Below are 461,373 nucleotides of genomic sequence, written 5' to 3'. Positions count from 1 at the left end.
CAACGCTAGCGATTTCCCCATTGATTTCAAAAGTGGTTGCTTCAGGAAGCCGACCATCATGTTTTTCTAAATCGATAAGATGATAGGATAAATTGCTTCCATCCTGCTGTAAAAGAATAAGCTCATTCCCGACTTGAAAATGTTCATACTTGACCATGTCTTTCATCGCCAATGCTTGCTGGACTTCCTCGCTGTTATTATTGTCTTCAGACAAGACATTAAGCTCTTCGCTATCATAGCTATACGAATAAACTTGTTCAATTTCTGTGTCGCCTTCTGGAGATACGTGTTCAATCGCCCAAGTTAAATAGCTGTTCGGCGAGAAAAAGCTAAAAGGGTATGAATCTAGATAAATATCGGCTTTGCTTATCGTACTTACGTATTCTTCAGACCCACTGAAATGGGCAAGTTCCTGGCGTTCTTCGATTTGTTTGCTTCCCGGATCAATTTTATAAAGAGAAACGACTTCGCTGTTGCCAACGGACTCGAGCAATGCAATATGCAAGAGCGAATCGCGGATCTGAACATCAACCAAGTCAACTTGCTTAGATGGCGTGGTTTCTATGCGAAAGTCCAACGACTGCCCTTCCGAGCGGTCGAGCCAGCTAATTTGAAGTGACCGTGTTTTTTCGATCGGATGAAACTGAGAGGGAACGTCAATATGGACAATAAAATCTTGATCTACGTATAACGAGTTCCATGTATCTTTTCCTCTAAAAAAGGAGCGGAACTGTTTTTGCAATTCATTAATAGCCGGATTTGGGTGCTCATCAAGCGATTCAAGAAAGGAAGGCTTGTTTAGCTTTCCATACAAAGGGACAGCATAATTCCTTTCGTTTTGCCCTCTTATGCCAAAACCTGCAATGATTTCTTCAGAGCCAGATATCGTTTTAAGCTCGATGCCATCGGCGAGTTCCTTTATATCTTGCTGCTTAAACGTGTAACTAAAAGCCAACCAACTAAAGACGACCATACTAAACACAACTAATGTCACGCTATACCAATATCGTTTCATCATAAGCCTCCTACACCGTCACATATTTGGCGATGAGCCGTCTGGACAGCAGAAGATTAATGGCGATTAACAGAGTGACTAGCGCAATCCCCACAAAGAAACGCTCCGAATCATAAATTTGCCCTGACAGCATTCCGAGAGGGACGGTCGCCGCACATAGGACGACTCCCCCATAAGAAAGCGCAAAGGCAATCCCTATTAAACGAAAAGACCGCTCAATTAAAACCATTGTAAAAATCGTTGTTAATGCGAATAGCCCACAGCCAAACATGATAAACAGATCCATAAAGTAGTTTTCAGTGTTAAACACATGGATAAAGACAAAATCAAGTGTGGCATTCAAATTGCCTGTTTCTAAAATTTCATTTGGCAGGCGCAGCGATAAAAACAAGTCTTGGAGTGGATACAAACACAATTGGAATGCATAAACAACGATCGCCATGAAAGCAATGGCCGATAGTTTAGCAAAATAAACGTGCATCCGGCTGTTTGGCAACATGAGCAGCCTGTGTATGAAAGGGTGGCTGCCATACCACTCCTTATACCAAATCAACAACGCGTAACAAAATAGTGCGCCAAATAGGAAGATCAGCGGACCTACATAAAGGGGGCTGAACAAAAACAAACTAATCGAAATAGGGCCGTTTTCCATTAAGAATTCGGCAGCAGTTCGGCCAGATGCCAAATGAGCGTTATATTCGTTTAATGTAGTTTGCGTGTAGATGAAGACGACGGCAAACTGCATGAGTGCAAACAAGCCGAGCCCCCCGAGAAACAAAGGCATGACGCGCCTCAGTTCAAAATCAAACAATTTTAAATAGCTTTTCATGACTGGTATACCTCACGCATTACATCTTCAATCGACTTCCCTTCAGCTAGGCGCATTTCTTCTGTATCGAACTGCTTAAGGACACGCCCTTCATCAAGAAAAACGACTTTGTCTATTAAATGTTCAATATCATTGATTTCATGAGTTGTAATAATGACGCCGCGATCTTCGAGAAAGCCACTGGAAAACAAATCGGTAATTTGTTCGCGACTGAAAATATCAATGCCCGAAAACGGCTCATCCATTAGCACGTAGTGTGTATCTAACGATAGGCCAAGGAGAAGGTTTACTTTGGCTGTATTCCCCTTTGATAAATCAGCAATTTTTGCCGCACGATCAAGCTTAAAGAATTTAACGAGTTCATTGGCGCGCTCATCGTTCCAGCTTTTATAAAAGTCGCGCATAAAAACAATTGCTTTGTCAATCGTCATTGAGGGCGGCATCGGGATGACGTCAGGAATGAATGTCAATGTTTCATATCCCTTTGGCGAAAGTGTGCTGCCGTCGATCTTAATTTCTCCGCCACTTAATGGAGTTAAATTCGCAATCATTTTCAGGACAGTCGTCTTGCCGACGCCATTAATGCCGATTAGCGCAGTAATTTCCCCGCGTTTGGCGATGAACGAGACGTTATGCAGCACAGCTTTGCGGCCATATTTCTTCGAGACGTTTTTTACTTCAATCATGTTCCGTTTCCCCTTCCTTATAGCTAGCTTGGATCATGGCAATGACTTCGTCGAGCGGAACTTGGATGGTGCGGATTGCTTGCAAAAATGTATCAATTGACTCCTGGATTAATTCATCACGGACGGAGTCAAGTACGTCTTGGTCATACGTAATCCGGCTAGGTTTGTTCCGTTCAGTATGAATCAACAATTGATCCTCCATTTCTTTATAGGCACGTTGCGCTGTGTTTGGATTGATTTTTAAAGTCGCGCCTAGTTCGCGGCGCGAAGGGATTTCCTGCCCGGCAACAAGCTTTCCGGTAGCAATTTGCTCCTTAAAGTAGCGGATAACTTGTGCGTAAACGGGCTCGCGGGTGTTAAATTGAATGTTCATCAAGCGCTCCCTTCTTTTTATGCACGTTCCAATTTATGGAAATGAAGATATCCATTTTCGGTTCTATACTCGGTTTTCCCATGATAGAGGATTTGTCCGTCTTCTAGTTTAACTGTGTAAATACTATAGCTGGAAACAATCGGATGTTCTTCTGGCATCGTTTCGTCTATAAGCAAGTGAAGAAAGCCGTTTTCCTCAGTGAAACCAGCTATATAGTGGTCTTCATTTTCGGTTAGTACCTTTGGCAGTTCACCGATCTGAGTGATCTTATCTGGAGAATCCGTTTCAAAACGGTAGACGATTTGTTCGTCCGTTCCCCCTAACAGTATGACACTGCCGTCTTCTGTTTCTGAAGCATTGATCATGTTTTGTCCATTGCTTGTGTCGATTTCTGACAAGTGGTTCGTTTTGAAATCGTAAAAAGCGAGCGATCCATCGATGTCCAAAATGACCGCTGGCCGCTGTTTAAAATCAAAAAATACGTAGGCACTGCTGCTGGCAACCGAATCGGTTGCCAAATCGGCAAGGCTGGCTTTTTGTATAATGGCTTGTTTCTCTAAGTCAATTACATAAAACCAAAAGCGCTCGCCCGTTGGCGTTTCCGTCATTGTTTCCATAATGACGGAAACAGTATTGCCTTCTACATAAGCGTAAGAAATATAACCTGTTTCTTCGTCTTGAAGTCCGTCAACAGAAATGGTCGCTTGCATGGAATCGCCTGTGTTGTTCTCAAGGACTGTAATCAACATTTCCTGTTGATCCTGTGTGAGGCTAATAGCAGCAACCTGGTTATTTTCGTCATTCACGTCAATGTAGGTATACAAATCATGAACAAGTGGTCGAAATAAAGACCGATGTTCAAACGCGATGCGGTCATAGTAAGGGTCATATCCTGCGTCATAGCGTTCAAGCCATGACAATGGTTCGCCAAAGGCGACAGTGTGCCCGTCTGTTTCAAATAAAAGCGAATTGCTTGTGGAATCTTGACTTTTCTGCAAGTAACCGCTTAGCTGCACTCTTTCTAAATACGATTCGTCGCCGGAAATGGTTTCCCACTCAAAGGGAATCGGTTCAATGTTTAAACGATCGGAAATGGCTACATAGAAGTAGGTGATGGTCACTGACAAAAACGCAATAAATACGAACAACACCATGTAGCGTTTCGTACTAAAATGGTTCATTAGGCACTCACCTTCTTCCGGATTAAGTAAATGCTTAGCCAGGAAGACAACACGACCGTCGTCAATCCCGTTGCTACAGCTATCAATAGTGCTTCTGACGGGAATACACGTCCATATAAGTCACCGATAAAAAAGAAACTGTTCAACCAAAAGACAAAAGCCAAATAAAGCGCTCCTAACAATGCTCCTTTGATACGGAAACTGCGTTCAAGGAGAATGGCGGAAAACAAGGCCGTTAAAAAGGCAAAACCTAGGCCATAAGCAAGGACGAATACAAATGGGTCGAGGGGAATGAGCAAGCCAAATAACCTGTTCGTTTGCATCACTTGCGCCATTGTTAACGGAGCAAGAAAGAGTTCACTCGGCACAACTGCTTCAATGATTTTGTTGCCAATTGCGGCTAGTACAATTTGCAGCGCGACTAAACCAAGAACGAGTAGAAATAGTAAAAACAGCTTAGCTGCAAATAATTGAGCACGGTTGATTGGCAACATTAACAGCCGAGTGATGACGTTGTTTTTACCGAGCCAGTCACGGTACCAAATAAGCAACGAATAAACGAGCATGATTGCAATCGCCATCATTATCGAACCAATAATAGGAAGTTCGCTGTACAAGTACTCCCAACGAATCGAATAGGACTCGGCAATTTGCTTAAGTGATACGTTTGTAATTAAAGCTTCGTTTGTGAAGTGGGCAGCCTGCGTTGAGGCCAAGACATAAATCGCAATTAGCTGGATCGCGGAGACAAGGCCGAAAAGGAAAAAATACATCTTGGACACACGCTTCCATTCAAAATGCAGCAACGATAGAAATCGCATAAGTCACCTCTTTTTGTGTGTATGTATTAAGTAATTCATACATGAGCGTCTATGTGTACTATATGCTTGATACAGATAAACTGTCAAGCTTTTTTTAACAACGTATGAAGCACGTTGTTTTTGCATAGATTGGAACAGGATTGTTTTGTTTTGACTGCTGGCTATGAAGACAAACGATTTGCCCAAGTGAACAAGCCAGAATTTCATAGGCTTTTTCTGGATTTTATCGTACACTAGAGCTACAGACCATTCGTGGCAGCAGAACAAAACATCGTCCTCATGGAATGAATAGGAGGGAGGCTGTCTTGGGAGGACAGCGAGAAATCGCGCAAGGCAGCTAGCGGAATGAGCAAAGTACACACAGATGAAAGAGAAGATATGTTTAAAACAAAAGACCATAACAATGTAGCGATTTTTATTGATTATGACAATGTGTATTGGACGCTAATGAACCGGTACAACCACAACCCTAACCACGAAGAGCAGGAAAAGAATTTATTTAATTGTTTATGGGACCGGTACGGGCAAAACCAAGTCCGCACGTTTCGCGCTTATGCGGACTTCCAGAGAATCCGTTCAAGCTTGACTGATCTCCAAAAGCAGCGCGTCCAAATACGCCACGTCTATTCAAACGATAAGGAAGGCGATTCCCGCAAAAATTCGTCGGATATTGAACTTTGCATAGACGCAATTGAAAGCACTTATAAAGACGAGAACATTTCTTGTTATGTATTTGTCACAGCGGATAGCGATATGGTTCCGATTATGAGCAGGCTGATGTATAAAGGGAAACGTGTGGAACTTTATTATTTATCAGAGGCAGCGCCAAAACATACGGATATTACAAATTACTCCCATTATAGCGAGGACTTGCGTGACTTTTTGCAACTAGAAATCAAGGAGTACCATTTGGAATCCTATAAACTGGATGCCCTTCGTTTTGTCGAGGAATGGGAACAACGCTTTGGCTCGGAAAATGAATTGTATTTAGGGGCGCCGTGGTTGAGAAACCAATTCTCGATCAAGTTTGGCATTCCTGCCAATTCAGCGAGTGAACTGATTGATTTATTGAAAGTAGAAAAGCTGCTTGGCACTGAAAACAAAGAATTGAAGAATGGGGATATTAAACCAAGTCTAGCGTTAACAGAACAAGGGCGCAGTTGGCTTGCACCCTTGTCGAAAGCGTAGTGATGTTTTAGGTGGAGATTTGTCGAATCTTAAGGGTTGACTTGTAGATAAGTCTCAAATATTATAGGGATAGACAACAGATTCGTTATAATTCGCTAAAACATTAATGCGTTAGACAAATTCGTTATGAGAGGCAAGGACATACCTTGTCTCTTTTTGTATGTTTTTGACCACTCCTTTTTAATAGGGATTCGTGCTATATGCTTTGTTCCCCAAATTGTAAAATGGTAAACCTCTAAATGCACTTATTTTCATTGGAGGTCACTGCATCGTCTGTTTTTTCGAATCTTTCTAAATAACTTCAACTGCTCCTCTAAAAATTCCTGCTCTTCCTTATCCAAATCTTTAAAATAATAGCGCTGCGTTTGTTCATTGATACGATCTGTTTCTCCGGCAAGATAAGAAATGGAAACGTGATAGATTTCGGCAAGCTGTTTTAGCTTGCGAAGGGAAGGTTCGTTCCGGCCTTGCTCATAGAAGCCGTATGCACTTTCGGTAATGCCGAGAAAGGAAGCAACATCTTGTTGGGTTAACTGGTGGGCCTTTCGCAACTCGCGCAATCGTTTATTCAGCTCGATCATAAGCATACCCTTCCTGCATGTTCGCAATAATTTACTCAACTGTTTATTTAAATTTGCACTCTTTTTTATTGTGTCATTCTATTGACTGCCAATTATTTGTTGGGTAAACTGAAACTACAACATGTTGGGGAGTGATCACATTGTGCAAAAGGGATCAATTAATTTCCTTACGAAAAAGCAGAAACTGGTCTCAACAAAAGGTCGTTAGTCTGTTGAAGAGAAGATACGACATCATCATCACGGAAAGTTATTATGGAATGATTGAACAAGGGTCTAGGCTTCCGAGTTTGTATGTGGCCCTCGCCATTTCCGATTTGTTTAAGGCTGAGCCGTCTGCGCTGTTTGGTGCCCCTAAGCGCAAACGTGAAATCCATTCTTAGGGACAATTGGTTCGATAAAAGGATGCGATAATCCTCTAGGTAAGCGGAAAATAATATAAGAAAAGCGGCCATGTTCGGGTGGGGCACATCGTTTGATTGGGAGGCATAAAAGCCTATTTTCATTGATAGGATGATAGAAAGGGAACGAAAGCTGCTTATGGAAAAAGAGTAACGCTCCCTCTTGGGACGATGTGACATTCCTCCTGTCGATGGCGCGGTGCTTGATCGCTCCGCAAAACAGCTAGCAAAAGGACAAGAAAGCCGTTTTACAGGCCATTTTTAACGGCTTAAGGGAGAGGGAAGGCCATGGATGAAGAACAAAAAAGAATGCTTGGACAGTTACTAGTCTTTGGATTTCATGGAACAACAGCGACGCCGGAAATAAAGGCGATGATCCGTAACCATTATGTCGGCAACATCATTTTGTTTAGTCGTAACATTGAAACGCCTGAACAATTGTTGACCTTAACGAGCGATTTACAAAAAGCAGCAAAGGAAGCTGGTCACGAGCGCCCGTTGGCGATTTGCGTCGACCAAGAAAACGGAACGGTACGCCGCCTAAGTGGTGTAACAGCGCTGCCAGGAGCGATGCTTCTGGGGGCAACGCACAAACGCCGTTATGCCTCCATTGTCGGGCAGTTGACGGCGAAAGAGCTTCGCGCTGTAGGTGTTAACTGGAACTTAGCCCCGGTGGCTGATGTGAACAATAATCCGAACAACCCAGTGATCGGCGTCCGTTCATTTGGTGAGGACCCAAGCAAAGTCGGAGATTTTGCGAAGGAAATGATGACGGGGATGCAGGCAGAGGGCGTCATTGCTACACTGAAGCATTTTCCAGGCCACGGCGATACGGTTGTTGACTCGCACCATGCCATGCCGACCATTCCCCATGGCTTAAAACGCCTTCAACAAGTGGAACTTGTGCCTTTTAAAGCGTGTATAGAAGCAGGCGCGGAGGCGATCATGAGCGCTCATATCCATTTCCCAGCACTGGAGACGGAGCCAGTTCCTGCGACGATCTCTTATAAAGTAATGACCGAACTTTTACGGCACGAACTAGGCTATTCAGGCGTATTGATGACAGACTGCTTAGAAATGGAGGCGATTGCCGGGTCGATCGGCACCGCCCAGGGTGCTGTGGCCGCATTGCTTGCAGGTGCAGATATGCTTGTAGTCTCACATTGCGAAAGCAGGCAACGCCCTACAGTCGCTGCGTTAGAGGCGGCTTTTGCCGAAGGGAGATTTGACCAAAAACGGCTGGACATGTCGTTTCAGCGCATTGATGCTTTAAAAGCAAAGTATTTGTCTTGGGATCGGCTGCCCCGGCGAGAGGATTTGAAGAACGTCGGATCAACGTTTCGGCAAAGCGAGGCAAATACCATTTATGCTGACGGGGTGACCGCAATTGGCGAGCGAAAGCTATCCCCTCATCAACCAGTGCTGCTATTTTATGGGAACGTTCAGCATAGAACACCTGCAGAAGAAAGGCAGGATGAAGATCATCCACTTGTAGAGGCGCTCTATAAACAAGCGGCAGTGGCAAAAGCAATCGCATTTGACGATGAAAGCCAAAAATGGGAGCGCTGTTTAGCTGAGGCAGATCTTTATGAGCAAATCATTGTGGCCACATCGAATATTGCCCAAGCGCCCTACCAGCAACGATTCATTCACGCATTAATGGCGAAAGGGCATAAGCCAATTATTGTGGCGACGCAAAATCCTTATGACTATCGCTTCGTGTCCAACTCGTTAACGTTTGTGGCCACCTATGAGCCTACGGAGCCAGCAGTTGTGGCAGCTTTAGCATACTTATTTGGCCGTGGCGAGGCAAATGGCCGCTTACCTGTATCGGTAAGCGATGACGGGAGGTGATGGCTTCGTCATCAATCAATGTAAATATCGGTTTTAAGGGGGAAAGCATATGAAAAAATGGCTGCTCTATACTACAGCAGCAAGTGTTTTACTTGTATCGCTAGCCGCTTGCAATAGCGCAGAAACAGGAAAAGACGGAAACGCAAGCAATTCAACGGACACAGTCACAGTCTGGACATACCCAGTACATGAAGAGTATGAAAGCGAATTGAAAGAGTCAATAGCCGAATTTGAAGATGCCAATCCTGATATAAAAATCGAGTATGAGATCCTTTCCTGGGCAGAAGGAGAGCAAAAGTTTGATATTGCTTTAAACACAGGCAGTCCGCCTGACTTGTATTTCGGCAAAGCACTCGGAAAATACAAAGCAACACAGCTTTTAGTAGAGCTGGACGATAGACTTAATATTGATTTAGCTGACTATGATGCTGTTGCGCTCGATCATATGCGGATTGAAGGTTCTTTGTACGGCCTTCCTCTCTATCAGTACCTTCATGTATGGGGCGGGAATAAAGCGCTGTTAGAGGAATACGGAATTGATTATGAGAAAATTCAAAATGAAGGCTGGACATGGGATGAATTTTATGAGCTTGCTGACATCGGCGAGCAAACGAACGACAATGGCGACCGCCAATACGGATTTGTATTCCAAGGCGTTGACGAGGAACTGCTTGATCATCTTGCCCGCAACAATGGCCTTCCTTACCGGATGACGGAGGACGGAATCGCTTGGACAGACGAGCGGATTTTAGAAGCGTTGGAGTTTATTGTCAAACTTCGTGAGGAAGGCATCATGCCAAATGAAACGGCAGCAATTGACGCGGCGAAACGGAATGAAATGTTTTACAATTACCAAGCGCTTTTTTATGGCAGGGCTATCCCTTATTTTGAACCAAGTGCAGAGAAACGCAACGAAGATATCCGAAACGGCGACATTGACGGCGAGGAAATCGAAGTTGTCTTATTGCCTACGCCGCATAATGAAGGTCAAGAAGAAGTAGCTCGAGGCGGGGCAGAAGGCTATTTGTTGTTTACGCAAAAAGGGGCAACGGAAGAGCATATTGCAAACAGCGTCAAAGTGCTGGAACATTTAGCTGGAGCGGATGCGATCGGGCAAGCGTCTTCTGCGCTCGCTTTGCCGATTGTCCATAAACAAGCAGCCGCTGATTACGACTTGCCTCTTTCTGAACTGAATGAACGGGCTGCCCAACGTTTAGCAGGCAAAGTCTTGCCGCCTAACAACATCAACAGTGAGCTAGCGGCCAAAGACGATATGTTTAATACGCAAGTCGTTGTGCCGACATTCCAAGCATTAATGAATGGTGAAACAACGCCTGAACAAGCGTTGGAAAAATTTAAAGCAGAGGCCGAATCAGCGCAATTCAAACCTTAAAGCATCAGGCTGAGAGAGGGGGACTCCCCCTCTCTTTAAGGAAAGGAGGAACATCCATGGCTATGACGATTCAGCCGCCTTCGAAATGGCGTTTGTTTTTTCGTAATTACGGCTGGTGCTATTTGTTTATTGCTGTGCCGATTCTCGTATTTTTGCTGTTTACGCTCATTCCCGTCATTTACGCATTTATTATGAGCTTTCAACAATACCATGTAATGGGTTCTGCCTTTATCGGGTTGGACAATTATAAAACGATGCTTCATGATGATGTATTTTGGAAGTCGATGCGCAATACATTTAGTTTTACAATTGCGACTGTGCCTGTGAGCGTCGCGATCACATTAGTGCTAGCCGTTTTGATTTTTCCACGCGGCAAAAAAATGCAAACCTTTTTTAAGGCATCTCTTTACTTGCCGACAGTCGCTTCAGGCGTAACGATGGCGCTCGTATGGTTTTGGATTTATGACCCGACGAATATGGGCCTCGTGAATATGATACTCGGCCTCTTTGGGATTGATCCGCAGATGTGGCTTGGCAGTTCAAACACTGCTTTATTTTCCCTCATTTTAATGAGCTGGCTGACTGGGCATGGGGCCGGTGTCATTTTATATTTGGCTGCCCTCGGAGGTATTCCTAAATCGCTGTATGAGGCGGCAGACATTGACCATGCCAGTCCTTTATCACAATTTTTTAATATTACATTGCCATTGCTTAAGCCGACAACGCTTTATTTGCTCGTAATGGGCATCATTACTTCATTCCAAGTGTTCATGAGCATTTATTTAATGACACAAGGCGGGCCGAACTTTGCAACCACAACAATTGCTTATTTAATTTATGTACATGCATTTGAATATTACCAATTTGGCCTTGCAGCAGCAGAATCGTTCGCTTTAGGGATCGTCATTATTGTTGCCTCTGTATTTCAATTCAAGTTAATGGCAAGCGACGTAGAATTTTAACTGGAGGTGGTTGCCATGAACCAACCAGCGGCAAACAGAAAGGCGCCTCTTAACCGCCCGCCTGAACGAAAGGCAATCGCCGCAAAAATGGTCAGTTACGCACTTTTGTTGTGTTGGATTGTTATTACGCTAATTCCCCTTTATTGGATGCTGGTCATGTCGTTTAAGGATACGGCAGTGGCGTCTTCCTTTACTCCTGAATGGTTCCCGAAGAATCCATCGATTGCCACATACGTGCGTTTTTTCACGGAAACTGATGCCGTCCGTTGGCTGTTGAATAGCTTGTTTGTCTCATCTGTGTTAACAGTAACCAATGTGTTGTTTTGCTCGTTGGCAGGCTATGCGTTTGCGAAGTTGCGGTTTCCGGGACGGAACACGATCTTTTGGCTGCTACTCGGAACGATGATGATCCCGGCGCAAGTAACATTGATCCCTGTTTATATTATTGTTGTCAACACGTTGCAGCTAGGCAATACATATACCGCGATCATGCTGCCGATGTTTGCTACAGTTGGGAACATCTTTTTGATGAAACAATACATGTCGACTTTGCCGTCATCGCTCATTCAAGCGGCACGGATTGATGGTTGCAGCGAGTGGCGTATTTTTTACAAAATCATTTTGCCGATTTCAAAACCAGGCTTAGCCGTGTTGGCTATTTTTACGTTCGTGGCGACATGGAATGAATTTTTTTGGCCATTTCTAGTTACACAAACAAGTTCGATGCGGACGATTCAAATTGGCTTGGCTAGTTTTAAATTTGCCGATGCCACTGATTTTGGGGCAATGATGGCCGGTTCTGTGGTCGCAGCGCTGCCGATGTTTCTGTTGTTTTTCTCGCTGCAAAAGTATTTTTTGCAAGGCATTACCATTGGTGCCGTGAAAGGATAGGTGGAAAATGGCGACGATTGTGTTTGACCACATTACCAAAACATTTGTGGACGAAAAGCGCGGTGGCACCTTTACAGCCGTGAAAGACGCCACATTTACGATCAACGATAAAGAATTTCTTGTTTTTGTCGGCCCTTCAGGTTGTGGCAAGACGACATCACTGCGAATGATTGCCGGTCTTGAAAAGCAGACAGAAGGAAACATCTATATAGACGACCAACTTGTTAACCACGTCCATCCGAAAGACCGGGACATTGCGATGGTGTTCCAAGATTATGCGCTTTATCCTCATATGACGATCAAAGAGAATTTAAGTTTCGGCTTAAAGAATATGAAAATCGACAAAAGCATCATTGACGAAAAGGTTCGTTATGCATCAACGATTTTAGGGCTCGATGACTTGCTGGAACGGAAGCCAAAGGAATTGTCTGGAGGGCAGCGGCAACGTGTCGCCCTTGGCCGTGCGATTGTCCGTGATCCAAAAGTGTTTTTATTTGATGAGCCCCTTTCCAACCTTGACGCGAAACTGCGTGTGCAAATGCGGATTGAATTAGCGGAGCTTCATCAGCGCCTTGGAGCGACAATTGTCTATGTTACCCATGACCAAGTAGAGGCGATGACATTAGGTGAACGGATTGTCGTTATGAATAAAGGCGAAATCCAACAAATTGCTTCGCCGCAAGAACTGTACGCCAAACCGGCGAATATGTTTGTTGGCGGCTTTATTGGTTCGCCGGCGATGAATTTTTTGGATGGAAAAATCGTTTCCGGTGAGTATCTTCAAGTGGGAAACAGCAAATGGCCTCTGGCTCCAGCATTGAAACAAAAGATTGCTAGCTATATAGGCAAAGAAGTTGTCTGCGGCATTCGTCCAGAGCATATCCGCCTTACTGAAGGCGATGGCCATGCCACTGTCACAGTGCGCGTATGTGAGCATTTGGGCTCGGAAAACTTAGTTTACTTTTCTTTAAATGGCACAAATACGATTGCAAAAGTATCAGGGGAATCATTTGTCCAGGCCGGAGAAGAAGTGACCGTTTCTCTGCAAATCGATAAAATTCATTTGTTCGATAAAACAAGCCAACAACGAATAGGGTGAGTCTATGTTTTCAGTGACAGCGCTTTTGCGAATAACGGCAAAGGATTTGTACCAATCCATTGTTTCGGTCGTTGCTATTAGTTTGTTCGTTTCGCTGATCATGTTGCCAGGTATCTTGTTTTTGCCTTGGCAGTTGGCGATTATTTTTGCCTTGTTTGCCGGAGGGCCAGTTTGGTTTGGCGCAAGCAGAGCAGTTGAGACGATGCTGCAAGAGGAAAAAGGATCAATGCTTTTAACGTTTTTAAAAGCAACGAAAACCCATTGTATCCAGGGAATTGCCTTTGCTTGCTTTTTCGGTATATTTGTGTCGATTGTCGCTTCTTCTTGGTGGTTATGGGTCGTCGAAGACACCTGGTTTGCCTTTGCGATTGCCTGTTTTCAAACGTACTTTGCTGGCATGGTTGCTTTAAGCCAGCTTTATACGGTGCCGCTCGTCATAAAATACGGATTAAAATTGCCAAAAGCGATGCTCGTGAGCATGAAACTGTTGTTAGCAAATCCCCTTTATACGATTGCCGCTTTTCTCCAACTCATTTTGTTTACCGTGCTGCTGTCTATGACGATCGTTGGCCATGCGTTCTTACTTCCCGGTGTAGCGGCAGTGTTTGTAAGTAGAATGACGAGTGGAGCAATTAGTCGATCTGAGTTAGTGGAAAATGGGGTTTTTGTTCAGCAGCAACCTAATTCACACTGATGGGTATCATGCAACTTCTCTAAACTGCAAAAAAGTCTTCGCTGTATAAGGTGTCGTACAACTTTCATTGAATCGAAAAGCGAAAATGCAGCCCATGTATTGGTTGTTTGATATATCAGTAAGAAAACGCTTTAAAAAAATGGTATAAACCAGCCCTTTTTTGTTTAAGATGCTAAAAAGGGGTGCTTGCAGATGAAGGATCGCCATATGCAAGACGGACGGTTTGTTTTAGGACTTATTTGGGGTACGTTGATTAGCTTGCCGATTTGGGTTATTCTCTTATTCATTGGTTACTTGCTTTTTTTATAGCTTGCCTATGGCCATATGGCTTTAGGCTTTTTTATTGTGTGAAAGCGCTGGCTTCATTAATATAGAAGGCAGAAGAATAGGGGGTGTTTAAAATAAAGCCGAAAATTAGCGATGTGGCCAAAGCGGCAGGGGTTTCGCCAACCACTGTTTCACGAGTAATGAACAAACGTGGCTACATAAGTGAAGAAACACGCCAAAAAGTTTATGACGCAATGAAAAAGTTAAACTATATCCCAAATGATTTAGCACGCTCGCTTTACAATAAACGCTCCAATTTAATTGGCTTGATTGTACCAACAACCGCTAACCCGTTTTACGGGGAACTAACAGCGCGAATTGAACATTTTTGCGCGCTAGCTGGATTAAAAGTGCTTCTTTGCAATAGTTTACACAATGCAGAAAAAGAAGCACATTACTGGGAAATGCTGCGGCGCAATCAAGTGGATGGCGTGATCGTCTGTACATACAACCGTGGATTAATCGACGTGTCCGAGCAAATGCCTACAGTCGCATTTGACCACTATTTATCAAGCGGGATCCCAGTCATTAGTTCCGATAATTATGCAGGGGGAGAACTCGCAGCCGCCACGCTTATCGAAGCCGGTTGTAAAAACATTGTCCATATTAATGGGCCTGCTGAACTAGAGACACCTGCCAACCTTCGGCGCAACGGTTATGAAGCAGTCATGCAACGATACGGTTTGCCCGCTATGACCTATGAAATTCGCAGCGTTTTATCGCAAGCGGAAGCGGAAGCAGCGATTTGTGCTTTGTTTGATCAGCAACCACAGATGGATGGTGTCTTTGCAAGTGACGATAGCATCGCGTTAAAGGTCATCCAAGAAGTGCGTCGCCGAAACAAGCGTGTTCCTGAAGACGTGAAAGTGATCGGATATGATGGCACGGAGTTTGTTCGTCAGCATGTGCCTGAACTAACAACAATCAAGCAGCCGATGATCACGATGGCAGAGACAGCAGTGCAAATTCTCATTCAGCAAATAGAACAACCAGAGAAGGCGCTTGAAAAAGAATATGTGCATAGCATTGAATTAGTAAGAGGGAATAGTGTATGAACAAAGCAAAGGCGAAAAACATCATTGCCGAACGTTCGGAGATGTTTTTTGCCTTCTTTTATGTCAACCGGTTGACATATGAAACCGGTTGACATAAAATCGTTTTGAAAGCGCTTTTCATAATAAAGGAGGTGGGAAACAGATGTCTGTCGTACAGCCATCACGCATTAAGGGCAATCGTGCCAGATTGGGGCACATTCAACCACAAAAACAGAAGAAGTTCGTCCGTGTGCTTCGCAGTTGGCAATTGTATGTGTTGTTGGCGCCAACGATTATTTACTTTCTTATATTTAAGTATTACCCCATGTATGGGTTGCAAATTGCGTTTAAAAATTATTTGCCAAGCTTAGGAGTATGGGGCAGTGAATGGGTCGGGTTAGACCACTTTATGCGTTTCTTTCAGTCTTATCAATTTTGGACTATTTTGGAAAACACCCTTGTTTTAAGCATTTATGAACTTGCCGTTGGGTTTCCGCTGCCAATCTTATTGGCATTAATGCTGAACATGCTTATTAGCCACAAATATAAACGATTTCTTCAGACAGTCGTGTATGCACCTCATTTCATCTCTGTCGTTGTATTAGTGGGAATTTTATTTGTTTTTTTATCGCCATCAAGTGGTTTAATCAACCATTTGATTGGACTGTTTGGCGGTGAACCAATCAATTTTATGGCGAGTCCAGAATGGTTCAAAACGTTATATGTGTTCTCCGGCGTTTGGCAAGGAACAGGCTTTGCAGCGATTATTTATTTGGCTGCATTGAGCGGGGTTGATCCATCTTTGCATGAAGCGGCGGTAATGGACGGCGCCAGTAAGTTTAAACGAATGCTGCATATTGATATACCAGCGATTATGCCGATTTCCGTTATCATGTTAATTTTAGCGCTAGGAAACTTGATGAACATTGGGTTTGAAAAGGCGCTATTGATGCAAACACCGCTAAATAAAGAATCATCTAATATTATTGCAACGTATGTGTACGAGGTCGGCATCCAGCAAGCGCAATATAGTTTTGGCACAGCAGTCGGGTTATTTAATGCCATCATTAACTTGATTTTGCTTGTCACAGTCAACCAAATTGCGCGAAAAATGTCCGACAGTAGTTTATGGTAGGGGGGGAAGATCGAATGGACAAATGGAAACGGACAAGAGGCGATAAGGCGTTTGATATAGTCAATGTCACGTTGCTGACAATTGGCTGCCTGCTTGTGTTATATCCACTTTACTTTATTGTGATTGCCTCAATAAGCGATCCAAACCGTGTCTTTGCCGGGGATGTACTCCTTTTGCCAAAGGATATTACGTTTGATGGTTTTAAGCGTATTTTTCAAGATGACAATATTGTCAATGGTTTTAAAAATACACTTCTATACGCAACACTTGGTACGGCGATAAGCGTGTCGTTGACGGTCACCTCTGGATACGCCCTTTCCCGTAAAGATTTGCCAGGGCGCCATATCATTATGATGTTTTTGGTGGTTACGTTGTTTTTCCATGGAGGAATGATTCCAACGTATCTTGTCGTTCGCGATTTAGGAATGGTGAATACGATTTGGGCAATGGTGATTCCGAATGCAGTTGGGTTATGGAATGTCATTATTTGCCGTACTTTTTTTCAGACATCGATTCCGAAAGACATGCTAGAAGCAGCACAAATTGATGGCTGCGATGATTTTCGTTTCTTTGCAAAAATTGTTCTGCCGTTGTCAAAGCCGATTATTGCAGTCATGGTGCTTTTTCATGTCGTCACTCATTGGAACTCTTTTTTTGATGCGTTGATTTACTTGAATAATGATTCGCTTTATCCGTTGCAATTAATTTTACGAAATTTGCTCATCCAAAGTGAGGCATCGACGCAAATGATTGGCGACATTGAATCGAATCAAGTACAGCTTGCTGTAGCAGAACAAATTAAATACGGAGTCATTATCGTTTCGTCTTTACCGTTGCTTGTTTTATACCCATTTTTGCAAAAATATTTTGTAAAAGGCGTGATGATTGGATCGATTAAAGGCTAACAAAAGGGGGAAAACGTGTATGAAAAAACGGGCCACATGTTTGCTTGTTTCTGTCATTGCTTTGTCTGCCTGCAATAATGAATCAAGCAACCAGGAAAATAACAATGCTGAGAAAGTAGAATTTAATGAAACGGGGCTGCCTCTTGTCGACGAAGGAGTTGATGTGTCTTTACAGTTTGTATCGCCAAAGTCTGCCTTGGCGCCAAATTTTGGAGAAATGACAATTTTTAAAGAAATAGAAAATATGACCAATGTTCACATTAATTGGAACAACATTCCTGGAGATGGCTATGCTGAGAGGAAGAATTTAATGCTCGCCAGCAATGATTTGCCTGATGCTTTTTACAATGCTGGTTTTAGTGATTATGACCTTGTCCGCTATGGCCGTGATGGCGCCATTATCCCTCTTGAAGGCTTAATTGAAGAATATGCGCCGAACTTACAAAAGATTTTAGATGAACGCCCTGAGCTGTTGGCTGTTTTAACAGCTCCAGATGGACATATTTATTCATTGCCACGAGTAGAAGAAATGGGGCTTGTTCCCTTTGCCAATTTTACAGCGATTAACCAAGCGTGGCTTGATGAAGTAGGGCTTGAAAAACCAGAAACGTTGGATGAACTCCGTGAGGCATTAAGGGCTTTCCGTGAGCATGATGTGAATGGAAGCGGCAAAGCCGATGAAGGATTGAGCTTTACGCCAAATGACGGATTCCAAGGCTATTTAGGCGACTTTTTTGCAGCCTTTGGCCTGCCTGATAACCCAAACAAACTAGTTGTAAAGGACGGGGAAGTCATTTTTACAGCCGTTCAAAATGAGTATAAAGAAGCGATCGCGTATTTCCATGAATGGTTTGCAGAAGGGCTGATCGACCAAGAAGTGTTTACCCATGACACAGGACAGTTTTTGGCTAAAGGGAAACAAGATCCTAACCCTTTAGGCGCCTTTATTTTTTGGGAAATTGAATCTGTTGTCGGCTTAGAGCGAGCTGAGGATTATGTCTTGCTTGGTCCCCTTGAGGGGCCGAATGGGGATCGGATGTATGGGCGTTCTAACCATCATGAACATCATCGCGGTGCCTTTGTCATTACATCGGCGAATGAAAATCCAGAATTGACAATGAGATGGGTCGACCAACTATATGACCCACACTTGTCGGCCCAGATTAATTGGGGACCGATTGGTGACATTTATGAGGAAGACGAAAATGGCATGCTTGTGAATAAAGAGCTGCCAGAAGGGATCACCATGGGCGAATTTCGTGAAAAAGTGGCGCCGATGGGCCCATCTGTTGTATTAGAAGAACATTTCGGCACTGTAGTAGATATGGAGCCGCGGGCCAAACAGCGACTTCAAGATATTGAAACGTATTACGCCGATTTTATTTGGGAAGAGAGTTACCCAAATGTCTTTATGAACGAAGAAGAGCTAGACCGGTTGCATTTCCTAGAAGCGGATTTAATGGATGTCGTTGAGCGAAATTATGCCCGTTGGCTTATGGAAGGCGGCGTCGAAGAGGAATGGGAAGCCTATGTAAACCAGCTGTATGAAATGGGCTTAGAAGAATGGCTGCAAATCCGCCAAGATGCGTATGACCGCTACCATGAACAAATGGAGAGCCAATGAGATTGTTTACAAAAACGCTTTTTTTGCTGGCGTTTCTGATGATAGGCACAAGTTGCACGATGCTTGAAACAGGAGGGGAAAGAATGGCGTCATTAAGAGAGGACGCTTCTTATTACACAGAACGGTATAGGCCACAGTACCACTTCTCTACCCCTGTGGGCAATTTAGCTGATCCAAATGGGCTCGTATTTTATAAAGGGGAATACCATTTATTCCATCAAAAAAATGGAACGTGGGCCCATGCTGTTAGCAAGGATTTGCTTCATTGGGAGCACTTGCCGATTGCGTTAGAACGTGATCATTTAGGTCAAGCGTTATCCGGTAGTGTAGTTGTTGATGAGAAGGATACAAGCGGTTTGTTTGGCGGGAAACCAGGGTTGGTTGCGATTTATACAAACACAGAGGGGGGCGAAGCCCAATCGATTGCTTACAGCAAAGACGATGGACGGACGTGGGAACGGTATGTTGGTAACCCTGTTATTCCGAACACTGGCATGAAAGATTTCCGCGACCCGAAAGTGTTTTGGCATGAGGAAACGGCAAAGTGGGTCATGGTAGTCTCAACGAATCAGACCGTCAGCTTTTACCATTCTGACAACTTGATTGATTGGGCATTTGCGAGCCAGTTTGGTGCCGAGGAAGGATTGCATGCTGCAGTGTGGGAATGTCCTGATTTGTTCCGCCTTCCAGTTGACGGCGATGAGGACAATCAAAAGTGGGTTCTCCACGTTAGTGTAGGCGATAATGATGAAACCAATGGCTCTACTGCGCAATATTTTGTCGGTGAATTTGATGGGACTGCCTTTACAAACGACAATGATGCCGCAGAAGTGCTGATTACTGATATAGGCCAGGACTTTTATGCAGCGCAAACATTTGCGAATTTGGATGGCCGGACGGTCTGGCTCGGCTGGATGGCGAACTGGCGGTATCCGTACCAATCGCCAACCGATCCATGGATGGGAGCGATGTCGATTCCAAGAGAGTTAGGGTTGTATACAAATTCCAACGGGCAAGTGCGACTACGGCAAAAGCCGATATCCGAACTTGACACGATTTATGCCAAACAACAGGATTTTGCTCCTTTTGACGTTGCCAACGAGGCAACTCCGCTCGATTTTAAAGGGACGACTTACCGTTTTACGGCCGAAGTTTCGTGGGAAGATTTGCGAGAATTTGGCTTGCGGCTCAGGCATGGTAATGGTGTCGAGTCACTTCTTGGCTTTGATGGAGAATATCAGAAAGTGTTTTTAGATCGTACCAATGCAGGGCTGGAAACCATAATCGATCGCAATGGCCAACCATTTCCGTTCGGACAGCGCTATGAGGCAGATTATGATGCAAAACGGGGGTTCATGAAGCTGGATGTGCTTGTCGATGAATCATCGATCGAATGGTTTATCAATGATGGTGAGCTTACGTTTACATCCCTTATTTATACGGATCCAACGAATGCAGGGATTGAATGGTATGCTGACGGCGGCTCCATCCATGTCCAGCATGCACAAGCAATCCACTTGCATAATGTGTGGCGTGCCCGTGTGACCGAGGGGCAGCTGGAGCGGATTGTGACCAATGAAGAAACAGTTCGGTTGGAGATTGGGGAAACAAGAGAGCTTATAGCCGATTTGAAACCAGATTACAACGTGGGCGAAGAAGTGATTGAGTGGGGAAGCAGTGATGAGGACATCGTCACCATTATCGATGAAACAGAACGAGGAGTGATGATTGCAGCAGTTGGCCAAGGGAGTGCCGAAGTGGTTGCCAGAGAGCAAAAAAACCGCCTCGAAAAAAGAATACGGGTTTATTCAACAGGAGAAGGAGAACAATAGGGATGAATCAAGTACACGGAAATAAAAGCCATAGAGAACGAGTGACGCAAGCTACAAAAACCGTTCAAGCAAACCAAAATGAACGTGCTGCCTATCGGCTTCGCTATCATTTAATGGCGCCTTCGGGGTGGATGAATGACCCAAATGGGCTCATTTATTTCAACGGCCAATACCATGCCTTTTACCAACACTACCCATATGGGGAAACATGGGGCCCGATGCATTGGGGCCATGGAATAAGCGATGATCTTATTCATTGGCACCATTTGCCCGTTGCTTTAGCTCCTGGTGAGGCGTATGACCGCGATGGCTGTTTTTCAGGAAGTGCGGTAGACGACCAGGGTACGCTAACACTCATATATACAGGCCACAATGTCATTGATCCTGAAAAAGATGTCATTGTGCAAAACCAAAACATTGCCCGTAGCCGTGACGGCATCCACTTTTATAAAGCAAACGCTAATCCGGTGATTCACCAACAACCAGCAGGGATGGGGCAGGATTTCCGCGATCCAAAAGTGTGGCGTGAAAACGGTGTTTGGTTCATGGTTGTTGGGGCGACTAAACATGACCAAGGGCAAGTGTTGCTATATGAATCGGCTAACCTTGAAGAATGGACATACCGAGGTGTGCTTGCCCAAAATGACGGTGGCAATGAAGGCTATATGTGGGAATGCCCGGACTTTTTCAAGCTCGGCGATAAATATGTGCTGCTTGCTTCACCACAAGGCGTTGAGCCAGAAGGAGACCGGTATTTAAATCATCATCAAACGGTTTATATGGTGGGTGATTATGTGAATGGCCAATTTATACGAAGCAGCTTTACAGAGCTTGATTACGGGCATGATTTTTATGCCGTGCAAACGTTGTTGGACGGCAAAGGCAGGCGGATTGCCATCGGTTGGATGGATATGTGGGAATCGCCAAAGCCAAGCCAGAAGCATGGTTGGGCAGGGGCGATGACTTTGCCAAGGGAATTGGTGCTTACTGAAGAAGGAAAAATAGCAATGAAACCAATTGAAGAGTTGACGTTATTGCGCCAACAATCGACCCCTATTGGCCCGCTTCACGTCAAGCACGTGCACCCCATCCTTTCATCAGGCAACCTAGTCGAGCTTGAAGCCCAGTTCGCTCTTGTTGATTCGGATGCTTCTGCTTTTGGCATCAGATTTTGCTGTGCGGCAGATGGGAGCGAGGAAACGGTGCTTCGATTTGACTTGTTGAAGCACACGGTTACGTTGGATCGATCTCGCTCAGGGGAAGGGCCAGGCGGAGCACGGACGGTTTCAATCAAGTCTGCGGCCACAATCGATGTTCGCTTGTTTATCGATCGTTCTTCGGTTGAAGTGTTCATTAATGATGGAGAAACGGTAATAACGAGCCGAATTTATCCGCAAGAAACAAGCACTGGCATGACCGTATTTGCAGAAGGAGGGAGCATCGTTATGCCAACATGCACCGTTCACAAGCTCAAGTCTATTTGGAGTGAATAAAACCGGAGCAGCCTCCAGTAGGATGGCTGCTCCGGCTGTCGTTGCCTCGCATTATTCATGATTCGGCGTTTTCCTCGCCTACACATCTCGTAGGCCAGATGTTTTCTATCAGTCTGATTGCTGTTTAAAGCAATGTCTGCGCCCCGTCAATCACGATTTCTGCGCCGCTTATATGTTTAGCGCCGTCTGATGCTAAATAAAGGACAGTGTCAGCAACTTGCTCTGGCGTGCCAGGAGGTGTCGGAAATGGCTCGCTATTTTTATGGATTGTAATCGGTTTGAGTGCTTCTTCATGGCGGTATGTCCGTTCATCGATGTGTGTGCGAATGGCGCCTGGGCAAATGACATTGACGCGTATGCCATAGTTGGCAAGTTCTAGTGCGGCCATCTTGGCAAAAGCGGCAATTCCTGCTTTTGAGGCGCTGTAAGCAGACATACCGAAGTTGGAAAAGACACGAGTGCCGTTAACCGAACTGGTCATCATGATGCTTCCGCCCTGTTTTTTCATAAGTGGAATCGCATATTTGACGCTTAAAAAAGTGCCTGTTAAATTGACTTGCACCGTTTGTTCCCAATCCTTCGGCTCAAACGCTTCAATCGAAGTGACCGTGCCGTTTATGCCAGCATTGGCAAAGACAATATCAATGGTTTTCACCGTTTCGCCGATTTCATTAAATACAGTCTCCATCCGTTTGGCGTCTGAAATGTCAGCCTGAAAACAATAAACGTGCTCTTTATCAAGCTCCGCTTTCAACGTTTTTAACCTTTGTTCGTCTTGATCGATTAAAACAAGCGTGGTTCCTTCTTTGGCAAATGCCATTGCTGTTGCTCTGCCGATCCCTGATGCTGCTCCAGTTATGACCGCTGTTTTTTGGGACATAATGCACCTTCTTTACTCCAACTTTTCAGGCTTTAGGACGACGATGCCACATCGATTCCTACTGCCTTGTTTTGCCTTGGACAGGCACTTATAGAATTGCCGTTTTTGCATCTGCCTAAACGTGTATTAGCGGCGTTTGCGGATCGTAAATTGGTCATTGAGCAACAGCCAGTTTTGCGGGAATGACAAGCCGAGCTTCCAGTAGCTAATGCCTCGAAGTTCGTTCTGTTTAATTAGGTTGAACTTCGCCTGGATGGAACGGCCATCTTCAAACCACACTTCATGTTCCCTACCGTTCGCGTCAATGTAGTGGAAGAAAGGGGCCTGTGCATCTGTGTCAAACTCAATCGCAACATTATGTTCACGCGCTAATGCAATCGCTTGCTGGGGGCTAATTGCCCGGGCGTATTCTCCGCCAGGTTCGAACGGCAATGTCCAATCGTAGCCATATAAATTTTGGCCAAGCATGATTTTATCTGGCGCCATTTCAGTTAAAGCGTATTCGACTACTTCGGTAACAGGCCCTATTGGCGAAACGGCCTGAGGGGGTCCGCCTGAGTAGCCCCACTCATAGGTCATGAGCACAACAAAATCGACAATGTCACCATGGGCCCGATAATCATGAGCTTCATACCATTGCCCTGTTTGGGCAGCGCTTGTTTTTGGGGCAAGAGCAGTGGAGACTAACAGCCCTTCTTGATGGAGCCTGTCGACTGCTTTTCTTAGAAAGGCATTATAAGGTTCTCTCATGGCTGGAGGTAAAAATTCAAAATCGAAGTGGACATCAGAAAAGCGGCCAACACGATTGGCTTCTGTGATAATCGCATCAAGGAGTGTATTTTGGATGTCAGGTGATTCTAGTACAGTCTGGCCAAGTTCGCCACTAAATGCCCCTTCCTGCAAGTTTGTAATCACCATCATTAAAGCAGTATTGTTTTCGTCGGCAATATCAGGAAGACTGCCTAAGGGAACAGGCAACAGTGCGCCTTCAGCAGTGATACGGTAACTGAACGGTGCTAAGTACGTTAAGTATGGAGCTGCTTCGCGGGCAGAAGTGAGCAACGCCTCGCTAATCGTATCCTGTGTTGGTTCAATATAGGCATTCGTTTCAATTTCCTGCTTGGCGGCAGGAGGCAAGTAAAGACGAAAACCGACAGGGAGAACTTGAGTTGGCATAAGGTTGTTTATTTCGGCCAACTGTTGGACAGAAAAGCCATAGCGCGCAGCAATGACGCTTAATGTATCACCAGGCTGGACAAAATAGTATCTTCCGTAGATGGGAATGACAAGCGTCTGGCCGACAACAAGTTCATTAGGGGCATCCAGTTGGTTGGCAGTGGCAATCGACTGGGGCGACGTACTGTAAGCTTGGGCAATGCCATAGAGCGATTCCCCTGCCTGAACGACGTGCAATTGCATGAAAAAAACCCTCTTTCCTCTTGTTAATACTCTATACCTATGTGGAAAGAAGGGCGGACATGAAAAAAGCAAAGAGGCGCTACGCGTCCTCTTTGTCCCTATTCTTAATGGCCTCGTTAAGTTGTTTCCTCACACTTGCAATTTCCTCTTCTAAAGCAGTTAGCTGTTTTACTGCTTGTGCGACATTGCCGCCAGTTGTCTCAATTTTTTCGACGTCGCCTTGGATGCGGACAAAATCGCTTTTTAATTCAGCTAGCGTGGCTTGAAGTTCATCAACAGTTTTCACAGAAACGCCTCCTTTTAACGATAACGTATCAAAAAAGCATCGTGTTGTACATGGATTCACATTTTATAGGCGTGGTTCGCTTTTTGCGTTATGATAGGAAGAAAAGAGGAAGGTGAAGCGATGAAAGCTTTGCTTGTGATTGATTATACGTATGATTTTATTGCCGATGAAGGAGCATTAACGGTAGGAGCGCCAGGGCAAGCGATTGAAGCTACGATTGTAGACAAAGTCGAGGCGTTCCACCGGGCCGGTGATTTAGTCGTCTATGCCGTTGATGTGCACGAACAAAACGATCAATGCCACCCGGAAACAGCGCTTTTTCCGCCCCATAACATCCGTGGCACGAAAGGGCGCGAACTGTATGGAAAGGTCGGCACTCAATATGAGCGGATAAAGGGAGAGGGTCATGTCCTATGGCTTGATAAAACACGCTACTCTGCTTTTGTCGGAACCAATCTTGATTTGCTATTGCGGGAAAGAGGCATTACGGATGTCCATCTTGTTGGCGACGTTACTGATATTTGCGTGCTTCATACAGCCGTTTATGCATATTCCCTTGGCTACAAATTAACTATTTATAAAGACGGCGTTGCTAGTTTCGATGAATCTGGCCATGAGTGGGCCTTGCGCCACTTTCAGCAAGCATTGGGAGCAACGGTTGTGTAGAAGTCCGAATAATAGCCCGCTATTTACATATAGCGGGCTTAACGTATTAAGAAGTATGGTTTAAAATATCAACAACGAATTTGGACCAGCTTTCTAGCCGGTCATACATCGGCTGAGCGCTTAGCTCTTCAAGGGTAACCCAACGCCCGGCAAGTTGATTTGTTTCCCGGATGGCAACGTCTGTATCCTCTTCGAGATCAAGGACGGAGAGAATACCTAGGTGGACGCGGCCGACTTCGTTGGCATCGTCGTTAATTAAGCCAATCGTCTTCATTGCTTTTTGCTTGCTTGCATCAAAAATAAGTTCTTCGTGTAATTCTCGATGTGTATTGGCTTCAAGCATTTCAATAAAGCTTGATGACATAATGGCATTCATATGGCCGCCAAAGCCAATGGAAAGTTGATTATGCAAGCGGGCCTCGCCGCCGCCGCTTAGGCGTTCGTAGGAGTAGATTTCTTTCCCACGACGAATGACGACATAAGGAATTGGCTGTTTGTAAGTGGTGTCTTCTTCTGCATTGCCACGGCGCATCTCGCTGAAGTGGCGGTTAAGGCGGTTCATAATCGTTGCGACTTGTTCCCGTTCGCTCACAACGCCTTGAAAAGCAAGCGTTTCGTTATGGAAAACGTGTTTGCGCGGTGCGACAACAATCATTTCATCCATTTTTCCCAACGTAGTTTCCCCCTGTCGAAAAAGCAGCAAGTGAAAAGGCATCGCTGCTGATCGTTGAACATGTACATTATCGTACAGCTAGGCATGCAAAGCAAGAGGATTTTTTTAACTTTGCGAAAAGCAAAAAGGAAGAGCAGGCGATTCATCCTGCTCTTGGAAGGTTATCGACAAGGTCGATAACCCACGATTAACGCTGCTCTTGCTTTGCTTTTTCCTCTGCTTCTGGAAAGAAGAAATCCTCATCACGGAGGGGTTCAACCGTTGCTTTTTTGTAGCCGTTTCCTTTCATCGAGAAAAAGTCATGTGACTTCGTTTTTGTATTCAGTCCATTGAGGACGATCGGGTTGATGTCCTCGTCTTCAAAATAAGGATCAAAGCCAAGGTTCATTAACGCTTTATTGGCATTGTAGCGAATGAATTTTTTTACATCATGGGAAAGCCCCACTTGATCATACAGATCTTCCGTATAGAGGAGCTCATTTTTATACAGTTCATCTAAAAGCTCAATCGCAAATTGGTGCAGTTCCTTTTGTGTATCAGGAGATTGCTTGTTGTAAATCTCTTGTGCCAGCAGCCCAATGTATACGCCATGGATTGCTTCATCGCGAAGAATGAGGTTAATAATTTCACCGCTTTGCATCAACTTTCCTTGGCCATAGAAATAAAGCGGGTAGTAGAAACCGCTGTAGAACAAAAAGCTTTCTAAGTAGACAGAAGCGACTAGTGCTTTAAAAAGAGAAATGTCGTCGCCGCGTTTAATGTCTTTGTAAATCGAGACGATTGTATTGGCCTTTTTTTGGAGGCGGGGGTTGACTTTGACCCATTCAAACAAATCATTGATTTCTTCTGATGTAGCAAGCGTCATGAAAATGTTTGAATAAGACTTGGCATGGACGGCGTTTTCCATCATTGCCATAAAGTTCAAAACCGCTTTGCGTTGGTGGCCTTGGACGTGTTCTGCCACAAGAGGCATGCCAGTGTTTCCTTGTTCGGTGTCGAGCAACGTCAAGCCGGCAAGCACTTTCATATACGTGTCTTTTTCGGCAGGCGTCAAATACTTCCACGTGAGAAGGTCGCCATTTAAGGCGACTTCCTCGGGAAGCCAAAACTGTTTGACGTTTTGGTTATAAAACATTTGCGTAAAATCATCTTCATGCTTGGACCAGTTGGCCGCATCGTAGACGTGCGTCATTAGGCACTCTCCTTTTTAGGTTGCATTTAAACTTTGTTAAACGACACAAGAAAGGCAGTTGTCTTGCCCTGTATCTTTTGTGCGCGCGTAGTAAAGGGTTTTGATGCCTTTATGGTGCGCATAAAGGTCGATTCGGTTCAAATCACGGGTCGTCATCGTATCCTTTAGGAAAAGCGTAAAGCTGATCCCTTGATCGACGTGTTGTTGGATCGTTGCAATCATATCAACGACTTTAAACATATCCATGTCATAGGCTTCTTTGTAGAAGAACCAATTGTTCGCATTAAGCCCAGGCATTGGATAGTATGTTTTGGAGTTGCCGTATGTCCGTTCTTCAATCCGTTCCATGATCGGCATGACGCTTGCCGTGGCCGACTGTACATAAGAAATCGAACCAGTTGGCGCGATCGCCAATCGGTAACTATGGTAAAGGCCGTGTTCTGCAACAAAGGCTTGCAAAGCTTGCCAATCTTCTTTTGTTGGCACAAACATGCCGTCAAACAGCGCTTTGACTTTGTCAAATTTAGGCGTGAAGTCATTTTCGATATACTTTTTAAAGTAGGAGCCGTCAGCGTACGTGCTGCCTTCATAACCGTGATACGTTTCACCTTGGTCCCTGGCAATCTCAGCAGACCGTTTAATAGAGAAATAGTTCATCGCCATAAAAAAGGTATTGGCAAAATCACGAGCTTCTTCGCTTTCGTAAGCAATATGCTGCTTCGCTAGGTAACCGTGCAAATTCATTGCGCCTAGGCCGATTGATTTCATCAGTTTGTTACCGCGGCGCACAGCTGGCGCATTTGTAATATTGGTTGACTCTGATACGCGCGTTAAAGCGTCTGTCGCCAGGCTAACCGTGTTTTCAAGCGATTTGTTTTCCATCACATTCATAATGTTAATCGACCCAAGGTTGCAGGAAATGTCAAGGCCGATTTCATCTTCCTCGCCGTAGTCGGTGTAAGTCGATACTTCTGAGGCTTGTAAGATTTCCGAACATAAGTTTGAAAACTTGACATTACTAATATGGCCATTTGCATGGGCCTTGTTCACGTTATCGGCAAACATAATGTATGGGTAGCCGGATTCGGACCGCAAGATCGCCAGCTTTTGGAACAGACGACGAGGGTTGATTTTTTCTTTCCGTACCCGCGGGTCGTCAACAAGCGTTTCGTACATTTCTTCCATGTCCATTTCATCAAAATGTTGGCCGTAAGCTTTATAAACAGTATGTGGATAAAACAAGTATGCATCTTTATCTTCGCGCATCAACTCAATAAACTTGTCAGGGATAACGACGCCAATCGACAATGTTTTAACGCGTACGTCTTCATCAGCAGAAATTTTCCGCGTGTCAAGAAAGTCGTTAATGTCAGCGTGGAAAATATTTAAGTACGCTGCACCAGACCCTTGGCGCTGCCCCATTTGGTCGGCATAGCGAAACGCATTGTCGAGAAGTTTCATGACGCCGACAACGCCTTTTGTTGCGTTAGCCACGTCTTTGATTGCCTCGCCTTTCGCGCGTAGCTTTGATAAGTTAAGGGCCACACCGCCGCCAAGCTTTGAGAGCTGCATTGAAATGTCGACAGCTCGGCTAATGTCATTTAATGAATCGTTAATTTCAAGCAAGAAGCAGGAAACGAGTTCGCCGCGCCGTTTACGTCCTGCATTGAGGAACGTGGGCGTCGCTGGCTGGAACTCTTGCGAAATCATGGCATTTACTAACGCTTTGGCTTTTTCAACATCCCCGTTTCCGAAGAAAAGGGAAACAATGGCGACACGGTCTTCATATCGCTCTAAAATTTTGCTTTTGTCATTCGTTTTTAGCGCGTAATCATTGTAAAATTTAAAAGCGCTCATGAACGACGGGAAACGGAATTTTTTGTTATAGGCAATGTCCATCACTGCTTTAATTTCGTCGATCGTATACAAGCGCAGAAGCTCTTCTTCGTAATAATCATTTTCAATTAAGTAGTCGATCTTTTCTTCAAGATCATGGAAAAAGACGGTGTTTTGGTTAATGTAGTCTACGAAATAGCTATGTACAGCTTCTTTGTCCTTTTCAAACTGGTAGCCGCCGTCCTTTGTAATCATTAGCTCGTTGTTAAGCTGAACCCACTTTGGAACTTGTGCCAATTGAATTTACCCCCTGTAAAAAAGCGTCGACGTCTCTAGACGTTCCGCTTAGCTCGAATTTATGAAGAACAGGAACATTGTACATGTTTGCGATGGTGTCTGCGCTTCTTGCAAAGCGGTCTCCCCAAATGCGGTTTCCACTTGCAGCTACTCCTTGCAGCTGCTCATGGTTCTTTTCAAGAAAGACGCGTGTCCTAGGCGAGAGGTCGCCAAAACCAGTCGTATACGTAATCAATACGAAAGGCTTGTCCACCGTGGTCATGTCGTCAATTTGTTCAATGTCGTCAAATGGCAACTTCGCCACAAATCGTTTGACGTTTCCCGTTTTTGAATCAAAAACAATTTTCACCTTCATCACAACCCTGTACAAAGAATCTTTTTGTGTTTGATTATTGTTTTGTATACCACATATGGTAGATGATAAACGAGAATTAATCAATATATTGATTTATCCCCAACCTGTGCACAATTAGAACAGAGGCTTGTCCACGAAGGGAAACGCTTGTGTATAACTTTTAAAAAACATTTTTTTGGCCAAAAACGAAAGGACGTTCTGTTCATGTGAACAGAACGTCCATTATAGCGCATTTTGAAAAAATGAAAAGCAAACTGCTTACTCGCCAATGAAAAATTGACTAAAAGCCGACGCCCAAAGTTCATGGCCTTCACTTGTCGGTCGCCCGCTTTCCACGTATGCGGCCATTTCTTCCTCGGCAGGCCAAGCATCCCAATGGTCCACATACGTTACAGGGAGAGAAGGGGCTTGTTCGTTTAACACATCAATTTGTCCAGGGTAGACGGTTGCTGGGCCGATTGGGTTTGTCGGCACAAGGATGATTTCAATCCCTGGAATTTGTTCGGAAACAGCGTCAATAAAAGCAGAAAGGTGGGCAATTGAGTCAGATGCTACAAGATTGCCATTGTCGTTAAGCGTCAGTGATTCGAGCACAAGCACGTCAGGCTCGGATGCTGCAATCTTTTCGGCAAACCCTTCTTCCAGAAGCTGGTCGCTTGTTGTGTCGCTTCCGACTGAAATCACTTCGTAATCGATAGCAGGCGAAGCAGCTTCATTTTTAATTTGTTCCATCACAAGCTCTGGCCAGCTTTTTCCGTTTTCGTTCTCAATGGAGCTAGAACCGAAAAAGACAATATGCGCCGAGTCATCGTCTTGGCTGTCAAGAAAATCGCCAAGCCATCCGCCGATTTCAATTGCCTCGCTATCAGGCTCCGCTTTGGTTGTTTTCTCTTGGCTGTGTGTGTCGACAGATGCTTGGGAAATAGCCTCTTTTGCAATCGTATTAACGCGATTTTGGTAATGAAAGTGGGCGATCACCATGCCAACAACACTAACCACTATCAGTGCTGTAAAGACTGTGTTCTTCAATCAATGTCGTCCTTTCTGTATGCTTAAGTCTCTATCTAGTATAAAATGGCTTTGCCGGTAATAGAAGAAAAAACAACAAAATTCCCTAAAATTCTATGCCAGTCATGTAAATGGGGGGAAGAATGTTTACTTCTAAGGCACTTTCCGGTAGTATTATCACCATTGTCAATACATGAATCAGGGGGAGAGGAAATGGGCGAGCAGACAGAACAGCGCACGCCATTTTTTTCCGTATTGCTCGTCTTACGCAACGAAGAAGCTTATATTGGTCGTCTGCTTGAGCAAGTGCTTAACCAGCAACGCAACGGTTTCGAGATGGAGCTGATTGTGGTAGACGGCCATTCGACGGACAATACACGAGAAATTGTGAGCTCATACCAACAGAAGCATCCGATCATTAAATTGGTCGATAACCCGAAACAAACGCTTCCAGTCGGCTGGAACTTAGCGATTAAGGAAGCCTCAGGGGAGTACGTTCTTCGGATTGATGGCCATACATCGATTCCTGATGACTTTCTGCTCCGCTATGCGAAGGTGATTCGTAAACGGCCTGATGCTGATGTCGTAGGCGGTATCATTGAATCTAAAGGCGAGGGCGTCCAAGGTGGCATCAATGAATATGTCTATTCCCATCCTTTTGGCGTCGGCAACTCTAAATTCCGTACATTGGCTAGTGACCAAGTTTGGGAAGGCTTTGTCGACACAGTGCCATATGGCGCTTATAAACGAAGTGTATTTCAAGAAGTCGGCTATTTTAACGAGCAATTAAAACGAAACGAAGACTTGGAATTCCACAAACGGATGCGCGCCGCCGGAAAAACGTTTTTTCTTTCGACAACCATTTGTTCTACTTACTATGTCAGAAGCACAATAGGCGGCCTTATAGACAAGTCGCTAGGCGACGGCATGTGGACGATTGTTGCCAACCGCGTGACGCCTGGCTCCCTTGGAAACCGCCACAAAGCGCCGTTATTTGCGTTTATAGCCGGCCTTGCACTGCTGGCGGCCTCCTTTTTTCATCCCGGCTTTGCGTTGTTTTTTGCTCTATGTGTAATTGCCTATATCGGCGCCAGTGCCTATGCGTCAACCGGTTTTGCGAGGAAGAAAGGTTGGAAATGGTTGCTTCCATGCATGTGGACGTTTTTTTGCCTTCATTTTTTCCGAGGCTATGGATCCTTTAAAGCTTTCTTTACAAAAGCCTACTGGACGGCGGGCCGTTAAAAGAGCGACTGCCGCCCTTCATTGCCAATATGAGAAAATATCGAGTAGCTGTGGATTTTCATTGAATGTTAAGGATCTGTAAAGACTTTCTTATATTCGTATGCTAAAATGTCGTTAGACGAAAACTACGAAACTAGGAGTCATGCAGATGCCTACTATGATCCCAAATCGAATGACCCGCGGCTTAACGATGCTTGTCGATTTGCTGCTTATTATCTCCTCATATGGCTTAGCCTTTTCGATTTTAAGGGGCCAGATGACGCCAAAGAACTACGAGGCATTTGGCTCAGTGGCTCCTTGGATTTTGCTTATTAGTGTGCTGTTTCTTGGCATTTATGAATTGGACCGTCTTGTGCAGCATGATATGTGGGATCTCGTCCGTAAATTGGCGATATCTTTGACATTTATTATGCTATTGACAATGACTGTGTCATTCTTTTTCCGGGAATTTGCGCTGCCCCGTTCCGTTTTGCTTCTAGCCCATGTGCTCGCTTTTATCTTGTTGCTTATTTGGAAAGGGGCCTATACGAAATACAGCCAGCTTTCGCGAAAAGGGAAAGTCATGTTTATCGGCTCGGAGGAAGAGTTTGCCGAAATGGAACATAGCTTGTCGACATTCTTATCGAAAAGCAGCTACGTTAGATGGTACGATAAACGCGAGTCGCTTGCTCAACTGCGGACGAAGCTAATGGAATACGATGTCGTCTTTCTCGGTTCAGGGCTAGACGAAGGCAAGAAGGACCGTCTCATGTTCCATGCGATGAAAAAGAAAAAGCTTGTTTACGTCGTACCGAAAGTGAACGACATGCTTTTGATGAATACATCGGTCACAACCATGGACGATACGATGGTCATGCAAGTAAAGCCTTTTACGTTAACGTTAACGCAACTGCTTATTAAACGGGCTGTTGACATTGCTGCATCAAGTGTGATGCTAATTGCTACGCTGCCGGTCATGCTCTTAACAGCGATCGCGATTAAGTTGGAAGATGGCGGGCCGATTTTCTTTAAACAAGAGCGGCTAGGGAAAAACCATCAACCTTTTAACATTTTAAAGTTCCGCTCAATGGTGATGGACGCAGAGGCCAAAACAGGACCTACGTTGGCTAAATCAGATGACGATCGGATTACGAAAACAGGCAAGTTCATCCGTAAAACTCGGATTGATGAGCTGCCGCAACTGATCAATGTTTTGATCGGCGACATGTCTTTAGTCGGTCCTCGCCCAGAACGGGATTTCTTTGCAGAAAAATTCCAGCGGGAGAACAAATGGTTCAACTACCGCCACGCGGTTAAACCAGGAATTACCGGTTATGCCCAAGTGATGGGGAAATATACGACGAACGTTGATAAAAAGCTCAAATTTGACTTACACTATATTCGCAACTATTCGTTTTGGCTGGACTGCATTATTTTAATGCAAACGATCTTGGTTGTCATAAATAAAGCAAAGTCAGAAGGGGAAGCGGCACCGCAGAAAGCGGGTCGTGTATACCGCAAAAGCGAAAAAGTGTCCGTGAAGTAAGCCCCATTTCGGCCATGTGAAAAACTGACTATGATGAACGTGATGCGAATAAGACCATATCCCCGCGATGATTTGTGGGGATATCTGTTTGTTTGGGGGAAACAATGCGAAAAAAAATCAAACAGCTTCCTATAATAAGGATGCTTTCCAGATTTATGTTTGCCTGTTTTGCGTGCTTGCCGGCCAAAAAAAAGCTTGTTGTGTTTGAAAGTTTTTCAGGAAAGCAATATTCATGCAATCCACGGGCGATTTATGAATACATGCGCTCCCATGACATGCCCTATGAACTTGTCTGGAGCGTCAATAAAGATCATATTGGCAAGTTTGAAGCACAGCAAATTCCATATGTACGGCGGCTTAGTGTAAAATGGTTTTATTATATGGCCCGTGCTGGTTTTTGGGTGACTAACAGCCGAATGCCCAATTGGGTGCCAAAACCGGCCCATACTACGTATGTACAGACTTGGCACGGCACGCCGCTGAAAAAGCTAGTCGGCGATATGGAACAGGTTCGTATGCCTGGCATATCAAAATCAACGTATATAAAAAATTTCCAAACTGAAGCAAGCCATTGGGATTATTTGCTTTCGCCTAACCCGTATTCTACTGCGATCTTTAGAAGAGCGTTTGCGTTCAACAAACAAATTTTAGAGACAGGTTACCCACGAAATGATATTCTGTATCAAGGAGATCTAGGCGAAGCATCACGCCGCTTGCGGAAAAAGTACGGCATTGCGAACGGCAAGAATGTGATTTTGTATGCGCCAACATGGAGAGATCACCAACATTATGGGCTTGGGTCATATAAATTCGATTTGCAATTGGACTTAGATGAGCTTTTTGCGCGATTTGGCAATGATACGATCATTTTGTTGCGCCTCCATTCTTTCATAAAGGAACAATTTGATTTAGACGCATACGGTGAATTTGTAAAAGACGTATCTGAGTTCCATGATATTAACGAACTTTACTTATTGTCCGATCTGTTAATCACAGATTACTCATCTGTGTTTTTTGATTACGCCAATACACGGAAGCCAATGATCTTTTTTGTCTATGATCTAGAAGAGTACCGGGATGAAGTTCGCGGCTTTTATTTTGACTTAGAGGCGGAAGCGCCGGGGCCGGTTGTGCGGACAACAGCAGAAGTAGCAGCAGCGATTGAGCAACTTAGCGCCGAAGGCATGAAACCATATAAGGAAAAATACGAAGCCTTTCTCGAGCGGTTTTGTCACTTGGAAGACGGTAATGCGGCTAGCAGAGTTGTAACGGAAGTTTTCAAGGAGGAAGGTTTTTAATGGAGAATAACAAACTCCCCACAACGTGGCTTGATACAAAAGCGATCTACGCCTACCGTCAACAAGCGCAATCCTACAGTATAAAAGAAGATCTTTGGTCTTGGTATGTATTGCGGCGTCTCTCCATCTATGTCACAATTGTGTTTTTAAAGTGGAAATGGACGCCAAATGCAGTAAGCTGGATGAGCGCTTTCTTTGTGGCTTTCTCGGGTTTTTGGCTATTGCAGGCTACTCCAGCTGCATTTATTGTTGCTTTTTTCTGTTATAACATAGGCTATTTGTTTGATTGCGTTGATGGTGAAATGGCGAGGATTTCCAATAACACATCAAAGAAAGGCTACTTTATTGACTTGCTCATCCAAGGAGCAACGCTCCCTGTGTATTTGGCTATGCCTTTGTCACTTATGGTGGCCTTAGACTATGTGCAATTGGATTCAGTCGGGCGAGGTATCCTGTATCTGCTCATCGTTTTAATCATTATGGCGTTATTCGTACCTATCGCCTACCAGCTTACACATTCGCAAGCGCCAAATGCACGTGACCCAGTCAATAAAATTCGTACAAAAGGGCTTCTATTTGAGGCCGCTGGCGTGTTGTTAGGTTTGCCAGGTTTCTTTTTCGTCTTGGCGCTAATTACGTTGGTGACAGGGATTCAGCCTACAACTGCGCAAAGTTGGTATATCGGCGGCTTTTTGCTCGTGTTTGCCTTAAAAGTATGTGCCCGTTTTTTCTTAACGGTGCGAAGCTTTTAATTCTACCGGATTTCCCCAAGAAATTACAAAATGCTTGCCTGTAAAATATGCTATACTGATACTATTGCAAACTAAGTGTAGAATCGACTCGAACGATAGAAGAACCGCTACAGTGACCATAGGAGGAGAGCATCTTGAAAAAAGTAATTACGTACGGAACGTTTGACTTGCTCCATTGGGGCCATATTAATTTACTAAAACGGGCGAAAGATTTAGGTGACTATTTGATTGTCGCCATTTCATCTGACGAGTTTAATGCCCTTAAACAAAAAGAAGCGTACCACAGTTTTGAAAACCGCAAAATGATCCTTGAAGCGATCCGTTATGTAGATGAAGTCATTCCTGAAAATACGTGGGAGCAAAAAGTGGAAGACGTACAAAAATATGATATCGATGTCTTTGTCATGGGAGACGATTGGAGAGGCAAATTCGATTTCTTAAAAGAGTATTGCGAAGTAGTTTATTTGCCGCGTACTGCTGGTATTTCGACGACAAAAATTAAGACGGAATTGCTAGAGGCGAAGCAAGGATAAATTCCCATTTAGAATTTCATACTAGAAAGGGAGCTCCATGCTTTAATTTAGATTGAGTGTGGAGCTCATTTTTTTTCGAGGAAGGTGGCTTTATATATATGTACGAAATTAGCATTGTCACACCTGTAAGCCAACAAGACGAGAAATACATAAAACGTTGCTATGAAACAGTAAAAGGGCAATTACAAGCAAACGTTGAATGGATTGTCATTTTAGAAGGGGATTCCCCCTTGGCTGAACAAGTTCAATTGGAGAACAAGGAAAATCCAAATGTTGATATAAAAGTTGTAGTGGACACTGAATTAAAAAATGTTAATGAAAAGCGAAATAAAGGCATTGAGGTAGCAACAGGGGAGTACCTCTATTTTTTAGATGTCGATGATTTTCTGCATGAACACACTCTATATGTACTATTGGAGTCAGCAAAGTCCAATAGTGACTCTTACGATGTTATCCTTGGAGCAATTAAAGAAACAAATGTGTCCGTTCATCTACCTTCTTCCTATAGCAGGATGTTGAAGCGCCTTTTAGACAATAGGATAGCAAAGCCGAAAACATTAGCAGTAAAAAAATACCGTGCTTCTGCTCTCAACACTCTTTTTAAGCGCGAATTTATTGTGGAGCATGGCATTTATTTTGATGAAAATGTCCTTGGCTTTAGTGATATTTTGTTTACTTCACAAGCGTATACCAAAACGACGAAGGCCGTCGTGTACGACAAGGATGCCATTTATTTAAAATTGATCCGCAATGATCCAATTAATGACCCGTCTATTGCGCAAGCGTTAAATGGCATTGAATGGTATCCGCAATCAATGGCACAGGCAATAGCTTCATTAGAGGACGGCCATCCGTTCAAAAACGTTTTGCTTAAACGTTTTTTAAAGGCTTACCACTATAAGTATTTAAACGGGATTTATAATGAGGATCCAGATGACGTATATAAGGGCATTTGGTCTGACGCATTTAAACAAATCGGGCTAGACCAATTTTCTTTTAGCCGCTCAATCCATCAAAAAGAAATCCAACTTTTGTGTGAAGGCCATTATAAGAAGGCCGCTCGAATGGCAAATAGGCGGTTGAATTTCCGTATGTTGAAAAAGATTAAAAAGAAACCAGGATCATATCGGCGGGTTCTTTATCAAAAATGGTTTACAAAGAAAATGGCCATCAAGAAAGACTATATTTTGTATGAGAGCTTTTTAGGTAGAAACTATTCAGATAGCCCAAAATACATTTATGAGTATTTAAATCGCACCTATCCGGGTAAATACAAGCATATATGGGTTTTTAATAATCCAGACAGAGAAGAACCTAAAGGGGTCGTGAAAGTAAAACGCTTTGGTTTAAAACATTTGTACTTTATGGCGAGAGCGAAATTCCACGTTAATAATATGCGTCAGCCTAAATGGTTTGTTAAACGGCCTGGACAAGTATTTCTTGCAACTTGGCATGGAACCCCTTTAAAAAAGTTAGTATTTGATATGAATGAAGTACATTCAGCTAACCCGAATTATAAAAAAGATTTCTATCTCCAATCGAGGGCGTGGGACTATCTTGTCTCTGCTAACCATTATTCGACTGAGATATTCAAACGGGCGTTCATGTTTGATAACGAGATATTGGAACATGGTTATCCAAGGAATGATTTGCTTTACGCAGAAAATAAAGAACAAATCGCAGATCAGCTGAAAGCAAAACTGCAGTTGCCAAAAGACAAAAAAATTGTCCTTTATGCGCCTACTTGGCGTGATGATGAATTTTACAAACCAGGGCAATACAAATTTAAGTTACAACTTGATCTGGAAAAATTAAAAGCAACGCTTGGTGATGAGTATTTCTTTTTGATCCGCACTCATTACTTTATAGCGGATAAATTGGATTTCTCCGGAGTAGAGGATTTTGTCTATAATGCTTCACAGTATGATGATGTGACCGAGCTTTATTTGTTGGCGGATGTTCTAATTACTGACTATTCGTCTGTCTTCTTTGATTATGCAAACTTAAAACGACCGATTTTGTTCTTTACTTACGACCTTGAGAAGTACCGAGACACGTTGAGAGGTTTCTACATTGACCTGGAAACAGACGTGCCTGGCCCATTATTGAAGACAACCGATGAAATTATTGCTGCATTAGCAAACTTGAACGAAACCAAGGAGCTTTATAAGGAAAGAATAGAAAAATTCTATGATCAATATTGCCACTTGGATGATGGCCGTGCCTCTGAAAAAATTGCTGAAAAAGTCATCGTTTCCGCAAAATAAAGGCCATCTATGAAGAGGGGCAGATAGGAGTGGGGAAAAATGGGTATCTTCAATTTTTTCGCTAAAAAGGAAGATGAAAAAGCGTACTACAACAAGGTGGATTACTCGATATTAAATGAAGCAGCGCTTAGAAATGGTACGAAGGTGTCTGTAGTAGTGCCTGTATATAATGCGATCGCTTACTTAGAGAAGACAGTTGATTCGATTGTTAAGCAAACGATTGGGTTTGAAAACATAACGTGCATTCTTGTCGACGATGGTTCAAATGACGGATCAAGGGAAGTGTTGAAGAGTTACTCAGAAACCTACAAGAACGTCGTTAGTATTTTCCTGGAAACGAACACTGGTACCCCGGCGTTTCCGAGGAACTTGGGAACGCATTTGGCAAATTCGAAGTACATTATGTATGTAGACGCAGACGATTGGCTTGCGTTAGATGGCATTCAAGTTTTATATGATTTGTTAGAAAAGACAAATGGAAAGTATGCCGTTGGAAAGTCGATTCAAGTTGATTCAAAAGGACAAAATGTTATTGGAAGATACGAATCGAGTAAAGTCAGGCACAATGTCTCCCCTTTTTCGATCAAGCATTTGTTTTACCATTTAGGGCCAAGAGCGCGGATGATGAGTTTAGATTTAATCAAACATCATAAAATCCGTTATCCAGAAATGAAGTTTGCTGAGGACAAGCAATTTTTTATAGATGTGATTTTGGCTGCAGGAGAAATCTCAACAACAACCGAGACGATTTATTATTTAAATCGAATCGATGACAACAATTCACTAACAAAACAAACGAATATTGGCGAGAAAATGGATTCGAACATTAAAGTTCTAAAATACGTATTAAACAAGAATCTGGAGCCAGAAAAAGAAAAAAACATCGTCAACCGCTTAATTGAATTTGACTGCATTACTAGGCTTTTTGACCGGAAACACTTTGTAAAAAGCAAAGATAAACAACTGTATTATGACAAATTCCATGAGGCAATAGGCATTTTCAAAAAGGCAAAACGCCCTTATGAAATTAGAGAGACGATTATTAAGCCCATAAACACTATTTATTTTGACTTGGCAATGGCAAAAGATTATGGCACGCTAGAAGCATTGGCAAAATGGTCAAAAAAAGGTGGAGAAACAAAACAGATTTTAGAGAACGGACTTCCTTACAACGTTGCTGTACTGGAAAACGGGAAAGAAGTGAAAATTCCCGTTCGGTTAAAAGCGGAATTGGAAACAGAAATGCAAGACTTAGAAAAAATTCAACTGAAAATTAAATTGACTGGCCATTCCCTGTCTCCGATTGAAGGAGTTGCCTTAATAAACAGGGCGAATGTGGAGAACGTCTACCAGCTACCGAATGCAGTAAAACAGCAAGAGGATGCTGTGGTGGTTTCACTGAAAATGGAAGAATTAAACGTTCTTCCAAAAGGCTCGTACGAGTTTACCCTGATGTATGAGGATTATGAAAAGAAACGAGTTAAAAAACGAACGGAATCCACATTGACCGCTAAACTTGATAACGGCAAAAAGTTTAATCTGTATAAAACAGTCAACAACAATATAGGCGTTAAAGTAAAATAACCGAGACCAATCAAAATGGTATAATGGCCTGCCGGTAAAGGAGTTTTTCGAAATGAAACCAATCAAAAAAGCAATTATTCCAGCAGCTGGCCTAGGAACGCGTTTCCTGCCGGCCACAAAAGCAATGCCAAAAGAAATGTTGCCAATTGTCGACAAGCCGACGATTCAATACATTGTTGAAGAAGCGATTGAGTCAGGAATTGAAGACATTATTATTGTTACTGGAAAAGGCAAACGCGCAATCGAAGACCACTTTGACCATGCGTTTGAACTCGAAGAAAACCTTGCGAAAAAAGAAAAGTTTGAGCTCCTTGAAGCGGTACAACAAGCGGGCAAAGTCGATATTCATTACATTCGCCAAAAAGAACCAAAAGGACTTGGTCACGCGGTTTGGTGCGCTCGCAAATTCATTGGCAACGAGCCATTTGCCGTTTTGCTTGGCGATGACATTGTCCAACACGAAAAGCCTTGCTTAAAACAGCTCATTGAACAATATGAGGAAAAGCAAGCCAGTATTATTGGCGTCCAGCAAGTTCCTAGAGAAGAAACAAATCGGTATGGAATCATTGACCCTGCAAACCAAGAAGGGCGCTTGTATGGCGTTAGTCGCTTTGTTGAAAAGCCAAAAGTGGAAGAGGCGCCTTCGAACTTAGCGATTTTAGGACGCTATTTGCTAACGCCAGAAATCTTTGCCCATTTAGAAAAACAAGAGACTGGCGCAGGCGGAGAAATTCAGCTTACCGACGCGATTCAAAAGTTAAACGAGGAACAACAAGTCTATGCCTACGATTTTGAAGGCAAGCGCTACGACGTGGGTGAAAAACTAGGGTTTGTGTTAACAACATTAGAATTCGCTATACAGCGTGAAGAGCTTAAACCAGCGCTGATTAAAAAAATGAAAGAGTATCTAGAACTCGAAAACATGCTCAAACAGTGAACGTGTGTGTAATAGGAATTGCCATTTGAAAGCATGGAAGCCTGTCAACGTACTTGTTGGCAGGCTTTTTCAGTATGACCAAAGACAGTGATTGGAAAAGGCTCTAAATTAAAGAGCGAGGCAACTATTTCTAGTTGCCTCGCTCTCTCTTTTTAAGGAAGCACTGCAGCGAGCGCTTCAACCGCAATCCAGCCTTCAACGCCGTTTGCTTTTACTTTTACAAAATCAGTGCCTTCCTCAAGAATCTCGATCGTATCATCTTCGAAAAGTTCAAGGAGTTGTTCGGAATCGCTAGAGGCTTCACTAAATAAGAGCGTGTTTTCCGTCAGTTGAATTTTTTGGCCAACTGTTGTTTGTTGCTCTTCCGTTGCTTCTGAAGGTTCCTCGTCTTGTTCTGAAGGGCCTTCAGCCTCTTCTGGTAATGCCTCGGCTTCATCGTCTGCTACATCTGTTTCTTCTTCTTGAACAGGTTCACTGTTTTCGTCAGCTTCATTGTTTTCAGCTGTATCGCTAACTGGACTTTCTTGGTCTTCGGAGGTACCATCAGCATCGCCATGTTCTTCCTCCGCTACCTGTTCTGCTAGATCTTGTTCGTCTGCGCTAGCATCAGTTTCAGGCTCTTGTTCGTCTGTGTTAGCGTCAGTTTCAGGCTCTTGTTCGTCTGCGCTAGCGTCAGTTTCAGGCTCTTGTTCATCTGTGCTAGCGTCAGTTTCAGGCTCTTGTTCGTCTGTGCTAGCATCAGTTTTAGGCTCTTGTTCGTCTGCGCTAGCATCAGTTTCAGGCTCTTGTTCATCTGTGCTAGCATCAGTTTCAGGCTCTTGTTCGTCTGTGTTAGCGTCAGTTTCAGGCTCTTGTTCGTCTGCGCTAGCGTCAGTTTCAGGCTCTTGTTCGTCTGTGCTAGGATCGGTTTCAGGCTCTTGAGGCTCTTCTAGGCTGCTTTCATCAGTAGAGTCATTCTCTTCAGAAGGAGCTTCTTCCGATGCTGGTAAGTTGCTTTCTTCGTTTTCAGCGTCGTTTTCCGTGTCAGTCGTTTCGCTAGCTTGCTCATTTTCATCAGCTACATGGTCGTCTTCTTCAACTGTTTGGTCATTTGCCTCGTCTGAGTGAGGAACAGTGTCGTTCTCATCGATTGATGGCTCTTCTGCATGTTCGTCTGTGTCTCGTTCTTTGTCAGGTGAAACGTCTTGTTTGTCTTCTTCTTTTTCAACTTCATCAATAGGCTGTTGTTTCTCTGATGGACTGTTTTCTAAGTCGGCAACATCGTTTTCTTCGTTCACGCTTTCGTTCGCTTCCTCGTTTGTTTCCACTTCTGGAGCAATTGGTGCGAAAGAGAACGTACGTGCCATGACTTGGACAGTCGGTTTGGCTTCTGTTAGCTTGACGTACTGGGAAGAGACCCAGCCAGTTTGTGAGCCGACTTTAACATAATACCAGCTCCCTTGTTTCTTTAAGATGTCTAGCTGTTGGCCGTTGTTCAAGGTTGTGATAATTTTGCTCGATGTATTCGGATCAACGCGAAGGTTTAGACGTGCTGTCGTTGTCCCTCTGTCGATAACCGTCTCAACTGATTCTGTTTTGGCTTGGTTGTTGCTCACGTTCAAATAGTCTGCAGAAACCCATCCAGTACGGTTTCCTGCTTTAACTTGATACCAACCACCTTGCTTTTTAAGCAACTCGACTTTTTGTCCTTTAGCAAGGGTAGTGATGATGCTGTGGTTAGTGCCTGCTCCAGAACGCAAGTTAAGGCGTGCAGTAGTAGTGGCAGAGCCGTTAGAAGGAGCGTTGTCCACATTGCCAGAGCCGCTGACATTTAAGTAGTCAACAGAAACCCATCCAGTACGGTTGCCCGCTTTAACTTGGTACCAGCCACCTTGCTTTTTAAGCAACTCGACTTTTTGCCCTTTAGCAAGGGTAGTGATGATGCTGTGGTTAGTGCCTGCTCCAGAACGCAAGTTAAGGCGTGCAGTAGTAGTGGCAGAGCCGTTAGAAGGAGCGTTGTCCACATTGCCAGAGCCGCTGACATTTAAGTAGTCAACAGAAACCCATCCAGTACGGTTGCCCGCTTTAACTTGGTACCAGCCACCTTGCTTTTTAAGCAACTCGACTTTTTGCCCTTTAGCAAGGGTAGTGATGATGCTGTGGTTAGTGCCTGCTCCAGAACGCAAGTTAAGGCGTGCAGTAGTTGTGGCAGAGCCGTTAGAAGGAGCGTTGTCCACATTGCCAGAGCCGCTGACATTTAAGTAGTCAACAGAAACCCATCCAGTACGGTTGCCCGCTTTAACTTGGTACCAGCCACCTTGCTTTTTAAGCAACTCGACTTTTTGCCCTTTAGCAAGGGTAGTGATAATGCTATGGTTAGTGCCTGCTCCAGAACGCAAGTTAAGGCGCGCAGTGGTTGTGGCAGAACCGCTAGAAGGAGTGTTGTCCACATTGCCAGAGCCGCTGACATTTAAGTAGTCAACAGAAACCCATCCAGTACGGTTTCCTGCTTTAACTTGGTACCAGCCACCTTGCTTTTTAAGCAACTCGACTTTTTGTCCTTTAGCAAGGGTAGTGATAATGCTATGGTTAGTGCCTGCCCCAGAACGCAAGTTAAGGCGCGCAGTGGTTGTGGCAGAACCGCTAGAAGGAGCGTTGTCCACATTGCCAGAGCCGTTGACATTTAAGTAATCAGCAGAAACCCATCCAGTACGGTTGCCCGCTTTAACTTGGTACCAACCACCTTGCTTTTTGAGCAATTCGACTTTTTGTCCTTTGGTAAGAGTAGTGATAATGCTATGGTTAGTGCCTGCCCCAGAACGCAAGTTAAGGCGCGCAGTGGTTGTGGCAGAACCGCTAGAAGGAGCGTTGTCCACATTGCCAGAGCCGTTGACATTTAAGTAATCAGCAGAAACCCATCCAGTACGGTTGCCCGCTTTAACTTGGTACCAACCACCTTGCTTTTTGAGCAATTCGACTTTTTGTCCTTTGGTAAGAGTAGTGATAATGCTATGGTTAGTGCCTGCCCCAGAACGCAAGTTAAGGCGTGCAGTAGTTGTGGCAGAGCCGAGGGAAGGAGATTCTTTGTCCACTCCATTGCTTGAAATTTTGACATAATCAGCTGATACCCAACCAGATTGGTGGCCAGCGCGGACGCGGTACCAGTTTCCTTCTTTTTTGAGTATTTCAAGCTTTTGTCCTAATGCAAGAGTTGTGAGAACGTTGCTAGACGTATTTGGTTGGCTGCGCAAATTAAGCCTTGCTGTTGTTTCACCGTAAGAAATCAGCTCTTGGTCAGAATCTTCGACGTTGTCTTCACTTGGCTTGTCAAGTTTCAAATAATCCCCAGAAACAAAACCAGTTGTATTGTCAACGGCGATTTGATACCAATTTCCTTGTTTTGCTAACAGCTCAACTTTTGTATCTTTATCCAAAGTTGTCACAATGGAGTGGCTTGTACCTGGACCAGTCCGCACATTTAAGCGGGCAGTCGTTGTCCCAAATGTCCCAGTTGGGAGTTGCTCCAATTTATCGTTTCCAGCGTCTCCTGTTGGCTGGTTTTTGTATACTGGAACGTCAAATGTCATTTCATAGTCGTCTACAAGGCTGTATAGGTTGGACATATGATGGGTTTGCTTGACAGCCCAGCCTACATCTGTTGCATATTGATATGTACCAGGGTTAGCTGGGTTCCAACGCATTTTATAAAGCGTATTTTGGCCGCGGGCAAAGTAGTTGCTAGAGACAAACCGTGCCCCACCAATGATGGCGTCTTCTGGTGTAAACCAGCCTTGGTTGTATGCATATTGGGCACCTGCACTGACTGCGTTCCCATCATAAGCACCAATGCCATACATGTTGTAGACCGTTTTGCCATTAACTTGCACGCCAGTAGCTAGCTGGGATTTGCCATTGCCCGTTTCTAATAGTGCGTGTGAAATTAAGTAGATTTCATTTACTCCGTAAAGCTTGCTTGCATTAATAAATGCCTGTCCTTGACCTTGTAAGATTCCCTTATCTGAAAGGAGTTGGCTGTTAATTGTTCCGGCGCTTAGTCCAGCACTGGAAGACAAATTGAGAAATTGCAGATAGGAAGAGGTTCCTTGTTTAAAGTTATTCGCGTTCATATAATAAGCCACGTCAGAGCGGCTTGCATTTTCCCATCTGCCATTTTTATCGGTCTGCGGTCGGGCGGAGAGGCCCATTTGCCGATCTACAACTGCATCAAACGACGAATTGTAATGGGTTTCTTTTACAGTAATGGAGCTTGCATAAGCAGATTGCAGTGGAAGCGCCGATGCGACTAAAGCAACAATAGACGCCGAACTGCCAGCAAGCATAAGTTTCTTTTGAATAGGGAACACCTCCAAAAAATTGCCTTCTATATTAGTATCGATTCACCTGTTTCATAAATTAATAGGTTCAACATATTTTCTCAAATTTTGTCGGATAATACAACGCCATGCAAAAAAAACGTCCATCTTCGGGAAAAAAGACGGACGTTTTTTACAGTTATTCGGTTGGGCTTGTTGTGCCAGATGGACTGTTTGTATCAGTTAACGATTCACTTTCGGGACTGGTCGGGTCTATAAAGTTAGCTGAACCCGGGTCCGTCAGTTCAAGGTGTTGTTTAAGAGTTTGCTGGATTTCGAGCAAGCTGTCTTCATGAATATCCTCATACCAGATGCTATTGCCATAAATATCAGGGCGACGAGTACCAGTAGTCTCTAATTGCATTGTTTCAATGCCGTTAAGAGACGAAGCATAACCATGGAGTGAGATAATATTTGGGAACGTTAAGTCCATTTGCAAGTTGTCACCAACGGCTTGAAAGATATCATCAAAGCGTGTGATGCTAGAAAAAGAAGCAGCTTTATCAATGATGGCTTCAACGACTTGTTGCTGGCGGATGCCACGGCCTTTATCGCCGCCGCCAGCTGCGGATTTTCGCTCACGTGCATAAGCGAGTGCTTGCTCGCCGTTTAAATGGGCTGGCCCTTTACGAAATTCAAAATTAACACCGCGGCTTTTTTCTTCAAAGTCAATGTCGTATGTGAGTTCAAGGTCAATGCCGCCTAAAGCATCGACAACATCTACAAGACCGTCAAAACGGATGAGTGCGTAATGGTCAATCGGTATATCTAGCAGTTCCTCAACGGTGTCAATCGCCATGTCAATACCACCAAATGCGTGGGCATGTGTGATTTTATCTTTAAAGCCGCCGCCTCGATAGCCGACAATTTCGACATAAGTGTCACGTGGAATGCTCGTTAGGATAATCGATCTCTCGCTTTTGTTAAAAGTTGCTACCATGACGGAGTCCGTTCGTTCGGCGCCATCGCCTTCACGGTAGTCACTTCCTAAAAGCAGCATCGAAAAATTGTCCTTACCAACATCCACTGGCTCAATCCGCCTCTCAGATTTATTGCCTCGGTCCAAGCCTTGGTAAGACCCGGCCGCTGTATCGCTTAAATGGTTAATAATATACCAAACGCCACTGCCTAATGCGAGCAAGGCGACAATGGCTGCAATTAAAGTTGTCTTTAAAATAAATTTTGTCCGTCTTTTTTTTCGGCGACGTTTTCTTGAATCTTCAACCATACGTCAATCCCTCATTTCAGTATAAGTAGGTTCCAATAAAGTGGGAACCATAGCATAAATCGACAAAGTGCGCATTTCAAAATCAAATTATATCATAATTTCGGATAAAAGATAGAGGATGAACCGTGAAAAATCGTGTTATATCTTCTTACAATGTTCTTTGAAAGGAAAGGACTTGCGTTCATAGTATAGAATGGTTGTCAGGATGAAAACAACCAATAAATAGAAAATAGGCATTAGAAGTTGGGAAAAATCGTTCAAATGGCGGATGAAGACTAGACAATTGTTTTAATATTCTAGTATAAATAGCACTGATAACAATGTAACAGTTAAACGAATTAATAAAGAGAGTTTAATCGCAATAAACAAACGGATTTTACACAATTATCCCGTTGTTTTTGATAATTTTACTGCTTATTTCACGAGAAAAGGTTTTTTTTGAAACTTATTATTGATTTCTGAAAATAATTCTTTTATACTAGTACTATAATTTTTACGAAATTAGTATCAGATTTCGCTTTTTTCTGCTAATTTCGTACCGCAGTTGGGCAAATCCAATTGGGAAAATAAGTGAGTGATGATATGGGAAAGCTAGATAAACTCGATTTCTTGATTCTAGAATATTTCCAACAAGATGGCAAGTGTACGTACAGCCAAATCGCCCGCAAGCTTGGTGTCAGCGAGGGGACAGTCCGAAAAAGGGCCACAAAAATGCGAAAAGACGGCGTATTTGATTTTATGATTCGCATTAATCCTGTAAAGGTCGGCTATTCCGTAAAAGCGTTTATCGGCATTCATTCGCAGTTGGGAAAACAACATGAAATAGGACAATGGCTAAAGACGTTTCCTCAAGTGATTTATATTGCATCTTATTCGGGCTATCATGATTTAATCCTGCAAGCGTATTTTGAAAATAATGAAGCGCTTGTCCATTTTGTCAATACAGAGCTCACGCCAGAAAACGGAATTGAAGGAATTGATGTCAGCATCCAACTAAAACAGTACAAAGATTCAATTTCTTATCTATTGTCGTAACTCAATCGAAAATGAAACACAGTGAGGTGAGCGATATGGCAGAAGACAAAAAGCTACTTAGAATTGAACATCTAACGACTTCTTTTCGAATAAACGATCAATATTATGCAGCTGTTGACAATGTTTCACTCGATGTCAACAAAAATGAAATTTTAGCCATTGTCGGCGAGTCGGGTTCAGGGAAAAGCGCTTTGGCGTTTTCGATTGTCGGTCTGCATGACAAGCTAAACACAAAAATTGAAGGCGAAATAAATTACAAGGACAATAATATAACTAATTTGCCTGAAAGAAAGCTTAATAAATTGAGAGGAAAAGAAATGGGGATGATTTTTCAAGACCCTTTAACAGCCTTAAACCCTCTCATGACTATCGGCAATCAAATTGATGAATCGTTAGAACTACATACAAAGTTAAATAAACCAAATCGAAGAAAAAAAGTTTTGGACCTTTTACAACAAGTGGGCATTCCTAATCCTGAAGTAACGTATAATCAATATCCACATGAGCTTTCAGGAGGAATGAGGCAAAGAGTCGTCATTGCTATAGCGATTTCATGCGATCCCGAATTTTTGATAGCAGATGAACCAACAACTGCGCTAGATGTCACCATACAATCACAAATATTAGACTTATTGAAGAAGTTAAAAAGCGAAACCAATAGTGGCATTATTTTGATTACACACGATTTAGGTGTTGTCGCAGAGATGGCAGATCGAGTGGCTGTTATGTATGCAGGTCAAATTGTAGAACTTGCGCCAGTGGTTGAACTATTTAAAAACCCGCTTCATCCTTATACACGTTCTTTATTGCAATCAAATCCTTCGGTAAACGAAGTGAAAACGAAACTGCATGTCATACAGGGGATTGTCCCTTCGCTAGATAAACTTCCTCGGCAAGGGTGCAGATTTAAGGATCGGATTCCTTGGCTCGCTGAGAGCGCCCATGATGAAGACCCAGTTCTTCAAGAAGTGAAGCCTGGACATTTTGTTCGGTGCTCTTGCTATAAACATTTCGAGTTTCCAAATAGCAGTGAGGAGGCAGCAAGAGATGGCGTTATTGGAAGTTAAGGATTTAAAAGTTCACTTTCCTGTGAAAGCGGGGATACTAAAACGGACTGTAGGCCATGTAAAAGCGGTAGATGGGATTTCGTTTGAACTTGAATCGGGAAAAACGTATGGGCTTGTTGGAGAATCGGGGTCAGGAAAAACAACGTCGGGGCGAGCTATCATCGGCTTAAATGATATTACTTCAGGAAAGGTCATTTTTAATGGGCACGATATTACATTAGGAAGAAAAGCAAAATTAGATTTCCGTAAAGATATTCAAATGATTTTTCAAGATCCATATTCTTCTCTGAACCCTAAAAAGCGAGTATTAGACATTATTGCAGAACCGTTGCGGAATTTTCGAAAAATGACAAAAGCTGAGGAGCAAAAAAACGTCGAAGAGTTGCTGGAAAAAGTGGGATTAAGTCGTGAAAGTATCGTTAAATATCCTCACGAGTTTTCTGGTGGCCAACGGCAGCGAATCGGGATAGCTAGAGCGATTGCGTTGAAGCCTAAATTAGTTATAGCGGACGAGCCTGTTTCGGCGTTAGATGTTTCGGTTCAAGCCCAAGTGTTGAATTTTATGGCTGATATCCAAAAAGAGTTAAATTTAACCTATTTGTTTATTAGCCATGATTTAGGAATTGTCCGCCATTTTTGTGACCGAATCGGAATTATGTATCGAGGGCGTTTTGTAGAGGAGGGTACGAGGGAGGATATTTTTGAAAACCCTCAACATATTTATACGAAACGTTTAATATCGGCAATACCGGACATTAATCCCGAAAATCGGAATAAAACGGCGGAAATGCGACAAAAAGTGAAAGAACAATACGAAAAAGGGACAACACACTTTTTTACAAAGGAAGGCAAAGTCTTTGATTTGCAAGCAATATCGAAAACCCATTTAGTCGCGCTTCCTGGGAAGGGTGAATAATTATGTGGAAATTTATTGTTCGAAGAATACTTGTCTCCATCCCGCAAATTTTTGTGCTAAGTATACTCGTCTTTATAATGGCTCAATTTATGCCAGGTGATGCGTTAACGGGGTTAATTAACGATCCGGATATTACACCAGAGGCGATGCAGGCTCAAAGGGAAAAGCTTGGTCTTGATAATCCTTGGTACATCCAATATAAAGATTGGATTGTAAATGCGGTGCAAGGAGACTTAGGAAAATCTTTTTCTCATAAAATACCAGTTACTGAATTAATTGATCAAAGAATGTGGAATACGATTTGGCTAGCATTTCTTTCTCTAGTATTCATCTATGCGATTGCGGTTCCGTTAGGCATTCTAAGCGGTCGATATAACGATACATTACTTGATAAAACCATTACTGGTTACACATATGTAGGTTTTGCAGCACCCACGTTTATTTTTGGTCTAGTAATGGTATTCTTCTTCGGCTTCAAGCTACAGTGGTTTCCGACTGGCGGAAGCGTGGCACCTGGATTGGAGCCAGGTACGTGGGAGTATGTGGTTAGTAAGTTCCAACACTTATTGTTACCGGCATTGTCTATTGCTTTAATTGGCACTGTTTCTACTGTTCAATACCTTCGGAGTGAGATTATTGATACGAAACAAAAAGACTTTATAAAACTAGCCCGATCTAAAGGGGTCTATGAGTCGAGAATATACAATAAACATATTTTCAGAAATTCATTGCTTCCAGTAGCCGCGTTAATTGGTTTTGAAGTTTCTAGCTTAGTAACAGGTTCCATTTTTATTGAAGCGATTTTTAACTACCCAGGGATAGGCCAACTCTTCTTTCAGTCGATCTTAATACGTGATTACAGTGTTGTAACCGCATTAGTCCTATTGTTCGGTGTCATCATGATCCTTGGTGCCCTGTTATCAGACATCATAATGAGCATAATTGATCCAAGAATCCGTATTAAGTGATGGATGAGAGGAGTTAAGCAAATGGAAAATACACCATTAGTAAGTACCCATCAAAAGAAAACGCCGTCTGGAATGCGTATTTTATGGAAAGAAATTGTTCGCGACAAAATCGCGCTCATTTCATTCTTTCTAGTTATGATTGTCGCTTTGGCTGTGTTTGGTATATCCCTTGTGCTTGATCAATCTGAAATTGTAAAAGTTGATTTATTTGCTATTTATGAACCACCATCTTCTCAATTTTGGTTAGGTACCGATTATGGGGGGCGCGATGTATTTGGTCAATTGATCATCGGTACGCGAAACTCGTTAGCGATCGGTATTTTAGTCACACTGATAAGCGGTGTCATTGGCATACTGAGTGGCCTAGTTGCTGGCTATTTTGGCGGGCAAACAGACAATGTGTTAATGCGCATTGTTGACTTTTTCATGGTGTTGCCTAACTTGATGATTATTATTGTCTTTGTTGCATTAGTGCCTTCATATAACGTGTGGAGTTTCTCTTTAATCATGTCTGCTTTCTTGTGGGTTTCAATTGCAAGGTTAATTCGGGCAAAAGCACTGCAAGAGTCTTCTCTTGATTATGTTCAGGCAGCTAAAACACTAGGTACCCCACATTGGAAAATTATGTTTGGTCACGTGCTTCCTAATTTAAGTTCTTTGATCATTGTCACTATGACATTAAACTTAGCTGCAAATATTGGCTTGGAATCTGGGCTTTCGTTTTTAGGATTTGGATTTCCCGAAAGTACACCAAGTTTAGGTACATTAGTTGCTTATGCGAGAAATCCGCAAGTACTTGAGTTAAGGCCATGGATCTGGGTACCGGCAGCAATACTAATTTTTGTGTTGATGCTGTGCATAAATAATGTCGGTCAAGCATTAAAACGCGCGACTGATGCCAAACAACGAAGAGGCTAAAAAAGGGAGGAAGAAAAAGTGAAAAAATATTTACGCTTTGGCAAGGTTCAGTCAGTGGCAATTGCTTCTCTGCTACTATTGGCTGCATGTGGTGGGGATGACACGAGTTCAGAAGGAGGCAATAATTCTTCAAGCAACAACGATGGCAATGGAAGTTCTGAACAAGCAGGCGATATCTTTTCAATTGAAGATTTTAATCATGAAATACGGGCAGATGGCGAAGAAATCATTGACGGGGGCACCCTGAATGTTGCTTTAGTGACAGACACGCCGTTTGAAGGAACGTTAAACAGAAACTTTTATCAAGGTGTGTTTGATGGAGACATTTTATATTGGACTGAAGAACCGCTATTAGACTATGACGAAGATTACCAATACACGCAAACAGGGGCGGCTACGTTTGAGATAGATGATGACGGCAGGACATTTACATTTACGATTCGCGATGAAGTGAATTGGTCAGACGGCGAACCTGTAAAAGCGGAAGACTGGGCATTTACGTTTGAAGTGCTCGGCCATCCAGACTATCCAGGGGTTCGATTCACAGAAGCTTCAAATGTGGAAGGTTTTGATGAATACCGCGCAGGCGAAGCCGATTCGATTTCTGGACTTGAAATCATTGACGATAAAACGTTAAAAATTACGTTCAAGGAAGCAAGCCCGTCTTTGTTAGCAAGCGGGATCTGGACATACGCGATGCCTAAGCATATCTTTGAAGACATTGAAGTGGCGGATATGGAATCTTCTCCAGCAGTCCGTGAAAATCCCGTTTTCTTTGGCCCATATGTTATTGATAGCATTACCCCTGGGGAAAATGTTGTGATGAAGAAAAACGAGAACTATTGGCGTGGTGAACCAAATGTCGATGAAGTTGTGCTCAAGACTGTAAACCCAAACGTGTTGAACCAAGCATTGCAAAATGGCGAAGTTGACATTGCGACATACCAAACAGACCAATACGCTGACAACTATGAATCATTAACAAACGTTGATTTTATTGGGAAAATAGACTTAGCTTATACGTATATTGGTTTCCAAATGGGTACATGGGATGAAGAAGAAAATAAAAACGTTATGGATCCTGACAAACAAGTGTCTGACGTCAACTTGCGTAAAGCCATGGCTCATGCCGTTGACAACAATGCAGTTGGCGAACGTTTTTACAATGGATTTAGATGGGCCGGTACGACATTGATACCGCCATCGCACCCAACTTTCCATAACGACGAGCTAGAAGGTTTTGCATACGACGTAGAGCTTGCAAACCAAATTTTAGATGACGCTGGTTATGAAGATGTTGATGGTGATGGACTCCGTGAAGATCCAAACGGGGAAAAGTTGCAATTAAACTTTGCGTCTATGAGCGGTGGCGATACAGCTGAACCACTTGCTCAGTACTATATTACCCAATGGAAAAACATTGGCATTGACGTCCAACTTTTAGACGGACGGTTACAAGAATTCAATACGTTCTATGACCGCTTAAAAGCATCCGACCAAGACATTGATGTTTATCAAGGTGCTTGGGGCGTAGGATCCGATGCCGATCCATATGGCCTTTGGGGTAGCACAGCCGCCTTTAACTATACTCGCTGGACCAATGAAGAGAGCGACCGCTTGTTAAAAGAAGGGACATCAGAAGCAGCGCTTGACATGGAATACCGCCAAGAAGTTTATAACGAATGGCAAGAACTAATGCTTGAAGAAGTCCCTGCGTTTCCGACGCTCTACCGTTCAGAATTGCATGCGGTGAACAAACGAGTCGTTAACTATTCTGAGCTTCCTGGATCTGAATTTTTCAATGACCGCTCACAAATCGGCTTAACAGCTGAAGAACCTGAAACAGCAAACTAGAGAAAAAAGTGTTTATAAAGCACTGAATGCAGTAGCCTGTTACTTGGCCCGGTCTATCGGGTAAGTAGCAGGCTTTTTAAATGTAAATGGAAAACAATTCTCTAAGAAAGTCAGTCAACTAGCATCTATATTAAGAGAAACTCGCATTCACTATGCCAACAGTTTTTTTGTTCTCTTAAAATGTAGAAAAGAGGATTTTCCCAACTTTTTAAACGTAGAAAAAGGTGGAATGGGTTTTCGAAACGAGCTATAGCGCCTATTCCTCAAGAGATTTCCCAACTGTCCTTAAGTAACTGCTCTGTTCACGGTTATGATATAATAATACAACTAATGTTAGACTAGTAGAAAACGCTTGCAAGAGTATTTGTCTACGGTCTGAATGAATGTTTATGTGTGATGGAGGACATAGCAATGAACACAATCCTTGTTTCTGGATTTGAAGCGTTTTTAACACATCAAAAAAATCCAACGGAAGCACTTGTACAAAAGTTGGATGGAACCGAGATGGACGGCACCTTAATAAAAGGGATTGTGCTGCCTGTTTCGTTTGCTCGAGCTGCGGAATTGTTGATTGAACACGCAACGGCGATCCGCCCTAATGCGATTGTTATGCTTGGGCTGGGCGCAGGTCGAAAACAGGTGACACCAGAGCGGATTGCTATTAATGTGATGGATGGACCGCCAGATAATGAAGGAGCTGTGATGACCGGTCAACCGATCAAGCAAGATGGTCCTGCTGCTTACTTTTCGACGCTTCCTATTCGTAAAATAGTCAATGAATTAAATCGTCATGGATGTCCGGCAACCATTTCCAATACTGCCGGGACGTATGTATGCAATGATCTGATGTACCGCGTTTTGGACCATTTGCAGACGGCGGCTGTACCAGCAGGCTTTATCCATGTTCCTTATACGGATGACATGGTCGGGGTTGAGGAAGTATCGTTGCCGGGGGACACGGTAGAAAAGGGGATAGGCCAAGCGTTGCGTGTGGTAGCAAGTACGCTTTAGCCAACATCCTTTTCTAAATAAACGAGTTCACCTTCGGAAAATTTTGCCTGTCCGTTCGTCTGTTCCGTCATCCATTGCTGGAACGTCTCAGTTTCTGCTTCCTTGACGTATGTCCGGATGACAACGTTATCAAGGTAGTCGATTCCTTGCAACAAATAAGGCGATTGGCGGATTTCGTTTTCAATTTTCCCTAGCCAAGTGTAATCAATGGTTGTATGGACGAGGCGCATGAGCGTCCGTTCGACGATGCCAACTGCATTTAAGCCTTCACTAACGGCACCGCCATAGGCGCGGATCAGGCCGCCTGCTCCAAGCTTAATACCGCCAAAATACCTAGTCACAACGACCGCTGTGTCTTTAAGGTTCCGCTTTTTTAGTACTTCAAGCATAGGAACGCCAGCGGTGCCGCTTGGTTCTCCATCATCATTTGCTTTTTGGATTAAATTATGTTCGCCGATCAAGTAAGCCGAACAGTTATGCGTTGCCTGCCAATGCTGTTTTTTGATGCTTTCGATGAAAGCGATCGCTTTTTCTTCGGTTTCAGCCCGGCTAAAATGGGCAATAAAGCGTGATTTTTGGATAATGATTTCATGTTCTCCCGCTTGTTTGACTGTATAATAGTTTGGCAGCATAACGGTCCTCCATTAACAAGATGTTTATTTTCACAGTTTTACATATTCGCGAAACGACGGTGTAACACATGTCTGTTACTATAATCGGTATTCTCAGGTCCTATTAAAAAAGGAGGAGAGGTTTCGCTATGAATAGTCTTACGGTAGGACAAAAATCGTGTAAGATAAGGATAGCGGAAAGCGAATTAAAAATAAAGGCATTACACATGCGACAGTTTTTTGACTAGTTCCGTAAGTGATTGAAAAAGCGAGGAGTATTCATGACAGACGTAACGATGCTTGATCATATAATTACGCAAACGCTTGACTCAGTTGGGACGAGTCGCGAAAAAATCTTTGAAATCGGTGAACGCTCCCGCAATGAGTATGAATACTTGAAAAAGGAATTAGATCAAGTCAAAGTTAAATTAACACACGTTATTAATGATGTCGACGAAACCGTGTTAAAAACAAAACACGCACGAAACCGGTTAGCCAAAGTAAGCAAAGAATTCAATCGGTACACAAGTGAGGAAGTCCGTACAGCGTACGAACAAGCCAGCGATTTCCAAGTACAGCTGGCCGTGCTTCAACAAGAAGAGATCCAATTGCGGATTAGGCGGGATGATATTGATCGCCGCTTAAAAAATCTTCAGGATACGATCAATCGGGCTGAACAGCTTTCTGTACAGATGTCTGTGGTGTTTGACTTTTTATCAAGTGACCTAAAGCAAGTCGGCGAATACATTAAAGACGCCAATGAAAAGCAAGCGTTCGGTTTAAAAATTATCGAGGCACAGGAAGAAGAGCGTCGCCGTCTTTCCCGGGAAATCCATGACGGGCCAGCTCAAATGATGGCAAACGTTATGCTTCATTCAGAATTGATTGAACGGATTTACCAGGAACGGGGCATTGAGGAAGCACTCAAAGAAATTCGCGGGTTGCGCCGTATGGTTCGTTCTTCATTGGCAGAGGTAAGAAGAATCATTTATGATTTGCGTCCGATGGCGTTGGATGATTTAGGGCTAGTCCCTACATTGAGAAAGTATTTGGAGAATATTGAAGAGCGTCATGGCTTAAAAGTCACTTTTAAACACTTTGGCGTTGAAAAGCGGCTTGCCCAACAATTTGAAATTGCGTTATTTCGCCTTGTGCAGGAAGCGGTGCAAAATGCGACGAAGCATGCAGAACCGACTGAAATCATCGTGAAGATTGAATTGAAACCTAAAAACGTAACGCTTGTCATTAGAGATGACGGCAAAGGATTTGACCTTTCAGAAAGAAAGGAATCTTCGTTTGGGTTAATAGGCATGAAAGAAAGGGTTAACATGCTAAATGGCAAAATGACGATTCATTCCAAGCCGCAAGAAGGAACAAATATTTTGATTCAACTTCCTGTTTCTACTTAATTAACGTCAATCCTTCCTATTTAATTACGATAGTTCTGCGCATAAAAAAGCAAGATGGTTAAAGAAACATATACGGCTGTAAAAATTGTCGATTACAGCTTTAAAAAATCACAAATAATAGTATGTTTGGTAGAGAGGTGAAAACAATGATTACTCAAGAAACACAAGAAATTCGCATTGTCATTATAGACGACCATCCATTGTTTAAAGAAGGGGTAAAACGGATTTTATCAATGGAGGAAAATTTTAATGTTGTGGCAGATGGGGAAGACGGATCGGAAGTAATCGATTTGGTTCGCCAACATCAGCCAGATGTCATTTTAATGGATATTAATATGCCAAAAACGAATGGCGTCGAAGCAACAAAAGACTTGATCAAGGCATTTCCAAAAGTGAAAGTAATTATTCTTTCAATTCATGATGATGAGTCTTATGTTTCCCATGTATTACGAACAGGAGCCTCAGGTTACTTATTAAAAGAAATGGATGCGGAATCATTGGTTGAAGCTGTAAAAGTAGTGGCATCCGGCGGCGCTTATATTCATCCAAAAGTGACGTCAAATTTAATTAAAGAATACCGCCGCCTTGCTCGCCAAGATGAACAATACCAAGACTCGATCGGGTTCCGTGAAGTCGAGTATAGGAAGCCGCTTCATATTTTAACTAGGAGAGAGTGTGAAGTGCTTCAGCTTATGACGGATGGGCAAAACAACCGGGCAATCGGCGAGTCGCTTTACATAAGCGAGAAGACAGTGAAAAACCATGTTAGCAACATTTTGCAAAAAATGAACGTGAATGACCGAACGCAAGCAGTGGTAGAGTCCATAAAAAAAGGATATGTCATCGTTCGCTAAATAGGGACACTATTTCTCGGGAAATGGTCGTTCCGAGGCAGCGAATGGTGAGTCGTTGCCTCAGAATGAACGATGGAGAAATGGGCTCGCCGGAAAAGTGAGGAATGAAAATGGGAAAAACGGCTGTTCTAACAGACTCGACAGCTTACTTGGATAAACAAACATTGGAAGAACTCGGCATTTACACGATTCCTCTTTCGGTCATTTTTAGCGGCAAGAACTACCGGGAAGAAATAGATCTGTCGACAGCTGCGTTTTATGAAAAGCTTTCTACCGAGGAAGCACTGCCAACAACGTCGCAGCCTGCGATTGGCATGTTTACGGAGCTGCTGCAGGAACTTAAAGAGGAAGGATATACGGATGTCGTTTCCGTGCACTTATCGACCAAAATTAGCGGCACGCTCCAAACGGCACTCTCAGCTGGAGAAATGGTCGAGGGCATTACACTCCACGGCGTTGACTCAGAAATTAGTTGTGCCCCACAAGGGTTTCTTGCCCGAACAGCTGCTAAATTGGCTTTAGAAGGTACACCTCCAGAAAACATCGTTGCTGAGCTTGAAAAAATAAAAGCGCAAATTAGGGCGTATTTTGTTGTTCATGACTTGCACCATTTGCGACGGGGTGGACGCTTAAACAGCGCTCAAGCGCTTATCGGCAGCATGCTGCAAATCAAACCGATCCTTCATATGGAAGAGGGGCTCATTGTCCCATATGCAAAAGTAAGAACGGAGAAAAAAGCGATTAACCATATTCTTGATATGTTGTTTGATGATTTGGCTGCTGGTAACGTGAACGAAGTATCGGTTATTCATGCTAATAATCGCGCAAAGGCTATGCAATTAAAAGAAAAAATTGCCGAGCAACATCCGAGTACTACGATTCAAATCAGTTATTTCGGACCTGTAATTGGTACCCATTTAGGAAGTGGAAGCTTAGGTGTTAGCTGGTATTAATAGCTGGCACCTTTCCTCCATAAAGGAGTGGATTGTTTGGAAAGAAAGCAACTCGAAGCCGTTCGGCAATGCCTCAACGGCAGAAGGCTGCTGCTGTCAGAACTTCCTTTTGATCGTGGATGGATCGATTATTGCCTAAAAAACCACTATATCTCCTCTGAACCCGCACTCTTTCAATCGCCATCGGGCTGGCACTGCCGCCGTTGTGGCGCTACCGCTACCCATTTGTTCTCCTCTCATTTTTGCCACATTTGCCAACGTGACTGTATGTATTGCCGCCACTGTTTGAAAATCGGAAAAGCAGCTAGTTGCCATTCTTTGTTTACTTGGATCAAAGACGAGTTTTTTTATCCGGTAAAGGAAAATGCTTGTGTGTGGAGCGGCCAATTGTCAGCGCTTCAACAACAGGCAGCTGCCGTTCTCAAACATGCCGTGGAAACCGAAACATGCACCGCCCTTGTATGGGCCGTTTGCGGAGCTGGAAAAACGGAATTGTTGTATCCTGCTTTAGATGAGTGCTTTCGCTTAGGAAAAAGAGTGGCCATTGCTGCTCCCCGCACAGATGTCATCAAAGAACTAGAACCGCGTTTAAAAGAAGCGTTCCCAAGCATTGAAACGAGCGTGCTTTATGGTGGCAGGCGCAAACAAGCGATTCAAGCGCAGCTCGTCTTAGCGACAACACACCAACTCATGCGTTATTACCAAACATTTGATGTGTTAGTTGTCGATGAAGTGGATGCCTTTCCCTATTCTTACGATGCCAGCCTCCAATACGCCGTTCAGCAAGCAAAAAAGCCAAACGCGACTACGATTTTGTTAAGTGCGACACCCTCTTCCTCTTTGTTGCGTAAGAAAGACTTGCTGATCGCCAAAATTCCTAAACGTTTTCATAACCACCCCTTGCCTGTTCCGCGGACTGAGTGGATCGGCAACTGGCGTTCTGCCCTTAAGCGCAAGCGCATTCCATCGATTGTTACGAAGTGGCTTACGACATATGACCAGTACCCAAAAATGATTTTTCTCCCCTCTATCGAAACACTGCAAACTTTTTCCGAATTGCTAGCAGAAAGGAAAATCGACCATGCTGCTGTTTATGCAGAAGCGGCTAACAGGCATGCCGATATTGCCGCCTTTCGTAAGAAAAAACACAACTTGCTATTAACTACGACGATTTTAGAACGAGGCGTTACGGTTGAAAATGTCCAAGTTGCTGTACTTGGGTCAGAAGACCGAATTTTTACGGCTGCCTGTTTAACGCAAATTAGTGGACGTGTAGGACGAAAGGCTCGTTTTCCTTCAGGCGATATTGTTTTTTGGCATTATGGACGAACGAAAGCGATGTTACAAGCCATTCAGCACATTAAGCAAATGAATAAGGAGGCGTTTGCGTGAACCATTGTCTTCTATGCGGGAGCACCTATTGGGAAAGGTTGTCGCTGGCGAGGTTGGTTGTTGCCGAACGAGAATACCTATGTGGAAATTGTGCAAGGAAGCTTGAACCAGTCAAATCCGGTTGTAGAAAATGCGGCAAATGGTGTGGAGGCAGCGAACAAAATTGTTGCTTGGATTGCAAGTTATGGAGGGCGAAACATGAAGATGACCCGCTTGTTCGTAATTGTTCTCTTTACTATTATAATCCCTTTCTAAAAGAGTTATTGTCGGCTTACAAGTATCGCGGGGATGCTGCTTTGGCGCAAATGTTCGCCAGTCAGTTAAAACAAACGATACGCCGCAAGTTTCGTTGCCATTCATTAACGTATGTGCCGCTCAGTGCAGACCGTTTGCAAGAGAGGGGCTTTAATCAGTCGGAATTGCTGTTGACGGTAAGTGGGCTCCCTGCATCATCTGTATTAGCACGGGTCGACCAAGCAGCAGCAAAACAGAGTAAAAAGACCCGTGAAAATCGAATCAAATCTTATAAAAAGAATCCTTTTTGCGTTTTAAGCCGTAAAACAAGCGATATTGCCGGTAAAGATTTTCTAGTTGTAGACGATATATATACTACAGGCACGACTGTACGGCAAGCGGCAGCAATTTTGCTAGCACACGGCGCCAAGTCCGTTTCTTCATTAACGGTAGCACGGGCGAAATAAGCAGGCAAAGTCGATGCCAGCTTTGCTAAAATAGACTTAAACTGGTTTTAAGATTATCGTAGCAATCAAGTACAAATGAAATTGATTCAGGTAGGGGAAGAAGATGGCTGAATTAGCAAATTGTCAAAAATGCGGCGCAGTTTTTGTGAAGAACATTCATTCGATTTGCCGCTCTTGCTATGAAGAGGAAGAGCGCTGTTTTCAAAAAGTGAACCAGTTTTTGCGGAAACGGGAAAATCGGTCTGCGACAAAACAAGAAGTCGTAGATGGGACTGGGGTAAGCTATGATATGGTGCAGACGCTCATCCGAAAAGGACGCTTGCAGCTTCGCCATTTCCCGAATTTATATAATATATGCGAGCGATGCAAACAGCGAACGAAGGAACCGTGGATTTGCCACTCCTGCAGAGAAGAAATGAAGCGGGATTTGGCAAATAGCGAACAACAATCAAAGCCAGCGAAACGCATCGATGGGGAGCAAAGATCCTCTTATCGATTGCAAGAAACGCTTCATAAAAAAAATGAGTAGCAAAGGTGGCGGTAACGTGAAAATCAATTCTTCTCAATCGATGGTTCCCCACGCCGTTTATAAAGCAACAATGGCAAAGGTGACACCGGAAGAGCATCAACTAGCTAAAAAAGACCAAGTTGAAATCTCATCTGATGCTCGAAAGCTAAATGAGGAAATTGCAGCTGCTAAAGAACAACGAATTCAAGAGCTAAAAACACAAATCGAAAACGGCACCTACGAACTTGACCCTGAAAAAACGGCAGAAGCCATTTTACGGTCATGGACAAAAGGCGGAAAATAATGGAACAATCAGCAAAGAAATCGCTTGAAAACTTGTTACATGTCCAAAAAGAGCTGCTTGCAAGCGCACAAAAAAAGCGGCAAGCGCTGATTCAAAATCAAGTGGAGCAGCTGGCGCAGCTAACGGGAACAGAGAGTTCGCTTATATCTAAAAGTCGTTTGTTGGAAAAAGCGCTCGCTGAAGCGTTAAACGGAAAAACATTGTCTGAAATGGCCATACAAGACGAGGAGTGCCGAGTCTTGCAAACGCAATTAACAGAAGTTGTCCAACAGTTAAAAGCCGAGAATGAACAAAACCAAAAACTATTGATGGATTCGATCGCTTTCGTCCAAGGAACGTTGCAGGTTATGCAGCCGAAGGGCGATGCTACAACTTACACAAAAGATGCTGTGGCGACAGGAAAAACGAAAGCGGTGTTCGATTCAAAAGCGTAAAGGAGAAGTTATGTCTACATTTTTTGGAATGGAAACGATGCGTAGGGCAGTCAACACAAATCAAACTGCCATACAAACAGTAGGAAACAATGTGGCCAATGCCAAAACGCCTGGCTATACAAGGCAACGTGTCAATTTGCAAGCGACAGGAGGCTATCCAGCAACGGGTGTTTGGACCCAGCCAGCTATGAATGGAAGAATTGGTTCAGGGGTACAAGTGACAGGCATCGAACGGATACGTGACCAATTGTTAGACCGCCAATACCGCGCTGAAGCACATGTTGAAGGTGCAGCTTTCATTCAATATAAAATATTAGAACGTATGGAAGGTCTTTACAATGAAGCACCTTCAGATACGACTACAAGCAGGCTATCAGATCAATTCGATTCTTTTTGGAATGGTTGGAAAGAACTAGCTTCAGGGAAAGAAAGCCAAGCGGTTTTGCTCGAACAAGGGAAAGCTGTCACGGATGCGTTCACGCATTTGCAGCGCTCTTTTCAAACGGAAATGAACATGTTGGAGACGGAAGCAGAATTAACGACTGCGAAAGTCAACCAAATCCTTGAACAACTCCATGAAACGAACAAAGACATCAGAGCTGCTGAATCCTCGGGACAAGTTCCGAATGAATTGTATGATGCCCAAGACAAATTGCTTGACCAACTTTCAAGCCTTGTGCCCATTCAAGTAAGCCGTTCCCCTAACCCTCAAGAACATGCGGCAGCTGGCGCTGAAGGGCCTTATAAAGTAGAGCTCAAACTGGGTGGAAGCGAAACGATCACGTTAGTCGATGCGACGGAGGAAGCGCCGCAATTGTTGACGCTCCAAGAGGGAATGCAATGGACTGTCGGTGACAGCAATCAGCCGTTTACATATAACGGTGCTGGCGGTGGTGAGTTGGTCGGATTGCAAAAAGCCCATGAGCGAGTCGGTCAAGAACTTGAAGAGATAAAAGCGTTGGCCCAAACATTCGCGAAAGAAGTAAACCAGATCTATGCGTTTGCCTATTCTGAACAGGGTGGATTCGGGCAAGAATTCTTTACTATTCACCTCGATGACGCAGGCGCGTTCTCTCACATCAGTGTCAACAGTGAACTAAGCAACAATCCAAAAGCATTGGCAACAGCAAGATTTAATGAAGAAGGAATTAAACCTGAATACAAAGACGAATTTGCGGAAAAATGGGCTGCTTGGGAAAACGACAAAGACAATGAAGAGGCGTTTCGTGATTTGCTAGCATTTTTAAATGAGGCGGACCACTTTGTTGGTGGGAAAATGATCGTTGAGGGAGATGTCGATGTCGCAAAAGAAATTAGCCGTCTTGAGGATTCTGCTGCCATTATGGGCAAATACCGGGATATGATGGGCAAGCTCGGAGTGGAAACAAAATCGCAGCGTGATCAAACAGAGGCCTCTAACGCTCGCCTTGCCAATACGGAATCAAATCGAATGTCCATTAGCGGTGTTTCCCTTGATGAAGAAATGACGCTATTGATCCAGTTTCAGCATGCTTATAATGCTGCTGCTAGGACAATGACGGCGATGGACGAAATGCTGGACCAGATCATTAATCGATTAGGCGTCGTTGGGCGTTAAAAGGAGGAGTTTTATATGCGTGTAACACAAGGCATGATGATGACGAACTCGCTTCGTTATTCCCAAAGTAGTTATCAACGGCTTTCTACTTTATATGACCAAATAAGTGCGCAAAAGAAAATTACCCGCTTTTCCCAAGACCCCGTTGTGGCAGCGAAAAGCATGCAGCACCGTCAATCACTCGCACAAATGGAACAATACAAGCGAAATGTCAATGAAGCTCAAAGTTGGCTAAACCAAGGGGATACCTCCTTAAAGGAAGTATCCAGCATTTTAAAACGTGTACGAGAACTTGCCATTACTGGCTCTACTGATGGGTATGGCGAGGAAGAACGCAAAAACATCGCTCATGAACTAGAAGAATTGCGTAACCATTTGATTACAGTAGCAAATTCAAATGTCAACGGCAAATATATTTTTAATGGCAGTGACACAGACAACACACCAGTCCAAGAATTATCACCGTCGAAACTAAATGGTGAAAAACTTGATAACGTAAAAATTACATATGGTGGTCAAATCTATGATTATGATGCCGATGCAGGCCATTTTGTTGCCCGCGGCGGGGAAGATACGCTTGTCCTCAATGGGGAGAACATCGAAACGGGCACTGGAGACGTAGTCGCTGAAAAAGACATGTTGATTATGAGGATATCGACAAATCAAAAAGACGTTTCTTTTGAACTGCAAAAAGGCGTTGAAATCCAAGTCAATACGGATGCGCGAAAGCTGTTTTCAGACGAGCTTTACAGCGACTTTTTTATGTTTGAACAAGCATTGCTTGATCCAGAAACGTCAGCTGAAGATCTTGGAGAATTTATTAGTAAAATTGATGCCCATTTGCGCAATGCCGCAGATGTTCACGGCCAACTCGGTGCAAGGATGAACCGTGTTGATCTCATGGAAGACCGCCTTGGCCAACAGGAATATTTTGTAAAAGAAACGAAATCAATGAACGAAGATCTTGATGTTTCTGAAGCGATTATGAAACTTCTTGTCGCCGAAGGCGTCCACAATGCAGCGCTTGCAGTTACTGCACGAATTATTCAACCTTCGCTCCTTGATTTTTTACGGTAAGGTGGGGTTCGTTTGCAACTTGAGACCAGTTATTTAGGCACAGTCAAATATAAGCAGGAAGACATTATCGTTTTTCAGGGCGGCCTTCCAGGATTTCCGGAAGAAACAGAATTTATTTTACTGCCGTTTAATGAGCAGCCGCCTTTTTATATCCTTCAGTCGGTCCGTACGAAAGAGATTGGCTTTGTTTGCATCAACCCATTTTTGTTTTGGCCGGACTATGAAGTGGAACTGGCCGATTCTGTTGTGCGCCAGCTAAGTGCAGAATCTGAACAAGATGTCGCTATTTTTGTGTTCCTTACAATCCAGCAGCCTTTCTCCAAATCAACTGCGAATTTAAGAGCTCCGATTGCTGTTCATGCAAAAAAACGTTTTGCTAAGCAACTAATGCTCGATGGAGAACGGTATTCTCTGAAGGCACCCATTCACACGGCTGGTAAAGGAGGGCGATAGCGTGCTTGTTTTGTCAAGAAAGGCAGGCGAAGCGATCCGCATCATGGATGATATCGAAATCAAGGTGTTGGCTGTCGAGGGCGACCAAGTAAAGCTTGGCATTTCGGCTCCCAAATCTGTCGATGTCCACCGTGGAGAAGTATATGAAGCGATACAGGAGGAAAATAAACACGCTGCAAAACCGGTATCAGCAGAAATTTTGCAAGCGTTTATTAACCATGCCAATAAAGCAAGCACCTAACACGTGGGCTTGCTTTTGCTAAAAGACGCTTTAATCGAGAAGGGGATGCGTCCTAGCCAAACGAGAAACTGAGCTACGTAGAAGGAAGATGGCAGATTCCAGACGGAATTTAGTAAATAGGTCTACTGCAAGTGAGGTGCAGATATGAAAGCTCAATTGTCAGTCGCACTTTTACCGTTACCGGCAGCAGGGCAGCAGCCTAAGGCTTTGCAGCAGCAAAACACGAAACAGCCGCCGATCGACGGAACAAAAGCAGCCGCTTTTATAAATGAAACGTCACAACAACTAAACAAAGTCGCAAAACGGTCTCTAAATTTTCATATTCATGAAGAGCTTGATCGTATTTATGTTCAAGTCATTGACGAAGAAACAAACGAAGTTGTCCGAGAAGTACCCCCTGAAAAAATACTTGACTTAGTTGCAGCCATGTTAAAATCGGTTGGTTTGATTATTGACCGGCATATCTAGAAAGGAGATGGGATGATGAGACTCACAGGCTTGGCCTCTGGCCTTGACATTGATCAAATGATGAAGGATTTAATGAGAGCAGAGCGTATACCTGTCAACAAATTGGAGAAACAACGGACAGAGATAGGTTGGAAAACAGATGCTTACCGAGAAATCAATTTAAAAATGAGAGCGTTCCGCGATTCGATTTTTGATAATGTGTTGCGGGCTTCCAATATGAAAAAGCGGACAGTATCGTCTTCCAATTCAGACATTGCAACAGCAACCGCTTCTTCTTCCGTAGGCAATGCTGCTTTTACGTTAAATGAAGTTAGGCAGCTGGCGACTTCGGCAACTGCAAAAAGCAAAAACCTTAGCGGCCTTACAGAAAAGTCGCAATTGAAAGAGCTTGGTATAAACGATGGGGAGTGGGTTGAAGGCAAATTAAAGCGCGAAACCGTCCAAGTTTCCGATGGCAAAGTCCAGCTTAGCGAGGCACCACAGTTTGCTGGAGAGAGCATGCTCATCGTCAACGGCAAAGCGTACGCGGTTGCAGACAGTCCAGACGATCTCGCAAAAGGAGAGGTCTTTATAAACGATACCGGCGAAGTGACTTTTTCCAGTGCCGATAAAGTCACTGGAAAGGTGACCGTCGAGTATATCCAAGCAGACAGTGAAGCGACAGAACGGTATTTGAGTTCATCGGTTGCGACAATCGCGGCAAATGGTGAAAAAGTGGAGAGCTCGTTTTTCTTTAAAGAATCAGATACGATTAGTTCAGTAGTGACAAAACTGCAAAATGCCGGGGCAAAGGTAAATGCTTTTTTTGATGAAAATAGTGGAAGCCTTGTTGTTACGAGAAAAGAAACTGGCCATTTTGGTGAAGCTGGTCAAAATGAGTTGATGTTTTCTGGTGCTCTTTTTGAGCAAGGATTGGGACTGAATGACAATGTTGAAGCTGGAAAGAATGCCCAGTTTACAGTAAATGGAATTGAAACGGAGCGGACATCGAATACGTTTACGTTAAGCGGGATGACGATTACGCTAAAGGATACGTCTACACAAGCGGTGACACTTAGTGCTGCCACAGACGTCGATTCGATCGTTGAGACGATTAAATCGTTTGTTGAGGAGTACAATGCATTACTGGACCATATGAACGGCAAACTGAACGAAAAATACTACCGTGACTATGACCCGCTGACTGATGAAGAGCGCGATCAGCTAACGGAAAGTGAGGCAAAACGTTGGGAAGAAAAAGCGCAAAGTGGTCTGCTAAGGAGAGATCCTTTATTGCAAACAGCATTGACGAATATGAGGCAAACCCTTTATGAGCCAGTTGATACAGGCGGCGCTTTTACCCACCTTTCCCAAATTGGCATTAGCACGACCAAAAACTATAAAGACGGCGGCAAGCTCGAAATCGATGAAAACAAGCTTCGTGCTGCAATCGAAGAAGATGCAGACAGCGTATACACTATTTTTGCAGGCACAGACAACAATGGTTCAGGCATTGGGCAAACGCTGCGTGCCAATTTGTCAGACAGCATGTCCAGCCTTTCGATGCGTGCTGGTGGTTCAGAAGGATATTACGAAGAGCACCAATTTACGTTAGGGAAACAAACAAAGGAACTGACAGATCGCATCGCTAATTTCGAACGTCGCCTTGAACAAAAGGAAGCCCGTTACTGGCGCCAGTTTACAGCAATGGAAAAAGCGATGCAGTTGGCTAACGCACAAAGCGAGTCGCTTTACAATTTGCTATATGGAAATTAAGGAGGCACTATGAGTTTTACAAAACAAGGCGTGTATAAGCAACAGTCTGTACAAACCGCTTCACCAGGAGAGTTGACGCTTATGTTGTACAATGGCTGCTTAAAGCAAATTCGCCTCGGTAAATTAGCGGCTGAAAACGGAGAAATTGAACAAGCCAATACAGCAATAGGAAAGGCGGAGGCAATTATCCGCGAATTGATGGTCACGCTAAAAACAGACTCTGAGGTAGGCGCCAATATGATGCGGATGTATGAATACATTTTGCACCAGTTGATTAAAGGAAATATAGAGAAGAGCCCAGAGGCACTCGAAGAAGCAGAGACGTACGTGGCTGAATTCCGCAATACGTGGAAGCAAGTCATCCAATTGGAAAGGCAGAATCGCTTTCAAGGAGGACAGGCGAAATGAGCTATGCTTCTGTGAAAGGGCAGACAGAGGAGTTGCTTCATTTACTTGCGCGCCCCTTTCCTCAAGAAGATGACGAGCGTGATGATTTCCTTGAAGATGTCAACCGGTTGCTCGGACTGAGGCAATCAATGATTGAAGCAAGCACGAGCAGATTTACAACGGAAGAAGCTTCTTTTTTAATGGAGCAAGATCGTCTCTTAACAGCACGCTTAAACGTCGTTTCCGCCGCAATCAAACAGGATTTGAAAGAAATTGCTGACCAAAAGCGTGTTCATAAGGGCTATGAGCGAGGGGCCGTTCTGGCAACAAAAGGGGCGTTTATTGACGAGAAGACACGCTGAATCACATACCCAATAGCAACGGGCAAAAACCACCCAAATGGTATCGCGATTTGGGTGGTTTGTTATGGAATCGAAGGGATATCAATGTGCCCGTTATCATTGACTGAAGTCCTTGTGAGAGACATGTCTGTGCGAATAACGGTGTCGTTATCTTCAAGCACCACTTCAAAAACGGTGTTTGTTTTTTCAAGCAAGAAGCTGTTTTTGTCAATAAACAGCATATAGTCTAACTGTGACAATTGGTACTGGTCTGGTATTTCCAGCTTGCTTTCTGTCGGTAGCGCCCGTTCAATCATATCCATGTTCGCGGCCATTTCTCTCAATGTCTCGCCGCCAGCAGCAACGCTTATCACGTACAAATCGTCGTATTCGCTCACATTGACAAAATCGGAGAATGGTTGCAGAAGTTCAAGTTGATACATCGGAGTCAGCTCCAACGATACAAACCGTTCACTTGGATCACCTTTGTCGATGGGTAGCCAGCCCTCATCGTTTATATTTGTGTAGACGCGATTTTTTTCTTTTAATACCTCGACTGTTGCGAGATTTTCTAGTTCCGTCTCCTCTTTTTCCCCTTGTCCCGGTTTAGCAGAAAGAGCTGTATAAAATGTTTCTGGAGAAGCTTTATAGGCGAGATTGCCTTCAATCACATGAATCTGCGGTTCTTCGCCTGGTTCATCTCCTGTGGTTGAAATCGTATCTGTCGCTTTAAAGTTAGCTGTATAGCTATTTAATTGCTCTTCAGCATTTTTCGCTTCTTCAATGATCGATTCTGCATTTAATGTGGCGTTTCCGTTTTGATTGTCTTGTTGTGATGCAGAACTTTCTTGCATAGGAGCTGAATTAGGGGAACAGGCTCCGAGAAGGGCGGTAACGACTAAGCTGCCGTAAAGATAGCTTGTGCGTTTCAATGTTTACCACTCCCAGAAGGAATAAATTAAAGGCACTTTAATGTTACAATTTGATTACAAGTGCTGATGCCTATTGTAACAAAGATGAAATCGTTAGGGAATAGGGAATTCGTACTAACAAAGAAATACGTTCGTAAAAAGGGGATTCCAATAAAAAAAGCAAAAAAAGTTTTCGACATTCTTCATCGCTACGTTTATCTTATAAAAAGCGCGTTATTATGCTACTTTTCAAGAAAGCGCTCACAATCAAAAAGATTAGAATCGACATCAATTGACAAGCGTTGGCGTTCTTTGTTAAATAAAGAGTTTGACTTCTAAGAGTTGCGCTGTTATAGTGAAACTGTGGAAAAGCACCACAATGAATTTTCAGTAACGAAGGGAATGTGAAGCATGCAAGGAAAAGTAAAATGGTTCAATGCAGAAAAAGGTTTCGGTTTTATCGAGCGTGAAGACGGAGATGACGTATTCGTTCATTTCTCTGCAATCAACTCTGATGGATTCAAAACGCTTGACGAAGGTCAAGACGTTGAATTCGAAATCGTTGAAGGCGCACGTGGACCGCAAGCTGCAAATGTTGTTAAGCTTTAATTCACATTCCTGAACGGATATGAATGAATAGCTAATACTCAACCCGCTTTTTTAAAAAAAGCGGGTTTTTTGTCGATCTTTTGTAAAGTTTATTAAGGTTTGAGAAGGAATATTGAAGGGAATTGTAGAAGTAAGCAAGGAAAAGGAGGAGTTCTACATGCATTTTAATATTCGTGGGGAAAACATTGAAGTCACACCTGCCATCCGGGAGTATATCGAAAAAAAGGTGGGGAAATTGGAGCGTTATTTTGATACAACTCCAACCGCCGATGTAAACGTTAAATTGCAAGTTCTCGGGAGTGGCGAGTCAAGCATCGAAGTCACGATTCCAATGCCAAAGCTTTTGCTTCGTGGGGAAGAAATTAACGCGGATATGTATGCAGCCATCGACATAGTCGTGGAAAAGCTAGAACGCCAAATTCGAAAATATAAAACAAAAGTCAATCGCAAATTTCGCCAAGAAGGCAGTTTGAAATATATGTTTAAAAATGAATTGGAACCTTTGCGAGATGAAGTCGCTGAAGACGATGAACTGGAAGTTGTACGCACGAAGCGCTTTAATTTGAAGCCGATGGATGCGGAAGAGGCGATTTTGCAAATGGATTTACTCGGGCATAATTTCTTTGTTTTTTCAGATGCAGAGAGCGGCAGCACCAATGTTGTTTACCGCCGCAAAGACGGAAAATACGGCTTAATTGAACCTGAAGCGTAAGAGCAGGCAGAAAAAGAGCATCCACGGATGCTCTTTTTGCTGCTGTAGACTGTTGAAAACATAGTGTTTCATAGGGCTGCTGCCTTGTAAGCGACCGTTAGAACTGCTAATATAGAAATGATAAACGTATCATAAAGATAGGTGCAAGTCGAGGGATTTGCAGTCGCGGAGAGCAATGCCGCCAAGAGAGGAAGATGATGATGCTTGGATTACTTCGAAAAATAGTCGGCGATCCAGCCCAAAAACAATTAAAGAAAAACGAAAAAATCGTCGATCAAGTCGAGGCGCTTGCAGATGAAATGAAGCAGCTTTCTGACGAACAATTAAAGAACAAAACCACTGAATTTAAGGCAAAACTAGAAGAAGGCGCTTCTCTTAACGATATAGTAGTTCCTGCGCTTGCAGTTGCTCGTGAAGCTGCGGGCAGGGTGTTAAATGAGTATCCATACCGCGTTCAGTTGCTCGGTGCACTAGCGCTGCACCAAGGCAATATTGCCGAAATGAAAACAGGGGAAGGAAAGACGCTCGTCGGTACAATTGCCGTCTATGTCCAAGCCCTTGAAGGAAAAGGCGTTCATATTGTAACGGTCAATAACTACCTAGCCCGCCGTGACTTAGAAAACTATGGGCGGATTTTTCAATTCCTAGGGTTGACAGTAGGGTTGAATGAAAATGGCTTGACGAGAGAAGAAAAACAAAAAGCATATGCCGCTGATGTGACCTATAGCACAAATAATGAGCTTGGGTTTGATTATTTGCGTGATAACATGGTGCTTTACAAAGAACAAATGGTGCAACGGCCGCTCCATTTTGCGTTAATCGATGAAGTTGACTCGATTTTAATTGATGAAGCACGGACGCCGCTAATCATTTCTGGTTCTGTTGAACGGAAAACAAAACTTTATGGACAAGCCAATACATTTGTGCGCGTTTTAAAGCGCGATGCTGATTACACGTACGATGAAAAAACCAAATCGGTCCAGTTGACGGATGAAGGTGTCAATAAAGCAGAGCGCGCGTTTAACATCGACAACCTTTATGATCAAAAGCATGTCCAATTGAACCATCATATTAACCAATCGTTAAAAGCCCATGTGGCCATGCACCGTGATGCTGACTATGTGGTAGAAGACGGCGAAGTCGTGATCGTTGACCAGTTTACGGGACGTTTAATGAAAGGAAGGCGTTATAGCGATGGACTTCACCAAGCCCTAGAAGCAAAAGAAGGCTTAGAAGTGCAGCGCGAAAGCATCACGCTAGCGTCGATTACATTCCAAAACTATTTCCGTATGTATCAAAAGCTCGCAGGAATGACCGGTACGGCTAAGACGGAGGAAGAAGAGTTCCGCAATATTTACGGCATGGACGTAATGGTCATCCCAACCAATAAACCGGTTGCTCGGGAAGACCGCCCTGATTTAATTTATAAGACGATGCAAGGGAAGTTTAACGCAGTCGTCAATGAAATTGCCGAGCTTCACAAAACCGGGCGTCCGGTGCTAGTAGGTACGGTCAACGTTGAAACATCTGAAGTTGTTTCCAAAATGTTGACAAGAAAACGGATTCCACACCATGTCTTAAATGCGAAAAACCATGAACGAGAAGCAGAAATTATTGAAAAAGCTGGCCATAAAGGCGCCGTTACGATCGCAACGAACATGGCTGGCCGGGGGACGGACATTAAGCTTGGCCCAGGGGTCAAAGAGCTTGGCGGCCTCCACGTTCTTGGTACAGAGCGCCATGAAAGCCGGCGGATTGACAACCAATTGCGTGGTCGTGCTGGGCGTCAAGGGGATGTAGGTTCTTCTCAATTTTATTTGTCAATGGAAGATGAGCTGATGAGGCGGTTTGGCTCAGACAATATGAAAGCGATGATGGAAAAGCTAGGCATGGAAGACGACCAGCCTATTGAATCATCATTGGTTTCAAGGGCAGTGGAAACAGCTCAGAAGCGGGTTGAAGGCAATAACTTTGATGCTCGTAAACAAGTGCTCCAGTTTGATGACGTCATGCGTGAGCAACGGGAGATCATCTACAGACAACGGATGGAAGTGCTTGAAGCTGATAACTTAAAAACAATTGTCGAGAATATGATGAAGGCGACTGTAGAACGTGTTGTTCAAACTCATTGCCCTGAATCGCTCGTTCAGGAAGAATGGGATTTGGCTGCTGTTGCCACCTACATCAACGGGCAATTGCTGTCTGAAAACGGAATTAGTGAGAAAGAGCTGAAAGGGAAAGAGCAAGAGGAACTGATCGAGTTGATTACCGAAAAAGTCCTCGCTGCATACCATGCGAAAGAAGCAGAAGTCTCTTCAGAACAAATGCGCGAGTTCGAAAAAGTGATCATGCTGCGCACTGTCGACCGTAAGTGGATGAACCACATTGACCAAATGGATCAATTACGACAAGGCATCCATTTGCGCGCTTACGGCCAAAACGATCCGTTACGTGAATATCGCTTTGAAGGCTTTAATATGTTTGAAGCGATGATTGCTGAAATTGAAGAAGAAGTATCTATGTACGTGATGAAGGCTCAAGTCCAGCAAAACCTTAAGCGTGAGGAAGTAGCTGAAGGTAAAGCGGTGAGGCCGTCAGCCAATGGGCAAGAGGACAAAAAAGCGAAACGGAAACCAGTCCGCAAAGCCGAAAACATTGGCAGAAATGATCCATGCATTTGTGGCAGCGGCAAAAAATACAAAAATTGTTGTGGGGCTAACCGATAAGGAGCCCTCTGATGTAGAGGTGTAAACGATGGACATGACAGAAATGAAGCAAGAACTAGTGGCGCTCGAGAAGCGACTATCTGACTTTAGGGGGTCTCTTTGACGTCGCAGAAAAGGAAGAGCGGATCGCGGAGTTAGAAGAAAAAATGGCTGATCCTGATTTTTGGAATGACCAGGAGCAAGCGCAAGCGATCATTAATGAAACAAATGGTTTAAAAGAACAAGTCCATACATTCAAAGACATGGCTGAAAGCTATGACGACTTGGAAGTCAGTTATGAGCTTGTTCGGGAAGAGGACGACACTGAACTGGCAAGTGAACTGGAATCGGGCCTTGCTGCGCTTAAACAAAAAATGAACCAATTTGAGTTGCAATTGCTTTTAAGTGCCCCTTACGATAAAAACAATGCCATTTTAGAACTCCATCCTGGCGCAGGCGGAACTGAATCCCAGGATTGGGCTTCTATGTTGCTAAGGATGTACACGCGCTGGGCAGAAAAGCGTGGGTTTGCTGTGGAAACGCTCGACTATCTCCCTGGTGAGGAGGCCGGCGTCAAAAGCGTCACGCTGCTTATAAAAGGGCATAACGCATATGGCTATTTAAAAGCAGAGAAAGGTGTGCACCGCCTCGTGCGAATTTCGCCATTTGACTCATCCGGGAGGCGGCATACGTCCTTTGTGTCATGCGAAGTGATGCCAGAATTAGATGATGCAGTTGACATTGAACTAAATAGCGAAGACTTAAAAATCGATACGTATCGTGCGAGTGGGGCGGGCGGCCAGCATGTCAACACGACTGACTCGGCTGTGCGGATTACCCACTTGCCGACCAATACGGTTGTGACTTGTCAGAGCGAACGTTCCCAAATTAAAAACCGGGAACAAGCAATGAAAATGATGAAAGCGAAACTGTATCAACTGCGGATTGAAGAGCAAGAGCGTGAACTTGCTGAAATTCGTGGCGAACAAAAAGAAATTGGGTGGGGAAGCCAAATTCGCTCCTATGTGTTCCATCCTTATTCAATGGTGAAAGACCACCGCACTGGCTTTGAAATTGGCAATACGAACAGTGTCATGGATGGAGAGATTGACGGGTTTATTGACGCTTACCTGAGACAATCGCTGGCAATGTAGCAACGAAGCCTGAGAATGTTAAATATCAAGAGCGACCGCTTTTATAAAGGAGAACATGTATGGGAAGGGCTCGCCGAGACAGGCAATCCAGTACGGGGGCTGAAAAATGGCTAAATTATACTAGGATTTTCATTGGCTCAGCCATAGTCGGGATTTCATTTAATTTGTTTTTATTGCCAAATCAAATTGCCCCTGGCGGCGTTAGCGGTATTAGCACAATCGCCAACTATGTGTTTGGGTTTGAGCCCGCCTTTACCCTCTGGGCTTTAAACATTCCGATCTTTCTTTTAGGTGTGCTGTTGTTGGGAGGCTTTCGTTACGGGGCAAAAACGCTCATTGGCACGCTATTTGTCCCCCTTGTTGTCTTTTTAACAAGAGATTGGGTTGTCGAAGTAAGCGATCCTCTTCTCGGTGCTTTGTTCGGAGGCTTGGGCGTCGGTCTTGGCCTTGGCCTCGTTTTTTTAGCCAATGCGAGCACGGGTGGGACCGATCTACTGGCACAGATTGTGCAAAAATTTACAGGGCTTTCAGCTGGCATATGTGTCGGCATGATTGACGGCCTCGTTGTCATCACGTCGGCGTTTGTCTTTCATATCGAAATGGCCTTGTATGCATTAATTTCGCTGTTCGTAACGACAAAAACGATTGACCTCGTGCAAATGGGGATAGGCTATTCAAAAGTTGCCTATATTATTTCTTCTCAAGAGGAAACGGTACAGAAGGCACTGTTTGACTCAGTCGACCGCGGTGTGACTAGGCTCGTCGGTTATGGTGGTTATACGAACAAAGAACGGGCGGTTCTTATGTGCGTTGTCAACCAAAATGAGGTGGCGCGATTAAAGCAAACTGTAAAGAGAGCGGATCCCTATGCATTTATTGTGCTGACAAATGCTTCAGAAGTGCTAGGAGAAGGGTTTAAAAAAAGGTAAAGTTGATTGAGTGCGCTATGACGAGCGCTCTTTTTTTTTGCCCTTTTTCTCCATGTGTTTAGACTTGTGAAAATAGGTACATTTAATCATTCACTCATAGGCTAATTAGACCGAAATAAATAAAGAGTGCTCCAATGGTCGGAAATGCGATACGAACACGCAAATCAAGCAATTATCACGAAACTGAAATAAAAATGTAATGTCACCCTGTTGCTGCTGATGATATAATGACCGCGAAGCATGTCGAAATCGGAATTCGTTTGTTATTTCGGTACCAAGGTTTAAAGGTGTGGTTGAATGAGTTTGATCAAACTAAATGATGTTTGGAAAGTATACCCCAATAATGTTAAGGCGTTAAACGGCATGACTGTCCAAATTGAAAAAGGTGAATTTGTTTACGTTGTTGGGCCGAGCGGTGCGGGCAAATCGACTTTTATTCGCTTAATCTATCGTGAAGAAAAGGCCACAAAAGGTGATATTTTTGTAAATAATATTAATTTATCGACTTTAAAACATAAAGAAATTCCTAAACTTAGACGGAATATCGGAGTTGTGTTTCAAGACTTTAAGCTTTTGCCTTCTCTTACTGTCCATGAAAACATCGCATTTGCACTTGAAGTCATTGAAGAGCATCCTTCCGATATTAAAAAGCGTGTAAATGAAGTTTTAAATCTAGTAAAATTAAAAAGCAAAGCAAAGTTCTTGCCGAGCGAACTATCTGGCGGCGAACAGCAACGGGTGGCGATTGCTAGAGCAATTGCGAATCGGCCCGATGTTTTGATCGCTGATGAACCGACGGGCAATTTGGACCCTGAGACGGCTTGGACGATTATGGACTTGTTGGAAAGCATCCATTCCCTAGGTACAACGGTGATCATGGCGACACATAACAAAGAGATTGTCAATACGTTGAAACGTCGTGTCATCGCGATTGAAAATGGCCGGATCGTCCGTGATGAAGCAAGGGGGAATTACGGCTATGAAGTTTAAAACAATGCTGCGCCATCTCCGCGAAGGAATCAAGAATATTGGCCGCAGCGGATGGATGTCATTTGCGTCCATTAGTGCGGTAACGGTTATGCTTTTTATTGTAGGCTTCTTTTTAATTGTCTTTGTGAATGGAAACCACATCGCATCGACGATTGAAAACAATGTAGAAATTCGTGCCTTTATTGAACGGGGAACTGGCGAAGAGGAAGTGCAAGAACTATTAGACGAAGTTCGTACCCTTCCTGAAGTAGAAGAGGTTATTTTCATTGATAAAGAGGAAGGGTTAGAAAGTTTAATTGCTTCTACTGGAGAAGTGTATGAAAGTATAAGAGAAGAGAACCCACTGCCGGATGCATTGAAAGTTACTGCCGCCTCTCCTCAAGAAACAGAAGCCGTTGCCCAAAAAGTCAATCATCATGATTATGTAAGCAATGTATCTTATGGGGCAGATGTACTGCCTGATTTATTTAAACTAACGAATACAAGCCGTATAATTGGCCTAGTAGTTATTCTCGGCTTGCTTTTAACGGCGATGTTCTTAATCTCAAATACAATTAAACTTACAATTGTTGCCCGTAAAAAAGAGATTCAAATTATGAAACTCGTTGGAGCGACAAATGGCTTTGTACGTAGTCCATTTTTAGTCGAGGGCGCTTTGTTAGGTACCTTTGGCAGCATTGGCCCGATTCTAATTCTAAGCTTTGGCTATCAATACGTGTACAGCAATTCAGGCGATTTTTTACAAAGCTCGCTTTACTCGCTTCTTGAGCCAGGGCAGCTGATTGTGCAAGTGTCGCTGTTGCTGCTAGCTGTTGGCTTAATTGTTGGCATTTGGGGAAGTGCCATGTCTGTGCGGAAATTTTTAAATGTGTAATCGAAATAGGGGGAAAAACGGTGAAAAAACGAATGGTCACTACAACTGCTGCTTTAACCATTGCTGGCGCTTTGCTAGGCAGTAGTTTTCAGCCAGCTTTTGCAGAACCCGATATAAAGAAACAGTTGGATGACGTGCAAGAACAACAAAAAGAAAACGTTGAAAAAGCCGAAAAAACGGAGTCCGATCTAACGAAATTAGACAGCGAATTAAAAGATCTCCAAGCAGAATTGGATGAATTGAAGCAGGAAGAAGAAACAACACAACAAAACTTAGACGAAACAGAAGCGGAATTGGCAGAAATAGAAGCGGATATCGAGTCATTAGAGGAAGAAATTGCGGTTATGGAAGAACGAATAGCTGAGAGACGGGGGCTTTTGGAAGAACGGGCCGTTGCTGCCTATGAATCTGGTGGCGAAGTCAGTTATTTAGAAGTTTTACTTGGTGCGAAAAGTTTTGGCGATTTTATTGAACGGGTTTCAGCTATTTCTACAATTGCCAAACATGACCAGGAAATGCTTGATGAATACATAGCTGATGAAAAAGAACTACAAGCGAAAAAAGAGGAAGTAGAAGAAAAACAGGCTGATGTCGAAGCGCAAAAGGCAGAACTCGAAGCGTTAAAAGAAGATCTTGTTGTGCAAACGGAAGAAATAGACGAGTTGCAAGCGGAATTAAAAGAAAAGGAAGAAGAACTACAAGCGCAGTTAGGCGACATCATGTCTGAGGAAGAATCATTGCAAAAGCAAGAAGAAGCGCTGGAAGCTGAGTTAAAAGCGTGGGAAGAAGAACAGGAACGCCTAAAAGAAGAAGAGGAACGTAAAGCCCGTGAGGCCGAAGATCAAGCTGCTAAGGAACAGGAGGCGGCAAAGGCGAAGGAAACGGAGGAATCCAGCGAAATAGCCCAAGCTGCTGAAAAGCCGCAAGCAGGCGACGATAACAACAACGAGAAGAGCAACCAAGAACAAGAGGCTGCTCCTTCTGTAGAAAGTTCAGGCGCGTTTGTACGGCCGGCAACAGGATCGATTACATCGAATTACGGCCAACGCTGGGGAAGAATGCACTGGGGCATCGATATTGGTAAGAACGGCAGAGCGGGCGATGTGCCAATCGTCTCTGTGTTAGATGGAACGGTTGCTTCTACAGAATACCGCAGTGACTTTGGCAACTGGGTTGTCGTTACCCACCAAATCGACGGAAAACAACTGACAACAGTGTATGCCCATCTTGAACGGATTGATGTCAGCCCTGGTGACCGTGTTAAAGCAGGCCAGCAGCTGGGACTAATGGGCAATACGGGCAGGTCGACAGGGCCACACTTGCACTTCGAAGTCCATGAAGGGCCATTTAACTGGGACCGTTCAAATGCAGTCGATCCGATGAAATATATGTAAATACTCGAGCGCCTTGGCAAGTACAGGGCGCTTTTTTTGTGAATGCAAAATCGCTTTTTGACAGAAGCTTGCCGACAAATTAGAATGGAAAGAGAAACGAAACAGAAAGCAAGGCAATTCGTTTTATAAGTGGGAGTGGTGAGCAATTTTGAAAACAAAGCATCTCGTGTGGACAGTAGCTGTGCTGGCAGCCGTGCTGGTCGGAGGGTTTTTCTTTATAGGTGGTATGAACACTGGCTCTCCTAATCCGATTCAGCCAAACAATGGAAATGAATCGGTTGTGGAATTAAGCGATGACGAATTAATGGATAAATTTGAGCGAGCACTCGCCACGATTGAGTCGGAGTACGTGACAGAGACGGATCGCCAACAATTAATTGAAGGTGCCATCAATGGGATGGTAGAAACGTTAAATGACCCATTTTCTGACTATATGGATGTAAGTTCGGCAACAGATTTTCAACAGTCGCTCAGCTCTCATTTTGAAGGAATTGGAGCGGAAGTCGGCATGATCGACGGAAATGTTTCGATTATTAGCCCGATGCGCGAGTCTCCAGCTGAAAAAGCAGGACTTTTGCCAAATGATGCCATTATTGCCATTGACGGCGAGTCGATTGAAGGCTGGTCTGTTAATGAAGCTGTGGCGAACATTCGCGGCGAGGGCGGTACAACCGTTACGTTGACAATTGCACGTAATGGAGTGAAGGACCCTTTTGATGTTAAAATCGAACGGGATACGATTGAAGTCGAATCTGTTCGCGCAGATACGTTTGAGCAAGATGGGAAGAAAATTGGCAGACTGGAAATCACCTCTTTTTCAGAGGACGTAGGCACCCAATTTGAAGAGCAGTTGCAGACGTTAGAAGAAGACGGAATCGACGGTTTGGTCATTGATGTCCGCGGCAATCCTGGCGGGTATTTAGAAGGAGCGACCAAAATTGGTGACGCGATTATTCCAGAAGGCAAACCGGTAGTGCAAATTGAACATGGCAACGGCGAAATTGATAGTTATTTGTCAAAAATGAAAGGCAAAAAACCTTATCCTGTTGTCGGCTTGATTAATGAAAGCAGTGCTTCAGCTTCTGAAATTCTCGCAGCTGCGTTAAAAGAGTCAGGCGACTATGATTTAGTAGGCGAGACGACATTTGGGAAAGGGACTGTACAAAAATCAATCCCAATGGATGACGGCAGCGCCTTGAAAATTACGACAGACCGGTGGTTGACGGCAGGCGGCAACACGATTGATCAAGAGGGAGTCGAGCCGACCGTTAAACAACGGCAACCTGACTATTTTTATGCTGTCGCGCTTACAGTGGAAGAAACGTTTGTCAAAGACCAAGTGTCAGACCAAATTGGCAATGCCCAAAAGATGCTGACTGGCTTAGGCTTCGATGTTGGCCGGGATGACGGCTATTTTGACGAGAAAACTGAAGAAGCGATCATTGCTTTTCAACAATCCCATGATTTACAAGCAAACGGCGAATTGAATGAAGAAACGGCAGGAAAACTTCAAGAAGACATTTTGTCCCATATTCGTGACACTGCTAACGATGAGCAGCTGAAACGGGCGGTTGAATTGGCTGCTGAGCAAGCGTCCCAATAGGCAGGAAACAGCCGGAAGTTTGTCGAAACGTAAGGATAGCTGCCTTTCTAGGGGCGGTTATCCTTTTTTGAATCTGTAGGAAAAGCTGGAGGATATAAAATGATAGAAACTACTTTGACAGCCATTAGTAGCTTTTTGCTGCACCCGCTTTTTTACATAGGCATTGCTGCTTTTGCCTTTATCGGCGCTGTTCGCGTTGCAAAAGAAAGAGCTTCTTTTCATACACGGGTTTACGCCAAACGTGCTGATTTTGTCCTCAGCCTCTTGCCTGGCTTGCTTGCCGGCCTGATCGCAAGCTTCGTGCTTATTGGTTATGGCTTAACACTGACCACTCCAGTTTTGCTGCTTGTTGCAGCGGCAAGCTTGTTATTACTACTAACGGGGCGGATGCAGCTACAGTCGCCTGCTTACTACATCCCTTTAGCAGCAGTTGCGCTTGCTTTGTTGCCAAGCCTCACATTACCAACATGGCTAGACGGCGAACTTGAGTCTCAGATTTTGTACCCAAGCCTATTTTTGTTTGCAGCTGTTACCCTTCTCGCCCAAGCATTTCTAGTCCGCTTTAATGGGGCAGCATTGACTTCCCCGCGCTTGGAAATCGGCAAAAGAGGGCGCTTTGTCGGTGTGCATATCGCAAACCGCCTTTGGCTTCTCCCTATCGTTGTGTTTATACCAGAGGGAATGCTTCCTGCCTTTTCCTATTGGCCGCTTATCCACATCGAGGGCATGACGTTTCAACCGCTGTTGATCCCTGTCCTTGTCGGTTTTGGCAAGAAAATCGGTTCATTGCCAAAAGACACCGTTGCTACTGAAGCCAAGGCCATTTATCCTCTCGCAGTACTTGCGTTTGTAGGCGCTGCAGCTCTCTATTTCTTACCGGAGTATTGGTTTTTGTGCTTGTGGTCCGCTTTGTTGGCGGGACTAAAACTGGCGCTTGATATCCGTTCTGCCATTGCCGAAAAAAACAAGCCAGCTTTTTTCACGGAAGAAGAAAAAGGTTGCCGTGTCGTCGGTGTTCTCCCTGGCAGCCCGGCGGAAAAAATGGGCATTGCCATTGGGGAAGAAATTACGAAAGTAAATGGCCAACCTGTCCATAATGAACAAACGATGTATCAAGCATTGCAAATCAATCCTGTATACTGCAAGCTAGAAGTAAAAGACTTAGCAGGGGAAGCACGGTTTGTACATGGACCTCTTTACAGCGGCGAGCATTACCAGTTAGGGGCGTTGCTCGTGCGCCAGGAAGAACAGCTAGCAGACTCCATTGTGTAGCGTAGCGGTCACTCAGTCATAAGAAACGCTAATTAGGCGAGGGAAGATGGGGAATGTAATGTTCATACGTATAGGGCTGCGACAAAAAACGTGTATGAGGGCGTTTGTCTACAGTCTGAAGGAGTTGTCCCAAAAGGTCATAGATAAATGACCTTTTGGGGTGGCTTTTTTGCATTTAGATAAAAAAGCACAAAAAAACCGCCCAATCGTTTAAAATGAAGGTACCACTACCAAAATTCAAACGAAAGCAGGCGATTTTTTTGCGTAACCCAAAGGTCACTTTCCAAGAGTATACCATGAATCAACTCTATCTGCCTATGGATTTTTCCGATCTTATCCCCGAACATCATGTCGCGCGTGTGGTCAGTGACGTGGTGGATGGGTTGGATGACGATTTCTTTGTTCGTGCGTATGAAGGCGGAGGCAGACCCGCCTATCATCCGAAAATGATGACAAAGATTGTCCTATATGCGTATACGCAACGTTGGTTCTCGTGCCGAGCCATGGGACAAGCCCTCAAAGAAAACCTGCCGATGATGTGGCTCGCTGCTGGACAAGCCCCGAACTTTCGGACGATCAATCGCTTTCGCTCAGAACGTTTCCAATCGTTGATGGAAGGCCTGTATACCGAAATGACGCATCTCCTAATCGAGGAAGGCTATGTCGACTTGGAGGCGTATTTTCTCGATGGCACCAAAATCGAAGCGAACGCCAATAAATACTCGTTCGTTTGGAAAAAGAGCACGCTTTCCCACGAAGAAAAGCTTCAAATGAAAATCGAGGAAACGTTAGAGGTCATTCAAGAAGCGATTGCGTTGGATACCGAAACCTTCAAGCAGGAAGATGCCACGTTTGAACGGCAACGGATCAGCCACAAACGTCTTCAAGACGTCGTCACAAAGGTGGAAAAGGAACTGAATGCGATGGACCAAGCAATCGCAGTAGCCCCATCCAAAGAAGAAAAACGCGCCCACCAAGAAGCGAGCAAGCCACTACGAAAGGCCTACCGAAGCTTAACGAAAGACCATCTTCCTCGTTTGGAAAAATACGAAGAACAGATGGGCCTCTTTGGCGAGCGCAACAGCTTTTCTAAAACCGACCCAGATGCCACGTTCATGCGGATGAAAGACGATCACATGAACAATGGGCAACTCAAGGCAGGGTATAACTGGCAAGTGGCGACACAAAACCAATTCATTCTTCACTACACGGTTCACCAAAACCCAACCGATACCCGTTGTTTGATCCCGCATTTTGAGCACTTTAAAGCGACAGGTCTGCCTTTGCCAAACTGGTTCATTGCCGATGCAGGCTACGGAAGTGAAAGCAATTATCTTTACATGGAAGAGCAAGAAACGGTCACATCGCTCATTCCCTACAACACCTATCGCCAAGAACAAAAACGATCATTCCTAAAGCAAGCCTACCATCCGTATAACTGGCGGTATGACGAACACGAGGATGTCTATTGGTGCCCAAACAACCGGAAGGTCGCCTTTAAAGCCTATAGCCGACGTACCGATCGTTATGGATTCAAGCGCGACTTCAAGATGTATGAATGCGAGTCCTGTGAGGGGTGTCCGTTCAAAGCAGACTGTACGAGGGGCAAGGGGCCTCGGCAAATCCATTACAACCCCATCTACGAGGAACTCAAAGCCAAAGAAGCGGCAAAACTACATAGTGAAAGAGGAGCCACACTCTACGCGCAAAGAAAAACGGACGTCGAGAGTGTATTTGGGCATGCCAAACAAAATCTCGGGTTTCGACGATTCCACCTTCGCGGGTTGGAAAAGGTGACGGTGGAGCTTGGTTGGCTGGGGTTGGCCCTCAATCTGAAGAAAATGGCGGGCCTTGCCCGCCATCATTCACCGAAATACCGATCCATCCAAATAAAGGGGAGTCGAGATCAAGTCAGATCTCGACTCCCCTTCTTCATTTTAAAGGCTTTTGGGACAACCTCTTTTTTATGGTAGCAGCATGAAAGGAACAGGTAGCCCTTTATGCGGAAGCAGCCCGTTTTTCTAAAGGCGGCAATACTTCTTTGGCATCCTGTTGCTTGGAAATCTGATAAAGAACAATCCAGATCAGCGCAAAGCCAAGCGCTTGGGGAAACGTAACCGTTTCTTGCATCGTCACCCAGGAGACAAGCAATCCTGCCATTGGGAAACTAAGCTCGGCAATCGTAGCCACAGAAGCTTTAATCGCCTGCAAGCCCCGGTAATAAAGTAGCATTGAGACCAAGCCTGGCAAAAGCGCTGAAGCTAGTAAGTTTATGCTAATAAAGAAGAGAGCTGTAGCCGAAGCTGGCTCGTTCCAGGCATCTGGCGAAGTTAAAACAAGGACGCTAAGCAAGGGCAAAGCCAAGAGAAAGCGGAGCGCTGTCACTGTTTCATAGCGGCATTTTCGTAAAAGCAAACGTCCCATAACGGTGGAGCCGCCCCATAAGGCTGCTGCGCCAATGGCGAACAGGCTGCCAAGTTGAAAAACATCGCCAAACCCGCTGATTGGCAAGGAAAAGCCAAATGTAAGTAAATAAGTACCAACAAGTGCGACTGGCACGAGATACCCAAAATGTTTGGGCCACGATTCTTTTAAAACAAAACGGGCAAGCACAATCGCGAAAATCGGCTGGAGCTTTTGCAAGAGCAACACCGAATTGATTTGTCCCATTCCGTGTGTCGCTGCATAAGTGAGCCCCTGTGTAAATAACAACGTAGCAATAGCTGAGCCGCCCCACGATATGAAAAGCAAGGCGCCAATGTCGACTAACGACAAATGAGCCAAGTCGCTTCTATATGTCCAAATAAGAGGAACGGCGATAAAAGCCAAAATAATATGTTCGATAAAGACAATCTGCAAAGACGTCATTGTTTCAAGGAGAAGGAGGCGGAAAAGAGGGTTAATGCCCCAGAAAGCCGCTCCTATTACAATGAACCAAAATGTTTTTTGCGTGTGCGGTTGTTGCATGTGATGTCAAAACCCTTTCGTTTGAATCGGCCCTCCTAAAAATCAAAACAGCCCTGAATGTGCACGTTCATTCAGGGCCTCTCAAATAAGCATGGGCGCGTCTTGCCATGCTTATTCGTTGATCTTCTCCCATCCGGACTTTAACCGTCGGCTTTGGAATTCCACCAAATCAGTCCCCTTATTGATAAAAGAAAAGGAGAGTCGCGGGCTTTTACCGCCGGCCAGGAGTTTCACCTGCCCCGAAGATACCTATTCATTATTTTTAGCATGTTAATCTTACCGTAATTGTCGGCATTCGTCCAGCGTCAGGAATCCAATTCAATTGGAAATTATTTTTAGTACGTATGTTCGTTAAGTTTGTAGGTATTTGCATCAGGTTATGCTATAATGAAAAGCGAACACTTGTTTATAAAGAACGACAAAGGCGGGCCACGTCTTAAAACCGCACGTGCTAAGATCCAAACAAGCCCATGCTTGACGGCAAACGTTTCGGCTATCGACCCGCCTAATATTGTTGGATAAAAATGGCTTTAGGATTGAGTGACAAATAAGCTTCATCCCTCACATGTTTGGTTGTCTGCAAGTGAGGGAAGTTTTTGTATTAATAAATAAAGGAGGAAGGTAGCACTTTTGTGAAAAGGGCGAAGCCGATTCATGAAAGTACCAAGTGATTATGGACCAAACGTTTCAGCTTGTATCAGATTATTCTCCTCAAGGGGACCAGCCAAAAGCAATTGAGCAAATTGTGACAGGCATTCAAAACGGCAAAAAGCACCAAACATTGCTTGGCGCTACCGGAACAGGTAAGACGTTTACGATGTCAAACGTGATCCAAGCCGTTAATAAGCCGACGCTTGTGATGGCTCATAATAAAACGCTTGCCGGGCAATTGTATAGCGAATTTAAACAGTTGTTTCCCAATAACGCAGTTGAGTATTTTGTCAGTTATTATGATTATTACCAACCAGAGGCTTACGTCCCGTCTTCAGACACGTTTATTGAAAAAGATGCAAGTATAAACGACGAGATTGATAAGCTTAGGCATTCGGCGACAAGTTCCTTGTTTGAACGGAGAGATGTCATCATTATCGCCAGCGTGTCTTGTATTTACGGTTTAGGTTCACCAGAAGAATACCGAGACTTAGTGTTGTCCATTCGCACAGGCATGGAAATGGACCGGAACAGCCTGTTGCGGAAATTGGTTGACATCCAATATGACCGCAACGACATAAATTTTGTTCGTGGTACATTCAGAGTCCGCGGCGATGTCGTCGAAATTTTTCCTGCTTCACGGGATGAACAGTGCATGCGTGTTGAATTTTTTGGCGACGAGATAGAGAGAATCACAGAAGTGGATGCCCTCACTGGAGAAATAAAAGGCGAGCGTCACCATGTCTCTATCTTTCCGGCTTCCCACTTTGTGACCCGTGAAGAAAAAATGAAAAAAGCAATTGCCAATATTGAAGTGGAATTAGAAGAAAGGCTTTCCGTTTTGCGCAAGGAAGAGAAGCTGTTGGAAGCGCAGCGTTTAGAGCAGCGCACCCGTTATGATTTAGAAATGATGGCGGAAATGGGCTTTTGTTCAGGGATTGAAAACTATTCTCGCCATTTGACGCTTCGGGAAGCGGGAGCAACTCCGTATACATTGTTGGACTTTTTTCCGAAGGACTTTTTGCTTATTGTCGATGAGTCTCACGTTACCCTTCCCCAAGTGCGAGGCATGTACAACGGCGATAGAGCCCGGAAAGAAATTCTTGTCAATCATGGGTTCCGTTTGCCCTCAGCCCTTGATAACAGGCCGTTAAAATTCGAAGAGTTTGAAGAGAAAGTTGGCCAGGCCGTCTATGTATCAGCCACTCCAGGACCGTACGAACTGGAACACACGCCTGAAATGGTCGAACAGATTATCCGCCCAACTGGTTTGCTAGATCCTGTAGTAGAAGTCCGCCCGATTGAAGGGCAAATCGATGACTTAATCGGTCAAATCCATGACCAAATCGCCAAGGACGAGCGTGTGTTAGTAACAACGCTTACGAAAAAGATGGCGGAAGACTTAACTGATTATCTAAAGGAAATCGGTATTAAAGTCCGTTATCTCCACTCGGAAGTCAAAACGCTAGAACGGCTAGAAATTATTCGCCAACTGCGCCTTGGGACATTTGATGTTCTTATCGGCATAAACTTGTTGCGGGAAGGCATTGACATTCCAGAAGTGTCGCTTGTGGCGATTCTTGATGCCGATAAAGAAGGATTTTTACGAGCAGAACGTTCGTTGATTCAAACGATTGGCCGGGCTGCACGAAATGCGAATGGCCGTGTCATTATGTATGCCGATAAAATGACCCACTCAATGGAAGTGGCGATTAACGAAACGAAACGGCGCCGTCAAATCCAGCAGGCATACAATGAACAGCATGGCATTACACCGCAAACGATTCAAAAACGGATACCAGAAGTCGTGCAAGCAACGTATGCAGCGGAAGAGACCGGCGATTACAAAGCTTCCTCGACATCATCGAAAAAACTAGGCAAAAAAGAACGCCAGGCAACGATTGAGCGTGTAGAAGCGGAAATGAAACAGGCCGCTAAAGAGTTGAATTTTGAACGAGCCGCTGAATTGCGCGATGTGTTGTTAGAATTAAAAGCGGAAGGATGACACGAATAAATGGCACATGAACAGATTGTCGTTAAAGGGGCACGATCCAACAACTTAAAAAACATGGATGTGACGATTCCGAGGGATAAGCTTGTCGTGTTAACAGGCCTCTCTGGTTCTGGCAAGTCATCGCTTGCATTTGATACCATTTACGCAGAAGGGCAGCGGCGTTATGTGGAGTCGCTGTCCGCTTACGCTCGTCAGTTTCTTGGACAAATGGATAAACCGGATGTTGACTCGATCGAAGGGCTGTCTCCGGCGATTTCGATCGATCAAAAGACAACAAGTCGCAACCCTCGTTCTACAGTTGGAACGGTAACAGAGATCCACGACTACTTGCGGCTATTGTATGCCCGAATTGGTCGGCCCGTCTGCCCACGTCATGGCATTGAAATTTCCTCGCAGACGATTGAGCAAATGGTGGATCGCCTCCTTGAGTATCCAGAGCGTACTAAAATGCAAATTCTTGCGCCACTTGTATCAGGGCGTAAAGGCACGCACGTAAAGACGCTTGAACAGATTAAAAGAGACGGGTATGTCCGTATCCGCGTCGATGGAGAAATGCGGGAAGCATCCGAAGAAATCGAGCTAGATAAAAACAAAAAGCATACGATCGAAGTAGTCATTGACCGGATTGTGATAAAAGAGGGCGTCCAAGCGCGAATTGCAGACTCCCTGGAAACCGCTTTGACGCTTGCTGGCGGCAGAGTGCTCGTTGACGTCATCGGCGAAGAGGAGTTGTTGTTCAGTCAGCAGCACGCATGCCCTGAGTGCGGTTTTTCCATTCCTGAACTTGAGCCACGCTTGTTTTCATTTAATAGCCCGTTCGGCGCTTGCCCATCGTGTGATGGACTTGGTTCAAAGCAGGAAGTGGACAGTGAGCTTGTCGTGCCAGACCCAAACCGGTCATTGCGTGAACATGCCCTCGCTCCGTGGGAACCGACAAGTTCCAATTATTATCCACAGTTATTGCAAGCAGTGTGCGACCACTTTGGTATTGATATGGACGTGCCGTTTGAAAAGCTGCCAGCAACGCAGCAACAAATTTTGTTAGAGGGAAGCGGAAAGGAGAAAATCTTTTTCCGCTATGAAAACGACTTTGGCCGCGTTCATGAACATACAATTGTATTTGAAGGGGTGCTCGCCAATGTAGCCCGACGCTATCGAGAAACAAGTTCTGATTACATTCGCGAACAAATGGAAATGTACATGTCGCAGAAAAAATGCCCAACGTGCAAAGGTTATAGGCTAAAAAAGGAAGCACTTGCTGTTTTTGTCGGCGGCAAACATCTAGGCGAAGTGAGCCAAATGACATGCACCGATGCGATCCAATTTGTTAAGTCGCTTGACTTGACTGAAAAAGAACGCGCCATTGCTCGTTTGATTATAAAAGAAATCGAAGACCGTCTAGGCTTTTTAGTCAATGTCGGACTCGATTACTTAACCCTTTCCCGAGCGGCGGGGACACTGTCTGGAGGAGAAGCGCAGCGTATTCGGCTCGCTACGCAAATCGGGTCATCGCTTATGGGTGTGCTTTACATTCTTGATGAACCTTCCATTGGCCTCCATCAGCGTGACAATGACCGTTTAATCGAGACATTGAAACATATGCGTGACCTTGGCAACACGCTTATCGTAGTTGAACACGATGAGGACACGATGCTGGCCGCTGACCACATTATTGACATCGGTCCAGGAGCAGGGATGCATGGTGGATATATTACTGCGCAAGGAACGCCAAAAGAACTAACAGAAAATCCCCATTCGTTGACAGGGAAGTATTTGTCAGGGGAAAAATTTATCCCTGTTCCCCGTGAAAGACGTCCTCTTACTGATCGCTCGTTTACAGTAAAAAAGGCGTCAGCCAATAACTTAAAAAACATTGATGTCACGTTCCCACTTGGCGTGTTTATCGCTGTTACAGGTGTTTCTGGCTCTGGGAAAAGCACGCTCGTCAACGAAATTGTTCACAAAGCGCTGGCGCAGCGGATTCACCGCGCCAAAGCGAAGCCAGGACCACATAAAGAAATCATTGGCATTGATGAAATGGATAAAGTGATTGACATTGACCAATCGCCGATCGGGCGGACTCCACGTTCCAACCCGGCAACATACACTAGCATGTTTGACGATATACGGGATGTGTTCGCGATGACGAATGAAGCGAAAGTCCGCGGTTATAAAAAAGGACGTTTCAGCTTCAATGTCAAAGGGGGGCGGTGCGAAGCCTGTAAGGGTGACGGGATCATCAAAATCGAAATGCACTTTTTGCCTGACGTCTACGTTCCTTGTGAAGTATGCCACGGAAAACGTTATAACCGCGAAACACTTGAAGTGACATATAAAGGCAAAACGATTGCCGATGTATTGGAAATGACGATCGAAGAAGGCGCTGAATTTTTTGCCAGCATTCCAAAGATTAACCGCAAAATCCAGACGCTCATTGATGTTGGTCTCGGTTATTTAAAAATGGGGCAACCGGCGACGACGCTTTCAGGTGGGGAAGCGCAACGGGTGAAGTTGGCCTCCCAGTTGCACAAACGCTCAACAGGACGAACTCTTTATATTCTCGATGAACCGACGACTGGTCTCCATGTTGATGATATTGCCCGGTTGTTAAAAGTGCTTCAACGCCTTGTCGACAATGGCGACACTGTCTTGGTTATTGAGCATAACTTAGATGTCATTAAAACGGCTGACCATATCATTGACCTTGGGCCAGAAGGAGGCAAAAACGGCGGCACAATCGTGGCTGAAGGAACGCCAGAGCATGTAGCCGAAACCAGTGCCTCCTATACAGGGGCCTATTTAAAACCTATTCTAGCTCGTGATAAAGCTAGACAAGAAGCGTTGTTTGCCGGGGCAGAGCAAAAAAGTTCATAAAAGCTGAAACATCTTGCCTAGCTGCTCCGTAATACAGTAATAGAAAGCCGATAAAGGAGCGATTGCCATGGAAGAACGTATGATGATCTTGAAAATGATTGAAGATGGGAAGGTTACAGCAGAAGAAGGGTTGCGTTTGCTTGAGGCGATCGGCAAGGACGAAGCCGATACAGCAAAACAGGATTCTCATCAAAGCGGGCGTAACAAAGACACGCGGGAAGAGTCGCCTCTTTCAAAGTTGAGTGGTTTTTTTGAAACAGCGATTCAAAAAGTGAAAGAGGGCGACTTGGACTTTAATTTTGGAACACTGACAGAAATTGACCACGTCTTCCAACAGCAAAACATTTCGCCTCGTTCTTTGAAAGTATCATTAGAAAACGGATCAGTCGACGTCGTTCCATGGGATAAACAAGATGTGCGCTTGGAGTGCCAAGTGAAAGTGTATCGTGTACGTGATACTGAGCAAGCAAAAGAGTTTTTCCTTAAAGAATCTGTATTCTCGGCTACAGATGAAACGTTGTTGTTTGAAACAAAGACGAAATCGATGAAAGTGGTGGCAACATTGTATGTGCCCCAATCCTCATACGGACGTATTAAGCTTTATACATTTAATGGCGCTTTAAAAGGGGAAGACCTAAAGGCGGATACATTTGAAGCCAACACAACAAACGGTTCGATTAAAACAACAAATATCGAATCGAAAAAAGCGAGCATGGAGACGGTCAATGGCAGCATATCTTGCGAGCAAAGCCAATTGCAACTTCTTGATGCTAAAACATTGAATGGTTCGGTTAAAGTATCCGGATCGATCCAAGACGCAGACGTAGAAACAGTCAATGGCTCGATCACTTATGAGATGGAAGCGTCAACCGATGCAGGCTATGTTGATTTAAAAACAACAACAGGAAGTGTGAAATTGCTTGTTTCCCCTGCTGTGCGCATTGAAGCCAAGCTAAAGTCAAATGTTGGCTCAATCAATAACCGTTTGGCTGATGTAGAAATTCTCGATGAGAAAAAAGAATTTGCGCAGCGCTACATGCAGTTGACTGGCAACCAGGCGCAAGAAAAGCGTGTCAAAGTCCATGCTGTCGCGAATACTGGCAGCATTACTGTACAAGATAAAGACAGTTAAAGGGAATGCCAACGAAAGGAATGGGAAGCATGAAGCGCCTTACAAAGTCTCAAGATAAACAGCTACTTGCAGGCGTCTGTGCCAGGAAGGCCGACTATGTGACTATCGACCCGTTCCATTGTGCGGCTTATTACGGTCACTTTAGCAATCCCAACATCGTTTTTTCCAATCGTGCTTGTCTATATAGTGGCGATGTTGCTTATGCCGATAAAGGAGCGTGTTTAATATGAGATGGCTTCTCGGTTTAGTCTTAAACGCTCTCGTGTTATGGATGCTCTCACAACTGTTTTCTGGCTTTTACTTGTCTAGCTTTTTCGCTGCACTAGTAGCAGCGTTTCTCCTGAACATTTTAAATTGGACAGTCAAGCCGATTTTAACAGTATTAACGTTGCCGATCACGATTTTGACGCTAGGGCTGTTCTTGTTTGTCATTAGTGCAATAACGCTCATGCTGACATCGATCATGATGGGCAGCGCTTTTGAAATCAGCGGCTTCGGCACGGCATTGCTTGCAGCCGTTATCATTGCCCTGTTCCAAACATTTCTCATCAACCCCATTAAAAACAACTAACAGGCCGCGAATGCGGCCTGTTTTTTATAACCTTTTTTAGGCGTCTGGCGCAAATCATGCTACAATAGCTCTAGCACGATTCGCTCTTGTAAGTGGACAAATGAGGTGAAAGAAAATGGCAAAAGTCACAGCAAATGATTTGTTAGAGAAATTTCAATTTGAACTTTTAGCTGGCGAAGAAGGAATTTACCGGCCCATAACAACAAGCGACATTTCCAGGCCAGGAATTGAAATGGCTGGCTTTTTTACATATTATCCAGCCCGTCGCCTCCAGCTCATTGGGCGGACGGAGCTTTCTTTTTTGAAGTCGCTCTCCGACCAAGAAAAGGAAGAACGGATGACCAAATTGTGTACGTATGACACACCAGGCATTATTCTTTCACGTGGTCTGGAAGCGCCTGAACAACTTATTGCCGCTGCCGATAAACGTGGCGTGCCTGTTTTGCGTTCGACATTAACAACAACGCAACTTAGTAGTCGAGTCACCAATTTCTTGGAAAGCGAATTAGCGCCTGTGACTGCTGTCCATGGCGTGCTTGTTGACATTTATGGCATTGGCGTTTTGATTACAGGCGGAAGCGGCGTCGGCAAAAGCGAGACTGCACTTGATTTGGTTCGCCGGGGCCATCGCCTTGTCGCTGATGATTCTGTTGAAATCCGCCAGCAAAATGAGGACACGTTAGTCGGGTATCCACCGCCGCTTTTGCAACATTTGCTAGAAATCCGCGGGCTTGGCATCATTAATGTCATGACGTTATTTGGGGCAGGGGCGGTTCGTCCGTTTAAACGGATTAGCCTTTGTATGAATTTAGAGCTTTGGGACCAAACCAAAGCGTATGACCGTCTTGGACTCGAAGAAGACAAAATGAAAATTTTTGATACGGAAATTACCAAAATGACCGTCCCTGTTCGTCCAGGGCGAAATTTAGCTGTTATTATTGAGGTAGCTGCGATGAATTTCCGCCTGAAACGATTAGGCTTTAATGCAGCACAAGAATTTTCGGAACGTTTAACCCAAGTGATTGAACATGGGGAAAATGAATTTTAAAGACAGGGGAGACGAACGGAATGGAAGAACAAATTGAACCGATTGACCGCGTTTTTGTCCAGCTTGGGCCCATCGCGATTTATTGGTATGCCGTCCTCATTCTGCTTGGAGTCGCCGTCGGTTATTTTATGGCGCGGCGCGAGTCGGTTAAGCGAGGACTGCCGCAGGAGACGTTTGCTGATTTGCTAGTCTGGGCGTTGCCGATTTCCATTCTATCGGCTCGAGCTTACTACGTTATTTTTCGGTGGGAGCAGTTTGCTGATAATCCAATTAGTGTTTTTTATTTGCGTGAAGGCGGAATAGCGATTCATGGCGCTTTAATTGGAGCGGTTGTCACAGCGATTGTGTTTGCCAAAAAACGTGGGTTGTCGTTTTGGAAACTCGCCGATGTGGCGGCGCCTAGCATTTTGATTGGCCAAGCGATTGGCCGCTGGGGCAATTTTGTCAATCAAGAAGTATACGGGGCGGAAGTCACAAGGGAATTTCTTGAGGGGATGTTTTTGCCTGATTGGATTATTAATCAAATGTATATTAATGGGACGTACTATCAACCGACATTTTTGTACGAATCGCTTTGGAACGTGCTAGGAGTAGTCGTGCTATTGCTCCTTCGCAAAGCAAACTTGCGCCAAGGCGAACTATTCTTATCGTATGTAATTTGGTATTCGGTTGGACGTTTTGTGATCGAAGGCATGCGGTTAGACTATTTATTAATTGGCGATTCCCTTCGCACAGCGCAGCTTTTATCGATCATTTTGGTCGTGGCAGCAATTGCCCTTTGGGTATACCGGCGCCTTTGGGTAAAACCGCCGCGGTACTTGAATCCAGACGCAGCTACAAAACAGAGAAAATAGAGAGGGAAGATACGGATGGGAATGGTGAAACGAGGCTTGTTGTCCGGCCTGTCAACAACATGGACGCTCGGGAAAATTATTTTTCCGGTTACGCTCATTGTTACTTTGCTAGGCTATACGCCTCTACTCGATTGGCTCGCTAAGCTGATCGCCCCTTTAATGGGCTTGATTGGTTTGCCTGGAGAAGCGGCAATTCCTTTAGTTATTGGCAATGTACTTAATTTATACGCAGGCATCGGCGCGATTTTGACATTTGACTTTACTGTAAAAGAAGTATTTATTTTAGCGATTATGCTTTCTTTTTCACACAATCTTATTATCGAATCTGCGGTTGCGACAAAGGTAGGCGTCCGCGTATCGGTTATTGTGGCAGTGCGGATTTTTCTAGCTGTGGCCGCAGCCTTTATCATCAATCTTGTCTGGAGTGGCGGGAGCGAACAAGCGGTCTATGGGCTGGCTTCAGCCCAAGGGCCTCAAGCAACTGGGGTTATGGGAATGGTAGCCGATGGTTTATGGACTGCCTTTTTAGGTGTTGTTCAATTAGCGGCCATTGTCATTCCCCTTATGCTTGTTGTCCAAATCATGCGTGAGCGCAACTGGCTTGCCGTTATTTCGAAAAGTTTAGCGCCGCTGACGCGATTGATTGGTGTCGGGGAAAACACTGCTGTTACACTCGCTTCTGGATTAACCATTGGCTTAGCCTACGGGGCTGGCGTGATGATCGATGCAGTCAAAGAAGACCGTGTAAAAAAGAAAGATTTGTATGTGGTGTTTATTTTTCTCGTTGCTTGCCATGCGGTTGTCGAGGATACGCTGGTGTTTCTCGTCCTTGGCATTCAAGTGTGGCCATTGCTTGTTATACGCCTTTTGACAGCACTGCTGTTAACAATGGTGATTTCCCGTCTCTGGACACAGCTTGAGAAGAGGAAACAAGGGAACTTCGGAAAGGATGCTGTTTATGACCATTAATACGTTGCTATTTGATTTGGATGGGACATTGATAGATACAAATGAATTGATTATCCAATCTTTTCTCCATACATTGGAACCAGATTTTCCAGGTGTCTATACCCGGGAAACGGTGTTGCCATTTATCGGTCCACCGCTTGTAGACAGCTTTTCACGCATTGATGCTTCCCGTGCCGAAAAATGGGTTCGCACATACCGTGATTTTAACCATCAACAACATGATGCGCTTGTAAAGGAATACCCAGGTGTTAAAACAGGCATCCAAACACTGCATAAACAAGGTTACAAGCTAGCGGTCGTGACGACTAAAATCAGGGAAACCGCGCAAATGGGCTTAGAGTTGATGGGGCTTTCCCCGTACTTTGATGTAATCGTCGCCTTGGACGATGTAAAACATGCAAAACCGCATCCCGAGCCATTATTGGAAGCTCTTAGGCAACTTGATTCAAAACCTGAAGAAGCGATCATGGTTGGTGACAATTCACACGACGTATTGGCAGGAAAAGCAGCAGGTACGAAAACGGTTGCGGTTGGCTGGGCATTAAAAGGCGCTGAGCATTTGCGCACATTTGCGCCAGATTACATACCAGCAACGATGGAAGAGCTGGTTGAAATCGTGAATCGCCTGTGAGCAGGAAGACAGAACGTTTCCCGGTAAGCGGGTCGAACTCATTGTGGCAGCTTTACCGAACCGTTTCCTTTTGGAAAGTCGCAAAAACGTTTGCCGTTGCCCAAATAGCGCGCTTCACCCCATCGCTGCGAATGAAAAACTGGCTTTACCGTGTGTTTTTGAAGATGGAAATTGGCAGCCAGACAGCAATCGCTTTAATGGTCATGGTCGATGTCATGTTTCCTGAGAGAATAAAAATAGGAGCCAACTCCATTATTGGCTACAATACGACGATTTTGGCTCATGAATATTTGATTGAAGAGTATCGACTCGGCCATGTGGTGATTGGCGACAGGGTGATGGTTGGCGCCAATTGTACGATTCTTCCAGGCGTGACGATTGGCGATGGCGCCATTGTAGGCGCGGGGACCGTTGTCCATAAAGATGTGCCTCCAGGAGCGTTTGTCGCTGGAAATCCAATGAAACAAATAAGGTAACTCCACGTACAATAGCGTTAGCTATTGTACGTTTTTTTGTAAATGGGCCAGTTGACTTTTCGTTAGGGCAATTGTAAACTAGAAAAAACTTTACTTCATTAGTGATTTAGCAAACTAAAGTAAAGGGCAGTTAGGAGCGAACGTTGTGTCTGAGCCTTTTATGTTTGAAAAACCTTTAGGCATGCGCGATGTGCTGCCGAATTTGCATTCAATGCAACGAAAATTAGGCGATCGTGTATTGCAAGAGTTTCGGTTATGGGGATACGAGCAAGTACAAACGCCGACGCTTGAATATTATGAAACAGTCGGGAAAGCGTCTGCTATTTCAGATAAGCAGTTATTCAAGTTAATTGATTTTCATGGAAATACGCTCGTTTTGCGCCCTGATATGACGGCGCCAATTGCTCGGCTCGTTTCCTCAAGTATGAAAGACATCCCTTATCCACTTAGGTTATCGTACTGTTCAAGCCTTTATCGAGCTTTGCAAACGGAAGGCGGGCGTCCTGCCGAATTTGCACAAGTCGGCGTTGAGCTTGTTGGTGATCATACCGCCAGTGCTGACGGGGAAATGTTGCTGTTGTTGAACAGAGCTCTTATTCAAGCAGGTCTTGACCATTTTCAAGTTGCCGTCGGCCATATCGGTTTCTTAAATGCGTTATTTTTAGAAATTGTTGGCACTGAAGAACGGGCTGAGCTGTTGCGGAGGCAACTCTATGAAAAGAACGATGTTGGTTTCAAAGAGCAAGTAAAGGCATTTGGGCTATCATCGATTGATGAAAAGAAGCTGTTAAAACTAAGCCGGTTGCGCGGCAATGAAGCGATTCTTGCTGAAGCGGAGCAGCTAACCGAATCAGCAGAAGGCAAACAGGCTGTGGCGGAGCTGCGAGACCTTTGGCAAGGCTTGAAAGAGGGAGGGCTTACCCGTTATATGAAACTTGACTTAAGCCTTGTCCTCCATATGAGCTATTATACAGGTTGCATTTTTGAAGTTTACCATGACCGCCTCCCCCGTCCCCTTGGCGGTGGCGGACGCTATGACCATTTGCTTGCCAAATTCGGCCGTCCTGGTCCTGCGACTGGCTTCGGGTTGCGTTTGGATCTGCTTGCGGAAGCAGTAGGCAAACTAGAAGTGCAGCCGAAAAAGCGTTGCTTGCTTTATAGCAGGGAACGGCGCCAAGAAGCCTATCGAAAAGCGACTGCGCTTCGGGAGAAGGGGATGCAAGTCGTCTTACAAGATGTGGCAGGCGTTGACGACATCGATAAAATGTCCGCTAGTTATGAAGAAATTGTTTACTTAATCGGCAAAACAGAGGAGGGCAAGCGATGACACTGACAATGGCGATGCCGAAGGGGCGGATTTTTGAGGAGGCTGTTCAGCTGCTCCGTTCGGCTGGCTATAATTTGCCAAGTTCGTTTGAGCAATCGCGCAAGCTCATTATCGATGTGCCGAATGAATCGCTCCGTTTTATCTTAGCGAAGCCGATGGATGTTCCTACTTATGTGGAACACGGTGTTGCTGACGTCGGTGTTGCTGGCAAGGATGTCATGTTGGAGGAAAAGCGTGATGTCCATGAAGTGCTCGACTTGAACATTAGCGCTTGTCATTTGGCGGTGGCGGCGCTGCCGACGTACCAACGAGGCGAATTAAATCCAAAAGTAGCGTCAAAATACCCAAACGTGGCATCGCAGTTTTTTAAAGAACAAGGGGAGCAAGTTGAGATTATTAAATTGAATGGCTCAATCGAGTTAGCGCCGATCATGGGACTTGCCGGCAGAATTGTCGACATCGTGTCAACGGGGCAAACGCTGAAAGAAAATGGCCTAGTCGAATTGGAGCAAATTAGAAAAATCACGTCGCGCTTTATTGTCAATCCTGCTAGTTACCGGATGCGCGCCGGTGAAATTCATGATATGGTTGAGCGTTTGGCGACTGTTATAGAGGGGGATGGCAGTGAAGATCATTGAGCTAAAAGAAGGAGAGGCGGTTTCCTTAAAGCGCAGCGGGCTCCATGGAAGCGAAGCCGAAATCGCCACTGTGAACACGATCATTGAAACGGTAAAAAAGGAAGGCGATCAAGCGTTAGTCGATTACACGCAACAATTTGATGGAGTGGAATTAACAGACTTGTGTGTTACGAAGGCAGAATTGGACAATGCTTACCGCCACATTGATCAACCCGTTTTGGCAGCGATTCGCCAAGCAATTGCCAATGTCCGTGCTTTTCACGAACAACAAAAAGCGAAGTCGTGGTTTCAAACAGCCCCTGACGGCACGATTTTAGGGCAGCGCGTCACACCCCTCGATGCAGTAGGCGTTTATGTACCTGGAGGAAAAGCGGCTTACCCGTCTTCGATCATTATGAATGTTGTACCTGCTCAAGTCGCAGGTGTAAAGGACATTTCAATGGTTTCCCCATCTGGCAAAAACGGTACCCTTCCGCCAGCTGTCCTCGCAACAGCGGCTGAACTTGGCGTCCATACGATTTATAAACTTGGCGGAGCGCAAGCAGTGGCCGCTTTGGCGTATGGCACGGAAACGGTGCGCCCAGTTGATAAAATTACAGGGCCAGGCAACAAATATGTGGCCCTTGCCAAAAGAGCTGTTTTTGGCGATGTGGCCATTGATATGATTGCTGGGCCAAGTGAAATTTGCGTGTTAGCCGATGAAAAAGCGAACCCTGCCTATGTGGCAGCAGACCTTCTTTCCCAAGCGGAACACGATGAGGATGCGACAGCCGTGTTAGTCACTCCTTCTCGGAAACTGGCCGAAGCGGTCCAACAAGAAACAGCACGGCAACTGGCTACTCTTCCGAGAAAAGAGATAGCAGGGCGAGCATTAGAACAGTTTGGCGCTTTGTATGTGACTGCCTCGCTGGCACAAGCCATTGAAGTCGTTAACCAATTGGCTCCTGAGCATTTGGAAATTGCCACAGAAGAGCCGCTAGCATTGCTTGGTCGCGTCAAACATGCGGGAGCGATTTTTCTTGGTTCGTACAGTGCCGAACCAGTCGGCGATTATTTTGCTGGCCCAAACCATGTACTACCGACAAACGGAACAGCCCGCTTTGCCAGCCCGCTATCAGTAGATGATTTCGTCAAAAAATCAAGCATTATTTCCTACAGCAAAACGGCGCTAGCTGAGAATGGAAAAGCGATTACGGAATTGGCCCGGCTAGAAGGGCTTGAAGCGCATGCACGCGCGATAGACATTCGATTGGAGGACATGTGATGGCTCGTAGCTATGAATTAACAAGGACGACAGGAGAAACGGACATTTCGTTGCGGCTCAACCTCGACGGCGAAGGAAAAGCAGATATCGAAACAGGCGTACCTTTTATGGAGCATATGCTCGATTTGTTTGCCAAGCATGGCCAATTTGATTTGTTTGTCAAGGCTAGTGGCGATATTGAAGTCGATGCTCATCATACGACTGAAGATCTTGGCATTTGCATCGGTCAAGCTGTAAAAGAAGCACTTGGAACGAAGGAGGGCATTAAACGTTATGGAAACGCGTTTGTGCCGATGGATGAGACGCTTGCCCAAGTGGTTGTCGATTTGAGCAACAGGCCCCATTTGGAATTTAGGGCTGACTTTCCGAGCCAGAAGGTCGGCACATTTGATACCGAACTTGTCCATGAATTTTTTTGGAAATTGGCGTTAGAAGCGCGCATGAATCTCCATATTATTGTCCACTACGGACACAATACACACCATATCATTGAAGCGATTTTTAAAGCGTGCGCACGTGCTTTGGATGAAGCAACGGCAATTGATCCACGAATTAAAGGGATATTATCAACGAAGGGGCTGCTTTAATGATTGGCATCATTGACTACGGGATGGGCAATCTCCATTCGGTCTCTAAAGCGCTTGAAAGGTTAGCGATCCCCTATTTTATTAGCAGCGACGGGGAAGAATTGGCAAAAGCCAAGGCGTTGATCCTCCCTGGTGTCGGCGCTTTTCCTGATGCAATGAATATTCTTACACAAACAAACGTCCAGCCTTTTTTGGACAACTGGGTAGCGGAAAACAAACCATTACTCGGCATTTGCCTGGGGATGCAACTCCTGTTTGAATCAAGCAACGAACATCAACCAACAGCAGGCCTTGGTTACTTGCCTGGACGCGTCGAACGTTTTTCTGGAACGACGGCAGAGGGGCACGCCTACAAAGTACCGCATATGGGATGGAATAAGCTTGAATTCCATAGGCCCACACCACTGACAGAAGGTGTTCCTGACGGCTACGTGTATTTTGTCCATTCTTATGTCGTCCGTACAGAAACGGACATCGTCGTTGCAAGCAGTGATTATTACCAAAGTGTCCCTGCTATTGTGCAAAAAGGGCAAGTGTATGGCATGCAGTTTCATCCCGAAAAAAGCAGCACTGTCGGCATGGCACTGCTGAAACGCTTTGGCCAACTAGTGGAGGGAAATTGAGATGAGCTATACGATCTATCCGGCAATTGATATCCGTGCTGGAAAATGCGTGCGCCTCGAACAAGGCGATTATAACAAAGAGACAATATATGGAGAATCGCCTTATAAAATGGCGAAATCATTTCAAGACGCAGGCGCGAAGTGGGTACATGTCGTTGATCTAGACGGGGCAAAAGCCAAAAGGCCTGTGAACGATGAAGCGATTTTGACGATCGCCCAAAAGTTAGACGTCCCCGTTCAGGTTGGGGGAGGAATTCGCACCGAACAAGATATCGACCGCTATATAAACGGAGGCGTCGCCCGTGTCGTCCTTGGCAGTGTCGCCGTTTACCAGCCTGATTTTACGAAACAAATGCTTGCCAAGTATGGAGAACAAATGGCGATCGGGATTGATGCTCGTGATGGATATGTAGCTACAGAAGGATGGCTTGAAACGTCACACGTCAAAGCGGAAGACCTTGCTGCTGAAATGGCCCGCTTTGGCGCCAAAACGTTCATTTTTACCGATATTGCCCGCGACGGCATGCTCACAGGACCGAATATCGAAGCGTGCGTTGCTCTTTCCAAGGCAGCGAATGCCAATGTGATTGCCTCTGGAGGGGTAAGCAGCATTGCCGATTTGGCACAATTGCGAGCTGCTTCTCTTGCTGGTGCTATTGTCGGCAAAGCGCTGTACACGAAGCGGTTCACTTTAGAGGAAGCGTTGGCGGAAGGAGAGCTGTAATGCTAGCAAAACGAATTATTCCATGCCTAGACGTGAAAGAAGGCCGCGTTGTGAAAGGGACGCAATTCCTCTCCTTGCGCGATGCTGGCGATCCAGTCGAACTCGCTGCTTTTTACGACAAAGAAGGCGCAGACGAGCTTGTGTTTCTTGATATTTCTGCTTCCCATGAAGGGCGGGAAACAATGGTTGACGTGGTCCGCGAAGTCGCTGCAACGCTGGCAATTCCTTTTACCGTTGGCGGAGGCATTAACACGCTCGCTGACATTCGCCGCATTTTGCGTGCCGGCGCAGACAAAGTGTCCATTAACACAGCCGCTCTGCTTCGCCCGGCATTTATTCGCGAAGGCGCTGATTATTTTGGCTCACAATGCATCGTTGTTGCGATTGACGCAAAATTTGATCAGGCGCTTGGCACGTGGCGCGTGTATACACATGGTGGCCGCAAACAGACGAACTGGTTAGCAACCGATTGGGCCAAGGAGGCTGTCCGCTTAGGGGCCGGCGAACTACTCGTAACTAGCATGGATCAAGATGGAGCGAAGACAGGGTTTGATTTGCCATTATTAAAAGCGATCAATGAAGTAGCGACAGTGCCCGTAATTGCCTCTGGTGGAGCTGGAGCGGCAAACGATTTTGTTGACGTGTTCAAATACAATTACGCAGATGCAGCCCTCGCGGCATCGATTTTCCATTACAAAGAAACGTCGATTCAAGAAGTAAAAGCCCGTTTACGGGAAGAAGGTGAGTGCATCCGATGAAACCAATCCGCTTTGATAAAGACGGGCTCGTCCCAGCAATCGTCCAAGATGCAAATAGCAAAACGGTGCTAACGCTTGCTTATATGAATGAAGAATCGCTGCAAAAAACAATGGAAACGAAAGAAACATGGTTTTACAGCCGATCACGCCAACAGCTTTGGCATAAAGGCGAAACATCAGGCAATACACAACATGTTGTTGACGTCCGCTATGACTGTGACCAAGACGCTGTACTTGTACTTGTGGAACCGAAAGGGCCTGCTTGCCATACAGGGGCATATAGTTGTTTTTCACAGTCGCTAACTGGCAGTACTAGCAAGGTGGAAGGCGATCGCTTTCAAATTTTAAACGACCTTGAAGAAACGATTGCAAAGCGGGAGGCAGAAATGCCAGAAGGGGCGTATACAACCTATTTGTTTACAGAAGGTGTCGATAAAATCTTGAAAAAAGTCGGCGAAGAGGCAGGAGAAGTAATCATTGCCGCGAAAAACCGCGACCCCGAAGAGCTGCGTTGGGAAGTAGCAGACTTGTTTTACCACGTCCTCGTTCTCTTACAGGAACAAAAGCTTCCTTTGGATAAAGTACTGGAAACGTTGAAAGCGCGCCACCAATCATAAGAGCATGTAAAAAAACAGCAACCTAAGTAACCAGGTTGCTGTTTTTTAGAGGAAACTTTAACCTTTATAAGAAGGAAAGCAAAAAGGGGGAAGACAAATGTCTGACATAGCGCTCATTCGAAAAATAGAAGCGTTATCCATGAATGCACAGCCTGCCCTGAAGACAGTGCAGCAGGACGGATGGATTTTGCGCTTTGCCAATGGTTATACAAAAAGAGCGAACTCGATTAACCCGCTCTATCCTTCCTGTGAGGAGCTTGATAGGAAAATAGAGGCTTGTGAACAAATGTACCGTAAGCAACATTTGCCCGCCGTTTATAAACTGACAGCGGCTGCTTTTCCAGGCGAGTTGGATCGTTCTCTTCATGCAAAGGGGTATGATTATGTAGGGGAGACGAGTGTGCAAATCTTGTCTTTATCACAAATCGGCGAAAAGCCAGAAGCTTATGTTGAGATTTGCCCCAGACAAGACCGAAAATGGTTTGATCATTATTGTCGTTGGAATCATGTTTGCGAAGCAGACCAGCAGACATTAAAACAAATGTTTGACAACATTGCCACCGAGACGTGCTACATGCTTATAACGGACAAAGACGGGATCCCTTGTGCTTGCGGGTTAGGCGTTCTTGAGGACGAGTACATCGGGTTATTTGATATTGTGACAAAGAAGAAGGAACAAAAACAAGGATATGGGACGCAGCTGATCCAACATTTGCTTCATTGGGGAAAAGAAAATGGGGCAGCCTTTGCTTACTTGCAAGTGGTTCGTGAAAATAAGCCAGCCCTCGCACTCTATACGAAGCTTGGCTTTGAAGAAATGTATACATACTGGTACCGAGTCAAAAGCTGAGAATAGCGATGTTTTAATAGATTAAACTGGGATTGTTGGCTTTATTCAGTAAAAGCTGGCTAGCGTCCACTCTTAATCAATGAAATCCTTAAGTTTCGGTGAATACCCTTTCTCCGAAAGAAACGAGTCTGCTTGGAAGTGCCGAACCATTAGCTGCGGTAGTGACGATGGTCATTTGGCTCCGTGAACCGTTCGGTGTTTTTCAATGGGGAGGGCTCGCTTGTATTCTTGCTATGATTTTTATAATGGCATCGCAAAAAGAGGATGTGGAGGCCCAGGCATAGAGAGGTTCTCATAGCGCAAAGCACTCCCTATTGGCTGCGAACGGTACGTTTTAAACAGAGGGAGAACGGCTACACTGGTGGTAGAGCATAAGTTAGCAGGCGAATGTGCTTGCTAGATCGTTAACGAACCCACGTATGAAAGGAGAAGGTAACAGTGGCCAGTGAAAAGGAAATCCCAAAAGAAGCAGGGATAGATAACAGTGTAGCCGTACTCCGAGAAGGGTATTTATATGGCACAAACCGAGCCCAAGCATTTCAATCGGATCTTTTTAAAACACGCTTGCTAGGGCAAGAAGCGATTTGTATACGTGGGGAGGAAGCAGCCGAACTGTTTTATGATAATGAAAAATTTAAGCGAGCAGGCGCGGCCCCAAAACGGGTTTTAAAAACGCTATTTGGCAAAGGCGGCGTTCAAGCGCTTGATGGGGAAGCACACCATCATCGAAAAGCGATGTTTATGTCGCTCATGTCGAAAGAAACGCTAGAAGACATTCGCGCTATTGCTTCAAAACAATGGGAACGAGCCGCTCAAAGATGGCAGAACCAATCAAAAGTTGTTTTGTATGAAGAAGCACAAGAAGTAATGTGCCGGACTGCGTTCGAGTGGGCTGGGATTCCCGTTGAGGAAGACGAAGTGAAAGACAAAGCGGAGTGGTTCCGCGCCATGATTGAAGCGCCAGCGGCGATCGGGCCAGCCCATTGGAAAGGGCGGCGCAGCCGGGGCAAAGCCGAAAGTTGGGTGAAAGAGCTTGTAGAGGATGTCCGTACGGGCAAGCGACAAGCAGCAGAAGGAAAAACATTGCATACGATGTCGTTCCACCGCGAATTAAATGGCGAATGGATGGACGCGCAAACAGCAGCTGTTGAAATCATCAATATCCTCCGGCCCATTGTGGCCATTTCCATCTACATTTGCTTCACGGCACTCGCTGTCCATCAACACCCGCAAGAACGGGAAAAGCTCGGATCAGACGAAGAAAAATTACAGCATTTTGTCCAAGAAGTCAGGCGATTCTATCCATTTTTCCCTTTTGTGCCTGCGCGGCCAATTAAGGATTTTACGTGGAATGGCTACCCATTTAAGAAAGGCACATTAGTGCTTCTCGATTTATACGGGACCAATCATCATCCAAAGCTTTGGGACAATCCCGAACAGTTTCGGCCATATCGCTTTGCGACATGGAACAAAAGCCCGTTTGCCTTTATTCCTCAAGGTGGAGGCGACCGCAATGTCGGCCATCGTTGCGCAGGCGAATGGATCACAATCGAGATTATGAAAGAAAGTTTGGATTTTCTTGTCAATCGAATCGATTATACTGTGCCTGAACAAGATTTACGTTTCCAATTTAACGAAATGCCAGCTTTGCCCCATAGCCATTTTGTGATGACGAATGTCCGCTTTCAATAAAAGTGTGCCTCTTTAATCGCGGATTAAAGAGGCACACTTTTTTATCTGTCAGCCCCATTATTTGCGAGCTTTATAATGATGGAAGCAGTCGCGCTTTAACATTATGCTTAAAAAGAAAGGCGAAAGCGGGATACAGCCTCCGATTTTTCAAGCAACGGATAGGAAATGGACACAAAATTTTTTCAAAACAACTTTTTTAACGGTTGTCCTTACAGAAAATCACGTTTAGTGTATACTTGACGATAGATAGATCATTTGCTTGGAGGGACAAGCTTACATGAGCGACGAATCGAAAGAAGATTCAAGGACCATCGTTCCGTTTTACCAAAATGGGGATTATTTTTTTCACAGGGGATTGCAAGCTTTTCACAAAAAGCATTTAAATCGGGCTGCAAAACTGCTAGAGCGGGCAGTGAAGCTTACTGCCACTGAACCGATTTTTAAAATACAGTTGGCTGCAGTGCTGTCCGAACTTGGTGAGTATGGGAGGTCGAATGAACTCTTACAATCCGTGCTGGCAAGTTCCGGCAGTCAACAGCCTGTTTGTCATTTTTTTATTGCCAATAATGAAGTGTACATGGGCCACTTTTATCAGGCCGAAAAGCATGTGCGTCTCTATCTAGAAAAAGAGCCAAACGGGCAGTTTGCCGAAGAAGCGCATGAATTGCTTGAGCTATTTGAAGATGACCCTTTTATGGAGGAAGAAGCGAGTTCGGAACAATTTTTAGACGACCATGAACAGGCATGGCTTTTTTTGCGAAAAGGGCAAGCAGAGCTGGCTGTGCCGTTGCTTGAGTCAATCGTTAGCAAGCATCCTCGTTTGTGGGCTGCCCAAAATCATCTTGCCGAAGCGCTATTTTGCATCGGTGAAACCGAAAGAGCGTTTGCCATTTGCCAGGAAGTGCTCGATAAGGATTCTGGCAACTTGTTGGCATTATGCAATCTCGCATTATTTTACTTTGAAATGGGCTATACTAAAGAAGCGAAATGGTACCGTGAGCGGCTTGCAAGCGTTTATCCTCTTGATTCAGGTCACGCTGCGCGCCTTGTCCAAGTGCTATGTGCTCTTGGAAATTATAAAGAAGTCCTTTCACGGCCTTTTCCTATTGATGCTGATGAAGAAGCAGCCCTTTTGCGGTGTTACGGTGTCGCTTCCTACCATGAACACAATGAAAAAGCCGCTTTAGAACATTTGAAAAAAGCGGTAGATCTTGGCGACGGAGCTTCGAAACAGTTAATGGAAGCGGTGGCCAACAAACAATCAGACGATATTTCGTTTACATTGTTTGCCGAACGTGGCTTCTTGAGCAGAACATTAGACAGTTAGCTGTTTTTTTCGCTACGATGGAAGCAGATAACCTTGAAGAGTAGAGGAGTGCAAGAAACATGGCTGAAGAGACCATTTATGATGTGATTATTGCAGGAGCAGGACCAGCTGGCATGACAGCGGCTGTGTATACATCCCGGGCCAACTTAAATACACTCATGCTTGAGCGTGGGATGCCTGGCGGGCAAATGGCGAATACGGAAGACGTGGAAAACTACCCTGGTTTTGACCACATTTTAGGTCCGGATCTTTCCAATAAAATGTTTGAACACGCCAAAAAATTTGGCGCTGCCTATGCGTATGGCGACATTAAGGAAATTATTGATGAAGGCGATACAAAACGGGTCATTGCTGGCTCTAAAGAATACCGCGCCAAGGCAGTCATCGTTTCAACGGGAGCAGAATATAAAAAACTTGGCATCCCTGGCGAGCAGGAACTGAGCGGCAGAGGCGTTTCCTATTGCGCTGTGTGTGATGGTGCTTTCTTCAAAGAGAGGGAATTGATCGTCGTAGGTGGCGGTGACTCTGCTGTTGAAGAAGCTGTCTATTTAACACGGTTTGCAAAAAAAGTGACAATCGTTCACAGGCGCGATCAATTACGTGCCCAAAAAATCTTGCAAGACCGCGCTTTTAACAACCCGAAAGTCGATTTCATTTGGAATAAAGTTGTAACGGAGATTAATGAAAAAGACGGCAAAGTCGGGGGCGTGACGCTAAAAGACACGAAAACAGGCGAAGTCTCAAACATGGAAGCTGACGGTGTGTTTGTATACATCGGCATGTTGCCATTAAATGAAAGTGTTCAGAACTTAGGGATTACGAATGAGGAAGGCTATATTGTTACGAATGAGGAAATGGAGACAAAAGTGCCTGGTATATTTGCAGCTGGCGATGTACGGGAAAAATCGCTACGGCAAATTGTCACAGCAACAGGCGACGGCTCCATTGCCGCCCAAAATGTCCAGCATTATTTAGAAAACTTGTCTGAAGCTGAAAAAGTCGAGAAATAAGCGTAGTTCTTAGAGTGAACAAGAACGAATTTGCTTTAAAGGGGTAAACCGTCATCAGCTTTTAAAGGTGCTGTAATGCAATTGAAATAACGGTTCCTTTATAATAGAAACAGTAATTGACCCCCTTTTTTAAAATATAGCTTCATTTAGGCGCAGACTTCTGCGCCTTTTTTTTGGTTAAACCGAACAAAATAAGCGCCATCATTGTCGCCTCCCTTAATTACTTGTATACTATAAAATGAGGAACGCGAGGTGAGAGGCTTGCAGCGAATAACCAATTGTATACTGGCAACAGCGGATCAATGTTTAATGCTTCAAAAGCCAAGCCGTGGCTGGTGGGTAGCGCCAGGCGGAAAAATGGAGCATGGCGAAACGATTAAAGAAGCTGTTGTCCGTGAATTTCGAGAAGAAACAGGACTATCCATTAAAGACCCTGAATTGCGCGCAGTGACCACGGTGGTCATTGTAGGTGAGGGGCAAACTATGGAAGATGAGTGGATGATGTTCTCCTTTCTTGCCAGCAGCTATGAAGGCACGATGCTCGATCAGTCTCCGGAAGGGAAGCTTGTCTGGCAAAAGCGTGATGCTCATGCGGATTTGCCAATGGCAGAAGGGGACCACCATGTCTTTAACCACATTTTAAATCAAAAAGGCGTTTTATACGGAACGTTTTATTATACAAAGGATTTTAAGCTGATTGATTATCGACTTGATCCGAAACCGATGCAAGAGAAAGGGGCAGCACTATGAACCAGTCTGAAGTCGAGATTGTCATTATTACCGGTATGTCTGGCGCTGGAAAATCCGTTGCTGTCCGAAGCTTTGAAGATTTAGGCTATTATTGTATTGACAACTTGCCTCCAGTCTTGCTGCCGAAGTTTATTGAATTGATTGAGGGCGGCATCGATAAAGTCACAAAAGTGGCGCTCGTCATGGATTTACGAGGGCAGTCCTTTTTTGATGAATTGTTCAAAGCCATTGATGAACTGAATGAAACGCCGGCAAGTAGACTTAAAATCCAAATTTTGTATTTAGATGCAAAAGATTCTAAGCTTGTGCAGCGCTATAAAGAAACGAGGCGTACACACCCATTAGCCAAAGGGGGCTTGCCACTCGAAGGCATTCAAAAAGAGCGGAATTTGCTTGAAGAAATAAAGGGGCGCGCTCAGCAAATCATTGATACGACAGAGTTAAAGCCACTCCAGCTACGGGAAAAAATCATGCAGCGTTTTGCTGGGAATGACCGCCAAGCATTTGCTGTCCATTTTGTTTCATTTGGATTCAAATATGGCATTCCGATTGATGCCGACCTAGTATTTGATGTCCGCTTTTTGCCGAACCCGCACTACGTTGAAGATTTGCGGCCAAAAACGGGATTACAGACAGAAGTGTCCTCTTATGTGTTAAAATGGAAAGAAACAAAACAATTTGTGGAGAAGCTGACTGATTTATTTGACTTTATGCTTCCCCATTACAAACGGGAAGGGAAAAGCCAAGTTGTCATCGGGATCGGCTGTACAGGCGGCCAGCACCGTTCAGTGACATTGGCTGAATACTTTTGTGCTCATTACGAAGCTAAATATGATGCGTATACGAGCCACCGCGATATTAACAAACGGAAGGCGAACAGTCGATGAAAAAGAAGGTCGTTGTCATAGGAGGAGGAACTGGGCTTTCCGTGATTTTGCGCGGGCTGAAGACGTTTCCAGTCGATATCACTGCGATTGTGACTGTTGCGGATGATGGCGGTAGCTCCGGCATTCTTCGCAAAGAGCTCGATATTCCCCCGCCTGGGGATGTGCGCAATGTGCTTGTGGCCCTTGCTGAAGTGGAACCGCTTGTGGAAGAACTGTTTCAACACCGTTTTTCAAGTGGAGACGGGCTAAGCGGACATTCACTCGGAAATCTGCTGCTAGCAGGAATGACATCCATTACAGGCGATTTTCAAAAAGGGATTTCGGCGATAAGTCGAGTATTGAATGTGAGAGGGCGTGTGCTTCCAGCAGCAAACGAGAGCATTGTCCTTCACGCGGAAATGCACGATGGCTCAATTGTCTCAGGAGAATCAAGCATCCCTCTTGCAGCTAAAGGGATTAAGCGCGTTTACTTGTCTCCAGAACATGTCTCGCCTCTACCTGAAACGCTTGATGCCCTCCATGAAGCCGATTTAATTGTACTCGGCCCTGGTTCCCTCTATACGAGCATTGTCCCAAATTTGCTTGTCCCTGGCATTAAGGAAGCAATTGCTGCTTCTAAAGCGAAGAAAGCATATATTTGCAATGTGATGACACAGGCAGGGGAAACAGACGGATACAGCGCTTCTGACCATTTACAAGGCCTGTTTAAGCATTGCGGCGGCCAATTGGTTGAGTACATCTTAGTCAACAGCACGACAATCTCTGAAAGCGTCCGCTCTCTTTATCGCTTAGAAAAAGCAGAACAGGTTGTCGTCGACAGTGATGTCCTTGAATCAATGGGGGTGACGCCTATTAAAGGCCGTTTTGTCCTTGAGGCGAATCAAAAATTGCGCCATGATGCGATGAAGGTGTCAAAAGCACTAATAAGTTTGCTGGAAGAAAAGGAACAACAACCGACATATCGGGAACGAAACCGGTGTTAGGGCGGCTTTTATGCCGCCCTTCATGAAAGAGAGGGTGAGAGGCGTGTCTTTTGCCGCGAATGCCAAAAAAGAACTGACACAGCTTGAGCTTGTTTCTTGCTGTGCTCGGGCAGAGCTTTCTGCCCTCATCCGGATGAACGGGTCGCTGTCGCTTGGCAATAAGCAAGTCGGTTTAGATGTAACAACCGAAAATGCAGCCATTGCCAGACGGATATACACACTTATCAAGCATCTATACCCTAATATCCACATTGAGTTGCTCGTTCAAAAGAAAATGCGTCTTAAAAAGAATAATGTTTATATGGTGCGCATTTCCAAAGAAGCGCGCCAGCTACTTGAGGATTTGCGGATTTTGAACGGGTCTTTTCAATTTATTCGTGACATTTCTCCGGAAATTGTAAAAGAGTCTTGTTGCAAACGTGCTTATTTGCGGGGGGCTTTTTTAGCAGGCGGCTCCATTAACCATCCAGAAACGTCTTCTTACCATTTAGAAATCTTTTCGCTTTATGAAGAGCATAACCAAGCGATATGTGAACTAATGAACGGATTTTCCCTTTCAGCTAAAACGCTTGAACGGAAAAAAGGATTTATTACGTACTTAAAAGAAAGCGAAAAGATAACGGAATTCCTGAATATCATTGGCGCCCACCAAGCACTTCTTTATTTTGAAGACGTCCGCATTATGAAAGATATGCGCAACTCTGTTAACCGGCTTGTAAATTGTGAAACGGCTAATTTAAACAAAACGGTCGGGGCTGCCCTTCGCCAAGTAGAAAACATTCGTTTTATTGATAAAACGATTGGCTTGGAAAACTTGCCGCCTAAACTACAGGAAGTCGCTAAGCTCCGAGTGAAGCACCAAGATGTGACGTTGAAAGAACTAGGGGAAATGATGCAGGGCGGGAAAGTGAGCAAATCAGGTATAAACCATCGGCTCCGTAAGATTGACGAATTTGCGGACAAGCTCCGTAACGGCACGTTTGATGCCAAAAAATTAAATACGCATAGGGGGAAATGAGGAATGGCGCAAAAAGAAGTAACCATCCAACTTAAATCAGGTTTGCAGGCCCGGCCTGCGGCGATGTTTGTCCAAGAAGCCAATCGATTTTCGTCTGAAGTGTTTATTGTAAAAGACAATGCCAAAGTCAATGCGAAAAGCATCATGGGATTAATGGGCTTGGCACTCGGCAAAGGCACGACGATCACGATTGTCACAGAAGGGCACGATGAAAAAGAAGCACTGGATGCCTTGGTTGCTTATGTGGAAAACGATGGGTAGACGGCATTTTAAAAATCGACTCCTAGCCCCTAGCTCGTAACAATAGAGGTGGGCTACAGAAACGTGCTATTCCTTGTGATTGCCGAATGGAACGAAAGCCTCTTCTCGAGCAGGTAAAGGCATGAGAGGACGAGTGGTATAGAAACATAAAAGCCAGTTGAGCACATGCGCTCAACTGGCTTAAGCTGCGTTAACATGGTTAACTGGTTTGTGGTTTCGATTGTTTAAACGGGTGTAGCTTTCTTTCAATCCAGCCCATTAACATGTCTGCAATAATCGCCATAAAGGCAGTTGGAATGGCACCGGCAAGAATAATCGCCATCCCATCTGTGGCGTTTGTCCCTGTCAAAATGATTTCGCCAAGCCCGCCTGCACCGACAAAAGCGCCAATTGCAGCAATGCCAATCCCGACGACAAGGGCATTGCGGAGGCCGGCCATAATGACGCTAATGGCCAATGGGAGTTCAACCATGCGCAATAGCTGAAAACGTGTCATGCCACTTGCACGCCCAGCCTCAACAAGAGCTTGGTCGACACCTTTCATGCCGACATACGTGTTTTGTGTAATCGGCAAAATGGAATAAAGAAATAACGTCATGACAGCAGTGTTGGGTCCAAGGCCGAGGACGAGCATAATGACGGCGATCATGCCAAGAGCAGGAATGGTCTGAATGATGTTCCCAACAGCCAGAACCCAGCCGCTTAAACGCCCATATTTGGCAATGAGCACGCCAAGGGGAATCGATACAATCGCTGCAAAAAGGACGCCATAGGCAGCCATAAGAAAGTGGCGGTAAAATTGTGCCGCAATGTAGCCGCTGTTTTGGGAAACGTATGTGATGAATTCCTGGAACGTGTCCATTAGTGGCTTTCCTCCTTGTCCTTAAAGTAATTGTTTTCTTCTAAAAAGGTTTGGGCAACAAGGCGCGGATTTTTTAATTCCACGTCAGCCATATAGTTTAATTCTTGCATTTTTTCAGTCGTGATGGTGCCAGTTAAGCGTTCTAAAAGCGGCGAAAGCTCTGGATATTGTTCAAGCACCTCATTGCGTACAACCGGCGAGGCATCGTAAGGCGGGAAAAACCGCCGGTCATCTTCAAGCACTTTTAAATTGTATTCCTGAATACGCCCGTCGGAAGAATAAGCCAATACAACATCCATATGCCCGCTAGCGTTGGCTTCATATACGAGGCCGACATTCATCGGAAACACGTTGCCAAAAGCAAAATAGCTTTCTTGAAAACCTTGGTAGCCATCGCCTTTGCGATTCACCCATGAATTATCGACGCCAAAACGGAGTTCCGGTGCAAAAGCTTCCAAGTCTGAAATCGTTTCAATTCCATGCTCATCTGCAAATGCTTCGGTAACAGAAAGGGCGTACGTATTTTCAAATCCATATGAATCAAACCAAGTTTGATCGAAGCGCTCAGAAAATTCTCGTTTCACGATGTCCATTGCTTCGTCTCGGTCAGTAACAGGGTCCATGCCAAGTGCCGCAGACAAGTCTGTACCTGTATAGCGAGCAGCCGTAATGTCCAAGTCACCTTGTACAAGCGCTTGATGCTGGACGACAGAAGAGCCTAGTTTCGTAATTAACTCGGTCTGCAAATCCGTTTCTTCTTCGATCAATAGGGCGACGATTTGCCCTAGAATTTCTGATTCGCTTGTCACCATTGTGCCAATCCGGATTGTTTGCTGGGAAGGGCCAGATAGTCCCGGCAAAGAACACCCAGTTAATATAAGCCCTGAAAGGCAAAAAGCAATGATCGTTTTTGTTGGCTTCACAGTGATTCTCCTCCCCCCTTAAGATGTTTGGGATTGTTTGTAGCCTTTTGGCGTTAATGCACGCTCTACTAACAGCAGTAAGCGGTCGGCAAGCAGCGCCAAAATCGTGGCAGGTAAAGTTCCGGCTATGATAAGCGCTGGTTGGAATAAATTGAGGCCGTCAAAAATGAAATCCCCTAGCCCGCCGCCGCCGACAAATGCCGCTAATGTAGCCCAGCCGATTAAATAGACAGTTGCTAAACGGATGCCTGCCATAATAACTGGCAATGCAAGGGGAATTTCGATTTTAAAAATCGATTCGATATTGTTCATACCCATGCCTTTGCCTGCTTCCAACACGCTTGGATTGACGCCTTTAACACCTGTGTAGGTGTTTCGTAAAATCGGCAATACGGAGTAAAAAAACAAAGCAATAATGGCCGGTACTTTGCCTGCTCCAAAAATAGGAATAAAAAAGGCTAATATGGCGAGGCTGGGGACTGTCTGCAAAATGCCGATGACAGATATAAGCCTGTCTGCCACACGAGGAACACGTGTTAGGGCAATTCCTAAAGGCACAGAGACAAGAACACCTAAGAGAATCGCCGTAAACGAAATAAACAGATGTTCCCCCGTCTTAAAAAGCAAGTCATGGCCGTATTCTGAAAAAAACGCGATCATCGTTTATCCTCCTTCTTGGGTCGCTTTTAAAAGCGCTGTACGACACATAGGCACAACACACAAGCACAATCGACTCACGGTTCTGTGGGCTCATCAAAGTCCATGCCATCGCCCCAAATGGTGTCATAGACAATATCCGCCAAACTGGTCCGTGTCACAATGCCTGCAACTTGGTGTTGGTCATTGACAACGGGCACATATTTGGCACCGCGCCGCAGCATTTTATGGATCGTATCACGCAAAAGGCTATGCTCTTGAACGGTAAAAACATCTGTTTCCATTGCCTCTTTGACAGTCAATGCTTTTTTATAAAAGGAATCGATCATTTCGACGTCAATGTAGCCGGTTAAAACGTTATCCTGGTTGACGGCAAGGAGTGAGTCGACACGCTTATCGCGCATGAGGGAGATGGCGTTGCGCAGTGTTTCATTTTCATCGACGGTAACGGCGTGTTTATTCATAACTTGTTCAACAGTGGTTACATCAGCCCGTCCTTGAATGAGGCGGTCCTTGCCGATAAAATCTTCGACAAAGGCATTGGCAGGGGAGCGCATAATCTCATCAGGAGTTCCAGTTTGGATGATTTTTCCGTCTTTCATGATGACAATCCGGTCTGCTAGTTTTAATGCTTCGTCCATGTCGTGTGTAACAAAAACAATCGTTTTGTCGAGATCTTTTTGTAATTTTTTGAATTCCTCTTGTAAAGAGTCTCTCGTAATCGGATCGAGTGCGCCAAAAGGTTCGTCCATTAAAATCAGTGGTGGATCAGCTGCGAGTGCCCGCAACACACCAATTCGCTGCTGCTGTCCGCCACTTAGTTCGTGTGGGTATTTGTCCAAATACGACTCTGGCAAATTGACTAGTTTAATCAGTTCTTTTGCCCGCTCGTCTTTTTTCGATTTCGGCCACTTCAAAAGCGTTCCAACAAGGACAATGTTTTCTTTAACAGTCATATGGGGCATTAACCCGATTTGCTGGATGACATAGCCAATTGATCGACGCAATTCGACTGGATCTTGTTTCCGTATGTCTTTGCCGTTAACAATAATTTGCCCTTCTGTCGCTTCGTGGAGACGATTCACCATTTTCATTGTTGTTGTCTTTCCGCAACCACTTGGGCCAATAAAACAAACGAATTCGCCTTTATTTATTTTTAGATTTAAATTGTCTACAGCTGGTCTGCCGGCACCATACCGCTTTGTGACATTTTTAAATTCCAACAAAACGCCCACCTCCATGTCGAATAATGTAAATTTACCAAATAAGTATAAGTAAAAACAAGTCGATTCGTAAAGCCTTATAAATGTTAAAAAATATATGCAATATATACTGCACAAAATTTGTAGTGTGTTTTCCTTCCATTTGCTTTGTTTTTCTTCCGAATTCTACCCATTATGGTTTCTAGTCGTTTACAGAGAGGCTCAAACACGGGAAGTACAGCGGTGAGACGAAAAAAGAATTGTATCCTTTTCCATTTGAGCGTATAGTAAAGGTAAGGATAAGGAGAGATGACAAATGGCCAATGAAATTATTGATTACCGCGAATATGAACCAGACGGAAGCGAGCGTATGTTGGCGATGTTGCTATATGTATTGAGCTTTCCTGCGCCTATCCTTGCGCCACTTATTATCTGGCTCGTTAAAAGAGATGATTCGGACTTTATTGATTACCATGGCAAGGAATACTTTAACTTTTTGATTTCTTTTTTCATTTACGGATTAGTTGCGAGTGTGACCATGATTATCCTAATTGGCTTTTTACTTGCGCCACTTGTCGGCCTGCTTGCTATTATTTTTACCATTTTGGCCGCAATTAAAGCATACCAAGGAGAGGAATACCGAATTCCCCTTACAATTAAATTTTTACGTTAAGCGAAGGCATCCCATAATGAGGGATGCCTTAAGGTTGTCGACAAAGTCGATAACTGAGATCAGACTGATAGAAAACGCTTGTCAGACGAGGAGTGCAGGCGAGGGAAGATGCGAATAGAACGTGGGTTCATGAGCATATGACTGAGGCAAACGACGACGTATGCGAGCGTTTGCCTACAGTCTGGAGGCATCCCATAATGAGGGATGCCTTTTTTATTAGTTCTGTCCGACAGCATGGATAACATGGGCTGTACAGCGAATGCCGTTTAAAAAGTGGCGAATAGCGAGATTTTCATTTGGCGAGTGGTTGCGTTGGTCAAAGTTTGCATAAGGGACGAGAAGAGATGGTGCGTGAAGGAGCTTTGTCCATACATAGTCTGGCAGCGAGCCGCCAAGGCTTGGTTGGATAAGGGGCTCCTCATTAAAACAAGCAGAAATGCCTTTTAGCGCTTTTTGGACGATCGCTGTCTCAACTGGCGTACGGGAAGGCTCCATTGCCCCTAAAAACGTCACCTTGGCATCAGGCCGGCGTGCTTTTACGTGTGCAGTCACCTTTTCAAAAATGTCTTTAGGGTCCTGGTCCACAACGAGGCGTGCGTCGATTTTTACACTGGCTTTGCTAGGAATAATTGTCTTAATGCCATCTTCTAAATAGCCGCTTTTTAGTCCGCATATATTAAAAGTGGGTTCTAGCGCTAGTTTTCGGTAATAGCTTTTTCCATCTATATCCAAATGGGGATAGCCGATTTTTTGGGCGACTGAGTCTTTTTCAAAAGGGAGTGTGGCCAACAGCTGTTCTTCTTCAGCGCTGGCAGGGCGAATATTGTCGTAAAAGCCTTCGATTAAGACGCGCCCGTCTGTGCTGCGCATCGTCTGAAGCAGCTCCATAAGGTCCCAAGCTGGATTTGGGACAATGTTGCCTGTATTGCCAGAATGGTTGTCGAACTCGGCGTTTTGAAGTTCAATCTCAAAAGATAGAATGCCGCGGACGCCAAGAAGGACAAGGGGAGAGCCGCTATCATGAGATGGCCCATCAGCTGTGTAAACGAGGTCGGCTTGAAGCAATTCTTTGTTGCTTTGAACAAAGTCTGGCAAATGGACGCTGCCCATTTCTTCTTCCCCTTCAATAACGATTTTAATGTTGACGGGTAAAGCGCCACATGCTTCTTGATACGTTTTTATGCCGAGAAGTTGGGCAACGATTTGTCCTTTGTTGTCGCCTGCGCCCCGTGCAAAGATACGCCCGTCGCGGACTGTTGGTTCAAATGGAGGCGTCTCCCACTCACTTAATGGGTCAGGAGGCTGTACATCGTAATGGCCATAAATTAACAAAGTTGGCGCGTGTTTGTCTGTAAGAAGTTCACCGTATAGAATAGGATGGCCTTCTGTTTCAAACAGTTCAGTACGGGCACCAACTTCCTCCATGAGCGCTCGCATTAACGCTGCGCATTCGCGCATTCCTTTGTTTTGAGTGCTAATGCTTTCTTGGCGCAATAGTTTAAACAACGTAGCCAATGAATCGTCTGTTTGCTTGGCGACAATGTCGTCAATTGCTGAAATGCTCAGAATAAATTCCTCCTAATCTTAGGCGAAAGCAAAAAGGCTAGCGCCATCTTGTTTTTTAAATCGTACCATGGCCTAATGAAAAAGGGAATTGAATGAGGGCAGGCTGCAACTGGCGGCAACAAAAAAGCTTCCGCGTTTTGCGGAAGCCTTTGTCTGTTATTTCGTTGGTGTTTCAATCACTTTGTCGATTAAGCCGTATTCTTTTGCTTGTTCGGCTGTCATAAAGTTATCACGGTCTGTGTCTCTTGCAATTCGTTCATACGGTTGACCAGAACGTTCTGCCATAATTTGATTGAGTTTTTCGCGCATTTGAATGATGCGGCGGGCATGGATTTCCATGTCTGCAGCTTGGCCTTGCATACCGCCAAGTGGTTGGTGGATCATCACTTCACTATTTGGCAATGCCATCCGTTTGCCTTTCGCACCAGCAGTGAGCAAAAAGGCGCCCATGGAAGCAGCCATGCCGATGCAAATCGTTGAAACATCTGGTTTGATGAATTGCATCGTGTCATAGATTGCCATTCCAGCAGTAATCGAGCCGCCAGGAGAGTTAATGTATAAGGAAATATCTTTTTCAGGGTCTTCTGCTTGCAAAAACAACATTTGTGCAACGATCGAGTTGGCGACATTGTCGTCCACCCCGCTCCCTAGCATAATAATGCGGTCTTTCAATAAACGGGAGTAAATGTCATATGCACGCTCGCCACGGTTTGTTTGTTCAATTACGGTAGGTATTAAATTCATCGCTCTTCCTCCTCATGTCCTATTGACTAAAATCCTTGAAATTGTTGCTCTGTAATCATCATACTGCAAAGGTCAATAAAGGTCAAATGAGTTGCTTCTTTTTACAAAAGTATGTACGGCAACAACAAAAAAGCAGTTTCATTCATGTACTATTCCTTGTGATGATCAAAAAGCCCTTCTTTCATGATAGACTAAATTATAAAGATGTAAACCTCTATGTTTTACGCCGTTCACAACGTTGTTTTTTATTTTTTAAAAGGGCCAAAAGAGCTAGGCAACTGCTGAAATCTATAAGAAAGCGTTTACATTAACAAGCCATTTGGTTTATGCTATGACATGTAGAGGAAAAAGAGCATTTAAGTTCGCCTGAGCGGAATGTAAAATCAAGGCAAGGAAGTTCGAGGAGGGGTTGAATAGATGGAGATTGGCTTACTGCAACGTCAGACAACGAGTTTAGTGATGACCCAAGAGTTAAGGCAAGCGCTCCACTTGCTACAATATTCGTCCGTGGATGTCATTGCCTATTTGCGGGAACAAGCGCTAGAAAATCCTCTACTCGAATTACATGAACAATCTACTCTTTCCCGTGAACGGGAACTGGTTGGCACAAGGCCAATCAGGCAACAGATGTCAAGTGACGACAAACAGGCAGCGTTGCAAAATGTTGCGCAAAGAGGGCGAACGCTTGCTGATGAGTTGTACGAACAGTTGATTGAATCGCCGACGCTGAGCGAAAACGATAAATGCGAGCTTACTTATTTGATTGGTAATTTACGGGAAGATGGTTATCTAGGAGAAGCGCTGCCTCAGCTTTGTGCAGACCGGAACATCACTGAATCGGAAGGGGAAAGGTTGCTCGCCATATTGCAGAGTTTTGAGCCTGCAGGCGTAGGGGCCCGTTCCCTTGGGGAATGCTTGGCCTTGCAACTTAAACGTATGCCCGATTGCCATCCTCTTGCGATTGACATCGTTTTAAACCATCTCGAAGCGCTAGCTGCCCGGAAATGGAAGCAACTTGCGAAACAATACGGCGTCGTTGTTCAAGATATACAGCATCTATACGACCAATTAAAGGAGCTTGATCCAAAGCCTGGACTACGTTATTCGAAGGAAACGGCCATTTACGTCCAGCCTGATGTGCTGATGGCAAAGGACGAATCTGGAAAACTGCTTGTCTTCATGAATGATGACATACTACCCGCGATTCGCGTACACGAGGAATATGACCATTTACTGAAACAACAAGTCGAGACAAGCGCCTATGCGAAGCAAAAAAGGCAGCATGTCGAGTGGTTAAAACGCAGCCTTGAACAACGCCAGCAAACGGTGCGTCGCGTGGCGGAAGTGTTGGCGAGCGTGCAAGCAGACTACTTGCTTCAGCCTAGTGGGGTGCTCAAGCCACTGACGTTAAACGATGTGGCCCAAGTTCTCGGCATCCATGAATCAACGGTAAGCCGGGCAACATCTAATAAATATGCACAAACACCTCGTGGCTTAGTCGAATTAAAAACATTGTTCTCTGGCCATGTTTCTAAGTCAGATGCCCAATTGACCAATCACCACGTTAAAGTGTGGCTTAAAGAAATGATTAGCGTAGAGGATAAAAGCAAACCTTTGTCAGACCAAAAATTAGCGGAGCAGTTGAGAATTGATAAAGGAGTAGCTTTGTCGCGGCGGGTAGTAGCAAAATACCGCGATGAACTAGGGATTTTGCCATCTTCGAAACGGAAACGCTACAACGAAAGGACCGGATAATGAACGTCGATTTTTATACGAAAAAAGGGTGTCCCTTGTGCGACAAAGGGTACGCATTGCTGAAAGAATTAGCCGATAGTTACTCGCTTGTGATTCAATGCCATGACATCTATCAGGATGATGTGCTTTTAGAGAAGTACCAACTTAAAATCCCTGTTGTTTGTATAGACGACCAAGAAATTGGCTACGGGTTATTAGAGAAAGAGTCGCTCCAAAAACAGATCGAACGCATTCGTTCAATAAAGCAATAAGCATGTGCAAATTTGAAAGGCAACGTTTATCTGACAACACATCGAAAAACACAAAGACTGCCTGTTCCCATTCAAAGGGAATAGGCAGTTTCATGTCAAGGATCGAAAGGGTGCAGATGTAGTAAAAAAGAGAACCGATTGGCTCTCTAGTAACATTAAACGTTTAGCTTTGCCTTATGAATGAAAGTAATATCCCCTTTATCACGGTCGTCAATGGAAGTAATGTCGCCTTTATCATGGCTGTCAATGAAAGTAATGTCCCCTTTATCGCGGCTATTTATTTCACTGTCAGCCTGTGTGTTTGTAAAAACAACAAATGAAGCTGCTGCGATGAAAGAGACGACAAGTGAAACGACCAACTTTTTCTTAAACAACGGAATCAACTCCTAAAGTATGTTGGTATAAGCGTGCACCATGGGCCACTTTCATATATTTCAATGCCAGTCTCGTATTTCCTTCCTTTTCTGCAAAGTGAGCAGCTTCTTCAGCAAGTTCACTCACCTCAAAGTCCATTCCTTCTTTTTGGAGCTGTGCGATGGCTTGGTCAACCAAATCATAGTTTTTATCGATGTGAAGGCCTTCCGTAAATAAGCAGCGTGCGTTGTATTCTTTGCTTTTGTAGTAGGCGGCACCTGCTTTTGCAATTTGGAAGTGTGGGAGAGCCTCTTCGATTTTTCCTTGATTAAAGAGCACGTTGCTCAAATTGTATCTAGATTTGGCACCGAAAATGGTGTTTTTGTGCTCAGGGATGTCAAGCGCTCGTTTAAAATACGTTTCCGCCTCGTCAAACTTTTTTTGGCCTTGCTTGTTTAAACCTAGCGTCCGCAACACTTGTCCATATACAATTGGAATGCCTTTAGCACGCTCTAGCGCCTGTTTTAAGATGGCTTCGCCTTTTTCAGGGTTGTTCAACTCTTGATGAATACAAGCAGTGATGATTTGGCAGTTTATCGCTGGCTCATGATATTGAAGCCGATCGAATAGGACGTTTGCTTGTTCCATGTAGGACGAAGCAATCAAATAGTGGTTGAGACGATAATAAACAAGGCCAATATATTGATAAAACTCCGCTTCCTCCGCCTCGTCGTTTACGTATTCTAGTAGTCGTTCGGCTTTGCGAAACAGCTTTACAGCGGACCGGTACCGTTCTTGCGTAAACTCGTATTGGCCGCTAACAAAGTAATAGAGATACTTGAGAAGGTGATCGATTTCGGTCTTTTCAGAAATCGGTTCTATTTCCTCAGGGCATTCGTTTTTATCGTAACGGCTGACTAAAATCTGGTGTTTAAATTCGACTAGTGAGTAGAAGGCCATAAACTTGTCGCTTGGGTCCATCGCTGGTAGAAGCTGTTTGACCTCTTCTTTTAAAATAATCGCCTGTTCATATGACTTAGAAAGAAGGCAACTATACCATTCTGCAATCTTTGCCCCAACCGATTCAGAACGTATCGTCCTCCCCATAAAACCAACCTCCTAATGAATCCCATTAATATTCATATAATAGCAAAGAAAATAGGACTTGCCTACTATTATAAGAATTTTCCCCAAAGTTATAAAACGTTATCTCTGAAAACAAAATAGGAACATGTCCTTTTGCCAATCATCTGGATTTTGATAATAGGCTTGCCATTATCAAACGGAGGATGTTTTAGTTGTCTGTTTTCGACTTCCTTGGTACAATACAAGTGTAGTAAATGTTTTTGCTCTAACCGGGACATAATATGTCTGCGAGGGACGTTATATGTCCCGATAAACGGAGGAGGTGTTACATGCGGACGCTTATTAATCTGCAAAGACAGATTGTTCCCGAATTAATGGAAACAATGGCGAAGCGTTATCGCTTGCTGCAATATATCCGTTTAATGCAGCCAATCGGGCGCAGAAGCCTAGCAACCAATTTGCAAACCTCCGAACGTATCGTCCGTGGGGAAGTGACGCTTCTTAAAGATCAGGGGCTCATTGAACTGACGACGGCAGGCATGCGCCTAACTGAAGCAGGCGAAGCGTTGTTTTTAGAGCTTGCTGATATGATGGCAGAGCTGCTTGGGCATCGCCGGCTGGAAGAAAAGCTGAAAGAAAAACTTGGCGTCAGCCAGGCGATTGTTGTGGCTGGTGATAGCGACGAAGAAGAATGGGTGAAGCAGGAGTTAGGTAGAGCTTGCGTCGATGAATTGAAACGTGTGGCTAAGAAAGGCGACGTCTTCGCCGTAATGGGCGGTACAACGCTTGCAGCTGTAGCAAATATGGTCACGCCAGATGAGACGTTAGCGACAACGACGTTTGTGCCCGCTAGAGGCGGGTTGGGCGAAAAAGTTGAAATCCAGGCTAATACCATTAGTGCTGAGTTTGCCAGGCGCTCAGGAGCTTCTTACCGGTTGCTGCACGTTCCTGATCAATTAAGCGAAGAAGCATACCATTCACTTGTATTGGAACGATCAGTTAGGGAAATCCTAGATGTGATTACGTCTTCTGCGGTTGTCATGCATGGCATCGGCGATGCGAGGCGAATGGCAGCTAGGCGCGATTCTGGTCAGCCGTTTATCGAGACATTGAAACGGGAAGAAGCGGTAGCAGAAGCGTTCGGCTATTACTTCAATGCAAATGGAGAGATTATCCACAAGCAGCGAACAATTGGCTTGCAATTAGGCGAGCTGGAAGGCAAGTACGTGATTTCAATCGCTGGCGGGCATACGAAAGCAAATGCGATTCTCGCTTATATGAAGAATCGGCCAAGTGATGTACTTGTAACAGACGAAGGAGCAGCTAGACGGCTGTTATCTGAGTAAGATCCTGTAAAAAAGGCAACTGCCTTTTTAATAAAAAGAAATTAACGCTAGGAGGAAATCATCATGGCAACAAAAATTGGTATTAACGGATTTGGCCGCATCGGCCGTAATGTATTCCGCGCTTCCCTTAAAAACCCGAATGTAGAGGTAGTAGCAATCAATGATTTGACAGATGCCAATATGCTGGCACACTTGTTAAAATATGATTCTGTACACGGTGTTCTTGACGCTAAAGTTGAGGCAAAAGACAACTCACTCGTTGTCGACGGAAGAGAAATTTCTGTATCTGCTGAGCGCAACCCTGCTGAGATTGGCTGGGACAAGTACGGCGTTGAAGTTGTAGTGGAATCAACTGGTTTCTTTACAAAGCGTGCAGACGCTGCGAAACACCTTGAAGCTGGCGCGAAAAAAGTTATTATTTCTGCTCCTGCTTCAGACGAAGATATTACAATTGTCATGGGTGTTAACGAAGACAAGTACGATCCGGCCAACCATCATGTGATTTCAAATGCCTCTTGTACAACAAACTGCTTAGCGCCGTTTGCAAAAGTACTTAACGATAAATTTGGCATTCGTCGCGGCATGATGACGACTGTTCACTCTTATACAAACGATCAGCAAATCCTTGACTTACCACACAAAGATTACCGTCGTGCGCGTGCGGCCGCAGAAAACATCATTCCGACAACAACTGGTGCAGCGAAAGCTGTTGCCCTTGTGCTACCTGAATTAAAAGGGAAGCTTAACGGTGGAGCTATGCGTGTACCGACTCCTAACGTTTCTTTAGTCGACCTTGTAGCTGAGCTTGACAAAGACGTAACCGCTGAAGAAGTAAACGGAGCTCTTAAAGAAGCAGCAGAAGGCGATCTTAAAGGCATTCTTGCTTACTCTGAAGAGCCGCTTGTTTCTGGCGATTACAACGGCAACCCACATTCTTCTACAATCGACGCGCTTTCCACGATGGTCATGGAAGGCAATATGGTTAAAGTGATTTCTTGGTATGACAACGAATCTGGCTATTCTCACCGTGTTGTAGACTTGCTTGATTACATTGCTGGCAAAGGGCTTTAAGTAAAAATAGGCTTCAGAGGAGGAAGGCCATCTGCCTCCCTCCTTTGCGCTGTCTAGATGTCCGATAGGAGGATCAAGTAATGAACAAAAAAACGCTTTATGACTACGATTTTGCAGGCAAAACGGTATTTTGCCGAGTCGATTTCAATGTTCCGATGAAAGATGGAAAGATTACTGATGAAACGCGGATTCAAGCAGCTTTGCCTACGATTAAATACTTAAGTGAACAAGGGGCGCGCGTTTTGCTAGCAAGCCATCTTGGCCGCCCGAAAGGCGAAGTGGTAGAAAGCTTGCGCTTGGCGCCTGTCGCGACACGCCTTAGCGAGCTGTTAGGAAAAGAAGTACAAGCCGTCCAGGAAGCGCACGGTCCAGTAGCAAAACAAGCAGTGGAAGGTCTTGAAGACGGTGGCGTGTTGCTGCTTGAAAATGTCCGCTTTTACCCAGGGGAAGAAAAGAACGATCCTGAATTAGCGAAAGCGTTTGCTAGCCTAGCCGACATTTTTGTCAATGATGCATTTGGGGCGGCACACCGTGCCCACGCTTCAACGGAAGGCATTGCCCACTATTTGCCGTCAGCAGCTGGTTTTCTAATGGAAAAAGAACTGGATGTACTCGGCAAAGCGTTAAGCAACCCTGAACGTCCGTTTACAGCAGTCATTGGTGGCGCAAAAGTAAAAGACAAGATTGGCGTTATTGACAACTTGCTAGATAAAGTCGACAATTTAATTATTGGCGGCGGTCTCGCATACACGTTTGTCAAAGCGCAAGGCTATGAAGTTGGCAAATCGTTGCTTGAAGAAGATAAGCTCGATTTAGCCAAGCAGTTTATGGAAAAGGCTGAACAAAAAGGCGTTAAGTTTTATATGCCTGAAGATGTCATTGTTGCCGATGATTTTTCTGACGACGCCAACAAAAAAGAAGTGGCCATTAGCGGCATTCCAGCTGATTGGGAAGCGCTTGACATTGGGCCAAAAACACGAAAAACCTATGAAGCTGTATTAAAAGCTTCAAAATTAGTGATTTGGAACGGGCCAATGGGTGTGTTTGAGCTCGAATCGTTTGCAGGTGGCACAAAAGCAGTTGCAAATGCGTTGGCAGAGGCGTCAGATACGTATTCAGTCATTGGTGGCGGCGATTCAGCGGCAGCCGTTGAACAATTTGGCCTTGCCGACAAAATGAGCCATATTTCAACAGGCGGAGGCGCCAGCCTTGAATTTATGGAAGGCAAGGAACTTCCAGGCGTTGTCGCACTATCAGAAAAATAATGCAGCGGGGTGATACTATGCGTAAACCAATTATTGCAGGAAACTGGAAAATGAATAAAACAATCGGCGAAGCTGTTGATTTTGTCGAAGCAGTAAAAGCAAACGTTCCCGCACAGGCAACGGTTGATTCGGTTGTTTGTGCGCCAGCCTTGTTTCTTGACCGTTTGCTCCAAGCGGTAAAAGGAACTGAGTTAAAAATTGGTGCTCAAACGATGCATTTTGAAGACAATGGCGCATTTACAGGGGAGATCAGCCCTAAAGCATTGTCTGATATGGGTGTCCATTATGTGATTATCGGCCATTCAGAACGGCGAGAAATGTTTGCCGAGACAGATGAGACTGTCAATAAGAAAGTGCATGCCGCATTCGCCCATCATTTGGTTCCGATTATGTGTTGCGGTGAAACGGCTGAAGAGCGTGAAGCGGGTAAGATGGAAGCTGTTGTAAAAGAGCAAGTAGAAAATGGCCTTGCTGGTTTAAGCGAAGAACAAGTTAAACAAACAGTAATTGCGTACGAGCCTATTTGGGCGATCGGCACAGGCAAATCAGCGACAGAAAAAGACGCGAATGAAGCTTGCGCTTATGTGCGTCAAACGGTGGCCGCTAATTTTTCTGAAGAAGCAGCTGAGGCGATTCGCATCCAGTACGGCGGCAGCGTAAAACCTGGCAACATTAAAGACTACATGGCCCAACCTGACATAGATGGCGCCCTCGTTGGTGGAGCCAGCTTGGACGCAGATTCGTTTTTAGAATTAGTGGGGGCAGCAAAATGAGTAAAAAGCCAGTAGCCTTAATCATTCTCGATGGCTTTGGCCTGCGAGAGGAAGAGAAAGGCAATGCCGTGGCACATGCTCAAAAGCCGAACTTTGACCGTTACTGGAACGAGTTTCCGCATGCCACGTTACGGGCAGACGGTGAAAATGTCGGCTTGCCAGAAGGGCAGATGGGCAATTCAGAAGTTGGCCATTTAAACATTGGTGCTGGGCGCATTGTGTACCAAAGTTTAACGCGTGTGAATTTGTCGATTCGCGAAGGCGACTTTTTTAAGAATGAGACGTTCATAAAGGCAATGGACCATGTTAAAGAAAAACAATCGGCACTCCATATATATGGTTTGTTGTCCGATGGCGGCATCCATAGCCACATCGACCATATTTATGCCTTGCTTGATATGGCAAAACAACAAAACGTCGAGCGCGTTTATGTCCATGGCTTTTTAGATGGCCGCGATGTCGGCCCCACTTCAGCAGAAGTATACTTAAAAGGATTGCAAGACAAATTTGATGAAGTCGGCCTCGGGAAGCTGGCGACTGTGCACGGCCGTTACTACGCAATGGATCGCGACAAACGTTGGGATCGAGTTGAAAAGTCATACCGTGCAATGGTTTATGGCGAAGGCCCTTCCTATAAGAACGGGCTAGAGCTGCTCGATGACAGCTATAAAAACAACATTGTCGACGAGTTTGTGATCCCGTCTGTTATAACAGAAGAGGATGGTACACCTGTAGCAACTGTCAAAGACGATGACGCCGTCATTTTCTGCAATTTCCGCCCTGACCGCGCTATCCAGCTATCACAAGTTTTCACGAATGAAGACTTTCGTGGGTTTGACCGCGGGGAAAAGATGCCGAAGCGCCTCCATTTTGTCTGCTTAACGAAGTTTAGTGAAACAGTGAAAGGCTTTGTTGCCTTTAAGCCGACAAACTTGGACAATACGCTTGGCGAAGTCCTTTCCCAGCAAAACTACACACAGCTACGGATTGCAGAAACCGAAAAATACCCACACGTGACGTTCTTTTTCAGTGGCGGCCGTGAAGATGAGTTTCCAGGCGAAGAGCGGATTTTGATTAACTCGCCTAAAGTCGCTACTTACGACCTTAAACCGGAAATGAGCGCTTATGAAGTAACCGATGCGCTCGTCAAGGAAATCGAAGGCGAAAAACATGATGTGATTATCTTAAACTTTGCCAACCCTGACATGGTTGGGCATTCAGGAATGTTGGAGCCAACAGTTAAAGCGATTGAAGCCGTGGACGAATGCTTAGGCCGTGTGGTCGATGCATTGCTACAAAAAGGCGGAGCAGCGATTATTACAGCAGACCACGGCAATGCCGACGAAGTCGTGACACTTGACGGCAAACCGATGACGGCGCATACGACAAACAAAGTGCCTGTCATCGTAACCGAAAAAGGAATCACCCTTCGTGAAGACGGCATTTTAGCTGACTTGGCGCCGACTGTGCTTGATTTGCTTGGCGCGGACAAGCCGAAAGAAATGACAGGCAAGACACTTAAACAATAAATTCAATTTAGGAGTGAATTGACATGACGATTATTTCTGATGTTTATGCACGTGAAGTCCTTGACTCTCGTGGCAACCCGACTGTAGAAGTAGAAGTTCACCTAGAATCTGGCGTTATGGGCCGTGCCCTTGTGCCAAGTGGCGCCTCGACTGGCGAATACGAAGCGGTCGAACTTCGCGACGGCGGAGACCGTTATATGGGCAAAGGTGTCCAAAAGGCAGTTGACAATGTAAATGAAAAGATCGCTCCTGAACTAATTGGCGAAAACGCGTTGGACCAAATTGGCATCGACCGTTTGATGATTGAACTTGATGGGACAGAAAACAAAGGCAACTTTGGCGCCAACGCGATTCTTGGCGTGTCAATGGCCGTTGCCCACGCTGCTGCTAATGCACTAGACATTCCTCTATATGTCTATCTTGGCGGCTTTAATGCGAAGCAACTTCCAGTGCCAATGATGAACATCATTAACGGTGGAGAGCATGCCGACAACAACGTAGATATTCAAGAATTTATGGTCATGCCTGTCGGCGCAGAAAGCTTTAAAGAAGCGCTTCGCATGGGTGCGGAAATTTTCCATAACTTGAAGTCTGTTCTTAAAGCGAAAGGCTACAACACAGCAGTAGGCGACGAAGGCGGCTTTGCTCCGAACCTTTCTTCAAACGAAGAAGCGCTTGCCACGATCATCGAAGCGATTGAAAAAGCAGGTTATAAGCCTGGAGAACAAGTGAAGTTGGCAATGGACGTTGCTTCTTCTGAGCTGTACAGCAAAGAAGACGGCAAATACCACCTTGCTGGCGAAGGCAAAGTTCTGTCTTCTGAAGAAATGGTTTCCTTCTACGAAGAACTTGTTTCGAAATACCCAATTATTTCGATTGAAGATGGCCTTGATGAAAACGATTGGGAAGGCCACAAACTTTTGACAGAGCGCCTTGGCGATAAAGTCCAACTTGTTGGCGACGATTTGTTCGTCACAAACACGAAAAAGCTTGCTGAAGGCATTGAAAAAGGCATTGGCAACTCGATTCTGATCAAAGTAAACCAAATCGGCACATTGACAGAAACATTTGATGCAATCGAAATGGCAAAACGCGCTGGCTATACAGCTGTTATTTCCCATCGTTCTGGTGAAACAGAAGATGCGACGATTGCTGACATTGCTGTTGCCACAAATGCTGGCCAAATCAAAACAGGCGCGCCGTCTCGTACAGACCGTGTCGCCAAATACAACCAACTTCTTCGTATTGAAGATGAGCTTGCTGACCTCGCTCAGTACAATGGTTTGAAGTCTTTTTATAACTTGAGCAAGTGAGTCCTCAAGCGCAATGGATGTTAATGTGTCCATTGCGCTTTTCTTTGCTTATGTAGTAAAAGGAATTAAAAATAATGTTTTGACAATAAGCGTTTTATGTTTTATAGTGTGATATATCAGATTTCATATTTTAAATTGGAGCTGGTTGTATGACTGATAAGGATGAACGTTTCTTTTCTGTTGATCCAAATTTAGTAAAGTCGCTGCGTGAATTGGCAGTTGAAAAAATTCGCGAAGGAATTGTAAGCGGATACTTTGAAGTTGGTGAGCATTTAAAAGAGCGGGAATTATCGAAGATGATGGGGATTAGCACGACGCCAATCAAAGAAGCATTTCGGATCCTAGAAAATGAAGGCCTGCTTGTAACCGTCCCGCGCAAAGGTACATTTGTTTCAGAGTATGCTTCTACATCAATTGAAGAAATTCTGCTTCTGCGCGCCGCGGTCGAATCGCTATGTGCCCGCCTTGCTGCCATTAAAATGAGCGAAGAAGACGTAAACGAACTTGAGCAAGTGGTGCTTATCATGGAGAGCCTTCATAACAAAGGCGATTCAGATGCCTTGATTGAACAAAATTCACGGTTTCACCAATTGATTATCGCCAGTACCGAGAATAAGATGATGCAAACGATTTTAGCCAATATTCGCAGCATTGACAAAGCATTCCGGAAGCGTGCCCTTAAAGTCGAAGTCGAGCGCGAAGTCGGCTATCAAGAGCACAGAGCGATTTTTGAGGCGATTAAGCAACGAGAGCCAGACAAGGCGGAACAACGAATGAAAGACCATATTTTGCGGACGAAAGACAATATTTTGGCTGCAGAGGCGAGAGCACAGGCCGAGAATGGTCCGAGCTAATTTTTAAGAAAAGGGTGATCAACTGTGGCAAATAAGCCATTGGCAAAAGCATTAGAAACCATTTCTGGCATACCAATCACGCCGTTTCGAAAATCAGATGGCAGCATCGATTGGCATCACTACAAGGAAACTGTTGACAGAATCGTCGACAATGGCATTGATGTGATCGTTCCTTGTGGAAATACGAGTGAATTCTATGCACTGTCTCTTGAGGAAGCAAAAGAGGAAGTCCGGCGCACCGTGGAATATGTTCATGGCCGCGCGCTTGTCGTCGCTGGCATCGGTTATGCGACGTCAACAGCGATTGAACTTGGAAACGCTGCGAAAGCGGCCGGGGCAGATGCGGTCATGATTCATATGCCGATCCACCCTTATGTAACAGCGGGCGGTGTGTATGCCTACTTCCGCGACATCATCGAGGCGCTAGATTTTCCGTCACTCGTTTATTTTAAAGATCCTGAAATTTCCGACCGAGTGCTCGTTGATTTGGCGCCACTTCAAAACCTAGTCGGCGTCAAATATGCGATTAATGACTTGCCTCGCTTTGCCAAAGTGGTACGTTCGATTCCAGAAGAACATCAAATCGCTTGGATTTGTGGAACCGCAGAGAAATGGGCGCCCTTTTTCTGGCATGCCGGGGCAAAAGGGTTTACTTCTGGACTTGTCAATCTTCTGCCCCAAAAAGCAGTCGAGATGCTGGAAGCATTGCGAAACAATGACAACGATGCGGTTTGGCGAATTTGGGAAGACATTGTCCCTTTTGAAGACTTACGCGCGAAGTACAACCAAGGCAATAACGTCGTCGTCATTAAAGAAGCAATGGAAATGCTGAGGCAAAATGCTGGTGTGACAAGGGCACCTGTGAATGAATTAAGCAACGAAGATAAACAGCTTGTGACAGAGCTGCTTTCTAGCTGGAAGTTATTACAACCTACGAAAGGATGAGGCAAATGGCGATCAAAACAGAAGTCGTATTTGGCAATTATATTAACGGACGCTGGAAACAAGAAGCGGCTCCCCCTCTCGCAAGCATAAATCCGTCCGATGCCGAAGAAGTTGTGGGCTATGTCCAAAATTCCACCGCTGATGTCGTTGATGAAGCGGTGGAAGTGGCAAAGGGCGCTCTTTTATCGTGGCGGAAGCTGACAGGAGCGGAACGTGGCCATTATTTGTATCAAGCCGCCAATCAGTTAGAAAGCCGCCTCGATGAAATTGCGGAAACACTCGCCCGTGAAATGGGAAAAACATTGCCTGAAGCAAAAGGGGAAACAGCTCGCGGTGTCGCGATCCTTCGCTATTATGCAGGAGAAGGGTTAAGAGCAGATGGCGAGGTGATCCCTTCCACAGACAGCGAAGCGCTCATGTTTACGAAACGTGTTCCCCTTGGTGTCGTTGGTGTGATTACGCCATGGAATTTTCCTATTGCGATTCCTGTATGGAAAATCGCTCCAGCGCTTATTTATGGCAATACAGTTGTGTTTAAACCAGCAACAGAAGCTGCCGTAACAGCAGCAAAAGTAGTAGAGTGTTTTGCGCAAGCGGGACTTCCTAAAGGTGTGCTCAATTTGGTGACAGGGTCTGGCAAGGTGATCGGAAATGCATTAGTCGCCCATGAACACGTTCACGGCCTAACGTTTACAGGCTCAGAACAAACAGGTAAACAAATTGGAAAAGCAGCTGCCGCAAGGGGAGCGAAGTACCAGCTAGAAATGGGTGGAAAAAATCCTGTTATTGTCGCTGAAGATGCTGATCTTCATGTAGCGGTTGATGCGACGATTAGCGGCGCTTTCCGCTCTACGGGACAGAAATGTACGGCGACAAGCCGCGTCATTGTTGCTGAAGCGATTCTTCAAGACTTCCAGGAGCTTCTTCTGGAAAAAACAAAACAAATTACAATCGGCAAAGCCCTAGACGATGGCGTATGGATGGGGCCTTGTGCAAGTGAAGCGCAGCTTCGAACCGTTCTAGACTATATTGAAATTGGCAAAAAGGAAGGTGCGAAACTTTTATGCGGCGGCAAGAGAGTAACAGACGGAAACAGGGCGGCAGGCTATTTTGTTGAGCCGACGATTTTTACAAACGTGAACCGCCATATGCGAATTGCCCAAGAAGAAATATTCGGCCCAGTTATTGCTCTTATCACAGCGAAGAACATGGAAGAAGCGATCGAGATCGCCAATGACAGCCGCTACGGGTTAAGTGCTTCTATTTTCACAACCAACATTGAAAAAATGCTGTTGTTTATTGACGAAATGGATGCGGGCCTCGTTCGAGTTAATGCTGAAAGTGCAGGCGTTGAATTGCAAGCGCCATTTGGAGGAATGAAAGCGTCTAGCTCCCACTCTAGGGAACAAGGGCAAGCAGCAAAGGAATTTTACACATCCATCAAAACAGTATTCGTGAAAGGGCGATGAGGATGAAAATTACAGATGTGCAGTTAACGGCAATCGGTATGCCACGTTTGACTGGCTTTGTCAATAAACATGTGATCGTGCAATTGTTTACAGACGAAGGCATTGAGGGGATTGGCGAAATGTCAGACTTCTCTCATTTGCCGAAGTATGCGGTTGACATTGTTGATTTGGAGCGTACGTTAAAACAAATTCTTGTTGGCAAAAACCCATTTGACATAGCCCCGATCAATACAGAGCTAAATGGGAACTTCCCTGAAGCGATGTACTACTATGAAAAAGGCAGCTTTATTCGAAATGGCGTTGACACAGCGCTTTATGACCTTTGTGCAAAAGCGCTAGGCGTGTCTGTGTCCGATCTATTAGGCGGCCGCCAACGTGAGAAAATCAAAGTATGCTTTCCGATTTTTAGGCATCGCTTTATGGATGAAGTCGAGGCGAATTTAGAGCTCGTCAAAAAGCAATATGAGAAAGGTTTTGACGTATTTCGCCTTTATGTCGGCAAAAACGTTGATGCGGACGAGGCCTTTTTAGCAGGGGTTTACAACGAGTTTGGCGGCAAAGTAAAAGTGAAGTCCCTTGATTTTAGCCATCTCCTTGATTGGAAGGAAGCGTTACGGATTACACGGCGCTTAGCGAAATACCCAATCGATCTTGTTGAAAGTCCGGCACTCCGAAATGATTTTGCAGGACTGCACCATTTCCGTATGCGCTGTGAATTGCCGGTAAGCGAACATGTCTGGAGCTTGCGTCAGCAATCGGAAATGATTAAACATGATTCAGTTGATATTTTTAACATTGCGCCTGTGTTTATTGGCGGCATTACACAGGCAAGAAAAGCGGCTGATGCAGCGGCTGTAGCTGAAAAAAGCGTCCTTATCGGGACAACGCAGGAACTATCAATTGGCACAACAGCGATGGCCTATTTTGGTTCAACACTCGACCATTTAAACTACATTTCCGATCCAACTGGCCCAGAGCTTTATGTCGGCGATGTTGTTAAAAACAAAGTCAATTATGAAAACGGTTACTTACATTTGCCTGAACGGTCAACTATAGGGCTCGGAATGGAGCTTGATTGGGAAAAAGTCGAGCAGTATCGGGTCGAGTCCCTCAATTGGGAGGATGTATCCGTCCATCAATTGCAAGATCGAACCGCACAAACGCGCGCTTAAAACGGGAGGAGGTGTAAGTCGTGAAGTGGTTCCCTTTGCTCGTGCTGCAGGCTATTTTTCTAGTGGCCTGCAGCAACCACGACGAAACAGCCGTTACGCAAGCGGCCATTGATACGTATCCAAAGCAAACGATTGAACTTTATGTCCCAGCCTCGCCAGGGGGGCAGTCTGATGCGGGAGCGAGGGTGCTAGCGCGTCATATTAGCAAATATTTAGATAGCGATATTGTCATTGTTAATCAAGATACAGCAGGCGGTGCACTAGCGTTTGAAAATGTCTACCGCGCCAAAGCCGATGGCTACAAGCTTCTCTACTATCATCAAGCACTGCACACAAGTTATGCCGTTGGCCAATACGATTATTCGGCGTTGGAAATGACGCCGATTGGAACGTTTGCTGGCATTAACCAAGTTTTTGTCACGCGTGCTGATGCCCCGTGGGATTCATTAGAAGAACTTGTTGAGGAGGCGAGGCAGCACCCTTACGAAATCTTGTATGGTGGCCAAATCGGCGGCACTACTCATTTTATGGGGGAGCAACTTGGACAAGTTGCCGATGTCGACATAAAAGTGCTTGATGTCGGAGGAGAGTCTGACCGGATGACGGCGTTGCTCGGCAACCAAATTGATTTTGTTTCGACTGGCATTGGCAACGCCTTAAATTATATTGAATCAGGCGATTTTAAAGCGTTAGCCGTTCTATCAGAAGAACGGGATGAGCTGGCACCTGATATCCCAACTGCCCTTGAGCAAGGCTATGACGTTCAGTTTCCAATCATCCATACGTTATACGGGCCGCCTAATTTGCCTGAAGAGATCATTCACAAATGGAACGCAGCAGCAGAGCAGCTTGCAGAAGATGAAGAGTATGTACAAGACCTCGCCACCACGTTCCAGAGACATATTCAAATGGATCATAATGAAACCCTTACATTCAACCAAGAAGAACTCAAAAAAGCAGAAGGCATCGCGTTTGAGTTATTCCAAGAAGACTAGGGATAAGGGGGAGCCAATATGTCAAAACGCGATTGTTGGATTGGAATAGGAACGTTTCTTGTCGGCGCCTATATGATTTTGGAAACGCTTACGATGGATTATATGAGGCTTATGGATGATCCTGGGCCGGTTTTGTTGCCAAGAATTGTCGGAATGGCGCTTGTTGTTTGTGGTGTTGCTTTAACAGTAGGTGGATTAAAAGCAAAGAAAAAAACGGAGCGAAAAGAGGATTCGCCTGAGGCAAAAACGCGGGAAAAGAAAATGTATGTGATGTTAGGAAGTTTGTTTTTATACGCTGTCGCTTTCTCGGCGTTCGGATACGTATTAAGCACGTTCCTTTTTTTAGCTGCCACGACTTTATACTTATCGAGTAAGCGAACGAAAAAGCATGTTGTTCAAGTAACAGTGGCATCCCTACTTATTACGTTTTCAATCTATTGGATATTTACCGAATATCTAGATGTTTTATTGCCAGGCGGATTTTTTCGATGAAGGGGGGCGAAAGCAATGGATGTTTTACTTGCGAGCATAACTGACGTGTTCACCCCTTTTGTCGTTCTATTAATGGTATTAGGGGTATTCATAGGCCTTATATTTGGTACAGTGCCTGGCCTAACCTCGACGATGGCAATGGCCTTGTTCGTGCCATTTACGTTTCAATTAGAACCGATACAAGGAATTAGTTTTCTTGTCTGTTTGCATTTAGGCGGCGTTTCCGGTGGGCTCGTTGCTTCTACACTTTTAGGAATACCGGGAACGCCCTCATCGATCGCTACAACGTTCGATGCGTACCCAATGGCGAAAAACGGCGAACCGGTAAGAGCACTTGGCATTGGCATTGTTGCCTCACTTGTTGGCGGCTTGCTGAGCTTTATTGCCTTGACTACCATTTCTCCCCTCATTTCGAGGTTTGCGGTACAGATGGGGCCATTTGAGTTTTTTGCTTTAATCTTTTTCGCTCTCTCCTTGCTTGCCGTCCTTGCCCAAGGCAGCATGTTGAAAGGAATTACTGCTGGCTTTATTGGTTTAGCTATTGGCATGGTAGGGTTCGCGCCAATTGATGGGCTGCAGCGCTATACGTTTGGCGTGTTAGAGCTAAAAGGCGGCATCAGTCTGTTGCCGCTTATCATGGGCTTATTCGCTATCGCTCAACTTTTAGCGGAAATAAAGGCGGGCGATGAGCGAAAGGAAATGAACTTCTCTGTGAAAGGCATTGGCATTAAGGTGGCCGAAATATTCCAAAATAAGTGGAATATGCTACGCTCGTCATTCATTGGAATTGCATTTGGGATTTTGCCAGGATTAGGGAGCGGCACATCAAACCTTGTTGCTTATGCACAAACGAAGCAAGCGTCAAAAAACCGCGACAAGTTTGGGAAAGGGGCACCTGAAGGCATTTATGCGTCTGAATCAGCGAACACAGCAGCTGTTGGTGGATCGCTTATTCCGATGCTGACTCTCGGTATACCTGGCGATACGGTAACAGCAATTTTGCTCGGTGGCTTTATGATCCATGGCATTCAGCCTGGCCCGCTGTTTTTTGCGGAAAACCGCGAAATTGTCAATGTCGTGTTTATCGCTTTCTTCGTTGCGATCTTTCTCGTTCTTTTGTTTCAAGTGTTCGCGATGCGCTTTTTTACACGTGTGTTGATGATTCCAAAGGAATATTTATTTCCAATTATTCTTGTCTTGTGTTTTGTCGGCGCCTTTGCCACTAACTCTTCCGCTTTTGATATTGGCGTCATGCTCTTTTTCGGCGTTATCGGTTATATTTTGTTAAAGGCCAAGTTTCCGATTGCTCCACTCATTTTAGGTTTTATTCTCGGGCCTCTTCTGGAAACATATTTGCGGAGAGCGCTCATGTCGACTGGCAATGTGGCCGACTTTTTTACAAAACCATTTTCGGCGATTTTCATTTTAATTGGAATCGGCTGCGTCCTCTTTACGTTTATCAATGAAACACGCTCAACCAAGAAAGACTCGAAATCAGCAAGTATGTAAGAAGTTGACATCCAGGCAATAGAAGCGGCTGAAACTGTAGTTTTCTTTAAGGTTTGGCATTTTATAAAAGCCATGCTATCGTAAAAGGGAAAGAAAAAACGGGAGGCAGGCGTGTATGGCTGACAGTGAAATTCTTCCCCCTGCTGTAGCAACTTTTTTAAACGGTGAACAATTAGAAGAAAAGCAGCATGAGGCGATGCATTTTTTGACGGTTGATGACAATGGTTTTCCATATAAAGCGATGGTAAGCGTCGGCGAAGTGTTGGCCTATTCAAAAGACCGCATACGGATTGCGTTATGGAGTGGAACACAAACGGATAACAATGCGATGCGTTCAAAAAAAGCTGTGCTTTTACTCGTTACGTGCGAAACGGCTTTTGACATTCAGCTAATGCTTGAACCGATCGGCCGTCAAGAGGGCCTCACCCTTTACGAAGGGCGCGTCTTACGGGTGAAAGCCGATCAAGCGCCTTATGCCAAATTAGAGTCGGCGGTGCGCTTTACGTTAAAGGACCCAGATGCTTCACTCGCCCATTGGCGCCACAAACTTGAGCTTCTAAAAAACTAGCCTATTGTTTTCAAGGGCGTGGCTATGCTAAACTAGTGATACTGACGTGTTTCGTGGAGGTGTTTGTTGATGCAGCTGTTTTTGATGATCGCATTAATTATTGTTTCTGTCCTCTTAGTCGCTGTTGTCCTTTTGCAGCCAGGTCGCAGCTCTGGGTTATCAGGCGCCATTACTGGAGGGGCAGAGCAGTTGCTAGGAAAACAAAAAGCACGTGGGCTTGAGGCGGTATTGCATCGAGCAACAATCGTACTTGCTGTTTTGTTTTTTATTTTGACAGGGTTAAATGCGTATTTCCTATAAACGATGCGGAACACCTGGACTTGCCAGGTGTTTTTTCTGTTTCCTGTTTAATCGCAGCTTAAAAAAGGAACAATCGGATATAGAGGTGATGAAGTGCGCTTAAGCATTTTAGACCAAGTGCCTATAACCATAGGGCAATCAGCGGAACAAACAGCGGATCAAACGTTTCTTCTTGTTGAGCTTGCCGAACAATGGGGGTACGAACGGTATTGGTTTGCTGAACATCATGGTACAAGGGGGCTTGGTTCCAGTGCTCCTGAAGTGTGGATGGCAGCTGCTGCCGCAAGGACAAAGACGATTCATGTAGGCTCTGGAGGTATTTTGTTGCCCCAGTATAGCCCTTATAAAGTAGCGGCTCAGCTAAGACAGCTAGAAACGATGTTTCCAGGTCGAATTGACGGTGGCATTGGCAACTCCCCTGGGGGCCCTGAACGAATACGCGCGGCTCTTGCGAATGGACATACGGACGGAATCGCTACATTTTGGGAGAAAGTCGATGCCCTTTCCAAGTGGATACATGGCGGCAGGCACAAGGAAGTGACTGTTTCGCCGAAACCAGCAAGTACACCAAACTTGTTTATCCTTGGTCTTGGAGAACGGAGCGCTATCGAAGCGGGCCGGCGGGGGTTCGGTTTTGTCCATGGGCGTTTTATTGAGCCTAAACGAGGGAAGTTGGCACACGCTGCATATCGACAAGCGTTTAAGGGCAAAGGGAAACCAGATGCGTTAACGGCCGTATTTATCATTTGCGGCGAAACGGACGAGCATGCTGAAGAGTTGGCAAAGACCCAAGATTTATGGTTATTGCGGACGGAAAAAGGTTTAGATAGCCGCGTGCCAACCAGCATAACAGCCGCATCTGCTCAGCTAAGCGAACAAGACCGTGTCCGCATCCAGACGAATCGGAAGCGGATGATTATTGGCGGGCCTGAAACTGTAAAACGGGAATTAGAAAAAAGCGCGAATGAAACAGGCTGCGACCAATTTCTAGTTCTTACGAATATCGATGATTTTGATGAGAAGTGTCGCTCTTATGAACGGTTGGTGAAGGCGACAAAAAGTCAATAACATCAGCAGCCTAAACGAGTCAGCGTGCTGGCGAGAGGAGATGCGAACAGAGCAGACGCTTATAAGCATATCGGCAAGGCAAACGAATGCGTATGCGAGCGTTTGTCTACAGTTTGTATCCGCGGCTGGCAATCTGCTATCACGACTACAAAGCAACAGGAGGAACCTATTGTGATTGGGTGTCTATGTATACATGGCTTTACTGGGGATCCGTGGGAAGTACAGCCCGTTGCCGACGAACTGTCAAAGCAGCCTGGCTGGCTTGTTTACACGCCTGTATTGCCTGGCCACGGCCAAGGAAGTCTGCGGGAGTTAAAGCATGTAACATACAAACAGTGGGTATTTGCTGTGGAAGTAGCGGCTGAAGAAATGAGAAAACGGTGCGACCGCCTTTATCTGATTGGTTTTTCAATGGGTGGAATGCTTGCCAGTTACATAGCAGCCCGTTTTCCTGTTGACAAGCTTGTACTGTTAAATGCTGCTGCCTACTATATGAACCCGAAACAGTTTGTAAAAGATATGTTCTCTGCCATTCGCTACCACCTGACTGGCGAACAAGAAGGCGATGAGCTAATTGAACTTTATGAAAGGAAATTTCGGACAACGCCATTTGCCGCCGTGCACCAATTTTTGCAACTCGTCCAAAAAACAAAGCCTTATGCAAGTAAAGTGACGGTGCCAACGCTCATTATCCAAGGGGAGCTTGATGGCCTTGTTCCATTAAAGTCAGCTTATTATCTTTATGATGTAATCGGATCAAAGACAAAAGAAATCAAAGTAATGAAACGATCACGCCATATGATTTGCCATGGATATGAAGCCGATAAAGTGATTGAGGAAATTAAAACATTTTTGACAGATCGACAAACAGAGAGGGAAGATGACAATGAAATTAGTGCCACCTAAACCTTTTACATTTGAAGGAGGACAGCGGGCTGTTCTGTTATTGCATGGCTTTACAGGAACGACTGCTGATGTCCGCATGCTTGGCCGCTTTTTGCAAAAGCATGGCTATACATGCCATGCCCCTTTATATAGAGGTCATGGCGTGCCGCCAGAAGAGCTTGTAAAGTACAGCCCAGAAGATTGGTGGGCTGATGTACAGGCAGCGTTTGAACAATTGCAACAAGATGGCTATAAGGAAATCGCAGTGTGCGGATTATCTCTAGGCGGTGTTTTTTCATTAAAAGCAGGTTTCTCTATGCCTGTAAAGGGAATCATATCGATGTGTGCCCCTGTCAGGCCCAAAACGGAGGAAGCGATCAAAGTTGGGATGCTCCGTTACGCGAAAGAGTACAAGCGTCTTGAAAAGAAAGAAGACGCGGTGATCGAAGCCGAAATTAGCGCGCTTGCAGAAAAATCGCTTGAGCCGCTTTATCAGTTGCGGCAGTTGATGGATGACGTACGGGAACAGCTTGACTTGATTTATGCGCCAACGTTCGTTGTCCAAGCGCGCTATGACGAAATGATCGATACCGAAAGCGCTACGATCATTTTGGACAATGTTGGCACAGACGACAAACAGCTAAAGTGGTATGAACATTCGACCCACGTGATTACACTCGGTGAGGAGAAAGAACAGCTTCATGAAGACATACTTGAGTTTTTAAATCACTTAGATTGGTCAAACTAAAAACAAAAGCTTGAAGGAGGGAAAGAATGGCTGCTCGATTAAAAGAAGAGCTGCTTGCCTATTTTCAAAATGAGGCGAAAAAGCCTGTTACAGTAGATGAATTAGAAGAGCAGTTCGGCATAGCTTCTGGCGACGACTTTAAAAAGTTGATCCAAGGCTTGAATGAACTGGAAGAAGAGGGGAGCATTGTGCGCACGCGGACAAACCGTTACGGTATCCCCGAAAAAATGAATTTAGTGCGTGGCCGTGTCCAAGGCCATGCAAAAGGATTCGCTTTTGTGTTGCCTGAAAACGGCGAGGAAGACATTTATGTTCCACAAGGCTCCTTGGCAGGGGCAATGAATGGCGATATTGTCCTTGTCCGTATGGATGAACGGACAAGCGGCGCTCGGGCTGAAGGAAAAGTGATCCGCATTATTGAACGGAAAGTGACAGAAGTCGTCGGCGAATATAAACAGTTCTCTTCGTATGCGTTAGTGGTTGCCGACGACAAACGGATTAGCGCGGATTTCCTTGTTGTCAACGGCCAAGAAAAAGGCGCTGCCGATGGCCATAAAGTGATCGCGACGATTACCAAATATCCAGAAGGCCGCTTCGGCGGGGAAGCAGAAATAAAAGAAGTCCTTGGCCATAAAAATGACCCAGGCATGGACATTCTGTCGATCATTTACAAATATGGCATCCCTCAAAGTTTTTCCGAAGAAGCGCTTGCACAAGCGGCAAACGTGCCAGATGAGATTACAGAAGCAGACTTGCAGGGCAGGCGCGACTTAAGGAATGAGCAAATCGTCACCATTGACGGGGCTGATGCCAAAGACCTGGATGATGCTGTACAAGTAAAAAAATTAGAAAACGGCCATTTTTTGCTCGGCGTACACATTGCCGACGTTTCCCATTATGTCGAAGAAGGGTCGCCGATTGACAAGGAAGCGTCTGACCGCGCTACGAGCGTCTATTTAGTTGACCGCGTGATTCCAATGATTCCACATCGCCTTTCGAATGGCATTTGCAGTTTAAACCCAAAAGTAGACCGTTTGACGCTGTCTTGCCAAATGGAAATCGACGAAAATGGTGGTGTTGTGAACCACGAAATTTTCCAAAGTGTCATTCGAACGACAGAGCGGATGACATATAGCGACGTTAACAAAATACTAGTCGAACAAGACGAGGACTTGCGAGAACGTTATGAAACGCTAGTACCGATGTTTGAAGCAATGGAACAGTTGGCACAAATTTTAAGAGACAAACGCTTCGCCCGTGGTGCTATTGATTTTGATTTTAAAGAAGCGAAAGTGCTTGTCAATGAAGAAGGCAAAGCGACAGATGTTGTGTTGCGGGAACGCTCAGTTGCGGAAAAGCTAATTGAAGAATTTATGCTTGCCGCTAATGAGACTGTCGCTGAACATTTCCATTGGCTGAAATTGCCGTTTGTATACCGGATTCACGAAGACCCTGATGCAGATAAATTCAATTCATTTTTAGAGTTTATTACTGGGTTTGGCTACGTGGTTCGAGGCACAGCTAATACCGTCCATCCCCGTGCCTTGCAAGCACTTTTAGAGGAAATTTCCGGTGAACCAGAAGAAATGGTCATTAGCCGCGTCATGCTGCGCTCAATGAAACAAGCGAAGTATGATGTCCACCCTGTTGGCCACTTTGGGTTGTCAGCAGACTTTTATACTCATTTTACTTCGCCAATTCGCCGTTATCCTGATTTGCTCGTCCATCGCCTCATTCGCACGTACTTGATTAAAGGCAAAACGGATCGCAAAACAACGGCAAAATGGCAGGAAGTGCTGCCTGGGTTAACAGCCCACGCTTCAGAAATGGAGCGGCGCGCGATTGACGCTGAACGGGACACAGACAGCGTGAAAAAAGCCCAATACATGGAAGATAAAATTGGGGAGACGTTTACAGGAATCATTAGCGGCGTTACCAACTTCGGTCTATTTGTCGAATTGGAGAATACGGTTGAAGGGTTAGTCCATGTTAGCTATTTGACAGACGACTACTACCATTATGACCAAAAGCATTATGCGATGATTGGCGAACGAAGCGGCACCGTTTTCCGCATCGGCGATGAACTTGAAGTCCGCGTTATCCAAGTAAATGTCGAAGAAGCATCCGTCGACTTTGAAATTGTCGGTATGCAACCGCGCAAGCCGCGGAAAACGCTTGAGCGGCCAAAAGTGATTGATGGCGGAAAAAGACAGCAGCGGAACGGAAAAAAACGTGAAAAGCATCGTTTGACAGGTGATCCGAAAAAAGATGGCAGCCGGTCCAAGCGGAAGAAAAAGCCGTTTTATGAAAATGCCCCTAAAGCGAAACGAAAAAAAGGCCGTCGTAAAACGCGGAAATGACAACTTTTGGATAGTGCCCTGTCATGTATGACTAGGACATCCGACAGTTTCCTACATGTACCTGCTTGCACAATCCTTGTTTTCTCCCTTACACTACAAGCAATAAGGAGGGAGAAACGTGACAAAAACAGAAATTGGGATATTGCTTGTCCGTGTCACCGTAGGAATCATTTTTTTATTCCACGGGCTGGATAAGTTTAATGGTGGAATTGAAGGGACGGGCGCGTTTTTTGATTCAATCGGCATCCCAGCAGCAATGGCCAGCGTTGTTGCCTTTGTCGAGATCATTGGCGGGCTCGCCCTTATCCTAGGATTAGGCACCCGTATTGTTGGGGCTATGTTTGCGGCCATTATGGTTGTAGCCATCATAACCGCAAAATGGAATGCAGGCTTGCTTGGCGGCTACGAGCTTGATCTCATTTTGCTAGTAACTTCGCTTTTGCTTGTGTTAAACGGCAGCAAACTGCTTGCCATCGATCAACTTTTTGGAAAGAAAAAGCGCCGCCGCTTTTAACGCCTGTCGTCTAGTAGAAATTGACGAATCGCCGCTCCGTTGGTACGATAAAAGGAAGATGTGTTAGAAAGATGCAGGTGGAATGCATGGGAGAAACGACAGAAGGCAAAGTTGTTGCGCAAAATAAAAAAGCACGCCATGATTATTTTATCGAAGAAACATTTGAAGCGGGCATTGTCCTAACCGGAACAGAAATCAAGTCGATTCGGGCGGGGAAAATGAATTTAAAAGATTCCTTTGCCCGCATCAAAAATGGCGAAGCTTTTTTGTACAATGCCCACATTAGTGAATACGAACAAGGCAACCGCTACAACCATGAACCGACACGGCCGCGCAAACTGTTGCTCCATAAAAAACAAATCAATACATTAATTGGGCAAACGCAGCAAAAAGGCTATTCAATCGTTCCATTAAAAGTCTATATTAAAAACGGCTTTGCCAAAGTGCTTATCGGCCTTGCAAAAGGGAAGAAAAACTACGATAAGCGGGAAACATTACGGCGAAAAGACGCGAAGCGCGAAGTGGAACGGGCAATAAAAGAGCGCATGCGCGGTTAATTAAGTGGGACACTGCAAATTGTTGACATTTCAGCAGAATGTAGTATAATGAAATATCCAGGCATTGACCTGGATATTTCAAAACCAAGGGGACGTTTTGGATTCGACAGGGATAGGTCGAGCTTGCGTTGCGAGCCGAGGGGTCGGCCTCGTAAAAACGCACAAGCCAATAACTGGCAAAGAAAACAACAACTTCGCTCTAGCTGCATAAGCTAAGCGGTCTCTCCTCTCCATCGCCCATGTGGAGTGGCTGAGACTCAACTTTAGTGGGATACGCCTTTCTCCCCCCGCCTGAGGGAGAAGGAAGAGACTAATCAGGCTAGCTGCACGGAGGCCTGTCTTTGGGCTGAAGTGCTAGCGAAATACGAATACAAAGACTACGCTCGTAGAAGCGTAAGTGTCGTTATCTCTGGACGTGGGTTCAATTCCCACCGTCTCCATATAAGAGCCGCGGAAGTGTTGATTTGTCAACATTTCCGCGGTTTTTCTTTTTGGAGCGAATCAGTCTGTTTATTTTTGGTAATAATTACTTGAATTGAGCTCCGTTTGCAATTTTGATCCATTTAATAGAATTTATAGTGATAATTAGGTTGCGGTTAAATACATATTTGTGGTATAAAAATATTGAAAAATAAATCAAATCAAAAAGGAGCATAATTATGAAGCGATTTCTAGGAGTTTTTATTGTTTTTTTATCTTTTCTTGTAATTTTTCAACCGTTGTCTGTACCACTTGTTTCGGCAAAAGAGTCGGTTGATCGGGATGAACAAATAATTAATGATGCAACTAGTGGTGAAGATTTTAATTGGGATGATGTTGAATGGATAACGGTTGATGACTACATAGATAATGATGAAGAAGTTTTATTGGATGATGATGAGCTTGACGAAGATTTTGAGTATATTAATTTGAAAGAAGGCGAAGAATATTCTTCGGATTTTGATTTTGAAATTATTAATGAAGAAGATCCTAGATTTGATGAGGCTGAATTTCGACCATATCTTTGGGGCTTAATTGCCCGAGTTGTTCTTTCCGGGGGGAAATACGTAGTAAAGTATGGAAGTAAGATTTTTAAGAAACAACCTAAAAGTAAAGCTGTTAATCATACTAAAAATTTCACTCCTGCTAGAGTTAATATTGGTGGAGGAAACACGATTGTTTTACAACGCAGTAGTATGAATCATATACTACAAAGACATCACCCTAAATTTTGGACAGGAGCTACTAATAAGACACTTTTTAATCCTAGTATCTCAAGTGCAAAAATAAGAGGACAAATTATATCAATAATAAATAAGAACAGATCGAAGATTAAAAATGGTTATGGTACTATAAATGTAAAAATTGATGGTCAAAAATATAGATTAGTAATAAGCAATTATCGGGTTAATACGTTTTATCCTGTCAGGTAAGGAGTTTTCCAATTGATTCAAATTCAAACTTATATAGCTAAAACGAATTCTCTGGATGAATACTATGAGAATTTAGAGGAGCCAAGTCAATTTTTTATTAATAAAGATCATGACACTGGGCTAAAGGTTCTTGATAAAATGTTAAACGAAAATAAAGGGTCATTTTTAAATGGCACGATTTTCATTTCAATAGAAGGGGCAGAAGTTGTTACGTTTATTGATTGGGATGATTTAGACTTGATGTGGCCTGCATTATTGACGATGGTCCTGGATTTCTTAAATGATGGGAAATATGCAAGAACGGAGCATTTTAGCAACGGACAACAATGGACAATAAGAAAGGTTACATCCTCGCCAAAGGATATGATTTTATTTAAAGTAGTCCGAGATTATTCAATTTTTGAGTTTGGTTTAAACAACCTTACTGTAAATAAAGAAACGAGTGCATTATGTAAGGAAGGTGTATTTTTAAAAAGCGTTGTTGATGCTGCACAAGATTATATTGACTATCGAGACAAGGATTCTAGGTCCCAAAACTTAGTAGATGCAAAGCAAAAATTGAGGAAAATTAAAGAACGAATGATTAATTAATTTTGGGATTTAAGATTAGGTGCTTGACTGGTGTTTTATGGAATGTTAAGCGCCGGGAATACTATGGGTTCAAATTCTTATCGTCTCCATACAAAAGCCGCGGAAATGTTGGTTTATCAATATTTTCGCGGCTTTTTTGTATGATTTATTTATGAAGTTAACGCTTTTTGATGTGGTAAGTATAGTTCAGGAAAGGTGAACAAAATTCCCACCTTCTCCATCCATTACCGACTGTAAGGATTTAAAATTTATCACATTGTACATTAAATTTGTTCCCATCAGGATCATAGAAATCTAAAAATAAATTGCCGAGCCCATCATCCATATTGTTTTCTACTTTGACTGCGTTCCTTTTTAAGTGATTGGCTAACGCTTCTATATGTTTGCATTGAAAGGCAATCACGGGATGTGTTTGATTGTTGACTTTAAACGTTGCAGTAGTTTGATGAGTGGATTCAACTAAAAATAACATTTGACCAGAGGGGAAATTTAGTTGTGCTTGTCGCTCCTCTTCACTATGTAGGATTTCCTTATACCATTTGATCGCATTTTCTAAGTGTGACATAGGAACATGACAATAGAATAGTTGTTCTAACATAACGAGCCTCCTGGATTTTTGCATTTATCAGGTTCAATTCGCTCGGTTTTTTAGAAAATCCTGTTTGCACTTCGTCACTTCATTAAGTATTACAACCTCCTGTACATCCCTTCCGACTTTCAATCGATCTTGATCATCAAGTTTGCGCAGCATCGCCAAAATAAAAGATTCCTAAACGGCCATTATTTATGTATAATTATCAAATACAGAGATTAATTATACGGAATGGGTGTCTAATGTGGAATCATACAAATCGGTAAAATCAAACAAACAACGTCCTATACAATCGCGCCATCTTGCGACTTTTCTTATCCCCTCTTTAGCTGGAGCGGTCCTGTTTTTAGTCCCGGTAAAAATAGACGACAATTGGACTGTTTTCATCGGCTATTTGGCCGGTTTGATAGAAGACGGCCTTTCTGGCGTTTTGCCTAGCTTTTTATTGGCCTTGCTCGTGTTTTCCGGTGTTGCCTCTTTTTTGTGTTGGGCGTTTAAACCTGCATTTATTATGGATAAGCCAGCCTTAAAAACGTTGTTTTATACATCTTTTACTTGGACGGCGATTCGTGTCCTCGGCGCTGTGTTTGCGCTAATGGTCATGACGGGGACTGGAATGGAAATGGTGTACAACCCAGCAACAGGGGGGACAGTGTTTGCCGATTTATTGCCTGTTCTTGCCGTGTGGTCGGTTGTAATGGGGCTGCTCATGCCGCTTTTGCTTGACTACGGGTTAATGGAGTGGCTTGGTACGCTTGCCCAAAAAATTATGCGTCCACTGTTCAAATTGCCTGGGCGCGCTTCTGTTGATTCTCTTGCCTCGTGGATGGGCAACAACATGATGAGCATTTTAATTACGATCAATCAATATGAAAATCGCTATTATACTAAAAAAGAGTCTGCGGTAATCGTCACGAATTTTACGATTACATCTATAGGCTTCAGTTTAATTATCGCTAAAATGCTAGGATTGGAACATCGCTTTGTATCTTTTTACATAACTGTTCTTGTAGGCGTTTTGCTCGCTGCGTTTATTTGCCCGCGCATTCCGCCGCTATCGACAATGAAAAATACCTATCACCTCGATCAGCCTGGAGCGATTGAAGAAACGGCGGAAATAGGCTCTTTATGGAAAAGCGCTTTTGCCCGTGGTATCGATAAGGCTAAACAAGCGCCTCCTATAAGCACGGTATTAAAAAAAGGGGCTTTCAACGCATTGGACATTTGGCTTGGCATGTTGCCACTTGTAATGGCAATTGGTACGCTTGCCTTAATAGTCGCCGAATATACACCTGTATTTACGTACCTTTCTTATCCGCTTGTGCCTGTATTGGAATGGATGCAAATTCCAGACGCAGAGGCAGCTGCACCAGCCATGCTTGTTGGCTTTGCAGATATGTTTTTGCCAGCTATACTAGGATCAGGGATTGAAAGCGAGTTGACGCGTTTTGTCATCGGCGCTGTTTCGCTCATTCAACTTGTTTACATGTCTGAAATTGGCGTAATGCTTATTCGTTCAAGCATCCCGATTAACTTCTGGCAACTGTTTATCATCTTTATCCAACGTACAGTCATTGCTTTGCCTGTCGTTGTGCTGATTGCCCACTTTATGATTTATCGTTAAAGGAGTGCCCTTAATGCCACAAGAATGGAATGATTTAGCACAAACAATTCCGTACCGCCTTGCCCCAAGCATGGCGAAAGACCATCCGAACTTGCCTGTAGAAAAAGAAGAAGGCTGTTATTATTACGGCGTCGACGGAAAAACGTATTTAGATTTTACATCAGGGATTGCTGTGACCAATGTCGGACACCGCCATCCAAAAATTGTCGCGGCGATCCAAGAAGAAGCTGGACGTTTTACGCATGGGCCAATTGGCGTCATCCAGTATGAATCAATTTTACAGCTTGCCAATGAGCTGGCTGAAATCATGCCAGGTGATTTAGATTGCTTCTTTTTTGGCAATAGCGGAACAGAGGCTGTAGAAGGGGCGCTTAAACTTGCCCGCCATGTGACAAAACGCCCGTACGTCATTTCTTTTAATGGCTGTTTCCATGGACGGACGCTCGGGTCGCTCAGCGTTAGCACATCTAAGGCGAAATACCGCAAGTACCAGCCTGCACAAGGGATGGCTTATCAAATTCCGTATTATGCCACTGGCGATACGGAAGAACAAGCTATTGCCAAGCTTGAGGATTCATTTGCCTCCTTATTTGCCCACCAAGTATCGCCTGACGAAGTGGCAGCCGTCATTATTGAACCTGTTCTTGGCGAAGGAGGGTATATTGTCCCGCCCGCTTCTTGGCTGCAACGGATTCGCACTATTTGCGACGAGCACGGGATGTTGCTCATTTTTGACGAAGTGCAAACAGGATTTGGCCGGACAGGAGAGTGGTTTGCCGCACACACTTTTGGTGTCGTACCTGACATTATGGCGATTGCAAAAGGAATTGCTTCTGGGCTGCCACTTAGTGCAACTGTGGCCAATCATAAGCTCATGCAACAGTGGCCTTTAGGAAGCCATGCCACGACTTTTGGCGGAAATCCGATTGCGTGTGCGGCGGCACGGGCCACAATTGCAGTAATAAAAGAGGAACAGTTGCTTGACAATGCCAAACAAGTAGGCGCATATGCAAAACAACGTTTGAACGCCATGCAAGAAAAATGGCCGCAAATTGGCGCTGTCCGCGGTATAGGGATGATGTTTGGCATTGAAATTGTCGACCCGAAAACAGGTGAAAAAGACGGGGACACTGCTGCAAAGATTTTGGACCTTGCATTAGAAGAGGGCGTTCTCTTTTATTTTTGCGGCAATGCCGGAGAAGTGTTGCGGATGATTCCGCCATTAACGGTTACAAAAGCGGAAATCGATGAAGGCTTAGCGAAATTGGATCGGGCATTCACGCGGCTAGGCTAGTGGATGCAAATAGCGACGGCCTTTTAATTAAGTTTGGACGTTTTACAACAACGTGTAGCGTGTAAAAGGCGTAACACCTATATGACATTAAATGAAAAGCAGCAGCTGCTGCTTCAGCCTGTCGACAAAGTCTCGGTTTTACCGAGACAGTCGACAGGCTTTTTTGTACAATAAAAGAGAGAAAAAAAGGTACAGGGTGAGGAAGAATGTTGTCCAAACAGTTGGAAGATAAGCGAATGCAAATGGAAATGGTCTGGATTGAAAAGCTGGTGCCAGAGGATCATCTCGTCCGGAAGCTTGATGCGGCGATTGACTTTGATTTCATTTATGACCTTGTCGAAGACCTTTACTCAAAAGACAGGGGCCGGCCGAGTGTTGATCCCGTGGTGTTGATCAAAATGGTTTTCATTCAATACATCTTTGGCATTCGTTCGATGCGCCAAACGATTAAAGAAATCGAAACCAACGTGGCCTACCGTTGGTTTTTAGGATTTGGCTTTGAGGATAAGATCCCCCACTTTTCTACGTTTGGGAAGAACTACGTTCGTCGTTTCCGGGACAGTGATGTGTTTGAACAACTCTTTTATCGGATTCTGAAACAAGCTATGGACAAAGGATTTGTGAGTCCAGAGGTGGCTTTTATCGACTCGACTTCCATTAAAGCCAACGCCAATAAACGAAAGCATCGCAAAAAGGTCGTACGCACCGAGACGCGTGCCTATCAAACTCAACTAGAAGAAGAAATCAATGGGGAACGGGTGAAAAACGGAAAAAAGCCCTTACCTCCCTCGCAAAAAGACCCGTCGAGGGAGGTCAAGGAAAGTACCACCGATCCTGAGAGCGGTTATTACGTCAAAAGCGAGCGGGAAAAGATGTTTGCCTACAATTTCCATACGGCTTGCGATGCCAATGGATTTGTTTTAGGAACGATCGTAAAACCGGCGAATGTCCACGATAGTCAGGTTTTCCACGAACTGTTTGATCAATTGAAAACGAAAGTGTGCCAACCAAAGGTTGTCGCGGTGGATGCGGGGTATAAAACGCCTGCCATTGCCAAAAAACTTCAAGAAGAAGGCGTTCATCCCGTCATGCCATATAAACGCCCGATGACCCCTAAAGGCTATATCCGGAAAAACGAGTTTGTCTATGATGAATACTACGATTGTTTTCTTTGTCCCCAAAACCAGGTGCTTTCTTACCGAACAACGAATCGAGAGGGATATCGTGAATATATCTCCGACCCTCGGATTTGTGAGTCGTGCCCACTGCTCACCCAGTGCACAAAGAATCGGAATCACCAAAAGCTCGTCCTTCGCCATATTTGGCAGGATGCCTTGGATGAAGCAGAACATCTGAGGCATACTGAACGGAACCGAGACATCTACGCCAAGCGGAAAGAAACGATTGAGCGTGTCTTTGCCGATCTGAAACAGAAGCATGGTCTGCGTTGGACCAACCTGAAAGGGTTGGAAAAAAATGCAATGCAGGCGATGTTTGTTTTTGGTGCGATGAACTTGAAAAAATTAGCCACCTGGAGTTGGAGGAGGAATCTTCCTCCAACTCCAAAGTCTCCAATATCCACCCATCTCTTTATCATCAAAAAAACGCCTTTGAGAATTATTTTCTCAAAGGCGTTTTGTCTACGATCTGAAGCAGCAGCTGCTGCTTTTTTTTGTTTATCAACACGTCCTTCTAAAAACTTTTTCGTGATACAAAAAACAATAAAAATATCATTTTTTTAGTTGGGAAAATTCGCATTTCTATAGCGTCAGTAGCCTAATCATGTTATTTTGTAACCGATTCTATTATTCGAAGAGGAGGATGATTGTGAGATTAATTCGCTTGTCATTTTTAACTGTTCTAGTATGGTTGCTTACATGGGGAGGTGCTTATTCTTCTGAAGTCCGCGCCCAACAAACATCAAGTATCGATTTTGATAAACCAATTGTGCTCGTACATGGGATTGGAGGAGCGGGTTACAATTTCTATAGCATTGAAAGAAAGTTAAGAAGCGTTGGCTATGATCGTTCTGACTTACATGCAATAGATTTTGCCGACCGCTCCGGAAACAATTACAGGAACTCCCGACAATTGAGAGATTTTATTAACGATGTACTAACCAATTATGATGTCGACGAAGTAAATATTATAGCCCACAGCATGGGGGGAGCAAATACATTACGGTATCTTACCCAACTCGGAGGCGTTGAACATGTAGACAAAGTTATTACATTAGGAGGAGCCAACCGCTTGGGTGCAAGTTCAGTGCCAGACGGAGTCGATTTTACATCGATTTATAGCAGTTCCGATTTAATTGTAGCAAACAGTTTGTCGCGGATTGACGGGGCAAATAACATCCACGTTCCAGGCGTCACACATTTGCTTCTTTTGACAAATAACAGGGTTCAAGATCTGATTATCGAAGCATTAGAAAAGGAATAAAAACAGGTGCCTTTCTTCGGATAGGCGCCTTTTTTCAATCGCTTTGTAAGAAGCTAGTACAAACTTGTCTATTTTGCTAGGAGCAGTTTCCTTTTATTTTCCGTATCGAGAACTTGTAAGAATTTGCTTGTATGAATTAGTCAGAACCTTAATGGACGGCCAAAGAAAATGTTTACACTTGAATTGACAATTTATCTTTTAAATAAATAGACAACCCTTTTATCCAGTTTTGTTTTTTGAACCAATTCTTGCTTAAGGCATAATATATATATAAGCATAACTTTGCCTTTTTTCAGAAAGGGCAAGGCGTACATTTAAAAAGTGTGGTCTTAATCCTAATGATTATATTAATGGAAAACATTTTATGGAGTGAATGAAATGGATAGTGAACACATTTTTGATACACAAGGTATTTATATTGGCCGTTTGTTTACGCTTGGAGGATCTGCCTTGTTTTTAATAGGTTCATTTATTGCAGCTTACTTTGCTTATAAAGATTATCAAGAAGCATTAGAAGCAGAACCCGCTTCACTTCATAAAGGGAAGCGGCGCTAAACGAAAGACCGGGTTTGTGTTTTGTTTGGAAGAGAATTTATGGCGATCGACCATTTCCGATAGTGTTAAAAAGCTGTAGCCTTCATCTTGCAAGGCGGGGATAATTTCTTTAATTGCTTCTATTGTTGGCGTACGGTCACCGCCTCCGTCATGGAAAAGAATGACATCGCCAGGACGTATATTGTTTAAAACTTGGGCTGAAAGTTGCTTTTTATTCCGGTTTGCCCAATCTCTTGTATCTTGATGCCAAGACCATAAAAAAACGTCGTGTTTTGCCTCAATCGCAGTTTCAATAATAAGATCATTATAATAGCCTCCGACTGGGCGAAAAAAGGTTGGTTTGATGGCGAACAATTCTAAAAGAAGCATGTCCGTTTTGTTCATTTCAGTGGTTAAGGTTGCTTGGTTAATTGACTCATTGTAAGTGTGGGTATACGTGTGATTGCCAAGTTCGTGTCCTTCCATGATCGTCCTTTGGACAACATCGGCATTCTCTTTCACATTCTTGCCGACTACAAAAAAGGTTGCTTTTGCCTCGTATTTCTTAAGCACATCTAGAATAAGGGGTGTGTTTGTACGATCTGGGCCATCATCAAACGTTAAGGCTACAATTTTTTCATCTGTTGGAATTTCCCAGAACACATGTCCTGTCTTTTCGTACTCATGCCTTTCTCTCACTATAGCAGCGTCCACTTGACTCGGTATCAGTAAAAATAAGACATGACAAATCAATATATAACGAAACACAGTCTTGAAAGTCGGCCAATACACTTGTCTCTCTCCTTTTTTAAACACCGTTCCATTTATTATGGCTCTTTACAATGCCGTTTATCCGAACAAATTAACGTCATCACCATCCTGTTTTTGATGGAATATACTATTCAATCAGCAAGCAGGAGGGGTCGGCACATGGATCGGCAAAAAGTGTGCTTTATTAGTTGTGTCAATGATGAAGATCAGTATGTCCGGGCTGTGAGCCATATTGACATGCTTTATCCGCCTAAAGGGGTAACGGTAGAAAAAGTGGCGATCCGTCATGCAAAAAGCATGGCAAGTGGCTACAATGAGGCAATGGAAAAAAGCGATGCACGCTACAAAGTGTATATTCGCCAAAATACGATGATCATAAACCGCATGTTTTTGCATGATTTGTTGTTTTTATTTGAACAACATCCTGACTTAGGCATGTTTGGCGTCATTGGCGCAAAGGACTTGCCTGCTTCAGGTAATTGGTGGGACAGTCCCACGAAAGCCGGTAAAATGTTGGAACATCGCCATACGTATAGTTATTTATCGTTTTTAGAAGCGGAGTATGCATACCAACAAGTCGAAGCGATTGATGGTGCCTTAATGGCTACCCAATACGATTTGCCTTGGCCAGAAGTGGTTGATGGCTGGCATGTATATGACACCGTCCAATCTCTAAAATTCCAGCAAGCTGGATTCAAAGTCGGTGTTCCCCATCAACCGCACCCGTGGGTATTACATGAGTCCGCCCTTCAGTTTGACGAGTCCCCCTCGACGCGCTCTGTCTCCTTGTTTCAAAAATGGCGGGACTCCCGTGATGATGACGACTAAAGACGTGTTGCTAGATCTAAGATTTGCCGCGTTTCAGCCAAATCGTTGTATAATCGACCCAGCCGTAAGCATTTAATGCCACGTTTTTGACGTATTCCGGATACAACGCAAATTGTTTTAACCGGTAGAGGGGGAGGAGATAATGTGCTTGGCAAAGCGATGTTTCGATTGTTTGTAAGCTAGCCAGCAATGTTTCTGTTTTTAATTCCTGATGCCATAAACGCTTTGCTTTTTCCAAATCGTCTGTCCCCACGTGTGAATAAAGAAACCGGTGGCGATCAAAAAACAAGGAAAAATAGCCATACACTTTGTCATCGTAGCCAAGCTGCTCGCCGAGCAAAAGGTCTGCTTTTTGTTCGAGGGCTAATTGTTGAAGCTCATGATAAGGAAGGAGGTGCAACCGCACAGAAATGCCTTCTGCTTTAAGCGTTTGTTCAATCCAACCAGCATCCCTCTCATTGCCCGCTCCGGTGTAGCTATATAGCTGAAGCTCTTCTCCATGGTAGTTGCTCTTTAACAAGCTTGCCTGTCCTTTTAGCCTGTTACGAGTCGTTAGGACGCTTTGCCCTTGGGCGAAAACACGATCAGCTAGAATACTGCGGGTGCCGCCAATGTCTTGAATCATTGAATGTGGATCTAAAAAATGAAACAGCGCCTCGCGCAAGCGAGTGTCATTGGCACAAAGGCCGTGCTTTTTGTTTAACGAAAGGAGTTTGCAGCCTATGTCCATTGAGTGCTGCTGCTGGAAGTGATGCTCTTCTTTTTCGACGTATGGGTAATGATAAAAATTTAATTGGTTTGCGGCTAAGAATGCTGTTTCTGGTTCGTTGTCATAAAGGGCTGGAAAGATATACATGGTCACTGCATCAAGGTGTGGCCTCGTACTAAAGTAGCGCGGAAATGCTTGAAGGCGAAGGCGCTTACTTGAATGGTCCGACAAGGAAAAAGGCCCTGTGCCGATTGGAAAAGATGTCATTTCGTCTTTATAGACAATGGCCCCGCCTAATGAAGCAGCAAACGCCAGAAAATGCGGAGTAGGCTTGGAAAAACAAAACTCCACTGTGTAAGGACTAAGTGCAGATAGGCGATGCAAATGCTGGATTCCCCAATAATAGGGCGACTTTTCCGTGTGGCGTAAAAAACTGGCGCCAACTTCCTCAGCGGTACAGTGCTGCCCATTATGAAAAAAAATGTTTTTCCGCAAATAAAAAGTCCACTTTGTGTTTGTAGTGTCCGTTTCCCAATAGTGGGCCAAATCTGGAATATAACAGTCGTTTTTAGGATCATACTTAACGAGTTGGTTGAATAAGTGGCTCATCAAATGATTTTCCGTCCGGCGGTGTATCGTAGCCGGGTCTAATGCGCAAACCCCACGGTAAGTAGGGAAACGGAGATGATCCTCTTGCTCGATTTGTTCTAGGTTAATTGAATTTAAAATCGAATCAATAAAGGCGCGGCTGCTTGCGTGTGAGCGTGAATAGGTTTGAACGAGTTGAATCGCCGCATCAAGTGATTGCTCAGAAACGCGTTTTTTTGCTTCAGCTATGACGACAGCGTCATAGTCTGCCAACAAGCGAATATAGGACACATGGCCTCTGCCTTTGCCAGGCCGCCATTCAATCCAGCCACGCTTTTGCATTTTTTGGACAAGCAATTTTGCGTTCCGTTCTGTACATGAAAGCTCGTTTGCTAAAGTACGGACAGAAAGGGGCTGTCGCGCTTGTGAGTAGTTTAATCGTTTGGCCAACATGAGGTAGTGCTCAAACAGTTCCATTGTTCCGAGCCTCCTGTCTTTATAAAAAAGGGGAAAAATAACTATATCTAGTTTACACTTTTTTTCCCGTTTTGGGACCGCCATAATGGAATGAAAGAAAAGGGGCGGTTTTATTGCAAGCAAAACAGGAGGAGAAAAAAGGGGAACGCCTCCAGGCATCCCCGCAAAAGAAAGTGGTGGCGATTGCGCTATTAACAGCCGCTGCCGTGCTTGGCGATGCAATGTTGTTTATTGTGTTGCCCCTTTACTGGCAGGAGTTTGGCCTTACAGCTCTTTGGCAAATTGGCATATTGTTATCTGTCAATCGCTTCGTCCGTTTGCCAATAAGCCCCCTTGTCGGCTGGTTTTATAGCAAGTTTGAACTGCGGACTGGTGTGCAATTGGCCCTCATTTTGGCAACGGCCACGACTTTTTCGTACGGCTTTTTCCAAAGCTTTGCTACCCTTGTCGTGGCACGGGCCGTTTGGGGTGTCGCTTGGGCTTTGTTGCGTATTGGCGGCATGCTTGCTGTAGTGGAATTTTCCAGCAAAGACAATCGTGGCCAACTGATGGGCACTTACAATGGTTTATGGGGGATTGGCGGACTGGTCGGTATGTTGGCAGGAGGCATTTTCGTCGAACAGGTATCTGTATTTCCAGTCACGACTGCTTTCGCGACGATTGGCACAATTGCCTTCGTCATCGCCCCCTTTGTGATCCCGAAACGCCAACAACCAGATGATAACAAACCGCTTACTCATGTTAGGAGAGCAGAAAAAACCCTTTCGCCTTTTACGATGCTCGTGTTCGCGACAGGCCTTACGATGGGGTTCGTTGTGTTCGGACTGTTTTCGGTTACACTCAGCCCGCTTGTTGAGCGCGCAATGGGTGGGCAACAGCTGGAAGCATTTGGTCTAATCATCGGTGCAGCTTCAATTGCAGGAATCCTTCAAGCCTTGCGCTGGGCCTGGGATCCATTCGTTGCCCCTTTTTATGGGAAAATGCTAGACCGCAGGCCGCTTTCGTATTTATGGATTTACTTGCCTATACTCGGGATTGGTTGTTTATTTTCGTTATTTGCGCTGCTTGATTCATTTTGGCTTTTGTTAGGGGCCGTACTTGTATTTCAACTTCTGTCGACCTTTTTTGTAACCACTGCCGATACACTTGCAGCCCGGGCGGCGGCGCAAGGGAATAAAGTCAAAGTAATGACGATCCAGGCAGTCGTAGTCGATTTAGGAGCAGCGACTGGGCCGCTTGTATCGTTTTTCATTGTCGACACCTATGAATTGGCGCCTTTATATTGGCTAGCTGCCGCGTTTTTAAGTACACTGTCTGTTTTATGGTTTGCTTATAGCCTCAACATGCGACGCAAGCCAACTTGACGAAAAAGGACCTGTGGTAAGCAGTTGCCGAAGCTCCTCTTCAGCAACTGCCTTCCTTATTCAAAAAAAGAAAATTTCTTATTGCAAACGCTATCATAATTGACTATAGTAAAAGAAAGCCTTCTTTGAGAAGCCCTTTTTTTAACGTTAAAAATGAATGAGTGTTCATTCGGTTTGATCATTTGAGAGGAGGAATACGATGGTTCGTCCTATCCGCAAAGCAGCAGTCATTGGTGCCGGCGTAATGGGTGCAAGCATTGCCGCTCACTTAGCGAATGCTGGGATTTCCGTTTTATTGCTAGACTTAGCACCGCAAGATGATGGCAAAAGCGCCACAAACGTGGCAACGCTCACGAAAAAGCGGAGCCGCAACTACCTTGTGGAACAGGCGATTGCAAAATTGAAAAAGCAAAAGCCGGCCCCATTGGCTTCAAAACAAGCACTTCATTTGATTGAAGCCGGAAACTTAGAGGATGACTTTGACAAACTAAAAGAAACTGACTGGATTATTGAAGCCATTATTGAGAACTTGGAAGCAAAAACACAGCTATTGGCTAAAATTGACGAAGTCCGCGCTCCTGGTGCAATTGTATCATCCAATACTTCTGGCATATCGGTGGAAGCAATGTCGCAAGAAAGGAGCCTAGATTTTAAAGCCCATTTTCTCGGCACGCACTTTTTTAACCCACCGCGTTATTTAAAATTGCTTGAGGTGATCCCGACTAAGGAAACGAAAACCGAGGTTACAGAATTTATGCGCGAGTTTGCTGAAACGGCGCTTGGCAAAGGGGTCGTTGAAGCGAAGGATACGCCTAATTTTATCGCCAACCGGATCGGCACGTATGGATTGCTTGTCACAGTCGATGAAATGCTTAAAGCCAATGCATCGATTGGTGAAATTGATTCTGTGACAGGGCCACTCATCGGCAGGCCGAAAAGCGCGACATTCCGGACACTGGATGTAGTTGGACTGGATACGTTCTTACATGTGGCCAAAAATGTCTACGAGGAGACAGAGGGTACTGAAAAAGCGATGTTTGATCCCCCGGCTTTTATGAAGGAAATGGCGAAGCGTGGGTGGATTGGCGCAAAAAGCGGCCAAGGTTTCTACTTGAAAGAAAACGGGGCGATTTACGAACTAAATCCCCACACGTTTGAATATGAACCGCGCAAAAAAATGAAAGCGCCTTCTATGGAGCAAGCAAAGTTAATGAAATCGAAATCTGCCAAGTTACGTGCGGTTGTATGGGCAGATGATCCGGCAGGCAAGCTGCTCTGGTCGATTTTAAAACCGGTATTGCTTTATGCAGCCGAGAAAACAGCGGAAATAGCCCATGATTTGTTGGCGGTCGATGAAGCGATGCGCTGGGGCTTTGGCTGGGAAATGGGCCCATATGAGCTTTGGGATGCACTCGGTGTAAAAGAAACGGTGGAAAAAATGCAGCTTGAGGGCGAATTTGTGCCGACATGGGTGACGGCTATGCTTGAACAAGGCCATACGTCGTTCTACAAAGATGGCGCTTTTTACCACGACGGCGACTATCTTCCTGTCCGTACCCATAAAAAGCAGCTGTCTTTAAACGTGCTGAAAAGAGATAAGACGATTACAAAAAACACAGGTGCGTCTTTAATCGATATCGGCGACGATGTCGCCTTGCTGCAGTTTACTTCGCCTAACAATACGATTGGCCTTGATGTAATCCAAATGATCCACAAAGCAATTGACGAGGCAGAAGCAAATTACCGCGGCCTTGTAATCGGCAATCAAGGGAAAAATTTCTGCGTTGGCGCTAACTTAATGATGATGCTAATGGAAGCGCAAGACGACAACTTTTTTGAGCTTGATCTCGTTATCAGGCAGTTCCAAAAAGCAACAGCGCGTATCCGGTATGCAAATGTCCCTGTTGTAACCGCTCCTTTTGGAATGACGCTTGGCGGAGGTACTGAGATCAGCTTGCCAGCTGCAAGCATCCAAGCAGCCCACGAAACGTATATGGGCTTAGTGGAAACAGGCGTAGGCCTCATTCCAGGCGGAGGAGGCAATAAAGAACTGTACCTGCGCAATATAGCCCGTTATGGCAGCGACAATCTTGCTGATTTGCAAAAGGCGGCGCGAAAAACGTTTGAAACGATTGCTACCGCCAACGTATCCACATCAGCGGCAGACGCGAGGGAAAAAGGCTTTTTGTCTGAACGGGACGGCATTACAATGAACGACTTTTTCGTTAATAACGATGCCAAGCAGCGTGTTCTGTCTTTAGCAGAGGGGTATCGGCCGCCTGCAAAAACAAAGATCCCTGTGACAGGAAGAGCAGGTTATGCGACGTTAATGCTTGGCGCGAAAATGATGGAATGGGGCGGTTATGCATCAGAGCATGATTTGAAAATCGCCAAAAAGCTAGCGTTCGTCCTTTCTGGAGGCCAGGTGTCAGAAGGTACGCTAGTTGATGAATCTTATTTGCTTGATTTGGAAAGGGAAGCGTTTTTAAGTTTGATCGCAGAACCGAAAACGCAGCAGCGGATGCAGCATATGCTTACGAAAGGAAAACCGTTGCGCAATTAATAAAGGAGGGCGGCATCTATGAAAGAAGCAGTTATTGTGGCAGGGGCGAGGACACCAGTCGGGAAAGCGAACCGCGGCTCTTTTAAACATGTGCGTTCCGACGACTTAGGCGCCATTGCCGTGAAGGAAACATTGCGCCGCGCCAAACAAGTCGAACCGGAAGAAATTGACGATTGCTTGATCGGCTGCGCCATGCCCGAAGCGGAACAAGGGATGAACATGGCCCGAAATGTGAGCGTGCTTGCGGGCATTCCCCAATCAGTTCCAGCAGTGACAATTAACCGCTATTGCGCTTCCGGCTTGCAAACAATCGCTTATGGGGCCGAACGGATTATGCTAGGGCATGCGAAAGCAATCATTGCAGGTGGCGCAGAATCAATGAGCATGATTCCAATGGGAGGTCACGTCGTCAAACCGAACCCAACGTTGATCGACGAAGCGCCGGAATATTACATGTCAATGGGCTATACGGCGGAAGAGGTGGCGCGCCAGTACGGCATTAGCAGGGAAGACCAAGACGCGTTTGCGGTAGAAAGCCATAAACGAGCAGCGGCTGCACTTGCCAATCAGCGCTTTAACGATGAAATCGTACCTGTTCCTGTCGTTGAACAGCACTTTGGGGCAGACGGAACGGTTCAAACAACGGAACGACTTGTTGAGATGGATGAAGGCGTGCGCGCAGATACTACGATCGCTGCACTTAGCAAGCTTAAGCCAGCATTCCAGCTTAAAGGGACGGTAACAGCTGGGAATTCATCACAAATGAGCGATGGCGCTGCGGCTGTCCTGCTCATGGACAAAGAAGAAGCGGAAGCTCGGGGGTTAGAACCACTTGTAACGTTTAAAAGCTTTGCTGTTGCAGGGGTAGCGCCTGAAGTGATGGGGGTTGGCCCAATTGAGGCAATTCCAAAGGCGGTGCGTCTGGCAGGATTACAGCTAGAAGAGATTGGTTTGTTTGAGTTAAACGAGGCTTTTGCTTCCCAAGCGCTTGCCGTCATACGTGAATTGGGGCTTGATTACGACAAAGTCAATGTCAATGGCGGAGCGATTGCCTTAGGGCATCCACTTGGCTGTACAGGCACAAAATTAACGTTGTCGCTCATCCATGAAATGAGGCGGCGCGATGAACGATTTGGTGTTGTGACGATGTGCATTGGTGGCGGCATGGGGGCTGCTGCTGTGTTTGAACGACATTAAACAATTGGGGAGGCGAACCGAGAATGAGCAACACGACTGAAAAACTTTTTAAAGGTGGCGGCTTTTTGCTTGAAGATATGGAGCCTGCCCACATCTTTACATTGGAAGACTTAACCGAAGAACAACAAATGATTGCTCGTACGACAAAGGATTTTGTGGAAAAAGAAGTTTTGCCTTATGTCGATGAAATTGAACAGCATCAATTTCAACATACGACAAGGCTGTTGAAAAAGGCTGGGGAATTGGGGCTGCTTGGCGCCGATGTCCCAGAAGAATATGGCGGGCTTGGCCTTGATAAAATCAGTTCTACCCTCATTTCGGAAGAATTTTCAAAAGCCGGAGCGTTTGGGCTAAGCCACGGTGCCCATGTCGGCATCGGCACGTTGCCAATCGTTTTTTTTGGCACGAATGAACAAAAGAGCAAATACTTGCCTAGCTTGGCCAGTGGCGAGACATTTGCCGCTTATGCCTTAACAGAGCCTGGCTCAGGTTCAGATGCGCTGAGCGCCAAAACGACAGCAGTTCTAAACGAAGCAGGTACACATTATGTCTTGAATGGTGAAAAGCAGTGGATTACCAACTCTGCTTTTGCGGATGTGTTCATTGTTTACGCTAAGGTAGACGGTGAAAAGTTTACCGCTTTTATCGTAGAGAGAACGTTTGATGGCGTCAGCACCGGGCCAGAAGAAAAGAAAATGGGCATTAAAGGATCATCTACGCGTACGCTAATATTAGAGGATGTTGCAGTGCCTGTGGACAATGTCCTTGGCGAGATCGGCCGTGGCCATGTCATTGCCTTTAATATTTTAAATATTGGCCGTTATAAACTTGGAGTCGGCTGTATTGGCGGTGCTAAGCGGGCGTTGGAACTGGCAGCGACGTATGCGACAGAGCGGAAGCAATTTAAAACAACGATCGCTTCATTCGCTTTAATTCAAGAAAAACTCGCTTCCATGGCAACCGAAATTTACGCGTCAGAAAGCGCCATTTACCGAACAGGCGGACTGATTGAAAGCCGCTTTGCCAGCTTAACCGAGGAAGAAAAAAATGATGGCCGTGCCGTTGCTAGCGCGATTGCGGAATACGCAATTGAATGTTCATTGAACAAATTTGCTGGTTCGGAAACATTGGATTTTGTAGCTGACGAAGCCGTGCAAATCCATGGCGGCTATGGCTTTATGGCTGAATACGAAGTAGAGCGTATTTATCGTGATTCCCGGATTAACCGGATTTTTGAAGGCACGAATGAAATCAATCGTTTGCTTGTCCCGGGCACCCTTATGCGAAAAGCGTTAAAAGGCGATTTGCCGTTTTTGCAAAAAGCACAAGCGTTGCAAGAAGAATTAATGATGCTTATGCCTCAAGAAATTGATGATACACCGTTGGCGCAGGAAACCCATTTGTTGGCGATGGCTAAAAAAGTATTTTTGATGGTCGCTGGAACAGGTGCGCAAAAATATGGAGCGCAACTGGATCAAGAACAAGAAGTTCTTGCTGCGGTAGCGGATATTGTCAGCGATATTTATTCAATGGAGTCAGCGATTTTGCGGACGCAGAAAGCACTTGACGCGTCATCACCAGAGAAAGAGCAGCAAAAACTTCTATTAACAGAAGTGTTTACACAAGAGGCAATTAACCGGATCGAAGCAAATGCAAAAAAGGCGTTGTCTTATATGGAAGAGGGAGATACGCTGCGCACGATGCTTTCGATGTTGCGCAAGCTAACGCGTCATCAGCCTGTTAATGTCGTGGCAAAAAAACGGAAAATCGCCAAGGCGATTATTGCTGAAAAGAAATACGTCATTTAAGGTAGCAATTTTGGGGCTTTTGGCCCCAAATAAAAATACAATGCTCCTCTCGCAAGGGGTATTCTCCTCTCACTGAAGAAGCCTAATCACGGGCTTCTTCTTTCATGTGAGCCAAAAAGTTGTGTATGCGATGGTTTTCGGTAATAATAGACACGAGTCCACTGGATAGAAAGGATGCTGGAAATGGGTGTAACGGTTTATCAATATCCAAAGTGTTCTACTTGCCGTAACGCATTGAAATGGCTTGATGAACACGGTGTTTCTTATGAAGCGATCCATATTGTCGAGGCACCGCCGACAAGTACAACATTGAAGGAACTTCACCAAAAAAGCGGTTTGCCATTAAAAGCGTTTTTCAACACAAGCGGAAAAAAATACCGGGAGCTTGATTTAAAAAACAAACTCGGCGAAATGAGCGATGAAGAGCAATATCAGCTACTAGCTAGTTCAGGTATGTTGATAAAACGCCCGATTGTAACAGATGGCACAAAAGTGACACTTGGCTTTAAAGAAGATCAATTTCAAGATATGTGGTCAACTTTTTAGTGGTGTAACAAGAAGATTTCCTTTCGCTTATGAGCGATTTCCTGTATGATAAACTTCGAAAAGACCACATTGGAGGGGTTAACATGAGTAATTTACCTGAAGAGCTAAAGTATTCCGAAGAACATGAGTGGGTAAAAACGGAAGACGGCAAAGTCCGTATCGGCATCACTGATTTTGCCCAATCTGAACTAGGCGATATTGTCTTCGTCGAACTTCCTGAAGTGGGCGATGAGATTGAAGCGGACGAGCCATTTGGCAGCGTTGAGTCCGTCAAGACTGTATCTGAATTGTATGCGCCAATTAGCGGAAAAGTCGTTGAAGTGAATGAAGAACTTGATGATTCCCCAGAGCTTGTCAATGAGTCACCGTACGAAAAAGCGTGGATGATCGTGGTTGAGCCGGCTGACGCAAGTGAAGTGGACAAGCTGATGTCAGCAGGAGAATATGCGGAGATGATTAGCGAAGATTAATGCTTTAGCTCTTCTTCTGGCTGATCTTCCCTCGGATACAAATTTTCCTGGCGTGCACTCTAAAGATAGGCGTTTAAGCCAGAGGAGACTCGGGAGGAAGAAGCACGTATAGAAACGGTTGTCGCAAACGAACGGAGAAGGCTGGCCGCTTCAGGTGCCGTAGTGAATAGCTGCGGCCCTCCCATCGGCGTTGGCTTCATGGCAAGATGGACGTTTTCTATATGAGTTGCCTAGTTGGAGAGATGGAAATAATTGCTGATCGAACGCGAATCGATCGAATAGCGAAGACTTGCCTGGCAGGGGCGGGTCTTTTTTTCTGATACCGATAGGGTTTTGCTTTATTCGCGCAAGGCAGTTTAATTTATTTAAGAAAGAATTGACGCCGCCATAAAGCCATGCTATGATACGGCTACATTAGAGTTTGATAAAACAACCATATTCATTCTTATCGAGAGAGGTGGAGGGACTGGCCCAATGAAACCCGGCAACCGCAAGTTCGCTTGAAGGTGCTAAATCCTGCAAAGCATATGGGCTTTGGGAGATGAGAGGGAAGCAACAGCACCCTTTCTGTCTGTCCGGCAGAAAGGTTTTTTTATGGAGGGACATTGACAATGATTTCTCTGAAAGGAATCAGCAAAACGTTTAAAACGAAAAATGGCGCTGTCCAAGCTGTCGATAACGTCAACCTTGAAATTGAAGCTGGGCAAATTTTTGGGATCATTGGTTATAGCGGAGCTGGAAAGAGCACGCTTATTCGGTTGCTTAATTTGCTTGAGAAACCAACGGAAGGGTCCGTTAAAATAGATGGCAAGGCACTGTCGTCGCTTACGCCAAGTAAATTGCGGGCAGCTCGCCAAGAAATTGGCATGATTTTTCAGCATTTTAATTTACTTTGGTCGCGGACGGTTAGGCAAAACATTTCGTTCCCGTTGGAAGTTGCAGGAGTTCCAGCTGCGCAACGGAAGAAACGGGTCGAGGAATTGATTGAACTTGTTGGGCTTCATGGTCGAGGAGACAGCTATCCGTCTCAGTTGAGCGGCGGTCAAAAGCAACGGGTTGGAATTGCTAGGGCGCTTGCCAACAATCCGAAAGTGCTGTTATGCGATGAAGCAACTTCAGCGCTTGACCCAAAGACGACGGATTCCATTTTGGATTTGCTCCTTGACATTAATGAAAAACTGAACTTGACGATCGTGCTCATTACTCACGAAATGCACGTTATCCAAAAAATTTGCCATCAAGTGGCAGTGATGGAAAACGGCAAGATTGTCGAACAAGGGCCAGTCATTGATGTGTTCCGTAAGCCGAAAGAGCAGATGACAAAGGAGTTTGTTAAGCAGTTGGCGCAAACGGGGGAAGAAGAACAATCGCTTTGGCATCTTCTTGATGAAAAGAGCGACGGCACGATTGTCTCTTTAACGTTTGTTGGCAACCCTGCTGAAGAACAACTTGTAACGGAATTAATCCGACGTTTTCCGATCGACATTAGCATTTTGCAAGGGAACATTTCAAAATTGCAACAAGGCTCCTATGGAAAGCTGTATTTACGGCTATTAGGGGCAACGAACGAAATTGAAGCAGCGCTTGCATACATCCGCGGCAAAGAAATAGACGTGGAGGTGATTGAGCATGATCGCTAAATGGTTTCCAAATGTCGTGTGGGAAGATGTGTGGGCAGCTACGCAAGAGACGGTTTACATGACAGTCGCCTCAGCAGTTGCAACCTTTTTTATTGGCTTGCTCCTCGGCTTGTTTTTATATTTGACCGCCAAAGGCAATCCATGGCAAAACCGCTTCTTTTATAAGATCGTAGCCGCTTTTGTAAATGTATTTCGCTCGATTCCGTTTATTATTTTAATCATATTGCTTATTCCATTTACGCGGGCACTCGTTGGTTCGATTTTTGGCCCAAGTGCAGCATTGCCTGCTTTGATTATAGGCGCTGCGCCATTTTATGCCCGCATGGTTGAAATTGCTTTGCGGGAAGTGGATAAAGGCGTCGTCGAAGCTGCACAGGCAATGGGCTCAACAAACCGCCACATTATCTTTAAAGTGCTTATTCCTGAATCAATGCCAGCGCTTGTTTCTGGCATTACTGTAACGACCATTGCTTTGATCGGTTATACAGCAATGGCCGGAACAATTGGTGCTGGCGGTCTTGGCACACTTGCGTTCCAACAAGGGTTTCAGCGCACCAATCCAGATGTGATGGTTGTCGCGACTGTCGTTATTTTAGCGATTGTGTTTGTGTTCCAGTGGATTGGCGACTTTTTCACAAGTCGATTAGATAAACGCTAATAAAAAGGAGAGGACGAGAAGATGAAAGCATTTTTGAAAACATTAGGTGTCACAACAGCAGCAGTTGCACTCGTTGCTTGCGGGCAAGGCGGCAACGAGCAAGGCGGGGCAAATGGAGACGGAGGCAATGCAGACGAGCCAACGACCATTAAAATTAGCGCCTCCAATGTGCCCCATGCCGAAATTTTAGAAGAGGCAGAGCCATTGCTTAAAGAACAAGGCGTCGAGCTGGAAATCGAAATTGCCCAAGACTATGTTTTGCCAAACATTGCTTTAAACGATGGCGATGTCGATGCCAACTATTTTCAACACCGCCCTTATCTTGAAGAACAGCTTGAGCAAAATCTGGACTATGATTTTGTTGAAGCTGGGGCCATCCATTTAGAGCCAATGGGCCTTTATTCACAAGAATATGACAGCGTCGACGACCTTCCTGACGGAGCAACGGTGATGATGAGCGATTCTGTCGCTGACCACGGCCGTGTGTACTCCCTTCTTCAAGAAGCGGGTTTAATTACCCTTAAAGAGGGCGTTTCAGTTGATGCAACCGAACAAGACATAGTGGATAACCCGAAAAATCTAACGTTTGTCAATTCTGGCGTTGCTGCTGAGTTGTTGCCGCAAGCATATACGAACAATGAAGCGGACTTGATTGCGATTAATTCCAACTATGCGATCGATGCTGGCCTATCGCCAACAGAAGACTCTGTCATTCTTGAAGAAGGCGATGCCGAAAATCCATACGTTAATTTGATTGTCGTTCGCAGCGAAGATGAAAACAATGAAGCGATTCAAAAACTTGTTGAGGTGCTTCAATCTGAAGAAATCAAAACATTTATTGAAGAAAACTATGGCGGAGCGGTCATCCCTGCCGAGTAAGGAAAAAGGCTGCCGTTAGCGACGCGCTAACGGCATTTTTGCTTGTAAAAAGACAGGAGTGGTCTAACAATGGGCAAGGGGAAAGATATGCGCTATCTTTGCTATCCTTATATGCGTGAGGCGCAAACAACTGTCGATTTTGAAATACAATCTGATGCGCTGGCAGTTCGGATTGGACAAGCGGCTAGCTTAGTTGTGCCGTTAGAGGAATTACATAGTGATTTACTCAATTTGGTGGAAATGGTGTACCATTTAAATGGATCGGTACGCGGAAAGATGGCGATATCCGCTGCTGATGTACATAAGTTGAGCGATCTGTATGACCGCTATGTTGAAGAGACGGAGGAATCGATCAAGCAGTTTGTGTTGCCGCAAGGATCGGCAGCTGCCTGTGCTCTTCATGTGTGCCGCAGTGAAGCCAAGAAAACGGTACGTGCTTTGCATCGCGTCAGCTTGGAACGAGAAGTGCCAGAGAGGCTATTTGATTACGCCCATCTGTTGGCGAATGTGCTGTTTGTCATGGCTGTGTATGCAAACAAACGGCAAGGAATCGAGGAAATCCCATTTGTGAGCAAATCATACCCCGTAAAAACACGCAAAAAGGAGATTAATTAAATGAAAAAAAAGCTTTTGTTATCATCATTATTGCTTATTTGTGCGGTTGGCTGCCAATCGGACGAAGACAAGACAGAGGCCCACGAAGAACAGCCAGAGGGGCAATCGTATACAGTAACGGATGACAGAGGTGAAGACATTACGTTTGAAAAAATCCCAGAAACGGTTGTTTCTCTTGCTCCGAGCAATACAGAAATTTTGTTTGAACTTGGTGTAGGAGAAAAGGTGGTCGGTGTGACTGAATTTGATTTTTATCCTGAAGAAGCAAATGAAATCGAAAAAGTATCTGACTCACAAACAATTGATGCTGAACGAATTATTGAATTGAATCCTGATGTTGTCATTGGCTATACGATTGGGGCTCCTGATACGCTCGACCCTTTAGAAGACGCAGGGATTCCCGTGTTTGTGATTCACTCAGCCGCCAACTTTGAAGATGTTTATAGTGATATTGAACAAATTGCAGAAGTGATGGGCGTAACGGAAAGAGGCGAAGAAATCATAACGAACATCCAAGCGCAAATGGAGGAAGTGGCCACAAAAGTCGCCGAAGCGGAAGAAAAGGACGTGTATTTTGAAATTAGCCCATCTCCAGACATTTATACGACAGGAGCCAATACGTTCCAGCAAGAAATCATTAAAGCCGCTGGCTTAAACAATGTGTTTGCCGATGAAGAAGGCTGGCTTAAAATTGACGAAGAGCAAGTGATTGACCGCAATCCCGACTTGATCGCAACAACGGTCACCTATACAGAAGACCCAGTCGGCGAGATTAAAGGCCGCGCAGGCTGGGGAGGCATTGCCGCTGTCGAAAATGAGGAAATCTATTTGCTTGAAGCGGACATCATGGACCGTCCTGGTCCTCGTATCGGAGAGGCGGTCGAGCATTTGGCCCAAATTGCATACCCAGAGAAATTCGAGTAAATTGCATGCTCCTGGAACAAGTACTGCATACTAACAGTAACTTGACGGAAAGGGAGCAGAATCGATGAATCGTGAAAGTCATACTACAACAGAGCAGCACTTGGGACGATACAAAAAAGGCGTCGGTACTTATGAAGAAAAAATGCCCGCTTTTTCCCGAACATACAACGAGTTTACAGACCAGTGCTTTAAAGATGGGGCCTTGTCAAAAAAACAGAAGCATTTAATGGCGCTGGGCATGAGCGTTTATGCCCAAGATGAATATTGCATCATTTACCATACAAAAGGATGCGTTGACCATGGTGCTTCGGAAGAAGAATTGCTTGAAACAATAGCGGTTGCCACCGCCTTTGGCAGTGGTGCCGCCTTTAGTCAAGGAGCTACACTTGTACAGGAAGCCTTTGGTGAATTCGCAAAAGAGCTGCAATAACAATTGGTAACAGCCACTCTCTCATTATTGTTTGCATGTTATTCGTTTAGGGTAGAGAAAAACAGAACCGCAAATAGGCTGCTCGGTTTGCTTAGAGCTTAAATTGTAGCTTTGGTAAACGTTTGTGGTTCAAAAACAGGCATAACAAAATTGAGAGAGGGGATGAAGAACCATTCATAAGATGGATCTATCCTACACCACTGAGATGGAAAAAGGGTTGCAGCAGCGGCATGGAATGAGCTATGCCGAGTATGAGAACAGTTTAAAAAAACGACTGGAAGTGGAGAAGGCGCGGACAAAAGAGCATTATGCATGCAACCGTCTTGTTGAATCACTCCATTCCTAGTCAACGTAGATCAAAAACAGAGCCTCCTGCCCTACAGTGAAGGCTCTGTTTTTTTTGGGTAATTTATCGGGACGGGCTCCTTGAAGTGTGTGTCCATTTAGTATAAAATTAGAATGAGAATAGATTAATAATCATTAAAAAATGTCAGCGAGGTTTGCTGGAAACAGCATACCTGCTTAATTTATGGAGGGAATACACATGTCTGTACCAAACCTTAAGATTGAGAATTTACATGTCTCTATTGACGATAAGGAAATTCTTAAAGATTTCAACCTTGAGATCAACGGCGGAGAAATCCACGCGATCATGGGACCAAACGGAACAGGGAAATCAACGCTTGCTTCTGCCATCATGGGTCATCCAAAATATGAAATCACAAGCGGTTCTGTTACGCTAGACGGCGAAGACGTGCTTGAAATGGAAGTAGACGAGCGTGCTCGTGCAGGCATGTTCCTTGCGATGCAATACCCAAGCGAGATTAGCGGCATTACAAACGCCGACTTTTTGCGCTCTGCCATTAATGCGAACCGTGAAGAAGGCAATGAGCTGTCTTTAATGAAATTTATTCGCAAAATGGACGAAAAAATGGACGTTCTCGACATGGACCAATCCTTTGCGCAGCGTTATTTGAATGAAGGCTTTTCAGGCGGGGAGAAAAAGCGCAATGAAATTCTCCAATTGCTAATGCTTGAACCGAAAATCGCCATTCTTGACGAAATCGACTCAGGGCTTGACATCGATGCGCTAAAAGTTGTTGCCCAAGGTGTCAACCAAATGCGCGGCGAAGAGTTTGGCTGCTTGATCATTACCCACTACCAACGCCTTCTTGACTACATCACACCAGATAAAGTCCATGTAATGATGCAAGGCCGCATCGTTAAATCCGGCGGCTCTGAACTTGCTGAGCGTCTTGAAGCAGAAGGATATGACTGGATTAAAGAAGAATTGGGCATTGAAGACGAACGCGTTGATGCCAACCAAGAAGCGTAAGTGAGAACCAGTCGGAAGCTTTCACGATAAAACAGCAAAGGATGGTATGTATGTCAGTTGAGACGAACCCACTGATCGGTCCGGATAAGTTAAAAGAACGGTCCGAAGGAAAACAAGAACCAAAATGGCTAACGGACTTGCGTCTGGATGCATTGAATAAAGTCGAAAGCCTCGAGCTTCCTAAGCCGGATAAAACCAAAATCCACAATTGGGATTTTACGTCCTTTACTCAGGAACTTAGAGAACCAAAGGAAATTTCAAGCTTGGATGAGCTGTCCAGCGACATTCAGCAATTTGTTGATGAAGAAGCAACTGGAAACAGCTTGCTAATCCAAGACAATGGCAAAACGATCTTTCAAACAAATGCTGCTGAATTAGTAGAAAAAGGCGTTGTGTTTTGTGACTTTGCGACTGCGGTTAAAGAGCATGGCGATCTTGTTAAAAAGTATTTATTAACAGAAGCTGTTTCAGCCGACGAAAACAAGCTAACGGCGATGCATGCCGCATTGATGGAAGGCGGCGCCTTTATTTACGTGCCGAAAAACGTCAATGTTGAAGTGCCATTGCAAGCTGTTTATGCGGTTTCCGATGAAAAAGCCGGTTTGTTTAACCACGTATTGATCGTAGCGGAAGACAACAGCTCAGTCACGTATGTAGAAAATTACACAGGCTATGGCTCTGGTGCATCTGTAGCCAACTTAGTCGCTGAAGTCTATGTCGGCGCTGGTGCCCGCGTTTCCTTTGGCGGTGTCGATACGCTCAATGAAGATGCTACCACTTATGTTGTCCGCCGCGCCCATGTTGAACGCGACGGCCGCATCGATTGGGCGCTTGGGCAAATGAACGACGGCGATACGGTCGCTGAAAACATTACGTACTTGGTGGGCGACGGCTCTTATGCAGACGCAAAGCTCGTATCAGTCGGCACAGGCGAACAAAAACAAAACTTTACGACGCTCATTAAGCATTACGGCAAACATTCAGAAGGCTATATTTTAAAGCATGGCGTTATGACGGAACGTGCCCTTGGCATTTTTAACGGCATTTCAAAAATCGAAAAAGCAGCAACAAAGGCGCACGGCGAACAAACCGAACGGATTCTCATGCTCGGCGAACGTGCCCGGGGCGATGCCAATCCAATCCTTTTAATCGACGAAGATGACGTAACGGCTGGCCACGCTGCTTCTGTTGGCCGGATTGACCCGCTGCAAATGTTCTATTTAATGAGCCGCGGCATTTCACGGGCTGAAGCAGAACGCCTTGTCATCCACGGATTTTTGGAGCCTGTTGTTTCCCAGCTTCCAGTTGCGTCAGTCCGCAAGCAAATGAAAACGGTCATTGAAAGAAAGGCAAAACGATGAACGCAAAGGAGATAAAGAAGCTGTTCCCGATCCTCGACCAACAAGTAAACGGGAATCCTCTTGTCTATCTCGACAGCGCCGCCACTTCGCAAAAGCCAATCCAAGTCATTGAAAAGCTCGATGACTATTACCGCCGTTACAATTCTAATGTCCATCGTGGCGTGCATACGCTTGGTACGCTTGCTACTGATGAATATGAAGGCGCACGCGAAAAAGTCCGCGCTTTCTTGAATGCGCAAGACACGGCGGAGATTGTCTTTACTCGCGGCACAACCACGGCCATTAATTTAGTGGCGCAAAGCTATGGAACTGACCATGTCGGCGAAGGCGATGAAATTGTCATTACGCCAATGGAACACCATTCGAATATCATTCCATGGCAGCAGCTTGCCAAGCGGAAAGGGGCCGTGTTGAAGTATATCCCTTTGCAAGAAGATGGGACGATTGCATTAGCGGATGTCGAAAAAACGATAACGGAACGAACAAAAATCGTTTCCGTTGTCTACGTTTCAAATGTGCTCGGTACAGTTAACCCAATTGCTGAAATGGCGAAAGTCGCTCATAAACATGGCGCGGTCATGGTTGTGGATGGCGCCCAAGCCGCTCCCCATGTCCACGTGGATGTCCAACAATTAGACTGTGACTTTTTTGCTTTCTCGGCACACAAAATGTGTGGCCCCACTGGCATTGGCGCCTTATACGGCAAAAAAGCGCTGCTTGAAGCGATGGAGCCAATTGAATTTGGCGGGGAAATGATTGATTTTGTCGGTCTGCAAGATTCGACTTGGAAAGAGCTCCCGTGGAAGTTTGAAGGGGGAACGCCAATCATTGCTGGCGCAATCGGGTTCGGTGCTGCGATTGATTTTGTCACCGATTTAGGGTTTAATGAAATTGAACAGCACGAAAAAGAACTCGTTGACTATTCGTTTGAGCGTCTCGGCGATTTCAAAGATTTGACGATCTTTGGGCCAAAAGACCGTGCAGGGGTGATCACATTCCAGCTTGGCGACGTGCACCCCCACGATGTAGCGACTGTCCTTGATGCTGAAGGAATTGCTGTTCGCGCAGGCCATCATTGTGCACAACCGTTAATGAAATGGCTTGACGTTGTCGCCACTGCTCGTGCCAGCTATTATGTGTACAATACGAAAGAAGATATTGATGCTCTGGCAAACGGATTAGTCAAAGCAAAGGAGTATTTTAGCGATGTCTTCTCGTGATCTCGATACACTTTACCGGCAAGTGATCATGGACCACTATAAGAATCCCCGCAACCGCGGTGAGCTTGAAGGGGACACACTGACGGTAAATTTGAACAATCCCACATGTGGGGACCGTGTTCAAGTACAAATGAAAGTAGAAGATGGAAAAGTAGACCGCGCTGTATTTACAGGGGAAGGCTGTTCCATCAGCCTTGCCTCCGCTTCAATGATGACGCAAGCTGTCAAAGGCTTAACCGTCGAAGAAGCGCTGGCGCTGTCTAAGCTTTTTTCAGATATGATGCAAGGAAAGGACTATGATGAAGGCAAGTTTGACTTAGGTGACATTGAGGCGCTTACTGGTGTAACAAAATTCCCTGCACGAATTAAATGTGCGACGCTTGCTTGGAAAGCGCTCGAAAAAGGGCTGAACGACACGCATTCATCATAATTTAGGAGGGATATACGTGGCAAAAAATATGCCAGATATCGGAGAATACAAATACGGGTTTTCAGATCGTGACGTATCGATTTTCCGTTCAGGCCGCGGCTTGACGAAGGAGATTGTTGAAGAAATTTCCCGTATGAAAGAGGAGCCTCAGTGGATGCTTGATTTCCGCTTGAAGTCGCTCGAACAATTTTACAAAATGCCAATGCCACAGTGGGGCGGCGACCTCTCTGAGCTAAACTTTGACGACATCACGTACTACGTGAAAGCTTCTGACAAAACGGAACGTTCATGGGATGAAGTGCCGGAAGAGATCAAAAACACATTTGACAAATTGGGCATTCCAGAAGCAGAACAGAAATACTTGGCCGGCGTTTCCGCACAGTACGAGTCCGAAGTGGTTTACCACAACATGAAAGAGGACTTGGAAGCAATGGGTGTCGTCTTTAAAGACACAGATTCGGCTCTAAAAGAGAACGAAGACATCTTTAAAGAGTACTTTGCTACGGTCATACCTGCTGCAGACAACAAATTTGCAGCGCTCAACTCAGCTGTATGGTCTGGCGGATCGTTCATTTATGTACCTAAAGGAGTCAAAGTTGACACGCCGCTGCAAGCGTACTTCCGCATCAACTCAGAAAACATGGGCCAATTCGAGCGGACACTCATCATCGCTGATGAAGATAGCTCTGTCCATTATGTAGAAGGCTGTACTGCACCCGTTTATACAACGAACTCGTTGCACAGCGCAGTCGTCGAAATCATTGTTAAAGACAATGCGTACTGCCGCTACACGACGATCCAAAACTGGGCGCCAAACGTCTACAACCTCGTTACAAAACGGGCCGTGGCTGACAAGGGCGCGACAATGGAATGGGTCGACGGCAACATCGGCTCTAAACTAACAATGAAATACCCTGCTGTCATCATGCGTGGCGAAGGCGCAAAAGGAACCGTTCTTTCGATTGCGATTGCCGGCAAAGGCCAGCACCAAGACGCAGGCGCGAAAGTAACGCACCTTGCGCCAAACTGTTCATCAACGATTGTATCAAAATCGATTTCCAAACAAGGCGGCAAAGTCACATACCGCGGCATTTGCCACTTTGGCCGCAAATCAGACGGCTCGAAATCTAAAATTGAGTGCGACACACTCATCATGGATAACCAGTCCACATCGGATACAATCCCGTACAATGAAATTTTGAACAACAACATCACACTTGAACACGAAGCGACAGTTTCCAAAGTGTCCGAAGACCAGCTTTTCTACTTGATGAGCCGCGGCGTTTCTGAAGAAGAAGCAACCGAAATGATCGTCATGGGCTTCATCGAGCCATTCACGAAAGAGCTGCCAATGGAATACGCAGTCGAAATGAACCGCTTGATTAAGTTCGAGATGGAAGGTTCGATTGGATAATACAAGAATAACCCTTGTCACATAACATTTGTGGCAAGGGTTTAACTTGTTATTTTGCATTTTTCCACGGTAGTATACGCTGGTCCTTGATGGCTGATTTCCTTTGGTAAAATACGATGACCTGGCCAAGATGTCAATTGCTATTCTGCTAGACAACAAGTAGAGGTTGTCCCAAAAGCCTTTAAAATGAAGAAGGGGAGTCGAGATCTGACTTGATCTCGACTCCCCTTTATTTGGATGGATCGGTATTTCGGTGAATGATGGCGGGCAAGGCCCGCCATTTTCTTCAGATTGAGGGCCAACCCCAGCCAACCAAGCTCCACCGTCACCTTTTCCAACCCGCGAAGGTGGAATCGTCGAAACCCGAGATTTTGTTTGGCATGCCCAAATACACTCTCGACGTCCGTTTTTCTTTGCGCGTAGAGTGTGGCTCCTCTTTCACTATGTAGTTTTGCCGCTTCTTTGGCTTTGAGTTCCTCGTAGATGGGGTTGTAATGGATTTGCCGAGGCCCCTTGCCCCTCGTACAGTCTGCTTTGAACGGACACCCCTCACAGGACTCGCATTCATACATCTTGAAGTCGCGCTTGAATCCATAACGATCGGTACGTCGGCTATAGGCTTTAAAGGCGACCTTCCGGTTGTTTGGGCACCAATAGACATCCTCGTGTTCGTCATACCGCCAGTTATACGGATGGTAGGCTTGCTTTAGGAATGATCGTTTTTGTTCTTGGCGATAGGTGTTGTAGGGAATGAGCGATGTGACCGTTTCTTGCTCTTCCATGTAAAGATAATTGCTTTCACTTCCGTAGCCTGCATCGGCAATGAACCAGTTTGGCAAAGGCAGACCTGTCGCTTTAAAGTGCTCAAAATGCGGGATCAAACAACGGGTATCGGTTGGGTTTTGGTGAACCGTGTAGTGAAGAATGAATTGGTTTTGTGTCGCCACTTGCCAGTTATACCCTGCCTTGAGTTGCCCATTGTTCATGTGATCGTCTTTCATCCGCATGAACGTGGCATCTGGGTCGGTTTTAGAAAAGCTGTTGCGCTCGCCAAAGAGGCCCATCTGTTCTTCGTATTTTTCCAAACGAGGAAGATGGTCTTTCGTTAAGCTTCGGTAGGCCTTTCGTAGTGGCTTGCTCGCTTCTTGGTGGGCGCGTTTTTCTTCTTTGGATGGGGCTACTGCGATTGCTTGGTCCATCGCATTCAGTTCCTTTTCCACCTTTGTGACGACGTCTTGAAGACGTTTGTGGCTGATCCGTTGCCGTTCAAACGTGGCATCTTCCTGCTTGAAGGTTTCGGTATCCAACGCAATCGCTTCTTGAATGACCTCTAACGTTTCCTCGATTTTCATTTGAAGCTTTTCTTCGTGGGAAAGCGTGCTCTTTTTCCAAACGAACGAGTATTTATTGGCGTTCGCTTCGATTTTGGTGCCATCGAGAAAATACGCCTCCAAGTCGACATAGCCTTCCTCGATTAGGAGATGCGTCATTTCGGTATACAGGCCTTCCATCAACGATTGGAAACGTTCTGAGCGAAAGCGATTGATCGTCCGAAAGTTCGGGGCTTGTCCAGCAGCGAGCCACATCATCGGCAGGTTTTCTTTGAGGGCTTGTCCCATGGCTCGGCACGAGAACCAACGTTGCGTATACGCATATAGGACAATCTTTGTCATCATTTTCGGATGATAGGCGGGTCTGCCTCCGCCTTCATACGCACGAACAAAGAAATCGTCATCCAACCCATCCACCACGTCACTGACCACACGCGCGACATGATGTTCGGGGATAAGATCGGAAAAATCCATAGGCAGATAGAGTTGATTCATGGTATACTCTTGGAAAGTGACCTTTGGGTTACGCAAAAAAATCGCCTGCTTTCGTTTGAATTTTGGTAGTGGTACCTTCATTTTAAACGATTGGGCGGTTTTTTTGTGCTTTTTTATCTAAATGCAAAAAAGCCACCCCAAAAGGTCATTTATCTATGACCTTTTGGGACAACTCCTTTTCACGTTTTTAAGATTGAAACTGTTCGGCTTCAGTCGATCCCTTCAGGGCAGTGGTTGATGAAGTCCCGCCTGTTACGACTTGGGCGACTTCATCAAAGTAGCTCGTTCCGACTTCGCGCTGATGCCTTGTTGCCGTGTAGCCGTGGGCTTCGCTGGCAAATTCAGCCTGCTGAAGATCAGAGTACGCCGCCATTCCGCGGTGCTTATATTGGCGGGATAATTCAAACATGCCATGGTTTAAAGCGTGGAAGCCGGCCAGTGTGACAAATTGAAATTTATAGCCCATTTCCCCAAGTTGTTTTTGGAAGTTCAAGATGGTGTGATCATCCAGTTTGGCTTTCCAGTTAAACGAAGGGGAGCAATTGTAGGCGAGCAGTTTGCCTGGGAATTTTTCATGGATCGCTTGTGCGAACCGGCGTGCTTCTTCAATATTCGGCTCAGACGTTTCACACCAAATCAAATCGGCATATGGCGCATATGCCAATCCTCTCGCAATCGCTTGATCAAGACCTGACTTTGTTTTGAAAAACCCTTCCGCTGTTCGTTCTCCTGTTAAAAACGGTGCATCATATGAATCGACGTCGCTTGTGATTAGGTCAGCGGCATTGGCATCTGTACGAGCAATAAGAATGGTCGGGACTCCCATCACGTCTGCTGCGAGACGGGCGGCAATCAAATTACGTACTGCTGTTTGCGTCGGAAGCAGCACTTTTCCGCCTAAATGCCCGCACTTTTTCTCAGAAGATAGCTGATCTTCAAAGTGAACTCCTGCGGCGCCTGCTTCAATCATGCTTTTCATTAACTCGAACACATTTAGCTGTCCACCAAAGCCTGCCTCCGCATCGGCCACAATTGGCGCATACCAATCGATGTCTTCTTTTCCTTCCATGTGGGAAATTTGATCCGCGCGTTGCAGCGTACGGTTGATTTTTTTGACGACTTCGGGTACGCTGTTTGCCGGATAAAGGCTTTGATCAGGATACATACTCCCTGCCAAATTGGCATCAGCAGCCACTTGCCAACCGCTTAAATAAATCGCTTTCAATCCGGCTTTTACTTGCTGCATCGCTTGGTTTCCAGTTAAAGCGCCTAGCGCTGGGACGAAATCCTCTGTATGGAGAAGTTTCCACAGCTTTTCGGCACCGCGCCTGGCAATTGTGTATTCAATCTCGAGCGTGCCCCTTAGCCGCATAACATCAGCAGCCTCATACGGCCTTATGATCCCTTTCCAGCGTTCTTCATGCTCCCAGCTTTCTACGAGTTGTTTTTCTTCTAGCATCGCACATTCCCCCAATTATACGTTTTTTCATCTAGCTTCAGCTGCCCAATTAACTATCCTGCCATTATCAAAACGTGTCATCGTTGCGTCCTCCGTTTAGCGATATGAAAATTTCCCGCTCTGTAGCATTCACCTCCGCTGTGCACATAGTGTTATAAAACAGTTCTGGCTACTCACCTTTTTTAGCAAGGCAGCGCTCACATTCCATAAAGTAAGATTCAGCTTGCTCTTCCATCTGTTCACCACATTCAGGACATGTTTTCCTCGGAAGCGTTCTGTAAAAGTCAATTGGATTTTTCAAGCTCATTGGTCTCCCTCCTTTTTATATAACAGTATGTTATAATTATTTCTGTTGTGGTACAGTATACAACGCAAAAATGAAAATGTACACACCTTTTTTAAAAAATTTTTCTATTTTTTCATTCACTAAAGAGGGGACATAAGGAGAGAGGAGGAGGACAATGAAAAGGAATCGCCGACAACGAATATAAGGATGTCGGGGCGATACAAAGTGAGCTAGCTATTAAATCATGCAAATTAAGAAAGTATTTAATAACCATGTTGTCCTAGCACAGAATGAATGGGATCAAGAAATGGTCGTAATGGGCAGGGGCTTGGCTTTTCAAAAAAAGGCAGGTGAAACGATCGATACAGCTAAAATCGAAAAAACATTTGTTTTGGAAAAAAGGGGTGTGTCGGATAAGTTAGCGAAATTATTACGAGATACGTCAGAACTATATTTAAACATTGCCTCTAAGATTTTAGATTATGCGAAATCACAATTGTCATATAAACTGGATGGCTATTTGTATGTAGACTTGGCGGACCACATGAGTTTTGCAATTAAAAGCCTATCTTAAGGAAAAAAGTATTGACATTGAAATGGAAGCTGGCGATCTTGACCTCCTCCGTGAACATACGGTTGATTATATGGGCATAGTTACTACATGTTTTTTGTAGCAAGCACGGATCCAGAACAGTTAAAATGCAAACTGCCAACAATCTCTTTGCGGATGTGAAAAATCCGTACTTAGAGGCATCAAGTGGGGGTGGCAAATTGATCCAATTGGTTTGCGCACGGTGTGCAACCAACTATATGGTCTGCCAAAAGCCTCTATTTATGTTGATCGCGACAGCAATGGCAAAGGATCAAATAAACGCTATAAAAAGACAAATTTTAGCTGGTACCAAAATGTCATTGCCACAAATGGAGAACAGCTTTAGCTACTACAAGCGACTTGAGTTTTAAGCTCAAGTCGTTATTTGCCGCGCTACACGAAAAGGTTGATTTATAATAAAGGGAAGCGTTGCGCGTGCAGGTGCTCAAAATCAAACAATGGCGCTGGCTAGGAAGGAAGAGGAGACGGACAAATGAAGCAGAATAAGTATGACGATAAGGCATTCTTTGCCGCTTATGAAAAAATGCCTCGCTCTGTAAAAGGGCTTGCCGGTGCAGGAGAATGGCATGTGTTAAAGGCACTATTGCCTGATATGCGGGGGAAAGCCGTGCTTGATTTAGGCTGCGGTTTTGGCTGGCATTGCCGCTATGCCAGGGAACAACAGGCGCGTTCTGTAGTAGGCGTTGATTTATCAGAAAAAATGCTGGAAAAAGCACGAGAAAAAACAAATGACCCGTTCATTTCTTATTTAAACATGGCGATCGAAGACATCGATTTCCCAAGGGCACAGTTCGATGTTGTCATCAGTTCGCTCGCTTTCCACTATATCAAGTCCTTTAGGCCAATTTGCAAGAACGTTTACGATTGTCTAAAAGCCGAGGGAACAGTCGTTTTTTCAGTAGAACACCCGATTTTTACTTCTCGCCACCAACAAGATTGGTGTTACGACGACCAAGGAAACCGCCAGCATTGGCCTGTTGACCATTACCAATCAGAAGGAAGGAGGGAAACGTCTTTTTTGACTGAACAAGTGATTAAATACCATCGTACACTTTCTACCTATATCAATGATTTGATAGAGGCTGGTTTTCGGATCAACGCTGTTAAAGAACCCACTCCTTCTGAGGACACATCTGCCCTTAGCCGGGAAATGAAAGATGAATGGAGAAGGCCAATGTTTCTAATTATTTCTGCGCAAAAGCCATAACTGTAAACGATGAATGAGTAAAGCGCTTACGAAAATGATATAAATGCGTCACATTGCCATATACGCCGTTCCCAAGCCATGCTAAAGTATAAGAAAAAGGAGTGTCTTGCTTTATGTATACAGCAACGCCTTCACGTTATGATGATATGATATACAACCAATGCGGAAAAAGCGGCTTGAAGCTTCCAGCTATTTCATTGGGATTGTGGCAAAACTTTGGCGCCGACACGAGCCAGGCTAAAGTAAAAGAAAAAATTTTTCGTGCGTTTGATTTAGGGATTACTCATTTTGACTTGGCCAACAATTATGGCCCTCCTCCTGGTTCTGCCGAAGCAGCAATGGGCACGATACTAAACAGCGAACTAAATCGCTATCGGGATGAACTCATTATTTCGACGAAAGCAGGCTACGACATGTGGCCTGGCCCATACGGGGATGGCGGTTCAAGAAAGTACCTCATCGCTAGCCTTGACCAAAGCCTAAAACGGCTAAATCTCGACTATGTCGATATTTTTTACCACCACCGCTATGATCCCAACACGCCTCTGGAAGAAACAATGGCTGCACTTGACGCCATTGTCCGCCAAGGAAAGGCGCTCTATATTGGCTTATCGAATTACGGGCCTAAAGAAACAAAACAGGCGGCCACAATTTTAAAACAGTTAGGCACGCCTTGTGTCGTTAACCAGCCTTCGTATTCGATGTTGAACCGTTGGATTGAGGGAGGGCTGCAAGACGTCCTCGCTGAAGAAGGAATTGGCACTGTCGCTTTTGCACCGCTGGCGATGGGGCTTTTAACTTCAAAATACTTGCACGCTATTCCAGAAGGATCCAGGGCGGCTAAAAACGATTGGTTTAAAGCAAATGTGACCGAGGAGCAAGTAGGGAAAGTAAAAGAGCTTCATAAAATGGCCGAGAACCGCAGGCAAACAATGGCCCAGTTTGCTTTAGCATGGGTATTAAGGGAGGGCAGCGTCACGTCTGCTTTAATCGGGGCGAGTTCCATCGAACAAATCGAAGAAAATGTAGCTGCATTGAACAATTTGTCCTTTAGCCGCGAAGAATTACATGCAATTGATTCAATTGTAGGCAGCGATAAATGATGAAAAAGAGGAGAGTGATGCGTACTCTCCTTTTTTTGTGACCGCTAGGCTTGAATGGGTGTAGCGATCGAGGCAACTTTTAAGGAATCCATCATCCAGTTATTGCTATGGACAGAGCCGTGGCAAACGATTACGCTAAGGAGCATAAAGCAAGAAAAGAGGTGTTTGCATGGAACGGTACAACCAGTTGGCCCAAGCTTTTGCGTACACACCTATCCATGTTTATGGCGTCTATAAGAGCAGACTTGAAGCCAATCGCCTTTACCGTGGCCATGTTGACCAGCCGACGGCTTATGGCGGGCTTATTCTAGGGCTTCGTGGCAGCGCACGCTTTACGTTTAACGGTTCTAATTCAATCGAAGTCAACCAAGGAAAAGCAATCATCGGCGGCTATCAAATGCGTTTAGCGTTAGAAGTCGGTGAAACGGGCTGTGAATATGCGCTTATTCATTTTTTAGCAGACGGAAGGACGCCACAGGCAGCTTTGTTTCAAAAAGCCCACCAACTAGAGTACCTATTTGAACCGAGTATTTTGCAAATGGTTGATGAGCTTATACAAATCGATGCGGAGCCGGGGGAGATAGCGGCGCTGCAAAAAAAAGCGTTGTTCTACCAATTGCTTGCACATGTCCTTCGATTAGCGCGTTTGCAGCAGAAACCTAAAAACAGTGAAGTGATGGAAGAGACAATCCGTTATATCCATGCCCATTACCATGAACCGATAACATTAGGGCAATTGGCTGCTCGTTATGATATGACGCCTAAATATTTTTCTGCCGCTTTCCGGAAATGCACAGGAGTTGGCCCGATTGACTATGTGATCCATTGCCGTATGAAGCGAGCGCACCAACTACTAATGACAGGAGCGTTTACTGTCAGTGCGGTTGCCCGCAGCGTCGGGTATCAGGATCCCTATTATTTTAGCAGGTTGTTCAAAAAGCAGTTTGGAGTCGCTCCTAGCTACGTTCTTCTAGAAATGAAGAAATAATCCATCTGTAAAACAGGAAACTGTCTATTTTACATGAAGTCATTCCTTGTTATCATTTTAAATGATAATGATTATCACTATTAATAGATAAGAACGAAAGGAACGTACTTTATGCACCATTCACTTAAATCACTTGCTTCAAGCCTTTTGCTGTTAGTGCTTCTAGGAGCTTGCTCAGGTAATGTGGGTAACGATGCCAATGACGATACAGAGAAAAGCAGTGAGCCCACTGTCTCAAGCGCGTTTCCGCGGACATTGGAAGATGCGAACGGAGACTTTACTCTTGAAAAAGCGCCGCAAAAAGTAGCTATTGCCCATTGGGGATTTATCGATTCATTTCTGCTTTTTGACACGCCTTCTGCTGCGGTTGTGCTGCCTTTTTCAGCAGAACAGTCTGTTTTAAAAACAGACGTGTACGAGCCTTATGTAGAAACGTTCGACGAGCTAGAAGTGGTAGGCGAAAACCAGCAAGTGAATTTGGAAGCGTTGCTTGCCTATGAACCAGATTTAATTATTGCAGGGAACCAAGTAAATGAGGATATCGACCAACTGCAACAAATTGCGCCTGTTTTTGTCGTAGATGAGGAAGAAGTCAACGTATGGGGAGACTGGCCTGCACTCGTGTCTTTGTTTGGCGACATTCTTGGCCAAGAAGATGTTGCTGAATCATTTATTCGTTCTTTTGAACAAAAAGTCGAGGAAGGGCGCGAAAAAGTAGCGAATATAGAAGGCGAAGTTGCCTTTTTACAAGCACGAGAAGCCACTGCTTGGCTGCAAGGTACGAACTACTTGCCATTGTACTATGACCTATTGGGGCTGTCTGTTCCAGATGCATCAATTATGGAAGAAGGGGCAGAAATATCTCTTGAAGGGATAAGCGAATTAAACCCTGATCACCTTTTCATTGGCTATTTTCAAGGAGACAGCGACTCTTCTTCTTCAATCATCCATGAATGGGAAGAGACGAATGTGTGGAACAGCCTGCAAGCAGTAGAAAAAGGACAAGTGTATGAAATGAATGGCGAGCTTGCCCTTGGCTACGGGCCAATCGGGCAATCGTACGGGCTCGACCAAGTGGTAAAAGCATTGGAGTGAAAAATGCACAGCCTGCTAAACGCTGGAAAGCGCTTGGCAGGCTTTTCTTGTCATGTAGAACAGCAAGTACGACGGTAAGCAGGAATGTCGCTGATGTAACTCGAATTGAGAGTAAAATTGCTAGCAAAGCAGTGTACGATAAAAGCCGATGCATTTATGAAATAAGGGGTGGTAGCATGAAAAATAAAAGCTGTTATGCAAATGTAATCTTGTCGTCTGAAATAAAATCTGTTCAAAAGCGGAGGACTTATGGAACCAACGATCGAATTAGCGAGAAAATTAATAGCTCAACAGTTTCCAGAGTGGTCAAACTTAGAGATTAAACATGTGCAAAAAAGCGGTCATGACAATCGGACTTTTCGCCTTGGCGATACGATGAGTATACGCTTGCCTAGTCATGAGGCATACGCGCCTCAAGTTGAGAAAGAGGCAAAATGGTTGCCTATGCTTGCCCCTCATTTTGACTTGCCAATTACAGTACCGATTGCGAAAGGGAAGCCTTCTCGTTTGTACCCGTATTCTTGGTCTGTCAATCGATGGATTGAAGGGCAAACTCCTGACAGAAGCAACACTGATTTACAACAATTAGCCGTTGATTTAGCCGCCTTTTTAAAAAAGCTGTACTCGATTGATAGCACAGGCGGCCCTATAGCCGGCAAACATAACTTTTTTCGTGGCGGAGATTTAGCAGTTTATAAACATGAAACAGAAACGGCGATCGCAATGTTAGGCGAGCAAATCGATGGCGATGCATGTGCACACGTTTTTAAAGAAGCATTAAGCTCAAAATGGAGCAAACCGTCAGTCTGGGTACATGGAGACGTGGCTCCAGGGAATTTGCTAGTTAAAAACCGAAAACTAGCTGGCGTGATTGATTTCGGCAGTTCAGGTGTAGGCGACCCTGCATGCGATTTAGTGATGGCATGGACATTTTTTGACAAAGACAGCCGAAACGTATTTAAAGAGAAAATCGGTCTTGACGCAGATACGTGGAACCGCAGCAAAGGGTGGGCTTTATGGAAAGCGTTAATTACGTACAATTCCAAAGTCGATGACGTTCGTCAAAATGCTCATTCCACCATCAAAGAAATCTTACAAGATTAGCGAGTTGAAAGAGAGAGGGTTAGATAGCCTCTCTCTTTTTTTACAGGATGTTCCAGCTATGCTAGGCGGCGGTCAACTGCAATCATTGAAGCGATTAGAGGCAACTGTTTTAGCCCACAGACAAGGCTCAGAAACGAACCAATCGCTTTATCGGTAAACCAACAGCACGTTTCCGCACTGAAACACTTTTGCCTCAACTAGTGTTAGCTTTTCGTAGTATTGTTAAATAACCGTTGTCCCTATCCAATAAAACAGGATTGACGATAAGGCGGTACTCATCAATTAAGTCATGTTTCATAAAGGTTTGGGCAATGTTTGCACCGGCAAAGAGGGCATATTTTCGATTAAAATAATAAGCCTTATTTAACAGGATAAAAGTCATTCATTTGCCCGTTTATTCTAATCAAAAAGGAGGAAAATCGGACTGTTTTAACACGATCTTATTGTATGGTAAACTCGACAATAGAAGGATGTTTTTTCCAAGGGTTATATCTCCAATATTGACAAAATGATATTGGTTTTTAAATACATAAATTTAACATTCTGCGATAGGTCGAGAAATGGAGGTAGTGAACAGGTGAGTGGTGAAATTAAGTTAAATCCAAGGATTGTCCTTGATCAAGTGAGCAAGCTTCGTGACCATATTAATGAAGTAACACCAAGTCAGTCAGCTTATACCAATGAAGGAACGATACTCGAATCGATTGAACTAGCAATAGAAAATATGGAGAATTTACAACAGTTACTTACCGATTATCAGGCATTGGTGCTTGATAATGCCGATCATATTGAAAAAATGATCAATGACTTCGTTGCTGCAGAAGAGCAAGTAGCCAATCAAATAAAGGGAGGATAGGAGCATGGGCCAAAAATCACTTGATGCGGCACAGACGATTGACATGCTTCAAGCAATGGCTTCAGAAACATCCGATCAAAATGGCCAGTTTGCCGGATTCAGTAGTTGGATGATCAGTCAACATTTACAATCAGGAGGCAGGTTAAGTTCAGGAAAGACGGCAACCGCAATAGCCAACTTTTGGAGTGAAGCACACGGACCGTTTTTAAATTTACTTCGAGATGTGATGGATGATTTTTCAAACAAACTTGAGCAAATACAAAACGCCATATCCGATGCTTTTACAAGTGAAGCTGTGTTAAAAGAATCGTTTATGATGGATCAACTTTATGATGAACTAGATCAATTGAAAAACGTAGTTCGTAATTTTGGAGATGCGCTAGCAGACATTAAAAACGAGTATAGCGACGTATTGGCAATGCCGTCATTCGATGACTCCAAAATCGAACAAGGACTGACGAAATCGCAAGAAAAACTCCAAGAAACCACCGCCTACTTGTACGAAATGGATGCAAAAATGAAAACGCCAATGGAGTATATTGCCGAAGACATTGCATTAATGCATACATACGTTGACAGAATTCGGTCAATGATCTCAAACGGTTCTGTTTCGATTGAAAACTTCTCAAGAGGTCAAATAAAGGACGAAGAAGCGTATAAGAATATGAAGAGTGCGTGGACTGAAAGAAACCTTCATAATACGATGGAGTACATCAATTTATTTTTAGGAAAACCTTTTGGAGTCTTTGATAATTATATTTTGGGAACTGTAGATATCCTTTCTGGGGCGGCAATAGGTCTCAGTCATTATGCAAATACTGGGAAAGTATCATTCAAGCCTAAATCTATTGTCTCATCACACCTAAGTATGTATAAAAATTCCGCAAAAATAATAGATAAGTTTACTAATATATATAATGGAGCCAAGTCAGTTGCTAAGAACTCAATAGAAGCTGGTTATTCTAGAATAGCACAGAATACATCTGCGCAGAAATTTAGTGATATAGTCAAAAAAGTGGAATCCAAGGTATCTCTTTTTACGGAAAGTAAAGTGGGAAAGTTTTTAGGCCCAGTAGGAGTTATGTTCACTGGTCTAAGTCATGTAGATGAGTTAACAAGCCCTGATAATAGGGATAAAACCCAAGCAGTGAAAGCGGCAAGATTCATAACTGGAGTGGCAGTAGAAGCTGGAGGAGCGGCACTAGGTGCCTCAATTGGGGCAGCAGTATTAGCTCCTGTACCAGGGGGACCAATTATAGGGGCTGTAATAGGTGGGATAGTTGGTGGTGAAGTTGCTGGAAAGGCTGTAGATTATGTGAAAGATGGAGCAGAGTATGTAGTTTCAGGTCAAATGTTAGATGACATGAGACGAGTAGGAAATAATGTAGTTTCAGCAGTTAGCAATACCGTTGATTCAGTATCAAGTGTAGCGGATGATCTCATAGACAATGTAAAAACAGTTGCAAGTGATGTTGGTGATGCGGTTGAAGGGTTTTTTAGTAATGCAGCTGATAGTGTATCTGGTTGGTTTAGATAAAATGAATAGGAGATGGTACTTCCATTGGCAAATATTATTAGTTACATAATAGGTCTAGCCATTGCTTTTCAGATAATTACAGCTATGCTGCTTCTCATTCTAGGTAAAAATACGCCTTTTGTTATATTAGTTAATAAGCTATATGAAGAAACACCGAGAGGTACATACGATAAAATAATGAATGCATTTTATTATGCTTACTTTGGTATTGCTGTACTTTTATTTCAGATTGCAATCGAAAGGTTTGGAGGCATAAAAGGGAGGTTGGTTTTTCTTTTAGAAGGGATAGGGATACTTGTGGTACTTGCTATTTTAGCCAACATCCCCCACATGTTCTAAAAACGGCATTTTTTGAAAGGAGAAAAAAGATGAAGCCCTTTATGCGGTGTACGACGGAGGAATGGATGCTTCTTTTGACGATGTGTGGCTATGAGGTGTTGGCCAAGTCGTTAGGAGAGGAAGTGTTTGGCGAAAAATCAGAAGAGAGCTGGGAAACGTTGTTTGAATGTGCAGCGCATCAACTTATGCTTAAAGGGGTTTGGGATGATGAGAAGGCTTCAAAGGATGAGGTTCCGCTTGCGGATGGGCTGCAATCTTTTATTCGCAGTGTAGCTGAAGCAAAGCAATTGATCCGTTTATCAAACCCACTGACCAATGAAGCATTATTATTTAGGCGTATCGGCGACGGCCAATGGATTGAACATTACATAAAGCAAGAAATTATCCAAGAGTTTCATCCTGTTGATGCAAAGAGTATAGAGAAGAACATGCATCAGTTCATTGAATATAAAGATTTAGAACCGAGCAACGAGATTGAATTCACGATGTCAAATGGCGCTTTTACTGCGCTAAGTGACCAGCGGCATGTAAAAGAAGTAAAAATGTACTGGCTTGAAGCAACTAGGCAAAATGAAGCGTGGTTTGATGAATTTGCAGAAGCGCTTTTAGCGAATGATTGGAAGTTTTTTAATACAAGTGTGATCCATGTTTCACTTGATGGAGAACAGACAGAAACAGATTTGAATGACCTATTGTTTCATATGCCTGCACGAGATGGAGTTTGGTTTGTAAGATACAAAGATGTTCATTCAAACGAAGATGTCATTATTCAAAAAACATCTTTTTCTAAATGGAAAGAAGTGTGTAACGAATTCCTTGAACGGACAGTCTTCCACGCTGCCAAATAAAGGAGGGTGTTTTATGAACATATACAAAACATCACGAGATAAGAAGGTTGTATTTGGTTACAGTGCGTTGGTTGTGGGGTTGACTGCTATTATGGCGATTGTGTTCATGGTCGAAGACTCCATTGGGCGTTTATTGTTTTTTGGCCTTTTATTTATGATTGGAATGATTTATTTTGTTGGCGGGATGGTGTTTATTACATATGAGTTGAAAGAAGAGGGTTTGTTTGTTCAAGCTGGTTTAATTAGCCGTTTTTACTCTTATGAAAGCATGACAGCGCTTGAACCGATGGGCAGCCCTTTTTCTGGGAAAGAGCGTATCGTTGGCTCTTCTCAAGGATTTAATATCAAACATAATGGGCCAAAGGGAGAGGTGAAAGTCTCGCCTGAGCGGATGGAAGAATTTAAACAGGAGCTGCTCAAACGTGCGCCACATTTAGATGTGCAAGTGAAAGCAGATAGTCGATAGGAGGAAGACACATGTCGGTTGAATTTTATCGAAATCGAATACGGGAGACGGAAAATGCCATCCAAGCAGCCAATGAAAAAATTGCTCGCTTAAGAGCGTGCAGGGCCCACTTAATTGGACAGGAAATTATCATGGGCGATACAAAACATACTTTTAAAGAACCGGAATTAACGAAAGAGAATTGGTATGGCAAGCATGCGGATGAATTTGATGCTGAGCGTGAATCGGAAGTGGTGGGCCCTTATCAAGATCTCCTCAATGAAGTCGGCAATACAATTGAAAAGGCGACGAACGAAATCAGTGCTACACAAGATGTCATCAACTTCCAAAGTAGTTTGCTAAGCAATTATCAAATCGGTCTTGAACGGGCAATCGAGAGGGAAAAGGAAGAGTAGGATTGCCGCTGTTTTTTGGTCGCCAGCATATTTATGCATACAAACGCTCAGAGAATCGTTCTCTGGGCGTTTTTTGGTTTCCTTTCGGTAAGATTGCAGCAATGTATCAAATCTGCGTTTCGTAAGTTTGTGTATGTGGAACTAACATTTTACAAGAGATTGCGGTGAACTACCCACCACTTACCACCCTTACAGGCTGCTTGAAGTGGGGGCTTCTTGGGTAATCGCCCCTTTTGGTAGCTGACGAAATGGACCAAGCTAACCCTCTTGTTCCAAGAGTTTATCGATTCATTAGGCAGTGGCTAATAAGCGAATCCCTTCTTCGCTCGACCGATATTCATCTCCCCCTTACCGCACTGCTACGCCCTTCACACGCTTGAAGGGGGAGACTTCTTTTGGAAATATGTTAAAATAGAGAGAAATGTGCGGGAGGCGTTTTTTAGTGATTTACATAGGTTTAAGCGGCTGGGGTGACCATCATCGCTTATACGAAGGCGTAAAGCCAGCAGAAAAGTTGCAAACGTATGCGGGCTATTTTCCGATTGTGGAGTTGGATGCCTCGTTTTATGCCGTTCCACCCCAATCGTCGATCCGAAAGTGGGTAGACGAAACGCCGGCGTCCTTTCAATTTGTTGTCAAAGCGTATCAGGAAATAACAGGCCATCAGCGGGGAGAGTCGCCTTCTCCTTTTCAATCGAAGCAAGAGATGTTTTCTGCATTTATAGAATCAATCCAACCGATGGCGGAAGCAGGCAAACTAGCGATGGTTTTATGCCAGTTTCCCCCTTGGTTTGATGTTCAGAAAAAACACGTTGCTTGGCTTCGTGTAGTGCGCGAACAGTTGAAAGGTTTTCCGGTCGCGCTTGAATTCAGGCATGAATCGTGGTTTTTGCCTGCTTACCGTGAGAAAACGCTCGCGTTGATGCGCGAGGAAAATTGGATTCACAGCATTTGTGATGAACCTCAAGCCGGGGCACGCTCGATTCCAACTGTGCTCGAGCCAACCGACCGCCAAAAGACATTGGTTCGTATGCATGGACGCAATGTCCATGGTTGGAATGGGCCGAGCAAAGGGCAAGAATGGCGTGATGTTCGCTATTTGTATAATTACAACGAACGGGAGCTTGCTGAATGGAAAACGCGCCTTCAGTCGCTGCGACAACAATGTGAGCACATTTATGTGGTTTTTAACAACAATTCTGGCGGTCATGCCGCCCAAAACGCTCGCGCGTTGATCGAGATGATGGGCATCGAATATACGGACCTGGCGCCAAGACAGTTGGATTTATTTTAACAGCACGCGAACAGCAAGCGTCTAAGCGTTGTGCTGTTTCAGGGTGGCACTAGCTTTTTGGGTGTCCATATTTAAATATGATTATACAGAAAGCTGGTTTTTTAATGGAATATGTACTGCTCGTATTAGTAGGTTTTGCTGCAGCGGCGTTTGGGAGTTTGCTCGGTCTTGGGGGCGGTGTAATCGTCGTGCCTGCTTTGCTTGGACTCGGTAGCTTGTTTGCTGCTGTCGACGTCATTTCTCCGCAAACAGCTGCAGGCACGTCTTTATTTGTTATGATTTTTACTGGCATTTCTTCTGTGCTAGCCTATCATAAACAGAAAACGATTGATTGGAAAAGCGCACTTCTTTTTTTGATTGGTATTGTTCCAGGGGCGATTCTTGGGACTAGCGCCAGCAAAGTGTTGTCAACGGATTCGTTTATGGTTTATTTTGGCCTTTTTATGCTCGTTATTGCGGGTAGTTTATTTTTGCGGGGAAAGCTAAAACGCAAAGATGCGCCTGTTAAAGGGGTGATCCGTGAGAGCACGGATGAAGCTGGAAATCGTTATGTTTATGGCTATTCGCCTACTGCCGCCATTGTAGTCAGCATTGGCGTGGGCTTTTTATCGAGCCTTTTCGGCGTCGGTGGAGGGGCGTTAATGGTTCCCGTCATGATTGTCTGGTTTGGGTTCCCTGCTAAAATAGCTGCTGCAACCGCCATGCTTGTTATTTTGTTTTCGGCCGTGTCAGGTTCAGCTGCCCATTTTGCGGCTGGTCACATCCACTGGCTTTATGCACTGGCGCTTATTCCTGGCGCGTGGTTTGGTGGCAAGGCGGGTGCTTGGCTCAACCAACGAATTCGCTCGAACTTGCTCGTGTGGTTGATGAAGCTTGTCTTTATCGGGCTTGCGGTGCAGTTTATTCTCCAAGGCCTGCTGTAAACACCACACATCAGGAACAGATCGAAATAAGAGGAGGCGACTTTGTGACCAAGACGGTTACCATTTATCATACAAACGACATCCACAGCGGTTTTGCCACATGGCCGCGGATTGTCTCATATATAAAGCGGCATCGCCATCCCCTTATGCGCTATGTCGATTTAGGAGACCATGCAGACAGGGCAAACCCGCTTACAGAAGCGACTTACGGAAAAGGAAACATTGAGCTATTAAATGAAGCAGGCGTTGATTTTGCCGTGCCTGGCAACAACGAAGGTGTGACATTTTCCAAACAAATGCTTTACGAGATGTACGAGCACGCTTCATTCCAAGTGCTTGCCGCCAATTTAATTGACCAACAAACAGGGACTTATCCGCACTGGATCAAACCTTATTGGATCGATGAAATGGAAGGTGGCATTCGGATCGGCTATATTGGCTACACTGCCTCCATGATCCATTTCTATGAGCAGTTGGGTTGGGATGTCGCTTTTTCTATAGAAAGACTTCGCCAGTTGGCGCAACAAGTTGCTGCCAAGACAGATGCACTTGTCCTTCTCTCTCATCTAGGGCTGCCACGGGATGAACAAATTGCTGCTGAAATTACTGAAATTGATGTCATTATCGGTGCCCATACACACCATGCCCTCCCATATGGAAAGCGCATTAGTGGGAAACTGATCGCTCAAGCGGGCAAACATGGCCAATACTTGGGGAAATTGTCGCTTGAATTTGCAGAAGGAAGCCATAAATTTCTTTCCGCAGAAGAAGAACTGCTTGACCCCCGGAATTTTGATGAGGATCCGGGTGCGCGTACGCTCCTACAGTCGTTGCAAACAAAGGCGCAAGCTGCTTTAAGTGCGCCTGCGGCCGTTCTTACACGAAAGCTGGAAGTCAAATGGTTCGAACATTCGGCTGGGCCGCAAGCGCTGTGTGACGAACTGAGTGCTTGGTGCGGCGCTGAGCTTGGGATGCTAAATGCAGGCGTGCTGTTGGAAAGCTTGCCGGAAGGGCCAGTCACGTACGGTGATCTTCATCGCGTTTGCCCTCATCCGATTAACCCGTGCATTGTTGAGTTGACCGGTGCGGAACTGACCGAAACGATTGAGCGTGCGCAAACCGATGATATTGTACAATTGCAGTTAAAAGGATTTGGTTTCCGAGGGGAAGTGCTCGGGACGATGGTATATACAGGAATTGACGTCAAGCCTGAAGGCATCTTCGTTTGTGGCAAACCGATTGTTGCCGAACACATTTACAGACTGGCGACATTGGACATGTATACGTTTGGGTTTTTGTTCCCGAAAATTGCCGAGGCGAAAAAGAAAACGTATTTGCTCCCTGAATTTTTGCGCGATATTCTGCTGGACATGTTGAAAAAATGGCACTGATTTCTTTGCCTGCTCATATGTTGTGGTGAAACAACTTACAAAGGAGCGGGGCCAATGATTGATATTCAGCCAATTACGATTGAGAAGGAAACGTTTGTCGCCATTACGGTCAAATTGCCGAAAACAAACTTTATGGCCGTGACATGCGACACAGGATACATTATGTGTGGGGCCCTTGACGTGAAGCTGTTAAACGAAAAGCTGAAAGAACGAGGAATTATCGCAGGACGTGCGGTTGGCGTGCGCACAATCGAACAGTTGCTTGAAGCGCCGCTGGAATCTGTTACACTCAAGTGTGAGGAGTTAGGCATTCACAAAGGAATGACAGGAAAAGACGCGCTTATAAAAATGAAACAATCGATGTAAATGAATTGAAAACAGGAGTTGACGTTTTTATGGAACAATACTTGCAGTTATGCGAGCACGTTTTGCAAAACGGCTCGCCAAAATCAGATCGGACAGGCACTGGCACCATTAGCGTATTTGGTTACCAAATGCGCTTTGATTTAGAAAAGGGTTTTCCAATTGTCACAACGAAAAAATTGCATATGCGTTCGATCATCCATGAATTGCTTTGGTTTCTAAAAGGCGACACGAACATCCGTTATTTGCAAGAAAATGGCGTTCGTATTTGGAACGAATGGGCGGATGAAAACGGCGACCTTGGGCCTGTTTACGGAAAACAATGGCGCTCCTGGGAAGGGGCAAACGGCAAAACAGTCGACCAAATTACTGAAGTGGTTGAGCAAATAAAAACGAATCCGAATTCTCGCCGCTTAATTGTCAATGCGTGGAATGTCGCGGAGATTGAAGAAATGGCGCTTGCGCCATGCCATTGCTTGTTTCAGTTTTACGTAAACGACGGAAAACTTTCTTGCCAATTGTACCAGCGCAGTGCCGACATTTTTCTTGGCGTTCCTTTTAATATATCGTCTTATGCCCTGTTAACGATGATGATGGCCCAAGTGTGCGGATTAAAGCCTGGCGAATTTATCCATACGTTTGGCGATGCCCATTTGTACAACAACCATATTGAACAGACGAAGCTTCAATTAACGCGTAAACCAAAACAGCTACCTACGATGCATATCAATCCAGAGGTAACAGACCTGTTTGCGTTTACTTACGATGATTTTGAACTGAAACATTATGATCCTTATCCGCATATTAAAGCAGAGGTGTCCGTATGATTGTGTTTGTTTATGCACGAGACGCCCACTATGGCATCGGGAAAGACAACGGATTGCCTTGGCATTTGCCTGCTGATTTGCGCCATTTTAAGCGGACAACGACAGGTCAAACGATTGTCATGGGCCGAAAAACATTTGACTCTATGGGTGGGCCATTGCCGAACCGCAACAACGTTGTTCTCACGAGAAGCCGTTCCTTTCAAGCAGAAGGAGCGGAAGTCATTCATTCACTCGACGATGTCCTGCAACTTAGCAAACAGGAAGCGATTTACGTCATAGGTGGAGCGGAGATTTTTGCGCTGTTATGGGATATATGTGACAAACACATTGTCACGGTCATTGACGAAAAATTTGAAGCGGATACGTTTGTCCCCCCTCTTTCTGAGCAAGAATGGGAGCTTGTGGAGACAGTGCCTGGACCAATTGATGAAAAAAACCGCTATCCCCACGAATATCGGACTTACGTGCGTAAACAAGCAAAATAACAGGTAAGTGTCCCCTTTCTTTTGCATAGAGATGTAAGGAAAGGGAGGGGGACACATGAAACGGTTTAAAGGAGGCCCGATTAAAGGCCAAAAACAAGAAAGAGGGCCGCTTCCTTTTCGCTATGTGCTGCTCATTTCGTCCGTGCTATTCGCGCTTTTGTCCTTGCAAGGGCTTTGGTTTGTCGACCAACAGCTGCGCCCGATTATTTCGCAAATTGCCCATCGGGAAATGGAGCGGATTGCGACGTATACGATTCAGCAAGCGTTGACTGATGAGCTAGGCCAAACTGACATGAACGATATGCTCATTACTGAAACGAACGGAGACGGTCAGATTACGTATGTCACATTGGACACTCAAAAATACAACAAGCTCCTCGGCAATGTCCAACACCGTGTCCATGAGGCGATAAATGCAATCCAACGCAATGAAGACAATACATACGGCGCAAGCGAAGGCACAGTGGCGACGATCCCTTTAGGAAGAGCGCTGAACAACTCGTTATTAAACGATGTCGGGCCAGGCATTCCCCTGCGGTTTGCATTGATTGGCGATGCAAAAGTAGGCATGAAGGACGAAAGCGAGCAGCTGGGCATTAACAATACGAGGCTGTCTTTTTATGTCACGATCGAAGTAGGCATGGATGTGATTTTGCCCTTTTCTGAGACGGCAGATACAGTATCGGTTGAGTTGCCAGCAGGTTTTGCCTTTATTTCTGGGGAAGTGCCGCAGTTTTATGGAGGCCAACTGCCTATCGTCAATTATCCAGCTCTTGAGGCGAATACAGACCAACAACCTGAGGAAGAAAATGACAGTCAATAAAGTCGTATTTTGTCGTTGTCTGGCATAAAAATATGTGATAAACTGATACAGAATTGAATAGGAACACCTCATCTGCCAGATGGGGTAGAGGCGCAAACACCATCAGTACCTTTTTTGAGCGAAGGCCCGCTTTGAAGAAAAGGGAAAGGGGTTTTTGCCGAAGCAAAAAGCAGGGCCTGCTGCTTTTTAGCTGGGCTGGCATTGAAGAAGTGTCGGACTGTCACAGGGAACTGTGGAGAACTACTATGGATGGGACTGTTTATTGTACGGGACAATGATGGAAATCTCCATCATTGTCTTTTTTAATAGAGCAAACAGCCACGTTAAAGGAGAGGTTTTTTTGGAACATGCATTTGGATGGTGGTCGCTATTGCCGCCGATTCTGGCATTAACGCTCGTGATATTGACACGAAAAGTGTTAATCTCTCTCGGGATTGCAATTTTGGTCGGTGCCTTTATGGTGTTTGACCAACATATAGGGCAAGCACTGGCTGGCATATTCCAAACAATCGCCGGATTGTTGTTTTCCTTTGAAGCAGTCGATTCGCCTACATTTTCCGGTGTTGGGCAAGCCATTGCGGATGCACGGTTTGCATTAAATAATTGGGAATTGTATATCGTCTTATTCTTAATGCTGGTTGGCATGGTCGCGAGCTTAATTACATTTTCCGGCGGGGGACAAGCATTCAGCCGCTGGGCGTCAAGACGGATTAAGACGAGAAAGTCATCGTTGTTTTTGCCATTTGTGTTAGGCTTTGTCATTTTTATTGATGATTATTTTAACGCTCTTACTGTCGGCAATATGAGCCGACCATTAACAGACCGATACCGTGTGTCTCGGGCGAAGCTTGCTTACATTGTTGATTCAACGTCAGCGCCCATTTGTGTCATCATGCCTTTATCTAGCTGGGGTGCTTTCATTATCGGGACGTTGGCGACTGTTTTAACTGCTAACCAGTTAGAAGAATTCGGCGCATTCCAAGCATTTTTATACACAGTACCGATTAATTTTTACGCATTAATTGCGCTGTTGTTTATTGTCCTTATCATTTTATTTAACATCGACATTGGCCTAATGAAACGCCATGAAGACCGGGCAAAAGCCACTGGTGAATTGACGGACCCGGCAAAAGGCGATGTGCCTGGCGATTTAGATGAAGCACTCGTCATGACTAATGGCCGCGTTTATCAGCTATTTTTGCCGATCATTGCCCTTGTCATTGCCACCACTTCCCTTTTGTTTTACACTGGCGCAACGGCAGCTGCTGCGGAAGGGTTGCCGGCGACAATGCTCAATATGCTCGAATACACGGATATCGGCTATTCGCTCCTTCTCGGCAGTTGCATTGGTTTTATCGTTGCTGTTGCGACAACGTTAGCGTCTAAGCCAAATTTGCCAGACTTCGGAAAAGCATTGAAAGCTGGTTTGGCGGCAATGATGCCGGCTATTTACATTTTAGTGCTTGCCTGGACGACGATTGAAATGATTAATCGCTTAGGAACAGGCGCGTTTTTAGCATCATTAGTGAGTGACTCTGTCAATCCTGGCTTTTTGCCTGTAATCCTGTTCTTAATTGCTTGTTTTTCTGGGCTTGCGACAGGGACGTCGTGGGGAACATTTGGTATTTTGCTGCCGATTGCCGGGCAAATGGCAGCACTGATTGAGCCGTCGATGGCGATCCCAATGTTTGCAGCTGTTTTAGCCGGTTCGATTTTTGGCGACCACATCTCGCCGATTTCCGATACAACGGTTTTGTCGGCAGCTGGTTCTGGCGCTCATCACATGGATCATGTGATGACGCAGTTGCCTTATGCGGTGTTAACGGCCATAATCGCAGGTGTTGCTTTTCTCGTCCTTGGTTTCTTCGGCCCGATTTTTGCTTGGATTGCTGCTGGTGCCCTCCTCGCTGTTACGGTGTTGGCACTTCAAGCGCTTAATAAACAAGCTTCAGGCAAGAAAACAGCCCAATCATCATAACTCTAACAGCCTGCCAGGATCTCGACTAATGCGAGCGACTGGCAGGCTTATTTGTTTACGAATTGTTTTTTTTCGCGTTTTTGTCCGCGCGCTCCCATTGTTTTAACGAAGGAAATGGGTCAAATGACCATTCGCTGATACCGTTATCCCTGTACATTCCGTAATGAAGATGAGGCGGGAATTTACCTTGTGTTCCTGGTTTGCCGTAGCCTGAGCTGCCACAGTAACCGATGACTTGTCCTGCCTTTACAATCGACCCTTTCTCTAATCCTTTTTCATAGCCATTTAAGTGGGCGTAATAGTGATAAATGTTGTCAAGGTCGCGTATGCCTACACGCCAGCCGCCGTAAGGATTCCAACCAATCGTTTCAACGATGCCGTATGAAGAAGATTGGATCGGGACATTGTAATTGGCGAAAATGTCGGTCCCTTCATGAATGCGCCTACCGCCCCAGCCTCGCTTGGCTCCCCACGTGCTACGGTAGCTATAATGATGGTGAAGGGGCATGACAAAAGCATGTTGATGTAAGTCGAGCGTTTGAAACGTTTCGTATACTTTGGCATGGCCACTGACAATGTTAACGCTTTGTTCACGTTGGTAAAAATGCCAGAGGGCAATACGGAAATCCTCATCTGAGTAACCGTGAGACTCTAAATAGCGAGCAAATGTATAAAGGACGTCTTCATCATCCTCAATGTTTGCTTTCCCATCGCCATTTCCATCAAGGCCGATTCCTTCAAATAAGCTGATTGTCGTTGGATCATTGTCGTTTATGTTTGGATTAAGTGCGCCAACCCATTCTTCTTTTGGATAGTAAATAGACACAAGGCCTTTTGCTTGTTCTCGGTCCCTTAACGCTTTCCGTAAACCCCGTTCGTAGGAGTCGACAGCTGCTAAATAGGGCCAAGGGACGCTCGTAAGAACTTCCATTTTTTTATACAAAGCAAGCCTTTCTGAATATAAGTTTGGATCTGTCTGCTTTTGCGCACTTGCAGCTGTGTCTGGCCAAAAACTAGAAAAACTAAGAAGAACAACAAGCAAACATAGCCATACACGGCGTCGCAAATAAGACAATTGTGCTAGCTCCTTTCTATGGGGTTTTGTATAGTTTTCGGCCAATTGGCCGAAATGATGACAGAGAATCTTTACCAGTTGCAGCGTGTACTAATGTTGGAATAATTCCGTTTCCCTTGTTGGTTCGAGGTAGAATTCATGGTACGATAATAGAAGAGATCGGTTCATTTGCAGAAGGGTGGGAGTGACAATGCCAGAAAAAGATGAAAAAGAGCAGCATATGCGCAAACCGGACTGGCTAAAAATCAAGCTAAATACAAACGAGTCTTATACAGGCTTGAAAAAAATGATGCGTGAGAAAAAACTACATACCGTATGTGAAGAAGCACGCTGCCCGAACATCCATGAATGTTGGGCGGTTCGAAAAACGGCTACTTTTATGATCCTTGGCGATATTTGTACACGAGGTTGCCGTTTTTGTGCAGTCAAGACAGGCTTGCCAACGGAGCTTGACTTGCAAGAGCCAGAGCGCGTGGCGGAATCCGTGGAGACCATGGGGTTAAAACATGTCGTTATTACTGCTGTTGCCCGTGATGATTTAAAAGACGGCGGCGCCGCAGTGTTTGCCGAAACGGTACGAGCCGTACGCCGGAAAAACCCATTTTGCACAATTGAAGTTTTGCCTTCTGACATGCTTGGCAATGAATCAAGCTTGCAAACATTAATGGATGCGCGCCCGAATATAATGAATCATAATATCGAAACCGTAAGAAGGCTGACGCCAAAAGTTAGAGCACGAGCAAAATATGACCGCACACTCGAGTTTTTGCGGAGAGCCAAAGAAATGCATCCTGATATTCCGACTAAATCGAGCCTAATGGTAGGCCTAGGGGAAACAAAGGAAGAAATTTTAGAAACAATGGATGATTTGCGGGCTAATAATGTTGACATTTTGACAATTGGCCAATATTTACAACCTACAAAGAAACATTTAAAAGTCATTAAGTATTACCATCCAGACGAATTTGCCGAGTTAAAGGAAATCGCAATGCAAAAAGGCTTTAGCCATTGCGAGGCGGGACCGCTTGTCCGTTCGTCATACCATGCAGACGAACAAGTGAACCAAGCGCAAGTGAACATGGAAGCAAGAAAAGCACAAGGGGAGCAACAGCGCGTATAAACCGATGCTTAATAGCAGAGACAAGCAACAGTGTGGAACGATTATGCAAGATGCATAATCGTTCTCTACTGATTGCCCTGTGGGTATTGTTTAAATGTTTCGATCGTATCTTGTAAAACATGTTGATAGCCATTACCAGATGGCAGTGAAGCAAAACGCTCAATATCTCTTATGCGAGCACGGTCGTTTGCCACGTATACCTCGTAAAAACGCGGCAGTGAAGCCGATGCCGCCCGTTTAACTTGTTCGGCCACTTCTTCTTCTGTCATTTGCTGTGCTCGATCTTCATACACAACGAGCGCATATTTGTCAGTGACAAGCGTTGCGGCTTCTTCAATTTGCTCAAGGCTAAGGACTAACCGGGTGACCACATCGGCAAGCATCCCTCTATCAACTGTTAAGGCGCCAACGGTATTGTTTGCCCGTCCTACTTCGTTTTCGGTATAGCGGGAAAACCCATAACCAAAATCTCTGCCTGTTTCCGCCATAAGTGTATCATTGTCCAATGTTTGCATGCGTTGTCCATTATTATCGAGACCAGCATTGTTGCCTGTGCAAGCGCACAGCAATAGGAGGCTTGCCACAGCAGGCACAAAGCGATTCTTCATAAGAACCAGCTCCTTTCATTCATAGCATGCGCACTTTTAAGAAAAGCTAACTGTAACAAAATATGGCTAAAGGCAAGCATGTCTTTTGTTCCTATGGTAAAATAACAGCAGACCAATCCGATTTGAGGTGCGTACGATGGTGACGATTTCAGGCATTGAATATGAAGTCCTCGAAAACGAGCGCAATGGTTGGAATGAAGAGGCGTTCAAAGCGCGGTACAGCGATGTGCTGAACAAATATGATTACATCGTCGGCGATTGGGGCTACAACCAACTGCGGTTGCGCGGCTTTTTTGATGACAAAAACAAAAAATCAACATTCGATAAAAAAATAAGCACGTTACCCGACTATCTTTACGAGTATTGCAATTTTGGTTGCGCTTATTTTGTCTTGCGAAAAGTAAGGAAACAAGCTATGTAAACGGAGCGCTACTCCGTTTGAGGTTGTCGACAAAGTCGGCAAAATCACTCAGACTAAATAGAAAATGCTTGGCAGCCGAGGCGAACAACGAAGGATGCGAGCGTTTGGCTCCATTCTGAAAATAAAACGGAGCAAAGCTCCGTTTTATTTGTCGTGTGGTGGATGGTGATTCGGATATTTCCGGGGTAAGCCTGCATGAAGGTCTTTGTTTACATAATTAAAAGCACTATAAGTGCGCTGGCCTTCTTTCCATTCGGTTGTTTTATTCACGACCGGTTCCTCTTTTCCGACTGGTGCCCCGTAAGGCCCTTCAGGCAATTCTTCCGGAATAATATAAAGGTGCATTGCTTCGACATTCGTGAACTCGTCATACGCTTGTCGGGCTTTCCTTTTTGCCATCTGATCACCTCCATCCTCAGTCTGCCCGAAAAGTGGCAAACAATAGCTGGGAAAAGGAGTAGGTATCCATGTATTTTGTTGACAGGCAGCGGATCGAACAAACGCTTGATTATATGGAACATTTATTAAAAATGATGAAGGAAGAGGCGTTTGGTACGAGCGACAAGGACCGCCTTGCATTAGAACGAACTGCTTCTGTGCTCATTGAAGCAGTCATTGACGTCGGCAACCAGATGATTGATGCCTTCATTATGCGTGATCCAGGAGGATATGAAGATATTATCGACATCTTGCTCGATGAAAAAGTCATTACAGACGAAACGGCAGCAGGGTTAAAACAGTTGATTCGCCGCCGTAAAGCGCTTGTCTATCAGTATGCAAGCTTAGAAGCGAACGACGTATGGAGCTGGCTCCAGGAAAGCCAGCCAAGTTTGGAAGCTTTCCCGCCTGCTGTCCGCCAATATTTAAAAAATGAACTTGGCGTCATTACCGCTTTTCTTCCAGATAAAGACACTCGTTAACGCATAGAGGTGGACAATGAAGACCTATAAAAGCTACTTATTTGATTTAGATGGGACCGTATATCATGGCAATGAGCCAATCGTAAGCGCAATCCATTTTATCAATAAATTGGCCAACAGCCATATTCCTTATGGCTTTGTTACGAACAATTCAACGAGAAGCCCCAAACAAGTTGCCAAAAGATTAAATGGAATGGGCATCTTAGCCGAGCCTTGGCAAATTATGACTTCTAGCGTAGCGACAGCCTCTTATTTACAAGCAAAAATGCCCCATTCCGCGCTTTATATTATTGGCGAAGAAGGGCTGTTTGAAGCATTGGCAGCCTTTGCGCAGACAGAGGACAAGCCTGATGCCGTCGTCATTGGGCTGGATCGGGCGATTACCCATGAAAAACTGAGCAAAGCAGCCCGCTTTGTTGCTAATGGAGCTGCCTTGATTGCGACAAATCCAGACGCGATGATTACAACCGAGTCAGGGCTTGTTGTCGGCAACGGCGCCCTTGTAGCAGCGGTGGCGTATGCAACAAAAACAGAACCAATTGTCATTGGCAAACCAGGAGCTGCGATTGTTGAAGCTGCCATCAAACAGTTAAAGCTTGACCCGCGTCACACTGTTTTTGTCGGCGACAATTATGATACAGACTTGCTTGCTGGCATTCATGCTGGCATCGACACGATCCATGTACAAACAGGAATCACAACCGATTTATCTGCGTATAAAATTCAACCGACATATAGCATCCCTTCTTTAGACGACTGGCCAATATAAAGGGAGCTTTGCCGGTCCCTTCGTTATTGGAAAGGGTGCTGTGTGCTTCGTCCGTTTTCCGGTAATTGCCTCTCAGCTAAGCCAGCCACGATCAATGTGGCTGGCTTATTCCGTGTTCGCTTTTCTATGGGCGAGCCTGCTTGAGGCGGCCGCAGCAATCGCGCCGACAATATCATCGAGAAATGTATGGCAAGCGCCTGTCGATTTATCGTTTAATTTCTTTAATATTCCTGGTTTTTGTTTATCAATATAACCATAATTCGTGAGCCCGATAGAGCCGTAAACGTTGACGATTGACAATGCGATAATTTCATCTACGCCATAAAGCCCTTCATCACGTGCTAAAATCTCTTGCAAAGGTGATTCCAAGCATTTCTTTTCAGTTAGCAAATCTAGTTGAATCCCCGTTAACACTGCATTTTGGACTTCCCGTTTGGAAAGAACACGTTCAACATTTTCTAAGCATAGCGCTAGTGATAAGCCAGGATGGTATTTTTCTTGCAGGAAGTACACGAGAACGGCGATGTCATGCAAACTGACTCCGCGATCTTGCAACCATTCTTTTGCCTTCTCTGCCACCGCGTCTTTTCCCATTATGTTCCTCCCTTAACCTTCTTTTTATAGTCTACGTGCAAGCACACATTTTATGCGATGGGCTCATAGACTAAAGGGATTGGAGCAAGGAGGGAACTACATTGCTGGAACGGAATTTGTATGACCAGTATAAGCTTTACTGTGACGAGCGTTTTACTGTTGGGCCGTATGAAGGTTTCAGAGCAAATAACCAAGCCTATATCATTTTGCCAAAGGATGAATGCATGGCCGAGGAAGTGGAGATGATGGCGTTTTGCGACTTCATGCGCCAAGCAGGCGATGAATCTGTCCTTGAACTTGTACCAAATCGCTTCAACCAGTCTTCCGCCTTAATTGATGGCGTTGAGGCCTACGTGTTCAAAGTCCCCGAATTTAACGAATTTCGCGGCGTCCGGATTCAATCGGAGTGGGATTTAGGGGAGCAGCTTTTTACATGGCATAAGCGCGGTCAACAAGGGCGCCAACATTGGAAAAAGGCTAGTTTTCCACCATGGCAAGAGCTATGGGCGACCAGGTTGGAACAGCTTGAAGATTGGTACCAAGCGCTCGTGAACCAAGGGCCCCAGACGACAACCGATGAAGCATTTCTCTGCACATATCCTTACTTTATGGGAATGACAGAAAATGCGATTCAATTTGCTGTTGATACTCAATTAGATGTTAAAAAGGAACTACATGATGAACCGACGATTTGCCATCGTCGGTTTGGAGAGACAAGTTGGCTTTATATGTCTGAACGGGGCCACATTGTCAAACCGCCTACTGCCTTTTTATATGACCACCCAGCACGCGATTTAGCCGAATGGATCCGTGAGAACAGGCCAATGGGGGAAACTAGGCAGAACTGGGAGCGGATCGCTTCATTTTTTGGGGGGTATGAAGAGTGGCAAGTGCTTACTCCCTATACGTGGCAAATGATGTATGCCCGCTTGATTTTCCCACTGCATTATTTTGAAGTGATTGAAAACTATTACCAAGCACAGCTTCCCCATGAACAACGTGAGTATGGAAAGCAATTCCAACAGTTGCTTGATCGGGAAACAAGCAATGCCGATTTCCTCGGAGAATTGGCAGAAGAGGCAAAACTAAGCCGTTACCCACAAATGCCATTGCTTGATTGGTTAAAAGGCCAGACTTTATAGAGCGTTGCCTAAAGTAATGCTTGAATTCGCAGGCAATTCCTTTTATAATGTCCATTATAAGAAAACACATGTATTTTATATAAGGACAGTGGGGAGTGTTAGTGTGGGGGAACGAGCGATTCAAGTTGGCCTTTTAGGCTTAGGGACGGTTGGCACTGGCGTAGTGTCGATTGTGGAACGGCATCAAAATGAATTGGCGCACCAAGCCGGAAGGCCAGTCGCGATAAAAAAAGCACTCGTCAAACAAATAGATAAAGTGCGAGGATCTGAAGTAAACGGTGTGGAATTGACAACAAATCCAGAAGATATTCTTGACGACCCAGATTTGGATGTTGTCATCGAAGTCATGGGCGGAGTAAACGAGACGAAGCAACTGCTTGAAAAAGCCATTCGCCAGAAAAAGCATATTGTTACGGCCAACAAAGACCTCATGGCTGAATGGGGTGCTTCGCTGCTCGCGCTTGCGGCCGAGCAAGGGGTGGACGTTTATTATGAAGCGAGCGTAGCTGGAGGCATCCCGATTTTGCGGACGATCACGGAAGGGTTGTCGGCTGACCGGATTACAAAAATGATGGGAATTGTCAATGGCACGACCAACTATATATTAACGAAGATGAGCCAGGAAAACCGCTCCTATGAAGATGTACTCAAGGAAGCGCAAGAGCTGGGGTTTGCTGAAGCGGATCCAACTGCTGACGTAGAAGGGCTGGATGCAGCTAGGAAAATGGCGATTTTAGCGACGCTCGGCTTTTCAGCGCCTGTCCAGCTTAGTGATGTCGCCGTGAAAGGAATCACCAATGTATCGGGCAAAGACTTGCATTTTTGCGAGCAACTCGGGCTTACGATGAAGTTGATCGGCGTCGCCAAAAGAGATGAGGGGCGGTTGGAAGTATGTGTTGAACCAACACTTTTGCCATCTGACCACCCACTAGCCAGCGTACAAAATGAATACAATGCTGTCTTTGTCCACGGGGAAGCCGTTGGCGAAACGATGTTTTACGGGCCTGGAGCTGGCTCATTGCCGACTGCAACTGCAGTCGTAAGCGACCTCGTGTCGGTCATGAAAAATATGCGCCATCGCGTCAATGGCTACGCGGCCATGAAGCCATTGTACGAAGCAGTGTTTAAAGAAGAGCAGGAAAAGCAATCACAGTTTTTTATTCGCCTGCATGTAGAAGACCGAACTGGTACGTTTTCAAGCATTACGTCGTTATTTGCTAGATACGACGTCAGCTTTGAAAAGCTTTTGCAGCTTCCACTGGAAGAGGATCAAATGGCGGAAATTGTCATCATTACACATGTAACCAATCGTGCTGTATATAAGGAATTAATGGAAGAGCTTGAGCAGCTAGATGTGGTTAAAACGATAGCAAGCTCGTACCGAGTTGAGGGAGGAAAAGGATAATGGCTGCTTGGGCAGGACTTTTAAAAGAATACGGCTCGTATTTGCCGATTACGGAAAACACGCCGGCATTGACGCTTGGCGAGGGCAATACGCCTTTAATTAAACTCGAACATTTATCAGAAGAGTGGGGCGTAGAGCTTTATGTGAAGTATGAAGGGGCAAACCCGACTGGCTCGTTTAAAGACAGAGGAATGGTTGTTGCTGTCGCAAAAGCAAAAGAAGAAGGGGCGCAGGCACTTATTTGCGCCTCAACAGGCAATACGTCTGCGGCAGCTTCCGCCTACGGGGCCCGCGCGGGGCTTCGTTCAATTGTCGTCATTCCAAAAGGCAAAACGGCACTTGGGAAAGTAGCCCAAGCGGCGATGTACGGAGCAGAAATCATTGAAATTGAAGGAAACTTTGACCGCGCTCTTGCGCTCGTAAGAGAATTATGTGAAACGGAGCCAATTGCCCTTGTCAACTCGGTCAACCCATATAGGCTCCACGGCCAAAAGACAGCAGCTTTTGAAATTTGTGATGCGCTAGGGGCTGCTCCAGATGTATTGGCGATCCCTGTCGGAAATGCCGGAAACATCTCTGCTTATTGGATGGGCTTTAAAGAATACGATGAGTTGCACCAAACGGGCCGGCCGCGTATGCATGGATTTGAAGCGGAAGGGGCGGCAGCGATTGTGAAGCAACATGTCATTGAGCACCCAGAGACGATTGCCACTGCCATCCGCATCGGCAATCCGGCGAGTTGGAAATTGGCTGTACAAGCTGCGAATGAATCAAAAGGCGAAATCGACTTAGTGACGGACGAAGAAATTGTCGAGGCGTACCGGGAAATAGCGAAAAAAGAAGGCATATTTGCTGAACCAGGTTCATGTGCATCATTGGCTGGCTTAAAAAAACACATTCAAGCAGGGAAAGTAGCAAAGGGCTCCAAAATTGTCGCCGTTCTAACTGGCAATGGCTTGAAGGACCCGACAACAGCTATAGATCTTTCCAATGTGCAAACGACAACGGTTGAAGATTCAAAAACAGCGTTGGCCGATTACTTAATGGCCACAAAGCCGGCGGTCAAGTAAATGGCTTTTTCGATTACTGTTCCAGCCAGCACAGCCAATTTAGGGCCAGGATTTGATTCCATTGGCCTTGCTTTAAACCGTTATTTGCACTTGGAAGTTGAACAAGCAAGCAAGTGGTCGTTTATTTGTTCTTCGCCTGGCCTGGAGAATATAGGTACCGATAATTTAGTGACAAAAGCCGCTACGTTTGCGAGCAAAGAGTGGGGCAAGGTTTTGCCCCCGTGTCAAGTGGTCATGAAGAACGATATTCCTCTTTCAAAAGGATTCGGCAGCAGTGCCGCGGCAATTGTCGCTGGCATTGAATTGGCTGCTTCAGTTTGTGGCCAGTTTGCTTCAAAAGCGGAAAAGGCCCGTCTTGCTTCCTTATGGGAGGGACATCCAGATAATGTTGCTGCTTCAATTTATGGAGGCTTAGTGATTGGCACACATAGCGAAGAGTCGACGGAGATCCTTCATGTTGAAGCGCCAAACATCGACCTTGTTGCCCTTATCCCATCGAAGACATTGGCTACGAAAAAAGCGCGTGCGGTTTTGCCAGATATGCTATCGTACAAGGAAGCTGTTCAGGCAAGTTCAGTCGCCAATGTACTGGCAGCGGCACTTGTCAAGCAAGATTGGGAACTTGTAGGCAAAATGATGTTAGCAGACCGCTTCCACCAGCCTTACCGGCAGCAGTTGATTCCTCACTTGCCAGACGTTTGCGCTTATGCCCAGGCAGATGAGGACGCATACGGTGCAGCGCTTAGCGGTGCAGGGCCTATTATTCTTTGCTTAGTAAAAGAAGGGAAAGGCGAGGCGTTTGCAAGCCGCCTTCATAAGCAATTTCCTGCATGCCGTGCAGAAGTTATGCGCCCAGCTGTTCAAGGATCAGCCGTGTCGATTGCCCAAGCATAGTTTTTTACTTAAGGCTAGCAGGAGCGTTTGACAAATGATATGGACACGTAAAAGAAGCCGACCTTTTGGGTCGGCTTTTGTGTGCAAAACAGCAGCATGGAAACGATGCTGCTGTTGATTTTTAGCGATTAAAAGACTTGTTCAATCTCCGTAATGCCTGGTACTTCTTCAAGAAGAGCACGTTCAATTCCAGCTTTCAACGTAATCGTTGAACTTGGGCATGAACCGCATGCACCTAGAAGGCGAACTTTTACGACGCCATCTTCTACGTCAATCAGCTCAACGTCGCCGCCGTCACGAAGCAAAAACGGACGAAGCTTGTCAAGTACTTCTTGGACTTGCTCCATCAACTCAGTGCTTGTTTCCATTCGAACCACTCCTTTCTGCTTATTCTCCATTATAATAGGCGCGTTAAAAAAAATCCATGCATTGCTACCATCTTTCTCGATTTTTATCATACAGGCGTTGCCAGATTTGCCGGTGCTCATGTAAGCTGTAAGGAAAGAATGGGGGAGAACAAATGGCTAAATCAATCATGTTTACCATTTATGGCGCTAAACAAAAATGTGCTTCTTGCGTGCATTTGCCTAGTGCATTAGATACAAAGGAATGGCTTGAAGCGGCTTTAACACGGAAATTCCCACAGGCGCCGCTTGAGTTTCATTATGTCGATATTGACGAACCGCAGTCATCGGACGAAAAACAGCGCTTAGCTGCAGCGATTTTAAATGAAGAGTATTTTTATCCGCTCGTCGTTTTAAATGGGGAAGTGGTTGCAGAAGGCAACCCGAATTTAAAAATGATTGCTGAAAAAGTGGAAGCGATTCTCGCCTAATAAACAAGCACACTGTCGTCAAACAGTGTGCTTAACAAGTCATCAACCGGAATGGTATTTGTACATCCACAGCACGCCGCTTTTTAGAATCCGCGGCACTCTGCCTGTAAGGGGTCTTTCACCCATCATGCCAAAGCCATGTTTTTTGCCAAGTGAACCGAGTACACCTTTTAATTTAATGCGTGGCAACGTCTTAGGCAATGCCTCGCCTTTCCATTGATGTTTTAAAATCGTTACAATTTGCTCTGCTTGTGATTCGGCAAGCTGGGCGCTTGGCGCATGAGGCAGGCTTGCACAGTCGCCGACAACAAAAACATCAGGATGATCTGGTATAAAGTGTTGGGGAGTCAAGACAATCCGACCAGAGCGGTCTTTTTCAACGTCAAGAGCGCGGACAACATCAACAGGCTGAACGCCAGCCGTCCAAATAACTGCATCGGTTGCGATGCGCTCGTCATGGTTGTAAATCGCCCCAGGTTCGACTTTCGTAATGTTGGAGTTGTTGCTGACATCGACTCCGTGTTCGACAAACCAGTTTTGCACATACGTGCTTAATTTTTTCGGAAACATTGACAAAATGTAATCGCCGCGGTCAAATAGGCGAATCGTCAAATCGGGCCGACTTTCCCGCAGTTCACTAGCAAGCTCAACACCGCTTAAACCACCGCCAACAATGGAGACGACTCCCTCTGGACGAACGTTGTTGAGCGCTTCATATGTTCTTCTTGTGGCGCCCATTGTTTGAATGCTGTACGTATACTGGTCAGCTCCAGGCACGCCGTGGAAATTGTCTGTGCAACCGAGACCAATGACGAGTTTGTCAAACGGAATCGACTCGCCATTGTCAAGGTCAATCGTTGAATCGTGCAAATGGATGGCCGTAACGGTCGCGTATTTGATGCGCAAGCGCTCATCTTCGGGAAAAGAGACGCGCAAATGATGGTCCGACGCTGTTCCGGCAGCAAGAGCGTAGTATTCGGTTTTTAAACAATGATAAGGGAGCTGATCGACAAGGATGATTTCCCAGTCCTTTGGCAAGTCGTTAGGCAATAACCGCTGTAACAAGCGCATGCCACCATATCCTGCTCCTAATACGACGAGTTTCTTCATGGAAAAAGGTCTCCTTCTTTTTGAAATGGTGCCAAAACTTGTCTCTACAAGTGTCATTATTTTTTCAACAAGACCGATGCAAGTTGGTTCATGGCGGAATGCATGCAACCCATAAGCAACATGGCTGTTAATAATGTGGGCGAGTAAGCTGTGGTCAATGGCGCCAGCAACCCACTCTTCTTTCGTTTCTTCTAGCAGCTGCTTCCAATGGGTGAGCAGGCTATCTTCGTGCTCAGCAGCATGTTTCCAAATGAGCACCGTTAATGTAGGGTGAATATCGTAGTCTTCCAATAAGTAGAGCAGGCTTGCCCGAATATTTGTTAGCAGTGGCTGGCTGCCAGCACCGATGGATTGACTGTTTGCCAGCAAGAGCAGCCGCTCTTCTGCAAGCGCATGCAAAATCGATTCTTTTGTAGGAAAATGGTTAAAAAATGTCCCCTTTGCTACACGGGCATGATTGGTAATTTCTTGTACCGTTGTAGAGTGAAACCCTTTTTGATGAAAAAGGGCCACGGCCGCATTTAAAATGGCCAAACGGGTCTTTTTCTTTTTCTGGAGGACGGCCATAATGGTCCACCAATAACAGTGGCGGGTTCACCCCCAATTTGTAAGGATATGAAAAAAGTGACCTCGGTCAGTTTTGATTATACCGATTGATGAGAGATCCGACAACCGTTTTTGAACGTTTTGTTACAAAATGAATGAGTGCTTCACTGTTCTGGGGGTCTTAAAAAGGGATGATTGACTTTAGTGGACAGACAGAGTAGCATAACGGTTGAGGTGACGCACATGAGACCGATTATCGAATTTTGTTTGAGCAACTTGGCAAGCGGATCACATGATGCGATGGAAGAGCTAGAAAAAGACCCGAATTTGGATATTATTGAATACGGTTGCCTCAACCATTGCGGCACATGTGCGCTCGACCATTTCGCTCTCGTTAACGGCGAGTATATAGCTGGAGATACCCCAGAAGAGTTGGTTTCCAATATTTATAAATATTTAGAAGAAAATCCTATGTTTTAAGTGCTGCTAGATAAGGAAGCTGCACCTACTTTGTTGCAGCTCCTTTCGATGATAAAGGAGCGATAAAATGGCCTTTTTACCATTTAGCCATACATGGCCTTATGAGCAGCAAGGCAAAGACTTTTATATTGAAACATGCCCTTATTGCCAAACGGAACACGTGCTGACTCCCCTGAAAGAAAAGGATGTCGCACAGGCAAAAGAGTCATTTAAAGTTCGCCTTGTCATGCCATGTTGCCATAAAGTGATGACCATTGTTGAAGCGGATGACGATTATTTTTGGGCAGACGAACCGTTAAGAAAGTGAGGAAGAAAATGGAGTTCACAAAAATGCACGGCCTCGGCAACAGCTATATTTACATCAATCTATTTAAGGAACATTTACCCGAAGAGCGCTTAGCTGAAACAGCAGTTTGGCTAGCTGATCCGAACCGAGGGATTGGCAGTGATGGGATGATATTGATTGGCCCTTCCACTTCATGCGCGATAAAAATGCGTATTTTTAATAATGATGGATCGGAAGCGAAAAATTGCGGGAATGGGTTGCGTTGCGTCGCAAAATATAGCTACGAACATGGGTTGGTTCACGAAAAGGCCTTTTCGATTGAGACGCTGGGCGGACCTGTTTTTGCTACTGTGGAGGTAGACGAGGAAGGGCGTGTTGGAGCAGTCGCCATCAATATGGGACAGCCGCGTTTAACAAGGCAGGCCATTCCAATAATCGGCGAAGGGGATAAGCCTGTTGTCGGCGAAAAGCTAGAGGCAAATGGCGAAACAGTTCAAGTGACAGCTGTTTCGATGGGAAATCCTCATGCAGTCATGTTTGTAGAGCAAATCGAAAAAGCGCCTGTTGAGTCGCTTGGCCCTGTGATCGAAAAACATTCTGCATTCCCAGATTGGGTTAACGCCGAGTGGGTAGAAGTAGTCAGTGAAACAGAACTTCATTTTCGTGTATGGGAACGAGGTTCAGGCATTACGCAAGCGTGCGGCACAGGGGCGTGCGCTGCAGTCGTCGCCAGTGTGTTAAATGGGTATGCGAAACAGGGGGTACCGGTAACGGTCCACTTGCTTGGCGGCGATCTGACAATTGTATGGCAAGAGAATGGCGATGTGCTCATGCGTGGGCCAGCAGAGTATATTTGCACAGGGAATGTCTTTCTTTAACGGATGCTTTAAAAAGCCTGTTCCGCACGTTTGCGGACAGGCTTTTAATCTGTTAATAGCGTTTTATTTCATTGTAGAAAGTGTCGCGTTCAATTGGTGTTTTGCCAGCTGTTTTGATCATATGAATCAGTTCTTTTCTCGTGATGCCTGCAGACGTTAATGCGCCAACAGAATGGGAAATTCGTTCTTCTATTAATGTGCCATGGATGTCGCTGGAGCCAAAAGTCAACGCCATTTGCGTCAATTGAACGCCAATGTTAATCCAGTACGCTTTTATATGCTGGAAATTGTCGAGCATAAGGCGGCTGACCGCAATCGTACGCATATCATCGTATGCAGACGTACGGCGGTTTAAGCCTGCCTTTACATTGCGCGGCTGCATCGCTAGAGGGATGAAAACCATAAAACCATTTGTACGGTCTTGCAAGTCGCGGACGCGTTGCATATGAATCAAGCGCTCTTCTTTCGTTTCAACTGAGCCGTAAAGCATCGTTGAATGAGTGCGCAAGCCAAGGTTGTGAGCGGTTTCGTGTGCTTCGAGCCATTGGTCTGTTGATGCTTTATCCGGGCTCATAATAGCACGATAGCGCTCGGTCAAAATTTCTGCACCGCCTCCAGTTAAAGTGGCCAGCCCCGCATCCATGAGCGTTTGGATTACTTCTTTCATAGAAATGCCAGCAAGGCGTGAGAAAAATTCAATCTCTGCCCCTGTATACGCTTTAATCGTCACTTGCGGGTAGTGCTTTTTCAACGTTTTTACGGTATTCACATAATACTCAAAACCGACTTCATTGTTGTGACCGCCAACGATATGAAATTCGCGGATGTTGTCGTTCCAACGATCTTCTACATATTTTAATAGCGCTTCTTCATCCATTGTATAAGCGCCTTCTTCGCCTGGTTTGCGCTTAAAGCCGCAAAATCCGCAGTTGGCTTCACACACATTCGTTGGGTTGATATAAAGGTTCTCGATGAAATAAACGTTTTGCCCGTTTTTTCGCTCGTTGACGATATTAGCCAATTGTGCAACTCCGAGCAAATCAGGCGTTTCATATAAAACAAGGCCATCTTCTATCGAAAGGCGCTCGCCATGCAACACTTTCTCTTTCACTTCTTGAAGCTTCGTGTCTGCAAGTAGTACACTCATCTTCATTTCCTCCTTTTGGAACAATTCACATTCACATCGTGTTCCCTTCAAATCCGTACGAACCTATTATACTACTACCATTTTTAGAATGAAAGGAGCGTGAACCAAACTCCAGCGCAAAAGAAAACATTACAAACTAATAACAAATGGAAGATTATCGTTGCGTGGCAAGGGGATAATCTGTAAAATGTAGGCAATATGCAAAAAGGTGAATAGTGATAATAGTGGGGTGGTCGTATTGCGTTTAACATATGAGGCTTGTCTAGAAAGGCTAGAGAGCCTAAGGGCTAAAATGCTCATCGCAGCAAAGCAGTACGGCATGTCACATCCTATTGTGTTAACATATAGCAAAGAAATTGACTTAATTCATAATTACTTGTTAGAAATGGAATCGAAGCGTTCGTTTCCGAAAACTTGAGTCTTCTTACAAAACCCTCTATACTGTAAGAATAAAGAAGGGAGGCATGTGGAATGATTACTCTTACGGATTCGGCTGCAAGCCAAATCGAAGCAATGAAAAAAGAGGAAGGCGATGCGTCCCTCATGCTTCGGATTGGCGTAAAAGGGGGCGGCTGTTCGGGCCTTTCCTACGCAATGGGTTTCGACAATGAGCAAGACGAAGAAGATACGAAAATCCATGTCAATGGCATCGACGTCTTGATCGACAAAGAAAGCGAGCCAATCGTAAAAGGATTGGTGATCGACTATAAACAAAACATGATGGGCGGCGGCTTTACACTCGATAATCCAAATGCGATTGCCAACTGCGGCTGCGGCGCATCTTTCCGTACAGCTGCTAATGCAGGAACGCCGGAAGATTGTTAAAAAAACGTTGTCAGCAAAGACGAGCGTTTGTCTGGGGCTTCCTTTAAACTGAAATACGTTTGGGAAGATTGAATAGAACGATATGTACAGTCTAAACGGGCGGCAGAATCTCTCTGCCGCCCGCTTTTTAAGTTTCAATATAACGATTAAACCGTTTTTCTAAGTAGCGTTGCAACAGAGACAACAGTGAACAAATACCCCAATAAATCAAGGCAGCAACGATTAGAACGGTAAAATAATTAAATTCCCTGCCGCCGACGATCCGAGCTTGGTACATGAGCTCAGGCAAAGCAATCGTGGACGCGATTGACGTCATTTTAACCAGGCTTAAAAAAATATTGCTAAGCGGCGGCAATGCAATACGGACCGCCTGTGGCAAAATAATATGCTGCATGGCTTTTGTTTTTGACAACCCTAGGGAAGCGGCTGCTTCATGTTGTCCACGGTCAACGGCAGCCAAGGCGGAGCGGTTCACTTCAGCGACGTACGCAGACGTATTCAGGCTGAAGCCTACAATAGCTGCAGCTACTGCGCTTAGCTGAAACCCAAATTCCGGCAAAGCGGCATATAGTAAAAACAATAAGAGCAAAATCGGCACACCACGGTTGAAAGAAATAAACAGCATACACGGTATGCGAACATATGCTTGTTTTGACATACGTCCAAGCGCTAGTATAAACCCGAACACGAGTGCAATGGCCATGCTAATTACAGCCACAAAAAGCGTATATTGCAAGCCTTTTAAAATAAACGGAAAGGATTCAATGGCAAGGTTTAGATCAAATGAACGCATCTGCCAACATCCTATTGAAATTCAATATCATCAGGCAATGTTGTGACATCCTGGCCGTTAAAAAACTGTTTGGACAACTCACTGGCAGTGCCATCAGCAAGGAGCTGCTCAAGCGCTTCGTCGACTGCCTCTTTCAGACGGGTCTCCCCTTTTGCCATCATAAAGGCTTGTTCACTCGGGTCGTAAAAGAGCGTTGGGTGGACAACGACGTCTATGTCTGGCATCGCCTCAACTGTAATAGACTGCAAGTAAAAGTCATTTAAAATCACATCTCCTTGCCCTGTTTCAACTGCACGTAAGTAAACGTCATTGGTGACATTGTCAAAGAACAAAGGCTCTGCACCATACGATTCCGCTTTTTGCATATACGTCGTTGTTGGCGCTCCTAGGGCAATTTTTCCATCTAGGTCTTCTAATGTTTCAATGCCAGATAAATCATCGGCACGTACAATCGCACTTCCGTAAGAAAACTTATATGGCAACGAGAAGTCAAAGTTCTTTTGCCGTTCCTCGGTAATGGCTAAACTGTTGGCAGCAAGGTGCACCCGTCCGCTGTTTAGCGCTTGTGTCATCGTTTCGACGCCTATTTCTTCAAATGTCACATCGACACCGAGGAGATCAGCTACTTCTTTAACAAGTTCGACTTCAAACCCTGTCAGTTCATTATCGTCATCATGGTAGGACGTCGGGAATAAAGTCCCTGCAGTGGCAACGACGATCGTTCCCTTTTCTTCGATTGCATCCCATGCTTGGTTCTCGTCGCTCGCGTTTTCTTCAGCCGGCTCTCCTCCTTGGCAAGCGCTAAGCAAGGCAGCAGCAGCAAGCCCAATGTAAGGAAACAGTTGCTTTTTCATCTATCATTCCTCCTGAAAGTATACGTCCTTTGTTAGTATGGAGATAAACGGACGAACAATCAAGAAACTTGTTTCTTCCATTATAAATAAGGCCAACAAATATAATCTTGTCGCGACAAAAACGACGAAATTGCATTTTTCTTTTATTGAAGGAGATGCTAAAGGCGATTAAGATGAAGCTCGAGAGATAGCACTCATCCATTTTTATGATTATCATTCTAAAGGAGGAAATAGAATGGCTGAAAAAGGGAGCATCCGTTCTCGAGTACAAAAATTTGGCAGCAATTTAAGCAGCATGATCATGCCAAATATCGGCGCTTTTATCGCATGGGGCTTGCTTACAGCAATTGCCGTGCCGTCTGGCATTGAGTTGTTCGAAAGTTTTGTTAGCCCGATGATCACCTATTTGTTGCCGCTGTTAATCGCTTTTGCCGGCGGACGTCTCGTCCATGATTTTAGGGGCGGTGTTGTTGGCGCCACCGCAGCGATGGGTGTCATCGTTGCAGCGGATATGCCAATGTTTATCGGGGCAATGATTATGGGGCCTCTTGGTGGATATGTCATTAAAAAGTTTGACCAAGTAATGGAAGGGAAAATCAAGCAAGGTTTTGAAATGCTTGTCAATAACTTTTCTGCCGGGATTCTTGGTGCCGCTTTAGCTTTATTTGGCTCTTTAGCGATCGGACCGCTGGTCGCTGCCTTTACACAAGTATTAGAAACAGGCGTTGACGCTATGATTAGCTGGGGCGTCTTGCCGCTCGTTTCGATTTTTATCGAACCAGCTAAAATTTTGTTTTTAAATAATGCGATTAACCACGGCGTCATCGGCCCAATTGCTGCTGGGCAAGTCGCTGAGTACGGCAAGTCGATCCTTTACTTGCTTGAAGCTAACCCTGGCCCAGGGATGGGTATTCTTCTTGCTTATATGATTTTTGGGAAAGGTGCGTCACGTGCCTCCTCTTATGGAGCAGGAATTATCCACTTCTTTGGCGGCATCCACGAAATTTACTTCCCGTACGTGCTGATGAAGCCATTGTTGATCGTAGCAGCTATTCTTGGCGGAGCAGGCGGTATTTTCACTTTGTCGCTGTTTAATGCTGGATTGGTGAGCGTTCCGTCTCCTGGAAGCATTATTTCGATTTTATTGCTTACAGCGTCGGATAGTTATGTGGGCGTCATTTTAAGCGTTCTTGTCGCAACGGCGATTTCGTTTGTTGTCGCATCCATGATCCTCAAGTTTGACCGCAAAGGCGAGGAAGAGAATTTAGAGGAAGCACAAGGGAAAATCAAAGAAATGAAGGGGAAAACGACCGCTGCGGCTGAGCCGGAAAAGACAGCTGGGGTCGACTATGGAAAGGTATCATCGATTATTTTTGCTTGTGACGCAGGAATGGGATCAAGTGCGATGGGCGCTTCGATTATGAAAGACCGCGTTAAAAAAGCAGGGCTTGAAGGCATCTCGGTGGCCAATACAGCCATCAGCAACATACCGGATAGCGCAGACCTGATCATTACACACAAAGATTTAACGGAGCGGGCCAAACAAAAACAACCGAATGCGCTCCATGTATCGGTTGACAACTTTATGAACAGCCCTCGCTACCAAGAAATCATTGAGAAGCTGCAAGAAGCACACGCACAAGAGGAACAACAGCCTACAGACAAGCCAATTGAAAAAATTGTGTTTGCTTGCGATGCAGGTATGGGTTCTAGCGCAATGGGCGCTTCACTTTTAAAAGACAAGTTTAAAAAAGCGGGCATTACGGGTATCCATGTATCGAATACAGCCGTTAGCAACATTCCAGCAGACGCGGATCTTGTCATCACCCATAAAGACTTGACAGAACGAGCGAAACAAAAACAGCCTGATGCTGAACATCTATCCGTAGAGAACTTCTTAAGCAGTCCCCGCTATGACGAGCTTGTGGAGCGTCTAAAATAAAACGACATCCCCTTTAAGGGGATGTTGTCTATTTATTTAATAGGGAAGGGGGGATGAGTGTGCATATGACGGCAAGAGAGCGCGTCTTGCTCCAGGCTTTGCTTGCTAACGAGCAAGGATTGACATTGCAAGAGCTAGCTGATGTGGCCTCTGTTAGTGTACGCACGATACAACGAGATTTGCCAAGTTTAGCGAAAGTGGCCGCGAATCATCAGCTCTCATTACACAGAGGCCATTTTCTTGTATTAGAAGGGGCGTCTACGTATAAGCTAGCGTTAAAGGAGAAGCTACAAACGATCAATGCCGGTGATTTCACGAGCGATGAACGTGTAGGGTTACTATTGGCCCTGCTTCTAGATGCCAATGAACCAGTTAAGCTGTTCGCTCTTGCTAAAGAGTTGAACGTCACGCCTGCCACTGTTGGCAGTGACTTGACAAAGGCGGCCGAATGGCTGGAACAGTTTGGCATTAAATTGATCCGTAAACGGGGCTACGGCATTGCTGTAAAAGGCACGGAAACGAATATTCGCCAAGCGATGTCGGCCATTTTATCGGAAAACCTCACGGAGGAAGCATTTTATGAAGCCGTCTATTCAGGCCAAATGCAAAATGAAGTCGCTAGCCGTCTTTTGCATTTTGTTGACTTAGAAACAATCCGCCTTGTCCAGTCGACGATACAACGTGTGAAAGAAAAACATTTTGATGACATGGCTGACCAATCTTTTATTGCTCTTGTCGTCCATGCCACTTTAGCGATTGAACGAATTAAGCAAGGCGAACAAATTAGAATGGACGCGGGCCAGCTTGAAGCATTGCATAAGGAAGATAGCCTGCCGGTTGCACAGGAGTTAGCCGAAGCGCTTGCGCAAACGTTCCAAATAACGATTCCTGAAGCAGAAATTGGCTATTTAGTCATGCATTTGCGTGGCGCGAGAATTGGGCATATACAAGGCGAGCCGTTTGAGCAGTCCAATGCAGAATTGGCAGGCAGATTAAAGCAGTTTATTGCCGGAATGGAACAGGATTTGTCTGTCTCTTTAGCTGAACCGTCCTTATTCCAAGGGTTGCTCGCTCATCTGAAACCTGCTCTCTACCGGGTGAGGCAAGGAATGAAGATCCATAACCCGCTGCTTGAAAAAGTCAAAGCCGATTATGCTGCTCTGTTTGCCGTAACAGCTAAACAAGCAAGTAAGGCGTTCGCACCCCTTAAGCTGCCTGAAGCAGAAATTGGTTTTTTAACGTTGCATTTCGGGGCTGCCCTTGAGCGGCGCAAACGATCCGTGTCTTTATCCGCATTGGTTGTATGTTCAAGCGGAATTGGTTCGGCCAAAATGTTGGCGAGCCGTATTAGACAAGAATTTCCCGAAATTTCCTCTATTACAAACGCCTCTTTGTTTGATTTGGACAAATATGACCCTGCCAACTTTGATTTGTTCATTTCAACCGTCAAGGTGGAGACGAATAACAGGCAAGCGCTCCGTGTCAGCCCGATGTTAACTGCTGACGAGGCAAGTTTAATTAAAGCAAATATCGATGAGCTTTTAAATGAGCAAACGATCACGGCGGCGCCGACTATTCGCACAAACGTGGAAGAAAAGCGCTCATTTGCAGACATTAAACGGATGGCATCCTTTATCGACTCTTTTTTACAGTCTGTTCGTCTTGTTGCTGTGGATGAACTTCTTGCAGGGATTCGTGTTTATTGCGACATTCTTGAAGAAGAAGGGGCGTTATCCGAGGCCAAACAAGTGTATGATGCGCTGCTTGCGAGGGAGCGGCTAGGTGGGATTGGCATTCCTGGTACAGGGTTGGCCTTGTTCCATACTCGTTTAAACGAGATTAAGCGGCCTGTGTTTGTCTTTTTGGATCTAAAAACAGAAGCGCAAGTTGCTTCAATGGCTGATGGCAATGAACGCATTAAACGAGCGATTCTTATGCTTGCCCCTGAAGCTTTAGCAGAACAGGAGCTTGCGTTTATGAGTTTTGTTAGCATTTTGCTGATTGGATCAGATGACGAAACGGCACTTTTCTATCAAGGGAGAGAACGCGAAATTACACAGTTTCTTGAACAAAAGTGTCGCGAGTTTATGATATCGTATATAAATGAAGGAGTGGACCAATCATGAGCATTTTAAAAGCAGAGAACATTAAAATTGGTGCGAGCGTGGGCTCGAAAGAAGAAGCGATCAAACTTGCCGGACAAGTGCTGGCTGACCAAGGCTATGTGAATGAACAGTACATTGACAAAATGTTTGCCCGTGAAGAATTGACGTCTACTTATATGGGGAACTTGCTTGCTATTCCCCATGGGACAGAGGATGCCCGAGAGGATGTTAAACAGTCTGGCTTATCGATTTTATTGCTAGACCATGAAATTGACTGGAATGGCAACCCTGTGCAGCTTGTCATCGGCATTGCTGGCAAAGGAGATGAGCATTTAGAGATCCTTTCCAAAATAGCGATTGCGTGCTCGGAAGAGGACAATGTCAGAGCGCTTCTCCAAGTGAAAACAGCTGAAGACGTACTTGACTTTTTTTCAGGAGTAACAGAATGATGAAGGCTGTTCATTTTGGCGCAGGCAACATTGGCCGTGGTTTTATTGGCGCATTACTGGTCGATGCAGGTTATGAAGTAACGTTTGTTGATGTCAATGAGAAAATCATTGATGCCCTGAACGAGCGGAATGAGTACAAAGTAACGGTTGCGGGCGAAAGAAAAGAGACTGAGACGGTTACAAATGTGCGTGGAATTAACAGCAAAACAAATGAAAAAGAAGCGATTGACGCAATTGCCGAAGCGGATATCGTTACAACTGCTGTAGGACCGACTGTTTTGCCCTATATTGCTAAGACGATTGCACAAGGGTTAAAACAACGGACTGCAAGTAAGCCAGTCAACATGATTGCCTGTGAAAATGCAATCCGGGCGACTTCTCAATTGAAAAAAGACGTTTTGTCCCATCTTTCTGAAGAAGAAACGACAGCCTTGTTGAAGGATGCTGGCTTCGCTGATGCTGCTGTCGATCGGATTGTGCCGAATGTCCAATCAGATGATATTCTTCATGTCACAGTAGAACCTTTTTTTGAGTGGGTCGTCGAAAAGCCTGCTCTGAAAGGAGATGCTGTTCAACTCGGCAAAGCAGTGCTTGTTGAGGATCTAGCTCCATACATTGAGCGCAAGTTATTCACAGTTAACACTGGGCACGCGGTTGCTGCTTATGTTGGCTATCGCAAAGGGAAGAAAACGATTAAAGAGGCTTTGGCGGATGATTATATTAAACACCGTGTCCGCGGTGCTCTTAATGAAACGAAAGCGATGCTTGTAGAGGAATACCAGTTTGATGCCGAAGCCCATGAAGATTATATCGACAAAATTCTTCTCCGTTTTCAAAACCCTCATCTTGAAGACTTGGTTGAACGAGTTGGCCGCGGCCCTATCCGTAAGCTGGGACCAGCAGATCGCCTCGTTAAACCTGCGAAGTATTTAGCTGAAAAAGGGCTTCATCCTGAGTCTTTGGCAGAAACGATTTTTGATGCCCTTCACTTTTATGCGGAAGGAGATCCAGAAAGCGAGGAGCTGCGAGCCCTTGTCGATGAAAAAGGGTATGTGGACGCGTTCTGTGAAATTTCTAAATTAGAAAAAGATCATCCGCTTGTTGAAATCGTCGCTAAAGAGTAGATGGCTTTGGCGAGGGCCTAACAGAAAACGTAAAAATGAAAAGAAGCCAGTCTGGGCGTTTCCGCCGAAACTGGCTTCTTGTATGTTTTAAAACAGGCTTGTTGAATGTCCCGGGAATGCGCGAGCCGTCGGGTCAATGTATACTTTCGCATTGTTGACAGCGGTAGGCGCTTCGCCAAAACCGGTAGCAATTAATTTAATTTTGCCGTCATACGTGCTGACGTCGCCAGCGGCATAAACGCCAGGAATGTTTGTCTCCATTTTGGTGTTAACTGGAATCGCATTTTTGCGGATTTCAAGCCCCCACTCTTTAATTGGTCCTAGCGTGGACACGAAGCCAAAGTTTACGATCACATCATCAACAGCAATCGTTTCTGTCTGATCTCCTTTCACTTCTGAAAAGGTTACCGCAGTGACGCCGTTTTCGTCGCCATGAAGTTCTGCCGTTTCATAGGGCGTCAAAATTCGTACAGACGATTTTTTAAGCAAATCGACGCTGTGCTCGTGGGCGCGGAAGGCGTCACGGCGATGGACGAGCGTCACTTCTTTGGCAATTGGCTCAAGCATGAGCGCCCAGTCAACAGCTGAATCGCCGCCGCCAATAACGACAACACGTTTGCCTGTAAAAGCACTTAAGTCGCGAATAAAATAATGGATGTTTTTGTCTTCGTAGAAGTCAGCTTTTTCGACTTGGAGTTTACGCGGGGCGAATGCGCCAGCTCCGGCTGTAATCAATACCGCTTTTGTATAATGGATATTGGCATCAGTAGTCAACACAAACGTTTCATCTTCTTGCTTTTCAAGCGTTTGCACCGCTTCTTCTAAAACAATTTCTGGCTGAAACTGTTGCGCTTGGGCAGTCAGTTGATCAACCAAGTCCTGCGCTTTTACTTTTGGAAATCCAGCAACATCGTAAATGTATTTATCAGGATAAAGGGCCGAAAGCTGTCCGCCAAGTTGAGGCATGCTTTCGATCACTTTTACTTTCATTTTGCGCATTCCTGCATAAAAGGCAGCGAATAATCCAGCAGGACCGCCACCGATAATAGTTAGATCAAACATGTCTTTCTGTTCTTGCAAAACCTCCACCCCCAAGTGAAAATGAAATCCTTTCTCATTATACATGCACTTTCAGGCAAATACAAAGGACAGGTCTGTTTTTCCTTGCACCTATCCGTTTTTGTCGATGGAAAGAAACATGATAGAAATAGTGGTTACTTTTTTTTATAGGGGAGTTGAAATTTGAACAAAAAACGAATATGATTAAAGTGTTAGAGATTGTGGCGAATTATTGAAAATGGGCATTATCTGAAAGAGAAAGTGAAATGAATCACAAACACCAAAATATTTAACGAAAGCGGAAGTGATGAGAGTGAACAAGGCAAGAATTGTAATCGCTGGGGCAGGATATGGCGGCATGAATACAGCGGTTACGCTGTCAAAGAAGTTAGGGCCAAATGATGCATCCATTACCCTTGTAAACAAACATGATTACCACTACCAAACAACTTGGCTCCACGAACCGGCTGCGGGAACGCTTGAGCCTGACCGGACACGGGTCAAGATCGCCGATGTTTTAAACACAAGTCGGGTCAATTTTGTGCAAGATGAAGTGTTGGAAGTAAAAACCGACGAAAAGAAAGTCATGTTAAAAGAGGGCGAGCTTGAATATGACTACTTAGTGCTAGCGCTAGGAGCAACAGCTGAGACGTTTGGCATTCCTGGCGTACACGAGCATGCTTTCACAAAATGGACGCTTAACGGAGCGCGCCAAGTCAAAGACCATATTGATGCCCAATTTGCTAACTATAACAATGTAGAGGACAAGCATGAAGGGTTACTCACATTTGTGGTTGCAGGTGCAGGATTTACAGGAATCGAGTTTATTGGCGAACTTTCAGAGCGTGTGCCTGAGCTTTGCAAAACGTATGATGTGCCTCGTGAAAAAGTAAGGTTGTTTGTCGTTGAAGCAGCACCAACTGCGTTGCCTGGCTTCGATCCAGAACTGGTTGAATACGCTATGAACTTGTTAGAAAGCCGCGGCGTTGAGTTTAAAATCAACACACCGATTAAAGAAGTCACTGCTTCTGGTGTCATTGTCGGCGAAGGGGAAGAAATTAAAGCGGAAACGGTTGTTTGGGCGACTGGTGTACGCGGAAACCCTGTTATTGAGAAATCAGGATTTGAAGCAATGCGCGGCCGTGTCAAAGTCAATCCTGACTTGCGTGCTCCAGGCCATGATGATGTTTTCATTATTGGCGACTGTGCACTTATCATTAATGAAGAAATTAACAGGCCATATCCGCCAACTGCGCAAATCGCGATGCAAATGGCGAAAACGTGCGCGAATAACTTAATTGCCTTGAACAAGGGGAGCACGGACCTTGAAACCTTCAAGTTTGACAATAAAGGGACTGTCGCTTCTCTTGGCGGAAAGCAAGCAATTGGCGTTGTTGGCTCCCGCAAAATTTACGGCGGCACAGCAAACTTTATGAAAAAAATGATTGATAACCGGGCACTCTTTATTCTTGGCGGCCCACTCCTAACGTTGAAAAAAGGCAAATTTCCTTTTTAATAAGCGAAGCGGGACGAATTTTGCTTAGCCAAAATTCGTCCCTTTTCTATGTTCAGAAGCTCAGATTGATGCCGACTTGTTATAGTGTTTGCGGCTGACGTTCGTATGATCGTTTGCTACGGCTCGTCTGACAGGCTTTCAATCGTTTCAACTTTGTCGACAACAGGAAGCTTTTTTAGTACACTAAGTTTTGTAGGAGGGCGCTTACATGAATGAAATCCATATACTGCAACTGATCGTATCGATTTTGCTGTTTTTTGTTTTGTTTGCGGGTATCGGTTTTTTGCTTAATATGGTGCTGCGGTTAACATGGATTATGGCGTTTCTTTATCCGATTGTGGTGTTGCTGATTGTTAATGAAGAGCCTTATCGCCAATATATCGCTGCTCCAGGACAAGCATTTGCGGCTTTGTTTGAAAAAGTCGTGTCTCTTCATCTAGCAGACTTGATTATTTTGACTAGCGGCTTTTTAGGTGCCGTTGCTTCGGGGATTATTATGAAACTGCTCCGCAAAGCGGGCTATCAAATGTTTTAAGCAAACAGGCGTGATTTTAGCCTGTTTTTTTGTGCATATTCTCTCTTTTGCTGGCAATGCTGTAGAAAGAGGAGTGTGACGAATGCTTAAATCAACCCACTTAAGAAAATGGATGTTTCGCGGGGTAATGGTCGTTTTGTTTATGGCTGCCTTGCTCACAACTGTTCATATCTTTACGAATTTAACCGTTTTTCATTTTCATTCTCTACCGAACGTCGAAAAACGCACTGCTGTCCAAGCAAAGACAATTCCAGGTGTAACAGTACCCGTTTACAAAATGGTGGAAGAGGAATTGGATACCAGTCTTTATGAACGGACAAGAGTAACTGCCACGGGCTATACGGCAGGAGTCGAGTCAACTGGGAAGGCGCCTGGCGATCCTGCTTATGGCATTACTTTTTCTGGATTGCCGGTGGAGCGTAATACGTATTCCACGATTGCTGCCGATCCTGCTGTGTTTCCGATTGGCTCTATTTTATTTGTACCAGGTTACGGGTATGGGGTAGTGGCAGATACAGGATCGGCTATAAAGGGGAAACACATTGATTTATATTATCCTACCGTTTCGGATGTTTATAACGAGTGGGGGAAACAAGAGCTTGACGTGTACATGATTAAAAAAGGAAGCGGCGAATTGACGCAAAAAGAGCTTGATGATTTAAATAGCGATGCGTCTATACATGTGTTTCGTAGTCGCACATAATGGCACGGACAGGCTGTTCAAAAGCCTGTCCGTTTGCGTTTAACCTATGAACCATGTATGCAATAGCAACGCGAGGATAATTCCCAGCAACGCGCCGAAAAATACTTCAATTGGCTGATGGCCAAGTAACTCTTTTAGTTTTTGTTCGTTTTCTTTTTTAGGCCACGTTTTAATTTCTTCAACAAGCTTGTTGAAATCTTGCACGAGCTGGTTTAACACAGTGGCATGGTAGCCTGCGTGGCGCCTAACGCCTGTAGCATCGAACATAACAATAATGCCGAGGACAGCAGATACGGCAAAAAGGGAAGAGTCCAACCCATGCTCTATCGCTACGGCAGTAGACAAGGCGGTAACAGCCGCTGAATGAGAGCTAGGCATCCCACCTGTGCTTGTGAACAATGAAAAATCAAGTTTTTTTGTAGCAAAGAAGGCGAGTGGAATCTTAATCGCTTGCGCAATAATAATTGCCATAAATGCCGCCCAAAGCGGGAAATTATCCAAAATTTCCATGTTCTCTTCCTTTCGCTGATAAGCCTCTTTAATTCGTATAGTATAACATACGTTCATAGCGATTTCCTTGACGGGATATTGATTTTTTGTAAGGGATTTTAGTCGCTATGGTATACTGGCAGTGAGGAGGGAATTGCATGTTTTATCTAACAGATCAATGGACAACGGCTTCGTCTGAAGAAGTGCTCGTTGTCGGTATATGGAAGAAAAAGCCTTTTAGCGGTATAGTGAAGGCGCTAGACGAGGCATTGGCAGGACAGCTAGGAGAGTTAAAAAAGCAAACCATATTCCCAAAGCAAAGCGGCGGTATTCTTACCATTCCTACGCTTAGTTTGATTGCAGCTAAACGTATTTATGCGGTCTACTTAGGGGAAGAGGATGGATTCGGGGCAGACGAGTTGCGGGAATATCTCGGCCATGTAGGAAAGCAACTAAAAAAAGAACGTGTAGAAACAGCAGGCGTGTTGCTAGATAGCTTTGTGACAGAGGCTGTTTCGCCGGAAGACGCTGCCTTCGGAATTGGAGAAGGCCTTGCTCTTGGCAGCTACGATAAACAGACGTATAAAGAAAAGAGCAATGAACCGATTAGAAGCCTTGCAAAAGTGACGCTTTATAGCAACAGAGAAGGGCTCACCTTTTATGCTGATCGAGGATATACATATGGAAAGGGGACAAATTTGGCGCGCAAGCTCGTGAACATGCCAGGCAACCTCTTAACGCCAAGCGACTTGGCCAATGAATCTGAGGCGCTTGCTAAAAAATACGGCTTTTCGTTCAATGTTCTTGAGCGAGAGGATATGGAACGCTTTGGAATGGGGGCGCTATTAGCTGTCGCTAATGGAAGCGATCAACCGCCAAAAATGATCATTATCCGATACGATGGCAATCCTGAAAGCGACGATGTAACAGGGCTTGTCGGAAAAGGAATTACGTTTGATTCTGGTGGCTATTCGTTAAAACCTCCTGCCAGCATGCATGAAATGAAAAACGATATGGGCGGAGCGGCAGCAGTGCTTGGGGCGATGGCGATTATTGGTGATATGAAACCGAAAGTCAATGTCTTAGCCGTCATCCCATCAAGTGAAAATTTAATTAATGGCTCCGCAATGAAGCCGGGTGATGTCATCTGTTCACTAAGCGGCAAAACAATCGAAATGCGCAATGCAGACGCCGAAGGGCGTTTGGTTTTAGCAGATGGGATTACGTATGCGAAACAGCTTGGCGCCAAACGGCTTATCGATGTAGCGACGTTAACAGGCGCTTGTGTGGTGGCTCTTGGCCACGAAACGACTGGGGCAGTCGCTAACGATGATGCGCTCATGGAGGCGGTGAAAGCAGCAGGCGACAAAGCTGGAGAGCCAATTTGGCGGTTTCCAAGTGGAAAAGGGTATAAAAAGCTGTTAGAATCGAGCGATATCGCCGACTTAAACAATTCACCTGGACGCCCAGGTGCAAGCATAACAGCTGGGTTGTTTATCGGTGCCTTTGCTGAAAAAACGCCGTGGGTCCATCTCGACATTGCTGGAACGGGTTATTTAAACAAAGCAACCAACATTGGTCCAGCAGGAGCCACAGGTGTGATGGCGCGGACATTAGCCCATTATGTGGAGTCGTTAAGCGAAGCATAACTTACTTTCGTTTCCCATTTTTTGTTCTTGTACGCATGGGGAAATAAGATTATAATACGGAGTAAGGATTCGTGTGAGCAGATTGTTTCTGGACGAGGAAGGAGAACAAAATGATTGAAACGGCCTATGTCGAAATAAAGCGTACGCGCGAACTTGGCACCATGGGGCGAAAATGCCGTGTTTTTCTTAACGACCATTTTGTCGGTGCATTAAAACGAAAACAAAAAATGACGATTGAAGTTCCAGCAGGCACCCATACGCTTTTTGCTACAAATGATGCATCCTTTACGGAACCAGTAAAATTGTCTGTTCAAGCAGGCGACACTATTTCTTACCAATTAAAAGGGCGCCGCAACAAATCATTATCGTTTACAAAAATTATTGCTTTTTAATGAAACGCTAAAGGTTATGCCTTTAGCGTTTTTTATTTTGCCTATTTATATGTTTGCTGATCAATGGGAGGCGTTTTAATCTTTGGCAGCACGGCAATGGTTGACAGAAAAAAACAGCCGTGGTAACGTAGTAAATGTTTTCGTTGTTTAATGATTTAATAAGATAAAGGAATGGGTATGTATGAATGCTGTTGTCGTGGCGGTTGGCTTAATGTTGCTTTTGAGTTTGCTACGTGTGCATGTCGTGTTGGCTTTAGCGATTTCGGCTATTGTCGGCGGGCTTGTCGGCGGGCTAAGTTTTAACACAACTATCGAAGTTTTTACGGCTGGATTAGGAGGCAATGCAGAAATTGCTTTTAGTTACGCTCTGTTGGGTGGATTTGCGATTGCGCTAGCTAAAACAGGGTTACCAGACTTTTTGATTAGCAAACTCCAGCAGTGGATGGAACGAAAAGGAGAGAGCAGGCAGCAGACGTTGACAAAAATGTTGCTTTTTTTAATGTTGACTATTGTTGCGTGTATGTCACAAAATCTTATACCGATCCACATTGCTTTTATTCCCATTTTAATTCCGCCGATTTTGACCATCTTAAATCAGCTACAAGTAGACAGGCGTTTAATTGCTTGTATTCTTACTTTTGGCCTCACTGCTCCGTATATGCTTCTCCCTTATGGGTTCGGCCAACTTTTTCATCGGATCATTGCCGACAATATGGCACAAAGTGGGCTTGTCATTGATATGGCGATGATCCCTGAAGCGATGCTGTTGCCGACGGCAAGTTCTGTACTTGGTTTGGTGCTTGCCGTATTTGTAAGTTATCGCAAAAACAGAGCGTATCATAACGAACCACTTGCTGGGTTTGAGCACGCTGAAGAACAGCAACCTTATACAAAGTGGACACTGACTGCTGCTGGAGCAGCAGTAGTCGTTACAGTTGCTGTGCAGTGGGCATACAACGACTCGATGATACCAGCTGCGTTGTCTGGCATTTTTGTATTGTTGGCCACAAGAGCTGTGCAATTTCGCATAGCGGACGATATGATTACCGATGGGATGAAAATGATGGCTTTTATCGGCTTTGTCATGCTAGCCGCGGCTGGTTTTGCTGATGTAATCAGGGAAACTGGACACGTAGAAACGCTCGTGGCCGACGTCGTTGCTACGATTGGAGGCAATAAAGCAATTGCGGTAGCGGCCATGTTTGCTGTTGGGCTAGTCATTACTTTAGGCATTGGTTCATCGTTTTCGACCATCCCGATCATTGCCGTTTTATTTGTGCCCCTTGGAATGGAGCTAGGCTTATCGACCATGGCGATTATTTCGCTCATTGGTGCAGCAGGGGCAATTGGGGATGCAGGAGCGCCTGCATCTGATTCAACGCTTGGCCCTACGGCAGGCTTGAATGCCGACGGCCAACACAACCATATTTGGGATACATGTGTCCCGACTTTTCTTCACTTTACTGTTCCGCTGTTTATTTTCGGTTGGATCGCAGCAATGATCTTATAGGAAAGAATCGGAACGAAAAAAACGCAAGCGTTCGCAGGGAGCGCTTGCGTTTTGTTATTTTACAGCGTCTTTTAATTGTTTGCCTGCTTTAAATGCAGGCGTTTTTGTAGCAGCAATATCGATTTCTTCGCCTGTTTGCGGGTTGCGTCCTTTTCTTGCTGCCCGCTCGCGGACCTCAAAGTTGCCGAAGCCAATTAGCTGGACACTTTCACCTTTGCCAAGTGACTCAGAAATTAAATCAAACATGCTGTTAACGGCAGCCGATGCATCTTTTTTTGAAAGCTGGGTGCGTTCAGCAAGGGCATTAATCAATTCTGTTTTATTCATCATACCACTCCTCAAATGACTAATTGGTAAGTTCTGCTACCATCATACCCACATAGTGAGTTTCTATACGTTTTAAGCGCTTTTTTTTCGCAAATGATGCAATGTCGCGTTTATTTCCGCGCCGACAATGAGGATAATCCCAGTCAGGAAAAACCAAAACATGAGAATGATGACGCCTGCCAATGGGCCGTATGTGCTTTCGTAATTGGCGTAATTGCTGACATATAGGGAAAAGAAAAAAGAAATTAACTGCCAGCCAATTGTGGCAAAAATAGCGCCTATTAGCCCATCGCGAAAACGCTGCTTGGCGTTAGGCGCAATCCAGTATAACGCCATAAGAGCGACAATCATGATCGCAAATGCCGCAATCCAACGGAAATTATCGAGCATAGCAACAACCTCGGTCGGAAGGAGCAAAAACGCCTCAAGAAGGTTTAAAATTTGATTTCCGAATACGGGAAGCGCGAGTGTGATGATAATAAGCAACACCATACCAACAGTCAATCCAATTGCAATGCTGCGGAGCTTTAAAAAATGCCTCGTCTCTTCAATGTTGTAAGCACGATTCACTGAACGAATAAAAGCATTGATGCCGTTTGAAGCAGACCAGAGCGTGCCTAAAATCCCAATTGACAGCAAGCCCGCTTGTGGTTCGCCAATCGTATTTAGGACAATTCGGCTGAACGTGTCACCAATTTCACCAGGAAAATAGGCATTAATTAAGTTTTGCACTTCGTCATTGTTAATTTCAAAAAAGGATACACCGGCGAGCACAAAAATCATCAGTGGAAAAATCGATAAAATAAAATAAAAAGCAAGCGTAGCCGCTAAATCAGGAATAGGGTCGCTTTTTAATTGGGCAATCAATTTCTTTGTAAATAAACGAGCAAAACGCAAGTCCATATTCTCCCTCCAGACATGAAACAACCCATTGATTTATACCCGCTCTTTTAAAATCATAAACAAACACTTCGACAGGACGACTCATTATCCTATATACTAAAAGGAAATGCAAAAGGAGTGGGTACGATGCCTTCAGTAGAAAGTTTTGAACTTGACCATACGATTGTAAAGGCCCCGTATGTCCGCCATTGTGGGAAACACAAGATTGGCAGTGACGGCGAAGTGAACAAGTTTGACATTCGGTTTTGCCAGCCTAATAAAGAAGCGCTAAAACCTGGCGTGATTCATACGTTAGAACATTTGCTTGCTATTAACATTCGCCGTTTTTCAGAGGAATATGACCATTTTGATGTCATCGATATTTCGCCAATGGGGTGTCAAACCGGCTATTACTTAATAATGAGCGGAACCCCGTCTGTCGAAGAAATCATCGATGTTCTTGAAAAGACAATGACGTATTCGCTGTCAATTGAAACCGTTCCTGCGGCTACGGAAAAAGAATGTGGGCAAGCGGCATTGCATGATTTGGAAGGAACGAAAGAAGTCATGCGCAAATGGCTATCTGAAGACAAAGGTTCATTAAAGCAAGTATTTTAAATGAGAAAAAGCTGCATATCAATGTGCGGCTTTTTTCTATAGATACAAGGAAGGCAGGCGTTTTTCCTTCATTTTTCATTAGACCAATTTAGCTGCTTGTGTGGTATCATTAGGAATACAAAAATGCTGCAAGAAAGAACAAACGATGGGGGGAGAGCGTCCATGTTAGACCAAAAAGCTTATGAAATTTTACAGATTATTGAAGCGAATGGACGTCTGGAATCAAACAAAATTGCAAAAATGGTTGATTTGACTAGCGAAGAAGTTGATCAATATGTAAAAGAGCTAGAAGATAAAAATGTCATCCTTAGCTATTCGGCAGTTGTTGACTGGACGAAATTGCCTGCCAAAGAAACCGTTACAGCGACAATCGATGTGAAGGTCGCTCCAAAAAGGGGCGTTGGTTTTGATGAAGTTGCCGAGCGAATTTACCGTTTTCCAGAAGTGAAAGCACTGTATTTAATGTCTGGCGCATACGACTTGTCTGTCGTGATCGAAGGCAAGACGATGCAAGAAACAGCCCGTTTTGTGTCAGAACGCCTATCGACGATTGATTCCGTCTTATCAACGACGACCCATTTTCAATTAAAAACATATAAACATGATGGCGTAATTTTTAAAGAGCCAGAGTCTGACAAACGAATCGTGGTGAGCCCATAATGGAGAAAGTAGCGATGACTTCCTATTCCCGCTTATCAGACCGTGTTTCAGAAATCAAGCCTTCAGGCATCCGCCGCTTTTTCGATTTAGCTTCGCAAATGGAGAATGTGATTTCATTAGGTGTCGGTGAACCGGATTTTGTGACGCCATGGAATATTAGAGAAGAAAGCATTTTCTCTCTTGAGCGAGGATATACGGCATATTCAGCGAATGCCGGTTTAATTGAGTTGCGCGAGGCGATTTCGCATTACATGGAAACAAGATTTGCCGTTTCATACAATCCTGATACAGAAATTTTGGTCACAGTAGGAGCTAGCGAAGCGATTGACCTTGGCATGCGGGCGATTTTAAATGAAGGAGACGAAGTGATTATCGTTGAGCCGACTTTTGTTTCTTATGCGCCCCTTGTCACAATGGCAGGCGGCGTTCCTGTGCCGGTTGGGACATCGGCTGAAACAAATTTTGAAGTGCGGCCTGCTGATATTGAAGCAGCTGTTACCGATAAAACAAAAGCAATCATGATTTGTTACCCAAATAACCCAACCGGATCCTCGATTAGCAAAAAGTGTTTAGAGGATATTGCCGCCATCGTCCGCAAGCACAACCTGTTTGTTTTTTCTGACGAAATTTATGCCGAACTAGCCTACGACAAAGAGCATGTTTGCTTTGCGACCCTTCCTGGCATGAAAGAGCAAACAATTGTCATTAATGGGTTTTCCAAAGCATTTGCGATGACAGGCTGGCGCGTCGGTTTTGCCCTAGCCCCTCCTGATCTTTTAGGAGCGATGTTGAAAATCCACCAATACAGCCTTATGTGTGCGCCAACAATGGCCCAATACGGAGCGCTTGAAGCGTTGCAACACGGAATGGATGATGTAGAACGGATGAAGCTGTCTTATCAACAAAGACGCAACTTCTTTGTGAAAACAGCGAAAGAAATTGGTTTGCCGTGCCATCATCCAGACGGCGCCCTTTATGCATTTCCATCGATTGCCCATACAGGGTTTACGTCAGAAGAATTTGCGGAAGCCTTATTAAAGGAAGAACGTGTCGCTGTTGTGCCAGGTTCTGTGTTTGGTGAGGGCGGAGAAGGGCATATTCGTTGCTCTTATGCAACTTCGCTAACCCACTTAGAAGAAGCGCTTGAGCGGATTGGACGCTTTTTAAGAAGGCTCGAATTGCGCTAATAAACAGAGCGAAACACTTGAATAAACCGAAAGGATCGCATAGATTTAGCGTTGCTTTGCAAAATAAGGCTATGCTTGCTATGTATGTTTGGAGGGAGACAAATTGGAACTGGTAAGGCAAAACAACCCGTTAATCCACTGTATGACAAACGACGTGGTGATGAATTTTACCGCCAATGGCTTGCTTGCTATTGGCGCTTCGCCAGTAATGGCTTTTTCCGCTGCAGAAACGGAAGACATGGCCTCTGTGGCAGATGCGCTTCTCCTTAATATAGGCACACCCTCCAACGAAGGGGTCGACTCGATGGTTTTAGCGGGAAAAGCGGCAAACAGAGCAGGCAAACCTATTATTTTTGACCCTGTTGGAGTAGGGGCTACGCCGTTTCGAAACGAAATATCAAAGCGGATTTTAAACGAAGTCGACGTTGCCGTCGTTCGCGGAAATGCTGGGGAAATTGCTGCCCTCCTTGGACAGGCAGGTACGGTAAAAGGTGTTGATGGCAAGATCAATGCTGATGTGAAAGAGCTATGCCTGCAGGCCGCTAAAGCGCTTCGGACCGTTGTCGTAGTAACAGGAGAGGTGGACGCTGTTTCAAATGGCGAACAACTAGTAGCCGTTGCAAATGGTCACGAGTGGCTCACGAAAGTCGTGGGTACAGGCTGTTTGCTCGGAGGTGTGATTGCTGCTTATGCTGCTGTTCAGCCTAATAGTCTTGTCGACGCTGCGGTTGAAGCACTTGCCTTTTATGGCGTTTGCGCAGAACAAGCATATGAGCAAACTAAGAAAGAAGGAATCGGCTCTTTCCAGCAAACATTTTTAAATGAGCTCGGCAATATGACGGACGAAAAAGCGGCTGCTTTGAAACGAGTAGAACAGATTTGTTAGGAACGAAGCTAGACTTGGATCGAGCCACACGCAGCGAATGAGACTGTGTGGCCTGATCGCCTATGTAAAGGAGCAACCAATGATTAATCATTTTCAATCGGCCAATTGGCCTGATGCTATTGGCGCCAATTTGCTTGCCAAAGGGATAAAAGAGCCAACCGCCATTCAAGCTGCGGTGATTCCGGCAGCTTTGGCTGGTGGGAATATAGTGGCCCGTTCTCAAACGGGAACGGGGAAAACACTTGCTTATCTCATGCCACTGCTTGCTAAAATTGATGTTTCCAAGCAGGCGACACAAGCAGTCATTGTGGCTCCGTCCCAAGAATTGGCGATGCAAATTGTGCAAGTTTTAAAAGAAACAACGGACCATACAACGATTACAAGCATGCCGTTCATAGGAGGCGCCAATATAAAACGGCAAATAGAGAAATTAAAAAAAGGCAAGCCCCATATAGTCGTAGGGACGCCTGGGCGGCTGCTTGAACTGGTTCGCTTGAAAAAAATCAAATTGGCAATGGTCCACACATGTGTGATTGATGAAGTAGACAGGTTTGTAGAAGATGAGCAGTGGGCTGAAACGGAAGAACTGGGAAAACGGATTGGCCGAGATGCCCAATATTTGTTTGTATCGGCGACAGTCCCAGATAAGCTCGAAGAAAAATTAGCGCTATTCGCGCCTGCGATTAAACGGATTGAAGCGAAAGGTTCCCTTGTTCCTGCCAGTGTCGAGCACTTATGCTTGTGGGTGGAAGCAAGGAATCGTGTTGATGTAACGAGAAAACTGATTGCTGCTGAGAACATTGAAAAAGGGATTGTGTTTGTCAACCATTTGCAGAGGCTAAATGAGACGGTGGAAAAACTGCGCTTCCGCAAAGTGAAGGCGGTGGCACTCTCTTCTGAAAGTGGAAAACAAGAGCGGGAAAAAGCGATTGCCTCGTTTTCTGCAAATGAAGCTCATATTTTGGTGGCGACAGATGTCGCTGCACGTGGCCTCGACCTTGAAGGGGTGACGCATATTATCCAGTTAGAAGCGCCGTCCGATCCAGACAGTTATTTGCATCGTGCAGGCCGTACTGGAAGAATGCAGCGCAGCGGTAAAGTCGTAACACTTTTTGAACAGCGAGAACACTATAAAAAAGAAAAGTACGAAAAGCAACTCGGCATCGACATAAAAGCGGCTTCCCTTGTACGGGGGCGCTTGGTTTTAACCGATTAGAAGGAAAAATTCGATCATCCTTTACTAAAAGGAAGGTCCTGTGGTAAAATCAAAAGGTTAAAACATGTTTAGGAGTTGTGATTTATGGCGAATTATGAGGAAGGCAGCATCGTTGAAGGGAAAGTTACCGGTATAAAGCCGTTCGGAGCTTTTGTCGCAATTGACGAAAAAAAACAAGGGCTTGTACACATTTCTGAAGTAGCGCACGGTTATGTAAAAGACATCGCCGATGTATTGGCAGTAGGAGATGAGGTAAAAGTAAAAATTATGTCTGTAGACGAGGAGTCTGGAAAGATTTCTTTGTCAATCCGCGCGACCCAAGAAGCGCCTGCTCGCCCGCAAGGGAAACCACGTGCTGGCAAAGGGAAACCTCAAGGCACTCAACAAAAGCAACAGGGCTTCAATACCCTCGAAGACAAGCTTAAAGAGTGGTTAAAACAGTCCAATGAAATTCAAGCTGATTTGAACAAGCGCGCGAAAAAATAAGAATAAGGTAAAAGCAGCTAGACGGTCTAGCTGCTTTTTTCTTATCGTTGTGGCTCAACTTCGTGGTCACGCCCAAGTTCTTCTTTCGGCTTCATTAAGATTGAAATAGCATACAATCCGGATAAACCGATAAGAGCGTAAATGAGGCGGGAAATAATCGATGCCTGGCCGTTAAAGATAAAAGCGACAAGGTCAAAACGGAAAAAACCGATTAGACCCCAGTTGATCGCGCCGATAATCGCAAGGACCAGCGCAGTTCTTTGAATACCGCTCATCTTTTTCACCTCCCGTTCTGTGCACACATCTGTGATGTGGCTACCTTTATGGTGTGGAATAGCCTTCCAGAATATACGCAATGCTAGTTGGCAATAATCGGTTGGTTGCAATAAGCAATTGTTTTGCAACGGCGTGCAAGAAAAGATACGATAAAAAAGGATGCTTTTTAAGCAAAGGAGGAAATAAGCAAATGGATGCTTTTACTTTTTACAATCCGACCAAATTAATTTTTGGCCAAGGAAAAACCGAACATTTGGCAGAAGAGCTTGTTGTTTACGATCGCAATGTCTTGCTTGTTTACGGAGGCGGTAGCATCAAAAAGAACGGCTTGTATGAAAAAGTCACGAAACAATTAGAATTAGCAGGATGTACGGTCACCGAATTGGCAGGAGTAGAGCCAAACCCACGGCTGACAACTGTGCAAAAAGGAATTGATTTGTGCAAAGAAAAGCAAATTGGCTTTATTTTAGCAGTTGGCGGCGGCAGTGTGATTGATGCGACAAAAGCCATTGCTGTAGGTGCCCGCCATGATGGAGACATTTGGGATATTATTACTAAGAAAGAAACGCCTATGGATGCATTGCCGTTTGGCACGATTTTGACGCTTGCAGCAACTGGATCCGAGATGAATTCTGGTTCTGTGATTACCAATTGGGAAACACATCAAAAAAAGGGTTGGGGCAGCATTTTTAGTTTTCCTAACTTTTCTATTCTCGACCCAATAAATACGCTTTCGGTTCCACAAGACCAAACCGTTTATGGCATTGTCGACATGATGAGCCATGTTCTTGAAGCCTATTTTCACCCAGCGGAGAATACGCCGTTGCAAGACCGGATTTGCGAATCCATTTTGCATACAGTCATTGAAGCAGCCCCGCCGTTGTTAGATGATCTCGAAAATGTGGATTTGCGGGAAACGATTCTTTATAGCGGAACGATGGCCTTGAACGGAATCACGCAAATGGGTGCGCGAGGCGATTGGGGTACACATAATCTTGAACACGCGGTTTCGGCTGTTTTTGATATTCCACACGCTGGTGGGCTTGCGATTTTATTTCCTCATTGGCTCCGCCACAGCATTGATGTCAATCCAGAACGAAGTGCGATGCTCGCTACAAACGTGTTTGGCGTTGATCCAACAGGCAAAGACAAACAGGATGTCGCCCTTGAAGGGATTGACAAGTTAGCTGCTTTTTGGAAACAATTAGGGGCCCCAAGCCGTTTGGCTGATTACGGCATTGATGAAAGCAAACTTGAGCAAATTGCTGACATTGCTTGTGAGAACGGGATTTATGGCAATTACCATAAACTCGGAAAGCCTCAAACACTTGAAATTTTAAAGGCGGCACTTTAAAGGGGAGGCCATATTTTTTCATTCTTCACCAAGCTTTTTCCGTGTATAATGTACGGGAAGGAGAGTGAAAAAAGTGGCCAAGAAACGAGTAGGCATTATTTTTGGAGGAAAATCTGCTGAGCATGAAGTTTCACTGCAATCAGCAAAAAATATTGTTGAGGCGATTGATAAAGATCGTTTTGACGTGACATTGATTGGCATTGACAAACAAGGCCAATGGCATATAAATGAAGCGTCTAATTTTTTACTTAACGCAGATAATCCAGCTTTAATTGAGCTAAATAAATCGAATCAAGGCGTAGCCCTTATTCCTGGGAAGGAAGACAGGCAACTGGTGGGCACGGCAAACCAGTCGGTTCTTGACCAGCTTGATGTCGTGTTCCCAATTGTACATGGTACCCTTGGAGAAGATGGATCGTTGCAAGGGATGTTTCGTCTTGCCAATTTGCCATTTGTCGGGTCAAATGTGCTTGGCTCGGCAGTGAGCATGGATAAAGACATTGCGAAGCGGCTGCTTCAAGGGGCCGGCCTCCACGTTGCAAGTGGGTTGACATTTACCCGTGCTGCTAAGGAAACGATTGATTTTGAGAGCATTGCTGATCAATTAGGGCTGCCCCTATTTATAAAGCCTGCCAACCAAGGCTCTTCTGTTGGTGTCAACAAAGCAACAACTGAAGCGGAATTTACGGCTGCTATTGAAGAAGCATTTTCGTATGACCATAAAGTCCTTATTGAAGCAGCCATTAAAGGGCGCGAAATTGAATGTGCCGTTCTCGGCAATGACTACCCGAAAGCAAGCACTTGCGGGGAAATTTTGCCGCAAGATGGGTTTTATTCGTATGATGCGAAGTATATTGATGAAGACGGCGCCAAATTGGCGATCCCTGCAGATTTGCCGGAAGACGTCAATCGCCGTATCCAAGACATTGCCATTCAAGCTTACAAAACATTGAATTGTGAAGGCTTGGCTCGTGTTGATGTGTTTTTAACTGAAACAGGCGAAGTGATCATTAATGAAGTGAATACATTGCCTGGCTTTACGAAAATCAGCATGTACCCGAAATTATGGGAAGCGAGCGGTGTGTCTTATCAAGACTTGATTACAACGTTAATTGAGCTTGCCATTGAGCGCCATGAACGTGACAAACAGCTGAAAAGCTCGGTTTTTGACCGCAATTGACTTGTGTTTTTAGCCTCCGTTCGGTACATTTAAAAGGTACCGAACTTAAGGGAGGCTATTTTTTTATGGCACATATTCAATTTGACTACAGCAAAGCTCTTTCCTTTTTCGGAGAGCATGAAGTTGCCTATATGGGAGAGGCAGTCCGCGCTGCACATAAAGCGCTTCATGAAAAGACGGGCCAAGGAAATGACTTTTTAGGATGGATCGACTTGCCTGTTGATTACGATAAAGAAGAATTTGCCCGCATTCAAAAAGCGGCAGAAAAAATCCGCCATGATTCCGATGTGCTCCTTGTTGTCGGCATCGGTGGTTCGTACTTAGGGGCACGCGCTGCGATTGAAGCGTTGAACCATTCTTTTTTTAACCAACTGCCGAAAGAAAAGCGCAACGCACCGCAAGTCATTTTTGTCGGTCAGAACATTAGCTCAACGTATTTGAGCGATGTGCTTGATCTTCTTGATGGCAAGGATGTATCGGTCAATGTGATCTCTAAATCAGGAACGACAACAGAGCCGGCGATTGCTTTCCGTGTGTTCCGCGACTACCTTGAAAAGAAATACGGAAAGGAAGAGGCGCGCAAACGCATTTACGCAACAACTGACAAAGAGCGTGGAGCTCTGAAAACATTGGCGAACGAAGAGGGATACGAATCTTTCGTGATTCCAGATGATGTTGGCGGTCGCTTTTCTGTATTGACAGCTGTAGGCCTCTTGCCAATCGCTGTAAGCGGCTTAGCGATTGAAGACATGATGAAGGGGGCGGCTGATGCAAGAGAAGCTTTTTCAACAGGTGAATTAAGCGAAAATGCAGCTTATCAATATGCGGCCATTCGCAACATCCTTTACAATAAAGGCAAAACAATTGAATTGTTGGTGAATTATGAACCGCACCTTCATTATGTGTCTGAATGGTGGAAACAATTATTTGGCGAAAGCGAAGGGAAAGACCAAAAAGGGATTTACCCAGCATCCGTCGACTTTTCAACTGATCTTCATTCAATGGGCCAATATGTACAAGATGGACGCCGTGATTTGTTTGAAACGGTCCTTCATGTCGAAGCGGTCGACAAACATATTACGATTGAAGAAGCAGAAAGCGATCTTGATGGGTTAAACTATTTAGCAGGAAAAACAATGGATTTTGTCAATAAACAAGCGTTTAAAGGAACAATGCTTGCTCATACTGACGGGAATGTGCCAAACTTAGTCGTTTCCATTCCTAAATTGGATGAATACTCATTTGGTTATCTCGTTTACTTTTTCGAAAAAGCGGTTGCTATGAGCGGTTATTTGCTAGGCGTGAATCCATTTGACCAACCAGGCGTTGAAGCCTATAAGAAAAACATGTTTGCTTTGCTCGGAAAGCCAGGCTTCGAGGAAGAGAAAAACAAACTTGAAAGTCGCTTAACGGACAACTAAACATTGTGCAAACTGGCCAACGCAGTCCATTGGGCTGCGTTGTTTTTTGTGTGTTGACGGTGTATAAGTTCGAGGCTCCTTTCCCACACTAATGGCGATGGAAAAACGAAGGGAGCGATTGGCTTGATCGCACTTGAATCAACAATTGAAGGCAAACAATATAAAGCAAAAGAATTGCAAAGCGTATTGGAATCATTAGGCTACACACTCGGTGGCAACTGGGACTACGACCATGGCTATTACGATTACAAAATCTCGTCGGACAATGGTTATACGTTTTTGCGTATTCCTGTTCAAGCAGTGGAAGGGGAGCTAGGCTCAAAAGACGCTGTCATCCAAGTTGGAACGTTGTACTTGCTAAACCATGTTTATCAACAAGACAACGATGAAGAGTCGTTAAGCGGCGTTGTACCGGCGGTGGCCGAGGGGCTTGTAAACCAGTTTCAAGCGCCTGTTGACAAGGACGGGGAAGTCTCCGACAAGTACCGCTCGTTAGCGGAAAACTTAGTAGCAGAGCTTGAGCAAACGCTTGCTTGATCATCATTGCGACATGGGGGAAAAGTTGCTAAAGTAATAGCGGGAGGAGGAGTGAAAATGGGTGAAGCGCTCATCATTGCTTTAGCTATTTTTTGCGGTTGGCTAATACTCGATTTTGTAAAGGCGAAACGAATCACAATGGAAGCCGCCATCCAATCTGCAGTCGTCGGTTTACTCGGCGGGTTTGTCTGGTTTCTTATTGGTTTGTTTTTGCCTACTTGATAGTGTTTAAGACTGAACCATTTTAAGCGCAAGGCTGCGATTTTTTGTTATTTTTGTATTGCAAACAGCGGTGAGCTATGTTATATTATTGCAGTAACGTTATTGGACATACATAACCGTGTGGGGCCTTAGCTCAGCTGGGAGAGCGCAACGCTGGCAGCGTTGAGGTCAGGGGTTCGAGCCCCCTAGGCTCCATTAAAAATTAGGACGCACATGCTCTAAAAAGGAGCATGTGCGTTTTACTATTTTACAAAGGACACAGGGAAACTGCTGTCCGGCAACGCAAGGGGGACGCCGTTTTTTGCTTTAGGATTCATTGAAGGGGGGAACAAGAATGAACGAGCCAATCCCGCAGAACATTGGCGTGGTTGTGGACGGGATCTTTTGCGGCGTATACAAGCGTGACGTGTTTTTGAACCGCCATTTCGCATATTGAACCGCTCGTTTGTAGCGAATCGGGTCCTTCGACAATTCTAACTCGTATTTCTCGGTGAACATTGCGAATCGCTCCGGTCGGTGGCCGAACCATATACGCAATTCAGGACTTGGTGCAATTTCTTTCATCCATTCATCAATAGCAGCTCGCTCTTTTGACATGCCACGGGGCCAGAGCCGGTCGACGAGAATTCGCACGCCATCTTCAGGAGAGGGTGCTTCGTAAATTCATTTGACATGTATGGTTGTCCGGTTCTCTTCGTTCATTTGCTGTTTACTGGGGCGGTCGAGCACCGTAAAAGCTATCCTCCTTTTATTAATGATGCCTTGCATTGGGTGTTACTTTCTCGCCCTGAGAAGATAAGGAGAAACAAGCCAGTTGAGAACATGTCAACTGGCTTGTTTTGGATCATGTTTAGTTTACGTTGGCGATTGCTTCTGTAAGTGGCGGGACAACTTGTTTTTTGCGGGAAACAACGCCTTTAAGAACAGCTGTATGGTTTGTCAACGTTGTCTGGAAGGCTTGTTCAAATGCAGCGGTTTTGTCGCCGAGAACGAGGGCGACTGAATCATTTTCAAGGATGTCTGTAATAATAAAGACGAATAAGTCAAGCCCATTGTCATTGATTTTGGCTGTAATCACTTTTTCAAGTTCGCTTTGGCGAGCGAGTACGTCATTTATATCCACGGTATTCACTTGAGCAATTTCCACTGTGGCAGCGCCCATTGCAAATGCTTTTGCATCCATTGTCAACAGCTCACCAGCTGTTTTATCAGAAATGTCAGCGCCTGCTTTAAGCATGTTTAATCCGTATTCTTCGGCATTAACGCCAGCAATTTCCGCTAATTCTTTGGCTGCTTGCTTGTCCTCTTCTGTGCATGTTGGCGACTTGAATAAAAGGGAATCAGAGATAATCGCGGAAAGCATCAAGCCTGCAATTGGTTTAGGAATGTCCAGGCCGTGTTCTTTGTAGAGCTTTTTGATAATCGTCGCCGTGCAGCCGACAGGTTCGGCCCGATAATAAACAGGGTCAGCTGTTTCAAAGTTAGCAATGCGGTGATGGTCGATCACTTCTACAACTTGGACGTCGTCAATGTCGCTGACGCTTTGTTGGCGTTCATTGTGATCAACAAGAATGACTCGGTCTGTTTCGTTTGCTGCTTTTTCGATCAAGCGTGGCGTGCTTACACCGAATGCTTCAAGTGCATACAATGTCTCCCCATTCGGTTCACCTAGTCGTACGGCTTCTGTTTCAACACCAAGCTGTCCTTTTAAGTCGGCGTAAGCGATAGCTGAGCAAATTGTATCCGTGTCAGGATTTTTGTGGCCAAAAATAAGTGTTTTAGGCATCTAATAAAACTCCTTTTACATAGTATGTTCAACATTACTATAGTATCATCTTCGTCCGGAGACTTGAAGCGTTTGTCGGTCGATTCGGTGAATCCTCCTTTAAATCAGCGGTAAGCGATTTCACACTTTCCATTGGACCGGAAAAAGCGTATAATAGAATATGTGTGTGCGGACTGGACAGGCTGTAGCGTTTTTTCGGAAATTGGTCACAACTTCTTGACAGGACTTCGACAGTTTGTTTAAGTAGCTGCGCAATAAGCTGTCTATGCTAAAATAATACAATAGGAATAATAGTGGTTATATTACACAGTTTAATGAGACAGGAGGAAGAGGGGGTTTATGAGAACGGAAAAAATAGATAAGAGCATACACAATGCCTCTCTTGCTACGCCTAAACAAGCTTTTTCGCAAGTCCTCTCAGAAACATTAAAAACAGGGATCATTAAATCCAATCTGCTTGCGATGGCGGCGGGATTGAGCCTAGCTCTTTACGTTACGGGCATTCCGATTGGCGAAAAGCTTCCAGAAATTCTTTTTGCTATTTTTGGCTCAGCCTTTGTCATTGGGGCAGCAGGTGCCTTTAACAACATTTACGACCGTGACATTGACGCCATTATGGACCGGACGAAAAACCGGCCGACGGTAACTGGCAGGATGCAGCCTGCCAATGCGTTAGTGCTTGGCATATCTTTATCATTGCTTGGGTTGTTGCTTCTCGGGGTCGCTTCGCCACGTGCAGCATTGTTTGGTTTCCTCGGCCTCTTTTTATATGTGGTGCCTTACACAATGTGGTCGAAACGGCGTACGATTTATAATACCGAGATTGGCAGTGTTGGCGGTGCAGTCCCACCGCTTATCGGCTGGGCTGCGATTTCTGGAGACTTGGTTCACCCGGCAATTATTGGCTTGTTTGTTGTTACGGTCCTTTGGCAAATGCCTCATTTTTATGCGATTGCGATTCGTCGCTATGACGAATACAAGGCTGCTAAAGTGCCAATGCTGCCGGTTGTCAAAGGGTTCAAGCGGACGTTTATCCAAACGAATGTCTATTTGGTTGTCCTAGCGGCATCCAGCTTTTTCTTTGTTTCGTTAAGTTGGTTCATCACCATTGTAGCTCTTGTGTTGTCATTGATTTGGCTGACGTTGAGCATAGCTGGCTATAAACGAATGGAGCCTAAAAAATGGGCGACCCTTATGTTTGTTTTTTCACTTAACTATCTTACGATTCTTTTTACGGTGATCATCGGTTTTTCACTGCTTTCTCCCTTGTTTTAACAAAGTGGTGTCTTGCCTAGGCAAGGCGCCTTTTTTTAGGGTTTAGCTTTTGGTTAGAAAGGGGATGTTTCAATGGAGAACAATTGGCTGCTAATTGCCGTTCCAACGCTCATGGCAGTTGCTATGGGGAGCGCAGCGCTCGTGATCCGCATGAAAGCATCGAAACGCCCTACTTCGGCGAAGCGGATTATGGTGCCGCCGCTAGCGATGTCAACTGGCTTCTTGATGTTTTTATACGAGCCAACAAGGCCTTCAGCCTTCCATGTTGGCGAAGCGCTTATTGTCGGTGCGCTTTTTTCAATCGTCCTCATTTGGACATCGAAATTTGAAGTGCGGGATGGTGCTATTTACTTAAAACGTTCGAAAGCGTTTGCTTATCTTTTAATCGGTTTGCTTGTATTAAGAGTGGCGTTTCGAATTGTCATGGGGCAGGAGTTAAATCCCGAGGAACTGTCAGGTATGTTCTTTTTGCTTGCCTATGGAATGCTGTTGCCTTGGCGGGTAGCCATGCTCGTCCGTTATGTAAAACTCAAGCGCGATAGCGACAAGGTGGCAACGTATAAGCCGTGATCGTGTATGGTTAGCGTTTGAAAAACAGACACGCTATACTGAAATAGAAAGACAATCGTAAAGGAGGATATTCAATGAATTCTGGCGGATTTATTCAAGAGAACTTTTCCATTTTTCAAGCTTCCCACGAAGGTTCATGGGCCATTCTAGCGATATTGTTCTTAGTTGCTTATTTTCTTTTCCGTGGAGGTAAAAGCAAGGCTGGTACGATTATACATATGATTGCCCGGCTATTCTTTGTGATTATGCTCGTAACAGGCGCAAGCATGCTTATTGCCTACCAATTTGCTTATTTTTTCTTTATCAAAGGAATCCTGGCCGTATTGCTTATCGGTTTTATGGAAGCAGCGCTTGGGAAGGCGAAACGGAATGAAAACAGCCTAGGCATGCTGTTTGCTGTTCTTGTGGTGCTTGTTGTCATCGTGCTGATGGGGTATGGGATCATCCGTTTTTAAAACAAAGCATGCCACGGCATGCTTTGTTTTAGTTTGAGAATAGGTTGCTGTAATGGAGGAGTGTGCGGTAATGCATGCCTTCATGGAAGGCGACGATACTGAGAAGTTCGTCTACGGTTTGAAACGATTGGCCTCGCAAAGTAAAAGGCGCCGTTTTTTCGGTTCCTCCCGTCTCTGTGGCTAACTTCTGTGCTGCTTGTTGTTGTTTAGCTGCTGCTTCTTGAAGCGTTTCAATAGAGGGAACTTTGTCGGTCCATTGCAAAGGGCTCGAACCTTTGGCAAAAGGGTGGTAATACTCTTTTGGAATCGTTTTTTCAAAAGTTGGCGCATGCCCAAGAACATGGTCTGCGATGACCAAGATGTGCCCGTAATTCCAATGGACAGAGTTTTTGAAACCGGCGGGAATAATATCGTGTTTTTCTGCAGGGATGGTCTGCAGGGTCTGTTCATTTGCCATACGGGCATATGAAAAGGCGGCGTAGGTCATCGTATTTGCTCCCTTCGGTAGGATGGTTAAAGTATAACGAAAACAGCTGAAGATTGCATTGATTTTAAGTAGGAAAGGGGGAGTAATTATGGAAGCAGACGGTCTATGGCTCAGCTTGCTATTTGTGGCGAGCATGATTCCCTTCATCGAGTATACGCTTGCCGTACCAGTTGGTATTCTTTTCGTGAATCAACCCCCTGTGCTGACCGTATTGGTATCGATTCTTGGCAATAGCCTCGGAGTGGTGCTGCTTGTGTTGCTTAGCGAAAAAATTCGCGACTGGACACTGAAAAGACAGAACAGCCAGAAAAGCGGGCGACAGTCAAGCAAACAGCAGGAGAAGACAAAGCATTTTTTAGAAAAGTATGGGATGCCAGGCGTAGGGATTCTTGCACCGATTTTGCTAAGTAGTCATATTGGCGCCGTAACCGCCGTTGCACTTGGCGTTTCACGCAGTTATGCAATTTTGTGGACGCTTATCGGTGTTGTCCTTTGGGCCATCATTTTTGGCATTATTTGTGTGTATGCAAGCCATTGGCTTCTTCCATTTTTTGGCCAATAGAGATATGAAAAGCGCGGCAATCTAATCAGATGCCGCGTTTCTTGTTAACCTTGCATGTCTTGCGTATCAAGTTGTTCGTTCGGATCTGAAAATACTTCTTTGTCAAGGCTCCCTGTCACTTTTGAAGTAAAGATGCCGGACACCATGCTGCCTGAAACGTTTAAAGCAGTACGGCCCATGTCAATTAGTGGTTCAATCGAAATAAGGAGGCCGGCAAGGGCAATTGGAAAATCAAGTGCGGACAAGACGAGAATGGCAGCGAAAGTTGCCCCACCGCCAACGCCTGCTACGCCAAACGAACTAATGGCAATGACCACAATTAACAACAAAATAAACGTTGGTTCTAGAGGATTTTGGCCTACCGTTGGCGCAATCATAATGGCCAGCATGGCTGGATAAATCCCAGCACATCCATTTTGGCCAATTGATAAGCCAAATGAACCTGCAAAATTGGCAATGCCCTCTGGAACGCCTAATTTCTTTTGTGTTTGGATGTTCATTGGCAATGCCCCTGCACTCGTGCGTGACGTAAACGCAAAAGCGAGCACCGGAAATGCCTTTTTCACATACGTAATGGGGCTTAGGCCAGTCGCAGCTAGAATGATTAAATGAATAACAAACATGACAATCAGTGCGGCATAAGAAGCAAGCACAAACGTCCCAAGTGTCGAAATTGCCTGTAGGTCACTTGTTGCAACTGTTCTTGTCATAATCGCCAAAACACCATAAGGAGTCAACCGTAAAATTAATGTAACGACGCGCATAATGATCGCGTAAAGGGCATCGACAATGCCTTTAAACGTGTCGGCTGCTTCCGGCTGTTTGCGGCGTACACCTAAATAGGCTACGCCGAGAAAGGCAGAAAAGATCACAACACCAATTGCCGAAGTCGGTCGTTCGCCAGTTAGGTCAAGAAATGGATTAGCAGGGATTAGCTCGACAATTTGCTGCGGCAATGTCGCTGCTTCCATGCCAGCGTAACTTTCTTCAAGGGCATCGCCGCGGCTAAGTTCTGCTTCGCCTGCAGGAATGTCAATCGCTTCAAGTTGAAAGACGGATGAAGCAGTGATCCCAATAGTAGCGGCAATGGCTGTCGTAGCAATCAATGTGCCAAGAATCAAAGCGCTAATTTTCCCTAGATTCTTTGTTAACGTCATACGTGTAAATGCAGACAGAATCGAAATGAAAATTAACGGCATGACAATCATTTGCAAAAAGCGGACATAACCGGTCCCTAAAATATTGACCCAATCCATTGATTGTTGAATAACAGATGAATCAGGGGCGAAGAAAAACTGGAGCAACAGGCCATATACCACACCGGCTCCTAGCGCCAACAAAACGCGGATCGAGAAAGAGACGTGCTTTTTTTGCATGTAAAACAACAGTCCAGCTACAGCGAGGACGATCGCAATAATCAATAAAGTTAAGAACAAGTCCATATGCTCAAACTCCTTTGGTTAAAATATACAACGTTCTTTATAGTATTCTGTATAATCATATGAGTCAAGTGGGAATTATATGTGAAGTGAGTGTATCATAGATTTTGCCATCTGGAAAAGGAAAACGCTCGCGGATAAAAGAAGGCTTTTGCCTCTGATTGGCGTTTTTCTACTAAGAAAAATGGGAACGTTAAAAAGCAGTACATGGTTGTTGTATTTCATGTTAAATGGTGGTGCTTGAAATGAAAATGAATACAAATGCGCTTGTGATAAGCATCGTTTGCATAGCCTGTTTTTTAATCGTAGCTTTTAGTTTAAACACCGTTTTTTTAGAGAAAGTCGACCAGTTGGCGTTAACATGGGCTGAGTCGATTCGTGCTGAACCGGTTACGGCTCTTATGCATGGCTTTGCCTTTTTAGGGGCGACCAAAACGGTTTTTGTTTTGACAGGAGCAGTGTTGATCATTTTGCTTGTTGCCCGTGCCTCGAACAAAGAATTAGCATTTACTGCTGTTACGATGGCGGCGACAGGTCTTGTGAATATGCTCGTAAAAGAATGGGTAGAGCGAGAACGGCCAGCACAGTATATGCTAGTTGAATTGACCTCGTACAGTTTTCCAAGCGGCCATTCAATGGGAGCGATGTCGTTTTACACAGTGCTTACCTTTCTGATTTGGAAACGAATGAACAAACGAAGGCACCGTATAGCGTTTGTGGTGTTTGCAAGCTTCATGATACTCATTATGGGGTTTTCTAGACTATATCTGGGTGTTCATTATTTGAGCGATGTCATTGGCGGATATTTCCTAAGTGGCAGCCTTGTGTTTTTCTTGTTTTGGCTGTTCCAACCAAGAAAATTGAACGGATAAAAGGACAATTTCTAATTGAGAGCGAGATTCTTTCTCATTTAGACTTGATATTTTTTGTAAAAATGATAAGATAAGTACGTAATTGATAATGAGTATCATTAGCTGTAGGGCAAAGGAGGCAAGCAGCATGTTTTATTCATGTTAACATTATGAAAATAAAATATTTACTCCCTTTGCTTTTAATTTTATCGTTTGCATCTTTATTTATTGGCGTACAGGATATATCGCCACTTGACTTATTTCGTTTAGACGATGAAGATGTGCAAACACTTGTCATTAGCCGTATCCCCCGTCTATTGAGTGTATTGATTGTTGGTGTTAGTTTAAGCGTTTGCGGTTTAATTATGCAGCAGCTTACACAAAACAAATTTGTTTCGCCGACAACAGCTGGAACTATGGATTGGGCTCGGCTTGGCATTCTTGTCGCCGTGGTTGTTTTTACACAAGCGACCACGTTGCAAAGGATGTTTATTGCCTTTCTTTTTGCGTTGTTTGGAACGTTTCTTTTTATGAAAATACTGGAGCGCATCCGCTTTAAAAACGTTGTGTTTGTCCCGCTTGTCGGGCTTATGTTAGGCAGTGTGGTCAACTCAATCACGACTTTTCTAGCTTACCGGTATGATTTAGTGCAAAGCTTATCTTCTTGGATGCAAGGGAGCTTTTCACTCGTTCTTAAAGGGCGCTATGAAATTTTATACATAGGCATTCCCCTTGTTGTCATTGCCTTTTTATTCGCAAATCGCTTTACGGTAGCAGGAATGGGGAAGGATTTTTCGACAAACTTGGGCTTAAATTATAACCAAATTATGAATATCGGCCTTTTCATTGTCGCGATGATCACGGCTACGATTGTCGTCACAATTGGCTCAATTCCTTTTTTAGGGCTAGTCATTCCTAACATCGTTTCGATTATAAGAGGGGACAACTTAAAAAACAGTTTGCCTCATACAGCGCTATTAGGCGCCATTTTCTTGCTCGCTTGTGATATTTTAGGGCGTGTTCTCATTTATCCATATGAAATTCCGATTGGACTGGTCGTTGGGGTTGTCGGGAGCGCGATCTTTTTGTACTTGCTCTTAAGGAGACGATCTCATGCAGCCTAAATGGATCTATTTATTACTCGGCGCTATGTTAGCAGCATTGGTTGGTACTTTCTTGTTTATTGACATCGCCCCTGGAGCGTGGGACTATGCGTTGCCACGACGAGGAAGAAGCGTTGTGGCGATTGTTATTGTCGGCGGGGCAATTGCTAGCTCTACCTTGTTTTTCCAAACAATCACAAACAACCGAATCCTGACGCCAAGCATTATCGGCCTTGATTCTTTATACATGCTTATTCAAACGTTGCTTGTATTTTTGTTTGGGACGATCGGTCTTGTCTTGATAAACCAATATGTGAACTTTGGTCTATCCATTGTCTTTATGGTGTTGTTCGCTGTCTTGTTATATGCCTTGATGTTTAAAAAAGAAGGGCAAAATTTATACTTTTTGCTGCTTGTCGGCATTGTATTTGGCACATTGTTTTCAAGCCTTTCGACGTTTCTGCAAGTCATGATTGACCCGAATGAATTTTTGACGATCCAGAATCGGATGTTTGCTAGTTTTAGCAACATCAATGTTGATTTGCTTTGGATTTCTATCGTGATTCTAGCAGCAACTGTTCTTTACATTTGGCCGTATTTGAAATACTTGGATGCCATTTCTCTTGGACGCGACCAGGCGATTAACTTAGGCGTTCCTTACGATAGAGCGATTAAAAAGTTTTTAGTCGTCATTGCTTTGCTTGTTTCTGTTTCAACAGCTCTTGTCGGCCCGGTGTTGTTTTTAGGCCTACTTGTCGCGAACGTTGCAAGAGAGCTTATGCCAACCTATAAGCACACCCATTTAGTGATTACATCGGTTCTAGTTTCAAGCATTGCCTTGGTTGGCGGGACGTTGCTCGTTGAGCGCGTGTTCACTTACTCGGCTCCGCTGAGCGTCATCATTAACTTTGTTGGCGGAATCTATTTCATTTACTTGCTCTTAAGGGGGACGAAATCGACATGACCACCGCATTAATTGACCGAAATGCCATCCCATTGCAAAAGCTTGATACACAGCCTATAGGCATAGAAGTGAAAAATGTCAGCAAACAATACGACGGAAAAAGGGTCGTCAACGATGTATCGGTTAACGTTCGAAAAGGAACAATTACATCGTTTATTGGCCCTAATGGTGCCGGAAAAAGTACGTTGATCTCGATGATCAGCCGCTTGTCGAAAAAAGAGGAAGGCACTATTTTGATTGAAGGACGTTCGCTTGAATCGTATCACAGCAAGGAACTGGCAAAAAAAGTGTCGATTTTAAAACAGGCAAACAACATCAACATCCGTTTGACCATTCGCGAACTTGTCAGCTTTGGCCGCTTTCCGTATTCACAAAACCGGCTCACGAAAAAGGACTGGACGTATGTCGAAGAGGCGATCGATTATATGGCGCTTCGCGACATTCAAGACAAATACTTAGACCAGTTGAGCGGCGGGCAGCGGCAACGTGCTTATATTGCGATGGTGCTTGCTCAAAATACCGATTATATCATTTTAGATGAACCGTTAAACAACTTGGATATGAAGCACTCTGTCTCGATTATGAAAACGCTGCGCCGTCTTGTTGATGAGCTAGGCAAAACGATTATGATTGTCGTCCATGACATTAATTTTGCCTCTTGTTACTCCGACTACATTGTGGCGATGAAAGACGGGGCGATTGTGGAAGAAGGTCGCTGCCATGAAATGATCAACTCCGACACACTCCGCAATGTGTACGACATGGAAATCGCAGTTGAAGAAGTGAATTGCAACCGCATTTGCGTCTATTTTAACTAAATAGTAGATGTCGTTCATTTTGAAATGGAGGTGAAAAAGCAAAATCTTCAATATAGAGAAATATTGACGATCGCATTAGGGGGCCTATAGAGAGAGAATAAAGGAGGCAATTAGACATGAAAAAACCATTTATGTGGGCATTAACCGCTTTTGCAACAGTAAGTTTAGCCGCTTGCGGTACAAGTTCAGATAAAAATGAGCAAACAAGTACTGGCGAAGGAACAAGCACAGAAGCGACTGAAGAAACGATCGAAGTGGAATCAATGAACGGCGAGGTTGTCAAAGTGCCGGTTAATCCAGAAGTAGTCGTATCGTTTGACCATGGCATTACCGATTCGATTCGCGCCCTAGGCGGAGAAGTATCTGGAATCCCAAAAGCGAACAACATCCCTGACTACTTGTCTGAGTTTGAAAGCGACGACTATGAGGATGTCGGTTCGTTGTTTGAACCAAACTTCGAGTTGATTCACAGCATGGAGCCAGACGTTATTTTCATTTCTGGCCGTGCGTCTGACAACTATGAAGAATTAAGTGAAATTGCGCCAACGGTTTATATGGCCGTTGACAACGAAAACTTTATGGAATCGTTTGAAACCAATATGCGGACGTTGGGCGATATTTTTGAAGCGCAAGACGAAGTAGAAGAGCAGCTTGCAGGCATCCATGAAACAATCGACAACGTCAAAGAGCGGGCTGACAACACAGATAAAAATGCCTTGATTCTGTCTGCTGACGAAGGGTCTGCGAGCGCATTCGGCGCAGGTTCACGTTTTGGCATTATCCATGATGTACTAGGTATTAAAACAGCAGATGACATTGAAGCGGAAAACCATGGAGAAACGGTTTCGTTTGAATACATTGCCGATGTAGACCCTGATTATATATTTATGATTGACCGAGGCGCTTCTATTGGCAACGAAGCCACAGCATCACAAGTCATTGACAACGAGCTTGTCGCCCGAACCAAAGCAGCACAAAACGATGACATTTATGTATTAGACGGCGAAGTTTGGTACTTAAGCGGCAGCGGCCTTGAATCAGTTAAGCTGATTGTTGATGAAATTGACAGCATGTTTGAGACAGAATAGGACAACCTTTCTTAAGGGATCAAAACAAAGTCGATAACCTTACTCAAAAACTTGGTTCTAGTGATGGAACCAAGTTTTTTGATTGGATGCTCTATGGTATACTAAAACTTTCCTAGCGTCTCAGGAACTGATACTAGTAGAAATTTAATTTGCTTTTTAAAAGGAACGGTTGATGTGGAAAGTACTTCATTCCCCTTATGGTTGCTCGCTTTAGCCGTATTGTTGGCGGCTGTTTGGGCGCTCCGTATCGCTCTTAGAAGAAAGAAGCGGACAGACATAAGCAAAATCACAATAAAAGATATTGACCGCATGGAAGGCGGCGAGTTTGAAGACTATCTGGCAGTCGTGTTTGCAGCGCTTGGCTATGAAACGTACCAAACAGCGAAAGCGCGCGACTTCGGTGCTGATTTAGTTGTTGTCGATGAAGAAGGGCATAAATGGGTCATACAAGCGAAACGGTATAGCGCCAATCTTGGTTTAGCTTGTGTGCAAGAAGTGTATGGAGCGCAAGTTTTTTATAACGCTGACAAGTCATTGGTCATCACGTCTGCCGAAAAAGTGACAGAAGCATGCTGGAGGCTGGCAGCAGCGACAAACACCTATTTCTTACTACGTGAAGACCTCAAAGAACTGGCTAGTTTGATACGTAAAGGCAAACTTGAAGAAGCAAGTTGGGTCGTAAAAACGCCGCAAGTGCCTGAACCGGTCAAGGGAAAGCCAGCATTAATTGAAGTCGAACAGAGCCGAAAGCGCATTTCAGCCGGCGATTATTTCTACAAATAATTAAAAAACAGCGAAGGCAGCTTCGCTGTTTTTTTAGGTTAGAAATAAGTGCTTAGCTCATGAACAATTCGTTTGATACATGATTGGTCAGCAAGTAAATCGTATTCGCGAATATCAAGGCGCAAAACCGGACAGGCGGAAAAGGAAGAAATCCATGTTTCATAACGGTTGTACATTTCTTCCCAATAAGAAAGGGGCGTTTGTTTTTCCATTTCGCGCCCTCGTGCTTGAATACGGTCTAAAATCGAGTCAAAATCGCCATGCAAGTAGATTAATACATCCGGGCGGGGAAAGTAAGGCGTCATCACCATTGCTTCAAATAAGCTTGTATAAGTTTGGTAATCGGTTTGCGTCATCGTGCCTTTATCGGCATGCATTTTCGCGAATATGCCTGTGTCTTCATAGATCGAACGATCTTGAATATAGCCACCACCTTCTTCTACCATTCGCTTCTGCTCTTTAAAGCGCTCCGCTAAAAAGTAAATTTGCAAGTGAAAGCTCCACCGTTCGAAATCGCGATAAAATTTGTCTAAGTATGGGTTGTTGTCTACTTTTTCAAAGGATGTTTTAAAATTTAGCTCGTCGGCAAGTGCGTGCGTCAAAGTCGTTTTTCCAACTCCGACTGTGCCAGCTACAGTTATGATCGCATTATTAGGAATATGTAACATTGGTAAGCTCCTTACTGGTTAACAGATGTCAAGCATGCATCAATTTTGGCAAATACAAAGTCCAAATCATGCGGATTGGCGACAAAGTCAAGGTCGTCCGTGTCAATCGTTAAAACTGTTGTGTTTTCCTCTTTAGCGAGTTCTGCCATTGTCGCCTCATAATCGTCTGAAAGCTTTCGCAAATAATTGGGGTCCATTTCTTTTTCAAAAGGACGCCCCCTTTTGGTAATACGGTTGGTCAATGTGGACAAGCCTGCTTTTAAGTAAATGACGACTGTTGGCTTTGGCAATGGTTCATTTAAAATTTGAAAAATACGTCGGTATTGGCTCCATTTAAAAGCAGACAGCGTTTGGCGGGCAAAAATTAAGTTTTTGCAAATATGGTAATCCGACACGACGAGTTTGTGGTTAAGAACAGGGCCGATATCTTCTAGTTGTTTGACGCGGTTGCACAGAAAGAACATTTCGGTTTGAAAACTCCATTCCTCCATATTGTCATAAAATTTTTCAAGAAAAGGGTTTTCTTCAACGATTTCAAGCAAGCACTCTCGCCCATAGTGGGTAGCAATCGCTTTGGCCAATGTTGTCTTTCCGACGCCAATCACTCCTTCTACACATATAAATGGGGTCGTCAATCCGTTTCCTCCTCGTTTTGCATGTTTACATGTGCTAGTGTACCACGTTTTGTGGTCAAGCAGTGTGAAAGTCCAACGTCAAAAAATGTGGTACACTTAAGGAAGTAAATGAGGGAAATGAGAAGAGGAGGGAGACTGCTGTTAAGCAGTATGCGATGAACGAATTTGATAAAGTAATCGAACGCAGAGGAACCAATTCAATGAAATGGGATGGAACAAAAGCACGGTTTGGCGAAGATGATTTGTTGCCAATGTGGGTAGCAGATATGGATTTTAAAGCGCCGACCGCTGTTATTGATGCTTTAAAGGCTAAAGTGGAACATGGCGTTTATGGCTATGCGGCCCCTTCCATTGAGGCAGACGAAGCGATTGTGAATTGGGTCGACTCCCAGTATGGTTGGAAAATAGAAGCCGACTCCATCGTCCATGTAACAGGCGTTGTGCCGGCATTAAGCAATTTAATTAAAACCTTTACAAATGAAGGCGACGGAATCATTATTCAACCACCTGTATATTACCCGTTTTATGATGTGATTGAAAAAAACAAACGGCAACTTGTGAAAAATCCGCTTCTATTTGACGGAAACCACTATAAAATGGATTTAGCTGGGTTAGAGCAGGTGATCACAGACAAAACAAAAATGCTTCTGTTGTGCCACCCGCATAATCCAGGCGGACGCGTGTGGAGCAAAGAAGAGTTGCAAGCGCTGGCCGAGATATGTGAGCGTCACAACCTTTATGTCATTTCTGATGAAATCCATGCCGATTTGCTTTTTGAAGGCTATACACACACACCGTTTGCAACTGTGACAGAAACAATTGCAAACCGTACGTTTACAGCGCTTGCGCCAACGAAAACATTTAATCTCGCTGGCGTTCAAGGAGCTTACGTAATTATTGAAGATCCGAAGCTTCGCCTGGAATTCCGTAGAGAGCTGGCTGCGACATTTATGAATGGAAGCAATATGTTCTCTGACATTGCTACTAAAGCGGCATACGAGCACGGAAAGCCTTGGTTAAAGGAATTAATGGCATACATCCAAGCTAATTATCAGTATGCTGCCGACTATTTGGCCACTTATATGCCAAAAATCAAGCCGATCCAACCACAAGGAACGTACTTATTATGGCTAAATTGCCAAGAGCTTGGCCTTCACCCTGATGAACGGAAAAAATGGTTGCTGCAAGAAGCGAAAGTTGCACTTAACCATGGTGCCATTTTCGGGGAAGAGGGCCGTGATTTCGAGCGTTTGAATTTGGCAACTCCTCGAGAAACGCTTACGGAAGGGTTGGAGCGCATCCGCCGCGCTTATGAAAATAGAGGTTTTTGATGCAGGAAAGTTGTATTTTAAAGGCGAATAGAATATATAGGTGTCTTGTCATCCTAATACGTCCGATTAAAGGAGTCGTTGCCTATATGAGCAGGCCTTTAAAATCATTGTCGGAAACTTTGGAGCAGGAATTTACACGCTCATTGAACCGCGAATTAACCAAACCGGAAAAAGAACTGTTGAAATGGATTGAACAGCGGCAGCTGTATCTCACTTACGGGCAAATGAAGACATCATAACTGACACCAGGGCTAGGCAAGACGTGGGGAGGAAAGTACTTGAAGACATTTAAACTGTATGCATTGCAAGTGATTGACGGGCAAGGGGGGAAAATGGAACAACACCCCATTCCTTTTAAAGACGGGCTCATTATCAATATGGAAAATGAAGACAAGACATGGTTTCTTGACGCCGTTGTTTCCAATGAGGATGCCCATTTTTTTGAAAGAGAACAGGAAGCAGAGCGCCATATACTCGTTAGTGTCGTCATTACGAGCAAAAACAACCACCCCGCGGTCATGATTACTTCCATTGAAGCCATTACAGAATTGGATCAAGGAAAAAGTGTCGTATTAAAAGGGAAAATTGTTTCAGGCCGCGATGACGTGCTGGAGGATGTGTTTGAAGACATTCTTGCTGAAGGAATTGAACGGGCTGATGTGGTGGATGAGTTTAAACGGCGAGTCGAAAAGTTAGAGGCATATTCAGATAAAACGATTCAAGAAGTGTACCAAGACTTGAAAAAAGATAAAAATTACCATTTGCTTTAACAGAGGCAAAGGCAACGGGAGGCGCGTTCTTCCGTTGTTTTTTTCGTGGGTGGGCGTGTTGTATAGCTTTATTGCTTTTGCTCCATAATAACAGGAAAATGAGTGGAAAAGGAGCGCCGTGATTGTGGGAAAAACAAAGAAAACATGGGGGTTGCTATCCCTTGCCTCCGTGCCGCTAGTCATGACGCTTGGAAACTCCATGTTGATTCCAGTGCTGCCGACTATTGGAAAACAATTGCAAATTAGTTCTTTTATGGTTAGTCTTCTTATTACTGTTTATTCTGTTGTGGCAATCGTATTTATTCCCATTGCGGGCTATATTTCTGACCATGTAGGGCGAAAGCCAGTCATTGTCCCAAGTTTAATTATTGCCGGGATTGGCGGATTGATGGCCGGGTTAGCCGCATGGAAAATGGACAATGCATATTGGGTTATTTTAATTGGCCGGCTGTTGCAAGGAATCGGCGCGGCGGGGGCATCGCCAATCGTGATGCCATTTGTCGGTGATTTATTTAAAAACAACCAAGATGTCAGTGAAGGATTAGGCATAATTGAAACTGCTAATACATTTGGCAAAGTGCTGAGCCCAATTTTTGGGGCCGTACTTGCTTCTATTATTTGGTATTTGCCGTTTTTTTCATTTCCTATTTTTTGTTTTGTTTCGATTTTTCTTGTCTTGTTTTTAGTAGAAAGCCCGCCTTTAGCAAAAAAGCCAACAAACTTAACGCGTTTTTTAAAGTCGATGAAAAAGATCTTTAAACGGGAAGGGCGCTGGCTTTATGTGGTGTTTTTTGTTGGTGGGATGTGCATGTATATTTTATTCGGCGTCCTTTTTTATTTGTCATCGTTTTTAGAAGAGGCGCACCATATTGATGGAATTAGGAAAGGCGTTATTCTAGCATTTCCGTTAATGGCATTGTGCTTGACGTCGTATGGGACAGGGCGAATCATTGGCCAAGACCAAATCAAAATGAAATGGATGACAGTAGCAGGGTTGTGCCTGCTTGCTGTTTCGACATTTGTCGTTTCGTTTAATAAGGAATTGTATGTAATGCTGACAGCACTTTTTGCAGCAGGGGTAGGCATTGGTGCGGCGCTACCGAGTCTGGATGCGTTTGTGACAGAAGGGATTCCCATGGAACAGCGAGGGTCGGTTACATCATTCTATAACAGCATGCGCTTTGTTGGTGTGGCAATTGGCCCGCCATTGTTTGCTCTTTTTATGAAAGGGAACCATTTCTGGACATTTGCAGGGAATGCCCTTCTTGTCGTTTTATCGGTTTTGCTTGTATTTTGGGGCGTACGGCCACATAAAAAAGTGTCGCAGACTTGGCAATAATAGACGCATTAACCGCAATTGGCTATACTTTTAACAAAAGAGGAAATCGAAAAAGGCGGTTGTGTATGGAACAATTTATCGATCCCCAAGGGCAAAAGGTGAAACTCGTTCTCGGGAAGGAAGAGCGATTTACAGAGGAGGCGGGGCACGTGCTTGTACTTCCCCGTTTTCAACAACAATGGGTGCTTACTGAACACCGAGACCGTGGCTATGAATTCCCAGGCGGAAAAGTGGAGAATGGCGAGACGACGAAAGACGCGGCGATCCGTGAAGTTTGGGAAGAGACAGGGGCGCATATTGGCACCATCGTTTATATTGGCCAATATCAGGTAGAGGGGCAGTCTGGAACGTCTTTTTGCAAAGATATTTTTGCAGGCATTGTGACTGACATGGAAGAAAAAGATTGCTATAAGGAAACAAAGGGGCCTCTTTTGCTAAAGGAGCTTCCGGCTGCCTTGAAAGAGGACCCTCGTTTTAGCTTTATTATGAAAGACGAAGTTGTTCCCAAAGCGACTGCCTATGCAATCGGACAAGGGATTCTTTCGTAGCGTGAGAAAGAGTACAAGGGCATGCTTAACGGTGATGCTCGGTTATCCGTTTTTCTAAGCGCTCGACTGCCATGTACATAAGTGTGGCCAAAATCGCGATGACGAGCAAGCTCATGAACACTAAGTTAAAGTTAAATACTTGGAATCCATAGATGATTAAGTAGCCTAACCCTTGCTTGCTAACAAGGAATTCACCGACAATAACGCCGACCCACGATAACCCTACATTCATTTTTAGCGTGGAAACAATTACCGGTATCGTTGCTGGATACACGACGTGGCGGAATTGTTGCCATTTGGATGCAGAAAATGTTTGCAGCACTTTCAAATAGTTGCCATCTACTTCTTTAAATGCTGTGTAAACAACCATTGTTGTAATGATGACGGAAACGAGCATGCCCATAGCAATGACAGAAGTCATGTTTGGCCCAAGCCCAACGATCAAAATCGGACCGATCGCTACTTTCGGCATTGAGTTTAATATGACTAAAAATGGATCAAGGATTTCGGCCAACCTTTTTGACCACCAAAGCAAAGCTGCCAATAACGTCCCAGCCACGGTGCCTAAGAGAAAGCCAAGGACCGTTTCAAACATGGTTACCCCGGTATGGAGCCAAAGCGTTCCAGCGACGATATGCTCATAAAGCAAACTAACGATGCGTGATGGCATGCTAAATAGCAGCGGGTCGATTAACGCTAAACGTGAGGCTGTTTCCCAACCAATGACAAGAGCAAATACAATCGCCAGCTGTGTGAGGCGAATGAACCGTTTTTCCTTTTGACGGGTAGTCATGTAGCGTTGGTGCAGATCATGTGGTGTCAAGTCGTTCCAACTCCTTCCAAATGAGCTGAAATTGGTTGTTAAATTCTGGATGGTTTCGGGCCTCAAAAGGAGAAAGTTGTCTTAGTGCTTGTGGAACCGAAAAAATTTGTGCGACACGCCCGGGCTTTTGGGTGAACAAAACGATCCGGTCGCTCATTGCAATCGCTTCGCCAATATCATGCGTTACAAGAATGGCTGTTTTCTGTTCCGACTTCAATGTCTTAAAAACAAGCTCCTCCAGCTTGAGTTTTGTTTGTTGGTCCAATGCGGAAAAAGGTTCATCAAGCAATAGTAGCGACGGGTCAGTAGCCAACATGCGGACAAGGGCGACACGTTGGCGCATTCCTCCTGAAAGCGCTTGTGGACGCTCATGCCGTTTATCGCTAAGGCCAAAGCGGTTCAGCCAACGTAGCGCTTTTTTTGCCGACAACTCTGTATAGCTGCCTCGTATCCGTTGGCCAATCGTAATGTTGTCTTCAATCGTCAGCCAAGGAAACAGATAATCGTGTTGCAGCATATAGCCAATTTGGCCATTATTGGCGGTATCAAGAGACAGCGATCCTTCGGTCTGTTCCAGCAATCCTGCAATGATCGAAAGGATCGTTGTTTTGCCGCAACCACTTGGGCCAATAAAAGAGACAAATTCCCCTTCTTTTACTTCAAGGGAAACATCTTTTAATGCTTGAAAAGCACCTGATTCGTTGACGTAAGTGAAAGAAAGTCGGTCAATGCGTAAGGATGCCATGATCGTGCCTCCTTATTCCATTCCTTGTTTGCTAATTTCATCGTTGACAAGTTCACTAAAGGGAATCGGTTCCGGTAACTCTCCTGCTTCTTCCATGATTTCAAGCAACTGTGCCCATGCTTCTTCTGTTAAAACAGGATCTTCTGCATAAGAGCCTTGCTCTTTATAGCGTTCGACTGAACTTGCTAAAATGGCAATAGGGGTGTCTTCAAAAAAGGGCTCAATCGCTTTAGCCGTTTCTTCAGGAGACTGTGATTGGATTTGTTTTTGTCCTTCATAAAGGGCTGCGCTAAATCGGACGAACAAGTCGGCATTTTGATCCAGTACACTTTGTTTAGCCATAAAAGAAGTGTAGGGGACTTGTTTAGCTTCAGTGCCAAAAGAGGCAACAACTGTACCGATTCCTTCTTCTTCAAAAAGCGAGGCTTGTGGCTCAAACAATTGGACATAATCGCCTGTGCCAGAAGCGAAAGAACTGGAGATATTGGCGAACTCGATATTCTGCAAAAGCGTTAAGTCTGCGTGAGGGTCGATATCATGCTGTTTGAGCACATATTCACCAACCATTTGCGGCATGCCGCCTTTGCGTTGGCCTAAGAACGTACTTCCCTTCAAATCTTCCCACTGAAAATCGCCTGTATCTTCTCTGGCAACAAGGAATGTTCCATCTGTTTGCGTCAATGCTGCAAAGTTAATCGCCGGATCAGCAGCTTCCTGGGAAGCGACATAAATGGATGTTTCTGAACCCACTAGAGCGATATCGGCCCCGTCAGATAAAAGGGAAGTCATCGTTTTATCGCCTCCCCAAGTCGTTGTCAGTTCGATGTCAATCCCGTTATCGGCAAAATAGCCTTCGGCGATTGCGAGATAAAAAGGGGCGTAGAAGACAGACCGAGTCACTTCGGCAACACGCACCGTTTCTTTGTCCGTATTTTGACCACATGCCGCCAAAAGAAGGCAGGCAATCGCTGTGCCAATAGCAATATTTCGTTTTTTCACGAGTCTTTCACTCCTTTCAATTGCCTTTGCCTTTGCTTACACTATGCACGCACAAAAAAAAGGGTGTTTGCCCATTTCAATAAAAGGAGTTTTTTTATGCTCATCACAAAAGAACGTGTTCCGTCACCCCATCCGAATATTTATTTATACGAGACAGCTTACAAAAGTGGCGCGTTAACGGTATACGGTTTATTAGCAGAACCGAAGGGTCGAGACAAACAACCAGGGTTGTTGTATTTGCGCGGAGGCATTAAATCAGTCGGCATGGTCAGGACACAGCGTGTCATCCAGTGGGCTCACGAGGGATTTGTTGTGTTTGCTCCTTATTACAGGGGCAATCGCGGTGGCGAAGGCAGAGAGGACTTTTGTGGAGATGACCGTGTTGACGCATACAGCGGTTTTGATCTGCTAAGCAGCCATCCTCTTGTTGAAAAAGAGGCGGGCGTCCATGTAGTTGGATTTTCAAGAGGAGGCATCATGGCGCTTTGGACAGGGCTTATGCGGCCTGAAGCGACTAGTGTTGTCTGTTGGAGTGGCGTAACCGATATGGTGCTAACCTATAAGGAGCGCGTTGATTTGCGAAGAATGATGAAACGCGTAATTGGGGGAACGCCGTGGAAACGACCAGAACTATATGAAAAACGAACACCACTTCGCCATTTAAGCGATTTTCGTCCCCCGCTTCTTTTCATACATGGCGAAAAAGATGAGCATGTATCGATTGTACATGCTCAAAAAGGGCTTCGCGCAGCCAAGGGTAGCCAAAACGCCGAATCATGGTTTTTCGCTGATTTTTCCCATCACTTCCCAGCCGACGAGCAAGAAAAAGTATTGAGAAAGGCAGCGTCATGGATGAAGGCAAAACATCACTCAGGCTGAGGCAAGCGTGTTAGCCCGGTACGAACACGGAAACGACGACAATGGGAGTGTTTGTCTCGGTCATATGCTTTAAAACTGTCGTTTTATCCGCAAGAAAACCGTTGCTCATGAACCCCTGTTCTTTCGCCTCTTCCCTCGACTGCACTCCTCGTCTGACAAGCATTTTCTATCAGTATGATGCGGTTTATCGACTTTGTCGACAACATCAAGCAGGCAGCTAAAAAGCTGCCTGCTTGTTAAAGGTTATGCAAGGCGTGGTCCAGCAAGACGGACGCTGTCTTTTGCTGCCGGAAAGGCAGAAAAATTTTCGTGGAATTGCTTAGCAAGCTGTAAGGCGGTTGCCTCGTAAGCTGCTTCGTCCTTCCAAACACGTCGAGGGGTCAACAGCTCATCAGGGACTCCTGGGCAGTGTGTTGGGACATAAAGGCCAAAAATGGGATCGCACACTGTTTCAATCTCATCCAATTTTCCTTGTAAAGCCGCTTCTACCATGGCACGTGTATAAGCAAGCTTAATGCGTGTGCCAGTTCCATAGCTACCCCCTGTCCAGCCTGTGTTTACAAGAAACACTTGGACGTCGTCATTTTCCAATTTGTCCCCAAGCATAGTAGCGTACTCTTCTGGTTTGCGTGGCAAAAACGGAGCGCCAAAGCAAGTAGAAAATGTCGCCTCAGGTTGCGTGATGCCTCGTTCCGTTCCTGCTAGTTTGCTTGTGTAACCAGATAGAAAATGGTACATTGCTTGTTCTTTTGTCAACTTGCTAATGGGCGGCAATACGCCAAATGCATCAGCAGTCAAGAATATTATCGCTTTTGGAGGCCCGGCAACACTAGGCAGCAAAGCATTTGGAATCGCTTCAAGCGGGTAGGCAGCCCGCGTATTTTCCGTCAACTCACCGCTTTTAAAGTCAGGTTTGCCCGTGTTTGGATCGACGACGACATTTTCAAGGACTGCCCCGAAAGCAATAGCGTCCCAAATTTGTGGTTCGCTTTCTTTTGAAAGGCCGATGCATTTGGCGTAGCAGCCTCCTTCAATGTTAAAGATGCCTTTTTCTGACCAGCCGTGCTCGTCATCGCCGATTAGGCGCCTATGTTCGGAAGCCGACAGTGTCGTTTTGCCGGTACCTGAGAGGCCAAAAAAGAGTGCCGTTTCTCCTTCATCGGTTGTGTTGGCTGAGCAGTGCATTGGCAGCACGCCTGCTTCAGGGAGCAAGTAATTCATCACGGAAAAGATCGCTTTTTTCATTTCACCGGCATATTCCGTACCGCCAATTAAAATAATGCGTTGCTCAAATGAGATGATGACAAACGCTTCTGAGCGAGTGCCGTCGACGGATGGATCGGCTTTAAACGTCGGTGCGCTAATGATCGTAAATGGTTCCAAACCATTGTTTGAAGGAGCTTGCTCACGAATAAATAGCTGTCTAGCAAACAAGTGATGCCAAGCAAACTCATTTAAATACGTAATCGGCAGTTGGAAAGAAGGATCAGCGCCAGCGAAGCCAACGGATGCGTAACGGACCTCTTTTTGTTGCAAATAATGTAGCACTTTGTCTTTTAGCCGGGTGAACACTTCCGATGAAATGGGCTTATTCGTTGCGCCCCAATGGATGGAATCTCTAGACATTGGTTCATCGACAATAAACTTGTCTTGAGGCGAGCGGCCTGTGTAAAGGCCTGTTTTGACAGCAAGTGCGCCAGAATCGGTCAATATGCCTTCATTTCGTTGGAGTGCATGCTCGACGAGTGTCGAAGCGGGCAATTGGTGCAACGTTTTAGGGCTTGAAAGCAATTGTTCTAGTAAAGCTGAACGGTGAAGCATTTTCATGTTTAATGGCTCCTTTTTGCAATTTTAAGTGGCTTTAGTATAGCACATTTTATTTAATAGTCCATACTAAAGTGAATAAATAGGTCATTCTTTTTTAGATTAGGCGGCAAAGCAGGTAGGCTGGTGAAAAGCTTTTAGAAATGCCTTTTCTTCTCTGGTGGAATATGTTAAACTTAGTCGCGAAACGAACGAAGCGCCAGCATCCTATAACAAAGGAAACGTTGGGTGTTATCGAGATGCAGTTAACATAACGCTTTTATCCAGAGATGGCGGAGGGACAGGCCCGAAGAAGCCCAGCAACCAACACGTAACGTGTAAAGGTGCTAACCTGCAGAATGCTCGGCGTTCTGGAAGATAAGAGGCGAAAGGTAAATGGACAGCCCTTTTCCTCATGGAAAAGGGCTTTTGTTGTGCCCAAGGCTTTTGCGCCAACTACACGCCTTTGTAAGACAGAAACAAACGAGGCGAATAACCCTCTGTATTGTTCGTTCTATTTGGGCTAAGCAACAGGCCGTATTAAAAGGAGGAGCTGCACAATGTCTGTAAAAAGAGGTAGACATTTATTTACATCTGAATCTGTTACGGAAGGGCATCCCGATAAAATCTGTGATCAAATTTCCGACGCTATATTAGATGAAATCTTAAAGAAAGACCCGAATGCACGAGTCGCTTGCGAAACATCGGTCACCACTGGTTTGGTGCTCGTGGCAGGCGAAATTACGACAAATACGTATGTGGATATACCGAGTGTCGTCCGTCAAACGATCAAGGGAATTGGCTATACACGGGCCAAGTATGGGTTTGATGCGGAAACATGCGCTGTATTGACATCAATTGATGAACAATCTGCGGATATTGCACAAGGGGTGGACAAAGCGCTAGAAGCTCGTGAAGGTCAAATGACCGATGCAGAAATCGAAGCAATTGGCGCTGGTGACCAAGGGTTGATGTTTGGATTTGCAACCAATGAAACGGAAGAACTGATGCCTCTTCCTATCTCGCTTAGCCATAAACTTTCCCGTCGCCTAACGGAAGTCCGCAAAAATGGGACACTTGGATATTTGCGTCCTGATGGGAAAACGCAAGTGACAATTGAATACGATGAAAACGATACGCCTGTTCGTGTCGATACGATTGTTCTTTCAACACAGCATGCTCCTGAAGTGACACTTGAGCAAATTCAAGCAGACTTAAAAGAGCATGTGATTGAAGCCGTCGTGCCAAGCGCGTTAATCGATGAAGAAACAAAATACTTTATTAACCCAACTGGCCGTTTTGTCATTGGCGGGCCTCAGGGAGATGCGGGCTTAACAGGGCGCAAAATTATTGTTGATACGTATGGCGGGTATGCTCGCCATGGCGGCGGTGCTTTTTCTGGCAAGGATGCAACGAAAGTAGACCGTTCTGGCGCTTATGCCGCACGTTATGTAGCCAAAAATATTGTTGCAGCAGGCCTTGCTGATAAATGCGAAGTACAGCTCGCTTATGCAATTGGCGTTGCCCAGCCTGTTTCGATCGCTGTTAATACGTTTGGGACTGGCAAAGCAGCGGAAGATGTCCTCGTCGAGTTGGTTCGCAAGCATTTTGATCTCCGTCCAGCTGGCATTATTCGCATGCTCGATTTGCGCCGCCCGATTTATAAGCAAACCGCTGCTTACGGCCATTTCGGTCGCACCGATGTCCCACTCCCATGGGAAGCCACAGACAAGGCAGCAGCTTTAAAAGAAGATGTTTTAAAATTAGAAGCAAACTAAGAAAGCGGATTAAGCAATAAACAATAAAATGTAAAAGCCTGTCGGTTCATTTTGCCGACAGGCTTTTTGTGTATCATTTTTGTACGCTTTATTCATTGTTGATCTTTGTTTCTCGTCGCTGTCTGTTGCTGCAACGATTTGTAGTATTGGCCTTTTTCTACGTATTCCCGGCGAATCCGTGCCATTTCTTTTTTGTCTGTTTCATTTAAAGGACGGACGACTTTTGCAGGCCGGCCAAAAGCAAGTGTTCCAGGAGGGATCACCTTACCAGGAGGGACAAGACTGCCGGCGCCAATAAATGCGCCCTCGCCAATTTCGGCGCCGTCTAGAATCGTGGAGCCCATGCCAATCAGTGCTTGTTTACGGATGATCGCGCTGTGGAGCATTGCTTGATGACCTATTGTGACATCATCTTCAATCATAAGAGGCGAATGGGGGCTTTGGTGGAGCATTGATTGATCTTGAATATTAACACGTTCTCCAATGATTGTCGGCGCTACGTCACCGCGAATGACTGTATGAAACCATACGCTTGATTGAGCACCAATCGTAACATCGCCTGTAACGATCGCTCCCTCGGCTACGTATACAGATGGGTCAATAGTTGGAACAACGCCCTTGTATGGAAGGATCATGTTGTCACATCCTTTTCGTTTAATAAAAAAACAGCTATACTAAGTGTAACGCATAATGTAGCGAAGCAACAGCTTGTATAAGGAGGAGTGGCTGTGCGCTATTTTGACGTTCCAGATGCCAGAGGCGTTGCTGTTATTGTTCATGGAGCCGGGGAGCATAGCGGTCGGTACCGTTGGCTTGTGGAAAAATGGAATCAACATGGGTTTGATTGCCTGCTAGGGGATTTGCCCGGGCAAGGGGAGTCGCGGGGAAAGCGCGGGCATATCGACTCATTTCAGAAATACATAAAAACAGTGGATGTCTGGCTTAAGCATGCAAGGACAAAGCAATTGCCAATTGTGCTCGTTGGGCACAGCATGGGCGGCCTCATTTCTATTCGTACATTAATGGAAAAAGACCATTCGTTTGTGGAAGCGCTCGTGCTTTCTTCGCCTTGTTTGCAACTCGCTATGGACATTCCTGCGCCGAAAAAGGCGGCAGCAAAAATGCTTAATCATGTAGCGCCTGCGTTTAGCATGAATGCTGGTTTGTCTCCTGAACAAACGACGAGGAGCGAGCAAGTCCGTGAAGAATATGCGCGGGACCCGTTGCGAGTAACGAAAGTATCTGCCCGTTGGTACCACGAATTGGAGAAAGCAATGCGCCTTACGAGGCGCTACCCGGAGAAAATGCCAAATATCCCCGTATTATTGCTTGCTGCAGGAGAAGACTATGTGATCGATAAACAAGCAGGCATGGCTTGGTTTAATGATTTGCAGATCAACCATAAAATGTACAAAGAATGGGACGGCCTTTATCATGAGCTCTTTAACGAACCTGAAAAAGAAGAAGTGTTTCGTTTTACGATCGGCTTTGTGAATATGCTGTTTCCGTAACAGGCAGTCATCGATAAAAAGATGGCCTCGGGTGTTACCCAAGGCCATCTTTTTGCTGTCTATTTCATTTTGTTATGCGTCTTGCGGCTCCTTGGCGTTTGCCCCTTTTTGCAAATCACGTTGTAGCAAATCAAGCTTTCCTGTTTCAGGATCGATGACTAGACCGTGAACCCGTACATCCTTTGGCAAAAGTGGGTGGTTAATAACCATATCGACACTGTGGTTGACGCTTTCCGTTACATTTTCAAAACCAGTTAAAAACTTGTTCACATCTACACCTGCGTATTGGAGTGCATTGATTTCATCCATATCAATGCCCCGTTCTTCAGCCTTTTGGAGAACGGAATTTGCAGAAAGGCCTGTCATTCCACAGCCGTAATGGCCAATAACAAACACTTCTTCTGCGCCTAATTCATAAATGGCAACTAGAATGCTGCGCATGATGCTGCCAAATGGATGGGAGATGACAGCGCCAGCATTACGGATAATTTTAGCGTCGCCATTTTTTAAATTCATCGCATTATGGAGCAATTCAACGAGCCGCGTATCCATGCATGTTAAAATAACGATTTTCTTTTGCGGAAATTTGTCTGCTTTAAAGCGCTCATATTCTTTATTAGCTACAAATGCTTCATTAAAAGCTAGAATCGATTCAAGTTTGCTCATTTGGATCACTTCTCCTTCTATCTTTTCTTTAGAAAACCCAGTGTTTTCTCTTGCTCGGACGCTTAAAGATGAAATTTCGCTCGTTTTTCAATGGCTACCACAAAAGGAGGATCATTTTTTTGGTTAATAAATTGGTACGTCGCTGCATGGGCCTTTTCTTGAGGAAGCGATTCGACATAAGCCAACAGTTCGTTTTTTTCCTTTTTGCCTTGTGGGTGTCCATGGTAGACGACGAGAACAATCAGGCCGCCTTGTTTTAAACGGTTAAATAGTTGCTCAATCGCTGCAATTGTCGTTTTCCCTGTTGTTGTAACGCCTTTGTCTCCGCCAGGCAAATAGCCTAAATTAAAGATGGCAGCGGCGATGGTTGAGTTGACAAACAACGGCAAAGTCGCCAACTTTTCATGGCCGATTTGGAATAGGGATACTTGCTTGTCCAAACCTGCCTTTTGAAGGCGTGCTTCTGTAGAGGTTAGTGCGGATGCTTGGATGTCACAGCCAATCACAACGCCTGTTTCACCAACAAGTTTAGCCAAAACCAATGTATCGTGTCCATTTCCAATTGTCGCATCAACGACGGTGTCCCCTGGCTGGACAGCGCTGGTAAGCAACGAATGGGCAAATGGCAGGACGCCAAGAAGGTTCACGGCTCCTCCCCCCAAAAGGCGGGGCATATTAAAGGCTGTTTAATTAACGCAAACACGTCAGGCAAATACCAAAAGCAGCTGACTGGGAACGGGAACACGGCAACGGGATGATGAGCGATTTCGGTGCCGAGCTGGTTATTCATCATTTAGACGACTCCCTTTTCATCTAATAGCTATCGCCGTTATACAAGACAGAGGCCATGTGCGTCTCTTGTCTTTTGGCGAATTTTTTTCTTAGTTTACCATAATTGCAGCGAATGTGCTTGTTGCTTATTTGCTAAATTTCTCCTACACTATCATAGGCACAATGTGAGAAAGGAAAAAAAGAGGAGGCGCGTGTTTTGCCGAAATCAATTTGGATTTTAATGGTAGCAACAGCCATTAACATTACCGGCGCTTCGTTTTTATGGCCACTCAATGCAATCATTATGACGCAACTGCTTGGGCAAAGTTTAACAGCTTCGGGAGCTGTGCTTATGCTAAATGCAGGGGCAGGCGTACTTGGCAGCTTGATTGGCGGCAGATTGTATGATCGGATTGGCGCCTATCCTACCATTTTGCTCGGTTGTGTTCTTTCTGCAGCCTCTGCTGTTTTGCTCGCTTTCTATTATGGAGAATATGGATGGTACGCTGTTTTTCTAGCGGGGATGGGGTTTGGTTCTGGAATGATGGCCCCTTCCATGTATGCACTTGCTGGAAGTTTGTGGCCAGAAGGTGGGAGAAAGTCAGCAAATGCGATTTATGTAGCGCAAAATGTAGGTGTATCACTAGGAACGGCTTTAATTGGCGTTGTTACGCTCGTACGTTTGACAGACGTTTTTGTCGCCAATGCAGCCATGCATGTGTTGCTACTTGTCTACATTGCTGTGTTTTTTCGCCATTGGTCAGGAAGCAAAGGAAGAACGGCGGGAGCAGGAATTCAACATGCCAACAAAGCGTCTAAATACCGTTTGCAAGCGCTATGGATTGTGTCAGTAGCTTTCTTCATTTCTTGGCTTGGCTATACGCAGTGGCAGGCAAATGTGTCTGTCTACATTCAGTCACTCGGCATTCCATTACATGCTTACAGTATATTATGGACGATGAACGGATTGTTAATTGTCCTTGCACAGCCCTTGATCCGATGGGTGATCCAAAAGGGGAGGCTAACGCTTAAAGGGCAAATGGGCCTTGGGTTGTTCATTTTTGCTTTGTCCTATCTTGTATTGACACAAGCCCAAGTGTTCAGTGGCTTTTTTGTCGCCATGCTCATTTTGACAATCGGCGAAATGTTTGTCTGGCCTGCAGTGCCAACAATTGCCAACGCCCTTGCTCCATCTGGGCGGGAAGGGGCATATCAAGGCATTGTCAATAGCGTAGCCACTGGCGGACGCATGATTGGCCCGTTGCTCGGCGGCATAGTGGTAGATAGGTTTTCAATCCAAGTGCTGTTTGTCCTCATTAGTATTTTACTGCTACTGGCGATTCCGCTAGTACGTCTTTATGACCGCCCGCTATTAAAAGAGCATCAGAATGATCACCTGAACAACGCTCAATAGAGCGTTGTTCAGGTGATCGATAAGCATTTTTAACTAGTTTAAGTGCCGGTATGGGTTTAGCCAACCGCACGCGTTTTAACCGAAAAAAACATAGGCAAAGTGGTGTACTTGAAAATTTTTGTGAAATAATGCACAATATAAATGTGAATAATTTCACAAAATCCTTAAGAAGGATGTGGGCGCTTATGGTCAGAACGCCGAGTAAAGCGAAAAGGGATCGCGTTGTCGTCATTGGAACGGGGCATGTAGGCAGCAGCTATGCATTCGCACTGATGAACCAAGGGGTGGCAAAGGAGCTTGTCATTATAGATATAGATCAAGAAAAAGCAAGTGGCGACGTGATGGATTTAAACCATGGCCAGGCTTTCGCTCCTTCCGTCACATCGATATGGCACGGCAATTACGAAGATTGCAAAGAGGCTGATGTCGTTTGTATTAGTGCTGGGGCAAATCAGAAGCCAGGGGAGACGCGTTTAGATCTGCTTGAAAAAAATGTGATTATTTTTAAGGAAGTCGTGGATGCCGTTATGGCAAGTGGATTTAACGGTATTTTCCTAGTCGCCACAAACCCTGTTGATCTATTAACACAAGCGACGCAAGTTTTTAGCGGCCTGCCTAAAAAACGAGTCATCGGCAGCGGAACAACGTTAGATACAGCAAGGCTACGGTTTATGCTAGGCGAGTACTTCCAAATTTCTGCTAAACACGTCCACGCTTATGTAGTAGGCGAACATGGCGATAGCGCACTGCCTTTATGGAGCACAGCAACAATTGGAAATGTCCCACTTTCCCAGTATTTGCTCCGTAACAGAGCGTATAAAAAAGCTGATTTAGATGACATTTTTACCAATGTCCGCGATGCCGCCTATGAAATAATTCATAAAAAAGGCGCCACTTATTATGGGATTGCCATGAGTTTAGTCCGCATCACAAAAGCACTGTTAAAAAATGAACATGCTGTCATGACTGTCAGCACATTTCTTAATGGCGAGTTCGGAGCGAAAGAAGTATGCATTGCTGTACCGGCAATCGTAAACCGTAATGGTGTTCGTGAAGTGCTTGAACTGAAGTTGAACGACATTGAGCGGCAACAGTTCACTGAGAGCGTTCAGATGCTAAAAGGCACTTATAAGACTATTATGCAAACAGGGCACTCTTTTTAGAACAAACGGATCCGTGTTGAATCGAAAAGCTAAAATAGGTATATGTTTGCTTGACTTTGGAAAAGACTTTTCATACAATGAGCATATCGTAAACTAGGGAAATACAAGGATAAAGGAGTAGTAGCGTCACTTCGGAAAGCAAGAGAGCTGGCGGACGGTGCAAGCCAGCCTGAGAAGAGATGTGAACTCGCCTTTTAGTTGTAAGAGTGAACCGCATTGCCAGTAGCTCTTAACGGGACACACCGTTATGTGTAAGTGAACAGGCGATGCCTGTTAATGTGGGTGGCACCGCGGGAATGTATGCAAACTCTCGTCCCTTTTGGGAGAGAGTTTTTTTGTTGGAAGCAGCAGAAGGAGGAAAAGGAATGTCGTTTTCACATCAGGAGATTGAAAAAAAATGGCAAGCATTTTGGGAAGAAAACAAAACGTTTAAAACAGACGAACAAGCAGAAGGGCCACATTTTTATGCATTAGATATGTTTCCCTACCCATCAGGGGCTGGTCTTCATGTCGGCCATCCAGAGGGATACACGGCAACGGATATTTTAGCGCGGATGAAGCGGATGCAAGGCTACAATGTTCTTCATCCTATGGGTTGGGATGCTTTTGGCTTACCAGCTGAGCAGTACGCTTTAGATACAGGCAAACACCCGGCTACATTTACTAAACAAAACATTGACACCTTTAAACGGCAAATTAAAGAACTTGGTTTTTCTTACGATTGGGATCGTGAAATTAGTACGACTGATCCTCACTATTACAAATGGACACAATGGATTTTTCTGAAATTATATGAAAAAGGGCTTGCTTATATTGACGAAGTAGCCGTGAACTGGTGCCCGGCACTGGGGACTGTGCTAGCCAATGAGGAAATTGTCGACGGTGTCAGCGAACGAGGAGGCCATCCAGTTGAAAGGCGCCCAATGAAACAATGGGTGTTGCGCATTACGGCTTATGCTGAGCGCTTGCTCGAAGACCTTGAAGAGCTGGAATGGCCGGAAAGCCTAAAAGATATGCAGCGGAACTGGATCGGCAAATCGGAAGGCGCTGAAGTGACATTTAAGATCAATGAACATTCCGTTAACGTGTTTACGACGCGGCCAGACACGTTGTTTGGCGCTACTTATATGGTGCTTGCCCCTGAGCATAAGCTCGTGACTGAGATCACTACCGATGAGCAAAAGGAAGCGGTAGAAGCATACCAAAAGCAAGTCGCGCTCAAAAGTGACATTGAACGGACAGATTTGGCAAAAGAAAAAACAGGCGCGTTTACTGGCGCTTATGCCATCAATCCTGTAAATGGCGAAAAGATTCCAGTTTGGATAGCTGATTATGTACTAATCAGTTATGGCACTGGAGCTGTCATGGCTGTTCCTGCCCATGATGAGCGTGATTTCGAATTTGCTAATGCATTTGGCTTGCCAATAAAAGAAGTGGTCGCAGGTGGAGATGTCTCAAAAGCTGCTTACACAGGGGACGGAGAACATGTTAATTCTGATTTTCTCAATGGGTTAAACAAGCAAGAAGCGGTTGAGAAAATGATTGTCTGGCTAGAGAAAAATGGCGCTGGGCAAAGAAAGGTCACATACCGCCTGCGTGATTGGCTCTTTAGCCGCCAGCGTTATTGGGGCGAACCGATTCCAATTATCCACTGGGAAGATGGCTCTATGTCAGCTCTGGATGAGAGCGAATTGCCGCTTGTGTTGCCTGATCTAGAGGAAATCAAACCTTCGGGTACAGGCGAATCGCCGCTTGCTAATGCGAAAGATTGGCTGGAAGTTGTTGATCCTAAAACAGGCATGCGTGGTCGCCGTGAAACGAACACGATGCCCCAATGGGCAGGTAGCTGCTGGTATTATTTGCGCTATATCGACCCGACAAACGACGAAGCGTTGGCTGATCCTGAAAAACTAAAAAATTGGCTGCCTGTCGATACGTATATTGGCGGTGCCGAACATGCAGTGTTGCATTTGCTATATGCACGTTTTTGGCATAAGTTTTTGTATGATATTGGCGTTGTGCCGACAAAAGAACCATTCCAAAAAGTGTTTAACCAAGGCATGATCCTTGGCGAAAATAACGAAAAGATGAGCAAGTCAAAAGGCAATGTTGTGAACCCTGATGAGATTATTGCCAGCCACGGGGCTGACACGCTGCGCCTGTATGAAATGTTTATGGGCCCTCTAGATGCATCTGTAGCTTGGTCAACAAACGGCCTTGATGGCTCGCGCCGTTTTCTTGAACGGGTTTGGCGCCTGATTGTTAACGAAGAAACAGGCAAGCTGAACAGCAACGTCAAAGATGTAGAAGGCAATGAAGCGTTTGTGCGCACTTACCACCAAACAGTGAAAAAAGTAACCGAAGACTTTGCCGAGCTGCGCTTTAATACAGGGATTTCCCAATTAATGGTGTTTGTAAACGAGGGAAATAAGCAAGAGGTATTGCCAAAAGCGCTAATAGAGGGCTTTGTGAAGCTTTTGTCGCCAGTTGCTCCTCATATTGCCGAAGAGCTGTGGGAAAAGCTTGGCCATACAGATACGATTACGTATGAAGCGTGGCCGACATATGATGAGTCGTTGCTCGTTGAAAACGAAGTTGAGGTCGTCGTGCAAATGAACGGCAAAGTTAAAACAAAGCTCGTTATAAACAAAGGAGCCTCAAAAGAAGAAATGGAAGCAGCAGCACTCGCTGATGAAAAAGTGCAAGCAGCTATCGGCGAGAAAACGATTCGCAAAGTCATCGCTGTTCCTGGAAAGCTTGTCAATATTGTTGTTGGTTAATCATTGTGACTAAACGGCGATTAATGCGATTCGTCCCCTATCCTCTTTAGCAAGAAGAGGATAGGGGTTTTTTTGTGGGAAACAGGCGAAATCCGAACATTAGAGCGTATGAGTAGGCGAATGTAAAGAATTCGTGTTGACGAATAATGTCGAAAGGTGTAAGATGACGAGTGTAAAACAAGGGAGGATGACAATCTGTGATCTTTGAACAGCAATACGAAGAAATTCTTGCCATCGCTCGTGATATTTTTGCCCATCCTGAACTTGGCTATAAAGAAACGCGCACGAGTGAAACTGTCCGTACATTTATTGAACAGAAAAACCCGTCAGCTCTCATTGAACCTTTTAGCACAACGGGGCTGAAAACGCAATTAACGACGGACAAGCATAAGACAATCGCGTTCATTGCCGAATTGGATGCGGTTTATGCGCCTAGCCACCATATGGCTGACAAAAAGACTGGCGCAGCCCATAACTGTGGCCATTATACACAAGTAGCCATTGCCCTTGCGTTGTACAATTATTTTGTACAAACTGGCGAGCATCTTCAGTTTGATTTTAATGTAGCTTTTGTATTTGTTCCAGCAGAAGAATACCTTGATCTTGCTTATCGGGAAGAATTGCTTAATAATGGCACGATTGGCCACTATGGAGGCAAGCCAGAAGCAATGAGACTCGGAGTGTTTGACAACATCGATGCAAGTATTTGCATCCATGCCATCGGTGGAACATTTGAAAAACGGACAGTTGAAATCAATTGTGATTTAGCAGGTTTTTTGTATAAATATTATGACTTTATTGGCGAAGCAGCACATGCAGGCTTCGATCCGTTTGCTGCCAAAAATGCTTACAGCATGTCAACGTTGTTTAATGTTGCTTTAGGACTTGTACGCCAGCAGCTAAAAGACAGTGAAAATGTTCGAATGAACCCGATTGTCTCAGCTAGCGATATGTCGACCAATGTGATTCCCAACGCGATTCGTATCGGCTCCGACTTGCGCACAAAAACGTTAGCCTATATGGGAGAAGTCGCTAAAAAAATGGACGCCGCTGCACGTGGAAGTGCCCACGCTCTTCAAGGCGACGTCGCCATTCATACGCAAATGGGCTACCTCCCCTTTGTACAAGACCGTTACTTGTCCACCTTTGTAAAACAGGCGTTTGCAAAAACAGAGGAAGTGGAAGAGTTGCTCGAAAACAACGCGATTAGTGCAGCAGGTGATATTGGCGATTTGTCGTACATGATGCCATGTATTCAAATTGGCCACAGCGGTTTTGCAGGCACCATCCACGGCGATGATTTTGTCGATGTTGATCCACATTTTCTGTTTGCAGTGTTCCCGCGGTTTCTCACTCAAGTATTTGCTGAGTTAAACGAGGCGATAGACTGGAGCCGTCTGTATAAACGGAGTTATGACGACTATTTAGCCGTAATTGAAACAGTGATGACGAGCAACACCAATTTATAAACGAACAGGGGTGCACTATGAAAGGCACATTTATTTATTTGCTTTTGTTTTCTCTAATTGTGATCGCCGTCTCTGAAATGATTGGCTTTCAAAGCATCGCGATTGGTCCCCTATCGATCAATCTCTTACCGCTATTATTTGCAATTTTAATTACAATGGTGTTTGCGTTTTCAATTTTTCGCAAAGGAATCCTTAAAAAAGTCTACAGTAAAAGCAATGTTTCTTTTTCAGGCACGTATTTAATTATCATTATGCTGCCACTTATGGCTCGCTACGGGGCAGATGTAGCCCCGCAAATCCGGGAAATCCTCAGTATTGGCTGGATTTTCATTGTTCAAGAATTTGGCAATTTAGGCACAGTTTTATTAGGCTTGCCTGCTGCACTATTGCTAGGTTTGCGGCGTGAGGCGATTGGCGCCACGCTTGGAATTGGTCGCGAAGGCGAGCTCGCCTATATTTCTGAAAAATATACGTTAAACTCTGATGAAGGGAGAGGGGTCTTGTCGCTGTACATTATCGGTACGCTATTTGGTGCGATCTTTTTCAGCATTTTGCCGCCAGTTTTGTTGCATTTCGGATTTAGCGTTGAGTCGCTGGCCATTTCTGCGGGCGTTGGTTCAGGCAGTATGATGACAGCCGCCTCTTCCTCCCTTGTAGCAAGCCACCCAGACAAGGAGAGCCTCATTCTTGCTTATGCTTCAGCAAGCCAACTACTCACAAGCTTTATTGGCACGTTTACGATGGTGTTTTTAGCGGCTCCTTTGCAACGGTTTATGTATCGCACGCTGACACGGAAGGAGGCTAAATGATGGAATTAATTATAAAAAATAAATATATGAAGATGAGCCTCATTCTTTTGCTCAGCATCATGTTGATTCTTTTTACCCATAGCATGAAGCTTCTATTTCATCCTGGCTCGGTAGGAAGCATTTCCCTGATGACAGTAGCAGGCCTTGGCTCGTTGTGGTTTTTTTCGTTGATTGGCTTGTTTATTGGCGATTTAGCTAAAAAACTCCCAATCGGCTTTGTTGCAAATTTTCCTGTTCTTGGCTGGGTTAGCATCACGTCTCTAACTCTATGCTTGTTGTTTGATGGATTTGTCCAAGCGATCCAAGCGGTGGATTTCTTGTCAATAACGACACCGATTTTAACATATGCAGGCATTTCTGTTGCTGACCGCCTAGTCGAGTTGCGGAAGCTGTCCTGGAAAATTGCGATTGTCGCGATCTTCGTTTTTACAGGCACATATTTGGCAAGTGCCGTTCTAGCCGAGGTCGGTTTGCGTATCGCGTCATAAATGAAAAGAATTTAAAAAGCCAAAAGGAAGCCATAACAGCTTCCTTTTGGTTTTTTGTTTTTTCTTTTTTCGTAATGATTTTAGCCCAGTTCAATTCCAATATGATTAAAATCAGAGTATTACTAAGGAGGCAAATTCTATGATCAAAAAGAAACTAATTGTCGTACTCGCTATGTTAACGTTGTAAAACAGCCAACAAGTACTGAATAAGGAATGTGAATAATCGATAAAAATAAAGGAGGATTAAGGCTATGAAGAAATGCTTCACGCTAATAAGTGCTGTTGCTATGTTTATCATTTTAACTGGATGTCATGTAAAGGAAGAAGCTGAACAAATTCAAATAATGGATTCAAGTGATGAAGAGCTTCCTAATCATTTAAATGAAATTATTGAGTTCTCTGACGTTATTGTAAAAGGATCGTTTACGGAATTTGTAAAACCAACAAATATGATTCGTTCAGCTAATGATCCTACAGTCGAATCAGACGAACTCTATACGGAAGGGCAAATATATACGTTTCAGATTGAAAAAACGTATAAGGGAGAAGTGGAGGGTTCCATTAAAACAGCGATCACTTACGCAGATCAAATAGCCGCCATTGATGATCAAGGAGAAAGGATTGAAGAAGTAATGGTTGAAAGCCTTGATTATGAAGAGCTTGATTTAAACAAGAATTATATATTGTTCTTAGTAGATAGCGGGTTTATTGAAGAAGGTTTGTACACCCCTGCATCTGGCGCGTATATCATTGAAATTGAAAATGACGAATCGATTCGTTTTCTATCAAAACGGATGGAAGGACAACTTGCTGAAAACCTGGAAGTCGAGGAAGGGGACGGAAGCGTACATGGAATATTAAAGACTGAATATCAGAATGAAACAGCGCTTACTATTGTCGAAGAGTTCGACATTTTTCCTAATTTCCTTGCTGAAGAAGGAATAGAAACGTTAAGTGATATTGAAGAAATGTCAGGGAAATAGCTGCCTAGCATAAAACATCAGGCTCGCCTTTATGTGAGCCTGATGCTACAGCTTACAGCTGACTTATTTGTTTGCAAAAAGGGCTGCTGACTGCCCGGCTGTATAACCAGTCGAGAAAGCGCATGTAATGTTAAAACCGCCTGTATAGCCATGGATGTCGAGCACTTCCCCACAAAAATACAAGCCTGTTGTTTTTTTGGAGTGCATCGTTTTTGGCTCAATTTCTTTAATCGATACGCCGCCACCTGTGACAAATGCTTTTTCAATCGACAATGTGCCATTGGCATGCAATGGCAATGCGTCTAATGCTGATGCTAATTTTCGAAAGGCATCATGTGGGGTATTGGCGCACATTTCACTGGAATCGATCTCTAATGACTGATATAAGTACAAAAGCAATCGCTCAGGGGCCATCCCTTTTAATGCTGTTTTTAACGTTTTTTTTGGCTCTGCCTTTGCCCGTTTGACGAGCGCTTGGAAAAGGCTCTCTGCCGATTGTTCGGGGAACAACTTAATCGTCATTGGAATCGTAGGCGTTTTGAACTTTTTCAGTGCCTTGACAACAAACTGGCTACAGCGTAATGCCGCGGGACCGGATATGCCGAAATGGGTAAAAATCATGTCGCCTTCATGGCGAATAATTTTTTTGCCATTTGGTCTTAGTACCGCTAGTTCAATTCCGCGTAATGACAGGCCTTGAAGAGACTGATCGCCGATAAAGGGATCGGCAAGGGTAATGGGCACTTCTGTCGGGTAAAGCTCCGTAATTGTGTGGCCTGCTTTTTTGGCCCACGGGTATCCGTCGCCAGTAGAACCTGTGTGGGGCACCGATTTGCCGCCAGTAGCGATAATTAACGCTTTTGTGCCAAGGCGCTGCCCGTCTTCTAGTGCCACTCCAACTACCTGCCCGTCTTCTACAATAATGTCAGCGACCCGGGCATTTGTACGGATGGTGACATCGAGTTTACGGATTTGCGCAAGCAATGTGTCGACCACAGTTTGTGCTTTATCGTTAACAGGAAACATCCGTCCTCTGTCTTCTTCTTTTAAGCGAATTCCTAAGCCTTCAAAAAAAGCGATAATCGATTCATTGTCAAATACAGCGAATGGGCTATGCATAAAGCGGCCATTCCCTGGAATGTTTTCAATCAACTGTTTCCTTTCCATCCGGTTGGTGACATTGCAGCGTCCCCCGCCTGAAATCGCAAGTTTGCGGCCGAGTTTGTTGCCTTTATCGAGCAAGAGGACGTGTGCCCCTTGTTGCGCAGCGGCGACAGAAGCCATCAGGCCAGAGGGTCCGCCGCCGACTATGATTACATCGTAGTTGTCCATTCATTTCATCCTCACTTTTTTCACTCTTACCATTGTACACAAAAAAATAGAAAACAAAAGGACAAAACAAGCAGGAGGTAACGGTTTTTAAAGCGAAATAAAAGATGGACCGATTTGGAGATTGGAGTGGAAGCAATGGAAGGAATCGCAACGAAGAAATTAGAAACGTTACAAGCACAAGTCATCGAATGGCGCAGGCATCTTCATGCAAACCCAGAGTTGTCGTTTGAGGAAGTAGAAACGCCTGCTTTTATCGTACAAAAATTAAAGGAAATTGGATTTACAGATATACGCGAACATGTAGGCGGTCGCGGGGTGGTAGCAAAGCTCCACGGCAAAAAGCCAGGACCGACAATCGCTTTTCGTGCTGATTTTGACGCATTGCCGATTCATGAAGAAAATGATGTTTCTTATGCATCGACGAAGCCGGGCGTTATGCACGCTTGTGGGCATGATGGCCACACAGCTGCTTTGTTAGGTGTTGCGGCAACGTTGTTTGACCAAGTAGATGAGCTTCGTGGGACAATCGTGTTTTTGTTCCAGCACGCTGAGGAAAAACCTCCTGGCGGCGCCCGTGAAATGATTGCTGACGGCTGTTTAGAAGGGGTGGACGCTGTATTTGGCGCCCATGTATCCTCGCAAATTCCACTTGGGCAAATAAATGCAAGCCCCGGAGCAGTTATGGCTGCAGTTGATGCATTTACTGTGCATATTCAAGGGAAAGGCGGGCACGGCGCTCATCCTCATTCGACAATTGACTCAATTGTGATTGGTAGCCAGCTTGTCAATGATTTGCAAACCATTGTTAGCCGCCGCATCAACCCTATGGATACGGCCGTTGTCACAGTTGGCGTCTTCCAAGCAGGCACAGCGTTCAACGTAATTGCAGATACGGCGCGAATTGAAGGAACAGTCCGCACCTTTCAAGAAGAAACGCGAGCTTTCATAGAAGAGGAAATTCGGGCGATTGTTTCTGGGAAGGAGCATGGCGGGCATGTCACTTGCACGATTGATTATTTAAATGGCTATCCGCCGCTTGTAAATGCCGAAAAAGAAACAGAAGTCATTCGCGACTTGGCAAAAGGGGTTTTTGGGGAAGAAAATGTATTAATGTTGCCAGCTGCACTTGGAGGCGAGGATTTTGCCTATTACTTAGAAGAAAAGCCTGGGTGCTTTTTCCACGTTGGTGGCCGAACGGAGGAAGAACGCACGCAATTTCCTCATCACCATCCTCGTTTTGATTTTGATGAACGGGCGCTTTTCCATATTGGCGAAATGTTTTTGGCCATTGCGAATCAGTATTTGCGTAGTCACTAAAGCAGATTACTCAGCCTCTTGAAAACAATCGTTAGCTGAGGAAAGAAGCGGAATGAGCCTGTTGGCTACAGTCTAAGCAAGCGCAACCGTTATGGTTCGCTTGCTTTAGTGCTCCTTTGGGAAATGGTTTGCAAATCGCTGATCGGCTGCTCGTTAAAGGGTAAGCGGATGTATAAAATTCTGTTTCAATCGAAGTTCTCCTGATTAAGTAGCAAACTAGAAGGGAATGAGCTGAGAAAAGGAGAGGTGGGTAAAATGAAACGTTATACAATTGATACTAGCAAACATAGTGACATGATTGACATTACTGCCCAAGTTGAAGCGGCTGTCAAAGCAAGCGGTGTCCATTCAGGCATAGCTATTGTCCAATCGTTGCATACAACGGCTGGCATTACTGTCAATGAAAATGCTGATCCAGATGTCGTCGTTGATTTTTTGCGCCGCCTTGATGAAGTGTTCCCGTGGGAACACCCACAGGACCGCCACATGGAAGGCAATACGGCCGCTCACTTGAAAACATCGACTGTAGGGCCGTCACAAACGGTTATAATTGACGATGGCCGTCTTGTGCTTGGCACATGGCAAGGCATTTATTTTTGTGAGTTCGATGGCCCCCGTGCAAACCGGTCGTTTGTTGTCCAAGTTATAGGGGGCGGATTATGATTCAGGCAGAAGCAGTATGGAAGGGCAAGGCGGCTCTTGGGGAAGGCCCTTTATGGGATGAAGGAGAGCAAGTTCTCTACTGGGTAGATATTGATGGTTATAAGCTCCATCGCTTTAACCCTAAAACAAATGACGATCAACAGTTTTCGTTTGCTCAACATGTGTCAGCGGTTGTCAAAAAGGCTGGTGGCGGTTTTGTCCTTGCGATGGGGGATGGCCTATACTTATATGAGGAAGAACGGCTGACACCTTATTTCCTCTTGCCGCAAGGGGGAAAGCAGCTCCGTTTTAATGACGCAAAATGCGATCCTGCTGGAAGGTTATGGGCAGGAACGATGGCCTTTGACTGCCATTCGCCGATTGGCGCCCTTTATTGCCTTGACCATAACGGCCAGATAAGCAAAGCGATTTCTGGACTCGCCATTTCAAACGGACTTGCGTGGGACGAAGAGAAAGGACTACTCTACCATAATGAAACTGCGAGCGCGTCCACGACTGCTTACCGTTTCGATGAACAGACAGGGGAAATGTCTGAACCACGTATAATTGACATTCCATATCGCTCTTATAATGGGAGTCCAGACGGTATGGCAATTGATGAAAACGGGCATTTGTGGATTGCTTTGTATGGAGCTAGTAAGGTAATTTGTGTAGACCCTGATAACGGGAATGTACTTGAGGAAGTCGTTGTGCCAGCAACGAATGTAACTTCTTGTGCATTTGGTGGCGAAGACTACAGGACATTGTATGTGACGACAGCGAACAAGCAAGGTGAGCATGAAGGAGGCAGTCTATTTGCTGCCAGAGTAGAAAGCGCAGGCTTGCCGGCACACGCCTACCTCTCACGGAAATAGCGTAATAGAAACCAGCCGCCCTTGGGGTGGCTGGTTTTTGTATGCACTTGATATGAACTTTTTCGATCGTTTTTATAAAGAGAAGCAATTCTTGTTAATCTATGCTAAAATGCGAAAGAGGTCGCCTCGTCTTGAGGCGTGTCGAAAAAACGTACGAATGAATGAAATGTGAAGGATGTAGAAACGGGGGAAGTCATGGCTGCTTCAAAGCTCATGCAAGGAACGAAAGTATTGACCGTGGCGACGCTAACGTCAAAATTGATTGGTTTTGTTTATGTTATTCCTTTTACGGCACTTGTTGGTTTGCAAGGGAATGCCCTCTACCAAAATGGCTATACACCGTATTCGATTTTACTTACATTATCTACGCTTGGCGTGCCTGTTGCCATGTCTAAGTATGTTTCAAAATACCACGCCCTAGGCGATTATGAAACAGCGCACCGCCTGTTCAAGTCAGGGATCTGGTTTATGGCCGTTACAGGCCTTCTTGCATTTTTAGTCATGTTTTTAGGCGCTCCTGCCCTTGCGTCGCTTAGTTATCAACCGAGTGAAACAGATCAGTATACGTTTGACAACGTTGTCTATGTGATTCGCATGGTTAGTTTTGCGCTGCTTATTATTCCAATAATGGCGATTGTCCGCGGCTATTTGCAAGGGTTTCAACAAATGGTGCCGACATCGGTTTCGCAAGTCGTTGAGCAGATTGTCCGCGTTGTCTTTATATTAGCAGCTTCGTTTGCTGTCATGTCTATCGGCAGCGGCGATTTGCCACGTGCAGTCGGTTTTGCGACGTTTGGCGCTTTTGTCGGCGGAATTGGCGGAATGGCTACGTTGCTTTATTTTTATTTCAAACAGCGCCCTACGATTTTGGCACGTGTACAAAGCCACCCTGCCAAAGAAAGACAAACGCTTCCGAGCATGTATAAGGAACTGATTTCGTATGCACTGCCTCTTTCTTTTGTCGGCTTGGCGATTCCTTTTTTCCAGGCTGTCGATTTGTATTCGATTGAGGGGGCGCTTTCTGGGACCGCGTATGCCAGCGAAGCGAAAGCGTTTGTCGGCGCTTTAACAGGAGTGGCCCATAAAATTGTCCTTATCCCAATGGCGCTAGCAACGGCCTTATCGATTACGTTGGTGCCGACGATTACAAAAGCATACGTTAATCAAGACAATAAGCTCTTGCAAAGCTATATTACACAAACGTACCAAGTGATTTTATTTATCGGTATCCCGGCGGCAATTGGTATGTCTGTTCTAGCAAAGCCAACTTATTTTGCCCTATTTGGCAGTACGAACTTGGAGCTAGGAGCGGAAACGCTAGGTTTTTACGCGCCGGCAACCGTGTTTTTTTCTATTTATGCCGTAACTGGTTCGATTTTGCAAGGAATGGATCGGCAAAGGAATGCCGTTTTATCCCTTGTCGTCGGGCTCCTATTAAAACTAGGGCTTACTTATGTATTCTTAAAATGGTTCGGGCCATATGGCGCGATTTGGACAACCTATATTGGTTTCGGGATAGGTATTGCCTTAAATGTTTATTTCATCGGCCGATTTGCCAAGTTTGACTATACGTTTATTTATCGAAGAACGGTGCTGATCGTTATATTTGCCGCCATTATGGGAGTTGCAGTATGGGTATTTGCCAATGGGCTTGCAGCTTTATTTCCAGAGTTGTCCCGTGTGACAACGTTTATTGTCTTACTTGTTAGCATCGGCGTTGGTTTAATTGTTTACTTCTATTTGGCCATCCGTTCCCATTTGGCTGGAAAAGTGCTTGGAGAGCGGTTTAAATTGTAACATAGCTCGTTTGTGCACAATCATAAAAAAGCAGTTGCCAAGGAAAAGACGACTGCTTTTTTACAGATTAAATGGACCTGTTTCAATTTAGTCTTGGCTGACCAAAGCGGCGGCAAAACTAGTTTATCTGCAAGGAGAATGACTTGTTCCGCAACTTTCCCATAAACTAGATGATTTTCGACATTTGTTTATAAGAAAACCCTCTTTTTCATGGGGACAAGCTTTGATATAATGAAGCAAGTTTATTCCGATTTAATGGGCGGTTTGACTCATGCCTTCAGCGTAAGCTTTTGCGCGGGCCGCTGCCACGTTTAAAAGGCCCATAGGAGGACTAAAGTGAACTATTCCTTTCGCAAAGACAATGATTGGGTATTGATTGGAGCAACGGTTGCACTGACATTGTTTGGCTTATTAATGGTATACAGCGCTAGTTATGTGGAAGGTTATTTTTTGGAAACGCCGAATCCATATTACTATGTAACGAGGCAAGCGGTTTGGCTTGTCCTTGCCATCGCAGTGTTTTTGTTTGTGATGCATTTTCAATACCGACATTATAAAAAATTAACGCCTGCCATTGTGGTTCTAGCGCTCTGTTTGCTTGTGCTTGTATTAGTAATCGGCGGAGGCAGCGAAGTCGGTGCGACACGGTGGATTCGCATTGGACCGATGAATTTGCAGCCTTCGGAGTTTGTGAAAATCGGAATGGCGATTTATCTTGCCCAAGTGTATTCGCAAAAACAAGCCTATATTAATGACTTTGTCAGGGGGATTTTGCCGCCGCTTATTATTGTCGGCGTTGCGTTTGCCCTCATTATGCGCCAACCTGACCTTGGGACAGGCACGTCGATATTGATGACAGCCATTCTTATGGTGTTCGTATCAGGGGCAAGATGGAAGCATTTAATTGGCCTTGGGTTAGTGGGCGCTACGGTATTTGCTGCACTGGCGATTTTTGAACCGTATCGTCTTGAGCGCCTTACGTCGTTTGTCAATCCGTTTGCAAGCCCGGATGATAGCGGCTTTCAGCTTATTAACGGCTATCTGGCTATTTCAAATGGAGGCGTTGCTGGCCTTGGGCTAGGGCAAAGCCTGCAAAAAATGCGGATGCTTCCAGAAGGACATACCGATTTTATTTTAGCGGTCATTTCTGAAGAGTTGGGGCTTCTTGGCCTTGTGTTTATATTTGGTTGTTATGCGATCATCTTGTTTCGTGGGATTTCGATTGGCGCCAAATGCAAAAATCCGTTTGGCAGTTTGCTCGCCTTTGGGATTGTGTTTCAGCTTGCGATTCAAATCATCTTTAATGTCGGAGCTGTTTCCGGCATGCTTCCGATTACAGGCATCACATTGCCTCTTGTATCATACGGGGGGACATCGCTGCTCATTACTCTTGTGGCGATCGCGATTTTGGCGAACATCCATCAAACCAACATGAGACAAGCACGCAAACAAGCTTCAGACGAATCGCTATCAGCATAGATGGAGGCTATCAATGGAACGAAAACATACGGGGATTGATTATACGCTGTTGTTTCTGCTGTTTTTGCTTATGTGCGTCAGCTTAGTAGCAATTTACAGCGGGGCGGGGCAGTATTTTTCCGATGACCCCACTTATTTCGTCGTTAGACAATTAATATGGTACGGTATTGGTGCGGTCGTTATTGTCGCCGTGATGTTGGTTGACTTTGACTTATTTCGAAACTTCTCCATTCCTGTTTATGCAATAGGGATGGTTTTGCTTTTGGCCGTCGAGTTTTTTGGAGAAGAACGGAATGGCGCCCAACGCTGGGTTTTTGGTATTCAGCCATCCGAGTTTATGAAGATTTTTCTCATATTGGCACTCGCTCATTTATTATACAAGCTGACAAAGGATAAGCAAAAGCGGACTTTCAAAGAAGACATGGTCGTGCTTGGAAAAATATTGCTTGTCAGCTTACCGCCGTTTTTCCTTATTCTAAAACAACCTGACCTCGGTACAGCGCTTGTAATTGGGTCCGTAATTGCAACGATGTTGTTAATGTCAGGCATACGGTGGCGGATTTTGTTGTCACTTGTTGGGATTGCGGTTTTAGGTATTGCCTTTCTCGTGTACATGCATGAAGCTCATTTTGAGTTTTTTAGCGAATATTTGATTGAGCCTCACCAGCTTGACCGGATTTATGGCTGGCTCGATCCAGACAGTGACACGAGTGGGATTGGCTATCAATTAAACCAGGCGATCCTCGGGATTGGTTCAGGCCAATTGTTTGGCGCTGGTTTTCTGGAAGGCATGCAGACGCAAAGCGATGTGATCCCTGAGATTCATACGGACTTTGTGTTTACGGTAATTGGCGAGGAATTCGGCTTTTTAGGGGCAATGGTTTTGCTCGTTATTTACTTTTTGTTGTTTTACCGCATGATTATGATATCGCTGACGTGCAACAACCTCTATGGCTCTTACTTAGTAGCGGGCGTTGTTGGCCTGCTCGTTTTTCAAGTGTTTCAAAACATTGCCATGACGATTGGCCTTATGCCGATTACGGGACTTGCTTTGCCATTCATTAGCTATGGCGGAAGCGCATTGCTAACGAATATGATGGCGATTGGCATCGTTCTAAATGTCCATTATCGTACGAAAAATTACATGTTTACAAGTGAAGACACATTTAGCTGAAACCACGTTGTTTCAGCTTTTTCTTAAAGTGAGGGGGCCTTTTCGATGAGGCTTGATAAAATGCTAGCCAATGCCGGGTATGGCACGAGGAACGAAGTGAAAAAAGCACTCAAACAAGGAGTGGTTGAAGTCGACGGTGCTGTTGTGAAAGACGGGAAGCTCCACGTGCAACCAGAGCGACAATCTGTTTGCTATGCAGGCACCCCTGTCCGTTACAAAGCTGAACTTTATTTAATGCTCAACAAACCAGCGGGCGTTGTGACAGCGACAGAAGATGCGAGGCAGAAAACGGTTCTTGATTTAATGAAAAATGAATGGGGACATATGAAGCCGTTTCCAGTCGGAAGGTTAGATAAAGATACAACCGGATTATTGTTGTTAACAACAGACGGTGCCTTTTCCCATGAGCTTATGGCTCCGAAAAAACATATTGCTAAAGAGTACCGTGCTTTAGTTGAAGGTAAAGTGACACAAGCAGACGTGGAAGCATTCAAAAACGGTGTCGTTCTTGATGACGGCTACTGCACAAAGCCAGCCCAACTAGAAATTGAAGAATCTGGCCCTTTGTCTGCGATATCGTTAGAACTGACAGAAGGAAAATTCCACCAAGTGAAACGCATGTTTGCAGCAGTTGGCAAAAAAGTCATCAAACTGGAGCGAATACGGATTGGCAGTTTGTTGCTTGACTCAAGTTTGTCAAAAGGTGGTTATCGTGAGCTAACGCCAGCAGAAATACAGCTGGCGAAAACCCCGTATATAAAAAAGAAAAGCCTTTGAAACCATGGTTTCAAAGGCTTTTTCCCTCATATTAGGACACTTTTGTTTTTTTACTAGTTGCTTTCCATTTACCCCTGGCAGAACTTGTGACTAAATTATTGTACTCCAATACATTTAAATCTCGCTGCACAGTGCGCTGTGTGATGCCGAACTCTTCAACTAATTCATTCGTCGTGACAGTTCCCTTCTGTTTGATGTACAAGTAGATGGACTTAATTCGAGTCAGCATACGATCAGTTGAAGTTTGCAAAAAACCACTCCTTCTTCGTCTTCGTCTCCTATACCTTATAGCTATCCTATGCATAAGCGCATCTGGCAGAACCGAGATTCGTCGCATAGGGGCGTCAGGTGAGGCGATGGTCCTATGTTTTCGTGCATCTTCCCGTTTGCAAATGGAGGTGCAATTTGGGATACTTCTAGTGTACACGAAAACAAGCGAAAGCGCAAAGAAGAAATCATGTAAATTCTTGGGCATTTACACTGTAAAGACAATGAAAAAAGTGTAAAACCCGAACATTTACAAAGTGAAAAGGGGAAATTTTATGGTAAACGGAATTAACCATATGACGTTTTCAGTAAGCAATATGGATAAAGCGGTTTCTTTTTATAAACATGTCTTCATGGAAGCGCCTCTTGTCTTAGGAGAAAAAACAGCCTATTTTACCATTGGCGGCACTTGGCTTGCGCTTAATTTGCAACCAGACATTGATAGAAAGGAGATCAGGCAGTCGTATACTCATATTGCTTTCTCGATTGAGGAGTCGCAGTTAGACGCTTTTTATACTCGTTTGCTGGAAGCCGGAGCCGATATTCTCCCTGGAAGGAAACGGCAAGTGGAAACTGAAGGGAAATCCATTTATTTCCGCGATCCTGATGGCCATTTGTTGGAAGTCCATACGGGCACACTTGCCGAACGGTTGGCACACTACGAAAAAACTGCGCCTGACATGCTCGTAAACATAGACGAGCAAAATAAGAAGTAGGGAGCTCTCACTGCATACGTTACTTACATGTCTCTAAAAATAACTGGTTTTAGTTTTGCGAAGCCATTCAATATATGAACCGCCCGCTTTGTCTTACTACAAATCACACATGTCTGTCCCCTCCTTACCGTTTGGGGTAACAAGCTACGCATAACCATTCATTGCAAGCGTGATGGAGCCCGAGAAAAGCTTTCCCATTCTGGATGTTATCCTCTCACATTTTATGTCTTGCTATAGAGTAAACTCTAGGCACTATACTAAAAACATCCAAAGGAAAGGGAGGATTACATGATGAAAACAATCTTGATTACAGGGACATCTACAGGGATCGGAAAAGCAACGGCCAAGTATTTTGCGGAGCGGGGGTGGAACGTCGCAGCAACGATGCGCTCCCCGGAAAAAGAAACAGAGCTCATCAATTATAACAATGTTTTTATCACCCGTATGGACGTTCAACAGCCTGAAACAATCGATCGAGCGGTAAATGAAGCCATAGAGCGTTTTGGGCAAGTGAATGTACTAATGAACAATGCCGGCTATGGAGCTGTGGGGGTATTTGAGGCTGCTACCGAACAACAGATTCATAACCAGTTTGACGTTAATGTTTTCGGGCTTATGCGCGTAACACAAGCGGTGCTGCCGCATTTCAGGGCAAACCAGAATGGAGTGATTATAAATATTTCTTCTCAAGGCGGAAGAATCACGTTCCCTCTGACCTCTTTATATCATGCAACTAAATTTGCCGTGGAGGGATTCTCCGAATCGTTGTCCTATGAGCTGGCTTCCCAGAATATCCGTGTTAAATTGATCGAGCCAGGTATTGTGAATACTCCATGGTACAGTGCAGCTGTATGTTTGAATCATGAGGCATTGTCAGACTATAATCGTTTTACTGATTTGTTTAATAACCAATTTGAAAAATTCGTTCAAAATAATGCCCATCTTCAGGCCCCACCGGAAGCGGTTGCCGAAACGATTTATAAAGCTGCGATGGACGAAAGCGATCAATTAAGATATCCTGCAGGCAAAGATGCTGAAATCATATTGAAGAAGCGGGCACAATTGAGTGACGAGGAATTCAAGGCGTACGTGAAAAACCAAGTTCTCGGCTAAGGAGGAGGTTCTTATAAAGTATTCAATCGGCCAGGTAGCAGAAGAAACGGGATTGTCCATTCATACTTTGCGTTATTATGAAAAAGAGGGGATTCTCCCTCCTATTAAACGAGATGAATTCGGTGCACGAGTCTTTGATGAGGAAGCCATGGAATGGCTGACGTTCGCATGCTGTTTGCGGGATACGGGGATGACCATTGAAGAAATGAAGGGATTTTCCCAATTAACCCTTCAAGGAGACAAAACCATTCCGGAACGTGTTAAGCTTTTGAACCGGCAGAAGGAGCGTGTCGCGAATCAGGTCAAGCAGCTAATGAAAAATATGTCCATGATTGAGCAAAAGCTTGAAATTTACAGGGAGAAGCTTTAAAGGACCTCTTATAGAGTTTGCTTTTTTTAGGATTCGGCAGAAAAAGACCATATATAACAGCAAGTTTTTTGGACCACCCTACAAAATGGTGCAATAGAAGTCGGAAGGGCGCTTCAGAATCCTGCTATTCTTACCTGAAGGGAGGTTGTTCATGTGGATTGGCTAGCGAATTTGAACAGGGCTTTGCAATACATTGAAGATCATCTTACTGAGGATCTGAATTTGAAGGAGGCCGCTAGGCAAGCTTGTTGTTCAGATTACCATTTTTCGAGAATGTTTTCATTTCTTGCTGGGATTCCGTTATCTGAATACATTCGCCGTAGACGTCTGACACTAGCTGCATTCGAGCTTCAGACTAGCGATTCAAGAGTGATGGATGTGGCGATCAAGTATGGCTACAGCTCAGCGGACGCCTTTTCTAGAGCCTTTCAAGCATTGCATGGGATGTCACCCTCACTGGCAAAGTCCAATGGTCATTTATTAAAGGCTTATCCACGTATGACTTTCCAATTAACCGTTCAGGGAGGAAGCGTCATGCATTATCGTATCGTAGAGAAGGAAGCATTCCGAATCGTCGGTATCACGAAAAGGGTACCTATCCAATTTCACGGCGTCAATTCGGAAATCGAGTCGATGTGGAGCCGTTTAACATCAAAAGATATCGCGCAGCTCAAAGCCCTTTCGAATATCGAACCGCAAGGACTGGTTCAAGCCTCGGTGAATTTTTCGGAGGAGCGGATGGAGGAGAAGGGATTGCTTGATCACTATATCGGTGTGGCAACCAGCAAGGAGTGTCCTAAGCACTTAACGAAGTTGGAGGTTTCAAAAAATACGTGGGCTGTATTCGAAGCGGTCGGCCCTTTTCCAGATACGTTGCAGAACGTCTGGGGCCGTATTTATTCGGAATGGTTTCCTTCTTCCAGCTATGAGTTGGCAAGAGGGCCAGAGATGCTATGGAATGAAAGCAAAGAGTTAACCTCGCCAACGTTTCGAAGTGAAATTTGGATACCTGTCATTCAAAAACAAGTCTGAGCTAATCTGTGAAAAACGCGATTCACGAAGAGGGGCTGTCCCATAAGGTCCATTACATGACCTTATGGGCAGTCTTTTTAGTTATCCTAAGCAGGTGCAACAACATGAGTGAAGTGTACGTAACTGATTAAACTCCGGAAAGTGGGAACACTCTAGTTGATAAGAACCTCTATTCGGATTGATACAGGTCGGTCGATAAATAGCGCTCGCCTGTATCACAGGCGATGGCAACGACGTGATCGCCTTTGTCAAGCGTCTTGGCCATTTCCAGTGCCGCAAAGCAAGCCGCTCCAGAAGAAGGGCCGACAAGAATGCCTTCAAGCCGTGCCAAGTCTTTTGCTGTCTTGTATGCATCTTCATCTTCGATCCGCCTAATCTGGTCATAGATAGCTGTATTTAGGATAGGCGGTACAAATCCAGGGCTTGTGCCGACAAGCTTATGCGGGCCAGGCTTGCCACCTGACAAAACAGGTGATCCAGCTGGCTCCACCACATGAATAAGGGCATCAGGGTAATAGGTTTTAAGCACTTCTCCTGTGCCGGTGATCGTGCCGCCCGTACCAGAGGCTGCGACAAACCCTGAAAGTGTGGCGCCAATTGCATCTAAGTCTTGTTTAATTTCTAAGGCAGTGGTACGGCGGTGGGCATCAGGGTTTGCTTCATTTTCAAATTGCATTGGCATGAAAGAGCCAGGAATGCTTTCGGCAAGCTCCTTGGCTTTTTCGATGGCCCCAGGCATTTTTTTATCGCCTTCCGTTAGCACGACTTCAGCGCCATACGCCTTTAGTAAATTAATCCGTTCTTGGCTCATTGTATCAGGCATGACGAGAATAGCGCGATAGCCCCGGGCCGCAGCATTCATAGCCAAGCCAATCCCAGTATTTCCACTCGTTGGCTCAATAATGGTGGAACCAGGTTGCAAATGGCCATCCTTTTCTGCTTGAATAATCATGGAAAAGGCAGCACGGTCTTTCACGCTGCCGCTCGGGTTATTCATTTCTAATTTTAAATAGACAGATGCGCCTTCACTATCAGGCAGCTTGTTTAAACGGACCAAAGGCGTCTGTCCAATTAAGTCAGCGATATTGTCTACTACTCGCATCAGTAATCACCTCTTTAAAGTTCCATTTATTTAGTTTAACATAAATAAGGCAAGCCAGCTTATTGAACGCTTAGGAGGACAACATGAACGAACTACACTATTTTTTAGCTTTGCCCCTTTCTGACGATATTCAATCGGCCATTTGTTCACATACTCGCCGTTTTGTGCAAGAAGAGCGATTTAAAAAGTGGGTCCATCCGGCTGATTATCATTTAACCTATCATTTTTTTGGTTCCTTACAAGCAAAAAAGTGGGCAGAAACGGAAAAAGAGCTTGCCCGATTGACTGCAACGTTCACGCCGTTTGTGTTGCAGTTTGGCGAATACGGGACATTCGGCAAGGAAGACAGTCCGAGAATTTTTTACATGAAACCTGACCCAATAGAAGATAACCTAGTGCAACAACACGCCCAAGTTGTATCATTATTGGCGCAACTTGGTTATCCAGTCGACAGCCGTCCATTTTCTCCCCATGTTACGATCGCCCGTAAATGGGTTCATAGAAAGCCCTATGTACAGCCGCCATCTCGTTTTCATTACTCAGAAAAAGTGGAGCGCTTGTGTTTGTACAAAACCGTTACTGGACAAACTCCGAAATATGAAGAAGTCTGTTCGTTTCCGTTTTTAGGTAGGGAAGAGCAGTGAAGTGGCTGCGTTTTGTTTTGCAAATTATTGGGCTATTCATCTTTAATCACATTGGCGGTTGGCTTGCTGCTGTTCTCCATCTACCACTATCAGGAAGCCTAGTAGGCATGATGCTCTTGTTTGTGCTCCTTGTGACTGGCGTAGTGAAAAGCAAGTGGCTAGAAGACGGTGCGTTGGCTTTGCTTGCATTTTTACCGCTTTTCTTTGTGCCGACGACTGTCGGGGTTGTCGCTGAGCCTGCTTTGTTTTCAATGCAGGGCTTGTTGTTGGTTGGTGTGACAATCGTAAGTACTTGTGCAGTCATGGTTGTAACTGGTTATGTTGGTCAATTATTAGCAACGAAAGAGGAAAAGGGGGAATCAGCCCGTGCTGAACAATCTGACCACCACCTTGGCCGCTAGCGGGGCTACGCTTATCGTCTTTTTGGCTGCAGTTGCTCTCTATAAACGGAAAAAAACGCTGTTGTTTTTGCCTTTGCTTGTGACAACAGCTATATCGGTTTTATTTTTATTGCTAAGCGGCATTACGTATCAACATTATCAGGAGGCAGTGAGCTGGATATCGTCCTTCCTTGGACCGGCTGTAGTTGCATTAGCCATTCCTTTGTACAGGCAGTTGCCGCTCATAAAGAAATATTTTCGCCCTCTGATCATTAGCATTACAACTGGTGCGCTGTTTGGCGTCGCGAGTGGCTTTATGCTTGGCGCATTAGTTGGATTAAAAATGGCGTTTCTTCAGCCGTTGTTGACGAAGTCCGTCACTGCCCCAGTGGCGATGGATATAATGGCGCTTTTAAATGGAAATATAACACTAGCAGCAATTTTAGTGACAATCGCAGGGCTAACAGGCGCGATTGTTTCAGGCACGTTGTTTAAATGGACTCATATTTCACACTTTATTGGCAAAGGCGTAGCTTTTGGAGCTGGCGCCCATGCAATAGGAACGGCAAAAGCGCTTGAGCATTCTGAAGCAGAAGGGGCCATTTCTTCCATTTCAATGATCGTTTGTGCGATTATCGTTTCGATTGCCGTCCCGGTTGGAGGTACCGTTTTATTGACAATCGGGTGGTAACTAACCTTTGTATACTAGCAGATATTCGATGATGATTCTTTTATATTGAAAGGGGAGCCTAGTAAAAATAACGATAACCAACAAATGATGATGAGTAGATGAAAAGAAAATTTAAGAAAACGCTTCCTTCTTTGTATGACTATTTAGTATGATCGTTTTAGATAACCGTATCTCCAGTTGACGTTCTGGACATGATTTTTTCCATTAAAGGAGGCTACAACAGTGAATCAACAAATGAGCAGAGCAATTTTGAATTCCGATTGGTATAACGGTTCTGTTAAAGCTGCTTGGAGTCGCTATTTAAGGAATGAGGAGATCTTGCAAAGTGAATTGAGAAGTGAGATTGCTCATTCATGGGAAACATCTAAAGATTTAGGGGTTAATCCGTTTCAAAGCCAAATAAACGAAATCATAAACGATCAGACGCTTGCGATTCGATTAAAACATAATAAGCAGTTGTTGTCTTACGCATCCCCTCGCATTCAGCAGCTCCTCGATTTATTTGATGATTCGAAGACGGTCCTATCTATTGCTGATAAAGATGGGACGATTCTGAAATCTGTAGGGGAAAAAAACGTTTTAAAAAGAGCAGAGAAGCGTTATATTTTTGCAGGGGGCACTTGGACCGAGAAGTCTGCAGGCACAAATGCAGTGGGGATGGTTCTGAGAACGAAGCAATCGTCTCAAGTCTTGTTTTCTGAGCATTTTTGTGAAAATGTACATGATTGGTACTGTGTTGCGTTTCCTGTTTTAGCTCCTTTTACGAAAGAATTACTAGGCATTGTGAATCTCGCAGGTAATGCAAGTGATGTTCATCGTCATTCAATTGGTTATGCACTGGCTGAAGCGAAAAATATGGCTCTATCGCTTGAACGCCATTTTTTTGAATATGCTTTACGGCATCACCTATTTTTACACACAGCACTGGAAAAGATGGATCACATCGTGTTGTCCGTAGATTTAAGCGATCAAATTCTCACTCGAAATGAGGGAGCGAATCGAAGCGAACGGTTTCAAAACGAGACGTCCATAGCCAGCTTTCCTGAATTAAAAGCATTAGTGGCTAACGTTCGGACAAATGGCCAGCAAATCGTAAATGAACAAATTCAAGACGGATCAACAAATAAACGCTATCAAGTTTCCATTTACCCTGTCCGTTTTCAAGACCATATTTATGGCGTTGTCATTTTTCTTCAGCAAGATCAGAGAGTAGTGAACAAAAAGAAGCCGTCCCCTAGAAAAGCGACAACGCGTTACAGTTTTTCCAATATGGTCGGTGTGTCCCCAACCTTTCAGTCCCTATTAAAGCAAGCGGAAAAAGCTGCGAGCTTGCAATCTACTATATTGATATCGGGCGAAACGGGGACAGGAAAGGAAGTGTTGGCGCAAGCGATCCACCAGGCGAGTAACCGTGGCGGCAAACCATTTGTAGCGATTAATTGCGGAGCGGTCCCACCGAGCTTGCTTGAAAGTGAGCTTTCTGGTTATGAAGCAGGGGCTTTTACTGGCAGTAAAGCAAAGGGGAGTGCAGGAAAATTTGAACAAGCAAATGGCGGCACCATCTTTTTAGATGAAATTGGCGATATGCCGTTAGATTTACAAGTCCATTTGCTGCGTATTTTAGAAGAACGGGTCGTGACGCGGATTGGTGGCAGCATCCCGATACCTGTTGATGTACGAGTCATATCTGCTACGAATAAAGATTTAAAGGAAGCGGTGCAAAAAGGTACCTTTCGTGAAGATTTGTATTATCGTTTATGTGTCCTGCAAATGGAACTTCCACCATTAAGGGAGCGGAGTGAAGATATACCTGTGCTCATTCAATCTTTCTTGCCTGCTCTTTGTCAGGAATTTGGAAAACAGATGATTAGTTTAACGAGAGAAACGTTAACCATCCTCGAACGTTATCATTGGCCGGGAAACATAAGAGAATTGAAAAATGTACTTCAGCAAGCGATGTTTGTGATGGACGGCGATGTTATCCATCCCCATCATTTACCGGACAGCTTCTATTCACAAACACAAAGTGATGAATATGAAAAACAAAAACTGTTGCGTGCCCTTGAACAGCAGGAAGGCAATGTAACAAAGGCAGCAGCTTCTTTAAATATATCCCGCGCTACCATCTACAGAAGACTAAAAAAATATCGCCTTGAACGCCACTAAGTATAAGCGTAGACAAAGTGACAGTTAAACACTTTGTCTACGCTTTTTTTGTTTCCTGAGACAATGGATACACAACCTGTTTCAGATGATACATATCAATATTCGACAGCAACCGCGAAGATGCGGTAAACACGGGCTCCACATAAGCAAAATAGTTGGCATGGAAATTGCAAGATTAATTGATGAAAAAGTAAGCGCTTGCTTTTAGGGCGGAAAGGAGTGTGGCTTGTCAATCGATTGAATATCAACTAAGAGGAGGGAGAAGGGATTGAAATCATTTGATTTAACCGTTGTCGGTGCGGGTCCCGGAGGTTATGTAGCGGCCATTCGAGCCGCTCAGCTAGGCATGACTGTAGCACTCATTGACCGGGGCAAACCTGGAGGAACTTGTTTGCATAGCGGATGTATTCCTTCCAAGATTATGCTGCAGCACGGGGGACGCCTTGAGGACATTCGACAAGCACAAGAATGGGGGATTGAAACATCTGTAGTCCAAGTAGATGATTCTAAACTGTTTCGGCGACAAAACACCATTATTCAATCATTATCGGCAGGCATTGCCCAATTGCTAAAGAAAAATCGCATTACGTTTTTCCAAGGAGAGGCAACGATAGATGGATCGCAACAGCTCGTTTGTGATGGTCACATCATTCAAAGTGAACATCTATTACTGGCAACAGGGGGAAAACCGTTTATTCCGCCGATTGCGCAACTAGAAACGATTGATTATATGACGACGGATACGTTTTTTCAGCAAACATCGCTGCCAAAATCGCTCGTCATCATTGGAGGGGGTGTGATTGCAGTTGAGCTCGCATTCGCCGTCTCTCCGTTTGGCACAAAAGTGACGATTTTAGAAGTGGCGTCGGATATTTTGCAAACAGAAGATGAACAGGCACGGGCGGTTGTGAAAAAGCAGTTGCAGCAGCGAGGCGTGGAAATCGAGACAAATGTCGTCATTGAAAATGTGGGACAAGGGCTTGTCCGAACGGCAAATGCTGCTTTCCCATTTGAACGGTTGCTAGTGGCGGCGGGAAGGCGTCCTAATACGAAATTAGCGGATGCCCTGCATTTACAAAAAGACGCAAACAATCGTTTCATCGAAGTAAATCCATATTATGAAACGAGTAAAAAGGGCATTTATGCGATTGGTGATGTGATTGGCAAATATGAATTGGCTCATGCAGCGAGTGCGGAAGGCATTGCGGCCGTCGAACATATGGCAGGGATAAAGCAGCAGCCAATTGACGAACTTGGCATCCCCCGCTGTGTTTATACCGATCCTGAAATCGCTTCCTTCGGTTTGAGTGAAAAAGAAGCGAAAGAACGAGGTTACGACGTCAAAGTCTCATTTTCAGCAAATGCCGCGAATGGGAAAGCGCTCGCAGAAGGGGACACATCTGGCTTTGTAAAGCTGATTACAGAGAAAAAATACGGTGAACTGCTCGGTGCAGTGATTGTTGGGAAACATGCAACTGAGCTAATAGGAGAGTTGCTGGCCACCCGAGTATCAGAGGGGACGATTTCAGAATTACAGCAACTGATTCATGCACACCCAACCATTGCTGAAGTCATTGGCGAAAGTGCACAGGCGTTTAGTAAACGAGCCATTCACCAGTAAGAAACTTCATTAGAAGGAGGAGTAAAAATGAAGAAAAAAGAAGCCTTATGGATTTACAAAAAAATGAATGAAATCCGTTTGTTTGAGGAAGAAGTACACCGGAAGTTTGGGGAAGGAATCATTCCAGGTTTTGTTCATTTGTACGCCGGTGAAGAAGCTGTGGCGACAGGTGTTTCGGTTCTATTGGATGAAGAGGATTATATCACAAGTACGCACCGCGGCCACGGCCATGCAATTGCGAAAGGCTGTGATATTAACCGGATGATGGCCGAGATTATGGGAAAAAAAGAGGGACTTGGCGGCGGCAAGGGCGGCTCTATGCACGTGGCGGATGTTGAAAAAGGAATGCTTGGCGCCAATGGCATTGTCGGCGGTGGTTTTGGACTTGCAGCGGGTGCGGCTCTAACGATTAAAACACTTCGGCAGAATCATGTTGCTGTTTGTTTTTTTGGAGATGGAGCATCTAACGAAGGTTTATTTCACGAAGGACTTAACTTAGCGTCGATTTTGAAATTGCCGGTTATCTTTGTTTGTGAGAACAATCAATTTGGCGAGGGAACGCCGTTCCGTTATGCCAGTGCTTCTGAAACGGTCGCAGAACGGGCAGCCGCTTACAATATGCCTGGAGTCCGGGTAGATGGCATGAAAGTAGAGGATGTTTATAACGCGACAAAAGAAGCGATTCGGAGAGCAAAAGCAGGTGAAGGCCCAACGTTAATTGAGTGCGACACCTATCGGCATTACGGGCATTTTGAAGGAGACGAGCAAAAATATAAATCTGAAGCGGATCAAAACCGTGATCGTGATCCCATTCCTGAATTTCGAAAGGTCGCTGTTGAAAAAGGCTGGATGACGAACAAACAAGCGGATGAGATTGAAAAAGAGGCAGCGGAAACGATTAAGAAAGCGAGCGAATTTGCTCAAAAAAGTCCACTTCCTGATGTGGAATCGTTATATACAGATATTTTTGCTTAAGAAGGGGAGGAACAAAAATGACAGAACGGATCGTTACATTTATGACAGCCATTAATGAGGCGATGGCGCAAGCAATGCGGAAAGACGACAACGTCATATTAATTGGTACCGACGTTGCTGGCGGAGCGGAAGTCGATCATTTAGTACAGGATGATGGCCGGTATGATGACGCATTTGGAGGGGTTTTCGGATTATCAAAAGGCCTTGTTACAGAGTTTGGCAGGGAACGGGTTATTGATACACCGATTGCAGAACACGGTTATTTTGGTGCAGCGGTAGGAGCAGCCGCGACAGGGCTTCGTCCGATTGCGGAGCTTATGTTCAATGATTTTATCGGCTTTGCGTTAGACCCGATTTTAAACCAAGGGGCGAAAATGCGTTATATGTTTGGCGGAAAAGCGAGAATGCCGCTTACTGTCCGAACCGTTCACGGTGCAGGCGCAGGCGCGGCTGCCCAGCATTCGCAAACGTTATACGGCATGTTTGGAGCGATTCCTGGCGTAAAAGTTGTTGTACCTTCTAATCCTTATGATGCCAAAGGCCTGATGTTGGCTGCGGTTGAAGAAGACAATCTCGTTGTGTTTTCTGAGGATAAGTTGCTTTATGGAATGAAGGGCCACGTACCAGAGGATTATTATACGGTTGAAATAGGCAAGGCCAACGTCATTCGCGAAGGAAAGGACATGACGATCGTAGCGATTGGGAAAATGGTGCAAGTAGCAGAGGAAACGGCTCAAATGCTTGCAAAAGACGACATTTCAGTAGAAGTGATTGACTTACGGACTGTTGCGCCTTGGGATGAGGAGACGGTCATGGATTCGGTTAAGAAAACTGGGCGTTTAATTGTGATAGATGAATCCAACCCTCATAACAACACGGCGACTGACATCGCATCAGTTGTTGCGGATAAAGCATTTGATTACTTAGATGGACCGATTAAAACGGTCTGTGCACCGCATACACCTGTTCCATTTGCGACAAATTTGGAGCAGGCGTATATTCCTGATGCTGCTAAAGTATTACGCGTGGCAGATGAAATTATTGCCGATTTAAAACAATAAATATGGATTTTGGAGGAGGTGAATGACGGATGGGTACAATCGTAATGCCGAAGTTAGGAATGACCATGTCTGAAGGGACGATTGTCAATTGGTGTAAAGAGGTTGGTGAGCCAGTTACAAAAGGCGAGGCCATTGTGGAAATTAGCTCTGAAAAATTAACACAAGAGCTAGAAGCACAAGAAGACGGTATATTATTAGCTAAATACGGTGATGTAGATGCCGTCATGAAAGTCGGTGAAGTGTTGGCGCATATTGGCCAAGAAGGAGAAGAAATACCAGAAACGGCTGCAACTCCTTCCACTGCGCCACAATCATCCACGTCAGAAACAGACACGGCAAGCAAAACCCCTGCCAAACAAGGGCAAAAGAAAGGCGAAGAACGTATTTTTATTACGCCATTGGCACGGAAGCTTGCAAAAGAACATAACGTAAACATCGAAGAAGTTGAAGGTACAGGTGGCAACGGGCGCATTACAAAGCGTGATATTTTGCGAGAAGCATCAAACCAAATCTCAACCCAAGCAGTCAAACAAGCAGCAAATGAAAACGCGCAAGTGGCGCACTCAGACGACATAGGGGAAGGCCTGTCTCCGATCCGCAAAACGATCGCCCGTAATATGCGCGCCAGCTTGCACAATACTGCCCAGCTTACATTGCATCGTAAGGCCCATGCAAATGCACTGCTTGCCTTTCGTCGTTTATTGAAGACAGAATCAGAGTCTCACCAGCTACAGTTGAAATTGAGCGTGACGGTTCTTATTGCCCGGGCGACGATACTGGCTCTCCAGCAAGTTGGTGCCATGAACAGCCGCTATGAGAATGGACAGCTTAAAGAATTTGAAAATGTCCATTTAGGAATTGCAACGTCGCTGGACGATGGACTTGTCGTCCCTGTTATTCGCAACGCCGACCATTTATCGATCGGCCAACTCGCAACGAAGATTGAGAAAATCGCTGCAAATGCTAGAAGCGGCCAAAGCAATCCAGATGAGTTGTCTGGCTCGACTTTTACAATCACGAATCTAGGCGCGAGCGGCATCGAATACTTCACGCCGATTTTAAACCCAGCAGAAACGGGCATTTTAGGCGTTGGCTCTTTGCAACAGGAACTCGCTCTTTCAGAAGACGGACAAGTGGAGCCTGTTCAAAAAATGCCATTCAGCTTGACGTTTGATCATCAAATTGTTGACGGTGTGTTAGCGGCACAATTTTTAGATGCGGTTGTTAAATATGTCGAAAATCCACATTTGCTTATCCTTTAAGAATGAAAAGGAGCTAGGGTAGAAAACGCCCTATGCTCCTATGAAAGTTGACAAAAAACCTGTCTTCCCAGCACCTTTATTGTTCGCTATGCAACTGACAATAGAGGTGCTTTTTTATTGCTTCATAATGAGCACTGTCCGTGCTTGGAAATGCCCCTAATCCGCGCAGGTGGCCTATTTGTATCTCATTATAAGCACCAATTATTACGACCCATTAAGCATTGCACTCTCACAGCGTCCATGATGACAGGTTCAATATAGACATTGAAGTTCGATGATGAACCCGTTATAATGAAAAAGCCGTTGTTTTTTAGAACGTTTGGGCAATCTTTCCAGTTAACTGAAAAGGTTGCTTTCTTTTGCCTAGAGCTGTTCAAAAATGAAGGAGGTATTGGATGGTTCAGGACAGCTTTCAAACGCCAGATGTAAGCCAATTCCATTTAAGGGTCCGTAAAGTATTTAATTGGCTTGGTGGGCATGAGTTTATGATTGAATTGTTAAACCGCGAAGAGTGCATTGGCTTTGGCGATACGGTTGCCGAAGCAAAACAGAATTTAAACGAAAGCATAAAGCTGTGCGTGCGCCAGCACGGAGCGGATTCGCTGCCAGAGCCGATTCAAGGTGCGCAAATTATTGTATTAGAAGCGCCGATGTCTGAAGAGGAATTCGCGGCCATTAACCATGAGTTGATTATATTAGACCAATCCTAACAGGCATGTACAAAAAATGTACGTGCTTTTTGTCAAAGTTGAAAGGAGGCAGGCGAATGGAAGAAAAGCGAGTTGTCGTTACTGGTGGAGCTAGCGGCATAGGGAAAGCGATTGCTCTTGCATTTGCGCAAAAAGGGGCGCTCGTTTTTATCCTTGATAAGGAAGAGGCACTTTTTCAAAAATGGAGTGAAAATGCGAAGAACATTGTGTTCATTCAAACGGATGTCAAAGAAGAGCGCGATATCAAGGCTGCTTTTGCCACCATTGCCTCCCAGTCTGGACCTGTGGACATATTAATCAACAACGCAAGAGTTTCAACATTTACGCCATTATTCGAACTAAGTGTGGAAGAATGGGACAATGTCTTAAATACGAACTTGCGCAGCGTTTTTCTTGCCTCAAAAGAAGCAGCTTTACATATGCAACCTACAGGGAAGCCTGCTAGCATTATTAATATTTCCTCGACACGGGCGCGCATGTCAGAGCCGAATTCTGAAGCTTATGCAGCCTCTAAAGGAGGGGTTGAGGCGTTGACCCATGCATTGGCATTATCTCTTGCAGAAAAAAACATTGCCGTTAATGCCATTGCTCCTGGATGGATTCATACAACGAATGACGCCTTAAGGGAGATCGACCATGAGCAGCATCCTTCAAAAAGAGTGGGAACGCCTGAAGACATTGCGAACGCGTGCCTGTTTTTAGCGGATGAGCGCAATCGGTTTATAAATGGCGAAACGATTGTTATTGATGGTGGTATGACGAGAAAAATGATGTATGAGCAGTAAAAGCAGAGCTGGCATGATGGCCACTCTGCTTTTATAAACGTTAAAAGACAATTGTTTTATTGTTATAAACAATCAATTGGTCATTTAAATGCCAGTTTACAGCTCGGGCCAATGCAATCCGCTCGATTTGACGGCCAGCGATTCGCAAGTCGGCGGTTGTATGGCGGTGGTTCACTCGTAACACATCTTGTTCAATAATCGGACCCTCATCCAAATCGTCTGTAACGTAATGGGCGGTAGCGCCAATCAGTTTTACGCCTCGTTCAAATGCTTTTGCATAAGGGTTGGCGCCGATAAAGGCAGGCAAAAACGAATGATGGATGTTAATGATTTGTTGAGGGAACGTGCTAACAAATGTTGGCGATAAAATTTGCATGTAACGGGCAAGAACGATAAGTTCAATATTGTGTTCATGGAGAAGTTCAATCGCTTTGTCCTCTGCTTCTCGGCGATTAGCCTTTGTAGACGGTATATGGAAAAAGGGAATGCCGTAAGCTTCCACTTCTTCTTTATTGTCAGGATGATTGCTAATGACAAGTGGGATTTCCGCATAAAGTTCGCCAGCTCGCCACTTCCATAACAGCTCTGACAAGCAATGATTTTCTTTTGAGACGAAAATCGCCATCCGCTTTTTTCGCGAAGCTTGCTCCATCCGCCATTGGTAATGTTCAGCGTCTGCAAGGACAGAAAAAGCTTGTTTGATTTCGGAAAACGCTGTTTTTTCTTCCTGCCATGCAAATTCAATTCTCATGAAAAACATGCCGCCCTCAGGGTCAGTCGAATATTGGTCAGATTGGACAATATTCGCCTCATGGTTGTATAGAAAAGATGATATGTTGGCGACCACGCCTGGACGGTCTTGGCAGGAAACGAGCAAACGCGCTCGTTGTTGTTCAATAGCCATTTTGTTGTTCCTCCAATTTTGAGCTTACACATCCCCTCCTGTCTACTTTGTTTTTTAAAAGCGCAAAGTAGAAGGAAAGGCTGACTTATTTATTGAATCAGAATCGCAAAGAATTTGTCAATCGCTTCAAGGAGCGCTTGCGTCATTTGCTGGATAAAGAGGAGGCATGTCATTTGCTTGAAAACGTAGTACTCCAAGGAACTGGCCTGGTTTTGCCGCTTAAAAGAATGTCATTGACGATTTATCTCCATCTTTGGTACCATTGATTCATCTATTGGTCAACGTGTCTATTAAGCCAGCCGCTGTCAACGAGTGCATTTGTCAAAATTGTAACGGCAGAGCCTGTCCATTGCGCTCTGCTTCTTTTAATGAATGCTTTCCCAGTACAACATGCGTTATACTAAAAAACGAGTATGCAGCAAGGAAGCGGAAGAAAAGAAAAGGAAATTGAGGGTGAACCGGGTGGAATTGTTTTTAGGAGAAGGATGGGATGTCATGCCCGCTGGTGGCGCAACAGGCGAAGCCTATGTAGCCAAACACGGTGACTACCAATTATTCATAAAACGAAATTCATCACCTTTTCTTGCGGTTCTTTCTGCCGAGGGGATTGTGCCAAAACTCCTCTGGACCAAAAGGTTGGAAAGCGGCGACGTGATTACTGCACAGCGGTGGATTCAAGGGCGGGAACTGAAGGCAAAGGAAATGATGAATGCCAGTACCGCAGCCATGCTTTCGAATATTCATCGTTCGAATGAATTGCTTGATTTGTTTAAGCGGATGGGCAATGAGCCGTTAGATCCACGGCATATGGTTGAAAACATGTATGTCCAAATCCAACTATACAGAATTGAGGATGAGCTCGTCCTCGCTTGTATGGACTACTTAGAGCGAACAAAAGATCAACTTGGCGATGCCGAGTATGCTGTTTGCCACGGCGATATTAATCATAACAATTGGATGCGAGACGAACAGGACAACCTTTATCTAATTGATTGGGACGGTGCATCTGTGGCCGACCCCGCACTTGATCTCGGTTTGATGCTGTACACGTACATTCCAGAGGAGCATTGGGCTACTTGGCTGGCTCAATATGGTGCTGAATTGGATCATTCCCTTAAAATGAGAATGCATTGGTATGTGGTCGCCCATACGATCTCAGAAATTTTATGGAACCATAGCAGGGGCCAATTCAGCCAAGTCGAGGAACTCAAAAAAGCGCTGATGTATGTCGCTTCCAAAAATGATCACTCAGACTGATCGAAAGTCTGGTAGCTCATCTTCATAGATGAGCTATCTATTTGTGTGCCATCCCTCATTATGTAAGGGATGACATTGTGTGCAGCCATTGCTGGACGGCTTCACTATCCATTGTCTCTGTATGGGAAGCGCTCGATATTTCGTCAATGGTGCTTGCCAGCGCTGGATCGAGAGCAGGATCTTGGGCAAGCGCCGTCAAAATTTGTTTCAACTGTTCAGATTCATTTGTCGTCAGGAACTTTTCGCTGACATGGTTTTGCAGCAAGTCTTGCAACAAACCTAATTTATGTTGAATGGAAATTGGCATGAGGGCACCTCCTGCCCTTATGTTTTGCGCAATAGCGGTTTTTATACCATTTAACAGTCAATAGCAGTGATGAAAGAGAGAAAGAGGGATGAAGTTTGCGTTTACGTCATAAACCATGGGCTAGTGAAGAATTGGCAAAGCGGCCGAATTTGGTCATTCAACAGCCGGAGCAGCACAAAGGGAATTGGAACAACTGCTTTTGTACAGCCCAACCATTATATGTGGAAGTGGGAACAGGGAAAGGAAAGTTTTTGACGGGTATGGCGAAACAGTTTCCGTCCATTAATTTCATTGGCGTCGAACGCTATGAGAGCGTCTTGTTGACAGCTATGGAACGGGTGGAAGCGGAAAAATTGCCGAACGTCAAGTTGCTTCATAAAGACGTTGCTCAGTTGCTGGAAGTTTTTGCTGAAAACGAAGTGGATCGCTTTTTCATTAATTTTACCGATCCATGGCCTAAAAAGAAGCATGCCAAACGGCGCCTTACGAATGAAAGGTTTTTAACAATTTATAAGCAGTTGTTAAAGCAAGATGGAGAAATCCACTTTAAAACCGATAACCAAGGGTTGTTTGAATACTCTTTGCACAGTATGTCGACTTTTGGGATGGCTTTTAAAAATGTTAGTTTAAACCTTCATCAAAGTGGGATGGAAGAGAATGTGATGACGGAATACGAAGAGAAGTTTTCGGCAAAAGGTATGCCGATTTATCGGCTCGAAGCAACATTCCGACCATAAAAAAGAAGCCCAATTAGGTTTTGGGCTTCTTTTTAAATCTCTTGTAAATCAAGCAAAACACCTGTTTTGACATCAGCCAAAAATTCATACTGGACAGGCCCGTCGGTTGTTGAACTGGTTATGCCTCCACGGTATGCTTCATATGGGAGGCCAAAGCGAGTAATGGATTCAGGCTGCATATGAATCCAAGAACCGCTAATCATATATTCTTGCTGGACAATCGCTTTTACACGTTTCAGCACGGCTTCAGGAGTAAGCTGTTCTTGTTTCCATGCTTTGCTTGCCAATACACCAATTAATACGCCCACACCTAAGCCTAGTGACAATCGTTTCATCTTTAACACCCTTTCGTTGTACAAGACCTTTTATACCCAGTATAACGAACGAGCGTGAAATTGACTATCGGGAATGGTGGAAACTGGCACGACCCACCAAAATCAGCTACAATGAATGTGCCGTTTTTGTTGCTACCGATAACCGTTAAATGCAGCAATACATAAGAGATCCCGCTACCGGGGTCTTGTATTTTATGCCTTTTTTAGCAGATGGAGGAGGTTTTTATGAACGAGAAAACAAAAGCGCTTTTTCAAACATTGACGGAGCTTCCAGGACCGTCTGGGTTTGAACATGAAGTACGCCGCTTTCTAAAAAGCGAATTGCAAAAACATACAGATGAAATTGTCCAAGACAAACTAGGCAGTGTGTTTGGCGTGTTGCGAGGCGATGCGTCAGGGCCTAAGGTGATGGTGTGTGGACATATGGACGAAGTCGGCTTTATGGTGACATCCATTACCGACAATGGCTTAATCAAATTCCAAACACTTGGCGGCTGGTGGTCACAAGTCCTGCTAGCGCAACGCGTAAAAATTGTAACCGATCAAGGCCCAATTATCGGAGTAGTTGGCTCTACACCGCCGCATTTGTTGAAGGACTCACAACGCAAGAAGCCAATGCCGATCACGGAAATGTATATCGATGTCGGCGCTGATGATAAAGAAGATTGCTTTGCGTTAGGTATAAAGCCTGGTCAGCCGATTGTGCCAGAATGCCCGTTTACACCAATGGCGAACGAAAAGAAAATTTTGGCGAAAGCATGGGATAATCGGTACGGAGTCGGCTTGTCAATCGAATTGCTTGAAGCTATAAAAGGGAAAGCTTTGCCGAACACTGTTTATTCAGGCGCAACTGTGCAAGAGGAAGTCGGTACGCGGGGAGCGCAAACAGCAAGCAATATGATTCAGCCTGATGTCAGCTATGTCCTAGATGCCAGCCCTGCAAATGACGCTACTGGAGGGAAGGACGCTTTTGGCCATCTTGGCAAAGGCGCATTGCTGCGCATCTTTGATAGGACGATGATTACACATAAAGGCATGCGTGATTTTGTTCTTGATACAGCAGAAAGCCATAACATTCCTTATCAGTACTTTGTGGCGGCAGGGGGAACGGATGGAGGCCGGATTCACACTTCTGGCAACGGCGTGCCTACAGCAGTCATTGGCGTATGCGCACGTTATATCCACACATCGGGATCGATTCTTCATGTTGACGATTATGCCGCTGCAAAAGAATTGTTGACGAAGCTTGTCCTTGCTACTGACAAAACGACTTATGAAAGTTTGATTTCGTTTGAATAGCGTGATGAGGAATAAAAAAGCAGCAGTCGGCTCGAAAAACCGCGCCAAAGTCCATGCCGTCCAAGACGTTTTGATCCAGGAACATATTGAAGTTGTCTCTGTTGCTGCCTTGTCTCAAGTGGCGGCACAGCCATTTTCGGATGATGAGACGAAAGAGGGCGCTGTAAACCGGGCTCGTGGAGCGCTTGACGCTACAGAAGCTGACTTTGGTTTTGGTTTGGAGGGGGGTGTCTCAGAATGGCAAGGGACGCTTTACTTGTGCAACTGGGGCGCGCTTGCCACCCGTTCTGGACAATTATATACGGCAGCGGGTTTGCGCTTGCCTTTGCCGACTGACATAGCCGCCCTCCTTTACGATGGGCTCGAACTAAGCAAGGCGCTAAAACAAGCCGTCCCTCATGTTGATGTTAGCCAAGGCGCCGTCGGCTATTTAACAAACGGTCTGCTTACCCGGAAAACGATGTTTTCTGAAGTGGTTCGTGCTTGTTATGGACAGTATAGGCTCGCAACAGACAAACTTCATTAAGGAAGCCAGCCCCCTCCATCCACGGGGGCTGGCTATTCAGACTGTAAACAAATGCTCGCGTTTTCTTTTTTACTCTTCTTCAAATACATAAGATAGGGCGGCAATCGCTTGCGCCGGCGTTTCGACAACTACTTGTGCTTTGTTAGACAGCTCTTTTAAAGCGTGATGAAGCTTTTCAGGGCGAATCAAAATTAACGGTTTTCCCGCTTCAATGGCAGTGGCGGCATCCATGGCTGTATTCCATTGTCTGTAATCTTCGCCGAAAAGAGCAATGACCGCGTCTGCACGCTGAAGCCAAATCCGCGTACGGAAATTATTAATGCTTGAGGCAGCTTCGTCCCGTAATACAGCGTTTGGTTGTTTGCCGAGAATGTCTTCGCCGATCGCATCGCTTTTTCCGTGATTTTCCATCGGGCCTTTAAAAACGATAGGCAATTGTTTTTCACTTGCCAAGCGTTTTATCTCTTCGCGCCAGTCAGAGTGGATTTCCCCAGCCAAATAAACAACAAGTTCCATACAAAAATGCCTCCTTATATAGACAAAACCTTGCAGCCTTCGTTTCGTCTCGTTTATATCCTTTAAATTAAAACGAGCGTTCCATGTGCGCGACAACGGCCTATGAACAACGTTCAAATTTGCATATTCGCGCTTGTTACGTGCCTCGGCTGACGTTTTCGATCTGTCTGTTGGTACATATCCAGTTCCACTCGAAGTTAGAACATACGTTTTCTTAAGCTAGTATAACATAAGAAGAAGCAAAGAGAGCAACATAATGATTGATTTTGTTTCCATCTCTCTCGGTTAAAAAATGTGTCTTGTCACATGAATAGTCATAGGATATGCTAAAGAGCGGACAGTCATTTACAAAAGGAGAGGGCATCTTGCGGGAATTTTTACGTGAAAAGGGAGTCAACCCTTCTTGGCATTTATATTTCATTAAGGCAATGGGGCAAATGACATTTGGGTTGTTTGCGACTCTTATTGTTGGGCTTATTATCAAAACGGCAGGCGAACAGTTTGGCATAGCCGCTTTTTTGGAAATTGGTGAACTAGCAATGGATTTATATGGAGCAGCGATAGGAGCAGCGGTCGCACTTGCCCTAGGAGCTCCTTCGTTTGTCGTTTTGGCGACCATTGTTTGCGGTACAGCCGGGGCGGTGTATGGCGGTCCTGCAGGTAGTTTTTTAGCCGCCGTTGTTGCTGCCGAAACAGGCAAGCTTGTGTTTGGGTCGACGAAAGTAGATATTCTCGTTACGCCGATTGTGACGATCATGAGCGGTTTTGCCGTCGCCTGGCTTTTAGGGCCTGCTATTTCATTTGTGATGGAATCGATTAGCGGGGCGATTGCCTGGGCGACAGACCAACAGCCCTTGATGATGAGTATAGTGGTGGCAATCCTAATGGGATGGGCATTGACTGCGCCGATCTCAAGTGCTGCGATCGGCCTCATGCTTGGATTGGAAGGAGCGGTTGCTTGTGCGGCTGCTATTGGCTGTGCAGGGCAAATGGTCGGTTTTGCAGTGGCAAGCTTCCGTGAAAACCGTTTTGGCGGGTTGCTTGCGCTTGGCATCGGTACATCGATGTTGCAAATGCCAAATATTTTAAAAAACCCTCTTATACTTATTCCGCCAACGATTGCTGGAGCCGTTAGCGCCCCGATCGGTACGATTTGGTTTGGGCTTATTAACAATGCCGCCGGTTCTGGCATGGGGACAAGCGGTCTTGTTGGGCCGATCATGACGTTTACGGAGATGGGCTATTCTGGATCGCTTTTCATTCAAGTCATTCTGTGCTATGTTATTATTCCAGCGGTTTGCGCTTTCATCGTGTCAGAATGGATGCGCCGCAAGGGCTGGATTAAATGGAATGATATGCACATCTCTTTTAATTAAAGGAGCGAATAGCGATGGAACACATTCAATCTGAACAGCAATTTAACGAAATAAAAGCGAACGAAACAGCCGTTTTTTTATTTTCTGCAGACTGGTGCCCTGATTGCCGGGTTATTGAGCCGATTCTGCCGCGAATCGAAGTTGATTTTCCAACGTTTACATTTTATTATGTGGACCGCGATAAATTTATTGATGTTTGTGCAGCTCATGATATTTTTGGCATTCCGAGCTTTTTAGTATATGCAAACGGCAAAGAAGTCGATCGTTTCGTTTCCAAAGACCGTAAAACTGAAGAAGAAATCGTCGCTTTCTTAACAAAAGCTGAAGCAGCGATTGATTGATAACAAGCTGGAGGGCATCCTTCAGCTTTTGTTTATTCGCTTTTCCGTTTATCGCCAAACATGTTAAACTAGAGGAGGAAAAAAGGAGGAAGAAGCGTGGACTTGCAAACTTTCCGGAAACAAATTGAGAAAAAGTTGCAGCGGGACGGTTGGACAATCCGCTATGATCATAAAGAATCAACATTGCGTATCGAAGACAAAGCGACTAAAAAAGGGGCAACACTTGCTTTAAAGCCTTTGCTTGCCAAATGGGAGCGAGAGGAATATGCGGCTGTCGACGAGGCGCTCCGCACCGTCGCGGTGGGTCTTGAATCAATGGCAAAAGCCGTTCACCTTAACGGAAACGAAAAAAACATTTTTCCAGTCATTCGCGCAGCTTCATTCCCAGATAAGACAAAGGACGGAAAAACACTTGTTTACCAAAAACATACAGCAGAAACGAGAATTTATTATGCCGTTGATTTAGGGGAGACATATACGCTTATTACGGATGAACTTCTCAATGAGAGCGGCTGGGAGTTAAAGGCATTAGCAGAAATGGCCACATTCAATGTGCGTTCCTTGCCACAGCCGTTCAAAGAGGATGAAGTTGCAGGGAATCGTTTTTATTTTCTTTCGGCCAATGATGGGTATGATGCAAGTCGGATTTTGGACCAGTCGCTTGTGCAGCGTATGGAACAAAAGGCAGTTGGGCAGCTTGTAGCCGCAATTCCCCATCAAGATGCGCTCATTTTTGCTGATATCGAAAACGACACTGGGTATGATGTACTGGGTCAAATGGCTTTGCAATTCTTTGGCGGTGGGCGTATTCCTGTGACTGCATTGCCTTTTATTGTTGAAAATGGGCAACTTGAACCGGTCTTTATTATGGCGCAAAAAAAGCCTAAAGGCTGATGGGGCGAAACGAAAACCTATGCTATACTAAGTTGGTCTAGGCGTTCGCTTCTACACGCTGAAAACGAGTAAGGAGAATAAAACATGAACGTATTTTATAATGAAAAAGGCATTGGCGATGTCCTTATGGTTACTGTTCAAGACATAAGCCGCGATGCACAGGTTGTTGAGAAAAACGGCGATGTCGTCGTCATTTTGAATAAAAGCAATCAAGAAATTGCTGGAATAAACGTATTCCACGCTTCTTCTTATGGAGCCATTAGCGGAGTTGGTGCGATTGAGCTCAATGAAGGCATAAAAGCGCTGCTAAAAGAAGCGTGCGACAAAAATGGTGTCGCTCTTGAAATGGAATGGGAGCAGAGACCTTCTTTTGTTGTCGGTTATGTAGAAGAAAAAGAGAAGCACCCTAATGCAGACAAGCTTTCCGTATGCCGTGTAAACATCGGCACGGAAACATTGCAAATTGTTTGCGGAGCCCCGAATGTGGCAGAAGGACAGAAAGTAGTTGTTGCTCTCGTTGGGGCTGTTATGCCAAGCGGGCTTGTCATCAAGGAAGCAACGCTGCGTGGTGTCGCCTCTTCCGGTATGATTTGTTCAGCCAAAGAACTAGGGCTCGAAAATGCCCCGGCAGAAAAAGGCATTCTTGTTTTGAGTGACGATGAAGTGGTCGGCACACCCTTTTTGCGGTAGCCTAAAAACGAAATGGCTGGCTGAATGAGGCCAGCTTTTTATGTAGAATGAGGCTAAGGGATAATCGCGATATAAGGTGGTGAAAGAATGAACATATGGAAAAAATGGCTTGACTGGGTTAAAGGATTGAACGAAGACGATGAAGAAGAAAACAACGATTTTGGGCGAAACGGGGAACCCATACAGAAGTCAATACAGAAACTGGAACGTGAGAACAACGAGCTTCCTGAGTTAGAAGAAGCGCGCATGACTTACCGATACGCCAATTCAAATGGGGAATGGCCAATTTCCAAGAAGAAAGCAGGGCGTGTTGCAGCGACACAGCCGCCTACTCAAAAAAAGGAAAGGCCAGAAGAGAAGCGGGACGAGCTGCCAAAAGTGGTACAAAAGAAAAGGTCTGCCGCTGGTAAAGAGCTGTTTCAAGGGACATTTAAGTCGACAGAAATCCCTTCTCCTGTCCACGGCATTCAGAAACCGGAAAAAACACATGAAAACAGTGATTACGACTGGCTCATTTTTTCAACGAAGGATAAGCAAGCTGAATACGCAGAGCGCCTGTTACACCGGCAAAGACCTCCGCAAATTGATAGAAAGCCTGCTTTTTTGCGCAAAGAATCACGCTCCCTTGAAGAGGACGTGTTGAAGCGGGTGCGTGAACATGCCCTACAGTCGCTTCCACTTGCCGAAGCACAGCAACAACAAAGCAAAGAAATCCGTCCCCAAGAAGAGGCAAGTGGTGACGAAAACGAGCGTACATATAAACACGAGGAAGCAGATATGGATGAAGGAGAAGCCATCGTTGCGACCGAAGCTATGCCAGGCGAAACAGGCCAAAAAGAAGCGAACGAACGGTATGAACGCGAGGAACCGGAGATTGAAGAGGCAGAGGTAATGTCTGGCACCGAGGCGTTGCCGGGAGAAATGGAACAAGAAGAAGCGAACGAACGGTATGGACGCGGGAAACCAGAGATTGAAGAGGCAGAAGTAATGTCTGGCACCGAGGCGTTGCCGGGAGAAATGGAACAAGAAGAAGCGAACGAACGGTATGGACGCGAGGAGCCGGAGATTGAAGAGGCAGAAGTAATGTCTGGCACCGAGGCGTTGCTGGGAGAAATGGAACAAGAAGAAGCGAACGAACGGTATGAACGCGAGGAACCAGAGATTGAAGAAGCAGAGGGAACGAGTGGAACCGACGCGTTGCCAGGCGAAACAGGCCAAGAAGAAGCGAACGAACCGTATAGAACGGAAATTGACCCAACTGCTGAAATTCCTGCTCCTTTCAACCGTAATGCCGCGGATAATGAAAGTATAGAGACAAAGCCGATTCAGCCTATTAGTGATGATCCGACAACATCAATTAGAGAGAACGAAGAAGCACTAGCTCCGTCTAGTGAAAAAACAGTTTCCCTTAGCAGTGAAACGAAAAAGCAAGATAGGCTAAGTAACCGAACGAGCAATGACAATACGCAGCCTGGCATTCCTTATAATGTGCTGATGTTGCCAAAGGACCGTAAAAAAGCGCCAATTAAAAAAGGGCAGCACACAAAAAATGGCTACGAAGCGCCACCGCTTCATTTGCTAAAAGTTCCTGAAAAAATCGATCAAGATGATTCTCTTTGGCTTGACGAGCAAGCGCAATTGCTTGAAGAAACACTATCAAGTTTCCACGTTGATGCAAAGGTCGTTAACCGGACAAAAGGGCCGGCGGTAACGCGTTTTGAAGTTCAGCCTGCCCGCGGCGTGAAAGTGAATAAGGTAACAAATTTAACAGATGATATTAAGCTGGCGCTAGCTGCTAAAGACATCCGCATGGAAGCGCCAATTCCTGGTAAAAACGCAATCGGCATTGAAGTGCCAAATCGAACGTCAGCCCCTGTGATGCTCAGGGAAATTTTGCGGCGTGATGTATTTAGGCAGCCAGATTCGCCTTTAACGGTTGGCTTAGGGCTTGATATTTCTGGACAGCCGATCGTTACTGATTTAAAGAAAATGCCCCATGGCCTCGTTGCTGGCGCCACAGGCTCAGGGAAAAGTGTTTGCATCAACTCAATTTTAGTTAGTCTGCTCTATAAAGCATCCCCAGATGAAGTAAAGCTGTTGCTCGTCGATCCCAAAATGGTCGAGCTTGCTACCTATCAAGAAGTGCCTCATTTGGTTGCTCCTGTTATTACTGATCCAAAGCAAGCGACAGCTGCTTTAAAATGGGTTGTCCAGGAAATGGAACGGCGCTACGAATTGTTTAGCCAGCGTGGCGTTCGCGATATTAGTAAATACAATCAGCGGTTCTCTGAAAATGGCAAGCCAGCATTGCCGTATCTATTAGTCGTTATTGATGAACTCGCCGACTTAATGATGGTGTCACCACAAGATGTGGAAGATGCGATTTGCCGGATTGCTCAAAAAGCACGGGCATGCGGGATTCATTTGCTCCTTGCAACGCAGCGCCCTTCTGTTGATGTCATTACAGGATTGATTAAAGCAAATATACCGACGCGGATTGCCTTTGCTGTCGCTTCACAAACGGATTCTCGCACGATTCTGGATATGGGCGGTGCGGAACGGTTGCTTGGAAAAGGCGATATGCTATTCCATGAAAATGGATCACCGAAGCCTATCCGTGTCCAAGGGACTTTTGTATCAGATGAGGAAATTGAGGATGTTGTCGCTTATGCAAAACAATACGGCAAGCCTGAATACTTATTTGATACGGAGACAATTGAGCGGACGCTCTTACAGGAAGAAGAAGAGGATGAGCTACTTGAAGAGGCATGTTTTTATGCAGTTGAACAAGGTACCGTTTCCGCTTCAAGCATACAGCGACGCTTTCGGGTAGGTTATAACCGGGCTGCCCGTTTAATGGAAATGATGGAAGCTAGAAAGATTGTATCAGGTGCTATGGGAAGCAAACCACGCCATGTGTTGGCAAGTGAAGAAGACGTAAGAGAACTGTTTGGGACGACAGAAACAGCAAGAACTTGAGAAATAAAGAAAATTTCTATATGATATGGAAGGAACAAATCGTGCTACAGGAAGGCGTATGCAAATTGCAGGACCTTTTCTTAAAAATGACATATACTACTATATAATTAATGGAACGAGGGCCATGTTCGCAAGGCGTCGAATACGATTTGCTTTTTTTGATTGGAGGCTTCACGATTGACAAACTATCACTTTACCGGAATCAAAGGTTCAGGCATGAGCGCATTGGCGCAAATCCTGCATGATTTAAATGAGAATGTACAAGGATCGGACATTGAAGAAACAATTTTTACTCAGAAGCCGTTAGAACAAAAAGGCATTACGTTATTGCCTTTTTCGCGCGACAATATTAAAAACGGGCAACATGTCATTGTATCAGCTGCTTATGGCGAAACACATGAGGAAATCAAACGGGCGCGGGAGCTCGGTTTGAAAGTGGATGTCTATCCAGAATTTCTTGGCTCCTTTATTAAACAGTTTACAAGCATTGCTGTTTCAGGCTCACATGGAAAAACGTCGACAACAGGGTTGCTCGCTCATGTGTTAGGGTCTGTTGAGCCTACCTCTTATTTGATTGGCGATGGGACAGGGAAAGGTGCGGCCAATTCAACGTATTTTGTATTTGAAGCATGCGAGTACCGCCGCCATTTCTTAAATTACTCGCCTGATTATTGCGTTATGACCAATATTGATTTTGACCATCCTGATTATTTCAAGAGCGTGGAAGATGTCGTTTCTGCTTTCCAAACGATGGCGAAGCAAGTCAATAAAGCGATTATTGCTTGCGGCGACGATGAACATTTGCAAACATTGCAGGCGAATGTGCCAATTGTTTATTATGGCCTTGGCGACCACAATGATTTTCAAGCGAAATCGATTAAAAACACGCCAGAAGGGACGGCGTTTGATGCCTGGGTTAGAGGCGATCTGTTTGGGGCGTTTGTAATCCCTGGCTTCGGCGACCACAATGTCAAAAACGCTTTGTCTGTCATTGCCTTATGCCACTATGAAGGCATTGGCTATGAAGACATTGTTGAGCACTTAAAAACATTTGCTGGCGTCAAACGGCGTTTTAGCGAAAAACGTTCAGGCAAGCAAATATTAATTGATGACTATGCCCACCATCCGACAGAAATTGCAGCTACAATTGAGGCGACAAAAAAGAAATACCATGACCGAGAAGTGACAGCGATATTCCAGCCTCATACATTTACGCGGACAAAAACGTTTTTAAATGAATTTGCGGAAGCGCTCAGCCAAGCCGACCACGTTTATTTATGCGATATTTTTGGCTCGGCGAGGGAAGAACAAGGTTCTCTTTCGATCGAACAGCTACAAGCGCTTGTTGATGGCGCAAAACTGTTGACGGAAGCAGAAATTGAAACGCTCAAAGGCCACGGGGAGTCTGTTCTGTTGTTTATGGGCGCTGGTGACATCCAGAAATACCAAAAAGCCTATGAAGCATTGATCGAATCAAGTTCGTAATTGAATAGAAAAGCCAAAGTGAGTAGCAGGTATGAACATGTGGTTACATCAGGCAGCTGATTTTCAGCTGCTTTTTTTATTTTGAAGGGAAAACGCAGGCATTTGTCGAAAATGTTTCTTTAGCACATTGCAATTTAGGTTTGATCTTATTAAACTTGGGTAAAGTATGTAGGAAGGAGGGGATGATAAGTGGAAGCCATCTTATACATAAGCGCCTTGATTGTTGCACTGGCTTTTGCGATACTGGTTATTTATTTAATCAAAACACTAAAATCAGCTACCAAAACGCTTGAAAACACATCGGCAACGGTGGAAGCGCTTGAAAAACAACTGCGAGGGATTACGACTGAATCCGAATTGCTTTTGAAAAAAACCAATGTTTTAGCAGACGACTTACAACAGAAATCGGAGTCGCTCAATACCGTGTTTGGCGCCGCTAAAGAGTTGGGTGAATCGATGAAAACACTCAACCAATCTGTTCACCAAGTTTCTACCAAAATAAGTGACCAAACAAGTCGGAATGCTGAAACAGTCTCCCAAGCAGTGCAATGGGGACAGGCTGTTTTGGATTTCTATACAAAATTTAAACAACGAAAGCAACAGCTTGATCGTTGACAAACAAGGAGGAGTTAGAATGGGTGATATGAATACAAAAGACTTTTTGATTGGGACGTTAATCGGTGGAATTGTTGGCGCGACAACCGCATTGTTTCTCGCACCTAAATCAGGAAAAGAATTACGTAGCGACATAAGCGATCAAGCGAGCGCCGCTTATGAAAAAGGCAACGAATGGGTGGACATAGCTAGAGAAAAGTCGAACAATATCGCCAAAAGTGTAACAGATCAGTCTATGCAAGTGGTTGAAAAAGTAAAAGATTTGAGCGCTTCTGTCAAAAAAGAAGCAGAAGACCAAGTAAATGAAGCGGCGAGTCTTGCTGAAGATTTAAAACAGGATGCAAAAGAAGCTTCGGAAACCATTTCAGAAACAGTCAAAAATGAAATTGAAGAAGCGGAAAAAGAAGTTCGCGCCAATGCGAATACGGAAAGCTAAAAGAAAGCAAACAAAAAGCGCGATGAGACCGAGTTTTCATCGCGCTTTTCCTCTTAATCGCACTTTATTACGTAAAAGCGTCTAAGTAATAAAGAAAAAGTCCGTGACTTTTTAACGCCAGTCAGCTATAATAGACAAAAGTTAAATTTCTGACAGAGAGAAAGGTGCGGAGAGACGATATGAGCAATGAACAGTTGGATTCCCTTAGAGATGAGTTAGACAAAGTTAACCTTGCTATTCTTGAAAAGATTAATGAGCGTGCGAGGCTTGTAAAGGAAATTGGCGATATTAAAAGAGAACAAGGCATTAACCGCTTTGATCCAGTTCGAGAACGGAGCATGCTAGACCATATTGCCAAACACAATGAAGGGCCATTTGAAACAGCGACACTTCAGCATTTATTTAAACAAATTTTTAAAGCGAGCTTGGAGTTGCAAGAAGAGGACAACAGCAAAGCGCTCTTAGTATCCCGAAAAAAACAGCCTGAAAACACGACTGTTGATGTCAAAGGGGAAAAAATCGGCGATGGCCAGCAACGGTTTGTTTTTGGCCCATGTGCCGTTGAAAGTTATGAACAAGTGCTAGCTGTGGCGAAAGAGATGAAAAAGAGGGGGCAGCGCCTTCTCAGAGGCGGTGCTTTTAAGCCACGTACGTCTCCTTATGATTTCCAAGGCCTAGGTTTAGAAGGCTTAAAAATATTGAAACGTGTTGCTGATGAGCTTGATATGGCGGTTATTAGTGAAATTGTCACTCCAGCTGACGTTGAAGTGGCAACAGAATATGTCGATGTCATCCAAATTGGCGCTCGTAACATGCAAAACTTTGAACTGCTCAAAGCTGCTGGCTCTGTTAAAACGCCTGTATTGTTAAAGCGTGGCTTATCCGCAACGATTGAAGAATTTATCCACGCTGCTGAATACATCGTCTCAAAAGGAAACAGTCAGTTGATGCTTTGCGAACGTGGCATTCGTACTTACGAGAAAGCAACACGCAACACGCTCGATATTTCCGCCGTGCCGATTTTAAAACAAGAGACACATTTGCCAGTAATGGTTGATGTCACACATTCTACTGGACGCCGTGATTTGCTTCTGCCAGCCGCAAAAGCAGCTCTGGCGATCGGGGCAGATGCGGTGATGGCGGAAGTCCATCCAGACCCTGCTGTCGCTTTGTCTGATTCAGCACAGCAAATGAATTTTGAGCAATTCAATCAATTTTTAGATGGCTTAATTGAATCAGGGCTTTACAAAGCTCCAATTAAACAAGCGTAATCAAAAGCAGCTCAAAGAAATTTTGAGCTGCTTTTCTGTTTAAAAGCATCTAAAAAGGGGCATTTTAGTAATACTGTTATAATGAAAAAAGAAAACTGTTTTTCAAATGGTGAAAAAGTATGAAAGATAGTCTTTAATCATTGCAGGAAATCTTAGTGTATCGTATGATAGAAGAAACATTACAATGAAAAACAGTTATTGCTATCGTATATGATACACAATCATGAATATCGTCATAGTGAGGAGGAAGCTGCTGCGTATAAGCTGCGCGGGCAGCAAAATAAGATGAATACGACCATTTATGATGTAGCTAGAGAAGCTGGCGTCTCAATGGCTACTGTTTCCCGAGTAGTCAACGGAAACCCAAATGTAAAACCGACAACAAGGAAAAAAGTTCTGGAAGCAATTGAACGCTTAAATTACCGTCCAAATGCAGTAGCCAGGGGGCTAGCTAGCAAACGTACTACAACAGTTGGCGTCATTATCCCGGATATTTCAAGCATTTTCTTCTCAGAGCTGGCGCGGGGAATCGAAGACATTGCCACTATGTATAAGTACAATATCATTCTTTGTAACTCTGACCAAAACAAAGACAAAGAAATTCACTTGATTAATACGTTATTGGAAAAGCAAGTGGACGGTATTGTGTTTATGGGCGGCGAAATTACAGAGGAGCATGCGGAGCAATTTAAACGGGCACCTGTACCGATTGTTCTTGCTGCCACATTAGATGATGAGAAATCATTTCCGTCAGTTAATATTGATTACACACAAGCGGCTGAAGACGCGATCCAATTTTTAATTGAAAAAGGCCATAAACGAATCGGCATGTTGAGCGGTTCGCTGGAAGACCCAATCAATGGCTACCAGAAGTTTGCTGGTTATCGCCAAGCGCTTCAGAAAAACAATATTGAATTTGATGAAAACCTGATTGTCATTGGCGATTACACGTATGATTCAGGTATGGAAGCAATGGATGCATTTCTTGCCCTTGACGAAAAACCGACAGCGCTATTTGCTTCAAACGATGAAATGGCGTTAGGCGTCATCCATGGCATCCAAGATCGTGGTTATGATGTGCCTGGTGATATTGAAGTACTTGGTTTTGACAATACACGTTTGGCTACAATGGTACGTCCAACCTTAACGACCGTTGTCCAGCCCCTTTATGACATTGGCGCTGTTTCCATGCGTTTGCTGACCAAACTAATGAATAAAGAAGAAGTAGACAACTACACAGTAACATTGCCACATCGCATTGAAAGCCGTGGCTCAACGAAATAACCTTGCAAGACTGATAAAAAACGTTCGGTGATCGACGATGCCACGGGCGTTTGTTTACAAGCTGAAGCCGGATCTTAAACAGATCCGGCTTTATTCATGCTTTTCCCCCTGTTTCTGTGCTGCTTGTTTCTCTGTACGAATATGGTACAATGCTTTTTCCAACGTCAAATTGTTCTTGGCGGTAATTTCTTTTCTTCTCGGTATTTCTGGGATAGTAGCGTCTGTCCATGTCGTCGGCAGTGTTTCTTCCGCCTTGTCCTTCCACTTGTCTATCCAAGCTTGAGGCACATGGTCGTTTGCGAATGCGGTTTGCCCGCTCATTTCCAACCAAATCAATGCCCATGCCCGTGGGACAACTCGCCATTTGTCATAGCCTCCGCCGCCGACAGCAACCCATTTTCCGCCGCAATACGTATGAGCTAGCTGGTGGGCGAGCCGTGGAATTTCGCGGTACACGTTCATTGATACATGCAAATGCGATAAAGGGTCGAGATAATGGGCGTCGGCCCCGTTTTGTGTAACGATAATGTCAGGTTTGAAAAAGTCGGCGACTTCTGTAAAAGCCGACTGGTAGACGTCTAAAAAAGATTCATCTTCTGTAAACGCATCAAGTGGGACATTGATGGAAAAGCCATAGCCTTTGCCTGACCCTTTTTCTGTCACGTGGCCAGTTCCTGGAAACAAATAGCGCCCTGTCTCGTGCAAACTTAGCGTACATACATCTGGGTCGTCGTAAAAGGCCCATTGGACGCCGTCCCCGTGGTGAGCATCCGTATCGACATAAAGGATCCGCACACCATATTTTCGCCGCATGTACTCGATCGCAATCGAAGAATCATTGTAAATGCAAAAACCGGACGCTCGTCCGCGAAAGCCATGGTGAAGGCCACCGCCTAAGTGGAAGGCATGCAAGTAGCCATCGGCTAAAACTGCGTCACAAGCCCGGAGTGTTCCGCCAACTAAATGGGCAGCCGCTTCGTGCATATGGGGAAAAAGGGGCGTGTCTTCCGTTTTTAGCCCGTATGCTTCTGCTGCGCTATCTGGTAACCGTCCTTCGCCGCCTGCAATGACTGCTTCAATAAAACGCGGATCATGAATCAGCTCCAATTCTGTTTTTGTAGCTGCGCTAGGTTGAATGAGTGGCTGGTTTTGCACCGCCCCCAACTCTTCCAAGAGAGAGTATGTCAACTCGAGACGAAGGGGATGAAATGGGTGTGTTTCGTTAAATTTATACGGATATTGACTTGGTCCATATACAAGGACAGCTTCTTTGTTATTCATTGGAACCTCCCAGTGCGGGAAACAGCGGATTATAGACTTCATATCCTGCCAATTGCAGTGCCGCAATAATACGCCGTGGATCAATCGTTTGGACACGAAATGAGAGCATATATTTTTCTGCTTTTTTGCTCGGATAAGCGACAGCGCTAACAATATTGATACGCTCTTTTTTAAAAACGGCGGCGACATCTGCCAACTGCCCAGGGCGGTTGTGTACACACACTTCGATAATGGAGCTCGGCTGATCTGCGCCGAGGAGTTTGGTTAAACTATAAAGCATATCAGACTCTGTGATCAGTCCTACCAATCGATCATTGTCCACAACTGGGAGACAGCCGACGCGATTCTGGAAAAACAGGCGTGCAACTTCTTGGACGTCATCATCAGGATGAGCGGTTAACACAGGAGTACTCATTATTTTCGTAACCGGTTGCAAAAAATCAGTTGCTTCTTTGGTTACGGAAAGGGTAGAAGGCCGTATATCACGAATATCCCGGTCAGACACAATGCCAACGACAGCTGTGTGACCGTTCGTAATAGGAATATGACGAATGGAAGCGCTTTCCATTAGGGCAATCGCATCTTCAATTGTGTCAGTGTTTGTTAGTGTTGGCACATTCGTGCGCATAATTGTTTTGATTTTCATTGGCAAACCTCCTTTCTAGTACATAAAGCGGTTTACAAAGCGGAGCTGGTCGAATTTTTCAATCGAGTTCTGGTCAACATTCTTTCCAATTCGCGCCATTAAGCAGTTTGCGGGATGGGAACTAATTTCTGGATCGTCGGTTGCATACCAAATGAGCCCACCAGCGTTCATCATTTTTTCCATCACTTTTCGGTATTCCCAGACGTCGAGTCCGCTTCCTTTTAAATCCCAATGCCAGTAATACTCTGTTGTAATAATAATATAGTTTTCCATGGCTTCATCTTTCATTGATAAGCGCAACAGCTGTTTGCCGATCCCAAGCGCCCGGTATGGAGGCGCAATTTCAATCGCACCGAGTTCGAGCAAGTTTTCCATATTGCCTTCTGACCATCGTTCCAGAGGGTCAGGATAAACAAATGTCACATAGCCAACGATCATTGAGCCATCGCGGACGACGTTAATACGCCCTTCTGGCAATTCGGCAATTTCTAAAAGCGCTTTTTTTTGTTCAGTCGCTGGCCTGAAGGAAGTTAAACCTTCATGAAAATCATAACCGGCAAGTTCGTTAGCTGGAAGAGGGCCCTCTAAAACCAATTCCTTGCCTGCAATCGAATATGGTTCGCGGATCAGTGTTTTTGGATGCTCCATTGCTTCACCTCGGTTAGACAATCTATGCTTTCATTATACATTGTAGAAACGAAAACAAGAAGGTTGCGAACGAAAATCGACGAATTTATGAAAATAAATGGAACAAAGAGTGAATTTTGTTTGAAAACGTTACCTTGTTTATACTATAATGAACTTAATTTGAGAGTGAGAGGTGTGAACCTGTTATGAAAGCGCTTCCTGCTATTGAAGGAAACCATAACCTGAAAAATTATGAAGAAGCTGTACAAAACTTTGACTGGGAGAATGTCAGAAAAACGTTTTCCTGGCATAAAACAGGCAAAGTCAACCTTGCCTATGAAGCGATTGATTATCATGCCGAGAACGGCAAAGGCGAACAGGTTGCTCTTTATTATAGCGATGCGCGCCGTGATGAATCCTATACATTTGCGGAAATGAAGACGTTCTCAAACAAAGCAGCGAATGTGCTAAAAGAAGCCAACGTTAAAAAAGGCGACCGTGTCTTTATTTTTATGCCACGCACACCTGAGCTGTATTTTACGCTTCTTGGCGCCATAAAAATAGGGGCGATTGTTGGCCCGTTGTTTGAAGCTTTTATGGAAGGGGCTGTGCGTGACCGTCTTGAAGACAGTGGCGCAAAAGTGCTTATCACAACACCGACATTACTAGAACGGGTGCCGTTTGATGATTTGCCTGATTTAGAAACGGTGCTAGTCGCTGATGAAACGTATGAAGACAATGGCCCTTTTTTACAGTTAAACAAGCGGCTTCAGGCAGCACCAAGTGATGTTGCAATTGAATGGGTAGATCGGGAAGACGGGCTCATTCTCCATTATACGTCTGGCTCAACGGGCAAGCCAAAAGGGGTTCTTCATGTTCATGAGGCGATGGTCCAACATTACCACACGGCCAAAGTCGTCCTCGACTTGCAGCCAGATGACATTTACTGGTGCACGGCCGACCCTGGCTGGGTAACGGGAACGTCTTACGGTATTTTTGCGCCTTGGCTTGCAGGGGTAACCAATGTGGTGCGCGGCGGCCGCTTCTCACCGACTGATTGGTATGAGACGATTCAGCGCTACAAAGTAACAGTTTGGTACAGCGCGCCAACCGCATTTCGTATGTTGATGAGCGCAGGCGACGAACTTGTTAAACAATATGATCTTTCGTCACTGCGTCATGTCTTAAGCGTTGGCGAACCGCTCAATCCTGAAGTGGTGCGCTGGGGAGTGAAAGTCTTTGACAAACGCATTCATGACACGTGGTGGATGACGGAAACAGGAGCGCAAATGATCTGTAACTACCCGGCAATGGAAATTCGACCAGGATCAATGGGCAAACCGATTCCAGGCGTCGAGGCCGCCATCATTGATGATAGAGGCAATGAACTGCCACCGAACCGAATGGGCAATCTTGCCATTAAAAAAGGCTGGCCAGCGATGATGCGTGCCATTTGGAACAATGAAGCCAAATACCAAAGCTATTTTGAGCTTGACGGCTGGTATGTGTCTGGCGATTCTGCTTATATGGATGAAGATGGCTACTTTTGGTTCCAAGGTCGGATTGACGATGTCATTATGACCGCAGGTGAGCGTGTTGGTCCATTTGAGGTGGAAAGCAAACTGGTTGAACACCCAGCCGTTGCGGAAGCAGGGGTCATTGGCAAACCTGACCCTGTCCGTGGAGAAATTATCAAAGCATTTATTGCACTGCGCCAAGGCTATGAAGTCACTGACGAATTAAAAGAAGAGATTCGCCAATTTGTAAAGACAGGACTCGCAGCTCATGCAGCACCGCGGGAAATGGAATTCCGCAAGTCATTGCCAAAAACGCGCAGCGGAAAAATTATGCGCCGCGTATTAAAAGCGTGGGAATTGGATTTGCCGACAGGCGACTTATCGACAATGGAAGATTAACGCAAGAAGCGTGCCTCTACCTTTAGAGGCACGCTTCTTTAATCGTCATCATCTTCTTTTTCATTAGATGGTTGAGCATTTGGTTTAAAGTTCGCTTGAAACGGGGCTAGCCCCTCGATATGATCGATCATGTCGCTTCTGTATAGATCGGTAGTGACTAAGCCTTGTTCTTCGCATGCTTTTGTTGGTGGGCCGCCTGTTAAGCCACAGACTCGTTTTTCGACAATGCCATCAGGCTGCTCAAAGCGTTTGCCTTCTGCTGTCATTAGATCCGGGTCAACACCATAAGCAGCATTAGCAAGATTGGCCCAAATGGACTGTGTCCGCGCCCCTGTGCCGAGCCCGCCAACGCGTTTGCGTAAACTAATTGTTTTGTCACCGCTATAACCATTCCATACGCCTAATGTCACCTCAGGGTTGACGGCAATAAACCATGAATCATAGTCTCTGTTGGTCGTCCCTGTTTTTCCAGCCCAGTCGGCTTGAAACTGCAACTTGTTGGCTGCTGTGCGGCCGGTGCCATTTGCGCTGTACATCACATCACGCATCATATCGGCGACCAAATAGTTTGTTTGTGGGCTAAACATTGTATGCTTACTAGCAGGATGCTCATAAATGACTTCGCCGGAATCCGTTTCGATCCGTTCGATCATATAGGGTTCCATCCGGACGCCATTGTTGCCGAAAGCGCTAAAGGCGCTGACATTTTGTTCAACGGTAACATTGCCGCCACCGATAGCGACTGCTTCATTCACGCCGTGCATGTCTGGATTAAAGCCGGCTGCGTCGCGGAGTTTTACTTTTAAGTCATCAGGGACATGCCACCACGCCTCTACAGCGGGCACGTTGCGTGATTGTGCCAGTGATTCCCGCACAGTGAGATTGCCTTTGTGAGCGTGGTCAAAGTTTCTAATTTCCCTCCCACCAGCTTTGTAAAACGCTTGTTCATCAGGAATGACAAGCCCTGGTTGGGTTACTCCTGCTTCAATCGCGCCCGCATAAGCAAGAACAGGTTTGCTCGTCGAGCCTGCTTGGCGATAAGCACGTGTAGCGTGGTTATACAGATGATCTAAGCTTTCTTCACGACCACCGACAAAGCTAAGGATTTTTCCAGTTTTATTTTCGATTAAAACAGAGCCGACTTCTTCCCGTTGCCCTTGTTTGTCGGCACCAAAATACGCGTCAGATTGTTGAGCTGCCTCGTTCATGGCATCATACAAATCTTTATCAATGGTCGTAATGATGTTGTAACCACCATTGATAATCGCGTTTTCGACTTCCGCTTTAAACTGATTGCGTTCAACTTGTTTAGCAGTGTCGCTTAATTTCTCCCAACCATCGCGGTTATCGATTTTTTGTTGTACGAGCACTGCCGTTGCCCGGTTCATAATTTCTTCAGTAAGCCGCGGCCGTTCTTCCATTGGGTCAGGCGCGCTTGTTGTAAAATCAGCAGTAAGGTCGTAGTCTTTTGCATCCTCGTATTGCTCTTTTGTGATGTACTCTTTTTCGTACATGCGGCTTAAAACCGTTTGGTAACGGTTCAACCCAGGCTGCAAACCGTCTTGATCTTTAAGCTGTTGGTCGTTTGTAAAAGGCGTGTAGCCATACGGGCTTTGCGGCAAGCCAGCTAAGTAAGCTGCTTGTGGCAAGTTTAACTCGCTTGCCGAAACACCAAAGACCCCTTGTGCTGCCGCTTCAATGCCAGCAACATTTCGGCCCGAGGCATTCCGGCCAAACGGAACGACGTTTAAGTAGGCTTCCAATATTTCATCTTTTGTCATAAACTGTTCGAGCCTAAGCGCGAGCATAATTTCTGTTGCTTTGCGGTCGAACGATACTTCATCGGATAAAATTTGTTGCTTTATTAATTGTTGTGTCAATGTGCTGCCGCCTGTCTGAACAGACGAACTAGTCAGCTCTTGCATCGTTGCCCGTAGCAACGCTTTTGGGACGATGCCATTATGCTCGTAAAAATGTTCGTCTTCTGTAGCAATGATCGCCCATTTTACTTCATCGGCCACGTCATCAAGGGAGACAATTTCCCGGTCTACTTCACTGCGGATTTTTCCTAAGTAAACGCCGCCAGCAAGGTAAATGTCGCTTGTTTTTGAGAGCGAGCCTACGAATGTGCGCATGTCTTCTTCTGAATATGTTTTTTCATCGACTACGAGGGAAGCAAAGTAACCTGCGGCGGTTCCGCTAGCGAACATAAATCCTAAAAAGCCAATAATGAATACAATAAGGAATAAATTCCATAATACTTGGTATGTAATGCCGACTTTCCGGAAGAACTGAATGTCATCTAGCTTTGCTATAAAGGCATCCCAGTTGTTCTTCCACTTCGAAAGAAAGTGCTTCATCGACTCCCCCCTTAGTCGTCTTAGTATATCATAAATTGCGTGATGCGCATACGTGTGTTCGCTATGTTGACAGTGTACACACCGTATGGTAAAACTAGAAAGTGAATTGAAAACGTAAAAAAGCGAGGAAAGGCCGAAGTATGGGCGTACGCTGCTCGAAGAGAGCCGGTGGTTGGTGCGAACCGGTACACGTACGTTAGCCAGAATTACAGCCTGGAGCTATTCTTTGTTTCGGCAAAGAACGGAGAAGCCGTTATCGAATGAGTGGGAGGCACGAATGCCTTCAACAAGGGTGGTACCGCGACAAGTTCGTCCCTTATGGGGAGGGGCTTTTTTTGCGTTGAATTGAAGGAGGAACGATAGATGGATGAAAAACAACCGTTAACCCCTGAGCAGCAAAAGCTCGTTGATGAGCAAGTGGAAGCGCTTATGCGAGGAGTTGTAGAAGTCGTCCCGAAAGAGGCATTTCGGGAAAAAATTGAGAAAAGCGTTCGAACAGGAAAGCCGTTAAACATTAAGCTTGGCATGGACCCGTCAGCACCTGATGTCCATATCGGCCATACAGTTGTACTGCAAAAACTGCGTCAATTTCAAGAGTACGGCCACCATATTCAACTGCTAATTGGTGATTTTACTGGAAAAATCGGTGATCCGACTGGAAAGTCAGAGACGAGGAAAGTGTTGACTGATGAACAAGTCAAGCAGAATGCACAAACATACGTAGAACAATACGGAAAAATTTTGGACATTGAAAAAACAGAAATTCTTTACAACTCTCGATGGCTAAGCGAGCTGAAATTTGATGATGTTTTAAAGCTTGCTGGTCAGATGACAGTGGCCCGTATGCTTGAACGGGAAGACTTTAGCAAACGCTATAAAACCGGGCAACCGATTTCGGTTCATGAATTCTTTTACCCGCTTATGCAAGGCTACGATTCGGTCGCAATGGAAACCGACATCGAAGTAGGGGGGACGGACCAAACGTTTAATTTGTTAATGGGACGCCAACTCCAAGAAGCGTACGGAAAAGAAAAGCAAGTGATGCTGACGCTGCCGTTAATTGAAGGGCTCGACGGCGTCCGCAAAATGTCAAAGTCGCTTAATAACTACATTGGCATTGACGAAGCACCAAACGAGATTTTTGGGAAGGCGATGTCGATACCTGATGAATTGATGGTAAAATACTACAAATTGGCGACGGATGTGCCGATGGATGAAATCGAAGCTTTAGAAAAAGGGCTTGCAGATGGCAGTGTCCACCCTCGCGATGCAAAAATGCGACTTGGCCATAAATTTGTAGAAATGTACCATGGCAAGGAAGCGGCTGATGAGGCAGAGCAATATTTTAAAACGGTTTTCCAAAAACGGGCGCTGCCAGAAGACATTCCGGTCTTTTCCTGGGAAGGCGACAAAGAAGTGCCGTTAATTGATTTGCTTGTTACGTTAAACATGCAGTCTTCAAAAGGCGAAGCACGCCGGATGATTCAAGGTGGCGGCGTGAAAATTAACGAACAGAAAATCACCGATATTCATACGGTCGTATCGGTTGAAGATAATATGATCGTTCAAGTCGGAAAGCGCAAGTTTGCCAAGCTGAGCTTAACATAAGGAATAAAAAAACCAGCCATTTAAGGCTGGTTTTTTATTCTTAACGAGAATACCACTCAACGATAAGCGCTTCAGTAATTTCTGCTGGAAGCTCAGAACGCTCTGGGTAACGTGTGTACGTACCTTCAAGCTTTTCTTCGTCAAATGATACGTATCCTGGCGTGAAATCATTTACATCAAGTGCTTCTTTAACAACAGTCAAATTCCGTGAACGCTCACGAAGGCCAATTGTTTGCCCGGGCTTTACGCGATAAGATGGGATGTCAACGCGTGAACCGTCAACAAGCACGTGGCCATGGTTTACTAGTTGGCGCGCAGCACGGCGTGTACGGGCAAGACCCATACGGTAGACAAGGTTGTCTAAGCGTGACTCAAGCAAAATCATGAAGTTTTCGCCGTGGATGCCGTTCATTTTGCCAGCATCGTTGAACGTGCGCAAGAATTGGCGCTCGTTTACACCATACATGTGACGAAGTTTTTGCTTTTCATGAAGTTGAAGCGCGTATTCTGAAAGCTTTTTACGTTGGTTTGGACCGTGTTGGCCTGGAGCGTAAGGACGCTTCGCAAGCTCTTTCCCTGTTCCGCTTAGAGAAACGCCAAGGCGGCGGGATAGTTTCCAAGATGGACCTGTATAACGAGACATTGTGTCTCCTCCTTGTTATTTTGGTGTTGCAAAATAACAACCTAAATGACAATCTCTAAACTCCAGCCATTCCATTTTCATGCACCTTCGCTTCGACAGCTAAAAGTTACGCGATGCACCTCAATCATTGCAGCCGCTTGAGGAATGGATTGGTCAAAAGTTCGTTTGTCTTGGCTGTCACTCACACCGATCTATCATAGCGGAAAAGCGCCTACTTGTCAATGTTTGATTAAAAAAGGTTCCACTCGCTTCAGTAAACGTTCAAGCGCTTCCGCTTCTTTTTCGTGGAAGCGGCCTTTGCTCGGGCTGTCAATATCAAGAACTGCTATCACGTTCTGTTCGTGGCGGATCGGAATAACGAGTTCGGCGTTTGAAGCGGCGTCGCAGGCGATATGCCCAGGGAATGCATGAACATCATCAATGCGCATCGTTTTGTTTTCGGCCACGGCGGTTCCGCAGACACCTTTGCCAATTGCAATCCGTGTACAGGCGGGCAGTCCTTGGAATGGGCCGAGCACAAGTTCGTTTTCTTTAAGAAAATAAAAGCCGACCCAGTTAATGTCATCTAAAAACTGGCCCAACAATGCACATAAATTGGCGTAATTGGCTAGCGCATCCGGCTCATCTTCAAGTAAGGCAACAGCTTGCTGTTCCAAAAGGCGATAGGCTGCTTCTTGTTCGGTAGGATAATCAAGTTTACTAAACATCGGGTCATGCTCCTTCCATTTGTCAAAAACCGCAGCGATTCAACAAAAGCATGCGGGATTTGTCAAAAAGTTTTTGCGTAAAAGCCGCTTAATCAGACAGGAAGCGGGTAATAAAAAACGAATACTGTTTATAAGATAACACGATTTGCGGCTGCTTGCTTTAACATATTTCCGAAAGAAGTCTCCTTCTTTAAGCGTGTAGGGCGTAGCCGGGCGGTAAGGGGAGATGACTATCGGTTGGTTTCAATAACTTCATCCGGAAAATATTCTATTTCGATTCTTACAGAGTATGAAAAAGAAATTAAAGACAAAGACATTCAAAACGTTGTAGGATTAGACTTTGCGATGGATGGGCTGTTTGTTGATAGCGACGGGAAGAAAGCCAATTACCTAAGTTTTATCGACAAATGCTGGATCGATTAGCAAAAGAACAACGCAAACTATCCCGCAAGAAAAAAGGTTCTTCGAATTGGCACAACCCTTGAAGTTTGGCAAAAGTGTCGCTGATAATAGATGGGGAATGGTCACTTCTTTCTTACAGTACAAACTAACGAGCAAGGAAAAAAACTGATCAAAATCGATAAATGGTTTCCATCCACAAAGACTTGTTCGCAATGTGGCTCCATAAAAGAAATACCATTATCCGCATGTACGTATCAATGTACTTGTGGACTAACTCTTGATAGAGACTACAACTCTGCGCTGAACATCAAAAAAGAAGGAATTCGCTTATAGCCACTGCCTCATGAATCAATCAACTCTTGGAACAAGAGGGTTAGCTTGGTCCATTTCGTCAGCTACCAAAAGGGGCGATTACCCAAGAAGCCCCCACTTCAAGCGACCTGCAAGGGTGATAAGTGGTGGGTAGTTCACAACCAACTTGGAGGGATACGAATGAGCGAACAGACGAAAACGACGATTAAAGATGCAGCTATTTCCTTGTTCTACGCAAAAGGCTTCCACGGTACATCCGTTCGCGACATTGCCAGAAAAGCTGGTGTGAATCCAGCACTGATCTCCTATTATTTTGGCGGAAAGCAGGCTTTGTTTGAATCGCTATTAATTGATTTTTTTGAAGGGTATGTAAAAACGATGGAAACAGCCGCACGGGAACCAAACGGCGATCCCATCGATTCTTTAGTAGAGCTGTTTAAAAAAGTGCTGCTTTACCAGCAATCGTGTCATTGGCTAGCGCGTATGGCACACCGGGAAATGACGCTAGACTCGACCCTTGTACGGGAAGTGATGAGCACCTATTTGCGGAAGGAGCAACATTTGCTTGAACAAGCAGTCGCCCGGTGCTTACGCAGGCAAGGGGAGCCATTAGCTGCTGATTTAATTGTTGTCCAGCTTCGCAATATGATGACATTGCCTTTTTCTTCACCGCAATACTTGCGTGAACTCTTTTTGCTTACTCCGGCAGATGAGCAGTTCATCGAGCGGTATGGACGGCATGCCGATGAATGGATTCGCTCTTTGCTTAGCTCATTGGAGCAGAGGAAAACAATGGTGGTTCGCCTGACATCGTAAAGCTTAAAACATGCGGAGACCTGCGGCAGAATGGGCGTCTGAACCATAAACAAGGGGGATGCCCATCGTTTTTGCTTGCAGTGCAATTTCTTTTGGTGGATAGGACTCTCCACAATAAGGCTTGGTTAGACCTGCATAGTTATAATCAAGCTGAAGCCCGTTTTCATGGATGGCGGCAAGGATGGCGCTGATCTCTTGTCCAAACGATTGCTCAGCCTGATAGAGCTTTTGAAATTTTTTGCATAGCGTTATATGGCCGATCCGCTTTGGTTTATAGGGGCCGAGATCAGCACAAATCGAAGCTAAAACCGTGTCGTAATAAAGGGCATATAAGGCGTTCGTGCTGCCAAGATCCGCTGCGATTGCCGCAAACTCTTCTGGGCTGTAATCGATGCAGCGGTAATGGCCGCCTACTTTCAAAAAATGGACAGATAGAATGCTGTCATCAAGGGAAGGGCCAACCTCGTTTAACAGCGCTTTTGTTTCTGCTTCGTAGCCGAATATATAATCAACCTCTAAACCAATGAGGACGTCCAGTGCGTGGGCGTACTCTTTTTTTATTGCACGCGTTTCCTGCAAATAGGCATTTAAGTCTGAAGCTGCCATGGCGCTGTCTTGGTTCGGTGTAGGATCGCTAAAACCGGCGGGAAGAGGGGCGTGTTCAGCAAATGTAATCGTCTTTAGGCCAAGTGAAATCGCTTGTTCACAGTAAGATGCCAGCGTATCCGCTGAACCATGGGGGCAAAAGGGTGTGTGGATATGCCCGTCTCGGATAATCATGGAAACAGCTCCTTTATAAATAAGGTCGTGTTTGAAGATATTTGTCGAACGGCAGTGTCGGGAATCTGCACACAAATTGTCGCATTCATGGTATTATATTACGTATCAGAATAGGGATAAAGCAATGTTTTTATAACTTAACGGCAACGTTTACGATTAGTTTGGATAAACCGATTAAAAAACAGGTAAAAGAAAAGCGCAGTAGAGGGGAGTTCCATGTGGATATTTTTGTAACAGTCATCATTATAGTGCTCGTCCTTTTTATAGCAGGGACGGCAGCTGGGATTTTTCTCAGACGGCATATACATAAAGCAGTGGACGAGCTCGATGCCAGGAAAATCAATTTATTGAATCGCGACATTCCAGAGGAAATTGCCAAAGTAAAGAAGCTCCGCATGTCAGGTGAAACGGAACAGAAATTTGAAATGTGGCGCAAAGACTGGGATGAGATTGTCGAATCGATTTTGCCTAGCATTGAGAACCAATTAATTGAAATTGAAGAATGGGCCGCAAAATACCGATTTAAAAAAGCAAAAGATGCGATTGGCTGGGTAGGAAATCGAATTACGACAGTGGAACAGCAGTTGGATACGATGGTGGAAGAAATCGATCACTTGGTTTCCGCTGAAGCGAAAAACCGCCAAGAAATTAGCGAAGTCCGTGGCAAATACCAAGAGCTGTCAAATGAGCTGTTAACAAAACGGGGATCCTTTGGCGAGGCCGTGAGAGCCCTTGATGAAGCAATGGCCGATATAAAGCAGACGCTTGCATCCTACGATGAAGCGACTGAAAATGGCAGCTATCTCCAAGCGCGGAAACAGCTTTTAATGATGAAAGATCGTTTGCATGACTTAAGGGAAACAATGAATGAGATTCCGCAGTTGCTCATCCAAGTAAAATCAACCGTTCCAGCTGATGTACGCAACTTGGAGATGGGCATTGCCCAAATGGAGGAAAGCGGCTTCCATTTAAAAACATTCGCTTTTGATGTGCGCCTTACACAATTTAAAAAAGACATTGATAAGGCGTACGAGCAACTTCTCAACCTTCACGTCAAAGAAGCAAGCGAATTGTTGCAAACGATTAACGACGAGAAGGAGCAAATGTACGAAACGCTTGAAGCAGAAGTGACTACCAAAAATAAGCTAATGGAGAAAATTCCAACACTAAAGGAACAGGTGCAGGCAGCAACAGAACGATTGCAAACGTTGTTGCGTGAAACGACTCATGTACAAAAAAGCTATTTAATTGCTGAAGAAGAAACCCATTTGCAAAATGCGTTGCAAAAAGACCTTGCCAACTTGCGGAACCAATTGCATGTCATTGTCGATGTAACCGAAAACCAAAAACAAACGTACTCTTCCATTTACGAAATGGCTGAGAAATGGTCAAAAGAGATGGACACGTTCAAAGCCAATATTGATAACAGCATTGAACGGCTTCGTCGCCTTCGAAAAGACGAGTTAAAAGCGCAAGAAACCGTCTCACGGCTTCGTAGTGTCATGTACGAAACGAAACGGACGTTGAAAAAAAGCAACTTGCCAGGGGTGCCAGTAAAGCAACTGGAAGCCCTTGACTTTGCCGAAACGAAAGTAAAGCAAGCTGCCGATGCGCTAAATGAAATCCCCCTTGAAATGGAACGAGTCGAGCAATTGGTACACGAGGCGATTGAGCAAGTTGAAAAAGGTTCAGACGCAATAGAAGAAATGGTTGAAAAAGCTAGACTCGCCGAACTGGCTATCCAGTTTAGCAACCGATATCGAAACCGTGGTGAAGAAGTGCGGCAAGCACTTGACCAAGCAGAAGACGCGTTTCGCAGTTTTCATTATGAGGAAGCACTTGAGCGAGTCCAACATGCTGTTGAGCCATATGAACCAAACTTGTTGGAAAAAGTCGAAAGGCATATAAGTGCATAGTGCCTTTGCCGTGCAAGGCGAACGCCCAACACGTACTATTTATCCAGAGTTACCAGATGCTAGGCGAGGAAGATGGGGAACGTCAAATAAGTGCATGGTTTCTGGACGTATAAAAACGACGATAACCACGAACCGACGACGTATGTGAACGCAGTTTCCTTTGTGAAACTGCGTTTTTGAGTTGCGGTGCAGATTGTTGAAAGATATGCTTGCAATAGCGAACGAGGCTTGCTAAGTTAAAAGCCTGGAAGAGAGGAAAGGAGTTACACCGGATGATTTATTTGGACAATAGCGCAACCACTCGGCCCCATCCCGACGTGCTTGTTTTATATACGAAGATGGCTGCAGATTATTTTGGCAATGCTTCGTCGTTGCATACTCTTGGCATGGAAGCGGAGCAAGTACTTGATCATGCCCGTAAACGTTTTGCTGCTTATCTTAACTGCATGCCGAATCAGCTTATTTTTACCTCAGGGGGCACAGAAGCAAATGCGGTGGCCATTCAAGGAACAGCGAAAAAGCATGCAAACGGCCACTTAATTACCACCACTGTTGAACATGCATCTATTTATGAGAATGCTCGCGCTCTTGAAGCGCAAGGGTTTGAAGTGACGTATGTGCAAGCGGACGAGGATGGACGTGTGACAAGCAAAGCGATTGAATCTGCCATTCGTCCAAATACCGTTTTGGTTACGCTTGGGCATGTCCAAGGCGAACTAGGGACTATCCAACCGATCGCTGAAATTGGCGCTTTGCTTCAACGCTACCCACAAATCAAATTTCATGTCGATGCCGTGCAAAGTTTGGCAAAAGTCCCATTTTCGCTGAAAGAAGCAAACATTGATATGCTGTCTTTATCCGCCCATAAAATCCATGGTTTGAAAGGGACAGGGTTGTTATTTGTCAACAATCCTGCTACTCTGGAAAGTCTCCTTTACGGAGGCGGACAAGAACAACGATTGCGTCCTGGCACAGAAAATACAGCAGGTGTCGCTGCATTTGCCAAGGCGCTCGGGTTAATGGAAAGTCAGGAACAGGAACAGCAACAACGGCTGCTTGCCTTAAATGACATGTTGCGCGCCAAGCTGGAACAAATAGAGGGGCTAGTCGTTAACACGCCAACATCGGGCTATGCACCTCATATACTGAATGTATCGATTCCAGGCATTAAGGCCGAAGTACTTGTGCAGGCACTCGGTCAACGCCAAATTTACGTTTCGACACAGTCAGCCTGCTCGACGAAAACGGGCAAACCGAGCCGTGTCCTTTTAGGGGCAATGAAACCGAGAACAGTGGCTGAGAGCGCCATTCGCATGAGCTTCTCGTTTGCAACGACACATGAAGAAGTGGAAGCATGTGCAGACGCCTTAAAACAGATCATTCCAGAGCTTCAGGAGGTTGTAGGGAAATGAAAATGGACCATATTCTTGTTCGTTATGGCGAATTGGCCTTAAAAGGAAAAAACAGAGGCCATTTTGAAAAACTACTGCTCGCCAATATTCGCCATGTATTAAAACCTTTTCCAAAGGTACAAGCGAAGCGGACGTTTGGGCGGATTGTCGTCGAACTAAACAGCACCGACCATGAGCCCGTTGCAGCAGCACTAGCCAATGTATTTGGCATTCAATCATACAGCCTCGCCTTAAGAGTGGAGAATGAGTTAGAAGCCATGCAAAAAGGCGCACTCTTTATGCTTACTCAACATCCAGATGCTAAAACGTTTAAAGTCTCTGCTAGGCGGGCATACAAGCTTTTTCCGATTGATTCCCAGTCCCTTAACCACAAAATAGGCTCATACGTGCTAAAGGCATTCACTGGCGAGTTAGCTGTTGATGTCCATCATCCCGATGTCAACGTTGTAGTCGATGTGCGAGAGTCAGGAACGTATATAACAGCTGGTGTGTATGCAGGAGCAAAAGGATTGCCGGTAGGAAGCAGTGGAAAAGTTCTTCATTTGCTGTCAGGCGGAATCGATTCGCCTGTTGCCGCCCATATGCTAATGGGCAGAGGAGCAGAAGTAGAAATGCTTCATTTCCACAGTCCTCCTTATACAAATGAACGGGCCAAACAAAAAGTGATTGATTTGACAAGAGAGTTGACAAAATTTGGTCGTACGATCACGCTTCATTTTGTCCCCTTCACCGATATTCAAACGCATATCCATAAAGAAGTGCCGTCCAGTTATGAAATGACGATTATGAGACGGATGATGTTGCGGATTGCGGATCGGATCGCCAGGGAACGAGGCATCTTAGCGATTTCAAATGGTGAAAGTTTAGGCCAAGTCGCCTCGCAAACACTGGCCAGCATGAATACGATTAATGAAATGACCAATTTACCTGTATTGCGTCCGCTTTTAGCAATGGATAAAGAGACGACAATCGCTTATGCGAAACGGATTGGCACGTATGAAACATCGATTCTCCCTTATGAAGACTGTTGTACGATCTTTTTGCCGACAGATTCTAAAACAAAGCCAAAACGGGATCGTTCTGCTCATTTTGAACAATACGTGCAAGTGGAGGAAAAATGCAGAGAGGCGATTGCGGGAATTGAATCCCTTGAAGTAACAGGCGCGCACACATCGCCAACATTGGACCAGTTATTTTAAAAGGAAATGATGGGAATCCCCTACTTCTTGCGAAATGGAAGTAGGGGAAGTTCATATATTTACCAGTTATCAAGCATGTATGTTCTTTCCTCTTTCGAGCAATCTAGAAGTACCGGAGGAGGTGAGACATATGGCTAACTCAAACTCAAATAACTTGGTAGTACCTGGCGTACAACAAGCACTTGATCAAATGAAATACGAAATCGCTTCTGAATTTGGCGTAAACCTTGGAGCTGACACGACTTCTCGTGCAAACGGTTCTGTAGGTGGCGAAATCACGAAACGTTTGGTTGCTCAAGCTGAACAACAATTAGGCGGATTTCAAAGATAAGTTCATACAAAATGGCTAGGAGCAGGGACACCCCTGCTCCGTTTCTGTGTTTTTCAACGATATGGGAAGATGATATACTAGAAAGAGGCAGAAAGGGGCTTTTGTGGTAACCGCACGTTGTATACGGAAGCAAGAAAGGACTCTAGGCTGCGTGGCGAACGGAGAAACAACGATACATAAAGATGATAATGGGCAATGGGGGAGCTACGAACATTTGTAGGAGATGGCGGAGCATTTGATTTTAAGACAAAATTACAAAGGAGCGAGAGGATGAAAGCGAGAAGGTGGATTGCATTAGGAATTGGGGCTTTTATTTTGGTGTTTTCAGTCATTACATCGCTATCACTAGCGATGAATACATATTCCCAAGCCAATTGGCTAGCAGGAGCTTATGACGAAAGCGTAGTGATTCAGGAAGGAGATCCTTCCGGTTCAATTGCCCTTTTAGAAGTAAACGGGGCGATCATTAATACAACAAGCGATTCTCTGTTTTCTGCTGAAGGGTACAATCATTCAAACTTTATGGATTTATTTTACCAAACAATGAGTTCCCCAAATGTGGAAGGGATTATTATTGCGGTTGATTCTCCTGGTGGCGGCGTATTAGAAAGTGCGGAAATTCATGATGCGGTCATTGAAGCACAAGAAAATTATGGGAAACCCGTTTACATTTCAATGGGTTCGATGGCTGCTTCTGGTGGGTATTACTTGGCCGCTCCTGCTGAGCAAATTTTTGCATATCCGCAAACGTTAACGGGGTCAATTGGCGTGATTATGAGTTCGTTAAACATTACCGAATTGCTTGATAAAATCGGTGTCGAGGAAACGGTTTACAAAAGCGGTCCTTACAAAGACATGATGAGCGGCACTCGTCCGCCTACTGAAGAAGAAGATGAGATTTTACAATCGATTGTCGATGAATACTACGATGAATTTGTCGAAGTCATTGCCAATGGCCGGGGAATGGATGAAGAGCGCGTTCGTGAATTAGGGGACGGCAGAATTTATACAGGCAGGCAAGCGCTCGAAGCAGGCTTAATTGATGAGCTTGGGTCGATCAATGATGTCATTGCCGCCATGCAGCGTGATTTGGGCAGCAACTACCAAGTCATTGCGATTGAGCCGAAACAAGGATTAACGAGTATGTTTGGCCTTGCTGCTGAAAAAATATTTGGCAAAGCTGAACAAAAACAAGGACTCATGGAACTGACCGAGTACAACCAACCTAGAGCCATGTATCTGTATGATTATGAATAAGGGGGCTGAACAAATGGAAAGGCGATTCCCCTCTGCCGGATTCAAGCGTTATTTACGAAAACAGCCGCCGGTGATGGTTCCTGCAACAAGGGAGGCGGCTCAAGAAAAAGGGGCAAGCGCGATTCGTTATGCTGGGTTTTGGATGCGATTATGGGCGTTTTTATTTGATTTATTGATCGTTTCAGCTATAAACGCGGCATTAGTTCATTCGTGGCTGCCGTTTGTACAAACAAACGACCATTTCTTTGGGTTTGCGGTTACAACGGTGATTGCCCCAGCTATTCTTTACGCACTGTTGTTTTTCGCTTATTTTGCAGGAATGACAAAAGCTTTCTCGCAAACGCTTGGAAAAATGGTGTTTGGTTTAAAAGTGGTTGCTGCAGACGGCTCGCCGCTCACATGGCGAACATTGTTCTTTCGAGAAGGCGTCGGCCGCTTTATCCAGCAAGCACCCTTACCACTTCGTTTCCCGCTGCTTGCTTATATTGTTGTTGCATGCACGCCTAAAAAACAAGGCATCCATGATTTGTTTGCCGAGACATATGTCATCCATTGTGAGTAGCAAGAACAATGGTGAAAACGGAGCCTGTCGTCTAATTTTGACGACAGGCTTTAGGTTTATGGACAAGGAAACCGCAGCGCTCCAACCCCCGTTCCATTCGATTTTCCCTCGTCTGCCAAGCGTTTTTTAACTGTCAGAGTACGATTATCGACTTTGTCTTTTTTAGATAACGACCGTTTGTTTATTTTTTCGGCAATTGCGTATAGTAAAGAGAAAGGAGGGCAACGGTGTGCAAAGCTGGGTATGGTGGTTAATAGCGTCCACAGCTAGTCTGCTGCTACTAGGCATATGCCTTTTAATGGCAACAATTCGCATTCGGTGTACTTACAAACATCGACAAAAGGAAGATTTGCTGCAACTGGATGTCCGCATGTTAGGCTTTACTCTTTATCAATTGGAAGCGCCTTTAATTGAATGGAATGAAAACGAAGGCACGGTGTCGATCAGGGAAAAAAATAAAAGCCCTGTAAAAGAAAACAAACAAAAAAAGAAATGGTCGATTGAAACAATCAAGCGCTTTATTAAGAAAAGCAAAGAGTGGATTGCACACTTTCCCAGCTATAAACGGATCGCTGTTCGTTTTTTTAAAGGCTTGACTGTTGAAGAGTTCAAATGGTCCACTGAAATTGGCACAGGAGAAGCCGCCAGCGCTGCCAAAGTGGCGGGGGTCGTATGGGGGCTAAAGTCGTTTTTTTGCGGATGGGCTTCCCATAAAGTGAAATGGCGTGCTGCCCAACAATTGGACGTCGTTCCCCATTTCCAGTCTGAAACGTTCGCCCTTTCGTTTTCATGCATAGTCTCCTTTCGCGTGGGACACGCTATACGTACAGGTCTTGCGCTTGTTCTCAATTACAAGAAGAACTCTTCACAGAAGGTACAGGCGCCTGCACAAGGTGCTGTAGCAAGTGATTGAGTGAAAGGAGTAAAGTCATGTCAGAACATCCAATTCAGGGCTTGATGAAGACAGCAATGGAAAACATCAAGGCCATGGCTGACGTCAATACCATTGTCGGTGACCCTGTCGAAACACCTGATGGCAGTGTCATTATGCCGATTTCAAAGGTAGGCTTCGGGTTTGCTGCAGGGGGAAGTGAATTCCACATCGAGCAAGCTCACGATGAAATTGGCCATCCATTTGGCGGTGGAAGCGGCGGCGGTGTGTCGATTACGCCAATTGCCTTTTTGGTCGTAAATAGCAAAGGTGTCAATATGGTTCATTTAGACAGTTCGACTCATCTTTATGAACGACTGCTCGACTTGGCGCCGCAAGCTTTTGAAAAAGTACAACACATGCTAAAGCAGAACGAGCATGGTGACAAAACTAGCTATCATTATGACGATCCCCTTGCATAATTGGTTCAACAAGCTCTAAGCCAGTTGAGATCTTCTCAACTGGCTTTTCGGCGATGTGCAGATTTTATGATGCTTCCAATTCGGCATCGGCCATGCATTTTACCCCTAAGTTGTTTAATTTGCGATGATGCAACACGCGATAGGCTACGATGGCCAGAATCACAATTGAGGCTGAGATGATGTACATAAACGAATAGGTAGAGCCTGTGACAATGAGGCCAAGCACGTAAGAGCCGAGGCCGATACCAAGGTCATAAAAAATATAAAAAGTGCTTGTCGCTTGCACTGCTTGTTTTGGGGGAACAGATTGAACGGCAAGCGTTTGGAAACTTGGCAGCACAGAGCCGAAACCGGCACCCATTAAGACAGCGGCGATTAAAAAAATCGATAAGCTGCCTGCTTGCGAAAGGGTAAAGAGGCCGATCGCAAATAAAACAAGTGTTGGGTAGACAACGACATTTTCACCAAAGCGGTCAAAAATCCTGCCCGTAATCATACGGGAACCTAGGAGGACAAGGGCATACACAAGAAAAAAAGCACTTGCTGCGGATTCCATGCCGAGGCTGACAGCGTACAACGTAATAAAACTTAATATCCCACCGTAAGCAAAGGAGGCAAGGGATGAGCAAAGGCTGACAGGCACCGCTTTTATGGCAATAAACCGATCTACAGAAAGAGGTTCTGGTGCTTTTCTTACAGGCTTATACACGATAAACAATGCAAGCAATAGCCCTATAACGGATAAAAATACGGTCGTTAGAAAAAGTGCTGTGTAGGAAATGTGTTGGACGACTTGCAATCCAACGACAGGGCCGATGACCATAGCCAGGCTCATAAACATGCTGTAGTATCCGACTGCTTCTCCTTGCCGTGTTTTAGGGGCAATCATGATCGCTAGCGCACCTGCTGCTGTTGTCGCTACTCCAAAGCCCAAACCTTGTAAAAAACGCAAAAAAAGAAGCCATCCGAATGAAAATGACCAAATGTGCAAAATGGCGGTGATCACTACGACGAGAAAGGAAACGAGCAACATGTTCTTCTCTCCGAAACGATCAAGCAATAGCCCTGCGAAAAGGCGGGCAATGACTGAGGCAGCGATGAACACTCCAACGATAATGCCGACTTGTTGTTCTGACGCATGAAGCACGTCCATCGCAAATAACGGCAATGTAGGAATGAATAAGTTGAAAATCGAAAATAAAGTAAATGCGCTAAAGCATAAATACAAAAACGTAGGCGACCAAAGCCGCTGCTTAGCCATGGAGTCACATCCTTTAATTGTTTGGCACACGAAATAATTATATACGTTTATAGTGTAGAGCGAATGGCAGAAACAGTCAATGGGAAAGGCATCCTTTTTGTGCCAATCAATGTTCACGATTAAAACGTCGCAGTTGCCTAACGACTGCTTAGCCTGTACAATTTATAAAGAAAGAACCAATATGATGGGGGGAAGGGAAGCATGCAAATTACATTCAAGCAAAAACCAGTCACATTAGCTGGAACACAAGTCCAAGTAGGGGAAAAAGCGCCGGATTTTACGGTGTTGGCCAACGATTTATCTGAAGTAACGCTCGCAGATTCAAAAGGAAAAGTTCGCTTGATCAGTGTTGTGCCATCCTTGGACACAGGTGTATGCGACCAGCAGACAAGGCGTTTTAATGAAGAGGCAGCAAAATTGGATAATACGGCGGTTCTTACGATCAGCGTCGATTTGCCATTTGCCCAAAAACGTTGGTGCGCTTCCGCTGGCATTGATAATGTCCAAACGCTTTCCGACCACCGCGACTTGTCATTTGGCGAAGCATACGGTGTAGTAATTAAAGAATTGCGCTTGTTGGCCCGTTCTGTCTTTGTCGTTAATGCGGATGATGAGATTGTTTATGTGGAGTACGTGAACGAAGTGACGGAGCACCCAAATTATGAGGCTGCGTTGGAAGCAGCTAAAAATGCTTAATAGCCGAACGGCATAATCAGTTTATGTCCACTGCTGTGACAGTGGACTTTTTCTTTGTGCTTTTGTACAATACAGGACAGACAAGATGGACGGAAAAAAGAAGGTGTAAAAATGGAATCAACTCAAGTAGTACGTCTGTTTGATTATTTGGACCAAAGCGCTGACATTTTACTTAACCAGATCGAGGGAACGTATTTAGACGCTTTGGCTGCAGCAGGCGACAATTTATTTGAACAACAGATTTTGCAGGAAGTGCGTGGCGAAACCGAGGCAATGCTCGAAAAAAAGCTAAACGAAGTGAAAGACGAAAAATGGGAACGGGAAGATATGCGCAAAGCATTTCAGCTTGCCATCATAAAAGGAATGAAAGGGACCGTACAAGCAAACCACATGCTGACGCCTGACGCGGTAAGTTTGTTTATCGGCTATCTGGTTCAAAAACTAATAGACCCTAAAAAAGAGCGCTTTAAACTGCTTGATTTGGCTGTTGGTTCAGGGAATTTGTTGTTTTCGATTTGCAACCATGTAAACAATGAGCCAGAGGCAATTGGATTTGAAGCGGATGAAACATTGCTGAAAGTCGCGTTCGCAAGTGCCAATTTGCAGCAACGTGAAGTCGCTTTATACCACCAAGACAGCGTCCAAGTTACATTGCCTCACGCAGACATCGTGGCGAGCGACTTGCCTGTTGGCTATTATCCAAAAGATGATGTCGCAAAAGGGTTTGAGTTAAAAGCAGGAGAAGGGCATAGCTATATTCATCATTTAATGATCGAACAAGCAATTCGCTCCCTTCATCCCGGCGGGTATGCAGTGTTGCTTGTCCCAAATTTTTTATTCTCAAGCGATCAAGCAGAAGCATTAAATGTTTACTTGAAAAAAGAAGCAATTGTGTTAGGGCTTCTCCAGCTTCCAAGTTCGCTGTTTTCCAACAGTCAACACGGCAAAAGTATACTGTTGTTGCAAAAAAAGGCAGACAACGTCAAAACCCCTCAACAAGCATTGCTTGCGGAGCTGCCGTCTTTTTCAAACGCTGAAGCGATGCACGATATGATGAGGCAAATCAATAAATGGTTTTCAGAACAGTTAGGGCGCTAAATGAGCGCTCTTTTTTTGTTGAAATTGCCGCTCTTTTTAATTAATTCAAATGTATGCGCTTTTTTGTCGAACCGTGCTTGAAATCAAGGCTGGTGAATGCTTAAATGGTAGAGGAACATGCGTGTTAGACAGAAAAAAGGAGTCGAAAGAACCATGGCTAAAATTATTGCAATTAATGCAGGAAGTTCATCTCTCAAATTTCAACTGTTGGCAATGCCAGAAGAGACAGTCATTGCAAAAGGGCTGGTTGAGCGGATTGGCTTAAAAAAAAGTATTTTTACAATCGAAGCAAACGGCCAACAGCATGAATTGACCGAAGATATTCCTGACCATGCTGCAGCAGTAAAGCTTTTGCTAAAGGACTTAACGGGCCGCGGCATCATTGCATCCCTAGAAGAAATTGAAGGCATTGGCCACCGTGTTGTTCATGGCGGCGAGAAATTCAATGATTCCGTTGTAATTACAGATGAAGTCCTTCAAGGCATTGAGGAAGTATCAGAATTGGCTCCCCTCCATAACCCTGCCAACATTACAGGTATTAAAGCCTTTAAAGAAGTCCTTCCAAATGTACCTGCTGTAGCAGTGTTCGATACTGCTTTCCACCAAACGATGCCAGAGAGCGCATTTTTATATAGTTTGCCCTATGAATACTATGAGAAATATGGCATTCGTAAATATGGATTCCACGGCACTTCCCATAAATATGTCACACATCGTGCAGCCGAATTAATGGAGACGCCAATTGAAGAATTGCGTATTCTTTCTTGTCATTTAGGCAACGGCGCAAGCATTGCTGCGGTTAAAGGCGGCAAGTCGATTGATACATCGATGGGCTTCACGCCACTGGCAGGTGTGACAATGGGGACCCGTTCAGGAAACATTGACCCTGCCCTGATTCCTTACATTATGGAAAAAACCGGCCAATCTGTAGAAGAAGTCGTGGCTACGCTTAATAAAAAGAGCGGCTTGTTAGGGATAACTGGCTTTTCAAGTGATTTGCGTGATATTGAAGCGGCTGCGAAAGAAGGGGACGAACGAGCACAGGTAGCTCTTGATGTGTTTGCGTCTCGGATTCATAAGTATGTCGGTTCATATGCGGCACGGATGGGCGGACTCGATGCGATTGTCTTTACTGCTGGCATTGGCGAAAATAGCGCCACCATTCGGGAACGTGTTCTAAAAGGGCTCAGCTTTATGGGCGTTGATGTTGATTTGGAAAAAAATAATGTCCGCGGCAAAGAAGCGTTTATTGAAAAAGCGGGCGCTCCAGTTAAAATCATTGTCATCCCAACCAACGAAGAAGTCATGATTGCTCGTGACACGGTTCGGTTAACATCATAAGATAAGTTCGCCTTGCCCCCTCGGTTAAACCAGAGGGGGGAGGCTGTTTTTTTTATCTAGTGTTTCCCATAGAAGTTTTGCCTTTCTGGAAAGAAGTAGATAAGATAGAAGCGGAGGTGTCTGGCAATGACAGTCAATGGCTTTTATTTAATTCGTGACCGTGAAATTAAACAGGCAGCTAATGGCTCGCTCTACGCCAATTTCACACTGCTAAAACAACATACGATTCTGTCTGCGAGGCTATGGGATATAACAGACGACCAACAAGATAAATTTGTGCCAAAAGCAATTGTAAAAATTGAAGGGAAGCTAGAAACATTTCGCTCTAAACAACAAGTGACGATCCAAAAGATTCGCTTGGCTACTGAAGAAGACGGCATCAACCGCACCGAATTGGTATCGAAAAAAGGGATTTCCAGAGAGGATTTGTGGCATGAGCTGCGGATGATCATGGAAGAAATCCAATCGCCAGTTCTTCAACTTGTTATAAAAAAGCTTTATGGCGATCGATCAATTCGCGAACGCTTTACAACCATCCCTGCTGCTAAAAAATTGCATCATGCTTATTACGCAGGCTTGCTTGAGCAGACGGTAGAGTTGGCCGCTGCTTGTTTGCAACTTCTTCCTTTGTACGCTGACTTGGACAAAGACGTAGCCCTTGCCACTTGTTTGCTCGGCGACATTGGCAAAGTAAAAGCATTGGAAGATCCGTTTGCCCCTGAATACACCCGTTCTGGTGAGTTAATCGGCCATTTGGCATTAAGTTCAGAAATGATCAGCCAAGCGGCTAATGAACAGGGGTTGGACGTAAACGACCAGAAATTAGTAGCAGTCAAACACGCGATATTGGCCCAATATGGCGAAACGGAGTCAGGGTTGTCCAGTACCGTTCAAGCAAAAACAAAAGAGGCGCTTTTTTATTACTATATCAAGCGGATGAATACAGAATTACGGGCGTTGCAGCAAGCTGAGGGCGGAGAACACGACTTTGCCTATCTCGATTTGTTTAAGCGAAAGATGGCTGTCGGAAAGGCTTTTCATCAAGAGGAGGAAGCTGAGTGAAGACGGAGATTGCCTTAATGCATGATCGAGTACGTAAGTATGAAAAACAGTTATACGAACAAGCGCAAAGCCCAATGACGACGCCTGTCCCTTTGCAAAAGGCAGGGATGCGGACATTAGCTCAGTTAGAACCGTTTGTTCTCCAATTGCATCCCTTTATCACAAAAGATGAATGGTTTAATCAGCGTGCAAAGGAAACGTTTACACCACTTCCCGTTAGCGCAAGTGAACAACAGATCACTATTCATGAACAAAAGCTAAATCGCGAGGAAGCCAAAATACGACTTTTGTCTGCAGGCAAAGGAGCCTATTTAGCGAAAGGCAAAAGAATGGCATTGACTTTGCCAGCGCAACTGTATGCGTGTGGACGCGCGATTGCTCTAATCGGCCATGCTTATGGATATAAAGGAGACACAGCGCTTGAGTCGCTGTATGCGATTCGCCTACTCCACTTATCCTTTTTGCCGCGCTATGCGCGCCTCGCTGAATGGGAACTCCTGCAAAAGGAGCTGGCTGAGCATGAAAAAGGCCAACCTTTCTATCAATCAAGGGAAGATTTATTCAGTGATGAATTGCTTGTGTCTTTGGCTTTGCAATCGATGAAATGGGGGCTTATTCGTTCAGTAAGCAATAAGCAGATTGCTGGCAAAAGCTTGGCGACATCTGCGGTCGGCGCTTATAGTTTTTACAAGCAAATACAGACAACCCTCGCTGCTGCACGTGTTTTTTACCAAAAAAGGTGGCTAAATTCTAGGGAGCGCATATACTATACAAAAACCAGGCGATGACTCAATCAGGCCTGGTTATTTATATAGAATATTTGGCGAAACCCCTTGTCAAAAGAGAGGAAGCCTGTTAAAGTTATGTATATTCATTAATAGAGGCTTATTTTCTTGCAAATCGGGAAGAGGTTCCCGACTGTTTTTTGAACATTTATGTATAAAAATAACGAAAAGAGAATGATTATTCATAGCGGAGGGATTCACATGGCGAAAGAAAAAGTAGTTTTAGCTTACTCTGGGGGATTGGATACGTCTGTTGCCGTTAAATGGCTAACTGACAAAGGGTATGACGTTATAGCTGTCGGCCTCGATGTTGGCGAAGGAAAAGATTTGGAGTTTGTAAAACAAAAAGCCCTTCAAGTTGGGGCCATTCAATCTTATACAATTGACGCAAAAAAAGAGTATGCTGAATCATTTGTCTTGCCTGCGTTGCAAGCACATGCCCTTTATGAGCAAAAGTATCCTCTTGTTTCGGCGTTATCACGCCCGCTCATTTCCAAAAAGCTCGTAGAGATTGCCGAACAGACGGGAGCAACAGCAGTAGCCCATGGCTGCACAGGAAAAGGCAACGATCAAGTGCGCTTTGAAGTTTCCATTCAAGCGTTAAATCCGAACTTAAAAGTATTAGCACCTGTAAGGGAATGGGCATGGTCACGTGATGAAGAAATCGAGTATGCAAAAGCGCACAATATCCCGATTCCGATTGATCTTGACAACCCATATTCGGTTGACCAGAACTTGTGGGGACGTAGCAATGAGTGTGGCGTTCTTGAAGATCCTTGGGCGACTCCGCCAGAAGGAGCCTATGCGCTGACAGCGCCGCTTGAGAAAACGCCTGATACACCAGACATTATTGAACTGTCTTTTGAAAAAGGGGTGCCCGTTGCGATTAACGGAGAGGCATACCCTCTTGATCAGCTGATTTTGACGTTAAATGAGATCGCTGGCAAACATGGCGTAGGCCGGATTGACCATGTTGAGAACCGCCTAGTTGGCATCAAATCTCGTGAAGTTTATGAATGCCCAGGAGCGATGACGCTAATCAAAGCTCACAAAGAGTTGGAAGATTTGACGCTACCGAAAGAATTGGCCCACTTTAAACCGGTTATCGAAAAGAAACTGACTGAACTCATTTATGAAGGGCTTTGGTTTTCAAGCTTGCAACCAGCACTTCTTGCTTTCTTAAAAGAATCTCAAACGCATGTAACTGGTGTTGTCCGTGTCAAACTTTTTAAAGGCCATGCGATCATCGAAGGGCGCAAATCTGCTTACTCTTTGTACAATGAAAAACTAGCCACGTACACGCCAGATGATGAATTTGACCATTCAGCTGCAGTTGGGTTTATTTCCCTATGGGGCTTGCCTACAAAAGTACACAGCATGGTGACAAAGGAGAAAAAGGAGGTCACGCTGTGAGCAAGCTGTGGGGTGGAAGGTTTACAAAAACAGCAGAACAATGGGTCGATGAATTTGGCGCATCGATCGGTTTTGACCAACAGCTTGTTGAGGAAGACATTACAGGAAGCATTGCCCATGTAACGATGCTTGCCAAACAACACATTCTTTCTGAGGAAGAAGCGGCCCAGATCAAAAATGGGCTAAAGACGCTGCAAAAAAAAGCAGCAGCAGGAGAGCTTGTCTTTTCTGCTGCTCAAGAGGATATCCATTTAAATTTAGAAAAGCTGCTCATTGATGAAATTGGCCCTGTTGGCGGTAAACTGCATACAGGAAGAAGCCGGAACGACCAAGTTGCGACTGATATGCACCTCTATTTGCGGACGCAAACCGAAGAAATCATGGAAGCAATCCGCACATTGCAGGCCGCATTGGTTAAGCAGGCGGAAGGGCATGTCGAAACGCTGATTCCTGGCTATACCCATTTACAGCGGGCACAGCCGGTTTCGTTTGCCCATCATTTGCTTGCCTACTTTTGGATGCTGGAACGTGATTACGGCCGATTGCAAGACAGCTTAAAACGGGTGAACATTTCTCCATTAGGGGCTGGTGCTTTGGCGGGGACGACATTTCCGATCGACCGTGCTTACACTGCGGAACTCCTTCATTTTGAGGGCATTTACGAAAATAGCCTTGATGCCGTCAGCGACCGCGATTTTATTGTTGAATTTCTCGCTGCTTCGGCGACGCTAATGATGCATTTGTCTCGGTTATGTGAAGAGTTGATCCTATGGTCTGCACAGGAATTTCAATTTATTGAAATCGACGATGCCTTTGCAACTGGATCAAGCATTATGCCACAAAAGAAAAACCCGGATATGGCTGAATTGATCCGCGGCAAAACCGGACGCGTGTACGGCAGTCTGTTCAGCTTGCTGACAACGTTGAAAGGTTTGCCGCTAGCTTACAACAAAGACATGCAAGAAGACAAAGAAGGCATGTTTGACACTGTAAAAACAGTCAAAGGCAGCTTGCGGATTTTCGCAGGAATGATTGAAACGATGACTGTAAATACGGATGCGATGGCAAAAGCCGTCACAAGTGACTTTTCAAATGCGACTGAGTTGGCAGACTATTTGGCGACAAAAGGAATGCCTTTTAGAGAAGCTCATGAAGTAGTAGGCAAACTTGTGCTCACAGCAATTGAAAAAGGTGTGTATTTGCTTGATTTGCCTATCGAAGTTTACAAAGAGGCGAGCAGCCTGTTTGCCGATGACATCTACGAAGTTCTCCAGCCCAAAACCGTTGTTGGCCGACGGAATAGCGCAGGGGGCACCGGTTTCGAGCAAGTCAAGCTCGCCCTTGGAAAAGCAAACGATCTTTTGTCTCAGTCTATAAAAGGATAGTATGTGCAGGCTAAAGTCAGCTAAGCAAGATCCGAAGCCGAGTAAAGATGTAAGAGGGAGCATTGATGCTTCCTCTTTTTTATTTTTTTGTGAAAAGGGGGTAGAAAATAAATACAGGAGGCAAACTAAGGAGCAATGAAAAAGGAGGAGTGGGACAATGGAAAAAAAGCAAGAAACCAATGGCGAACACATTGAGTCTGGCGAGCAGATGGTAAATGAACAAATTATGGATTCCTATTACCAAGGGACAGCAGAGGACGAAAAGCGTCGCAGCAAATGACGTCCTGATCTCGATCGGATGACACAAACGCAAAACAAAACCCAGGCTGATTAGTAGTTAGCACTGGGTTTTGTTTTGCGTTTCCAATGGGACTCATGTATCTTTGGGATAAAAGCGTCTAGTCAAGAGGTGAACAGCAATGAGGCATGCATTGATTACGGCCGGGACGAAAGGGCTGGGCTTACAAGTAGTGGAAGGATTGCTGGAAGCGGGGTACAGTGCAACGGTTACTTATTTCAGTGACAAGGAAAAGGCTGAAACGCTCCAACAAAAGTGGGCCCATAAAAAATTGCAGCTTGTCCAAGCGGATGTCACGAAGAAAGAGGACTTGCAAACGGCAGCAGCACAAGCCCTTTCCTTCGCTGGCAGAATCGATTTGTGTATCCATAATGCCGGCCCTTACGTGTTTGAAAAAAAGAAGCTTATGGATTACAGCGAAGCCGAATGGGCATATATGATCGATGGCAACTTGAATTCAGCGTTTTACCTGCTCCAGCAAGTCATCCCCGTCATGCGGAAACAATCATTTGGACGCATTGTTTTTTACGGTTTTCAAGGCGCCAATAGCGCGCCTGGATGGATTTACCGATCCGCTTATGCAGCTGCGAAAGTCGGACTTGTTTCGCTTATGAAAACGGTTTCGATCGAAGAGGCAGGGCATGGCATTACTGCCAATATGGTGTGCCCTGGCAATATTATGGGTGAAATGAAAGAATCGACGATTCAAGAGGCACGAGAGCGAAACGACAGTGATACGCCGATTGGCCGCTCTGGGACAGGGGAAGATATTGCCAGAACGGTGTTGTTTTTATGTGAAGATGATGCTGATATGGTAACAGGAACGGTCGTTGAAGTAACTGGTGGAGTCGACGTCATTCACCGTTATCGGTAAATGCATAATCACACATGTTTTTGCCTACCTTAGTAATAAAAAGGTGGGCTCGTCCAAATGAAACACACACTTATGTATACGACGCTGTTTGCTCTATTATTGGCGGCGATTTGCCCATTGCCTGTGTCTGCTGTATCGGGGACGGAGCTTATGGAATCTTTTTCACTACGGGTGACGGTCATTGCAGAGGGAGTCGAACATCAATGGGAATACGATAACCCAAACCATTATGAGTATGAAAAAGGCAATTACGTTATAAAAGGGGAGGAAGCCCGGTCCCATGTAGAAGAAATCGTCGATTTGCTCCAAATCAATGAGGAAACGACAGAAGCAGAATACGCTGATCGGCTTTCTGCTAAATTCCCCACGATGGAACGCTTAGAAATTCGTTGGATGAATAGGGACAGCGAACGTTTTACATGGTTATGGACAAAGTAAGCGAATAAAAAAGGGTAAAGCAAAGTGGCCTGCGAGGAGAAGGCCACTTTGCGTTTTTACGAGCTGGACAGAGCGGTTATAAGCGAACAGGCACAGGGTCCAGCGTTTTCGGGTAGCTTGTCATTACCTCGCACCCAGCGGCTGTAATAACAACATCGTCTTCAATTCGTACACCGCAACGATCTGGTATGTAGATGCCAGGTTCTACTGTAAAGGTCATCCGTTCTTTTAAATGGTTTTGGTTGTCTTGGTGCATGGAGGGAGACTCATGTACATCAATGCCTAACCCGTGTCCAAGTCGGTGTGGAAAAAACGCGCCATAGCCAGCTTCTGTGATCACATGGCGTGCAGCTTGGTCAACAGCGCCAATGACTGCACCTGGCTTCGCAGCAGCGAGCGCCGCTTCTTGCGCTTTAAGGACTGTATGGTAAATAGTGGCCTCCTGTTCGGAAACGTTTCCGTAGGCAACGGTCCTAGTAATGTCGGAGCAGTAGCCCTCTAAAACGACGCCAAGGTCAAAAAGGACAAACTCGCCTTCTTGCAATTGGCGATTGCCTGGCTTTCCATGTGGTGCGCTCGCATGGTCGCCAAAGAGGACGGTTGTCTGGAATGACATTTCCCGGATGCCTTGTTGTTTCAGGCCATATTCAATCGCCGCGACGACTTCCATTTCGGTTACGCCTGTTTTTAATGCGGCTACGCCTAACTCTACCCCTCTATCAGCAAAAGCAGCGGCAGCACGCAATGTTTGCAGTTCTTCATTCGTTTTCTGAAGGCGCTGCTCCATTAAAAGTCCTTCACAGTCAGTAAACGAAACCTGTTTATCAAGGGCTTGTAAAGCGCGAATCCGTTCAAAAGAGACAAGCCGTTCTTCCACACATATAAGTGGCAAGTTACGGGGCTCGTGCTCGGGAATGCGGGCATAGATGTTTTCCCAAACATTTTCATTATCACTATATGAAAGAATATCGCCTTCGTATCCAGCTTTTCTGACCATGCTTTCTTCCATTTTAGGAACAACAAGAAAATGGCTATTTGGAAAAACAAAAAAGGCAATGAGGCGTTCATGGGGGTCCGTACGGTAACCGGTTAAATAAAAGACATTTTCTTTGCTTGTTATAAACGCAAACCAAGCTTGCTTTTCTCCCATTTGCCTTTGCAATGTTTGCAGCCGTTCCAATTTCAAATGAATCCTCCTCCTTTCTTTAAGTATACGGTAAAATAGTTTTAGTCGAAAGAAATTCGGCTATAAATCAAAAAGAGACAAACATTCGAAAGGAGCGCTTGCGAGTGAAAGTAAGTTACCATGGCCATTCCGTTGTCCAGATTGAAACAGGTGGAAAAACGATTTTAATTGATCCGTTTATTACAGGAAATGAATTGACTGATTTAAACGCAGACCATGTGGAAGCCGATGTCATTCTGTTAACACATGGCCATAATGACCATGTCGGCGATACAGTCGCGATTGCCAAGCGCACAGGGGCACTGGTTGTCGCTGTAGCCGAATTAGCAACATACATGGGCTTTCAAGGAGTTGAAAACGTTCATCCGATGTCCATTGGCGGCGCATACCAGTTTGACTTTGGCCGTGTTAAGTTTACACAAGCCTTCCACGGTTCTTCGTTCACAGAGGAAGATAGCCAAAAAATTGTCTATACAGGCATGCCAGGCGGCATTCTGTTCACTGCTGAAGGCAAGACCATCTACCATGCAGGCGACACAGCTTTGTTCAGCGACATGAAGCTTATTGGCGAGCGCCATCCTATCGACTTGGCCTTTCTTCCAATTGGCGACAACTTTACAATGGGGCCAGAAGATGCAAAAACAGCAACAGAATGGATTGGCGCCAGCTTAACTGTTCCAATTCATTACAACACTTTTCCGCCGATTAAACAGGATCCTCATGCTTTTGTTACCAGCCTTCAAAGCGGCGAAGGGCGTGTCTTGGAAGTTGGCGAAACGATAGAACTGTAAAAATACGGCTTATTTCAACAATTTGACGTTCACATCACCGATGTGGACGTTTGTTCTTTTTAAGAGCGGCAATGCATAGGCATAGGACAAGGGGGGAGCCTATGAAGCAACGTTCGTTCATTTGTTTGCTTGCAGCCATCGTTTTAGTCGTTTATGCATTCGATTATTTGCCGATACATGAAGAAGGAATCGGGCAAATGTTTGCCTATTCTTGGCTTGCATTCGCCGCGCTTGTCATTGCTGGAAATGGGGTCGCTGTGCTAGGCGGATACCGGCAAAAAGCGCAGAAAGACAGGCAACAGGAAAACGCCGAACCGGAAAAAAGACGAGAATTTGGTTAAGAAGTTGCTATGGCGCCGCGTCAAGTCGTATACTAGATAAAAGAGTGATACGGTGAAAGCGTGGTGCCAAGGTGACGACAAAGCATGAACAAATACTTGAATACATAACACAATTGCAAATAGGGGAAAAAATATCGGTCCGGTCTATTGCTAAAGCTTTAAGTGTTAGTGAAGGAACCGCATATCGCGCCATTAAGGAAGCGGAAACGCAAGGGCTCGTTTCGACGATTGAACGGGTTGGCACAATCCGGATCGAAAAAAAGAAAAAAGAAAATATAGAAAAGCTCACTTTCGCAGAGGTCGTTAATATCGTTGATGGACAAGTACTTGGCGGTCGGACAGGCCTTCATAAAACACTAAACCGTTTTGTGATTGGTGCCATGAAAACGGAGGCAATGATGCGCTATGTGACAGCGGGGAACTTGCTCATTGTCGGCAACCGCTACCAAGTGCATAAGATTGCTTTAGAAACAGGGGCAGCTGTCCTCATAACTGGCGGATTTAGCACGAGCGCCGATGCAGTCCGTCTGGCTGATGAACTTAACCTCCCTATTATTTCTACATCCTATGACACTTTCACAGTAGCAGCGATGATCAACCGCGCCATCTACGACCAATTGATAAAAAAAGAAATTGTCTTAGTAGATGACATTTTAATCCCATTGCAGGATACGTACTATTTGACAGTGACGAATACGATTGGCAAATGGCAAGAGTTCAACGAGCGGACTGGGCATAGCCGTTACCCCGTTGTCGATGAGGCAATGAGGGTACAAGGAATGATTACAGCAAAGGATGTATTTGATAAGCCGAAGCATTGGCTGATTGAAAAAGTGATGACTGGCGACCCGATTACGGTCAATGAACGTACTTCCATAGCCGCGGTTGCCCATTTGATGGTTTGGCAAGGCATTGAGTTGCTCCCTGTTGTCGACCAACAGCGAAAATTGATTGGTGTGGTTAGCCGCCAAGATGTATTGAAGGCCTTACAAACAACACAAAGGCAACCTCATGTCGGAGAGACGATCGAAGAGATCGTGACAAGCCGGATGGAAGAAAAACGAAGTGGAAATGAGTTGCTTTTCACTTGTGACATTACACCGCAAATGACCGACCATGTTGGAACCGTTTCTTACGGTGTTGTCATGACGTTGATGGTTGAGGCGGCAAGGCGAACGATGCGGAAACACAAGCGCGGGGATTTGGTGCTTGAAAACGTCACGTTGTATTTTTTAAAACCTGTGCAAATTGACAGCCATATTTCCATCATGCCATCTATATTGGAAATTGGCCGAAAACATGGCAAGTTTGATGTCGCCCTCTACCACGAAGGTGAACTTGTCGGAAAAGCAATGCTTACTGCCCAGTTGATTGAATAGTGAAGCTTGCCAGTAGGGCAAGCTCCAGACTGTAGACACACGCTCGCATCTTCGTGGCTCACCTCGACTGACAAGCGTTACAGTCAGTTTGAGTGATGTTGTCTAATCCAGTTGTGCTGCATAATGTTTATGAGCGCGAAATCCGTAAATGGCGTTCGCGAGGCCGAATATAAGGAAGACGGCTCCGACAATGAGTTGAATGGCGGTATAAAACGAAAAAAAGGCTAAGTTAACGCCAAGGGCAGTCATCGTGGCGCCTAGAGCCAAGCGGGCCCGTGATTCGAGAATCCGTTTTTCCAAGGAATCCTGCAAACGAAAGGCACGGACACGGGTAATTACATAAAACATAAATGCGGCAATCGCAATAATGATCAAAATACGGCCCATATAAACCTCCTGTTACGACTTGCATGAGTAAATAAAGCGATTTCTTTTATTGTATCGCGAATGGGAAGGTTTGACCAGCCGCACAAATAAGGAGGAACCATGTTTTCGATCATCAGTGAACACATTCAACAATATGAGACGATTATTATACACCGTCATGTGCGGCCCGATCCTGATGCCCTCGGCTCACAGCTCGGGTTTAAAGCTCTGATCAAACAGGCGTTTCCTGAGAAAAAGGTCTATGCTGTCGGTGAAGAGGAGCCATCGCTGGCTTTTTTCGGAAAAATGGATACGATTGAAGATGATGTATACAAAGGGGCGCTTGTCATTGTCTGTGATACGGCCAATACAGAGCGCATTAGCGACCAACGCTATAAATTAGGGGAAGTCGTGATCAAGTTTGACCATCATCCAAATGAAGAGCCATATGGCGATCTCGTTTATGTTGACACGACCGTTAGTTCCACAAGCGAGTTGGTCATTGCCTTTACAGAAGTAGCACGTGTATTCAAGCTTACAGAAGAGGTCGCTTTCTTGCTCTATGGCGGCATTGTCGGCGATACAGGCCGTTTCCGCTTTCGCAACACGACTGCCGACACGCTCCGGAGAACAGCAACGCTACTTGAAACAGGATTTGACAGCAATGCATTTTATCGGAACTTGTACAAGCGTTCATTGAACATGGTTCGCCTTGAAGGATACGTACTGCAAAACTTTGAAGTGATCCAAGAAAAGGTTGGCGTGATTAAGCTGACGGCAGAACAATTACACCGATTTGGCGTCACAGCCAATGAGTCTTCGTTGCTTGTCAATTGTTTTGCTGATGTGGAAGGATTGGAAGCTTGGGCTTTCTTTGTCGAAGAATCAGAGACGAAAATCCGCTGCCGCTTACGGTCAAAATCAGTATCGATAAATGAAATCGCTAAACGGCATGCTGGTGGAGGCCATCCAGTTGCCGCTGGAGCGACAGCCTACTCGTGGGAAGAAACAGACGTAATTACGACTGAACTTGTTGAAGCTTGCACGTAAGAGGCAAGTGGCAAAAAACAGGCACGTGCCTGTTTTTTGCTGTATAAGCGGTTAGCGAATGCTTTTTTCTTCAATAATTTCAACATTGAGCTCCATTTCAGTCATGGCAAAGAAGCTAATCGTTTTGACGCGGTATTCGTTGTTGTTGAGCGTGTATGTTTTATTTTCGACTGCGCTTAAGATCACTTCTTTTATGCTTGCGATGGTTTCGATGTTGGTTCCTTGCAAATGGCGCAGTTCCTTTAAAATTTGCTGTTTTAATTCATACACATTCAATTGGCTAAGGTGGTACTTGTCGCTATTCGTCAAGTTGACAGTCACGCTTTGGACAATTAGGTTCTTTAAGTTTTCCTCGTTATGCAACGTAATGTCGTTAATGAGCTGGTCATTTTTTGCCCGTAATTCATTGATGATAATGCTCTGTTTGCCCATCTCATTATACAAGTGATCATACCGTTCGCCGTACTCAGCCAGAAAAAAGCCCCAACCAATCAATGTGCCAATAAGAATACCTGAAAAAAAGCGAAGCCAGCCTCGGTGTTTTCTGTAGTTTGGTATATACATTAGACGGGGTCTCCAACAATCCACCGAAGTAGAATGGTTCCTGATTGGGCGCCGCAAAAAGCAACAAGCAGCATCGCTAGCGTTCGGTAAATGTCTTCGTGGACGCCGCTGAACAAGCCTGTTTCAATTTTGGTGATTGCTTCAAAAGAGCCGCCAATCGCTGCGACAATTGCCCATATTTTCAAACTGTTGGAAAGGCTGTAAATTTCAATTAACACCGGTTTGCCGATTAAAAAAGCGCCAATGCCGCCAATTAGCGCTCCGCCGATCATCACGCCGAAGGCAATAAAAAAGTTCATGACTAAATGCGCTAGCATTTCCTTTGTCAAAAGCATAGGTTGCTCACCTCGTCCAAGAAAGCTTTACTTTCATATATAAGGCCGAGGGCGGGGAATTATGCAGGTCAATTGTGGACAAGTCTGGAAAGTTGCATAGGGCGCCCTTTTCCATTAAAGTCATTTTTATTAAGGATTGTAGCGAAAAATAAGAGGAAGTGGTTTCGTGGATGCCCTGATTACGAATGTTTACAGCGAATACAGCTTACTCCAGTCAACGAACCGGGTGGATGAGCTTGTACAAGCTGCTAAGGAAGCTGGCTACACAGCGCTTTCCCTTACAGATAGACATGTATTATATGGGGCTGTGCCTTTTTTTCAAAGCTGTCGTAAAGCTGGACTCAAACCGTTGCTTGGCCTCGAAGTGACTGTCCGACTCGATGAAGAGATAATACCGGTACGGATGGTCGCCAAAAATGAAGAAGGTTATCGCCAACTTGTTGCCCATAGTACATCGCTTGGCTTTCAAACTAAACAGGCAGCGATTGAGCTAGAAACATGGAAAGCAAACAGCACCGCGTGTTTTGTTTTTATCCCGAAAGAAGCCTTTGTTGCGGCAAAAGGCAATTGGCTGCGCTTTTGGGAGCGCCTAGCTGGTGGGCTTGAGGCGTTTATCGAGCTTGCAGGCGGCGAAAGCGACCACGAGCTCATACAGTTTGCGAATGCCCACCAAATCCCGTGTGTGGCTGCTCCGCCAACCCGGTTTTTGCGCAAAGAGGATGCGCCTGTTTACCAACTTGTGCGTGCGATAGGGGCTGGGACGACGACGACTCACCTTGAATTAGAAGAGGGCTGGCAACGGTGGCATTTGCCGACCGCAAACTCGCTGAAAGAACGTTTTCCCGAAAAAGCGCTTTTGCAGGCAAGGGCGCTTGCGGAAAAAGTTGAACCGTATTTGCCTGAAGAAAAGCCGCGAATACCTGCTTACGATGGGCTTACGGTTGAACAAGCAGATAAACGCTTAGAAACGTTATGCCGGCAAGGTTTGAAAGCACGATACAAGGCAGTGTCAGTAGAGGCTGAAAGGCGGTTGGAACATGAGTTAGCGATTATTGCAGAACGGGGTTTTTCCTCGTATTTTTTAATTGTCGCTGACTTTGTCGGCTATGCCAAAAAATCAGGCATTTTAACAGGCCCAGGCAGGGGCTCGTCGGCTAGTTCCATCGTCGCTTATACGTTGTTCATTACCGACGTTGACCCGCTAGCCCATGATCTTTTATTTGAACGCTTTTTAAACCCTGAGCGTGCAAGTTTGCCCGATATCGATGTCGATTTTCCAGACTATCGCCGTGATGAAGTGATTGCTTATGTTAGAGAGCGGTTTGGCCATGATCGAGTTGCCCAAGTGTTAACGTTTGGCACATTTGCAGCACGCGCTGCGATTCGCGACGTTGGAAAGGCGCTGTCGATCCGCCATACTTTTGTCGATCGCGTTGCGAAGTCGTTAACCCCTGCTTCTCTCAGCCTTAATGAAGCGCAGGAAAAAGGCGTCTTTAAAGGCCTTGAATCGCCTGAACTGGACGAGTTGCTTTTTTTCGCTAAGCAAATTGAAGGGTTGCCAAGGCATGCATCGACCCATGCTGCAGGAGTAATTATTAGCGACAAGCCACTTAACAATAAAACAGCGTTGCAGTTAGGGATCGACGGCCATGCGGTGACGCAAGCGGATATGGATAGTTTGGCGCGTCTAGGTCTTGTGAAATTTGACTTTTTGGGGCTGCGCAATTTGACGTTGCTTGAACGGATGCTCAAAGTAATTGAACAAGAAGAGGGTGTCGCATTAAATTTGCAGCATATCCCACTCAATGATAAAGCCACTTTCCAGCTGCTTCAACAAGGGAAATCAACGGGAATTTTCCAACTTGAGTCGGCAGGCATGAGGCAAGTGCTGAAACAGTTGCAGCCAAGCCAGTTTGAAGACATTGTTGCTACAAGTGCTCTTTATCGGCCAGGACCAATGGCATTTATTCCAGAATACATCCGTGGCAAACATGGACACACGCAAGCTATTGTTCCCCATGAATCGCTGCGTCCAATTGTCGAGCCTACTTTTGGCGTTCTCGTTTACCAAGAGCAAATTATGCAAGTCGTGCAGGCGACGGCCAATTATAGTTTAGCTGAAGCGGATTTGTTCCGTAGGGCCATTAGCAAAAAGCAACATGATGTCATCATTCAAGAAAGACACCAATTTATTCACCGGGCTGTCGAAAACGGGTTTTTACCTGAAGAGGCAGAGGCTATATTTTCATTAATTGAGCGGTTTGCCAATTATGGCTTTCCTAAAAGTCATGCCACAGCTTACAGTTTCATTAGCTACTGGCTTGCTTATTTGCGTGTCCATTTTCCAGCTGCCTTTTTTGCTGCGCTTTTTTCCTCAGTTTGGCAAAATCACGAAAAATTGTATTCGTATATAAACGAGGCGAAAAAAGAAGGCATTCGTGTGCTGCCTCCGTCTGTTTGCAAAAGCGGCCTGCTATTTGAACTTGAAAATGGCCAAATTCGCTTTGGTCTTTTGCCAATTTCTGGTGTTAACGTCCAAGCGGTCAATGAAATCATCAGCAAGCGGCGAAAAAACAGCGACAGCAACTTGTTTATGTTTTACGCCCATGTTGCCTCAACGGCTGTCAACAAACGGGTAATGGAAGCTCTTATTAAAGCTGGGGCATTGGATGAGTTTGGCCAATCGCGAGCGACGCTGCTCGGCAACTTGGATAAAGCAGAAGCTTTTGTTGAGCAAGTCCGTTCGTTTAAAGCATCTTCAGGAGGGCTGTTTACAATCAAGCCTGCCGTTCCAGCTTACTTGGATGTGACGCCGTCTACGAAAATGGAAGATTTAGAAGGGGAGCGTGAAGTGCTTGGCTTTTATTTATCGGGCCACCCAATTGAAAATGAACTAGAGCGGCTAGCACCATTCGGTCGTATCCCTTTAGCTGAATGTATCCCTTCAAGAAAGCCAGTACGAATTGCGGGAATGGTCATCGATGTAAAAAAAATAGTAACGAAAAAAGGCGAAGCGATGGCCTTTTTGACTCTGAGCGACGAATCGGGCGAGTGTAGTTGCGTGGCCTTCCCCCAAGCGTGGAAAGTATATGAAGGGCTGTTCGCCCCCCACGCCCTTGTGTTTTTAGAAGGCGTATTAGAAGAACGGCAAGGAAAAACGCAGTTTATTATCCATAAAGCAGCTGATGTTTTGCAACTAAACAAAAACAAGAAAAAACAAACGCTCTATATTCGTCTAACGGCGGACAAAGATCAGCCTACACGCCTGAGCGACTTAAAATATGTGCTAAGCCAAGATGTCGGTTCAACACAAGTGATTCTTTACAGAGAAAAAGAACAGGCGCGAACGCGCCTTGCAGATGAATACAGTGTCGCGCCAACAAGGAAGACGCTTCAGTTATTAAAACAAATGTTTGGCGAAGAGAATATTGTGCTAAAAAGCGACGAAGAGTAAAGAGAGCCCATTTAAATCAAGATTTTTACGGGAAACCTTGCGCTACCTATTGGCGTATGGACAGGAGTTGTTTATAATAGGGAGCGTAGAATTGAGTGGTCTGACCAGTGAGCAAAACGAAAAGGAGAGAGATACGTGCCAACGACGAGAGAAGAAGCGCTTCACATGCACCGGATAAACCAAGGAAAACTAGAATCAAAAGCGAAAGTCCCAGTGAAGGATGCCCGAGACTTAAGCTTAGCCTATTCCCCAGGTGTAGCCGAGCCGTGCAAAGAAATTTTTGAAGATGTTGAAACGGTGTATGAGTACACGATGAAAGGGAATATGGTTGCTGTCGTCAGCAATGGCACAGCCGTGCTTGGCCTCGGTAACATAGGCCCAGAAGCTTCCCTCCCTGTTATGGAAGGAAAAGCGGTTTTATTTAAGTCGTTTGCCGGTGTAGATGCTTTTCCAATATGCCTCCGTTCAAACGATGTCGATGAAATTGTCAATACGGTGAAGTTGCTTGAGCCGACGTTCGGCGGTGTCAACTTAGAAGATATTGCGGCACCAGACTGCTTTGTGATTGAAGAGCGGCTAAAAAAGGAGACAAATATTCCGATTTTCCACGATGACCAGCATGGGACAGCGATTGTTACCCTTGCAGGCTTGATCAACGCTCTAAAAATTAGCGGCAAAAAACTGTCAGAAATCAAAGTAGTCGCCAATGGCGCAGGAGCTGCTGGGATCGCCATCATTAAATTGATGCTCCGCATGGGTGTGCGCAACATTATTATGTGCGATACGAAAGGCGCAATCTATGAAGGACGCCCATATGGAATGAACGCAGTCAAAGAAGCGGTTGCAAAACGGACAAACATGAATAAAGAAGAAGGCAAGCTTGAAGATGTCATTAAAGGGGCCGACGTGTTTATTGGTGTATCCGTTGAAGGGGCAGTCACAAAAGAAATGGTTGAAAGCATGAATGACAACCCGATTATTTTTGCCATGGCTAACCCTGTTCCAGAAATTATGCCAGAAGATGCGAAAGCAGCAGGCGCTTCTGTTATTGGTACTGGCCGTTCTGATTTCCCGAACCAAGTGAATAATGTTTTGGCTTTTCCAGGAATTTTCCGCGGAGCGCTAGATGCCCGTGCTACCCATATTAACGAAGAGATGAAAGTGGCGGCTGTTTATGCAATTGCCAATTTAGTTTCTGAAGAAGAATTGTCTGTTGATTATGTGATCCCAGCACCATTTGACTCTCGTGTTGCCCCAGCAGTCGCGGCGGCAGTAGCTAAAAAAGCGATGGAAACGGGCGTTGCCCGCGTAAAAGTAGACCCGGAAGAAGTAGCTGAAAAAACACGGAAATTAGCGATTATTGATTGATTGGGCGAGTGAAAAATGGCAGCTGACCAGCCAAAAAGGTATATAGAGATCATTCGGGCCGTAAGTGAGATGATTCAAAACGATGGCTTGAAAAGTGGCGATAAGCTTCCTTCTGAACGGGAACTCAGCGACCGGCTTGATGTCGGTCGCTCCTCTATTCGCGAGGCTTTGCGTGGCCTTGAGCTCCTCGACCTTATTGAAACAAGAAGAGGCGAAGGCACGTTTATGAAGGCGACGTCAAGCTATAAATTGGTCGACCTCTTGCTGTCTTTTGTCCTAAAAGACGAGCAGGCGAGGAAGGATTTGACTGAGACAAGGCGAATTATAGAGTTGGAAGCATTAAAACTTGCTTGTGAGCGAATAACAGACGAGCAAATCAGGAAGCTCGACACGTTGATTTTACGTTCCAAAAAAGAGTGGAATCAAGGAGACTTTCCTGTTGAAGAAGACTATCGTTTTCATAAAACGATTGTAAAATCATGCCAAAACGTCCTGCTATTCCACATTTGGAAATCACTCGTTGCTTTTAATAAAGAAGCGATCAAAGAATCCCTTGAACGGAGCGGCCGTCCTCCTATATCGATAAAAGAACACGAGCAAATTGTGGAGGCGTTAAAGAAGCGTGATAGTGAGCAGGCGCTATTAGCGATGCGTCTTCATTTGCAAAATAGCCGATTTTAAGCAAGGAGCCGGCTTTAGCATCAAGTTAGGAGCGAATATCATGTTAAAAGATATGTTCTCAAAGAAAAAAAGGTACGCGACGATTCCCTCTGAACGGGCTAAGCAGGAAGTGCCAGAAGGGATTATGACCAAATGCCCTTCATGCCGCACGATTATGTATACAAAAGACTTAAAAAAGAACTTGAGTGTGTGCCGGACTTGCGGGCATCACCACCGCATGAGTGCGAGAGAGCGAATTGACTCCATCATTGACGATGGCACGTTTAAAGAAGCATTCGCCTTTGTCAAAGGAGGCAACCCACTGCAGTTCCCAGGGTATGAGGAAAAGCTCGAGAGCGACCGTAAAAAAACCGGTTTGAATGAAGCGGTGGTCACTGGTGAAGGAAAGATAAATGGATATCCCGTTGTCATTGCGGTTATGGACCCCAATTTTCGAATGGCGAGCATGGGCTCAGCGGTCGGGGAAAAGCTAACGAGGGCAATTGAATTGGCCACCGAGACGAGTGTTCCGTTGCTTATTTTTGCTGCCTCAGGGGGAGCGCGCATGCAAGAAGGCATGCTCAGCCTTATGCAAATGGCGAAAACGAGCGCCGCACTTGAGCGGCTGAACCGAGCAGGAGGGCTTTACATTTCGGTTATGACCAATCCGACGACGGGCGGCGTGTCTGCTAGTTTCGCGTCCCTTGGCGATTACAATTTTGCCGAGCCGAAAGCATTAATTGGCTTCGCTGGGCGGCGCATTATTGAACAGACGATTCGTCAGGAACTTCCTGAAGACTTTCAGACAGCAGAATTTCTATTGGAGCATGGCCAGCTTGATCGTGTCATTCCAAGGCTAGAAATGAAAGAAACGCTGACTAAGCTGTTGGCGATGCATCAGTAACAAGGGAGGATATAACCATTGTCTTCGGAACAAGAATTTGAAAAACCGGTCATTGAGCTTAGGCAAAAAATTGCCGACCTCCGTGCATTTGCAATGGAGAGGGATATGGACCTCAGTACAGAAATAAAAAAAATGGAAGCCCGCTTAAGCGAGTTGGAAGAAGAAGTGTACGCCAATTTGCAACCGTGGGAGCGCGTGCAAATCGCCCGTGACCATGAGCGCCCAACAACACTCGATTATGTGGACGTTTTATTTGAGGATTTTTTGGAAATGCACGGCGATCGGCTGTTTGGCGACGATAAAGCCATTGTAGGCGGCATTGCCACTTATAAAGGCAAGCCGGTAACTGTCATTGGCCACCAGCGCGGAAAAGATACAAAAGAAAACATTGTCCGCTATTTTGGCTCTCCACACCCAGAAGGGTACCGCAAAGCGTTGCGCTTAATGAAACAAGCGGAAAAATTCAAGCGCCCGATTATTTGCTTCATCGATACGAAAGGTGCCTATCCTGGAAAAGCAGCGGAAGAGCGCGGCCAAAGCGAAGCAATTGCCCGAAATTTGTTGGAAATGGCCGGATTGAAAGTGCCGACAATTAGCATTGTCATTGGCGAAGGCGGCAGTGGTGGCGCTCTTGCCCTCGGTGTAGCTGATGAAATTCACATGCTGGAAAATGCGACATACTCAGTCATTTCTCCTGAAGGGGCTGCTGCGATTCTTTGGAAAGATGCAGGAAAGGCTAAAAAGGCAGCGGAGTCAATGCGGATCACCGCCCCCGACTTATATGAACTAGGCATTATTGATTCAATTATTCCTGAACCTCGAGGCGGTGCCCAGCGGAATTTGCACCAACAAGCAGACGAAATCGACCGCCTTTTAGAAAAAGCATTAACAAGGCTTGCTGAGAAGCCTGTAGACGTCCTTCTCGATGAACGTTATGAAAAGTTTATGAAAATCGGTCATATCCCTGAGGAAGCGGCAACTACAGGACAATAGGAAGATGGAAGTGCTTTCATTGTTTGGAAGCACTTTTTATTGTGGGACGATACTTGTTTTCGACAAATCAAAGTGGTATCTTTACTTGCAGAGACTGCAGAGAAACACAGCTGCTTTGCTTTGATATGAGTGTGTTAGGAGGATTTGCATTGAAACGGATAGGTGTATTAACAAGTGGCGGGGATTCTCCCGGTATGAACGCGGCCATTCGTGCGGTTGTCCGGAAAGCGATTTTTCATGGTTTGGAAGTGTACGGCATTTCCTATGGGTACCAAGGTTTAATTAATGGCGACATAAAAAAAATGGAGCTTGGCTCTGTCGGTGATATTATTCACCGTGGCGGAACAATGCTTTACACAGCTCGCTGTGAAGAATTTAAAACGTTGGAAGGCCAACAAAAGGGCATTGAACAGCTGAAGAAATTTGGAATTGAAGGGCTAGTCGTTATTGGCGGAGATGGTTCTTACCGCGGCGCTCAACAATTAACGAAACATGGTTTTCCAACAATCGGCGTTCCAGGGACGATTGACAACGATATTCCAGGTACTGATTTTACAATTGGTTTTGATACAGCATTAAATACAGTCATTGACGCGATTGACAAAATTCGTGATACGGCCACTTCTCATGATCGTACATACGTGATTGAAGTAATGGGCCGCCATGCAGGGGATTTGGCTTTGTGGGCTGGCCTTGCCGATGGTGCAGAGACCATTGTCATTCCTGAGGCTGAGCATAATATGGAGCAAATACTCGCAACGATTAAACGTGGCCAAGAACGTGGCAAGAAGCACAGCATTATTGTCGTCGCTGAAGGGGTCGGTTCAGGCATAGAGTTCGGCGACCGGATCAGCAAAGAAATGAATATGGAAACGAGAGTAACCGTGCTCGGCCACATTCAACGCGGAGGATCGCCCACAGGGGCAGACCGTGTTTTGGCGAGCAGACTTGGTGCAAAGGCAGTTGATTTGTTGTTAGAAGGCAAGGCTGGCATGACAGTCGGGATTCAAAAAAATGAACTTGTTTATCACCCAATTGATGAAATTTTAGACCGCCCACACACGATTGATCAAGAAATGTACAAGCTATCTCAGGAATTATCCATTTAACAGCAACACACCTATTAAGGAGGAACGTATGCGTAAAACAAAAATTGTTTGTACGATTGGACCAGCAAGTGAGTCGCTTGAAAAACTAACAGCACTCATCGAAGCGGGGATGAATGTAGCCCGTTTGAATTTTTCACACGGTGATTTTGAAGAGCACGGTGCCCGAATTAAAAACATTCGCGAAGCGGCAAAACGGACTGGAAAAACGGTTGCTATTCTACTTGATACGAAAGGGCCGGAAATCCGCACACAAACGGTAGAAGGCGGAGCGATTGAACTTGAGAAAGGGCAAGAGCTCATTTTGTCAATGAATGAAGTCCAAGGTACGAAAGAAAAGATCTCCATTACGTATCCAGGGCTTTGCGAGGATGTAGAAGTCGGAAGTACGATCTTGCTCGATGATGGCTTAATTGGGCTTGAGGTAAAGGAAATCCGCGACACTGAGCTGGTTACGATTGTTCGCAACAGTGGCGTGCTGAAAAACAAGAAAGGCGTCAACGTCCCAAATGTCAGCGTCAACCTACCGGGGATGACCGAAAAGGATGCAGCCGACATTGTATTTGGGATTGAGCAAAAAGTTGACTTTATAGCCGCCTCCTTTGTGCGCCGCGCTTCTGATGTTCTAGAAATCCGCGAGCTCCTTGAAAAGCATGGCGCTGCAGATACAGCGATTATCCCGAAAATCGAAAACCAAGAAGGCGTTGACAATATCGATGAAATTCTTGAAGTATCGGACGGCCTTATGGTCGCAAGGGGAGACTTAGGTGTAGAAATTCCAGCAGAAGAAGTACCGCTTGTGCAAAAACAGCTCATTAAAAAATGCAATGAGTTGGCCAAGCCGGTCATCACTGCCACGCAAATGCTTGATTCCATGCAACGCAACCCGCGTCCTACACGAGCGGAAGCAAGCGACGTAGCCAACGCTATTTTTGACGGGACAGACGCCATTATGCTTTCTGGTGAAACCGCTGCTGGTGATTACCCTGTAGAATCGGTGCAAACAATGCACAATATTGCCGAACGAACAGAACAAGCCCTCAATTATGAAAACATGCTGCGTCGGAAAAGCAAAGAAGTGAAAACATCGATTACAAGTGCAATTGGCCAGTCTGTTGCTTACACCGCCTCAAACTTGAATGCTGCTGCGATTTTAACAGCGACAGAAAGCGGCTATACAGCACGGATGACATCACGTTTCCGGCCGAAATCGCCAATCTTGGCCGTAACGAGCAATGAGCGTGCTTACCGGAGAATGGCGCTCGTGTGGGGGGTTACGCCAATACTTGGTAAACAAGCAAACACAACTGACGAAATGTTAGACCGTACAGTTGAAGCGGCTGTCGCTACAGGAGTGGTGAAACAAGGTGACCTTGTTATCATTACGGCTGGTGTTCCCGTTGGGGAGTCAGGCACAACGAATTTAATGAAAGTCCATATGCTTGGGGAAGTTGCAGCAAAAGGACAAGGCATCGGACGTCGCTCTGCCTCAGGAAAAGTCGTTGTTGCCCGTGACGCAAAAGAAGCGATTGCAAAAGTAACGGAAGGCTCTGTGCTTGTCACAAAATCAACCGATAAAGACATGATCGAAGCGTTCGAGAAAGCTGCTGCTGTCGTGACTGTAGAAGGCGGTCTTACATCCCATGCAGCTGTTGTTGGCTTAAACTTGAGCACGCCTGTTATCGTCGGTGTAGCCAACGCCCTTGAACGTTTCCAAGACGGCGATGAAGTGACTGTGGACTGCATTAGCGGAAACATTTACAGCGGCCAAGCCCGTGTATTATAATGGAATAATCAAACTGGCTGATAGAAAATGCTTCGCAAACCATGATGGATGCGAGCGTTTGTCTACAGTCTGAAAAGGAGAGGTGAGCCTCTCCTTTTTTACAGTCGGCAAAGGTGGTACGAACAATGAAGAAATCGATTGTCGTCGCTGCGATCGCGATTCCCGTATTGGAACTGTTTATCATTACGGCCTTTGTCAATTGGCTAGGCATATGGCAAACGCTGCTTCTTATGTTTGCTACGTCAATACTAGGCTTTATTTTTGCCAGAAAACAAGGGATGCAAGTGTACCGACTTGCTCGGCTACAGATGCAAAACAGCCAAATTCCAAGCCATGCATTGCTTGATGGGTTGTGCATTTTGTTTGGTGGCATTCTACTCGTTATCCCAGGTTTCTTAACAGACGCCATTGGTTTATTTTTCCTTATTCCATGGACACGTGCGATTGGAAAAGCACTGCTGCTGAAAATCGTTCATAGCAGCATGACAAAAGGGAACTGGACCGTGATAAAACGGCGCTAAGTTTGTCTGAATTTGTGGGATATAGCCGAATTTGCAAAACTGTGTTATGATATGAATTGCCTAGTTGAAGCTGGAGGAGAAACCATTGTTATCTCAGAGTACCTTGTTTTTGTTGCTATTAATGGCGATCGCCCTTATTGCAAAAAACCAATCATTAATCATCGCTATTTCCGTTTTGTTACTGATAAAATGGACAGGGCTTGGAGATAAAGTGTTTCCTCTCATGCAGGCAAAAGGAATCAACCTTGGCGTCACCATTATTACCATAGCTGTCCTTGTGCCGATTGCTACAGGGGATATTGGGTTCAAACAGCTGGGAGAAGCAACAAAATCATTGTATGCATGGGTTGCACTTGGCAGCGGCATCGCTGTTGCGCTCGTAGCTGCAAGTGGCATTGACTTGCTGAAAAACGATCCGCATATTACAGCTGCCCTCGTACTTGGCACCATCGTCGCTGTTTCTTTTTTAAACGGCGTTGCGGTCGGCCCTTTAATTGGTGCAGGCATTGCTTATTTGACGATGCGCGCTATCCAATACATCGCCCAACTATGGGGATAAGTGTCACGGCCGTATCATCCTTTACGACGTTTTTCGTAACCGCTTTACCAGGCGTTGTGCGCGAAGGGATCATATTTACAGAAAAGGAGAGATAAAGGTGACTACAACTCGTGGTTTAGAAGGTATTGTGGCAACACAATCGAGCGTTAGCTCCATTATTGATGATGAATTAACGTACCATGGTTATGGCATTGACGACCTGGCCGAAAATGCTAGTTTTGAAGAGGTCGTTTATTTGCTGTGGAATGGTGAATTGCCTACGAAAGAAGAATTGGAATCGTTTTCAAGAGCGCTTGCTGAACAAGCGGGCGTCCCCGATGAAATTTTCGAACAAATGAAAGCCTATCCAATCGATAGCGTCCATCCAATGGCTGCCCTGCGCACATCTGTTTCAATGCTTGGTTTGTTTGATGATGAAGCAGAATCAGTCGAGGAAGAAAAAAATTACCGCAAAGCGATTAAACTTCAAGCAAAAATTCCTACAATTGTTGCCGGCTTTGAGCGGATCCGTTCTGGCAAAGAACCGATTGCTCCAAACAAGGAGTTATCGTTTGCAGCAAATTTCCTATACATGTTAACGGGCGAAAACCCAGATGCGATTTCAGTAAAAGCTTTTAATAAAGCGCTTGTGCTCCATGCGGATCATGAACTGAACGCCTCAACATTTACGGCGCGTGTTTGTGTAGCGACGCTGTCTGATATGTATTCAGGCATTACAGCGGCAATTGGCGCATTGAAAGGGCCTCTTCATGGCGGCGCAAATGAGGGCGTCATGAAAATGCTTCTTGAAATCGAAGAATTTGAGCGAGTGGAACCGTATATCCAGAAAGCGCTTGATAATAAAGAGAAAATCATGGGCTTTGGCCATCGTGTATACAAAAATGGCGATCCTCGGGCTAAGCATTTGCGGGAAATGTCCAAACAACTAACAGACGTTATTAAAGAATCAAAATGGTACGACATGTCTTTGCGGATTGAAGAATTGGTCACCACTCAAAAAGGCTTGCTGCCAAACGTTGATTTTTATTCAGCGACTGTATACCATAGTCTTGGGATTAAACATGATTTGTTCACGCCGATTTTTGCGATCAGCCGCACATCTGGCTGGATTGCCCATATCCTCGAACAGTATGCAAACAACCGCCTGATTCGTCCGCGTGCTGAGTATGTCGGTCCGAACAAACGCAGCTACAAACCAGTAGAATCACGATAGTCCTAGGCGGAGGAAACTCCGTTCTACATAAACATCTTTAGGAGGTTTTACTATGGCAGCAGAAAAAATTCAAACTCAAAACGGTGTTTTAAACGTTCCAAACGAGCCAATCGTTCCATTCATTGAAGGCGATGGTACAGGCCCAGACATTTGGGCAGCAGCTTCTCGTGTTCTTGATGCTGCAGTTGAGAAAGCATACAACGGCGAGCGCAAAATCCACTGGAAAGAAATTCTTGCCGGTGAAAAAGCGTACAACGAAACAGGAGAATGGCTTCCAGCAGAAACGCTTGACGCTGTCCGCGAATATTTAATTGCGATTAAAGGACCTTTAACGACGCCAATTGGCGGCGGCATCCGCTCATTAAACGTAGCGCTCCGCCAAGAGCTTGATTTGTTCACGTGTCTCCGTCCAGTCCGTTATTTTACAGGAGTGCCATCTCCAGTGAAACGTCCTGAAGATACGGACATGGTCATCTTCCGTGAAAATACAGAAGACATTTATGCAGGGATTGAATTTAAAGAAGGCTCTGACGAAGTGAAAAAGCTAATTGCCTTTTTGCAAGATGAGCTTGGTGCAACGAATATCCGCTTCCCTGAAACTTCTGGTATCGGCGTAAAACCTGTATCGAAGGAAGGAACAGAGCGCCTCGTCCGTTCTGCCATTCAATATGCGCTTGATGAAGGCCGCAAGAGCGTGACGCTTGTCCATAAAGGCAACATCATGAAATTTACAGAAGGCGCGTTTAAAAACTGGGGTTACGAATTGGCTGAGCGTGAGTTTGGCGATAAAGTATTTACATGGGCTGAGTACGATAAAATTGTGGAAGAAAGTGGCCGCGAAGCTGCCGATAAAGCGCAAAGCGAAGCAGAAGCTGCTGGCAAAATTATTGTGAAAGATGCCATTGCCGACATTTTCTTGCAGCAAATTTTGACTCGCCCGAAAGAGTTTGATGTGGTTGCGACGATGAACTTAAACGGCGATTACATTTCCGATGCTCTTGCTGCTCAAGTAGGCGGAATCGGCATTGCTCCAGGAGCAAACATCAACTATGATACAGGTCATGCCATTTTTGAAGCGACACATGGCACGGCGCCAAAATATGCGGGACTCGACAAAGTCAACCCTTCCTCAGTCCTGTTGTCAGGAGAACTGCTTTTGCGTCACCTTGGCTGGACAGAAGCAGCAGATTTAATTATGGCGTCAATGGACAAAACGATTGCCAGCAAAGTTGTTACTTATGATTTTGCCCGCTTGATGGATGGCGCAACAGAAGTGTCTTGCTCAGGATTTGCAGATGAATTGATCAAAAATCTATAAATCTATTTCGTGATAAGCAGATGGACTACACACGTTGAGGAGTGTTTGGCATGGCAATTAAACGAAGAAAAATTTCTGTAATCGGCAGTGGCTTTACAGGAGCTACCACTGCGCTTATGGTTGCCCAAAAAGAGCTAGGGGATGTTGTTTTATTGGACATTCCAAACATGGAAGGTCCTACGAAAGGAAAGGCCCTTGATATGCTTGAATCGACACCTGTCCAAGGCGTCGATTCAACGATCACGGGTACCTCTAGCTACGAAGATACGAAAGATTCGGATGTCGTTGTCATTACGGCTGGCATTGCCCGCAAACCGGGAATGAGCCGTGATGATCTTGTAGCCACAAATGCAAAAATCATGAAGTCTGTCACAAAAGAAGTTGTTAAGTATTCGCCTAACAGCTACATTATCGTTTTGACCAACCCTGCTGACGCGATGACGTATACGGTTTATAAAGAATCAGGCTTTCCGAAAAACCGTGTCATCGGCCAGTCTGGCGTTCTTGACACAGCACGTTTCCGCACGTTTGTCGCCCAAGAACTAAATGTATCCGTAGAGGATGTCACTGGTTTTGTCTTAGGCGGCCATGGAGATGATATGGTTCCGCTTATCCGTTATTCAGCAGCAGGCGGTGTGCCGTTAACAAAACTGATCGCTCCAGAACGGATTGAAGAAATTGTTGAACGCACGCGCAAAGGCGGCGGCGAAATCGTTGGCTTATTAGGCAATGGCAGCGCCTATTACGCACCAGCTGCTTCGCTTACACAAATGGTCGAAGCGATCTTGAAAGACAAAAAACGCATTATCCCAACAATTGCCTACCTCGAAGGCGAGTATGGGCAGCATGACCTGTACTTAGGCGTACCGACCATTCTTGGTGGTGACGGCATTGAGAAAGTCATTGAGCTTGACTTGACAGAGGAAGAAAAGGCACAATTGGACAAATCAGTACAATCGGTGCGCAATGTAATGGCAGCATTGCCAGCGGAGTAATAGGAAAGCTAGAGGCTCTTCCAAAAGCCTATAATTGAACAATGGGAGTAGAGATTTGACATAAACTCTACTCCCATTTTCTTGATCGATTGTTTTTCAAGCGATGTTGTTATTTGGCAGACCCGTGTGGGTTTGATTGGGTGTAATCGATGTGGCAATGGACTTTCATTTCCCGTACAGCCTGCTTTGCATGGACACTTATCATCGAGCATGCCCATTCATAATCAGCTTGTATCCGTGGCGATCCGTACGTCGGCTATAGGCTATAGCCACGCCATGTTACCCAACACTCATAAAAGTGGTTCTCGAGCATGCTTATTTATGTGGGCTGCTCTTTTTCACGTCTTGCATCGTTGCCATCCCCTCATCTTCAATCGGGCTATTATTGAAGAAGACATTTAAAGAGTTTTGCTTATCAACTAGAAGGATGTTGTGATTTATGGTTTAATGAATGAAGTGTTTACTATTCATTTTGATTCAATTTGAAAAAGGTGACTGAAATGGATAAAATGGATCGCGATATTCTGAAATTGTTGCAGGAGAATGCGCGAATGACAATCAGTGAATTATCAAAAGAATTGGCGCTAAGCCGTCCTAGTATGTCGGAAAGGCTGCTGCGGCTTCAAGAGAAAGGCATTATTGAACATTTCACCACACGCGTCTCACTGAAAAAAATTGGCAAAGATATACTGTTGCTGATCCAAGTCAGTGGTTTAAAAGTGCCTGTTGCGGAATTTGAAGAAATGGTGCGACAGGAGCATGACATTATTGAATGCCACCGGGTAACAGGTGAAGTGAGCTACTTTATTAAAGCGGCTGTATCAGATGTAGGCAGCATGAGGAAATTAATTGACCGCCTTATTCCGTATGGAACGATTAATACGTCTACTGTATTAAATTCCCCAGTGCCCTATCGGATTATTTTGCCTGATGAAGAGGGATATGAGTAAAAAGTTTGCTATACTAGCATTATAAAGAGAGAGACCGTTCAAATCAAAAAGTTAGGAGTGTAGGAAGCACCTATGGCAAAGCGGATACTCGTAGTTGATGACGAACCGTCCATCTCGACGCTCTTGAAATACAATTTAGAGCAAGCGGGCTTTGAAGTCGAAACCAAATTGGATGGCCAAGCAGGTTTTGACCGAGCAAAAGAAGCAGATTTTGACCTCATTATCCTGGACCTCATGCTCCCTGGCATGGACGGCATGGATGTATGTCGGCAGCTAAGACAAGAACAAATTTTTGTGCCGATTCTCATGCTTACCGCCAAAGATGATGAGTTCGATAAAGTTCTTGGCTTAGAACTTGGGGCTGACGATTACATGACAAAGCCGTTCTCCCCAAGGGAAGTGACCGCGCGGGTGCGGGCAATCCTTCGTCGAATTGAACAAACAGGCGGAGCCGTAGCGAAGAATGAACAAGGAAAAGGCAAAAGCATTCAAATTGCCGATTTGACGATTTACCCGCAAAACTACGAAGTTTATGTGAAAAAAGAACTGCTTACATTAACGCCAAAAGAATTTGAACTGCTTGTTTATTTGGCAGACCATAAAGGGCGGGTGCTTACACGAGATCAGCTTCTGAACGCTGTATGGAACTATGAATTTGTTGGCGATACACGAATTGTGGACGTGCATATTAGCCACCTCCGCGACAAGATTGAGCCTAATTCTAAAAAACCAGTCTATATTAAAACGATTCGTGGCCTTGGCTATAAGCTAGAGGAACCAGCAAAGAATGAATAAACTCCGCAACCGTTTTATTTTCAGCATTATGCTCGTTATCACGCTTGTTCTCCTAGTATTAGGATTAACGCTTGGTTCCTGGTCAAACGAGCGCTATGTTGACTTTGTTTCAGAGCGTGTTAAAAATGAAGCAGCACTAGCGGTTTGGGCAGTCATGCGCGATGGCTATCCAAATAGCACGCAAGCCCAACAAATTGCAGAAGAAATTGGGACTGAAATTGAAGCACGGCTAACGATCATTGATGCTGAAGGGAACGTCATTGGCGATTCATGGGCTGATCCAAAAGAAATGGAAAACCATCTTGATCGCCCAGAAATCCAGCGTGCTCGCCTCGATGATGAATTGGAACTGCGCTTTAGTGAAACCATTGGTGAAGAATTGCTTTATTACGCACTTCCTTTAGAAGAAGGCAGGGAAATGTTCGGCTATGTCCGCGTCGGTGTGTCTGTAGAGCCGTTGAACCATATGAATCGGACGGTATGGACGGTTATTGGCGTCAGCTTTTTAGGAGCATTCATTTTCATTTTGTTTTTAATTACACGCATCACCAAACAAATTATCCATCCGATTGACCAAGCGACAAAAGCGGCTATTCGCCTAGCCGAGGGCGATTATCAGACTAGGACTTATGAAGATCACCATAAAGAACTTGGGCTGTTAGGCCGTTCCATTAATGCGCTTGCGTATAATTTGGAGCAATTATCGAGACGCCACCAGGCACAGCAAGACCGAATGGCTGCTCTAATTGACCATATGGGAAGTGCGCTCTTGTTTATGAATGTTCGTGGCGATGTGGTGCTGTTGAACCAAACGACAGAGCAAGTGTTTGAAGTCGATAGCAGTGATTGGCTTTCAAAACCGTACTACCATGTATTTCCGAGCCAACCTCTTATCCAGTTTGTGCAATTGGTTTATATGACAGAGAAGAAACAGCGCAGCCTAATCGAATGGACGAAGCATTTTTCAACTCGCGTCTATGATGTATACGGCGCGCCGGTAATGGCGGATTCGGGCAGGCTCAGAGGTGTGACGCTTGTCATGCACGACATTACCGAACAAAAAAAGCTAGAGCAAGTTCGCAAAGACTTTGTTGCCAACGTTTCTCATGAGTTGAAAACGCCCGTTACATCGATTAAAGGTTTTGCAGAAACGCTCCTTGATGGGGCGATCAACGATCCCGTGCTTTCGAAACAGTTTACAGAGATCATATGGAAAGAAAGCGACAGGCTACAAATGCTAATCGTCGATTTGTTGGAGCTGTCGAAAATTGAGAATGCCCAGTTTAAGCTCGATTTGGAAGATATGTCATTGAAAGACATCACGGAAGATGTGTTTGAACTAGTGCGGGGCAAAGCTGAAGAAAAAGGCATGCACTTGCATATACAAGAACAAGGCAGCTCCGTGATTGAAGGGGATCGGCAACGGTTGAAGCAAGTTGTGTTGAACCTAGTTTCCAATGCGATCGCCTATACGCCATCAGGCGGCCATGTAACGGTCGCACTCAAAGAACAAAAGGACGCTGTTGTTCTAAAAGTGCAAGATACAGGAATTGGCATCGACCCAAAAGAAACATTGCGCATTTTTGAACGTTTTTACCGAGTTGACCGGGCGAGAAGCCGCAATTCGGGAGGGACGGGATTAGGCCTTGCAATCGTCAAGCATTTGGCCGAAGCACACCATGCAAAAATAGAAGTGCAGAGCGAAGAGGGCAAAGGAACCGAGTTTTCCTTGACGTTCCCAAAAAAACAGCCAAGCACACTTTAACAAAATCTTTACACAATGTTCATCAAGGCTTAATGGCGCGCGCTTACACTAAGGGAGAACGGTCAGTAATGAGATCGGTATCCCTCTTCCGATCAGCCCTTTTTAAAGGCAAGAGTGAAACTCTTGCCTTCTTTTTGGTTGACTAAACACGTATACTGCTTTCTCTTGTAGCAACTAGCCTCGATTCATCAGCCATTCTTCCTGCCTTCCTGCGTACGTTCGTTCGCATATGCTTTTTTCTTTTCCAGTGACTATGGTACAATAAGAATACATGTATAGATCGAGAAAGGGGCTCTCCTGCTTGAAAAAATTAGTGCTTATTGACGGCAACAGCATTGCTTACCGTGCATTTTTTGCATTGCCGCTTTTAAATAATGAAAAAGGCGAATATACAAATGCTGTCTACGGCTTTACGACCATGTTGTTGAAGGTTCTCGAAGACGAAAAACCGAGCCATATGCTTGTCGCCTTTGATGCAGGGAAATCGACGTTCCGCCATCAGACTTATGCGGCTTATAAAGGCACGAGGCAGAAAACGCCATCAGAGCTATCTGGGCAAATTCCAATGATTCACCAAGTGCTCGATGCGTTTTCGATTAAGCGTTATGAAGTAGACGAATACGAAGCAGACGACATTATCGGCACGGCGGCAACGAATGCAGCAAAAGAAGGCTTTGACGTTGTTGTCATTACAGGTGATAAAGATTTGCTTCAATTGGTTGATGACCGTGTTGAAGTCGTGCTGACGAAAAAAGGCATTTCTGAAGTGGATCGCTATAATCGTGAAAAAGTGGCTGAACGCTACGGGCTTGAACCGAGACAAATTATTGATTTAAAAGGGTTAATGGGCGATTCGTCTGATAACATTCCAGGTGTTCCCGGCGTAGGTGAGAAAACGGCACTAAAATTGCTTGCCGAATTCCGCGACGTAGAAACGGTGCTTGATTCGATTGATGCGATCTCTGGGAAGAAGCTGAAAGAACGTCTTCAAGAGAATAAAGACCAAGCCCTCCTAAGCAAAAAACTCGCCACAATTGCCCTTGACGTGCCACTTGCCGAAACGCTTGATTCGTTCGAGTATGGCGGATATGAGTATAAACAAGTTAAAGAAGCGTTTAAAGAGCTGTCTTTTCATTCGTTGCTTGGCCGCATTGACGGCAACGGCGATGAAGAAAGTGCACCACAGCAATTGACGGAACTGGATTTTGATATCGTTGAAGAACCGTTGCCTGAACATTTTTCCAGCCCGTCAGCGTTAGTCGTCGAAGTGTTAGCGGAAAACTACCATCAAGCCGAAATTGCCGGTATGGCGGTGGCGAACGAGAAGGGCTGCTTTTATTTCCCGACTGAGAAAGCAGTGAAGTCAGACGCGTTTAGGGCATTTGCCCGTTCGCAAGAAAAAAAGAAATGGCTGTTTGACGCAAAGCGCGCTGTCGTCGCTTTAGCCTGGCATGGGGTTGAATTAAACGGCGTTGATTTTGACTTGCAAATGGCTTCCTATTTGCTCGATCCATCGCTGTCATCCCACGAAATTAGCGACATTGCTACCCGTAAAGGGACAGGTGGCGTGGCTGAAGATGAAGCTGTATACGGCAAAGGCGCCAAGCGCTCTCTTCCAGAAGAGGCCGCCCTAGCCGAACATCTTTGCCGTAAAGCGAATGCCATGTTTACGTTAAAAAGCACATTGGAAGATGAACTGGCGCAAAATGAGCAGCTTGAATTGCTCAAGAAGTTAGAAATGCCATTGTCTGTTGTACTTGGCCGTATGGAAAAAGAAGGTGTCCGTGTCGACCGAGAACAACTTGAGGAAATGGGCAAAGATTTATCGGATCGCTTGAACACTCTAGAAAAGGCGATTCATAAAGAAGCTGGAGAACCATTCAATATTAATTCACCGAAACAGCTTGGCGTTATCCTGTTTGAAAAACTAGGGTTGCCGCCTGTGAAAAAAACAAAAACAGGCTATTCCACTAGTGCTGATGTATTGGAAAAACTTGCAGGCACACATCCAATTATTGAACACCTTCTTCTTTACCGGCAACTTGGCAAGCTCTATTCAACATACATCGAAGGGTTGCTTAAAGTGATCGATTCGGAAACAGGGAAAGTCCATACCCGTTTTAACCAAGCTTTAACGCAAACAGGACGCCTTTCGTCGACAGACCCGAATTTGCAAAACATCCCTATCCGTTTAGAGGAAGGAAGAAAAATCCGCAAAGCATTCGTTGCCTCGAAGGAAGGCTGGAAAATAGTTGCGGCTGATTACTCGCAAATTGAGCTCCGTGTCCTCGCCCATATTTCTGGCGATGAACGGATGAAGGAAGCGTTTTTAACGGGGATGGACATCCATACAAAAACGGCAATGGATGTTTTCCATGTAAAACGTGAGGAAGTTACTGATTTGATGAGAAGGAGCGCGAAGGCCGTCAATTTTGGGATTGTCTACGGCATAAGCGATTATGGGCTCTCACAAAGCCTAGGAATTACGAGAAAAGAAGCGAAAGACTTTATCGACCGCTATTTAGCAAGTTATCCACAAGTGAAAGCTTATATGGAGAATGTGGTGAAAGAAGCAAAGGAGAAGGGGTATGTCCAAACACTGCTTGCGAGAAGGCGTTATTTGCCTGAACTGAAAAGCCGCAATTTCAATCAGCGCAGTTTTGCAGAACGGACAGCGATGAACACACCCATCCAAGGGACCGCAGCTGACATTATTAAACGGGCGATGGTGAAAATGAGTGAAGCGTTAGAAGAAACAGGGCTTAAAGCAAACATGTTGCTCCAAGTCCATGACGAACTCATTTTTGAAGTGGCGCCTGACGATGTGGAACCGTTACAAGAGCTTGTCACAGAAGTAATGGAACAGGCACTTGAGCTTGATGTGCCTTTACAAGTGGATGTCTCTAGCGGAAATTCATGGTTTGACGCGAAATAAGGAGAAGAGAAATGCCAGAATTACCGGAAGTAGAAACGGTACGCCGAACACTTTTGCAGTTGGTTAAGAACAAGACCATTGCGGACGTGGACGTCGGCTGGCCGAAAATGATTAAAGAACCAGATGATGTAGAACGTTTTATACAGCTATTAAAGGGACAAACGATCGAAGACATCGGGCGCAGAGGCAAATTTTTGCTGTTTGTGCTCAACGACTATGTACTTGTCTCCCATTTGCGGATGGAAGGGCGCTATGGTTTGTATCAACCAACGGATGAAAAAACGAAGCATACGCATGTCGTCTTTTCGTTTACAGATGGGTCTGAATTACGTTATGCGGATGTGCGCAAATTCGGTACGATGCATTTGTTTGCTAAAGGGGCCGAACACGTTGCCATGCCTCTTGCCCAGCTAGGCGTTGAACCTTTTTCCGAACAGTTTACGGTCGAATTGCTGGAACAAGCTTATGCAAAAACAACAAGAGCGATTAAAACAGCATTGCTTGACCAGAAAACAGTCGTGGGGCTCGGCAATATTTATGTCGATGAAGCGCTCTTTCATGCAGGTATCCATCCTGAACGGACGGCTTCATCACTGTCAAAGGAAGAATATCACAACCTTCATAAGGAAATTAAAAGAACGCTTAAAGAAGCGATTGAGGCAGGGGGCAGCTCGATAAAATCGTATGTAAACGGCCAAGGGGAAATCGGCATGTTCCAACAACAGCTCCACGTTTATGGCCGTAAACAACAACCGTGCCATCATTGCGACACAGCGATTGAAAAGACAGTCGTTGGCGGGCGCGGAACTCACTATTGCCCCAATTGCCAACCACGGCCGTGAACAATGACAAAGTCCTCTCCATATACTAATGGCAACGAACATTAGACAGGAGGGGCTTCTATTGGCAACATTGGTTATGTTGGCCGCGGCAGTTAGCCTTGATAGTTTTGGTGTCGGGTTTGCCTACGGCACTCGTCGTATCAAAATACCACTCATATCGCTTTTATTTATTGCAGCTTGTTCAGGTATCTCTATTTTAATCGCTATGTCAGTTGGTTCTGCCTTATCGATGTGGTTGTCGCCTGACGTGGCTGAATTGCTCGGAGCGATCATTTTAATAGGCCTTGGCTGTTGGACTGTTTATGCAGCATATCGGCCGAAAAAAGAGCGGAAGCCGCGTGTTAAACAGACGAAAATGGATTTTACGATTCGCTTATTCGGGTTTGTTATCCATATTTTACGGGAACCAGAAAGCGCCGACATCGACCGTTCCGGCACAGTGACTGGAAAGGAAGCCCTTTTACTTGGCCTCGCCCTATCACTTGATGCCTTTGGCGCTGGGATTGGCGCTGCGTTAATGGGCCTTTCCCCTCTTGGCCTTGCGACATGTACGGCTATTTTAAGCGCCTTGTTTGTCACACTAGGTATGACGTTTGGCTACCGGACAGCACGGTTGAAGTGGGTGCAAAAAATGGCATTCATTCCAGGCTGCTTGCTGCTCATTATCGGCGTGATGAAATTGTAGGAGGAACATGTACTTATGAGAATTGGCTTAACTGGCGGGATTGCCAGCGGAAAATCGCTTGTGGCAACCTATTTGGAGAAACAGGGCATTCCGGTTGTTGATGCAGATAAACTTGCACGTCAGGTCGTAGAGCCTGGCGAGCCAGCGCTTGCCCAAATCGTCGCGACATTTGGCGAACACGTTCTCCAGGACGACGGCACGTTAGATCGGAAACAGTTAGGGGCGATCATTTTTGGTGACGAACAAAAAAGGAAGCAGTTGAATGAAATTGTTCATCCCGCTGTACGGCAATCGATGAAAAAACAGGCCGATCTATACGAACAAAGGGGCTACACTCGAGTTGTGCTCGACATCCCCTTGTTATACGAAAGCAACTTGTTTCATATGGTCAACCAAGTTTGGCTCGTGTATGTAGACGAAGCAACTCAGCTTCGGCGTTTAATTGAGCGAGATGGCTTAACTGAAACAGAGGCGAAACAACGAATTGCTGCGCAAATGCCATTAACCGCCAAAAAAGCACAGGCCGACGTGCTCATAGACAATAATGGAACGAAGGAAAACACCTACCGACAAGTATACGATGCGTTGGCTAAGACCGCCCACGAATAGGCGGTCACAGCCTGAAGACAAGCGCTCGCATACGTCGTTGCTCACCTCGTTCATATGCTCATGAACCCATTTTCTATTCGCATCTTCACTCGGTTTCGCGCCTCGTCTGACAAACGCTTTCTTTCAGTCTGGACAGTTGTCGACAGAGTCGACAACTTAAGACCGCCATTGAATAGGCGGTCTTTTTTGTGCCTAAATTGAAATTGGTTCACGTTTTTGGTTTATTTATGTTATACTATTTCATATAATATTGGTAAAAAGGATAACATAATAACCTGAAGGGGCTGGACTTTATGAATGTGAAAATGGCAATCAACGGGTTTGGACGAATTGGTCGAATGGTGTTCCGAAAAGCTTTTTTAGAAGGGAAAGTGGACATTACCGCGATCAATGCTTCTTACCCCGCAGACACATTGGCTCATTTAATCAAATACGATTCCATTCATGGGCCATTTATGGCCGACGTTTATGCGAAAGATGGGCAGTTATTCGTAAATGGAAAGAAGATTGAATTGCTCGCTGAACGGGATCCGCGGCGCTTGCCTTGGGAAGCGTTAGGGATTGATATTGTCATTGAAGCAACTGGAAAATTTAAAACAAAAGAAGCGGCCGGTGCTCATTTGCAAGCAGGCGCGAAAAAGGTGATTATTACAGCTCCGGCAAAGGGCGAAGATGCAACGATTGTCGTCGGTGTAAATGAAAGCGACTACAATCCACAAGAAGATCACATTCTCTCGAATGCCTCATGTACAACCAATTGCCTAGCCCCAGTTGCGAAAGTCCTCGACGAAAAATTTGGGATTGAATCAGGGATGATGACAACGGTGCATTCGTATACGAATGACCAGAAAAACATTGACAACCCCCATAAAGATTTGCGGCGCGCCCGTGCATGTGGACAGTCCATCATCCCGACATCGACTGGAGCGGCTAAGGCCCTATCAAAAGTGTTGCCGAATTTGGACGGCAAACTAACAGGAATGGCGCTTCGCGTGCCAACGCCAAATGTTTCGTTAGTTGATTTAGTTGTGAATTTAAAAACAGAAACCACTGCAGAAGCCATCAACAACGCCTTTTGGGAAGCTTCACAAGGAACACTTAAAGGGATCTTAGGAATTACAGATGAACCTCTTGTTTCAATCGACTTTAATGGTGAGGAACAATCGGCGGTTGTGGACGGTCAATCAACGGCAGTTTTAAACAATCGTCAAGCAAAAGTCCTTGCTTGGTATGACAATGAATGGGGCTATTCATGCAGAGTAGTTGATTTAATGAATCATGTCGCAGCCCAGATGTCGACAAAAGAAGAAATCCATTCTGCATCGTAAGCATGCTGTAAAATTGTTTAGAAATCCAGTTGCAATCGCGGTGTAAACCAAGTATACTGAATCCCGTGAGTTCGTTTAAAAACGGGATTCGTTTTTCTTGCAGCATGGGTTAGGACCTCTTAGGACTAACTTTCCCCCCTGTACGAAGACGATCCTACATGCATGCTTTTGCTGCATGGCGAATTACCGAAAAGGGGGAAGTTCATATGGATACAATGGGACGTCATGTCATTTCTGAGCTTTGGGGTTGTGACACAAACAAGCTAAACAACATGGAATTTATCGAACAAGTATTTGTAAATGCAGCTTTAAGAGCTGGAGCAGAAGTGAGGGAAGTAGCGTTTCATAAGTTTGCCCCACAAGGGGTGAGCGGAGTCGTGATCATTTCTGAGTCGCATTTAACGATTCACAGTTTCCCAGAACATGGCTATGCGAGCATAGACGTTTATACATGTGGTCCAGTTATAGATCCAAACGTTGCTGCTGAGTTTATTGCAAGAGAGTTGAATGCAACAACAAGCGAAGTGCTGGAATTGCCACGAGGAATGGGACCGGTTAAGCCAGAAAAACGATTAAGCCACAGTGCTGTTAAATAAATTAGGGGAACCGCCGAGCATACTGCTTGGCGGTTTCTTTTTGCTATAAATGGATGCGCTTTCGTGATTTATGGTATGATAAAGGCAACGTTTACACAGGGGGAGAGAGCAGGATGGGTTTTCGTGAAACAATGAACCGTATTTTCAGCACACGCACTGAAACCGGGGAAGAGCACCCAGTGAAAGAGTTGCAAACACGTTACTATAAAACAACGAAAGACAAGGCTATGCGTACAATTGAACAAGTGCTGACACAACAAGGATTGACGATAAAGCGGAGCGAAGATGACAGAGGGGAAATTGTGGCACAAACGAAATCAGGGAAAAAACTACTGTTAGTCGCATCCATTATTACAGTAAAACCGTATCGGACCGCGGTTGATTTTTCTTGTGCAACGGAAACCGTGCTTCCAAGCGATTTTGGCTACAGCCGGAAATTCATTTTAGCTCTTTACCAGAAACTTGACCAGGAATTAACGTACGTCGGTTCAGCGCTAGGCCAAGAGCTGCTGTAAGAGGCTTGCCACAGGCGCCCTTTTTTTATATGATAGAAGAAACCAATCTCATTTTGGTATTCACGTCCTTTGGGCACAGATGGAGATGATTGCAATGCGCTGTCCCAAATGTCAGCATAACGGCACAAGAGTGCTCGATTCCAGGCCAAGTGATGAAAGCCGCTCGATCAAACGGAGGCGGGAGTGCGAAAAATGTTTGCAACGTTTTACCACCTATGAGACAGTGGAAGAACGACCTCTTCTCATCATTAAAAAAGACGGTATGCGTGAGGAATTTAGCAGTGATAAAATGCTGCGCGGTCTTGTGCGTGCCTGTGAGAAACGCCCCGTTCCCCTTGAAACGCTTGAAAAAATGGTATTGGACGTAGAGCGCACGCTTCGCAATGAAGGGAAACAAGAAGTACGGAGTCAGGATGTGGGCGAACTCGTCATGGAACGGCTAGCGAAAATTGACGATGTGGCTTACGTTCGTTTTGCTTCTGTTTACAGACAGTTTAAAGACATCAATGTATTTATAAAAGAATTGACAGAGTTAATGAATAAAAATTAAAAGGAGCTATAAACGCATGGAGCGTTTTAAGCTCTTTTTTAGCGAAAGGGGTAAGGGCCATGCCTTGGCATTGGAAAGAAGTTCTTCCTGTAGACCAGTACACAGTGCGGCTGGCCGATGTTATCACAGACATGGATAACCATGTGCTTACCCTTTTGTACCAGCCTTTGATTGGCACTGAAGCTGTTGGCCTATACAATAGTTTGAGATCGCAGCTTCCGTCAGGGAAGTACCAAGGCGATATCCATACTCACCATCAACTTAGCGTCCTCCTTGACTTGAGTTTGCCTAAGCTGCTCGAAGCGCGGAAAAAGTTAGAAGCAATAGATTTGCTCAGGACATACCGAAAAAAAACAGATGACGTCCGCTTTTTTATGTATGAATTACAGCCGCCAATGAAACCGCACCGTTTTTTCCGAGATGATGTTCTTAGCGTTTTTTTGTATAACAGGCTAGGCAAACAAGGATACCGGGCAGTAAGGGAACGCTTTGCTCTGCCCGTGCTGGACAGTAGCGAGTTTGAAGAAGTGACCGAATCCTTTTCCAATGTGTTTGCCTCTTTAACTCATTCAGAAATGCAGCCAGCGTTAATGAACGAACAAGATGGTGCATTGAAAGGGGCAAATGGAGAGGCGCTGATCGGCAAGGACAGCGATGGCATTCGCTTTGATGATTTTGACGTTGAATTAATGAAGCAAGCGTTGTCTAGCTTTATTGTCCCGCCGGAAGTGTTGACTGATCGATTGATCGACTTGATCAAAAAACTCGCCTTTGTTTACCAAGTTGAGCCGTTAACAATGGCTAATTTAGTTGAGCAAGCATCTCGAGGCGACATGTTGGATGAAGACGACTTACGTAAAACGATCAAAGAGTGGTATCGTCTTGAAAATGGCACAAAACCGCCTGCGCTTGGCTTAAAAACACAGCCGCAGACAGCGCGAACGATGACGAAAGAGCCGCAAACGGAAGAAGAACGGTCGATCCAATTTTACGAGCAGACACCGCCAATGACACTCTTGGAAATGCGCCAAGAAGGAGCAGCGGTTTCTCCAGCCGACGCCCGCTTGATTGAAGAACTCATCGTTGACTATAAATTGCATCCAGGTGTGGCGAACGTGCTGATTGATTACGTCCTATTCCAACACGATATGAAACTTTCCCGCGGCTTTATGTTAAAAATTGCTGGCCATTGGAAGCGAAAAAAAGTAAAAACGGTGCCAGGCGCTATGGGGCTTGTGAAGGAAGACAAACAAAAACAGGCCAATGCATCGCTGCGGCAAACGTATAAGCGAAACGCACGCCAAGACAAACTACCAAAGTGGCTAATGGCTGAGCAAGAAAAGGGAAATAGTCAAGAAAGCAAACAAGCTAGCGGTGTGGCGGAAGCAACTGAATCCAAAACAAGCGCAAGTCAAACAGAGTCAAAAAAACGGATTGCTGCATTAATGGAGGAACGAAAACGACTAAGGGAAAAAAAGGATGAGGGCGAATGGAATCAATAGAACAGGCGCTGAAAGCTTTTGACCAGGATGGGCGCCTGCAAAAACGGATTGAGCGCCAAAGGCAGGAGCTGCTAGATAGCGCGATTGTACAAGCCTTTTTGCAAGACCATCCTGATGTAACCCGCTCGATGATCGACCGTGCCCTTAGCAAACTATACGAGTTTAAAAAGGAACGGGGGAACTGCCAAACTTGCCCTGGGTTAGACCATTGTCCGAATATGATAAAAGGGTTTCAACCGGCGCTTTATACAGAGAGAGGCAGCATTGAGATTTCTTATAGCCGATGCCAACTAAAACGGGAGCAAGAGGCTGAGCAAGCCAAACTACAGCTAATCCAGTCGCTTTATATTCCTAAAGATATCCTTAAAGCAACATTTGACGATATGGAACAAAATGAGGAACGGGCAGATGCGCTAAGTGAAGGGCTCGAATTTGCTTTATCAGCCAATCCAGGAGAAAAGGGAAAGGGTCTATACTTATACGGGAAATTTGGCGTAGGAAAGACCTATTTATTAGGAGCTATCGCAAATGAATTAAAAACAAAAAACATCCAATCCTATTTGATTTATACACCTGACTTTTTTAGGGAAATGAAGCAAGCCATTGGCGATGGGTCCTTTCAAGAAAAGCTGGAAGCTGTCCGAAAAGCCCCTGTTCTGATGCTAGATGACATTGGAGCAGAAACAACAACTGCTTGGACCCGTGACGAAGTTTTAGGTCCCATTCTTCAATACAGAATGGCTGAGAAACTGCCAACGTTGTTTACTTCGAATTACGATTACGATGAGTTAGAAGAGCAGCTTGCCTATTCGGAAAAAGGCGGGATCGAACGGCTAAAAGCAAAACGGATTATGGAAAGGATCAAACATTTTACCACATTCGTAGAAGTGGGCGGACAAAATCGGCGCAGTATGTAGCGCCGATTTTTATATTGTCGATTTTTCGACAACAGCGCTCAGGCGGGTAGAAGCTGCTTGGCAAGCGAGTGGAATTGCGGAAAGTATAGGGGTTCACGAGCGACGTATGTAAGGTTTTAGAGCAATGCTTGGTCATTGGATGTTTAAGGATAACTATGGTACGATGTATAGAGAATACTAGATTACTTGTGCTTGGGGGTACAACAATGAGCATAGATGCCATATTAGAACGGGCAGTAAACGGCGAGCGCATTTCGATGGCCGATGCCGTTAAGCTTTACGAGAGCGACGATCTCGATAAACTTGGCAAAGCAGCTGATACGATTATGAAAAAATGGCACCCTGAGCCAATAACGACATTTGTGATCGGTCGCAATGTGAACTACACGAACTTTTGCGATACATATTGTTCGTTTTGTGCCTTTTACCGACCGCCTAACCATAAAGACGGCTACGTTCTTGATGATGAAGTCATTTTTCAAAAAATCAAGGAAACACAAGACGTTGGCGGGACAGAAATATTAATGCAGGGCGGAACCAACCCTAACTTAAAGCTTGATTACTATACAAACTTGCTAAAAGGCATTAAAGAACGTTTTCCAGATATTTGGATGCATTCCTTTTCCCCTGCGGAAATCTGGAAAATCGCTGAAGTGATGGACATGTCGATTGAAGACGTGCTTCGGGAACTCCACAAAGCGGGGCTTGACAGTATGCCTGGCGGAGGCGCTGAAATTTTGACGGAAGAGACACGGATGCGCGTCAGCCGTTTAAAAGTGACAGCCGATCAGTGGCTTGATGCGATGAAGGCAGCGAAGAAAGTTGGCATGTTTGGTACGGCCACAATGGTCATTGGCTTCGGTGAATCGTTTGAAGAACGAGCCTTGCATTTGCAACGCGTTCGTGATGCCCAAGACGAAACAGAATGTTTTACGGCCTTCATTTCCTGGCTGCTACAACCGGAAAATACAGGGTTAAGAAGGCTGAAAAAATTAACGCCAGAAGATTATTTGAAAAACGTAGCGATTTCAAGGATTTTCCTCGATAATATCGCCAATTTCCAATCTTCCTGGGTGACAATGGGCCCTGAAGTCGGCAAAAAATCGCTTCATTTTGGCTGTAACGATTTTGGTAGCACCATGATGGAAGAAAATGTCGTATCTGCTGCAAATACGACACACAAAGTCAATTCAAATTTGACGCTTAAATTGATTCGCGAAGCTGGAAAAATACCAGCCCAACGTAACACAAAATATGAGATATTAAGAACGTTTTCCAATGACGAAAACGTTGAGAAAGACTTTATCATGCAAAATTGACCCGATTGCTCCGGAGCGACTCCGGAGCTTTTTTGTATGCAATTAGCATGTTTTTGTGCCACCAACATAAATTGATAATAAGCCTGTCTGGCTTCTAGTGAGCTTTAGGTAAGGTTTTGATATGTTAGGGGGAGTCATGCGTGATTGCCATTCATTTTGAAGAGCGCGGCAACTGCTCGCGCCTGTTTGATGAATTGAGGGGCTATATGGCAACCTATAAGCCATATGGTTTTGGCGGGGCAGTGGAAAAAAACAGTGAAGCGACGATCACCGTCCGTTATGAAAACAAAGACGTCGATTTTTATGAGTCGTTCCATCCTTTTTTGGCCTCGATCTTTGCGGAATATGTCATAGAAACAAAGGAAGATGAATGGTTAATGGACATTGCTGAAAACCTTTTTTACTTTACCGACGAAGAGGAAAAGCAGCAAATTGTCGCCATTGCCCAAGCGATTCTTCAAGGGGATCGGAATGATATCCCATCTGTTAAGCCGCATTTTGATAGACGTGCATTTCTATATGACGCCTTCGCCTCACACCTCAACCCGGATACGACATTTTATTACGAACCATTTCTGACATTCCGGCTAAAAGAATATGGAGAAATGTTAATTGATTGTATCGAGCTTGCGATTGACGAATATTTAATGGAACAAGATTACCAGGCAATGGTTGAAAATTTGCGCCATTATATCCGTATCACACCTGCACGGTTGCCAATGGTTTACCTCGTTCACAAGGACATGTTTACGTTTTATGATGAACATTTCCGGGAGTTGACTGCTGAAGAAATGGCTTATTATTTAAAGCAAGAACTTGTATTTGAAACAGGCCTTGATTTTTCTGAAATGGTCATTAGCCCGCTCGTTAGCATGGCTCCAGGGCATGTCCATGTATTTACAGATGAACCAGACCATGGGGTCATTTTAACGATTCAAGCGATCTTCCAAGAACGGCTGACGATTTTCCCTTTGCAAGAACGCCATTGAACGATTACAACGAACAAGCTTGCATTTTTAGCTTTGTTTTTTGTATAATGGCTGTATGAAAAGTGATGATAAGGACACCGCATTCAAGTAAGGCGTTTTTTAGAGAATGGGGCATAGGCTGGGACCCCTAAACGCGACTCGATTGTGACCACCTTTGAACTGCCCTGGGGAATGACAGTATCCAGCGCCGGCCCGCAGCCGTTATCTGTATGTAGAGCATGTAAGTAGGGTGGAACCACGAAACCACACTCGTCCCTTCGATTAAGGGGCGAGTGTTTTTTATTTTAATGCGAAAGGAAGATGAAGTATGACGGACAAACGAATGTTTACGTTTCCTGATGGAACGGTAAAATCATTTCCAATTGGAACGACGACTGAAGCGATTGCTGCTTCTATTAGCCCAGGATTAAAGAAAAAAGCATTGGCTGGAAAACTAAACGGGACATTGTATGATTTGAAAACGCCACTTCCTGAAGATGGGAACATTGAAATTGTCGTCGCAGGATCAGACGAAGGATTAGACATCATGAGGCACAGTACAGCCCATGTGCTTGCCCAAGCAGTCAAGCGATTGTTTCCAGGTGTTAAGTTAGGTGTCGGGCCCGTGATTGAGGACGGCTTTTACTATGACATCGATGCCGACGAATCGATTACGGCAGAAGATTTGCCGCGGATCGAAAAAGAAATGAAAAAAATCATTGGCGAAAATTTAGAGATCCTACGCGAAGAAGTGAGCCGTGAGGAAGCGATTGCCCGCTTTAAAGAAATAAATGACCCTTATAAACTAGAGTTGATCGAAGCCATTCCAGAGGAAGAAACAGTCACGATTTACAAACAAGGCGAATTTTTTGATTTGTGTCGTGGCGTCCATGTGCCATCAACGAATAAAATCAAAGAGTTTAAGTTACTGTCCACTGCAGGAGCTTACTGGCGCGGCGACGCGAAAAACAAAATGTTGCAGCGTATTTATGGAACGGCATTCTTTAACAAAGACGACCTAAACGAACATTTGCGCTTGCTCGAAGAAGCAAAAGAACGAGATCACCGCAAGCTTGGCAAGGAACTTGGTATCTTTGCGCTTTCACCTAAAGTAGGACAAGGGTTGCCTTTATGGTTGCCAAAAGGAGCGACGATTCGCCGTATCATTGAGCGTTACATTGTTGATAAAGAGGAGCGCCTTGGCTACCAGCATGTTTATACGCCGATCCTTGGTTCCTCTGAGCTCTATAAAACGTCTGGGCACTGGGACCATTACCAAGACGACATGTTCCCACCGATGGAAATGGACAATGAAACGCTAGTGTTGCGGCCGATGAACTGCCCCCATCATATGATGGTTTACAAGCAAGACATGCGCAGTTACCGGCAATTGCCGCTGCGAATTGCTGAACTGGGCATGATGCACCGTTACGAAATGTCAGGCGCTGTTTCTGGACTTCAGCGCGTTCGTGGAATGACGTTAAACGATGCCCACATTTTTTGCCGCCCTGATCAAATTAAAGAGGAATTCGTTCGCGTTGTACGTCTTATTCAAGAAGTGTACAAGGATTTTGGCTTAAACGACTATAAGTTTCGACTATCGTACCGTGATCCAGAAGACAAGGAAAAATATTTTGATGACGATGACATGTGGAACAAAGCGCAAGCGATGTTAAAAGAAGCAATGGATACATTAGGGTTGCCATATTATGAAGCGATTGGTGAAGCCGCTTTTTACGGGCCTAAATTGGATGTGCAAGTAAAAACGGCCCTTGGCAAAGAAGAGACGCTTTCGACTGTTCAGCTTGATTTTCTCCTTCCTGAACGCTTTGATTTAACCTATGTCGGCGAAGACGGAAAGCTGCACCGCCCGGTTGTCGTTCACCGCGGGGTTGTCTCAACAATGGAGCGATTTGTTGCTTTCTTGTTAGAAGAATACAAAGGTGCGCTGCCAACATGGCTTGCGCCTGTCCAAGTACAAGTGATTCCTGTATCGAATGAAGTCCACCTGGATTACGCCAAACGTGTCATTGAACAACTGCAACAAGCAGGTGTCCGTGTCGAGATCGACGACCGTGACGAAAAGCTTGGCTATAAAATCCGTGAAGCGCAAATCCAAAAGATCCCTTATATGCTCGTTCTTGGCGACAAGGAAGTGGCAGCTGAAGCGGTAAATGTCCGTAAGTATGGGGAGCAAGCCTCTTCTTCGCAACCGCTCTCTGTCTTTGTCGACGAGATTGGCAAAGAAGCGAGAAAATAAAGGCTGCATAAACGTTCCAGCTAGGTCAAGCCGTGGCTGGAACGTTTATTTCAATTTGGTTACATTGCTTTGAAAGGCGCAAATGCTTATGAATTTATGCTAAGCTAGTGGAGAATTTTTAGATTTGTACGAAATGGAGGAATGGCAGTTTGCATACAGAAGCTTTGAAATGGGGCATTTTAGGGACAGCTTCAATTGCAAAACGAGCAATTATCCCTGGAATCGCTGCATCCGCAAGCGGTGAAGTGGTAGCAATAGCGAGCCGTTCACTTGAAAAAGCCCAGGCATTTGCAGCTGAGCATGACATTAAAACAGCGTATGGTTCTTATGAGGAGCTATTGGCAGATGAGGAAATTGAAGCCGTTTACATTCCGTTGCCAAACCACTTGCATAAGGAGTGGGTTATAAAAACTGCCGAAGCCGGAAAGCATGTCCTGTGCGAAAAGCCGATTGCTTTACATGCAGAGGAAGCCGAGGAAATGAAAGGGGCATGCGAGCAGCATCGTGTAGTCCTCGCTGAAGCTTTTATGTACCGTTACCAAGCACGGTACAAAGACATATTAGCCCATATCGATAATGGCGACATTGGCGAAATTCGCGGGATTCGTGCTGTATTTACGTTCAATAATGCAAGCGCTTTCGATAATTTCCGTATGAAACGAGCATATGGCGGCGGCGGCCTTTATGACGTCGGTGTCTATCCACTTTCATTAGCGCGGTTGGTCTTTGGCGAGGAACCCGAAGCAGTGACGATGCATAGTTTTATGCCTGATTCCCATGACCAAGTCGATATGGTAGCAGCAGGGTTAGTTGAATTTTCGAATGGCCGCTACCTGACATTTGATTGTGGAATGTGGGCCGCATTTCGTGATGAAGCCGAAATTATTGGTACAAAAGGACGGATTACTATCCCAACCGCTTTTACTAATGAAGCAAATGGATATGATTTGTATACGAACGATGGCCACACTCATTTTTGCGGCAATGCAGTGGATCACTATGCGTTGCAGGCAGATGCGTTTGCCGCAACGGTCCGCAACGAAAAGCCGTTGCCTTTTTCAGCAGAAGATGCTGTGTTAAACATGAAAGTGCTAGACGCATGCTTGAAGTCACAACTTGAACGAAAACGAATAGAAGTGGAGCGGTGACAATGAAAGCAATCCCTTTCGAAGGCATAACAAAGCCAGTATCCGCCCTCATAATGGGCAGTGACTATTTTTCTCCAGATCATCAAGAGGCCGTTAACAACATTCTTGAGCAGTATGTTTCGATCGGTGGCAATACAATTGATACAGCATTTATTTACAATGGCGGCAAAAGTGAGGTTGCTATTGGGAACTGGCTTGACGCTGGCAACCGGTCGCGAATGAATGTGTTAACCAAAGGGGGCCACCCGAATGAAAAGGGCCATACGATTAATAAACACGACATTGCCGAACAATTAAAAATTAGCTTAGACCGTTTGCAAACAGATGCAGTTGAATTGTATGCCCTTCACCGCGATGATCCAACAGTGCCAGTCGGCGCCATTTTAGAATGGCTTAATGAACATAAAGAAGCAGGGCGGATAGGCGCGTTTGGTGGTTCAAATTGGTCGTTAACAAGGCTGGCCGAAGCGAACGAATATGCCGAAAAACATGGGCTTGTTGGTTTTTCTTTCTCCAGCCCCAATTTAAGTCTTGCCAAAGCCCAACAGCCTTACTGGCCTGGCTGCATTAGCCTTGACCAAACAGCGATTGAATGGCACGTGGAAACGAAGCTGCCTGTGTTCTCGTGGTCTTCCCAAGCACGTGGATTTTTTACTGGCCGCTTTTCTCGGGATGACCGAAGCAATGAAGATTTGGTTCGTGTGTTTTACAATGACGACAATTGGCAGCGCTATGACCGGGCAGAAGCGTTAGGAAAACAAAAAGGGGCAACGACAATTGAGGTCGCTTTAGCCTATGTCTTAAACCAACCTTTTCCTACTGCTGCGATCATTGGACCGCAAAATCAGCAAGAAATGCAGTCTTGTGCAAAAGGGGCAGCATTGGCATTAACTGCTGACGAAGTTGCTTGGCTCGATTTACAAAAATAATGATTGGCATGTAGAAGTTGTTCTTTTTATAGAGGGCAGCTTCTTTTTTAGGTTTATTTTAAAGAAAGTGGAATAAACTGAACGTAGCATCTTAATAGGAGGGGAAACGAGTGAAAAAGAATGGGCGTTTAGCATTGTTGGCGATTGTGGTAGTCTTGCTTGTATTTCCTCTTACAACCTCATTCCAGGCAAAAGAAAAAACGCCACATTTTGCAGATGAAATTGCTGCGCTATTGGAACATGAACGTTTGGCTGGCGCATCTGTTGCCGTGAGTGTCCGGGACGGCGCTACCAATGAACTGTTGTTTGAACACAATGGGAACATGCTGCTCCATCCAGCCTCTTCGATGAAAGTGTTAACTGCCGTTGCTGCTTTAACGGAGCTAGGCTCTGACCATACGTTCAAAACGACCGTGTTTACAGACGGCAAAATAAGCAAACGCGTCCTCCATGGAAATGTATACATAAAAGGGGGTGGCGACCCTACACTCATGGAAGCAGAATTAAATGAGCTTGCACAGGAGGTGCGCAACAAAGGCATCAAAAAAATAAATGGCGATATAATTGCCGATGAATCACGCTATGACGACGTACGGTTATCCCAAGATTTGAATTGGTCAGATGAATCGTTTTATACAGGGGCGCAAGTGTCAGCATTGACTCTTTCTCCGACAGACGACTATGATGCAGGAACCATCTTGGTTGAAGTGACCCCGGGAAAAAAAGCAGGCCAAAAACCAATTGTCACGACGCAGCCTGACGTTAAAGCAGTGCCGATTATAAATGAGGCAGTGACAGTAGCAGCTGAAGAACAGAAATCATTAAAAATAGAAAGAGAACATGGCAAAGCGGACATCCGCATCACCGGCAATGTGCCCATTGGGGCAAGCGCAACAAGAAGTTGGGTAGCTGTATGGGAGCCGGCTCAATATACAACTGCTGTATTTAAGCAGGCTCTTAACAATGCGGGGATTGACATAAAAAAGGCGGACGAGACAATAGGGTACGTGCCTAAAAAAGCAGTGAAACAAGCTGAACGAGAGTCGATGCCTTTGCATGAACTGCTTGTACCGTTTTTAAAGCTTAGCAACAATGGACATGGAGAAGTGCTTGTAAAAGAAATTGGTTATGTAAAAGAAGGAGAAGGGAGCTGGGATGCGGGATTGCCTCTTGTCGCAGAAAGCACCGAGCAGCTTGGGGCAAGCGGTCCTTTATTACTGCGTGATGGCTCGGGCATGTCCCATAAGACGCTCGTTGCAGCAAATGATTTAACGAGCGTGCTCTATCACGCTCAGCAGCAGCATTGGTTTACTGATTTTTACAATGGTCTACCAGTGGCTGGAGAAAAAGAACGGCTTGTTGGCGGAACGTTGCGGAATCGTTTAGGCGGGATAGAAGGGGAAGTGAGAGCGAAAACGGGCTCCCTTACAGGGGTATCAAGCTTAACTGGCTATGCAAGGACAAATGACGGCGATAGCTATTTGTTTACGATTATGGTGAATAATTTCATTGGCGAAAGCCAAACGATTCGACACATTGAAGATGAGATCGTGTTGGCGATTCTTGGCGAATCATCCTAATGAATACGAGGGGCGCGCGGCTAAAGAAAGCTGCGCGCCTTCTGACCGTGCGGTTTGTTTTCAAACAACTGCGTTCGACTAACGTGTTCTTGAGAACGACGAGATTATCCAACAAAAAATTCTAAAGTTTTTATAAAGTGCCTGGTTTTTCTAGTATTTAGCAGTATAATAGAAAAATAGAAGATGTACCGAATTTCTAGTTATCGAAGGAGAACGAGAGATGGAACAATTCAAGGAGGCACACCAGCCCGAAGAGTTCGCTTTTTCAAAAAAGCCTAATATTTTCGCCTTTCTTTTTAACCCAAGTAAACAGTTTGTGCGCATGAAAGTGGAACCGTCCGTCGGCTTTCCAATGTTTATCATCCTATGCCTCGTCTTACTTGGCTTGCTTTTTCCCGTTTTTACTGGACAAGGAGGGCTAATCGACTTAGATGCGGTTGCCTATGACGGCGACATGGATGGGATGATGATGGAAGAAGGAATCTACATGGAGGATGCTATGTATGAAGAAGAGGCGCCGCTGTTTGCTAGCTTTAACATAGATGGCCTCGTTTCAGGAATTATAATTGGAATGATTATGCTGGTTGCTTATGCTGCCGGACCGCCTCTGCTTGCGCTTATCTTGTTTGCGATTTCGAAAATGCAAAACAACCAGACGCCCTATAAGGCAATTTATTCAATGACTGTTTTTGCCACACTCGTAAGCGCCATTGGCTTTCTGTATTTGATGATTGTCAATGCGGCAAACGGAACGTACGGCTATATTTATACGGCGCCATCTGTGTTTGTCAATGAAACACACCCATTCTATTCTCTGTTACAAAGCTTGGAAATCTCTACGCTTGCGTTTGTTGCTTTTATTTCGCTGGGGCTCATTAAGACAGCCAACTTCAAAAAATTCCCAGCAATTGCGATTGGGGCGGGCATATTTGCATTGGTGTTAATTGTCAATTTATTAGGGGGGCTTTTGCGTTGAGTATGAAAAAAGCAATCATTGGTGGAGTGGTTGTTGTATCTATTGCCACATTTACTTATTTTGGACTATCTAAAGCCCGTGAAACAGGTGGCGGAGAGGCAGGATACACGGTCGATTTGGTTACACCGATGAATGAAGTAATGGACTCCAAGGTAATGGTTCCGGGGAAGTTAGAGTTAGTCGATCGCCAGTTAGTGACAGAACTGGCTGAACATAGCGGGTTCGAAATATTAGTCGATGTCGGCGATGAAGTCGAAGAAGGGACGCCGCTCGTCCAATATGAAACATCTGAGCTTGATTTTGAGCAACAGGACGTTGAACTGCAAATTGAAAAAGCCAATGGGGTGATTGCGGAACTTTCAAAGCAAGAAGAGGATGTGAAGAAGCGTAAAAATGGGCCTGATGTCAAACCGACCTATGAGACGGACGAGGAGACAGGTGAAAAAACGGAAATTGAACCGGTCGTGACCGTTGCTGAGCTTGACGCTGAGTTGGCTGAGCTTGCCGCACAGAAAAAAGAAGAAGCGTTTGAATTGACGCGGCTAAAAAACCAATTAGAAAGCATTAAAGAGCAAAAAGCACAATTGACCGTGAAAAGCAAAATTGCAGGAACGGTCATTAAGAGAAACGACACGGCAGAGGAAAGCAATGAAGGCCTCGGTGAAAGTGCGACAAATGCGTTGCTTGAAGTGGCCGACACGAGCCAATTTACGATTACAGGCAACATTTCCGAGCAGCAATCCCTCGAAGTGGAGCCTGGCCATCCTGTTATGATTACATCTGATACTGTAGAAGATGGTTTTTGGGAAGGGGAAGTAGTCGATGTCTCTTATTTCCCAACTGAAAGCGATGAATTTTACGGAGAATCGTCGAGCTCTCAATACCCAGTTACAATTAAAATAACCGAAGGCGATACGGACAAGCTCCGACCAGGTTACCAAGTTTATGCTGAAATTATAACGATGGAACACGAAGGGCTTGCTTTGCCTATGGAAGCGATCCAATATGATGAGTTTTCCTCATTTGTTTATGTTTATGAAGATGGTATCGCTGTACGTAGGGACGTTGAAATTGGAATTGCAACTGAATATTCGATCGAGATTATAGAGGGCGTGACAGAAGCTGATGAGGTCATTCTCGATTACATGGGAGAAGTGCAGGATGGCATGACGGTCACGCCAGCCGTTTACGAAGATGGCGACTTTGAAGAAGGGCTTGACGGGGTCGATGAACAGTTTGAAGAAGGGGAAGAACCGTTAGAAGCGCCAATTGACGGAGAAGAAGGCGAAGTGATTGAAGGCGGCGAGATTATTGAAGAGGACGATGAGGTATGATTGTGCTCAAACAGGTGACTAAATCGTTCCGCGTTGGGCAAGCTTGGTCGCAAGTGCTAGCTCCCATCGATTTAACGATTGAACAAGAAAGTTTTATGTCAATCATGGGCCCATCTGGTTCTGGAAAATCGACGCTAATGAATATCATTGGCTGTCTTGACAAACCGACAACAGGCGAATATTTGCTTGATGGCCAGATGATCGGCACACTAAGCGAAAAAGAACTTGCCAAGATCCGCAACGAAAAAATCGGGTTTGTGTTCCAGCAATTTCATTTATTGCCACGGCTTTCGGCATGGAAAAACGTCGAACTGCCGATGGTATATGCCGGCATCAAAAAAAGTGAGCGAAAAGAGCGGGCATATGAGGCATTGAAAAAAGTGGGCCTCGGCGACCGTGCTACATACAAGCCTGCTTCCCTTTCAGGCGGTCAAAAACAACGAGTCGCCATCGCCAGGGCGCTAGTCAACAATCCGTCGATTATTTTGGCGGACGAGCCAACTGGCGCTCTCGATTCGAAAACGAGCGAGTCGATTATGGAATTGCTCCGTGGTTTAAATGAAGAAGGGGTAACCATTTCGATTATTACGCACGAAACGGAAATTGCGGAAAAAACAGACCGGACTGTTTTTGTAAAGGATGGCAAAATCCAGGAGGCAACAGCATCCTGATAAGCTGCTTGTTTTCCGGAAAGGAACGAGGCCTGTGAACATCATTGAAAACATCAAAATGGCGTTTCATTCGATTGCTGCCCAAAAATTGCGGGCGCTATTAACAACGCTTGGCATTATTATCGGTGTTGCTGCCGTCATCATGGTGGTAGCAATTGGGCAAGGTGCTGAACAAAAATTAAAAGCACAAATCGTAGGCGTAGAGAACATTCGTGAGATTTATTTCGAGCCATCGGAATTCGATGAACAGGAAAATCCGAACATTTACGCCTTCTGGCAGTACTCGGAACAAGACGTAACAGACATTCAAGCGTTGCCTTCCGTTCAATCGGTCGTCGCTTCTAGTGCCGAACACACGACGATTTTGGCGGGTGATGAAAAGGTTGAAACGGAAGTTAACGGAATCAACATGCACTATATGGATCTTTACGATTATGAAGCTTTAGAAGGGAATTTGCTTCATCCAGTCGACTATTTAACGGGAACGAGGAAAGCCGTCATTACATCCGTGCTGGCTGAACAACTGTTTCCTTACGAGTCTGCTGTCGGGCAAACGGTAAAAGTTGGCGCTTATCCGATTGAAATTGTCGGCGTATTAGCGCCGTCTGACAGCATTATTAACTATGAAAGGGAACAATTGTTGCTTCCCTATGAAACGTGGAAACAAATTTTCTTCCGTGATGGATTTGACTCCATCCATATTAAGGCGGAAACAGTCGAAGACGTTGAATTGGCTGTAGTGGATGCAGCTGCGATTTTAAATGAAAACCACAGCACAGTTGATGCCTACAAAAGCTATGATATGAGCGAATTTATGGAAACAGATTCAACGATTACCCGTGTCATGACGATCATTATTGGTGGCATCGCTGGCATTTCGCTTCTTGTCGGCGGAATTGGTGTCATGAATATTATGCTTGTTTCAGTGACAGAACGAACGAGAGAAATTGGTATCCGTAAGTCAATGGGGGCCACTAGAGGACAAATCCTGTTTCAATTTTTAATTGAATCGATTGTGTTGACCGTGCTTGGTGGGACAGCAGGCATTTTGCTCGGGGCGCTGCTCGTACAGCTCATCGGCAACGCATTTGATATGGAGGTCGTTTTGTCTGGAACGGTTGTCTTAATTGCGACTGCTTTCTCCCTGGGGGTCGGCATATTGTTTGGCATATTGCCAGCCAATAAAGCGGCGAAGTTAGATCCAGTTGAATCACTCCGATATGAATAATGCAGGCAAAATTCAGCAACGTGCATTGACAGGAACCATTCACCATGGTAAGATACGTCTTGTGTTAGTTAATAGAGCAAGAAGAAGCGCCCGCTTCTCACCTGTACGACATTGGTTGCCAGGTTAGAAACCGTCAGTTTGTTAAAATGCTGATTAAGTGTGGGTGCCGTGCGTCCACACTTTTTTCACGTTTAGACGCGTTAATTGCTTTAGCTGCATCACAAAATCCACTGGAGGTGGCTCATTATTAGCAAGGACATGTTGGTCAATGAAGGGATTCGGGCTCGTGAAGTACGTCTGGTTGGCGCCAACGGCGACCAAATCGGCGTCAAGTCAAAGCATGAAGCACTGGAAATGGCACAAAGAGTAAATCTTGACCTTGTCTGTGTGGCGCCAAATGCAAAACCGCCTGTTTGCCGGATTATGGATTACGGGAAATATCGCTATGAACAGCAAAAGAAAGAAAAAGAAGCGCGCAAAAATCAAAAAGTTATTACAATCAAAGAAGTACGTTTAAGTCCGACGATTGAAGCCAATGACTTTAATACAAAGCTTCGCAATGCCCGTAAATTCCTAGAAAAAGGCGATAAGGTGAAAGCATCCATTCGTTTCCGTGGTCGTGCAATTACGCACTCACAAATCGGACGTGACGTACTTGAACGTCTCGCAAAAGAATGCGAGGACATCGCAACGATTGAGGCCCGCCCAAAAATGGAAGGCCGCAGCATGTTTCTCGTTATGGCACCTAAAACCGAGAAATAAGGGCAGGAATTAGTTAAAGGAGGACGTCGTTATGCCTAAAATGAAAACACACCGAGGCGCTGCTAAGCGTTTTAAGAAAACAGGAACTGGCAAGCTTAAGCGCTCACATGCTTATACAAGCCATATGTTCCGCCATAAATCACAGAAACAAAAACGCAAACTCCGCAAAGCGGCAATTGTGCATTCTGGAGATTTTAAACGCATTCATCAAATGCTCACATACAAGAAAAAATAACTGTTCGGATAGATTAAGGAGGGATTTGCGATGCCAAGAGTAAAAGGCGGTTATGTCGCTCGTCGTCGTCGTAAAAAAGTATTAAAATTAGCAAAAGGTTACTACGGTTCGAAGCATACGCTTTTTAAATCAGCACAAGGCCAGGTCATGAAATCTTTGCAATATGCATACCGTGATCGCCGTCAGAAGAAACGTGATTTCCGCAAACTTTGGATCACGCGTATCAATGCAGCTGCACGCTTAAATGGCCTGTCTTATAGCCGTTTAATGCATGGCCTGAAGCTAGCTGAAATTAACGTTAACCGCAAAATGCTTGCTGATCTAGCAGTTAACGATGAAAAAGCATTTGCTCAACTTGCTGATAAAGCAAAAGAAAGCTTAAATAGCTAAAAACACACGCAGCCAACGATTACATTGGCTGCTTTTTTGTGTGTTCGTCACGATTTTAAGAATACGACTGAAAACAACGTTGTTTTATGAGTAAAGTCTATTTGCAGAAAGTTTGTAATTGACAATATGGTAGCGTTTTCATATGATAATGACATACTGATAAACGTAGGAGGGGAAGCAGTATGCCACGAAAAAAAGGCGAAACGGAGTATGAGCGCATAACGAAAAGCGCATCCTTTGCGGAGCTGATGAAAAAGAAAAAAGCGTTTTTAGTGCCTAGTATTCTATTTTTTATGGTCTTTTACTTTTCCTTGCCAGTACTCGCCGTTTATACCACTGTTTTGGAAACGCCGGTTATTGGCGAAATCACATGGGCATGGGTGCTTGCAATTGCGCAATTTATTATGACATGGACGTTTTGCATTTTGTATGTAAAAAAATCAGCGCGGTTTGATAAGCTAGCTGAAAAGGTAGTAAGCGAGCAAGACACTGACAGGAAAGAAGGGGCGGGTTTATGAACATTACTGTCATTTCACTATTTCTAGCGATCGTTATACTGACGCTTGTCATCACTTACTATGCGGCGAAACGGACAAAGACAGCAAGTGAATTTTACACAGCTGGAGGCGGTTTGACTGGCTGGCAAAACGGGCTTGCGATTGCAGGTGATTACTTGTCTGCAGCCTCGTTTCTAGGGATAGCCGGTGCCATTGCTTTGTTTGGCTTTGACGGGTTCTTTTACAGTATTGGCTATCTAGTTGCCTACTTGGTTGTGATGTTTGTGGTGGCAGAACCACTTCGGAACTTAGGGAAATATACGCTTGCTGACATGATCCATTCTCGTTTTGATGCGAGGAAAGTCCGTGGTGTTGCTGCAGGGAGCACGATTACAATCGTGATTTTCTACATGATCGCCCAATTGGTGGGGGCTGGAGCGCTCATTCAATTGTTGTTTCAAATTCCATATACATACGCTGTGCTGTTAGTGGGCGTTATGATGACCATTTATGTGTTGTTTGGCGGAATGACAGCGACAAGTTGGGTGCAAATTGTTAAGGCTACATTGCTAATGGTCGCGACTGCGGCGATTTCGATCATGGTGTTGGTCCGGTTTAACTTTAACCTATTAGACATGTTTGCCTCTGTTGGCGCTTCTCAAGAAGAAGGGTTCCTGCATCCTGGAATGCAAGGGAGAGCTCCCCTTGACTCCATTTCGCTCATGCTCGCTCTCGTTTTAGGGACGGCAGGCTTGCCACATATTCTGATGCGCTTTTTTACCGTAAAGGATGCAAAGACAGCGCGTAGTTCCGTTGTTACTGCAACTTGGATTGTCGGAATCTTTTATATTCTAACGATTTTCCTTGGATTCGGTGCTGCTGCATTTGTTGGTTCTACCGATATTATGGCTGCCAATCCAGCTGGAAATATGGCGGCTCCATTATTAGCAGAACGTCTTGGTGGCGATTTGTTTATGTCTTTTGTCGCTGCTGTCGCTTTTGCCACGATTCTAGCAGTTGTAGCAGGGCTCGTGCTTTCAGGCGCTTCGGCGTTTGCCCACGATATTTATGGGCAAATCATCAAAAAAGGAAAAATTACGGAGAAGCAACAAGTTGTGGCAGCGCGAATAGCTTCGGTTACAGTTGCGGGTCTATCGATTGTGTTGGCGCTGTTTGCGCAAAATATGAATGTCGCCTTTCTCGTTGCCCTTGCTTTCTGTGTGGCTGCAAGCGCCAACTTGCCTGTTATTGTTTACACTATCTACTGGAAAAGGTTCAACACGGCTGGTGCCGTAACAGCAATGTTGTCAGGCTTGTTCTCAGCTTTAATACTCGTTGCAATCAGCCCGAATGTGCTATCGCCGACAGGCGATGCATTTATTACGGCGGAACCGCTTATTACATTAACGAACCCGGCCATTATTTCTGTTCCGATTGGCTTTATCGGCGGCATAGTAGGGACGTTGTTGTCTAAAAAACGGGACGATGCCAAATACGCAGAAGTGAAAGTGCGGGCCAACATTGGCTACCGAAAAGCGGAATAGATCGAGGAATGGAGGTAGTCGCCATCCTCAATCTCACTTGCTAGACGAGGAAAGGGAAGTAGCGAATAGAACTTGACGTTTGTGTCGGAACAAAGAGCTGCGAAAACACAACGTATGCGAACATGTGTTGACAGTACAGGAGGAGCGCTAATCCTAGCGCTCCTCAGGCTGTTTTGCTTGTTTCATAAACTCTTTAATCGGTGATGCCCATTCAATTGTCGCCTCTGGATAACGTAAGAGGACTTCTTCTTCAATAAAATGGAAGTCAGAAAAAGTTAAGCCGCGGAGTCTATCTGTATCTGCTTTTATATAAACGCGAACGACTTCAAATGATTCCTTTGTCGCCTCTAAATACTTCTCTCCTTCAAACATAATTCCTTTAAATGTGAGTTGGAAATTTTTGCGCACATTCGTGCTATCGTCCAAAAAATAAAACTGATGCGCGTTCTGGGCTTTTTTTAGCTTTCGTTCAGGCTGCAATGTATATTTTATTAAACTATAGGAAATGACAACAATGGTAGCTACTATCAGTAGCCGGAAGATTAGGACGAGCACGGGCTAAACCCCCTTTTTGGCATAATGGTTTTCAATATATACGGATCTGCAACAAAAAAGGTTTCACTTTTATTAATAAAAGTTTCTATTTGGCTTTTAAAAATTTGTTGGCTGCTGGTGTTTTCGCTATACTAGGAAGGAATTCATAAAAGGAGTGGAACAATTTGGATCAACAATTGCAAATGCTAAAAGCGCTAACTGATGCAAACGGGGTTTCCGGTTTTGAAAAAGAAGCACGGGACGTCATGATGTCATATATTGCTCCTTTTGCCGATTCTGTGGAAACGGACCATTTGGGCAGTTTGATTGCAAAAAAAACGGGCAATGCCGATGGGCCAAAAATTATGGTCGCTGGCCACTTAGATGAAATTGGGTTTATGGTGAAAAGCATTGATGAAAAAGGATTTGTGCGTTTCCAAACCATCGGCGGCTGGTGGGGCCAAGTTTTGCTAGCCAGCCGTGTAACAGTCATCACAGACAACGGGCCGATTCCTGGTGTTATCGGTTCTCAACCGCCCCACGTGCTGTCCCCAGAAGCACGGAAAAAACCAGTCGAGATTGAGGACATGTTTATCGATATTGGCGCCACATCGAAAGAAGAAGCACTAGAGTTTGGTGTCAAGCCTGGTAACCCGATTGCGCCTGTGTGCGAATTTACAGTGATGAAAAATGAGAAGTTGTTGATGGCCAAAGCATGGGATAATCGTATCGGCTGCGCCATCGCCATTGACGTCCTTAAATCATTACACGACGTCGAACACCCCAATGTTGTCTACGGAGTTGGAACGATACAAGAGGAAGTCGGTTTGCGTGGGGCAAAAACGAGCGCACATGCGATACAGCCAGACATCGGCTTCGCCATTGATGTTGGTGTTGGCGCAGATACGCCGAATACGAAGGGCGAAGGCACGCTTGGAGCTGGCCCGCAAATTATTTTATACGACGCTTCGATGATTGGCCATAAAAACCTAAGGGATTTTGTTGTGAAAACAGCAGAGGAAAACAACATTCCTTTCCAATATGACACCATTCCAGGAGGAGGGACCGATGCAGGCGCCATCCATTTAACTGCCAATGGCGTTCCGGCTTTGTCGATTACGATTGCAACTCGCTACATCCATACGCACGCAGGTTTACTTCATCGAGATGATTACAACAACACGGTTAAACTGCTCGTTGAGTTGATTAAACGGTTGGATGGGGAAACGGTTAAAAACATCACATTCGCTTAAAAACGGGAGGAACAGAATGAATAAGTTCGGGAAATGGTCATTCTTTCTCGCGATTATTTCGCTTGTGTTGTTTATTGCCTTTGCACTCTTGCTCACTACAGGCTATGCGTTGCGACTTTCGCCAAGCACAACGAGCGCGGTCGGCACCATTGCCGTTGTTGTTCTAGTGGCAAGCGCAATTGTTAGTTTGGTGTCTCTTGCAAAAGGGGAGACTGGCAAGTGGAAGCTTGCACCGTGGCTCTTAATTGGCGCAAGTGTGCTCATACTCGCTATCTTGCTTAATGTAGTGTGGATGAGCGGATGAATGTAGAATATTCAAAAATATCATCTTGTGAGCTCATTGCGGACGATATCTACTCCATATAAGAAAATGCTAACATGAAGCAAAAACAAAAAATGGCGAAATCCTCTTAACCCAAATTGGTCAATTGGGTGAGCGAACATAAAGAAGAGTCCATAGACAATTAAGCAGAGTGCGATTAGAGAAAATCCCCAACGTAAAATCATTGCCATTGGTCGCTCCTTCCACTGTAATAGTCTAGTGTATGGGACAGCACGCCCGTTTATTATACAAGCTGCTGTCCTTGACTAAAACGATTATGAAAAAAGCGAACAGGAAAATCCTGCTCGCTTATTCATTAAGCCCTTTGCTAATTTCAGCACAAAGCTCGTCTTTTTGGGATTCATCTGCATGTTTCCAGTAGACTTCAAAAAGCACGCCAAGTCCCGGCAACATTTTTTCTTCGCCACTTTCCATGGCATCGACGATTGTTGCTTCGACTTCTTGTTGGGAACTGCCTTGTATATTCGCCATAATCGCGTTGCGCAAATTAAAGCTCAATGAAATAACCCCCTTTAAAATGGTGAATCGACTAGTAGTATTCCCGAACGAAGGTGGATTATAAATCGAAAACAAGCTATTCTGTTAGTAAATGTCGACAACAGCATAAAAAGGGGCCATTGGTCATGAAACGGATAGAATCAGTCAAAAATGAACGTATTAAAGCATGGAAAAAATTACATAGCAAAAAAGGACGTGACCAGACAGGACGGTTTTTAATAGAAGGGGAACATTTAGTTGAAGAAGCGTGGAAATCAGATTGGAAAGTGGAAACGGTGCTTACGACTGCAGACGATGCAAGCTTATTTCCCGGGGAATGCATAGGCGTTTCTGAAGCCGTCATGAAGGAGTTATCGGAAACGAAAAGCCCTCAAGGCATTGTAGCTGTATGTCAAAAAAAACAGTGGCATACCCCAGAACGGTTGAAAGGGCGGTTTGTTCTTCTTGACCGGGTTCAAGACCCAGGCAATGTCGGAACGATTATCCGCACGGCATTGGCTGCTGATGCAGCAGGAGTTGTTTTAGGCAGTGGTTGTGCTGATTTATTTAATGCAAAAGTGATCCGAGCAACACAAGGGGCATTGTTTCATTTACCTGTTTATATGGGCGATCTAGTTACCTGGATAGAGGCGCTCAAAGAAAGTGGTATTCCGGTTTACGGAACATCTTTACAGGATGCTACGCCACATGATCAGTTCCACTCCCAAGAACAGTTTGCGCTTTTGCTTGGAAATGAAGGGGAAGGCGTGCAAAGCCATTTGTTGGATGCTGCTACGGAGAACCTATTTATCCGCCAAAACCGGAAAGCAGAATCATTAAACGTTTCTGTAGCTGCCGGTATTTTGCTATTTGCCTTGAAAAGTTAAGCTTGCAGCTTGTGTGGCAATTGATTATAATAAAAAGCAATCGTAATTGTATAGGATAAAAAGCGTTGATAGAGAGTAGTAAGCTTAAAACCGCCTTTCAGGGAGGAAATGCCAAAGACTGGAAGCGTTTCTATGGTAGGATGGGCCGAATTCACTCTTGAGCTGGCATCTCTAAAAGATGTTCCCGGTTTAGAGCCGTTATGGACAATGAAGTTGCACTTTTTTAGCAAGTGCAAACGAAGGGTGGTACCACGGAGCTTTCGTCCCTTTTTAGGGAGTAGAAGGCTTTTTTTATTGTTTAAAAGGAAAGAAAGGATACAAGGAGGCATTGCCATGCGAGAACAGCTAACGGCATTAAAGCATGAGGCGTTGGACAAAGCCGAGGTAGCGAAATCAGAGCAAGATATTCAAGCGATTCGCGTTGCCTATTTAGGAAAAAAGGGGCCGATTACCGAAGTCCTTCGCGGCATGGGGAAATTGTCAGCGGAAGAACGCCCAATTATTGGTGCCCTCGCCAATGAAGTGCGTGATGAAATCAAAAACAAATTGGATGAAAAAAGTAAAAAACTTCAAGAAGCTGCGATTAAACAGCAGCTCGAACAAGAATCAATCGACGTGACGTTGCCAGGTCGCCCGGCGCTTCAAGGCGCGATTCACCCATTGACTGCGGTTGTCACGGAAATCGAAGAAATCTTTTTAGGGCTTGGTTTTTCGATTGGGGAAGGGCCAGAAATTGAAACGGATTATTACAACTTTGAAGCAATGAATTTGCCAAAAGACCACCCGGCAAGAGATATGCAGGATTCGTTTTATGTAACAGAGGACTTGTTGTTGCGGACGCAAACATCGCCAGTCCAGGCGCGGACAATGGAAAAATTTGCAGGAAAAGGCCCAGTTAAAGTCGTTGTTCCTGGGAAAGTATTTCGCCGCGATGATGACGATGCAACCCACTCGCATCAATTCATGCAAGTGGAAGGGCTTTATGTTGATAAAAAAGTGCGTATGAGCGACTTGAAAGGGGTACTCGAAACATTCGCGAAACAATTTTTTGGCCAAGACCGTTCCATTCGCCTGCGCCCAAGTTTCTTCCCGTTTACGGAACCATCAGTGGAAGTCGATGTATCTTGTGGAATATGTAGCGGAAAAGGTTGCCGAGTATGCAAACAATCTGGTTGGATTGAAGTGCTTGGGGCAGGAATGGTTCACCCCCGTGTCCTTGAAATGAGCGGCTTTGATGCCAATGAGTATAGCGGCTTTGCCTTCGGTATGGGCGTAGAGCGTTTGGCAATGTTGAAATATGATATAGACGACATCCGCCAATTTTATGCAAATGATCTTCGGTTTCTAATGCAATTTAAAGACGTTTAAGGAGGGCGACACATTGCTCGTTTCATATAAATGGCTGCAAGAATATATAGAGATTGGTGATATTAGCCCGCAAGAGATTGCTGAGAAAATGACGCGGAGCGGTATAGAAATTGACTTTATTCATGAACGGAATAAAGGGGCAACCAATGTGGTTGTCGGTTATGTGGCTGAAGTAGCCCCTCATCCTGATGCGGACAAGCTAAATGTATGTCAAGTTGATATTGGCGAGGAAGAACGTGTCCAAATTGTTTGCGGGGCGCCAAATGTTAGCTCTGGCCAGTATGTCGCCGTTGCCAAAGTAGGGGCGCGTTTGCCTGGTGGCATCAAAATTAAAAAAGCGAAATTGCGCGGACAGCACTCCAACGGGATGATTTGCTCTTTGCAAGAGCTCGGTATTGACAGCAAACTAGTGCCAAAAGGTTATGTTGACGGGATTTATGTATTCCCGGAAACACAAAGCGTTGAACCTGGACAAGATGCGTTAGCACTTTTCGAGTTAAACGATAGTGTGCTGGAACTTGATTTAACACCGAATCGCTCTGATTGCATGCATATGCTTGGCGTTGCTTATGAGTTGGCTGCCCTTTATGATCGGCCAATAAAAATGCCGAAAACCAAAGTGAAAGAAGTCATCGAATCTGCTGACGGTTATATCAATGTGAGCGTCGAAAATGGCGAAGATACACCGTTTTATCAAGCACTTGTAATAAAAGACGTTAAAATCGGGCCATCGCCTTCATGGCTGCAAAACCGTCTCATGGCAGCAGGTATCCGTCCTATCAGCAACGTCGTTGATGTCACCAACTACGTGCTTCTTGAATATGGGCAACCACTGCATGCGTTTGACTACCATGCTCTTGCCTCGAAATCAATCCATGTGCGTCGCGCGAAAGCAGAAGAGGCGTTTACGACACTAGATGGCGAGAAGCGGACACTATCGCCTGAACAGTTAGTGGTCACAAACGGGCGCGAACCAGTCGCGCTTGCTGGTGTAATGGGCGGCCTTCATTCAGAGGTAACAGCGGCGACAACGACGGTCGTATTAGAGGCTGCCGCCTTCCATCCGACAGTGGTCAGACGCTCAGCTCGTCTTGCTGGCTTACGCAGTGACTCTAGCGCTCGATTCGAAAAAGGCATTAATCAGGAACGGGTGTCAGAGGCAGCACGACGAGCTGCTTACTTAATCCAAGAAATAGCTGGCGGGATCGTGCTAAGCGGAGCGGCCATTGCGGATGCGCGTGTTCGCTCGGAGAGAGTGATTGCCCTTGATTTGGACAAAATGAATGAGCGTATTGGGACAAATTTGTCCATCATGGAAGTTGCGGCACTAATGAGACGCCTCCAGTTTCCGTGTGAAAAAGTTGGCTCTGATCTACATGTAACCGTTCCGCATCGCCGCGGCGATATTACGATTCCAGAGGATTTGTACGAAGAAGTGGCACGCCTTTATGGATATGACGAGCTTCCTTCAACATTACCTGTTGGCAACACTACACAAGGGAAGCGGACCGCTGAACAAGCAAAACGTCGGAAAATGGAGGCGTATTTAAGAAGTGCTGGCCTTTCTGAAGCGATTTCGTATGCGTTAACCAGTTCGGAGAAAGCAGCGTTGTTTGCTGCGGAAACGATTAAGCCGATCCAAGTGGCCATGCCAATGAGCGAAGAACGGAGCACAATGCGTACAAGTTTGCTTCCTCATTTATACGATATTTGCGCCTACAATTTGAATCGAAAAAACAATGACGTCCTTCTGTATGAACGTGGCTCAGTGTTTTTGAGCGAGCAAGAAACGTTGACTGAACTGCCTACAGAACAGGAACGTCTTGCTGTCCTATTAAGTGGGACGTATATGAGCCATCCGTGGCAAGGTGAGAAAAAAGCAGTCGACTTTTATGTGCTAAAAGGGATTGCCGAAGGTTTAATGGAAACGCTTGGCCTAAGTGAACAAATTGAATACAAACCGGATGTGCGCCCAGGCTTCCATCCAGGTCGTACCGCCAATGTGTTGCTCAAAGGCGAGTCAATTGGGTTTCTAGCCCAAGTCCATCCGAGTACGCAAAAAGCACTTGATTTAAATGAGACATACGTGTTGGAATTAAATGTCGATGCGCTTTTTGCCGCTGAGACAGAGGCGCTCATATATAGAGGGATCCCTCGCTATCCAGCGATTACCCGCGATATGGCTCTAGTTGTTTCAAAAGAAACGACGGCAGCTGAATTAATGGCAATAATCCGTGAAGCTGGCGGAGAATTATTAGAAACAGTTTCCATTTTCGATGTGTACGAAGGTGAGCATATGGAAAGCGGGAAGAAATCAATCGCCTTTTCTCTCACTTACCGCCATGCGGAACGGACATTAACGGACGAAGAAGCATCTTTGGCCCATGAAGGGATAGTGGCAGAAGTGCAAAAGCAAACGGGTGCCGTGTTGCGGGCATAGGTTAAAATGGAAAGCAATAGAACAATGGAGCGATTGCATTTAGCAATCGCTTTTTAGCAGTTTCCAATTTTGCTTTCGCATGGTATGATGAACATTAGTTTTAGGGTAGGGCACAATCAATGTGCGCTAGGAGGTTCTTTCGTGGAGAAGAACAATAATAAAAAAAGAGCAACTGTCCGTATACAAGGACAAACTTACAAAGTGGTGAGCAGTGAGGAACCAGCTCATGTAAAAGAAGTAGCCTCCTACATGAATAAAAAAATGGAGGAGCTAAAGAAGCGTAATCCGTATTTGGATTCAACAAAACTAGCTGTTCTCACTGCCTTAAACATTGCTGATGAATACTTAAAATTGAAACGCCAATACGAAGGAGAATAACATGGTTAGTGCCGTTATTATGCTGTTGCTTCTAGTTGGCTTTTTAATTGGCCGGCGTAGAGGTTTTATTTTACAATTTATCCATCTGGTTAGCTTTTTTGTAGCGATATTTGTCGCTTGGAATTACTATGAGCCCCTGGCCCGTACCATCCGCCTCTATATTCCATATCCGGAATTTTCGGCTGATGGGGCATTCGGCATGATTATCCAAGCCTTTGATGCAGAAAGCGTCTATTATTCAGCGATTGCATTTGCGATTTTATTTTTTGGGACGAAAATCTTGCTTCACATTATTGGATCAATGCTTGATTTTGTTTCCCATTTGCCGATATTGCATACACTCAACCGCTTGCTTGGCGGCGTGCTCGGCTTCGTTGAGTTTTATTTGCTGCTGTTTGTATTGCTTTTTGTAGCAACAGCATTGCCTATAAACGAAGTGCAATCGGCGTTGCAATCGTCCGTTGTCGCAGAATTTATGATTAACCATACGCCTTATCTGTCTGATTGGTTAAATGACTTATGGGTAAGGCCAACGTTTTAATTGGCAGCTCGCTATAGCGGGCTGCTTTTTGGCTCCACCTAGTTTCGGTGTGCGTTTTCCGCTGGAACCACTCGATTTTTGCGGTTGCTGTTTGCGTTTGAAGAGCAAAAGTCGGTATGATAGGGAAGGAGCAAGAAGGAGAGGACGCCGATGGACAAAAAACAAGCGATCCAAGTGTTAGAAACTATCGCGACTTACATGGAAATAAAAGGGGAGAACCCTTTTAAAATAGCTGCTTACCGGAGGGCAGCCCAGGCATTGGAACAAGACGGCCACACGCTAGCGGAAATAGATGACCCAACGGCGATTACTGGCATCGGCCAAGCAACGGCCGATGTCATCCAGGAATTAAAGGAAACAGGAGCGTCATCGTTGCTGAATGAATTGGCACAACAATTGCCAGCAGGGTTATTGCCGCTTCTAACGATTCCTGGGCTTGGTGGCAAAAAGGTCGGCAAGCTTTACCGAGAACTTGGCATTACCGACGCAGAAAGCTTGCTTCAGGCAGCTAAAGCTGGGCAAATTCGCGCGCTTGCAGGATTTGGAAAAAAATCAGAAGACAACATGATCGAAGCGCTTGCCGTTTGGAACGTGCGGCCAGAGCGCCTTCCTGTTGCTGACGTGCTGCCGTTTTCCGAGCAACTTGAACAACAGATTGCTGGCTTCGACGATGTGATACGTTTTTCTCGAGCAGGCAGTTTACGAAGAATGCGGGAAACGGTCAAAGACTTAGATTATATCATTGCGACTGACAACCCACCTTCGGTTAAGGACCAAATTTTGCAGCTTGAAGGGATTGCCAACATTATTGCGAAAGGAAATGGCAAAGTATCTGTTGAACTTGACCTTGAAGAACATACGATTTCCGTTGATTTTCGCCTTGTCCCTGATGAAGCATTTGCAACAGCGTTGCACCATTTTACTGGCTCCAAAGACCACAACGTCCGTATGCGGCAACTCGCTAAGAAACGTGGCGAAAAAATTAATGAATATGGAATTGAAACGGTCGAGACAGGCGCAATTCAAACATTTCCCGATGAGCGAGCTTTTTTTGCCCATTTTGGCTTGCCTTATATTTCACCGGAGGCAAGAGAAGATGGCAGTGAACTAGAACGCTACCGCGAGACGGCAGAAGAGGTTTCTTTCATCGATGCGAAAGCGGATTTGCATATGCATACGACGTGGAGCGATGGCGCCCATTCGCTTGAAGAAATGGCGGAAGCAGCAAAGAAGCGTGGTTATACCCATATTGCCATTACTGACCATTCCCGCTTTCTAAAAGTAGCCAACGGCTTATCGATTGAACGCTTAAAACAACAACATGAATACATCAGGGAGTACAATCAACAAAATAACGGAATTACGATATTAACAGGAATTGAGATGGACATTCTCCCTAATGGGGAGCTTGATTATCCAGACGAGCTGTTAAGTGAAATCGATTTTGTAATCGCCTCGATCCACTCTGCTTTTTCGCAAAGTGAGGAGAAACTAATGGAACGATTGCAAGCAGCGATTTTCAACCCCCATGTGGACCTCGTTGCTCATCCAACAGGCCGGCTTATTGGCAAGCGCAAAGGCTATGCCGTTGATGTGCCCACACTAATTCAATGGGCGAGCGAAGCTGGTTGCGCACTCGAATTGAATGCAAGTCCGAGGCGTCTGGATTTAGAAGTCCCATGGTTAAAGTTAGCAGCAGAAACAGGCGTGCCGATCGCCATCAATTCAGACGCACATCGAATCGGTACGCTGGCAAATGTTGAATATGGCTATGCTCATGCAAGAAAAGCGATGTTGTTGCCTGACCAAGTGTTGAATACTTGGCCATTGGAAAAATTGCAGCAATGGCTTAAACGCAAGCATTAGCTTTGAATAAAGGAGGTTGCACGATGGAACGTGTGCAGCGCGTTTTAGAATACAACAAAATGAAACAGCAACTGCTTGAACATGTTGCTTCATCCCTTGGTAGGCAGAAAGTCAACGAGCTTGTCCCTTCTACGTCTTTAGAAGAAGTCCGCCATCTCCAAGATGAAACAGCTGAAGCAGCAAATGTTTTACGGTTAAAGGGACATGTCCCTCTTGGAGGCATTTCAGATGTCCGCCCTCATATTAAGCGTGCAGCGATTGGTGGAGTGTTGTCGGCAACTGAATTGATTGAAATTGCTTCGACATTATATGGTGGAAAAAGGGTGAAGCAGTTTATCGAAACGATCATTGAAGACGGTCATATCGAAGTGCCGATTTTAGCAGGGCATGTAGAGCAAATTGAGCCCCTTTCACCAATTGAAAAAGCGATTAAACAATGCATTGATGATAACGGCTATGTCCTTGACTCAGCTAGTACGAGTTTACGGACAGTGCGGCATCAAATCCGCAGCTATGAATCCGGGATCAAGTCCAAGCTTGACCAGTTAACCCGTTCGTCCAATACACGGAAAATGTTGTCTGATGCAATTGTAACCATTCGTAGTGACCGTTACGTGCTCCCTGTTAAACAAGAATACAGGGGGACATTTGGCGGCATCGTCCATGACCAATCATCCTCTGGGGCGACGCTGTTTATTGAACCGGCAGCGATTGTGACGCTAAACAACCAATTAACAGAAGCCAAGGCAAAAGAAAAGCGGGAAATTGAACGGATTTTGAGAGAACTGTCGGCAAAAGTAGCAGAGGAAAGCGAGCAGCTGCTCCTTAATGTCGATAAGCTGGCGCAACTGGATTTCATATGTGCGAAAGCCTATTATGCCAAAGCTGTTAAGGCAGTGAAGCCAACGTTAAATGACCGTGGGTATTTGGATTTGCGGCAAGCGCGTCACCCGCTTTTGCCTCCAGACAAAGTCGTACCGAGTGATATGGCGATCGGCGACCAGGTCCGTTCGCTAGTTATTACTGGACCAAATACAGGTGGCAAGACGGTTACGCTGAAAACGATTGGGTTGCTGACGTTAATGGCCCAGTCTGGTCTGTTTGTTCCTGCTGCTGAAGAAACGGAGCTTGCCGTTTTTGAACATATTTTTGCCGACATTGGCGACGAGCAGTCCATAGAACAGAGCTTGAGCACATTTTCGTCCCATATGAAAAACATTGTCTCGATTTTAAATGAAATGAATGAAAATAGCCTCATATTGTTTGACGAGCTAGGAGCAGGCACAGACCCAACTGAAGGGGCAGCATTAGCCATTTCAATATTAGACCATGTCTATAAACGGGGAGCGCTTGCTGTGGCAACTACCCACTATAGCGAGTTGAAAGGCTATGCCTACAACCGCGAAGGCGCCTTAAATGCGAGTGTTGAATTTGATGTCGAGACGCTGCGGCCAACATATCGCTTGCTTGTCGGCGTTCCTGGGCGCAGCAATGCGTTTGCGATTTCAAGGCGCCTCGGACTAGACGAACGCATTATCGATCAGGCCAAACTGCAAATTGACAGCGATGCGTCCCAAGTAGAAAAAATGATTGCTTCCCTGGAAGATAGCCAAAAATCAGCACAAAGCGAATGGAGCCGAGCGGAGGCGGTCCGCCGTGAAGCGGAAGCATTAAAACGAGACTTGGAAAAACGGATGGCTTCTTTCGAAGAAATGAAAGAAGCGGCTTTGCAAAAAGCCGAACAGAAGGCGGAAAAAGTAGTTGCTGCCGCACAAGAAAATGCAGAATTGATCATTTCCGAGCTGCGCGATTTGCAAAAGCAAGGGGTAGCTGTAAAAGAGCACCAGCTCATTGAAGCGCGGAAACAACTGGAGGAAGCGGCGCCAAAACTTGTCTCTAAAAAGCGCAAGCAAGTAAAAAAGCAGGCAGAAAAGGCGAAACGTCTGCCAGAGCCAGGCGACGAAGTCAAAGTGTTAAGTTTTAACCAAAAAGGCACAGTCGTGAAAAAAATAGGCGATAATGAGTACCAAGTACAGCTGGGCATTATGAAAATGGCCGTCCCTATTGATGACATTCAATTGCTTGAACAGGAGCGGCGCCAGCCAGAAAAAGCAATTACGACGATACGTGGAAATGATGCACACGTCAAAGCAGAGCTCGACCTTCGTGGGGAACGGTATGAAGACGCGATGCGCCGAGTCGAAAAATACATTGACGATGCGTTGCTTGCTGGATACCATCAAGTCTCGATTATTCATGGAAAAGGGACAGGCGCCTTGCGCAAAGGCGTGAAACAGTTCGTTGCCAACCATCCACGTGTTAAATCTGCCCGTGACGGCGGCATGAATGAAGGCGGACTTGGCAATACAGTAATCGAGCTTAAATAGAAAGGAGCTAGACATGGACGTTCTCCTTCAAAATGAATGGATTCAAACCGTAGCAAACTACAGTGTAACGATCTTAATGCTAGTCGTCTTTCTTGCCGTTTTTGAAACAGTGACGCGCTATAATAACTGGGAAGAGATCAAAAGAGGCAACGTGGCCGTTGCCATGGCTACAGGCGGGAAAATTGTCGGGACAGCAAACATTTTTGCTGCGACGATCCAGCATGCCGATGGTTTACTAGTTATGCTGATGTGGGGAATTTTTGGGTTTGCGTTATTGTTATTTAGCTACTTTATTTTTGAATTTCTAACACCAGGTTTCAAGGTCGACGAGGAAATCAAAAACGACAACCGCGCAGTTGGCTTGCTGTCACTGCTGCTGTCTGTCGGCCTTTCGTTTGTCATTAGTGCAAGTATAACCGCTTAGAGAATAGGTTGTGAGTGCATGGAACGGTTGATACGAATTTTATACATTAGTTGTGGATTATTTGCCATTGCTGGAATCGTGTTCTTAATTTTATACGCATAGCATTAAGGAGCGTTTCCCTCTCGCTGGGGGAGGCGCTTTTGCCATTCGCAAGAAATGATCGCTTGGCATAAATGTGCAAAAAAAGAAAAAAACATTTGAAATAATGTAAGCGATTACAATACAATGAAAGAGAGGAGAATTTCTTGCGAAAGGGGCCTTTATAAGGAGGAGAACCATGGCGAGCGATGAAAAAAGGTGGTTTCAGCATTATCCGAAGCAAGTCCGCCCCTTTTTGGACTACGAGGATGTGCCGTTGCAGCATTTTTTCAAGCAATCAGCTAACAGGTTTCCGCAACACGAGGCGATCCACTTCTTAGGGAAAACATTAAGCTACGAGGAATTGTATGACCAGACGCTCCGGTTTGCGAATCGACTGCAAAAACTGGGCGTGAAAAAAGGCGACCGTGTGGCAATTATGCTCGCCAATAGCCCCCAATCGGTGATTGGTTACTATGCGGTGCTCATGGTAGGGGGCGTCGTCGTTCAAACGAACCCACTCTATGTCGAAAGGGAACTGGAGCACCAGCTCGCAGACGCGAGGGCAAAAGTCATTTTGTGCCTGGATTCGGTCTTGCCTAAAGTTGAAAAGGTGATGGCGCGTACGTCACTTGAATTGGTGATTGTGACGAGCATCGCTGAATACCTTCCTTTCCCCAAAAATATGCTCTTTCCCTTTGTGCAAAAAAAGCAAGGGATTCCAAAAGTGAAAGTGACGTATTCGGAGCGGGTATTGCCGTTTGCTCGGCTTGTAAAAGAGGGAGAAGCGTTGGAGCCTGAAGTTGAAATGAACGCAGACGATTTGGCGTTGCTCCAATATACTGGAGGGACAACGGGGCTTGCCAAAGGCGTAATGCTCACACATCGGAATTTGGTGGTCAACGCAGTGCAATGTGACGCTTGGCTTTACAAAACAGAAGAGAGAAGTGAACGGGTGCTTGGCGTCATGCCATTTTTCCATGTGTACGGGATGACGACAGTGATGAATTTCGCGGTTAAAACGGCAGCGACAATGGTGCTATTGCCGAAATTCAAGCCAGAAGAAGTATTAAGAACGATTGAAAAGCAAAGAATTACACTTTTCCCTGGAGCGCCAACGATGTATGTAGCCCTCGTAAACAATGAACGTATTCATCAATACGATTTGACTTCGATAAAAGCGTGCATTAGCGGTGCTTCCGCCTTGCCCCTTGAAGTACAGCAAAAGTTCGAAGCACAAACGAAGGGCAGAATCGTAGAAGGATACGGGTTAACTGAGACGTCGCCAGTTGTCTGTGCCAATCCGATCTGGGAAAAGCGGAAAACGGGCAGTGTCGGCATTCCTTGGCCAGACACAGATGTAATGGTGTATTCACTTGAAAAAGACGGGGAAGCAGAAATTGGCGAGGTTGGCGAACTGTTTGTCCGCGGCCCACAAGTGATGAAAGGCTATTGGATGAGACCTGAAGAAACGGCGCAAACGTTTCATGGCGAGTGGCTAAAAACAGGAGATATGGCCCGTATGGATGAAGAGGGTTATGTGTATATCGTTGATCGAAAAAAAGAAATTATTATTGCAGGGGGATTTAATATTTATCCCCGTGAAGTAGAAGAAGTGTTGTTTGAACATGAAGCGGTTGTCCAAGCAGCCGTAATTGGTGTTCCTGACGAGTATCGGGGCGAAACGGTGAAAGCGTTTATTGTGTTAAAAGCAGGAGAAACGATATCTGAAAAAGAGATGGAAGCGTACTGTCGACAAAAATTGGCCGCTTATAAAATTCCACGACTGTATGAATTTAGGGATGAGCTGCCAACAACGCTAACAGGGAAAATTTTAAAACGGGTGCTCATTAGTGAAGAACAAGCACGCAAGGAAGAACAAGCGCAGCAGGAAGCATAAAGGGAAGGTTTCTTTACATGCGCCCATGTAGAGAAACCTTTTTAAGCGCCGTTATCATTTGACAATCGCCCTTTCCCGTACTATACTAAATAACATGAATGAACATTCATTCATGTTACGGAGTTAAGGAGAGATGGTTTTGAGTAAAAAGAGAGGTCAAAAGTATGACCAAATCATTGATGCAGCGGTCATAGTGATCGCCAAGCACGGTTTCCATCAAGCGCAAGTATCAAAAATAGCAAAAGAAGCGGGCGTTGCCGATGGAACAATTTATTTGTATTTTAAAAACAAGGAAGACTTGCTCGTATCGCTATTTGACAAGAAGCTAGGCGCTTTTGTCGAAAAAAGCAGGAGAAGATTGGCCAAGGAACACTCAATAGAAGCGAAATTCCACCTTTTAGTTGAATCTCATTTCTCACAGCTAGAAGACAATTACGATCTTGCAGTGGTGACACAGCTTGAATTGCGCCAATCTAAATCGGAATTACGCCAACGAATCAATCAAGTTTTAAAAGGATATTTGACACTTTTAGATGAATTAATAGCAGAAGGGAAAGCAGAAGGTTGCTTTCACCCTGAACTGGACCCGCTTTTAGCAAGACAAATGGTATTTGGCGTTATGGATGAAGTTGTCTCCAATTGGGTCATGGCAGAAGGCAAGTTTCCGTTGAAGAAACAAGCTGAAAATGTCTATCATTTGCTCCTCCACGGGTTGCGAGGGTAGTAACGTTTGAGCGCAAGGTGACTGCAACACCGATAACGACTACGTTTTGACTTGCTTGAAAAGGGGCAATTGCTCTTATTATAGGTTTACAGTAAAGGAGGACTACTAGTGGAAAACATAACATGGAAAGTCACAGACGGCATCGCAGAGATCGGGTTAAAGCGGCCCCCTGCCAATGCGCTTGCACGGTCTGTGATCGAAGAGCTGAGCGAAGTTTTTGAAAACGTATACAAAGATGATGCAATTAAAGTGGCAATCATTTACGGAGAAGGCCGTTTTTTTGCGGCAGGGGCAGATATTAAAGAATTTACAGAAGTAGGCGACAGCGAAGAGTTTGCCCAACTTGGCAAAAAAGGGCAAGATACGTTCAATAAAATTGAAGCAGCTCCGAAGCCCGTTATCGCTGCTATCCATGGCGCCGCGCTCGGCGGCGGACTTGAACTAGCTATGGCTTGCCATATTCGTCTGGCGGCACCAGAGACAAAACTGGGCTTGCCAGAACTGAACCTCGGGTTGATCCCAGGCTTTGGCGGGACGCAAAGGTTGCCACGGCTTGTTGGCCAGCCGAAAGCGTTGGAAATGATGCTGACAAGCGCTCCTATTACGGCCGAAGAGGCGCTTAACGTTGGACTTGTGAATAAAGTGTGCGATGAAGATCATCTGCTGGAGGAAGCAAGGGCAATGGCAAGGACGATTGCTGCGAAGAGCCCGTTAACGGTCAAGCGCGTATTGGAGCTTACGAAAATGAGCGAAGGCGCTCTGAAGGAAGGCTTAGATAAGGAGATCGCTTATTTTTCTGAAGTTTATCAGAAAGAGGATCGCATAGAAGGCGTCAATGCTTTTATTGAAAAGCGCAAGCCTGTTTTTCGCGGCAAATAGTCACTACGAGTTTATAGGAGGAATTCCCATGAATATTTTCGTTGTGTTAAAAAGAACATTTGATACAGAGGAAGCCATTACCATTCAAAACGGTAAAGTCCAAGAAGAGGGCGCCGAGTTTATTATTAACCCGTATGATGAGTATGCTGTCGAAGAAGCCCTTGTGCTGAAAGAAGCACATGGCGGAGAGGTCACAGTCGTCACAGTTGGAGAAGAGGAAGCAGAAAAGCAACTTCGTACAGCATTGGCAATGGGAGCAGACAAAGCTGTTTTGATTGATAGAGAAGAGCTTGAAGAGAGCGATCCTGCAACAACAGCAGCGCTATTGTATACCTACTTTAAGGACAAAGAAGTCGACATTATTTTGGCTGGCAATGTAGCGGTTGACGGCGGTTCAGGCCAGGTTGGCCCACGGCTTGCCGAATTGCTTGGCATCGCCCAAGTGACGACGATTACCGGGCTTTCTATTGAGGGGCAAACCGCTCATATTGTTCGTGATGTCGAAGGGGACGAAGAAAAACTGGAAGTGAAGCTGCCGCTCCTTGTCACTGCCCAACAAGGCTTAAACGACCCTCGGTATCCGTCGCTTCCAGGAATTATGAAAGCGAAGAAGAAGCCACTTGAGGTGCTTGATTTAGACGATTTAGATGTAGAGGAAGAAGACGTAGCGGCAAAAACCACGGTAGTTGATGTCTATTTGCCGCCTGAAAAGCAAGCAGGCAAAAAGCTAGAAGGAGAGCCATCTCAGCAAGTGAAAGAACTCGTCTCGTTGTTAAAAACAGAAGCAAAAGTGCTTTAAGGGGGAGAGGAATATGGCGAAAAAAATAATTGTCTTGGCAGAAGCGAAAAACAATGAGCTACGAAATGTGTCATTTGAAGCGATTGCTGCTGCAAAAGAGCTTGCGGATGGCGGCGAAGTGACAGCCGTTCTTGCTGGGGAGGCGATTGCAAGTCTTGGCGAACAGTTATTTCAATACGGAGCAGACCGGGTTATTGTCGTGGAACACCCTGAGCTAGCAAATTACACAACAGACGCATATAAACAAGCGTATTTGCAAGTGTTTGACAAAGAAAATCCAGACATTGTCGTTCTTGGGCACACTTCAGTTGGCAAAGACCTATCGCCGCGTTTGGCTGTTAAACTGGATGGAGCGCTCTTTTCTGATGTCGTTGCAATCGAGGCAGGCGACACGCCTGTATTTACACGGCCAATCTACTCAGGGAAGGCATTTGAAAAGCGCAAAGCTGTTGAGGAAGGGCCTTACATCGTCACAATCCGGCCGAACAACATTGCTGCTTTAGCTAAAGAGGAAAGCGCTTCTGGTGAAGTGGAAACACACTCTGTTGACATCCAAGATTTGCGCGCGATCGTGAAAGATGTGGTCAAAAAAGCGACTGGCGGCGTCGATTTGTCTGAGGCCAATATTATTGTAGCTGGCGGCAGGGGTGTGAAAAGCGCAGATGGCTTTAAGCCACTGCAAGAGCTTGCGGACCTTCTTGGCGGGGCAGTCGGAGCTTCCCGCGGGGCCTGTGACGCCGAATATTGTGATTACTCATTACAAATTGGCCAGACAGGCAAAGTCGTCACACCAGACTTATACATTGCCGTCGGCCTATCAGGAGCGATCCAGCATTTAGCAGGGATGTCCAACTCGAAAGTGATTGTGGCCATTAACAAAGACCCAGAAGCCCCTATTTTCGAAGTTGCTGATTATGGTATTGTCGGTGATTTGTTTGAAGTGGTGCCCCTTCTTACAGAAGAATTAAAAGCCGTGCTTGTCTCTAAATAACAACAGCTACTTGCGCTAGCGGGTAGCACCCATGACGGCAAAAGCCGACTAGAAAGCCAGTCTTTCGCCTTATGCTGCTTGCGTGAGCAAGTGGCTTTCTATTTTGGAAAAAATCGTTTATGATTAGTCGACAGTGGGTAATCTATTCCAGAGAAGCAGCATATTTTTCTACATGCTTACGGAATGGTATACTGTAAATATGTTATCAATGAAAGGGGATTTGGCAAATGGCAATTGTCAATGCGACTGACCAAAACTTCACGGAGGAAACAAAGGAAGGCCTCGTTCTTGTAGATTTTTGGGCTCCTTGGTGTGGACCATGCAAAATGATCGCTCCAGTATTAGAAGAGCTCGACGGTGATCTTGGCGATAAGGCGAAAATCGTAAAAGTCGATGTCGACGAAAACCAAGAAACCGCAGGGAAATTTGGAGTTATGAGCATTCCAACGCTGCTTGTTTTAAAAGACGGCGAAGTGGTTGACAAAGCGGTCGGCTTCCAACCGAAAGAAGCATTGGAAGAGCTGTTGAATAAACAAATGTAATCCTAGCAGTCCGCCTTTCTTAAAAAAGGCGGACTTTTTACAGGAGGAGGAACGATTGAACGAAACCATTACCAATAAGTTGGCTCTCTTGCCTGACAAGCCTGGTTGCTATTTGATGAAAGACCGCCAAGGGACGATTATTTATGTTGGTAAGGCAAAAGTGTTAAAAAACAGAGTGCGCTCCTACTTTACGGGGAGCCACGATAGCAAAACACAACGCCTTGTTGGAGAAATTTGCGATTTTGAGTACATCGTCACTTCCAGTAACATCGAAGCATTGATTTTAGAGCTTACACTGATTAAAAAGCATGATCCCAAATACAATGTGTTGTTAAAAGACGACAAAACGTATCCGTATATTAAAATCACGAATGAGCGTCACCCTCGTTTATTAATTACGCGGAAAGTGAAAAAAGACGGGGCAAAGTACTTTGGCCCTTATCCAAATGCAGGCGCGGCTACGGAGACGAAAAAACTGTTAGACCGCCTGTATCCATTGCGTAAATGCCGGAAAATGCCGGACTCCGTTTGTTTGTATTACCACATCGGCCAATGTCTTGCTCCTTGCGTATACGAAGTGAGTGAAGAAACCAACCAAACTATGGTGAATGAGATCACAAAGTTTTTGAAAAATGGTCATAGCGATATAAAAGAGCAACTTCGCGAACGAATGGAAAAAGCGGCCGAAGACCTCGACTTTGAACGGGCTAAAGAATTAAGGGATACGATTGCACAAATGGAAAAAGTAATGGAAAAGCAAAAAATGGCGTTTGCTGACAAAACGGACAGAGACGTATTTGGCTTTTCCTATGATAAAGGATGGATGTGCGTCCAAGTATTCTTTATTCGCCAAGGCCGCCTCATTGAACGGGACGTGTCCATTTTCCCCTTTTACCAGGAGGCAAGCGAAGAGCTGTTAACATTTATTGCCCGGTTTTATTTAGAAAAAAACCATATTAAGCCAAAAGAAATTTTTGTTGCTGAAAGCGTCGATAAACAATTGCTGGAAGAGTTGCTTGAGACGCGCGTCACACAACCGAAACGAGGCCAAAAAAAAGCGTTGCTTGATTTAGCTGAAGAAAACGCTGCTCTCGCTTTAAAAGAGAAATTTTCGCTCATTGAACGTGATGAACAGAGAACGGTGAAAGCAGTCGAACGTCTCGGGGAGGCAATCGGAATAAATGCGCCTTACCGGATCGAGGCATTTGACAATTCGAACATTCAAGGCGTTGACCCAGTGTCTGCTATGGTTGTTTTTGTAAACGGCGTGCCACAGCGAAAAGAGTACCGAAAGTATAAAATCAAAACGGTAGAAGGCCCTGATGATTATGGATCGATGCGTGAAGTCGTGCGTCGCCGCTACGTCCGCCTTTTAAAGGAAAAACGGCCATTGCCTGATTTGATTGTCATTGATGGGGGCGCCGGGCAAATTGCTGCAGCTAAAGAAGTGATTGAAGACGAGCTTGGCCAAGCTATCCCTGTCTGCGGTTTGGCTAAAGATGATAAACACCGGACGTCGCAATTATTAATGGGGTCTCCTCCGGTAGTCGTGCCTTTACAGCGTGACAGCCATGAATTTTATTTGTTGCAACGCATCCAAGATGAAGTGCACCGTTTTGCGATCACATTCCATCGCCAAACACGGGCGAAATCGTTTTTGCAATCAGCACTTGACGACATCCCTGGCGTAGGGGAGAAACGGAGAAAAGCGCTTCTTAAAACGTTCGGTTCAGTAAAAAAAATCAAGGAAGCTTCCATTGAGGACTTAAGCAAACACGTGCCAACCAAACTGGCAGAAACCATTCATCACACATTAAACAAAAACAAGCCGAATGCTTAACGGCTTGTTTTTTAGTGCCCTCCTGTTAGTCGCCTACGTTGACAGTATCATTTCGGTCAAAATGCACCGTAAAAATCGTGCTGTTTCGTTTTTGCGTATATGTAACGGCCGTTGTTACCTCATGCCACACTTCAAATGTTTCCGCTAAAAAGCCAGCCTCAAGCTGGTAACAGCGCCTATCTTTTCGTCCCATCCAATCTCCTGTTAGTTCAAAAATGTATTCGCTCCGTTTTTCTTTTAGACGCTGGAGTTGCCCCCATTCGGCACGTTGAAAAAACGAAATTAATTCTTCAACGGATTCAAGTGGGTTGTCGCGCGCGACTTTTTTGCCTACCCAATAAAGCAATCTGTCGTGCTCGTCTCCGAGAATCGTGCGCAGGATATCATTACGGATTAAATCATAGCCATATTGCCCTGCTGTTTGCTCCTTGTTGTCTTCCCCGCTCATTGTCACACCTCAACCTTTCGATAGCTTTCCATGTTCCTATACTACCTGTGATTAGCGATTTTGTCAGTAGTTCTTCTGTCTAATTTTTCACGGCAAATGGAACCTAGGCGATATAGTAAAGGAGCCCAGACAGTGATATACTAACTGGTGATAAATGAGAGGTGTGCCATGGACAATAAGCATGCACGGTTAAGCAATTCATTCCAAATTATTATTACTGCCTATTTGCTGACGATTTTTTTGTTTAGTCTGCTTTTAATGATTCCCTGGTTTCATCAAGACGGCGTAACGCTTGCCTATCGCGATTCTTTGTTTACAGCGGTTAGTGCCGTCAGTGTAACGGGGCTAACGACAATATCTGTTGCCGACACGTTTAATGGAACGGGCATTATGGTGCTTTCCCTTGCGATTCAGTTAGGCGGCATTGGCATTATGACACTCGGAACATTCACTTGGATCGTATTAGGAAAGCGAATAAACCTTGCCCAGCGCATGCTTATCATCGCCGACCAAAATCGCGTCCAAAACCATATGAGTGGCCTTGTTTTGCTCATGAGGCAGCTTTTGCTACTTGCGCTTGCGATCGAGTGTGTTGGAGGGCTTGTACTCGGTACTTATTATTTGCGCTACTTTGACACATGGACGGAGGCTTATGTTCAAGGATTTTTTGCTGCGTTGAGTGCGTTTACTAACGCTGGCTTTGACCTCACCGGGCAATCACTCCAACCGTTTGCCGGCGACGCAGTTGTCCAGCTTGTGATGATCTTGTTGATCATAGCCGGCTCGATTGGGTTTCCTGTTCTTGTAGAGTGCAGGGAGTTTTTGTTAAAGCGGAAAGCCGGATTCCGTTTCAGCTTGTTTACAAAATTGACCGTTTCCACTTATTTTCTCGTTTTCGCCATTGGGGCACTTGGCATTTGGCTGTTCGAGTCGTTTGGAGCTTTTGCTGGCTTGCCTTGGTTTGAACAGTTTGGCCATTCCTTGTTCCAATCGGCCACAACAAGAAGTGCCGGGTTATCAACGATAGATATAAGTCAATTTGAGCAGTCGACGCTGCTATTTATGTCGGGACTGATGATTATCGGAGCGAGCCCTTCAAGCGTTGGCGGCGGGATACGGACGACTACCCTTGCTGTAATGGTTTTGACAATCAGGGGCTACGCTTTAGGGCGCAACCGCGTAAATGCATTTGGGCGGCAAATCCATAAAGATGACCAGGAAAAGGCGTTTATCGTTTTGTCTGTTGCAGCATTGCTCATTGCCGTTTCTTTAATTAGCATCGCTTTTTTTGAACGAGACAGCGGCATACGTTTACTTGCTTTAATTGTGGAAGTCGCCTCTGCCTTTGGGACTTGCGGCCTAACAATGGGGGAGACTGGCTCCCTTTCCTATCCAAGCCAAATCATTTTAATGTGCTTAATGTTTATTGGCAGAGTAGGGATTGTCGCTATGCTGTTCTCCTTTAAAAAGAAACATACGAAAAGCCATTACCATTATCCGACAGAACCAGTCATTATCGGCTAGCGCCAAGCAGCCGATTTCTGTCGGTTTATGTAGAAAGAACATTCAAAACCCTTTAAAATCAAGATGAATTGAATCCGTTTTCTTGACTCGGATTTTCCCTAGGAGTAAAATGAAACTGTCAAATAGATTTCACAGTTTCAGTTTTTCAATGAAAGTCATTCATAATCCATATCAGGGGGTACGTTTATAAGAGAGAGAAAAACGCACGAATTTGTATAAGGGGTCTTGATGAGGAAAAATATCGTGGAGGGAACGTGTATGGCTGAGAATCGAGAGTACTTTAATCGTAGGCTTCATTCATTGCTAGGAGTTATACCAATTGGAATTTTTCTAATTCAGCATTTAATAGTCAACCACTTTGCAACAAGAGGACCGGAAGCATTTAACCAGGCAGCCCATTTTATGGAGAGTCTGCCCTTTCGTTATGCGTTAGAATTGCTCATCATTTTTATTCCGATTCTTTATCACGCGATTTATGGCATTTACATTGCGATGCAAGCAAAAAACAATACGAGCCGCTTTGGCACATTCCGAAATTGGATGTTCCGCATCCAACGGTGGACAGGGGTTTTTCTCTTAATTTTCATTTCTTGGCATGTTTGGGACACGCGGATCCAAGCACTGTTTGGTCATGAAGTCAACTACGATATGATGGCAAATATTTTGCAAAACCCTTGGATGATGGCATTTTACATAGTCGGCATTGTGTCTGCGACGTTCCACTTTGCCAATGGACTATGGTCATTCGCTGTATCATGGGGCATCACCGTAACACCTCGTTCACAACAAATTATGACATATGTATCAATTATCGTTTTTGCAGCACTTACCTATGTAGGTGTTTCCGCTGCATTTGCTTTCGTATAAAAATCAGCAACTAGCGAATTTTTTAGGGAGTGGACTTTATGAGTAAAGGGAAAATTGTTGTAGTAGGCGGCGGGTTAGCCGGGCTAATGGCAACGATTAAAGCGGCAGAAAAAGGGGTACCGGTCGATTTATTTTCGATTGTACCGGTGAAACGTTCCCACTCCGTATGCGCGCAAGGCGGCATAAACGGCGCTGTCAACACAAAAGGAGAAGGGGATTCCCCTTACGAACATTTTGATGATACTGTGTACGGTGGCGACTTTTTAGCGAACCAGCCACCTGTTAAAGCAATGACCGAAGCAGCTCCGGCGATTATTCATTTAATGGATCGCATGGGCGTTATGTTTAACCGTACCCCTGAAGGGCTCCTCGATTTCCGTCGTTTTGGCGGTACACAACACCATCGCACCGCTTTTGCTGGGGCCACGACTGGACAGCAGCTTTTGTATGCACTGGACGAACAAGTACGCCGTTACGAAGTGCAAGGGCTTGTAACGAAATACGAAGGCTGGGAGTTTTTATCTGCTGTGATCGACGATGAGGGCGCGTGCCGTGGCATTACAGCACAAGAGCTGAATTCAGCAGAAATACGCAGTTTCTCAGCTGACGCCGTTATTATGGCAACTGGTGGACCAGGAATCATTTTCGGCAAATCGACGAATTCAATGATTAATACCGGCTTCGCTGCAGCAAAATTGTACGAACAAGGCGTTGCCTATGCGAACGGCGAGTTTATCCAAATCCACCCGACTGCGATTCCAGGCGACGACAAGCTTCGCCTGATGAGCGAGTCTGCCCGTGGAGAAGGTGGGCGCGTATGGACATACAAAGACGGAAAACCGTGGTATTTTCTTGAAGAGAAATACCCGGCGTATGGAAACCTTGTCCCGCGTGACATTGCTACAAGGGAAATTTTCCATGTGTGTGTAGACGAAAAGCTTGGCATTAATGGCGAAAACATGGTCTATTTGGATTTATCCCATAAGGACCCGAAAGAACTAGATATTAAGCTTGGCGGCATTATTGAAATCTATGAAAAGTTCACAGGCGATGATCCACGGAAAGTGCCGATGAAAATCTTCCCTGCTGTTCATTACTCGATGGGCGGCATGTGGGTAGACTATGATCAAATGACGAATATTCCTGGTTTATTTGCCGCCGGTGAATGCGATTATTCTCAGCATGGTGCAAACCGCTTAGGTGCAAACTCGCTGTTATCGGCCATTTATGGCGGTATGGTTGCTGGGCCGAAGGCAGTGGAGTACATTAGTGGATTGAACACAGCTACTGAAGATTTGTCGTCTTCGCTATTTGAAGCGCAAGTGAAAAAAGAGCAAGACCAATTCGACGCGATTTTGCGCATGGATGGTACGGAAAATGCGTATGTCCTTCATAAAGAGCTTGGCGAGTGGATGACGGACAACGTCACAGTTGTGCGTTACAATGACAAGCTGTTAAAAACAGATGAAAAGATCCAAGAGTTAATGGAACGTTACCAAAACATTAACATCCATGATACGGCTAAATGGTCGAACCAAGGAGCGGCATTTACCCGCCAGCTTGGGGGAATGCTCAATCTAGCCCGTGTGATCACGCTTGGCGCTTACCACCGCAATGAAAGCCGTGGCGCCCATTACAAGCCGGAGTTTCCAGAACGAAACGACGAAGAGTTTTTGAAAACAACAAAAGCTTGGTACAATCCGAGCACCCGCGCGCCGGACTTTGAATATGAGGAAGTCGATACATCGTTGATTAAACCACGCAAACGCGACTACTCACAGAAAAAGCAAGGAGCTGGAAGCAAATGAGTGAAAAAACAATTCGCCTTATCGTGACAAGGCAAGATGGACCAGACAGCGGCTCCTATGAAGAAGAGTTTGCTATTCCTTACCGGCAAAACTTGAATGTGATTTCTTGCTTAATGGAAATTCGCCGCAACCCTGTCAATGTTAAGGGTGAGAAGACAACGCCTGTCACGTGGGATATGAACTGCCTAGAAGAAGTATGTGGCGCTTGTTCAATGGTTATTAATGGCAAACCACAACAGTCGTGCACCGCGCTCGTTGATAAGTTGGAACAGCCCATTCGCCTTGAGCCAATGAGGACATTCCCTGTTGTTCGTGATCTTGTCGTCGACCGCAGCAGAATGTTTGATTCTCTGAAAAAAGTAAAAGCCTGGATTCCAATTGACGGCACGTATGATTTAGGTCCTGGACCGCGCATGCCAGAAAAAAGACGCCAATGGGCTTATGAGTTGTCTAAATGTATGACTTGCGGCGTCTGCTTAGAATCTTGCCCGAACGTCAATTCAAAATCCGAATTTATTGGGCCAGCGGCACTATCTCAAGTTCGCCTCTTTAATGCCCACCCAACTGGTGAAATGAATAAAGAAGAACGGTTGGCTACCATTATGACAGACGGCGGTCTTGCCAATTGTGGGAACTCACAAAACTGCGTGCAAGCTTGCCCGAAAGGCATTCCGCTTACAACATCCATTGCTGCATTAAACCGCGCGACGGCATTGCAGTCCTTTAAAAACTTCTTTGGAAGCATATGATCATACAACGAGGCTGCGAAGCAGCCTCGTTTAACTATAGACAAACGCCGCTTACGTCAATCCCATTTCTATTTCCATTTTCCTCTCCATTATTCCCGTCCACTAAGCCTTTTCAATTAAGCTGAGATTTGTCAAAAAAAGGAGCGATGAACGATGAAAGTGCCTGCTTATATCAATGAAATAAGCGCATGGGAAGACTCATTTACATTTTTTGTTCCCATCAAAGTCCGCTTTTCGGAAACAGATGCATTTGGCCATGTGAATAATACGTCTGCGTTTATTTATTTTGAACACGCAAGGCTTGAATTTTTTGAGTCTTGCGGCTTAATGGAAGATTGGGCTGCGATTAGCAATGATGCCATTGTCGTTACTGCTGATTTGCAATGTAACTATGTGGCCCAAATTCAATACGGGGATACGTTACAAGTAGGGGTAAAAGTGGATAAAATCGGGCGTTCTTCATTGGACATTCATTATGTAGCAAAAAGAAACACCGATATTTGTTTAACAGGGAGAGGCACAGTGGTGCAAGTTGACAAACAGACAGGCAAAGCACTCCCTTTCTCTGAGAAGGTGCTTGCTAAACTAGCATGTAAAAAAACTACATAGCAAAAAGCCTGCATAGCAGGCTTTTTTCAAATGGTCAATTCACCTAGACGTATAAGTTCGATAACGGCTTGAGAGCGCCCCTTTACTCCCAGCTTCTGCATTGTGTTCGAAATATGGTTGCGTACGGTCTTTTCACTAATAAAAAGGTGATTAGCAATTTCTTTTGTTGTTTGGTCTTGGACGAGTAGTTCGAATACTTCGCGTTCCCTTTTCGTAAGCAAAGGTTTTGGTCCGAAGTCTGCTCCCTTCAATATGTTCACTCCTTCATGCCGGGCTAAGAGTAGGTCAACGCTGACCTGAAAGGCTTTAGTCAAGACAGTATATGTTTGGTATGAAAAAGGTGTGAGCGTTCATTTGCGAATAGGACGTTTTCATTATTGTCGAATTTAGTCGTTTTTTTGATAGGGCCCTTGTTTTTTTGTTGAAAGGGATTACCCCCCATGCTATAATGACGATGTTTATAAAGCTCTTTTATAAGAGGGTTTTGCAGCTGAATAAAGTGCATTGCTTAGCAAAAAAGAAAAATAAATTGGCTAGAGCAGCTCATTGCAGGGTACGATACTTAGTAAGAATCAGTCGTGATTTGTGCAAAGGCGACCCGCTGTACAAGGGCTTTACCAATGAGTAAATACTAATAGAAAAGAGGAATTACTATGGCTGAAAAAACATTTAAAATTACTGCAGAAACGGGCATTCACGCGCGTCCAGCTACACAACTTGTTAATAAAGCTGGCCAATTCTCGTCTGATATCACTTTGGAATACAAAGGGAAATCAGTCAATCTTAAATCGATCATGGGTGTCATGTCTCTTGGTGTTGGACAAGGCGCAGAAGTAACAATCAAAGCGGAAGGTTCAGACGCAGATGAAGCGCTTTCAGCTATTGAAGAAGTGATTAAAGAGGGACTTGGCGAATAATGCTTCATTCTCTTAAAGGCATTGCTGCATCTGCGGGTGTAGCAATTGCCAAAGCCTTTGTGCACGAAGAGCCTGATTTTACAATCAAACAAAAAGAGGCTAAAAACCCCAGTGATGAGATCAAGCGTCTGGACGAAGCACTGGCTATTTCTCGTGAAGAATTGACGGCTATTAAGGAAAAGGCGCTTAATGAATTAGGCGAGGACAAGGCTGAAATTTTTTCAGCCCATTTGCTTGTGTTAAGCGATCCTGAGTTGGTCGACGCTGTGAAAGCAAAAGTAAATGAAGACTCCGTAACAGCGGAGTTTGCATTGAACGAAGTCGCCAATATGTTCATTACCATGTTTGAAAACATGGACAATGAATATATGAAAGAGCGAGCAGCGGATATACGTGATGTTTCTCGCCGTGTATTAGGTCACCTTATGGGAATTGAAGTCGTTTCCCTTGCCGCTATCGAAGAAGACACCATTATCATTGCCCATGATTTAACACCATCTGATACGGCACAATTAAATCCTGACGTTATCAAAGGTTTTGCGACAAACATTGGCGGTCGTACGTCTCACTCTGCCATCATGTCTAGATCTTTGGAAATTCCTGCTGTGGTCGGGACGAAAGAAGCTACTGCCAAAATTGAAAACGGTGCACTTGTGATTGTTGACGGCATTGATGGCCACGTCATTGTCAACCCTACCGAAGAAGAGTTAGCTGCTTATGAGCAAAAGCAAGCTGATTATGAAGCGCAAAAAGCGGAGTGGGCAAAACTTGTCAACAAAAAGACGACAACGCAAGACACGCACCACGTTGAGCTAGCGGCTAATATCGGAACGCCTAAAGATTTAGACGGCGTGATTAACAATGGCGCTGAAGGAATCGGCCTTTATCGGACAGAGTTCCTTTATATGGGACGGACAGAGCTTCCTAGTGAGGAAGAACAATACGAAGCTTACAAAGAAGTGGTGGAACGGATGGATGGAAAGCCAGTCGTCATCCGTACACTCGACATTGGCGGCGACAAAGAGCTTCCTTATTTGGATTTGCCACACGAACTAAACCCGTTTTTAGGGCATCGGGCCATTCGCCTTTGCCTTGAAAAACAGGACATGTTCCGGGCCCAGCTCCGCGCCTTGCTTCGCGCAAGTGCACATGGCAATTTAAAGATCATGTTTCCGATGATTGCGACGTTGGAAGAATTGCGTCAAGCTAAACAAATCTTGCACGAAGAAAAAGACAAGCTGCAAGCGAGCAATGTTGATGTCAGCGACGAGATGGAAGTTGGCATTATGGTGGAAATTCCATCGACTGCGGTGGCGGCTCCACAGTTTGCCAAAGAAGTTGACTTTTTCAGCATTGGTACGAATGACTTGATTCAATATACAATGGCTGCTGACCGTATGAATGAACGAGTTTCTTATTTATACCAGCCGTACCATCCAGCAGTTCTTCGTCTAATTGACATGGTCATTCAAGCTGCCCACGCAGAAGGGAAATGGGTCGGCATGTGCGGCGAAATGGCCGGTGATGAAATTGCGATTCCCCTTTTGCTCGGTCTTGGCTTAGACGAGTTTAGCATGAGCGCCACGTCGATTCTTCCTGCTAGAAGCCAGATTAGCAAATTGTCTAAAGCTGAACTGGAATCTTTTGCGCAAGAAGCATTGACAAAAGATACGGCCGATGGAGTCGAACAACTAGTTCGCAGCAAATACAGCCAATCATAAGGAAATAAGGGCAAGCGGCAATCGTTTGTCCTTATTCCCATGTGTTTAGTCGACAATCTAAGAAATCTAGTTGATAAGAGGCGTTGAGGTTAGTACAATAGTCTTAGAATGAATAGAAACCGATAGGATTGGATGGAGGTGCAACGATTGGAAAAACCTTATGACAACAATCGTCACCAATTCGAGGAGATTGAGCGCTCTCTCCGTAAAATTGCTGACTTAGTGAAACAAAAGGGCAGAGAAATTTTAGCGCATTTCCCGATAACGACTCCGCAATTTGTTGCACTGCAGTGGTTAAATGAATATGGTGATATGACCATAGGGGAACTTTCTAATCATATGCACCTGGCATGCAGCACAACTACGGACTTAGTAGATCGAATGGAGAAAAATGGATTGGTGATGCGGGTAAAAGACAAACAAGACCGGCGCGTCGTGCGAATTCATTTGTTGGATAGAGGTCAAACGATCATACGTGAAGTGATCGCTAAGCGGCAACATTATTTAGCGGAAATGCTTGAGCATTTTACAAGTGAACAAGTGAACGATCTAGAAGAAAATTTAAATTTCCTTTTGAAAACGATGAAGGAAAAGCGTGAAGTGCGTTCATAAAGGGAGAGAAAAGACGCGTGAACAGACCGATTGGCATTATTGATTCAGGCATAGGGGGATTGACTGTCGCCTCGGAAATTATGCGTCAATTGCCAAAAGAACCGATTGTATATATAGGCGATTCCGCCCGTTGCCCATATGGACCCCGCCCTGTCGAAGAAGTGCGGGCGTTTACGTGGCAAATGATCGGACGTCTCTTACATGAAGATGTCAAAATGATTGTGATTGCCTGCAATACAGCAACGGCGGTTGTGCTAGAAGAGGCAAGAGCCCAGTTAGACATTCCAGTTGTTGGCGTGATCCGTCCAGGGGCGATTAGCGCGATACAAGTGAGCGAAAATCGCCATGTTGCTGTCATTGGCACAATAGGCACAATTGCGAGCAACGCCTACACGATGGCACTCCATTCGATTGATGAAAACGTAACGGTTGAAAGCTTGGCATGTCCGTTATTTGTGCCCCTTGTTGAACAGGGGACGATTAAAGGACCTGAAGCCGAAGCGATAGTACGCGAATCGCTCGCTCCCCTTCAAGGCGCCGGTTTCGATACGCTCATTTTAGGCTGTACCCATTACCCATTGTTAAAGCCTGTCATTGAAGCGTGTTTGCCTGGCGTTACTGTCATTTCATCAGGCGAGGAGACAGCAAGGGAAGTAAGCAGTTTGCTGTTTTACCATTCAATGAACGAACAACATCAGGCAAAGGCGACACATCGTTTCTATACGACTGGAGAAGCGAATCAATTTAAGCAATTAGCGGCGAGTTGGCTAAACATTCACACAGACTCAGTCGCGTCGATTCATCTTGATGGGCCATTGCCAGTTCAAGCAACGATGAAAAGTAAGTGAAATTCAGGCAAACCCCTTTATGTTTCTGAGGCAGGGGTGTATGCTAGAGACAGGCAGTAGAATGATTGAGAAGAAGAGACGGCTTTTTTGCTGTTTTCTTAAAAGAGGAGACTTTTAAAGGAGTGTAAAACATGGCATTTGTCATTTTGAGCCCTTGCATCGGGGAGAAAGCTGGGGAATGTGTCGATGTATGCCCAGTTGACTGCATTGAAGAAGGAGAAGACCAATACTTTATTAATCCAGATATTTGCATTGATTGCGGCGCTTGCCAAGGCGTATGCCCAGTTGATGCCATTGTGGAAGAATATGAGATGGCCCCTGAAGACCAAAAGTTCTTGAAAAAAGCGGAAGAATTTTTTGGGATTGAGTAACAGTTGGAAAGGCGCTAACAACATTTATCAAAGTAGCCCACGATAGAAAGCTCATCTCCTTAACACGGGAGGGAGCTTTTGTTTTGGTCATTTCGCTTGCTTTTGTTAAAATAGCAAGGAACTGGACAAAAAGGCGAATTTTTGTATAATATAGGTTGGTAAAACATGAGACACAGATGTGGCTGACTAGGTAAGACACCTACACATTGTATCTTGCAAATATAAGGAGATAGGTGGAAGAGTATATGTCTAAAGATTACCGTGTACTACTGTATTATTATTACACTACGATTGAAGATCCAGAAGGGTTTGCTAAAGAGCATCTCGCTTTTTGCAAAAGCTTGCAGTTAAAAGGCCGAGTACTTGTAGCAAAAGAAGGCATTAATGGAACCGTATCAGGGCTGAAGGAACATACCGATGCCTATATGGAGGCGATGAAAGCCAACCCGTTGTTTGAAGGCATTGTATTTAAAGTGGACGAAGAAGAGCAGCACGTATTTAAGAAGATGCATGTACGCCCTCGCCCAGAACTGGTAACGCTTCGCTTGAATGAAGACGACGTCAATCCAAACGAACTGACAGGCAAGCATTTATCGCCAAAAGAATGGCGTGAAGCAATGCTGGCAGAGGACACGGTTGTCATTGACGCCCGCAATGATTATGAGTATGATGTCGGGCATTTTCGTGGAGCGATCCGCCCAGACATTAAGGCTTTTAGGGAGCTGCCTGATTGGATTCGACAAAACAAAGAGCAATTTGAAAATAAACGAATTCTTACTTACTGCACAGGAGGAATCCGCTGCGAAAAATTTTCAGGCTGGCTTAAAAAAGAAGGGTTTGAAGATGTAGCTCAATTAGATGGCGGCATTGTCACTTACGGAAAAGACCCAGAAGTAAAAGGGGAATTGTGGGATGGCAAATGCTATGTATTTGATGAGCGGCTAACAGTGCCGATTAACCACGTAGCGCCAACTGTAGTCGGTAAAGATTACTTTGACGGAAAACCGTGTGAGCGGTATGTCAATTGCGCGAATCCAGAATGCAACAAGCAAATTTTATGTTCAGAGGAAAATGAGCATAAATATTTGCGCGGCTGTACACCTGAATGCCGCGTCCACCCTCGCAATCTCTATGTAAAAGAGCATCAGCTTTCTCCTGAAGAACACCAAGCGCGGCTTGACGCTCTTGGAGAAAAGCTTCCTGCTCGATTATAAATCATTGACACGCCTCCTTTTTGGGAGGCGTGAAGTTGTCGACAAAGTCGACAAACAATCAGACTGATAGAAAACGCTTGTCAGACGAGGAGTGCAGCCGAGGGAAGATGCGAATAGAACAAGGGTTCATGAGCATATGACCGAGGCAAACGACGAAGTATGCGAGCGTTTGTCTATAGTCTGACGCCTCCTTTTTGGGAGGCGTTTTTTTATTCAAGGTATAAACAAGCTGGTCTAATCTGAGAGAAAGCTCGTATATATGGAAGTACAACCATTCTGGGGAGGGAAACGTATGCGTAAATTAGCTGGAGTTAGCGCGCCTTTTGTTGTTGTACTTGCACTTACTACTACGGGCTGTTCACTTGGAGCCAATGATGCTGTGGACACACTCGATGAACCGCCAGTCACATACACGGATGCGGAAGAGGATTTTGGAAACGAAGAAAATGAACCTGAAGAGGATGTAACGGAAGAACAAGCCGATGAAAGCGAAGCAGGGGAAGAAACAGGGGAGGAAACAGGCTCAACAGATGAAACAACACCGGATGAAGCTGCCGAATCATTAAATCAGCGAGAGCTCTATTTAATTGATAGCAATGGCCTAGTCGTCCCGCAAACGTTGACGCTTCCAAAAACAGACAGTGTGATGAAACAGGCGCTTGAGTATTTAGTAGAAGGGGGACCAATCAACGATATTCTTCCTAACGGCTTCCGGGCCGTCTTGCCAGCAGGAACGGAAGTCGATATCGACCACTTAAAAGAAGAAAAGTTGGCGATTGTCAATTTTTCAAGCGAGTTTAATGACTACAACCTTGCAGATGAAAAGCAAATTTTTGAGGCTGTCACCTGGACATTGACGCAATTTCCTGACGTTGAAGAAGTGAAAGTCGAAGTAAACGGTTATGAGCTCGATAAAATGCCACAAAGTGAGAAACCGCTTGTCGGAAACCTAAGTCGCGCAGACGGCATAAATGTCGACACAAGCGAAGTAGTCGACTTTACCAACAGCACGGACATTACCCTATATTTCCTTGGGGCAAATGACGAGGACACATACTATGTACCGGTAACGAAAAGGGTTGAAAATGTCGACAATGAGCTAGAGGCGGCAATCAATGAATTGATTGACGGGCCATCGCTCATGACAAATTTGCTAACGGAAATGTCAGGCGATGTGGAACTTCTTAATGAGCCTAAACTGCAAAATGGCGAAGTCGTCTTAGACTTTAACGAAGCCATTCAATCGGCCAACGAAGGCAGCGCGATTCCGACTAGTGTATTGGAAAGCTTAGCGCTCACATTAACAGAGCAAGGCGGCATCGAAAAAGTGTCAATCAAAGTGAACGGAGAGGCAGGCGTAAATGAGGCGGGCATTGAAGTGGAAGAAGTCACTCGCCCTGAGCTCGTGAATGCTAAGCCGCTATAGGGAAGCAGACAAGGCGCTTGCATATGCAGGCGCCTGTTTAGGTATGTTATACTAGAGCCGATACAATTTGGAGGGCTTTCCATTGCTAAGGAGGAAAACAAATGCGCCAAGACGGCCGAAAACAAAATCAACTAAGAGAGGTTGAGATCATTCCTCATTTTACAAAGCATGCCGAAGGGTCTGTACTGATTTCTGTTGGCGATACAAAAGTGATATGCACAGCAAGCATTGAAAACCGCGTCCCCCCGTTTTTACGTGGGCAAAATAAAGGGTGGCTAGCGGCGGAATATTCGATGCTGCCACGAGCGACAGGCCAGCGAACGATTCGCGAAGCCGCAAAAGGCAAATTGAGCGGGCGTACAATGGAAATCCAACGCCTGATCGGCCGGGCTCTCCGGGCAGTTGTCGATTTAGAAAAGCTCGGTGAAAAGACGATTTGGATCGACTGCGACGTTATCCAAGCAGATGGCGGTACTCGAACCGCATCGATTACAGGTGCCTATGTGGCGCTTGTGCTCGCAGTTCAAAAAGCGTTCGCTGAAAAAACAATTAGCGCTTGGCCGATTACTGATTTTCTAGCAGCTATATCTGTCGGCATTTTGCCTGAAGAAGGGGCGGTGTGTGATCTGTGTTACAGCGAGGATTCGCAGGCAAAGGTCGATATGAATATCGTCCAAACAGGTTCAGGCGATTTTGTTGAAGTGCAGGGCAGTGGAGAAGAAGCTGTTTATACACGCAGTGAATTGAATGAGCTCCTTGACCTCGCTGCAGAGGGCATTGACCAATTGATTCACATCCAACGCCCGTTTCTTGGAGAGGCAGCTAGTTGGATTGAAGAAAAAAAGGGGACATGAACATTGAACGAATTGGTTGTAGCAACAAAAAACAAAGGCAAACTTGCCGACTTTCAAACATTGTTTACGGATCGTTACATAGTCAAATCACTTTATGATTACCCTGAAGTCCCTGAGATTATTGAAGACGGCGACACATTCCATGAGAATGCCGCCAAAAAAGCAGAAACGCTGGCTGCCTATTTGCAAAAACCGGTCATTGCCGATGATTCAGGACTGCTGATCGATGCCCTTGGCGGCAAACCAGGAGTATACTCTGCTCGCTATGCTGGTGAACCGAAGAACGACCAAGCCAATATTGACAAAGTTCTTTCGGAGCTTGATGGTGTTCCGACACAGAAGCGTACCGCCCGCTTCTTTTGTGTCATTGCATTGGCTGAACCAGGAAAAGAAACGATTTTTGCCGAAGGAGCTTGCGAAGGCCGCATTACCGAAAAGCCAACGGGCTCGAATGGTTTTGGCTACGATCCGATCTTTTTTGTACCTAGCCACGGACAAACAATGGCAGAGCTATCAGCCGAAACAAAAAACCAGCTCAGCCACCGCGCCCGTGCCCTCACAGCCTTAAAAGAAACAATCGAGGGAGTGTGGCCGAAATGAATATTCTTGTCATCAGCGACAGCCATGGCTGGACCGATCAGCTAAAGGCGATTATAGCCCGCCACGAACATGAGGTGGACCAAGTCATCCACGTCGGCGATTCAGAACTGCCTGAACACGCGCCAGAACTGGCTGGGGTTAATGTGGTTGCGGGCAATTGCGATGTGTTCTCTTCTTTTCCAAATGAGCTAGAATGCCAATGGGAAGGAACAACCGCTTATATCGCCCACGGCCATCACCATGGCGTTAAACAGACGCTTGCGAAACTAATCGACCGTGCAAAAGAAAAAGGCGCACGCATCGCCATCTACGGCCATAGCCATATTGCCCGGGCAGAAGAGCAGGATGGTGTCATCCTCATTAATCCTGGCAGTGTTCGCCTACCAAAACAGTACCCTGAAGGCACATATTGCTGCCTAACAATCGGAAACGAACATGTCGACATCAACTATTGGACAACCGCTGGCAAAAAAGCAACAGACTTGGACAAGCACTTCACGCTCTAAAGGGTTGCTTTTGCAAATAATGGTTGACAATCTTTTCAATGTCCTGTATAGTTATAAGCGTCGCTGCTGTAAGCGGCGCTTTGCATCTACATAATAAGGTCACCGACAATAGGCATCGAGTTGCCTCGACGCATGAACATCGCTGAATAAGCGAGCAGAGGAAGAGGCATGTTGTTCGGTGCTCGAAAAATGAGGAAAGTAATATTAAAAATGCGGGTGTAGTTTAGTGGTAAAACCTCAGCCACGAGCAACACATCCGTGAAAAGAGATCGAGTTGCCTCGACGCATAAGCCTCATCGAATAAGCAGCTAGAGGAAGAGGCATGGTATAGGGTGCTCGAAATAGAGAAAATAGCTTAATGAAAATGCGGGTGTAGTTTAGTGGTAAAACCTCAGCCACGAGCAACACATCCATGAAAAAGCCCCGAGTTGCCTCGACGCATTGGCTTCGTCGATTAAGCCAGCAGAGGAAGAGGCATAAAGTACGGTGCTCGAAATAAAGAAAATAGCTTAATTTAATATGCGGGTGTAGTTTAGTGGTAAAACCTCAGCCTTCCAAGCTGATGATGAGGGTTCGATTCCCTTCACCCGCTCCAATCATGTCCCAGTAGCTCAGCAGGATAGAGCAACGGCCTTCTAAGCCGTCGGTCGGGAGTTCGAATCTCTCCTGGGACGCCATTCTATAACATAGAAAACCTAATAAATTCAGGTCTGAGAAAAGCGAAAAGGTGTCTAACTAAAGGAAATACTTTTTCAAAAAATATCGTTACATAAATGAAACTTCCAATTGTATGGTTTGGAAGTTTTTAATTTTGTGAAAGATGAAATTTTTGGTTTTTCGATTAAATAGGATAGCAGACATTAGACAAAACACAGGTCCCCTGGCAATCGGGTAGGTGCCAGGGGCAACCTCCTTCCCCCCTCATCGCCTTTCCTTCTCTGTTTTCGGATCAATAACAACGAAAGGACGCATCATATCATAGTCTTCATGCTCGAGAATGTGGCAGTGCCATACATAGTACCCGGAAAACGGGGCAAATCGGGCAATGACGCGAGTGATTTGCCCTGCAGGGGCAGTGATTGTGTCTTTCCAGCCTCGCTCATTGATTTTAGGCGGAATAGTCGGCCCCACTAATTCGATTTGGCCATTTTCATTGTACAGCTCAACGTTAAACGCCCGGTGGTCCAAGAGTTGAAATTGGACTAGGTGGATATGCATGGGATGGGGGACGTTGGTGACATTGACGAATGACCATATTTCCGTCGTTCCTAAACACGGTTTTTCCTCAACAGGGTCACTCCACAGTTTGTTATTGAGCAAAAGGAGAGGCCTGCCGTACTCGTCCGTCGTCCCAGAAATTTTTAAGTTTCGTATCCGTTTGACGTCGTTTTGCTGAAGCGACGGGATATAAGATAGGTTTTGAGGAATGATGCTTGTGTCTTCTCCGGATAAGGGAAGAACGACCTGAAACTGCATCACATCCGCTGTGGCGTCAGTGCTTGCATTGTTTTTCAGTGTGATCGTTTGGCCTTCGAATTTACTGAAATCAATGATGACTTCAATCCGTTCGGCTGGACGGATATCGAATGCCTGCAAAGAAACAGTCCTTCTTAACAAACCGCCGTCTGAAGCGATTTGATAAAAGGGTGCTTCTGAATCAAGGGCTAGCTGGTAGGAACGTGAATTGGATCCGTTTAAAATGCGAAATCGGTACTTCCGTGGTTCAACTTGCAAGTAAGGCCAAACTTTTCCGTTTACTAAAATCGTATCGCCGACAAAAAACGGCAAGACCGACGGATTCGGTAAGTTTGGCGCGGGATTGGCTGGCTGGGCTGGGTAGAAGAGAGAGCCGTCGTCGTTAAAAGATCGGTCTTGAATCAGCAATGGAATGTCAAATTCTCCCTTTGGCAAGTTTAACTGTTCTTCTCGTGGGTCACGAATAATGTATAGACCACTCAACCCTGCATATACATTAAGGCGTGTAATTCCCATCGCATGGTCATGGTACCAGAGGGTGGCAGCCCTTTGGTCGTTTGGGTACTCATAAGTTTCTTGTTCAAAAAAAGATCCCACTTCTGCAAAATCCTTTGTAAACCAAGCTTCAGGGTAGCCATCGCTTGCTGGTGTCGTTTCGCTCCCATGCAAATGGACGACGGTGCGGACTTCTGGTTCATGGGCAACGTGGTGTATCGATCGGTCAATCGGAAGGAAGTGGGTATCAGGGAGGTTGTTCATCCATTTGATCCGAGCTGGTTTTCCCCGCATCACTTCAATCGTGGGGCCAGGGAATTGGCCATCATACCCCCATAAGCGAGTCGGGTTTAAATCCCGATGCAGTTTTTGTGAAAACTCCTTCATCTCAATTTCGTAATAGTCTCCATCCTTGCTTGTTTTTTTAGGGATTGCTGTTTTCATAATAGGCATAGGGTCGACAAATTTTTCTAATTCCATAAAAATCCGCTCCTGTCATGTAGGTAGTGGTATATGGAATGTTCCGTTTGACGGTTTTGCTTGGGCGCTTTCACTAAATAGGTAAAGCGTTTTTTCTTAAAACCGCAAAATCCGAAGAACGGATTCGGGCAATTAGGCCTTGTATTTCCTGCGCAATGTCCACAACTGATAAAGCATTAACAATGTAGCCCATCCAGTGAAATAGCTCAAAATCGTCCAGCCGACTTTTAAGTAAGGTGCTGACAAAGCAACCACTTTGGAGCTAGTGAAAAAATCCCTGAAATAGAACGCTGCAAAAACGATTAAAGCTAACAAAATGAGAAGAACAAACCACCATTCGAACAGTTTGCTCCGTGTTTGTCCTTTCTCAGCGTTGTATTGATTATGCCAGCCGTCTTTTTTGTTTTTGGAAAGCTTGTCTAGCCAAATATGAATAAAAATCGATAATTTCACCCATAAATAGATTTCAGCACTTATGACCGTGCCAGAAAGCATGACATCGATTGGCCTTCTCATTGGCGTTTTTACGGCCAAAATCAAATTAAGGAGAGAGGCGACTGCTATAGGAATGACCCAAATCCAATTCCAGGAGAACTGAGCAGTAATAAGGGAAGTAGCGAGCAAAACGACCAACAAGATCCGAATCGTTAAATCGAGCAATGACCTAAACTGCGCCCTCCAAATCCGCCATCGATGCTTTGTTTTTATGTCCAATTCGCTGTTCGTAAGCAAATCGATTGTGCCGGAATCCCATTTGTATCGTTGCTGGCGGAACGTGTGGTATGTCTTCATCGAGTCAACAAAGCAGCGAGCGTTTGGGCTGATCAGCGTTTTCCATTTCGCTTTTTGCAGCTGCCAAGTTAGTAGCATATCTTCGACGTCACTATCATCTTGCCACGGTCCGTCTAGATTGTTTCGGTTCACAATATCATGGAGTGCCTCTGGCCGAAAGAGCGTCGCTTGCCCACCTAATACGTAAGTGCTGCCCCCGTTATATTGCAATGTTAAAAGCCAACTGGCCATATCTTGTTTTTGTTGGTGCGTCCACCATCTAGTAAAGGGGTTCCCATACTGGCCGCTAGCGATTTTTTCTTCATAGTATGGATCGTCCAAAGAAAGTTCTTTTAGCTTTTTAGGCATTCTCATCGTGTACTTGGCCATTACCCCGCCAATATTTCGGGCACTCATTAAGCCTTCCCACAGGTGCAAAAGCGCTCCAGGTGCCATTCTGCTATCTGCATCCATTCCTAAAATAGCCTTTACCGATTTATTGTAAAGTTGTTGGTACGGACTTAAGTTGGATGCGTGAATGTCTAATAAATCGCCATACAAGCTTTTCCAAGCAGTGTTCAATGCTCCGACTTTTCGCTTTTTGTTGTTTCTCGTTTTTAGCACGATCAATTGCAAATTGAGGTCTTGCCCGCAATGTAAGGCCACTTCTGCCGTACGATCTGTGCAGTTATCGGCAATGACGATCACATCAAGGTCAACTCCTGCCGGTAATTGCTGGTCTGCTAACCCTTCTAAACAATCGCGAATCGACTGTTCTTCATTATGTGCTGGAATGAAGGCAACCACTCTTGGTTTCATAAACGCATTTTTTGTAATTGGAAGCAAATGTTCTGTGTTCAATTCTCTACCCCCATTTTCCGTGTATGCTTGTTTGATGTTTATGATCGATACGTAGTAAAAAATAACTATGCTTAAAAATAGATTGCTTCTCCTGCTGCGATAATCAATCTTTTCGCTCTATTAAAAAGGTAATTCATTTCTTGATAGAAAACAGATGGAATTTTTTTAGTCGAATAGATGGGAGTAGAGGCATTCGTCATGATTAGGGGAAAAGAGGAACAGGAAAAGGGCAATGGATGAAGTGAAAAGATGAAAATGACAACGAAAAAAACGCCTTATGTAAGTGAGGCGTTTTTTGGCGGGTGAACAAGCGTGTCCACTTCATATAAGAGTCGATCGATATTTCCATCAATTTGGTTATCGTCATAAAAAATGAGCGTCCAGCCTTTTCTTTCAAGGTACCTAGCGATTTTCCGCTCTTGTGTGAGAGTGGTGTCGCGCATCAGCGCTATGCGATAAGGAACGAGGGCAACATCAATCGACAGATGGTCAATTGCGTATTCTGGAGAAGCATAATAGCCTCTCTGCTGCAAAGCTCTACAAAGTTGGCGTTCCGGCTCATTTGGGCATTGCTCCCAATGGTTCGTAACAAGCACAAGGGATGGCCTATGCCGATCTGTTAAAAATTTGGCCAGGAATGGCAGTTTGACAAGCGTGTTCTTTACCCGCTTATAAAAGAAATTCATGTAAACACCCCCTTTTTTTACTATCCCCGGTTTTCCGATTTTTATAGCCTTTTTCAGTAAAAAAATAAAAAAACAAAAAACGCGGCCTGTTCACATTGGAAGCGCATTCAACGAAATTTTCGATCTTTTTATGATAAAAAACGGTTGACCGCAAAACAGAAGAAGCGTATAGTAAATTGCAATAATAGTTTAATAAAAACAGATGTCTTTCTCGAAAGGAACTCCTTTTGGGAAACGAGAGAAAACGGGAATTTATTAAAGTAGAGAGACTGAGTGAACTGGGGAGCGATTCGATGAGAAGCAACATGATTAAAAAAGGGATCGATCGAGCGCCTCACCGAAGCCTTTTGCGGGCTGCCGGCGTAAAAGAAGAGGATATGGATAAGCCGTTTATCGGCGTCTGCAACTCCTATATTGACATCATCCCAGGGCATATGCATTTGAATAAATTTGCAGAAGTGGCGAAAGAAGCCATTATTGAAGCCGGAGGCATTCCTTTCGAATTTAATACAATCGGCGTAGATGATGGGATTGCGATGGGGCACATCGGCATGCGCTATTCGCTGCCAAGCAGGGAAATTATTTGTGATGCTGCCGAAACAGTCATCAATGCCCACTGGTTTGACGGCGTCTTCTATATACCGAATTGCGACAAAATTACGCCAGGAATGCTGATGGCGGCTGTACGCACAAACGTGCCTGCGGTCTTTGTCTCTGGTGGTCCGATGGAAGCAGGCCGTACTAAAGAGGGAAAAAGCCTTTCACTTGTATCCGTATTTGAAGGAGTAGGCGCATTTTCGTCAGGAAAAATGACAAGGGAAGAGCTGCTTGAAATTGAACAGTTAGCTTGCCCAACTTGCGGATCTTGTTCTGGAATGTTTACAGCCAATTCAATGAATTCGCTTATGGAAATGCTCGGTCTGGCTCTTCCAGGAAACGGAACGCTTGTCGCTACATCTACGGAACGTCATAACTTGATTAAAGATGCAGCGAAGCATTTAATCAATTTGATTGAAAAAGATATTCGCCCACGCGACATCGTTACCGAAGAAACAATTGACGATGCCTTTGCCCTTGATATGGCAATGGGGGGATCTACCAATACAGTGCTCCATACATTGGCCATTGCCAATGAAGCCGAAATCGACTACGATTTGACACGTATCAACGAAGTGGCTGAGCGAGTGCCTTACCTTTGCAAAATTAGCCCTGCCTCTGATTACTCGATGGACGACGTCCATAAGGCGGGCGGTGTAGCTGCGATCATGAAAGAGCTGATTGAAATGGGAGCGGTCAAAGGCGACCGGATCACCATTACAGGAAAATCACTCTATGAAAATGTCGCTCATGCTCAAATAACAAATACCGATGTCATTCGCACGAAAGAGACTGCGTATAGTCCAGTCGGCGGTCTATCAATCCTTTATGGAAATTTGGCCCCGGACGGCGCTGTCATCAAAGTAGGTGCAGTGGACCCTTCGATTAAAACATTTACTGGGGAAGCGATCGTGTTTAATTCCCAAGAAGAAGCGCAAGAGCAAATTAATAACGGCGCTGTGAAAGAAGGGCAAGTTGTTGTTATCCGTTATGAAGGCCCTAAAGGCGGTCCTGGAATGCCAGAAATGCTGGCACCGACTTCAGCCATTCAAGGCAGAGGGCTTGGCACCAAAGTTGCACTCATTACGGACGGCCGTTTTTCCGGCGCTTCACGAGGAATTTCAATCGGGCATATATCGCCGGAAGCAGCAGAAGGCGGGCCAATCGCCTTCGTGGAAAATGGCGACATGATCAAAATCGATTTAATCGAACGCACAATTGAGTGGGAAATAAGCGAAGAAGAGTTAGCAAAACGCCGTGAAGGATGGACAGAGCCGGAACCAAAAGTCAAAAAAGGCTATTTGGCCCGTTACTCAAAACTTGTTACTTCAGCCAATACAGGCGGCGTTATGAAAATCTAATAACGATAACACAATGAAGAGGAAAGTAATTTTTGCTTTATCTACAGAGAGCCGTTGGTTGCTGGAAAACGGTGTTAAAGCTTAAATGAAACTCACCTCTGAGTGCGTCTCTGAACATTGTAGTAAGAGCGCCGGATGCTGTGAACGCATTCGTTATAAAAACTGCAAGCCGGATTTCGGCTTGCTAGAGGCTAACCATTGTTAGCGAAAAAGGGTGGTACCGCGTGAAGACTTTCTCGCCCCTTGCTGGATCCCAGCATGGGCGCGCAGAAAGTCTTTTTTGTTGGCGGAAAATAAATAAATAGAAAATCAAAACTAAGGGAGGCGCGAGAGACATGATCCATTCCAATGAAGCGGCAACGCCACAAGCCGCTGAAAACAAGCAGGCTGTTTGCACAGGTTCTGAGATTTTATTAAAAGCACTTGCCAGCGAAGGAGTCGAAGTCATTTTTGGCTATCCAGGCGGAGCGATTTTACCAACATACGATGAGATTTATAAATTAGGAATGAACCATATTCTAGCCCGCCATGAACAAGGCGCAATCCACGCGGCTGAAGGGTATGCGCGCATTACCCAAAAGCCAGGCGTCTGCATCGTCACTTCGGGACCAGGAGCAACAAATGTCGTTACAGGCATTGCGGATGCGATGATGGATTCGCTGCCAATGGTCGTCATCACCGGCCAAGTGGCTACAAAAGTGATTGGTACCGATGCTTTCCAGGAAGCCGATATGCTTGGCATTACAATGCCGATCACGAAGCATAATTTTCAAATCCGTTCCATAGAAGAACTAGCGCAAACAGTCAAAGAAGCGTTTCATATTGCGGTAAGCGGGCGGCCGGGACCCGTATTGATTGATTTGCCGAAAGATATTTCGGAAAAACTGGGAATCTTTGATTATGAGGAACCTGTCCATTTGCCTGGCTACCAACCAACCGTTAAACCGAATAAGCAGCAAATTCGCAAGCTTCTGGATAAGTTTAAAGAAGCGAAGCGGCCAGTCCTGCTTGTCGGCGCTGGTGTCCTCCATGCACAAGCAAGTGAGGAATTAACTGCATTTGCTCGTAAATTTCAAATCCCTGTCGCTCAAACATTGCTTGGACTAGGCGCTTTTCCTGGCGAAGAGGAATTGCATCTCGGGATGGCCGGCATGCATGGAACATATGCTGCAAACATGGCGCTCCACAAATCAGACTTTTTGATCAACATTGGCTCTCGTTTTGATGACAGATTAACTGGTGCCCTTGAACATTTTGCTCCGGAGGCATGTATTGCCCATATCGACATTGATCCTGCTGAAATTGGCAAAAACGTTCATGTCGAAATTCCGGTAGTAGGGGATGCAAAAGAGGCTTTAGCGATGCTAGTGAAAGGAAGCGGGGCTATAGATGAGCACGACGAGTGGCGCAAACAAGTTAGCGATTGGAAACGAGATTATCCGCTGTGGTTTCATCGCGACGGGGAAGTTATTAAGCCACAGGAGCTGATCCAAAAACTGTATGAACATACAAAGGGTGAGGCGATTGTTACGACGGACGTCGGCCAGCATCAAATGTGGACGGCGCAACATTTTAAGTTTAACAAACCAAATCGCTGGATTACATCAGGTGGTCTTGGCACTATGGGATTCGGGTTTCCAGCGGCAATTGGGGCGCAAATTGCTGAACCGGAATTGCCGGTATTGGCGATTACTGGTGACGCAGGCTTTCAGATGACGCTTCAAGAAATGTCGATTTTGCAAGAACTGGATTTGCCAGTCAAAATTGTGATTGTCAACAATGCTTCCCTTGGAATGGTACGGCAATGGCAACAACGTTTTCATGGCGAGCGCTATTCCCATTCGCTTTTCCCAATCCAGCCTAACTTTGCTAAGCTCGCTGAAGCTTATAACATTAAAGCGGTAAAGGTCGACAAACTGTCGATGCTGGACGAAGCGATTGCTGAAACATTGGCGCATCCAGGTCCGGTATTGTTGGAAGTGTGTGTCGCCAAAGAAGAAAACGTCTACCCGATGGTTTGCCCAGGCACAGGTCACCACTGTATGGAAGGAGTAGAGCCATCATGAAACGGACGATTACCGTACTCGTTAACAACAAATCAGGCGTGCTAAACCGCATGACAGGCTTGTTTGCAAGAAGGCAGTACAACATTGACAGCATCACTGTCGGTGTAACCGAAAATCCAACGATTTCGCGAATGACATTTGTGGTTTTTGTCGACTCGATGGAAAACGTCGAGCAAATGATAAAGCAACTTCATAAACAAGTCGATGTGTTAAAGATTAAAGACATTACCGATGAAGCGATTGTCGAGCGTGAACTTGCCCTTGTCCGCGTAGGAGCCACGCCCCAACAACGGGGCGAAATCGCCTCCCTTGCTGAAACATTCAGGGCGCAAGCAGTCGATATCGGCAAAGAGTCGATGACATTGCAAATTACTGGGAATAACGAAAAAATTGAAGCATTTATTGAATTAGTCAAACCATATGGGATCCAAGAACTGGCCCGCACTGGCGTGACTGCTGTTAATCGCAGCTCTAAAGCTAGCACCGATACGTCAAGACTAACGCTGATTAATTAGCGAGTCCATATAAAAACAATAATTGAAGGGGAGATTGAATCATGGCAAAAGTATATTATAACGGAGATGTAAATGAACAAGTATTAGAAGGAAAAACGGTTGCCATCGTTGGTTATGGCTCCCAAGGCCATGCACACGCACAAAATTTGCGCGAATCAGGAGTGGACGTCATTATTGGATTGCGTCCAGGAAAGTCATGGGATAAAGCAACGGAAGATGGGTTTTCTGTCTACTCTGTCCGCGAGGCTTCTGCAAAAGCAGACATTATTATGATTCTTTCACCAGACGAACATCAGCCGGCAATCTACAAAGAATCGATTGAACCTGAATTGACGGCTGGCAAAGCGCTTGTATTCGCACACGGCTTTAATATTCACTTTAACCAAATCGTACCGCCTGAACATGTTGACGTCTTTCTAGCTGCCCCAAAAGGGCCTGGCCACCTTGTCCGCCGTACGTATACAGAAGGCGCTGGCGTTCCAGCACTAATTGCTGTCTACCAAGATGCGACAGGGCAAGCGAAGGACATTGCACTTGCTTATGCAAAACAAATTGGCGCTGCCCGTGCAGGAGTGCTTGAAACGACGTTTAAAGAAGAAACAGAAACAGACTTGTTTGGTGAGCAAGCGGTACTATGTGGCGGAACTTCCGCATTGGTCAAAGCAGGGTTTGAGACGCTTGTTGAAGCAGGTTATCAGCCGGAAATTGCTTACTTTGAATGTTTGCATGAATTAAAGCTGATCGTTGACCTTATGTACGAAGGCGGCCTTGAGTACATGCGTTATTCGATTTCTGATACAGCGCAGTGGGGCGATTTCCAAGCTGGACCACGCATCGTGACAGACGAAACAAAAGCAGCAATGAAAGAGATTTTAAGCGACATCCAAAAAGGCAAGTTTGCGAAAGGCTGGATTTTGGAAAACAAACTGAACCGTCCTGAGTATAACGCCATTAACGAAGCGGAGAAAAATCACCCTCTTGAAGTAGTTGGCCGCGAATTACGGGAAATGATGCCATTTGTGAAAGCATCCAAATCCAAGGGAGTGGTCGCGAATGCGAAAAATTAACGTGTTTGATACGTCGCTGCGCGATGGAGAACAAATGCCTGGCATCGCTTTGACTGTAAAAGAGAAGTTAGAAATTGCCCGGCAATTGGAACGTCTAGGTGTGGACATTATTGAGGCTGGTTTTCCAGCCTCCTCACCTGGCGATTTTCAAGCAGTCAAGGAAATTGCTGAAACAGTAAAAGGTTCATCCATTACCGGTCTTGCTCGGGCCAAGAAAAGCGATATTGACTCTGCTTGGGAGGCGTTAAAATCAAGCGCTGAACCAAGAGTCCACGTTTTTCTGGCGACATCGCCGATTCATATGGAACATAAACTTAAACTGACTCCAGATCAAGTAGTGGAGCGTGCGGTAGAAAGCGTTCGTTACGCAGCGGAAAAATTTCCCCACGTCCAGTTTTCGGCAGAGGATGCAAACCGTTCAGAATGGCCGTTCTTAAAACGAATTATTGAAGCGGCGATTGATGCAGGCGCTTCTGTCATTAATCTTCCTGATACAGTTGGGTATAGAACCCCAGAAGAAATATCGAAATTGTTTGAATTTGTAACCGAAAATGTCAAAAACATCGACCGTGCCATTTTATCCACTCATAACCATGACGATCTTGGCATGGGTGTAGCCAATTCACTTGCCGCTATTTCTGCGGGGGCGGGCCAAGTAGAGTGTACAATCAATGGCATTGGCGAACGTGCTGGAAACGCGGCGCTAGAAGAAATCGCTGTTGCTTTGCAAATTCGGTCTGATTATTACCAGGCGAAAACAGGGCTAAAACTATCAGAACTAAAGCGCACAAGCGCCCTTGTGAGCAGGCTAACGTCGATGAATGTTCCTGGAAATAAAGCGGTTGTAGGAGCGAACGCGTTTGCTCATGAGTCAGGCATCCACCAAGACGGAATGCTCAAAAACAAAGAAACCTATGAAATCATTACGCCTGAACTGGTCGGCGCTACGTCTACATTGCCTTTAGGAAAACATTCTGGCCGTCATGCATTTAAAACAAAGTTGAATGAATTAGGTTTTTCTGGCTCTGACGAAAAGCTACAAACGATTTTCAGCGCGTTTAAACAACTTTGCGATAAGAAAAAAGAAGTGACCGAAGATGATTTGTATGCATTGATTGCCGATGCAACCGATGATCAAGATAGCACAGCTTATGAACTAACTGCGCTGCAAGTCACGTATGGAATGAACCACGTACCAACTGCCACGATTCGCCTTAAGAAACAAGATGACAGCGAAATCGAAGAAGCAGGGACTGGTTCTGGAAGCGTCGAAGCAATCTACAATACATTGGCAAAAATGACTGGTGGCAATTACAGCTTAGCTGATTACCGAATCCAGTCGGTAAATGGTGGAGAAGATGCGTTAGCGGAAGTTCATGTGCGCATTAAAGCAGACGATTTCGAACAAAGCGGACGGGGCGTGGCACATGATGTGTTAGAGGCATCAGCCAAAGCGTATTTGCACGCTGTGAACCGCGTAATAGCCCGGAAGCATTATGCAAAACGGGAAATGGCGAAGGTGGAAAGCTAAGGAGGAGACAATGGAAAAACAAATATTGCTTTTACCTGGGGACGGCATTGGCCCGGAAATTATTGCCGAAACCAAACGGGTGTTAGAAGAAATTGCCCGGCTGTATCACCATACATTTCAGTTTGTTGAAGGGCGAATTGGCGGTGATGCCATTGACGCAACTGGCAGCCCCCTTCCTGAGGAGACGCTGGATCTTGCCAAAGGTAGCGACGCAATTTTGCTTGGCGCAGTCGGCGGACCAAAGTGGGACGGCAATGCCCCTGAAAAACGGCCAGAAAAAGGTTTGCTGCAAATCCGCAAGGCACTGGGCCTTTACGCCAACCTTCGCCCTGTCCGTGTACTGAAACCGTTAATGGGTGCATCCACCTTAAAAGAGGAAGTGTTGGCCGACGTTGATTTGTTGATTGTACGGGAGTTAACAGGCGGACTTTATTTTGGCGAGCCGCGTGAACGGCGACAAATCAATGGAGAAGACGGGGCAGTGGATACACTCCTTTATACAAGGGGTGAAATCGAGCGGATTGTGCACCAAGCGTTTCAATTTGCAAGAACGCGGAAGAAACGGGTAGTCTCTGTTGACAAGGCCAATGTCTTGGAATCGAGCAGGTTATGGCGGGAAATTGCTGATGAAGTAGCCCGCGAGTATCCAGACGTCACGCTTTCGCACATGCTTGTCGATAATGCGGCGATGCAGCTTATTCGTGATCCAAGGCAGTTTGACGTCATCGTAACGGAAAATTTGTTTGGCGATATTTTGAGTGATGAAGCTTCGATGATTACCGGATCCTTGGGCTTATTGCCCTCGGCGAGCATGAATACGTCAAAAGTCGGCTTGTTTGAGCCTGTGCACGGCTCTGCTCCTGACATAGCAGGGACGGGCGCGGCCAATCCGCTAGCGACGATTTTGTCAGCAGCGATGATGCTGCAATATAGTTTTGGGTTAGCGGACGAGGCAAAAGCAATCGAAGTCGCAGTCGACCGTGTGCTCGCTCAAGGAGTACGGACAAAAGACATCGCAAAAGCAAGCGAAAACGCTGTTTCGACAACGGCAATAACAAATGCGGTTATGGAGGCGCTTGCTCTTAAAAGTGCCTCAAGCCGCTAAAAAAAGAGGGAGCGTTATGGCGAAAACAATTATCGAGAAAATATGGGAATCGCATACGGTTGTGGATGAATCAGGAAAACCTAATTTGCTTTATGTTGATTTGCATATGGTGCATGAAGTCACATCCCCACAAGCATTTGAAGGGTTGCGACTTGCAGGAAGAACAGTGAGGCGGCCAGATAAAACGTTTGCCACGATGGACCACAATGTCCCGACAGTGAATCGTTATGACATTCGTGATCAAATCGCGCGCACGCAAATGGAGACACTTGCTGCTAACTGCAAGCAGTTTGGAATCGAGATGGTTGATTTAGACCACCCGGAAAACGGAATTGTCCATGTCATTGGACCTGAACTGGGCTTGACTCAGCCAGGGCATGTAATCGTCTGTGGCGACAGCCATACATCGACCCATGGTGCATTTGGCGCTATTGCATTTGGGATTGGCACAAGCGAGGTTGAGCATGTGTTGGCCACACAAACGATTTGGCAATCAAAGCCGAAAACGCTCGAGGTCCATATTTCTGGGCGCCTGAACGAAGGCATATCTGCTAAAGATGTGATTTTGGCCATCATTGCCAAGTTTGGCGTCGATATTGGCACAGGCAGCATCATTGAATTTACTGGAGAAGCTATTCGCGGTATGACAATGGAAGAACGGATGACGATTTGCAATATGTCGATTGAGGCAGGGGCGAAAGCAGGTTTGATTTCCCCTGACCAAGTAACGTTCGATTATTTGCAAGGTAGAGCAAACGTTCCGAAAGGCGAGGCGTACGACGAGATTGTCGAGAAGTGGGCCCAATTGGCAACCGATCCAGGAGCCACCTATGATCGATCAGTGACGATTGATGCAGCGGAAATTGAACCAATGGTGACATGGGGAACCAACCCTGGCCAAGGGGCAGGGATTTCAAAAGCTGTACCACGGCTTGACGATGCGAAATCGGAAGTAGAACGGCGCGCCATTAGCCAAGCGCTTGATTATATGGACATCAAACCAGGCACGCCTTTGAGCGAGATTGAAATCCAGCATGTGTTTATTGGGTCATGTACCAATTCACGCTTGAGCGATTTAAGGGCAGCGGCAGCCGTTATTAACGGGCGGAAAGTAGCGCCTGGCGTCCGTGCCCTTATTGTCCCTGGCTCCCAACGTGTCAAAAAACGTGCTGAGGAAGAAGGGTTGGATCAAGTATTTAAAGAAGCGGGATTTGAATGGCGTGATTCAGGTTGCAGCATGTGTTTGAGCATGAACCCAGACGTTGTTCCTGAAGGGGAACGTTGTGCCTCGACTTCCAACCGAAACTTTGAAGGTAGGCAAGGAAAGGGAGCGCGCACCCATTTGGTTAGCCCGGCAATGGCAGCAGCAGCCGCGATCGCTGGTCGGTTTGTAGACGTCCGCAAAATGGTAAAAGCAGGTGAGTGTTAATGGAACCGATTCAAGTTCATAAAGGCAAAGCAGTTGTTTTAGACCGCGTTAATATTGATACAGACCAAATTATCCCGAAACAATTTTTAAAGCGGGTAGAGCGCACGGGCTTCGGCCAATATTTGTTTTACGATTGGCGTTTTCAAGCAGATGGTGCAGATAACCCGGCATTTGAGCTGAATCAGCCAGAAGCAAAAGGGGCAAGCATTTTAATTACCGGTCATAATTTTGGCTGCGGCTCTTCCCGGGAACATGCGCCATGGGCTTTGTATGATTATGGTTTCCGCGTCATTATAGCCCCAAGTTTTGCCGATATCTTCTATAATAATTGCGTAAAAAATGGTTTGTTGCCGATCCGCCTTTCGCCTGAAGAAACGGAATTGTGGATGGAACGGGCGAAAGAAAGCCAAGAAGAGATTACGGTCGATTTAGGCGAACAGCTCATTAAGCAAAATGGGCTAGAAACGAAGTTTGAAATGGATTCGTATTGGAAGCAAATGCTCTACAACGGCTGGGATGAAATTAGCCTTACCCTTCAATATGAAGAAGCAATTGCTAAATACGAGCACCGCCAGTCAGCAGTCAATAAATAAAAGCAACCAAAACGCTTGCTAGACGAGGCGTGGAGAGAGAAGCGCGAGGGTTGGAGCTATGTTCGATATACAGAGTCCCATTCCCTAGGGCTTTCCTAAGTAGGAATGTAGTGTTTGGCTAGAGTCTGTGAAAGTCCCCTTTTGGGGGCTTTCTTTGATTAAGTTTGATTTAAAAGGGAATAGGGAAGGAATAGCGAATAGGAGTACATGGGGATTTGTATAAGATAGAGGAGCCGTGATACATTAAAGGAATCGGGCAGAAAGCGGGCGATTGCATTGACGAATGAACATCACCATGAACCACAAAACATTATCCTTTTTCCAGGAGTCGTGAAACGGCTTGTAGAGGAAGGCATGGATGAATTAAAACAAAAAAATGGCCAAAAAGCGCTCCAGCTTTTCTCACAAGCGGAAACGTATGAGCCGACGAGCGCCCAAGCACGTTTTGGCGTAGTACTAAGTTTGATTGAGCTAAACCGTCAAGAGGAAGCGGTAGAAAAAACAAAAGCGCTATTAAACGAAGGCATTGGCGATTACTACGAAACATTGCAAGTCCATGTGTCTTTGCTTGTACAGTTATCGCGTTATGAGGAAGTCGTCCACTTGTTGGAAACGGTTCTCAGCGAAAACCGGCTGCCATCTGAACATGCGGAAACTTTTTATGAACTTCTCCATTTCAGTAGGCAAATGTCGAGCTCACAAGCATATGACGCCTCTCTCTTGGATGAAGAACATAAAAAAGAAACAGAGCTGGAGTTGCGTGCTGGCCTGCATGCAACGAATGAGCCAGCAAAATGGAAAGCATTGCAAACGGTGAAGCAGCTCAATGTGAAGGCGTTACTGAAAGACGTGCGCGAGTTAGCTGCCGATGAAAACGCCAAGGCACTTATGCGCACGTATGCCCTTGTGCTCTTGCATGATTGGAATGATCGGCTACCGATCGTCATTAAGAAGGAAGAGCGGAGCATGGAAGTGCAACCAGCCGAATTGCCGATACCAGGAGAACGGGACATAGACAAAGCGATTCGTCAAGCTTTGGAAGAACAACTTGAACAGGAAGACCCGGTGCTCTTGCAAATGGCAAGACAACTACACCATACATACTTATTGATCACGTATCCTTTCTTACCAGATCCGCCGAATCCAAAAGCATGGGCATGTGCTTTCCATTTAGTTGCTGCTGAACAGCTTGGCTTAGAAACAGATGAAGAGGACATGGTTGATTGTTATGGCTGCAAACGGTTTGACGTGCTATGTGCTTCAAATGAAATCGAAGCGTTGGAAAAGGATATTCTCCTTGAGTCACAAGATCAAAACCAATGGTTCCATACATAAGAGATTTTAGTAAGCAACTGATTGAAAGATGGCGCCTTTATGTTATAATGGAATGGTTGTCAAAAACGTGAGAAATGATTTTGCTATTTTAGTGCTGGAGGGAATAAGAACATGTCTGCAAAATGGGAAAAAACAGAAGAGAACACAGGCGTCTTAACAATTGAAGTCGAAGCAGATAAAGTCAATGATGCTTTAGATAAAGCGTTTAAAAAAGTGGTAAAGAAAGTGAATGTCCCTGGTTTTCGTAAAGGAAAAGTGCCTCGTGGCCTATTTGAAAAACAGTTTGGCGTTGAATCGCTTTACCAAGACGCGATTGACATTTTGTTGCCAGAAGCTTATGCAAATGCTGTCGAAGAAACAGGCATCTATCCTGTAGATCGTCCTGAAATCGATGTAGAAAGCATTGGCAAAAATGAACCGCTTATCGTTAAAGCTACCGTTACAGTAAAGCCTGAAGTCAAGCTTGGTGATTACAAAGGCCTTGAAGTAGAAGTGCCGAGCGCAGATGTAACCGATGAGGATGTAGAAGCGGAGCTTAAAAAGCTACAAGAACAACATGCAGAGCTCGTTGTTCTTGAAGAGGGTGAAATCGCAAATGGCGATACAGCTGTTATTGATTTCGCTGGCTATGTAGATGGAGAAGCATTTGAAGGCGGCACGGCTGAAAATTATTCATTGGAAATCGGTTCAAATTCCTTTATCCCTGGATTTGAAGAACAGCTTGTCGGCTTGAAATCAGGGGAAGAAAAAGATGTCGAAGTCACATTCCCAGAAGAATACCACGCAGAAGAACTTGCCGGAAAGCCTGCGACATTCAAAGTGAAAGTGCATGACATTAAGCGCAAAGAGTTGCCTGAACTCGATGACGAGTTTGCAAAAGATGTGAATGAGAAAGTAGAAACATTGGACGAACTGAAGAACGAATTGCGTTCTACATTGGAAGAGCAAAAGAAAACAGCTTCTGAAAATGCCGTCCGTGATTCACTGCTTGAAAAAGCGGCAGAACAAGCAGACATCAATGTGCCTGAAGCGATGATCGAAACGGAAACAGACCGTATGTTGCAAGAATTTGGTCAGCGTCTACAAGCGCAAGGAATGAACTTGGATATGTACTTCCAGTTCTCTGGGCAAACGGAAGAAGACATGCGCAACCAATTTAAAGAGGATGCTGAAAAGCGCGTTCGTGTAAACTTGACACTCGAAGCAATTGCAGAAGCGGAAAATGTCGAAGTAAGCGAAGAAGAGATTGAAGAAGAATTCCAAAAAATGGCTGATATGTACCAGCGTTCAGTGGAAGAAATCAAAGCATTGCTCGCTGCCCAAGGCGGCACAGACAATGTAAAAGGCGATCTGAAACTGCGCAAAGCGATTGACGTGCTTGTCGAAAACAGCAAAGAAGTAACAACAGAATCATAAGGGCGGCACGAGCCTTACACTGCCTTTGTATGTGAACTTGGCATGGAATTGTTCCATGCCTTTCTCCATATTTTTAGTATGTTCTGTTCCGATATTGAACATGCTGGAACTAGGCAAATTTTAAAGGGTTTTTGCATCGTTTGCTTGAATAGTATTATAATGTGGCAAAGCGAGCATCCATTCCTTTTTGAAGTCCACAATTAAGGCAAATCGCAAAATACGTACATAAAAAGCATTTTTCTAGAGTGTTAACGGCGAATATGCTACAATGATTTGACGTTAATGATTTTCTTTGTTTGAGCTCCTCAAGCAACAGAAAATAATATCCTGTAAGGGGTGAGGGCATGTTTAAATTTAACGAAGAAAAAGGCCAATTAAAATGTTCGTTTTGTGGAAAAACTCAGGATCAAGTTCGAAAGCTCGTAGCTGGCCCTGGTGTGTATATATGTGATGAGTGCATTGAACTATGCACAGAGATTGTAGAAGAGGAATTAGGCACGGATGAAGAAGTAGAAATTGAAGAAATCCCAAAGCCTAATGAAATTTGCTCTATTTTGGATGACTATGTCATTGGGCAAAGAGAAGCAAAAAAGTCCCTTTCTGTAGCAGTCTATAACCATTACAAACGAATTAATTCCATGTCTAGGTCTGAAGATGTAGAGCTTTCAAAAAGCAACATCACCTTAATCGGGCCAACAGGAAGCGGGAAAACGTTGCTCGCACAAACGCTAGCGCGGATTTTGAATGTTCCGTTCGCGATTGCGGACGCCACCTCGCTTACCGAAGCCGGCTATGTCGGGGAAGACGTAGAAAACATTTTGCTGAAGCTGATCCAAGCGGCCGATTATGATGTGGAAAAGGCTGAAAAAGGCATTATTTACATCGACGAAATTGACAAAGTTGCACGCAAGTCAGAAAACCCATCGATCACACGCGATGTTTCTGGTGAAGGGGTACAACAAGCATTGCTTAAAATTCTAGAGGGAACAACGGCAAGCGTCCCTCCTCAAGGCGGCCGCAAGCATCCCCATCAAGAATTTATCCAAATTGATACAACCAATGTCCTCTTTATTTGTGGAGGGGCGTTTGATGGGATCGAACAAATCATTAAACGGCGCCTTGGAAAGAAAGTAATTGGTTTTGGTACCGACGATGCCAAGCAAGATGATCTGAAGCCAGGTGAATATTTATCAAAAGTGCTTCCAGAAGATTTGCTGCGCTTTGGCTTAATCCCAGAGTTTATTGGTCGTTTGCCAATCATTTCAAGTTTGTCGCCGCTTGACACAGATGCGCTCGTTGAAATTTTGACAAAGCCAAAAAATGCGCTTGTTAAGCAGTATCAAAAACTTCTAGAGCTTGATGATGTAGAGCTTGAATTTACCGAAGATGCGTTGCGAGAAATTGCCAATAAAGCAATTGAACGTAAGACAGGCGCTCGCGGGCTTCGCTCCATTATTGAAGGCATCATGCTCGACGTTATGTTTGATTTGCCGTCACGAGAAGATGCAGTCAAATGCATCATCCATGGTGCATGTGTAACAGATGACGCACCGCCGATTTTAAAATCAGCAGACGGCACAGAATTAACGTTGGATAAACCGAAAGAAAGCGCATAGCTAGCCCCCCTCCGGCAAACTGCCGGAGGGTTTTTACGCTTCCTTCCTCTAAAGGTGCAATTGAAATTGGAAAAAATGAGCGTGTTGTTTTTCGGTTAACGAAAACGCTCTAGGAAATACTAACAGCATCATTCATCTATTAGGGAGGAAGGAAATTATGGGCTTTGCAACCATTGCCTTGTTTGTGCAACTGTTTTTTGGAATTATCATTGGTGTTTACTTTTGGAATTTGTTAAAAAGCCAGCGTAGCCAAAAAACATATCTTGATAAAGAATCAAAAGTGGAATTAGAGAAAATGAAACGGCTTCGTGACATTCGTTTGACAGAACCCCTCGCTGAAAAAGTGAGACCGAAGCATTTGTCGGAAGTTGTTGGTCAGGAAGATGGGTTAAAAACACTTCGCATGGCGCTGTGCGGGCCGAACCCTCAGCATGTGATCATATATGGTCCTCCAGGAGTCGGGAAAACAGCAGCAGCACGCTTAGTTCTTGATGAGGCGAAACGCCAAGCAGACTCGCCGTTTCGCTCAACTGCTGCTTTTGTTGAATTGGATGGCGCCACGTCCCGTTTCGATGAAAGGGGCATTGCTGATCCTCTTATTGGGTCTGTACACGACCCGATTTACCAAGGGGCGGGCTCAATGGGGCAAGCGGGCATTCCCCAACCAAAGCCAGGGGCTGTTACAAAAGCACATGGCGGTATTTTGTTTATTGATGAAATCGGCGAACTTCATACAATCCAGCAGAATAAGCTGTTAAAGGTGCTTGAGGATCGAAAAGTGTTTTTAGAGAGTGCTTATTACAGCTCGGAAAACGAGCAAATCCCTTCTCACATACACGATATTTTCAAAAGGGGGCTCCCTGCTGATTTTCGCCTAGTCGCTGCGACGACACGCCAGCCAGAAGAAATGCCACCAGCCATTCGTTCTCGCTGTCTAGAAGTGTTTTTCCGGGCTCTTGATCCTGATGAGATTGTGGAAATTGCAAAAAGAGCTGCTGATAAAGCGGGCATGGCGTTAACAAGTGAAGCGGCCAAAAAGGTTGCTGACTATGCTACCAATGGCCGGGAAACGGTCAATGTCGTCCAAATTGCGGTAGGAGCCGCCCGAGCCGATAAACGCACTTCCATTGAAAAGCATGATATTGAATGGGTTCTCCATTCGAGCCAAATGTCGCCACGGCCCGAACGGCGCATCCACGAACAGCCTGCCGTTGGCCTCGTCAATGGCTTGGCAGTAACAGGGCCAAATAGCGGCGCCCTTCTGGAAATTGAAGTGCTTGTACAAGAGCGGGCAGGGAATGGTACGCTGACGATCACAGGAATTGCGGAAGAAGAACAGTCCGGTTCGCAAATGCGTTCAATTAAACGAAAAAGCATGGCCCGGTCATCCGTTGAAAATGTCATTACCGTTCTGAAGCGGAAAGGGCTGCCGACTGGTGACTACGATATTCATGTCAATTTCCCAGGGGGTACGCCTGTTGATGGCCCGTCTGCCGGGATTGCCATTGCCACTGGTATTTACTCGGGTATTAAACAAAAGGCCGTTTCAAACGAAGTTGCGATGACAGGGGAATTAAGTGTTCATGGGAAAGTGCGACCGATTGGCGGCGTTATTGCAAAAGTGAAAGCGGCAAAGCAAGCCGGAGCCAAACGGATTATTATTCCGAAAGAAAATGAACAAGCGCTCTTGAAAACAATAGAAGGGATTACCATTCATCCCGTGAAAACGTTTGATGAAGTCCTTGAGCTTGCACTCGTAGAGGAAAAAATTGAAACAGAGGCGATCCCAGCGTCTGCGGTGGGATACGATCCCTCTCCAATCTAAGTATTAGACAAAGGGCGCGTAAGTAAGCTAAAATAAGTTGAATGAGTAGAAATGATGTAAATGACAGAGCGTCAATCATTTGAGTGGCGCTCTAAGCGTTGTGTGCTTGAAAGCAAGAAAACAGTATTATCTTTTCTTGCATTCGGATACACTGGTAAAACAAAAAGGATTAAGGCTTCTAGAGAAGACTGTGCGGAGGTGTATGACGGATGGGTGAAATTCGTTCGGAACGACGTGTTCCGCTCCTTCCTTTGCGTGGTGTGCTTATTTTTCCAGGCACGATCATGCACTTAGACGTTGGACGCGAAAAATCTGTCAAAGCGTTAGAGGAAGCGAAAAGCAATGGCCATCACTTATTTTTGGCCACCCAAAAAGAAACGACGTTAGATGATCCTCAACAAGAGGATTTGTATAAAATAGGAACGTTTGCGAAAATCAACCAAGCGTCAAAATTGTCAAACGGCACTGTCAGAATACAAGTGGAAGGGATCCAACGAGGGGAAATCACTTCTTTTAAAGATTATGGCGATGTCTTAGTTGTCGATGTTTCCTTATTTGAAGTAAAACGGGAAGGCGATATTGAATCAGAAGCATTGATGCGCACGCTTTTATCGATGTATGAACAATTTGCCAAACAATCGAAACGAGCTTCACAAGAAACGGTTAATTCCCTTAGAGAAACGACAGACCCTGAATTGTTTTCGGACACCGTTGCTGCGAACTTAACGTTGAAACTAACGCAAAAGCAAGAATTGCTTGAGTTGATTGATGTCAACAAAAGGCTCCATAAACTGATTGAACGATTAGGCAATGAACAAGAAGTGCTGGGGCTTGAACGGAAAATTGGCCAGCGCGTCAAAAAGGCAATGGAGAAAACGCAAAAAGAATATTACTTGCGTGAGCAAATGAAGGCAATTCAGAAGGAATTAGGCGACCGTGAAGGGCGAACGGGCGAGATTGCGGAGCTCCGTGAAAAAATTGATGCAGCTGGCATGCCTGAACATGTGTATGAAAAAGCGATCAAAGAACTAGGTCGCTATGAAAAAATGCCAGCCAATGCGGGGGAAAGCTCGATTTTAAGAACGTATTTGGATTGGCTCATCCAACTTCCATGGAAAAACGAAACAGAAGATGAGCTTGACGTCGGTCGCGCTGAAGCGATTTTGAATGAAGACCATTACGGACTTGATAAAGTGAAAGAGCGCGTTCTTGAGTATTTGGCCGTGCGCCAACTGACAAAAAGCATGAAAGGCCCGATTCTGTGCTTAGCTGGACCACCTGGAGTCGGCAAAACGTCACTGGCCCGTTCCATTGCCCGCTCATTAAACCGGGAGTTTGTACGTATGTCACTAGGTGGCGTACGTGACGAAGCAGAAATCCGCGGCCACCGCCGCACATACGTCGGCGCAATGCCAGGCCGTCTCATCCAAGGAATGAAACGAGCAGGGACGATCAATCCAGTATTTCTCCTCGATGAAATCGATAAGATGGCCCAAGATTTTAGGGGCGATCCAGCATCTGCTTTGCTTGAAGTGTTAGACCCTGAACAAAACAGTACATTTAGCGACCATTACCTTGAAGAAGCTTATGACCTTTCGAAGGTAATGTTTGTGACAACGGCAAATAATATTGCCACAATCCCTGGACCTCTGCTTGACCGAATGGAGATCATCTCAATCCCAGGCTATACCGAGCTGGAAAAGTTAGAGATTGCCCAAAGCTACTTGCTGCCGAAACAAGTGAGCGAGCACGGGTTAAAAAAGAGCACATTACAAGCAAAACCTGAAGCTCTTAAAAAAGTAATCCGCTACTATACTCGAGAAGCAGGTGTCCGTGGTCTTGAACGGCAGCTAGCAACACTATGCCGCAAAGCCGCGAAAATGATTGTGATGAATGAAAGAAAGCGTGTCGTCCTTACCGAAAAAATGGTGGAAACGATGCTAGGAAAACCGCGTTTTCGCTATGGGATGGCGGAAGTGGAAGACCAAGTTGGCGCGGCGACTGGCCTTGCTTATACATCCGCTGGAGGGACAACGCTGGCAATTGAGGTTTCAGCAGTTCCTGGAAAAGGCAAGCTGACGCTAACGGGCAAGCTTGGCGATGTCATGAAGGAATCGGCCCAAGCAGCTTTCAGCTATATCCGTTCCCGGTCAAAAGAGCTTGAGATTGATCCTGGGTTTAATGAAAAGACAGACATACACATCCACGTACCTGAAGGGGCGACTCCGAAAGATGGCCCGTCAGCGGGGATTACAATGGCGACAGCACTTATATCTGCACTGACTGGAAGGAAAGTTGACCGCGAAGTCGGCATGACTGGCGAAATTACATTACGTGGCCGGGTGTTGCCGATTGGCGGCTTAAAAGAAAAAGCAATGAGTGCTCATCGGGCTGGCATTAGGACGATCATTATTCCGAAAGACAATGAACGGGATGTCGATGATATTCCAGAAAGCGTCAGAAAGGAATTAAAGATTGTTTCTGTCTCCCATTTGGATGAAGTATTGAAAGTTGCGTTGAAAGAGGAAACCCAATGAAAGTAACAAAGGCAGAATTAGCGCATGTCGCTGTAAAAGCAGAGCAATACCCAAAGAACCAGCTTCCTGAACTTGCCCTTGCCGGCCGTTCTAACGTCGGCAAGTCTTCTTTCATCAACAAAATGCTAAATCGGAAAGGGCTTGCCCGTACGTCAGGCCAACCAGGCAAAACACAAACGCTCAATTTCTATGAAATTAACGAACGCCTTTACTTTGTGGATGTTCCAGGCTATGGATATGCCAAAGTCTCAAAAACGGAACGAGCTGCTTGGGGCAAAATGATTGAAACGTATTTGTCCGAGCGAGAAGAGCTAAAAGCCGTGTTGCAACTCGTTGATATTCGGCATCGCCCATCCGAAGACGACCAACTTATGTACAACTGGATGAAGCATTACGGCATCCCTGTCATTTTGGTCGCGACAAAGGCTGATAAAATCCCGAAAGGAAAATGGCAGAAGCAGTTAACGGCCATTGCCAAAACGTTGGACAAAGAGGCAAGTGACCCGTTGCTATTCTTTTCTTCTGCAACAGGGCTCGGCAAAGATGAGGCTTGGCGAACGATTTTGAACCATTTAAAAGTAACCGAATGAGCGGTGGAGTAAACTTCCACTGCTTTTTTTGCAAGTGATCAAGCCTAGATTACATTCATTCAAAATAAGAGCGTTTTCTTTGTTTGTTCACAAAATGTTTTTGAGTCCTTATTTAGACATGTTATAATTAAGACATGTTATAATCGATTTTGGGCAAAGTAAAGTAGAGAAACTAGAATTGGATCGACCTTTAGGGGGCTATGACATGCATACGATCGCAATAGGATTAAATTATAAAACAGCCCCAGTAGAAATACGGGAAAAACTAGTATTTAGCGAACACCAGCTTCCAGAAGCACTTAAGAAGCTTCGCTCATCTAAAAGCATGATGGAATGCGTTATCCTTTCTACTTGCAACCGGACTGAACTGTATGTAGTCGCAGATCAGCTTCATACTGGGCGCTATTTTGCAAAAGCCTTTTTGGCAGAGTGGTTTTCTGTCGATATGGAAGATGTAACGCCGTATTTGGTTATCCGTGAAAATGACCATGCTATTGAACACCTTTTCCGCGTTGCTTGTGGGCTAGACTCAATGGTAATCGGCGAAACGCAAATTCTTGGACAAGTGAAGCAGGCCTTTTTGCTCGCGCAAGAAGAGAAAGTTACAGGCACGGTGTTTAACCAGCTATTTAAACAAGCGGTTACGCTCGGCAAACGTGTGCACTCGTCAACCGAAATTTCTTCACAAGCGGTTTCTGTTAGCTATGCAGGCGTAGAACTGGGAAAGAAAATTTTCGGTACGTTTTCAGGGAAACATGTGCTGATTTTAGGCGCTGGAAAAATGAGCGAACTGACGGCCAAACATCTTTATGCGAATGGGGCAGCTTCGATTAGCGTCATGAACCGGACAAAAGAAAAAGCGGTGGAACTGGCAAGCCAGTTTGCCGGAACGGCTCGCTCTTTTGCTGAATTGAATGATGCTTTGAAAGAAGCGGATGTCGTGATTAGCTCCACAGGAGCCCGCGACTTTGTTGTCACAAAGGAAAATGCTGCAGACGCCCTTAAAAAACGGAAGGGCAGGCCGCTGTTTGCGATTGATATCGCGGTGCCACGGGATATCGACCCGGAAATTGCAACGATTAGCGACGTTTACTTATACGACATTGATGACTTACAAAACATTGTTGAAACGAATAAAAAAGAGCGCAAAAAAGAGGCTGAAAAAATCGGTGTTATGATCGAGGCAGAGATCGATGACTTTAAAGCATGGCTAAACACACTAGGGGTTGTACCTCTTATTACAGCCTTGCGTGAGAAAGCATTGCAAATCCAAGGCGATACAATGGAAAGCATTGAGCGAAAGCTTCCTCACTTATCAGAACGTGACATAAAAGTGTTGAACAAACATACGAAAAGCATTGTCAATCAATTGCTCCGCGACCCGTTGACGAGAGTGAAAGAGCTTGCAGCTGAGCCAGATGCCAAGCATTCCCTTGAATTGTTTAAGACGATTTTCGCCCTTGAAGCACAAATAGAACTGGCTGAAAAGGCAGAAGCCGATCATGCGGAACAATCTTGGAAAGAAGGGCAGCGCCCTTCCTTAAATCAAGGCATGGCGTTGCGGACATAGGGCGTGGTGAGGGCCAATGGATTTCGTTTATCCAATCACCGTCTTGCTCTATAGTTTGAGCTTAATTGGATATTTTATCGACTTTTTGACTAACAACCAAAAAGCCAACCGAATTGCCTTTTGGTTGCTTTTGTTTGTGTGGGGGCTACAAACTGTTTACTTCGTTATGCGGATGTTTGAATTGGACCGGCTCCCATTAATCACTCCGTTTGAAGGGCTGTTTTTTTATGCATGGTCGATTGTGACCGTTTCGCTTTTCATTAATTGGAAAGTGAAAATGGCCTTTTTAGTGTTCGTCCTAAATGTCCTCGGTTTTGCCGTAATGTCAGGCAGCTTGTTCGTCCCTTCTGGTGATGTGACACAAGCAACGATGGATTTGCTTGCCTCGGAACTGCTTGTCATGCATGTTGTGTTTATTTTGCTTTCCTACACAGGTTTTACTGTCGCAGCCGCTGCTGCAGTGCTCTATTTGCTGGCGCACCAGCTTTTGAAGCGGCGGCTATGGGGGAAGCGGCTCATTCGCCTTGATTCGCTGCCACAAACGGAGAAGTTTTCGTACTTCGCATCTGTGGCCAGTTTTCCGTTCTATTTGGTCGGCGTCATCTGGGGCGTCGTTTGGTCGATTAGCCAATATGACCATGTTTGGTGGACGGATGCCAAAACGATTTGGTCATTGTCCGTTCTTGCTGCTTATGGGCTTTATTTTTATTTGCGGCTGGTGATTGTCGGAAAAGGCTATCGGTCGATTTGGCTTAATATAGGCGCCTTTGCCGTTTTGCTCATTAATTATATTGTCAGCGGCCGTTATACAGATTTTCACACATGGTTATAAGGAGGAGCACATGCGAAAGATTGTGATTGGCACACGCCGAAGCAAATTGGCGTTAACGCAAACGAATTGGGTCATTGACCAGCTTAAACAGCTTGGCGTTCCCTATGAGTTTGAAGTGAAAGAAATTGTGACGAAGGGCGACCGCATTCTCGATGTGACGTTATCAAAAGTAGGCGGGAAAGGGTTGTTTGTTAAAGAAATTGAAGCAGCGCTCCGCTCTGGGGAAATTGACGTTGCAGTCCACTCAATGAAAGACGTGCCTTCCGAACTGTTGGAAGAATTCACTCTTGCTGCAATTACAGAGCGAGAAGATCCACGGGATGTGCTTGTGAGCGAAAATGGCCACACACTGGACGAGCTCCCAGCTGGTGCAATTGTCGGAACGAGCAGCTTACGGCGTTCTGCGCAAATTTTACATAGGCGCCCAGACGTGCAAGTGAAATGGATACGGGGCAATGTGGAGACCCGTTTGCGCAAACTAAAAGAGGAAGATTTTTCGGCGATTGTCTTGGCTGCAGCTGGGTTAAAGCGGCTTGGCTATGGCGAGGACGTCATCACCGAATACTTAGACAAAGACGTATGCTTGCCTGCGATTGGCCAAGGGGCGCTAGGGCTTGAATGCCGTGTGGATGACGTAGAAACAACGGAACTGTTAGCAAAGCTGCACCATGAAGAAACAGGAAAAGCCGTTTTGGCAGAACGAGCCTTTTTAAAGGAAATGAACGGCGGTTGCCAAGTGCCGATTGGCGGGTATGCAACGGTGCTTGAGGATGGCGCAGTATTCCTGACAGGGCTTGTCGGTTCTCCTGACGGCAAAACGATACTAAAAGAAGGAAAAAGCGGAATGGTTGCGGATGAGCTAGGGAAAGAGGTGTCTAGCCTGTTGACTGCACAAGGGGCTGGAGCGATTCTTGAAAAGGTCAGGAGCGAACTGGAAGGGTCATGAAACCGCTAAAGGGGAAACATATTCTCATTACGAGAGATGAGCGGCAAAACGAAAGGTGGGCAGCCGAGCTAGCTGTTTTAGGCGCTATACCTCATTCTTTGCCGCTCATTCAATGCGTTACGAGGAATTTGACACCGGCGCTGAGGGAAACATTTGCTCATTTACACCAGTTTGCTTGGGTTGTCTTTACGAGCGCTAATGGCGTGCGCGCTTTTTTTGACCTGTATAAAGGGCAGCCATTTACGGCAAAAGTAGCGGCTGTTGGCCCAAAAACAGCACAACTTCTTGAAGAACAAGGGCTCCATTGCGATTTTATTCCGAGTGAATATACAGGTGAAGCGCTCGCAAAAGAGTTGGTCCCATTGCTTGCTCCACATTCGGATGTATTGGTTGTAAAGGGACAACTGGCTAAAAGAACGGTGTGCGACATCCTTTCATCATCTGACAGACAGGCCACTGTTACAGAAATGATCGTATACGATACACTATGCCCTGCTGGTGCCGAGGAACAGGCGAAACGTTTACAACAAAAGACATTTGATTACGTTACGCTGACAAGTACGTCAGCGGCCGTAC

At 45.1% G+C, this 461,373-nt stretch carries 454 protein-coding genes, 3 tRNA genes, 1 other RNA gene, 3 pseudogenes, 4 riboswitches and 5 other annotated features (2 of these 470 cut by a window edge); of the genes and pseudogenes, 370 read left to right on the top strand and 91 right to left on the bottom strand.

Annotated elements, in window-relative coordinates; translation table 11 throughout:
- The 6 genes in view from V5G21_RS04240 to V5G21_RS04215 are tightly spaced (at most 17 nt apart) and all read right to left on the bottom strand, a layout consistent with a single transcriptional unit that may run on beyond the window.
- On the bottom strand, positions 1 to 1,015 hold the 5' portion of the coding sequence (locus V5G21_RS04240) for a hypothetical protein (protein ID WP_095254872.1). The gene continues 182 nt to the left of window position 1, outside the view; the window shows 1,015 of its 1,197 coding nt (coding positions 1-1,015); the start codon lies at positions 1,013 to 1,015; its stop codon lies beyond the left edge, outside the window.
- Between the two features lie 10 nt (positions 1,016 to 1,025).
- The gene (locus V5G21_RS04235) at positions 1,026 to 1,844 is read right to left on the bottom strand and encodes a hypothetical protein (RefSeq protein WP_035202808.1); all 819 of its coding nucleotides are present in this window, start codon (positions 1,842 to 1,844) and stop codon (positions 1,026 to 1,028) included.
- The gene (locus V5G21_RS04230) at positions 1,841 to 2,530 is read right to left on the bottom strand and encodes an ABC transporter ATP-binding protein (RefSeq protein WP_011247975.1); all 690 of its coding nucleotides are present in this window, start codon (positions 2,528 to 2,530) and stop codon (positions 1,841 to 1,843) included. The genes V5G21_RS04235 and V5G21_RS04230 overlap by 4 nt, the downstream gene beginning before the upstream one ends.
- On the bottom strand, positions 2,523 to 2,903 hold the full coding sequence (locus V5G21_RS04225) for a GntR family transcriptional regulator (RefSeq protein ID WP_011247974.1): 381 nt from the start codon (positions 2,901 to 2,903) through the stop codon (positions 2,523 to 2,525). Before V5G21_RS04225 ends, V5G21_RS04230 begins: the two co-directional genes overlap by 8 nt.
- 17 nt (positions 2,904 to 2,920) lie before the next feature.
- The gene (locus V5G21_RS04220; RefSeq protein WP_063608547.1) at positions 2,921 to 4,084 is read right to left on the bottom strand and encodes a hypothetical protein; all 1,164 of its coding nucleotides are present in this window, start codon (positions 4,082 to 4,084) and stop codon (positions 2,921 to 2,923) included.
- On the bottom strand, positions 4,084 to 4,905 hold the full coding sequence (locus tag V5G21_RS04215) for a hypothetical protein (protein WP_095254871.1): 822 nt from the start codon (positions 4,903 to 4,905) through the stop codon (positions 4,084 to 4,086). Before V5G21_RS04215 ends, V5G21_RS04220 begins: the two co-directional genes overlap by 1 nt.
- Before the next feature lie 345 nt (positions 4,906 to 5,250).
- Here V5G21_RS04215 and V5G21_RS04210 point away from each other — a divergent pair, with 345 nt between their 5' ends.
- Positions 5,251 to 6,093 carry an NYN domain-containing protein gene (locus V5G21_RS04210; RefSeq protein ID WP_011247970.1) on the top strand — a complete coding sequence of 281 codons (843 nt, stop codon included), beginning with the start codon at positions 5,251 to 5,253 and terminating at the stop codon, positions 6,091 to 6,093.
- Positions 6,094 to 6,344: 251 nt separating this feature from the next.
- Here the strand turns inward: V5G21_RS04210 and V5G21_RS04205 are convergent, their stop codons facing one another.
- Complete coding sequence (locus V5G21_RS04205; RefSeq protein WP_095254870.1) at positions 6,345 to 6,674, bottom strand: helix-turn-helix domain-containing protein; 330 nt, start codon at positions 6,672 to 6,674, stop codon at positions 6,345 to 6,347.
- 212 nt (positions 6,675 to 6,886) lie between these two features.
- Between V5G21_RS04205 and V5G21_RS04200 the strand changes: the two genes are divergently transcribed.
- The 13 genes from V5G21_RS04200 (at position 6,887) to V5G21_RS04140 (ending at position 22,315) form a co-directional block, all read left to right on the top strand.
- Positions 6,887 to 7,054: a hypothetical protein gene (locus V5G21_RS04200; RefSeq protein WP_235360755.1), complete on the top strand. Its 168-nt coding sequence runs from the start codon at positions 6,887 to 6,889 to the stop codon at positions 7,052 to 7,054.
- A gap of 306 nt (positions 7,055 to 7,360) precedes the next feature.
- The gene (gene nagZ, locus V5G21_RS04195; protein WP_011247968.1) at positions 7,361 to 8,926 is read left to right on the top strand and encodes a beta-N-acetylhexosaminidase; all 1,566 of its coding nucleotides are present in this window, start codon (positions 7,361 to 7,363) and stop codon (positions 8,924 to 8,926) included.
- 49 nt (positions 8,927 to 8,975) lie between these two features.
- The gene (locus tag V5G21_RS04190; protein WP_011247967.1) at positions 8,976 to 10,319 is read left to right on the top strand and encodes an ABC transporter substrate-binding protein; all 1,344 of its coding nucleotides are present in this window, start codon (positions 8,976 to 8,978) and stop codon (positions 10,317 to 10,319) included.
- Positions 10,320 to 10,375: 56 nt separating this feature from the next.
- A complete protein-coding gene (locus V5G21_RS04185; protein WP_082111841.1) occupies positions 10,376 to 11,281 on the top strand; it encodes a carbohydrate ABC transporter permease in 906 nt (301 codons plus the stop codon).
- Positions 11,282 to 11,368: 87 nt separating this feature from the next.
- Positions 11,369 to 12,172, top strand: coding sequence for a carbohydrate ABC transporter permease (locus tag V5G21_RS04180; RefSeq protein ID WP_035203614.1), 804 nt, complete (start codon positions 11,369 to 11,371; stop codon positions 12,170 to 12,172).
- Positions 12,173 to 12,179: 7 nt separating this feature from the next.
- Positions 12,180 to 13,271, top strand: coding sequence for an ABC transporter ATP-binding protein (locus tag V5G21_RS04175; RefSeq protein ID WP_011247964.1), 1,092 nt, complete (start codon positions 12,180 to 12,182; stop codon positions 13,269 to 13,271).
- Positions 13,272 to 13,275: 4 nt separating this feature from the next.
- Positions 13,276 to 13,965, top strand: coding sequence for a hypothetical protein (locus tag V5G21_RS04170; RefSeq protein ID WP_011247963.1), 690 nt, complete (start codon positions 13,276 to 13,278; stop codon positions 13,963 to 13,965).
- A gap of 401 nt (positions 13,966 to 14,366) precedes the next feature.
- Positions 14,367 to 15,347: a LacI family DNA-binding transcriptional regulator gene (locus tag V5G21_RS04165; RefSeq protein ID WP_035203608.1), complete on the top strand. Its 981-nt coding sequence runs from the start codon at positions 14,367 to 14,369 to the stop codon at positions 15,345 to 15,347.
- A 142-nt stretch (positions 15,348 to 15,489) separates the two neighbouring features.
- The gene (locus V5G21_RS04160) at positions 15,490 to 16,461 is read left to right on the top strand and encodes an ABC transporter permease (RefSeq protein WP_011247961.1); all 972 of its coding nucleotides are present in this window, start codon (positions 15,490 to 15,492) and stop codon (positions 16,459 to 16,461) included.
- 14 nt (positions 16,462 to 16,475) lie between these two features.
- The gene (locus tag V5G21_RS04155) at positions 16,476 to 17,366 is read left to right on the top strand and encodes a carbohydrate ABC transporter permease (protein WP_011247960.1); all 891 of its coding nucleotides are present in this window, start codon (positions 16,476 to 16,478) and stop codon (positions 17,364 to 17,366) included.
- A gap of 19 nt (positions 17,367 to 17,385) precedes the next feature.
- Positions 17,386 to 18,990 carry an ABC transporter substrate-binding protein gene (locus V5G21_RS04150; RefSeq protein ID WP_011247959.1) on the top strand — a complete coding sequence of 535 codons (1,605 nt, stop codon included), beginning with the start codon at positions 17,386 to 17,388 and terminating at the stop codon, positions 18,988 to 18,990.
- A gap of 83 nt (positions 18,991 to 19,073) precedes the next feature.
- Entirely contained in the window at positions 19,074 to 20,822 is a 1,749-nt protein-coding gene (locus V5G21_RS04145) for a GH32 C-terminal domain-containing protein (RefSeq protein WP_011247958.1), read from the top strand.
- 2 nt (positions 20,823 to 20,824) lie between these two features.
- The gene (locus V5G21_RS04140; protein WP_011247957.1) at positions 20,825 to 22,315 is read left to right on the top strand and encodes a glycoside hydrolase family 32 protein; all 1,491 of its coding nucleotides are present in this window, start codon (positions 20,825 to 20,827) and stop codon (positions 22,313 to 22,315) included.
- 124 nt (positions 22,316 to 22,439) lie between these two features.
- Here V5G21_RS04140 and V5G21_RS04135 read toward each other — a convergent pair whose 3' ends face one another.
- From V5G21_RS04135 to V5G21_RS04125, 3 genes are all read right to left on the bottom strand, one after another.
- Complete coding sequence (locus tag V5G21_RS04135; protein ID WP_011247956.1) at positions 22,440 to 23,195, bottom strand: SDR family oxidoreductase; 756 nt, start codon at positions 23,193 to 23,195, stop codon at positions 22,440 to 22,442.
- A gap of 126 nt (positions 23,196 to 23,321) precedes the next feature.
- Positions 23,322 to 24,614, bottom strand: coding sequence for a LysM peptidoglycan-binding domain-containing protein (locus tag V5G21_RS04130; protein ID WP_011247955.1), 1,293 nt, complete (start codon positions 24,612 to 24,614; stop codon positions 23,322 to 23,324).
- A gap of 79 nt (positions 24,615 to 24,693) precedes the next feature.
- Positions 24,694 to 24,900, bottom strand: coding sequence for an SE1832 family protein (locus tag V5G21_RS04125; RefSeq protein WP_011247954.1), 207 nt, complete (start codon positions 24,898 to 24,900; stop codon positions 24,694 to 24,696).
- 120 nt (positions 24,901 to 25,020) lie between these two features.
- Here V5G21_RS04125 and V5G21_RS04120 point away from each other — a divergent pair, with 120 nt between their 5' ends.
- Positions 25,021 to 25,566, top strand: a complete 546-nt coding sequence (locus V5G21_RS04120) for a cysteine hydrolase family protein (RefSeq protein ID WP_011247953.1) — start codon at positions 25,021 to 25,023, stop codon at positions 25,564 to 25,566.
- Positions 25,567 to 25,612: 46 nt separating this feature from the next.
- On the opposite strand, the gene V5G21_RS04115 is transcribed toward V5G21_RS04120, so the two are convergent.
- The 5 genes from V5G21_RS04115 to V5G21_RS04095 all read right to left on the bottom strand — a co-directional run bounded on the left by V5G21_RS04115 (position 25,613) and on the right by V5G21_RS04095 (position 30,948).
- Positions 25,613 to 26,239, bottom strand: a complete 627-nt coding sequence (locus V5G21_RS04115) for a hypothetical protein (protein WP_011247952.1) — start codon at positions 26,237 to 26,239, stop codon at positions 25,613 to 25,615.
- A gap of 187 nt (positions 26,240 to 26,426) precedes the next feature.
- The gene (gene nrdF / locus V5G21_RS04110) at positions 26,427 to 27,431 is read right to left on the bottom strand and encodes a class 1b ribonucleoside-diphosphate reductase subunit beta (RefSeq protein WP_011247951.1); all 1,005 of its coding nucleotides are present in this window, start codon (positions 27,429 to 27,431) and stop codon (positions 26,427 to 26,429) included.
- Between the two features lie 36 nt (positions 27,432 to 27,467).
- Entirely contained in the window at positions 27,468 to 29,570 is a 2,103-nt protein-coding gene (nrdE, locus tag V5G21_RS04105) for a class 1b ribonucleoside-diphosphate reductase subunit alpha (RefSeq protein WP_035202795.1), read from the bottom strand.
- Positions 29,533 to 29,919 (bottom strand): class Ib ribonucleoside-diphosphate reductase assembly flavoprotein NrdI, encoded by a 387-nt coding sequence (gene nrdI, locus V5G21_RS04100; protein WP_035202793.1) that lies wholly within the window; start codon positions 29,917 to 29,919, stop codon positions 29,533 to 29,535. The genes nrdE and nrdI overlap by 38 nt, the downstream gene beginning before the upstream one ends.
- Positions 29,920 to 30,177: 258 nt before the next feature.
- Positions 30,178 to 30,948: an SGNH/GDSL hydrolase family protein gene (locus tag V5G21_RS04095; protein ID WP_011247948.1), complete on the bottom strand. Its 771-nt coding sequence runs from the start codon at positions 30,946 to 30,948 to the stop codon at positions 30,178 to 30,180.
- A 192-nt stretch (positions 30,949 to 31,140) separates the two neighbouring features.
- Here V5G21_RS04095 and V5G21_RS04090 point away from each other — a divergent pair, with 192 nt between their 5' ends.
- The 8 genes from V5G21_RS04090 to galU all read left to right on the top strand — a co-directional run bounded on the left by V5G21_RS04090 (position 31,141) and on the right by galU (position 41,065).
- On the top strand, positions 31,141 to 32,169 hold the full coding sequence (locus tag V5G21_RS04090; protein ID WP_011247947.1) for a glycosyltransferase family 2 protein: 1,029 nt from the start codon (positions 31,141 to 31,143) through the stop codon (positions 32,167 to 32,169).
- A 148-nt stretch (positions 32,170 to 32,317) separates the two neighbouring features.
- Positions 32,318 to 33,694: a sugar transferase gene (locus V5G21_RS04085; protein ID WP_035202792.1), complete on the top strand. Its 1,377-nt coding sequence runs from the start codon at positions 32,318 to 32,320 to the stop codon at positions 33,692 to 33,694.
- A 104-nt stretch (positions 33,695 to 33,798) separates the two neighbouring features.
- Positions 33,799 to 34,992 carry a CDP-glycerol glycerophosphotransferase family protein gene (locus V5G21_RS04080; protein ID WP_035202790.1) on the top strand — a complete coding sequence of 398 codons (1,194 nt, stop codon included), beginning with the start codon at positions 33,799 to 33,801 and terminating at the stop codon, positions 34,990 to 34,992.
- Positions 34,992 to 35,744 carry a CDP-alcohol phosphatidyltransferase family protein gene (locus V5G21_RS04075; RefSeq protein WP_338465236.1) on the top strand — a complete coding sequence of 251 codons (753 nt, stop codon included), beginning with the start codon at positions 34,992 to 34,994 and terminating at the stop codon, positions 35,742 to 35,744. Before V5G21_RS04080 ends, V5G21_RS04075 begins: the two co-directional genes overlap by 1 nt.
- A 134-nt stretch (positions 35,745 to 35,878) precedes the next feature.
- A complete protein-coding gene (gene tagD / locus V5G21_RS04070; RefSeq protein WP_011247943.1) occupies positions 35,879 to 36,277 on the top strand; it encodes a glycerol-3-phosphate cytidylyltransferase in 399 nt (132 codons plus the stop codon).
- 98 nt (positions 36,278 to 36,375) lie between these two features.
- On the top strand, positions 36,376 to 38,544 hold the full coding sequence (locus V5G21_RS04065; RefSeq protein WP_035202789.1) for a bifunctional glycosyltransferase/CDP-glycerol:glycerophosphate glycerophosphotransferase: 2,169 nt from the start codon (positions 36,376 to 36,378) through the stop codon (positions 38,542 to 38,544).
- A gap of 39 nt (positions 38,545 to 38,583) precedes the next feature.
- Positions 38,584 to 40,128 carry a glycosyltransferase family 2 protein gene (locus V5G21_RS04060; protein ID WP_011247941.1) on the top strand — a complete coding sequence of 515 codons (1,545 nt, stop codon included), beginning with the start codon at positions 38,584 to 38,586 and terminating at the stop codon, positions 40,126 to 40,128.
- Between the two features lie 52 nt (positions 40,129 to 40,180).
- Positions 40,181 to 41,065, top strand: a complete 885-nt coding sequence (galU, locus tag V5G21_RS04055) for a UTP--glucose-1-phosphate uridylyltransferase GalU (protein ID WP_011247940.1) — start codon at positions 40,181 to 40,183, stop codon at positions 41,063 to 41,065.
- Between the two features lie 152 nt (positions 41,066 to 41,217).
- On the opposite strand, the gene V5G21_RS04050 is transcribed toward galU, so the two are convergent.
- Together V5G21_RS04050 and V5G21_RS04045 are read right to left on the bottom strand one after the other, a co-directional pair.
- Positions 41,218 to 45,408, bottom strand: coding sequence for an SH3 domain-containing protein (locus tag V5G21_RS04050; protein WP_257204978.1), 4,191 nt, complete (start codon positions 45,406 to 45,408; stop codon positions 41,218 to 41,220).
- A 148-nt stretch (positions 45,409 to 45,556) separates the two neighbouring features.
- Positions 45,557 to 46,645 (bottom strand): LCP family protein, encoded by a 1,089-nt coding sequence (locus tag V5G21_RS04045; RefSeq protein WP_011247938.1) that lies wholly within the window; start codon positions 46,643 to 46,645, stop codon positions 45,557 to 45,559.
- A 582-nt stretch (positions 46,646 to 47,227) separates the two neighbouring features.
- On the opposite strand from V5G21_RS04045, the gene V5G21_RS04040 reads away from it, so the two are divergent.
- From V5G21_RS04040 to V5G21_RS04010, 7 genes are all read left to right on the top strand, one after another.
- Positions 47,228 to 47,680, top strand: coding sequence for an Lrp/AsnC family transcriptional regulator (locus tag V5G21_RS04040; protein ID WP_011247937.1), 453 nt, complete (start codon positions 47,228 to 47,230; stop codon positions 47,678 to 47,680).
- 35 nt (positions 47,681 to 47,715) lie between these two features.
- Complete coding sequence (locus tag V5G21_RS04035; RefSeq protein ID WP_011247936.1) at positions 47,716 to 48,747, top strand: ABC transporter ATP-binding protein; 1,032 nt, start codon at positions 47,716 to 47,718, stop codon at positions 48,745 to 48,747.
- Positions 48,728 to 49,663, top strand: coding sequence for an ABC transporter ATP-binding protein (locus V5G21_RS04030; RefSeq protein ID WP_011247935.1), 936 nt, complete (start codon positions 48,728 to 48,730; stop codon positions 49,661 to 49,663). The genes V5G21_RS04035 and V5G21_RS04030 overlap by 20 nt, the downstream gene beginning before the upstream one ends.
- 2 nt (positions 49,664 to 49,665) lie before the next feature.
- Positions 49,666 to 50,631 carry an oligopeptide ABC transporter permease gene (gene opp4B / locus V5G21_RS04025; RefSeq protein ID WP_011247934.1) on the top strand — a complete coding sequence of 322 codons (966 nt, stop codon included), beginning with the start codon at positions 49,666 to 49,668 and terminating at the stop codon, positions 50,629 to 50,631.
- A gap of 21 nt (positions 50,632 to 50,652) precedes the next feature.
- Positions 50,653 to 51,549, top strand: coding sequence for an ABC transporter permease (locus V5G21_RS04020; RefSeq protein ID WP_011247933.1), 897 nt, complete (start codon positions 50,653 to 50,655; stop codon positions 51,547 to 51,549).
- Between the two features lie 18 nt (positions 51,550 to 51,567).
- Positions 51,568 to 53,403, top strand: a complete 1,836-nt coding sequence (opp4A, locus tag V5G21_RS04015) for an oligopeptide ABC transporter substrate-binding protein (RefSeq protein ID WP_011247932.1) — start codon at positions 51,568 to 51,570, stop codon at positions 53,401 to 53,403.
- 411 nt (positions 53,404 to 53,814) lie between these two features.
- Positions 53,815 to 54,414 carry a pyroglutamyl-peptidase I gene (locus V5G21_RS04010; protein WP_011247931.1) on the top strand — a complete coding sequence of 200 codons (600 nt, stop codon included), beginning with the start codon at positions 53,815 to 53,817 and terminating at the stop codon, positions 54,412 to 54,414.
- Here V5G21_RS04010 and V5G21_RS04005 read toward each other — a convergent pair.
- A complete protein-coding gene (locus V5G21_RS04005) occupies positions 54,411 to 55,046 on the bottom strand; it encodes a YigZ family protein (protein WP_011247930.1) in 636 nt (211 codons plus the stop codon). The two genes, V5G21_RS04010 and V5G21_RS04005, sit on opposite strands and share 4 nt — an antisense overlap.
- Positions 55,047 to 55,306: 260 nt before the next feature.
- Here V5G21_RS04005 and V5G21_RS04000 point away from each other — a divergent pair, with 260 nt between their 5' ends.
- The 16 genes from V5G21_RS04000 (at position 55,307) to V5G21_RS03925 (ending at position 67,920) form a co-directional block, all read left to right on the top strand.
- Positions 55,307 to 56,434 carry a sensor histidine kinase gene (locus V5G21_RS04000; RefSeq protein WP_011247929.1) on the top strand — a complete coding sequence of 376 codons (1,128 nt, stop codon included), beginning with the start codon at positions 55,307 to 55,309 and terminating at the stop codon, positions 56,432 to 56,434.
- 146 nt (positions 56,435 to 56,580) lie between these two features.
- Positions 56,581 to 57,288, top strand: coding sequence for a response regulator transcription factor (locus tag V5G21_RS03995; protein ID WP_011247928.1), 708 nt, complete (start codon positions 56,581 to 56,583; stop codon positions 57,286 to 57,288).
- A 110-nt stretch (positions 57,289 to 57,398) separates the two neighbouring features.
- Positions 57,399 to 58,241, top strand: coding sequence for a DegV family protein (locus tag V5G21_RS03990; RefSeq protein ID WP_011247927.1), 843 nt, complete (start codon positions 57,399 to 57,401; stop codon positions 58,239 to 58,241).
- A gap of 36 nt (positions 58,242 to 58,277) precedes the next feature.
- Positions 58,278 to 59,633, top strand: coding sequence for a DEAD/DEAH box helicase (locus tag V5G21_RS03985; protein WP_011247926.1), 1,356 nt, complete (start codon positions 58,278 to 58,280; stop codon positions 59,631 to 59,633).
- The gene (locus V5G21_RS03980; protein ID WP_011247925.1) at positions 59,630 to 60,334 is read left to right on the top strand and encodes a ComF family protein; all 705 of its coding nucleotides are present in this window, start codon (positions 59,630 to 59,632) and stop codon (positions 60,332 to 60,334) included. Before V5G21_RS03985 ends, V5G21_RS03980 begins: the two co-directional genes overlap by 4 nt.
- A 103-nt stretch (positions 60,335 to 60,437) precedes the next feature.
- Positions 60,438 to 60,863, top strand: a complete 426-nt coding sequence (locus V5G21_RS03975; protein WP_011247924.1) for a TIGR03826 family flagellar region protein — start codon at positions 60,438 to 60,440, stop codon at positions 60,861 to 60,863.
- 16 nt (positions 60,864 to 60,879) lie between these two features.
- Positions 60,880 to 61,146, top strand: coding sequence for a flagellar biosynthesis anti-sigma factor FlgM (flgM, locus tag V5G21_RS03970; RefSeq protein ID WP_011247923.1), 267 nt, complete (start codon positions 60,880 to 60,882; stop codon positions 61,144 to 61,146).
- Positions 61,146 to 61,580, top strand: a complete 435-nt coding sequence (locus tag V5G21_RS03965) for a flagellar protein FlgN (protein WP_011247922.1) — start codon at positions 61,146 to 61,148, stop codon at positions 61,578 to 61,580. Before flgM ends, V5G21_RS03965 begins: the two co-directional genes overlap by 1 nt.
- A 10-nt stretch (positions 61,581 to 61,590) precedes the next feature.
- Positions 61,591 to 63,177: a flagellar hook-associated protein FlgK gene (gene flgK / locus V5G21_RS03960; RefSeq protein ID WP_011247921.1), complete on the top strand. Its 1,587-nt coding sequence runs from the start codon at positions 61,591 to 61,593 to the stop codon at positions 63,175 to 63,177.
- Between the two features lie 15 nt (positions 63,178 to 63,192).
- Complete coding sequence (gene flgL / locus V5G21_RS03955; protein ID WP_011247920.1) at positions 63,193 to 64,254, top strand: flagellar hook-associated protein FlgL; 1,062 nt, start codon at positions 63,193 to 63,195, stop codon at positions 64,252 to 64,254.
- Positions 64,255 to 64,266: 12 nt separating this feature from the next.
- Positions 64,267 to 64,707, top strand: coding sequence for a flagellar assembly protein FliW (gene fliW, locus V5G21_RS03950; RefSeq protein ID WP_011247919.1), 441 nt, complete (start codon positions 64,267 to 64,269; stop codon positions 64,705 to 64,707).
- 1 nt (position 64,708) lies between these two features.
- Complete coding sequence (gene csrA, locus V5G21_RS03945; RefSeq protein ID WP_011247918.1) at positions 64,709 to 64,948, top strand: carbon storage regulator CsrA; 240 nt, start codon at positions 64,709 to 64,711, stop codon at positions 64,946 to 64,948.
- Between the two features lie 144 nt (positions 64,949 to 65,092).
- On the top strand, positions 65,093 to 65,416 hold the full coding sequence (locus V5G21_RS03940) for a flagellar protein FlaG (RefSeq protein WP_011247917.1): 324 nt from the start codon (positions 65,093 to 65,095) through the stop codon (positions 65,414 to 65,416).
- Between the two features lie 15 nt (positions 65,417 to 65,431).
- Positions 65,432 to 67,171 carry a flagellar filament capping protein FliD gene (gene fliD / locus V5G21_RS03935; protein ID WP_011247916.1) on the top strand — a complete coding sequence of 580 codons (1,740 nt, stop codon included), beginning with the start codon at positions 65,432 to 65,434 and terminating at the stop codon, positions 67,169 to 67,171.
- Between the two features lie 9 nt (positions 67,172 to 67,180).
- Positions 67,181 to 67,579: a flagellar export chaperone FliS gene (gene fliS, locus V5G21_RS03930; protein WP_011247915.1), complete on the top strand. Its 399-nt coding sequence runs from the start codon at positions 67,181 to 67,183 to the stop codon at positions 67,577 to 67,579.
- Positions 67,576 to 67,920: a hypothetical protein gene (locus tag V5G21_RS03925; RefSeq protein ID WP_011247914.1), complete on the top strand. Its 345-nt coding sequence runs from the start codon at positions 67,576 to 67,578 to the stop codon at positions 67,918 to 67,920. Before fliS ends, V5G21_RS03925 begins: the two co-directional genes overlap by 4 nt.
- Before the next feature lie 62 nt (positions 67,921 to 67,982).
- Here V5G21_RS03925 and V5G21_RS03920 read toward each other — a convergent pair whose 3' ends face one another.
- Positions 67,983 to 68,831: a DUF6612 family protein gene (locus V5G21_RS03920; RefSeq protein ID WP_011247913.1), complete on the bottom strand. Its 849-nt coding sequence runs from the start codon at positions 68,829 to 68,831 to the stop codon at positions 67,983 to 67,985.
- A 390-nt stretch (positions 68,832 to 69,221) separates the two neighbouring features.
- On the opposite strand from V5G21_RS03920, the gene V5G21_RS03915 reads away from it, so the two are divergent.
- The 11 genes from V5G21_RS03915 to V5G21_RS03865 all read left to right on the top strand — a co-directional run bounded on the left by V5G21_RS03915 (position 69,222) and on the right by V5G21_RS03865 (position 83,025).
- A complete protein-coding gene (locus V5G21_RS03915; protein ID WP_011247912.1) occupies positions 69,222 to 69,419 on the top strand; it encodes a cold shock domain-containing protein in 198 nt (65 codons plus the stop codon).
- A 157-nt stretch (positions 69,420 to 69,576) separates the two neighbouring features.
- Entirely contained in the window at positions 69,577 to 70,131 is a 555-nt protein-coding gene (gene hpf, locus V5G21_RS03910) for a ribosome hibernation-promoting factor, HPF/YfiA family (RefSeq protein WP_011247911.1), read from the top strand.
- Between the two features lie 200 nt (positions 70,132 to 70,331).
- Complete coding sequence (gene secA, locus V5G21_RS03905) at positions 70,332 to 72,857, top strand: preprotein translocase subunit SecA (protein ID WP_011247910.1); 2,526 nt, start codon at positions 70,332 to 70,334, stop codon at positions 72,855 to 72,857.
- Positions 72,858 to 72,885: 28 nt separating this feature from the next.
- Positions 72,886 to 73,990, top strand: a protein-coding gene (gene prfB, locus V5G21_RS03900; protein WP_099045557.1) for a peptide chain release factor 2 whose coding sequence is annotated in 2 segments (ribosomal slippage) — positions 72,886 to 72,957 and positions 72,959 to 73,990 — 1,104 coding nt in all. Because the reading frame shifts where the segments join, the coding sequence is not laid out codon by codon here.
- A gap of 59 nt (positions 73,991 to 74,049) precedes the next feature.
- Positions 74,050 to 74,919: a YitT family protein gene (locus tag V5G21_RS03895; RefSeq protein WP_011247908.1), complete on the top strand. Its 870-nt coding sequence runs from the start codon at positions 74,050 to 74,052 to the stop codon at positions 74,917 to 74,919.
- A gap of 303 nt (positions 74,920 to 75,222) precedes the next feature.
- Positions 75,223 to 75,909 carry a cell division ATP-binding protein FtsE gene (gene ftsE / locus V5G21_RS03890; RefSeq protein WP_035203598.1) on the top strand — a complete coding sequence of 229 codons (687 nt, stop codon included), beginning with the start codon at positions 75,223 to 75,225 and terminating at the stop codon, positions 75,907 to 75,909.
- Positions 75,899 to 76,783: a permease-like cell division protein FtsX gene (gene ftsX / locus V5G21_RS03885; protein WP_011247906.1), complete on the top strand. Its 885-nt coding sequence runs from the start codon at positions 75,899 to 75,901 to the stop codon at positions 76,781 to 76,783. Before ftsE ends, ftsX begins: the two co-directional genes overlap by 11 nt.
- A 20-nt stretch (positions 76,784 to 76,803) precedes the next feature.
- Positions 76,804 to 78,177: a murein hydrolase activator EnvC family protein gene (locus V5G21_RS03880; protein WP_011247905.1), complete on the top strand. Its 1,374-nt coding sequence runs from the start codon at positions 76,804 to 76,806 to the stop codon at positions 78,175 to 78,177.
- A 148-nt stretch (positions 78,178 to 78,325) separates the two neighbouring features.
- Entirely contained in the window at positions 78,326 to 79,780 is a 1,455-nt protein-coding gene (locus tag V5G21_RS03875) for a S41 family peptidase (RefSeq protein ID WP_011247904.1), read from the top strand.
- A gap of 99 nt (positions 79,781 to 79,879) precedes the next feature.
- The gene (locus V5G21_RS03870) at positions 79,880 to 81,052 is read left to right on the top strand and encodes a PDZ domain-containing protein (protein ID WP_011247903.1); all 1,173 of its coding nucleotides are present in this window, start codon (positions 79,880 to 79,882) and stop codon (positions 81,050 to 81,052) included.
- A gap of 260 nt (positions 81,053 to 81,312) precedes the next feature.
- Positions 81,313 to 83,025 carry an IS1182 family transposase gene (locus tag V5G21_RS03865; protein ID WP_338465230.1) on the top strand — a complete coding sequence of 571 codons (1,713 nt, stop codon included), beginning with the start codon at positions 81,313 to 81,315 and terminating at the stop codon, positions 83,023 to 83,025.
- A 25-nt stretch (positions 83,026 to 83,050) separates the two neighbouring features.
- Here V5G21_RS03865 and V5G21_RS03860 read toward each other — a convergent pair whose 3' ends face one another.
- Positions 83,051 to 84,019: a DMT family transporter gene (locus V5G21_RS03860; protein ID WP_011247902.1), complete on the bottom strand. Its 969-nt coding sequence runs from the start codon at positions 84,017 to 84,019 to the stop codon at positions 83,051 to 83,053.
- A gap of 117 nt (positions 84,020 to 84,136) precedes the next feature.
- Positions 84,137 to 84,270, bottom strand: a riboswitch (FMN riboswitch).
- A 422-nt stretch (positions 84,271 to 84,692) separates the two neighbouring features.
- On the opposite strand from V5G21_RS03860, the gene uvrB reads away from it, so the two are divergent.
- The 28 genes from uvrB (at position 84,693) to V5G21_RS03720 (ending at position 110,555) form a co-directional block, all read left to right on the top strand.
- On the top strand, positions 84,693 to 86,675 hold the full coding sequence (gene uvrB, locus V5G21_RS03855) for an excinuclease ABC subunit UvrB (RefSeq protein WP_011247901.1): 1,983 nt from the start codon (positions 84,693 to 84,695) through the stop codon (positions 86,673 to 86,675).
- Positions 86,676 to 86,684: 9 nt separating this feature from the next.
- On the top strand, positions 86,685 to 89,558 hold the full coding sequence (gene uvrA, locus V5G21_RS03850) for an excinuclease ABC subunit UvrA (RefSeq protein WP_035202768.1): 2,874 nt from the start codon (positions 86,685 to 86,687) through the stop codon (positions 89,556 to 89,558).
- A 67-nt stretch (positions 89,559 to 89,625) separates the two neighbouring features.
- Entirely contained in the window at positions 89,626 to 90,690 is a 1,065-nt protein-coding gene (locus V5G21_RS03845; RefSeq protein WP_011247899.1) for a DUF4097 family beta strand repeat-containing protein, read from the top strand.
- A 29-nt stretch (positions 90,691 to 90,719) separates the two neighbouring features.
- Positions 90,720 to 90,920, top strand: coding sequence for a PspC domain-containing protein (locus V5G21_RS03840; RefSeq protein WP_041824003.1), 201 nt, complete (start codon positions 90,720 to 90,722; stop codon positions 90,918 to 90,920).
- On the top strand, positions 90,917 to 91,261 hold the full coding sequence (locus tag V5G21_RS03835) for a phage holin family protein (protein ID WP_011247898.1): 345 nt from the start codon (positions 90,917 to 90,919) through the stop codon (positions 91,259 to 91,261). Before V5G21_RS03840 ends, V5G21_RS03835 begins: the two co-directional genes overlap by 4 nt.
- Before the next feature lie 115 nt (positions 91,262 to 91,376).
- Positions 91,377 to 92,309 (top strand): HPr(Ser) kinase/phosphatase, encoded by a 933-nt coding sequence (hprK, locus tag V5G21_RS03830; RefSeq protein ID WP_011247897.1) that lies wholly within the window; start codon positions 91,377 to 91,379, stop codon positions 92,307 to 92,309.
- Positions 92,310 to 92,329: 20 nt separating this feature from the next.
- Positions 92,330 to 93,163 (top strand): prolipoprotein diacylglyceryl transferase, encoded by an 834-nt coding sequence (gene lgt / locus V5G21_RS03825; RefSeq protein ID WP_011247896.1) that lies wholly within the window; start codon positions 92,330 to 92,332, stop codon positions 93,161 to 93,163.
- Positions 93,164 to 93,178: 15 nt separating this feature from the next.
- A complete protein-coding gene (locus V5G21_RS03820) occupies positions 93,179 to 94,132 on the top strand; it encodes a nucleoside recognition domain-containing protein (protein ID WP_011247895.1) in 954 nt (317 codons plus the stop codon).
- Complete coding sequence (gene ppaX, locus V5G21_RS03815; protein WP_035202763.1) at positions 94,122 to 94,763, top strand: pyrophosphatase PpaX; 642 nt, start codon at positions 94,122 to 94,124, stop codon at positions 94,761 to 94,763. The genes V5G21_RS03820 and ppaX overlap by 11 nt, the downstream gene beginning before the upstream one ends.
- Positions 94,760 to 95,239 (top strand): acyltransferase, encoded by a 480-nt coding sequence (locus tag V5G21_RS03810; protein WP_011247893.1) that lies wholly within the window; start codon positions 94,760 to 94,762, stop codon positions 95,237 to 95,239. Before ppaX ends, V5G21_RS03810 begins: the two co-directional genes overlap by 4 nt.
- 145 nt (positions 95,240 to 95,384) lie before the next feature.
- Positions 95,385 to 96,566 carry an ATP phosphoribosyltransferase regulatory subunit gene (locus tag V5G21_RS03805; protein WP_035202761.1) on the top strand — a complete coding sequence of 394 codons (1,182 nt, stop codon included), beginning with the start codon at positions 95,385 to 95,387 and terminating at the stop codon, positions 96,564 to 96,566.
- Positions 96,563 to 97,204, top strand: a complete 642-nt coding sequence (gene hisG, locus V5G21_RS03800; protein WP_011247891.1) for an ATP phosphoribosyltransferase — start codon at positions 96,563 to 96,565, stop codon at positions 97,202 to 97,204. Before V5G21_RS03805 ends, hisG begins: the two co-directional genes overlap by 4 nt.
- Positions 97,191 to 98,468: a histidinol dehydrogenase gene (gene hisD / locus V5G21_RS03795; RefSeq protein WP_011247890.1), complete on the top strand. Its 1,278-nt coding sequence runs from the start codon at positions 97,191 to 97,193 to the stop codon at positions 98,466 to 98,468. Before hisG ends, hisD begins: the two co-directional genes overlap by 14 nt.
- Complete coding sequence (gene hisB / locus V5G21_RS03790; protein ID WP_011247889.1) at positions 98,468 to 99,055, top strand: imidazoleglycerol-phosphate dehydratase HisB; 588 nt, start codon at positions 98,468 to 98,470, stop codon at positions 99,053 to 99,055. Before hisD ends, hisB begins: the two co-directional genes overlap by 1 nt.
- Positions 99,055 to 99,678, top strand: coding sequence for an imidazole glycerol phosphate synthase subunit HisH (gene hisH / locus V5G21_RS03785; RefSeq protein ID WP_011247888.1), 624 nt, complete (start codon positions 99,055 to 99,057; stop codon positions 99,676 to 99,678). Before hisB ends, hisH begins: the two co-directional genes overlap by 1 nt.
- A gap of 1 nt (position 99,679) precedes the next feature.
- Positions 99,680 to 100,402: a 1-(5-phosphoribosyl)-5-[(5-phosphoribosylamino)methylideneamino]imidazole-4-carboxamide isomerase gene (hisA, locus tag V5G21_RS03780; protein ID WP_011247887.1), complete on the top strand. Its 723-nt coding sequence runs from the start codon at positions 99,680 to 99,682 to the stop codon at positions 100,400 to 100,402.
- Positions 100,402 to 101,160, top strand: a complete 759-nt coding sequence (hisF, locus tag V5G21_RS03775) for an imidazole glycerol phosphate synthase subunit HisF (RefSeq protein WP_011247886.1) — start codon at positions 100,402 to 100,404, stop codon at positions 101,158 to 101,160. The genes hisA and hisF overlap by 1 nt, the downstream gene beginning before the upstream one ends.
- Positions 101,157 to 101,777 (top strand): bifunctional phosphoribosyl-AMP cyclohydrolase/phosphoribosyl-ATP diphosphatase HisIE, encoded by a 621-nt coding sequence (hisIE, locus tag V5G21_RS03770; protein WP_011247885.1) that lies wholly within the window; start codon positions 101,157 to 101,159, stop codon positions 101,775 to 101,777. Before hisF ends, hisIE begins: the two co-directional genes overlap by 4 nt.
- Positions 101,778 to 101,874: 97 nt before the next feature.
- Positions 101,875 to 102,627, top strand: coding sequence for a GNAT family N-acetyltransferase (locus V5G21_RS03765; protein ID WP_011247884.1), 753 nt, complete (start codon positions 101,875 to 101,877; stop codon positions 102,625 to 102,627).
- Between the two features lie 98 nt (positions 102,628 to 102,725).
- Entirely contained in the window at positions 102,726 to 102,911 is a 186-nt protein-coding gene (locus tag V5G21_RS03760; protein ID WP_011247883.1) for an EamA family transporter, read from the top strand.
- A 154-nt stretch (positions 102,912 to 103,065) separates the two neighbouring features.
- Complete coding sequence (locus V5G21_RS03755; RefSeq protein ID WP_011247882.1) at positions 103,066 to 104,319, top strand: cytochrome P450; 1,254 nt, start codon at positions 103,066 to 103,068, stop codon at positions 104,317 to 104,319.
- A 277-nt stretch (positions 104,320 to 104,596) separates the two neighbouring features.
- A complete protein-coding gene (locus V5G21_RS03750) occupies positions 104,597 to 105,646 on the top strand; it encodes a tetratricopeptide repeat protein (RefSeq protein WP_011247881.1) in 1,050 nt (349 codons plus the stop codon).
- 59 nt (positions 105,647 to 105,705) lie between these two features.
- The gene (trxB, locus tag V5G21_RS03745) at positions 105,706 to 106,656 is read left to right on the top strand and encodes a thioredoxin-disulfide reductase (protein ID WP_011247880.1); all 951 of its coding nucleotides are present in this window, start codon (positions 105,706 to 105,708) and stop codon (positions 106,654 to 106,656) included.
- Between the two features lie 261 nt (positions 106,657 to 106,917).
- Positions 106,918 to 107,406, top strand: a complete 489-nt coding sequence (locus V5G21_RS03740; protein WP_011247879.1) for an NUDIX hydrolase — start codon at positions 106,918 to 106,920, stop codon at positions 107,404 to 107,406.
- Positions 107,403 to 108,293: an RNase adapter RapZ gene (rapZ, locus tag V5G21_RS03735; protein ID WP_011247878.1), complete on the top strand. Its 891-nt coding sequence runs from the start codon at positions 107,403 to 107,405 to the stop codon at positions 108,291 to 108,293. The genes V5G21_RS03740 and rapZ overlap by 4 nt, the downstream gene beginning before the upstream one ends.
- Positions 108,290 to 109,276, top strand: a complete 987-nt coding sequence (locus V5G21_RS03730) for a gluconeogenesis factor YvcK family protein (RefSeq protein WP_011247877.1) — start codon at positions 108,290 to 108,292, stop codon at positions 109,274 to 109,276. The genes rapZ and V5G21_RS03730 overlap by 4 nt, the downstream gene beginning before the upstream one ends.
- A 43-nt stretch (positions 109,277 to 109,319) precedes the next feature.
- Complete coding sequence (gene whiA, locus V5G21_RS03725) at positions 109,320 to 110,294, top strand: DNA-binding protein WhiA (protein WP_011247876.1); 975 nt, start codon at positions 109,320 to 109,322, stop codon at positions 110,292 to 110,294.
- A 3-nt stretch (positions 110,295 to 110,297) separates the two neighbouring features.
- Positions 110,298 to 110,555: an HPr family phosphocarrier protein gene (locus tag V5G21_RS03720; RefSeq protein WP_011247875.1), complete on the top strand. Its 258-nt coding sequence runs from the start codon at positions 110,298 to 110,300 to the stop codon at positions 110,553 to 110,555.
- A 199-nt stretch (positions 110,556 to 110,754) separates the two neighbouring features.
- Here the strand turns inward: V5G21_RS03720 and V5G21_RS03715 are convergent, their stop codons facing one another.
- The 4 genes from V5G21_RS03715 to V5G21_RS03700 all read right to left on the bottom strand — a co-directional run bounded on the left by V5G21_RS03715 (position 110,755) and on the right by V5G21_RS03700 (position 114,223).
- On the bottom strand, positions 110,755 to 111,417 hold the full coding sequence (locus V5G21_RS03715) for an ABC transporter permease (protein WP_011247874.1): 663 nt from the start codon (positions 111,415 to 111,417) through the stop codon (positions 110,755 to 110,757).
- Positions 111,417 to 112,340: an osmoprotectant ABC transporter substrate-binding protein gene (locus V5G21_RS03710; RefSeq protein WP_011247873.1), complete on the bottom strand. Its 924-nt coding sequence runs from the start codon at positions 112,338 to 112,340 to the stop codon at positions 111,417 to 111,419. Before V5G21_RS03710 ends, V5G21_RS03715 begins: the two co-directional genes overlap by 1 nt.
- Before the next feature lie 18 nt (positions 112,341 to 112,358).
- Positions 112,359 to 113,000, bottom strand: a complete 642-nt coding sequence (locus V5G21_RS03705; RefSeq protein ID WP_011247872.1) for an ABC transporter permease — start codon at positions 112,998 to 113,000, stop codon at positions 112,359 to 112,361.
- 74 nt (positions 113,001 to 113,074) lie between these two features.
- Positions 113,075 to 114,223: a betaine/proline/choline family ABC transporter ATP-binding protein gene (locus tag V5G21_RS03700; RefSeq protein WP_011247871.1), complete on the bottom strand. Its 1,149-nt coding sequence runs from the start codon at positions 114,221 to 114,223 to the stop codon at positions 113,075 to 113,077.
- Between the two features lie 292 nt (positions 114,224 to 114,515).
- Here V5G21_RS03700 and V5G21_RS03695 point away from each other — a divergent pair, with 292 nt between their 5' ends.
- Positions 114,516 to 114,872, top strand: coding sequence for a DUF4870 domain-containing protein (locus tag V5G21_RS03695; protein WP_011247870.1), 357 nt, complete (start codon positions 114,516 to 114,518; stop codon positions 114,870 to 114,872).
- Between the two features lie 216 nt (positions 114,873 to 115,088).
- Here the strand turns inward: V5G21_RS03695 and V5G21_RS03690 are convergent, their stop codons facing one another.
- Entirely contained in the window at positions 115,089 to 116,387 is a 1,299-nt protein-coding gene (locus tag V5G21_RS03690; protein WP_235360807.1) for a M20/M25/M40 family metallo-hydrolase, read from the bottom strand.
- Positions 116,388 to 116,594: 207 nt separating this feature from the next.
- Positions 116,595 to 117,182, bottom strand: coding sequence for an ATP-dependent Clp endopeptidase proteolytic subunit ClpP (clpP, locus tag V5G21_RS03685; protein WP_011247868.1), 588 nt, complete (start codon positions 117,180 to 117,182; stop codon positions 116,595 to 116,597).
- Positions 117,183 to 117,599: 417 nt separating this feature from the next.
- On the opposite strand from clpP, the gene rpoN reads away from it, so the two are divergent.
- Both rpoN and V5G21_RS03675 read left to right on the top strand, forming a co-directional pair.
- Positions 117,600 to 118,937, top strand: a complete 1,338-nt coding sequence (gene rpoN / locus V5G21_RS03680; protein WP_035202751.1) for an RNA polymerase factor sigma-54 — start codon at positions 117,600 to 117,602, stop codon at positions 118,935 to 118,937.
- Complete coding sequence (locus tag V5G21_RS03675) at positions 118,937 to 119,188, top strand: glutaredoxin family protein (protein ID WP_011247866.1); 252 nt, start codon at positions 118,937 to 118,939, stop codon at positions 119,186 to 119,188. Before rpoN ends, V5G21_RS03675 begins: the two co-directional genes overlap by 1 nt.
- A gap of 155 nt (positions 119,189 to 119,343) precedes the next feature.
- Here V5G21_RS03675 and V5G21_RS03670 read toward each other — a convergent pair whose 3' ends face one another.
- Together V5G21_RS03670 and V5G21_RS03665 are read right to left on the bottom strand one after the other, a co-directional pair.
- Positions 119,344 to 119,562: a hypothetical protein gene (locus V5G21_RS03670; RefSeq protein ID WP_041823995.1), complete on the bottom strand. Its 219-nt coding sequence runs from the start codon at positions 119,560 to 119,562 to the stop codon at positions 119,344 to 119,346.
- The gene (locus tag V5G21_RS03665; protein ID WP_035202745.1) at positions 119,555 to 120,649 is read right to left on the bottom strand and encodes a Rap family tetratricopeptide repeat protein; all 1,095 of its coding nucleotides are present in this window, start codon (positions 120,647 to 120,649) and stop codon (positions 119,555 to 119,557) included. Before V5G21_RS03665 ends, V5G21_RS03670 begins: the two co-directional genes overlap by 8 nt.
- Positions 120,650 to 120,957: 308 nt before the next feature.
- Between V5G21_RS03665 and V5G21_RS03660 the strand changes: the two genes are divergently transcribed.
- From V5G21_RS03660 to V5G21_RS03545, 24 genes are all read left to right on the top strand, one after another.
- Positions 120,958 to 121,974, top strand: coding sequence for a sugar-binding transcriptional regulator (locus tag V5G21_RS03660; protein ID WP_011247864.1), 1,017 nt, complete (start codon positions 120,958 to 120,960; stop codon positions 121,972 to 121,974).
- Between the two features lie 63 nt (positions 121,975 to 122,037).
- Positions 122,038 to 123,045: a type I glyceraldehyde-3-phosphate dehydrogenase gene (gene gap / locus V5G21_RS03655; RefSeq protein ID WP_011247863.1), complete on the top strand. Its 1,008-nt coding sequence runs from the start codon at positions 122,038 to 122,040 to the stop codon at positions 123,043 to 123,045.
- A gap of 80 nt (positions 123,046 to 123,125) precedes the next feature.
- Positions 123,126 to 124,310: a phosphoglycerate kinase gene (locus tag V5G21_RS03650; RefSeq protein WP_011247862.1), complete on the top strand. Its 1,185-nt coding sequence runs from the start codon at positions 123,126 to 123,128 to the stop codon at positions 124,308 to 124,310.
- A 17-nt stretch (positions 124,311 to 124,327) separates the two neighbouring features.
- Entirely contained in the window at positions 124,328 to 125,083 is a 756-nt protein-coding gene (gene tpiA / locus V5G21_RS03645; RefSeq protein WP_011247861.1) for a triose-phosphate isomerase, read from the top strand.
- A complete protein-coding gene (gene gpmI / locus V5G21_RS03640; protein ID WP_011247860.1) occupies positions 125,080 to 126,612 on the top strand; it encodes a 2,3-bisphosphoglycerate-independent phosphoglycerate mutase in 1,533 nt (510 codons plus the stop codon). Before tpiA ends, gpmI begins: the two co-directional genes overlap by 4 nt.
- A gap of 23 nt (positions 126,613 to 126,635) precedes the next feature.
- Positions 126,636 to 127,925, top strand: a complete 1,290-nt coding sequence (eno, locus tag V5G21_RS03635) for a phosphopyruvate hydratase (RefSeq protein ID WP_011247859.1) — start codon at positions 126,636 to 126,638, stop codon at positions 127,923 to 127,925.
- Positions 127,926 to 128,074: 149 nt separating this feature from the next.
- Positions 128,075 to 128,779: a GntR family transcriptional regulator gene (locus tag V5G21_RS03630; RefSeq protein WP_011247858.1), complete on the top strand. Its 705-nt coding sequence runs from the start codon at positions 128,075 to 128,077 to the stop codon at positions 128,777 to 128,779.
- A 24-nt stretch (positions 128,780 to 128,803) separates the two neighbouring features.
- Complete coding sequence (locus V5G21_RS03625; protein ID WP_073304737.1) at positions 128,804 to 129,724, top strand: dihydrodipicolinate synthase family protein; 921 nt, start codon at positions 128,804 to 128,806, stop codon at positions 129,722 to 129,724.
- A 5-nt stretch (positions 129,725 to 129,729) separates the two neighbouring features.
- Positions 129,730 to 131,193 (top strand): alpha-ketoglutaric semialdehyde dehydrogenase GucD, encoded by a 1,464-nt coding sequence (gene gucD, locus V5G21_RS03620; RefSeq protein ID WP_338465224.1) that lies wholly within the window; start codon positions 129,730 to 129,732, stop codon positions 131,191 to 131,193.
- Positions 131,194 to 131,195: 2 nt separating this feature from the next.
- Positions 131,196 to 132,365 carry a mandelate racemase/muconate lactonizing enzyme family protein gene (locus V5G21_RS03615; RefSeq protein WP_011247855.1) on the top strand — a complete coding sequence of 390 codons (1,170 nt, stop codon included), beginning with the start codon at positions 131,196 to 131,198 and terminating at the stop codon, positions 132,363 to 132,365.
- A 20-nt stretch (positions 132,366 to 132,385) separates the two neighbouring features.
- Positions 132,386 to 133,360 (top strand): tripartite tricarboxylate transporter substrate binding protein, encoded by a 975-nt coding sequence (locus tag V5G21_RS03610; protein WP_073304733.1) that lies wholly within the window; start codon positions 132,386 to 132,388, stop codon positions 133,358 to 133,360.
- 18 nt (positions 133,361 to 133,378) lie between these two features.
- Positions 133,379 to 133,852 carry a tripartite tricarboxylate transporter TctB family protein gene (locus V5G21_RS03605; RefSeq protein WP_011247853.1) on the top strand — a complete coding sequence of 158 codons (474 nt, stop codon included), beginning with the start codon at positions 133,379 to 133,381 and terminating at the stop codon, positions 133,850 to 133,852.
- A 15-nt stretch (positions 133,853 to 133,867) separates the two neighbouring features.
- Positions 133,868 to 135,361 carry a tripartite tricarboxylate transporter permease gene (locus V5G21_RS03600; RefSeq protein WP_011247852.1) on the top strand — a complete coding sequence of 498 codons (1,494 nt, stop codon included), beginning with the start codon at positions 133,868 to 133,870 and terminating at the stop codon, positions 135,359 to 135,361.
- 115 nt (positions 135,362 to 135,476) lie between these two features.
- Complete coding sequence (locus tag V5G21_RS03595) at positions 135,477 to 135,929, top strand: hypothetical protein (RefSeq protein WP_011247851.1); 453 nt, start codon at positions 135,477 to 135,479, stop codon at positions 135,927 to 135,929.
- A gap of 69 nt (positions 135,930 to 135,998) precedes the next feature.
- A complete protein-coding gene (gene secG / locus V5G21_RS03590) occupies positions 135,999 to 136,229 on the top strand; it encodes a preprotein translocase subunit SecG (RefSeq protein ID WP_011247850.1) in 231 nt (76 codons plus the stop codon).
- A 93-nt stretch (positions 136,230 to 136,322) separates the two neighbouring features.
- Positions 136,323 to 137,297, top strand: coding sequence for an LLM class flavin-dependent oxidoreductase (locus V5G21_RS03585; RefSeq protein ID WP_011247849.1), 975 nt, complete (start codon positions 136,323 to 136,325; stop codon positions 137,295 to 137,297).
- Between the two features lie 171 nt (positions 137,298 to 137,468).
- Complete coding sequence (locus V5G21_RS03580) at positions 137,469 to 138,203, top strand: alpha/beta hydrolase (RefSeq protein WP_011247848.1); 735 nt, start codon at positions 137,469 to 137,471, stop codon at positions 138,201 to 138,203.
- Positions 138,184 to 138,930, top strand: a complete 747-nt coding sequence (locus tag V5G21_RS03575; protein ID WP_011247847.1) for an alpha/beta hydrolase — start codon at positions 138,184 to 138,186, stop codon at positions 138,928 to 138,930. Before V5G21_RS03580 ends, V5G21_RS03575 begins: the two co-directional genes overlap by 20 nt.
- 26 nt (positions 138,931 to 138,956) lie before the next feature.
- A complete protein-coding gene (rnr, locus tag V5G21_RS03570; RefSeq protein ID WP_011247846.1) occupies positions 138,957 to 141,290 on the top strand; it encodes a ribonuclease R in 2,334 nt (777 codons plus the stop codon).
- 118 nt (positions 141,291 to 141,408) lie between these two features.
- Positions 141,409 to 141,804: a DoxX family protein gene (locus tag V5G21_RS03565; RefSeq protein ID WP_011247845.1), complete on the top strand. Its 396-nt coding sequence runs from the start codon at positions 141,409 to 141,411 to the stop codon at positions 141,802 to 141,804.
- A gap of 86 nt (positions 141,805 to 141,890) precedes the next feature.
- Positions 141,891 to 142,361: an SsrA-binding protein SmpB gene (gene smpB, locus V5G21_RS03560; protein ID WP_035202732.1), complete on the top strand. Its 471-nt coding sequence runs from the start codon at positions 141,891 to 141,893 to the stop codon at positions 142,359 to 142,361.
- A gap of 88 nt (positions 142,362 to 142,449) precedes the next feature.
- Positions 142,450 to 142,804, top strand: a transfer-messenger RNA (tmRNA) gene (gene ssrA / locus V5G21_RS03555).
- Between the two features lie 216 nt (positions 142,805 to 143,020).
- The gene (locus tag V5G21_RS03550; RefSeq protein ID WP_011247843.1) at positions 143,021 to 143,773 is read left to right on the top strand and encodes a hypothetical protein; all 753 of its coding nucleotides are present in this window, start codon (positions 143,021 to 143,023) and stop codon (positions 143,771 to 143,773) included.
- 12 nt (positions 143,774 to 143,785) lie between these two features.
- Entirely contained in the window at positions 143,786 to 144,364 is a 579-nt protein-coding gene (locus tag V5G21_RS03545) for a hypothetical protein (RefSeq protein WP_011247842.1), read from the top strand.
- A gap of 241 nt (positions 144,365 to 144,605) precedes the next feature.
- Here V5G21_RS03545 and V5G21_RS03540 read toward each other — a convergent pair whose 3' ends face one another.
- Complete coding sequence (locus V5G21_RS03540; RefSeq protein WP_011247841.1) at positions 144,606 to 144,962, bottom strand: VOC family protein; 357 nt, start codon at positions 144,960 to 144,962, stop codon at positions 144,606 to 144,608.
- Between the two features lie 238 nt (positions 144,963 to 145,200).
- On the opposite strand from V5G21_RS03540, the gene V5G21_RS03535 reads away from it, so the two are divergent.
- The 5 genes from V5G21_RS03535 to V5G21_RS03515 all read left to right on the top strand — a co-directional run bounded on the left by V5G21_RS03535 (position 145,201) and on the right by V5G21_RS03515 (position 150,871).
- The gene (locus tag V5G21_RS03535; protein ID WP_011247840.1) at positions 145,201 to 146,580 is read left to right on the top strand and encodes a YjiH family protein; all 1,380 of its coding nucleotides are present in this window, start codon (positions 145,201 to 145,203) and stop codon (positions 146,578 to 146,580) included.
- Between the two features lie 13 nt (positions 146,581 to 146,593).
- On the top strand, positions 146,594 to 147,874 hold the full coding sequence (locus V5G21_RS03530) for an aspartate aminotransferase family protein (RefSeq protein ID WP_095294617.1): 1,281 nt from the start codon (positions 146,594 to 146,596) through the stop codon (positions 147,872 to 147,874).
- 206 nt (positions 147,875 to 148,080) lie between these two features.
- Entirely contained in the window at positions 148,081 to 149,616 is a 1,536-nt protein-coding gene (locus tag V5G21_RS03525; RefSeq protein ID WP_338465222.1) for an IS1182-like element ISBcl1 family transposase, read from the top strand.
- 85 nt (positions 149,617 to 149,701) lie between these two features.
- Positions 149,702 to 150,316, top strand: coding sequence for an esterase/lipase family protein (locus V5G21_RS03520; protein WP_011247838.1), 615 nt, complete (start codon positions 149,702 to 149,704; stop codon positions 150,314 to 150,316).
- A gap of 369 nt (positions 150,317 to 150,685) precedes the next feature.
- A complete protein-coding gene (locus V5G21_RS03515) occupies positions 150,686 to 150,871 on the top strand; it encodes a hypothetical protein (protein WP_374757916.1) in 186 nt (61 codons plus the stop codon).
- Here the strand turns inward: V5G21_RS03515 and V5G21_RS03510 are convergent.
- Positions 150,845 to 151,642, bottom strand: coding sequence for a polysaccharide deacetylase family protein (locus V5G21_RS03510; RefSeq protein WP_338465221.1), 798 nt, complete (start codon positions 151,640 to 151,642; stop codon positions 150,845 to 150,847). The two genes, V5G21_RS03515 and V5G21_RS03510, sit on opposite strands and share 27 nt — an antisense overlap.
- Before the next feature lie 138 nt (positions 151,643 to 151,780).
- Here V5G21_RS03510 and V5G21_RS03505 point away from each other — a divergent pair, with 138 nt between their 5' ends.
- On the top strand, positions 151,781 to 152,449 hold the full coding sequence (locus V5G21_RS03505; RefSeq protein ID WP_011247835.1) for a glycosyltransferase family protein: 669 nt from the start codon (positions 151,781 to 151,783) through the stop codon (positions 152,447 to 152,449).
- A gap of 16 nt (positions 152,450 to 152,465) precedes the next feature.
- On the opposite strand, the gene V5G21_RS03500 is transcribed toward V5G21_RS03505, so the two are convergent.
- Entirely contained in the window at positions 152,466 to 154,223 is a 1,758-nt protein-coding gene (locus tag V5G21_RS03500) for an SgrR family transcriptional regulator (RefSeq protein ID WP_338465220.1), read from the bottom strand.
- 113 nt (positions 154,224 to 154,336) lie between these two features.
- Between V5G21_RS03500 and V5G21_RS03495 the strand changes: the two genes are divergently transcribed.
- From V5G21_RS03495 to sufB, 18 genes are all read left to right on the top strand, one after another.
- Complete coding sequence (locus tag V5G21_RS03495; protein WP_011247833.1) at positions 154,337 to 155,587, top strand: MFS transporter; 1,251 nt, start codon at positions 154,337 to 154,339, stop codon at positions 155,585 to 155,587.
- A 199-nt stretch (positions 155,588 to 155,786) separates the two neighbouring features.
- Complete coding sequence (locus tag V5G21_RS03490; protein WP_011247832.1) at positions 155,787 to 158,150, top strand: 3-hydroxyacyl-CoA dehydrogenase/enoyl-CoA hydratase family protein; 2,364 nt, start codon at positions 155,787 to 155,789, stop codon at positions 158,148 to 158,150.
- Between the two features lie 18 nt (positions 158,151 to 158,168).
- Positions 158,169 to 159,347 (top strand): acetyl-CoA C-acetyltransferase, encoded by a 1,179-nt coding sequence (locus V5G21_RS03485; RefSeq protein WP_035202723.1) that lies wholly within the window; start codon positions 158,169 to 158,171, stop codon positions 159,345 to 159,347.
- A gap of 23 nt (positions 159,348 to 159,370) precedes the next feature.
- Positions 159,371 to 161,155, top strand: coding sequence for an acyl-CoA dehydrogenase family protein (locus tag V5G21_RS03480; RefSeq protein WP_011247830.1), 1,785 nt, complete (start codon positions 159,371 to 159,373; stop codon positions 161,153 to 161,155).
- A gap of 183 nt (positions 161,156 to 161,338) precedes the next feature.
- Positions 161,339 to 161,701, top strand: coding sequence for an arsenate reductase family protein (locus V5G21_RS03475; RefSeq protein ID WP_011247829.1), 363 nt, complete (start codon positions 161,339 to 161,341; stop codon positions 161,699 to 161,701).
- Positions 161,702 to 161,784: 83 nt separating this feature from the next.
- Positions 161,785 to 162,171, top strand: a complete 387-nt coding sequence (gene gcvH, locus V5G21_RS03470; RefSeq protein WP_011247828.1) for a glycine cleavage system protein GcvH — start codon at positions 161,785 to 161,787, stop codon at positions 162,169 to 162,171.
- Positions 162,172 to 162,613: 442 nt separating this feature from the next.
- Positions 162,614 to 162,719, top strand: a riboswitch (SAM riboswitch).
- Positions 162,720 to 162,782: 63 nt separating this feature from the next.
- Positions 162,783 to 163,811, top strand: a complete 1,029-nt coding sequence (locus V5G21_RS03465; RefSeq protein WP_011247827.1) for a methionine ABC transporter ATP-binding protein — start codon at positions 162,783 to 162,785, stop codon at positions 163,809 to 163,811.
- The gene (locus tag V5G21_RS03460) at positions 163,801 to 164,469 is read left to right on the top strand and encodes a methionine ABC transporter permease (RefSeq protein WP_011247826.1); all 669 of its coding nucleotides are present in this window, start codon (positions 163,801 to 163,803) and stop codon (positions 164,467 to 164,469) included. The genes V5G21_RS03465 and V5G21_RS03460 overlap by 11 nt, the downstream gene beginning before the upstream one ends.
- Positions 164,470 to 164,490: 21 nt before the next feature.
- A complete protein-coding gene (locus V5G21_RS03455; RefSeq protein ID WP_338465218.1) occupies positions 164,491 to 165,348 on the top strand; it encodes a MetQ/NlpA family ABC transporter substrate-binding protein in 858 nt (285 codons plus the stop codon).
- Positions 165,349 to 165,417: 69 nt separating this feature from the next.
- Entirely contained in the window at positions 165,418 to 165,963 is a 546-nt protein-coding gene (locus V5G21_RS03450) for a hypothetical protein (RefSeq protein WP_095294631.1), read from the top strand.
- A complete protein-coding gene (locus V5G21_RS03445) occupies positions 165,964 to 166,887 on the top strand; it encodes an ABC transporter substrate-binding protein (RefSeq protein ID WP_035202716.1) in 924 nt (307 codons plus the stop codon). It begins immediately after the preceding gene.
- Between the two features lie 64 nt (positions 166,888 to 166,951).
- Positions 166,952 to 167,317: a carboxymuconolactone decarboxylase family protein gene (locus V5G21_RS03440; RefSeq protein ID WP_011247822.1), complete on the top strand. Its 366-nt coding sequence runs from the start codon at positions 166,952 to 166,954 to the stop codon at positions 167,315 to 167,317.
- 181 nt (positions 167,318 to 167,498) lie between these two features.
- Complete coding sequence (locus V5G21_RS03435; protein WP_011247821.1) at positions 167,499 to 167,663, top strand: hypothetical protein; 165 nt, start codon at positions 167,499 to 167,501, stop codon at positions 167,661 to 167,663.
- A gap of 198 nt (positions 167,664 to 167,861) precedes the next feature.
- On the top strand, positions 167,862 to 168,653 hold the full coding sequence (sufC, locus tag V5G21_RS03430; RefSeq protein WP_011247820.1) for a Fe-S cluster assembly ATPase SufC: 792 nt from the start codon (positions 167,862 to 167,864) through the stop codon (positions 168,651 to 168,653).
- Between the two features lie 50 nt (positions 168,654 to 168,703).
- Complete coding sequence (gene sufD / locus V5G21_RS03425; RefSeq protein WP_212937517.1) at positions 168,704 to 170,014, top strand: Fe-S cluster assembly protein SufD; 1,311 nt, start codon at positions 168,704 to 168,706, stop codon at positions 170,012 to 170,014.
- Positions 170,011 to 171,234: a cysteine desulfurase gene (locus tag V5G21_RS03420; RefSeq protein WP_011247818.1), complete on the top strand. Its 1,224-nt coding sequence runs from the start codon at positions 170,011 to 170,013 to the stop codon at positions 171,232 to 171,234. Before sufD ends, V5G21_RS03420 begins: the two co-directional genes overlap by 4 nt.
- The gene (gene sufU, locus V5G21_RS03415; protein ID WP_011247817.1) at positions 171,221 to 171,664 is read left to right on the top strand and encodes a Fe-S cluster assembly sulfur transfer protein SufU; all 444 of its coding nucleotides are present in this window, start codon (positions 171,221 to 171,223) and stop codon (positions 171,662 to 171,664) included. The genes V5G21_RS03420 and sufU overlap by 14 nt, the downstream gene beginning before the upstream one ends.
- A 16-nt stretch (positions 171,665 to 171,680) precedes the next feature.
- Positions 171,681 to 173,078: a Fe-S cluster assembly protein SufB gene (gene sufB, locus V5G21_RS03410; RefSeq protein ID WP_063609515.1), complete on the top strand. Its 1,398-nt coding sequence runs from the start codon at positions 171,681 to 171,683 to the stop codon at positions 173,076 to 173,078.
- Between the two features lie 140 nt (positions 173,079 to 173,218).
- Here the strand turns inward: sufB and V5G21_RS03405 are convergent, their stop codons facing one another.
- The 3 genes from V5G21_RS03405 to yhfH all read right to left on the bottom strand — a co-directional run bounded on the left by V5G21_RS03405 (position 173,219) and on the right by yhfH (position 176,670).
- Positions 173,219 to 174,940, bottom strand: a complete 1,722-nt coding sequence (locus tag V5G21_RS03405; protein ID WP_338465217.1) for an IS1182 family transposase — start codon at positions 174,938 to 174,940, stop codon at positions 173,219 to 173,221.
- A gap of 151 nt (positions 174,941 to 175,091) precedes the next feature.
- Positions 175,092 to 176,363: an isocitrate lyase gene (aceA, locus tag V5G21_RS03400; protein WP_095237297.1), complete on the bottom strand. Its 1,272-nt coding sequence runs from the start codon at positions 176,361 to 176,363 to the stop codon at positions 175,092 to 175,094.
- A 169-nt stretch (positions 176,364 to 176,532) separates the two neighbouring features.
- Positions 176,533 to 176,670, bottom strand: a complete 138-nt coding sequence (gene yhfH, locus V5G21_RS03395) for a protein YhfH (RefSeq protein ID WP_081427652.1) — start codon at positions 176,668 to 176,670, stop codon at positions 176,533 to 176,535.
- 223 nt (positions 176,671 to 176,893) lie between these two features.
- Between yhfH and V5G21_RS03390 the strand changes: the two genes are divergently transcribed.
- From V5G21_RS03390 to V5G21_RS03360, 6 genes are all read left to right on the top strand, one after another.
- On the top strand, positions 176,894 to 177,223 hold the full coding sequence (locus tag V5G21_RS03390) for a CAT RNA binding domain-containing protein (protein WP_011247814.1): 330 nt from the start codon (positions 176,894 to 176,896) through the stop codon (positions 177,221 to 177,223).
- Positions 177,224 to 177,734: 511 nt separating this feature from the next.
- On the top strand, positions 177,735 to 178,469 hold the full coding sequence (locus V5G21_RS03380) for a class I SAM-dependent methyltransferase (protein WP_095237301.1): 735 nt from the start codon (positions 177,735 to 177,737) through the stop codon (positions 178,467 to 178,469).
- Between the two features lie 113 nt (positions 178,470 to 178,582).
- A complete protein-coding gene (locus V5G21_RS03375) occupies positions 178,583 to 179,572 on the top strand; it encodes an aldo/keto reductase (protein ID WP_095255329.1) in 990 nt (329 codons plus the stop codon).
- 169 nt (positions 179,573 to 179,741) lie between these two features.
- Positions 179,742 to 180,560 carry a helix-turn-helix domain-containing protein gene (locus tag V5G21_RS03370; RefSeq protein ID WP_095237307.1) on the top strand — a complete coding sequence of 273 codons (819 nt, stop codon included), beginning with the start codon at positions 179,742 to 179,744 and terminating at the stop codon, positions 180,558 to 180,560.
- A gap of 111 nt (positions 180,561 to 180,671) precedes the next feature.
- Positions 180,672 to 181,655 carry an ABC transporter substrate-binding protein gene (locus tag V5G21_RS03365; protein WP_095237309.1) on the top strand — a complete coding sequence of 328 codons (984 nt, stop codon included), beginning with the start codon at positions 180,672 to 180,674 and terminating at the stop codon, positions 181,653 to 181,655.
- Positions 181,656 to 181,904: 249 nt separating this feature from the next.
- Positions 181,905 to 182,759: an aminoglycoside phosphotransferase family protein gene (locus tag V5G21_RS03360; RefSeq protein WP_095237310.1), complete on the top strand. Its 855-nt coding sequence runs from the start codon at positions 181,905 to 181,907 to the stop codon at positions 182,757 to 182,759.
- A gap of 193 nt (positions 182,760 to 182,952) precedes the next feature.
- Here the strand turns inward: V5G21_RS03360 and V5G21_RS21395 are convergent, their stop codons facing one another.
- Complete coding sequence (locus V5G21_RS21395) at positions 182,953 to 183,057, bottom strand: hypothetical protein (protein ID WP_350006345.1); 105 nt, start codon at positions 183,055 to 183,057, stop codon at positions 182,953 to 182,955.
- Between the two features lie 279 nt (positions 183,058 to 183,336).
- On the opposite strand from V5G21_RS21395, the gene V5G21_RS03355 reads away from it, so the two are divergent.
- The 14 genes from V5G21_RS03355 (at position 183,337) to V5G21_RS03290 (ending at position 195,284) form a co-directional block, all read left to right on the top strand.
- A complete protein-coding gene (locus tag V5G21_RS03355) occupies positions 183,337 to 183,615 on the top strand; it encodes a YwqI/YxiC family protein (RefSeq protein ID WP_011247807.1) in 279 nt (92 codons plus the stop codon).
- Between the two features lie 4 nt (positions 183,616 to 183,619).
- Positions 183,620 to 185,152 (top strand): LXG domain-containing protein, encoded by a 1,533-nt coding sequence (locus V5G21_RS03350; RefSeq protein ID WP_035202705.1) that lies wholly within the window; start codon positions 183,620 to 183,622, stop codon positions 185,150 to 185,152.
- Between the two features lie 24 nt (positions 185,153 to 185,176).
- Positions 185,177 to 185,491, top strand: coding sequence for a hypothetical protein (locus V5G21_RS03345; RefSeq protein ID WP_011247805.1), 315 nt, complete (start codon positions 185,177 to 185,179; stop codon positions 185,489 to 185,491).
- 29 nt (positions 185,492 to 185,520) lie between these two features.
- On the top strand, positions 185,521 to 186,339 hold the full coding sequence (locus V5G21_RS03340) for a hypothetical protein (RefSeq protein ID WP_035202704.1): 819 nt from the start codon (positions 185,521 to 185,523) through the stop codon (positions 186,337 to 186,339).
- 13 nt (positions 186,340 to 186,352) lie between these two features.
- Positions 186,353 to 186,805 (top strand): PH domain-containing protein, encoded by a 453-nt coding sequence (locus V5G21_RS03335; protein WP_011247803.1) that lies wholly within the window; start codon positions 186,353 to 186,355, stop codon positions 186,803 to 186,805.
- 11 nt (positions 186,806 to 186,816) lie between these two features.
- On the top strand, positions 186,817 to 187,200 hold the full coding sequence (locus V5G21_RS03330; RefSeq protein WP_011247802.1) for a YwqH-like family protein: 384 nt from the start codon (positions 186,817 to 186,819) through the stop codon (positions 187,198 to 187,200).
- 442 nt (positions 187,201 to 187,642) lie between these two features.
- A complete protein-coding gene (locus tag V5G21_RS03325; RefSeq protein WP_095294646.1) occupies positions 187,643 to 188,494 on the top strand; it encodes a DUF72 domain-containing protein in 852 nt (283 codons plus the stop codon).
- 77 nt (positions 188,495 to 188,571) lie between these two features.
- On the top strand, positions 188,572 to 189,417 hold the full coding sequence (locus V5G21_RS03320; RefSeq protein WP_244153296.1) for a sulfite exporter TauE/SafE family protein: 846 nt from the start codon (positions 188,572 to 188,574) through the stop codon (positions 189,415 to 189,417).
- A gap of 44 nt (positions 189,418 to 189,461) precedes the next feature.
- Positions 189,462 to 190,808, top strand: coding sequence for a bifunctional UDP-sugar hydrolase/5'-nucleotidase (locus V5G21_RS03315; protein WP_338465216.1), 1,347 nt, complete (start codon positions 189,462 to 189,464; stop codon positions 190,806 to 190,808).
- Positions 190,809 to 190,862: 54 nt separating this feature from the next.
- Positions 190,863 to 191,174, top strand: a complete 312-nt coding sequence (locus V5G21_RS03310; RefSeq protein WP_095326285.1) for a YunC family protein — start codon at positions 190,863 to 190,865, stop codon at positions 191,172 to 191,174.
- Positions 191,175 to 191,203: 29 nt separating this feature from the next.
- Complete coding sequence (locus V5G21_RS03305) at positions 191,204 to 191,998, top strand: thymidylate synthase (RefSeq protein ID WP_011247797.1); 795 nt, start codon at positions 191,204 to 191,206, stop codon at positions 191,996 to 191,998.
- Positions 191,995 to 192,483, top strand: a complete 489-nt coding sequence (locus tag V5G21_RS03300; RefSeq protein ID WP_063609000.1) for a dihydrofolate reductase — start codon at positions 191,995 to 191,997, stop codon at positions 192,481 to 192,483. Before V5G21_RS03305 ends, V5G21_RS03300 begins: the two co-directional genes overlap by 4 nt.
- A 55-nt stretch (positions 192,484 to 192,538) precedes the next feature.
- Positions 192,539 to 193,306, top strand: coding sequence for a sporulation protein YunB (gene yunB, locus V5G21_RS03295; protein ID WP_011247795.1), 768 nt, complete (start codon positions 192,539 to 192,541; stop codon positions 193,304 to 193,306).
- Between the two features lie 77 nt (positions 193,307 to 193,383).
- Positions 193,384 to 193,557: riboswitch (Lysine riboswitch) on the top strand.
- Between the two features lie 89 nt (positions 193,558 to 193,646).
- Positions 193,647 to 195,284, top strand: a complete 1,638-nt coding sequence (locus V5G21_RS03290) for a Na+/H+ antiporter NhaC family protein (protein ID WP_304527355.1) — start codon at positions 193,647 to 193,649, stop codon at positions 195,282 to 195,284.
- A 55-nt stretch (positions 195,285 to 195,339) separates the two neighbouring features.
- Here the strand turns inward: V5G21_RS03290 and V5G21_RS03285 are convergent, their stop codons facing one another.
- Positions 195,340 to 196,350: a M23 family metallopeptidase gene (locus tag V5G21_RS03285; RefSeq protein ID WP_035203580.1), complete on the bottom strand. Its 1,011-nt coding sequence runs from the start codon at positions 196,348 to 196,350 to the stop codon at positions 195,340 to 195,342.
- Between the two features lie 199 nt (positions 196,351 to 196,549).
- On the opposite strand from V5G21_RS03285, the gene lipA reads away from it, so the two are divergent.
- Positions 196,550 to 197,479 (top strand): lipoyl synthase, encoded by a 930-nt coding sequence (gene lipA, locus V5G21_RS03280; RefSeq protein WP_011247792.1) that lies wholly within the window; start codon positions 196,550 to 196,552, stop codon positions 197,477 to 197,479.
- Positions 197,480 to 197,544: 65 nt separating this feature from the next.
- On the opposite strand, the gene V5G21_RS03275 is transcribed toward lipA, so the two are convergent.
- Positions 197,545 to 198,087 carry a YhcN/YlaJ family sporulation lipoprotein gene (locus V5G21_RS03275; RefSeq protein ID WP_011247791.1) on the bottom strand — a complete coding sequence of 181 codons (543 nt, stop codon included), beginning with the start codon at positions 198,085 to 198,087 and terminating at the stop codon, positions 197,545 to 197,547.
- A 136-nt stretch (positions 198,088 to 198,223) separates the two neighbouring features.
- Here V5G21_RS03275 and V5G21_RS03270 point away from each other — a divergent pair, with 136 nt between their 5' ends.
- A complete protein-coding gene (locus V5G21_RS03270; RefSeq protein WP_011247790.1) occupies positions 198,224 to 198,508 on the top strand; it encodes a YutD family protein in 285 nt (94 codons plus the stop codon).
- A 144-nt stretch (positions 198,509 to 198,652) separates the two neighbouring features.
- Here V5G21_RS03270 and V5G21_RS03265 read toward each other — a convergent pair whose 3' ends face one another.
- Positions 198,653 to 198,907: a hypothetical protein gene (locus tag V5G21_RS03265; RefSeq protein ID WP_011247789.1), complete on the bottom strand. Its 255-nt coding sequence runs from the start codon at positions 198,905 to 198,907 to the stop codon at positions 198,653 to 198,655.
- A 68-nt stretch (positions 198,908 to 198,975) separates the two neighbouring features.
- Here V5G21_RS03265 and V5G21_RS03260 point away from each other — a divergent pair, with 68 nt between their 5' ends.
- On the top strand, positions 198,976 to 199,428 hold the full coding sequence (locus V5G21_RS03260) for a DUF86 domain-containing protein (protein ID WP_035202701.1): 453 nt from the start codon (positions 198,976 to 198,978) through the stop codon (positions 199,426 to 199,428).
- A 16-nt stretch (positions 199,429 to 199,444) separates the two neighbouring features.
- Positions 199,445 to 200,197, top strand: a complete 753-nt coding sequence (locus V5G21_RS03255; RefSeq protein WP_035202700.1) for a TIGR01457 family HAD-type hydrolase — start codon at positions 199,445 to 199,447, stop codon at positions 200,195 to 200,197.
- A 105-nt stretch (positions 200,198 to 200,302) separates the two neighbouring features.
- Here the strand turns inward: V5G21_RS03255 and V5G21_RS03250 are convergent, their stop codons facing one another.
- A complete protein-coding gene (locus tag V5G21_RS03250; RefSeq protein WP_011247786.1) occupies positions 200,303 to 200,791 on the bottom strand; it encodes a phosphatidylglycerophosphatase A family protein in 489 nt (162 codons plus the stop codon).
- A gap of 101 nt (positions 200,792 to 200,892) precedes the next feature.
- Between V5G21_RS03250 and yutH the strand changes: the two genes are divergently transcribed.
- The 4 genes from yutH to thrB all read left to right on the top strand — a co-directional run bounded on the left by yutH (position 200,893) and on the right by thrB (position 205,302).
- Positions 200,893 to 201,933: a spore coat putative kinase YutH gene (yutH, locus tag V5G21_RS03245; protein ID WP_035202699.1), complete on the top strand. Its 1,041-nt coding sequence runs from the start codon at positions 200,893 to 200,895 to the stop codon at positions 201,931 to 201,933.
- A 103-nt stretch (positions 201,934 to 202,036) separates the two neighbouring features.
- Positions 202,037 to 203,338, top strand: a complete 1,302-nt coding sequence (locus tag V5G21_RS03240; RefSeq protein ID WP_035202698.1) for a homoserine dehydrogenase — start codon at positions 202,037 to 202,039, stop codon at positions 203,336 to 203,338.
- Positions 203,338 to 204,408: a threonine synthase gene (gene thrC / locus V5G21_RS03235; protein ID WP_011247783.1), complete on the top strand. Its 1,071-nt coding sequence runs from the start codon at positions 203,338 to 203,340 to the stop codon at positions 204,406 to 204,408. Before V5G21_RS03240 ends, thrC begins: the two co-directional genes overlap by 1 nt.
- A complete protein-coding gene (gene thrB, locus V5G21_RS03230; protein ID WP_011247782.1) occupies positions 204,409 to 205,302 on the top strand; it encodes a homoserine kinase in 894 nt (297 codons plus the stop codon).
- A gap of 128 nt (positions 205,303 to 205,430) precedes the next feature.
- On the opposite strand, the gene V5G21_RS03225 is transcribed toward thrB, so the two are convergent.
- Entirely contained in the window at positions 205,431 to 205,670 is a 240-nt protein-coding gene (locus V5G21_RS03225; protein ID WP_011247781.1) for a NifU family protein, read from the bottom strand.
- A gap of 152 nt (positions 205,671 to 205,822) precedes the next feature.
- Here V5G21_RS03225 and V5G21_RS03220 point away from each other — a divergent pair, with 152 nt between their 5' ends.
- The gene (locus V5G21_RS03220) at positions 205,823 to 206,137 is read left to right on the top strand and encodes a YuzD family protein (protein WP_035202697.1); all 315 of its coding nucleotides are present in this window, start codon (positions 205,823 to 205,825) and stop codon (positions 206,135 to 206,137) included.
- A 42-nt stretch (positions 206,138 to 206,179) separates the two neighbouring features.
- On the opposite strand, the gene V5G21_RS03215 is transcribed toward V5G21_RS03220, so the two are convergent.
- Positions 206,180 to 207,247 carry an NAD(P)/FAD-dependent oxidoreductase gene (locus tag V5G21_RS03215; protein WP_035203576.1) on the bottom strand — a complete coding sequence of 356 codons (1,068 nt, stop codon included), beginning with the start codon at positions 207,245 to 207,247 and terminating at the stop codon, positions 206,180 to 206,182.
- Between the two features lie 447 nt (positions 207,248 to 207,694).
- Positions 207,695 to 207,814 (bottom strand): annotated as a pseudogene (locus V5G21_RS21390) (TetR/AcrR family transcriptional regulator); the annotation flags it as partial.
- 222 nt (positions 207,815 to 208,036) lie between these two features.
- On the opposite strand from V5G21_RS21390, the gene V5G21_RS03210 reads away from it, so the two are divergent.
- From V5G21_RS03210 to dapF, 3 genes are all read left to right on the top strand, one after another.
- Positions 208,037 to 208,273 carry a YuzB family protein gene (locus tag V5G21_RS03210; protein WP_011247778.1) on the top strand — a complete coding sequence of 79 codons (237 nt, stop codon included), beginning with the start codon at positions 208,037 to 208,039 and terminating at the stop codon, positions 208,271 to 208,273.
- Between the two features lie 67 nt (positions 208,274 to 208,340).
- Positions 208,341 to 208,580: a hypothetical protein gene (locus tag V5G21_RS03205; protein ID WP_011247777.1), complete on the top strand. Its 240-nt coding sequence runs from the start codon at positions 208,341 to 208,343 to the stop codon at positions 208,578 to 208,580.
- An 8-nt stretch (positions 208,581 to 208,588) separates the two neighbouring features.
- Positions 208,589 to 209,437 (top strand): diaminopimelate epimerase, encoded by an 849-nt coding sequence (gene dapF / locus V5G21_RS03200; protein ID WP_338465213.1) that lies wholly within the window; start codon positions 208,589 to 208,591, stop codon positions 209,435 to 209,437.
- Between the two features lie 52 nt (positions 209,438 to 209,489).
- Here the strand turns inward: dapF and mqnE are convergent, their stop codons facing one another.
- Positions 209,490 to 210,584 carry an aminofutalosine synthase MqnE gene (mqnE, locus tag V5G21_RS03195; RefSeq protein ID WP_011247775.1) on the bottom strand — a complete coding sequence of 365 codons (1,095 nt, stop codon included), beginning with the start codon at positions 210,582 to 210,584 and terminating at the stop codon, positions 209,490 to 209,492.
- A gap of 292 nt (positions 210,585 to 210,876) precedes the next feature.
- Here mqnE and V5G21_RS03190 point away from each other — a divergent pair, with 292 nt between their 5' ends.
- Positions 210,877 to 211,002: a hypothetical protein gene (locus V5G21_RS03190; RefSeq protein ID WP_073304685.1), complete on the top strand. Its 126-nt coding sequence runs from the start codon at positions 210,877 to 210,879 to the stop codon at positions 211,000 to 211,002.
- A gap of 53 nt (positions 211,003 to 211,055) precedes the next feature.
- A complete protein-coding gene (locus tag V5G21_RS03185; protein WP_011247774.1) occupies positions 211,056 to 211,409 on the top strand; it encodes a HesB/IscA family protein in 354 nt (117 codons plus the stop codon).
- 127 nt (positions 211,410 to 211,536) lie between these two features.
- On the opposite strand, the gene V5G21_RS03180 is transcribed toward V5G21_RS03185, so the two are convergent.
- Both V5G21_RS03180 and V5G21_RS03175 read right to left on the bottom strand, forming a co-directional pair.
- A complete protein-coding gene (locus tag V5G21_RS03180) occupies positions 211,537 to 212,202 on the bottom strand; it encodes an amino acid ABC transporter permease (protein ID WP_011247773.1) in 666 nt (221 codons plus the stop codon).
- An 11-nt stretch (positions 212,203 to 212,213) separates the two neighbouring features.
- Positions 212,214 to 213,056 carry a transporter substrate-binding domain-containing protein gene (locus V5G21_RS03175; protein ID WP_011247772.1) on the bottom strand — a complete coding sequence of 281 codons (843 nt, stop codon included), beginning with the start codon at positions 213,054 to 213,056 and terminating at the stop codon, positions 212,214 to 212,216.
- 235 nt (positions 213,057 to 213,291) lie between these two features.
- Here V5G21_RS03175 and V5G21_RS03170 point away from each other — a divergent pair, with 235 nt between their 5' ends.
- The 4 genes from V5G21_RS03170 (at position 213,292) to V5G21_RS03155 (ending at position 218,676) form a co-directional block, all read left to right on the top strand.
- Entirely contained in the window at positions 213,292 to 214,998 is a 1,707-nt protein-coding gene (locus V5G21_RS03170) for a PTS mannitol-specific transporter subunit IIBC (RefSeq protein ID WP_011247771.1), read from the top strand.
- 65 nt (positions 214,999 to 215,063) lie between these two features.
- Positions 215,064 to 217,124: a BglG family transcription antiterminator gene (locus V5G21_RS03165; RefSeq protein ID WP_249413789.1), complete on the top strand. Its 2,061-nt coding sequence runs from the start codon at positions 215,064 to 215,066 to the stop codon at positions 217,122 to 217,124.
- On the top strand, positions 217,121 to 217,552 hold the full coding sequence (locus V5G21_RS03160) for a PTS sugar transporter subunit IIA (RefSeq protein ID WP_011247769.1): 432 nt from the start codon (positions 217,121 to 217,123) through the stop codon (positions 217,550 to 217,552). The genes V5G21_RS03165 and V5G21_RS03160 overlap by 4 nt, the downstream gene beginning before the upstream one ends.
- Positions 217,552 to 218,676: a mannitol-1-phosphate 5-dehydrogenase gene (locus tag V5G21_RS03155; RefSeq protein WP_011247768.1), complete on the top strand. Its 1,125-nt coding sequence runs from the start codon at positions 217,552 to 217,554 to the stop codon at positions 218,674 to 218,676. Before V5G21_RS03160 ends, V5G21_RS03155 begins: the two co-directional genes overlap by 1 nt.
- A gap of 87 nt (positions 218,677 to 218,763) precedes the next feature.
- Here V5G21_RS03155 and V5G21_RS03150 read toward each other — a convergent pair whose 3' ends face one another.
- Positions 218,764 to 219,801, bottom strand: coding sequence for an NAD(P)/FAD-dependent oxidoreductase (locus V5G21_RS03150; protein ID WP_170969634.1), 1,038 nt, complete (start codon positions 219,799 to 219,801; stop codon positions 218,764 to 218,766).
- A gap of 241 nt (positions 219,802 to 220,042) precedes the next feature.
- Between V5G21_RS03150 and V5G21_RS03145 the strand changes: the two genes are divergently transcribed.
- The 3 genes from V5G21_RS03145 to V5G21_RS03135 all read left to right on the top strand — a co-directional run bounded on the left by V5G21_RS03145 (position 220,043) and on the right by V5G21_RS03135 (position 222,489).
- A complete protein-coding gene (locus tag V5G21_RS03145) occupies positions 220,043 to 221,251 on the top strand; it encodes an NAD(P)/FAD-dependent oxidoreductase (protein ID WP_035202694.1) in 1,209 nt (402 codons plus the stop codon).
- A gap of 208 nt (positions 221,252 to 221,459) precedes the next feature.
- Complete coding sequence (locus V5G21_RS03140) at positions 221,460 to 221,786, top strand: YuiB family protein (RefSeq protein WP_011247765.1); 327 nt, start codon at positions 221,460 to 221,462, stop codon at positions 221,784 to 221,786.
- 82 nt (positions 221,787 to 221,868) lie between these two features.
- The gene (locus tag V5G21_RS03135; RefSeq protein ID WP_011247764.1) at positions 221,869 to 222,489 is read left to right on the top strand and encodes a 3D domain-containing protein; all 621 of its coding nucleotides are present in this window, start codon (positions 221,869 to 221,871) and stop codon (positions 222,487 to 222,489) included.
- A 39-nt stretch (positions 222,490 to 222,528) separates the two neighbouring features.
- On the opposite strand, the gene V5G21_RS03130 is transcribed toward V5G21_RS03135, so the two are convergent.
- A complete protein-coding gene (locus V5G21_RS03130) occupies positions 222,529 to 222,999 on the bottom strand; it encodes a divergent PAP2 family protein (protein WP_011247763.1) in 471 nt (156 codons plus the stop codon).
- 137 nt (positions 223,000 to 223,136) lie between these two features.
- Between V5G21_RS03130 and V5G21_RS03125 the strand changes: the two genes are divergently transcribed.
- The 3 genes from V5G21_RS03125 to V5G21_RS03115 all read left to right on the top strand — a co-directional run bounded on the left by V5G21_RS03125 (position 223,137) and on the right by V5G21_RS03115 (position 226,529).
- The gene (locus tag V5G21_RS03125; protein ID WP_011247762.1) at positions 223,137 to 224,627 is read left to right on the top strand and encodes a leucyl aminopeptidase; all 1,491 of its coding nucleotides are present in this window, start codon (positions 223,137 to 223,139) and stop codon (positions 224,625 to 224,627) included.
- A 110-nt stretch (positions 224,628 to 224,737) separates the two neighbouring features.
- The gene (locus V5G21_RS03120) at positions 224,738 to 225,019 is read left to right on the top strand and encodes a hypothetical protein (RefSeq protein WP_011247761.1); all 282 of its coding nucleotides are present in this window, start codon (positions 224,738 to 224,740) and stop codon (positions 225,017 to 225,019) included.
- A gap of 181 nt (positions 225,020 to 225,200) precedes the next feature.
- The gene (locus V5G21_RS03115; RefSeq protein WP_011247760.1) at positions 225,201 to 226,529 is read left to right on the top strand and encodes a Na+/H+ antiporter family protein; all 1,329 of its coding nucleotides are present in this window, start codon (positions 225,201 to 225,203) and stop codon (positions 226,527 to 226,529) included.
- 54 nt (positions 226,530 to 226,583) lie between these two features.
- Here the strand turns inward: V5G21_RS03115 and V5G21_RS03110 are convergent, their stop codons facing one another.
- On the bottom strand, positions 226,584 to 226,856 hold the full coding sequence (locus V5G21_RS03110) for an HU family DNA-binding protein (protein ID WP_011247759.1): 273 nt from the start codon (positions 226,854 to 226,856) through the stop codon (positions 226,584 to 226,586).
- A gap of 72 nt (positions 226,857 to 226,928) precedes the next feature.
- On the bottom strand, positions 226,929 to 227,759 hold the full coding sequence (locus tag V5G21_RS03105; RefSeq protein ID WP_011247758.1) for a YihY/virulence factor BrkB family protein: 831 nt from the start codon (positions 227,757 to 227,759) through the stop codon (positions 226,929 to 226,931).
- Positions 227,760 to 227,885: 126 nt separating this feature from the next.
- On the opposite strand from V5G21_RS03105, the gene V5G21_RS03100 reads away from it, so the two are divergent.
- The 6 genes from V5G21_RS03100 (at position 227,886) to yugI (ending at position 232,791) form a co-directional block, all read left to right on the top strand.
- Complete coding sequence (locus tag V5G21_RS03100; protein WP_011247757.1) at positions 227,886 to 228,356, top strand: S-ribosylhomocysteine lyase; 471 nt, start codon at positions 227,886 to 227,888, stop codon at positions 228,354 to 228,356.
- Positions 228,357 to 228,518: 162 nt separating this feature from the next.
- The gene (locus tag V5G21_RS03095) at positions 228,519 to 229,016 is read left to right on the top strand and encodes an Lrp/AsnC family transcriptional regulator (RefSeq protein ID WP_011247756.1); all 498 of its coding nucleotides are present in this window, start codon (positions 228,519 to 228,521) and stop codon (positions 229,014 to 229,016) included.
- Positions 229,016 to 230,203 carry an aminotransferase gene (locus tag V5G21_RS03090; protein WP_372513837.1) on the top strand — a complete coding sequence of 396 codons (1,188 nt, stop codon included), beginning with the start codon at positions 229,016 to 229,018 and terminating at the stop codon, positions 230,201 to 230,203. Before V5G21_RS03095 ends, V5G21_RS03090 begins: the two co-directional genes overlap by 1 nt.
- Positions 230,204 to 230,306: 103 nt before the next feature.
- Entirely contained in the window at positions 230,307 to 231,089 is a 783-nt protein-coding gene (thiM, locus tag V5G21_RS03085; RefSeq protein WP_338465210.1) for a hydroxyethylthiazole kinase, read from the top strand.
- Positions 231,090 to 231,168: 79 nt separating this feature from the next.
- Complete coding sequence (locus tag V5G21_RS03080) at positions 231,169 to 232,305, top strand: DEAD/DEAH box helicase (protein WP_011247753.1); 1,137 nt, start codon at positions 231,169 to 231,171, stop codon at positions 232,303 to 232,305.
- 84 nt (positions 232,306 to 232,389) lie between these two features.
- A complete protein-coding gene (gene yugI / locus V5G21_RS03075; protein WP_095294652.1) occupies positions 232,390 to 232,791 on the top strand; it encodes a S1 domain-containing post-transcriptional regulator GSP13 in 402 nt (133 codons plus the stop codon).
- A gap of 41 nt (positions 232,792 to 232,832) precedes the next feature.
- Here yugI and V5G21_RS03070 read toward each other — a convergent pair whose 3' ends face one another.
- A complete protein-coding gene (locus V5G21_RS03070) occupies positions 232,833 to 233,066 on the bottom strand; it encodes a DUF378 domain-containing protein (RefSeq protein WP_011247751.1) in 234 nt (77 codons plus the stop codon).
- Between the two features lie 191 nt (positions 233,067 to 233,257).
- Between V5G21_RS03070 and V5G21_RS03065 the strand changes: the two genes are divergently transcribed.
- The 6 genes from V5G21_RS03065 (at position 233,258) to V5G21_RS03040 (ending at position 237,976) form a co-directional block, all read left to right on the top strand.
- Complete coding sequence (locus tag V5G21_RS03065; protein WP_011247750.1) at positions 233,258 to 234,421, top strand: iron-containing alcohol dehydrogenase; 1,164 nt, start codon at positions 233,258 to 233,260, stop codon at positions 234,419 to 234,421.
- A gap of 73 nt (positions 234,422 to 234,494) precedes the next feature.
- Entirely contained in the window at positions 234,495 to 235,601 is a 1,107-nt protein-coding gene (gene ddlA / locus V5G21_RS03060; RefSeq protein ID WP_011247749.1) for a D-alanine--D-alanine ligase, read from the top strand.
- Positions 235,602 to 235,666: 65 nt separating this feature from the next.
- On the top strand, positions 235,667 to 237,022 hold the full coding sequence (locus V5G21_RS03055; RefSeq protein WP_095236060.1) for a glucose-6-phosphate isomerase: 1,356 nt from the start codon (positions 235,667 to 235,669) through the stop codon (positions 237,020 to 237,022).
- A gap of 123 nt (positions 237,023 to 237,145) precedes the next feature.
- Complete coding sequence (locus tag V5G21_RS03050) at positions 237,146 to 237,559, top strand: YugN-like family protein (RefSeq protein ID WP_095236059.1); 414 nt, start codon at positions 237,146 to 237,148, stop codon at positions 237,557 to 237,559.
- Positions 237,560 to 237,616: 57 nt separating this feature from the next.
- Complete coding sequence (locus tag V5G21_RS03045) at positions 237,617 to 237,781, top strand: hypothetical protein (protein ID WP_167369567.1); 165 nt, start codon at positions 237,617 to 237,619, stop codon at positions 237,779 to 237,781.
- Positions 237,782 to 237,903: 122 nt separating this feature from the next.
- Positions 237,904 to 237,976 (top strand) — tRNA-Ala (locus tag V5G21_RS03040).
- Between the two features lie 118 nt (positions 237,977 to 238,094).
- On the opposite strand, the pseudogene V5G21_RS03035 reads toward V5G21_RS03040, so the two are convergent.
- A pseudogene (locus V5G21_RS03035) lies at positions 238,095 to 238,444 on the bottom strand (DUF488 domain-containing protein).
- Positions 238,445 to 238,631: 187 nt separating this feature from the next.
- Entirely contained in the window at positions 238,632 to 239,567 is a 936-nt protein-coding gene (locus V5G21_RS03030; protein WP_035202678.1) for a manganese-dependent inorganic pyrophosphatase, read from the bottom strand.
- Positions 239,568 to 239,906: 339 nt separating this feature from the next.
- Here V5G21_RS03030 and cyoE point away from each other — a divergent pair, with 339 nt between their 5' ends.
- The 3 genes from cyoE (at position 239,907) to V5G21_RS03015 (ending at position 241,867) form a co-directional block, all read left to right on the top strand.
- On the top strand, positions 239,907 to 240,842 hold the full coding sequence (gene cyoE, locus V5G21_RS03025; protein ID WP_011247744.1) for a heme o synthase: 936 nt from the start codon (positions 239,907 to 239,909) through the stop codon (positions 240,840 to 240,842).
- 72 nt (positions 240,843 to 240,914) lie between these two features.
- Complete coding sequence (locus V5G21_RS03020) at positions 240,915 to 241,412, top strand: CcdC family protein (RefSeq protein ID WP_035202680.1); 498 nt, start codon at positions 240,915 to 240,917, stop codon at positions 241,410 to 241,412.
- 74 nt (positions 241,413 to 241,486) lie between these two features.
- Positions 241,487 to 241,867 (top strand): YisL family protein, encoded by a 381-nt coding sequence (locus tag V5G21_RS03015; RefSeq protein WP_011247742.1) that lies wholly within the window; start codon positions 241,487 to 241,489, stop codon positions 241,865 to 241,867.
- Between the two features lie 28 nt (positions 241,868 to 241,895).
- Here V5G21_RS03015 and V5G21_RS03010 read toward each other — a convergent pair whose 3' ends face one another.
- Positions 241,896 to 242,354 carry a DinB family protein gene (locus V5G21_RS03010; RefSeq protein ID WP_011247741.1) on the bottom strand — a complete coding sequence of 153 codons (459 nt, stop codon included), beginning with the start codon at positions 242,352 to 242,354 and terminating at the stop codon, positions 241,896 to 241,898.
- An 88-nt stretch (positions 242,355 to 242,442) separates the two neighbouring features.
- Between V5G21_RS03010 and V5G21_RS03005 the strand changes: the two genes are divergently transcribed.
- Positions 242,443 to 242,916, top strand: a complete 474-nt coding sequence (locus V5G21_RS03005; RefSeq protein ID WP_011247740.1) for a small multi-drug export protein — start codon at positions 242,443 to 242,445, stop codon at positions 242,914 to 242,916.
- A 44-nt stretch (positions 242,917 to 242,960) separates the two neighbouring features.
- Here the strand turns inward: V5G21_RS03005 and V5G21_RS03000 are convergent, their stop codons facing one another.
- Positions 242,961 to 244,358, bottom strand: coding sequence for an L-cystine transporter (locus tag V5G21_RS03000; RefSeq protein ID WP_035202683.1), 1,398 nt, complete (start codon positions 244,356 to 244,358; stop codon positions 242,961 to 242,963).
- A 242-nt stretch (positions 244,359 to 244,600) separates the two neighbouring features.
- Here V5G21_RS03000 and V5G21_RS02995 point away from each other — a divergent pair, with 242 nt between their 5' ends.
- The 6 genes from V5G21_RS02995 (at position 244,601) to V5G21_RS02970 (ending at position 249,962) form a co-directional block, all read left to right on the top strand.
- A complete protein-coding gene (locus V5G21_RS02995) occupies positions 244,601 to 245,227 on the top strand; it encodes a phosphatase PAP2 family protein (protein WP_035202684.1) in 627 nt (208 codons plus the stop codon).
- A gap of 149 nt (positions 245,228 to 245,376) precedes the next feature.
- On the top strand, positions 245,377 to 246,330 hold the full coding sequence (locus V5G21_RS02990) for an ABC transporter permease (protein ID WP_011247737.1): 954 nt from the start codon (positions 245,377 to 245,379) through the stop codon (positions 246,328 to 246,330).
- Entirely contained in the window at positions 246,320 to 247,273 is a 954-nt protein-coding gene (locus tag V5G21_RS02985) for an iron chelate uptake ABC transporter family permease subunit (protein WP_051881152.1), read from the top strand. Before V5G21_RS02990 ends, V5G21_RS02985 begins: the two co-directional genes overlap by 11 nt.
- Positions 247,270 to 248,091, top strand: a complete 822-nt coding sequence (locus V5G21_RS02980) for an ABC transporter ATP-binding protein (RefSeq protein ID WP_208610215.1) — start codon at positions 247,270 to 247,272, stop codon at positions 248,089 to 248,091. Before V5G21_RS02985 ends, V5G21_RS02980 begins: the two co-directional genes overlap by 4 nt.
- A 116-nt stretch (positions 248,092 to 248,207) precedes the next feature.
- Positions 248,208 to 249,179 (top strand): siderophore ABC transporter substrate-binding protein, encoded by a 972-nt coding sequence (locus V5G21_RS02975; protein ID WP_011247734.1) that lies wholly within the window; start codon positions 248,208 to 248,210, stop codon positions 249,177 to 249,179.
- Positions 249,180 to 249,353: 174 nt separating this feature from the next.
- The gene (locus tag V5G21_RS02970; RefSeq protein WP_011247733.1) at positions 249,354 to 249,962 is read left to right on the top strand and encodes a restriction endonuclease; all 609 of its coding nucleotides are present in this window, start codon (positions 249,354 to 249,356) and stop codon (positions 249,960 to 249,962) included.
- Between the two features lie 38 nt (positions 249,963 to 250,000).
- On the opposite strand, the gene V5G21_RS02965 is transcribed toward V5G21_RS02970, so the two are convergent.
- Positions 250,001 to 250,630 (bottom strand): deoxynucleoside kinase, encoded by a 630-nt coding sequence (locus tag V5G21_RS02965; RefSeq protein ID WP_011247732.1) that lies wholly within the window; start codon positions 250,628 to 250,630, stop codon positions 250,001 to 250,003.
- 11 nt (positions 250,631 to 250,641) lie between these two features.
- On the bottom strand, positions 250,642 to 251,265 hold the full coding sequence (locus V5G21_RS02960; protein WP_011247731.1) for a deoxynucleoside kinase: 624 nt from the start codon (positions 251,263 to 251,265) through the stop codon (positions 250,642 to 250,644).
- A 155-nt stretch (positions 251,266 to 251,420) separates the two neighbouring features.
- On the opposite strand from V5G21_RS02960, the gene V5G21_RS02955 reads away from it, so the two are divergent.
- The 5 genes from V5G21_RS02955 to ytkD all read left to right on the top strand — a co-directional run bounded on the left by V5G21_RS02955 (position 251,421) and on the right by ytkD (position 255,253).
- Positions 251,421 to 252,596 (top strand): MalY/PatB family protein, encoded by a 1,176-nt coding sequence (locus V5G21_RS02955; protein WP_035201992.1) that lies wholly within the window; start codon positions 251,421 to 251,423, stop codon positions 252,594 to 252,596.
- 86 nt (positions 252,597 to 252,682) lie between these two features.
- Entirely contained in the window at positions 252,683 to 252,835 is a 153-nt protein-coding gene (locus V5G21_RS02950) for a hypothetical protein (protein ID WP_156323123.1), read from the top strand.
- Positions 252,836 to 252,874: 39 nt separating this feature from the next.
- Complete coding sequence (locus V5G21_RS02945) at positions 252,875 to 253,366, top strand: YwpF-like family protein (protein WP_011247728.1); 492 nt, start codon at positions 252,875 to 252,877, stop codon at positions 253,364 to 253,366.
- 124 nt (positions 253,367 to 253,490) lie between these two features.
- On the top strand, positions 253,491 to 254,705 hold the full coding sequence (locus tag V5G21_RS02940) for an MFS transporter (protein ID WP_306204237.1): 1,215 nt from the start codon (positions 253,491 to 253,493) through the stop codon (positions 254,703 to 254,705).
- 65 nt (positions 254,706 to 254,770) lie between these two features.
- Positions 254,771 to 255,253: an RNA deprotection pyrophosphohydrolase gene (gene ytkD, locus V5G21_RS02935; RefSeq protein ID WP_011247726.1), complete on the top strand. Its 483-nt coding sequence runs from the start codon at positions 254,771 to 254,773 to the stop codon at positions 255,251 to 255,253.
- Positions 255,254 to 255,278: 25 nt separating this feature from the next.
- On the opposite strand, the gene V5G21_RS02930 is transcribed toward ytkD, so the two are convergent.
- Genes V5G21_RS02930 through V5G21_RS02920 form a run of 3 tightly spaced genes read right to left on the bottom strand, consistent with a single transcriptional unit; the run spans position 255,279 to position 257,820 of the window.
- Positions 255,279 to 256,046, bottom strand: coding sequence for an ABC transporter permease (locus V5G21_RS02930; RefSeq protein WP_050749056.1), 768 nt, complete (start codon positions 256,044 to 256,046; stop codon positions 255,279 to 255,281).
- Between the two features lie 16 nt (positions 256,047 to 256,062).
- Complete coding sequence (locus V5G21_RS02925; RefSeq protein ID WP_011247724.1) at positions 256,063 to 256,821, bottom strand: ABC transporter ATP-binding protein; 759 nt, start codon at positions 256,819 to 256,821, stop codon at positions 256,063 to 256,065.
- 12 nt (positions 256,822 to 256,833) lie between these two features.
- Complete coding sequence (locus V5G21_RS02920; RefSeq protein ID WP_011247723.1) at positions 256,834 to 257,820, bottom strand: ABC transporter substrate-binding protein; 987 nt, start codon at positions 257,818 to 257,820, stop codon at positions 256,834 to 256,836.
- Positions 257,821 to 257,916: 96 nt separating this feature from the next.
- Between V5G21_RS02920 and V5G21_RS02915 the strand changes: the two genes are divergently transcribed.
- A complete protein-coding gene (locus tag V5G21_RS02915) occupies positions 257,917 to 258,699 on the top strand; it encodes an alpha/beta hydrolase family protein (RefSeq protein WP_011247722.1) in 783 nt (260 codons plus the stop codon).
- A gap of 243 nt (positions 258,700 to 258,942) precedes the next feature.
- Here the strand turns inward: V5G21_RS02915 and pckA are convergent, their stop codons facing one another.
- A complete protein-coding gene (pckA, locus tag V5G21_RS02910) occupies positions 258,943 to 260,526 on the bottom strand; it encodes a phosphoenolpyruvate carboxykinase (ATP) (protein WP_011247721.1) in 1,584 nt (527 codons plus the stop codon).
- 253 nt (positions 260,527 to 260,779) lie between these two features.
- Positions 260,780 to 260,887, top strand: a riboswitch (SAM riboswitch).
- A gap of 175 nt (positions 260,888 to 261,062) precedes the next feature.
- Here pckA and metK point away from each other — a divergent pair.
- A complete protein-coding gene (metK, locus tag V5G21_RS02905; RefSeq protein WP_011247720.1) occupies positions 261,063 to 262,280 on the top strand; it encodes a methionine adenosyltransferase in 1,218 nt (405 codons plus the stop codon).
- Positions 262,281 to 262,372: 92 nt separating this feature from the next.
- On the opposite strand, the gene V5G21_RS02900 is transcribed toward metK, so the two are convergent.
- On the bottom strand, positions 262,373 to 262,915 hold the full coding sequence (locus V5G21_RS02900) for a gamma carbonic anhydrase family protein (protein WP_011247719.1): 543 nt from the start codon (positions 262,913 to 262,915) through the stop codon (positions 262,373 to 262,375).
- Positions 262,916 to 263,008: 93 nt separating this feature from the next.
- On the opposite strand from V5G21_RS02900, the gene V5G21_RS02895 reads away from it, so the two are divergent.
- Complete coding sequence (locus tag V5G21_RS02895) at positions 263,009 to 263,791, top strand: alpha/beta hydrolase (RefSeq protein WP_011247718.1); 783 nt, start codon at positions 263,009 to 263,011, stop codon at positions 263,789 to 263,791.
- Between the two features lie 72 nt (positions 263,792 to 263,863).
- Here V5G21_RS02895 and V5G21_RS02890 read toward each other — a convergent pair whose 3' ends face one another.
- The 3 genes from V5G21_RS02890 to V5G21_RS02880 form a co-directional block, all read right to left on the bottom strand.
- Positions 263,864 to 264,457, bottom strand: a complete 594-nt coding sequence (locus V5G21_RS02890) for a beta-class carbonic anhydrase (RefSeq protein WP_035201987.1) — start codon at positions 264,455 to 264,457, stop codon at positions 263,864 to 263,866.
- Positions 264,458 to 264,519: 62 nt separating this feature from the next.
- Positions 264,520 to 265,104 carry a class I SAM-dependent methyltransferase gene (locus V5G21_RS02885; protein ID WP_011247716.1) on the bottom strand — a complete coding sequence of 195 codons (585 nt, stop codon included), beginning with the start codon at positions 265,102 to 265,104 and terminating at the stop codon, positions 264,520 to 264,522.
- Entirely contained in the window at positions 265,101 to 265,250 is a 150-nt protein-coding gene (locus V5G21_RS02880) for a hypothetical protein (RefSeq protein ID WP_156323124.1), read from the bottom strand. Before V5G21_RS02880 ends, V5G21_RS02885 begins: the two co-directional genes overlap by 4 nt.
- A 195-nt stretch (positions 265,251 to 265,445) precedes the next feature.
- Between V5G21_RS02880 and V5G21_RS02875 the strand changes: the two genes are divergently transcribed.
- The 7 genes from V5G21_RS02875 (at position 265,446) to V5G21_RS02845 (ending at position 274,334) form a co-directional block, all read left to right on the top strand.
- On the top strand, positions 265,446 to 266,642 hold the full coding sequence (locus V5G21_RS02875) for an MDR family MFS transporter (protein WP_035201986.1): 1,197 nt from the start codon (positions 265,446 to 265,448) through the stop codon (positions 266,640 to 266,642).
- Positions 266,643 to 266,827: 185 nt separating this feature from the next.
- The gene (locus V5G21_RS02870; protein ID WP_011247714.1) at positions 266,828 to 267,805 is read left to right on the top strand and encodes an L-lactate dehydrogenase; all 978 of its coding nucleotides are present in this window, start codon (positions 266,828 to 266,830) and stop codon (positions 267,803 to 267,805) included.
- A 97-nt stretch (positions 267,806 to 267,902) separates the two neighbouring features.
- Positions 267,903 to 268,126 (top strand) — a binding site (T-box leader).
- Positions 268,127 to 268,170: 44 nt separating this feature from the next.
- Positions 268,171 to 270,585 (top strand): leucine--tRNA ligase, encoded by a 2,415-nt coding sequence (gene leuS, locus V5G21_RS02865; RefSeq protein ID WP_035202000.1) that lies wholly within the window; start codon positions 268,171 to 268,173, stop codon positions 270,583 to 270,585.
- 197 nt (positions 270,586 to 270,782) lie between these two features.
- Positions 270,783 to 272,054 carry a M20/M25/M40 family metallo-hydrolase gene (locus tag V5G21_RS02860; RefSeq protein ID WP_035201985.1) on the top strand — a complete coding sequence of 424 codons (1,272 nt, stop codon included), beginning with the start codon at positions 270,783 to 270,785 and terminating at the stop codon, positions 272,052 to 272,054.
- Positions 272,055 to 272,071: 17 nt separating this feature from the next.
- The gene (locus V5G21_RS02855; protein ID WP_011247711.1) at positions 272,072 to 272,863 is read left to right on the top strand and encodes a DUF3100 domain-containing protein; all 792 of its coding nucleotides are present in this window, start codon (positions 272,072 to 272,074) and stop codon (positions 272,861 to 272,863) included.
- Positions 272,863 to 273,351 carry a hypothetical protein gene (locus V5G21_RS02850; protein ID WP_035201982.1) on the top strand — a complete coding sequence of 163 codons (489 nt, stop codon included), beginning with the start codon at positions 272,863 to 272,865 and terminating at the stop codon, positions 273,349 to 273,351. Before V5G21_RS02855 ends, V5G21_RS02850 begins: the two co-directional genes overlap by 1 nt.
- Positions 273,352 to 273,602: 251 nt before the next feature.
- Positions 273,603 to 274,334, top strand: a complete 732-nt coding sequence (locus V5G21_RS02845) for a hypothetical protein (protein WP_035201981.1) — start codon at positions 273,603 to 273,605, stop codon at positions 274,332 to 274,334.
- A gap of 63 nt (positions 274,335 to 274,397) precedes the next feature.
- On the opposite strand, the gene V5G21_RS02840 is transcribed toward V5G21_RS02845, so the two are convergent.
- Positions 274,398 to 275,666 carry an NAD(P)/FAD-dependent oxidoreductase gene (locus tag V5G21_RS02840; protein ID WP_035201979.1) on the bottom strand — a complete coding sequence of 423 codons (1,269 nt, stop codon included), beginning with the start codon at positions 275,664 to 275,666 and terminating at the stop codon, positions 274,398 to 274,400.
- 135 nt (positions 275,667 to 275,801) lie between these two features.
- Between V5G21_RS02840 and V5G21_RS02835 the strand changes: the two genes are divergently transcribed.
- The 7 genes from V5G21_RS02835 (at position 275,802) to V5G21_RS02805 (ending at position 283,727) form a co-directional block, all read left to right on the top strand.
- Entirely contained in the window at positions 275,802 to 276,983 is a 1,182-nt protein-coding gene (locus V5G21_RS02835) for a M20 metallopeptidase family protein (protein ID WP_035201976.1), read from the top strand.
- A 255-nt stretch (positions 276,984 to 277,238) separates the two neighbouring features.
- Positions 277,239 to 277,646: a secondary thiamine-phosphate synthase enzyme YjbQ gene (locus tag V5G21_RS02830; protein WP_035201973.1), complete on the top strand. Its 408-nt coding sequence runs from the start codon at positions 277,239 to 277,241 to the stop codon at positions 277,644 to 277,646.
- Positions 277,643 to 278,500 (top strand): SMP-30/gluconolactonase/LRE family protein, encoded by an 858-nt coding sequence (locus V5G21_RS02825; RefSeq protein WP_035201970.1) that lies wholly within the window; start codon positions 277,643 to 277,645, stop codon positions 278,498 to 278,500. The genes V5G21_RS02830 and V5G21_RS02825 overlap by 4 nt, the downstream gene beginning before the upstream one ends.
- 195 nt (positions 278,501 to 278,695) lie before the next feature.
- Positions 278,696 to 280,297 (top strand): putative polysaccharide biosynthesis protein, encoded by a 1,602-nt coding sequence (locus V5G21_RS02820; RefSeq protein WP_035201967.1) that lies wholly within the window; start codon positions 278,696 to 278,698, stop codon positions 280,295 to 280,297.
- A 336-nt stretch (positions 280,298 to 280,633) separates the two neighbouring features.
- Positions 280,634 to 281,776 carry a putative lipid II flippase FtsW gene (gene ftsW, locus V5G21_RS02815; protein WP_011247642.1) on the top strand — a complete coding sequence of 381 codons (1,143 nt, stop codon included), beginning with the start codon at positions 280,634 to 280,636 and terminating at the stop codon, positions 281,774 to 281,776.
- A gap of 13 nt (positions 281,777 to 281,789) precedes the next feature.
- Positions 281,790 to 282,950 carry a rod shape-determining protein RodA gene (gene rodA / locus V5G21_RS02810; protein WP_011247641.1) on the top strand — a complete coding sequence of 387 codons (1,161 nt, stop codon included), beginning with the start codon at positions 281,790 to 281,792 and terminating at the stop codon, positions 282,948 to 282,950.
- Between the two features lie 45 nt (positions 282,951 to 282,995).
- Positions 282,996 to 283,727, top strand: coding sequence for a pseudouridine synthase (locus V5G21_RS02805; RefSeq protein WP_095326307.1), 732 nt, complete (start codon positions 282,996 to 282,998; stop codon positions 283,725 to 283,727).
- Between the two features lie 31 nt (positions 283,728 to 283,758).
- Here the strand turns inward: V5G21_RS02805 and V5G21_RS02800 are convergent, their stop codons facing one another.
- On the bottom strand, positions 283,759 to 283,977 hold the full coding sequence (locus V5G21_RS02800) for a DeoR family transcriptional regulator (RefSeq protein ID WP_011247639.1): 219 nt from the start codon (positions 283,975 to 283,977) through the stop codon (positions 283,759 to 283,761).
- A gap of 292 nt (positions 283,978 to 284,269) precedes the next feature.
- Here V5G21_RS02800 and fosB point away from each other — a divergent pair, with 292 nt between their 5' ends.
- From fosB to V5G21_RS02780, 4 genes are all read left to right on the top strand, one after another.
- The gene (fosB, locus tag V5G21_RS02795) at positions 284,270 to 284,710 is read left to right on the top strand and encodes a metallothiol transferase FosB (RefSeq protein WP_011247638.1); all 441 of its coding nucleotides are present in this window, start codon (positions 284,270 to 284,272) and stop codon (positions 284,708 to 284,710) included.
- A 288-nt stretch (positions 284,711 to 284,998) separates the two neighbouring features.
- Positions 284,999 to 285,823, top strand: a complete 825-nt coding sequence (locus V5G21_RS02790) for an SDR family oxidoreductase (RefSeq protein WP_179291628.1) — start codon at positions 284,999 to 285,001, stop codon at positions 285,821 to 285,823.
- A 52-nt stretch (positions 285,824 to 285,875) separates the two neighbouring features.
- Entirely contained in the window at positions 285,876 to 286,193 is a 318-nt protein-coding gene (locus V5G21_RS02785) for a MerR family transcriptional regulator (RefSeq protein ID WP_244835517.1), read from the top strand.
- Positions 286,194 to 286,346: 153 nt separating this feature from the next.
- Complete coding sequence (locus tag V5G21_RS02780) at positions 286,347 to 287,225, top strand: AraC family transcriptional regulator (protein ID WP_095317226.1); 879 nt, start codon at positions 286,347 to 286,349, stop codon at positions 287,223 to 287,225.
- 169 nt (positions 287,226 to 287,394) lie between these two features.
- Here the strand turns inward: V5G21_RS02780 and cysK are convergent, their stop codons facing one another.
- Complete coding sequence (cysK, locus tag V5G21_RS02775; RefSeq protein WP_095255169.1) at positions 287,395 to 288,327, bottom strand: cysteine synthase A; 933 nt, start codon at positions 288,325 to 288,327, stop codon at positions 287,395 to 287,397.
- Between the two features lie 83 nt (positions 288,328 to 288,410).
- On the opposite strand from cysK, the gene thpR reads away from it, so the two are divergent.
- From thpR to V5G21_RS02725, 10 genes are all read left to right on the top strand, one after another.
- Entirely contained in the window at positions 288,411 to 288,971 is a 561-nt protein-coding gene (gene thpR / locus V5G21_RS02770) for an RNA 2',3'-cyclic phosphodiesterase (protein ID WP_095255168.1), read from the top strand.
- The gene (locus V5G21_RS02765) at positions 288,968 to 289,372 is read left to right on the top strand and encodes a CidA/LrgA family holin-like protein (RefSeq protein ID WP_011247632.1); all 405 of its coding nucleotides are present in this window, start codon (positions 288,968 to 288,970) and stop codon (positions 289,370 to 289,372) included. Before thpR ends, V5G21_RS02765 begins: the two co-directional genes overlap by 4 nt.
- The gene (locus V5G21_RS02760) at positions 289,338 to 290,042 is read left to right on the top strand and encodes an LrgB family protein (RefSeq protein ID WP_011247631.1); all 705 of its coding nucleotides are present in this window, start codon (positions 289,338 to 289,340) and stop codon (positions 290,040 to 290,042) included. The genes V5G21_RS02765 and V5G21_RS02760 overlap by 35 nt, the downstream gene beginning before the upstream one ends.
- A 222-nt stretch (positions 290,043 to 290,264) precedes the next feature.
- Positions 290,265 to 292,208, top strand: a complete 1,944-nt coding sequence (locus V5G21_RS02755) for a sigma-54-dependent Fis family transcriptional regulator (RefSeq protein WP_212929751.1) — start codon at positions 290,265 to 290,267, stop codon at positions 292,206 to 292,208.
- Between the two features lie 268 nt (positions 292,209 to 292,476).
- Positions 292,477 to 293,829: a dihydrolipoyl dehydrogenase gene (lpdA, locus tag V5G21_RS02750; RefSeq protein WP_338465201.1), complete on the top strand. Its 1,353-nt coding sequence runs from the start codon at positions 292,477 to 292,479 to the stop codon at positions 293,827 to 293,829.
- A 27-nt stretch (positions 293,830 to 293,856) separates the two neighbouring features.
- Positions 293,857 to 294,804, top strand: coding sequence for a thiamine pyrophosphate-dependent dehydrogenase E1 component subunit alpha (locus tag V5G21_RS02745; RefSeq protein ID WP_338465200.1), 948 nt, complete (start codon positions 293,857 to 293,859; stop codon positions 294,802 to 294,804).
- Positions 294,805 to 294,821: 17 nt separating this feature from the next.
- Positions 294,822 to 295,865 carry an alpha-ketoacid dehydrogenase subunit beta gene (locus tag V5G21_RS02740; RefSeq protein WP_011247627.1) on the top strand — a complete coding sequence of 348 codons (1,044 nt, stop codon included), beginning with the start codon at positions 294,822 to 294,824 and terminating at the stop codon, positions 295,863 to 295,865.
- 29 nt (positions 295,866 to 295,894) lie between these two features.
- Positions 295,895 to 297,127: a dihydrolipoamide acetyltransferase family protein gene (locus V5G21_RS02735; RefSeq protein WP_095316318.1), complete on the top strand. Its 1,233-nt coding sequence runs from the start codon at positions 295,895 to 295,897 to the stop codon at positions 297,125 to 297,127.
- A 395-nt stretch (positions 297,128 to 297,522) separates the two neighbouring features.
- Complete coding sequence (locus V5G21_RS02730) at positions 297,523 to 297,837, top strand: hypothetical protein (RefSeq protein ID WP_063609030.1); 315 nt, start codon at positions 297,523 to 297,525, stop codon at positions 297,835 to 297,837.
- 56 nt (positions 297,838 to 297,893) lie between these two features.
- The gene (locus V5G21_RS02725) at positions 297,894 to 298,622 is read left to right on the top strand and encodes an SDR family NAD(P)-dependent oxidoreductase (protein ID WP_095316320.1); all 729 of its coding nucleotides are present in this window, start codon (positions 297,894 to 297,896) and stop codon (positions 298,620 to 298,622) included.
- Positions 298,623 to 298,662: 40 nt separating this feature from the next.
- Here V5G21_RS02725 and purU read toward each other — a convergent pair whose 3' ends face one another.
- On the bottom strand, positions 298,663 to 299,526 hold the full coding sequence (gene purU / locus V5G21_RS02720; protein ID WP_011247623.1) for a formyltetrahydrofolate deformylase: 864 nt from the start codon (positions 299,524 to 299,526) through the stop codon (positions 298,663 to 298,665).
- A gap of 462 nt (positions 299,527 to 299,988) precedes the next feature.
- Between purU and V5G21_RS02715 the strand changes: the two genes are divergently transcribed.
- Positions 299,989 to 300,783 carry a phosphotransferase family protein gene (locus V5G21_RS02715; RefSeq protein ID WP_011247622.1) on the top strand — a complete coding sequence of 265 codons (795 nt, stop codon included), beginning with the start codon at positions 299,989 to 299,991 and terminating at the stop codon, positions 300,781 to 300,783.
- 58 nt (positions 300,784 to 300,841) lie between these two features.
- Here V5G21_RS02715 and V5G21_RS02710 read toward each other — a convergent pair whose 3' ends face one another.
- Positions 300,842 to 301,090, bottom strand: coding sequence for a YtzH-like family protein (locus V5G21_RS02710; protein WP_095316322.1), 249 nt, complete (start codon positions 301,088 to 301,090; stop codon positions 300,842 to 300,844).
- Positions 301,091 to 301,185: 95 nt separating this feature from the next.
- Between V5G21_RS02710 and trmB the strand changes: the two genes are divergently transcribed.
- Complete coding sequence (gene trmB, locus V5G21_RS02705) at positions 301,186 to 301,827, top strand: tRNA (guanosine(46)-N7)-methyltransferase TrmB (protein WP_011247620.1); 642 nt, start codon at positions 301,186 to 301,188, stop codon at positions 301,825 to 301,827.
- A gap of 32 nt (positions 301,828 to 301,859) precedes the next feature.
- Here the strand turns inward: trmB and V5G21_RS02700 are convergent, their stop codons facing one another.
- Entirely contained in the window at positions 301,860 to 302,162 is a 303-nt protein-coding gene (locus V5G21_RS02700) for a hypothetical protein (RefSeq protein WP_011247619.1), read from the bottom strand.
- Between the two features lie 225 nt (positions 302,163 to 302,387).
- Between V5G21_RS02700 and V5G21_RS02695 the strand changes: the two genes are divergently transcribed.
- Both V5G21_RS02695 and V5G21_RS02690 read left to right on the top strand, forming a co-directional pair.
- Entirely contained in the window at positions 302,388 to 303,461 is a 1,074-nt protein-coding gene (locus V5G21_RS02695) for a M42 family metallopeptidase (RefSeq protein WP_063609032.1), read from the top strand.
- 4 nt (positions 303,462 to 303,465) lie between these two features.
- Positions 303,466 to 303,987, top strand: a complete 522-nt coding sequence (locus V5G21_RS02690; protein WP_063609060.1) for a DUF84 family protein — start codon at positions 303,466 to 303,468, stop codon at positions 303,985 to 303,987.
- 69 nt (positions 303,988 to 304,056) lie between these two features.
- Here the strand turns inward: V5G21_RS02690 and V5G21_RS02685 are convergent, their stop codons facing one another.
- Entirely contained in the window at positions 304,057 to 304,503 is a 447-nt protein-coding gene (locus tag V5G21_RS02685) for a YtoQ family protein (protein WP_011247616.1), read from the bottom strand.
- Positions 304,504 to 304,868: 365 nt separating this feature from the next.
- Between V5G21_RS02685 and V5G21_RS02680 the strand changes: the two genes are divergently transcribed.
- From V5G21_RS02680 to ccpA, 10 genes are all read left to right on the top strand, one after another.
- On the top strand, positions 304,869 to 305,879 hold the full coding sequence (locus V5G21_RS02680) for a PTS transporter subunit IIC (protein WP_095316323.1): 1,011 nt from the start codon (positions 304,869 to 304,871) through the stop codon (positions 305,877 to 305,879).
- Positions 305,880 to 305,893: 14 nt separating this feature from the next.
- Positions 305,894 to 306,220: a thioredoxin family protein gene (locus V5G21_RS02675; RefSeq protein WP_011247614.1), complete on the top strand. Its 327-nt coding sequence runs from the start codon at positions 305,894 to 305,896 to the stop codon at positions 306,218 to 306,220.
- Positions 306,221 to 306,316: 96 nt separating this feature from the next.
- On the top strand, positions 306,317 to 307,114 hold the full coding sequence (locus V5G21_RS02670; protein ID WP_011247613.1) for a DUF1444 domain-containing protein: 798 nt from the start codon (positions 306,317 to 306,319) through the stop codon (positions 307,112 to 307,114).
- 84 nt (positions 307,115 to 307,198) lie between these two features.
- Positions 307,199 to 307,804 (top strand): YtpR family tRNA-binding protein, encoded by a 606-nt coding sequence (gene ytpR / locus V5G21_RS02665; RefSeq protein ID WP_011247612.1) that lies wholly within the window; start codon positions 307,199 to 307,201, stop codon positions 307,802 to 307,804.
- A gap of 87 nt (positions 307,805 to 307,891) precedes the next feature.
- Complete coding sequence (locus V5G21_RS02660; RefSeq protein WP_212937471.1) at positions 307,892 to 310,783, top strand: DNA translocase FtsK; 2,892 nt, start codon at positions 307,892 to 307,894, stop codon at positions 310,781 to 310,783.
- A 177-nt stretch (positions 310,784 to 310,960) separates the two neighbouring features.
- Complete coding sequence (gene murC / locus V5G21_RS02655; protein WP_095295025.1) at positions 310,961 to 312,268, top strand: UDP-N-acetylmuramate--L-alanine ligase; 1,308 nt, start codon at positions 310,961 to 310,963, stop codon at positions 312,266 to 312,268.
- Positions 312,269 to 312,457: 189 nt separating this feature from the next.
- Positions 312,458 to 312,883 (top strand): DUF948 domain-containing protein, encoded by a 426-nt coding sequence (locus V5G21_RS02650; RefSeq protein ID WP_011247609.1) that lies wholly within the window; start codon positions 312,458 to 312,460, stop codon positions 312,881 to 312,883.
- Between the two features lie 19 nt (positions 312,884 to 312,902).
- Positions 312,903 to 313,319, top strand: a complete 417-nt coding sequence (locus V5G21_RS02645) for a YtxH domain-containing protein (protein ID WP_035201953.1) — start codon at positions 312,903 to 312,905, stop codon at positions 313,317 to 313,319.
- 179 nt (positions 313,320 to 313,498) lie between these two features.
- Entirely contained in the window at positions 313,499 to 314,590 is a 1,092-nt protein-coding gene (locus V5G21_RS02640; RefSeq protein ID WP_011247607.1) for a bifunctional 3-deoxy-7-phosphoheptulonate synthase/chorismate mutase, read from the top strand.
- Positions 314,591 to 314,875: 285 nt separating this feature from the next.
- Entirely contained in the window at positions 314,876 to 315,874 is a 999-nt protein-coding gene (ccpA, locus tag V5G21_RS02635; protein WP_011247606.1) for a catabolite control protein A, read from the top strand.
- 90 nt (positions 315,875 to 315,964) lie between these two features.
- Here ccpA and V5G21_RS02630 read toward each other — a convergent pair whose 3' ends face one another.
- Genes V5G21_RS02630 through V5G21_RS02620 form a run of 3 tightly spaced genes read right to left on the bottom strand, consistent with a single transcriptional unit; the run spans position 315,965 to position 318,449 of the window.
- Positions 315,965 to 317,155 carry an acetoin utilization protein AcuC gene (locus V5G21_RS02630; RefSeq protein WP_011247605.1) on the bottom strand — a complete coding sequence of 397 codons (1,191 nt, stop codon included), beginning with the start codon at positions 317,153 to 317,155 and terminating at the stop codon, positions 315,965 to 315,967.
- Complete coding sequence (locus tag V5G21_RS02625) at positions 317,148 to 317,801, bottom strand: acetoin utilization AcuB family protein (protein ID WP_011247604.1); 654 nt, start codon at positions 317,799 to 317,801, stop codon at positions 317,148 to 317,150. The genes V5G21_RS02630 and V5G21_RS02625 overlap by 8 nt, the downstream gene beginning before the upstream one ends.
- 15 nt (positions 317,802 to 317,816) lie before the next feature.
- Entirely contained in the window at positions 317,817 to 318,449 is a 633-nt protein-coding gene (locus tag V5G21_RS02620; RefSeq protein WP_011247603.1) for a GNAT family N-acetyltransferase, read from the bottom strand.
- A 185-nt stretch (positions 318,450 to 318,634) separates the two neighbouring features.
- On the opposite strand from V5G21_RS02620, the gene acsA reads away from it, so the two are divergent.
- A complete protein-coding gene (gene acsA, locus V5G21_RS02615) occupies positions 318,635 to 320,344 on the top strand; it encodes an acetate--CoA ligase (RefSeq protein ID WP_338465199.1) in 1,710 nt (569 codons plus the stop codon).
- 38 nt (positions 320,345 to 320,382) lie between these two features.
- Here the strand turns inward: acsA and V5G21_RS02610 are convergent, their stop codons facing one another.
- A complete protein-coding gene (locus V5G21_RS02610) occupies positions 320,383 to 322,704 on the bottom strand; it encodes a transglycosylase domain-containing protein (protein WP_011247601.1) in 2,322 nt (773 codons plus the stop codon).
- Between the two features lie 116 nt (positions 322,705 to 322,820).
- Positions 322,821 to 323,024: a binding site (T-box leader), on the top strand.
- 43 nt (positions 323,025 to 323,067) lie between these two features.
- Between V5G21_RS02610 and tyrS the strand changes: the two genes are divergently transcribed.
- The gene (gene tyrS / locus V5G21_RS02605; protein WP_011247600.1) at positions 323,068 to 324,312 is read left to right on the top strand and encodes a tyrosine--tRNA ligase; all 1,245 of its coding nucleotides are present in this window, start codon (positions 323,068 to 323,070) and stop codon (positions 324,310 to 324,312) included.
- A gap of 40 nt (positions 324,313 to 324,352) precedes the next feature.
- On the opposite strand, the gene rpsD is transcribed toward tyrS, so the two are convergent.
- Positions 324,353 to 324,955 carry a 30S ribosomal protein S4 gene (rpsD, locus tag V5G21_RS02600; protein WP_011247599.1) on the bottom strand — a complete coding sequence of 201 codons (603 nt, stop codon included), beginning with the start codon at positions 324,953 to 324,955 and terminating at the stop codon, positions 324,353 to 324,355.
- A gap of 218 nt (positions 324,956 to 325,173) precedes the next feature.
- A complete protein-coding gene (locus V5G21_RS02595) occupies positions 325,174 to 325,662 on the bottom strand; it encodes a GAF domain-containing protein (protein ID WP_011247598.1) in 489 nt (162 codons plus the stop codon).
- 240 nt (positions 325,663 to 325,902) lie between these two features.
- Between V5G21_RS02595 and V5G21_RS02590 the strand changes: the two are divergent.
- Both V5G21_RS02590 and refZ read left to right on the top strand, forming a co-directional pair.
- Positions 325,903 to 326,397 (top strand): annotated as a pseudogene (locus tag V5G21_RS02590) (RNA-guided endonuclease InsQ/TnpB family protein); the annotation flags it as partial.
- 159 nt (positions 326,398 to 326,556) lie between these two features.
- Positions 326,557 to 327,192, top strand: a complete 636-nt coding sequence (gene refZ / locus V5G21_RS02585) for a forespore capture DNA-binding protein RefZ (RefSeq protein WP_011247596.1) — start codon at positions 326,557 to 326,559, stop codon at positions 327,190 to 327,192.
- A 3-nt stretch (positions 327,193 to 327,195) separates the two neighbouring features.
- Here the strand turns inward: refZ and hisJ are convergent, their stop codons facing one another.
- Positions 327,196 to 327,972 (bottom strand): histidinol-phosphatase HisJ, encoded by a 777-nt coding sequence (hisJ, locus tag V5G21_RS02580; RefSeq protein ID WP_011247595.1) that lies wholly within the window; start codon positions 327,970 to 327,972, stop codon positions 327,196 to 327,198.
- A gap of 218 nt (positions 327,973 to 328,190) precedes the next feature.
- Here hisJ and ezrA point away from each other — a divergent pair, with 218 nt between their 5' ends.
- From ezrA to ytfJ, 8 genes are all read left to right on the top strand, one after another.
- Positions 328,191 to 329,888 carry a septation ring formation regulator EzrA gene (gene ezrA, locus V5G21_RS02575; RefSeq protein ID WP_011247594.1) on the top strand — a complete coding sequence of 566 codons (1,698 nt, stop codon included), beginning with the start codon at positions 328,191 to 328,193 and terminating at the stop codon, positions 329,886 to 329,888.
- A gap of 272 nt (positions 329,889 to 330,160) precedes the next feature.
- Positions 330,161 to 331,300, top strand: coding sequence for a cysteine desulfurase family protein (locus tag V5G21_RS02570; protein WP_011247593.1), 1,140 nt, complete (start codon positions 330,161 to 330,163; stop codon positions 331,298 to 331,300).
- Entirely contained in the window at positions 331,297 to 332,499 is a 1,203-nt protein-coding gene (gene thiI, locus V5G21_RS02565) for a tRNA uracil 4-sulfurtransferase ThiI (protein WP_011247592.1), read from the top strand. The genes V5G21_RS02570 and thiI overlap by 4 nt, the downstream gene beginning before the upstream one ends.
- Before the next feature lie 130 nt (positions 332,500 to 332,629).
- On the top strand, positions 332,630 to 332,830 hold the full coding sequence (locus V5G21_RS02560) for an alpha/beta-type small acid-soluble spore protein (protein ID WP_011247591.1): 201 nt from the start codon (positions 332,630 to 332,632) through the stop codon (positions 332,828 to 332,830).
- A gap of 270 nt (positions 332,831 to 333,100) precedes the next feature.
- A complete protein-coding gene (gene sppA / locus V5G21_RS02555) occupies positions 333,101 to 334,087 on the top strand; it encodes a signal peptide peptidase SppA (RefSeq protein ID WP_011247590.1) in 987 nt (328 codons plus the stop codon).
- A gap of 13 nt (positions 334,088 to 334,100) precedes the next feature.
- Positions 334,101 to 334,649 carry an RDD family protein gene (locus V5G21_RS02550; protein ID WP_011247589.1) on the top strand — a complete coding sequence of 183 codons (549 nt, stop codon included), beginning with the start codon at positions 334,101 to 334,103 and terminating at the stop codon, positions 334,647 to 334,649.
- Positions 334,650 to 334,878: 229 nt separating this feature from the next.
- Positions 334,879 to 335,562, top strand: a complete 684-nt coding sequence (locus tag V5G21_RS02545) for a DUF2953 domain-containing protein (protein ID WP_011247588.1) — start codon at positions 334,879 to 334,881, stop codon at positions 335,560 to 335,562.
- A 17-nt stretch (positions 335,563 to 335,579) separates the two neighbouring features.
- A complete protein-coding gene (ytfJ, locus tag V5G21_RS02540) occupies positions 335,580 to 336,002 on the top strand; it encodes a GerW family sporulation protein (protein WP_011247587.1) in 423 nt (140 codons plus the stop codon).
- A gap of 64 nt (positions 336,003 to 336,066) precedes the next feature.
- On the opposite strand, the gene V5G21_RS02535 is transcribed toward ytfJ, so the two are convergent.
- Positions 336,067 to 337,263: an MFS transporter gene (locus V5G21_RS02535; protein ID WP_011247586.1), complete on the bottom strand. Its 1,197-nt coding sequence runs from the start codon at positions 337,261 to 337,263 to the stop codon at positions 336,067 to 336,069.
- A gap of 201 nt (positions 337,264 to 337,464) precedes the next feature.
- Here V5G21_RS02535 and tpx point away from each other — a divergent pair, with 201 nt between their 5' ends.
- The 10 genes from tpx (at position 337,465) to V5G21_RS02485 (ending at position 346,653) form a co-directional block, all read left to right on the top strand.
- A complete protein-coding gene (gene tpx / locus V5G21_RS02530; protein WP_011247585.1) occupies positions 337,465 to 337,959 on the top strand; it encodes a thiol peroxidase in 495 nt (164 codons plus the stop codon).
- A 111-nt stretch (positions 337,960 to 338,070) separates the two neighbouring features.
- A complete protein-coding gene (locus V5G21_RS02525; protein WP_011247584.1) occupies positions 338,071 to 339,057 on the top strand; it encodes a class I SAM-dependent methyltransferase in 987 nt (328 codons plus the stop codon).
- 153 nt (positions 339,058 to 339,210) lie between these two features.
- Complete coding sequence (locus V5G21_RS02520; RefSeq protein WP_011247583.1) at positions 339,211 to 340,398, top strand: acetate kinase; 1,188 nt, start codon at positions 339,211 to 339,213, stop codon at positions 340,396 to 340,398.
- 126 nt (positions 340,399 to 340,524) lie between these two features.
- Entirely contained in the window at positions 340,525 to 341,460 is a 936-nt protein-coding gene (locus tag V5G21_RS02515; protein ID WP_011247582.1) for a 3'-5' exoribonuclease YhaM family protein, read from the top strand.
- A complete protein-coding gene (locus V5G21_RS02510; protein ID WP_011247581.1) occupies positions 341,457 to 342,248 on the top strand; it encodes an EcsC family protein in 792 nt (263 codons plus the stop codon). Before V5G21_RS02515 ends, V5G21_RS02510 begins: the two co-directional genes overlap by 4 nt.
- Before the next feature lie 198 nt (positions 342,249 to 342,446).
- Positions 342,447 to 343,658 carry an argininosuccinate synthase gene (locus tag V5G21_RS02505; protein WP_011247580.1) on the top strand — a complete coding sequence of 404 codons (1,212 nt, stop codon included), beginning with the start codon at positions 342,447 to 342,449 and terminating at the stop codon, positions 343,656 to 343,658.
- Positions 343,655 to 345,043: an argininosuccinate lyase gene (argH, locus tag V5G21_RS02500; RefSeq protein WP_035201905.1), complete on the top strand. Its 1,389-nt coding sequence runs from the start codon at positions 343,655 to 343,657 to the stop codon at positions 345,041 to 345,043. The genes V5G21_RS02505 and argH overlap by 4 nt, the downstream gene beginning before the upstream one ends.
- A gap of 157 nt (positions 345,044 to 345,200) precedes the next feature.
- Positions 345,201 to 345,323 carry a hypothetical protein gene (locus tag V5G21_RS02495; protein ID WP_011247578.1) on the top strand — a complete coding sequence of 41 codons (123 nt, stop codon included), beginning with the start codon at positions 345,201 to 345,203 and terminating at the stop codon, positions 345,321 to 345,323.
- Positions 345,324 to 345,462: 139 nt separating this feature from the next.
- Complete coding sequence (locus V5G21_RS02490; protein ID WP_011247577.1) at positions 345,463 to 346,215, top strand: SDR family oxidoreductase; 753 nt, start codon at positions 345,463 to 345,465, stop codon at positions 346,213 to 346,215.
- Positions 346,216 to 346,272: 57 nt separating this feature from the next.
- A complete protein-coding gene (locus V5G21_RS02485; RefSeq protein ID WP_011247576.1) occupies positions 346,273 to 346,653 on the top strand; it encodes a hypothetical protein in 381 nt (126 codons plus the stop codon).
- A 76-nt stretch (positions 346,654 to 346,729) separates the two neighbouring features.
- Here V5G21_RS02485 and V5G21_RS02480 read toward each other — a convergent pair whose 3' ends face one another.
- Positions 346,730 to 347,839 (bottom strand): M24 family metallopeptidase, encoded by a 1,110-nt coding sequence (locus V5G21_RS02480; RefSeq protein ID WP_011247575.1) that lies wholly within the window; start codon positions 347,837 to 347,839, stop codon positions 346,730 to 346,732.
- 104 nt (positions 347,840 to 347,943) lie between these two features.
- Here V5G21_RS02480 and V5G21_RS02475 point away from each other — a divergent pair, with 104 nt between their 5' ends.
- From V5G21_RS02475 to V5G21_RS02465, 3 genes are all read left to right on the top strand, one after another.
- Positions 347,944 to 348,630, top strand: a complete 687-nt coding sequence (locus tag V5G21_RS02475; RefSeq protein WP_011247574.1) for a metal-dependent hydrolase — start codon at positions 347,944 to 347,946, stop codon at positions 348,628 to 348,630.
- A 101-nt stretch (positions 348,631 to 348,731) separates the two neighbouring features.
- Positions 348,732 to 348,971, top strand: coding sequence for a hypothetical protein (locus V5G21_RS02470; RefSeq protein ID WP_011247573.1), 240 nt, complete (start codon positions 348,732 to 348,734; stop codon positions 348,969 to 348,971).
- 71 nt (positions 348,972 to 349,042) lie between these two features.
- The gene (locus V5G21_RS02465; protein WP_011247572.1) at positions 349,043 to 350,350 is read left to right on the top strand and encodes a DRTGG domain-containing protein; all 1,308 of its coding nucleotides are present in this window, start codon (positions 349,043 to 349,045) and stop codon (positions 350,348 to 350,350) included.
- Between the two features lie 102 nt (positions 350,351 to 350,452).
- Here the strand turns inward: V5G21_RS02465 and V5G21_RS02460 are convergent, their stop codons facing one another.
- Positions 350,453 to 350,737 carry a YtpI family protein gene (locus V5G21_RS02460; RefSeq protein ID WP_011247571.1) on the bottom strand — a complete coding sequence of 95 codons (285 nt, stop codon included), beginning with the start codon at positions 350,735 to 350,737 and terminating at the stop codon, positions 350,453 to 350,455.
- A gap of 99 nt (positions 350,738 to 350,836) precedes the next feature.
- Here V5G21_RS02460 and V5G21_RS02455 point away from each other — a divergent pair, with 99 nt between their 5' ends.
- Positions 350,837 to 351,766, top strand: a complete 930-nt coding sequence (locus V5G21_RS02455; RefSeq protein ID WP_011247570.1) for a DHH family phosphoesterase — start codon at positions 350,837 to 350,839, stop codon at positions 351,764 to 351,766.
- A 51-nt stretch (positions 351,767 to 351,817) separates the two neighbouring features.
- Here the strand turns inward: V5G21_RS02455 and ytrI are convergent, their stop codons facing one another.
- Together ytrI and V5G21_RS02445 are read right to left on the bottom strand one after the other, a co-directional pair.
- Positions 351,818 to 352,330 carry a sporulation membrane protein YtrI gene (ytrI, locus tag V5G21_RS02450; RefSeq protein WP_011247569.1) on the bottom strand — a complete coding sequence of 171 codons (513 nt, stop codon included), beginning with the start codon at positions 352,328 to 352,330 and terminating at the stop codon, positions 351,818 to 351,820.
- Entirely contained in the window at positions 352,330 to 352,665 is a 336-nt protein-coding gene (locus V5G21_RS02445; protein WP_011247568.1) for a YtrH family sporulation protein, read from the bottom strand. Before V5G21_RS02445 ends, ytrI begins: the two co-directional genes overlap by 1 nt.
- Before the next feature lie 166 nt (positions 352,666 to 352,831).
- Between V5G21_RS02445 and V5G21_RS02440 the strand changes: the two genes are divergently transcribed.
- The 40 genes from V5G21_RS02440 to V5G21_RS02245 all read left to right on the top strand — a co-directional run bounded on the left by V5G21_RS02440 (position 352,832) and on the right by V5G21_RS02245 (position 397,372).
- Complete coding sequence (locus tag V5G21_RS02440; RefSeq protein WP_035201903.1) at positions 352,832 to 356,119, top strand: DNA polymerase III subunit alpha; 3,288 nt, start codon at positions 352,832 to 352,834, stop codon at positions 356,117 to 356,119.
- Between the two features lie 165 nt (positions 356,120 to 356,284).
- Entirely contained in the window at positions 356,285 to 357,487 is a 1,203-nt protein-coding gene (locus tag V5G21_RS02435) for an NAD(P)-dependent malic enzyme (RefSeq protein WP_161797028.1), read from the top strand.
- A gap of 15 nt (positions 357,488 to 357,502) precedes the next feature.
- Positions 357,503 to 358,168, top strand: a complete 666-nt coding sequence (locus V5G21_RS02430; RefSeq protein WP_035201901.1) for a FadR/GntR family transcriptional regulator — start codon at positions 357,503 to 357,505, stop codon at positions 358,166 to 358,168.
- Between the two features lie 40 nt (positions 358,169 to 358,208).
- Complete coding sequence (gene accD / locus V5G21_RS02425; RefSeq protein ID WP_063609042.1) at positions 358,209 to 359,051, top strand: acetyl-CoA carboxylase, carboxyltransferase subunit beta; 843 nt, start codon at positions 358,209 to 358,211, stop codon at positions 359,049 to 359,051.
- An 18-nt stretch (positions 359,052 to 359,069) separates the two neighbouring features.
- On the top strand, positions 359,070 to 360,044 hold the full coding sequence (gene accA / locus V5G21_RS02420; RefSeq protein WP_011247563.1) for an acetyl-CoA carboxylase carboxyl transferase subunit alpha: 975 nt from the start codon (positions 359,070 to 359,072) through the stop codon (positions 360,042 to 360,044).
- Between the two features lie 149 nt (positions 360,045 to 360,193).
- A complete protein-coding gene (gene pfkA / locus V5G21_RS02415; protein WP_011247562.1) occupies positions 360,194 to 361,153 on the top strand; it encodes a 6-phosphofructokinase in 960 nt (319 codons plus the stop codon).
- A gap of 28 nt (positions 361,154 to 361,181) precedes the next feature.
- A complete protein-coding gene (gene pyk, locus V5G21_RS02410; protein WP_011247561.1) occupies positions 361,182 to 362,936 on the top strand; it encodes a pyruvate kinase in 1,755 nt (584 codons plus the stop codon).
- A 125-nt stretch (positions 362,937 to 363,061) separates the two neighbouring features.
- A complete protein-coding gene (locus V5G21_RS02405) occupies positions 363,062 to 363,457 on the top strand; it encodes an FxsA family protein (RefSeq protein ID WP_035201898.1) in 396 nt (131 codons plus the stop codon).
- Between the two features lie 85 nt (positions 363,458 to 363,542).
- The gene (locus V5G21_RS02400) at positions 363,543 to 364,016 is read left to right on the top strand and encodes a DUF441 domain-containing protein (protein WP_011247559.1); all 474 of its coding nucleotides are present in this window, start codon (positions 363,543 to 363,545) and stop codon (positions 364,014 to 364,016) included.
- 97 nt (positions 364,017 to 364,113) lie between these two features.
- Entirely contained in the window at positions 364,114 to 365,229 is a 1,116-nt protein-coding gene (gene citZ / locus V5G21_RS02395) for a citrate synthase (RefSeq protein WP_011247558.1), read from the top strand.
- A gap of 52 nt (positions 365,230 to 365,281) precedes the next feature.
- The gene (icd, locus tag V5G21_RS02390) at positions 365,282 to 366,547 is read left to right on the top strand and encodes an NADP-dependent isocitrate dehydrogenase (protein WP_011247557.1); all 1,266 of its coding nucleotides are present in this window, start codon (positions 365,282 to 365,284) and stop codon (positions 366,545 to 366,547) included.
- Between the two features lie 50 nt (positions 366,548 to 366,597).
- Positions 366,598 to 367,542 (top strand): malate dehydrogenase, encoded by a 945-nt coding sequence (gene mdh / locus V5G21_RS02385; RefSeq protein WP_011247556.1) that lies wholly within the window; start codon positions 366,598 to 366,600, stop codon positions 367,540 to 367,542.
- 500 nt (positions 367,543 to 368,042) lie between these two features.
- On the top strand, positions 368,043 to 368,492 hold the full coding sequence (locus V5G21_RS02380; RefSeq protein WP_011247555.1) for an Lrp/AsnC family transcriptional regulator: 450 nt from the start codon (positions 368,043 to 368,045) through the stop codon (positions 368,490 to 368,492).
- A 72-nt stretch (positions 368,493 to 368,564) separates the two neighbouring features.
- Positions 368,565 to 369,287, top strand: a complete 723-nt coding sequence (locus V5G21_RS02375; protein WP_035201896.1) for a response regulator transcription factor — start codon at positions 368,565 to 368,567, stop codon at positions 369,285 to 369,287.
- Positions 369,280 to 371,052, top strand: a complete 1,773-nt coding sequence (pnpS, locus tag V5G21_RS02370; protein WP_035201893.1) for a two-component system histidine kinase PnpS — start codon at positions 369,280 to 369,282, stop codon at positions 371,050 to 371,052. Before V5G21_RS02375 ends, pnpS begins: the two co-directional genes overlap by 8 nt.
- 301 nt (positions 371,053 to 371,353) lie before the next feature.
- Positions 371,354 to 373,987, top strand: a complete 2,634-nt coding sequence (gene polA, locus V5G21_RS02365) for a DNA polymerase I (protein ID WP_374757915.1) — start codon at positions 371,354 to 371,356, stop codon at positions 373,985 to 373,987.
- 11 nt (positions 373,988 to 373,998) lie between these two features.
- Positions 373,999 to 374,829, top strand: a complete 831-nt coding sequence (mutM, locus tag V5G21_RS02360; RefSeq protein ID WP_011247551.1) for a DNA-formamidopyrimidine glycosylase — start codon at positions 373,999 to 374,001, stop codon at positions 374,827 to 374,829.
- Between the two features lie 61 nt (positions 374,830 to 374,890).
- Positions 374,891 to 375,514, top strand: a complete 624-nt coding sequence (gene ytaF / locus V5G21_RS02355; RefSeq protein WP_011247550.1) for a sporulation membrane protein YtaF — start codon at positions 374,891 to 374,893, stop codon at positions 375,512 to 375,514.
- A 15-nt stretch (positions 375,515 to 375,529) separates the two neighbouring features.
- The gene (gene coaE, locus V5G21_RS02350) at positions 375,530 to 376,123 is read left to right on the top strand and encodes a dephospho-CoA kinase (protein ID WP_011247549.1); all 594 of its coding nucleotides are present in this window, start codon (positions 375,530 to 375,532) and stop codon (positions 376,121 to 376,123) included.
- Positions 376,124 to 376,416: 293 nt separating this feature from the next.
- Positions 376,417 to 377,451, top strand: a complete 1,035-nt coding sequence (locus V5G21_RS02345) for a glyceraldehyde-3-phosphate dehydrogenase (protein WP_011247548.1) — start codon at positions 376,417 to 376,419, stop codon at positions 377,449 to 377,451.
- 206 nt (positions 377,452 to 377,657) lie between these two features.
- The gene (gene speD, locus V5G21_RS02340) at positions 377,658 to 378,047 is read left to right on the top strand and encodes an adenosylmethionine decarboxylase (RefSeq protein WP_011247547.1); all 390 of its coding nucleotides are present in this window, start codon (positions 377,658 to 377,660) and stop codon (positions 378,045 to 378,047) included.
- A gap of 113 nt (positions 378,048 to 378,160) precedes the next feature.
- A complete protein-coding gene (locus tag V5G21_RS02335) occupies positions 378,161 to 378,562 on the top strand; it encodes a hypothetical protein (RefSeq protein WP_011247546.1) in 402 nt (133 codons plus the stop codon).
- Positions 378,563 to 378,656: 94 nt separating this feature from the next.
- Positions 378,657 to 379,112 (top strand): transcriptional regulator NrdR, encoded by a 456-nt coding sequence (nrdR, locus tag V5G21_RS02330; protein ID WP_011247545.1) that lies wholly within the window; start codon positions 378,657 to 378,659, stop codon positions 379,110 to 379,112.
- Positions 379,113 to 379,171: 59 nt separating this feature from the next.
- Positions 379,172 to 380,614, top strand: coding sequence for a replication initiation and membrane attachment family protein (locus V5G21_RS02325; protein WP_035201884.1), 1,443 nt, complete (start codon positions 379,172 to 379,174; stop codon positions 380,612 to 380,614).
- Positions 380,602 to 381,531: a primosomal protein DnaI gene (dnaI, locus tag V5G21_RS02320; protein ID WP_011247543.1), complete on the top strand. Its 930-nt coding sequence runs from the start codon at positions 380,602 to 380,604 to the stop codon at positions 381,529 to 381,531. Before V5G21_RS02325 ends, dnaI begins: the two co-directional genes overlap by 13 nt.
- 206 nt (positions 381,532 to 381,737) lie before the next feature.
- On the top strand, positions 381,738 to 382,850 hold the full coding sequence (gene mqnC / locus V5G21_RS02315) for a cyclic dehypoxanthinyl futalosine synthase (protein WP_035201881.1): 1,113 nt from the start codon (positions 381,738 to 381,740) through the stop codon (positions 382,848 to 382,850).
- Positions 382,851 to 382,990: 140 nt separating this feature from the next.
- The gene (gene ytxC / locus V5G21_RS02310; protein WP_011247541.1) at positions 382,991 to 383,839 is read left to right on the top strand and encodes a putative sporulation protein YtxC; all 849 of its coding nucleotides are present in this window, start codon (positions 382,991 to 382,993) and stop codon (positions 383,837 to 383,839) included.
- A 307-nt stretch (positions 383,840 to 384,146) separates the two neighbouring features.
- Entirely contained in the window at positions 384,147 to 386,078 is a 1,932-nt protein-coding gene (gene thrS, locus V5G21_RS02305; RefSeq protein WP_011247540.1) for a threonine--tRNA ligase, read from the top strand.
- A 149-nt stretch (positions 386,079 to 386,227) separates the two neighbouring features.
- Entirely contained in the window at positions 386,228 to 387,226 is a 999-nt protein-coding gene (locus V5G21_RS02300; RefSeq protein ID WP_035201877.1) for a Gfo/Idh/MocA family protein, read from the top strand.
- A gap of 2 nt (positions 387,227 to 387,228) precedes the next feature.
- Positions 387,229 to 388,155 (top strand): aldo/keto reductase, encoded by a 927-nt coding sequence (locus V5G21_RS02295; protein ID WP_035201875.1) that lies wholly within the window; start codon positions 387,229 to 387,231, stop codon positions 388,153 to 388,155.
- A 110-nt stretch (positions 388,156 to 388,265) separates the two neighbouring features.
- Positions 388,266 to 389,735: a D-alanyl-D-alanine carboxypeptidase/D-alanyl-D-alanine endopeptidase gene (dacB, locus tag V5G21_RS02290; protein ID WP_011247537.1), complete on the top strand. Its 1,470-nt coding sequence runs from the start codon at positions 388,266 to 388,268 to the stop codon at positions 389,733 to 389,735.
- Positions 389,736 to 389,955: 220 nt separating this feature from the next.
- Positions 389,956 to 390,711, top strand: coding sequence for a YIP1 family protein (locus V5G21_RS02285; protein WP_011247536.1), 756 nt, complete (start codon positions 389,956 to 389,958; stop codon positions 390,709 to 390,711).
- A 2-nt stretch (positions 390,712 to 390,713) separates the two neighbouring features.
- Positions 390,714 to 392,045, top strand: a complete 1,332-nt coding sequence (locus tag V5G21_RS02280; RefSeq protein WP_011247535.1) for an efflux RND transporter periplasmic adaptor subunit — start codon at positions 390,714 to 390,716, stop codon at positions 392,043 to 392,045.
- Positions 392,042 to 392,716: an ABC transporter ATP-binding protein gene (locus V5G21_RS02275; RefSeq protein WP_011247534.1), complete on the top strand. Its 675-nt coding sequence runs from the start codon at positions 392,042 to 392,044 to the stop codon at positions 392,714 to 392,716. Before V5G21_RS02280 ends, V5G21_RS02275 begins: the two co-directional genes overlap by 4 nt.
- Before the next feature lie 34 nt (positions 392,717 to 392,750).
- Complete coding sequence (locus V5G21_RS02270; protein WP_011247533.1) at positions 392,751 to 393,944, top strand: ABC transporter permease; 1,194 nt, start codon at positions 392,751 to 392,753, stop codon at positions 393,942 to 393,944.
- A 72-nt stretch (positions 393,945 to 394,016) separates the two neighbouring features.
- Positions 394,017 to 394,136: a sequence feature (ribosomal protein L20 leader region), on the top strand.
- A 66-nt stretch (positions 394,137 to 394,202) separates the two neighbouring features.
- The gene (gene infC / locus V5G21_RS02265; protein WP_011247532.1) at positions 394,203 to 394,706 is read left to right on the top strand and encodes a translation initiation factor IF-3; all 504 of its coding nucleotides are present in this window, start codon (positions 394,203 to 394,205) and stop codon (positions 394,704 to 394,706) included.
- Positions 394,707 to 394,737: 31 nt separating this feature from the next.
- A complete protein-coding gene (gene rpmI / locus V5G21_RS02260; RefSeq protein ID WP_011247531.1) occupies positions 394,738 to 394,941 on the top strand; it encodes a 50S ribosomal protein L35 in 204 nt (67 codons plus the stop codon).
- A gap of 30 nt (positions 394,942 to 394,971) precedes the next feature.
- Positions 394,972 to 395,331 (top strand): 50S ribosomal protein L20, encoded by a 360-nt coding sequence (rplT, locus tag V5G21_RS02255; protein WP_011247530.1) that lies wholly within the window; start codon positions 394,972 to 394,974, stop codon positions 395,329 to 395,331.
- Positions 395,332 to 395,513: 182 nt separating this feature from the next.
- Positions 395,514 to 395,849 carry a DUF485 domain-containing protein gene (locus V5G21_RS02250; RefSeq protein WP_011247529.1) on the top strand — a complete coding sequence of 112 codons (336 nt, stop codon included), beginning with the start codon at positions 395,514 to 395,516 and terminating at the stop codon, positions 395,847 to 395,849.
- A complete protein-coding gene (locus V5G21_RS02245) occupies positions 395,846 to 397,372 on the top strand; it encodes a solute symporter family protein (RefSeq protein WP_011247528.1) in 1,527 nt (508 codons plus the stop codon). The genes V5G21_RS02250 and V5G21_RS02245 overlap by 4 nt, the downstream gene beginning before the upstream one ends.
- 153 nt (positions 397,373 to 397,525) lie before the next feature.
- Here the strand turns inward: V5G21_RS02245 and V5G21_RS02240 are convergent, their stop codons facing one another.
- The gene (locus V5G21_RS02240; RefSeq protein ID WP_011247527.1) at positions 397,526 to 397,927 is read right to left on the bottom strand and encodes a hypothetical protein; all 402 of its coding nucleotides are present in this window, start codon (positions 397,925 to 397,927) and stop codon (positions 397,526 to 397,528) included.
- 182 nt (positions 397,928 to 398,109) lie between these two features.
- On the opposite strand from V5G21_RS02240, the gene V5G21_RS02235 reads away from it, so the two are divergent.
- Both V5G21_RS02235 and V5G21_RS02230 read left to right on the top strand, forming a co-directional pair.
- Complete coding sequence (locus V5G21_RS02235; RefSeq protein WP_338465512.1) at positions 398,110 to 399,159, top strand: M42 family metallopeptidase; 1,050 nt, start codon at positions 398,110 to 398,112, stop codon at positions 399,157 to 399,159.
- Between the two features lie 16 nt (positions 399,160 to 399,175).
- Positions 399,176 to 399,463 carry a hypothetical protein gene (locus V5G21_RS02230; protein WP_095294493.1) on the top strand — a complete coding sequence of 96 codons (288 nt, stop codon included), beginning with the start codon at positions 399,176 to 399,178 and terminating at the stop codon, positions 399,461 to 399,463.
- Between the two features lie 20 nt (positions 399,464 to 399,483).
- On the opposite strand, the gene V5G21_RS02225 is transcribed toward V5G21_RS02230, so the two are convergent.
- A complete protein-coding gene (locus V5G21_RS02225; RefSeq protein WP_035201869.1) occupies positions 399,484 to 399,672 on the bottom strand; it encodes a hypothetical protein in 189 nt (62 codons plus the stop codon).
- Between the two features lie 118 nt (positions 399,673 to 399,790).
- Entirely contained in the window at positions 399,791 to 400,000 is a 210-nt protein-coding gene (gene sspI, locus V5G21_RS02220; protein WP_011247525.1) for a small acid-soluble spore protein SspI, read from the bottom strand.
- A 125-nt stretch (positions 400,001 to 400,125) separates the two neighbouring features.
- Between sspI and V5G21_RS02215 the strand changes: the two genes are divergently transcribed.
- The 15 genes from V5G21_RS02215 (at position 400,126) to uvrC (ending at position 418,023) form a co-directional block, all read left to right on the top strand.
- On the top strand, positions 400,126 to 400,866 hold the full coding sequence (locus V5G21_RS02215) for a TrmH family RNA methyltransferase (RefSeq protein WP_011247524.1): 741 nt from the start codon (positions 400,126 to 400,128) through the stop codon (positions 400,864 to 400,866).
- A 56-nt stretch (positions 400,867 to 400,922) separates the two neighbouring features.
- Positions 400,923 to 401,137, top strand: a binding site (T-box leader).
- 62 nt (positions 401,138 to 401,199) lie between these two features.
- On the top strand, positions 401,200 to 402,234 hold the full coding sequence (gene pheS, locus V5G21_RS02210; RefSeq protein WP_011247523.1) for a phenylalanine--tRNA ligase subunit alpha: 1,035 nt from the start codon (positions 401,200 to 401,202) through the stop codon (positions 402,232 to 402,234).
- A gap of 13 nt (positions 402,235 to 402,247) precedes the next feature.
- Positions 402,248 to 404,674 (top strand): phenylalanine--tRNA ligase subunit beta, encoded by a 2,427-nt coding sequence (pheT, locus tag V5G21_RS02205; protein WP_095236045.1) that lies wholly within the window; start codon positions 402,248 to 402,250, stop codon positions 404,672 to 404,674.
- 141 nt (positions 404,675 to 404,815) lie between these two features.
- A complete protein-coding gene (zapA, locus tag V5G21_RS02200; RefSeq protein WP_011247521.1) occupies positions 404,816 to 405,052 on the top strand; it encodes a cell division protein ZapA in 237 nt (78 codons plus the stop codon).
- 1 nt (position 405,053) lies between these two features.
- Complete coding sequence (locus V5G21_RS02195; RefSeq protein WP_011247520.1) at positions 405,054 to 405,593, top strand: CvpA family protein; 540 nt, start codon at positions 405,054 to 405,056, stop codon at positions 405,591 to 405,593.
- A gap of 150 nt (positions 405,594 to 405,743) precedes the next feature.
- A complete protein-coding gene (polX, locus tag V5G21_RS02190; RefSeq protein WP_338465195.1) occupies positions 405,744 to 407,459 on the top strand; it encodes a DNA polymerase/3'-5' exonuclease PolX in 1,716 nt (571 codons plus the stop codon).
- A gap of 23 nt (positions 407,460 to 407,482) precedes the next feature.
- A complete protein-coding gene (locus V5G21_RS02185; protein ID WP_011247518.1) occupies positions 407,483 to 409,846 on the top strand; it encodes an endonuclease MutS2 in 2,364 nt (787 codons plus the stop codon).
- Between the two features lie 13 nt (positions 409,847 to 409,859).
- A complete protein-coding gene (locus V5G21_RS02180; RefSeq protein ID WP_011247517.1) occupies positions 409,860 to 410,270 on the top strand; it encodes a DUF350 domain-containing protein in 411 nt (136 codons plus the stop codon).
- 277 nt (positions 410,271 to 410,547) lie between these two features.
- Entirely contained in the window at positions 410,548 to 412,248 is a 1,701-nt protein-coding gene (locus tag V5G21_RS02175; RefSeq protein ID WP_011247516.1) for a long-chain-fatty-acid--CoA ligase, read from the top strand.
- Positions 412,249 to 412,387: 139 nt separating this feature from the next.
- Entirely contained in the window at positions 412,388 to 412,972 is a 585-nt protein-coding gene (locus V5G21_RS02170) for a TetR/AcrR family transcriptional regulator (protein ID WP_338465194.1), read from the top strand.
- 108 nt (positions 412,973 to 413,080) lie between these two features.
- On the top strand, positions 413,081 to 413,851 hold the full coding sequence (locus V5G21_RS02165; RefSeq protein WP_338465193.1) for an enoyl-CoA hydratase: 771 nt from the start codon (positions 413,081 to 413,083) through the stop codon (positions 413,849 to 413,851).
- 28 nt (positions 413,852 to 413,879) lie between these two features.
- The gene (locus V5G21_RS02160) at positions 413,880 to 414,650 is read left to right on the top strand and encodes an electron transfer flavoprotein subunit beta/FixA family protein (RefSeq protein WP_011247513.1); all 771 of its coding nucleotides are present in this window, start codon (positions 413,880 to 413,882) and stop codon (positions 414,648 to 414,650) included.
- A gap of 13 nt (positions 414,651 to 414,663) precedes the next feature.
- On the top strand, positions 414,664 to 415,641 hold the full coding sequence (locus tag V5G21_RS02155; RefSeq protein WP_011247512.1) for an electron transfer flavoprotein subunit alpha/FixB family protein: 978 nt from the start codon (positions 414,664 to 414,666) through the stop codon (positions 415,639 to 415,641).
- 227 nt (positions 415,642 to 415,868) lie between these two features.
- Positions 415,869 to 416,183 carry a thioredoxin gene (trxA, locus tag V5G21_RS02150; RefSeq protein WP_011247511.1) on the top strand — a complete coding sequence of 105 codons (315 nt, stop codon included), beginning with the start codon at positions 415,869 to 415,871 and terminating at the stop codon, positions 416,181 to 416,183.
- 55 nt (positions 416,184 to 416,238) lie between these two features.
- The gene (uvrC, locus tag V5G21_RS02145; protein ID WP_035201857.1) at positions 416,239 to 418,023 is read left to right on the top strand and encodes an excinuclease ABC subunit UvrC; all 1,785 of its coding nucleotides are present in this window, start codon (positions 416,239 to 416,241) and stop codon (positions 418,021 to 418,023) included.
- A 25-nt stretch (positions 418,024 to 418,048) separates the two neighbouring features.
- Here the strand turns inward: uvrC and V5G21_RS02140 are convergent, their stop codons facing one another.
- On the bottom strand, positions 418,049 to 418,471 hold the full coding sequence (locus V5G21_RS02140) for a YslB family protein (RefSeq protein WP_035201855.1): 423 nt from the start codon (positions 418,469 to 418,471) through the stop codon (positions 418,049 to 418,051).
- A 168-nt stretch (positions 418,472 to 418,639) separates the two neighbouring features.
- On the opposite strand from V5G21_RS02140, the gene V5G21_RS02135 reads away from it, so the two are divergent.
- The 5 genes from V5G21_RS02135 to V5G21_RS02115 all read left to right on the top strand — a co-directional run bounded on the left by V5G21_RS02135 (position 418,640) and on the right by V5G21_RS02115 (position 424,028).
- The gene (locus V5G21_RS02135) at positions 418,640 to 419,995 is read left to right on the top strand and encodes a TrkH family potassium uptake protein (protein ID WP_011247508.1); all 1,356 of its coding nucleotides are present in this window, start codon (positions 418,640 to 418,642) and stop codon (positions 419,993 to 419,995) included.
- 258 nt (positions 419,996 to 420,253) lie between these two features.
- The gene (locus tag V5G21_RS02130) at positions 420,254 to 420,862 is read left to right on the top strand and encodes a succinate dehydrogenase cytochrome b558 subunit (RefSeq protein WP_011247507.1); all 609 of its coding nucleotides are present in this window, start codon (positions 420,254 to 420,256) and stop codon (positions 420,860 to 420,862) included.
- 38 nt (positions 420,863 to 420,900) lie between these two features.
- Positions 420,901 to 422,670 carry a succinate dehydrogenase flavoprotein subunit gene (gene sdhA, locus V5G21_RS02125; protein ID WP_338465190.1) on the top strand — a complete coding sequence of 590 codons (1,770 nt, stop codon included), beginning with the start codon at positions 420,901 to 420,903 and terminating at the stop codon, positions 422,668 to 422,670.
- Positions 422,667 to 423,419, top strand: coding sequence for a succinate dehydrogenase iron-sulfur subunit (gene sdhB, locus V5G21_RS02120; protein WP_011247505.1), 753 nt, complete (start codon positions 422,667 to 422,669; stop codon positions 423,417 to 423,419). The genes sdhA and sdhB overlap by 4 nt, the downstream gene beginning before the upstream one ends.
- 153 nt (positions 423,420 to 423,572) lie before the next feature.
- Positions 423,573 to 424,028, top strand: a complete 456-nt coding sequence (locus tag V5G21_RS02115; protein ID WP_063609821.1) for an acyl-CoA thioesterase — start codon at positions 423,573 to 423,575, stop codon at positions 424,026 to 424,028.
- A gap of 26 nt (positions 424,029 to 424,054) precedes the next feature.
- Here the strand turns inward: V5G21_RS02115 and V5G21_RS02110 are convergent, their stop codons facing one another.
- Positions 424,055 to 424,279, bottom strand: a complete 225-nt coding sequence (locus V5G21_RS02110; RefSeq protein ID WP_011247503.1) for a helix-turn-helix domain-containing protein — start codon at positions 424,277 to 424,279, stop codon at positions 424,055 to 424,057.
- Positions 424,280 to 424,681: 402 nt separating this feature from the next.
- Here V5G21_RS02110 and V5G21_RS02105 point away from each other — a divergent pair, with 402 nt between their 5' ends.
- From V5G21_RS02105 to V5G21_RS02050, 12 genes are all read left to right on the top strand, one after another.
- Positions 424,682 to 424,945: a phosphocarrier protein HPr gene (locus V5G21_RS02105; protein ID WP_011247502.1), complete on the top strand. Its 264-nt coding sequence runs from the start codon at positions 424,682 to 424,684 to the stop codon at positions 424,943 to 424,945.
- Positions 424,945 to 426,666: a phosphoenolpyruvate--protein phosphotransferase gene (ptsP, locus tag V5G21_RS02100; RefSeq protein WP_011247501.1), complete on the top strand. Its 1,722-nt coding sequence runs from the start codon at positions 424,945 to 424,947 to the stop codon at positions 426,664 to 426,666. The genes V5G21_RS02105 and ptsP overlap by 1 nt, the downstream gene beginning before the upstream one ends.
- 132 nt (positions 426,667 to 426,798) lie before the next feature.
- Positions 426,799 to 427,278: a MarR family winged helix-turn-helix transcriptional regulator gene (locus V5G21_RS02095; RefSeq protein WP_050748983.1), complete on the top strand. Its 480-nt coding sequence runs from the start codon at positions 426,799 to 426,801 to the stop codon at positions 427,276 to 427,278.
- 17 nt (positions 427,279 to 427,295) lie between these two features.
- The gene (gene racE, locus V5G21_RS02090; RefSeq protein WP_063608475.1) at positions 427,296 to 428,126 is read left to right on the top strand and encodes a glutamate racemase; all 831 of its coding nucleotides are present in this window, start codon (positions 427,296 to 427,298) and stop codon (positions 428,124 to 428,126) included.
- A 131-nt stretch (positions 428,127 to 428,257) separates the two neighbouring features.
- Complete coding sequence (locus V5G21_RS02085) at positions 428,258 to 428,497, top strand: DUF362 domain-containing protein (protein WP_011247498.1); 240 nt, start codon at positions 428,258 to 428,260, stop codon at positions 428,495 to 428,497.
- 245 nt (positions 428,498 to 428,742) lie between these two features.
- On the top strand, positions 428,743 to 429,711 hold the full coding sequence (locus V5G21_RS02080; protein WP_011247497.1) for a rhodanese-related sulfurtransferase: 969 nt from the start codon (positions 428,743 to 428,745) through the stop codon (positions 429,709 to 429,711).
- Positions 429,712 to 430,003: 292 nt separating this feature from the next.
- Positions 430,004 to 431,137: a GerMN domain-containing protein gene (locus tag V5G21_RS02075; RefSeq protein ID WP_063608474.1), complete on the top strand. Its 1,134-nt coding sequence runs from the start codon at positions 430,004 to 430,006 to the stop codon at positions 431,135 to 431,137.
- Positions 431,138 to 431,238: 101 nt separating this feature from the next.
- Complete coding sequence (gene rph, locus V5G21_RS02070; RefSeq protein ID WP_011247495.1) at positions 431,239 to 431,991, top strand: ribonuclease PH; 753 nt, start codon at positions 431,239 to 431,241, stop codon at positions 431,989 to 431,991.
- 3 nt (positions 431,992 to 431,994) lie between these two features.
- Positions 431,995 to 432,591, top strand: a complete 597-nt coding sequence (locus V5G21_RS02065; protein WP_063608473.1) for an XTP/dITP diphosphatase — start codon at positions 431,995 to 431,997, stop codon at positions 432,589 to 432,591.
- Positions 432,588 to 433,097 carry a metallophosphoesterase family protein gene (locus V5G21_RS02060; RefSeq protein WP_063608472.1) on the top strand — a complete coding sequence of 170 codons (510 nt, stop codon included), beginning with the start codon at positions 432,588 to 432,590 and terminating at the stop codon, positions 433,095 to 433,097. The genes V5G21_RS02065 and V5G21_RS02060 overlap by 4 nt, the downstream gene beginning before the upstream one ends.
- A gap of 521 nt (positions 433,098 to 433,618) precedes the next feature.
- Positions 433,619 to 433,692: transfer RNA gene (locus tag V5G21_RS02055), tRNA-Gly, on the top strand.
- Between the two features lie 5 nt (positions 433,693 to 433,697).
- Positions 433,698 to 433,774: transfer RNA gene (locus V5G21_RS02050), tRNA-Arg, on the top strand.
- A 244-nt stretch (positions 433,775 to 434,018) separates the two neighbouring features.
- Here V5G21_RS02050 and V5G21_RS02045 read toward each other — a convergent pair.
- The 3 genes from V5G21_RS02045 to V5G21_RS02035 form a co-directional block, all read right to left on the bottom strand.
- Positions 434,019 to 435,548 carry a multicopper oxidase family protein gene (locus tag V5G21_RS02045; protein ID WP_063608471.1) on the bottom strand — a complete coding sequence of 510 codons (1,530 nt, stop codon included), beginning with the start codon at positions 435,546 to 435,548 and terminating at the stop codon, positions 434,019 to 434,021.
- A 132-nt stretch (positions 435,549 to 435,680) separates the two neighbouring features.
- Positions 435,681 to 437,138, bottom strand: a complete 1,458-nt coding sequence (locus V5G21_RS02040; protein ID WP_142237549.1) for a glycosyltransferase family 2 protein — start codon at positions 437,136 to 437,138, stop codon at positions 435,681 to 435,683.
- Between the two features lie 317 nt (positions 437,139 to 437,455).
- A complete protein-coding gene (locus V5G21_RS02035) occupies positions 437,456 to 437,866 on the bottom strand; it encodes a hypothetical protein (protein WP_011247490.1) in 411 nt (136 codons plus the stop codon).
- A 293-nt stretch (positions 437,867 to 438,159) separates the two neighbouring features.
- Here V5G21_RS02035 and ilvD point away from each other — a divergent pair, with 293 nt between their 5' ends.
- The 18 genes from ilvD to V5G21_RS01945 all read left to right on the top strand — a co-directional run.
- Positions 438,160 to 439,824: a dihydroxy-acid dehydratase gene (gene ilvD / locus V5G21_RS02030; RefSeq protein WP_011247489.1), complete on the top strand. Its 1,665-nt coding sequence runs from the start codon at positions 438,160 to 438,162 to the stop codon at positions 439,822 to 439,824.
- Positions 439,825 to 439,828: 4 nt separating this feature from the next.
- Positions 439,829 to 440,071: a binding site (T-box leader), on the top strand.
- 88 nt (positions 440,072 to 440,159) lie between these two features.
- The gene (gene ilvB, locus V5G21_RS02025) at positions 440,160 to 441,890 is read left to right on the top strand and encodes a biosynthetic-type acetolactate synthase large subunit (protein ID WP_011247488.1); all 1,731 of its coding nucleotides are present in this window, start codon (positions 440,160 to 440,162) and stop codon (positions 441,888 to 441,890) included.
- Positions 441,887 to 442,405 carry an acetolactate synthase small subunit gene (gene ilvN / locus V5G21_RS02020; protein ID WP_035201833.1) on the top strand — a complete coding sequence of 173 codons (519 nt, stop codon included), beginning with the start codon at positions 441,887 to 441,889 and terminating at the stop codon, positions 442,403 to 442,405. The genes ilvB and ilvN overlap by 4 nt, the downstream gene beginning before the upstream one ends.
- A 41-nt stretch (positions 442,406 to 442,446) precedes the next feature.
- Positions 442,447 to 443,472 (top strand): ketol-acid reductoisomerase, encoded by a 1,026-nt coding sequence (gene ilvC / locus V5G21_RS02015; RefSeq protein WP_011247486.1) that lies wholly within the window; start codon positions 442,447 to 442,449, stop codon positions 443,470 to 443,472.
- Positions 443,459 to 445,003 carry a 2-isopropylmalate synthase gene (locus V5G21_RS02010; protein WP_035201831.1) on the top strand — a complete coding sequence of 515 codons (1,545 nt, stop codon included), beginning with the start codon at positions 443,459 to 443,461 and terminating at the stop codon, positions 445,001 to 445,003. The genes ilvC and V5G21_RS02010 overlap by 14 nt, the downstream gene beginning before the upstream one ends.
- A gap of 10 nt (positions 445,004 to 445,013) precedes the next feature.
- On the top strand, positions 445,014 to 446,108 hold the full coding sequence (gene leuB / locus V5G21_RS02005) for a 3-isopropylmalate dehydrogenase (protein WP_011247484.1): 1,095 nt from the start codon (positions 445,014 to 445,016) through the stop codon (positions 446,106 to 446,108).
- 16 nt (positions 446,109 to 446,124) lie between these two features.
- On the top strand, positions 446,125 to 447,537 hold the full coding sequence (gene leuC / locus V5G21_RS02000; RefSeq protein WP_011247483.1) for a 3-isopropylmalate dehydratase large subunit: 1,413 nt from the start codon (positions 446,125 to 446,127) through the stop codon (positions 447,535 to 447,537).
- On the top strand, positions 447,537 to 448,130 hold the full coding sequence (gene leuD / locus V5G21_RS01995) for a 3-isopropylmalate dehydratase small subunit (RefSeq protein WP_035201827.1): 594 nt from the start codon (positions 447,537 to 447,539) through the stop codon (positions 448,128 to 448,130). The genes leuC and leuD overlap by 1 nt, the downstream gene beginning before the upstream one ends.
- A 276-nt stretch (positions 448,131 to 448,406) precedes the next feature.
- Positions 448,407 to 449,465, top strand: coding sequence for a hypothetical protein (locus V5G21_RS01990; RefSeq protein WP_035201826.1), 1,059 nt, complete (start codon positions 448,407 to 448,409; stop codon positions 449,463 to 449,465).
- A 111-nt stretch (positions 449,466 to 449,576) separates the two neighbouring features.
- On the top strand, positions 449,577 to 450,881 hold the full coding sequence (gene tig / locus V5G21_RS01985; protein ID WP_035201823.1) for a trigger factor: 1,305 nt from the start codon (positions 449,577 to 449,579) through the stop codon (positions 450,879 to 450,881).
- Positions 450,882 to 451,225: 344 nt separating this feature from the next.
- Positions 451,226 to 452,497 carry an ATP-dependent protease ATP-binding subunit ClpX gene (clpX, locus tag V5G21_RS01980; RefSeq protein ID WP_011247479.1) on the top strand — a complete coding sequence of 424 codons (1,272 nt, stop codon included), beginning with the start codon at positions 451,226 to 451,228 and terminating at the stop codon, positions 452,495 to 452,497.
- Between the two features lie 157 nt (positions 452,498 to 452,654).
- Positions 452,655 to 454,322, top strand: a complete 1,668-nt coding sequence (gene lonB / locus V5G21_RS01975; protein WP_035201821.1) for an ATP-dependent protease LonB — start codon at positions 452,655 to 452,657, stop codon at positions 454,320 to 454,322.
- Positions 454,323 to 454,531: 209 nt separating this feature from the next.
- A complete protein-coding gene (gene lon, locus V5G21_RS01970) occupies positions 454,532 to 456,859 on the top strand; it encodes an endopeptidase La (protein ID WP_011247477.1) in 2,328 nt (775 codons plus the stop codon).
- Entirely contained in the window at positions 456,856 to 457,449 is a 594-nt protein-coding gene (yihA, locus tag V5G21_RS01965; protein WP_011247476.1) for a ribosome biogenesis GTP-binding protein YihA/YsxC, read from the top strand. Before lon ends, yihA begins: the two co-directional genes overlap by 4 nt.
- A 205-nt stretch (positions 457,450 to 457,654) precedes the next feature.
- Entirely contained in the window at positions 457,655 to 459,019 is a 1,365-nt protein-coding gene (gene hemA / locus V5G21_RS01960) for a glutamyl-tRNA reductase (RefSeq protein WP_035201820.1), read from the top strand.
- Positions 459,020 to 459,035: 16 nt separating this feature from the next.
- The gene (gene ccsA, locus V5G21_RS01955; protein WP_035201819.1) at positions 459,036 to 459,851 is read left to right on the top strand and encodes a cytochrome c biogenesis protein; all 816 of its coding nucleotides are present in this window, start codon (positions 459,036 to 459,038) and stop codon (positions 459,849 to 459,851) included.
- Between the two features lie 10 nt (positions 459,852 to 459,861).
- Positions 459,862 to 460,797, top strand: a complete 936-nt coding sequence (gene hemC, locus V5G21_RS01950) for a hydroxymethylbilane synthase (protein ID WP_035201818.1) — start codon at positions 459,862 to 459,864, stop codon at positions 460,795 to 460,797.
- A protein-coding gene (locus V5G21_RS01945; RefSeq protein ID WP_035201815.1) for a uroporphyrinogen-III synthase crosses the window boundary here: on the top strand, positions 460,794 to 461,373 show its 5' portion. 179 nt of this gene lie beyond the right edge of the window; only the first 580 of its 759 coding nucleotides appear in the window; it begins with the start codon at positions 460,794 to 460,796; its stop codon lies off the right edge, out of view. Before hemC ends, V5G21_RS01945 begins: the two co-directional genes overlap by 4 nt.

Origin of the sequence: Shouchella rhizosphaerae, assembly GCF_036700015.1 — a bacterium.
Classification (GTDB): domain Bacteria; phylum Bacillota; class Bacilli; order Bacillales; family Bacillaceae_D; genus Shouchella; species Shouchella rhizosphaerae.
The sequence above is the reverse complement of the archived record's forward strand: the minus strand, read 5'-3'. Positions and strand labels throughout refer to the sequence as shown.

Bases quoted from the DNA above. Each gene is read 5' to 3' on its own strand.
- V5G21_RS04235 (WP_035202808.1), bottom strand. From the start codon at position 1,844: ATGAAAAGCTATTTAAAATTGTTTGATTTTGAACTGAGGCGCGTCATG.
- V5G21_RS04230 (WP_011247975.1), bottom strand. From the start codon at position 2,530: ATGATTGAAGTAAAAAACGTCTCGAAGAAATATGGCCGCAAAGCTGTG.
- V5G21_RS04225 (WP_011247974.1), bottom strand. From the start codon at position 2,903: ATGAACATTCAATTTAACACCCGCGAGCCCGTTTACGCACAAGTTATC.
- V5G21_RS04220 (WP_063608547.1), bottom strand. From the start codon at position 4,084: ATGAACCATTTTAGTACGAAACGCTACATGGTGTTGTTCGTATTTATT.
- V5G21_RS04215 (WP_095254871.1), bottom strand. From the start codon at position 4,905: ATGCGATTTCTATCGTTGCTGCATTTTGAATGGAAGCGTGTGTCCAAG.
- V5G21_RS04210 (WP_011247970.1), top strand. From the start codon at position 5,251: ATGAGCAAAGTACACACAGATGAAAGAGAAGATATGTTTAAAACAAAA.
- V5G21_RS04205 (WP_095254870.1), bottom strand. From the start codon at position 6,674: ATGATCGAGCTGAATAAACGATTGCGCGAGTTGCGAAAGGCCCACCAG.
- nagZ (WP_011247968.1), top strand. From the start codon at position 7,361: ATGGATGAAGAACAAAAAAGAATGCTTGGACAGTTACTAGTCTTTGGA.
- V5G21_RS04190 (WP_011247967.1), top strand. From the start codon at position 8,976: ATGAAAAAATGGCTGCTCTATACTACAGCAGCAAGTGTTTTACTTGTA.
- V5G21_RS04185 (WP_082111841.1), top strand. From the start codon at position 10,376: ATGGCTATGACGATTCAGCCGCCTTCGAAATGGCGTTTGTTTTTTCGT.
- V5G21_RS04180 (WP_035203614.1), top strand. From the start codon at position 11,369: ATGGTCAGTTACGCACTTTTGTTGTGTTGGATTGTTATTACGCTAATT.
- V5G21_RS04175 (WP_011247964.1), top strand. From the start codon at position 12,180: ATGGCGACGATTGTGTTTGACCACATTACCAAAACATTTGTGGACGAA.
- V5G21_RS04170 (WP_011247963.1), top strand. From the start codon at position 13,276: ATGTTTTCAGTGACAGCGCTTTTGCGAATAACGGCAAAGGATTTGTAC.
- V5G21_RS04160 (WP_011247961.1), top strand. From the start codon at position 15,490: ATGTCTGTCGTACAGCCATCACGCATTAAGGGCAATCGTGCCAGATTG.
- V5G21_RS04155 (WP_011247960.1), top strand. From the start codon at position 16,476: ATGGACAAATGGAAACGGACAAGAGGCGATAAGGCGTTTGATATAGTC.
- V5G21_RS04150 (WP_011247959.1), top strand. From the start codon at position 17,386: ATGAAAAAACGGGCCACATGTTTGCTTGTTTCTGTCATTGCTTTGTCT.
- V5G21_RS04145 (WP_011247958.1), top strand. From the start codon at position 19,074: ATGGCGTCATTAAGAGAGGACGCTTCTTATTACACAGAACGGTATAGG.
- V5G21_RS04140 (WP_011247957.1), top strand. From the start codon at position 20,825: ATGAATCAAGTACACGGAAATAAAAGCCATAGAGAACGAGTGACGCAA.
- V5G21_RS04135 (WP_011247956.1), bottom strand. From the start codon at position 23,195: ATGTCCCAAAAAACAGCGGTCATAACTGGAGCAGCATCAGGGATCGGC.
- V5G21_RS04130 (WP_011247955.1), bottom strand. From the start codon at position 24,614: ATGCAATTGCACGTCGTTCAGGCAGGGGAATCGCTCTATGGCATTGCC.
- V5G21_RS04120 (WP_011247953.1), top strand. From the start codon at position 25,021: ATGAAAGCTTTGCTTGTGATTGATTATACGTATGATTTTATTGCCGAT.
- nrdF (WP_011247951.1), bottom strand. From the start codon at position 27,431: ATGACGCACGTCTACGATGCGGCCAACTGGTCCAAGCATGAAGATGAT.
- nrdI (WP_035202793.1), bottom strand. From the start codon at position 29,919: ATGAAGGTGAAAATTGTTTTTGATTCAAAAACGGGAAACGTCAAACGA.
- V5G21_RS04090 (WP_011247947.1), top strand. From the start codon at position 31,141: ATGGGCGAGCAGACAGAACAGCGCACGCCATTTTTTTCCGTATTGCTC.
- V5G21_RS04085 (WP_035202792.1), top strand. From the start codon at position 32,318: ATGCCTACTATGATCCCAAATCGAATGACCCGCGGCTTAACGATGCTT.
- V5G21_RS04080 (WP_035202790.1), top strand. From the start codon at position 33,799: ATGCGAAAAAAAATCAAACAGCTTCCTATAATAAGGATGCTTTCCAGA.
- V5G21_RS04075 (WP_338465236.1), top strand. From the start codon at position 34,992: ATGGAGAATAACAAACTCCCCACAACGTGGCTTGATACAAAAGCGATC.
- V5G21_RS04065 (WP_035202789.1), top strand. From the start codon at position 36,376: ATGTACGAAATTAGCATTGTCACACCTGTAAGCCAACAAGACGAGAAA.
- V5G21_RS04060 (WP_011247941.1), top strand. From the start codon at position 38,584: ATGGGTATCTTCAATTTTTTCGCTAAAAAGGAAGATGAAAAAGCGTAC.
- galU (WP_011247940.1), top strand. From the start codon at position 40,181: ATGAAACCAATCAAAAAAGCAATTATTCCAGCAGCTGGCCTAGGAACG.
- V5G21_RS04045 (WP_011247938.1), bottom strand. From the start codon at position 46,645: ATGGTTGAAGATTCAAGAAAACGTCGCCGAAAAAAAAGACGGACAAAA.
- V5G21_RS04040 (WP_011247937.1), top strand. From the start codon at position 47,228: ATGGGAAAGCTAGATAAACTCGATTTCTTGATTCTAGAATATTTCCAA.
- V5G21_RS04035 (WP_011247936.1), top strand. From the start codon at position 47,716: ATGGCAGAAGACAAAAAGCTACTTAGAATTGAACATCTAACGACTTCT.
- V5G21_RS04030 (WP_011247935.1), top strand. From the start codon at position 48,728: ATGGCGTTATTGGAAGTTAAGGATTTAAAAGTTCACTTTCCTGTGAAA.
- opp4B (WP_011247934.1), top strand. From the start codon at position 49,666: ATGTGGAAATTTATTGTTCGAAGAATACTTGTCTCCATCCCGCAAATT.
- V5G21_RS04020 (WP_011247933.1), top strand. From the start codon at position 50,653: ATGGAAAATACACCATTAGTAAGTACCCATCAAAAGAAAACGCCGTCT.
- V5G21_RS04010 (WP_011247931.1), top strand. From the start codon at position 53,815: ATGAACACAATCCTTGTTTCTGGATTTGAAGCGTTTTTAACACATCAA.
- V5G21_RS04005 (WP_011247930.1), bottom strand. From the start codon at position 55,046: ATGCTGCCAAACTATTATACAGTCAAACAAGCGGGAGAACATGAAATC.
- V5G21_RS04000 (WP_011247929.1), top strand. From the start codon at position 55,307: ATGACAGACGTAACGATGCTTGATCATATAATTACGCAAACGCTTGAC.
- V5G21_RS03995 (WP_011247928.1), top strand. From the start codon at position 56,581: ATGATTACTCAAGAAACACAAGAAATTCGCATTGTCATTATAGACGAC.
- V5G21_RS03990 (WP_011247927.1), top strand. From the start codon at position 57,399: ATGGGAAAAACGGCTGTTCTAACAGACTCGACAGCTTACTTGGATAAA.
- V5G21_RS03975 (WP_011247924.1), top strand. From the start codon at position 60,438: ATGGCTGAATTAGCAAATTGTCAAAAATGCGGCGCAGTTTTTGTGAAG.
- V5G21_RS03965 (WP_011247922.1), top strand. From the start codon at position 61,146: ATGGAACAATCAGCAAAGAAATCGCTTGAAAACTTGTTACATGTCCAA.
- flgK (WP_011247921.1), top strand. From the start codon at position 61,591: ATGTCTACATTTTTTGGAATGGAAACGATGCGTAGGGCAGTCAACACA.
- flgL (WP_011247920.1), top strand. From the start codon at position 63,193: ATGCGTGTAACACAAGGCATGATGATGACGAACTCGCTTCGTTATTCC.
- V5G21_RS03940 (WP_011247917.1), top strand. From the start codon at position 65,093: ATGAAAGCTCAATTGTCAGTCGCACTTTTACCGTTACCGGCAGCAGGG.
- fliD (WP_011247916.1), top strand. From the start codon at position 65,432: ATGAGACTCACAGGCTTGGCCTCTGGCCTTGACATTGATCAAATGATG.
- fliS (WP_011247915.1), top strand. From the start codon at position 67,181: ATGAGTTTTACAAAACAAGGCGTGTATAAGCAACAGTCTGTACAAACC.
- V5G21_RS03925 (WP_011247914.1), top strand. From the start codon at position 67,576: ATGAGCTATGCTTCTGTGAAAGGGCAGACAGAGGAGTTGCTTCATTTA.
- V5G21_RS03915 (WP_011247912.1), top strand. From the start codon at position 69,222: ATGCAAGGAAAAGTAAAATGGTTCAATGCAGAAAAAGGTTTCGGTTTT.
- hpf (WP_011247911.1), top strand. From the start codon at position 69,577: ATGCATTTTAATATTCGTGGGGAAAACATTGAAGTCACACCTGCCATC.
- secA (WP_011247910.1), top strand. From the start codon at position 70,332: ATGCTTGGATTACTTCGAAAAATAGTCGGCGATCCAGCCCAAAAACAA.
- V5G21_RS03895 (WP_011247908.1), top strand. From the start codon at position 74,050: ATGGGAAGGGCTCGCCGAGACAGGCAATCCAGTACGGGGGCTGAAAAA.
- ftsX (WP_011247906.1), top strand. From the start codon at position 75,899: ATGAAGTTTAAAACAATGCTGCGCCATCTCCGCGAAGGAATCAAGAAT.
- V5G21_RS03870 (WP_011247903.1), top strand. From the start codon at position 79,880: ATGATAGAAACTACTTTGACAGCCATTAGTAGCTTTTTGCTGCACCCG.
- V5G21_RS03860 (WP_011247902.1), bottom strand. From the start codon at position 84,019: ATGCAACAACCGCACACGCAAAAAACATTTTGGTTCATTGTAATAGGA.
- uvrB (WP_011247901.1), top strand. From the start codon at position 84,693: ATGGACCAAACGTTTCAGCTTGTATCAGATTATTCTCCTCAAGGGGAC.
- uvrA (WP_035202768.1), top strand. From the start codon at position 86,685: ATGGCACATGAACAGATTGTCGTTAAAGGGGCACGATCCAACAACTTA.
- V5G21_RS03845 (WP_011247899.1), top strand. From the start codon at position 89,626: ATGGAAGAACGTATGATGATCTTGAAAATGATTGAAGATGGGAAGGTT.
- V5G21_RS03840 (WP_041824003.1), top strand. From the start codon at position 90,720: ATGAAGCGCCTTACAAAGTCTCAAGATAAACAGCTACTTGCAGGCGTC.
- V5G21_RS03835 (WP_011247898.1), top strand. From the start codon at position 90,917: ATGAGATGGCTTCTCGGTTTAGTCTTAAACGCTCTCGTGTTATGGATG.
- hprK (WP_011247897.1), top strand. From the start codon at position 91,377: ATGGCAAAAGTCACAGCAAATGATTTGTTAGAGAAATTTCAATTTGAA.
- lgt (WP_011247896.1), top strand. From the start codon at position 92,330: ATGGAAGAACAAATTGAACCGATTGACCGCGTTTTTGTCCAGCTTGGG.
- V5G21_RS03820 (WP_011247895.1), top strand. From the start codon at position 93,179: ATGGGAATGGTGAAACGAGGCTTGTTGTCCGGCCTGTCAACAACATGG.
- ppaX (WP_035202763.1), top strand. From the start codon at position 94,122: ATGACCATTAATACGTTGCTATTTGATTTGGATGGGACATTGATAGAT.
- hisG (WP_011247891.1), top strand. From the start codon at position 96,563: ATGACACTGACAATGGCGATGCCGAAGGGGCGGATTTTTGAGGAGGCT.
- hisB (WP_011247889.1), top strand. From the start codon at position 98,468: ATGGCTCGTAGCTATGAATTAACAAGGACGACAGGAGAAACGGACATT.
- hisH (WP_011247888.1), top strand. From the start codon at position 99,055: ATGATTGGCATCATTGACTACGGGATGGGCAATCTCCATTCGGTCTCT.
- hisA (WP_011247887.1), top strand. From the start codon at position 99,680: ATGAGCTATACGATCTATCCGGCAATTGATATCCGTGCTGGAAAATGC.
- hisF (WP_011247886.1), top strand. From the start codon at position 100,402: ATGCTAGCAAAACGAATTATTCCATGCCTAGACGTGAAAGAAGGCCGC.
- hisIE (WP_011247885.1), top strand. From the start codon at position 101,157: ATGAAACCAATCCGCTTTGATAAAGACGGGCTCGTCCCAGCAATCGTC.
- V5G21_RS03765 (WP_011247884.1), top strand. From the start codon at position 101,875: ATGTCTGACATAGCGCTCATTCGAAAAATAGAAGCGTTATCCATGAAT.
- V5G21_RS03750 (WP_011247881.1), top strand. From the start codon at position 104,597: ATGAGCGACGAATCGAAAGAAGATTCAAGGACCATCGTTCCGTTTTAC.
- trxB (WP_011247880.1), top strand. From the start codon at position 105,706: ATGGCTGAAGAGACCATTTATGATGTGATTATTGCAGGAGCAGGACCA.
- rapZ (WP_011247878.1), top strand. From the start codon at position 107,403: ATGAACCAGTCTGAAGTCGAGATTGTCATTATTACCGGTATGTCTGGC.
- V5G21_RS03730 (WP_011247877.1), top strand. From the start codon at position 108,290: ATGAAAAAGAAGGTCGTTGTCATAGGAGGAGGAACTGGGCTTTCCGTG.
- V5G21_RS03720 (WP_011247875.1), top strand. From the start codon at position 110,298: ATGGCGCAAAAAGAAGTAACCATCCAACTTAAATCAGGTTTGCAGGCC.
- V5G21_RS03715 (WP_011247874.1), bottom strand. From the start codon at position 111,417: ATGGACACGTTCCAGGAATTCATCACATACGTTTCCCAAAACAGCGGC.
- V5G21_RS03705 (WP_011247872.1), bottom strand. From the start codon at position 113,000: ATGATCGCGTTTTTTTCAGAATACGGCCATGACTTGCTTTTTAAGACG.
- V5G21_RS03695 (WP_011247870.1), top strand. From the start codon at position 114,516: ATGGCCAATGAAATTATTGATTACCGCGAATATGAACCAGACGGAAGC.
- clpP (WP_011247868.1), bottom strand. From the start codon at position 117,182: ATGAATTTAATACCTACCGTAATTGAACAAACAAACCGTGGCGAGCGT.
- rpoN (WP_035202751.1), top strand. From the start codon at position 117,600: ATGGAGATTGGCTTACTGCAACGTCAGACAACGAGTTTAGTGATGACC.
- V5G21_RS03675 (WP_011247866.1), top strand. From the start codon at position 118,937: ATGAACGTCGATTTTTATACGAAAAAAGGGTGTCCCTTGTGCGACAAA.
- V5G21_RS03665 (WP_035202745.1), bottom strand. From the start codon at position 120,649: ATGGGGAGGACGATACGTTCTGAATCGGTTGGGGCAAAGATTGCAGAA.
- V5G21_RS03660 (WP_011247864.1), top strand. From the start codon at position 120,958: ATGCGGACGCTTATTAATCTGCAAAGACAGATTGTTCCCGAATTAATG.
- gap (WP_011247863.1), top strand. From the start codon at position 122,038: ATGGCAACAAAAATTGGTATTAACGGATTTGGCCGCATCGGCCGTAAT.
- V5G21_RS03650 (WP_011247862.1), top strand. From the start codon at position 123,126: ATGAACAAAAAAACGCTTTATGACTACGATTTTGCAGGCAAAACGGTA.
- tpiA (WP_011247861.1), top strand. From the start codon at position 124,328: ATGCGTAAACCAATTATTGCAGGAAACTGGAAAATGAATAAAACAATC.
- gpmI (WP_011247860.1), top strand. From the start codon at position 125,080: ATGAGTAAAAAGCCAGTAGCCTTAATCATTCTCGATGGCTTTGGCCTG.
- eno (WP_011247859.1), top strand. From the start codon at position 126,636: ATGACGATTATTTCTGATGTTTATGCACGTGAAGTCCTTGACTCTCGT.
- V5G21_RS03630 (WP_011247858.1), top strand. From the start codon at position 128,075: ATGACTGATAAGGATGAACGTTTCTTTTCTGTTGATCCAAATTTAGTA.
- gucD (WP_338465224.1), top strand. From the start codon at position 129,730: ATGGCGATCAAAACAGAAGTCGTATTTGGCAATTATATTAACGGACGC.
- V5G21_RS03615 (WP_011247855.1), top strand. From the start codon at position 131,196: ATGAAAATTACAGATGTGCAGTTAACGGCAATCGGTATGCCACGTTTG.
- V5G21_RS03605 (WP_011247853.1), top strand. From the start codon at position 133,379: ATGTCAAAACGCGATTGTTGGATTGGAATAGGAACGTTTCTTGTCGGC.
- V5G21_RS03600 (WP_011247852.1), top strand. From the start codon at position 133,868: ATGGATGTTTTACTTGCGAGCATAACTGACGTGTTCACCCCTTTTGTC.
- V5G21_RS03595 (WP_011247851.1), top strand. From the start codon at position 135,477: ATGGCTGACAGTGAAATTCTTCCCCCTGCTGTAGCAACTTTTTTAAAC.
- secG (WP_011247850.1), top strand. From the start codon at position 135,999: ATGCAGCTGTTTTTGATGATCGCATTAATTATTGTTTCTGTCCTCTTA.
- V5G21_RS03575 (WP_011247847.1), top strand. From the start codon at position 138,184: ATGAAATTAGTGCCACCTAAACCTTTTACATTTGAAGGAGGACAGCGG.
- rnr (WP_011247846.1), top strand. From the start codon at position 138,957: ATGGCTGCTCGATTAAAAGAAGAGCTGCTTGCCTATTTTCAAAATGAG.
- smpB (WP_035202732.1), top strand. From the start codon at position 141,891: ATGGGAGAAACGACAGAAGGCAAAGTTGTTGCGCAAAATAAAAAAGCA.
- V5G21_RS03550 (WP_011247843.1), top strand. From the start codon at position 143,021: ATGAAGCGATTTCTAGGAGTTTTTATTGTTTTTTTATCTTTTCTTGTA.
- V5G21_RS03540 (WP_011247841.1), bottom strand. From the start codon at position 144,962: ATGTTAGAACAACTATTCTATTGTCATGTTCCTATGTCACACTTAGAA.
- V5G21_RS03530 (WP_095294617.1), top strand. From the start codon at position 146,594: ATGCCACAAGAATGGAATGATTTAGCACAAACAATTCCGTACCGCCTT.
- V5G21_RS03525 (WP_338465222.1), top strand. From the start codon at position 148,081: ATGTTGTCCAAACAGTTGGAAGATAAGCGAATGCAAATGGAAATGGTC.
- V5G21_RS03505 (WP_011247835.1), top strand. From the start codon at position 151,781: ATGGATCGGCAAAAAGTGTGCTTTATTAGTTGTGTCAATGATGAAGAT.
- V5G21_RS03500 (WP_338465220.1), bottom strand. From the start codon at position 154,223: ATGGAACTGTTTGAGCACTACCTCATGTTGGCCAAACGATTAAACTAC.
- V5G21_RS03490 (WP_011247832.1), top strand. From the start codon at position 155,787: ATGGTTCGTCCTATCCGCAAAGCAGCAGTCATTGGTGCCGGCGTAATG.
- V5G21_RS03485 (WP_035202723.1), top strand. From the start codon at position 158,169: ATGAAAGAAGCAGTTATTGTGGCAGGGGCGAGGACACCAGTCGGGAAA.
- V5G21_RS03480 (WP_011247830.1), top strand. From the start codon at position 159,371: ATGAGCAACACGACTGAAAAACTTTTTAAAGGTGGCGGCTTTTTGCTT.
- V5G21_RS03475 (WP_011247829.1), top strand. From the start codon at position 161,339: ATGGGTGTAACGGTTTATCAATATCCAAAGTGTTCTACTTGCCGTAAC.
- gcvH (WP_011247828.1), top strand. From the start codon at position 161,785: ATGAGTAATTTACCTGAAGAGCTAAAGTATTCCGAAGAACATGAGTGG.
- V5G21_RS03465 (WP_011247827.1), top strand. From the start codon at position 162,783: ATGATTTCTCTGAAAGGAATCAGCAAAACGTTTAAAACGAAAAATGGC.
- V5G21_RS03460 (WP_011247826.1), top strand. From the start codon at position 163,801: ATGATCGCTAAATGGTTTCCAAATGTCGTGTGGGAAGATGTGTGGGCA.
- V5G21_RS03455 (WP_338465218.1), top strand. From the start codon at position 164,491: ATGAAAGCATTTTTGAAAACATTAGGTGTCACAACAGCAGCAGTTGCA.
- V5G21_RS03450 (WP_095294631.1), top strand. From the start codon at position 165,418: ATGGGCAAGGGGAAAGATATGCGCTATCTTTGCTATCCTTATATGCGT.
- V5G21_RS03445 (WP_035202716.1), top strand. From the start codon at position 165,964: ATGAAAAAAAAGCTTTTGTTATCATCATTATTGCTTATTTGTGCGGTT.
- V5G21_RS03440 (WP_011247822.1), top strand. From the start codon at position 166,952: ATGAATCGTGAAAGTCATACTACAACAGAGCAGCACTTGGGACGATAC.
- V5G21_RS03435 (WP_011247821.1), top strand. From the start codon at position 167,499: ATGGATCTATCCTACACCACTGAGATGGAAAAAGGGTTGCAGCAGCGG.
- sufC (WP_011247820.1), top strand. From the start codon at position 167,862: ATGTCTGTACCAAACCTTAAGATTGAGAATTTACATGTCTCTATTGAC.
- sufD (WP_212937517.1), top strand. From the start codon at position 168,704: ATGTCAGTTGAGACGAACCCACTGATCGGTCCGGATAAGTTAAAAGAA.
- V5G21_RS03420 (WP_011247818.1), top strand. From the start codon at position 170,011: ATGAACGCAAAGGAGATAAAGAAGCTGTTCCCGATCCTCGACCAACAA.
- sufU (WP_011247817.1), top strand. From the start codon at position 171,221: ATGTCTTCTCGTGATCTCGATACACTTTACCGGCAAGTGATCATGGAC.
- aceA (WP_095237297.1), bottom strand. From the start codon at position 176,363: ATGCTAGAAGAAAAACAACTCGTAGAAAGCTGGGAGCATGAAGAACGC.
- yhfH (WP_081427652.1), bottom strand. From the start codon at position 176,670: ATGAGCTTGAAAAATCCAATTGACTTTTACAGAACGCTTCCGAGGAAA.
- V5G21_RS03390 (WP_011247814.1), top strand. From the start codon at position 176,894: ATGCAAATTAAGAAAGTATTTAATAACCATGTTGTCCTAGCACAGAAT.
- V5G21_RS03380 (WP_095237301.1), top strand. From the start codon at position 177,735: ATGAAGCAGAATAAGTATGACGATAAGGCATTCTTTGCCGCTTATGAA.
- V5G21_RS03375 (WP_095255329.1), top strand. From the start codon at position 178,583: ATGTATACAGCAACGCCTTCACGTTATGATGATATGATATACAACCAA.
- V5G21_RS03370 (WP_095237307.1), top strand. From the start codon at position 179,742: ATGGAACGGTACAACCAGTTGGCCCAAGCTTTTGCGTACACACCTATC.
- V5G21_RS03365 (WP_095237309.1), top strand. From the start codon at position 180,672: ATGCACCATTCACTTAAATCACTTGCTTCAAGCCTTTTGCTGTTAGTG.
- V5G21_RS03360 (WP_095237310.1), top strand. From the start codon at position 181,905: ATGGAACCAACGATCGAATTAGCGAGAAAATTAATAGCTCAACAGTTT.
- V5G21_RS21395 (WP_350006345.1), bottom strand. From the start codon at position 183,057: ATGAAACATGACTTAATTGATGAGTACCGCCTTATCGTCAATCCTGTT.
- V5G21_RS03350 (WP_035202705.1), top strand. From the start codon at position 183,620: ATGGGCCAAAAATCACTTGATGCGGCACAGACGATTGACATGCTTCAA.
- V5G21_RS03340 (WP_035202704.1), top strand. From the start codon at position 185,521: ATGAAGCCCTTTATGCGGTGTACGACGGAGGAATGGATGCTTCTTTTG.
- V5G21_RS03335 (WP_011247803.1), top strand. From the start codon at position 186,353: ATGAACATATACAAAACATCACGAGATAAGAAGGTTGTATTTGGTTAC.
- V5G21_RS03330 (WP_011247802.1), top strand. From the start codon at position 186,817: ATGTCGGTTGAATTTTATCGAAATCGAATACGGGAGACGGAAAATGCC.
- V5G21_RS03320 (WP_244153296.1), top strand. From the start codon at position 188,572: ATGATTATACAGAAAGCTGGTTTTTTAATGGAATATGTACTGCTCGTA.
- V5G21_RS03310 (WP_095326285.1), top strand. From the start codon at position 190,863: ATGATTGATATTCAGCCAATTACGATTGAGAAGGAAACGTTTGTCGCC.
- V5G21_RS03305 (WP_011247797.1), top strand. From the start codon at position 191,204: ATGGAACAATACTTGCAGTTATGCGAGCACGTTTTGCAAAACGGCTCG.
- V5G21_RS03300 (WP_063609000.1), top strand. From the start codon at position 191,995: ATGATTGTGTTTGTTTATGCACGAGACGCCCACTATGGCATCGGGAAA.
- yunB (WP_011247795.1), top strand. From the start codon at position 192,539: ATGAAACGGTTTAAAGGAGGCCCGATTAAAGGCCAAAAACAAGAAAGA.
- lipA (WP_011247792.1), top strand. From the start codon at position 196,550: ATGCCAGAAAAAGATGAAAAAGAGCAGCATATGCGCAAACCGGACTGG.
- V5G21_RS03275 (WP_011247791.1), bottom strand. From the start codon at position 198,087: ATGAAGAATCGCTTTGTGCCTGCTGTGGCAAGCCTCCTATTGCTGTGC.
- V5G21_RS03270 (WP_011247790.1), top strand. From the start codon at position 198,224: ATGGTGACGATTTCAGGCATTGAATATGAAGTCCTCGAAAACGAGCGC.
- V5G21_RS03265 (WP_011247789.1), bottom strand. From the start codon at position 198,907: ATGGCAAAAAGGAAAGCCCGACAAGCGTATGACGAGTTCACGAATGTC.
- V5G21_RS03260 (WP_035202701.1), top strand. From the start codon at position 198,976: ATGTATTTTGTTGACAGGCAGCGGATCGAACAAACGCTTGATTATATG.
- V5G21_RS03255 (WP_035202700.1), top strand. From the start codon at position 199,445: ATGAAGACCTATAAAAGCTACTTATTTGATTTAGATGGGACCGTATAT.
- V5G21_RS03250 (WP_011247786.1), bottom strand. From the start codon at position 200,791: ATGGGAAAAGACGCGGTGGCAGAGAAGGCAAAAGAATGGTTGCAAGAT.
- thrC (WP_011247783.1), top strand. From the start codon at position 203,338: ATGGCTGCTTGGGCAGGACTTTTAAAAGAATACGGCTCGTATTTGCCG.
- thrB (WP_011247782.1), top strand. From the start codon at position 204,409: ATGGCTTTTTCGATTACTGTTCCAGCCAGCACAGCCAATTTAGGGCCA.
- V5G21_RS03225 (WP_011247781.1), bottom strand. From the start codon at position 205,670: ATGGAAACAAGCACTGAGTTGATGGAGCAAGTCCAAGAAGTACTTGAC.
- V5G21_RS03220 (WP_035202697.1), top strand. From the start codon at position 205,823: ATGGCTAAATCAATCATGTTTACCATTTATGGCGCTAAACAAAAATGT.
- V5G21_RS03215 (WP_035203576.1), bottom strand. From the start codon at position 207,247: ATGAAGAAACTCGTCGTATTAGGAGCAGGATATGGTGGCATGCGCTTG.
- V5G21_RS03210 (WP_011247778.1), top strand. From the start codon at position 208,037: ATGAGACCGATTATCGAATTTTGTTTGAGCAACTTGGCAAGCGGATCA.
- V5G21_RS03205 (WP_011247777.1), top strand. From the start codon at position 208,341: ATGGCCTTTTTACCATTTAGCCATACATGGCCTTATGAGCAGCAAGGC.
- dapF (WP_338465213.1), top strand. From the start codon at position 208,589: ATGGAGTTCACAAAAATGCACGGCCTCGGCAACAGCTATATTTACATC.
- mqnE (WP_011247775.1), bottom strand. From the start codon at position 210,584: ATGAGTGTACTACTTGCAGACACGAAGCTTCAAGAAGTGAAAGAGAAA.
- V5G21_RS03190 (WP_073304685.1), top strand. From the start codon at position 210,877: ATGCTCATCGCAGCAAAGCAGTACGGCATGTCACATCCTATTGTGTTA.
- V5G21_RS03185 (WP_011247774.1), top strand. From the start codon at position 211,056: ATGATTACTCTTACGGATTCGGCTGCAAGCCAAATCGAAGCAATGAAA.
- V5G21_RS03180 (WP_011247773.1), bottom strand. From the start codon at position 212,202: ATGCGTTCATTTGATCTAAACCTTGCCATTGAATCCTTTCCGTTTATT.
- V5G21_RS03175 (WP_011247772.1), bottom strand. From the start codon at position 213,056: ATGAAAAAGCAACTGTTTCCTTACATTGGGCTTGCTGCTGCTGCCTTG.
- V5G21_RS03170 (WP_011247771.1), top strand. From the start codon at position 213,292: ATGGCTGAAAAAGGGAGCATCCGTTCTCGAGTACAAAAATTTGGCAGC.
- V5G21_RS03165 (WP_249413789.1), top strand. From the start codon at position 215,064: ATGACGGCAAGAGAGCGCGTCTTGCTCCAGGCTTTGCTTGCTAACGAG.
- V5G21_RS03160 (WP_011247769.1), top strand. From the start codon at position 217,121: ATGAGCATTTTAAAAGCAGAGAACATTAAAATTGGTGCGAGCGTGGGC.
- V5G21_RS03155 (WP_011247768.1), top strand. From the start codon at position 217,552: ATGAAGGCTGTTCATTTTGGCGCAGGCAACATTGGCCGTGGTTTTATT.
- V5G21_RS03150 (WP_170969634.1), bottom strand. From the start codon at position 219,801: ATGTATAATGAGAAAGGATTTCATTTTCACTTGGGGGTGGAGGTTTTG.
- V5G21_RS03145 (WP_035202694.1), top strand. From the start codon at position 220,043: ATGAGAGTGAACAAGGCAAGAATTGTAATCGCTGGGGCAGGATATGGC.
- V5G21_RS03140 (WP_011247765.1), top strand. From the start codon at position 221,460: ATGAATGAAATCCATATACTGCAACTGATCGTATCGATTTTGCTGTTT.
- V5G21_RS03135 (WP_011247764.1), top strand. From the start codon at position 221,869: ATGCTTAAATCAACCCACTTAAGAAAATGGATGTTTCGCGGGGTAATG.
- V5G21_RS03130 (WP_011247763.1), bottom strand. From the start codon at position 222,999: ATGGAAATTTTGGATAATTTCCCGCTTTGGGCGGCATTTATGGCAATT.
- V5G21_RS03125 (WP_011247762.1), top strand. From the start codon at position 223,137: ATGTTTTATCTAACAGATCAATGGACAACGGCTTCGTCTGAAGAAGTG.
- V5G21_RS03120 (WP_011247761.1), top strand. From the start codon at position 224,738: ATGATTGAAACGGCCTATGTCGAAATAAAGCGTACGCGCGAACTTGGC.
- V5G21_RS03115 (WP_011247760.1), top strand. From the start codon at position 225,201: ATGAATGCTGTTGTCGTGGCGGTTGGCTTAATGTTGCTTTTGAGTTTG.
- V5G21_RS03110 (WP_011247759.1), bottom strand. From the start codon at position 226,856: ATGAATAAAACAGAATTGATTAATGCCCTTGCTGAACGCACCCAGCTT.
- V5G21_RS03105 (WP_011247758.1), bottom strand. From the start codon at position 227,759: ATGGACTTGCGTTTTGCTCGTTTATTTACAAAGAAATTGATTGCCCAA.
- V5G21_RS03100 (WP_011247757.1), top strand. From the start codon at position 227,886: ATGCCTTCAGTAGAAAGTTTTGAACTTGACCATACGATTGTAAAGGCC.
- V5G21_RS03095 (WP_011247756.1), top strand. From the start codon at position 228,519: ATGTTAGACCAAAAAGCTTATGAAATTTTACAGATTATTGAAGCGAAT.
- V5G21_RS03090 (WP_372513837.1), top strand. From the start codon at position 229,016: ATGGAGAAAGTAGCGATGACTTCCTATTCCCGCTTATCAGACCGTGTT.
- V5G21_RS03080 (WP_011247753.1), top strand. From the start codon at position 231,169: ATGATTAATCATTTTCAATCGGCCAATTGGCCTGATGCTATTGGCGCC.
- yugI (WP_095294652.1), top strand. From the start codon at position 232,390: ATGGCGAATTATGAGGAAGGCAGCATCGTTGAAGGGAAAGTTACCGGT.
- V5G21_RS03070 (WP_011247751.1), bottom strand. From the start codon at position 233,066: ATGAGCGGTATTCAAAGAACTGCGCTGGTCCTTGCGATTATCGGCGCG.
- V5G21_RS03065 (WP_011247750.1), top strand. From the start codon at position 233,258: ATGGATGCTTTTACTTTTTACAATCCGACCAAATTAATTTTTGGCCAA.
- V5G21_RS03055 (WP_095236060.1), top strand. From the start codon at position 235,667: ATGGCACATATTCAATTTGACTACAGCAAAGCTCTTTCCTTTTTCGGA.
- V5G21_RS03045 (WP_167369567.1), top strand. From the start codon at position 237,617: ATGGGTGAAGCGCTCATCATTGCTTTAGCTATTTTTTGCGGTTGGCTA.
- V5G21_RS03030 (WP_035202678.1), bottom strand. From the start codon at position 239,567: ATGCCTAAAACACTTATTTTTGGCCACAAAAATCCTGACACGGATACA.
- cyoE (WP_011247744.1), top strand. From the start codon at position 239,907: ATGAGAACGGAAAAAATAGATAAGAGCATACACAATGCCTCTCTTGCT.
- V5G21_RS03020 (WP_035202680.1), top strand. From the start codon at position 240,915: ATGGAGAACAATTGGCTGCTAATTGCCGTTCCAACGCTCATGGCAGTT.
- V5G21_RS03015 (WP_011247742.1), top strand. From the start codon at position 241,487: ATGAATTCTGGCGGATTTATTCAAGAGAACTTTTCCATTTTTCAAGCT.
- V5G21_RS03010 (WP_011247741.1), bottom strand. From the start codon at position 242,354: ATGACCTACGCCGCCTTTTCATATGCCCGTATGGCAAATGAACAGACC.
- V5G21_RS03005 (WP_011247740.1), top strand. From the start codon at position 242,443: ATGGAAGCAGACGGTCTATGGCTCAGCTTGCTATTTGTGGCGAGCATG.
- V5G21_RS03000 (WP_035202683.1), bottom strand. From the start codon at position 244,358: ATGGACTTGTTCTTAACTTTATTGATTATTGCGATCGTCCTCGCTGTA.
- V5G21_RS02995 (WP_035202684.1), top strand. From the start codon at position 244,601: ATGAAAATGAATACAAATGCGCTTGTGATAAGCATCGTTTGCATAGCC.
- V5G21_RS02990 (WP_011247737.1), top strand. From the start codon at position 245,377: ATGAAAATAAAATATTTACTCCCTTTGCTTTTAATTTTATCGTTTGCA.
- V5G21_RS02985 (WP_051881152.1), top strand. From the start codon at position 246,320: ATGCAGCCTAAATGGATCTATTTATTACTCGGCGCTATGTTAGCAGCA.
- V5G21_RS02980 (WP_208610215.1), top strand. From the start codon at position 247,270: ATGACCACCGCATTAATTGACCGAAATGCCATCCCATTGCAAAAGCTT.
- V5G21_RS02975 (WP_011247734.1), top strand. From the start codon at position 248,208: ATGAAAAAACCATTTATGTGGGCATTAACCGCTTTTGCAACAGTAAGT.
- V5G21_RS02965 (WP_011247732.1), bottom strand. From the start codon at position 250,630: ATGTTACATATTCCTAATAATGCGATCATAACTGTAGCTGGCACAGTC.
- V5G21_RS02955 (WP_035201992.1), top strand. From the start codon at position 251,421: ATGAACGAATTTGATAAAGTAATCGAACGCAGAGGAACCAATTCAATG.
- V5G21_RS02950 (WP_156323123.1), top strand. From the start codon at position 252,683: ATGAGCAGGCCTTTAAAATCATTGTCGGAAACTTTGGAGCAGGAATTT.
- ytkD (WP_011247726.1), top strand. From the start codon at position 254,771: ATGGAACAATTTATCGATCCCCAAGGGCAAAAGGTGAAACTCGTTCTC.
- V5G21_RS02930 (WP_050749056.1), bottom strand. From the start codon at position 256,046: ATGACTACCCGTCAAAAGGAAAAACGGTTCATTCGCCTCACACAGCTG.
- V5G21_RS02925 (WP_011247724.1), bottom strand. From the start codon at position 256,821: ATGGCATCCTTACGCATTGACCGACTTTCTTTCACTTACGTCAACGAA.
- V5G21_RS02915 (WP_011247722.1), top strand. From the start codon at position 257,917: ATGCTCATCACAAAAGAACGTGTTCCGTCACCCCATCCGAATATTTAT.
- pckA (WP_011247721.1), bottom strand. From the start codon at position 260,526: ATGAAAATGCTTCACCGTTCAGCTTTACTAGAACAATTGCTTTCAAGC.
- metK (WP_011247720.1), top strand. From the start codon at position 261,063: ATGTCTGTAAAAAGAGGTAGACATTTATTTACATCTGAATCTGTTACG.
- V5G21_RS02900 (WP_011247719.1), bottom strand. From the start codon at position 262,915: ATGATCCTTCCATACAAGGGCGTTGTTCCAACTATTGACCCATCTGTA.
- V5G21_RS02890 (WP_035201987.1), bottom strand. From the start codon at position 264,457: ATGAGCAAACTTGAATCGATTCTAGCTTTTAATGAAGCATTTGTAGCT.
- V5G21_RS02880 (WP_156323124.1), bottom strand. From the start codon at position 265,250: ATGATGAATAACCAGCTCGGCACCGAAATCGCTCATCATCCCGTTGCC.
- V5G21_RS02870 (WP_011247714.1), top strand. From the start codon at position 266,828: ATGGTCAGAACGCCGAGTAAAGCGAAAAGGGATCGCGTTGTCGTCATT.
- leuS (WP_035202000.1), top strand. From the start codon at position 268,171: ATGTCGTTTTCACATCAGGAGATTGAAAAAAAATGGCAAGCATTTTGG.
- V5G21_RS02855 (WP_011247711.1), top strand. From the start codon at position 272,072: ATGAAAGGCACATTTATTTATTTGCTTTTGTTTTCTCTAATTGTGATC.
- V5G21_RS02850 (WP_035201982.1), top strand. From the start codon at position 272,863: ATGGAATTAATTATAAAAAATAAATATATGAAGATGAGCCTCATTCTT.
- V5G21_RS02845 (WP_035201981.1), top strand. From the start codon at position 273,603: ATGAAGAAATGCTTCACGCTAATAAGTGCTGTTGCTATGTTTATCATT.
- V5G21_RS02840 (WP_035201979.1), bottom strand. From the start codon at position 275,666: ATGGACAACTACGATGTAATCATAGTCGGCGGCGGACCCTCTGGCCTG.
- V5G21_RS02835 (WP_035201976.1), top strand. From the start codon at position 275,802: ATGGAAGGAATCGCAACGAAGAAATTAGAAACGTTACAAGCACAAGTC.
- V5G21_RS02830 (WP_035201973.1), top strand. From the start codon at position 277,239: ATGAAACGTTATACAATTGATACTAGCAAACATAGTGACATGATTGAC.
- V5G21_RS02825 (WP_035201970.1), top strand. From the start codon at position 277,643: ATGATTCAGGCAGAAGCAGTATGGAAGGGCAAGGCGGCTCTTGGGGAA.
- V5G21_RS02820 (WP_035201967.1), top strand. From the start codon at position 278,696: ATGGCTGCTTCAAAGCTCATGCAAGGAACGAAAGTATTGACCGTGGCG.
- rodA (WP_011247641.1), top strand. From the start codon at position 281,790: ATGGAACGAAAACATACGGGGATTGATTATACGCTGTTGTTTCTGCTG.
- V5G21_RS02805 (WP_095326307.1), top strand. From the start codon at position 282,996: ATGAGGCTTGATAAAATGCTAGCCAATGCCGGGTATGGCACGAGGAAC.
- fosB (WP_011247638.1), top strand. From the start codon at position 284,270: ATGGTAAACGGAATTAACCATATGACGTTTTCAGTAAGCAATATGGAT.
- V5G21_RS02790 (WP_179291628.1), top strand. From the start codon at position 284,999: ATGATGAAAACAATCTTGATTACAGGGACATCTACAGGGATCGGAAAA.
- cysK (WP_095255169.1), bottom strand. From the start codon at position 288,327: ATGCGAGTAGTAGACAATATCGCTGACTTAATTGGACAGACGCCTTTG.
- thpR (WP_095255168.1), top strand. From the start codon at position 288,411: ATGAACGAACTACACTATTTTTTAGCTTTGCCCCTTTCTGACGATATT.
- V5G21_RS02745 (WP_338465200.1), top strand. From the start codon at position 293,857: ATGAAGAAAAAAGAAGCCTTATGGATTTACAAAAAAATGAATGAAATC.
- V5G21_RS02740 (WP_011247627.1), top strand. From the start codon at position 294,822: ATGACAGAACGGATCGTTACATTTATGACAGCCATTAATGAGGCGATG.
- V5G21_RS02735 (WP_095316318.1), top strand. From the start codon at position 295,895: ATGGGTACAATCGTAATGCCGAAGTTAGGAATGACCATGTCTGAAGGG.
- V5G21_RS02730 (WP_063609030.1), top strand. From the start codon at position 297,523: ATGGTTCAGGACAGCTTTCAAACGCCAGATGTAAGCCAATTCCATTTA.
- V5G21_RS02725 (WP_095316320.1), top strand. From the start codon at position 297,894: ATGGAAGAAAAGCGAGTTGTCGTTACTGGTGGAGCTAGCGGCATAGGG.
- purU (WP_011247623.1), bottom strand. From the start codon at position 299,526: ATGGCTATTGAACAACAACGAGCGCGTTTGCTCGTTTCCTGCCAAGAC.
- V5G21_RS02710 (WP_095316322.1), bottom strand. From the start codon at position 301,090: ATGCCAATTTCCATTCAACATAAATTAGGTTTGTTGCAAGACTTGCTG.
- V5G21_RS02700 (WP_011247619.1), bottom strand. From the start codon at position 302,162: ATGAAACGATTGTCACTAGGCTTAGGTGTGGGCGTATTAATTGGTGTA.
- V5G21_RS02695 (WP_063609032.1), top strand. From the start codon at position 302,388: ATGAACGAGAAAACAAAAGCGCTTTTTCAAACATTGACGGAGCTTCCA.
- V5G21_RS02690 (WP_063609060.1), top strand. From the start codon at position 303,466: ATGAGGAATAAAAAAGCAGCAGTCGGCTCGAAAAACCGCGCCAAAGTC.
- V5G21_RS02685 (WP_011247616.1), bottom strand. From the start codon at position 304,503: ATGGAACTTGTTGTTTATTTGGCTGGGGAAATCCACTCTGACTGGCGC.
- V5G21_RS02675 (WP_011247614.1), top strand. From the start codon at position 305,894: ATGGAACACATTCAATCTGAACAGCAATTTAACGAAATAAAAGCGAAC.
- ytpR (WP_011247612.1), top strand. From the start codon at position 307,199: ATGAACGTATTTTATAATGAAAAAGGCATTGGCGATGTCCTTATGGTT.
- V5G21_RS02660 (WP_212937471.1), top strand. From the start codon at position 307,892: ATGAACATATGGAAAAAATGGCTTGACTGGGTTAAAGGATTGAACGAA.
- V5G21_RS02645 (WP_035201953.1), top strand. From the start codon at position 312,903: ATGGGTGATATGAATACAAAAGACTTTTTGATTGGGACGTTAATCGGT.
- V5G21_RS02640 (WP_011247607.1), top strand. From the start codon at position 313,499: ATGAGCAATGAACAGTTGGATTCCCTTAGAGATGAGTTAGACAAAGTT.
- ccpA (WP_011247606.1), top strand. From the start codon at position 314,876: ATGAATACGACCATTTATGATGTAGCTAGAGAAGCTGGCGTCTCAATG.
- V5G21_RS02630 (WP_011247605.1), bottom strand. From the start codon at position 317,155: ATGAATAACAAAGAAGCTGTCCTTGTATATGGACCAAGTCAATATCCG.
- V5G21_RS02625 (WP_011247604.1), bottom strand. From the start codon at position 317,801: ATGAAAATCAAAACAATTATGCGCACGAATGTGCCAACACTAACAAAC.
- V5G21_RS02620 (WP_011247603.1), bottom strand. From the start codon at position 318,449: ATGGAGCATCCAAAAACACTGATCCGCGAACCATATTCGATTGCAGGC.
- acsA (WP_338465199.1), top strand. From the start codon at position 318,635: ATGAAAGCGCTTCCTGCTATTGAAGGAAACCATAACCTGAAAAATTAT.
- V5G21_RS02610 (WP_011247601.1), bottom strand. From the start codon at position 322,704: ATGAAGCACTTTCTTTCGAAGTGGAAGAACAACTGGGATGCCTTTATA.
- tyrS (WP_011247600.1), top strand. From the start codon at position 323,068: ATGGATGAAAAACAACCGTTAACCCCTGAGCAGCAAAAGCTCGTTGAT.
- rpsD (WP_011247599.1), bottom strand. From the start codon at position 324,955: ATGTCTCGTTATACAGGTCCATCTTGGAAACTATCCCGCCGCCTTGGC.
- V5G21_RS02595 (WP_011247598.1), bottom strand. From the start codon at position 325,662: ATGTTTAGTAAACTTGATTATCCTACCGAACAAGAAGCAGCCTATCGC.
- refZ (WP_011247596.1), top strand. From the start codon at position 326,557: ATGAGCGAACAGACGAAAACGACGATTAAAGATGCAGCTATTTCCTTG.
- hisJ (WP_011247595.1), bottom strand. From the start codon at position 327,972: ATGATTATCCGAGACGGGCATATCCACACACCCTTTTGCCCCCATGGT.
- V5G21_RS02570 (WP_011247593.1), top strand. From the start codon at position 330,161: ATGATTTATTTGGACAATAGCGCAACCACTCGGCCCCATCCCGACGTG.
- thiI (WP_011247592.1), top strand. From the start codon at position 331,297: ATGAAAATGGACCATATTCTTGTTCGTTATGGCGAATTGGCCTTAAAA.
- V5G21_RS02560 (WP_011247591.1), top strand. From the start codon at position 332,630: ATGGCTAACTCAAACTCAAATAACTTGGTAGTACCTGGCGTACAACAA.
- sppA (WP_011247590.1), top strand. From the start codon at position 333,101: ATGAAAGCGAGAAGGTGGATTGCATTAGGAATTGGGGCTTTTATTTTG.
- V5G21_RS02550 (WP_011247589.1), top strand. From the start codon at position 334,101: ATGGAAAGGCGATTCCCCTCTGCCGGATTCAAGCGTTATTTACGAAAA.
- ytfJ (WP_011247587.1), top strand. From the start codon at position 335,580: ATGTCAGAACATCCAATTCAGGGCTTGATGAAGACAGCAATGGAAAAC.
- V5G21_RS02535 (WP_011247586.1), bottom strand. From the start codon at position 337,263: ATGGCTAAGCAGCGGCTTTGGTCGCCTACGTTTTTGTATTTATGCTTT.
- tpx (WP_011247585.1), top strand. From the start codon at position 337,465: ATGCAAATTACATTCAAGCAAAAACCAGTCACATTAGCTGGAACACAA.
- V5G21_RS02525 (WP_011247584.1), top strand. From the start codon at position 338,071: ATGGAATCAACTCAAGTAGTACGTCTGTTTGATTATTTGGACCAAAGC.
- V5G21_RS02520 (WP_011247583.1), top strand. From the start codon at position 339,211: ATGGCTAAAATTATTGCAATTAATGCAGGAAGTTCATCTCTCAAATTT.
- V5G21_RS02515 (WP_011247582.1), top strand. From the start codon at position 340,525: ATGACAGTCAATGGCTTTTATTTAATTCGTGACCGTGAAATTAAACAG.
- V5G21_RS02505 (WP_011247580.1), top strand. From the start codon at position 342,447: ATGGCGAAAGAAAAAGTAGTTTTAGCTTACTCTGGGGGATTGGATACG.
- V5G21_RS02495 (WP_011247578.1), top strand. From the start codon at position 345,201: ATGGAAAAAAAGCAAGAAACCAATGGCGAACACATTGAGTCTGGCGAG.
- V5G21_RS02490 (WP_011247577.1), top strand. From the start codon at position 345,463: ATGAGGCATGCATTGATTACGGCCGGGACGAAAGGGCTGGGCTTACAA.
- V5G21_RS02485 (WP_011247576.1), top strand. From the start codon at position 346,273: ATGAAACACACACTTATGTATACGACGCTGTTTGCTCTATTATTGGCG.
- V5G21_RS02470 (WP_011247573.1), top strand. From the start codon at position 348,732: ATGAAGCAACGTTCGTTCATTTGTTTGCTTGCAGCCATCGTTTTAGTC.
- V5G21_RS02460 (WP_011247571.1), bottom strand. From the start codon at position 350,737: ATGGGCCGTATTTTGATCATTATTGCGATTGCCGCATTTATGTTTTAT.
- V5G21_RS02455 (WP_011247570.1), top strand. From the start codon at position 350,837: ATGTTTTCGATCATCAGTGAACACATTCAACAATATGAGACGATTATT.
- ytrI (WP_011247569.1), bottom strand. From the start codon at position 352,330: ATGTATATACCAAACTACAGAAAACACCGAGGCTGGCTTCGCTTTTTT.
- V5G21_RS02445 (WP_011247568.1), bottom strand. From the start codon at position 352,665: ATGCTTTTGACAAAGGAAATGCTAGCGCATTTAGTCATGAACTTTTTT.
- V5G21_RS02435 (WP_161797028.1), top strand. From the start codon at position 356,285: ATGCACCGGATAAACCAAGGAAAACTAGAATCAAAAGCGAAAGTCCCA.
- V5G21_RS02430 (WP_035201901.1), top strand. From the start codon at position 357,503: ATGGCAGCTGACCAGCCAAAAAGGTATATAGAGATCATTCGGGCCGTA.
- accD (WP_063609042.1), top strand. From the start codon at position 358,209: ATGTTAAAAGATATGTTCTCAAAGAAAAAAAGGTACGCGACGATTCCC.
- pyk (WP_011247561.1), top strand. From the start codon at position 361,182: ATGCGTAAAACAAAAATTGTTTGTACGATTGGACCAGCAAGTGAGTCG.
- V5G21_RS02405 (WP_035201898.1), top strand. From the start codon at position 363,062: ATGAAGAAATCGATTGTCGTCGCTGCGATCGCGATTCCCGTATTGGAA.
- icd (WP_011247557.1), top strand. From the start codon at position 365,282: ATGGCAGCAGAAAAAATTCAAACTCAAAACGGTGTTTTAAACGTTCCA.
- mdh (WP_011247556.1), top strand. From the start codon at position 366,598: ATGGCAATTAAACGAAGAAAAATTTCTGTAATCGGCAGTGGCTTTACA.
- V5G21_RS02380 (WP_011247555.1), top strand. From the start codon at position 368,043: ATGGATAAAATGGATCGCGATATTCTGAAATTGTTGCAGGAGAATGCG.
- V5G21_RS02375 (WP_035201896.1), top strand. From the start codon at position 368,565: ATGGCAAAGCGGATACTCGTAGTTGATGACGAACCGTCCATCTCGACG.
- pnpS (WP_035201893.1), top strand. From the start codon at position 369,280: ATGAATAAACTCCGCAACCGTTTTATTTTCAGCATTATGCTCGTTATC.
- mutM (WP_011247551.1), top strand. From the start codon at position 373,999: ATGCCAGAATTACCGGAAGTAGAAACGGTACGCCGAACACTTTTGCAG.
- coaE (WP_011247549.1), top strand. From the start codon at position 375,530: ATGAGAATTGGCTTAACTGGCGGGATTGCCAGCGGAAAATCGCTTGTG.
- V5G21_RS02345 (WP_011247548.1), top strand. From the start codon at position 376,417: ATGAATGTGAAAATGGCAATCAACGGGTTTGGACGAATTGGTCGAATG.
- speD (WP_011247547.1), top strand. From the start codon at position 377,658: ATGGATACAATGGGACGTCATGTCATTTCTGAGCTTTGGGGTTGTGAC.
- V5G21_RS02335 (WP_011247546.1), top strand. From the start codon at position 378,161: ATGGGTTTTCGTGAAACAATGAACCGTATTTTCAGCACACGCACTGAA.
- nrdR (WP_011247545.1), top strand. From the start codon at position 378,657: ATGCGCTGTCCCAAATGTCAGCATAACGGCACAAGAGTGCTCGATTCC.
- V5G21_RS02325 (WP_035201884.1), top strand. From the start codon at position 379,172: ATGCCTTGGCATTGGAAAGAAGTTCTTCCTGTAGACCAGTACACAGTG.
- dnaI (WP_011247543.1), top strand. From the start codon at position 380,602: ATGGAATCAATAGAACAGGCGCTGAAAGCTTTTGACCAGGATGGGCGC.
- mqnC (WP_035201881.1), top strand. From the start codon at position 381,738: ATGAGCATAGATGCCATATTAGAACGGGCAGTAAACGGCGAGCGCATT.
- thrS (WP_011247540.1), top strand. From the start codon at position 384,147: ATGACGGACAAACGAATGTTTACGTTTCCTGATGGAACGGTAAAATCA.
- V5G21_RS02295 (WP_035201875.1), top strand. From the start codon at position 387,229: ATGAAAGCAATCCCTTTCGAAGGCATAACAAAGCCAGTATCCGCCCTC.
- V5G21_RS02285 (WP_011247536.1), top strand. From the start codon at position 389,956: ATGGAACAATTCAAGGAGGCACACCAGCCCGAAGAGTTCGCTTTTTCA.
- V5G21_RS02280 (WP_011247535.1), top strand. From the start codon at position 390,714: ATGAAAAAAGCAATCATTGGTGGAGTGGTTGTTGTATCTATTGCCACA.
- V5G21_RS02275 (WP_011247534.1), top strand. From the start codon at position 392,042: ATGATTGTGCTCAAACAGGTGACTAAATCGTTCCGCGTTGGGCAAGCT.
- infC (WP_011247532.1), top strand. From the start codon at position 394,203: ATGTTGGTCAATGAAGGGATTCGGGCTCGTGAAGTACGTCTGGTTGGC.
- rpmI (WP_011247531.1), top strand. From the start codon at position 394,738: ATGCCTAAAATGAAAACACACCGAGGCGCTGCTAAGCGTTTTAAGAAA.
- rplT (WP_011247530.1), top strand. From the start codon at position 394,972: ATGCCAAGAGTAAAAGGCGGTTATGTCGCTCGTCGTCGTCGTAAAAAA.
- V5G21_RS02250 (WP_011247529.1), top strand. From the start codon at position 395,514: ATGCCACGAAAAAAAGGCGAAACGGAGTATGAGCGCATAACGAAAAGC.
- V5G21_RS02245 (WP_011247528.1), top strand. From the start codon at position 395,846: ATGAACATTACTGTCATTTCACTATTTCTAGCGATCGTTATACTGACG.
- V5G21_RS02235 (WP_338465512.1), top strand. From the start codon at position 398,110: ATGCTAAAAGCGCTAACTGATGCAAACGGGGTTTCCGGTTTTGAAAAA.
- V5G21_RS02230 (WP_095294493.1), top strand. From the start codon at position 399,176: ATGAATAAGTTCGGGAAATGGTCATTCTTTCTCGCGATTATTTCGCTT.
- V5G21_RS02225 (WP_035201869.1), bottom strand. From the start codon at position 399,672: ATGGCAATGATTTTACGTTGGGGATTTTCTCTAATCGCACTCTGCTTA.
- V5G21_RS02215 (WP_011247524.1), top strand. From the start codon at position 400,126: ATGAAACGGATAGAATCAGTCAAAAATGAACGTATTAAAGCATGGAAA.
- pheS (WP_011247523.1), top strand. From the start codon at position 401,200: ATGCGAGAACAGCTAACGGCATTAAAGCATGAGGCGTTGGACAAAGCC.
- V5G21_RS02195 (WP_011247520.1), top strand. From the start codon at position 405,054: ATGGTTAGTGCCGTTATTATGCTGTTGCTTCTAGTTGGCTTTTTAATT.
- polX (WP_338465195.1), top strand. From the start codon at position 405,744: ATGGACAAAAAACAAGCGATCCAAGTGTTAGAAACTATCGCGACTTAC.
- V5G21_RS02185 (WP_011247518.1), top strand. From the start codon at position 407,483: ATGGAACGTGTGCAGCGCGTTTTAGAATACAACAAAATGAAACAGCAA.
- V5G21_RS02180 (WP_011247517.1), top strand. From the start codon at position 409,860: ATGGACGTTCTCCTTCAAAATGAATGGATTCAAACCGTAGCAAACTAC.
- V5G21_RS02175 (WP_011247516.1), top strand. From the start codon at position 410,548: ATGGCGAGCGATGAAAAAAGGTGGTTTCAGCATTATCCGAAGCAAGTC.
- V5G21_RS02160 (WP_011247513.1), top strand. From the start codon at position 413,880: ATGAATATTTTCGTTGTGTTAAAAAGAACATTTGATACAGAGGAAGCC.
- V5G21_RS02155 (WP_011247512.1), top strand. From the start codon at position 414,664: ATGGCGAAAAAAATAATTGTCTTGGCAGAAGCGAAAAACAATGAGCTA.
- trxA (WP_011247511.1), top strand. From the start codon at position 415,869: ATGGCAATTGTCAATGCGACTGACCAAAACTTCACGGAGGAAACAAAG.
- V5G21_RS02140 (WP_035201855.1), bottom strand. From the start codon at position 418,471: ATGAGCGGGGAAGACAACAAGGAGCAAACAGCAGGGCAATATGGCTAT.
- V5G21_RS02135 (WP_011247508.1), top strand. From the start codon at position 418,640: ATGGACAATAAGCATGCACGGTTAAGCAATTCATTCCAAATTATTATT.
- V5G21_RS02130 (WP_011247507.1), top strand. From the start codon at position 420,254: ATGGCTGAGAATCGAGAGTACTTTAATCGTAGGCTTCATTCATTGCTA.
- sdhA (WP_338465190.1), top strand. From the start codon at position 420,901: ATGAGTAAAGGGAAAATTGTTGTAGTAGGCGGCGGGTTAGCCGGGCTA.
- sdhB (WP_011247505.1), top strand. From the start codon at position 422,667: ATGAGTGAAAAAACAATTCGCCTTATCGTGACAAGGCAAGATGGACCA.
- V5G21_RS02115 (WP_063609821.1), top strand. From the start codon at position 423,573: ATGAAAGTGCCTGCTTATATCAATGAAATAAGCGCATGGGAAGACTCA.
- V5G21_RS02105 (WP_011247502.1), top strand. From the start codon at position 424,682: ATGGCTGAAAAAACATTTAAAATTACTGCAGAAACGGGCATTCACGCG.
- ptsP (WP_011247501.1), top strand. From the start codon at position 424,945: ATGCTTCATTCTCTTAAAGGCATTGCTGCATCTGCGGGTGTAGCAATT.
- V5G21_RS02095 (WP_050748983.1), top strand. From the start codon at position 426,799: ATGGAGGTGCAACGATTGGAAAAACCTTATGACAACAATCGTCACCAA.
- V5G21_RS02085 (WP_011247498.1), top strand. From the start codon at position 428,258: ATGGCATTTGTCATTTTGAGCCCTTGCATCGGGGAGAAAGCTGGGGAA.
- V5G21_RS02080 (WP_011247497.1), top strand. From the start codon at position 428,743: ATGTCTAAAGATTACCGTGTACTACTGTATTATTATTACACTACGATT.
- V5G21_RS02075 (WP_063608474.1), top strand. From the start codon at position 430,004: ATGCGTAAATTAGCTGGAGTTAGCGCGCCTTTTGTTGTTGTACTTGCA.
- rph (WP_011247495.1), top strand. From the start codon at position 431,239: ATGCGCCAAGACGGCCGAAAACAAAATCAACTAAGAGAGGTTGAGATC.
- V5G21_RS02060 (WP_063608472.1), top strand. From the start codon at position 432,588: ATGAATATTCTTGTCATCAGCGACAGCCATGGCTGGACCGATCAGCTA.
- V5G21_RS02045 (WP_063608471.1), bottom strand. From the start codon at position 435,548: ATGGAATTAGAAAAATTTGTCGACCCTATGCCTATTATGAAAACAGCA.
- V5G21_RS02040 (WP_142237549.1), bottom strand. From the start codon at position 437,138: ATGAAACCAAGAGTGGTTGCCTTCATTCCAGCACATAATGAAGAACAG.
- V5G21_RS02035 (WP_011247490.1), bottom strand. From the start codon at position 437,866: ATGAATTTCTTTTATAAGCGGGTAAAGAACACGCTTGTCAAACTGCCA.
- ilvD (WP_011247489.1), top strand. From the start codon at position 438,160: ATGAGAAGCAACATGATTAAAAAAGGGATCGATCGAGCGCCTCACCGA.
- ilvB (WP_011247488.1), top strand. From the start codon at position 440,160: ATGATCCATTCCAATGAAGCGGCAACGCCACAAGCCGCTGAAAACAAG.
- ilvN (WP_035201833.1), top strand. From the start codon at position 441,887: ATGAAACGGACGATTACCGTACTCGTTAACAACAAATCAGGCGTGCTA.
- ilvC (WP_011247486.1), top strand. From the start codon at position 442,447: ATGGCAAAAGTATATTATAACGGAGATGTAAATGAACAAGTATTAGAA.
- V5G21_RS02010 (WP_035201831.1), top strand. From the start codon at position 443,459: ATGCGAAAAATTAACGTGTTTGATACGTCGCTGCGCGATGGAGAACAA.
- leuB (WP_011247484.1), top strand. From the start codon at position 445,014: ATGGAAAAACAAATATTGCTTTTACCTGGGGACGGCATTGGCCCGGAA.
- leuC (WP_011247483.1), top strand. From the start codon at position 446,125: ATGGCGAAAACAATTATCGAGAAAATATGGGAATCGCATACGGTTGTG.
- leuD (WP_035201827.1), top strand. From the start codon at position 447,537: ATGGAACCGATTCAAGTTCATAAAGGCAAAGCAGTTGTTTTAGACCGC.
- tig (WP_035201823.1), top strand. From the start codon at position 449,577: ATGTCTGCAAAATGGGAAAAAACAGAAGAGAACACAGGCGTCTTAACA.
- clpX (WP_011247479.1), top strand. From the start codon at position 451,226: ATGTTTAAATTTAACGAAGAAAAAGGCCAATTAAAATGTTCGTTTTGT.
- lonB (WP_035201821.1), top strand. From the start codon at position 452,655: ATGGGCTTTGCAACCATTGCCTTGTTTGTGCAACTGTTTTTTGGAATT.
- lon (WP_011247477.1), top strand. From the start codon at position 454,532: ATGGGTGAAATTCGTTCGGAACGACGTGTTCCGCTCCTTCCTTTGCGT.
- yihA (WP_011247476.1), top strand. From the start codon at position 456,856: ATGAAAGTAACAAAGGCAGAATTAGCGCATGTCGCTGTAAAAGCAGAG.
- hemA (WP_035201820.1), top strand. From the start codon at position 457,655: ATGCATACGATCGCAATAGGATTAAATTATAAAACAGCCCCAGTAGAA.
- ccsA (WP_035201819.1), top strand. From the start codon at position 459,036: ATGGATTTCGTTTATCCAATCACCGTCTTGCTCTATAGTTTGAGCTTA.
- hemC (WP_035201818.1), top strand. From the start codon at position 459,862: ATGCGAAAGATTGTGATTGGCACACGCCGAAGCAAATTGGCGTTAACG.